The sequence below is a fragment of the Brevibacterium sp. FAM 27836 genome, assembly GCF_051351055.1.
Classification (GTDB): domain Bacteria; phylum Actinomycetota; class Actinomycetes; order Actinomycetales; family Brevibacteriaceae; genus Brevibacterium.
On sequence record NZ_CP195711.1, the window covers coordinates 2,060,285 to 2,521,657 of the forward strand.

Sequence of the window (461,373 nt, forward strand, 5' to 3'; positions counted from 1 at the left end):
CTTCACGGCCGTCGTCGTCACCGGCATCTCCGGCTATGCGATGGTCGCGTACTTCGCGTTCGTCGGCGCCCCCGACCTGGCCCTGACCCAGGTGCTGGTGGAGACCATCACGATCGTCGTCTTCGTCCTCGTCCTCCGCCGTCTGCCGGCCCGGATCGGCGAATCCACGGGGCGTCTCACTCCCGCCTGGCGGGCGATCATCGGCGGTGCCGTGGGCATCACGGTGATGCTCGTGGTCCTCATCGCCGCCGGGGTGCGCGTGGCCGACCCGGTCTCGACGGACTTCGGTCAGCTCGCCTACGAACTCGGCCACGGCCAGAACATCGTCAACGTCACCCTCGTCGACATCCGCGCCTGGGACACGATGGGTGAGATCTCCGTGCTCGTGGCGGCGGGAACCGGTGTCGCCGGACTCATCTTCGTCCGCGGCCGCGAAGGCCACCTGCACCGGTTCGAGAGGAAGAAGGACGGCACCGAGGCGGCCGGCCGGATCCGCTTCCAACCCGTGTCCGAGGACGTCGTCGACCTCCACCATCCCGGGCGGGAGGACCTGTCCCAGAAACGTGTGTCCTGGCTCATCGCCGGCCGCACCCTGGCTCCGCGCAACCGGTCGATCATTCTCGAGGTCACCGCGCGACTGATCTTCCACGCCGTCTTCGTCTTCTCCGTCTACCTCCTCTTCGCCGGCCATAACGAACCCGGCGGCGGTTTCGCCGGCGGCCTCGTCGCCGGTCTCGCTCTCGTCGTGCGCTACCTCGCCGGAGGCAAGTACGAACTCGCCGAGGCGGCCCCCTTCACTCCCTCGGGAATGCTCGGCACCGGTCTCGTCACCGCGATCCTCACCGTCGTCGGCGGTTGGGTGTGGGGCGATACCGTCTTCGACTCCGTCTACCTCGAAGGCGATCTGCCGTTGCTGGGTCATCTGTCCTTCGGCACGTCGACGTTCTTCGACATCGGCGTCTACCTCATCGTCATCGGCCTCATGCTCGACATCCTCCGCTCGCTCGGAGCCGAGGTCGACCTGCACCAGGAACGTGACGAAGCGATGCTCACCCACCGCATCCACGACAACGTCAACTTCTCCGAGAACATGGGATCGACCGCCGAACACCGCGCCGTGTCCGAGATCATCCACCGGGTCAATGAGCTCGACGTCGACAACGGTGCGGAAGGAGGCCGCCTATGAGCATGCCCTTCATCATGGTCCTGGCCATGGGTGTCCTCTTCGCCTCCGGCATCTACCTCATGCTCGAACGCTCCCTGACCCGCGTCCTGCTCGGCTTCATCCTGCTCGGCAACGGGGTCAACCTGCTCATCATCCTCACCGCCGGACGCGGTTCGCCGCCCCTGACCGACGGGAAGGACCTGTCGACCGAGGGCATGTCCGATCCGCTGCCGCAGGCGCTCATCCTCACCGCCATCGTCATCACCTTCGCCGTGACCGCGTTCCTGCTGGCGATGATCTACCGCTCCTGGAGGCTCATGCGCGCCGATTCGCTGCAGGACGACGACACCGACCTCCAGGTCGCGATCACGAAGGTCATCGACTCCGAAGCCGAGGCGAGCACGGACTACGACGACACCGAGTTCGGTGACGAGGCCGAATCGCCGATCGTCGGCGCCGTCGACCTCGATGACGACGGCACTCCCGAAGAGCGGGAGGAGATCGCCGAGGAGATCGAGGACGCGGAGACCCCGACTGAAGCCGATGACATCGCCGAGGCGGTCGTGGAGTCCCAGACGCAAGCGCACAGCGCCGCTGAAGCGGAGGCCGCAGAAGCGGCCCGAGAAGAGACAGCGCCGGATGACGAGTCCGGGAACACGGAGCCGGATGACGAGCACGGGAAGGGGGACCGGCCATGATCGATCTGCTGCCCGTCCTCGTCCCGCTGCCGGTGCTGCTGCCGCTGCTCGGCGCCGGCATCGCCCTCATCCTGTCCAAGCACACACGGATGCAGAACCTCGTGTCGGTCGCGATCCTCGTGGCCGTCATGGTCATCGCCACGATCATCCTCTTCGGCGTCGACATGCACGGTCCGCAGGTCGTGGCGATCGGCGGTTGGCAGCCGCCGGCGGGCATCGTGCTCGTGGCCGACCGGCTCTCCGCCCTCATGCTCATCGTGTCCTCGCTGGTCACTCTGTGCGTGCTCGTGTACGCGCTGAGCCAGGACGCCAACGACGATTCGAACGAGACCCCGATCTCCGTGTTCAACCCCAGTTACCTGGTGCTGTGCGCGGGCATTGCGAACTCGTTCCTCGCCGGGGACCTGTTCAACCTCTACGTCGGCTTCGAGATGTTCCTCGTCGCCTCCTATGTGCTGCTCACCCTCGGAGCCACGGCCGAGCGCATCCGGGCCGGAGTCACCTATGTGATCATCTCGCTCGTCTCCTCGGTGATCTTCCTCGCCGCGATCGGCATCATCTACGCAGCGTGCGGAACCGTGAACATGGCGCAGCTGTCGCAGAGGCTCTCCGAGCTGCCTGCCGATGTGCAGATGATCCTCCACGTGATGCTGCTGCTCGGCTTCGGCATCAAGGCCGCGATCTTCCCGCTGTCCTTCTGGCTGCCCGACTCCTACCCGACCGCTCCGGCCCCGGTGACCGCAGTGTTCGCGGGTCTGCTGACGAAGGTCGGCATCTATGCGATCATCCGCACGGAGACCCTGCTCTTCGCCGAATCCTCGCTGCGGGTGCCGCTGCTCATCGCGGCGGGGCTGACGATGCTCGTGGGCATCCTCGGCGCCATCGCGCAGTCGGAGATCAAGAGGATCGTGTCCTTCACCTTGGTCTCCCACATCGGCTACATGCTCTTCGGCGTGGCCTTGGGCACCAGTGTCGGTCTGTCCGCGGCGATCTACTACACGGTCCACCACATCATCGTCCAGACCGCGCTGTTCCTGGCGATCGGGCTCGTGGAAATGCGCGGCGGGTCCACCTCGACGCGGTCCCTGGGTGGTCTCATGGTGCTCTCGCCGGTGCTGACGATCATCTTCTTCATTCCCGCGCTCAATCTCTCGGGCATTCCTCCGTTCTCCGGATTCATCGGCAAGGTCGCCCTGTTCCTCGCCGGATTCGACGATCAGGCGTGGCTGCCCACCGTCCTCATCGTCGCGGGCACCGTGACGAGCCTGCTCACGCTCTACGTCATCGGCCGTACCTTCAACCTCGCGTTCTGGCGTGATCCGGCCGATGTGGAAGAGCCCAACGAGGACCTCGTCGAGGAATTCGCCGACCGGAAGAAGACGCTGCTGGCGGGGAAGAAGTGGCAGTCTCAGATCGGCGTGCCCCCTGCTATGGTGGTGGCCACCTCGGTGGTCGTCATCGCCTCCCTCATCCTCACGGTCGCGGCCGAACCCCTGTGGGTTATGGCGAACCGCGCCGCCGAGAATCTGCAGACGCCGATCGACTATGTCACGAACGTGCTCGGAGGTGACGACTGATGAGTCCGAACCGGGCACGGATGAGCCGGGGCCGCGGAATCGTCCAGCAGTTCGTGCTGCTCGTCTCGCTGGTCCTGCTGTGGCTGATGCTGTGGGATTCGATCACCGTACTCACCGTGGTCTCCGGGATCGTCCTCGCCTTCCTCGTCACCCGTATCTTCTACCTCCCGCCCGTCGTGCTCTCCGGTCGGTTCAACGTCTGGCACGGCGCGGTGTTCGCCCTGTGGTTCCTCTACTCGGTCCTCCACGCCTCGATCGAGGTCGCCTGGTATGCGTTCCGTCGCCGTGCCGTCGGCGCCGGTTCGGTCATCGCCTGCGATCTGCGCACGAGCTCCGATCTCGTGCTCACCCTCATCGCCGACACCGCCAGCCTCATCCCGGGATCGATCATCATCGACAGTGATCGCGCGATGGGCATCCTCTACCTGCACTTCCTCGACTGCGATTCCGAGGAGAAGCTGCATCAGGCGAAGGCGCAGGTCTACCACATCGAGGAGCTGCTCATCCGCACCCTCGGTTCGGCCCGCGACCTCGGGGCACTGCGTGCCCGCCCGGATCCGCTGGGCGAAGTCGAGGGAGGACGCGCATGAGTCAGATCGTCTTCGACCTCCTCGTCATCGCCGGGTCGGTGCTGTTGGCCGCCTCGGTGTTCATCGCGCTCTACCGGATCGTCCGCGGCCCCTCGATCCTCGACCGGATGATCGGCACCGATGTCGTGCTCGCCTCGATCATGTGCGGACTCGGCGGGTACATGGCCCTGGCCGACCGCACGGATCTGCTGCCCGTTCTCATCGTGCTCGCGATGCTCGGCTTCGTCGGCTCCGTGAGCGTGTCGCGATACGTATCGAAATCCGATTCGATGACGCCCGGCTCCGAGTCGGGAGCGCTGTCGGACTTCTCGGCATCGGATTGGCACATGTCCCAAGATGCTCAGGACGACGATTCCGCCGAGGCTGCTGCCCGGAGAGCAGCGCCAGGGCCCGGTTCGGTCCCGGTCTCCGATGAGGTCACCGAGATCTCGGACCCGACTTTCGACGCACACGCTGATGCCGGCGGGGAAGGCGAGGGCACCGGACCCGATCCCGGACCCGACGACGCCGAGCATATGTTCACGGGCCGCGGTGATTCTGCCCCTGGCCGAGACGATTCCGCCCCTGGCCGCAATGATTCCGCCCCCGGCCGCGGCGAAGGGAGCACCCATGGTTCTTGACATCATCTCGGCCGTGCTCATCCTCCTCGGCGCTGTGCTGTCCCTGGCTGCGGCGCTCGGTCTCGTGCGGTTCGGGGATCTCCTCTCACGCATGCACGCGAGTGCGAAGCCCCAGGTCCTGGGGCTGATGCTCGTGGCCGTGGCGGTCGCCATCCAGTTCCCGACCTGGGCGACGGTGACGACGCTGGCGATCGTCATCTCCTTCCAGCTCGTGACGATCCCCGTCGCCACCCATATGGTCGGCCGCGCCGGCTATCGCACCAAACACCTGCGTCGTTCTATGCTGTATCGAGATGAACTCGCCGAGGCGGTCGACCGTGCCGAGGCCCGAGAAGTTGCCTGGGAACGCCAGAGAGGAACCGGAACTGAGCACCATGACGGCTGACAATCACACCGAGCCCCAACCACTCGTCTTGGTTGCCGACGACGAGCCGGATGTGCTCGGTGCGGTGGTGCCCTTCCTCGAGCGTTCCGGATTCCGGGTCCTGCCGGCCAGTGACGGCCTGCTGGCACTCGACGAGATCCACCGCCACAAACCCGATGTCTGCGTGCTCGACGTGCTCATGCCCGGAGCCGATGGCCGGCAGGTGCTCCGACGCCTGCGGCAGGAGGAGAACTGGGTCCCGGTGCTGCTGCTGACGCAGGTCGGTGAGGGTGTGGAACGGGCGATGGCGCTGGAAGAGGGCGCCGACGACTACCTCAACAAACCCTTCGATCCGCACGAACTCGTCGCCCGCATCCGGGCGGTGCTGCGCCGGACCCGCAATGACGGGCCGCCCTTGGCCACCGCACCGGTACTCGTCTCGAGCTTCGGCCTGCGCGTGGACCGGGTGGGGCGGCGTGCCTGGCTGGGACAGCGCGAACTCGTCATCACCCCGAAGGGCTTCACCCTGCTCGAATACCTCATGGTACACAAGGACGAACTCATCGAACGCTCCCGCCTGCTCGAGGTGCTGTGGGGGTTCGAAGAGGCCGTGGGTACCCGTGCCGTCGATTCGCGCGTTGCCGAACTGCGACGCGTCCTCGGAGAAGACGCTGCCGAACCGCGGTGGATCGCGACCGTCCAGGGGCGCGGATACCGCTTCGTCGGTGAGGTCCGCGGTGAGGACGGGCAGAGGCGTCTATGACGAACTTCCTCGTCGTCGAGATCCAGGTCTGGCTGTTCCTGCTCCTGCTCGTCCTCGTGCTCGCGGGGCTGGCTGTCGGCGCCTGGTTCGGATGGCGGTATCTCAAGAGGCGCGAGGCGCAGCTGCGGGAATCCATCGAGACGGCCGCGGCAGAGGACTCGATGACCAAGCGCAACCGCATGCTCATCCGCCTCGACCATGAGCTGAAGAACCCTTTGACCGCGCTGCGCACATCCGCGGCGAGCATCCGCGAAGTCGTCCGCGACGGAGGCACCCTCACCGAGGTCGAGCCCGCCGCCAAACAGGTCGACGTGTCCTCCCGTAGGGTCGCCCGACTGCTCGCTGACCTGCGCAAACTCGCCGATGTCGAAACGCGCATCATCGAATATGCCCGCGTCGACCTCGACGCGCTCATCCATCAGGCGGTCGAGGACGCCTCGACCGCGCCCGGCGCCGAGGATCGGATGATCGTGGCCACGGTCGCCCGTGCTCCGTGGCGGCTGCCCGATGTCGCCGGGGAGGAGGATCTGCTGCTCACCGCGATCCTCAACCTGTTGGGCAATGCGCTCAAATACTCTTCGCAGGCCGAGGTCGTCGAGCTGCGCGCGAACGAGCAGATCATCGATGGACACCGGTGGGTCGTCGTCGAGGTCGCCGACACCGGCAGCGGCATTCCGCTGGCCGAACAGGAAGCCGTCTGGGACGAACTCTCCCGCGGTTCCCGGGTGCGGGCGGTCGCCGGTTCGGGGATGGGACTCTCGCTTGTCCGGGCCATCGTCACCCGGCACGGCGGTTCCGTGCAGCTGTTCAGCCAGGAGGGTGTGGGCACCTCGGTGCGCATCGTCCTGCCGGTGCTCGCCGATGCCGCGCCCGTCACGGTTCCGCAGATGTCGGAGCATATGGATCGGGTCGCCGCCGGTTCGCACCCGGTGCAGCCGATGCAGCAGGCGGATTCGCGGCGGTCTCCCGGGTTCCTTCCCCCGAGACAGCCGAACGAGGCCGAACTGCAGGGCCGGATCCTCGGCACCCCGCGGCGGACTTCGAAGCGTCGCCTCGAACGGGTCGACGGAGCTTTGGTCAACCGCACCACCGGAGAGTCCGTCTCCGGTGGATTCCCACCCGATTCCGGGCAGCATTCCCAGTTCAAGCCGCCGCGGTCAGGGCCGGGCGCACAGAATCTTCCTGAGGGCGGACCGCCCGTCGGCAGCCAGCCGGGCCAGCAGCACGGGGGCCAGCAGAACTTCGGCCAGCCGGACAGCGGACCCCAGAATTTCGGGCAGTCGAACTCCGGGCCGCACGGGTACCAGCAGCCGAACGGCGGGCCCCAGAATTTCGGGCAGTCGAACTCCGGGTCGCAGGGGTATCAGCAGCCGGACAGCGGGCCCCAGAATTTCGGACAGTCGAGCAGCGGGCCGCAGGCAAACAGTGGCCCCCAGCAACCGAACAGTGGACCCCACGGGCCCCAGCAGCCGAACAGCGGACCGCAGCCGCCGTACCGCCGAGACAACGGTGAGCAGCCGTGAGCTCGGTGTCACCGCTGCGCCTCGCGGCAGCCGGGACGCTCGCGCTGACCGTTCTCCTCAGTGGCTGCTCGGTCCTGCAGATCCGCACCGAGGACAAGGACGCCGGCCCCGTGCGCGTGGGCGTGCAGAAGACACCGGGCCCCGAACCCACGGACAAGCCCACCGATGCGGGCATCCCCGAGGGGATGTCGAAGAAGACGATCTCGCTCGGCGATTCCTGTCCTGTGACCATCTCCTTCGCTCTCGGCGACGACTGGACGGGCGGCGCCGGAGACACCGACAAGTTCCGGGTGTTCCATCGCGGTTCCGACAGTCGGGATTCCGACGTCATCCTCATCAACTGCTCCGAGGACTTCGGCGGCAGCGCGCAGGCGATCATCGATTCGAAGCGCAAATACACCTTCGACGGCAAGGGCTCCCAGGTTCTGTCGGAGACGACCGGTTCCCTCAACGCCGGCGAGTATTGGAGCTTCCAAGGCGAGCTGGGGTCGTCTGAGATCCTCGCGATCAACAGCCAGCCCACACTCATGTACGGGGTGCAGACCGGATACACGATCAACGGCAGACTGGTGAATCTCTCCATCGAGATGCGCGCTGTGAAGGAACACGCGAACGCGGACGAGGACTTCAAGAAGATGCTGCCGACGGTGACGATCGGCGGGCAGAAGGTCCCGGCTCCGACCTTCCGCTAGAGGCGGTCGCGCTCAAGCGATTCTCCTTTCAGCGCCCCCTTGTCCGAGTTGCGAACTAGGATGAGGCCATGACGACCCACGACGCAGTGACCCGACTCCTCGACGCCCGCCGCCTGCAAGGCCTCCTGACGAATCAGAGCGGCCGCGTCATCGCCCAGTACTCGTTCCTCAACTCCGAGGGCAGCTCCTCCCTCAGCCACCTCGCCGATATCAGCGGCGAAGTGCCCCGCCGCATCACTCGCGGAGACCAGTCCATCGGCCCGGCCGCTCTGAGCGATAACGGGACGATCGTCTTCGCCGCCAAACGCAAGGGCGAGGACGGCAAGGACGCCGAGAGCCCGAGCCTGTGGGCGCTTCCCGACAACGGAGAGGCCCGCAAACTCGCCGACCATGAGGGCGGGTTCACCCGGATCGAGATCAAGGGGGAGACCCTCATCGTCGAGTTCCCCGTCCACACCTGGGCCGCCGATGAGAACGACCATCAGGAATTCAGTGCCGAACGCAGCGATGCCAAGATCAGCGGCATCCTCCACACGGGGTTCCCGATCCGGCGGTGGAATCAGGATCTGGGGCCGGGCCGGCAGACCCTGGCGGTAGCGAAACTCGACGAGGCTGCCGCCGACTTCCCCGAGGTCGCCGATGAGCTCAGCGCTCCGGCGGGCCTGGACTTCCGCTACCTGTCGCTGCCGTCCGGCCGCCTCATCGACTGGGCCGTCGACGACGATGCCCGGTTCGCCCTCGTCCAGCTCGAGAGGCCGATCCCCGGCCAGCTCGAAGCCAGTGAGATCTGGCGCGTCGACCTGGAGGGTGAGCCCGAGCTGCATCGGCTGACGAAGCCGGCCGCCGATCACTGCTTCGGCATCGAAGCCATCAGCCCGGACGGGACGAAGGCCCTGGTCAGCCGCGAACAGTTCTGGACTCCGCAGGCAAACCTCGCCGTCGACCTCATGGTCCTCGACCTCGAGACGGCCGAATTCGCTCCCGTGTGGCCGGACGCCGATTTCTGGTTCTCACCGATCTGGGTCGACGACTCGACGATCGCGGCGGCCGCCGACGATCACGGTCGCGGCAGCGTCTTCATCGGCGATCTGGCCGATGCGCAGCCTCGGCGCCTCGTCGGCGGTGTCGAGCAGAAGTATTCGTTCTCCGGTCTCGCACTGCGCGGGGACACGGTGGTCGCGACCGCCTCGGCGATCGATGTCGCGCCCATGCCGATCTCGATCGATCTTGCTACCGGGGTCATCAGCGAACTCGCGAACCCGGCGACGGCGCTCGACGAGGAGGGCACCCTCACCGAGGTGGAAGCCACGGCCGAGGACGGCACCCCGATCCGCGCGTGGCTGGTTCTGCCGGAGGGCGAGGGGCCGCACCCGCTCGTCGTGTTCGCCCACGGCGGCCCGTGGGGGTCGTGGAACGCATGGACATACCGGTGGAACCCTGCGCCCTTCGCCGCTGCCGGCTATGCGGTGCTGCTGCCGGATCCGGCGATCTCGACCGGGTACGGTCAGGCGATGATCGATCGCGGTCAGCAGCAGCTGGGTGGGACCCCGTTCACCGACATCATGACGCTCACCGAGACGGCCGGGGCGCGGGCGGACATCGACGCCGAACATGTCGCGTTGGCCGGAGGTTCCTACGGCGGCTACATGGCCAACTGGGTCGCCGGACACACGGGAAGCACGTTCAAGTGCATCGTCACCCACGCCTCCCTGTGGAACACCACGTCGATGGGGCGGACGACGGACAACTCCTCGTGGGACGAGGCGATGCGCGAACAGTCGGCGGAATACTCGCCACACCTCTTCGCCGATCAGATCGAAGTGCCCATGCTCGTCATCCACGGCGACAAGGACTACCGGGTGCCGATCGGGCAGGGACAGGAGCTGTGGCTCGACCTGCTCACGCAGTCGAAGACTCCGCTCAACGCCGACGGCGACACACAGCACCGATTCCTGTACTACCCGGATGAGGGGCACTGGATCCTCGGCCGCGGCAATGCCGAGGTCTGGTACCGCACGGTGCTGGCATTCCTCGACACGCATGTGCTCGGCATCGACGCGAACCGGGTCCGCACCCTGGGGTGAGCGAGAGCAGAGCGATGGAAGGACCTCGATGACACAGACCGAGCAGATCCCCGCCGAGGCGGTCATCCACAATGCGTGCATCCTCGACGGCGATCGGGCGACGTTCGCCGAGGAGACCGCGGACACGTGGATCGCGATCGCGCAGGGATCGGTCACTGCACGGGGCCGCGGGGACGGCTGGAAGGACAGGGCCGCCTCGGCCAGCGGTGACGTCATCGACGCGGCCGGCGGATTCGTGGCTCCCGCGTTCGTCGATATCCACTGCCACGGTGCCGGCGGAGCGAGCGCCGAGGACGGAGCAGGCGCTGAGGACGAAGCAAGCGCCGAGGACGGAGCAAGCGCTGAGGACGGAGCCGACGCGATCGACGCGATCCTCGACGTGCATCGTGATCACGGCACCGGCAGGCTCGCCCTGTCATTCGTCTCGGACACGATCGACGGGCTGTGCCGGTCTCTGCGTGCCGGGGCCGGGATCGTCCGCGATCGGGCCATGGTCACGGGCCTGCATGCCGAAGGTCCCTTCCTGTCCCCGGATTTCAAGGGTGCGCATGCACCCGAGGTGCTCACGTCGCCGACTCCTGAGGCGGTCGAGGCGCTCCTTGAGGCGGCCGCTGGAACGCTTGCGCAGGTCACCATCGCCCCCGAGCTGCCCGGTGCCCTCGACGCGATCAACCGGTTCACCGCGGCCGGGGTGCGTGTGGCCATCGGGCACACGGCCGCTGACTTCGAATTGGCCGCTGCGGCGTTCGACGCCGGGGCGAGTATCCTCACTCACGCGTTCAATGCGATGCCGGGCATCCACCACCGTGCTCCGGGGCCGGTTCTTGCCGCGGCCGAGGCCGAGCATGTCACCGTCGAACTCATCAATGACGGTGTCCACGTCGTGGCTCCGGTCGCACGCATGCTCCACGAACTCGTGCCCGGGCGCCTCGCGCTCATCACCGATGCCATGGCGGCAACCGGTCTGCGCGATGGAAATTATCACCTCGGTTCGCTCCCCGTCGAGGTCACGGATTCGGTAGCTCGCCTGGTCACCTCGGACGGCTCTCCCGGTGCCATCGCAGGGTCCACGTTGACGATGGACGAGGCCGTGCAGCGGGCCGTCGCCGAGGTGGGTCTCAGCCCGTTCGACGCTGTGCAGGCCGCGAGCCTCGTTCCTCTGCGAGCAGTGGGCGGTGCCGATGCAAACAACCTGCTGGCGATCGGGATGCCGGCGGACCTTCTGCTGCTCGATGACGATATGAACATCCGAGGCTCGCAGATGGGCGGTTGAACTCGGCTGAGCCCTGATGGCTGCTGGAAGCGATCGTCCTCGCACAGCGGCTGGACCAAACCGATCTCGGACGGCGGCTGGGCGAGACCATGCCGGGAACACGGCCGTACTCGGCTCTGCCCGGAAAATGGGCACAGTCGTCTCCTGCAAGCTGGGGGAGCTATTCGTCGAACAGAGAGTCGACGATGTCGTCTGCGATGAAGCGGGCGTGGAGGATCGGCGTGCGAGAGGGGTCTTTTGCGGCGGGCGGAATGTACGCCGGCCGTCCGTCGAGGAGCATCAAGGTGTCCCAATCGGAGCGATCGAGCAGGTGGTGATGATAGCTGCAGAGCAGTGCGAGATTGTTGACCTTGGTCTTGCCGCCGCGTGCCCAGGGCACCACATGGTTGGCGTCGCACCAACCGGGAGGAGCGTCACAGCCTGGGAAGGTACACCCTCGATCGCGAGCGGTGATCACTGACAGCTGTTTCCGATTGGCGAAGCGCTGCTCGGTTGCCACCTGCATGGTCTTGGCCTTGTCGCTCATGAGATGGAAGAACACCGAGCCGTTGAGGCCGTCAGCCATGAGTTCTTCGATGGGAATGGGGTTGTCAGCGCCTGTGGTGCCGTGCCCCTTGCCGCTGGCCAGATCCTCGGCCTTGGCGGTGACGACGAGGGCATACGGCGCTCCCGCGGTCGTACGCTGCTTGTCGATCGTAGAGACCAAACCGGCGAATCGCTCATAGATCCATTCCCGTGCTGAGGGCTGCTCGGCACTGACGTCGACGATCTCGCCGTTCTCGCGGACACCGACGCCTGGGGTATCGGACGGATTTCCGGCCGAGCGAACTGCAGCGAGGTTGGGCTCCGGTACGCGCTTGGCGTCATACCGCTCGCCGGAGAGCACCGCGTCGACGATCTCGAGCAGCTCTTCATCGGGAAGCGGAGCAGCTGTTCCCTCGGGTTCAAAGCCTTCGGTGTCGGATGCCAGATGCCCATCGGCAGCACACGAAGCACCTGCGATACCGGCCGCCGAGTCAGCCCCGTCAGTGTCAGGAGCATCGATGGCAGTCTTGTCGCCTTCACCGGCGGACTGAATCCGAGAGGTCAGCAGCCCGTTGAGGGTGCCGCCGGTGACGGGATCGAGCAGTCCCCGCACCTCCCAGTCGCCATTGGCCTTGGCGCGCATCGACATGCAGTACGCAGCGCGGTCAGTCGAGTCTTTCGGCTCCTCGCCGTCCGGGTCGATGTATCCCATGAGCTTGCCGAAGATCTCCCGCAGGTCCTTGAGGCGGACCTTGGGCGCGTTGCGGACCAGGCGCGACTCGACATCGGTGCGGATCTCTTGGCTGACCCAGTTGGGCAGCTTCCGCATGCAGTCTTCGATGACGGATGCCTGGGCGGCGGAGATGGTGCCGGCATGGAGCGCATCCGCGACGAGAGGGTAGAGCGGCGGCAGTGCCTGTCCGGCCATGTCGACGCGTCCGCCGAGGTTCTTGGCCATCTCGGTCCGGCGATTGGCCTCTGCGCCGGTGAGGTTGAACCGATTCTCGATGAGCGATTTCGTCGATTTGGCGCCGAAGTCACTGGGGGTGCCGACACGTTCGCAGACGGAAAGCGCAAGCGTCGACAGCGCTTCATTGATGCGTGTGATCGCCTCGACTCCGTCGGCGAGCATGATGGCCTGATCCGGTCCCATGGGGCGATCGAAGGTGCGCAGCTCATCCTTGAGGCTCATCAGCTGGGTGATGGCGGAGGTGACTTCCGGAGCGAAGCGACTGAGATCTGCCCACTCTTCGTCGGCCAGCAGGGGGTGACCGCTGGTCTGAGGGGAGTTGTCGGCATTCCGATCGGAATGATCGGAGCTGCGTTCGGGAGTGAGGGTCATGGGGATGATTTCCGTTCACCAACATCGTTGTTGTTGAAGTCCAGTGTACTCTCATCGCTCAGAGAACGCCATAGAGAATCGAAAAATATTTCGAACAATCTTCTGATGTTCGCAGATGTTCGGCGATAACGGCAGGTAAGTTTGTGTTATAAATTTGAGCCTGCTGTCAGTGGTGATCGATGGGGCCATCGCCCGCTCGCTGTCTGTGGTGATCGGCACGGCTACCGCCCGCTCGGCCGCTGTGCGAGCCGTACTGCCAGCCGCTGTGCGGGTGGCAGTGCCGGCCGCCGGGCCAGCCGAGTGCACCTGTTCGACTCGCCGGCCCACCCGCCGTCGGCCCGCCGCCGAGATCCCTGCCGCCACGCCGCGGCTTTCGCAGTCGCGAACTCGGCAGTCCGGTCCCGGCTTCGAATGCGTCACCCGGACGTGGCACGATTGGGGGTATGGATGCCCTGCTCCTCATCGACACCGACGACGCCAGCTATCCCAGTGATGACGCCATGGAGACCCTCGGCGACATCGTCACTCGCACCCGAGCCGTGGGCGGTGTACTCATCTTCGCCTCCACGAAGGAGGGCCTCGCCGACACTCCGGACGAGGAGGTGAGCATCTTCGTCCCCGACGAGGAGGATCTGGTGCTCCGCTCGAATGGTCCCGATGTCTTCGAAGGTGTCGACGATCTCGCGGCCGGTCTGCACGATATGGCCGTCGACCGGATCATCATCGCCGGCGCCGACGACACCGCGGAAGCTCCCAGCGCCAGCGCCAGCGCCAGCGCCAGCGCCGATACCGATGCCGATGCTCCCGCCGATGCTGATGCCGATGCCGATGCTCCCGGTGCGGTGTACGCCTCGGCGATGGCCGCGCTCGTGTGCAACTTCGATGTCATCGTCCTCTCCGATTCCACCACCGATCCTCACGGCGAACTCGTCACCTGGACCGATGCCGCCGAGTCGGCCGGAGCCATGATCAAGAAGACCGCCGACACCTGGCTGCGGATGTAGCTTTCGTCGCGCCCATGTTCACGGGGTCGATGAAGCGCCATCCGAGGTCACAGCGCTGCGAAGAAGAGCCGTGGTGCCGATTCGAGGCTCCCGCCGCCCGCAAGTTTCTACTTTGAGTAGAATGTGTGAATGGGTTGGGAATTCCACCTTCGTCCAGGCACCGATGGCACACGCATGTCGGTGCAGAGAGGCGAACTCGGGGCTGCATCAGAGGAGGAGCCATGACCGGATGGACGAAGTCCGTTCGCGCGCTCTTCGCTGCCCTCATCACGACCCTGCTGGCCCTGCTCATGCACCTCGGTGCCGGCGGCAGCGCCTCGCTCCTGGGCACCGGCGTCGTGTTCGTCCTGGTGCTCTGGGCGGCGATGATCCTCGCCGGCCGACGCCTCGGGTATCTCACTCTCACCGCTCTCCTCGGCCTCGGACAGGTGCTCATGCACCTGACGATGAGCTGGTCGGTGAACGCACACTCCGGAGCCCATGCGGGCGCACCTCCCGCCTCGGCGGGGGAGGGATCCGCCGGAGCCGCGATGAGTGCTCATGCGGGACACATCGTCCCTGCCCCGGGCACCCTCGACCTCGGATCGGCCGCCGCGGCCGCTTCTCATGCGCACGGCGGCACTTCGCCCGGGATGATCCTTGCCCACATCGCCGCGGTTCTCATCACCGCCGTGATCCTCAAACACGGTGAGGACATCGTCCTCACCATTCTGCAGCTGGCTCTGGGTCCGGTCGCCGGTGCACTGCGGGCCCTCGCCGAGGCGGCCGGCATTCTGGCCGACCATCCCTACCGGTCCGTGCTCGTTGCGTTCCGGCTGCCGCAGCCGATCGCTTCGGCCGTGGTCGGACCGAACTATCGCCGCGGCCCTCCTGCCCTCGTCTGACACCTCACTGCGACGGCGAAAACCGCCGTCACACCAACCCACCGAATGGTGGCAGTCGAAGACACCCGCGAACCAACACCGCTGCGAACCGGAACTGCCGCAACCCGGCACCGATGCGCCCCGATTCTGCCGCGGTTCGCCGCACCTGCACGACCAGCAGCGCACTCGATTGCACGAGCGGCCGCACACTCAATCGGACGTGCAGCCGCGAGCTCGAGCGCGTCAGCGGTGCCCCGATCGGACCGTGCACGCAGCGGCCCGTACGCGGCGGTATTCGACTGCACCGAAACACGAAAGTGCAGACATCATGCGAAAGAACATCACCCTGGCTATGGCCCTGCCCATCGCCGTCGTCATCGGCCTCTCCGGCTGCGGCCAGTCCGGCAGCCAGGCCGCCGATTCCTCGCAGCCTGAAGCGAGCGACTCGGCGTCGAACAGCCCCGCCTCCTCGCAGGTCGACGCCGATGCGCTCAGCCTCGACGACGCCTGGGTCAAGGCCGCTGAGGACGGAATGACCGCGGTCTTCGGCGAAGTCCGCAACAACACCGATCACGACATCAACCTCATCGAGGCGAAGTACCCGGACGCAAAGATGGTCGAACTCCACGAAACCTCTGAGGACGGCTCCGGCGGAATGTCGATGCAGGAGAAGGAAGGCGGCTTCGACATTCCGGCCGGGGAGAGCCTCAGCCTCGAACCCGGCGGCGATCACATCATGATCATGGGCTTGAAGAAGGCGATCCGACCCGGCGAGGAGATCACTCTCGACCTTGTCACCGCCGATCATCAGAGCATTGAGGTCACAGCAGTGGCGAAGGAGTACTCCGGGGCCGAGGAGAACTACGCCCCCGGGGAAGCCGAGGGCGCCGAATCCGGCGACGACCACGGCGATCATGGAGACCACGGCGACCACGGAGACCACGGCGACCACGGCGACCACGGAGACCACGAGGACTCCGATCATGGAGACCACGGTGACCACTGAGCAGTCTCCCTCCGGGTTCAGCCGCCGAGGTCTCATCACCTCGGCGGCCGCCGCCGGCAGTGCCGGTCTCCTCGGCGCAACCGCGGGATTCGGGCTCGGCCGGACCGGTCTTGGGTCGTCGGCGGCCGACGACAGCGGAGGATCGCCTCGGCGAGACCTGGACGGAGCGAACGGGGCACAGGTCGAACCGTTCTACGGCACTCACCAATCCGGCATCGAAACCCCGCCGCAGGCGTATGCGCATTTCCTTGCGTTCACGATGCGACCGGAGATCACCGCCGCCGAGGCGGTCCGCTGGCTGCGTCTGCTCACCGCGGATGCGGCCGCACTCACCCAGGGCACGGCCCCGCTGGCCGATTCCGAAGCCGAACTGGCTGCCGATCCGGCCCGTCTGACGGTGACCTTCGGGTTCGGTCCCGGGCTCGTCGCGCTGGCGGGCAAGGAGCACGTCCCGGACTGGCTGAAGCCCTTGGAGAAGTTCGGCATCGATCGCCTCGACCCGAATCGCTGCAAGGGTGACCTGCTCCTGCAGATCTGCGGCGACGACCCGCTGACCTTGGCCCATGCCCGGCGCATGCTGTTCAAGGATTCGCGATCGTTTGCAGAGGTGACGTGGCAGAGGGACGGGTTCCGTCGCGCCTACGGCAGCGCGGGGGAGGGGACGACGCAGCGCAACCTCTTCGGTCAGCTCGACGGCACGGCGAACCCCGGCCCGGGGTCCGAGGACTTCGCGCGGATCATCTGGGGTGCCGGAACCGATACGACCGAACCGGTGTTCTCGGCACGGGGAGAGCCTCCGGCCGACCTCGGCGCGCACCTGCCCGGATGGCTGCGTGGAGGCACGACGCTGGTGCTGCGCGACATCGCTATGAACCTCGACACGTGGGACAAGGCCGACCGTCCGGCTCGGGAGTTCTCGACGGGACGGACCTTGGACACCGGGGCCCCGCTGTCGGGAACCGACGAGTTCGACGTTCCGGACTTCGCCGCCGTCGACAAGCGTGGGCTGACGAAGATCTCGAAGGCCTCGCATGTGGCTCGGGCCCGTGACGGGCTGGGACCCGAAGTGCAGATCCACCGGCGCACGTTCAACTACGAAACCGGTGCCGGAGAGGATTCGGGGCTGCTGTTCGCGTCCTTCCAAGCCGACATCGAGCGTCAGTTCCTGCCGATCCAGCGCCGACTCGCCGAGGTGGATCTGCTCAACGAATGGACGACGCCGATCGGGTCGACGGTGTGGGCGATCCCGCCCGGAGCCGAGGAGGGAGGATACGTCGGGCAGTCGCTGTTCGAGGGGTGAAGCTCAGCCGGTGAGTGCGGTCCGCGTCAGAACAGCGGCTGCGGCAGCGCATCCTCGAATTCGAGCAGGCGACGTTTCGTGTCGAGTTCGTGCCCGGGCAGTCCGCCCGAATAGCCGCCGAGTCCGCTTCCCGCGACGACTCGGTGGCAGGGCACGATGATCGGGATCGGATTCAGTCCCATGATGCCGCCGACGGCACGCGCGGGGATTCCGGTCCCACTGGCCTCGGCGAGCTGCCCGTAGGTCACGGTGGCCCCCGCCGGCACGTCCTGGGCCAGTGTTGTGAGCACCGTGCGAGCGACGTCGGAGACCTCACCGAAGTCGACGGGCAGATCGAAATCGGTCCGACGGCCGTGAAAGTACGCACGCAGCTGGGCGACCGCCTCGGCGAGGAGTCGATCGTCGGGTTCGGGGGTGGGCACGGTCGCCTCGGTGCGGGTGAGCCACTCGAGACCGACGACAGACCGGCCGTCGCCGGTCACAGCGAGGGGACCGACGAAGGTGTCGATGATCGCCGAACTGTTCGTCATCTGGTGTCCTCCGGTCGGCCGAGTCTCTCAGACCACAGCCAGCCTATGACAAAGGCCCGGTCGAAGACTCGACCGGGCCAACGTCATCAGGCAATCACTTGGCGAGTTCGCCCTTCTTCAACTGATCGACGAAGTCCGGGTTGTCCTTCAGCCATTCAGCGACAGCCTTCTCATGATCGTCGCCTCCGTAGTGCTCATCGGAGAACATGAGGTTCTCGAGGCTGGCCAGGTGGTCATCGTCGAGAACGAGGTTCTGCAGCAGCTGCGAGACGTAAGGATGCTCATCTGCAGCTTCCTTGCCTGAGAAGCTGAAGATGCGCTCGGCATCGCCCATGGCACCCTTGGGGTCTTCGAGGTCGCGGACCGGGAAGGCGTCATAGGCCCAGTGCGGACGCCACAGAGTCACTGCAATGTTCTCATCGGCATCGGTCGACTTCTTCAGCTGCGCGAGCATCGCCGGGGTCGAAGAGATCTTGAAGTCGAGGTTGTCGAGCCCGTACTCCGGGATCGCCTTCTCCTTCGTGGTCTTCGTCAGACCGGCACCGGCGTCGATCCCGTACAGGATGTTGTTGTACTCGTCACCCATGTCCTTGAGATCGCCGATGGACTTGGCCGGGGAATCCTCGTTGACGGCGATGGTCAGCTTCGCATTGTCGTACCAGCAGCCGTGGTCGACGAGATCGTCGCCGTACTGTTCGAGGTAGCTCTCGTGAGTCAGCGGCAGCCAGCCGTCGGTGAAGAAGTCGATGTCGCCCTTGGCCACACCGGTGAACATCGGACCGGCATCGAGCTCCTTGGTGTCGACTTCATAGCCGTCTTCCTCGAGAATGTTCTTCAAGAGGTAGATGGTGGCGTACGACTCGTCCCAGCCGCTGAAGATGCCGAGAGAGACCTTCTTCTCGTCGTCCTCGGTGTCGGCGACGTCCTTCGAACCCTCACCGGGCTTGCACGAGGACCAGTCCTGTCCGCCGGCATTGGTCTCATCGTCACCGCCGCCGGCGGGCTCGCCACCGGAGTTGGACGCGCCGCATGCCGAGAGGACAAGCGCGCTGGCGGCGAGGATGCCGCCCAACTTGGTCAGAACTGACGTTTTCATATGACTCTCCTTTGGTAGTCGTTTCGGTTAGTTGAAGATTAGGCGGCCGCGGCCTTGCGAGCTCGCTCGATCGGGGTCTTCCTGCCCAGAGCAGCTGTGACGCGATCGAGGAAGATTGCGATGACCACGACGGCCAGACCGGCTTCGACGGCCAGTGGCACATCGACGTTCTGAATGCCGCCGACGACAGCACCACCGAGGCCGCCTGCGCCGACCATACCGGCGAGGACGACCATCGACAGGGCCAGCATGATGACCTGGTTGACACCCGCCATGATGGTCGGCATCGCCAGCGGGATCTGGATCTTCGAAAGAATGTGACCCGAGCTGGCCCCGAAGGCCTGACCGGCCTCGACGACTTCGGTGTTGACCTGACGGATCGCGAGTTCCGTCAGTCGCACTCCTGGAGGCAGAGCGAAGATGATCGTCGCCACTGCACCCGGCGTCTGGCCGATGCTGAACATGAGGATGGCCGGGACCAGGTAGGCCAGAGCCGGCATCGACTGCATGAAGTCGAGAACGGGTTTGACGACAGTCGAGACCCAACTCACCTTGGCAGCGAGGATGCCGAGTGGGATCGCAATGATGAGCGCGACGAGCACTGCCACGATGACAAGAGCCAAGGTCGACATCGTGTTGTCCCATTGGTCGAGGGCACGCACGAAGTAGAACCCGATGAGGGTGAATAGAGCGACCTTCCACCCCGCGGCGAAGAACGCGATCGCGGCCAGGATGATGATCATGACCAGATAGATCGGCGAGGAGAAGACGAGATAGAGAACCTCGTAGAGGCCGCTGAGAATGAAATTGATGATGTCCAGCAGCCACTGGAACGCTCCGATGAACCAGGTGAGGAAGTCGTTGACCCAGTCACCGACCGGAAGGCGCGGATTCATGAAGTCCATCAGTGCTTACCCCTTTCAGCGTCGGTGGCGCCTCGTGTGGCGGCACCGGTTCCCTCATCCGCACTGCCGGCGGCGGATTCGACGTCAGCCGAAGCGTCCGCCACTTCCGTCGGAGTCGCCTGTTCGTCGGTGAAAGCGGCGCCGTCTTCGCTGTCCGACTCAGCGGCACTCGGCGAGACGACGACCGGTTCCGAGGCTTCCTGCACAGGCGGGATCTCCCCGGTTGCGGGACCCGGATCGGCCATCGAGTTCAGCAGCGCCACGCGCGGCACGATGCCGAGCAGTCGCTGATTCTCATCGATGACGGTCAACGGAACCTTGGCCGCGGAGCTGGGCGCGAAGAGCTCCGAGATCGGAGTCTCGGGACGAACCGTGAACAGGTCTGTCTTCTCCACGATGTCGGCGATCGTCTGCTGCCCTTCGCGGGCGGCTCTGACCACGTTGCGGTCGCTGACCATGCCGAGCACGGTGCGATTGTCGTCGAGGACGAGCAGGCCCGAGGAGTTGCTGTCCTCGAGCGTGCGCATCGCCAGACGAGGGCCCGCTTCGATGCTGATCGTGGCCTTGGTCTCGCGCATGATCGAGGCGGCTGTGAGCACACGAGTGCGGTCGACGTCCTGAACGAACTCGGCGATGTAGTCATCGGCGGGCTGAGTCAGGATCTCCTCGGAGGTGCCGATCTGGACGATGCGTCCGTCACGCATCACCGCGATGCGATCGCCGAGGAACATCGCCTCGTTGAGGTCGTGCGTGATGAAGATGATGGTCTTGTTGAGCTTGGACTGAAGCTCCACGAGCTGTTCCTGCATCTCGCGGCGGATCAGCGGGTCGAGTGCGGAGAACGCCTCATCCATGAGCAGGATGTCGGTCTCCGCAGCGAGTGCGCGTGCCAGGCCGACACGCTGCTGCATTCCGCCGGAGAGCTGTTGCGGATATTTGTCGCCCCAGCCGTCGAGCCCGACGGCCTTGAGCCACTCCTCCGCCTTCTCCAGGCGCTGATTCTTCGGCATTCCCTGGATCTCCAGGGAATAGGCTGCGTTCTCACGCACCGTGCGGTGCGGCAGCAGAGCGAAGTGCTGGAACACCATCGACACGTGTTTGCCGCGGACCTTCCGCAGGGTCGACGAGTCCGCCGTCGAAATGTCCGTGCCGAGCACTTCGACGGACCCCCCGCTCGTATCCCAGAGTCCGTTGAGAGTACGGATCAGCGTCGACTTTCCCGAGCCCGACAGGCCCATGACGACGAAGATCTCGCCTTCCTCGACTTCGAAGCTCGCATCGATGACGGCAGCCGTGCCGAGCTTCGTGAGGTCCTTCCGGTCGGCCCCTTCTTCGAGCCGTTTGATCACTTCATTCGGCCGCTTGCCAAAGACTTTGTAGACATGTGATGCCTTGACGACAACGCTCATGTGCTTCCTCCTTGCATTCTTGGCTCTCCGCAAGAACGAGAGGCTTCACCCCCGTTTGCACGGTTCGGTGCTCGCAGATCCGATTGGTTCAATTGCGAACACGCCTCACCGCACACGGATATCTGATCCACCATTGTAGTTTTGTTCAGGAATTTCGGTAGATCTTTTATTGTCAATACTCGGTGTGGCGGCCTTGACTAGTGCTCTGACCTGGGGAAACGCAGGGTGCGACGTTACTTGATTGTTATAATCGGCAGTTGAGGCAGGTAGTTGTGACCTAAATGGATTTGCTGGCGAATGTGATTTCTTGATGGTGAAACGGAGCTTGCTCTTTCGCCTCGCCGGCGGCGAAGTCAGGAACGAGGCAGCGATTCGCTGAGGAAGCGGACGACAGCAGGCGTGACCACCTCGGCGAATTCCTCGAAGAATCCGTGCCTGCCTTCGGGGAGGATGAGCATCTGCGAACCGGCGATCCGCTCGTGGAGGATGTGCGCGTTGTCGACCGGGTTCATTCGGTCGTCGTCGCCGTGGACGATGAGCGTGGGCGCACTGATTTCGGGCAAGCGGTCCCAGGCATTGTGACCGGCGCTGATGCGCAGGTGGGCCGCCGATTCGGCAGGCGTCATCGTGTCATCGCCGAGCAGCTTGCTGTACTCCGACGGCACCGTCCATGCCGGAGTGTAGAAGAGATCGAAGAGGTAGCGGGTGTGCTCCTGGCCGCGCAGACGGGCGAGTGACTGTCCGACCTTGCGGGGGCGCTTGACCGAATGTGGGCCGCCCGGAGTCGTGCACCCGAGCACAAGCGCGCTGACCCGTTCGGGGAAGTCCAGGGCCAGCATCTGTGCGATCCGCCCGCCCATCGACGTGCCGTAGGCGGCGGCGCGCTCGACACCGAGGCGGTCGAGCACCTCGGCGGCATCGGCGGCGAAGCTTGTGGTGGAGAGTTCGCCGAGTTCACCCCGGCTGCCGCCGGTGCCCCGGTAGTCGAAGGTGATGGTGCGGAACTGCGGGGAGAAGTCCTCGCGCAGCTCAGCCCACCATTCGTGCGAGTTCGACTGGCCTTGCAGCAGGAGCAGCGCGGGGCCGTCTTCGGGCCCGCTGACCTGGATCGCGAGCGGAAATCCATCGCGTGTGCGGATCGTGTGCTCCCGCATCGTCTCCACTCGTGTCCTCCTGCCCGCGGGCGTGAGGTGAACGCCTACGCTTGAATCATGAAACCACTGCCGTTCCTCAATCCTGCCGCAGGATCGCCCGCCGTGCGCAATCCCGTCCGGCCGGCCGTGATCGTGCCGACCCAGGCCGTCGACGCCGAAGAGCTGACCGCGCAGTGCGCTGCGGCCGCGGCGACGGGCGCCGTCGATGCCATCGAATGGCGCATCGATCCCCTGCTCGCGCAGACGGCTGTTGCCGAGGCGGCGATCGGTGACGGTGCACACCCCGAGGACCTCTTCGCCGAGGCGGCCACCCGCACCGAGGAGGTGCTGCGGCTGCTGCCGCACGCGGCCGCGGCGGGGCTGCCGATACTTCTCACCGTGCGCACCGCGTTCGAAGGAGGCCTGGTCGAGATCACCGAGGGCGCCTACGCCGAGGTGCTGCGGCGTCTCATCACCGGTGTGACCGGAGCGGAGGCGGGCCCCGGCGGTTCCGCAGCAGCAGATGGGGCCGGAAACGCAACTGTGCCCGTGGCGATCGATGTGGAGATCGACCGGGCGGAGTCGCGTGCGCTCATCGCCGCGGCGAAGGAGAACGGCGTGCCCATCGTCGCGTCCCACCACAACTTCACGGCCACCGACCCGCTTGAAGAGCTGCGCGCGACATTTCGCACCATGGCCGAGGCCGGAGCCGATGTGGCGAAGGTGGCGATGATGCCGCAGACTCCTGCCGATGTGCTGCGTCTGTTGGACGCGACCGCCGAGGCGGCTGCGTCCTCGAGTCACCCCGTGCTCGGGATCTCGATGGGCCCATTGGGGCGGACCAGCCGAATCATGGGGTCAGACTTCGGCAGCTGCGCCTCGTTCGCGCAGCTGGGCACGGCTTCAGCGCCCGGTCAGATCGATGCGGTGGATCTCGCCGAGGTCTATGACCGGATCTACCGCTGAAGGGTCAGTCGAAGCTCTCTTCGATCTGCTTGCGGAACTTCTTCGGCAGGGCCTCCTCGCCGAAGTTGTTGCGCACGGTGTTCGCGGCGATGCGCTGCACCACGAGCTGTGCCACGGCCACACCGACACCGGAGACGATCGTCCAGGCGAGAGCTTCGGACATCGAGATCTCGTCATCGACGGGGTTCGACGGCGCCGGACGCTTCGTCGACTTCTCCCAGGCGACGGTCAGGGTCTTGCGAGCGACGAATGCGGCTGCGATGGGTGCTCCCACGCCGATGATCTGCCAAGCGAGCTTTCCCATGCTCGTGTCCTTTCCTTGAAGCTCAAACCCACGGCGACGCTGCGCCGTGTGAACGAAGTCCGTCCGAGACAACACTAACGCAGGACGGTGCCGGCGAAGCCAGGCGGCACGTCCCCCGATCGCGCAACATCACCGACTCGGGTGCGCGAGACCGATGTTCTCGGAAGCAGAACCCCTCCTTCTCGAGGGCCTCGGGGTCTCCGCCGCCTCGCGACAACGGCGCTGATCGCAGAAAGTCTCTCCATCTCATACTTTTGGGGGATGTGCGAATGACCTCGGCCGGGATAGCTTGAGATGACGATTCGGTGGGACGCGGGAAGGTCCGTGCCGAATCGTGACGAGAAAGGCGCATGATGCTGAGGAAGTGGAAGACGAGGATCGTCACCGCACTGTTCGTCTGTGGTGGCCTCGGATTCCTGCTGGTGCTGCTGCCCGGCCTGTCCGGTGTTTTCTGGCCGTTGTGGTTGGCCAGCTGCACCGTCTGCATCCTCGGGCTCGTGCTCGCCTTCACCCTCCCCTCGTCGGCACCCGCCGACACCCTGCCCCGGGCCTGAGGGTCCGGGGCAGCGCATCCCTGCTTGCCTCCCACCCGCAATGCCGACCGGCGAGACCCGCGGATCATACGAACCGTCGGCCGAGAGTCTCAGCCGAAGAGCCTCGCCGAACTGCCGGCTTCAGCCCGCGCGGACGATCGCTTGGAACCTCGCGGTGAGCTCCTCGTCGACGGGAATCGCATTCCCATCGAGTTCGCGCAGTGCCACGGCCGTGCGCATCGACGAGACGAACCACGCCGCATCGGCGGTCTTGACGTCTTCGAGGCGCAGATCGGCGTACTCGGCGCGCAGCCCCACCTCTTCGGCGCGATCGAAGATCAGCCTCTGCGTCGTACCGGCGAGCAGACCCGCTTCGGGGTCCGGGGTGAGGAGGCGGTCGCCTCGGCGGATGATGAGATTCGCGGTCGGGCCCTCGAGGACGATGCCGTCATGGGAGACGAAGAGCGCCTCTTCGGCGCCATGCGCCGCGGCATAGCGGCCGGCTGCCTGGTTGACGGCATAGGACAGGGTCTTCGCCCCGATGAGCAGCCACGGGGCCTTGCTGCCGATATACGCGTCGAAGCCGCGGTCGAGGCTCACTGCCGTGACGCCCTGCGCCCGTGCGGAGCGGATGTGGTCGTCCACGGGCACCGGGAACGCCCACCCGCGGGGCCGGAACTGTCCGTCAGCGCCCTGCTGGCCGCGGGACATCGCGTAGCGGATCCCGAACTCGCTGATTCCCGGCTCGGCGTCGGCCACCTCGGCGATGATCGCGTCGATGACCCGATCCCACAGCCCCTCGTCGGGATCCGGCAGCTCCAGCGCCGAGGCGGAGCTGCGGAACCGTGTGAAGTGCCGTTCGCGATTGACGACGGTGGCACCGTCGACGCCCATGCTGACGAGGACGGTTTCGAAGATTCCGTCCCCGCGATGGGCGGAGTGATCGGTGACCGGCAGCTGCGCGGCGGCCAGGTCGGCGAATTCGAAACTCGCGGTGGTGGGATCGACGAGGACGAGCGGATCGCTCATGCGGTACCTCCGAAGAACAGGCCGAGGATGTAGGTGATGGCGGCGGCCCCGAAGCCGATTCCGAGCTGACGCAGCGCGCGCGGTCCGGGGGACTTGCCCGAAAGCAGACCGACGATGCCGCCGGTGAACAGCAGGGCGATGCCGACGAGGCCGGCGGACAGGAATACGGCGGGCAGCCCGGACATGCCGAAGATATAGGGCAGGATCGGGATGAGGGCACCGGAGGAGAAGAAGCAGAAACTTGAGACGGCGGCGCCGAGGCCGGTGCCGAGTTCGTCGCGATCGACCCCGGAGTCGACGGTCGGCAGCTTCGGCGCCCGCTTGTTCTTCGCTGCCGCGATCGTGCGGTTCGCGCGCGCTTCGGCCTCCCGGGCGTCCATGCCGCGAGCACGGAAGACGAGGGCGAGCTCATTGGCGTCGATGTTGAGGTCGGCCAGAGCGTGCCGCGACTCGGGATCCGGGGTCGAGGCTTCGAGGAGTTCGCGTTGAGAGCGCACGGAGATGTACTCACCGGCACCCATCGACAGGGCTCCGGCGAGCAGACCGGAGGCGCCGGTGAGCAGGATGACCGTGTTCGACACGCCGGCCGCGCCGACGCCGAGGACGAGCGCGAGGTTCGAGACCAGCCCGTCGTTGGCGCCGAAGACGGCGGCACGGAAGTTGCCGGACAGGCGGGCTCGGGAGCGGGCGGCCAGGGCCCGGACCACCTCGGCGTGGATGCGTTCGTCGGCCGCCATCTCCGCCGAAGCCGCCTCGTCGTCCTCATAGGGAGAGCTCGTCTCGGACTGCTGTGCCAAGGCGAGGACGAAGACCGAACCGAACATCCGGCCGAGGAAGGCGAGGCAGCGGGTGACGAGGTCGGCGGAGCGACGCTTCTCCGCATGTTCGCCCAACAGCGTGATCCAGTGCTCCTGGTGGCGGGATTCGGCGGTGGCGAGGCTGAGGAGGATCTCGCGGTCTTCGCCCGTGCGGCGTTCGGCGAGGTCGCGGTACACGCGTTCCTCGAGCCGTTCGTTGGCGAGGTAGCGCTGCCAGCGGCGAATGGTCCGTCTGTCAGGTGAGGCGGGCTGCTGGGCCCCACCGACGGAGTCGTTGGTCGTCACTGGCCCGAGTCTAATCCGGCGCGCGGGGTTCGGTACAGGCGGGTGCCGGCGGGCTGCGTGGTCGCGCTCCAGTGCGCATGAAATCAACGAGTGACCGGTTGTTATCAATTCGTGACATTAAACCCGGCGAATGTCGACTAGATTAAAGCCCAATGTGAGTTGTGTCACCGTTTCGTTATAGAAGAATGTGATTCGTTACCAACGGCGAGTCATGACGGAACGTCAGAATCGAGCTTCCCCGCAAGCGCAGTCGTGGAGGCCGCCACCGATATGGACAGCCATGTCGGAGCGGTCGATTCCGGCGCGCCTTCCCCAGCGATTCCTCGGGCACAGACGAAGGAGCGAAAGGAACTCCATGAAGTTGCGCACGAAGAGCTGGCTGGCGATCACCGCCTCGGCCGGCCTGATTCTGGGCGGGGTGAGTCCGGCGCTGGCCGCAGGCCCCGCCGGCCCGACCGAACACACCGACATGGGCGTCAACGGTGACGCCGTGATGGATCATCTGCAGAAGCTCTCCGACATCTCGACCTCGCATACGGACGAAGGATTCCGTGCGTTGGGCACCCCCGGCTACGAAGAGGCCGTGGAATACGTCGAGGACACCCTCGAGGCCACAGGCGCCTTCGACGTCACTCGTCAGGCCTTCCAGCATGATCAGCAGAAGTTCCCCACTGTCGCGGTCAGCGTCGACGGGGAGGAGCTCGAGGTCGTACCCGCCGAGTACACCGAGGGCACGACCGAACCGCTGACCGACCTGCCCATCGTGCTGCCGGTCGATGACGACTACAGCGACCTGGCAGGCGGACAGCTCGGCTGTGAGGCCGGCGACTACGACGACAGTGCCGAAGGTGCGCTCGTGCTCGTCGTCCGCGGGGAATGCGCCTTCGGGGAGAAGACCCAGGCCGCCACCGATGCCGGAGCCGCCGCAGTCCTGCTCTACAACAACGACGAAGAGAACCCCGACGATGCGCTCAACGCCACCCTCGGCGAGCGCACGGAGGGCAATGCTCCCACTGTGGGGGCGAGCTTCAACATCGGCAACGATGTCCTCACCCAGGTCCAAGAGGCCGCCGAAGACGAGGCCCCGACCGCGGACTTCACCCTGGAGACCGAGTTCACCACCTCGACGACCTGGAACGTCATCGCCGAGACCAAGGCGGGCGATCACGACAACGTCCAGATGCTCGGTGCTCATCTCGACAGCGTCGAAGAGGGCCCCGGAGTCAACGACAACGGTTCCGGCTCCGCAGCCCTCCTGGCCAGCGCCGAGGCGCTCGCTCAGCAGCCGTCCGACGTCGACAACGCCATCCGCTTCGGGTGGTGGGGAGCTGAGGAGGAAGGCCTCGTCGGCTCGACCCACTACGTCGAGAGCCTCGACGATGCGGAACTGGGCAAGATCCAGTCGTACATGAACTTCGACATGATCGGCTCGGACAACTTCATCGTCGGCACCCTCGACTCCGACGGCTCCGATGTGCCGATTCCCGACGACGTCAACGTCCCCGAAGGCTCGGCCGAACTCGAGAAGATCTTCACCGACTACTTCGCGGACATCGACCAGCCGAACGTCGGCACCGATTTCTCCGGACGCTCGGACTACCAGGCGTTCATCGACAACGGCATTCCTGCCAGCGGCCTGTTCTCCGGCGCAGACGGCACGAAGACCGCCGAAGAAGCCGAGATGTTCGGCGGCACGGTCGGGGCGAAGCACGACACGAACTACCACCAGCCCACCGACACGATCGAGAACGTGAGCAAGGAGTCGATCGACATCTTCGCTCCGGCGATCGGATTCGCCGTGCACACGCTGGCCTACGAGCTCGTCGACGCCCCGACGACCCCGCCGACGGATCCGCCGACGGATCCGACCGATCCTCCGACCCAGACCCCGACCGACACGCCTGCCGAGCGGGCGCTGAGCATCGATCCGACGACGATCGAGGCCGAGGCCTTCGTCGGTGACAAGGGAGTCCAGGTCACGGCCACCGGCTGCACCGCCGACACCACGGCGACGATGAACGTCGACCCGCAGAACGGGAAGATCGAGAAGTTCGAGCAGACCGCGACGGTCGACGCGGACAGCACGGCACGCTTCGGAGTGCGCGGACTCGATGACTCGATGGTCGACAGCTACATCGGCACCTATGCCGTCACCGTCGACTGCGACGGGGGCGAGCCGCTGACCGGATCCTTCGAAGTCGTCGCCGCCGAAGACGGCTCCGGTGGCGGTGGCGGGGGAGACCTGCCCCGCACCGGCAACGAGGCCATGCCGCTGATCATCTCGGCCGGAGCGCTCATCGTGCTCGGTGTCCTGATGACTCTGGGCTCGCGTCGTCGCCGCGACTGAGAATCACACACCCACGGGTCGGTGACCGATGAGGTCGCCGACCCGTGTGGTCATTCACCCGGCGGAGCTGCGGGCATTCGACTCGCTGGCGTGGGGTCGCCGCCGTACGGATGCTCGTTTCGCCGCCGCGGGGTCGTTCGCTCCGCTGAGACGAATCCGCTCGGTCGGCGGTCTTCAGCTCACGTCCAACCCGACCAGGGACAATGGACTTCTGTGACTCCAAAACGTTTCTTCACATTCTTCGCAGTGGCCGAGACCGTCACCTGGTCTCTGCTCATCATCGGCATGATCCTCAAGTACGTCACGCACACCACCGAGGTGGGGGTGCGGATCGGCGGGGGCATCCACGGCTTCATCTTCATCTGCTTCGTCATCGCCGTCATCGGCGTCGGAACCTCGCAGCAGTGGAGCAAGCGGCGCATCGCCACGGGGCTCGGCTCGGCGATCATCCCCTACGCCACCATCCCGTTCGAGCGATCCGTCGAGAAGACCGGATCCCTCGAGGGCGAGTGGGGGCTCGGCCGCCGCGGTCGCGCGCCGGTCGGCTGGTTCGAGAAGCTCACCTCGTGGTGCATTCGGTACCCGTGGTGGGCCATCGGCATCGGCGTGGTCTTCGTCATCGTCGTCTTCTCGGGTCTGCTCGTGGCGGGCCCGCCCTGGGAATGGGGCAGATGATCGGCAGGTCCGCCCTGTTCTGTGTCGGTGGGCTCGCTTAGGATGAGTGGGGTCGGCCGGTGATCGGCCGACGGCACACCCCACTGCGATGAAAGGCCCACTGATGGACCTGCTACTCGGCGCCGGAGGAATCGGCGTCCTCGTCCTCGTCATTCTGATCGCACTGTTCGTGATCCTCCGCTCCTACAAGATCGCCTCCCCGTCCGAGGCGCTCATCATCACCGGGCGGAACGCATCGGGCGCTTCGGGCACCGGTCGCATCGTCATCGGCGGTCGCTCTGTCGTCTATCCGATCGTGCAGAAGGCGTTCATCCTCTCGCTGTCCTCGCGGCAGATCTCCGTCGAGATCGACGGCATCTCCATCAACGGCATCGCGCTGCGGCTGCGCGGCGTGGCGCAAGTCAAGGTCGGCGGCACCGAGGACGATGTGCGCAGGGCCGCGCAGCGCTTCCTCGACCAGCAGGATCAGATCGACCACTATTCGAAAGAGATCCTCTCCGGCACGCTGCGCGCCGTGGTCGGCACGCTCACGGTCGAGCAGATCATCCAGGACCGGGCCTCCTTCGCCGCTCAGGTGCAGGAGGAATCTGCGCACTCGATGAACAACCAGGGCCTCATCATCGACACCTTCCAGATCTCGGCGGTCGAGGATGAAGGCAGCTACCTGCGCGACTGGGGCCGTCCGCAGGCCGCCGAGGTGGCGAAGAACGCCGCCATCGCCGAGGCGAACGCCGGCCGCGCCTCCGCTGTTGAGGAAGCGCAGCAGAACGAAGAGACGCAGAAGCAGCAGGCGCTGACCGACCAGGCGATCGCCGAACAGCAGCAGCAGCTCGCGCTGCGTCGTGCCGCTCTGAAGGAAGAAGCCGATCAGCGTCAGGCCACTGCCGACAACGCCGGCCCCTTGGCCGCTGCGGCGGAGAAGCAGAAGCTGCTCGAACGCGATCGCGTGGTGGCCAAGGAGGCCGCAGAGCTGCGCGCCGAACAGCTCGACGCCGAAGTGCGTCGTCCAGCCGATGCCGAGCGCTATCGGCAGCAGGCGACCGCCGATGCCAGGGCCTACGAGATCGAGGCGCAGGGTCGGGCTGAAGCCGCGGCCGAGCTGCACCGTCGGTCGAAGGACGCCGAGGCGATCCGGCTCGAGGGCGAAGCCGAAGCCGATGCGATCCGGGCGCGCGGTGAAGCCGAAGCCGAGGCGCTGCAGGCGCAGGCCGAGGCGTACAAGCAGTTCAACGATGCGGCCGTGCTGTCGAAGGTGCTCGAAGTGCTGCCGACCGTGGCCGGCGAGCTCGTGGCGCCGTACGCGAACATCAAGGATCTTTCGATCGTGTCCACCGACGGAGAGTCGAAGCTGGCGAACTCCGTGTCGAACAACCTCGCGCAGGTGCTCGAAGTGGTGCGGGGCACGACCGGTGTCGACCTCACCGATCTCGTGGCCAAGGCGAAGGGCTCCGGCGGGGCGGGTTCGGCAGGATCGGACGATTCCTCGTCGCCCGAGGGCGGAGGACCGGCCGATTCGTCTGCGTCCTCGGGCGAGGGAACAGATGAGGTTGTCGATGGGGTCGTCGCGGACGGTCCGGCGTCTGCTGGGCCGCGGGCGAACCGCACGAGCTTCGACCCGAAGTCGTTCCTCGATGACAGCGGCGTCGACCTCGACCGGATCGGCGATGAGGTGAAGAAGGCGACCGGCTTCGATGTGCAGTCCTATATCGACGAGGCGAAGCGCCGCCTCGACGAGCGTGGAGCGGCCGGCGGCTCCGGAGAGGATTCGGATTCAGACACGGATTCGGGCTCGGACTCGGATCCGGACTCGGACGAGGGCGATACGCGTTCCGAGGACTGACTGGCTCAGCGGACCCTGTTGTTGATTCAGCGGGCCCCGGTGTACGCGGCACGGGCACCGATCAGACGATCTGGTCGGTGCCCGCTGCCGTTCCCGGCCCCTTCTGTGCGGGTGAGCAACGTCACCGCAGGCACTGTATATAAACGCATGTGCATATGTTAATGTGTTGAGTCGGGAGGTTCATATGGCTCATGATCATTCGCATGGTTCGGGATCGCGGCGTCAGCTGGGAATCGTTTTCGGCATCGTCGCTGCGATCTTCGTCTTCCAGCTCATCGGCTCCGTCATCACCGGCAGTCTCGCGCTGCTCGTCGACACCGGCCACAATGCCGTCGACCTCATCGGCATCGGCATCGCACTCTTCGCGGCGACGCTGGTCAACAAACCGGCCGGTGGGCAGAAGACCTGGGGATTCAAGCGTGCCGAAGTGCTTGCCGCGGGTGCGCAGGCGACTCTGCTGTTGGGCCTCGGCGTCTACAGCCTCATCGAGGGCGTCCGCCGATTCTTCGCCCCGCCTGAGGTGCCCGGGCCGGGCCTGCTGCTCTTCGGGGCCATCGGTCTGGTCGGCAATCTCGTTTCGATCGCCATCCTCAGTTCCTCGAGGGAGAATTCGCTCAACCTCAAAGCGGCATTCCTGGAAGTCATCGCCGATGCGCTCGGGTCCGTGGCCGTCATTCTCGCGGCGCTGTCGATCTGGCTCTTCGGCTGGGAGCGCGCCGACGCGGTGGCGGCGCTGGTCATCGCGGCCCTCATCGTTCCCCGGGCCTTTTCGATCCTCCGAGAGACCGGGTCGATCCTCCTCGAGGTCGCTCCGAAGGAACTCGACCTGGACAAGGTTCGGGAGCATCTCGAATCGGTCGAGCACGTGCAGGAGGTCCACGATCTCCACGTCACCCGCATCGATTCGAACCTGCCGGTGCTCACGGCTCATGTGGTGCTCGCCGACGAATGCTTCTACGACGGACATGCTCCGCGCATCCTCAAGGCTCTCCAGGAGTGCCTGGCCGAGCACCACAAGATTGCGATCGAACACTCGACCTTCCAGTTCGACCGCGCGAAGGATGCCGCTGAGGAGATCCACACCCACGAGTGAGGCGGGGTTCCTTGCCAGCGGTGTCTTGTGGGTGCGAGGACCGCTTTCGACTGCCTGCTCAGGCTGCCACGGTCTCTTCGGCGTTGATGGCTTCGAGCTGAGCAACGATCGCCTCGGTCATCTCGACCGTATTCGACTCGCCGCCCGGGCCCCGAAGCAAGATCCCGGCCCCGGTTGCGTTCTCAGTAGCCCGGCCTACGCGGTCGGCCTCTGCTGCCAGGCCGAACTGGTCGAGCATGAGCGCGGCTGGGTCGCCTTCGACTTCACCGGAACCGTCCTCATCGTGGCACTGGTGCGGGTGATGATCGGAGTCGTGGGTCTCGGGCAGTAGGCAAGGGGCCCGGGGCATCAAACGTTGCTGAAGCGGGTCGTCATTTTGGGTCATACTCGAAATTCATAGTGAAAAAAGACAGAACACTTGTAGGATCAAAGTCACTGGCGACGTAGTTGATCAATCGGGAGACTCCATCGATGCACACCACGAGACTTGCTCCGAACGAGGCCGCAAATGCTGCGGATGGCCTTCAGAATCGTTTTTTGAAGGGGTCTTCGGACGCCAGCAGGAAATTGGCCGCCTTGAAACGTGCACGATCGCAGTGGAACGACGCCGAGAACGACTTGTCTGGATCCGCCGCGCGTACACGATCTGTTCTCAATGCGCACGCGACGCTCGCCGAAGATCTCAAATTTTGGCTACAAGAGAGGCTGTCGGGATCCGATCGGGCATGGTCCGTCCTGACGAAGCTTCATCAGGACGGAAACATACAACCCCTTGAGGTGCCTTACAGACAGAGCGGGCAAGGCGGCATCGATTTCGACTTCTCCAGGATCGACCAGTTGAAGGATGACATCGTCCTGCTCCGTCGAAATCTTGACTTGGCTCGAATTTTCACCGGTGGCGTAAGCCGACGTCTCACGCTCAGCCTTTCATCGTTCGAGGGTGCCCGATTGCACTGCATCGCTATGGCACACGAAACCGCGGAGATGCTCGCTTCGGAGATGGGGCACTTCGACGCTGTCACAAATGAAAACCTTTCGAAGTACCGAGCGCAATTGGCGGCTATCGGCGCAGAACTCAGCAACGAGGTCGACGACGTCCACGGATCTTTTCAGACAGTGATCCGGTCAGTCGGTCCTGGAGCAGTCGGATCTTGGGAAGATGCGGAGCTGCAGAAATGGGAACCACCGGAAAGCGTCGTCCCTCAACACATAGCTCAACTGCGGTATGACAATCCGGAGTTGTCGGAGATCACCAGAACTTCCTTGCAAGTGCCCCTTCTCAAAGACATCAGGAAACTGGGCAATGTTCTTCACCCCTATTCGGGAAAGGCGACTGACCGAGAAGCGTTGGACGCAGTCGTTCGGAACTTCCTCGCTCGAACTATGTGCTCATTTCCTCCGAAGAATCTCAGGGTCGGTGTGATCGACCCGCTGGGCATGGGAAACGCTGTCTCACGATTCATTCGATTGGGCGATTACAATCCGGAGCTCATCTCGGGCAAGGTACGCAGCAATACTGAGTCAATCAAAGACCTGCTCAATACGTTGACTGCACATATCGAAGTCGTGGTGCAGAAGTATCTTCGTGGGACATACCGCTCTTTGGCTGAATACAACGACGACGCAGGCGAGGTTGCCGAGGCTTACCGGCTCTTGATCGTGCAGGACTTCCCTAAGCTGTTCGACGACGACATGCTCCACCAACTGCAGAGGATCATCGAGCATGGACCGAAATGCGGAATATTCACCCTTGTGACCGCTAACACCGATTCGGACGCAGATGACTTTCGCCGTATCGATATCAGCCATTTGCCACGGGATTCTATGGCTGTCACAAACGCGGATTTTGCGCCTGGCTCTGCCTCTCAACTCGGCGACTCGGCGTGGCTGACGGAACTGAGCAACGATCCGATCAGCGAGCTCGGCGAAGAGTATGGAGGCACTGTAATCGACCAGATCGTCGACAAGATTGGTTCGAGCTCCAGGACCCTCGACATCGATACTGCGATCGAAAAGACATTTTCCAAATTCAGCGAAGTAGTTGCAGGAGGCACGAAGTCGGAACTGAGACCGGATTTGAAGGTCCCTGATCTGAGCGACTCTGAAACTTGGTGGCAGAACCGTACGAGTGAGAATGTGGTCGCTCCATTCGGCCGGTCAGGAGCTACGGAAGTCGCTACTCTCCGGCTTGATTCAGGTAATCTCACTGGAGCACTGATCGTTGGCCGCCCTGGATCTGGAAAGTCGACGCTGATCCACACGGTTCTGGCGGGCCTGACAACTATGTATGGGCCAGACGAACTGGAGCTGTATCTCCTCGATTTCAAAGAAGGCGTTGAATTTGCCGACTACGCGGAGCACGGGTTGCCACATGCTTCTTGCATAGCGGTGGAGAGCGAACGCGAGTTGGGAATGAACGTTCTCCAGTCACTTGAGCATGAGCTCAAGCACCGAGCGGACACTTTCAAAGCCACCAAGGTACAGAACATCGGCGGTTATCGCGCCATCGGTCATGAGATGACGAGAATCGTGGTGTTTTTTGACGAATTCCAAGTGCTCTTCAATGATGATGACCGGATTGGACAAGCTGCCGCCAAGTCTTTGGACCAGATCATCAAGCAAGGACGCAGCCACGGAATCCATATAGTTTTGAGCTCCCAGACTCTGAGCGGCATGATCGCAATCAACAAGCAATCCCTCCAACTGCTCAACGTGAGGGTGCTGCTGCCCAGCTCCACAGAAGATGCGATGACTGTGATGGACGATCACAACCCTGCACACCGACTCATCTCGTCGCGAGGTGAAGGAATCCTCAATAACGAGTCGGGGCGCGAGTCTGCCAACGTTCATTTCAAGGGGGCATACGAGGACGCGACTGTCCGGAAAAACAGGCTGGACGTTATGAGAGCCAAGGCCGAAGATGAAGGATTCACTCGAAAGCCCCGCATCTTCGAAAGCGGTACGCAAGCCCACTTGGAAGAGGCCGAAATGGGCCGTTTCACACCTGGCTCGACCGAGGATCCGCAGAGCCAAAGCAAGCCTGTCGTTCTTCGTCCCGGAGACGCTTTCTCACTCCACTCCGACTACTACGTCGAGCTGAAACGGGAAGCCGGCAGCAACATCATTCACGTCGACCGCAATGTCTCGCACCAGCTTGTCGGAACGTTGACTGCTCTGTGGCTTTCTGCGCGGGCGTCGAATCCGTTCATGACGCACGAGATCATCGCCTTCTCTCACATTCTTCCCGCTCTTCAGCAGGTCATCAACGGGCTCGTCGATCAAGGAGTCGCAACGCAGTATTCGAGCAAGAATGCCGAAAGCGCGCTAGCATCCGTAGCCGCAGAGATCGACAGACGGCAAGAAGAACAGGACTTCTCCTCCGCCCCCATCCTTCTCACGCTCTATGGACTCCAGAAGGCCCGTGACCTCGACCCCAACAGCTTTTCCACTTCGATGAGCTTTGATGACGAACCAAGCGTCTCCTTGCACGAGCTGATCGAAAGAATCGCATCTGAAGGGCCAGAAGTCGGAGTGCATATCGTCGCAACAGTGGATACGGCTCAAGGACTTGAGAAGAGGCTCAGCCGCAAGGTTCAACACGAATTCTCCTTTCGGCTCATCGGCGCAATGTCGAACGAAGACATCGGCCAACTCACATCGGCGACCGTTCGTGTCCGTCCTGACCAAGGACAGATGCTTTACTACGACCTCGATACCGGAGAAACGAAGAAGTATCTTCCGTACGTACTGAACGATACGGACTGGGTGGCGAAAGCCCTGACTCTAGGAGAAACGATATGAGCGACCGTGTCCACGCCAATGCCCCCGAACTCGAGGCCTTCTCACGACGGCTCCGCAGCAACGGCGAGAACGTCGTCAAACTCGCCAAGGAACTCGAGTACACGCTTCGCACGATCGACTGGAATGATCGGGTCAAAGACCGCATTGATCACGATGTCCATGACGCGACTCTTGGACTGAAGAAGTTGGCCGAGAGTCTGTTTGACCATTCTCGCGAAGTCGATGCCAAGTCCCGGCAACTCAGGGACTTCCTTGGGCGATGAGTTCTGAGAAAGTCAGCTCCAGCCATGGAGCCTTGAGCTCGCTGTCGACGAGTTTGCTGGCATTCCGATCCGGATTCGACTATTCGGCCCGCAATGTTGATCGCTCTCTGCAGTCAAGTGCACACGATGCCGATCAAGCAGTGTCGGGTCGTCGGAGAGATCTCGATGCCGCTGTCGGCGACCGAGTGAAGGCACAAGCTCGTTTATATTCAGCGGAATCCGAGTTGTCCGCGGCAGAGAGCGAACTCGCCGACGCTCTCGATGAGGACCCGCGTTACAGTGGGAATTCTGTGGGATTTGCTCGAACACGGGTGGCGAGAGCGGAGAGCGAGCTTCGCGCCGCGTCCGAGAATCTCCGGGAGGCAGAGGAACGAGAACGCGAGACACGTCGGCTGTTGGAGCGAAGTGAAAACGCACGACGGCGGATTCATTCGGCGCTCGATGAGTATCGCCAATCATTCAGCAGCGCGAGAGCCGCTGAGACGGCCATCGCCACGGCGGCTTTGACGAAACTGTCTATTCTCAAGGGAGTTCTCGGCGCCTATCTGAGCAGTTCTTCTTCGAAGTCTTCAGCATTTCGGTCGGGTTCGACTGGAGTGTCTTCAGTGCCGTCTGCAATGTCAGGTGGTGTCTTAACCGATTCGGATGCCGGGCCCGACTGGAGCGCCTACCTGTTGAGACCAGACACTTCACAGATTCAAGTCGCACCGCTTGATCAAAGTCTGCTCGAAGTCCTAGACGCAGGAGCACTCAAAACGAGCGAGTCCGAAACAGCCGCCTTTGACATGCTCATCAAGCGCTGGGACAAGGGAGGGGCCGCGATGTTCAGGCGCAATCCGTCTTTGGAAAACTTCAGGGCTCGAGATGCACGTGAGGGGCTGAGCGGCACAGATTCGTACGAGGCAATGTTCGACCTGATCACAGCCGACCCTGTCACCGTCAACCCGATTACGGGAGCCGTTCGGTCTGGCCACCTGCTGCTCCGAGCCTTGGTGAACGCAGGAGCTGACATGATTCCGATGCGGTTCGAAGGCGTCGATAGTGATGATTGAGGACACGGCTCTTACGTTGAGGAAGTCGATGCGCGATATCAAGCTCAATTGGAACGACTCACAGGCGGACAAAGTCGAGTCAGAATTGATCGTGCCTCTGATCGCGAACGCCATGAGATTGAGTCAGCAAGCCGATGATGCGCTCGCAACAGTTGCCCGCGCACGAGAAGAACTGTAGAGGAAGTATATGAATCTCCCTGAATTCGGCCTCCCCGAACGGCTTAATGTCCCGCCTTTCGGCGAGCAGCAGTCTCGGTTGGGGCGGCAGATCCTCCTCGGTGTGAAAGTGGCCGCGATACTCTTCGTTGTCTGGTTGATCATCTTCGGGATCACCTCTTGCATGAACGCGATCAACGACATGATGAGCCTGCCGACCGGCGGAGGTGTGGAATCCCCAATCCGCGTTGAAGCTACATCTCTTGAATCACTGCCCGGGCAGGATCTCCACTGAATCGGTGCGGAAGCGTTCGAGCTTTTCCGGGTCGATCGAGACGCCGAAGCCGACGCCGGTGGGGACGTCGACCTTGCCGTCGTACATGACGATCTCCTCGGTGATGTCCTCGCGGAAGAAGCGGTTCGAACCGGAGATGTCGCCGGGCAGGGTGAAGCCCGGCAGAGAGGCCAGGGCCGCGTTCGCCGCCCGCCCCAGACCGGTTTCGACCATTCCGCCGTGCCACACGGCGACACCGTGAGCGGCGGCGAGATCATGGATCTTCTTCGCTTCGATGAACCCGCCGACCCGTCCGGGTTTGATGTTGATCACCGAGGTGGCTCCGAGCATGATCGCGTCGGCGGCCGCCTCGGCGGAGACGATGGACTCGTCGAGGCACATCGGGGTGTCCATGAGCTTCGCGAGTTCAGCATGCTGCCGGATGTCGGCCTCGCCGAGGGGCTGTTCGATGAGCAGGAGCCCGAATTCGTCGAGGCGGCGCAGGTGGGCGGCATCGACGAGGGTGTAGGCGGCGTTCGCATCGACCTGGAATCCGAAGTCATCGCCGAAGGCCCTGCGCACAGCGGCCACCGGGGCGATATCCTTGCCGGGCTTGATCTTCAGCTTGATCCGGGCGTAGCCCTCTTCGAGGTAGCCGCCGATGACGTCGACGGTCTCCTCGACGGAATCCTGAATGCCGACCGACACACCCGAGGGCACCGAGTCGACGACCCCGCCGAGGTACTCCTTGAACGACTGGTCGTTGAGTTTGAGCTGGGCTTCGATGACAGCCATCTCGAGAGCCGACTTCGCCATCGGATGACCGATGACATGACGCAGATGCCATGACACCGTCTCCGCGGTGAGGTCCTCGACGTCGAAGAGCAGCGGGGCCAACCAGCGACGAGTGACGTCGATGCCGGCGGCCACGTATTCGGAGGAGTAGAGCGGGGAGATCATCGCCACGGATTCGCCCCAGCCGGTGATCTCACCCTTGGCCGTGTCGAACACCGCTTCGACGAGGTAGCAGTCCTTCTCAGTCTCCCGCATGAACGAGGTCTCGAACGGTGTCACGAGCGGAATCGAGACCTGGTGAAGGGTGACTGACTTGAGTTTCATGTGCCGGGCTCCTAAAGCGCAACTCTGCGGGTGGGTCTTCGCCTCCACCTTATGCCAGGCTCTGGAGCGGTGGTGCGGCGGTTGATAGTGTGAGCGAAAGTCGTCCTGTCGGCAAGGGGGCCATCGTCATGAAAGACCACCTGAGGACGCTCACCGCGCGCAGACAATCGTGGTTCGGGCTCAAACTGCCCGTGAAGAAGGCGCTCGCCCAGCCGATGCTCCACCCCCTGCTGCGCACTGTCGCGCCGCGGCTCAGAGGTGTGAAGATCGGCCGTCTGCCCGCTCCGATCGAACTCACCGAGGTGCGCGGACGTGCCGGTGGAACCGACTTCATCCTCGTCGAGCCCTTTCGCTGCGAGATCGCCAAGGAGTTCTACTGGGGGCGCGGCCGACGCACCGAACCCGAAGACGCCTTTGCTCTTGACCTCATGGTTGCTCTCAGCGCCGACGCCGAGGCGTTCCTCGACATCGGCGCCTACACCGGGGTGTTCACGATGGCCGTCCTCGCCGCGAATCCGCGGGCCCGCGCCCATGCCATCGAGATCATCCCCGCAGTGGTGGCGGGGATGGAGAAGAACATCGCCCGCAACGGACTGAGCGACCGTGTCACCGTCCACCCCACAGGGGTCGGCAGTCCCGACACCTGGATGAAGGTGCCCCTCGGTGACGGGGGATCGGCCCTGCCGTCGTTCTACTCCGCCGACATGAGCTTCGACTCCGACGCCGAGGTGCGCTTCACCTCCCTCGACGCACTCCTGCCCGATCTGCTCGAGGAGACGCACAGGGCGGGCGTGGGCGAAGACTTGACGGTGACCATGAAGGTCGACGTCGAAGGCGGTGAGAACGATGTCTTCGCCCACGGGCAGGAATTCCTCGCCGCCTTGCGCCCGGACATCCTCTGCGAAGTCCTCGACGACCGAGCGAAACCACGGGAGCTCATGCGCCACCTCGGCGGGCACGGCTACCACTACTACCTCGTCGGGGAGGACCGGCTGTTTGCCCGGAAGACGATCCGGCCGGACCCGCAGCTGCGTGACTGGCTGTTCACATCGAAGTCGCCCGAGCAGATGCGCTCGGCCGGTTACCCCGTCGACTGAACGCACCGGTCCCATCGCCCGGACGCGGCCGGCGGGCACCCGCGACAAGGTCCGGCCGGTGCCGCGACACGGGCCTACCGGCACTCATGACAAGAGTCGGCCGGCCTCTCGCGCAGTCGTGCGCGCGGCGTCGACTCAGCCCTTGAGCTGATCGGCGATGAGAGCCGCGAGGAGTGCGGTGCGGGGTGCGATCTCGTCGATGACGGCGTGCTCATGCTCGGCATGCGCCCCATCGCCGACGGCACCGAGACCATCGAGCGTGGGAATGCCGTCACCGGCGGTGAAGTTCCCATCCGAGGCCCCACCCACGGACACGCCCTCCGGTGTGCGAAGCCCGAGCTCGGCCGCCAGAGAGGTGGCGCGGTCGAACAGCGCCGCCGACTGCTCGGGTTCGAACGGCGGCCGGTTGATCCCGCCGAGCACCTCGGTCGACGAGCCGTCCACCTGCGGGTTCGCAGCCAACTCGCGGATCTGCGCATCGACGCGTTCGAGTTCTGCCGCGGTTCGGGCGCGCACATCGATGTCCACCCGCGCCTCGGCGGGCACCGTATTCGACGTCGTTCCAGCACTGATCACGGTCGGGACCACCGTCGTCCCGGCTGAAGCGTCGGCGAGATCGGCCACGAGCGGCAGGGTCAGGGCCAGGGCCATCCCCGCGTTGATCCCCTTCTCCGGTTCGAGTCCGGCATGCGAGGCCCTGCCCGAGAACTTCAGTACGTAGTTGCTCGTGCCCTTGCGTTCGAGTTTGAGCGCACCATTCGCGCTCGCCTCCATGACGAACACGGCCCGTGCTTCGGCCGCCTCGGCGCGGATGAGCTCCGACGACGTCAGCGAACCGATCTCCTCATCGCCGGTGATGAGGATCGACAGGCCCTCCAGCGCGCCCTCGCCGAGGAGGTCACGCAGGATCGCGGTCGCGTGCACGCTCATGACCGCCCCGGTGAGCATGTCGAAGCTGCCGGGCCCCCGCAGAATCCCGTCGGCGGTGGAGAAGGGGATGCGCTCGAGCGTGCCGTGCGGCCACACTGTGTCCTGGTGGTTGAGCAGGACGACGCGTGCCGGACCGGTGCCGAAACGCAGCCGCAGGTGGGCGGTGCCCTCGACCTCGAGCAGCTCCGCCTCGGCGCCGAGGCGGTCGCGCAGCAGTGCGGCGAAATCCCGTGCCCCGGTGGCCACGGCCTCCTTGTCGCTCGAAGGAGTCTCAATCGAGATCACACGTTCGATGTCGGCGAGGATGTCGGGCAGACGGTGGTCCGCCTGAGCGACGAGTTCAGTGGGCTGGAATCCGGATGCAGGGGTCGAAGTCATAGCTCGATTCTACGGAGAGCCCGTTGTCGCTTTCGGCGGTGTCCGGATGGTGTGACCGGGGTCGACCTGCGCCGTGACCGCTCCCTGACCGCATCGTGACTGAACGCCGAGGCACATCACCGCCCACAAACCCCGCCGACTGTGGTTTGCTAGTTCCATGGGTGAGGCAGTCAGCTCGAAGCGGTATACGCCGGAAGAACGCACACTGTATCGGGAGAAGCTTGCAGAGAATCTCGAGCTCTTCGATACCTACCTTCGTCATGCGGATTTCAAATCGGCGGGCACGATCGGGCTCGAACTCGAGCTCAACCTCGTCGACGGTGAGAACCAGCCGAGCCTGCGCAACAAGGACGTGCTCGATCGCCTCGACGACGACTATCAGTCAGAGATCGGCGCTTTCAACCTCGAGCTCAACCACCCGGTGCTGCAGGTGGCCGGGCGGGGGCTGAAGACCCTCGAGGCCGGTGTCGCCCACCGTCTGGAGAAGGCGCAGAAGGCCGCTGAGGCGGAGGGACTGAGCATCGTGTCGATCGGGACCCTGCCGACGCTGACCACGCAGTTCCTCAGCGACGAGAGGTGGATGACCGAAGAGAACCGCTACGAAGCGCTGAGCAACTCGGTCATCGATGCGCGCGGCGAGTATGTGCGCATCGAACTCGGCCGGGACGAACGGTACAGGGCGGAGTTCGCCGATATCGCCCCCGAATCCTCATGCACTTCGATGCAGCTGCACCTGCAGGTGGCCCCGAACCGGTTCGCCGATGCGTGGAACGCCTCGCAGGCGATCGCCGCGGCGCAGGTGGCCATGGGCGCGAACTCCCCGCTGTTCGTCGGTCGCAAGCTGTGGCACGAATCCCGGATCCCCGTATTCTCCCAGTCCATCGACACCCGCACTCCCGAGCTGGTCAACCAGGGGGTGCGCCCACGCGTGTGGTTCGGCGAACGGTGGATCACCAGCGTGTTCGACCTCTTCGAGGAGAACGTCCGCTACTTCCCGCCGCTGCTGCCCGAGATCAAGGACTTCGTCGAGTTCCGGGCCGCGGATGCCCCGAAGCTCTTCGAACTCAACCTGCACAACGGTACGGTGTGGCGGTGGAACCGGCCGATCTACAACTCCGGTGACAACGGCGCCCACATCCGAGTCGAGAACCGTCTGCTGCCGGCCGGTCCGACCCCGGTCGACATGGTGGCCGACGCCGCTTTCTACTACGGACTCGCCGAATTCCTCGTCGGAGAGAACCGCCCAGTGTGGTCGCGGATGTCGTTCGCCGAGGCGGAGGAGAACTTCTTCGCCTGCGCCAAGGACGGCATCGAGGCACGTGTGACCTGGCCGAAGATCGGGCGCATCGGCGTCGCCGACCTCGTCACCGATGTGCTCGCACCCCAGGCCAGGCGCGGTCTGTCACGACTGAACATCGACAATGACGTCATCGACGAATACATGTCGATCATCGAGGGCCGCGCCGAGAGTCGCATCAACGGTGCGACCTGGCAGCTGCGCATGCTCGACCGACTGGCGCCGGGCAGCGCCCCGGGGTCGACCGAGCGCAGCGAGGGACTGAAGGCGATGATGGACGCCTACTTGGCCAACCAGGCGACGGGAGCCCCGGTCCACACCTGGGACATCCCCGACTGAGGGCGCTTTCTGCCGAGAAATGGTCGCAATCGGACACTCTGCGCCAAATGTAGGTCGCAATCGGATACTTCTGGCGCTTCGAAGTATCCGATTGCGACCTATTTTCTGAGCCTGAACTCGAAATCGCGCGACCGCAGCCTCAGAGGCGTTCGATCTCGACGAAGACGACGTCGGCGCTGCCTCCGGGATTCGAGACCTCGTGTTCGGAGCCGGCGGGGCGGGTGTAGGAGATGCCGGCCTCGAGCTCGGCGCGGATCTCGGTGCCGTCGGAGTTGCGCACAAGCATCGTGTCGGTGACCATCGGCACCACGACGTACTCGTACTCATGTCTGTGCATCGGAATGACGCCGTCGGGCCTGATCGTCCACTTCGTCACCCGGAACACGCCGTTGTCGAGCTGGACCTCTCCTGCCGAACCGGTGTCTGCTGCGGAGCTGTCTGCGGTCATTGCGATCTCCTTCGATGCGTGAGCGGATGCCTGAACGGACGTGATTACGCCACTGTATCGCCCGGCAGCCCGCACTTCGGCGACTCGCCCCGAACCGATCCACCCGGGCTAGCATGAGGGGTATGCGATACCCGCGTGAGAAGAAGTGAGATGATGACTGCCCGCACCCCCGCCGAGGCGGCCCCCACCACCCCCGCTCCCGCCGCGTCCGTTCCTGCCGCCTCCGCCCGATCGGGGCTCGTCCGCCCCTTCGCTGCGATGGGCATCGTCGCCACGGTCGGACAGATGCAGCGTGCCGGGCGTGACACGATCGCCATGTGCCTGGGCGAACCGACTCAGGGCGCGCCGAGCCCCGTGCTCGCGCGTGCCGCCGAAGTCGCCCGCGACGGCACCGGCCTCGGCTACTCGCCGATCTTCGGCATCCCCGAACTCCGGGAGGCCATCGCCGGTCACTACCGAGACTGGTACGGATTGGACATCGCACCAGAACGCATCGCTGTGACAACCGGGTCCTCGGGCGCTTTCCAGACGACATTCCTCACCTGCTTCGACGTCGGCGATCGAGTGGCTCTGGCCCGGCCCGGCTACGGGGCATACAAGAACATCCTCACCGCGCTCGGCTGCGAGGTCGTCGAACTCGACTGCGGTGCGGACGAGGGATTCCAACCCAGCGTCGAGCTGCTCGCCGCCGCCCACGCCGAGGCTCCGCTCAAGGGCCTCATGCTCGCCTCACCGGCGAATCCGACAGGGACGATGATCGGTGCCGAAGCGCTCGGGAAGCTCATGGACTGGTGCCGCGAGCACGGGGTGCAGGTGATCTCCGACGAGATCTACCACGGCATCACCTACATCGGCACCCGCGGCGAGACCGCCCTGGCCCATGACGACAATGCGATCGTCATCTCCTCGTTCTCCAAGTACTGGGGCATGACCGGGTGGCGTCTGGGCTGGGCGATCCTGCCCGAAGCCCTGATCTCACCCGCGCAGAACGTGACCGGAAACCTTTCGCTGTGTGCCCCGGTGCCAGCCCAGTACGCCGCGGTCGCAGGATTCACCGAAGAATCGTATGCCGAATGCGAGGCCGCCGTGGCCTCTTTCGCCGGTGCCCGCGAGCACGTCCTGAGCGCACGGTCCGACCTCGGCTTCGGTGAGATGGCCCCGCCCGACGGAGCGTTCTACATGTACGCCCGCATCGACGAGATCCTCGACCGGGCCGGTCTCGACACCGCCGGTCAGTGGTGTGGTCAGGTGCTCGAAGCCACCGGCGTCGCGCTGGCCCCGGGAGACGATTTCGACACAGTCAACGGCCCCCGCTCGGTGCGTCTGTCCTTGGCCGTCGGTGCCGAGAGGACCGCCGAGGCCATCGACCGCATCCTCGACTTCATGGGATGAGCTCCGCCGAGGTGAACCGGGGAGCTCAGACCCCCGCCCCACGGGCGCTGCCGACCCTGGGCATCATCATCGCCGCCGTGCTGCTGGGCTCAGCGGGTCTGTTCGTCATCCTCGCCGAGGCGACCGCCCCCACCGCGGCCTTCCTCCGCTGCTGGATCGCCGTCGTCGTCCTCGCGCCGCTGGCCGTCCTCGAGGTCCGCAGGCACGGGAAGGTGCCGCCTAAGGCGCTGCTCATCGCCGGAGTCTCCGGTGCCGCACTGGGACTGGACTACGTCCTCTGGGCCCAAAGCGTGCTCGACGCCGGACTCGGCGTGTCCACCGTGCTCATCAGCGTGCAGGTCATCGTCTTCCCCGCGCTCGTGTGGATCTTCGGAGGAAGCCGGCCCGGATGGCTGTTCATCGGCTGTGTGCCGCTCATGATCATCGGCATGCTGCTCACCGGAGGCGTCTTCGGTGTCGACGGAGCCGCGGCGAATCCGACCAGGGGCGCGATCTTCGGAGTGCTGTCCGGTGTGCTCTACGGCGTCTACATCTTCGGCATCCACCACAGCCGGAAGGTCGCGCCGAAGTTCGTCGTCGCTCCCGTTGAGATCGGCACCATCGCCGCGGGAGTGATGACGGCCGTCGCCGGACTCGCCCTGGGCGGCCTCGACTTCGATCTCGGGTGGGACGGCTGGGCGTGGATGCTCGCGCTCGCCGTCTGCGGCCAGGCTCTGTCGTGGGTGCTGCTGAGCATCTCGAGCCCGTTGGTGCCTGTGCCGACGACCGCGGCGCTCATGCTGCTGCAGCCGCTGTCGGCTGTTGTGCTCGGCTCGCTCATCGCCGGGGAACGGCTGCAGCCGGGGCAATGGGTGGGCGCGGTGCTCGTCGCCGCCATCGTCTGGGTCGTCGGTGGAGGACCGGAAGCGCTGACGAAGAGACGCCGGCGCTGAGCGGAGTTCAGTGCTCGTGCGCCTCGATCGTGTGGGCGATGGCGTCGATGATGATGTGGGCGACGTGGTCGTCCTTGAGCGAATAGTAGGCTTCGCGTCCGATGCGGTTGACGCCGACGAGGTGGAGGCCGCGGAGGAATTTCAGGTGCTGGGAGACCAGCGGCTGGGACAGGCCGGTCGATTCGACGATGTGCGTCACCGTCGCCTCACCGTGGGTGAGGACGAGCAGCATCTTCAGCCGTGAGGGTGTGGCGAGGGCCTTGAACAGGTCGGCGGTTTCGGTGATGGCTTCGAGGTTGTCCTCGGGATTGAGCAGCAGCTGCTCGACCTCGTCGTTGACGGGAACGGAATCGGGAATGGACGCCATGAGTGCAGATTACCGGACAAGCGGCCCGGCCACCCGATATGCGGACCGCGACAGGGCCGACAGGGTCGTACTCGGTGTGAGGGGCGGTGTCAGTCGAGGGCTTCGACGTCGTTCTGCGAACCGAGGAGATCATCGGCCAGAGACTCCCACTGTTCGTAGGCGTCGGGGAGGGCGGAACGCTGCACGGACTGGGCCGCCTCGGTCGGCGACATCATGTGCCAGCCGTCGATCTGGTCGAGTCCGGGGTTCTCGACCTCCGGATTGACGCCGTAGAACGCCTTCGCGGCGTAGACGGGATCGGTGAGCTGTTCGGGTTCGCCCCAGCCCTGGGACGGTCGCTGCTGGAACAGGCCGACGGAATCGCGATCCCCGGCGTCGAGGTTACGCAGCGAGGACTCCTGCAGCGCGGTCATCAGGGCGATGCGGATCGCCTGGTCGTCGAAGTCGGCACCGCGGCCGACGCCGATGATGAGGCGGGCATTGTCGATCTGCTGTTCATTGAGTTGGCCGACGGACGCCATCTGCATCTGCCTGATCTTCGTGGACCCGAACGAAACGGGGGAGTTGACGATGATGACGGCGGCGACGACGAGGGCCATCACTGCCGCTCCGAGCCCAATCAGGGCACCAGTAAGCACGGACCGGCGGCCCTTGCGAGATGATGTCAGACGAGGCATGTATATAACAATAGTGCAACAAACTTAAGGCTGCATGAGTCCAGGCCGAGCTGTTTGTCACAGTGAGGTCACGGTGACGGGCCATTCGGTGGGCGGCGATGCCTGAAGGCGCGGTCGGGTGAGGACCGAAGTCACGAGGAGGAGTCCGGAGCGGTCGCCGTTGCGTCCGGACGCGGACGAGAATACCCGAAATGAGTCTCGAACGCTTGACCTTGACACGATGTGAAGGTCTTCACTGAAGGGACAGGAGGTGGAGACCATGACCGTTCCACACGACAATCGCCGAACACATCAGACCGACGACCGGCTCGTCGAGGCACTGGGCGGTCCGCACTCGCAGCAGCGTCTGCAGGCCGCCATGGAAGCGGGCACCCGCGCCGATCCCGAATACCTCGAGGTCCTCATCGACCGGTGCCGCATCGAACCGGACTTCTTCGTCCGCGACATGCTCACCTGGGCGCTGACCAGGCTGCCGGCAGACGACACCGTCCCGCGCCTCATCGCCGAACTCGACTCCGACAGGCCGCAGGCGATCAGCCAGTCCCTGCACACGCTGTCGAAGATCGGTGACGCCCGCGCGTGGCCGGCCATGGATCCGTCCCGAATCGGTCGCCGTCTCATCGCCCACCCCGACACCGAGGTGGCCCGCAGTGCGTGGCGATCCGCCGTCGCTCTGGTGCCCGGTGAAGACCGACAGGATCTCACATCGGCCCTGGTGACGCAGCTGGGGCGAGGGGATGTCGAGATGCAGAAGAGCCTCAGCCGGGCGATCGTGGCCCTCGGTGAGGATCTCGTGTCAGTGGTCGATGAGAGGCTTCAAGCAGAGGACGACACAGTGCGGGCTCACGCCATGGCGACCCGGGACATGTTCGATGACCCGGATGCCGGCTTCGCCCACGCCTTGGACGCAGCCAAGCGAGTGGTCGCACTGGGGTCCGAGGCTTCGGTCTAGGCCGGTCTCAGGGAAGTGCCGGCCGATCCGGTGTCGTCGAGTGGGGCAAGCTCGACGACACCGGACCGGAGGCTCGGACTCCTTCCTCCGAGGGGTTCCTCCAAGCGAGCACCTCCGAAACGGGTCCTGAACGCGCGCCGAAGCTACGCGGATGAACCTATAGTGACAAACGAAGCGAGGTGGATATGCGCATCGGCGAGGTGGCCAGGCGCTCCGGCGTCAGCGCGCGGATGCTGCGGCACTACGAATCCATCGGTCTGCTCGAGCCCAGTGAGCGGACATCCGCCGGATACCGCGAGTATTCGGATGCCGACATCGGACGGATCTTCCACATCGAGGGCCTGCGCCGACTCGGCATGAGTCTTGCCGAGGTCCGAGAGGTGCTCGACGATCCGAGCTTCGACACGACGCGGCTGCTCGGCGACCTCATCGCCAAGACGCGCGAACGCATCGATGCCGAAGAGCGCCTGCTCGCGCACCTCGAGCGCACCGACCGGCTCGGCCGAACCGATCCCGAGGCGCTGCTGTGGACCATCGATCTCATGCGCTCTCTCGAATCCGCCGATGTCATCCAACGCCACAAGGCCGCCCTGGGCGGAGGGATCGACGGCAGCGTGCCGATCGAAGCGCTCTCCTCGGCCGTCCTCGACGAACCCGCACCCAATGCGGCCGGAGCCATGCGATGGGCCCTCGCTCAGGCAGGTTCCGCCGCCGTTTCGCCGCTCTTGACCGGAGTCGACGATCCGTCCGCCGCTGTGAGGATCCGGGCGATTCGAGCACTCGATGAGATCCGCCGCACGACCGGGCGTGAGGAACTCGGCGAGGAGGCGGTCGAGGAGATCCGTGACGCCCTGCGGTCGCGTCTCGATGATGAGGACGACGAGGTGAGAGGACTCTGCGCCTTCGCGCTGGCCGGACTCGATGACACGGCGGCGATCCCCGAACTGCTGACGATCGCGATGAATGGTCCTCGAGACATCGACGCCGCCGAGGCGCTCGCCGGATTCGTCGTCGCCGGCTCGACGGCTTCCGCCGATATCATGGCCGAGCTGCACCGGGCTGCCCGGTCACATCGGCCGAACGAGCGTTTCCGTGCCCTGCAGGTCCTCATCGAGATCGCCGATGAACCGGTCGGCCAGGTCCAGCCGGACCATGACATGGCGAAGCCGCATCGGAAGCAGGTGACAGAGCTGCTCGCACAGCTGGCCGAGGACGATGATCGACAGGTGGCCGCGACGGCCGCCGCGGAGCTGAGGCGACGGACGGGCCGCCTCGGCGAGGGGAATTCGGGTTCTCCGCATTCCGGCGGGTGAAACCGATTGTCTAAACTGGCACCCATGACTTCGGCAGGAATGAGGGACGGATCGGGCGCTGCAGATGCGCCGAGCGGGCAGAAGAGGCGGCTCAAGCATTCATTCGTCTACCGTCGTCACCACTTCACACCGACCGGGATCCTCGACTATCTGTTCTTCCTCTTCGGCGGGGCGGCTTCGACCTGGCTGGCGCTGCTGATCCTGCTCAAGGGATTCAGCCTCGGGTGGTGGCAGGTGCTGACCCTGCTCGTCTTCTGGGGCGTTGTGTCCTACCTTGCGCTGCCCAGGCTGCACCGCATCCTCTCCCAGATCTACGTGCCGAACTACTTCATCGGCCGCACCCGCACTTCCGACGGCTTGCTCGGCGACCCGGTCAACCTTGCCTGGCGTGGTGAGGAAGCGCAGATCCACCACGCGATGAGGGCGGCCGGGTGGACCCTCGCCGACAGCATCACGCCGGCGTCGACCTGGGAGATCATCCGCTCGACGGTGACGAAGCGCAGCTACCCGCAGGCACCGGTGTCACCGCTGCTCCTGTTCGGAAGGCGACAGGACTTCGCGTACCAGCAGGAGGTCGACGGTGATCCGGGCCAGCGCCACCACGTGCGCTTCTGGAAGTGTCCGAGCGGCTGGCTCATGCCCGGCGGACACCAGGCCGACTGGCTGGCCGCGGGCACCTACGACAAAGCCGTCGGGATCTCACTGTTCACCCTGCAGTTCACACACAAGATCGAAGAGAAGACCGACGTCGAACGCGACCACATCGTCAGTTCCGTCACAGCCGCAGACGACTCGATCACCGTGGACCGGATCAAGGACTTCTCGACCGGCTACCACTCCCGCAACGGTGGTGGGGACGCGATCATCACCGACGGGCACCTGCCGATCGTCGACCTCGCCGAAGTCGTCGCTGATGACGACGACTACCCCGAACGCTTGGAGCTGGCACTCGACGCCACCCAGATCTACTCCGAATCACGATCGGTCTCCGAAGTGACGAAGACTCTGTGGCGGCAGCGACCGCTGCAGACAGTCGTGGGGGCGGCGCTCGTGCTCATCCTCCTGATCTTCCAGGCTTGGGATGTGATCACCACGCTCCTCGACTGGAACGGACTGCGGACTGAAGTCGTCGGCTACAGCTCGGACATCGCCGCACTCAGCGACGACACGGCCACGCGCATCGTCGCGGGTGTGCTCATCGGAGTCAGCCTCCTCATCGGGTGTCTGCAGGTCATCGCCTCGGCGTCGGTGTTCCGCGGCAGCAACCGGGCCAGACTGTGGATCCTCACTCTCTCGACGATCTCCGTGATCGTGTCGATGACGAACTACTTCACCGGCGACCGTGACCTGGCGACGAACACGTATGCGCTGATGACGATCGCCATGCAGGTCGCCGTGCTGCTGTCGCTGTCGAGCGACTCCTCCCGGATGTTCACCCGCTTCAGCACGGCCGCACTCCGCGCAGAACGGCAGGACCGAGCCCTCGAGGACTGACGCTGCGGACCCGTGTATTCTGACCGTGTCCGAACTACTCCGCATCTCACCTCGACGCCGAGGTCGGAACACTCACGAAGGCAGGACTCCATGACCGACCAGATCCCCGATGCTTCCGTCTTCGATTCGATCGACCCGGCTCTCAAGTTAATCACCGCCGAGATCGAAATCTCAGCGCAGGCCGAAGCGGTGTTCGAACTCATCGCCGATCCGCGTCGGCAGCCGGAATGGGACGGCAACGACAACCTCGGGTCGGCCGTCGAGGGACAGCGAGTGCGTGGGACAGGCGGTTCCTTCATCACGACCCTGACCAAAGGCGTCGACCGGGAGAACCACATCGTCGACTTCGAAGAGGGGCGGCTCATCGCCTGGAAGCCGTCCGAGGTCGGGGGAGAGCCTTTCGGACAGAAGTGGGTGTGGCAGATCGAACCGATCGGAGGAGGCTCAGTCCTCGTTCGCCATATCTACGACTGGACGAAGCTGCGCGATCCGCAGCGCCTGTCTCGGGCGCAGTCGACGACGGTGGCGAATCTGCTCGCCTCACTCAAGAGGCTCAAACAGCTCGCCGAACGCTGAGCCGCAGCCCGAGTCTCACCATCGAAGACCCGAGCGGCCGGGTCACTTCGGCCAAGCGTCGGCCAAACGCGTGAGCAGTGATGCCAGCTGCGCCCTCTCGTCTTCGGTGAATGCGCTCAGCGCCTGATCGACGTTCTCACGCTGAGCACCGCGGAACCTGTTGGTGATTACACGACCCTTGTCCGTCAGCGCGATGAGGGTGCGTCTCGCATCATCAGGGTCGGCCTCGCGACGCAGAAATCCGAGCTCGACACCTTGGGACACAAGTCGGGACGCGCGCGGCTGGTCGACGCCGATCGCATCACCGAGAGCGCTGACCCCCAGCGCCGTGCCTGCCTGGACGAGGGAGATGAGCAGACGGATGAGCGCACGCCCGCGACCGTGAGCGGCGAACGGTCCGCCGGGATGACGTTTGCCACCGAAAGGGAAGTCCTCCGGGTGCCGACCGCCCCCGAAACCTCCGCGTTCACCGAAGCCCCCGCGCTCGCCGTGCTCACCGAAACCTCCGAAAGGTCCGAAACCCCGCGGACCGCCGGAGCCGCGCCGCCACTGCAGGCGAGTGAGCGCTTCGGCGATCGCCTGAATGTCATCGTTCGTGCTCATGATTCGATTTTACATGTTACTTGACATGTTCCTCTGTTGCATGTCATTCTGCATGTACATGTCAGATGACAACTAAAGGAGATGACATGACTGCCCACAACGACTTCAACGATGACAATGACGACGTCACCACCCCGCCCGCAGGCGCCGACGCAACAGGTGCGGACCACCAGGAGGGCTCACTGAACACTGGCGAGAACACCGACACCGATGCCTCGGGCCTCGATGCCGATGGTGCCGAGGGGGCGAATCAGGGCGATGCGACGGACAATGACACGGCCGTAACCGGAGACCCCGCGAGCGATGACGATGCCCGCGCAGGTAAGGACGATGACTCCGATGCCGATCTGCCGCAGCTGCTTCGCGAGTTCAGCCACGTGCTGCGCCGCGAGTTCCGCTCAGCCGCTGCCGATTCCGGTTTCGACCCTCGCGACCTCGGGCGCTTGCGGCGAGGCCGCCGCCGCTGGGATGCCGATGAGGTGGTCGCCGACGGCGCCGCCTATCCGGAAGAGCCGGTGACCTATGGCCCGCCGCGCGGCCGGGGCGGATGGGGGCCGTCGAAGAACATCGATCCCGAAGAGCTGCGCCAGCGCTTCCGCGATATGCGCGACGGAGTCGGCGATCGCATCGAAGAGGTGCTCACCTCCGAAGAGTTCGAGAACCTCAAGGCCTCGCTGTCGAAGATCGTTGAGAACTTCGGCCCCGAGGGATGCGGAGACGACTCGGATGGCCACGAAGGACCGCATGACCGCAGACGCCCCCATGATGATGACGGTCACCGAGGCGGTTCTGACCGTCACGAGGCTCACGGACCCCACGGAGGGCGCGGCGATCGTGACGGCCGCCGTTCAGGAGGCCGCGGACGACGCGGGTTCGGCCCGAGCTTCGGTCCCGGATTCGGTCCGGGCCGACGAGGATTCGACCCCTTCGGTTGGGCCGATGAGCGCCGCAGCCGCGAGCAGGAGGTCCAGGAGGCCTTCGAGCGGGGATTCGCCGCGGGCTTCGAACAAGGACGCAATTCCTGACCGAGCCGCGCACTCGACGAAGCTCTCGTTGACCCAGCTTCGGCAGTCTCCTCGGTGCTCTCAACGTCTGCTGTGACCAGAAGGGCCGAATTGCTCCGCTCTCCGAGCGCGGAGAGCCGGGGGCCCTTCTGGCAGAGAGTTTCGGTCTGCCCTGGACAACGAGGCCAAATGTCGCGGCGGGGCGCCGAACGTTGCGCTGAAGGCCCGGCTGAAGCTGGAGAGCTGCGAATAGCCGGTCTGTTGAGCCACCGACGTCGCCGGCACCCCGCGCAGCAGAGCCTCGCGGGCAAAGGTCATTCGAGATACTCTGCGCCACGTCGGATAGGGGACTCCGGTTGCGATGCGGACTGAACGGTGGAACTCGCGTCCTGACATGCCGAGCCTGTCTGCCCAGTATGCAGCGGGGAACGGGGCATGCGGGTTTCTCGCCAAGCAGCTGAGCAGTGCGGTGATCGAACTGCTCGTATCAGGTAGGTGAGCAGAAGCCCCGTCGCCAGTGTCGATCGTATGAAGTGCGACATGATCGAAGAGAGAGTTGGCGACAGGGACCCTTGGGCGAAGGGCCGTATAGGTGCTGACGATCCCGTGGAGGAGGGCTGCCTTGGTCTCGGGACGGAAGCGATGGACCTGCAGATGTTTGGTCGTCGCAGGTAAACGACCGGTGGGGCGATAGCCCAGTGGGAGAACGAGTGAGTCCTCTCTCGCCCTGACCTCGTGATGGGTGCTCGCTGGAAGGATGAGTGCCTCGCCACGGTGCAGGACCTTATGTCGGGCATCGACTGTGACGTCGACGGTGCCTCGATACACCCAGATCGCGACATGCGAGCCGTTGACTCTGGGCCAGGTCTGCGTCGGCAACAGGCGCGGAACCGGTGCCGTCCTGCTCTGCTCTCCTCCTTCCCGGGAAACAGGGAGCGTAGGGAATGTGGGTGTTCGGGCATCGTCGGCGCGATCTCGGTCGCTCTGTCGGAGACGGTGCCGCGCTTCTCTCGGGCTCTGATCCATGATTCGTCGGAATGCGCGGGAGAACGCGCTGGGATCAGCGAACCCGACACGGTGGGCAATGTGTTCGACGCTCAGATCCGTGGCCAGCAGATCCAGCGATGCGCAGACGCGCGCCAAGGTGAGCCAGGCGGAGAACGTCATTCCTGTCGCACCTTGGAATCTGCGTTGGAGAGTGCGCGGGCTCAGGCTCAATGAACTCGCCAGTTCGCCGAGAGTGTGAGGAGCGCTCGGATAGGCGAGGAGGAATCGAGCCAGCCGGTTGAGGTCCTCATCGACCGGCATCGGAGGAATCCTCTGGCTCGACTCTGCAGACTCGGCAACTCTCAGCGGGAGCGGGAGTTCGCCGAAATCTTCGACTGGGCGCAGGTAGCCAAGGCCCGCCGCGAAGCGAGACAAGACGATCGGCTCCCATTCGCGGGGGAGGCTGAAATGCTTGATCGTGGGCACCTCGGTGCCGGGGAGCCACGTCGGAACAGCAGTCGACCCGCGTTGAGTATTGGCGGAAACGGTGGCTCCGATTGGGATGAGCACCGCTTCGTCGGCGCCAAGCGACCAATCGCTTCCGTCGATGCGCACATCCGCCTGCCCGTGTACGACCCAGAAGAGCAGCGGTGCAGGCAGGTGTGCGATCTCCATGGCGGCGGCGGGCAGCCCATCGGGATCGAGGATGGCGGGCGAAGAGGTCTGTCGGGACTCTGCTGGCAAGAAGATGTCGCTTTCGGCACGAAACTGATGATGAGGCAACCCTAAGCTATTCGGCAGTCGGCCGAGTTGCCGACCGGCATCGAGACCAGTCGGTGCCCGAAATCTCTGACCGAAGGACAGTCCTCCCATGCTCGTTAGCCGGATTCATGCTGCGCTCGCGTTGACCGTGATCCCCTTGATGATCGCAGCCGCAGGCTGCGCTTCTCCCCAGCCTGACTCTGATGAAACTTCTGCGGGCGGAACGGGCGAATGGCCCCGCACCGTCGAACACGCAGCGGGGTCAACTGAGATCGATACCGAACCGCTGACGATCGTTTCGACCTCCCCGTCGTTGACCGGTTCTCTGCTCGCGATCGACGCACCGGTTACTGCGACCGCGACCGCGCTGCCGAGCACACTAGTCGACGACGTGGGCTTCTTCTCGCAGTGGGCTGACGTCGCGCACGATCGCGGCGTGGAGGTGGCCTACGAAAATCTCGAACTCGACCTCGACGCCGTCGACGAGTTGCAACCGGATCTCATCATCGGATCTGTGAACGCGGCAGATTCTGTGGCCGAAGCCTACGACCAGCTCTCCGATATCGCACCCACAGTTCTCATCGACTACGGCACGAAGGACTGGCAGGAGGTCACAACGGAACTCGGCAGCGTAGTCGGTCACGAAGACGCCGCGAAGTCAGTGATCGACGACTACGAGAACTGGGTAGACGCTCAAGCCGAGAAGATCGAGATTCCACAGCAGCCGGTGACCGCGCTTGTCTACCTCGGGTCCGAAGGTGTCTGGGCCTTTTCCAAAGACACGGCCCAAGGCCAGCTATTCACCAGCCTCGGCATCGACTACGCGGATGTCCCGGAGGACACTGCCACGTTCAAGGACGGAGTCGCTATGGTGAGTCCCGAAAACCTGCCGAAGGCATTCTCCGAGTCGAAATCGATCTTCGTCACCCCTGCCAGTTCCGCCGATGATGAAATCGAGTCCTTCACCTCGGATCCTCTGCTTTCAAACATCCCCGCGGTGAAGAACAAGCAGGTGTTCTCCGCAGGCGATGAATCATTCCGGCTCGACTACTACAGCGCGAAGCGAACAGTCGAACACCTCGTGGACAGCTTTGGTGCCACGAAATGACGTCTGCGGCGACCTTTGCGACCACGCTGAACAACAGCCGCACGGACTCCGCGAACACAACGAATGAACCGGTCAATGGGACACGGGCGAGTGTGCTCCTGCTCATCTGTGCGTGTGTCATCGTCGTCGCCGCGGTACTCGGGGTCGCAGTCGGTTCCCACTACATTGAGATCAGTCGCGTGCTGAGTGCGCTGAGCAGACCAGATCTCACCGATCCTGATCATGTCATCATCTGGAATTCGCGGATTCCGCGCTTGGCTCTCGGCATCGCGGTCGGAGCAGCTCTCGCCGTCGCGGGGGTGCTCATGCAAACCGTCACGCGAAACCCTCTGGCCGATGCGGGACTGCTGGGAATCAATGCGGGAGCCTCGGTCTCGGTGGTCGTCGGAATCGCCTATTTCGGAGTGGCGGGCACCCAAGCCACGGTGTGGTGGGCGCTCTTCGGCGCTGGATTCGCTGCTATCATCGTCTACGCCCTCGGCACTACTCGTGGACGTGCGGCGACTCCGGTTCGGATGGCTCTCGCCGGAGCTGCCTTCGCGATGGCGGTCGGTGCAGTGACGAGCATTCTGCTGATCAACAACGAGTCGACATTTCTGAAGTTCCGCTATTGGGTGGTCGGTACGCTGCAAGGGCGGCAGCTTGACGTCACACTGTCTGTCGCTCCCTTCATCGTTGTCGGCCTCCTGCTCGGGCTGGGACTGGTCCGGTCACTTGACGTCCTCGCGCTCGGAGATGAAACAGCCAAAGGGCTCGGTGCACGAGTCGGACTCACCCGTGCGCTCGCCGCTCTCGCAGTGATCGTGCTCGCAGGAGCGGCGACGGCAGCCGCAGGACCGATCGGCTTTGTCGGTCTGATGAGCGCTCATATCGTCCGAATCATCGTCGGCCCAACGCATGCGCGCATGGTGCCGTGTGCCATCGTCGTCGGTATCGCCCTCGTGCTCGCAGCCGATGTGGCCGGCCGGGTGGTCCTGGCTCCGAGCGAAGTCCAGACCGGCATTTCACTGGCCATCATCGGCGCGCCCGTCTTCATCATGGTCGTGCGCAGAGGAGGACTGGGATGAGGGGCTCTCTCACTTCAGCGGCCTCACGTCAGACCTACCCAGAATCAGAGAACGCGCGCCGCAGCCAAACACCCATCGCGCCCGCTGGACTGCAGCCCAGCGGTTCCGTCAGGAGGGCTGTCGTTCTCAGACTCGGGGCGATATCGCTGCGCATCGACCGCCGCAGCATCGTCGTCGGCTTTCTCCTACTTGCTGCCGTCATTGGCCTGGCTGTGCTCGGGCTCTATCTGGGCCGACCGCAGGAAGGAGCCGTCGGGGCGGTGAAGGCGATATGGGGTGACGGATCCGAACAGTTGGTGCGCAGCGTTCAGCAGCGACGGCTTCCTCGATTCCTCACCGCTTGCGCAGTCGGCGGATCTCTCGCCGCTGCAGGGTCGCTGTTCCAATCTCTGACCCGAAATCCGCTCGGTTCGCCCGATGTCATCGGATTCACCGCCGGAGCGGCGGCCGCGGCGGCCATCCACATCGCATTCTTCACTTCGACTGTCTGGACCACAGGACTGTTCGCCGTGCTGGGCGGGATGGCAGCGGCACTCGGCGTCTACCTGCTGGCCAGAAGATCCTCCCGAACAGGTGGGCTGCGTCTGGTGCTCATGGGCATCGGGACAGCGGCCCTTCTCACGGCTGTCACCGACGCAGTGATCGTTCGCGCCGACTTCTCCGACGCCCAGGCTCTGCAGCAATGGACAGCGGGATCCCTCACCGGACGCGGCTGGTCACACGTCGTGCTGACATTCGGAACCGCTCTTGCCCTGCTGCCCGCCCTCATTCCCTTGGCTCGTCGCCTGTCGGTGCTCGAACTCGGTGAGGAAGCCGCTGCGTCGCTGGGAGTCCGCGTGGAACGGCTGCGTCTGACCACTCTCATCGTCGCTGTCATCTTAGTCGGCACTGCTGTAGCCGCGGCCGGACCGATCGCCTTCATCGCTTTGGCCGCCCCTCAGATCGCTCGCGGCCTGGCCCGCAGCACTCAGGTGGGAATCTTCCTTCCCAGTTTGTGCGGTGCTTTCCTGCTGTCCGGTGCCGACCTGCTGTCCCAGGAACTCGAGATCGGTCTGCAGACGCCTGTCGGCCTCGTCACCAGTGTCCTCGGAGGACTCTATCTCCTCTGGCTGCTGGCGAGACGACTGTGAACTTCCCAGTGAAAGGAACTCCGATGCCACACCAGAATCCCCACAACATGGGTGCAGATCGCATAGAGCAGACGGCGCAGCTGAGGGTCGACAGTCTGCGCCTGGGCTACGGGGTGCGCGACGTCGTCATCGATCTCTCGGCGAACATTCCGCACAGAGGATTCACCGTGATCATCGGCCCCAACGGCTGTGGGAAGTCGACCCTGCTCAAGGGGATCGGTCGTCTCGTCCCCTGGAAAAACGGTGTGGTCACCCTGGGCGGAGCCAGCATTGCGAAGATGCCGCCTCGGCGCCTGGCTCGTCAGATTGCTCTGTTGCCCCAGTCGACGGGTGCGCCCGACGGCGTCAGCGTGTTCGATCTCGTGGCGCGCGGGCGGTTCCCCTACCAGTCTCTGCTGCGGCAGTGGTCGAACGACGATGAAGTGGCTGTCGAATCGGCGCTGGATTCAGTGGGAATGACCTCGCTGCGGGCCGCTCCTCTCGGAGAACTCTCGGGTGGTCAGCGCCAACGCGCGTGGATCGCCATGGCGCTGGCCCAGGAGACGCCCATCATGCTCCTCGACGAACCGACCACGTACCTCGACATCGCGCATCAGCTCGAAGTGCTCGACCTGTGTGCACATCTCAATGAGCAAGGGCGGACCCTCATCGCGGTGCTGCATGATCTCAACCTCGCGGCCCGCTACGCCACACACATTCTGGCCATGCGAGACGGTCGTCTCCGGGCCGCCGGCGCGCCCACAGACGTGCTCACTCCCGATCTCCTCGCTGAGGTATTCGACCTTCAGGCACTGGTTCACACCGATCCCGAAACTGGCCGGCCCCTCATCATTCCGCGACGACGCAGCGATTCGCAACAGGACGAAGGCACTTCTGACCACCCGTTGACGCACCCTGTCCATCAACAACGCTCCCTGACCATCAGCGAAAGGAACTGAAATGGCACATGAAACGAGCACACGAACACTGACCGACGATGCCCGGCGAGCCTCGGCGAACAACAGAAGCGAAGAGGCCGCGCTGCGCGGAGCGGACCACGATCGCAATCTTCACGACTCGAGAGCGACGGTCACTCGGTTGGAGTATCCGTCCGAGCGCCTGCTGCGATTCACAGCTCGTCTGGAGTCCGGAGCGGATGACCCTGCGTGGGCGAGCCCGAACGTGACTATCAGAATGGAGCTCGGAGAGGACTTTGACGATGCTTCGCGGATCTACACGATCCGTGAATTCTCGGCCGCTTCCGCTGAAATCGTCGTCGATGTCGTGCTGCACGGCGAGTCGAGTCCCATGATGCGTTGGGCACGGAATGCGCGTATCGGCACGGTGATCGCCTTCCGCGGGCCCAGGCAACACTTCATCGTGCCTGAGGCCAAGGGGCGGAGAGCGGCGCTCTTTCTCGATTCGACCGCGATCCCGGCACTCTTTGCGATGGTCAAGCATTGGCCGACAGGGGTGCAGGGCACAGCGGTCATCGAATCGGATGACGAGGTGGCTGTGGCCGAACTCCAATGCCCACCGGGCCTCGAAGTCCTCACCGTAGTGCCGGGATCGGCGACCGGGCTCTCTGCCCATGCACGGATGCTCGAATCACCTGAGGACCACGTTGTCTGGGCCGCCGGGGAACGCGATGCAATGCGTGAGATCAGAAAGCACTTCCGGAAGGAAGTCGGCCTGGAGAAGGACGACGTCGCCGTCTTCGGCTATTGGAAGCGTGGTGTGACGAACACGGAGATCGACTCACAACGGCTTCGCGCCTACAAGGAACTCCTCTCTGACGGGGGCAACCTTGATGATCTCGACGATTCGGAGATCAGTATCTGACCGGGTTGCTCACCCGCCCCAGGCGAACCACCCGCCCGGGTGGCTCACCCGCGAGCGAGCACGCCTTCGAGGTCGTCGAGCACTGCGCGGTCCTCGATCGTCGACGGCACCGCCGGATTCTCGGCGCCGTCGGCGATCTCGCGCATGGTCTTGCGCAGGATCTTGCCCGACCGGGTCTTCGGCAGGCCCGGGACGATGTCGACACGCTTGAACGCGGCCACAGGACCGATCTCCTTGCGGACCAACGCCACGAGTTCGTCGATGACCGTGGCCGGATCGGCCTCCTCGGCGGAGTCGCCGAGCACGACGAGAGCGCGCGGAATCTGCCCCTTGACCTCATCATTGACGCCGATGACGGCGGCCTCGGCCACGGCCGGGTGAGAGGCGACGACTGCTTCGATGATGCCCGTCGACAGTCGGTGTCCAGCGACATTGATGACGTCATCGGTGCGCCCCATGACGTAGACGTATCCGTCCTCGTCGAGGTAACCGGAATCGCCGGTGAGGTAGTAGCCGTCGAAGGCGGCGAGGTAGGAGGAGATGAACCGGTCGTCGTCTCCCCACACCGTGGCCATGGTGCCCGGAGGCAGCGGCAGCTTGATGACGATGAGCCCCTCTTCCCCTGCGGCCACGGGCTGGCCGCTCGGGTCGAGGATGGCGACCTGGTAACCGGGTACAGGCTTCGTCGGGGAGCCGGGTTTGAGCGGGAACCGGGTGAGTCCCAGCGGATTCGCCGCAATCGGCCAGCCGGTCTCCGTCTGCCACCAGTTGTCGACGACGGGGATGTCGCGTCCGGTCGCCTCGGCGAGGGTCTTCGTCGTCCATTCGTAGGTGTCGGGGTCGAGCCGCTCACCGGCGAGGAATTCCGCACGCAGACTGGACAGATCGTACTTCTTCATCAGATCCCCGTTCGGGTCCTCCTTGCGCACCACGCGCATGGCCGTCGGGGCGGTGAAGTGAACGTTGACCTCGTGCTGCTCGATGGCGCGGAAGAAGGCGCCGGCGTCCGGGGTGCCCACGGGCTTGCCCTCATAGAGCACCGAGGTGACGCCCGCCAGCAGCGGTGCGTAGACGATGTAGGTGTGTCCGACGACCCAGCCGACGTCCGAAGCGGTGAACATTGTGTCACCGGGGTGGAGGTCGAAGAGCGCGGGCATCGAGAACGCACCGGCCACGGCGTAGCCGCCGGAGTCGCGGACGATGCCCTTGGGTTTGCCGGTGGTGCCGGAGGTGTAGAGGACGTAGAGCTCGTCGGTGGCCCTGACGGTGACCGGGGCGATGCCCTCCGGTGTCCGGTCGAGCAGGGTCGCATAGTCGAAATCGGTCTCGCCGAGTTCGCAGCGGTGCTCTTCGCGCTGGACGATGACCGTGAACTCCGGCGTGGACTTCGCGATGTCGATGGCTTCGTCGAGCATCGGCTTGTATTCGAGCACACGGTTCTTCTCGACTCCGCAGGAGGTGGAGATGACGGCCTTCGGGGCGGTGTCGTCGATGCGCACGGCCAGTTCGTTCGGGGCGAACCCGCCGAAGACGACCGAGTGGATCGCGCCGATGCGGGCGCACGCGAGCATGGCCACGGCCGCCTCGGGGATCATCGGCATATAGATGATGACACGGTCGCCCTTGGTCACGCCCTTATCGGACAGGGCTCGGGCGAAGCGGGAGACTTCGTCGAGCAGCTCGGCGTAGGTGATGCTGCGGATGGTGTCGGTGACCGGCGAGTCGTAGATGATGGCAGCCTGGTCGCCGCGGCCGGCTTCGACGTGGCGGTCGATGGCGTTGAAGCAGACATTGAGTTCGCCGTCGGGGAACCAGCGGTAGATCGGAGCATGCGAATCGTCGACGGCGCGCGTCGGTTCGGTGACCCAGTCGATGAGGCTCGTGGCCTGTTCGAGCCAGTAGTCTTCGGGGTCGGAGGCGATGCGGCCCACGACATCGTCGTAGCTGGGGGCGGGGTTCTGCGGGTGCGTTTCCATGACCCCATTGTGACCTATGGAACAGCTCTGCATTGAGGCGGGGGTCACATTTTTCGGGCCGGGGAGCATTGATCGAGCAGGGGCGACGCGGGCGATCGGTCGGCGGGAAAGTCGACCCATTCGTCTGCATATGGGCCGGGACAGGGCACAATGGGGATATGAGATTCCTGGTTGCATTGATCCTCGGCCTGGCAGTCATGTTCGGACTCAACGCCATCTTCGACTTCTTCTCGATGGCGCGACCGTGGGGTTCGGTCATCATGGGCGTCATCGTCGGCGTCACCATGCTCATCTTCCTCCTCGTCTGGGAAGCCGTCCGGCCGACCAAGCCGAAGGACGAAGCTGCGAAGCCGCAGAGAAGCGAAGAGGAACGTGCCCAGGCGCGGGCCGAGCGACGTGCGCGTCTGGCCGCCGAAGCGGGGGTGAGCCTCGAGGGCGTCGAAGGTGCCCTGCCGGGGTCGTCCGCGACGACCGGTGAGAACGTCGATGCCGCCAGCACCGAGGCGGTCGGCGCGGCTGACAGCGAATCCGCGGACACGGAGGCGACGGACACCGAGGCGACCGATGCTCCTGGAATCGGCGATGACGATGCTGCTGAAGACGCGGAGTCGGTCGAAGATGCGGCGGCCGGTGATGCCGCTGACGAATCGACGGACCCCGTTGAGAAATCGTCGATCGAAAGCTCGGGAGAAGACGACGAGACGGACTCTTCTCGACCGGCGCCGCCCATGCCCCCGTCGTATCCTGCACGGCCGACTGTCGCCCCGCAGACCGGCGGGGCAGAACACGCCGATGCACAGGCACAAGCCGGCGCACAGACACACACCGGCACACAGGCCGATTCGGCTGAGTCAACGACGACGAAAGCGGGCGACATTCCGCCTGCACCGCTGCTGCCTCCCGTGGCGACGGCTTCGGGCGATGCGGGAACATCTGCCGACAGACCAGCCGACACCGTTGCTGAAGAGGCTGGCGACAAACCAGCCGACACGGCAGAAGGCGACGACGCAGAGTCGGCGGCGGACAGGACTCTCGAAACGAACATCGACGATCCGGCGACTCTCGATCCCGAAGACTTCGACGAATCCGCCGGCGGGTCCTCTCTCGAATCGCCTCCCACCGGTGAACCCGGAATGTCCGTCGACGCACTCGAAGGCAAGGAACCGGAAGAGACCGCAGAGACAGGAGACGCAGCAGACGATTCCGCCGACGGGGCCGACGACTCACAGTCGCCTCAGCGCAATGACGTCTCGGCCGACGAGAACAACCAGTACCGACTCTGAGGCGTCGGAGCCCCTGGCACTTTCTCCGCACAGCCTCGAACGGCTCCATTGCTGTGCAAAACCAGTGGGCCTATGATCGGGACTAGGCGTTCTGCAGAGCACCGGGGGACGAACCCCAACGTTTGAACCCGGTGACCGTTTTCGGGCGGGGTGATAGCAATGACGGTCGCCAAGTACGTCGAGTCGTATCGGCAACTCAGCGAGACTGTCCATGACGCCGGTCTGATGAATCGGCACCGAAGCTTCTATCTCAGCCGGATCGTCGCCTGGCTGGTGGTTCTGGCCGGTCTGCTCGCAGCCGTCATCGTCTTCGGAGCCACCTGGTTCCAACTCATCACTGCCGGGCTGATCGGGATGGTCATGGCTCAGCTCGGCTTCCTCTCACATGAAGCCGCCCATCGCGAGATCTTCGCCTCGAGGGGATGGAACGAGTGGACATCGCGCATCATCGCGGGATTGTTCATGGGGCTGAGCTTCAGCTGGTGGATGGCCAAACACAACACGCATCACGCCTATCCGAATCAGGAGGGCGTCGACCCCGACATCGACTCCAATCTCATTGCGATGACCCCCAACGCCGCGGGCCGTCGCCGAGGGATCGGAGCCTTTCTCGCCAGTCACCAGGGTGCGTTCTTCGTCCCCCTGCTGTTCTTGGAGGGGGCAAACCTTCACTACGCATCGCTGAAGACTCTGTACTCGTCCCCGAACGTTCCTCACCGCATCACCGAGATCGTACTGATCGCGATCCGGCACGGAGCCTACCTCGCGCTTCTCTTCGTTGTGCTGCCCTTCGGTATGGCGTGCGCGTTCTTCGGGGTGCAGGTCGGCTTCTTCGGGATCCTCCTCGGTGGGGCCTTCGCCCTCAACCACATCGGGATGCCCACCGTCGAGAAGGGAATCCACATCGACTTCCTGCGCAGGCAGGTGGTCATGTCCAGGAACATCAAGGACGGGCCGGTGGCACGATTCTTCCTCGGCGGTCTGCAGTTCCAGATCGAACATCACCTGTTCCCGGCCGCACCGCGCACCAGCCTCCCGAAGATGCAGACGATCGTCCGAGAGCACTGCGCCCGCTACGACATCCCGTACACGGAGAGGACGCTGACCGAGGCAGCGGCCACGGTCGTCGCCTATCTCAGCCAGGTCGGCGTGAGAGGACAGGATCCCTACACCTGTCCGCTCGTGCGACGATACCGAGGGTGACGTCCATGCCTGATACTCACACCGATGTGCCGCATCCACCACTCAGGAGCGAACCGATGAAGATCACACTGCATTCGAGCATGTGCGTGGCGTCCGGCAACTGCGGATTCGTCGCGCCCGAAGTCTTTTCGAACCCAGACGAGAATGAGGGATTCGCGAAGCTCAACGACACGTCACCTCCCGAATCGCAGCGGGAGGCCGTCCGGGCAGCAGAGTACCTGTGCCCGTCGAAGGCGATCCAGCTCGACGAGCATCAGATCCCTCCGCGCTGATCAGGGTCGGTAGTGCTGTGCCAACTTCTCCAGCCCCTCTTCGACGCTGACTCGGGGAGTCCAACCGAGGACTTCCTGCGTCCGCCGCTGGTCGAACCAGTGCGCGGTCGACAGCTGCTCGGCGAGGAACCGGGTCAAGGGCGGTTCGTCATCGTGTTCGCCGAGCTCCCACACCTTCTCGACCAGCGAACCGGCCGCCAGGGCCGGGGCGACCGGGATGCGCAGCTTCGGCTCCGCGGCGCCGCCGGCGATGGCAATGCGTGACATCAGCTCGCCGATCGGACGCGGCTGACCGTTCGTCACCACCAGAGACTCACCATGCGTGGTGTCGACCGCGGACACGGCGGCGACGATCGCCTCGACCGCATTGTCGACGAACAGGGTGTCGACGAGCGCCGCCCCCGATCCGAGCACCGGCATCCGGCCGGCACGGGCCCGGTCGATGACCCGCTCGGTCAGCTGTGTGTCACCCGGACCCCACATGAGGTGCGGGCGCAGGACGAGCACCCGGAAATCAGCGGAGTCCGCACCCAGAGCGATGCGTTCACCGGCCCCCTTCGTCCGCGCGTACTCTCCGCTGGCGAATTCCGGAGACGCCGGTCCGGCCCCATCGCCGATGATCGAATCACCCGTATGCGCCACCGACGGCGAGGAGATGTGGACCAGACGCGGCACACCGGCCGCTCGAGCCGCGTCGACGAGCGTGCGGGTGCCGCCGATGTTCACGGCCTCGAAGTCCTTGGGGTCGCCCATCATCGAAACCTTCGCGGCCAAATGCACGACCGCCTCGGCGCCGGTGACCGCCTCCTCGACCTTCTGGGCATCGGTCACCGAACCCAGCACATCCGCAGCCCCGGCGACTCCGGACGGGCGACGCTGCAGAGTCGTCACCGTATGACCCGCGGACACGAGCGCGCGGGCGACGGACGAACCGAGCAGCCCGGAGGCTCCGGTGACGGTGATTCTCACTTCAGCTCCTCATGATCGGGGACGAGTCCGGTTCGGACATGACCTCTGCTCGCGAACCGGTCCAGTTTCGACAGCTCCTAGACCCTGCCGCGCACCGGCCCACCGGCCAGGACGCTGTCCGCCCACGCCGCGAGGCGGGAACGGTCGATCTTCGAATTGTGGCGGATGTCGGTGGGGAACTCGGGCGCGACAAGCACCGCGGTCAGGTCCTGACCGCTGACGTCGAGCACCTGCTCGCGCAGACGCGCGGTCAGCTCCAAGGGCGCCATTCCCGGTGCCAACGCGGTGCCTTCGGCATCGAGCACGGCGACGAGCGCCTGCGTGCCGTCTGGGCCGATTCCGACGACGGCGCTGCGGCTGACCTCGGCGTCGGTGTCGATGAGTGCCTCGAGACCGCCGGGCCCCACGGGCCCGCGCGGAGTCGTCACAACGTGCTGCAGGCGGCCTTCGAGCCAGACGCGGCCGGCTTCGTCGATGTGGCCGATGTCGTTCGTCCGATGCCAGGTCAGACCGTGCAGGTCATCACGGGCCGAATCGGCGGTAGTGCGCCAGAGATTGTCATAGCCGGACTTGATATGGGCGGCGCTGACGACGAATTCGCCCAGCCGATTACGGGCAGCATCACCTTCGAGAAGCTCTTCGGCGGAGTCGCCGGTCGCGTCGATGGGCGCCAGAGCGAGTTCGACGCCGTCGATGGGCGAGCCCACGCACACTCCGAGCCCGCCGGTCGCATCGGCTTCGGCCACCCCGGACCGGTCGATGTCGGTGAGCAGAAGCCCCTCGGTCATGCCGTAGGGCGAATGGATGGAGGCGTTGGGGAACACCTCGGCGATGGCGTCCATGAGCTCGAGCGGCACGGGGGCCCCGGCCGAGAGCACGAGTTCGACCCGAGCGCAGGCGGCCTTCTGCTCATCGTCGAGCGCCGAGGCGGTCGCGGCGACGTTCGTGTACGCGGCGGGGGAGGCGAAGACCATGGTCGCGCGTCCGGCGATGATCGCATCGGCGATCGCGCTGGCCGTGAGCGTCTTCGGCTTCGTCACGGACATGTCCGGAGTCACCGAGGTTGCCCCGATGGCCGGTCCCAGCAGGGCGAAGGGCGGGAAGCCGGCGACCAGTCCCGTTCCCTCTCGGACATCGAAGGCCCGGGTCAGCACGGCTGCCAGTGCCGAGATGTCCGCATGCGTATAGCGAACTCCCTTGGCCGGGCCGGTCGAACCGGAAGTGAAGAGGATGGCGGCGGCGTCGGTGTCGGCCGGGGTCAGCAGCTCCGCGCGGTGCGGCGTCTTCGACAGCGCAGTCAGGCTCGTCTCGGTCTTGAACAGACGCGAGCGGACGGGACCGAGCGGGGTGACCGAGATCCGTCTGCCGGGCCATCCGAAGGCGCGGGCCAGGGCGAGGCCGGGCAGCTCGCCGATGATCCACTGCGGATCCGCCGAGGTGACCGCCCGGGTCATTCCCTTCGGTCCGAGGCCGGCGTCGGCGACGACGGCGACGGCACCGATCTTCAAGCAGGCGTAGAGAGCGGCGGTGAGGTTGTTGCCGGGCGCGACGAGCATTGACACCCGGTCGCCCGGCTTCACCCCGAGGTCGAGCAGTCCACCCGCGATCGACGTCGTCACATGCCACAGATGCCGCCAGGTGATCTGCTGTGCGGGGTTCTGCGCGAAGTCCACCGAGGCGATCGCCTCGTCATCGCGGCGAGAATCGAGGATCGCCGTGACCGCCCGGATCGGCGCGGGGTCTGTTCCGGGCGCGGAGTCCGCTTCGGCAGTGGAGCCCGGGCCGGAGGCGGAGACGGAATTCTTCGCCGCGGAATCGGTGTCGAACTGGGCGCCGAGCCAGTCGAGGACGAGACCGGCGACATCGTGATCTTCGCTCACGAGGTGGGAGGCGGTCTCGAAACGGTGCACATCGGCCTGCGGCAGACGTTGCCGCAGGTCTCGCAGGTAGCGCTCGAGGAACACCGGGTCCTTCGGCCCCCACACGAGCAGCGCGGGTTTGTCGAAGGCGGCGATGTCCCTCCCGATGCGCTGAAGCTCGGGATCCGAGGGGTGGTTCCCATCGACGGGGATGTCGGCGACGAAGTTGCCGATCGCCCACCGGTCCTCCGCGTTCGCGTACGGGGCCGCGAAGGCGGCTCTGGTCTCGGCATCGAGATCGCCGAGACTCAGCGTCACCCGCAGGAACCAGTCGGTGAGCACCGTGGCCGTGGGCAGCATGGGCCCGGCCAGGGTGGCGCGCAGCGGCGCGGGGAGAGGGGAGTCTTCGGGCTGGTGAACGGCCGTGTTGAGGCTGATCGCCGCCGATACGAGATCCGTGTTGCGCGCGGCCCAGCCCAGCGAGAGCACGCCGCCCCAGTCGTGGCCGATCGTCACGATCGGGTGGTCGCTGGAACCGCCGTTCGGTGCGGCACTGTCGGCCACCTCGGCGAGCAGGGTCGTGACGACGGCATCGAAATCGGTGATGCGATCGGAGATCCGGCGCAGCTGAGCGGATTTCGGGGTCGGCATCTCGGGATGGGCGAGCCGTTCGGAGAAGCCCATCTCGAGCTGGTCGGGGGCGATGAGTCGCCAGGCTCGGCCACCGGAGCGGGCGGCGTCGACGGTGGCGCGTGCCAGCCGTCGCCACAGGTAGGACCAGGTCGGGTTGCCGTGGAGGGCGAGGATGGTGCCCGCTGGCTCCACACCGGCCGCGCGCAGGGCGGGCAGGGTGTCGAGCACGTGGAACGCATGCGTCCCGTCGGAGGTCGGTGCCTCGACGATTCGGGACCAGGCGGGGTCCCACTCGGGCAGCTGCGGGGGAGTCGTGGCCGGCCGTGCAGGATATTTCATGGACTCTTCTACCACTCGATTTCGGTCATGGCGGTGTTGAGGCCGGAGCCGACACCCATGCACAGGATGCGGTCGCCGGGGTGGAGGTTCGCGGCCTCACGGGCCAGTGTGATGGGCAGGGAGGCGGGGCCGACGTTGCCCAGTTCCGGGTAGGACACGGGGATCCGGTCGGGGTCGAGGTTCGCGGCCTTCGTGATCGAGTTCGTGTGCACATCGGAGACCTGGTGCATGACGTAGCGATCCATCTCCCGCCAGTCCCAGCCGGCCTCGTGGGCTTCCTCCCAGGCAGCCACGACGAGTTCCATCCCGCCGGAGAGCAGCCCTTTGGTGTCGGTGAACATGCCGTTGTGGTCGCCGACGCACAATGCGTGATGCTCGGTGGCGGCACGAGTGATCCCGCCGAGGACGCGATGGCCCTCCGGATGTTTGTCGGCCGGTCCGAGGACGGCGGCCGCGGCACCGGAGCCCAGGGTCAGGGACGCGAATTCGTTGAGGTATTCCTCGCGGGTGATCTCCGGGCGGTTGAGGCGGCGCAGCGTCGCCTCCTGCACGCGGGAGGCGTCTTCGCCGGCGACGACGAGGGCGTATTCGATCTGGCCCGCGTCGATCATGTTCGCGGCCAGGGTCATGCCGTTGACGAAGCCGAGGCAGGCATTGGCGATGTCGAAGTTCATCGCTTGTGGGCCGAGGCCGATGCCGGCGTGGACGCCGACGGCCACAGACGGCTCCAGATGTTCGCGGGTGACCGAGGTGTTGACCATGAGGCCGATGGCTTCGGCCGGGACATCCGCGTCGACGAGGGCCTTCTTCCCGGCGGCGATCGCGCCGTCGGCGAACTGGTGGGGCTCATTCCAGTTCCGTCGTGCGTAGACGCCGGCGACCCGCTGGAGGAGGCCCTGCGGAAGGTTGAGAGAGGACAGGGTATCGGCGAGGCGCTCGTCGAATTCCTCAGAGGTCACTTCGTTCGGGGCCAGCGTCTCGGTCAGGCCGAGCAGGGCCACGTTCGAGTGCCGAAATGTTGCGTTGCCGTTCGCCAATTGAGGTACTCATCCCTTTTCGGGTCGTTCGTCGGTGTCGATCTGGACCGCAGAGACGCGCGCGTGGCGCGACACGACGGGGGGAATTCCTGGACTATCTTACCGCTCAGTTTCTGAGATGTTCATCAGCGCGTGAACCAGGTGAAACCGTCGTAGAGCATTCCAGTGGCGGCGAGGACGGCGATGATCGCAAGAACAATCGAGGTCACAGTGTGTGAGACCTTCGATGTCTGGAAGCGCACGGCGCGTGAATAGGACATCGGCCGGTCGGTGACGAAATGCCCGAACTGGGCGAAGATCCGCCAGTCCATGACGTCGACGAGCGACTTCGCCGCGAGGGTGAAGACGATGATGCAGCCGATGCCCATGAACAGCAGGAACACGAAGCCTAAGAACCCGAAGTCCTTGAAGAAGGTGACGACCCGGTCGCCGATGGCGACGGCGAAGGCGGAGAAGCCTTCGCTGAACGGCAGCGCTTCGAAGGAGTCGGTGATCGTGCCGAGACTGACATTGTCGCGTTCGGTCCGCACGGAGCCGATGTACATGAAGATCGAGGCGGCGAGTGCCACGATGAGGTTGATGATCGAGATCGTCGCATTGTCCGGCCAGAAGTCGAGGTTCTTCAGCGTGTAGGTCGCTGACAGTGCCACACAGATGATGGCTCCGGTGAGCGCACCGATGGTCGCCGGCAGCAGGAGGTTGTTGAAGAACACGAACGCGACGACGGCGATGAGCGCGGCCCCGAAGATGTAGGTGAACACGGCGAGGGTGTCACCGTTCGCGGCCGTGGCGGCCCGCCGGTTCGCTTCGACCATCTGCCCCGAGTACTGGATGTTGCTCGCAAGCTCGGACTTCGCAGCCCGCGGCAGGTCGGCATCCCGGGCGTCGTCATAGCCATTGCCGTAGCCGTCGCCGTAGCCGTGGGCACTGTTGGGCAGCACGCGGGTCGCGTCATCGCCGCTCCACGGGCGGGTGGGCAGGTTGTCGTCGCCCTGGCCGTAGCCACCTGGGGTGCCCGGTCGACCTGACTGGGGCCGTGGCTGCCATCGTCCGAGCTTCGCACCGATCATGTAGATGACGAAGACGACGAGAGCTGCGAGGACTCCGATGGAGATTCCGGCGCCGAGCTCGTTCATAAGGGTGACTTCCTGGGAATGGACAACGGTGGTCGTCCTGTCAGTGTATGGACTCTTGACGCTTCGAGCACGTTCTGCCGGTGGACGAATAGGGGCCGGAGTCGGGCAGAGGAGACCTCGACTGGGCAATCGGCGGTTCCTGGGTAGGCTGGGAGCAGGACTCGGACCCTCAGGTCTGCCGGCCCTGCCCACCGACGTTCGAAGGAGACACGCGATGACCAACGCCCAGGCTTTCACCTCCGAGGCCCTGCCCCTGGACGAGCAGGTCGTCCTCGTCACCGGAGCCGGGCGCGGCCTGGGTTCGGCGATCGCGAAGGCCTTCGCGATCGAGGGGGCCGCCCTCGTCATCAACTACCGGTACTCGGCAGAGACCGCTGAGGAACTCGCCGAGGCGGTCCGTGCCCGCGGCGGACGTGCCGAGGCCATCGCGGCTGATGTCACCGATTCGCGTGCCGTCGACGCGATGTTCCGCACCGCGGCCGCGGAGTTCGGTGCGCCGGTGTCCACGGTGGTCAACAATGCGCTCGCGGACTTCTCCTTCAACGGAGATGAGCGCCAGCCTGCCGATGAGATCGACTACTCGGATTTCGCCGACCAGTTCCGCGGTTCTGTGGAGGGTGCGGTCAACACGGTCCAGGCCGCGATGTCCGGTTTTCGGCATATCGGGTCCGGGCGAGTCATCAACATCGGGACGAACCTGTTCCAGGACCCGGTCGTTCCCTATCACGACTACACGGCGGGCAAAGCGGCTCTGCTGTCGCTGACGAGGACGTTTGCCAAGGACCTCGGTCCGGCCGGGGTGCGGGTGAACATGGTCTCCGGAGGGCTGCTTCGCACCACCGACGCCTCTTCGGCGACGCCGGAGGAGGTCTTCGATCAGATCGCCGCCGCCAGCGCTCTGCGGCGGGTGACCACTCCGGAGGACTTCGCCTCGGCGGTGGTGTTCTTCGCCTCGCCGGCCTCCCGCGCGGTGACGGGGCAGAATCTCATCGTCGACAACGGCCTCGTCATGGTCTGAACCTGACGACGTCTCACATCGAACGATGGGGCCCCGGGCCGGATGACCCGGGGCCCTCGTGTCTGGGCCGCTGTTGCTGAGACGACTCGGGTGGTGGGTCTCAGACCTGTTCGAGGAAGGTCAGGGCCCGCTCGTAGAGCAGCTCGGCGTTGGTCTCCCGGTGGTCCGCGGTCGTCGGGTCGCTGAACAGATGCGAATCACCGGGGTAGAGGAAGTATTCGGCTTGAGCTCCGGCTCGAGTCGCCGACTCGAGGAGGGTCTCGATCGTGCCGGGGCTGCGCCACGAGTCGTCGACGGAGAAATGGGCTTGGACCGGCACCTGCTCCTGCCAGCGGGTCGGCTTCGGGAAGCCGCCGCCGTGGAAGAGCATGGCCCCGCGTGCACGCGGATCGTTCTTGCCCATCTGCTGAGCGAGTGCGGCTCCCAGCGAGAACCCGCCGAAGACGATCTCATCGCCGAGGTCGACGCAGGCGTCCTTCGCTCGGTCCACGAGCGTGGAGAATCCGACTTCCTGGGAGAACGCGACGCCCTCCTCGGCGTCGGTGAAGGTCTTGCCTGCGTAGACGTCGGGCGTGTGGACGGCGTGGCCGGCCAGGATGAACCGTTCGGCGAATGCATCCATGCCGGATGTGCGACCGAGTGCCGAGTGGAACAGGACGAGCGTGGTCATAGAGTCTCCTCTCGGCCGGTCAGCGGCTGTGACCGTGGGGGATGGTGAAGGTGTCGGCGCGTGCGGTCGCCCAGTCGTCGGCCCATTCCGTGGGAGGATCCTCGAGGAGCTCGCCGGGTTTGAGCCAGTCGTAGAGGCGGGCATAGGACCAGGAGTCGGAGGCGGAGACGTTGCGGCGCAGCATGGTCGGCTCCAACTCGTCCGGGCCGGAGGCACCCATCGATGCCATGAGGCGCACCGCCTCGGCGACGACCCCATCGTGGTAGTTGCGTACGCGTTCGGCCTTGGTGGGTACGTCGATGGCGCGCGCTCGCCGCGGATCCTGTGTGGCCACGCCGACCGGGCATCTGCCGGTGTGGCAGACCTGCGCCTGGATGCAGCCGATGGCCATCATCATCGCGCGTGCGGAGTTCGTGAAGTCCGCACCCTGGATGAGACGTTTGACGATGTCGGTGCCGGTGGCGATCTTCCCCGAGGCGCCGATCTTGATCTTCGTGCGCAGACCGGCACCGACGAGCGCGTTGTGCACGATCATCAGCCCCTGCGTCAGCGGCAGTCCCACATTGTCCTCGAATTCCAACGGTGCCGCACCGGTGCCGCCTTCGGAACCGTCGACGATGATGAAGTCCGGCAGGATCTCGGTCTCGACCATGGCCTTTACGATCGAGAGGAATTCCGTGCGCGATCCGATGCAGAGTTTGAATCCGGCGGGCTTCCCGCCCGAGAGCGTGCGCATCCTCTGGATGAATTCAAGCAGCTCGATCGGGGTCGAGAACTCACTGTGTCCGGGCGGGCTGATGCAGGTCTTGCCGACGGGGATGCCGCGGATCGCCGCGATCTCCTCGGTGACCTTCCGTCCGGGAAGCACACCGCCGATGCCCGGTTTCGCTCCCTGCGAGAGTTTGAGCGAGACCATCTTCACCTGCGGGTCCTTCGACTTCTCGGCGAAGATCTCCGGGTCGAACTTCCCGTCGGGGGTGCGGGTGCCGAAGTAGGCGGTGCCGAGCTCCCAGATGAGGTCGCCGCCGTGTTCGCGGTGGTACGGCGAGATCGACCCCTCGCCGGTGTCGTGAGCGAACCCGCCGAGGGCCGCTCCCTTGTTCAGGGCCCGTACGGCGTTGTTGCTCAGCGAGCCGAAGCTCATCGCCGAGACGTTGAGCAGTGAGATGTCATAGGGCTGGGTGCAGTCCTCGCCGCCGATGTGCACGCGGGGCGGACGCGGCGGGTTGGGGATCGGCATGGCCGAGTGCATGAGCGCCTCATAGCCGGTCCGGTTGACGTCGCGTTCGGTGCCGAAGGCGTGCTCGGAGTGCGTGCCCTTGGAGCGTTCGTAGATGGTGGTGCGGGTGTCGCGGTTGAACGGCCGACCGTCCCAGTTGCGTTCGATGAAGTACTGCTGGATCTCCGGCCGGATCGATTCCAGCAGGAATCGGGCATGTCCGGCGATGGGGTAGTTGCGCAGGATCGAATGCTTCTTCTGAGTCAGATCCCATGCGGCGAGGGCGCCGAGTCCGATCGCCGAGGCGGTCGCCGCCAGCCCGGCGACCTGCTTGCCTGCCGACTCGCCGCTGACCAACCGGACAATGGGGAATTGCCGTTTCATTGTGCCTCCTTGAACTGTCCTGGCTTCGAGCCTAGACCCAGGAGACTGAGTTTTCAGGAAAGGCTGACCTGAGAAGATTCAGAGCAGTCCGGCAAACAGCGATCCGACGAGCGCATCGAGCTGCAGCGAATAGGCGACGATGATCGTCAGCCCGGTGGCGATCCACGCGATCTCCTTGCTGTGGTCGAAACCGCGCAGCGGTGCCCGACCGTACCGGAGGCCGCCGGCCAAGACGATGACGAGATCGATGATCCACCAGATCCCCAACCCGCCGAGGCTGAGCGCCTTGAGCACGCCCGTTGAGTACCGACCGGTGTAGAACCGGTCCAGTCCGAGGAAGCCGAAGAGCAGAGACAGCAGCCAGGTGAGGACGAACGACCGGTTGCCGGAATCGTCGGCAGCCTCGTCGATGCCGACCGGAGCCAGCGGAGGGAGGGGAGTGGCGGGAGAGATCGCGGGAATCTCGGTGGTCGCGGACATCGCTGTGGACTCCCATCCTGTGCTCGCCGGTGCCGGGTCCGATGCTGTCGACGCCGGGGACCCGACGTCGTCGAAGGTATGGCTCCAGCCTAGGGAACCGAGCGGCGCCTCGGCGATGGGGTTATCCCCCTTTGCGGACTGGGCCGCTGACCGGAAGCGTTTGGGGTCGCGGTCCCCGCAGGCATAGCGTTGGTCTCATGAGCACAGGTGAGCCGAGTCCGACGAGCACTCGGCGAACCGTCGTCGCGGTCTTCCTGGCCGGAGTCTCCGTCTTCCTCGTCCTCTACGAGACCCAGGGGCTGCTGCCGGCCATCCGCGAGGCCTACGGCATCGACGGACCGACGGCGAGTCTGACGGTCTCGGCGACGAACGTGGCGATGGCCGTCTTCCTCATCCCGTTCTCGATGCTCGCTCCGCGCATCGGCCATGCCCGTCAGATCGGCGCAGGCGTGATCGTCGCAGCGATCCTCGCCCTCGTCCTGCCGTTCACACCGACTCCCGAGCTGCTCATCGCCGTCCGCTTCCTCCAGGGGCTGGCGATCGCCTCGGTGCCGGCAACGGCGATGGCCTACCTCTCCCTGCGGCTGCCGTCTGCGGCCCTGCCCGGTGCGATCGGGGTCTACATCGCCGGCAACACGATCGGCGGACTGTGTTCGCGACTGCTCACCGGTCTGGCCTCCGAACTGCTCGGCTGGCACGGCGGGCTCGCCTTCACCGCCGCGATCTCCCTGATCTTCGGCCTCATCGTCGTCTGGCTGCTGCGCCACGACCTCTTCGCAACCGCCCGGAGCAGGGCCGTCCTCGACACCGAGTCGACCGTCGACGAGGCGGCCGACCCCGACCCTGCACCCACCGCTGACGACCCCGTACCCACGACTGAGGGCGACGGTGCCCCGCGGCCGCCTCGGCGAGTGATCCCGCTCAGCGGGGGACTGTGGCGGATCTACCTCACCGGTTTCCTGTGCATGATCGTCTTCGGCGGGTCGTTCACGATGCTCGGCACCCGGCTGCAGCAGGACCCGTGGCGGCTGAGCGAGGGCGCGGTCGCCCTGTTCTTCCTCATCTACCTCGTCGGCACCGTCGTCACCACGTACTACGGCCGCCTGGCCACGAAGTTCCCACGCCAGCACATCACTCTGGCCGGGATGCTCATCGCGCTCGCCGGGGCCGGGGCCACCCTCGTCGACTCGCTCGCGAGCATCATCATCGGCATGTCGCTGCTCACCGCCGGCTTCTTCCTCGGGCACACCGGCGCCTCGGCAGCGGCCAGTGCGGCCCGGCCCGGAGTGGACTCGACCCGTTCGGCGGCCATCTACCTCACCGTCTACTACCTCGGTACGAGTCTCGGAGCATGGCTGTCGGCGGTCCTCTTCGTCGACTTCGCCTGGCCCGGCGTCGTCGCGATGTGCGCGGCCTCCCTCATCGCGGTCCTGGTCTTGACGCTGACCGGAGCTCCGATAGGGTTCAAGAAACGCCGCTGATCGGTCGTTCAGGGCCGCCGGAATCCCCGCCGGGCCCACGGCGACCGGCCGGTGCCATGCCGATGCCGGACCGATGAGTGCCGGCCCTGCCTTCGAAAGGTCCTCCCATGCTCGAGACCACGCATTCGACCGTTGTCTGCTCGATCGCCGACGGCGTCGCCCACGTCGAGATCGACCGCGCCGAGAAGCTCAATTCGCTCACCCGTGAGGTCTTCGAAGACCTCGTCGAGGTGGGACTGGCGCTGCGAGACTCCGCCGAGGTCAAGGCCGTGGTCCTGTCCGGTCGGGGACGCGCGTTCAGCGCTGGCCTCGACTTCACCGAACTCACCCGGATCGCCGAGGAGGGGACCGCGACCCGTTCGACCGCCGAGGAGGAATCCGACAGCCGGGCCGAGGGCACGGGCTCCGGGTCCTCCGCCGTCCACATCGGCGAACGCCTCGGCTCCGCCCGGGCGCTGGCGCAGAAGGCCGTGCACATCTGGTCGCTCGTCGAGGTGCCCGTCATCGCCGCGGTCCGCGGACCTGCTCTCGGCGGCGGCCTGCAAATCGCCCTCGGTGCGGACATCCGGGTGGCCGGGCCCGATGCGAAGCTCTCGCTCATGGAACTCAATTGGGGCATCATCCCCGATATGTGCGGCACCCAGCTGCTGCCACGACTCGTCGGCCCCGGTCAGGCGAAGAAGCTCATCGCCACCGCGGACACGATCGGTGCCGAGGAGGCCCTGCGCATCGGCCTCGTCGAAGAACTCGTCGACGACCCGATCGCCCGCGCCCGAGAATTGGCCGCACAGATCGCCGGACAGTCACGCTCAGCGCTCGTGTGGGCGAAGCGCCTCGTCGACCTGTCCTATGATTCCGAACTCAGCGTCGGCCTCGACACCGAACAGGAGGCGCTGGCACAGCTGCTGGGCACCGAGGAGCAGAAGCAGGTTGTGGCGACCCGGCTGGCGGCGATGAAGGCGCGCGCGAAACGCTGACCTCAGGACCCGCGGATCGAGGGGAACTCCGGGCGGACGGGATCGATGGTCCGCTCGGCTCCGAGCGCCTCGACGACGGAGGCGAAGGACGAGAGCTGCCGCAGCAGAACGAACGTCGGACGCATGAGCTTGAGCCGGCCCGCAGCCTCGTCGGCGAGGATGCCGCTGACCGAACGCCATTCGCTCGTGTGCGCCTCCGTCGTCTGGTGCTGGGCAGCGTCGAGCTCCGGGGCGGCGATCGTATAGAAATAGGTATCGAACCGTTTGGGGCGGCCCAGCGGGGTCACCCAGTTGGCCCAGGGGACGAGCCCGGCCGGATCGAGCACAGCACCGGTCTCCTCTTCGACCTCACGCACCGCGGCGGCGAGCAGGACCCGCCACCCCTCAGCCTCCTCGGCGATGGTCGAGCGTGACCAGGCGGACGTGTGCACGATCGGGTCGGCGACCGTGATCGTCGAGGCGGTCTGCGCATCGATCGGGTCGACGCGGCCGCCGGGGAAGACGACGACACCGGCGGCGAAGTCCATCGTCGAGACCCGGTGCTGGATGAAGACTTCGAGGCCCTCGGCGCCGTCGCGGAGCATGAGTACGCTCACGGCGGGCCTGACGGGCACCGACTCCGCATTGACGACGTCGGGGCCGCGGCTGGCGCTGTCGGCCACATCCGAACGGTCGGAGCCCTCAGGACTGATGTCTCGAATCACGGTCAGCACCTTCGCTTTCGCCACTTGTCATTGTCTTCCAGTATGCCCGCGCACCCTCGCCGAGGCGGAACCGGGGTCACGGACGCCGGGGCCCTGCTCGGGTGGGACCGGGGCCCGGCGGCACAGTGCAATCGGGGGCGCGGACGGATGATGTCCGTGGTCAGAGGGGATGTGCCGGTGTGGACGCAGACTCGGCACGATACGATAGTGCGCAATGCGAATTCCTCAACCTGAGGTGAAAGACCCCACCGGTGACGAACAAGGGCGGGGCTGAACAGGCGATATATGAGCAGTTTCGGGATCTATCCGCTCTTCAACATCAATTCGGCCTGGCCGAATTGGGTGATCATCACCCTTCTGCTGATCGATCTCCTCATCCGCATCATTGCGCTCGGATGGATTCCGCACAACCGCCGGCCCTCGGTGGCACTGGGCTGGCTGCTCGCGATCTTCCTCATCCCGTATGTCGGCGTCGCGGCGTTCCTGCTGCTCGGCTCGGCGAAGCTGCCGAAGCGGCGGCGGGACAAGCAGTCGCAGATGAATGCCCTCATCCGCGACCAGATCCGGAATCGGCCGATCCTCGGGCAGAAGGACCACATGCCCGAACCGCTGAGCACCGCAGCGCAGCTCAACTTCGACCTCGGTGCCCTGCCGATGACCCACGGCAACGACTTCGAGCTCCACGTCGACAATCACGCCTGCATGGAGGCGATGGCCGACGCCGTCGACGAGGCGACGCGATTCGTGCACTTCGAGTTCTACATCGTCGCCATCGATGACACGACGAGGCGGCTGCTCGATTCCCTGCTGGCCGCGCATGCGCGGGGGGTGCGGGTGCGCATCCTCATCGACCATGTCGGCTCGTTGGGGTATCCGGGGTATTCGGAGCTCGTCAAGAGGCTCGACTCCTCGGGCGTCAGCTGGCGTCGAGCCCTGCCGATTCGACCGTGGCGGGGCGAGTACCAGCGGCCCGATCTGCGCAATCACCGCAAGATCCTCGTCGTCGACGGGGACGTCGCGTTCACCGGTTCGCAGAACATCATCGACCGCTCCTACAACAAGGCGCGCAACCGGCGGAAGGGCTTCCGCTGGAAGGATCTCTCGCTCGAGTGCCGCGGTCCGGTCGTCGAAGAGCTCGATGCCGTGTTCATCACCGACTGGTATTCGGAGACGGACGAGATCGTCGACGAACCCGACAGCTTCGAACTCGATGCCCCCGACTCCGGCGGCATCCAGGCTCAGGTCGTGCCCTCGGGACCGGGATTCGAGGATGAGAACAATCTGCGGCTGTTCAACCACCTCATCTACAACGCGAATCGCAGCGTCGTCGTGTGCTCACCGTATTTCGTGCCCGACGAGTCGCTGCTGCACGCACTGACCACCGAGGCGCGCTCGGGTGTCGAGGTGCGCCTCTACGTCGGTGAGACGAGCGACCATTGGCTGACCCACAAAGCGCAGCAGTCCTACTATGACGAACTCGTTCGGGCCGGGGTGCGGATCTTCATGTACCACGCACCGACGGTGCTGCACTCGAAGTTCCTCATCATCGACGACGAGGTCTCGATCATCGGTTCCTCGAACATGGACGAACGGTCCTTTGCGATGAACCTCGAGGTCACGATGTTCATCGTCAATCGTGAGTTCACACAGCGCATGTACGAGCTCGAGGCCGAACGCTACGCCCCGAACTCCGTCGAACTCGACGCCGAGGAATGGGCGAGCCGGTCACTGCTGGAGAAGTACGTCGAGAACGTGGCCCGACTGACGAGCTCCCTGCTGTGAACGAAGCCGGCGACCGTGCCGCTGCTCAGTCGTCGTCGGCGACTCCGGCGGGGCCCTCGTCGTCGAGGTGACGCTCGGGATCGGCCACTGTGTCCTTGGCCTTCGGCGACGGCGTGTGCTTCGGCGAAGCGGTGGTGCTCTTCGCGGCGGTGTCCTGCGCGGACGATTCGTCCTCATCACCGTCGAATTCGGAGACGGGCGTGCTCGTCGACGCCACGGCATTGACCTTGTCGGCCGCGGTCTGGACGGCATCGGCGACGGCCGGTGACTTCTCACGCAGCGACTGGTTGGCCCTGTCGACGGTGTCCTGGACTCGCGGGTCGGTCCACAGATCCTGGGCCTGGGCCTTCAGCCGTTCATAGCTCTGGCGTCCGGTGCGCGATCCGAGAATGAATCCGACTCCGAGACCGGCCAGGAGAATCAATCTCTTCTTCATGGTCATGCTCCTCTTCGCAGTTTGCCGACACTGTCTGCCGCACTGCTGTGCGGCACAGATCCGAGCCTCTCGGTGATCAGCGCATGGGCGCTGTGTCCTGTCCCACCAGCTTATACCGTGCAGTGCCCGGTGGGGTATGGATTGCGCAGCCGATGCCCCGAGCGTCGAAGATCAGCCGACGGTGGGCTGCTGCTGAGTGATGCAGTGGATGCCGCCGCCGCGGGCGTAGAGTTCGCGGGCATCGACTCCGACGACCTTCCGACCCGGGTACACCCGCTCGAGCACAGCGGCCGCCTCGGCGTCCATCGGATCATCGAAGGTGCAGGCGATGACCCCGCCGTTGGTGACGAGATGATTGACATAGGAGTAGTCGACCCACCCCTCCTCGTCGCGCAGCACCTCGGGTGCGGGGATCGGCACCACTTCGAAGGGCACACCATCGGCGGTGGTCTCGGCGGAGAACTGTGCGATGAGCGCACGACTGAATTCGTAGTCCGGGTGCTTCGGATCGCGCTGATCGTGGACGAGGACGACGCCGGGACTGGGCATCGTGGCGACGATGTCGACGTGACCGCGAGTGCCGAAGGTCTGGTTGTCGCGGTGCAGCCCGCGATCGAGCCAGATGACCTTCTTCGCCCCGATCGTGGCCGCGAATTCGGCCTCGACATCGGCTTCGGTCAATCCCGGGTTCCGACCCGGGTCGAGTTGTACACTGCGGGTGGCCAGCACCGTGCCCTTCCCATCGACATGGAACCCACCGCCTTCGTTGCGCAGCGATGAGGACACCACCGGGGTGCCGGCCAGATCCGCGACGAACTCGCCGATGTGCTCATCGTGATCCCAGCTCGCCCACTCCTGCGCGCCCCACCCGTTGAATACCCAGTCCACCGCGTGCAGCCGGTCCTCGTCGTCGACGACGAAGCTCGGCCCGATATCACGCATCCACGCATCGTCGAGTGCGGCGTTGACGATCGTGATCGGGTGCGTGATCCCCTCGCCGAGGTGGCGCCTGGCATGCTCGGTCTGTGCACTGGTCACGACCACCGTCACCGGGGTGAACTCGCTGGTGGCCCGGGCAACGGCGGCCCAGGTGGCGCGGGCGGCTTCGGCGTCGGCCTCTGTGTCGCCGAGCGCGTAGCCGGAGGATGGGAACGCCATCCAGACCCGGTCCTGGGCGGAGGTCTCCGCGGGCATGTGCAACGTCATCGTTCGTCCCTTCGCTGATGTCCGGTCGAGCACGGTCGGGCGGGCGACCCGGTTCTTCGGGGCTCCGCGCCGCAGCCGTGGAATCTGCCGCCTGGTCGTGATCGGCGATCGTACCGCTGATTCTAGCCAGATCGTCGCCGAGGCGGCCGACGGATACCGTCGCCCGCCCGGAACGGGATTCGCAGCTCTCCCGTTCCGGCCTCCGCCGCTCTCCTGCCTCCGGTCCTGGCCCGCCTCGGCCTCTCCCGACCACCGGCGACCCCGTCGGGTGGGCCGGGCGACTCGGTCCGTATAGTCTGCCTGAGGACAGGAAAGTCGGTCGTGCCAAGGGAGGCAGCAGGTGGAAACAGCAGGAGCCCAAGAACCTTTCGGGCGGCAGAGGAGCGGACCTCTGACCGGGACGGTCGTGGCGGACTTCTCCCGCGTCCTGGCCGGACCCTACGCGACGATGATGCTCGCCGATCTCGGGGCCACGGTCATCAAGGTCGAGGGCAGGACCGGCGATGATACGCGTCACTGGGCGCCGCCTCGGCGAGGGGACGATGCGACGTACTTCCTCACGGCGAACCGGAACAAGCACTCGGTCGTCCTCGATTTCAAGGATCCCGAGGATCTCGAATTCGCACAGCAGCTGGCCGCCGCCTCCGACGTCCTCGTCGAGAACTTCAAGGCCGGGGGACTGGCGAAGTACGGACTCGACTACGAGACGGTGAGCGCGGTGAACCCGGGCATCGTCTACGCCTCGGTGACCGGTTTCGGTCGTGACAATCCGCTGCCGGGCTACGACCTGCTCATCCAAGGGCTGTCCGGGTTCATGTCGGTGACCGGCTCGGAGGAGTCGGGCCCGGTCAAGGCCGGTGTCGCTGTCGTCGACGTCATCACCGGACTCCATACGACGGTGGGCATCCTCGCCGCGCTCGCCCACCGCAAGGACACCGGCATCGGCCAGCTGGTCGAGACGAACCTGCTGTCCTCGGCGCTGTCGGGCCTGGCGAACCAAACCTCGGCGTATGTCGCCGGCGGCGTCGTGCCGCAGGCGATGGGCAACCAGCATCCGAGTCTCTACCCGTACCAGCCGATGCCCACGGCCGAGGGGCAGATCATCATCGCCTGCGGCAACGACAACCAGTTCGCCCGCCTCGCCGAGGTGCTCGGCCACCCCGAATGGGCCAGCGACGAACGGTTCGCGAACTTCGCCGATCGCAACGTCCACCGCGAGGAACTCGAACCCGAACTCATCGCCGCACTCAGTGAGAAGACGAACCAGGAATGGTTCGACATCCTCACCGAGGCGGGGCTGCCCTGCGCGCCGATCAACTCGATCGCTCAGGGTGTGGACCTGGCATCGACGCTGGGACTTCAACCCGTCGCCGAGGCGGGCGAAGGGGATCGTGTCATCCCCACCGTGGCCAACCCGATCCGGCTGTCCGAGACCCCGGCCAGCTACGAATTGGCACCGCCGACGCTCGGCGAGTCGACCGAGGCGGTCAAGGACTGGCTGCGTTCGCTGCAGTAGGCAGGCATCACCGGAGGCCGTGATCGGGCACGGACCGGGGAAAAGTCCCTTGCCGCTGAAGTACCCTAGTCACTGTGTGCTGTCACCGCGGATGTCTGGGCGCCGCCCCGAATCCCGGTGCCGCCGGAAGTGTTCGCTGAGAGATTCGGAACCGAGATGGACAACAAGCCGACCGAGGCAGCGCCTCGGCGACGATCGGCGGTGAAACGGACCCTGATGGTGATCGCGATGGTGATCACGGGATTCCACCTTTTCGCCAGCTTTCTGTGGATCGCCCCTGCTTCGACGATGCGGGAGGTGATTCCCGGCGATCTGCTCACGAAGTACATGATCCCGATGTGGGGGCAGTCATGGAGCGTGTTCGCGCCCGAGCCGATCAATGGTGACTACTACTTCGACGTGCGTGCGGTGATCAAGACGGACAGCGGCGAGGAGATCACCCAGTGGGTCAGGGCCACCGACGTCGAGCTCGACCACTCCACGTACAAGCTGTTCCCGCCGCGTTCGGCCGGACTCGGCATCGGTGTGGCCTCGGATATCAAGGGCTCCTGGGAGGATCTGCCCGATGACCAGAAGGCGATCGTCAAGCTCGACTACTTCAAGGGCGATGATTCGGTCGATCGGCTGACGACGAAGCTCAAGGAATACGACGACCCGAAGAATGCGATCCCGGACTACCTCGAGAGTGAGCACACGGCCACGGCCTATGCGACCCAGGTGGCGAAGGCGATCTGGGGCGACGATGTCCAGCGCGTCCAATACCAGGCGGCCCGACAGAACGTCGTGCCCTTCGCCGACCGCAACTCCAAGAGTGCCGAACGTCCGAAGATCCAGCCGGTTCCCGTGGGCTGGCGTGCACTCGTCGTCGAGGAGCATCAGTCCCAGCAGGAGTTCACGAAGTACTTCTGCTCCTCCGACAAAGTGAGGTGCGTCAGTGAACAGTGACGACACGACCCCGCACGAGGAAGACGACATGAAATCGACGAGGAGCGGAACGGACACTGCGACCGAGGTCGGGCACTCCGGTCCGGCCGCCTCGGCGAGGGGAGACGAAGAGTCGCAGGAGAGCATCGGCAGCGCCGGACTCGTCCCGTTGACGACCCTGGTGCGCGCGAAGCTCGCGCACGGCTGGAACTGGCTCGAGGAGATGCTCACCGGTCGCTATCACGCGACCTACGGGCTCGCGGTGACGCGGATCCTCATCGGGTTGACCGGGCTCGGACTCATCCTCACGAACTTCAATGCGCGGCACTACGCCTTCGGCGTGGGGGCTGCATGGAACGGTGAGATCGCCGAACCGAAGAGCGACTTCCCGAGCATCTGGCTCTTCTCCCTCTACCACCGGGCGGTGACGACGCCGCCGCTGTTCACCGCGCTGACGATCGGGCTGGCGCTGCTGGCCATCGTCATCATCCTCGGGTGGCGCACACGGATCGTCCTGCCCTTCTACCTCGTGCTGTGGGTGAGCTTCATCGAGCTCAACGACGGTGCCGGCGACCAGGGCGACAACGCCTACCGCATGTTCATGATCGCGCTCCTCTTCGCCGACACCACCCGCCGGTGGTCGCTCGATGCCAGGCGCCGGGCCCGGAATCCGGAGTTCCCGGAGTCCGACGGCGGGCCGTGGCGGTGGGCGCTCATCATGGCCAACAACCTCGCCATCGTCGTCCTCGCATTCCAGGTGTGTGCGATCTACATGTCCGGCGGCCTGTACAAGGCTGGCGGCACCGCTTGGCAGCACGGATTCGCCGTGTACAACCCGCTGCACACGCAGCAGTTCGGCACTTGGCCGGTGCTGTCGGATCTGATGACGGCGTGGGGGCCGATGGTCGTGGCGATCTCGTGGGGGTCGATCCTCTTCCAGTGCGCTTTCCCGTTCATGCTGTTCAACCGATACACCCGCATCGTCGCGCTGCTCGGCATCCTCTCCTTCCACCTCGGCATCGCGCTGCTCATGGGCCTGCCGTGGTTCTCGTTGACGATGATCGCCGTCGACGCGATCTTCATCCGCGACCGCAGCTTCGCCAAGGTCAGCGCCTATCTGCGGCACTGGTGGGCCTCCTCGGCGCCACGGGCCAACGGAGCGAAGGCTGCTGGGGCTGGCGGTGCGAAGGCTGGGGCGAAGGCCGCTGGGGCTGGCGGTGCGAAGGCGGCTGGGACGAAAGCCGCCGAAGCGAATGCTGCTTCGTCCTCGAAGCCGGGGTCCTCAGCCGGTAAGAAGTAGCACGTTCGCGGCCCTCTTTCGCTGCGCAGCCGGCGGAGCAGACGCAGGGGCGTTTCACGTTCAGTGCGGCGGGTTTCACAAAAGGTGCATGGGCGCATCACTTTTGGTGCGAGTGCGCGTCACAAAAGGTTCGGTGCATCAGTTCCGAATCTGATGCACCGCACCTTTTGTGTTGCAGGGTGGTTCTCCCGACCGTTGTGTGGCAGGGAACGCCGTTGTGGAGCAGGGGGCGGCCGTGCCCGGCCGGTGCGGCTGCAGGGGCGGGCGCCCACGCACGCTGCGGCTGCAGGGGCGGGCGCCCACGCACGCTGCGGCTGCAGGGGCGGGCGGCCCTGCCGACCGGTGCGGCTGCAGGGGCGGCACCCCCGACCGGTGGGCTGCAGGGTGGTTCTCTCCCGCACGCACGCAGGCTGCGGCTGTTACCGCTTGGGGCGCAGCTCCAGGCCCTTGGCCTCGGGATCTTCGGGCAGGTCGACCACGACGGTGTCTCCGTCTTGGATGTCACCGGCCAGCAGAGCGCGGGCCAGCTTGTCGCCGATCTCGCGCTGGACCAACCTGCGCAGCGGACGGGCGCCGAATGCCGGGTCGTAGCCTTCGAGGGCCAACCAGTCCTCCGCGCCCTGAGTGACCTCGAGGGAGATCCGACGGTCGCCGAGCCGCTTGGACATGTGTTCGATCTGCAGATCGACGATCGAGGCGAGCTCGGCCTGGCCGAGGGCATCGAAGAGCACGATGTCGTCAAGCCGGTTGAGGAACTCGGGCTTGAACGTCGCATGCACGACGTCGAGGACCTTGCTGCGCTGCTCCTCATTCGACAGCGAGTTGTCGACGAGGAACTGCGAACCGAGGTTCGAGGTCAGGATGAGAATCGTGTTCCGGAAATCGACCGTGCGTCCCTGACCATCGGTGAGCCGACCGTCGTCGAGGACCTGCAGCAGGATGTCGAAGACGGAGGGGTGCGCCTTCTCGACCTCGTCGAGCAGGACCACGGAGTACGGGCGACGGCGGACCGCCTCGGTGAGTTGGCCGCCCTCGTCGTAGCCGACGTAGCCCGGAGGAGCGCCGACGAGGCGGGACACGGTGTGCTTCTCACCGTATTCGCTCATATCGATCCTGATCAGAGCCTTCTCATCGTCGAAGAGGAAGTCCGCCAGCGACTTCGCCAGTTCCGTCTTGCCCACACCGGTGGGTCCGAGGAACAGGAACGAACCGGTCGGACGATCCGGGTCGGCGACACCGGCCCTCGAACGGCGGATGGCATCGGAGACCGCAGCCACGGCATCCTTCTGCCCGATGAGTCGCTGACCGAGGACGTTCTCCGCCCCAAGCAGCTTCTCGATCTCGCCCTGGAGCAGGCGTCCGGCGGGGATGCCCGTCCAGGAGGAGACCACCTCGGCGATGTCATTGCCTGAGACCTTGTCGGAGACCATCGGGTCCGAGTTCTGCCCGGCTTCGGCTTCCGCTTCGGCTGCTTCGGCCTCGGCGATCTCCTTCTGCACAGCGGGGATCTCTCCGTAGAGCAGACGAGACGCGGTCTCGAGGTCCGTGTCGCGCTGAGCCTTGTCGGCAGCGGAGCGCAGTTCGTCGAGCTTCGTCTTCAGCTCACCGACCCGGTTGAGGCCGGCACGCTGGGATTCCCAGGTCGCTTCGAGTCCGCGCAGCTCCTCCTCCTTGTCGGCGAGATCGGCGCGCAGGGCGTTGAGCCGTTCGACGGACGCGGAGTCGGTCTCCTTCGACAGGGCCATGTCCTCCATCTTCAGGCGGTCGACGGCGCGCCGGAGCTCATCGATCTCGACGGGAGCCGAGTCGATCTCCATCCGCAGCCGGGATGCCGCCTCGTCGACGAGGTCGATGGCCTTGTCCGGCAGTCGCCGACCGGTGATGTACCGGTTCGACATCGTTGCCGCGGCGACCAGGGCGCCGTCGTTGATCGAGACCTTGTGGTGGGCTTCGTAGCGCTCCTTGAGTCCGCGGAGGATCGCAATCGTGTCCTCGACACTGGGCTCGCCGACGAAGACCTGCTGGAACCTCCGCTCGAGGGCGGGGTCCTTCTCGATGTTCTCGCGGTACTCATCGAGCGTCGTGGCGCCGATCATCCGCAGCTCACCGCGGGCGAGCATCGGTTTGAGCATATTGCCCGCATCCATCGAGGAATCCCCGCCGGCCCCGGCACCGACGATCGTGTGGAGTTCGTCGATGAAGGTGATGATCCGCCCGTCGGCGTTCTTGATCTCCTCGAGCACGGCCTTGAACCGCTCCTCGAACTCGCCGCGATACTTCGCGCCGGCGACCATCGCGGAGAGGTCGAGGCTGATGAGCGTCTTGTCGCGCAGCGACTCGGGCACGTCTCCGGCCACGATCCGCTGGGCCAGGCCCTCGACGACGGACGTTTTGCCGACGCCGGGCTCACCGATGAGGACGGGGTTGTTCTTCGTCCTGCGGGAGAGCACCTGAACGACGCGACGCACTTCCTTGTCGCGGCCGATCACCGGATCGAGTTTGCCCTCGCGGGCGACGGCGGTGAGATCGATGCCGAACTTCTCCAGCGACTGCATGGTCTCCTCGGGGTTCTCCGAGGTGACCTTCTTGCCGGCGCGCAGTTCGGGCAGAGCCGCGAGCAGCGCGTCCCGGCCTGCACCATTGGAGCGCAGGGCATCGCCGGTGCCGTCCTGGCCGGCAGCGGCGGCGAGCAGCAGGTGCTCGGTGGAGACGAACTGATCGCCGAGTGCGGTCATCTCCTCCTGCGCGAGATTCATCATCTCGAGCCCGGTCCGAGACAGGCTCGGCTGGCTCACCGAAGAACCGCTGACCGTGGGGAAGCCGCCGATCACGGCTTCGATGGCGGTGAGCACTCGCCGCGGGTCGGCGCCGACCTTGGTCAGCAGGGTGGCCGCGAGAGAATCGGGCTGGGACAGGAGGGCGGCGACGAGGTGCGCCGGTTCGACCTGGTTGTTGTGCCGGGCGACGACGTCGTTGACCGCAGTCTGCAGCGCCTCCCGGGATTTGGTTGTCATCTGTGCGTCCATGCGCAACTCCTTCGTGAAATCGTGTGCTGATCACAGCTCTCGAATGGAACAACACCAACAAAGTTGAGTCTATTCCGCTCAACCTTTATTTTCAGCCGAGAATCTCGCCGAGGCGGCCCGCCGTCCCGTATCGCCGACACCAACGCGTCCGGCTCAGTTCGCGAGCACGGACTGGAGGTCGAAGCGACGCAGGACCTTGTCGGCGATCTCCGGATCCGTGCCGCGTTCACGTCGGGCGGCGAGCACCTCGGCGCGGGCGGTCTGCATCGCCCTCTTCTGCACCTGCAGCATCTGCTCACGGTGTTCCTTGAACGCGGTCACCTGCTCGGAGTTCGCCTGGTCATCGGTGGTTCCGCTGAGCTGGTCGTGGAGGAGCTTGAACCTGGCCCGCAGCGGTTCGACCACCTCGTCGGGCAGGCTGTCGTCGTTCCTGATCTCGCGCATCGCCGCCTTGTAGGCGCGCATCGCGATCGCCTTCGTGGCCTGATGCTCCTTCTCCGCCTCGTCGTCGATGCCCAGGCCCGCCACCGCAGCGGGGAAGGTCAGTCCCGCCAGAACGAGGGTGACGAGCAGGACGATGGCCGCAGCGACGACGATGTAGGACCGGCCCGGAAACGGCATCCCGGATTGCGTGGTCGCGGGAATCGACAGGGCCAGAGCCACCGTGGCCAGACCGCGCATCCCGCCCCAGGTCATCAGGGTGGCATCGCGGACGTTCAGCGGAGCGGCATCGGGGTCGACCTCCCGGCGCTTGCGCTCGATGAGAGTGCCCAGGAGCAGCCAGATGAAGCGGACGGCGATGACGATGACGGCGATGAGCCCGCCGATGAGCAGCGCCCGCCCGAGATCGGCATGCTCGGATTCGATGATGAGACGCAGATCGAGTCCGATGAGGCCGAAGGCGATGCCGGTGATGAGCATCTCGAGGACCTGCCAGGTCGAGTTCTGGGTGACGCGTGCCGCGGAGTTGCCTTCCGTGTCGCGGCGACGGACCTCGAGTGCGGCGACGACGACGGCGATGACGCCGCTGGCGTGGAGGTGCTCGGCGACGAGGTAGACGCCGAAGGGCAGGACGAGCATCAGTGAGGAACGGGCGACCGTGTGGTCGATCTTCTCCATCACCCACCACGCCGCGAACGACAGGACCAGACCGACGGCGACCGCGACGGCGGCGGAGACGATGAATGACACAGCCAGATCTGCGTAGTCGACCTCGGTGCCGGCCAGCACCGCGGCCATCGCGGTCTGGAAGATGACCAGCGACGCCGCGTCGTTGAACAGTCCCTCGCTCTGCAGGGTCGACATGATGCGGCGCGGAATCGACACGGTGCCGGCGACCGCGTCGACGGCGACGGGGTCCGGTGGGGCGAGCATCGCGCCGAGGGCGATGGCCGCGGCGATCGTGATGCCGGGGATGAGGAGGACGGCGGAGCCTGCGACGGCGGCCACGGTCACCCCGACCAGGGCCACGGACATGCCGAGGATCGTGCGCCACCGGATCGCGAACAGTGCCCACGACGTCTTCTGCGCCGCAGCGAAGAGCAGGGGCGGCAGGAACAGGGGGAGCACGAGTTCGGGGTCGATGCCCACCTCGGCGAAGGTGGGGATGAAGGCACCGGCGATGCCGATGAGGACCATGAGCGCCGGCCACGGAAGTCTGAGTCTCTGCCCCAATCCGACCACCACCGAGGTAGCTGCTCCGAATCCGATGATCATCAGCAAAGTGGTCATGATGGTCCCTCTCGACTCCGCTGGACCCGCACCGGGAAGGCCGCGCGGACGGGGATGAGCGAAAACGGTCGACCAGATTCCGCGCTGCGAGCCTGACCTTTGGCAGAATATGGCTATGTCCGAGTCAATTGTATTCGCGCCGCTCGACGACGGAGTCGCGTCCGTGACGATCAACCGGTCGGCCACACGCAACGCTTTGTCCCTCGAGGTGATGGAAGCCCTCATCGACACCCTCGCCGAGGTGGGCCGCCGCACCGATGTGCGCGCAGTCATCGTCGGCTCCGCCGGTCACGTCTTCAGCTCCGGTCATGATCTCAAGGAGATCCGTGGGGCGGATCTTGAAGCGCAGCAGGAGATCTTCAACGCCTGTTCTCGTCTCATGCAGCTCATCCAGACCATTCCGCAGCCGGTCATCGCGCAGGTTCAGGGGGTGGCAACGGCGGCCGGATGCCAGCTCGTGGCCGCCTGCGACCTGGCGGTCGCCGCGGAGTCGGCACGGTTTGCGACTCCGGGAGTGAAGATCGGCCTGTTCTGTTCGACGCCGATGGTCGCCCTCTCCCGCGCGGTGCCGGCGAAGCAGGCGATGCGGATGCTGCTGACCGGTGATTTCGTCTCCGCCGAGGATGCGCTGGCCTTCGGTCTCGTCTCCGACGTCGTCGCCGATGACGACCTCGAGACCGCCACGGCGGATCTCGCTCGGAAAGTGGCGTCCGCCTCGTCGGCTACAGTTGCCATAGGCAAGGCCGCGTTCTACGAGCAGCGTGAACTGCCTGTGGCCGAGGCGTATGCGCGGATGTCACAGGTGATGGCACACAATGCTGTCGGCACCGATGCTCAGGAAGGGATCGACGCCTTCCTGAGCAAGCGCGAGCCGCGGTGGCAGCACCGCGGATGAGCGCCCGCGATGTCGCGAGAACTTCGACAGTGTCAGGATGTGCCGCAGTGAGGCACGGATGAGAAGGGGATCAACGTGGCGGTGATAGTGACCGGAGCCAGCGGCTTCATCGGCGGTGCCATCGCGCGTGCTCTCGCGGAGAGGGACGAGACCGTCTACGCTCTGGGCCGGAGAGACCCGGACATCCCCGGAGTGAACTTCCAGCAGTGGGACATCACCGAGCCGGCCCCTTCGGCGGTGACGTCTCTGGCGGGGAAGGTCACTTCGGTCTTCCACTGCGCCGGGATCGCCTCGGTGAGCGCTGATGATGACGCACTCTATGAGGTGCGGGTGACGGGTACGCGCAACGTCCTCGACGCCTTCCCGAAGGCCCGCATCGTCCACCTGTCGTCGACGACGGTGTACCCGCCGAGCGAACTCCACACCGAACTGTGGGAGGAAGCCGGGCCGAAGGATCCCGGCGAGTTCTCCGACGCCTACTCGCGCACCCATGCCCTGGCCGAACAGCTCGTCGCTCGGATCCGACCCGATGCCGCGATCCTCCGACCTGCGGCCGTCTATGGCCCGGGCGAGACGATGCTCATGCCGTTCCTCGCCCACATGGCGAAGAAGGGGGTGCTGCGTCTGCCCGGAGGCGGTCGGCAGAAACTGACCCTGACCCATGTCGACAATGTCGTGCGGGCCGCGCTCGCCTGCCTCGATGTGCCCTCGGCGGCGGGTCCGTTCAATATCGGGGACCCGACCCCGTACCGGCTCAAGGACGCCGTGGCCACTCACTTTGCGCGGATGGGCTACGACCAGGTCGTCATCGAAGGGGTGGCGAAGGACAAGGCGCTGGTCATGGCGAAGCTCGGACTCCGGATCAAGGGGATGTTCAAGCGCGGAGATCGTGCGAAGCTCTTCCTCGTCGAATACCTGCAGTCCGATCGGACCTATAACCTCTCACGGCAGCAGAGGGTGCTCGGGATCTCGACCACCCAGCACCTCATCCCCTCCCGGTTCCAGTAGGCCCGTCTCAGCGTTTCAGCCCGTGCTGGGCGGCGACGATCTTCGATATCAGCGAGCGCGGAAGCACACGTTTGAGCAGGAACGGCAGCGGGGCCCGGCTGCCGACGGCGTAGAACTCCCGCGGCCTGGGCGAGATGATCGCGTCGACGATCGTGGCCGCGACTGTCTCGGCCGAGATGCCGCCTCGTTCATTGGCATCGAGCCGCTCGAGCATCGTCGTGACATCCGCCGTATAGGGCGAGCCCTCCTCGAGGTACTTCGTCCGGCGCAGCCCGATGCCCGTGGCGATCGACCCGGGCTCGACGGTGCTCACCCACACCCCGAACGGTGAGAGTTCCTGCCGGGCTGCCGTGGCGAATCCGCGCAGAGCGGCCTTCGACGCCGAATAGGAGCTGCGGTGAGCCAGCGGAAAACTCGCGAGCATCGACCCGACCATGATGATGCGGCCCGCTCGTCGCTCGCGCATTCCGGGCAGAACGAGCTGACTCAGCCTTACGGGCCCGAACACATTCGTGCGGAACAGGCGTTCGACGGCATCGGCGGGCAGCTCTTCGAACGGACCGGACTGACTCTCGCCGGCATTGTTCACGAGCACATCGATGCTCTCGCGCATGCCGATCGCATCGAGATCCTCGGCCAGCCGGTCCGGCCCCTCGGGGTCGGCGAGGTCGAGCGGCAGGTACCGGACTCCGGGGATCGTGTCGGTCGGCTTGAGCCGATCCGGGCTGCGGCTCGTCGTGAGGACGGTGCAGCCCTTGGCCGCGAGTGCTTCGACGACGGCTCTGCCGATACCCGAGGTGCCGCCGGTGACGAGGACGGTGAGGTCCGGTCGCGCAGTGCCCGTCATGCTCGCTCTCCCCCTGGGAGCGCGGAATCGCCGTGCCCACGTCCTGATGCGTCATTCCCTCGTCCGGGTGCGCCGGCACCGGTCTGGTTTGCGACCGCGCGTCCGGCCCGCAGCCCCGAGAAGATGCACCCGCCGAGGAACGTGCCTTCGAGTGCGTTGTAGCCGTGCATTCCGCCGCCCCCGAATCCGGTGACCTCACCGGCTGCGAACAGCCCCGGAATCGGTGTGCCGCCTCCGGCAGTGCCGCCGGCAGCGCCGATGACCTGACCGTCGAGGTTCGTCTCCGCCCCGCCGAGGGTCTTGCGCGAGAGCAGACTCAGCCGCACCGCGATGAGCGGCCCGTGCTCGGGATCGAGGATTTCGTGCGGCTTGACCGCGCGCACGATCTTGTCCCCCAGATAGGCGCGGGCATTGTGGATCGCCTGCACCTGCGCATCCTTCGAGAACGGGTGCGCGGTCTGGCGGTCCCGTTGCCGGATCTGCTCGACGAGGTGGTCGTGATCGATGACCGGCCCGCGGGAGCGTGCATTCATCCGGGCGACGAGTTCCTCGGTCGAATCGGCGACGACGAAGTCGGAACCGTACTTCTTGAACGCCTCGATCGGCGCGGGAGCATCGGAGGAGCGCACACGGTCGAGCGTGATCCGGATGTCCTTCTCCGTGATGTCCGGGTTCTGCTCCGAACCCGAGAGCGCGAATTCCTTGCGGATGATCGACTCGTTGAGGACGAACCACGAATAGTCGTACCCCGTGTCGAGGATTGTGCGCATCGTCCGGTTCGTGTCGAAACCGGGATAGTTCGGGGCTGGGAACCGGTTGCCTTCGGCATCGAACCACATCGACGAGGGGCCGGGAATGATCCGGATCCCATGCCCGGGCCAGATCGGATTCCAGTTCTCGATGCCCTCCGTGTACGCCCAGATCCGGTCCCGATTGATCAGGCTCGCCCCGGCATCCTCGGCGATCTGGAGCATCCGTCCGTCCACGTGAGCGGGCACACCGGCGAGCATCGTGTCGGGGAACTCGCCGAGGCGGTCGACCGGCCAGTACTTCTTCATGAGGTCGAAATTGTGGCCGATCCCGCCGGTGGTGACGATGACGGCGGGAGCACGGAGTTCGAAGTCCGCGACCTCCTCGCGGTTCGACTCCACCCCGCGAGCCGTGTGGCTGGGCGCGAGCGTGCGACCGCGGACACCGACGACGGTGCCGGATTCGGTGAGGAGCTCATCGACGCGGTGTCGGAACCCGAACTCGACGAGCCCGGCCGTCTCGGCGGCTTCGACGGGTTCGCGGAAGACGCGGACCACCTCGGGGCCGGTGCCCCAGGTGAGGTGGAAGCGGGGGACGGAGTTGCCGTGTTCGGCGGCTCCGGAGCCGCCGCGTTCGGCCCAGCCGACGATCGGAGTCAGGCGCAGGCCGAGGTCACGCAGGTACTGTCGCTTCTCTCCTGCCGCGAATTCGAGGTAAGCCTCGGCCCACTGTCTGGGCCAGTGGTCCTCCTCGCGGTCGAATCCCGCCGAGGTGGCCCAGTCGGCGCGGGCGAGTTCGAGCGAGTCGTGCACGCGCAGTCGACGCTGTTCGGGAGAGTCGATGAGGAAGAGCCCGCCGAGTGACCAGAACGCCTGCCCGCCGAGGTTGGCGCGATTCTCCTGGTCGAGGATGACGACGCGTTTGCCGGCTCGGGTGAGTTCATGGGCGGCGACGAGACCGGCGAGTCCGGCGCCGACGATGATCGCATCGGGGGATGGGTGGCCGTTTGTGCTCATCGTCGACTCCTCTGTCGTCTCCGTCGGCCGAACCGACGTTCAGTGGGTTCAGATTGCCAAAAACAGGCCGGATTCTGGCAATCTGCGCACACTTACCTTTCAGTAGGAATCAGTATCGCAGACTCAGCCGCCCAGGGTGCGCTCCAACCAGTCGGCTGCCGCGGCGAAGGACTCCTCGGAGGTCGTCGGGTCGATCGGCACGAGGACTCCGTCGGAACTCGGGTAGCTGCCGAGGAAGGCGAGTTTGAGCGCGGACCGATGAACGCCCTGCAGCGCCTCGGCCACCCGCGCCTCGTGGATGTGCCCGAGCAGGTCGATCGAGAACTGGTAGAGACCCAGCCCGTCGCCGGTCGGTCGGGATTCGATGCGCGACATGTTCACACCGCGGCTGGAGAACTGTTCGAGCAGTTCGAGCAGCGAACCGGCCCGGTCCGATCGCAGAGCCGCGACGATGGTGGTCTTGTCCGCCCCGGTCGGTGCGGGAATGGCACCGGGACGGGTGACGACGACGAAACGGGTGACGGCGTCCTTGCGGTCGCCGATGTCCTCGGCGAGGACGTCGAGCCCGTAGCGCTGCGCGGCCAGGGCGGGACACACGGCGGCCACATGGTCACCGGCGTCGTTGGCCAGGTCGCGGGCGGCAGCGGCCGTCGACGAGGTCGGCAGGTAGACGGCATCGGGGAAGTGTTCGGACATGTACGCGCGCACCTGTGCCTCACCGTGCGGGTGGGAGCCGAAGGACGTGACCTCCTCGGCGGCGGTCCCCGGCTTCACGGCCAGGACGAAGCGGACGGGCACGACCACCTCGGCGATGATCTGGAGCCGACCGTGCTCGGTCAGGGCATCGATCGTGGCCGGCACCCCGCCTTCGACGGAGTTCTCGATCGGAACGACTGCGGCATCGCAGTCGCCTTCGATGACGGAATCGAGAGCGGCGGCGGCATTGCGCATCGGCTGTGCCGAGGCCGTCGCGCGCAGATTCCGGGAGTCGAGGAAGCTCAGCAGAGCCGCCTCGGTGAACGTGGCCTCGGGGCCGAGGTAGGCGAAACGGGCCAGACTCACTTGCCGGTCTCCTTCTGCTGGTGGCTCCGCTTGGCGCGGATGCGGCGGACGAGGATGGCGCGGGCGACATCGCGGTATTGGGCGGCGCGGTGCAGGTGCGCCTTGAGGTCGCGACCGGTGACGCGGTGGTGGAGGTCGCATTCGACCTCTTCCACGCGCAGGCCGGCGTTGACGACGTCGATGGTCATGGCCGTTTCGACACCCCATCCGGCGGCGAACGGCAGGGCCGTGTCGAAGGCCTCCCGGGACAGGCAGCGCATGCCCGACAGTGGCTGAGTGGCCTCGAAGCCGCTGAGTTCGGCGATGCCCTTCTTCGCGAGCCCGACGACGAATCCGAAGCCCCCGCCCTTGCGTTTCTGCTCCGGCAGGATCGCGATCGTCATGTCCGCTTCGCCCGCGAGCACGGGTGCGGCCAGGGGAGCGGTGTTGACGGCGGAGTCCTCGAGGTCGCCGTCGATGAACAGCAGCGCCCGATGCTTCGGCTCGAGACCCGGGTCGGCGTCGGAGATCTCCCGGTTGCGCAGCGCGAACGCCCCGGTCATCATGGCCGCGGCCTTGCCCTTGTTCTTCGGGTGGGTGATCACCTCGGCGCCGGCCCGACGGGCCACGGTCCCCGTGTCATCGCTCGATCCGTCGTCGACGACGAGGACGATGTCGACCCCGGGAATCTGCTTGGCCGCGGTCACCGTGGCGGCGATGCGCTCGGATTCGTTCATCGCCGGGACGATGGCGGCGACCGCCTCGGGGGCGGGGTGCGGGTGTGCGCTCATGCGGGTGCTCCTGTCCGACACCGGCGCCGAGGCGGGGCCGGGCACGGTCGGATCCGTGCCCGGCCTGCCCGGCCGGGTGGCGGATGTCAGTGGATGGTCAGCTGGCGGGACACGATTCCGGAGCGGACGCGACGGGCCTCCGTGCTCATCGGCTCGGTCGTGTTCAGCGCCTCGTCCATGGCCTTGCCGAAGGCGGCGATGGGCTCTTCGACATCGTCGGGACGGGTGCCGAACTCGAGCTCCCAGACGGGGATGATGATCCCGTGGGCGCGGAAGTAGCCGAGGAAGGAGCCGATGCCGCCGAGGTCGTTGCCGTTCTCGGCCTGCAGGCGGGCCATCGCATCGACGACGCGATCCTCGCCCTCGGAACGGGCCCAGCGGACATAGGTGCGTCCGGACATCTCGGTCCAGTAGGCGGAGTCGACCGAGGCGAGCTTCTCGGTCGGGGCGACCGAGTCGTTGGCCTGCTGCAGGGCGGCACCGACCTCGGGGTCGGTCTCGGCCTCGGGCAGCGCCCAGTAGTCGAAGGATTCGAGCACGCGGACGTCGAACGGGTGAGAGGTGTCGAGGATGTCCTGCAGGCGCGGACCCGCACCGGGTTCGGTCGTCGCTTCGATCGAGGTGCCGGGCTCCGCCTCGACGGCGGCGAGGATGCCGCGGGCAACATCGCGGGAGGCGTCGGTCGAGGACACCGGCACCTGCATGCCGGCCATGATCTCGCCGTCATCACGACGCCAGGCCTGCCAGGCAGCCGGCAGGAGCGAGGCGATCGTCACCTCATGGCCGCCGTATTCCTCGGTGAGCTTCGCGGTCGCGGTCGCCGCGGGCACGAGTTCACGCAGGCAGATGATGTCGGCTTCGAACGGCAGGTCCGCAAACGGACGTGCGACGAAAGCCGTGGCCTGCGCCCTCGCGAGGCGTTTGGCGATGAGTTCTTCCTTGGAGCGCTTCGACTTCTTTCCCATGGGACGCAAGTCTAGTCGGTGCGCCGTGAGTGCGCCGGGAGGGTCCGGCGCCGCGCCGCTCCGCTCAGCGGTCGCGGGCGACGGGAATGAAGTATCGAGTGTTGTTGGACTCGTCCATACGCACCTGCAGCTTGTCACCGGGGTGCGGGAAGGCTGAGCGTTCGGGGTTGTCGGGAGTCAGCCCGAGCGTCTCGAGCTGGATGATGCCGTGCCGGCCGACTTCATCTGCGGCGAGGACGTAGGAGTGGTTGAGTTCGCGGATCGTGACCTCGATGGCCGGCTCGGTCGGTTCGTCCGTTTCGGCGAAGGTGCGTGGTGGGGCGGAATTGCCCATGCCCAGGTACGCTCCGACGTCATCGGCGATAAAACCGGCCACGGAATCCGCCTGGGCCATGAGACCGGCGAGGATGACGGACAGTCTCTCCTGCTGGGCGTCGGACTTCAGGGCCTGCCCGGGTTTGAACAGGTGCTCCTCGGCGAGGACGCACCACGCGTCCTGCAGGATCGTGCGCAGCTGCAGTTCGACGAGGACGGAGGGCTCGGAGTCGAACGGGACTTCGACGATGAGGTGGCGACCGCGGTATCCGGAGGGTTTCGGAGTCGCGGAGTAGTCGCGCACCTCGGCGATGGAGAGGTTCGCGTCGTCGTTCGCCTCGGTGAGCAGGTCCCACAGGGCGAGCTGTTCGCGTTCGGTGCGGCAGACGACGCGAGCGCCGACGACGTCGATGACCTGGTTTTCGACTTCGACGGATTCGTGGATCTCGTCATTGGCGTCGGCGAGTTTGCGTCGCAGCTTCTCACCGGTGCGCATCCGGTCCTTGATCCGACCGTCGACGACGCGCACTCGGTCGCCGGAGAGCAGAGAGGAGGAGGCGCGGACGGACTCGACCCAGTCGTTGACCGTCTCCAGGGCGGCCCTCCAGGTGGACTCACGCCGGTCGTAGGCTTCGTCGACCAGTTCGCGGACAGTTGCTGACATCATCGTCACCTTCCTAGCTCCTGGTTCAACTTCACCAGAAGACCGGGGAGATGTCTATGGCTGTGTCGCTAATGTTGCTCAGGCGGGGCCAAGGGGTGAGACGGACGACCGGGAGGTGGTTCAGAGGTCGTAGTCGACGATGACCGGTGCGTGGTCGGACGCGCCCTTGCCCTTGCGCTCTTCGCGGTCGATCTCGCCGGCTGAGGCGGTCGCGGCCAGCGACTGTGAGGCGAGCTGGAAGTCGATGCGCATGCCCTGCTTCTTCGGGAAACGCAGCTTCTGGTAATCCCAGAACGTGTAGACGCCGGGTCCGGGAGTGAACTGGCGGGTGACCTCGCTCAGGCCGGCTCCGAGGAGGTCGTCGAAGGCTCTGCGCTCGGCATCCGACACGTGCGTGGCGCCGTCGAATTCGGCCATGTCCCACACGTCCTCGTCGAGCGGGGCGACGTTGAAGTCACCGCAGAGGACGAGTCTCTTCTCCGGTTCGTCTGCCAGCTGGGCGGCGATGTCGCTCGTCAGCGCCCGGTACCACTCGAGTTTGTAGTCGTAGTGCGGGTGATCGAGTTCGCGGCCGTTGGGCACATAGAGGGAGTAGACGCGCACCCCGTTGCAGGTGGCGGCCAGGGCGCGAGCCTCGACGACGGGTTCGTCCGCACCGAAGGCCGGAATGTCCGCAAAGCCGATCTCCGTGTCGGTGAGTCCGACGCGGGAGGCGATGGCCACGCCGTTCCACTGGTTGAGGCCATGGAAGCTGACTTCATAGCCGCGCTCGGTGAACAGTTCCTCGGGGAACTGGGCATCCTTGCACTTGAGCTCCTGGATGGCCAGGACATCGACATCCGAACGATCCAGCCAGGCCCCGATGCGATCGTGGCGGGCGCGGATCGAGTTCACATTCCACGTAGCGATTCTCACCCTCCCACCCTAAGCGGTCGGCCCCGGAGGAGAAAGCGCACCCGGCCCCCGGCAACGTGATCGCAGGTCGCCCGCCGGAGGGGGCGGCGATTGCCGGGCCCCTGCGCCGACCGCACGGCCGCGAGTCGATAAGCTGGTGCCATGCCTGACGCTCCCAACGATCATCTCGGCCACGACGGCGCCGCGTACCCCGACTCCTACTATGTGCGTCTGTCCGAGGACCGCTTCGTCTCGACCCTGCACAGTCAGGGCGCATGGCAGCCCGGCGAGCAGCACCTCGCGCCCGCCTCGGGGATCGTCCTCGCCGAGATCGAACGCCGCCTGCCCAGCGACAAGATGGTCTCGCGGGTGACCTTCGACGTCCTCGGCGTCATCCACTCCGGTGAGTTCACCATCGACGTCGAGGTCATCCGCCCCGGCCGGACCATCGAACTCGTCGAAGCCCGGATGCGCCATGGTGAGCGCACGAGCATCATCGCTCGCGCCTGGCGACTGCTGGCTTCCGACACCGAGGCGGTCGCCGGTGACGAATGGCAGCCGCTGCCCGCCGTGTCCGAGATGCCCCAGGCCCCGTTCACCAACCGCTGGGGCGGCGGCTACATCGCGTCCCTCGAAGGCAGACAGGGAGCCGACGCCCACCCCGGCTATGCCCAGTCGTGGGTGCGCAGCCCCTACCCGCTCGTCGACGGCGAGACCGACCCTCCGACCGCGGCCTTCGTCAAGTACGTCGACACCGCCAACGGCCTGGCCGTGCGTGAGGACCCGAAGACGACCTTCTTCCCCAATGTCGACCTCTCCATCCACCTCACCCGGGAGCCCGAAGCCGGGTGGGTCGGCTTCGATACGCAGGTGACGTTCGGCCCGACCGGACTCGGCCAGACCACGAGCGTGCTCAGCGACGCCGACGGCCCCATCGGCACCGCCGTGCAGTCCCTGACAGTGCGCAGAGGCCGCGGAGCGGTATGACCGACAGGGCCCCGCAGGCACCGCGAACCGCATCGTCGCAAGCCGGTGACGATGCCGCTTCGCGGCGGGGCCGGATGCCTCGACCGCGTGCCCTCATCACCGGGGCGAGTTCCGGTCTGGGGCGCGGCTATGCGCGGGCCCTGGCCGGCGATGGCTATGATCTCGTGCTCGTCGCCCGTGACGAACGGCGACTGCGGGAACTGTCCGATCAGCTGGGTGCCGCTCACGCGATCAACGCCGAGGTGGTCGCCGCCGACCTGGCGAGGAGGGACGGAATCGACGCAGTCGCCGAGGTCATCGACACGCAGCAGATCGATGTCCTCATCAACAACGCCGGCTACGGACTGCGCGGATCGCTGTTGGAGTCCGACATCGCCGCACTCAATGATCAGGATCAGGTGCTCACCGGTGCCGTGAGAGAACTGTCGCTGCTCGCGGCACGGAGGATGCGGGCCCGCGGCCGCGGCGGCATCGTCACCGTCTCCTCCCTGGCGGCGGTGACGACGATGGGCCAGTACGCCGCGTCGAAAGCCTCAACGCTCGTGTTCACCGAGGCGCTCGCCGGGGAGCTGCGGAACAGTCCGGTGACGGTCACCGCCGTTCTGCCCGGGTTCATCCGGACAGAATTCCACGAACGCCTCGGTGTCGCCCGTCCCGGTCCCGGTCTGCTCTGGCTGAGCGTCGACCAGGTCGTGCGGGAGTCGCTGCGTGATGCTCGTGCGGGCAAGGTCGTCTCGGTCCCCGGGCGCGGTTATCGGCTGGCCGGTCTCGTTGCTCCGCTGGTGCCGCGTCCGCTCATGAGGTGGGGATCGAACGGTTTCGCCTTCGCCCGTCGTGACGGTCGCTGAACGATCGACGACGCCACGTCCTGCTTCGCGGGAGAGCCGTCTCGAGGTGTGGCCCATCAGCAATTTTCGTCCGCCCAGCGAAGTGCGGTTGAAAAGTGAACTACCTCGAACTGAGCCTGTGACCAGGGGTTCTATTCTGCCATCTTCTGTGCTATAGGTTCGCGGGCGAGATGAGACAAGTGGTGAGATTCTTTACAAGCGGTGCGAAAGTGTGGTCAAATTATGGTGTTCGCCCGGTGGGGATCGGGTGAACATAACGGACGTATGGGGATGCGTCCGGGTACTCGAGGGGAGTGCTGCGAGGACCCCGGGATGTCGCGATTGAGCGCCCCGGGGTCTTTGTCATTCATCACGCTTCGCGGAGGGGCTTTGCCACTCACAACTCCTCGCAGAGGGTCTTTGTCGTCCACAACTCTTCGCGGAGTTCATGCTGCCGACCGCCGAACTTGCGGTCACTATCGGATACTTCCGCCAAAATGTAGGTCGCAAACGGACATTTCTGAGCCCGGAAAGTATCCGTTTGCGACCTGCATTTTGGGGCAGCGGCTACAGACTGACGGTGCGTTGGCGGCGGGAACGCGTGCGGGCGATGCCGACTTCGACCGCCACGGCCCGCAGCGGGGCGCCCAATGCCAGGGAGGCATTGCCCGCGACACGGTCGGCCACCTCGGCGATGAGCGCATCGATGTCCGCGCGTTCATCGGCGTCGATGTGGACGAGCAGCTCCGGACTGCGGGCGGTCCCGCGCAGGATCACCTGTGCGTCGACGACCCCGTCGGTGGACTCGAGATCGTCAGCGACCGCCTCGGCGATGACCTCCGCGTTCATCGTCGTCAGTCCCGTCCGGGCGTCGGCCTGCATCCGGAAGGGCTTCGCGAAGTCCTTCCTGGGCACCTGCACGGCCAGCCAACGCAAGGCGATGACGGCGAGGATGACCGCGACGACGAGGGCAATCACCGCCGAATACGGCAGGGCCAGCACTGCTGTCGCCGGGTCGAGACTCGCATCAGCCTGCAGCGAAGGCAGGAAAGCGGCGGCGAAACCGAATCCGATGGCGAGCACGGCCAGTCCGAGGAACAGGGCGATGAGGCCCACGATGATGAGCCCCGTGCGGTTCGCGGCAGCGGCCGTGCGTCTCATGACTGACTCCTTCGTGCCTGGACCTTCACTGTGGGTACGCGGTCGAACGAGATCGCATCGAAGCGCTGCCGCACGGCGGCCTCGACCTCGGCGCGGATCGGTTCGTGATCGCGGATCGGGGTGGAGAACGTGACGATCGTCGAGGTGGCGTTCGAGGAGGCCTTGACTCCGCTGACGCCGTCGACCTCGTCGGCTGCGGCGGCCGCGATCTGCGACAGCGCCGAGGTGGGCACGGCGACCTCGAGATCACCGATGTGATCAGGCGCGTTTGCCTTCACCCCGGTGATCCGGCGCGCACCCGGCGAGACACCGAGGAGGAGTGCGATGAGTCCGAGCAGCGCAACGATGAGGCCGGTGCCGATGACGACTCCCGAGCTCCAGTGCAATGCGGACAGCCCACCGAGACCAGAAGACGGATCCGCGGAGGTGGCTCCGGACCCGGCTGCCGTCCCGAACAGCGGCGCATCCACGGTGCCGGAGGCCACGATGGCGGCGACCGCGAACCAGCCGAGCCCCACGGCCAGGAGCAGCACCAGCAGCGCGACGACCACGGCGGGGCCGATGCGTGATGGCCGCTTGCGCAGGAGACGAGAGCTCATTGCAGGGTCCTCCTTCCTCGATCCGAACCGGCAGCGGCCGGTCGCAGCCACCGCACGGCGATGTCGACCTGGCGGACGGTGACGCCGGTGAGACGTTCGACTTCGGTGCTCAGCGTGGTGCGCACCCGATCGGTCGCCTCGGCGATGGGGGTGGGATAGCTCAGCCCCACGTCGACGGCGAGAGTGCAGCTGCGTCCGGACAGGGTGACGTCCACGGCAGGGCGGGTCTCCAGGCTCGAGTTCGCGCCGATGCCGAAGAGGCCCGCGCTCGTGCCGCCGACGCCGGGCAGGTCTTTGAGGATCTGCCCGGCGGTGCGCTCGACGACCTTGTCCGCGATCGTCAGACCGCCTCGGCGAGGGGCCGGAGCCGTGGTCGTGTCAGGAGTCGACGACACGGCCCTACCTCCGGGTGGTCGAACGCGAACTCAGCGCGGACAGGTCGAGGCGTCCGTCGAGGACGAGGCCGACGGCGAGGCCGAGACCGCCGCAGATCGCGACGACGAGGAAGGCGAGGAAACCGCCGAAGTAGGCGACGATTCCCAAGGTCAGTCCGACGAGGAGTCCGATGAGTGTTTTCGACATGGCGTTCCTTCTGCGAAGGTGGTGCTGCGGATGGGGTCAGCTGAGTTCGGGAGAGTCCTTGGCCGGCGGCTCCTCGTCGTCCTCCGGCAGGTGGACGTCGGCGACGTCGATGTTGACCTCGACGACCTGGAGTCCGGTGCCGGTCTCGACGGCGCGGATGACGTTGCGGCGGATCGCCTCGGCGACCTCGACGATGGAGGTGCCGTACTCGACGACGATGGTGAGGTCGATGGCGGTCTGCTTCTCACCCTTCTCCACGGACACGCCGCCGGAGACGTTCGTCTGCGAGCCGGGGATGCGGTCGGTGAGGGTGTCGAAGGCTCGGCGTGCGGCGGTGCCCATGCCGTGGACGCCGGGAACCTCACGTGCGGCGATGCCGGTGAGTTTGGCGACGACGTTCTCGGCGATGGAGGTCGTGCCCATGTCGGTCACGAGAGGGCTGCGCACGGAATCCTCGGCCGGGATCTGGCTGGTCGAGGCGTTCTGCTTGTTCTCTGACATTTCTTCGGGTCCCTTCGGTCGGGTGGTGTCTTCGAGAGGTGCTGACATAGGTACAGACGCAGATGGTGGGAGATCCTCACGCAGATTTCGCAAAGAATTCTCAGAGGCTCGGCGAGCGGCACGGTGAGAGGCTCGGCGAATCCGGCTGATGGCGCTCGCCGAGTCCGGTTGTTTCGCACTGTTCCGGCCCGGCGGGTTCCTCGCTCGCCGACCGATCGGCATCTCACCGCGAGTGCCTTACGATGAGGGTATGACCAGGGGAGACAGTCGCTTCGACATCGTCACCTTGGTGGTGCGTGCCCGAGAAGGCGACATCGCCTCCTTCGAAGCGCTCGTCGACGAATACGAGCGGAAGCTGCTGCGTTTCGCCCTGCGCACGCTCGGTGACCGGCAGGATGCCGAGGACGTCGTTCAGGACACGCTCGTGCAGGCGTGGAAGTCCCTCGATGCCCTCGCCGAGCCCGCGGCCTTCGGCACATGGATCTACCGGATGGCGTCGAACCGCTGCACCGATGTGCTGCGACGCCGTTCGGCCCGGCCCGCCGACGCTTCGGACCCCGAGGACTTGGGGCACCATTCGGACGGTGCGGCCTCGGTCGAGAGATCAGTCGAAGCACGCACCGCACTCGAGCATTTCACCGAAATCCTCCAGACGCTGTCCTCGGAACAGCGTGTAACGTGGGTGCTCCATCAGATGGAGGGTCTCAGCTATTCCGAGGTCGCTGCGACCCTGGGAATCAGCGAAGGCAGCGTACGCGGTCGCATCCACCGCGCCCGAGTCGCCATCGCCGAGGGGATGGAAGGTTGGGTATGAGCGACGAGACCGCCGATGCGGCAACGGGAGAGACCGATGCCCGCCTGCGCGCTGTCATCGACGAATATATGGGAGCCTTCGAGCCCGACCCCGAGGACTCGGCAGGGCTGCGCGAGCGGATCCTCCGACTCGTCCGCGACGATGCGGTGCTCGCACCCTCGACGAGGCTGCTGAGCGAACGCGGCAACCCCTTCCGGATCACGACGGCCACGGTCCGCGAGATCGTCCGCGCGGCCGTCGACGCCGTGGACGGCATCCGCGCCCGCAGTGTCACCGTGACTCCGAGCGGCGAACCGGAGGGAAGCACGGCCGATGTGGGCCTGACCGTGGCCATGCGGGCCGGGGTCGAATTCGTCCCCGCCGCGGAGGAGGTCCGGCGCGCCATCGCCCGTGATCTCGACACGGAGCTGGGGATCCCGGCGAACCGGATCGACATCACCGCCGAAGATGTCTTCGTCAGCGAAGATGCCGACACAGATGCAGCTGGCAGCCGCGCTGCCGGCAGCGAGGAGGCCGCAGATGACTGAGCCGAGGACGAGCGCAGGCAAGACGGCCGAGGCGCAGGCGAGTGCGGGCCCGTCGACCGGTGCGGGCGCACAGGAGAACGGAGAGCGCGTGATCTCGACACAGCTGACCGAGTCGGTCACGGGAATCGGCGGAGTCACCGGTCTGGCGCCCGGACTGCGCGACATGGTCGCCACCGCTGCCGCACGCGTGATGCGCAGACCCGCAGGAGGGCCGCCTCGCGTCGATGTCGCCCGCTCGGACGACGGTTGGAGTGTCCGCGTCGACGCTCACCTCGACGACAGTCGGTCCGTGTCCGAGATCGTCGACGAACTCTTCGCCGTCATCGCAGTCGACCTCCGGGCCCTCATCGACGGACCCGTCGGGGACATCGACATCGACGTTCGCGTCGTCAGCCGCGGTCGCTGAGCCCCGCCAGCCCGCCCGCCGGCTGGACGGCAGACAGCGCAGACAGCATCACGGCCCAGAAGAAGTTGAGCAGCCCAGCTCGACACTGGACTGCTCAACTTCTTCTGGGCCGTTTCCGCGTACGCCGGGCTCCCAGGCACCGTGGCTGCGGATGTCCGGGAGCCGGCGCTGCGGCTGTCCGGAGCGGACTCAGGCGGACTTGGCCTTCGACCGTCCGGTGATGAGTCCCCAGACGATGAGCACGATCAGCGAACCACCGATCGCACACAGCCAAGTCGAAAGCGAGAAGAACTTGTCCATCTCCGCGCCGAAGATCGCGCCGCCGAGCCAACCGCCGAGCATGGCGCCGATGACGCCGAGGATGAGAGTGGCGATGATGCCGCCGCCCTGCTTCCCGGGCAGGATCGCCTTGGCGATGGCTCCGGCGATGAGTCCGAGGATGAGATATGCAATGAAACCCATGTTGCTCACGTCCCTTCTGAGGCACTTGACCGGCTGGGTTGCACGGTTGAGTCTCAACTGTACAACCGGGGCCCGTCAAGAGTGCCAACCTGCGTTGATTCTTTATGACATCGGTACAGACGCAGCCTGGGCCGAATCCTCACGCAGAACCGGGCAGCGATCTTTCGGCAGCCCGGCCGCCGGACCGTGGTCGCTGGGACGGCGCTGAATGGTCGCCGATGGCCTGCACATTAGACTGGACACCATGACCGACAGCGCTGACACTCGCCGACAACTGCTCGACCTCATCGACGAACTTGCCGTGGTCCGCGGCAGAGTGACTCTCTCCTCCGGCAGAGAGGCCGACTACTACCTCGATCTGCGGAGGGTCACGCTCGACCACCGCTCTGCCCCGCTCATCGGAGATGTCGTCCTCGATCTGCTCGAATCCGCAGGACTGCTCGAGAAGATCGACGCCGTCGGCGGACTGACCATGGGCGCCGACCCCGTCGGCACCGCGGTCATGCACCGCTCCGTGGTCCGCGGCACCCCGGTCGATTCCTTCGTCGTCCGCAAGGAGGCGAAGAAACACGGCATGTCCCGCCGGGTCGAAGGCCCCGACGTCAAGGGCAAGCGCGTCATCGCCGTCGAGGACACCTCGACGACGGGTGGATCCGTGCTCACCGCGGTCGAGGCGCTCCGGGAAGCCGGCGCCGAGGTGGTCGCCGTGGCCGTGGTCATGGACCGTGACACCGGCGCCAAGGAGCGGGTCGAAGCCACCGGCATCCCGTACCTCACCGCGCTGACGACCGCGGATCTCGGACTCGACTGAGGGCCGCCTCGGCGAGGTGGGGTTCGCACTCCTCCTCGGCGCAGTTGCGGTCCGCCGATCACGACCTGGGACTCGACTGGCAATTCAGTCGAAATCGAGGACGTGGTTTGAAACATGTCTCTCATTTCAACACGATAGATGAGACACTCCCTTAGTATCGCCTGATGTAACAGTAAGGATGACGCGTGCTCACACTGAAAGAGGTTTCCCTGCGCAAGGGAAAGCGGACATATCTGGACGAGGTGAGTTTGACCGCCGAGGCGGGCCGGATCACCGCGATCGTGGGAACCCGGTCGGCTGGCCGGACCGAGTTGGTGCGCGTCATCATGGGTCTCATCGCCGCCGACGAGGGCACCGTCGAACTCGAGGACTTCGAACTCGACTTCGGTGACCGCCAGAACTTCGGCTACCTGCCCGCAGAGCGCGGCGGCTACCCGAACATGCGCGTCATCGATCAGATCGTCTACCTCGCCCGCCTGCACGGAATCACTCTGGGCGCGGCCGAACGCAATGCGCTGACTCTGCTGTCGCACCTCGACCTCGCCGACCGCGGCTACGCCCCGCTGAAGAATCTCTCCGGCGCCGAGATCGCCCGCGTCGACATCGCCGCCACTCTCGCGGCCGACCCGGACGTCGTCGTGCTCGACGATGCCTTCGCCGGCCTCGATGCGGCCTCGCTGCGTCTGGTCATGTCGCTGCTGCGGGCGCACGCCTCCTCGGGCGTGCCCGTCATCCTCGCCACCGACGATTGGGAGGCCGCACAGACCTTCGCCGATGACGTCATCGTCCTCGGTCAGGGCAAGGTCACCGCGTCCGGCAGCGTGGAGAAGCTGCTCGGCGATCCGCGCTACCGCGTCGAGACCACCGACACCGAGGCGGCAGAGTCCGCTTTGGCGTCCCGGACCGGAATCAGCGATGTGAGCGTCTCCCGTGGTGAGGGCTCGGTCGTGAGCTTCCGCGCAGATGACGCGAAGACCGCCGCCGCGGCAGTGGCGGAGCTCAAGAGTGTGAAGAACTTCGAAAGTGTCCGCCCGACACTGGCCGAGCAGTACAAGGAGGCTCTGTAATGGCGCGCAAGGACAAAGGTGCGAACGACGAGTCCCCGGAACCGCTCGTGTCGAAGGGCACAGCCGGCGACGGCATCGACGACCTCGGTGTCCCTCTCGATGACGACATCGAAGTGACCGAGGACGACACCGTCGAGAACGGCTCCGCCGAGCCCGATGAGGTTCCCGCTGAGCCCGACGACGACACTGTCGCGAACGGCTCCGCCGAGCCCGACGACGTTCCCGTCGAACTCGCCGAGGACGGTCCCGACCCCGACGAACTGCCGGAGACCGGACTCGTCTCTGAATTCGTCGATGTCGGCAACCGCCAAGCCGCATGGCTCGTGTCGAACCGGGAGTCGACCACGGCGATGCGCAGCCCCTATTTCCTCGTCACGGCGGGCGTGATCATCCTCGGCGTGCTCGCCGCGATCATCACCGGCATCGTCGCTGACGCGCAGAAGGATTCGGGCACGCCGACCATGGCGATGGTCGGGGTGGGCGAACAGGCCCAGATGTACGAACAGCAGCTGGGGGTGAAGATCACCGACGCCAAGGATGCGTCCGCGGCGGAGAAGCTCGTGCGCGAAGGCAAGGTCGATGCGGCGTTCATCCAGGACCCCACCGGTCAGGCCCAGCCGACGATCATCGCTCTTGACGAGCAGCCCGAAGCGCTGCTGGAGAAGCTCGCCCCGAAGACCGAGGCGACTCTGCTGAAGACCCCGGCGGTCGAGGGCACGGTGGCCACACCGCTGCTGTGGGGCATGGTTGCGTTCGCGCTCCTCGTCATCGCGACGTTGGGCACCTCCCTGTATCAGAACCTGCGGCTGGAGAAGCGGAATCGGATCACGGAGATCATCGCGGCCACGGTTCCGCCGCGCGCCTCCGCTTCGGGACGGATCACGGGCATGCTGTCCCTGGTCATCGTCCACATCGTTGTGGCAGCGGTCATCGTCGAACTCGGCCTCTCGCTGTCGGGCAAGACCTCGCTGGCCTTCGCCATGCTGCCGGGTCTGGGCTGGTTCGCACTCACCCTGCTGCTCACCGCGTGGTCGGTCTTCGCCCTCCTGGTCTGGGCCTCGACCGTCGTCGGATCGAAGGCGCGCACGACCTTCGTCTCGATTGTCGGCGTCATCACCGTCGCCGGGTTCTTCGCTCCGGTCATCCTCGGTCCGACGGGCATGACCGCGAAGGTCCTGTCCTGGACTCCCTTCACCTCGCCGCTGGGCATCGCCGGTCGTTTCTTCGCAGGCCAGGCCGAGTGGTGGGAGGGCCTCATCGCCGCCGGCATCGCCCTGCTGCTCGCGGTCATCGTCCACGCGCTGGCCTCGGGTGCCTATGTGCGTTCGGTCCTCAGCGGAGGCGGACGCGGAGGCCGGACCGTGAAGATGAGCAAGCGCGCGCAGAAGGTCGGCGCCGGATCGGTGTCCGCGAAGAAGGACGACGCGGAGGCGTCGGACGATGCCAAGTCGGACGATGCGGACGACGCGCAGCCCGCAGCCGCCTCGGCGAAGGAATCCGCTGAGAGCGGATCAGCCGCAGGCGAGGACGCGAAGTCGGCGGATGAGCCCCGCGACGAGAAGTGACCGAGAACGCTGAACCGCAGGTGGGGGTCGGTCCTTGGACCGGCCCCTGGCCTGTGGAAGAGCGCTTCGACCCCGAGCTTCTGCGCGAAGGCGACCGGCGCAATGTCGTCGACAAATACCGGTACTGGAAGCACGATGCGATCGTGGCCGACCTCGACGCCGCTCGGCACGACTTCCATGTCGGAGTCGAGAACTGGCAGCACGACCTCAACATCGGTTCGGTGGTGCGCACCGCGAACGCCTTCAACGCCGCAGCGGTGCACATCGTCGGCAGACGCCGGTGGAACCGGCGGGGCGCGATGGTCACCGACAAGTACCAACACGTCATCCACCATCCGAGCGTCGACGACCTGCTGAGCTGGTGCGCCGAGAACGACGTGCCCCTGCTGGGCATCGACAACTTCCCGGATTCTGTTCCGCTCGAGACCTACGACCTGCCCCGACGGTGCCTGCTCCTGTTCGGTCAGGAAGGACCGGGGCTGAGCGAGGAAGCGCACCAGGCGAGCCGAGACGTGCTCTCCATCGCCCAATACGGGTCGACGAGGTCGATGAATGCCGCGGCCGCCGCCGCGATCACCATGCACTCGTGGGTGCGCCGCCACGTCTTCGACCAGCCCGTGGGCTGATCCGACGAGCCTCCTGGCCGACGAATCGCCGGGGGCTTCGGGGGAGAATGCAGAAGCGCCGAGGTGACACGGAAGATTCCGTGTCACCTCGGCGCTTCACTGTTCCGACCGCGTCGGACTTCGCCGCGGTGCGGATCAGCGGAGGTCGGCGGCGTGGGGTTCGATCAGCCCGCCGAGTTCGGCGAGTTCAGCCGTCAGCGAGTCCGCATCGTCGAAGGTGCGGGTCATGACCGTCAGGCGCTTGGCGTAGTGACCGATGGGGTATTCCATGGTCATGCCGATGCCGCCGTGCATCTGGATCGACTCCTGGCTGATGTTGCGCGCAGCCTGGTCGACGACGATCTTCGCGGCGATGACATCGCGGTGGCGGTCCTTCTCGGCACCGGGAACTTCGGAGGTCACGGCCAGGCGCGAATACAGAGCCATACTGCGTGCGTACTCGAGCTCGGCGTAGAGGTCCGCAGCCCGGTGCTGCAGCGCCTGGTTCGCACCGATGGGCGCGCCGAACTGCTCACGGGTCTTCAGGTACTCGGCGGTCATCGTCATGGAGGCCTCGAGCGCACCGACGGCTTCGGCCATGATCGCGGCATTGCCCAGGTCGATGACCTCGGACAGGACCGCGTTGGCGTCGGCAGCGTCGAGACGCTGTGCCGCGACGTTGTCGAGCTTGAGGTTCGCGGTTCCGAGTCCATCGGCCTGGCGGTGGGCGACCCGGCTGAGACCCTCGGCGTCGGCGGCGACGAGGTAGAGGCCGAGTTCACCGTTCTGCGTGGCGGTGACGATGAAGTGATCGGCGACGTCTCCACCGAGGACGCTGATCTTCTCACCGGTGAGGGTGACGCTGCCGTCGGCTCCGGAGACCTGAGTCTGCGGGGTGTCGACGGCGTAGCGCTGTCCCGGTTCGAGGGCGGCGAGAGCGAGGAAGGTCTGGCCTTCGGCCACGCCGGGCAGGATTGCCTGCTTCTGGTCTTCGCTGCCTCCGAGGAGGACCGCGTTCGCGCCGAGGACCGCGGTGGCCAGGTACGGTTCGAGCACGAGAGAGCGACCGAACGCCTCGGCGACCACGGCCACCTCGTTGAAGGTCATGTCCGCGCCGCCGTAGGACTCCGGGATGGCGAGTCCGAGCAGACCCATCTCGGCGAAAGCCTGCCACTTCTCGCGGGAGATGCCCTCTTCGCTGCGAAGGATCTCTTCGCGCGTGGCGGTGTCGTACTCGCTGCGCAGGTACTTGTGCAGAGTGCTGGCGAGTTCTTGCTGAATGTCGTTGAGTTCAAGATCCATTGTTGTCCTCTTTGAGAAATCGTATGAGCGTCGGTACCTCAGAGACCGAGCAGTGCCTTCGAGATGATTCCGCGCTGCACCTCGGACGAACCGCCGTAGATGGTGACCTTGCGGGTGTTGAAGTAGGTGGGCAGGGCGTCGACCGCTGCGCTGGGCAGATCGGACAGGCCCTGTCCCTGCACACGGTCGGAGACGAAGTCGAGACCCTGCGGGCCGAGCACATCGACGAGGAGTTCGGAGATGTCCTCCTGCAGCTGCGAGCCCTTGAGCTTGAGGACAGACGAACGCGGGTCCGGCTTATCGGAACCGGCGGCCTGAGTGGAGAGGATCCGCAGCTGGGTCATCTCGAGCGCGGTGAGTTCGGTTTCGATCTTCGTCAGGCGGGCGGAGAACAGGGGATCCTCGAGCAGAGTGCCCCGAGCGGTCTTCGTCACCGCGGCATAGGCCTTGGCGCGTGCGAGGTTGACCTTGGAGGCGCCGATGCGGGCGATCCCGGTGCGCTCGTTGCCGAGCAGGAACTTCGCGTAGGTCCAGCCCTTGTTCTCTTCGCCGACGAGGTTCTCGACCGGGACCTCGACATTGTCGAAGAAGACCTCGTTGACCTCGTGACCGCCGTCGATGAGCTGGATCGGACGGACCGTGACTCCGGGGGTCTTCATATCGATGAGCAGGAAGGAGATGCCGGCCTGCTTCTTGACATCCGGGTCGGTGCGGACGAGGTTGAACATCCAGTCGCCGTACTGGCCCAGAGTCGTCCAGGTCTTCTGGCCGTTGACGATGTACTTGTCGCCGTCGCGCACGGCCGAGGTCTTGAGCGAAGCGAGATCGGAACCGGCGTTGGGCTCGGAGAATCCCTGCGACCACCAGATGTCGATGTTCGCGGTGGCGGGAAGGAAGCGCTCCTTGAGCTCTTGGCTGCCGAAGGTCGCGATGACGGGACCGACCATGGAGACGTTGAACGGCAGCGGCTGCGGAACGCAGGCCAGCTGCATCTCTTCGAGCCAGATGTGGCGCTGCACCGGAGTCCAGTCCTGACCGCCCCATTCGACGGGCCAGTTCGGCACCGCGTAGCCGTGCTTGTTCAGGATCTGCTGCGAGGTGACCATGTCGTCCTTGGTCAGCTCCTGGCCGGTGGCGACCTTGAAGCGCAGCTCCTCGGGAATCTCCGTGCGATAGAACTGACGCATCTTCTGCGCGAACTCGCGCTCCTCTGCATTCAGCAAGGTGTCCATGAAAACTCCTGATTGATCGTTCGGTAACTTAATCCCAATAGTACGTTTCGGTGTTCAGGCTCACAAGTGGGTAGGGGCAGAACTGGCCCACGGAGGTGAGGTGACAGCGGGATGTGCCTGTGGTTCGAAGCTGTGGGCGCGAGAAGACTGGGTGCGGGAGCGACGTCTGGGAGCTTCGATTGTGGAAGGCGAGGGGTGTGCAGGTCCGTGGCGCTCCGAGGTGAGGGGCGGACGGAGATTCCCCGGCAAGGGGCGTTGGTGGTTTGCCGTACATCGGGAAAAATGAGTGCACAAAGGCGTTTTGTGCTGTAGAATATTACAGCTATAGTAGGAATGGAAATCCAATCGGCGACCGCTGCTCATCGTACGCGGCGTCGAGCGGCATTCACTTGTACGGAACGCAGGTCGAGGGGCGTGAAGACGCCGAACGGCATTGTCGGGAGACTCGTTGCGGTGTCAGCGTCCCGACGCCGACCGGGTAGTGGATGACGAGCGGTTTGAAGAAGGCTGAGCAGATGCCCACTGCTGTTCGAACGGTCCAACATCAGATTCTCGGGTACAGGGACGAAGTGGCAGCCGTCGTCAAGTCCCTCACAGACCCGGACGGTTGCGGTGCGCTGGTCATCGGTGCTGCCGGAATCGGGAAGACCACGATGCTCAACACTGCTCTGGCGCACATGGATGACGAGACTCCTGTACTGCGCTTTCGGGGGTCGGAGACACTGCGTGATCAAGACCTTGGAATCTTCGAGATTCTTCTCTCCCAATCGGGAACCGCAGCCGACGTCGGCGCAGGAGGCGCGCTGTCTGCGATCGGCAGGGTGCTGTTGGCCCGCTACGCCGACGAGGTTCCCATCGTTCTGCTCGACAACGCGAACCTCGTCGACGCGAGGTCACTGTCAGTGCTGATCCAACTTGCTGTGGCCAGACGCGTCAAGCTCCTCATCGCTGCTGAGTCCATTCGTCCTCCCCTCGACCTTGCGACAAACCTGTGGCTCTCGGGCGGACTCATCCGTGTCGACCTCAGCGGCCTTGACGAAGCCACTGTGGCCGCCCTGTCCAGGACCTCGGGGTCACGCGCGTTTGCAGATCGGTCGGTTTCCCGCCTGCGCGCAGAGACTGGTGGGAACCCGCTGCTGCTCAGCCATGTCCTGTTCAACCGCGACCACCTGCGGACCACAGAACGGATCCTGTGGAACATCGATCCTGAACTGCGGCCCGTGCTCGAAATGGTCGCGATGACCGGTGCGGTCCATTATGAGACTCTTCTCCAGCTCTGCTCGGCCGAAGAGCTCGACTCCTTGGCCGACGGCGGGGTCATCAGGATGACTCGTGCCAGACATGCCGCTGTCAGGATCGCCGAACCAGTGGTCGCCTCTTCACTGCGTGCGCAGGTCAGACCTTCGCATTCGCTGTCTTTGTGGAAGAGCCTCAGCGCAGTCGCCGATTTTGATGTGATGGAACAGCGCTCCCTGTTCGGATATCTGTCCTGGGGGATCAGTCTGGGCTTCACCCAGCCGACTGAGAAGATCCTTGAGGCTGTGGCCTGGGCAAATTGTGAAGGGGACTATGCGGGAGCGGTCGCACTCGCCGAGTCCGCCACCGAGAAGTCGACTGAACTGCTCCTTGAGATCGTCCGCGCAGAACAAGGCAGGTACAACAACAAAGCGGCGCACAGGGTCTTCGACCGTGTACTGGAATCCATTGCCGAAGACTGGACCCAGATGAGCCCGCAGCTCCTGTCCCGTGCGGCTTCCATGGATGTGCGGCTGACCGACCCGCGTGAGCCCGATCGATTCCGGCTCGGCTGGCTGCACCCTCACCTTGAGTCATCTGTCGAGCGGGGCAGATTCGACGTCACGCTTGCCCGGTTCGACCTCACAGGCGGGCGCTTCGCAGAAGCCATGGCACGGGCGGAGCGCGTCTACCTCGACCATTCGTGTCTGACCCGCCATCGGCTTCGTGCCTGCGCCGTGCTCGGAATGGCCTCGGTGCTCACAGGCAGGGTTGAGGCGGGACTGCAGTTCATCGAGCAGGCGGAACTGATGTTCGGTCTGCCGGGAATGACGAGCTTCGAACGTGAAGATTCGGCGCCTCAGTTCTTCATCGCCAGATACACAGCCGGCGATTGGGACAGAGCGCGAACATCACTGAAATGGACGGAAGCGAGAGGGTGGAGGATTATCGATTCACAGCTGTCCGGGTTCGTCGGAGCCCTTGTCGACCTGCGCACCGGTCATCCCGCCCGCGCGCTGGCCGTGCTGGAGAAGGTCACTGCGAACAATGAGAACGTCGGCTATGTGGGCACCGCAGCAGCGCTGGACTTCGCCCGCACGCTGATGGGAGACGCCGCCGCAATGAGACCGGCGAGGTCGGGCCTGCCGCCCGGGGGCGAGAGCTATTCGTATTGGGGAGACTTCGAGGCCTCGCTGTTTCAGCTGCAGACTCTGGCCCTGTCGAAGCCGGACGAGGCCGCTGATCGACTCTACGCTCTCGGCGGCGCGGCACGCTCGAAAGGTGCGGCGACGTTGGCCGCTTCGGCATGGCTGGAAGCGGCATGCCTGGGGCATCGAGCGGCGATCGTCGAGCTGGGTGGAGCCGCCGCGGAGATCAATGGACAGCCGGGGCGACTGGCAGGCATCGTCGCTAAGGCGATGGCCGACGGTACGCCGTCCGCTCTCGTCGAGGCGGGCAGAAGAACCTCGGAATACGGTGCCGTCGTCCTCTGCTCGACTCTTGCGAAACTGGCTCAGTCCCGCGCTATCGATGCCCACGATCAGCAGGCGGCCAAGGAGGCCCGGATCCTCATCGGCAACAGCCTGCGGGCGATCAGGTTCAGCACCTCGGGGCCCCGATTGCAGGCTGTGCTGACCGACTTCGAACGGCAGCTCGTCGATGGAATCATCGCCGGACGCAGCAGCCAGGACATCGGTGCCAGACAGCATCTGTCAGCGCGCACGATCGAATGGCACCTCAGTCGGATCTATCGCCGCCTGCACGTGGCCAATCGACGGGAACTGCGGGAGGTGATCGCCTCGTGGGGGGACTATCCCTGAGCTCCACAGGCCAGCCTGTCGTCTTCGGCCGCAGCCGCGAGGTCGAAACAATGGAGAACTCTCTGCGTGATTCGACTTCCGGCGGAATCCTCATCGAAGGCGATAGGGGCTCGGGCAAGACTTTTCTCGCTTCCTTCCTGCATGGTCGCCGCGGCGGTGCGGAGCTGTGGCTGCGCGGCGACCGGATATTCAGATCGGTCGACTTCGGGGCACTCGGGCTGTTCGTCGATCTCGACAGAGACCCAGACGATCTGCTCCATCGCGTCGTTTCGATGCTGACAGAAGAACGGTCCACTCCCGTGGTCTACGTCGACGACGCCCATGACGTCGACCGGCGCACCCTCGGCGTACTGTCACAGCTGGCCAACGACGGTGACCTCAAGATCGTGGCGACACGCAGTCGAGACCGGTCGGGCTGTGAGCATCCGTTCGACGACCTCGTCGCGGACCATGTTCTAGAACACGTTGCCCTCAGCCCACTCGATCCTGATTCCTATGCGGAGATGGTGGAACACTACCTCGGCGGGATCGTCTCCCGCGGGGTGCTCGACATCGTCGAATTCCACTCGGGCAGGGTGCCGGGGAAGATCGTCGAACTCATCGGATACACGAGTCGGGCGAAGAGGTTCTACAACCGTCAGGGGGTCTGGGTCCTCGACGGGCGCGATGTCGACTATGACGAACGTGCACGTGACATGACGCGCATCGATCTTGAAGGATACCCGAAGCAGCTGAGGGACGCACTCGAGCTGGTCGTTCTCGCGGGGGAGGTCGATGTCGAACTCATGCTCGCTGCCGACCTCGGCGAAGCAGCAGATGCCCTCGTAGCCGCCGGGGAGATCGACCTCATCCACAGAGGGCGACGCATGTATGTGGCCATGGAGAATCACAAATCCGAGACGATCCGGTACACGGTTCCTGACGGTCGGAGCCGGCGGATGTACGACTTCGTCCTCGCCGGCGGCGCATCACCCTCATCCGAGTGGGCGCTGATGCTGCGGATGGACTGGGCACTGGGCTGCGGAGCGAAGATCGAGGTCCAGAATCTCATTGAGGCTGCCCGGGTGGCGGCACGGATCGGTGAATGGCAGAGAGCGCTGCGAATGCTCGTCGAAGTGCCGACCGATCATATGGACGCGGTTGAACTCTGCGACCTCGGGCGCCTCTACTGCGAGGTGAATCAAGCGGCGCTCGGCTTCGATGTGCTCGCTCAGGCTGTGCAGAAGGCCTGCTGTGCCGACCTCGTCGTCGAAGCATTCGTTGTCTGGATCTATCAGGATTTCGATCGCAACTCTCCGACTCTGACGCTCGAGAGATTCCGTGATGCCCTCGACCGCGTCGAGGTTCTGGCCGAGGAGGGTCTCGGGCACGGCATCGAGCACGACGCCCCCAGTCTCGCTGAAGCACACTGCAATGGGTTGGATGTGTCCACCGCCCGTGACATCATCGACTACCTGGGCACTCGTTCCCTGCTGGTGGGCGCTTCCGATCAGCGCTTCCTGATCCAGGCTTCCCGCGATGACAGGCTGCCCGAGTCCCTGCGCATACTCCTGACCGTTGCCTTGGCCGTTCGGAAACTCGAGAAGGGGCGTACGGTCGAGGCCCTTGACCTGCTGGATCGTGAGTCCGGTCGCAACTACACCGTGGGGACGGCTTCGATGATCCTGTCCATGGTTCGAGCCGATGCCCTGACCATCGCAGGCGATGCGGAGCGGGCCAAGCGGATCTTAAGTGATCTGCCGAGCAACGACATTGCCTATCTTGCCGCCCGCAGCGGTCCCAGCGACCTTGTCTGGGCCCGCGTCCATACCCACGACGGAGCATTGCCCGAAGCGACTCGGTCCGCCCACGCTGCCGTCGAGGGGCTCGAACATTGGAACCTGGCGGCATTTCTCGCGATAGCCATCGCGGAAGCCGCGTATATGTCGATCGTGGGCGGAAACGTCGCCGTCGCTGCTGACTATGAGGCCCGCTTCGACGAGCTGCCGGCTCGCGGCCCCTTCATCGGGTACCGTCGTGCGGAGATCATGGTCCTCGTGGCGAAGGGGCTGCGTACCGGCGATGCCGTGTGGGTTGAGAAGCTGCAGCAGCTGCTCACCGAGGTGATGAGCGAAGACCAGTTCGGGTTGGCCGCTCTCATCAGGCTTATGCTCTTCCGACACTTCGACGTGGTCGAACCCGAGGAGATGTGTCTGCTGGCCGGACGTGGAACAGGCGACGAATTCCGTCTTCTCGGGCAGCTGGGAGCAGCCCTGCGCGAGAGTGACAGCGCGGCCCTGCTCGATATCGCAGAGGCCCGAGACAGAAGCTTGCCGGACCTTGCCGCGCTGTGCAGGTCGCTGGCGCGCGCTGCCGTCGATGGGGAAGACGCCAGGACGGACAAGCGCAGAGACAGCGGACTGAAACTCACAGTGAGAGAGCGCCAGATCAGCAATCTCATCATTGCCGGCCGCACTAACGCGGAGATCGCAGCGGAGATCGGTGTCCGCGTCAGAACCGTCGAAGGGCATACTTACCGGCTCTATCAGAAGCTGGGCGTGACTCGTCGCGAGCAGGTCGCCGAGGCGCTCGGACGGACGCAGGCCACACGCTGAGACTGTATGGATGCCGTGGTCTAGTCCGGGGTGCCGGCGATGCAGGGCCAAGTGCGACCGAGTACTTGGAAGGGCGGCAGGCCGCCACTCACATGGTCAGACAGCGCCTGGAACGATGACCGAATCATGACCGAGTAGTGGCTTCCCGTAGTCCTGGCCCTCAGGCTGAGTATCATCGACCGATGATCAGGTAATGACCACCTAGTGACCGCCTGCGAGTGCTCGGAATGATGGGGGCATGTTCACTTCCGCCCAAGCACTGGGCCACTCAGACTACAGCTGTTCGGACACAGTTCGATGACCGCGCAGGCCCTGTCCCATTCACCGCTCACCGATACGCGCACTGCCCACGTCGGGCGTCCCGATGCGGTGTTCGCCAGCCGTCGACGAATGATCATGGCGGTGTCGCTGCAGGCGGCAACGACCATCTTCGCGATAGCGATCGTCGTGTCGCAGACGCAGGGGCCCGAAGCGGCGTGGATCCTCGTGTGGTGGGTCCTCGATCTGCTCTCCGGCGGCAGCACGTCTGTCGGCCGCATCTCGCGTTCGGTTCGGATTCCGCTGCTGGCGGCAGTCGTCGTCACCGGCGCAGTCGCCGTCATCGCCACATTCACCTCCTGGGAGAAGCTTGTTCCTGCCGAGGCGATCGCGAGCGAGGGCCCTGCGGTCTTTCTCATCGCGCTGTGGTGGACGGCAGGAGCCACCGCAGTGATCCGTGCGGTCATTCCCATGGTTCTGCCCAAACGCACGCTGCGCATCGTCTCCGAGTCCCTCGGCAGTGTGGACAAGGCCGTGAGCGAGGTCGTCGTCAGCGGTTCCGCCAGAACCGACAGTGATGCTTTCGTCGCCGCTGTCCTCGCCGAGGTGAGGCGACGTGACGTCGAGCTCGTCGAACTGTCCTTCGGCATCGATGCGGAAATGCTGCGCCGGCTCAGCTGGGAGCTGCGCAACCGAGACGTGGAACTCTACTTTCCGCTCTTCGACCTCGGCGTCGACCCCGCGCGTGTCCGAGCCATGAGTGCCACAGACAGCTCGGGGCTTCTCATTGCTCCGTCCCGGCCCGGAGTGCTCGACCGTGTTGCCAAACGAGCCTTCGACGTTGTTGCTGCGAGCCTCCTCGTCCTCATCTTCCTCCCGCTGCTGGTGGCAGTTGCGGTCGGGATCAAACTGTCCATGCCGGGCCCCGTGTTCTTCTCACAGCAGCGTGTGGGGCGTGAGAGCCGACCATTCAGGATCTTCAAGTTCCGCTCGATGGTCATCAACGCGGATGCTCAGCTCACGGACCTGCTCAAGACCCAGGGGACAGCAACGCAGCCGTTGTTCAAGGTCGACTCCGATCCGCGGATCACCCGGCTCGGTCATGTTCTGCGCAAGTCCTCGATCGACGAGCTGCCGCAGCTGTTCAATGTCATCTGCGGTTCGATGAGTCTCGTCGGTCCTCGCCCTCAGCGCGAGGGAGAGGTCGCCCTCTACCGAGGCTCCGATCATCAGCGTTTGGGTGTGAGACCCGGAATGACCGGGCTCTGGCAGGTCAGCGGCCGATCCGACCTCGGGTGGGCGCAGGCGCGCGAATTCGACCTGTACTACGCGCATAACTGGAACCTCAAAGATGACCTCAAGATCCTCTTGCGGACCTTCGGAGCGGTCACCAGAGCAGCAGGTGCCCAATGATCCGCGTCGCTCATCTCATCCACACCACGGGAATCGGCGGTGTCGAAGCTGCTGTCGATCTCGTCGTTCGCAGGGCCGACCTCCTGCTCTACCGGGTCTTCGCCTTCGAGCAGGCCGAGCCATCAGCGGTTTCGGCCGACTTCGCCGGCGCAGGCGTGAATTCCCCGCGATCCGCGCTCGGCATGCTTCGCCGACTGCACGAATTCCAACCTGAGGTCGTCGTCAGCTCTCTCTGGCGGTCGGTCATCGTCGGAGGCATTCACCGGATCCGCCGTCCGCGCACGCCCTGGGTCATCTACGTCCACAACACTCGTTACACAAACGTCGTTGATGCCCTTGTCCATCGCGTCGCCCTTCCCTTCGCGGATCGCATCCTCTGCGATTCCGCGGCCGCCTTGGACGCGCTCGTTCCGAAATCACTCAGGTCCCGCGCCGAGGTGGTCTGCCCCGATTCCGAACTGATGTATCTGTCCCGGAGACGAGCTCTGCCCGCAGCATCGGATGCCGGTGGGCCGCCATCGGGCATCGAGCCGGCCGGTGACGATCTGCCTGACCCGGATTCCGGAAGTGATTCAAGGCAGCCGATGCGGATCATCTACTGGGGCAGAGCCGTCGAAGCAAAGCGCCTCGACCGTTCTCTGGAGCTTGTGGCCGCCCTCGAAGCGGCTGCACCCGGTGCCTTCGCGCTCGACATCATCTCTCCGGAGACTCCTACGCTGCGCGTGATCTTGGCCATGGCACACGACCGAGGTCTGCCCCTGACCTGGTTGGGGGCCGGAAAAGCCGATCACATCCTGGCTCACGCTGAGAACGCCTCGTTCTTCCTTCAGCTCAGCGAATATGAGGGTCTGGCAATGTCCGTCCGTGAAGCGCTCGCCTTGGGGCTTGTTCCTGTCGTCACTCCCGTGGGCGCGATCCGCCATTACACAGAGGACGGCGTCAACGCCGTCCACGTCCGCAATGACGATGCCGAGGCTTCTTCTGAGGTTTCGAGCCGCGAACAGATCGAGGCCGAGACCTTCACTCGGACCGCACGGCGAATCATCGAGTTGAGCCATGACCTCAGTCGGCTGACCACGATGTCCCGCGCGGCTCGAACGGTACCCGGCAGCGACTTCATCGCCGACTTCGAATCCGCATTGGAAGCTGCCTCGAACATCAGGTCACCACGAGTGCAGAGGGCAGAACAATGAGTCCGAGGCGCTTCCCGAGCTTGGCTCAGTTTCTGCTCATCGGCTTCTGCGGTCTCGCGGTCGTGCTGGCCCCGATCGTGCGCGGGCTGCTGCCCCAACGGTTCCTGCTCGACGATCAGCATGTGCAGAACGCGATCGACGATCCCGGATTCGCCGCTGAGGACGGATCGTTTCACGTCTTGGCGCAGTTCTACCAAGCGCTGGGGCTCGATTCTTCGCCTGCACTTGCAAGCACTGCGGCCATGTTCGTCCTCGTCATCTGTGTCATCTTGGCGCTCGACTTCGGCCAATGGGAACGAGTCGGACTCTTGGGCACCGGGCTGCTCGGCCTCACCGTAGTTCTCGGACTGGCCTACCTTGCCCAGTTCACCAAAGAGTTCGTCTCTCTTCTCGTGGCGCTTGTCGTATTGGCGGCGGTGCGTTCGGCGAGGGACAGTGTGCGCGCCGTGCTCATCGTCGGCACCTGTCTGACCTACGGGGCACTCGTGCGGCCGTACTGGTCACTCGTCGCGGCGCTGATTCCGATCGTGTACTTCACGCTGAGGCGGGTCCGTCGCCCGCTGCTGATCGTGATCGCGTTCGTCCTCGCCTATATCGCGCTGGCGGTCGCGTTCCAGCTGTTCCGGGGAGAACAGCTGGGCGCTACACGGGCATGGGTGAATTCTGGGCGCAGCGAGAGCACCGTCGCCACGCTCATCAGCAATCCCGACTTCGGAACGTCTCAGGCAGCGGGGGTGCTCTCGATTCTCGTCGTCGCGCTCTTCATGCTCGTCCCGATTCCGATGTTCGCTATGGGGTCGCTCTACTACCTCGTCGCCGGCTTGGCGATCGTGGTCGTGTGGGCCGTGGTCGCCTCCGCGATCATGCGCGGACGCGCGCAGCGTGAGCCGAGAACAGCCTGGATCGCGGCCGTCCTGGTCTCACTCTTCATCGTGCTGGTGATCTTCGAACCCGACTACGGCTCGTATCTCAAACATCTCACTCCCTTCCTGCCGCTGTTCCTGGCACTCATCCCGATCCGTGTCGCGAACCGAGGGCCCGGCCCTCCGGACTCCAACACAGTCACCGATTCGAGACGTGTCGCAGCCACGGCTCAAGCAGACAACCACATCCAGAAAGGGTGAGCACGATGAAGCTCCTCCACATCACCGATGCCGCGGCCGGCGGCGTGCTGTCCTCAGTGACGGCTCTGGCACGTTCACAGGCTGCTGATCCTCGATTCGACCAAGTGGGGTTCTGCTACACACCACGTGCCGATTCGCCCTCACACGATGAGATCGCGATCGGAATGGGCTGCAGGGTGATGGTCGAGTGCTGGGCACAGACCTCGAAATCCTCTGTCACCAGCCTCATGCGGGGGCTCGTGCGTGAACTTCGCAGCAACCACTGGGACGTGATCCATCTGCATTCGTCTCGGGCAGGCTTCCTGGCCCGGTCGCTGGCGATCCTGCTGCGGCCACGTGCCCACTTGGTCTACAGTCCGCACGGCTTCTCGTTCAATCAGATCGAGTTCTCGAACAGAGCACGAGAGGTCTATCTGAGACTGGAGCGGGTGGCGCTTCACGGAGGCAGGGACCTCGTTCTGGTATCCGGCACAGAAGCAGAGTGTGCCGCCGAGAAGCTGCCGGGCGCCCGCACTGCGGTCCTGGCAAACGCCGTCGACACCTCGCACTTCGCACCGGTCGATACTTCACGGGGACCGGCGAGTGAGGTGGTGGAGGTCGTTCACCTGGGGCGGGTTGCTACGCAGAAGAACCCTGGACAGTTCGCCCAGATAGCGTCACTGGTGCACCGGGAATACCCGGGGAGATTTGCCTTCACCTGGATCGGGGACGGCGACCGCAGTCTGCTTGAGGCAGAGACCGGAGCGCTCGATGATCCCAGAGGCGATGCATCTGCACCGGCAGTTTCAGTCACGGGTTGGGTGTCTCCGGAGGAAATCCGTGAGCACTTGTCCGCTGCCGCGATTCTGCTGTTCACCTCGGCGGCCGAGGGAATGCCCATTGCGATGCTGGAGGCAGGGAGCATGGCTATCCCCACCGTCGGCGCGGATGTCATCGGCGTCCGAGATCTGATCGACGATGATGTCGACGGATCGCTGTTCCGAACGTCGGCAGAGGCCGTCGCAGCTTTGGGCGATCTGCTCTCAGGAGAACGTCGCCGTTCCCTCGGCTTGAGAGCGAGGGAACGGGTGGTGCGCGAGCACTCGCAAGCAGATCTGGCCGGACGATCACTGCACATATACACGGGCTTCATCAGAGCGGAGACCATTCGCCGGCGAGGTGGAACATCAGTACCGGCTCGGCCCCCGACGAAGATCACGACGGTGCACTCGCACGTCTCGAACACAGAAAGCAGAACAGCATGAGCGGCGAACAGATTCTGAGAATCTTCTTCATCAGACGCTGGTGGATCATCGGCTGCGTGATCCTCGGGGCCTTTCTCGGTACGGCGCTGGCCGTCACGCTTCCACAGGTCTACGACGCCCGATCGCAGGTCATCGTCTCAGTGTCGGAGAACTCCGACGTCAGTGCAGCAGAATCAGCGGTCTACATCGATGACCGGATGCCCACCGTCCTCGAGATCAGCCGATCGAACGACTTCGCCGAGGAGGTCGCACGCGGCTCCGGCATCGAACGGACCGCAGCGGAGATCCGCAGCGAACTCGAGGCCACGGTGGTGCCTGACACCACGGTGATCGAAATCCATGCGCGCGATCACAACGCGCAGCAGGCCAAAGTGCTTGCCGATCGAGCGGCGGACACGATGTCCAGATCATTCGTCACCGATCAGTTGGGACCAGATGCCAATATGGATGTGACCGTCCTGCAGAAGGCGGAGACCGATGACGCCGTCAACTTTCCCGACCCGATTCGCTTCCTCGGCATCGGTGCCCTGGCCGGGCTCCTCCTCGGACTGGTGGTGGCTCCGATCAGACATGGTCTGGATTCACGCATCCGTGATTTCAGCGATATTCTCGCGATCTCCGAAGCCGGCCTTCTGGCAGTGCGGATGCAGCGGCCGGGAGGGGCCGTCCGTCGGCAGATCACCAGCGCCGGTGCCGCCACATCAACCGGGGGCCTGCTCGCTCGGCTCGGGGTCAGCAGCCAGTCCGATCACCCCGTGACTGTGACACTCTGCGGCGTCGGCGGGGCGGGCAATGAGCTGGCAGCGGATCTGGTGGAGACTGCGGCCGCCAGCGGTCTGATATGTGCCCTCGTCTCGGCTGATCCGACAGCACTCAACACCACACATTACCGAGAACTGTCCCAGGTCCTCGGGGTCAGCGTCATCGACGTCAGCTCGGAAGCCGGCACGGGAGTATTCAGCGGGCAAGCGGTGAGAACGGCATTGGCCTCCCAGCAGGAACAGTATGACTTGGTGGTCTGTCTGAGCTCGGACTTCGCCTCGCACCCTCAGACCTGCGGCTTCCTCGAGTCTTCGGGACTGGCAGTGATCGTCACGACGCTCCACCCCGACCGGGCCGACCTGCGGGCGACTCGTGAGCTCCTGCGAGCAAACGATACGACCGCAGCCGGGGTCGTCGTCGTCGATCCGACGACGCGATCGAATGATGTTCCGGACTTCATCCGCAGCCTCGACGAACTCGTCGTCGACCCCCACCACACCTCGAAGCCATTCATCGTCGGTTCTGATGAGCCGACTTCGCCTGGTGCCGAACTGGCAACACAGGAATTCGACATGGTGACGACACCAGCGGCAAGTGACGAATTCGTCACTCCAAGAGAAAACGGCCGGAAACGGCACAACACAGATGGAGCACAGTCATGACAGGCACAAACTGGCCGCGGCGACTCTCCCGCCTCGGCGTGCAGAGGAACTCATCCGTGACACGATTGTTCGTGCTCGGTCAGATAGACATATTCTCGATCATCCTCGCGTGGGTGATGATCGTGACGTGGACCTCCCGCGCCGACGGTGCGAAGGGCCTGACGGTCCTGGGTTCGATCATCTTGTGTCAGATACTGGTCGGCTCTGCGCTCTCGCTCTATCGCAATCGGTACCCCATCGGTTCGGCATTGGAGCTGCGCAGACAGGGGATCGGTGCGATCATCGTCACCGCTCTCGGAACCATCATCGCCTCAGTCTCGAGTCTGGCCTATGATCTGCCGTGGTTCCTGCTGGCCATGCTGAGCGCACAGGTGCTCATGATCGCCGGTCGACAGGCGCTGCGGATGTGGATCGACTCGCGGTTCCGTCCGCACTCGGGCCAACGTGTGGTCGTGGTTGGCGCCGGCGAAGCTGGCGGTGCTCTCATCAGTCAGATGCTGAGCGACCCCAACGGCGGCTACATCCCGGTTGCGCTCGTCGATGACGATCGTGCGAAGGCCAAGGCCGTCGTGCACGGGATCCATGTGCGCGGCAACATCGACGATATCCAGTCCGTCGTCGATGATCACGCTGCTGATGGCGTCATCGTCGCTATCGCGCAGGCACCCGCCGAAGTATTCACGACGATGGTTCGTCATCTCGATCTTGAGCACACCTGGGTGAGGACGATCCCGTCATTTGCGGATCTGCTGTCCGATGATGTCGATCTGTCTCGTTTGCGCGACATGAATGTCGCCGACCTCATCGGCCGCAAGATCATCGACCCCGAACCCGAGTCGATCACACGTCTGGTCAAGGGCAAGACCGTGCTCGTCACCGGTGCAGGAGGATCGATCGGGGCAGAGCTGGTCCGTCTCATCGCGAAGCAGTCACCTGAGCGGCTGGTCATGCTCGACCGGGACGAGTCAGCATTGCACTCACTATGTCTGAGCATGGACGGCAGAGCGCTGATGGACTCCGCCGATATCGTCCTCGCCGATATTCGCGATGCGGATGCCTTGGCCGCAGTGTTTGAGGACATCCGCCCACAGCTCGTCTTCCATGCCGCGGCTCTCAAGCACCTGCCGATGCTGGAACGCTACCCGGCCGAGGGGTGGAAGACGAACGTCCACGGGACGCTCAATGTGCTCCGTTGCGCTGCGAAAGTGGGAGTCGAACGCTTCGTCAACATCTCGACGGACAAGGCTGCCAACCCGACGAGTGAGCTGGGGCGTTCGAAATACGTGGCAGAGAGGCTGACGTCTCATTTCGCCGAGGTGACCGGTCGTCCCTATGTCAGCGTGAGATTCGGAAATGTGCTGGGTTCACGTGGGTCAGTCCTCATCTCCTTCACCGAGCAGATCAGGCGCGGGGCACCCCTGACGGTGACACATCCCGATGTGACGAGATTCTTCATGACCATTCCCGAAGCGTGCGTCCTCGTCCTCAACGCTGCATCCGAAGGGGCACCGGGGGAGACGATGGTCCTCGATATGGGCGATCCTGTTCGGATTGTCGACATCGCAGTGCGCATGATGACGATGGCCGGACGGTCGTGCCCGATCACCTATACGGGCCTGCGCGATGGCGAGAAGCTTCACGAGGAGCTTTTCGCGCCGAGTGAGGGAGCGAACCAAACCCCCAATGGGCGTGCGTGGCGCGTGGAGATCAGCGGTCTCGAGCCTGCGTTCCTCGAGGCTCCGGATGTGGACCTTCCTCGGATCCGCGAGGCCTACAGCAGCTATGTCGGGGGAGGCGGCGACCAGGTCGAGCACAAGGCCGCCTCCGAGACGACAGAGGCGAAGGAGAACCCGCTGCCGAGACGAGCGACGCAGGTTCCGGAGCCTGCGGCGCGAGACGCGGAACCCGTTGGTTCCCTGAACCATGCGGCCCGCGTCATCGAGGTCGACAGTGCATTGGTCAAGGAGAGCATCCGATGACGGAGAACATTCCACTCTGCGTTCCATCAGTCGGGTTTGCCGAAGAAGCTGCGGTGTCGATTGCGCTGCAATCGGGCTGGGTCGCTCCCGCAGGCCCACACGTCGACGTCTTCGAAGCTGAACTGGCTGAACTCACCGAACGGCCGGAGGTCGTGACGACGAGCTCGGGGACGGCTGCGCTCCATCTGGCTCTCCTCGCTGTCGGCATCGAGCCCGGTGATGAAGTCGCAGTGGCGACTCTGACCTTCGCCGCCACGGCGAATGCCGTGGCCTATGTCGGTGCCACTCCCGTCTTCATCGATTGCGATGACATGGGACTGATGTCGCCGGAGCTGCTTCGGCTGGCGCTGAGCGAGAGGGCTGCGGCGGGCAGACCGATCAGAGCCGTCATCCCCGTCGATGTCTATGGCCGACCCGTTGACCACCAGGCCATCGCCGAGGCGGCTCAGGACTTCGGTGCTGTCGTCGTGGCCGATGCGGCCGAATCGCTGGGCGCTCGCCTCGGCGGTCGTCCGGCAGGATCGTTCGGTGCTTTTGCCGCGGTGTCGTTCAACGGCAACAAGATCGTCACAACCTCATCAGGGGGTGCCCTCCTATGTCCGGACCACGAGAGCGCACAGCGTGTGCGCTACCTGGCCAGTCAGGCGCGTCAGCCGGTGCCGCACTACGAGCATACGGAGATCGGCTACAACTATCGGCTCTCCAACATCCTCGCTGCACTCGGCTCGGCACAGCTGGCGCGACTGCCCGAGATCCTGCGGGCAAAGCGGTCGAACTTCGAGATCTACAAAGCAATGGCCGAACAGCTGGACGGTGTGCGCATACTCGATCCTGCTGAGGGGAACTGCTGGATGAACACGCTCATCCTGGAGTCCGAAGCCGACGCAACCGGCATGGCAGGCAGTCTGCTCGACGTCGGAATCGAGACCCGACCGGTCTTCAAACCGATGCACATGCAGCCGGCCCAGGCGGGCGCAGATCGGTCTTACATCACCGGTCGCGCAGAGGATCTGTATCGGCGCGGGATCGTCCTCCCCTCGAGCACGGACCTGCGGCCAGAGCAGATCAGTCGAGTCGTGGACATCATCGTGTCGACCTGCCGGACAAGGAGCACAGCATGATGGAACGGTTCTCACGGGCTCTCGTCATCGCCCCACACCCTGACGACGAGGTCCTCGGAGCCGGCGGTACGATGGCCGCTCTGCACGCCCACGGATGTGAAGTCCATGTGCTCGTGGCCTCACAGGACCAGCCGCCTCTGTACCCCTCGGGCACTGCTGAGATGATCCGGGCCGAAGCACAGGACGCGCATGCGCGCCTCGGTGTCACCAGCACCGAGTATCTGCCGCATCCGTCCGTCGAGTTGGCCAGGATGGGAGTGGCGGCGCTCAACTCGGGGATCCAGGCGACTGTCGACCGTCTGCACCCGGACCTCGTGTTGGCTCCATTTCCTGATCGGCACCTCGATCACAAGGCGGTGTTCGAAGCTGCGATGGTGGCTGTCAGGCCGGTGGGGGCCGGAACGGGCATCTCGGCCGTGGCGCTCTACGAGACGATCTCGGAGACTCATTGGAATGCGCCGCACATCGAAGCCGATTTCACTCCTGACTGGTTCGTCGACATCTCGGACCACATCGATGCCAAACTGACAGCCTTCGCCGCCTACGCCTCGCAGGTCCAGGACCATCCCGGGCCACGCTCCCTGGCCGCTCTGAAGGCCTTGGCCGTCTTTCGCGGCAGTCAGGCGAGTCTTGCCTTCGCCGAGACTTTCCACACGGTCCGTCGCATCACCCGATCCGGAGATTGGGCAAGCGAATGAGGTGGCGGTCGGGTCTGCGTGGTATCGGCGGCGATGCGTTGGTCGTCGGCATCGGCCAGCTTGCGGCGTTTGCCTACCCCATCGTCAGCTTGCCGTTGCTGACGAGGCTGCTCGGGGTGAACTCCTTCGGAAGAGTGGTGATCATCGTTGCGATTCTTCAAGTCATCGTGCGCCTGTGCGACTACGGGTTCTCTGTCAGCGCTGTGCGCAGAATCGCGGTCGCGAAGGACGATTCCGAACGTTCCCAGGTCATCTTCTCCACCCTCCTCGCCGTGGTGCTGCTGTGGTTGGCCGGTGCGGGTGCGCTGCTGCTGATCGTCGCGGCCGTCCCGACGCTGCACAGGGACTTCGGCCTCTATCTGATCGGAGCTCTGGTCATTGCGGGCGGAATCGGCTTTCCCTCGTGGCTGCTGCAGGGCCTGCGACGCCTGCGCCTGTTCGCAGTGATCACCGCGACGTCACGCTGCATCGCACTGGTGGGGCTGATCGTCACGGTGAAGGGCGAGTCCGATATCGGGTGGGCGATCGCCTGGCAGTTCGCTCCACCAGCCATCGCCACTCTGCTCGCATGGCCGTTCCTCGCCCATCGCTGCGTACAGTGGTCGACGCCGAGCCTGCGGGCGGCGAGATCTGCGCTGGCAGACGGCCGCGAACTGTTCTTCTCCTCACTCGCGCACAGTCTGATGGGCTCGGCACCGGTCGTGGTCCTCGGGCTGGTCTCTGTTCCTGCCCAGGCCGCACACTACGGCGCGGCAGAACGGTTCGGAAACGCCGGACGCGGAGTGCTCTTCGCCATCACCGATGCCCTCATGCCCCGCATGGTCGATGCCCGAGATCGCAACCGTCCGGGAGCGGCAGGGCCCGGTGCGATCATGATCGCGCTCTTCGCGCTGTTCGCCATGGGCGGGGTCACGCTGATCCTCGTGGCCCCCTGGTTCGTCCCGTGGTATCTGGGCGCTGGATTCGCCGAGGTTGTGCCGATTGCGCAGATCATCGGCATTGCACTCGTCACCAGCGGCGGCGTCGCCGTGCTCATGCTCGACCTCAACTCGCAGCGTCGCTACTCTGCCACCGCCATGGCGATGATGAGCGGCGCGGTGGCCCATCTCGTCATTCTCGTGCCGATGGCTGTGGCATTCGGCGCGATCGGAGCCGCATGGGCATTGGTCTTCGCCGAGCTCTTCATCACCGGGCTGCTGTTGGTGCTGCGCTGGCGGGGCCCGGCTGCCCACGCGCTCGAGGTGAGAACCGACGAACCGGACAACATCGACAGGGAGACTGCTGATCATGAATTATGAACCCCCGAGCGAAGAGGCGATCACCGAGCGCACTCGCAATGCTGCGGTCACCGTCGTGGTACCCGCGTACAACAGCGCCGATACCATTGTGCGGACATTGGACTCTCTGACGGCGCAGACATCGACCGACTTCTGTGTCCTCGTCATCGATGACGGCTCAGACGAGGAGATCCTCGGGCTCATGCCAGATGATCCTCGCTTCTTAGGACACCGGCTGCAGACCAATCGGGGATATGCGGGGGTGACGAACTGTGCGCTCGGCCTGATCTCGAGCAGGTGGGTGATCTTCCTCGACTCCGATGACACCTTCGACCCCGAATGTCTGGAAGTCCTTGTGGCGCGCGGAGAGATGGAGGACTCCGATGTGGTCGTACTTCCCCTGAAGACGATCACAGCTTCTGGAGCTGTGAGCATCGCTGGGGTCGTCGACACCCCATCGCCGTTGCCTGCCCCGCAGGCCCTGCAGCTGTTCATCGACGGTCGAGCCCGATTCAACCAGCATCTGCTGTTCCGTCCCAATCACGTTCGTTCGAAGGACAACACATACAGCGACCTGGGATTCGTCTTCAACCTGCTCAGCACCGTGTCGACTGTGAGCTTTGAGACCCGACCCATGTACAACTATTTCCTGAATGCCGAATCGGTGACGGGCCAACTGCGTCCCAGCATCTGGGATCTTGCTACCGTGCTCGACGACGTCGAAGACGCCCTCTATGCCGTCTACTCGGGGCGTGAGGCCGTCGAAGCAATCCATCGGATGCGGTGGATGCAGCTGAACTTCATGGTCAGCAAGGCAGCTGGAGACACGCAGTCGCCGAGGCTGCAGGCGGAAGTTTACTCCTGGTGTCGGAATGAGATCCGATTCTCGCATGTCGTCGATGCGATGAGGAGTCGCCATGTGGCCAGGGGGCTGTCGCTGGCGCTCGCCCGCATGAGCCGGGGAGTCCACAGCCGGGCCTATCGTCTGCGCGGCAGATTGCAGGAGGCCCGGACATGACAGTCCCGGCGACGACCTCACGGCGACGCTGGTTGATCGGAGCGGGCCTGATCACGGTGTCCGCGTTGGTCACTGCCGATGGGTGTGCGGCTCAGCGAGTCGGCCGGTTCGGCTTCACCGTGAGCTCACCTCAGCCGGGGCTCGAGGAGTTCGAAAGGGATGTTCGCGCCGTGCACGAGCTCGGAGCCGAATGGGTGCGTTTCGGGGTCGTCGGCTTCGAGGTCATCAGGTCCTGGTCGGAGAAGGGGGAGCTGGTCTTCAACCCAGAGCGTCTGCGCCTCTACGACAGTGCTTTTGCATTCGTGGAATCATTGGGCATGAGCGTCTGTCTGCTCACAGTCGACGGGGCCCCCGCATCGCAGAACACCCCGGAGTACTTTGCAGCGATGAAGCAGTACTGGGGGCAGTTGGCACAGCGTTTCGGCTCCTCAGTCGCCGTCTGGCAGGTCTACAACGAAGCCAGTGATCTCGACTTTCGTACGGCACGCGCCATCGAGGGAGATCTCGACACCTATCTCTCCGACCTCGACGAAGCACTCGGAGTGGCGCGAGAGTCCATCCACGCGCATGCGTCCCATGTCCAGATCACGACGAGCGCCAGCGGATATCCCGTCAATGACGAACGCGAGCAGCAGTGGCTGCGGTTCTTCGCCGCTGTCAGCGGGCACCTCGACATCTGCACGGTCGACTTCTACCCGGTGCTCTCGCGCAAGGCGATGTCGTCCCTGCCCAGACGCATCGAAAGGCTGGGACAGCAAGAGCATCTGCCCGTATCCGTGGGTGAGTTCGGTCTGCAGACGGGACCTGGTCTCTACACGGAGGCACAGCAGGCGGAATCACTGGTCGAAACGATCGGCGAACTCTCACAATCTGCTGCAGATCCGGTGTTCGTCTATCGGCTGCGCAATGACGGCGCCTCCCAGGACGACGGCTTCGGGCTCTTCGAGATCGATGGAACGCCGAAGTCGTCCCTGCCGAAGGTCGCCGCTGCCATCTCCCGAGGCTTTCCCGATGGTTGAAACACGGATGTCTGTGACAGCAGCGAGAAGCTCAGCACCACCTCGGCGACGGAAAACCGGTCCGAGACCTTCATCCCCGGAGGGAAAGACCAACACTCATGAACGTCAATGTAGATTCCGCCCCTGGCGACAATGTCGGGCTCTGCTGTGAAAAGGCTGCGTATGCTGCTTCTGCGCGTCGTCGCGTGCCGGACTCGGAGCCGAACGTGAGCCGGTGTCGCAGTCCGGAAGAGCTCGCACGGGAACTCGGCCTCGCCGGTGCGGAGTTGACGGCGCCTGCTCGGGACTGTTCGGCCATCACCCGTGCCGAATTGGCAGCCAGTCTCTACACCGCCACCGGCGGGTGGGCGGACTTGGCCCGCACAGTCCTCGACATCGCCGAATGGACGGTGCTGCCCGATGATGTGACGGCGACGAGCTTTGCCGACTATGTGGCCACTCTGAGTCCCCGGCTGGAGCTCGATCTCACAAGCAGTGACGCGTGGGTTGCGACGGTTCTGTCACATCTGAGCTCGTTCTCCAGGCAGACCGCGGTGCTCGCCCTGTCCTCGATCGATGCGAAGGTCGAAGGGGGACTCGTGCTCCACGATGCGGAGGGGGTGCTCATGCGGCTGCAGATGGCGGGCGTCGTCATATTCGCGGAGGAATCAGCCGGACGCAGGTACCTGCGCGTTCCCGCTCTGCTGGCGGCGGTCCTGCGTCGAGAGGCTGCGGAGGGTGAGTCCTATCCGGGACTTGTCACGGATCTCGTCGGGGCGCTGACTGACCATCTCGAGAATTCCCAGATCCCCGACCTGCGCGTTCTCGCTGATGTCCTGGGCCTGGCGCGACGCAGTGGACTCTGGCGGGTGCTGATCCGACTTCAGGAATCATTTGGCTTGGCAATGTTTCTGCTGGCCCCCCAGGCAGTATGCGGAGCCTATGCAGGTCTTCCCGCGGCTGCTCTCTCGGACGAGCCCGAATTGGACATCATGTATCTGCTGGCGGAGGAACTCGTGGGACATCATGAGAATGAGATCACATGTGAAGCGGCACGAGACATCCTCGTGTGGGAAACTCGCGCAGGACAGTTGAGTCGGTTCCTCCCCGGTGATTCTTCCGTCAGGAAGGATGGCGGCGGGGCAGAAGATGAGGCCCGTCTCGGCGGCTTCGCGACGATCGGTCGTATGGTCGAACTGGCCCAGACGGGGCAGCACGCGAGGGCGGCGAGCACCGGACTGGAGTGGTTGGGAGGGGTCGGTGGGACACGGTCCCGCCTCATCATCCGATTTCTGACAGCGGTCTCGCTCTTCCACTCGGCTGAGCCGCAGAGAGCGCTGTCCATCCTGCATGAGATCGAACCGGCAGCGAGCAGCCGACACATCGATGGAGACTTCCTGCTGCCAGCCATCACAGCGTGGACGGCCCTGGTGTCCGCATCCAGCGGCGATCATGAACGAGCCGACCGGCATTTGGAACGACTGGCAGACGAGATCCACTTTCCCGTCGTCATCGACGAATGGGTGCAGCCGACGATGCACATCGCTGCGGCGCTGCGCGCTCTCGATCGGCTGGACCTGGATGGGGCCCGGAGGGAGATCGATCTGCTGACCGGTTATCCGCAACTCGGTTCACTGTCGGCCTACATTCCCGTCATCAGCCGCATGCTCGCACTTCTCGGTGCCACGACCGAATCCGAGCTGCTGTTCGTCACCGATGAGATCGAAGAATACCGGGATCCGGTATCCGTGTCGGTCACGGGGCGGGAACTGCTGCGGGCAAGCCGCATTATGGTCTTCATCGGTATGGGGCAGTTGAAATGGGCCGAGGCGGAGAACCAGCAGCTGTCCGTGAGCTTCGGTCCGCGCATTGTGCTCAGCGCTCGAATCGAACTCATCGCAGGCCGGCACAAGAGTGCGGTCGTGATGGCTGATACGTGGTTCTACCATCAGTCGCTGACTCCGAAGACTCGAGCCGAGCTGGCAGCAATCAAAGCCGCCGCGCTGCAGAGGATCGGACAGGAGAGCGAGGCGAGGGCCGAGTTCCTCACCGCCATCAGCCTCTCTGCCTGGGTGAGCTCGCTTCTGCCCATCGCCCTCCTGCCGCTGGGAGACAGGACGCGACTGCTCGCGTTGACGAGGCAGGACAGGACATGGGATGAGGCGTTCTCCGTCTTCAGCCGACACTTCCGAAGCAAGGAGGATCTCCTTACGCGGCTGCAGACTGTGGGAGTGATATCGGTCGAAGAAGTGTCACTGCCCGAACTGAGCCCGGCAGAGTTGCAGCTGCTTGAACTTCTCTCTCAGGGACTGACGATCTCAGAGATCTCAAACGAATTCCAACAGGTGCCGGGGACAGTGAAGAACCGCCTCTCGGTCCTCTACCACAAGTTCGAAGTCGCCGGCAGAGAAGAGGTCATCAAGCAAGCGAGGCGGCTGGGCTTCCTGCGGCCAGGGTGAGCGCTGGGGTTTATGCTGATCACGGAGGCCGGTTCATAGGGTTGGGGCAGCGAGTTCAGACGGTGATCAGCTGCTCTCTTGCCGAGCGACGGCTGAGAGTGTCAGCGACGAGCTCCTCAGCTACCTTGCCTGCAAGCTGCATGATCCGGACTACACTCTCGATATGCCAGAGGGCCGAACTCCCGTGATGGTGTCCGGCGATCAGCGGTCCGAGGACGAAGATGCCCGGATTGGCACGGAACGAACCATCCAGGGCAAGCCCGGACTTCGAAGCCGAAGGCTTCACTGTTCCCGCGCCGAGCATCTGTCGCAGCAGTGGGGAGTGGGTGTCTGTGACTCGTTCGAATCCCGTGGCATTGATGATCACCGCATAGCCGTGATCCGGGGTGTTCGGGGCACCGACAGTCGGGAAGAGGGTCGATGCGGTTGGCCGGTCCACATCGGCGAACAGCATACCCTCAAGATGAAGCGCTTCTCGAAATCGCCCGGGGACGCAGGCTATGCTTCCGTCTGAGATGCCTTCGTCGAGTAGGTCGACGGCATCACCCCCGGCTTGGCGCAGCAGGTCGGAGATGGCGCGTCCGTGTTCGGTTGCCATGGAGCACAGCTCATAGTCCTCCATATAGGCCAGAGAGGACCCGACTGCTGCGATCAGCGCTTCGATCTTCGATTTGAAGCTGTGGTGGTCGACCGATGCCGCAAGCTCCGCGCGCACCGCGGCATGCAGCTCCCTCGCCCGTAACGGAGTCTCTGCCGCAGCAGACTCGAGCAGCCGGTCGACGATCGGTGTCGGTGCCCGTTCGTCGGAGCGGTCGTGATGCCAATGGTGAGGTCGTCCCTGGGGCGAGAGGATGGTGAGCCTGGCGCCGGTGTCCTGTCTGAGCCTGTGCGATGCGAGAAGGAACTCCAGAGCATCCGCATTTCCGCCCACCAGCAGGATCTCCCGCTTCTCAAGCGGCAACGACATCAACCGGCCCTTGATCCTCTCGATCACGTGTTCAATCCCCGGAGCGTGGATATCATCGACGAAGCCCGCGGCGAGGTGATCGTCGATGACGGTCGAATCGCCGTCGGTGACTGCCAGCTGCCGCACTGGTGGTGAGCCGATGGCCAGCAGCATGGAACACGCATGAAGGGTGAAGCGCACCTCACCGTCAGAAGTCCTTTCGCGCAGATGGGCACCTCCGTGACCGTCCCCGATCACCTCATTGACATCAGCATGGACGAAGTCGACTTCGACGAAGCCCCGGGTAAGATCGACGGCACGTTCGACGAGCTCAGCCAGATACTGTCCGTAGAGTCGGCGCGGAAGATAGAGACCGTCCCATCTGCCGGCACGCACCTCGTCTTCGTGGCGAAGGATCCAGTCCCGATCCATGGCCTGGGCCAGAAGCGAATCGGGGGGCAGGCCAGCTGCTGCCCAGGCGAGCATCTCCTCTCGTCGTTCCTCAAGCCAACTGATGAACTCACCGCGCTCGCGGTCTGGGAGGAAATTCTCCAGTGCCGAGATCAGAAGCGAGGAGCGTCCCGAACGATGACCGTAGGGGATACCGGAATGGAACTGCTCGTCTCGGTCGATGACCGTGATGCGGATGCCGTCATCGAGTGATGACTTCCGCTCGGCAAGCAGGGAGAGGATCTGCAGCAGCCCATGTGTGCCTGAGGCTCCTGAACCAAGGATGGCAATGTCCACTTCATGTGCTGAAGGTTTTCTCATCGTCGAGACTGCTTTCGTCGAAATGACACATGGTGACCCCAGGATAGTCCGCCGGCCGAACACCCACAGTCACGAATTCATCTCAATTCGGCTCCCTTCTGCTCTTCTTCTCCCCAGATTCTCCCCGGAGGCCGGGCCTTCGCCTTCACACCGTGACGAGGTCCCTGCGCCGGAACCCGAGCACACCGAGGATCACGAGGACGGCAGCAATCGCGACCAGTGCCACGACCGCCTCGGGAGACAGATCCTGGGCAGGATACTGGCCGATGTGAACGAACACGGAAGTGTCGAGGACCGCCTCGTCGAGGTCCATCATCTGTCCGAACAGGGCCAGGCCGGCACTGCAGGCGAAGACGATCCAGGTCAGGCCCTGCAGCCTCGGTGCGCAGCCGTAGAGTGCGAGGGCGAGCCCGAGCAGAGCCCACACGGATGCGGTCTGAGCGATGTGGCCGAGGATCGTCGGTCCCAGCAGAGACCAGCCGCCGGTCGATGCGGCCGCTCCCAGCCCCTCGCCGAGGCCTGCCAGGGCCAGCAGCCAGAGCGAGCCCAGCAGTGTCACAGACATCCACGACAGCACCCAGCGGCCGCGTCCCACGGCCGTGGCGAGCACGGGCTCCGTGCGCAGCCCCGACTCCTCGGCCCGCAGCCCCGAGGCGGCGATGATCGCATAGGCGGCGACGATCATGGCGAAGTAGAGGGCCATATAGCCGATGTAGCCGTCGACGATTCCACTCGAGCCGCCCATGAGATCGAGGATCTCCGGTGGCATCCCAGCCGCACCGTCGCGCATGACTCCGGTGAAGGAGCCGAAGATCAGCGCCATGGCGAAGACCCCGATCGACCACCAGACCAGACTCGAACGCTGCAGACGAAGTGCCAGTCCTGTGCTCGTCGACAGAGCAGATGAGGCGTGGGCCCGGCCCAGGCGGTCGGCGAAGATCCCCGCCGACAGATCGCGGCGAGACTGGAGCAGCACGCTCACAGGGACGAGGACGACGATGGCTGCCACTGACAGCAGCAGTGGCATCCAGCGATCGAGAGTGTACGGGGCCGTCTGCTGCGACCAGCCCAGTGGGGAGAGCCAGGAGAGCCATTTCAGGTCGCCACCCGAAACGGCCGACATGTCACCGAGGCCGCGGACGACGAACGCCGCAGCGAGGACTGCTCCGGCGATGCCTGAGGCTGCCCGAGAGAACGAGCTCAGCTGCACGGTGACGCCCGTGATCGTTGCGAACACGCAGCCTGCCGCGGCGATGCTCGCGCCGAAGAGGAGGGCAGAGGAGAAGGGGTCGGGCTTCGCTTCGGAGAAGAAGAATGTCAGGGACATGAGGAACCCGGCCACCAGGTTCATTACCACTGTGAGACCCAGCGCGGCCAGAAGCTGCGTGTGGCGGCCGACCACGTTCGCTCTCAGCAGTTCTGCCCGACCGGTCTGCTCCTCGGCGCGGGTGTGCCGAGTCATCGTGGTGATCGACATCAGGGCAGCGCCGAGCATGAGGAAGACCCCGTACATGCCGACGACGAAGCGTGGGATCGTGATCTCATCCATTCCGTAGCCCGGGCCGGTGATCAGACCCATCACGGGATTCTTCGCGAACACCACCATCGAGGCCAGGGTGCCTTCGTCCATGACGACCGCGATCGCATTTGCGAAGTAGGCGTTGAGGGCGGCGAGGCTGAGAATCCAGATGGGCGCTCGCCACCTGTCTCGTCGGCCCATGAGCCGCAGCAGAGTCCACAGGCCGGCCACCTCGGAGCTGCCGTGGTCCTCTGAATGACGGCCGCGGCCGGAACGGTTCAGCCGTGCATCATTCCGGTTGGGGGCGCCGGCGGTGCGTGCCAGGAGGGTCATGGCTCCTCCTTCGCAAGGAGCCCGCGGCCGGAAGCAGTGTGGCGACTCGCGGAGCCGCTGCGACCGGCAGTACCGCGAGCACCGGCAGTACCGGCAGCGTTGCCGTAGTGACGCAGCAGCAGCTGTTCGAGCGTGGGCGGCGTCGCTGTCAGCGCCCGGATCTCATGCTCGCCGAGAGCGCGCATGATGGCGGGAAGCTCGGCGGTGTCGGCGCTGAAGTGCAGCTGCGGTCCCTCACGGACCAGATCGTGGACTCCGGGCATGTTCTGCAGTTGCGGAATCTCCGACTCCACTTCGACGGTGACCGTTGTTCGGGAGAGGTGGCGCAGGTCCGACAACGCGCCGGATTCGACGATTCGTCCCGATCTGATGATCGAGACACGGTCGGCCAATGCCTCCACCTGCGCGAGGATGTGACTGGAGAGCAGCACCGTGCGTCCTTCCTCCTTCGCCTCTCGGATGCACTGCTGGAAGACGGCCTCCATGAGCGGGTCGAGCCCGGCAGTCGGTTCGTCGAGCAGCAGAAGATCGACGTGTGAGGCCAGCGCCGAGATCAGCGCAACCTTCTGCCGATTGCCCTTCGAATAGGTTCGGCCCTTCTTACGCGGGTCGAGGTCGAAGCGCTCGATGAGTTCATCGCGCTTGCGGGTATCGACCCCGCCGCGCAGCCGCGCGAACAGATCGATTGCCTCGCCCCCGCTCAGACTCGGCCAGAGTTCGACGTCGCCGGGAACGTAGGCGAGCCTGCGGTGAAGGGGCACCGCACGCTTCCAGGGGTCCTGTCCGAGGAGTCTGATGCGACCCGAATCGTGTTTGAGGATGCCCAGCAGGATCCTGATGGCCGTCGACTTGCCGGCCCCGTTCGGGCCCAGGAATCCGTGGACCTCGCCGCGTGCCACCTCGAGGGACAGCCCGTCGAGCGCGCGGACGCGGCCGTAGCTCTTGACCACGTCCCGCATGGAGATGGCCATGGAGTCGGTGTCGGCAACCGCCGAGGTGGACGGTGGAGTGTTCGTCGCTGTGGTCATGGCTGATCGCCTCCTGAGGGTTTGGTGGGGTCGGGTGCCGCATCGTCGGGAATCGTGCTGTCGGGGATCGCGCTGTCGGGGATCGTCTCGAAGACGCCGTTGAGGTAGAGGTCGAGCAGGTGGGGTGCGAGCCGAGTCATCGTCTCCGCTGTGCCATTCGTACCCAGAGAGGTCTGCAGTCGGTGTTCGAGCATCGACGGCGCCAGTGCCAACGTCGCGAGAGTCGCCGCCTGCCCCCGAGGATCCTCACTCTGCCGAAACGTGTATCCGGCGAAGCCATGGGCGATGTAGTCCTCGACGAGACCGATGTAGTGCTCGAAATGGCGTTGGCCGTGTTCGCTGGGATCCAGCAGAGACTTCATGAGGTAGTTGAAGTTCATCGCCATACTCGGATCGTCGAAGAACATCCGCATGACGCGAGCGGAGTATTCGACATTCGCGGCTTGGGCCTCGGAGATGGCATCGAAGACGTGGTTGTCGCAGACGGTGCGCAGCCTCTCCTTCGACCCGAAGTGGTGGATGACGAGCCCGGGGGAGACCCCGGCCGCCGAGGCGATGCTGCGGATCGTCGATTTTGTGAACCCGTGGATGGCGAACTCCGAAATCGCGGCAGTGCGAATCCGGTCCGCAGTCTCCGGGGAGGCATTGGGAGAACGAGCAGGCTTTGCCTCTGCCGGTTCGGGAGTCTGCCTCGCTGTCGGCTTCCTCGAGTTCGATTCGTCGTGTGTTGAACGCATGTTTAATATTAAACGCGCGTTCAATCATGGAGTCAATGGGGCGGGTGAATTTTTTCGGGTCGAGCCGACCGGGAGTTGCGCCGGCGGTCTCGCGTAGAGGTGGTTCATCTCTTGACGTACAACCGAATGGTTGTATAATTTGACTATGGAAGCACTTTCCGACGATCAGGTGGACCTGATGTTTCAGGCATTGGCCGATCGGACGCGTCGCGACATCGTGCGGCGGGTCATGGTCGAAGAGCTTTCGGTGTCCGAGCTCGCAGATTCCTATGACATGAGCTTTGCAGGGGTGCAGAAGCACGTTGCTGTGCTTGAGCGTGCGAAGATCGTGTCGAAACGGCGGGTCGGACGCGCCCAGATCGCGCACGTCGAAATGGGTGCGATTCGCACCGTGGCCTCACTGCTGAGCGAGCTTGAGGAAATGTGGCGTGCACGGATCGAACGCATCGATGACCTGCTGGCCCAGGATGGGGCCGACGGTCTGTGATGCGAACACGATGAGACGAACAAAGGAGTTGTCATGCCAGTCATTGAAACCACCCACGACGAAGAGAACCTGACTCTGACGATGGTCGCCGAATTCGCGGCACCTCCCGAACGGGTCTGGGAGGTCTACGCCGACCCGCGCCAGCTCGAGAAGGTCTGGGGGCCGCCCACCTATCCGGCAACGGTGGTCGACCACTCTTTGGTGCCAGGGGGTCGGGTCACCTACTTTATGACCAGCCCTGAGGGTGAGAAGTTCTGCGGGCTCTGGGAAGTGTCCTCGGTCGACGCTCCGAGGCAATTGGCATTCCGCGACTATTTCGCGGACGAGGACTTCAACATCGATGAGTCGATGCCCGGCAGCGGCAGCGTCTTCACCTTCAGTGAGGTCGACGGGGGGACGCGGGCCACCTACGAATCGACCTTCGACTCCCTCGAGAGCCTCAAAACCGTACTCGAGATGGGCATGGTCGAAGGCGCCACGAGCGCGATGAGCCAGATTGACGACCTGCTTGCTCAGGACTGAGGTGGACTCGGCACGAGAATGCGAAACGGTTGGCAAGTTCTCTTCGATCTGAGACTCAATTATCGAAGAGAACTTGCCAACCGTTGGCGCAGCGGCGGCGCAGGCTCCAGCGGCGGCGCAGGCTCCAGCGGCGGCGCCGATGCGCGGCGGTGCAGAGGCTCCAGCGGCGGCGCGGCAGCTCAGCGTTCGGTCTGTGCCTGCATCGAGTGGCGTGGTGCCTCGGGGCCGACCGGGATGATGAGGAGCAGGCCGACGAATAGCACGATGAGGATCCCCGCCGTGCCGGCTCTTTGGAAGCCGAGGATCGAGATCGAGAGGGCGAACATGGCCGGGCCGAGGAAGCTCACAGCACGACCGGTCGTGGCATAGAGTCCGAAGTTCTCCCCAGCACGTTCGGGTGGAGTGATCCTGGCCAGGAAGGACCTGCTCGAAGCCTGCACCGGTCCGACGCAGAAGCTGAGCACAAGCGCACAGATCCAGAACACGACGGGATCGTCGCTGAAGAGGATCGGCAGGCCGCCGATGAGGATGATGATGAGCCCGGTGATGATCACGGGCTTCGGCCCGAGCCGGTCATCGAAGAATCCGGCGATCATAGCTCCCGCGCCGGCAGCGACGTTGGCGGCGACGCCCAAGATGATGATCTCCGAAGGCGAGAAGCCGTAGCTGCCTGCGGCCAGCACCCCGGCGAAGGCGAAGATCGCGGCCAGCCCGTCGCGGAACACCGCCGATGCGATGAAGAACCGCAGCGTCTGATGCTCCTCCTTCCACATCCGCACGAGGCGGCGGACGAGCACGGCATAGTCGGCGATGAACGACTTGATCGGGTGCCCAGCTGATGGGTTCGCAGTCTGCGCACTCGGTGCTGTGAAGAGCACAGGCACGGCGAAGATCGCGAACCAGGTCGCCGACATGACGGCGACGACCCGGAACCTCATCCCGCCCTCGTCCCCGGCACCGAAGAGCCCCACCTCGGGCTGGATGACGAGGACGAGGAGAATGACGAGAAGGACGAGGCCGCCTGCGTAGCCCATGCCCCAGCCGAAGCCCGAGACCTTCCCGACGTTGCCAGGCTGGGTGATGCGGACCATGATGCCGTTGTAGGACACCTCGGCGAATTCGAAGAACACGCTGCCCATGGCGATGAGCAGGAGACCCAGCCACAGGTAGTCGGGGGAGTCGCGGACGAAGAAGAGCCCGAACATCGTGAGAATGACGATTCCGGTGTGGATTCCCAGCCACAGCTTATGCCGACCGCCGGAGTCGGCCCGAGTGCCCGCTGCCGGTGCGACCAAGGCGATGATGAACCCGGCCGCAGCCATCGACCAGCCCAGCGCCGAGGAACCGGATTCCTCTGTCGCCGCCACGCTCTTCGTCAGATACGGCGAGAAGACGAAGGTGATGATGACGGCGTTGAACGACGCCGACCCCCAATCCCAGAGGGCCCAGCTCAGCACTCGGGAACGGGACCCCGCCGGCGATATCGGATTCGTCTGCATGACGCCACTGTAGATGAATCGTCATCGCTGCAGGTGCCGCTGGCGATTCGGGTGATTGTCCTCATCGAGCTGCTGTTCCCGCGGTGGTTGTCCTCAGCGAGGTGCTGTTCTCGCCGTGATTGTCCCTACAGTCTGCTGAGAATAGCTTGATAGCTACGGTACATTACGGCAGAGTTGGTAGACGTTCACAGCCACTCGATCCGAAAGGCCTCATGGATACCTCCGACGAGAAGGAGAGCGCTGGGGTGGGAGAGACGACCACCTCGGCGCCGAAGAACGACGCTGAAAATCCGCATATGCTCATCGATTCGCCCGATCCGATTCGGTTGCATCTGCCGAGCGAGGTGTCGCTGGCAGATGCCGACACCGATGACGAGATTACCGCGAAGCTGAAAGCACAGGGCGTGCGCCTGGGCAAGGGACTCATCGCTCCGGCCGTCTTCTGGCCTTCCCTGATCGCAATTCTGGGCGTTGCGCTGCTTGCGATCTTCCTGCCCGACGGCACCAACACGGTCCTGACGAGCGTCAACGATTGGATCGTCGCCGACCTTGGTTGGTATTACATGCTCGTCGTCGGCGGGTTCGTCATCTTCTCCATCGTGATCGGATTCTCGAAGTTCGGGAAGATCACTCTCGGCCGTGACGGAGAGAAACCCGAGTTCGGAGTCTTCTCCTGGTTCGCCATGCTCTTCGCAGCCGGTATGGGCATCGGCCTGGTCTTCTATGGTGTCGGTGAGCCACTGACCTATGCCACATCCGGCCCCAAGCCAGGATGGGACGGCAGCGAAGCGGATATCTCCAAGCTGGCGATGGCTCAGACCTTCATCCACTGGGGACTGCATCCTTGGGCGATCTACGCCGTGATCGGACTGGCGTTGGCCTACGCGATTCACCGCCGTGGACGTCCTGTCTCGATCCGCTGGGCGCTCGAGCCTCTGCTCGGGCACCGCGTCAAGGGCTGGATGGGCGATATCATCGACATCCTCGCCATCTTCGGTACCGTCTTCGGCATTGCGACCTCCCTGGGGCTCGGTGTCCAGCAGATCTCGTCCGGCCTCCAAGCGATCGGGCTGGTCGGTGAGGTCGACAATATGTTCCTCGTCATCCTCATCGTCGTCATCACCTTCCTGGCTACCCTGTCCGTGATCTCGGGAGTGGGCGCGGGAATCAAGTGGCTGTCGAACATCAACCTGTCGCTGGCGGGACTCCTCCTCATCGCCGTGCTGCTGCTCGGCCCCACCTTGTTCCTGTTCCAGAACCTCATCGAGTCCCTCGGCGTCTACCTGGCGAACTTCTTCAACATGACCTTCGACGTCGGTGCCTACACCGGCGAAGAAGGCGCCGAGTGGGCATCGAGCTGGACGATCTTCTACTGGGGCTGGTGGATCTCCTGGGCCCCGTTCGTCGGTGTGTTCATCGCCCGCATCTCGCGGGGACGCACCGTCCGGGAGTTCATCGCCGGCGTCCTCCTCGTACCCACCGTGGTCGGATTCATCTGGTTCGCCGCACTCGGCGGCACGGGAATCTATCGACAGCTCTTCGGTGAGGGCGGCCTGGTCGACCCGGAAGAGGGAGTCGTGGCAGAGAAGGTGCTCTTCGACGTGCTCAGCTCCCTGCCGATGGGCAGCATTCTGTCTGTGGTTGCCATCATCCTCGTGGCGATCTTCTTCATCACCTCCTCGGATTCCGGATCGCTGGTCGTCGACATGTTGGCCTCCGGCGGACACCCGAACCCGCCGGTGTGGTCACGTGTGCTGTTCGCCGCACTCGAGGGCGCTCTGGCGATCGGACTGCTCCTGGCCGGCGGCCTCGGTGCTCTGCAGGCGGCCTCCCTGGCTACGGCGCTGCCGTTCAGCATCATCCTGATATTCATCGCGATCTCGATGGTGCGGGCGTTCCAGATCGAATCCCTCAGAGCTCGGGAGATCGAAACCGGTCAGCGTACTCACGAGGTCGGTGAACACATCGCCGATGACTTCGACGAATACCTCGGCGACAAGGTCGATGCACGTATCGACTATCGGCTGTCACGGACCAGGGGCGTGTTGACCAGAACCCCGAAGGAAGAGCGGAAGGCCAAGGGCACCCAATAGACGCCGGCACTCGGCAGGCCTCTCACCTGGCTGTCGAGCGAGCCGTTGAAGCAGCCGAGGCGGCCCGGGTTTCGACCCGGGTCGCCTCTGCTGGCTGCGCCAACGGGTTCAGGAGCCAGAATTCTTCGGCCACGGCGGGGAGCACTTCAGGCTCTACCCATGACCGAGTAGTCTGGGAGCAAACGAGCGCATCGAATCCACCGACCAAGGAGCCCATATGCCCATTGCAAGCCCCGAAGTGTATTCCGAGATGATCAGCCGTGCGAAGTCCGAGGGCTTCGCCTATCCGGCGATCAACTGCACGTCTTCGCAGACGATCAACGCGGCCATCCGCGGGTTCGCCGAGGCCGGGTCCGACGGCATCGTGCAGATCTCCACGGGCGGCGCCGAGTACATCTCGGGTCCGACGATCAAGGACCGTGTGCGCGGCGCGATCGCGTTCTCCGTCTTCGCCGCCGAGGTGGCCAAGAGCTACGACGTCAACATCGCTCTGCACACCGACCACGCCCCGAGGCAGGCCGTCGAAGAGTGGGTCAAGCCCCTGCTCGCGGCCTCGACCGAGCGGGTGAAGAACGGCGGCGAGCCCTACTTCCAGTCGCATATGTGGGACGGTTCGGCGGTTCCGCTCGATGAGAACCTCGTCCTCGCCGAGGAGCTGCTCGAGCTCTCGGCCGCCGCGCATTCGATCCTCGAGATCGAGGTCGGCGTCGTCGGCGGCGAGGAGGACGGCGTCGAGAACGAGATCAACGACAAGCTCTACACGACCGTCGATGACGGCCTGGCCACCGCACGTGCCCTCGGCACCGGCGAGAAGGGCCGCTACCTCACGGCTCTGACCTTCGGCAACGTCCACGGCGTGTACAAGCCCGGCAACGTCAAGCTGCGTCCCGAGCTCCTCGGTGAGATCCAGGAGAAGGTTGGGGCAGAAGTCGGCAAGAAGTCTCCGTTCGACCTCGTCTTCCACGGCGGTTCGGGATCGAGTGAAGAGGAGATCGCCGAGGCGGTCCGCCACGGAGTCGTGAAGATGAACATCGACACCGACACCCAGTACGCCTTCACACGCCCGGTCGTCGAGCACATGCTGCGCAACTACGACGGCGTGCTCAAGATCGACGGCGAAGTCGGCGACAAGAAGCTCTACGACCCGCGCTCCTACGGCAAAGCGGCAGAGGCGAACATGGCCGCGCGCATCGTCGAGGCCTGCGAGAACCTCGGCTCGGCGGGCACCAGCCTGAAGAACTGAGCCCGGCACGCAGACTGTGGTCTGAGTCCGAGCATTCGCAGCAGCGGCCGTCGTCCGGAACCGGGCGGCGGCCGCTGCTCTCTGTCTGCAGGCGTGAACGGGCAAAGAGTGGTCGCTTTCGGATACTTTCTGGCAAACAGTGGTCGCAATCGGATACTTTCAGCGTCGGAAACTATCCGTTAGTGACCTAAGTTTCGGCCGGGGCGCCGCTGTGAATGACACGAGGTCCGGGACGCCATTGTCCCGGACCTCGCTATTCACTCGTACCTCGTCCCACTCCGCGGAAACGGCTGACCGTCAGCCCTCCGGCCGGGCCACCGATGCCGGGCAACCGCCGCCGGGCCACGACGGCGGGCGGCGGTCGCTCAGCCCTCGGGCCGGGCCACCGATGGCGGGCGGCGGGCGGCCGTCGCTCAGCCCTGCGGCACGGCGTCGCCGGCCTTGAGGCGTGCCACCCGCTGGTCCCAGAAGTCGGCGTTGCGCACACCGAGCTTCTCGGGCTCGAACACCGGGTCCAGTCCGTGCTTGGTCTGGCGTTCGAAGTCGCGCAGGAGCTTGAACGCCGGCTGCTGCAGGATGAGGATCGCAATGATGTTCAGCCAGGCCATGAGTCCCACGCCGATGTCACCGAGCGCCCAAGCACTGCCCGAAGCCGACATCGCGCCGACGGCCACCGCGATGACGATGACCAGCTGCAGGATCCGCTTGGCCACGGCCAGGACCATGGTGTTCCTGATCTTGCCCAGCAGGTACACGAGGTTCGTCTCGGCCATGTAGTAGTAGGCGACCATGGTCGTCAGGGCGAAGAGGAAGATCGAGATCGCGATGAAGGATCCGCCGAAGCCGGAGAGCATCGAGTCGAGACCGGCCTGCGGCCATTTCTCGCCCGGTGTGGCGGCGATGGCCTCGGCCATCTGGCCGCGCCCGGTGCCGATGATCGTCTCTCCGTCGGTGTCGAAGACCTTGTACATGCCCGTGGAGAGGATCATGAACGCAGTGGCCGAGCACACGAAGAGCGTGTCGATGTAGACGGAGCCGGCCTGGACGAGTCCCTGCTTGCTCGGATGGGAGACCTCGGCGGCCGACGCCGCGTGCGGTCCGGTTCCCTGACCGGCCTCGTTCGAGTAGATGCCGCGCTGGACACCCCACTGCACGGCCATGCCGATGATGCCGCCGAACGCCGCTTCCTGTCCGGCGTCGATGCCGAAGGCGGACTTGAAGACGAGTTCGAACACCGGGATGATCTGATCGGCGTTGACCAGGGTCACCGCAATGGCGGCGATGATGTAGATGACGGCCATGAAGGGCACCGCCAGCGAAGCGAAGTGCGCGATGCGCTTGATGCCGCCGATGACGATGAAGCCCATGATGATGACCAGTGCGATCGCTGTCACCCAGGTGGGCAGGCTCCACGCGTTCTCCACGGCTCCCGAGATCGCATTGGCCTGGATGCCCGGCAGCATGAAGCTCATGGCGATGACCGTGACGGCCGCAAAGACCATGCCGTAGACCTTGAACAGGCCACGGGCCTTGGTGTGACGGTAGGCCTTCTCGATGTAGAAGGCAGGACCGCCGCGGTATTCGCCGGTGCGGGGGTCCTGTTCCTTGAAGACCTGCCCCAGCGTCGATTCGACATAGGACGTCGAGGCGCCCAGCAGAGCGGAGATCCACATCCACACGACGGCACCGGGCCCGCCGAAGCCGATGGCGGTGGCGACACCGGCGATGTTGCCGACGCCGACGCGACCGGCCAGGGAGATCGCGAGGGCCTGGAAGGACGAGACTCCCTCATTGGAGCTCTTGCCCCTGAACATCTGCTTGAAGATGGCAGGAATCTGACGGATCTGCACCGCCCGTGAGCGGATCGTGAAATAGACACCGGCGCCGAGGCACAGGTAGACGAGGGCGGACGACCACACCACGTCATTGAGCCATTCGATGAAAGCGGACACGCTTCTCCATTCGTTTCTCCGAGCCGGGATCACCGGTTCGGCATTGCTGAGGGAATGTCTGTGCCAGAGCGCTGACCGCCGTGTGAGCAATCACCACCGAGCGAGCAATCAACTCCACGAGAGTTTCTCGGCAGTTCTCTGTGATGCACCTCATAAGTGAAACCGATTGTGATCTGTCGCGCAAATCGACGTCGCCGAGGCGGCTCGACCTCGCCGCGACCGCCTCGTCCGCATCGGCGGAGGCTACGACAAGGAGGGTTTCGCTGTGTCGGTGGGGCCGCCTCGGCGATGGGGGTCGGTTCGGCCCGATTCGGATCGGCGGCGAATCATTGCGAAGTCATTGCGATGTGGCTCACCGGCTATGAGCCAGTTCACTATTTGGGACGGGAACCGTATGATGTGGTGCGGATCTCTTCGAGCAAAGACGACACGAAGAGCACATTTGGAATGACAGGAACACCATGAAACGACGCACTGGTGCGAAGGCCGTGGCCATCGCCGCGGCGGGGGCTCTGCTCCTCTCCGCCTGCTCCACCTCGACGACGGGAGGCGGCGACGGGGATGACAAGGGCGGCATGCTCACGGTAGGAACCACGGACAAGGTTGTGGCGCTGGACCCGGCCGCCTCGTACGACAACGGAAGCTCACTCGTCGAGCAGCAGGTCTACCCCTTCATCCTCGCGTACAAGCCCGGCACGGCCGAGCTCAACCCCTCGATCGCCGAATCCGCGGACTTCACCGAACCCACGAAGTACGAGGTCAAGCTCAAGGACGGGCTCAAGTACGCCAACGGCAATGAACTGACCTCCTCGGATGTGAAGTTCTCCTTCGAGCGGCAGCTGAAGATCCAGGATCCCAACGGACCGTCCTCGCTGCTCGGCGGGCTGAAGTCCGTGGAGACCCCGGATGAGAAGACCGTGATCTTCAACCTCAAACGCAAGAACGACCAGACCTGGCCGGGAGTGCTCGCCAGCGCGGCCGGTCCGATCGTCGACGAGGACGTGTTCTCGGCGGACAAGGTCACCGAGGACCAGGACATCGTCGACGGCAAGGCCTTCGCCGGTCCGTACACGATCGACGGCTTCAAGTTCAATGAGCTGCTCACCTACAAGGCGAACGAGGACTATCAGGGCTTTATCGAGCCGGCGAAGACCGAGACCGTGCAGATGAAGTACTACTCGGACGCGAACAACATGAAGCTCGACGTCCAAGAGGGCACCATCGACGTCGCCTGGCGTTCGCTCTCGGCCACCGACATCGACGACCTCGGCAAGAACGAGGACCTCAAGGTCCACAAGGGCCCCGGCGGAGAGATCCGCTACATCGTGTTCAACATGGACACGATGCCCTTCGGTGCGAAGACCGATGAGGCCGATGAGAAGAAGTCGCTCGCGGTCCGTCAAGCCATGGCTGACTCCGTCGACCGTCAGGCCATCGCCAGCCAGGTCTACAAGGACACCTTCACTCCGCTGTTCTCGCACGTGCCCGAAGGCCTGCCCGGTGCAGACGAGCCGCTGAAGGCCGAGTACGGCGACGGCAACGGCGGGGCCGATGTCGAGAAGGCGAAGAAGGCGCTCAAGGACGCCGGTGTCGAGACACCGGTCGAGCTCAAGCTGCAGTACAACCCGGACCACTACGGTCCGTCCTCGGGCGACGAGTACGCCTTGGTGAAGGATCAGTTGGACAAGACCGGTCTGTTCAAGGTCGACCTCCAGTCGACCGAATGGGTGCAGTACAACAAGGACCGCACCGATGACGTGTACCCGATGTACCAGCTGGGTTGGTTCCCCGACTACTCGGATGCTGACAACTACCTCGTGCCGTTCTTCTACGACACGGACGACACCCCGTCGTTCCTCGGCAACCACTACCGGGATAAGACGATGAACAAGGAGCTCAACGCTCAGTCCTCCATCGCCGATGAAGGCAAGCGCGAGGAAGCTCTGAAGAAGATCCAGGGTCAGCTCGCCGACGAGCTGCCGACCCTGCCGCTGCTCCAGGGCAACCAGATCGCGGTGTCCGGCAAGGACATCAAGGGCGTCGACGACACCCTCGATCCCGCGTTCCAGTTCCGGCTGGCGCTGCTGAGCAAGTGATCACCCCCACGAGGTGCAGGTGAGCCGGTCAGGCCGCCTGCACCTCGTGGCGCGTTCGCGGCGCACTCACGCCGATCCGCGTGAGCTGCCGCCCATCGCCGGGCGCGCCCATCCGCGAGCCCGGCCGCGGACACCTCGAAACACATCCCAAAGGAACACATGTCTGCTGCCATCAGCGAACCAGGGGCGGAGGCCGCCGAGACTTCGGTCGCGGTCAAGAAGCCCTCGGGAGGCGGTCTGGGACGTTACGTCCTCATCCGCTTCCTCCTCATCATTCCCACCATCTTCATTCTCACCACTCTGGTGTTCTTCCTCATGCGCATCACCGGTGACCCGATCACCGCGGCGCTGGGCGGACGCCTGACGAAGGCCCAACTGGCCGAGCGCGTCCAGGCCGCCGGCTACGACCGGCCCCTCCTCGTCCAATACTTCGAGTACATGGGCAACCTGCTCAAGGGCGACTTCGGCACCGCGGTCTCCGACGGCCAGCCGGTCTCGGCAATCCTCCTCAACTATGGGGCGGCGACCGTCGAACTCGTCTTCTACGCGCTCATCGTCGCGTTCGTCATCGGCATCCCGCTGGGCATGCTCGCCGCCTACCACCGCGACAAGGCCCCGGATGCCGCACTGCGAGTGCTCGCGATCCTCGGCTACGCGACCCCGGTGTTCTTCGCCGGCATGATCCTCAAGCTCATCTTCGGCGTCTTCCTGCCGATCCTGCCCGTGGCCGGTCGCGGCACCACACAGACCGAATACATCATGTCCGGAGTCGTGGGCCCGACCCGGATCTACCTCATCGACGCCCTGCGGATCGGGAACTTCTCCGTCCTCGGCGATGTGCTCGCCCATGCGGTGCTGCCGGCGATCGCCCTCGGCGTCCTCACCGCCGGAGTCTTCCTCCGGCTCGTGCGCACGAACCTCATCGGCACTCTCGAACAGCAGTACATCGACTCGGGCCGATCCCGCGGCATCTCCGAATACCGCCTGGTCACCAAGCATGCCTACCGTCCGGCGCTGATCCCGATCATCACCGTCATGGGCATGCAGATCGCTCTCATGCTCGCCGGCGCCGTGCTCACTGAGACGACATTCGAATGGAAGGGGCTCGGCTTCAAACTCGCCGAATACCTCACCGCGCGTGACTTCGTGGCCGTGCAGGGAATCGTCGTGTTCCTCGCCGTCATCGTCGCGTTCACGAACTTCCTCGTGGACGTCATCGCCGCATTCATCGACCCGAGAGTGAGGTACTGATGTCCACTCCAGACAATCCACAGAACCCCTCGTCGACGCCGTCGACGGAGATCTTCGCCGAGGTGGCTCCCGGTTCCGGTGTCCCCGCGCTGGCCTTCGACGAGAAGGCGAAGAAGTCCTGGTTCTCCCGGCTGCCGATCGTCTCCCATCTGCGTCAGTCCGTGGGACTGCAGCGCGGAATGCTCATCACCGGGCTCGTGCTGTGCGGGATCGTCCTCATCAGCGCGATCTTCGCCCCGCTCATCGCCCCCTACGGCTTCAATCAGCTCGGCACCTCCGAAGGCAACTTCGGGTCGAAGCTGCCTCCCGGAGGCTCCCACATCTGGGGCACGACGGTCGGCGGCTACGATGTCTTCTCCCGCGTGGTCTGGGGCGCGCAGACCGCAGTGGCCGTCATCGTCGTGGCCGTGATCATGTCGATCTTCGCCGGTGTCATCCTCGGCCTCATCTCCGGGTACCTCGGTGGGTGGCTCGACCGCATCCTCGTCGTCATCGCCGATGCCGTCTATGCCTTCCCCACCCTGCTGCTCGCGCTGGTCATGTCGATCGCGATCTCCGGCGGCCAGTCGAGTGCGTGGGGCGGCATCGCCGCGGCCGCGTTCTCGATCACCGTGGTCTTCATCCCCCAGTACTTCCGGGTCGTGCGCGCCGAGACGCTGCGGCTGAAGGCCGAGCCCTTCGTCGAATCGGCGATCGTGCTGGGGGCGTCGAAGACGCGCATCATCTCCAAGCACATCTTCCGCAACGCAACACGGACCCTGCCGCTGATCTTCACGCTCAACTCCTCCGAGGCGATCCTCACCCTCGCCGGACTCGGGTTCCTGGGCTTCGGCATCGAACCCACCTCGGCGTCGGAATGGGGCTATGACCTCAACAAGGCACTGCCGGATGTCACCTCCGGCGTGTGGTGGACCGCGGTGTTCCCGGGGCTTGCGATCGTGCTCACGGTGCTCGGCATCACCCTGGTCGGTGAGTCGATGAACGATCTCAACGACCCGCGCCTGCGGGTGCGGCGGAAAGCGAAGACGAAGAACGTCAGAACTGCGGAGGTCAAGGCATGAGCAGGAAGTCACATGAGCAGGCCGGTCCTGCGACCGACAACGTCCTCGACGTCGACGGACTCGATGTCACCTTCTCCACCGACGGAGGCGAAGTCCACGCGGTCAAGGACGTATCGCTGTCCGTCTCACCCGGTGAGGTGCTCGCCATCGTCGGCGAGTCCGGTTCCGGCAAGACAGTGACCGCCAGGTCCATCCTCGGGCTGCTGCCGGAGACGGCGCAGCGCTCGGGCGCCATCGTCATCTCCGGGCAGAACGTGCTCAGCGTCTCCGCCGAGGAACTGCGGGCCATGCGCGGACGTGACGTGGCGATGGTCTTCCAGGAGCCTTCGACCGCACTCAATCCCGTCTACACCGTGGGCTGGCAGATCGCCGAAGGCCTGCGCGCCCACGACAGGAAGGCGAACAAGGCCGATCTCAAGGCCCGCGTCGTCGCGGCGATGGAGCAGGTCGGAATCCCGGATGCCGAGAACCGCTTCGACTACTATCCGCACCAGTTCTCGGGCGGGCAGAAGCAGCGCATCGTTATCGCCATGGCACTTGCCCTGGGCGCGAAGCTCATCGTCGCCGACGAGCCGACCACGGCCCTCGACGTCACCGTGCAGGCCGAGATCCTCGATCTGCTGCGGGAGCTGCGTGATGAGACGGGCACATCCATCGTGCTCATCACCCACAACATGGGTGTTGTCGCCGACCTCGCCGACCGGGTGGCCGTGATGTTCCGCGGCGACCTCGTCGAGGTCTCCTCTGTCGAGCAGCTCTTCAGCGACCCGCAGGAGCAGTACACGCGGGAACTGCTCGCCGCCGTGCCCCGGATCGGATCGACCGTGGCAGGCAGCCGGAAGGCCGCTGCCGCCGAGGCAGGGGCCGGGTCGGGTACGACCGCGCGGGACCCGTCGGTGGCCGAACCTGCGTCGGCGGGCACCGCCTCGGCGGGGGAGACATCGATCAGCACCGCCTCGGCGGGGGAGGCCTCGATCGGCACCGCCTCGGCGGGGGAGCGAGATGCGGGGGAGCGAGACGCGCGGGAGTCGATCGTCTCCGCTCGCGATCTCGACATCGTCTATCCCGGCGGCATCGGCCGAGACGATTTCCACGCAGTGAAGAAGGTCAGCTTCGACATCAAGGCCGGTGAGGTCTACGGCCTCGTCGGCGAATCGGGATCGGGCAAGACGACGATCGGGCGCGCAATTGCGGGTCTGACCAGGGCCAGCGGGGGAAGCCTCAAAGTGCTCGGTCATGAGATGGTCGGGTTCAAGGAACGCGAGTTCTCGAAGATCCGGCGGCGGATCGGGTTCGTGTTCCAGGACCCGGCGGCCTCGTTCAACCCGCATCTGACGATCGGGGAATGCGTCGCCGAACCGTTTGCGATCCACCGTCGGGAGATGAGCGCCGCGGATCGGTCGAAGCGGGTGATCGAGCTGCTCGATTCGGTGCAGCTGCCGAGGGCCTATGCGGCCAGGTACCCGCACGAGCTCTCGGGCGGGCAGCGGCAGCGGGCGTCGTTGGCGCGCGGTCTGGCGCTTGATCCGGAACTAGTCATCGCCGATGAGCCGACCTCGGCGCTGGACGTGTCGGTGCAGGCGAAGGTGCTCGAGCTGTTCGTCGAGCTGCAGAATCGCTTCGACTTCGCGGCCCTGTTCATCAGCCACGATCTCGCCGTCGTCGATATGCTCTCCGACAGCATCGGGGTGCTCTTCCACGGTGAGCTGCTCGAAGAGGGCACAGGTGAACAGGTGCTCGGTGCGCCGAGGGAGGATTACACGAAGCGTCTGATCGCTTCGCTGCCGGTGCCGGATCCGGCCGAGCAGGCCAAGCGCCGCGAGCTCGCCCGCTCCCTCCGCACCCCCTAATTGCCACCTGACGGCGGCCCAGCAACCTCGCGCAAGGTTGCTGGGCCGCCGTCAGGTAGTAAGGGAGGTTATTTGGGGTCGGCGATGAAGTCGAGCATTCCGGCCTGATTGACCGGCAGGCTGAGCAGGCGGTCGAGCTCTTCCGCGGAGGGATCGATGCCAAGGATGCGCAGCGAGTACTGCGTGAAGTCGCGTTCGATCATGTCCGGGGTGAGATCGCCCGTGGGCCGGTACCACAGCGAGAGCGAATTGCAGATCGAGTGGATCGCACGAGTGGCCAGGGCCGCACTGTCGACGCGGAAACTTCCGGCCTCGACGCCGGCGCGGACGATATCGCCCACGATCTCCCGGGCCTCACGCTGGAGTTCCTTGACCTGAACGGCATTGTCCCCGGTGAGACGCTCGGTGTCGCGAATGAGCACGGTCGAGACCGACACATTCTCCGTGCGGTAGCGGGCGAGGTAGCGCACGGCCACGGTGAGCTGATCGACCGGGTCGTCGTCGACCTCGGCGATGACCGCACGGGCATGCTCGATGTACCACGAGTACGCGGTGTGGACGAGTTCGTAGAGCGCTTCCTGCTTCGAAGGGAAGTAATAGTAGAGTGCGGAGAGGCTCAGCCCCGCCGTCTGTGCGATGTCGCGGATGGATGCGCCGTCGAATCCCTTGTCCGCAAAGGTATCCCGGGCCGAGCGGAGGATGTTGTTGCGGCCGTTTGTTGAACGCACGATGACCGGACTCCTTTGCCTAGTTTTCGTCGAGGCCGACTTTTCTATCGAACAGTCTTTCACTTGCCCCACGACCATACACGACGGGCCCCGCTCTCGGGCGCGATTCCACAGGGAACTTCACCTAAGGCCCGCGGAATCGATGATCGCCGAGGCGGCCGTGCCTACCGCGGGAGACCGCGCCGCCGCGTGATCAAGGTCACTCGAGCGGCGGGGAATGATTGACGGTTCAACAATGTTGGCGTGGGTGGAGCGCACAGGAGACCTGTGCCGCGGCCACTGTGCGACGGTGCCGCATCCGCCCGTCTGACACCGACTACCGATTTGAGGACCCACATGCTCAACATTGCCATCATCCCCGGAACCTCGCGTCCGCAGGCGCTCAATCCCCAGATCGTCGCCTGGGTCAACGATCAGCTGGCGGGCAACGATGACGTCCGCGCCGAGGTCGTCGACTTCGGTGATTTCGATCTGCCCCTGCTCGACGAGGTCGTCCCTGCGGGCGCCAAGATGTACGGCAATGACCACACCAAGGCCTGGGGCGCCAAGCTCGAGGAGTTCGACGCCTTCATCTTCGTCACCCCCGAGTACAACCACTCGATCTCCGGCTCGCTGAAGAACGCGCTCGACTTCGTCGCCACCGAGTTCAACCACAAGGTCGCAGGAATCGTGAACTACGGTGCCGACAAGGGTGTGCGCGCCGCCGAGCACCTGCGCCACATCCTGGCCAACTACAAGCTCGCCGTCGTCCGCGACCAGGCCTCGTTCTCGATCTTCACCGACGTCACCGATGGCACGTTCGCCCCGACCGAGGTCTCTGCCGCGCCGTTCGCCTCGATGGTCGCCGACATCGTCAGCTGGGGCGAAGCCCTCAAGTCCGTGCGCGAAGCCAGCGCCGAGGTGCAGGCCGCCTGAGCAGCCCACGTTCACATTCGTTGACCCCAGGGCAGGGTCCGGGACCTGTGTGCCCTGAGGCCCGCACGCTCTGAGAACACACGCCCAAGGCCCGCCGATCAATGATCAGCGGGCCTTGCGCTGTTTGCATCCGGAACCGCAGCCGCCTGTGCCGCCGCCGGGCCGATCGCACCCTCATTCAACCGCCGCCGGGCCGTTCGCCCCCTCGTTCAACGGAAAATCAGGTTTTCGCACCGGCCTCGCATCGATAACCTGATTCTCCGTTGAACGAGGTCCCGCCATAGGAAGGTGACCGGTCCCACAGCGCTGCGTTAGAGTCGCAACGACAGATCGTTCACTCAACGACGCCACGATCCCCGCGATGCAAAGGACACCTATGGATCTGCAGAACACCGTCGCCCTCGTCACCGGCGGAGCCTCCGGCCTCGGCCGGGCCACCACCGAACGCCTCCTGGCGGCCGGCGCCCAGGTCGTCATGGTCGACCTCAACGCCGAGGTCGGTGAGCAGGTCGCCGCCGAACTCGGCGACTCCGCCCACTTCGTCGCCGCCGATGTCACGAACGAAGACGAGATCCAGGCCGCCGTCGACACCGCCACCGGACTCGGCGCCCTGCGCGTCGTCGTCAACTGCGCCGGAGTCGCAACACCGGGCAAGCTCGTCTCCCGCAAGGGACCGCTGCCCCTCGACGCCTTCCAGAAGGTGCTGGGCATCAATATCGTCGGCACCGTCAACGTCTGCCGCCTCGCCGCCGCGGCCATGCAGGGCCAGGAGGCCACCGGCGAGGAGCGCGGAGTCATCATCAACACCGCCTCCGTCGCGGCCTTCGACGGACAGATCGGCCAGATCGCCTACTCGGCGTCAAAGGGCGCCGTCGCCTCGGTGACCCTCCCGATGGCTCGCGAACTCGCGGCCTCCCTCATCCGCGTGGTCACCATCGCCCCAGGCATCTTCGAGACCCCGATGATGGCGGGACTGCCCGCCGAGGCGCAGGAATCCCTCGGCAAGTCCGTGCCCCATCCGGCCCGCCTGGGCAAGCCGACCGAATATGCCCAGCTCGTCGAATCGATCGTGGCGAACCCGATGCTCAACGGTGAGACGATCCGCCTCGACGGCGCGATCCGCATGGCCCCGAAATGATCGGCTGAACCCTCGCCGAGGCGGCTGGCCGCCCGTGCGTGAATCGCGGGCAGTCGCCTTCGCGAGGCAGTCGGTCCGCGGAAGATGAACTTCCTCGGCCGTGCGGGAATCATCGGAGTGGCCGTCTGCGCAGCGACCATGGGCACCGCACAGGTGCTGAGCTGGACGGGAGCCGACGGCGCAGCCTCCCTGGCGGCGCTGCTGACCCTTGTGCCCGCCCTCCTCACCCTCTGTGGTTTCGGCTCCTGGGCGTTGCGGGATACGACTGGCGAAGGCGTGAGCATATCGAGCAATATGAGCTCGATCTCCATCTCGCATACATGAGTACACCGAAGAGCCGGGTTCTCAGCGGTTCTCAGCGGTTCTCGTTGACGAGCAGCGCCAGCTGCACCCGTGAGCTCACCTCGAGCTTGTCGAAGATGCGCGCAAGGTGGGTCTTCACGGTCGCTGTTGAGACGAACAGCGACCGTCCCACCTGCGCGTTCGTCATTCCCTGCGCGACCGCCTCGGCGATCTCCCGCTCCCGCGTCGACAGGGAAGCGAGCGGATCCGGGCCCGGCGCCGAGGCGGTCGGGCCGGACGTGAGCAAGGTGGCCAATGCGGTCGCCGACAAGGTGCGGGTGCCGTCGGCGGCGGCTCGCACCGCGTTGATGAGCTCCTCGGGCGGGGTGTCCTTGAGGATGTAGCCGGCGGCCCCGGACTGCAGGGCGCGATGGATGAAATCGTCGGTGCCGAAAGCCGTGAGCATGAGCACCTGCGGGTGCTCGGGATCCGACAGCAGCGTCTGCGCCGCCTCGAGGCCGTCGACGCCGGGCATTCGGATGTCCATGAGGACGAGGTCGGGATTCAGTCGACGGGCGAGATCGATGGCCTCGTGCCCGTCGGCCGCCTCGGCGATGACGTCGATGTCCTCGGCCGCGCCGAGGAGGAGCCGCAGTCCCGAACGCATGAGCGATTCGTCGTCGGCGATGATGACACGGATCGTCACGCTTCTTCCTCCTGCTGCCCGTCCGGCGGCGTCCCGTCCGAACCGTCCTCGTCCTCGGTCGCCGCTTCCGCTTCCGTGGCGCTTCCCTCGGTTGTGAAGACTGCGGGGTCGATGGGGATGCGGGCGCGGAGGGTGAATTCGGGGGCCGTCGTCACGGTGAGGTCTCCGCCCATGGCCTCCATTCTCTCTCGCAGTCCCAACAGCCCCAAGCCGGAACCGGTGACGAGCTGCTGTGCCCCGGCGCGGAACGCAGGGCCCAAACCGGTGTGGGGGTTGCTCGCAACGAGTTCGAGGCGACCCTCCGCCTCGTCGAGGCCGACCTTGATCGTCACCTTCTGACCCGGTGCGTGTTTGACGGCGTTCGTGATCGCCTCCTGGGCGAAACGGTAGATCGTCGTCCGCTCCAGTGCACTGCACCGCTGGAGTGCCGCGGCACAGACGGGGTCGATATAGCGCAGTTCGGCGATGTGGCCGCGGGCCGCGACGAGGCGGTCGATGTCGGGGTCGATGACCGTGCCCTGGTCATCACTGCGGAGCATCGTGAGGACCTCGCGGAGTTCGATTCCGGATCGGCGGGCGGCATCGGCGATGAGGCGCGCGCTTTCGCGCACGTCCTCGGGGTCGAGGTCCTGCCTCACGGACAGGGCTCCGGAGTACATGGCGATGACGGACAGATGATGGGACAGGGAATCGTGCATGTCGCGGGCGATGCCGCGACGCACCTCGGCGATGGCGCGATCTTGGCGGGAGCGTTCGCGCAGCAGGGTCTGAGCGGCGGAGTCGATGAGGCCCTGTTCGCGGGAACCGCGGATGACGCCGATGGCGACGATGACGGCATAGACGATGCTGCTGAAGAGGAAGATCGGAAGCTCGAACGCGCCGGCGGCCTGCGGGGTGAGGACGTAGGTCGACAGGAGGGCGGCCAGTGCGGCGGCGAGGGCGAGGAAGTCAAGAGCCCAGCTGCGCCGGGCCGACAGTGACACGAGGATGAGGGACGCAGCGAGGAACCCGACCGTGCTGACCGTGCCGCAGAGGAGGCCGATGATGCCGACGGTGACCGGGATCCAGCCGCCGGGGCGGCGTTGGAGTGACTCGACGGAGCCGTCGGCGGCGAGGAACTCCTCACCGCCGCGACCCGTGACGGTGAGGAATTCGCCGAGCTTCTCCGCGGCGAGGACCTTCGGACGCAGCTGCTTGCGCGGGACCCGACGTCCGTCGAAGAAGAGGACGAGAGGCAGGCAGATGAGGGAGACGAGACCGAAGACGAAGTGGACCAGCAGTTCGGCGCTGAGCGCATCGGCTTCGGAACCGGCGTCCTCCGGTGAGGGCCAATCGGCCCCGACGACGATGACGAGCAGGAGCACACCGACGGCGGCGGCGATGCCTGTCCAGAGCAGGGCATGCGCGAGCGGGCGGCCGGTTCGAGATGTCACGCTTCGACCCTACCCGGGCGACCGCTGGGAGGCTGTCGTCCGAAAGGATGAAATCCGTTCGGACCCATGGTCGCGGTTGCTCGATCGGAAGCACCCTGATGTGTGCATTCGCCCGATCGGATGACACGAATCATGCCCTCGGCCGATGGTCGACGACCCCGTTCTTCGACAGGGTGGAGACATGAGAAATCAACCGCACACACTGCACAGTCAACCGGCCCAACCGCTCCAGCCGGCCCAACCGCTCCAGCCGGCCCAACCGGCCCAGCCCGGCACGGACCTGCACATCCCCGCATCCGTTGAGCCGCCTCGGCGCTATCATCGGCAGTTCGCCGGGCTGCCGGGGAACCGATGGTTCAAACCGATCCTCGTGGTGCTCCTGACCCTGCTGTTCTACTCGGTCGCGATGATCGTCGAGTTCGTGAGCTTCTTCATCGTTGCCCTGATCACGCTCAACACCGAAGGCGACTTCACCGCGTGGTCAGAACGACTCATCGACTTCAACACCATCACCGGAGTGCTCTTCGGGCTCATCAACGTCATCCTCATGTGGCCGGCCGCCGAACTCGCGACCCTCTGCGTCTATCGGCGCTGGTACTCCTCGATGATCTCGCTTCGCGGCGGCATGCGTTGGGGCAGACTCGGGCGGTACATGCTCTACGGGACGGCCGTGTGGGTGGTCTGCGCGATCGTCATGGTCCTCTTCTCGGACGGGGCAACGGGCACCCTGACCTCGGGAATCGTGTGGAATCAGCATGTGCTCGCCATGCTCATCGCGTTCGTCCTCCTCGTCCCGTTCCAGGCGACGGCCGAGGAGATCGTCTTCCGCGGGCTGGCGATGAACATCATCGGCTCCTGGCTGCGGCACCCGGCGTGGGCCGTGCTGATCCCCGTGCCGTTCTTCGTCTTCGGCCACCTCTACGATCTGCCCGGACTCATCGATGTCGGGATCTTCGCCGCGATCGTCGGCACACTGACCGTCATCACCGGCGGCCTCGAGGCCGGGATCGCGTTCCACATCGTCAACAACCTCTTCGCGTTCGTCCTCGGTGTGCTCTCCGGAGCCGACCTCAACGCGACGAGTTCCCCGACCGCCGAGGTCGTCGTGTCGATCGCCGCCCCGATCGTCTTCGGCATCGTGGTCGTCCTCGACCACCGTCGCCGAGGCGGTCCCTCCACTGGCGAAACGCTTCGTCCCCGCGGGGACGGGTCAGAATACGTGGGGGTCGGGCCCGAATCCGCGTGAGTCGGGTCCGGACCTGCGAACGCGTGAGTCGGGTCCGGACCTGCGAACGCGGGGCCGGGCGTCTAATGGCGTGGGTGCGAATCCGGCTTGGTCGCGGAATCGGTCGCGGGCGCGGTCGCAGTATCAGCGGTCGTCGGGACGGAAGCCGACTGAGAGGCCGAACCGGTGGTCGGATCGGTCCGCGAACCGGCAGCCAGCAGACGGTCGACGAGTTCGTCGACCGTGACGCCCTCGGCTCGTGCAGCCATGTCGAGACGGTCGAGAGTCGAGGGCGACAGCGTCGAGCCGGCCCGCTGCGGTGCTTCAGGCGGAGTCGAACGAGGCCGCGTGGGCCCGGTTGTTGTTTCGCCGGCATCGCCGGCATCCGCAGGCTTCGCCCCAGCCCTGAGCAGCAGCGAGGTCAGCGGCACGATGACGACTCCGAGCGCGGCGAGGATCCACACGATGCCGTTGAGGCGGGTCAGCCATTCGAGCTCCCATGCCGCCTCCACCCAGATCATCATGAGGACCAAGCATGTGCCGAGTACGAGGAAACCGAGCGTGATCGGCAGCCCGATGCGCACCAGCCGGGTTCGGGCTGTCAGCAGCAGAATGAGCGAACTCACCGCTGCGACGGCGGTGAGAAGGACGGATGAGGCGAGTACTTGGGAAATGATGTCGCCGATGCTGAGGCCGTCGGTCTCGGACCACGGGCCGTCCCACCGGTACGGATCGCCCCAGAGGAACCACAGGCACAGCGCCATGGTGATCACAGACAACCCGATCGTGACGATCCCGAACCATTGGCTCCGGCGACCGAGGAGCGTCGCCCCGCAGAACGCCGCTACGCTGACGGCCCCGGTCAGGGCAGTCGTGCCGATGACCCTGTAGGTCGCTTCGGACTCCATATCGCCGAGCAGGACGATGATGCCTCCCGCCGCTGCCAGGCTGAAAGCCACGACGATGACGATGGCGATCGTACGGCGCAGGACCCGCGCGGATGAGTTCGCCGGGATCGGTGAGCCTGTCGCCGCGGGCGAGCCCGTTGCAGCGGGTGGACTTGCCGGACCAGTGGAGTCGGCAGGTGGGGGACCTGGTGACATGGGGAGATATCCTTCCGGAGGGGGATCGGTCGGTGACATTCAGTATGGCATCGAACTGTCCCCACAGTCCGCCCCGCAACCGTGCCCTCACTCGGCAGGCAGTGTGGCTCTGACCTCGAAACCGCCGTTGTCGGTCGGCCCCACCCGCAGGCTCCCGCCCAATGCTTCGACGCGCTCACGCATCCCCTTGATGCCGAAACCCCCGCCGAGGTGGCTGTGCCCGCCCGTATCCGACCCGCCGTCGGGCGTGCCGTTGAGTACAGAGATCTCGAGTCGGGTCCCGATGGCCGTGACGGTGACCGCCACCGGGGCTCCGGCGGCATGACGCAGCGCATTCGACAGACTCTCCTGCACCACGCGGTACGCCGTGAGGCTCGCCGTCGCCGACAGCGACAGAGCCTCGGTGGGGAAGTCGAGATCGACGGCGGCCCCGGAACCGCGGGTGATGTCGACGAGCGTGGGAATGTCATCGACGGTCGGCTGCGGCGCCAGGTCCGCGTTCCGACCTCCACGGAGGATCGCGAGCAGCCCGCGCATCTCCGTCAGCGCCTGTCGGGCAGAGGAGGCCATCGAGTCGAACTCGCCGAGGCTGCGCTCATCGAGTCCGGGCAGCCGGTACTGCGCGGTCGTGGCCTGCACGCTGATGACTGACATGCTGTGGGCGACGACATCGTGGAGTTCCTGGGCAATCCGGTTGCGTTCTTCCAGCTCCTGCCGTTTGGCCAGTTCCGCGGCACTGAGTTCCCGCTCGGTCTCCAGCTGCCGGCGACCTTGGATGAGGAGGTTGCCGATGACACCGATGATCCCGGCGCCGGCGGCGATCGACAGCGTCGTGATGACGTTCGACAGAGCCCCGGAGAACCCGCCGGCATGCGGTGTGACCAGTGCGAACACCCCGATGAGCAGGCTGGCCGTCCAGACGGCGACGAGGTGGATCCACCGGTGGCGCAGACCGATGAGGAGGTGGAGGAACACGAGTGCCAACAGCGAGGTGACCGTGAACGGTCGCACCGCACCCGAGATGTCCGCGGTGAGCAGGATGCTCACAAACTGACCCGCGAGACCGAGGCCGATTCCGGCGATGGGCCACCGCACGGCGAGGACGAGCGAGGCGCTGAGCGCGAAGGCGATGAGCATCGCGAAGACGGTCGGGACGTCATAGACGACCGTGGTCACCGGCCAGGCGACCGCCACGAGCACGACACCGACGAAGACCGACACGAACCAGAACCAACTCCGGTTCCCGGCGGCAGTCGAGAGGATGGACGAGCTCGGTGCCGAGGCGAACGACGGCGAGGCCGCACTCGGGTGAGGGTGCTCGGCCGCGGTGCGAGCCCAGTCGGAGGACAGGGCCGCGCGGATCGTGACGATCTCGAGCAGCGCCATGGCGTGGAGGACGAACGGGAAGGTGAGCAGGAGGATGAGGCCCACGACGGACTGGAATGACGCCTCGGCGGCGAAACCGAAGTCTCTGACCGGCGAATTCGTCGCCCAGGCGACGACCCGATCAACGGTGTCCCCGCCCCCGTCGGGGATGAAGGCGCCCCAGAGGAAGTGGGTGATCCCGCCGAGGCCGCCGAAGAACCACACGGCTGATACGACGAAGGTGAGGATCCGGATCGGCAGCGCGAACACGGCCTCGAAGAGCAGATCCAACCACGCACGGGCGTCACCCAGGGGAGCCAGCCACCAGCGGAGTCCGCGTCCGCGCGGTGGGGCGGCCGCCTCGGCGAGGGGAGCACCCCACACGCGGGCCCGGGCCCGGGAGAGGTCGCCGAACGCCCGGGCGACGGTGAGCGTCAGCGGCAGGAGGAGAACCCCGACCCACACGATCGCCGTGCCGATCGAGACCGAGAACAGGGCGATGAGGACGGGCATCGCGATGAGGGAGATGAGCATGCTCGGCGCTACCAGCCCGGCATCACGGCCGAGATTGTGCCACAGGCGAGCCCACCAGGAGCGATCCTGGGGTGCAGGGGACTGACTCGGCGACCTGTGCGTCGGGTCGGTCGGCTGGGGCTCTGCTGGTCGGGGCACCTCTTCAGAGTACGGGTTTCCGGACTGGGACGCGCCGGGCGAGACCGGTGTGATCGGTGCTGTGGGGGAGTGGTTCATGGCTGGGTTCCTTGCTGGAGAGGATGGGTGGCGGCAGGTGCCGGGACGGGGGAGATGACGGTCGATCGAGCGCTGAGGACCTTCGGGTGGAACCGCGAGAGCATCCACACCCCGCCGATGCCGATGCCGGCCGAGGCGAGCAGACCGAGAGTCGCCACGGGGGTCAGTCCCGAGTATTCGCCGAAGAAGGCCGCACCGATGATGACGGCGACGATCGGGTCGATGACGGTGAGCCCGGCGAGCACGGTCTCGGCGGGACCGCAGGCGTAGGCGGTTTGGACGAGCCAGAAGCCCGCGGCCGAAGCCAGTCCCACCGCGCTGAGCAGCAGCCACCACCGCGCACCCAGTCCGTCGAGTCCGGGCAGACCGGCCACGATGACCGAGCGCGCGAGGACGTGCGTGGCCGCGGCGACCGTGCCGAAGACGATGCCGGTGATGATGACCCGCGGAATGTGGCCGGCGGAGCTGATCGAGAACAGGCCCGCGAAGACGCTGAGCGCAATGAGCACCGCGAGCAGCCAGGTCACCGACTGCTCAGTGGCGCTGAGGTCGTGGGCGAACCGTGCTGAGGTGGTGACGAAGGAGAACACCCCGAACAGAGTCACCGCGATGCTGATGAGCAGGGGCGCACCGAGGCGGAGCCCGAAGAAGCGCCGCCCGATGAAGACGGCGGCGACGAGGGAGACCGCGCCGATGGGTTGGACGATGGCGACCGGGCCGAGGCCGAGGGCGATGACATTGAGCACCGTGACCAGCCCCATGAGCCCGAGCCCGGTGACCCAGGTGGCGCGGCGACGCGGGCCGGGAGCCATGGCGGCCACGGCATGCTGCTGGAAGTGGGTGCCCAAAGCCAGGCAGAACGCTGCCGCGGTGGCGAGGACGATGGCGGTGATGATCATGGCTCGAACATTAGAGAGCGGGTATGCGCCTGCGCATCATACGCGGGAGTGAATATGGTCCCGTGCGGGTCCCCCAGGAGGATGAAATCCGGTCGAAGCCGGGTCGAGGCGACGGATTCTCGGGGTTTGCGAGGGTACCGGGGCGGCCGCGTCCGGTAAGTTTGAACCATGCCAGGAATTGAGGACGCGGGGGACGGATCAGCCGCCTCGGCGAGTGTGCCGCCACCGTCGGAGACGGTCATCCGGGTCGCCATCGTCGACGATCAGGCGATGATCCGGCAGGGCTTCGGTGCGCTGCTGGACGCGCAGACGGACATGCAGGTCGTCGGCAGCGCCGAGGACGGATCGGCAGTCGTCGACCTCGTCCGCCGCACGGATCCCGACGTCATCCTCATGGACATCCGGATGCCGAAACTCAACGGCCTCGACGCCACCCGGGCGATCTCCACCATGCCCGGGGTGCATCCGCGAGTCATCATGCTCACGACCTTCGACGCCGACGAATACGTGTTCTCTGCGCTGCGGGCCGGTGCCAGCGGATTCCTCCTCAAGGACTCCACCGCCGAGGATCTCATCACCGCCGTGCGCGTCGTGGCCGGCGGGGAGTCGCTGCTCGCGCCCTCGGTGACCCGCCGCCTCATCGCCGAATACGTCGCCGGACCCACCGTGGCCAAGGACACCGCGGTTCTCGGACAGCTCACCGACCGTGAGATCGAGGTGATGACCCTGGTCGCGAAGGGCCATGCCAACGCCGAGGTGGCCGCGCAGCTCTACCTCGCCGAACAGACCGTGAAGACCCACGTATCCCGGATCCTGTCGAAACTGGGCCTGCGCGATCGCACCCAGATCGTCGTCGCCGCCTACGAGACGGGCCTGGTCGTCGCGGGAAGCTGAGAGCCGCACCGCCGCCTGAGGTGGGCGAACGGGTCGGGTGACCGGCGACCACTGCGACCACCTCAGACGCCGGTGGGGAACGACTACTGGCGGGCGAAACGGGCGCCGAGGTCCTTGACGATCGTTTCGGCCGACGCTGCGTCCGCTCCCCGGTAGCCGGTTCCGGCCCACAGGTGCAGGTCCTGCGGGTCGTCGGCCCTCTTCGCCGCGGCCCGGAACTCCTTCGTCAGATGGTGCACCGCCGGATAAGCGTTCACGGCCACCGGATCGAAGCGACGGACGAAGCCGTTGACGAGAGCGCGCGCCGGGCGACCGGTGAATGCGCGGGTGAGCCGGGTGTCTGTGAACTCACCGGAGGCCAGTGCGGCGCGGTGCGTCGGCGCGGTTCCGGCTTCCTCGGAGCGCAGCAGCAGGGTGCCGACGACTACGGCGCTCGCCCCGGCCCCGAGGAGCTCGGCGACCATGGCCTCACCGTCGACTCCGCCTCCGGCCGCCACGGGCAGGTCCACCTCGGCGAGGATGTCGCGGACGAGATCGACGGTGGGGCGGTCCTCGATCGTCCGCGTCGGATCGGCGGTGCCCGAATGCCCACCGGCACGCGGGCCCTGGACGATGAGCCCATCGACTCCGCGTTCCGCGGCCACTCGGGCCTCGGGCACCGAGGTCACCGTGGCGACGATCTGGCTGCCGACGGCGTGGAGGCGGTCGACGGTCTCATCGGTGGGCAGGTTGAAGGTCGTCGAGACCACAGGCACGGGGTGGTTGATGAGCCAGTCGAGCTTTTCGTCGAAGTGGTCGTCATCGTCGACCGGTTCGGGGTCGAGGGTGACGCCGCGTTCGGCCGCGGCCGGTTCGAGCTCGGCGACGAAGGCGGCGAAGGCCTCCCGGTCGACGGGAACGGGGTTCGGGACGAAGAGATTGACGCCGAAGACATCGGTGGTCTCACGCATCCGCTCGACCAACGGGGCCAGGACCTCTGCCGTGAGATAGCCGCCGGCGACGAAGGGGAAGCCGCCGGCTCGGGCGACCGCCTCGGTGAGTTCGGGCGTCGTCGTCCCACCGGCCATGGGAGCGCCGATGATCGGCAGGGTGGTCTTCGCGAAGGCGATCGTCACGAGTGTCTCTCCTTGAAGTCGGGCGTGCTCATCGCCATTCTCACACGACCCCGCGCGACCGGTGCGGGATGCTCAGTGTGCGGTACCCCGCGTGACCGGTAGGGGGTGCTCAGCGTGCGGCATCCCCCGCAGGTATCGGCCGGCCGGTGCGAGCTCGGCTCTCCGGGGTGATGCGGCGGACCGAACACGGTTCCTAACTTCGGTGTCATCGCACTTCACCGACCCGGATGAGAAACCGCCATGACACTGACATTCCGCGAATCGCTGCCGCCCGACGACCACCGAGGCCGGGCCCACCCTGCCCCGCCGACCGTCGTCGCACCACCCCGCGAGCCCGCCGGGCGCCGCCGGGATCCCGCCCTCGACCTCCTCCGCTTCGCCTGCCTCGTCGTCGTGGTCATCCTCCACTCGATGATGAGCGCGGCAGTCCTCGGCCCCGACGGCGCCGTGGTGCCCACCGTCGCGCTCTCGGACACCACCGGCTTCGCCGCCGCCTCCTGGCTCTTCCAGGTCATGCCCCTGTTCTTCATCATCGGCGGCGCCTCGGGCTTCTTCGCCTGGCGTCGCATCCGCGCCAGCGGGGGCACATGGGCCGACTACCTGCGCGCTCGCCTGCGCCGACTCGTCGCCCCCGTCACCGTCCTCATCGCCCTCGCCGGGATCGGCCTGTCGGCAGCCGCCGAGATCGGCGTTCCCACCGAGCTGATCACCGAGGCGAGCCACCGCATCGGCCAACCACTGTGGTTCCTCGCCGTCTATGTCGGCCTCACCGCGCTCGTGCCCGTGGCGGTGCATGTCCATGACACCGCGCCGAGGCGGGCCCTGGCAGTGCTCGCCGGTGCCGTCATCGTCGTCGACGTCCTGGTCGCGGTCACCGGAGTCTCGGGGTTGGGCTATCTCAACTTCCTCCTTGTGTGGCCGTTGATCCAGCAGCTCGGGTTCTTCTGCGCCGAGGCCCTCGACCGACCGGTGCGCCGGTCACTCGTGTGGCCGGTGCTGGCGGCCGCGCTGCTGGCCCTGGCCGGACTCGTCGCCTCCGGGGTCTACAGCCCGAATATGCTCATCAACCTCAACCCGCCCACCGGTGCCCTCGTGCTGCTCGGAGTGGTGCAGATGTGCGGACTGCGGCTCCTCCACGCCCGGCTCAACCGAGCGCTGACCGCAGGCGGGGGCGCGGCGACCGAGGCCGTCACCGAGGCGGCCGCCGAGCCGAGGATTCTGCGCGCGCAGATCTGGCGGCGGGTCATCGCCTGGGGCAACCGGTACGGAATGGAGGTCTATCTGTGGCACATGAGCGTCGTCATCGTCCTCATCGGGGAACTCGGGGCTCTGGCACAGACGGTGTCGGGTCTGCGGAGTGCGGCTGGTCCGGGGATCGCCGAGTTCGTGCTGCCCGAGATCGGTTCCGCCTGGTGGTGGGCCACACGGCCGGTGTGGCTGCTGGCGGTGATGCTGCTGTCGGCGCTTCTGGCCATGGCGGTGAATCGGATCCCGTTTCCCACCGAACAGCGTCTGACGGCGATCGGCCGACATATTCCGGTTCTCGGGCCGCGGGCCCGCGCCGTCACCGCGGTCGGTGCGGCCACGACCGGCATCGCCATCGCCCTCCTTGTCGGAATCGCGCCGCTGGGCTGGACGCTGACGGCCGTCCTCCTGCTCATGGGCGCGCTCATCCTCGCTGCCGGGCTGTCCGACCGGCCGGGCGTTTCCGCCCCGTCGGTCGGGTCATCCCGCCGGTCTCTATGACGAAGCGTGACGAAGAACGCAAAGAAAGATTGTTGAGCAATGATGTTTATTGGTACGGTATGAATCGTCAGCATTCCATGACATCACTTCAGCAGAGGGCATGATGATCGCACACAAGAATTCGCAGACCTGGGCGTTGTCCGCACGGTTCGAAGCTCTTGATTGTTGCCGCCTCATGCCGATGTTTCAGCTCTTCACCGGCTGATCCCGCGAGGTCTGCCGCGGCTTCCCGGCACCGTCGTTCGGCTCGCGGAATCTCATCCCACCTTGCTCGCCTCCGGGTCCGATGCTTCTTCTCGACTCGGGCGCACCCGCTCAAGGCTGCCTGATTCCGCTCATTATGTGTTGAGCAATCATCGCCGAATGCTCGGTAGCGACCCGCGCACCGTCTTTCGTCCCGTCACGGACACACCCTTCCTCCCGCCACTGACACACCACAGGATTCCCATGAATATCGCCAGCCTGCACGCCTCCGACCCGGCTCATTTCGCCGGTGGCGGCCGCGCCGCCCGCACTCGCCGCACCTACTCGACCCGCTTCGCCCTCGCCGCGCTCACCGCCGGTTCCCTGCTTCTGGCCGGCTGCTCCGGTTCGGCCGGTGCCGAAGGCGATGACGGGCAGCCGCAGAAGGGCGGGGTCCTCAAGGTCGCCTACGACACGGACCCGCAGTGCGTCGACGGACAGCAGGTCGGCTACAACGTCACCCTCAACATCACCCGCCAGATCACGGACTCCCTGACCGACCAGGACCCGAAGACCGGCGAGATCAAGCCCTGGCTGGCACAGTCCTGGGACGTCTCCGACGATGCGAAGACCTTCACCTTCCACCTCCGCGACGGGGTGAAGTTCCACGACGGCACGGACTTCACTTCCGCCTCGGTGAAGGAGAACTTCGAGGCGATCAGAGACCTCGGAGCGAAGGCGTCGATCGGCCAGACCTACATCGACGGACTGAAGTCGATCGACACCCCTGACAAGCAGACCGTGACCTTCACCTTCGACCAACCCAACGCCCAATTCCTGCAGGCGACGTCGACGATGAACCTCGGCTTCTACTCCTCGAAGACGCTCGAACAGACCCCTGAACAGCGCTGCACCGGCGACCTCGTCGGCACCGGCGCATTCACACTCGAGAAGGTCGAACACGACAAGGCGATCACGCTGAAACGCAACGATGACTACGACTGGGCCTCCTCACTGGCCGCCCATGAGGGGCCGGCCCATCTCGACGGCGTCGAATTCTCGATCGTCCCCGAGGCCTCGGTGCGCAACGGTTCGCTGCTCTCGGGCCTGGTCGACGTCGACACCACTGTCCAATCCCAGGACGAACAGACCCTCGAAGCCCAGGGCCTCGACATCGTCTCCCGCGCCAACCCCGGTGTCGTGTACAACCTCGTGCCGAAGACCACCGGGCAGATCGCTGAGGACGAAGCGGTGCGCAAGGCCCTCAACAAAGGCATCGACCGGCAGCAGCTGGCCACGGTCGTCTCCGACCATCAGGCTCCGGCCACCTCGGTGCTGGCGAAATCGACCCCGCAGTACGAAGACCTCTCGGACCTGCTGGCCTATGACCCGGACGGAGCGAAGAAGCTGCTCGACGACGCCGGGTGGAAACCCGGAGCCGACGGCATCCGGGTCAAGGACGGCACGAAGCTGACGACGACGCTGACCTACTGGCAGGACGCTCCGTTCCTCGAACTCGTCCAACAGCAGCTGCGGACCATCGGCTTCGACCTCCAGCTGGAGAAGAAGACGATCGCCGAGGTCACCGCCCTGCAGGCCGAAGGCAAGGAAGACTTCACCTTCGGCAACCTCACCCGCTCGGACGCTGACATCCTCCGCAACTACTTCGGCGCGAACGAGCAGAACTCGAACGCCCGCAAACCCGGAGAGATCGACAAGGTGCTCGCCCGCACCACCGAAACCCTCGACGAAGACGCCCGAAAGGCCGACTTCACCCAAGCTACGAAGCTCATCCTCGACGAAGGCTATTCGATCCCTCTCGTCGAACTCACCGGCATCGTCGGCACAGGAAAGAACGTCCACGACTTCGCTTTCGAAGCCTCCTCCCGCTACCAGCTCCACGACACCTGGCTCGGCGGTGAGCAGTGATGAGTCTGCGTTTCCTCGCCTCCCGCCTGGCCCAGGGCCTGCTCGTCCTGTGGATCGCGTTCACTCTCAGCTTCTTCCTCCTCTATTGGCTGCCGGGCGATCCGGTCATCACGATGCTCGGTGCCGGCGGAGAGCTGCAGAGCTTCGACCCCGCCGAGGTGGCCCGACTGCGCGCCGAATTCCACCTCGACCAGCCGCTCATCGTCCAATACCTCTTCGCGTTCGGGAGCCTGCTGCGCTTTGACCTGGGCACGTCGATCCAGGCCGGCACTCCCGTCACCGAGGCGATCGCCTCCGCCCTTCCCTCGACGCTGGCGCTGGCCGCGCTCGCCCTGGTCATCGCGCTCCTCGTCGGGATCATCATCGCCGTGTCCGCGACCCTGAGTCGCCGACCGTTGCTGCGCGATGCGCTCGCCGCCCTGCCGGGACTCGGGGTCGCCCTGCCGACCTTCTGGGTCGGACTCATGCTGCTGCAGTTCTTCTCCTTCCGGCTCCCGCTCTTCCCCGCAGTGAGTGACGGAACGCCGGCTGCCATCGTGCTGCCTGCCGTGACCTTGGCGATCCCGCTGTCGGCGATCATCGCCCAGGTCCTGTTCCGTTCGCTGCAGAACGCATGGGTCCAACCCTTCGTCACGACCTTCCACGCCTCCGGATACACCCGCCTGCGGCTGCTGCTGCGCCAGGCACTGCCCGTGGCGCTGCTGCCGACACTGACGATGGGCGGGGTGCTGTTCGGTCAGGCGCTGGCCGGGTCCGTCGTCGTCGAGAACGTGTTCTCCCGGCAGGGACTCGGACGCCTCGCCCAGACCGCGGTCACCGGGCAGGACATCCCGCTCGTCCAAGGCATCGTCCTCTTCGCCGCGGCCGTGTTCGTCCTCGTCAACCTCATCACCGACCTGTCCTACCCGCTGCTCGACCCGCGCCTGCGGGCCGCACAGCGCACACGTCGCACGTCGACCGTCACCGAGGCGGCCCACCAGGAGCGCGGATCCGACGTCGCGAACCCGGTCTCGAGCTCAGCGACGGCTGGGAGCAAAGGAGCACGCGCATGAGCCCGGCACTCGAACTGGAGACGAACAGCGAGACCGAGGACCGACAGGCCGGCACCCTGCGCCGCCTCACCTCGGCGGCGGCAGGCTCACGGATCGGCGTCACCGAGGTCATCGCGCTCATCGTCCTCGCCCTCGCCGCGGTCGCGGCACTGTGGCCCGGCCTGCTCACCGGTGTCGATCCGCTCACCGGCAACCCCGCCGACCGACTGCTGCCGCCGAGTGCCGAACACGTCTTCGGCACCGACCAGCTCGGACGCGATGTCTTCTCCCGCACCGTCCACGGTTCGGCCCAGACGCTGTCGGCCAGCCTCGCCGCCGTGCTCATCGGAGTCGGGGTCGGTGTGCTTCTCGGGCTGCTGTCCGGATACTTCACCGGGGCAGTCGACGCGATCTTCATGCGCACCGTCGACGTTCTCCAAGCCGTCCCCGGTCTGCTGCTGTCGATGGCCGTGATCACCGCACTGGGTTTCGGCACTCTCAACGTCGCCGTGGCCGTCGGCGTCGCCGCCGTGCCCTCCTTCGCCCGCCTCACCCGCGCCGAGGTGATCCGCTGGCGGGCAGCCGAATTCGTCCGAGCCGCCCGCGCGGACGGCCTGTCCGCCGCGGCCGTCCTCGCCCGACACATCCTGCCGCAGGTGAAGGGCCCGATCGGGGCGCTGCTCGCCCTCGAGTTCGGGTCCGCGGTGCTCGCGGTCTCGGCGCTGAGCTTCCTCGGCTTCGGTGCCCCGCCGCCGCAGCCCGAATGGGGACTGCTCGTGTCCGAGGGACGCGACTTCCTCGCCGCCGCCTGGTGGATGACGACCTTCCCCGGCCTCGTCGTCGCCGCCGTCGTGCTCGCAGCCAACCGCCTGTCCCACGCCGTCAATTCCGAGAAGGGATTCCGATGATCCACACCGATCTCCTCGCCTGGCCCTCGGCCGGAGCCGGCACCGAGCTCCTCGAGGACTCCGATGCCCTTCCTCCGGAGGTCTCGACAACCGCCGGCGAGCAGGCCGCCGTTCCCGCCGGCAACTCTGCCGGCACCGCTGTCGGCAGTTCCGTCGGCACCTCTGTCGGCCGTGAATCGTCGGCGCCCACGCCACAGGCCCCGGACGTGCCGGCTCGGCAGACCCCTGCGGTCCTCGACGTCTCGGGGCTGAGCGTGACCTACCCGGGCGCGAGCGCACCGGCGATCGCCAGCATCGGCCTGACCCTGGATGCCGGCGATACGCTCGCCATCGTCGGCGAATCCGGGTCGGGGAAATCGACGACGGCGGCGGCACTGACCGGACTCCTCCCGACGGGGACTCGGGTCGAGGCGTCCACGCAGAGCCACCTCGGCGAGGATCTCTCCGCGGCGAAGCCGCGCACCTGGCAGCGCATCCTCGGCACGGGGATCGGGTACGTGCCGCAGGACGCCGGAGCCGGACTCAATCCGGTGCGCACGATCGCCTCGGCGCTGCACGAGACGCTGACGGTCAATGGTTTCGCGAAACCCCAGATCGGACCGCGCATCGCCGAAGTGCTCACCGCCGTGGGCCTCGATGCGGACACCCACGGACGGCGGTATCCGCACGAGCTCTCCGGCGGGCAGCGGCAGAGGGTGCTCATCGCCAATGCGATCGCCGCCCGCCCCGCGCTCATCATCGCCGACGAACCGACCTCGGCGCTTGACGCGACGGTCGCCAAACAGGTCCTCGACGTGCTCACCGCCCTCGTCGCCGAGTCGCAGACCGCGCTCGTGCTCATCACCCACGACCTCGGGGTGGCCAAAGAACGCGCCGCCGAACTCATCGTCATGAGCCGTGGCCGCATCGTCGAAACCGGGCCGACGGACCGCATCCTCACCGCACCCCGGCATCCCTACACTCAGGCTCTGCTCGCCGCAGCCCCGCACCTCGGATGGGGTCGGCTCCAACCGGGCCGCGCGACGCGGACCGACCTCGGAGGCGGCGCGGACGCATCGGTCGCGGACGCATCGGTCGCGAACGATTCAGGCGGGGCCGCATCGGTCGGAACCGAACCGGTGACCGACCCCAGCACCGAGGCAGTGCTGACCGGACGCGGAATCGTACGGAATTTCGGCGGGGACCGTCCCGCCGTGAATGGACTCGACATCGCGCTGCGGGCCGGGTCGACCATCGGCATCGTCGGCGAATCCGGGTCGGGGAAGACCACCTCGGCGCGGATCCTCCTCGGCGCGGATCGGGCGGATGCCGGCGCTGTCGACCTGCACGGAAAGCCGCTTGCCGACTATCGCCGGAAGGACCTCGGTCGACGGATCCGGTACGTGCATCAGGACTCGAGCGCCGCGCTCGACCCGCACTACACGGTCGAGCGGATACTCACCGAACCCCTGCGCGGCCACCGCATCGGCACCCGCTCTCAGCGGCCGGGCCGGGTGCGGGAACTGCTCGATTCCGTGGCGCTCGACCACAGTCTGCTGGGCCGCACCCCGCAGGAGCTCTCCGGAGGGCAGCGGCAGCGGCTCGCGATCGCACGGGCTCTGGCCGTCGACCCCGAGGTGATCATCCTCGATGAGCCCGTCTCCGCCCTCGACGTCGGTGTGCAGGCGCAGATCCTGCAGCTGCTCGTCGACCTGCAGGCCCGCCTCGGCGTCGCGTATCTCTTCATCTCCCACGACCTGGCCGTCATCGAACAGATCTCCGATGAAGTGATCGTCATGAAGGACGGACTCGGCATCGAATCCGGGCCGACCGCTCACGTCCTCCACAGCAGCCGCCACGCCTACACCCGGGCGCTCATCGACGCAGTGCCCTGCTTCGACGACTCGGCCGTGCGCACGGTCGCAGCAGACAACCTCACCGACAACCCCACCGACTCAACAGGAGCACATCATGCCTGACACCCACACCTCCGGACAGCCGCGCCAGGTCCACCTGGCCGCCCACTTCCCCGGCGTGAACAACACGACCGTGTGGGCAGACGCCGCCTCGGGCAGCCACATCGAATTCGATTCCTTCTCCCATCTGGCGAAGACCGCCGAGGCCGGGCTCTTCGACTTCTTCTTCCTCGCCGAGGGCCTGCGCCTGCGCGAACACCAGAACAAGATCTTCGACCTCGACGTCGTCGGCCGCCCGAACACCACGGCCGTGCTCTCCGCGCTCGCCGCCGTGACCACCCGCATCGGCCTGGCCGGGACACTCAGCGCCACCTACAACGAGCCCTTCGACATCGCTCGCCGGCTCGCGACCATCGACCATCTCTCCAACGGCCGCGCCGCCTGGAACGTCGTGACGACCTCGGACGCATTCACCGGCGAGAACTTCCGTCGCGGCGGCTACCTCGACCACGCCGATCGCTACCGTCGCGCCGAAGACTTCATCGACGTCGCCCGCAGACTCTGGGACGCCGCGGCGAACGACGGCGCCTTCGCCCACGAAAGCGACTTCTTCGACATCTCCGGCCGATTCCCCACCGGAGCCCTGCCCGGCGGCCACCCCGTGGTCTTCCAAGCCGGAGACTCCGATTCCGGCCGCGACTTCGCCACCGGTTCCGCCGACGTCGTCTTCACCCGTCATTCGGATCCCGAATCCGGGCGGAAGTTCTACGCGGACGTGAAATCCCGACTCGCCCGCTACGGTCGAGCCGAGGACGAGTTGAAGATCTACCCGGGCGTATCCGTCATCCTCGGCGATACCCCCGCCGAGGCGGTCGAACGCTCTCGCGAGGTCGCCGCCCAGCAGGTCAGCGAGGCCGGTGCCATCGCCTTCCTCGAACGCGTCTGGGACCGTGACCTCTCCGCCTTCGACCCGAACGGGCCGCTGCCGGACGTCCCGCCGGGCGGCGAGTCGATCTCGCAGGGACGGGTCAGACACATCAAGGACGCCGAAGCCACGATCGCGGCCTGGCGCGACATCGCCGAGGCCGAGAACCTCACCGCCCGCGAACTCGTCATCAGAGTCTCGAACCGGCACTCCTTCGTCGGCACCCCGCACCAGGTCGCGCTCGACCTCGCCGAGGCGGTCCGGACAAGAGCCGCCGACGGCTATATCCTCGTCCCCCACCTCACCCCCGGCGGACTCGACGAAGTCGTGGAGAAGGTCGTGCCCGAACTCCAGGAACTCGGCGTCTACCGCACCGAATACCCGGACGGCTCCCTGCGGGAGACCATCGGACTGCCCGCCGCACGCACCGCAGCCGACTGGGCGGACGCCCGCGGCCGAGCCCGGGGGACGACCACCGGCGCTGACGCCGCCGAGCTCAAGGAGGTGGGCTGAGATGGCACGTGTCGTCCTGCTCTCATCGAGCCCAGCGGAGAATTCGAAGACCGAGGCGCTGCTCGGGTTCATCGGCCGCAGGCTGGGCCAATACGGCCACCGCACGGAGTTCATCAAACTCCGGCACCTGCCCGCCGGGCCGCTGCTGGCTGGGGATACGAGCGACGAACTCATCGCCTCGGCCCGGTCCACCGTCGCATCCGCCGATGCCGTGGTCGTCGGCTCGCCGGTCTTCAAAGCCACCTACACGGGTCTGCTCAAGGTCTTCGTCGATGCGCTGCCGATGGACGCTCTGCACGGCAAACCCGTGCTGCCGGTCCTCACCGGCGGATCGGCCGCCCACGTCCTCGCCCTCGACTTCGGCCTCAAACCGCTGCTGGCCACGCTCGGAGCGAGTTCGATCGGCCGCGGACGCTTCGTCCTGTCGAAGAACATCCTCCCGGCCACCGAGTCGAGCCCGGCAAGCATCGACGAGTCCGTCGAACTCGACGTCATCGACGCCATCGACCAGTTCGACTCCGAACTCACCGTGCGGTCCCGATCCTGCACCCACGCCGAGGCGGTCGACCCCGAATCCCTCATCACCACCCCGATCACGACCGACAGGAACCCCTCATGAGCGCGCTCATCGCCACCACCCTCACCCCGGACCTCACGACCGGTCTTGCCGCGGCGAAGACCCTCGACGGGCACGTGGATTTCGCACTCGTGCCCGATGACTTCTCCGACCTCGACGCTGTCGAATTCGCGTCCTGGCTCGGGCCGCTGACCGACCGCCTCGGGCTGATCCCCGAGGTGCGCATCACCCATCTCGAACCCTTCCACGTGAGCACAGCCTCGGCGACGCTCGACTACGCTGCCCGGGCACGGGCGGGCCTGTCCGTCGGGATTTCCGACAGCGCCGCCGAGGCGGAGCTGTTCGGCCGCCGCGCAGCCGCTCCGGCGGTCGATGCCTGGGCCGAAGCGGCCGCGGTCATCGATGTCATCCGGCGCCTCTGGGATTCCTGGGACGACGATGCGATCATCCGCGACAAGAGCACCGACCGGTACATCGATCGCGACCGCCTCCACTACGTCGAGGCGAAGCTGCCAGACTCGACCGGCACCGACTACTCGGTGCTCGGCCCCTCGATCACGCCGCGCCCGCCGCAGGGCCATCCGCCGATTGTCGTCCGCGCCGAACCGGGCAATGAAGCCGCCCGCGCCGCCGCCGACATCGTCCTCGTCGATGAAGCCTCCGGAACGGTCTCACTCGAAGAGCTGCGTGCCGAACTCGCGCCCGAGACCCCGGTGCTCGCGATCCTGCCCGCAGCCGATCGCCGGACCGAAGTGGCCGACATCGTCGGTTCGGTGCGCATCCTCCGCGGACGCGGGGCGGACGGGGTCCTCTTCTCGGCCTCCGTCGCCGAGCAGCTCGAGTTCAGCGTCCGGCTCGTCTCCGAGATCCTCCCGGCGCTGCAGTCGGCGGGACTGCGGGAGAACACGACGGGAGCGGATCTGCGCAGCCGCCTCGGCGTGGGGCCGGCTGTGAGCGCCTATGCCGATGCGTGAGCGGTCGGCGGTCATCAGCGGCGGTCGTGTCGGGGATGATGGCTCGCTCGGACCCCGCGCCGACCTCGCCTTCATCGGCGCCGGACCGAAGACCCTGGGCATCCTCCTCGCGATCGCCGCCGCCGAGGAGGCCGGGGCGGGGCTGCGCATCCACCTCATCGACCCGTTCTCGCCGGGGCCCGGACGGATCTGGCGGACCGAGCAGTCGCCGCATCTGTGGATGAACTCCCGCACCGAGGACATCACGATCTTCCCCGACGACTCCTGCCGCCTCGAGCGTCCCGGGGTTCGGGGCCCGACCCTGCACGAATGGATTCACGGGCCCGGCCGCGAGCGACTCTCCAGGTGCGGACTCGCCGAGGAGGCGGCGCTGCTCGACTCACAGTCCTTCGCGAGCCGACGGATCCAAGGCCACTACCTGTCTGCGGCCTTCGACACCGCACTCGACCAGCTCGCCGCCGAGGTGCACATCCACCGGGTCCGCGCCGAGTCGGTGCGGCGGGTGGATCGCGGCTCGGGTTTCACGGTCACCACCTCGACCGGTGCGACGATCACCGCGGACGTCCTCGTCTCCGCGCAGGGTCACCTCGACATGCACCCGGCCGCCGCGGACGCGGAGTTCGGCAACCGTGCGACCGCCTCGGCGAGGGGAGCCGGTCTCTACTATCAGGCTCCCGGCTATACCGCCGACCTCGACTTCTCCGCGATTCCCGCCGGCGCCGAGGTGCTCACCCGCGGTTTCGGGTTGGCGTTCCTCGACTTCATGGTCATGGTCACCGAAGGCCGCGGCGGAGAGCTCGCTCCGAGAGGGGAGAACCTTATCTACCGTCCCTCGGGCGGCGAACCGGTGCTGTGGGTCGGGTCTTCGCGCGGCATCTCCTACAGCCCGAAACTCGGCTACAGCAGGACCGCCGTCCCCGGCGCCCCCGAGGTCGAACTGCGGTATCTCAGCCGCCTCGACGAAGACAGCGACGGCGGCAAGGGCGGCGAGAGGGCTGCGGGGGATCACCTCGGCGGGGGACACCGTTCCGGCAGGGCGAGTACGGTCATCGACTTTCCGACTGTGCTCGGACCGCTGTTCGAACTCGAACTCACCTATGCCCACTACGCACACGTGCTGTGGAAGCGCGGGATCGATGCTCCCGAACTTCTCACGCTCATCGATGAAACCGCCGACGAGGTGGTCTCGACAGGTCTCGCCACCGGACCCGCGTGCGCAGGCGACGTCGCCGCCGGCCGGCGGACCCATGCGCCGCGACACCGTGCTTGCGTCGAGGCCATCGCTGCGGCTGCTCGGGCGGTCGTCACCGACCCGGACGACCTGTTCGACTTGGCTCGATTGGATCGGCCTCTCGACGATCTGAGCTGCGAGGACTTCGCCAGCGCTGAAGTCAGCGTGCGCGAGCACATCGAGGGCCACCTGCGGCGCAGCGCCGATGCCGAGCATTCGGCCGACCTCGTGGTGTTCGAGGCCCTGGTCAAGTCCTATGTGGCGATCAGGACGCTGGTCCGTGACGGCCGAGTCAGCCACAGTGATCGCACGGAGTTCGTCGAGGGCAGCTTCCACTCGCTGTTCTCCTTCATCGGCAGCGGCCCGCCGCCCGTGCGGGTCAAGCAGATCCTCGCCCTCCACGACGCAGGGCTCGTGCGTTTCCTCGGTCCCGGGCTCAGCGTCGAGGCCGATGAGTTCGGTTTCACCGCGCGATCGACGGCACATCCGGAGGCGAAGACCTTCACTCACTTCGTCGACGCCCGCCTGGCCCGTCAGAGCGCCGAGCGCGCCGCGGATCCAGCCCTCGCCTCACTCCGCTCGGACGGGGCGCTGCTGCTCGAGGATACGGCGCACGCGAAGCTGCGCACGGACGAGACGGGCCGCGCACTCGATGCGGACGGTGAGGCGCAGCCGGACCTGTTCCTGCTCGGTCCCGCGGTCTCGGGATCGACCGCTGAGGCATTCAGCCGGCCGCACACGGGTGCGCCGGTGTTTGCCGACAACGAGAGGATCGCCGGGGCGATCCTGGCCTCCGTCGCGGCGATCTCCGACGACCGTGAACTCCTGGCAGGGTGAGGGCCGGCCCGACGGCAGAGATCGTCCGTGGCGGAAGCAGTCGTCTGTGAGGGCAGCGGGCGTCCGTGACGGCAGCGGTCGTCCGTAAAGGGAGTGGCCGTCCGCCTCGGCGAGCGACGTGACCTCTCATGTCGAACGATGACGATGATCAACGTCATATGACAGGCAGTGACCGTGTGCGTCACCGGATGCGCACGCACGGTTGCCGGCGGATCACACTGATAGTCACCGCAGATGCAGCGGTGTTCATCAGTGAAGGAAGGATCCGCCGTGAGTTCACCCCGTTACGAACCCACCACACCCGCCGGAATCTCGACCCGATCGGTGCACTCGGGCGCCATGCCCGAGGCGCACACCGGTTCGGTCGTGGCCCCGATCTTCCAGACTTCGACTTATCAGATGGACACCCCGGGAGAGACCCGTGCCGGATTCGACTACGCCCGCACGGGCACCCCGAACCGCAGCGATCTCGAAGAGGCGCTGTGCGAATTGGAGAACGCCTCCTTCGCCGCTGCGGTGAACTCGGGCACGTCTGCCGAGGTGGCCGTCTTCTCCGCTCTGCTCGGTCCCGGCGATGAAGTGATCCTGCCGCGCGACGTCTACGGCGGAACCTTCCGTCTGCTGCAGAACGAGTACGTGCGGTGGGGTGTCGTCATCCGCACCGTCGACCTCACCGACACCGAGGCACTTGCGGCGGCGATCAACGACCGCACCGCGATCATCTGGGTCGAGACCCCGAGCAATCCGGGGCTCGACGTCATCGACATCGCCGAGGCGGCCCGACTCGCCCATGCGGCGAACGCGCTGCTGGCCGTCGACTCGACGTTCGCCACACCGGTCCTGCAGCGTCCCCTCGAGCTCGGCGCCGATATCGTCGTCCACTCGACGACGAAGTTCATCAACGGCCATTCCGATGTCATCGGCGGTGCCGTCCTCGCCGGCGACGGGACCAGCTGTCCCCGCGCCGCCGAGGTGATCAATCGTCTGGAGAGCCACCTGGCTTCTGTCGGGCTGGGGGTCTCTCCGTTCGACGCGTGGCTGACCAGGCGCGGGATCAAGACTCTGCCGGTGCGGATGAAAGCGCACTGCGAGAATGCGCAGGCCGTGGCCGAATGGCTCGAAGGCCGGGAAGAGGTCGCCGAGGTGGTCTACCCGGGTCTGCCCTCGCATCCGGGGCACGAGGTGGCGAAGCGGCAGATGAGCGGTTTCGGTGGAGTGGTCTCTCTGCGCACCGACACCGAGGAGCGAGCTCTGGCGCTGGTGGCGAACACGAAGCTCATCACGCTCGCCGAGTCGCTCGGGGGAGTCGAGTCCCTCATCGACCATCCGGCGACGATGACGCATCTGGCCGTAGCCGACAGCGAGCTGAGCATCTCGGGCCGGTTCATCCGACTGTCGGTCGGCATCGAGGACATCGACGACATCCTCGCCGACCTCGCCCAGGCCCTCGACGCCACGGCCGCGACTGCCGGCTCCCCGAAGACTGACGAGACGACAGCCCGCGAGGAGGCCTCGGGGACGACCACTCCGGTCGGCGTGCCCGTATAACCTGCACAGCCATCCGCCGCGACCATCCCTCACCATTGGCGCCTCCGCCTACCCATAGCGGCTTGTCCTCCCGGTGCCTGAAGCATCCGTCACCTTAAGCGTCAAAACGCCCCGTTGCACCGGGGCGGTGTGGAGCAAACGGTGACGGATGCTCGGTGCTGCAGGCGGTGAGGTGACTGCTGCCGGATGCACGCGCGTGCCGCCGCAAGCCGATTCAGGAGACCGAACGGGCGAACTCGCAGATTCGCTGCCTCCACTCCTGCGGCGACTCGACCTCAACGTCGGCAGTGAGGTGACTGAGGATGAGCAGAAGCCAATGCCATTCCTCGCAATACAGTCGCACTCGTGTTCGCTGTGAGGAGAGCGGCTCGAACGTCAGGTCTTCGAACGGCAGCATGTCGGTCACTTCGGCGGCTGCGGCCGACACGACGAACACGGCTTCCCTGCTGTTGCGATTCACTCCTCTCCTGACGAGGCCGATTGCGGTGTCGACAGGCATCGGTCGAGGCTCAAACGTCGAGGTGCGTACTCGCAATGCACAGATTCTGTCTGTGCGGAATGTCCGCCAGTCCTCACGGTTGAGATCCCACGCAACGAGATACCATCGCAAGAGGTGATGCACCTGCCTATGCGGTTCGACCCGTCGGTGGGTGAGCTCAGTGCCGCGACGGTAGTCGAACTCCAACTCGCGTCGGTCATGAATAGCGGCGGCGATGTTGGTGATATCGCCGATCGCAATCTCCGGAGTCATGAACGAGTCGGCCTCGAGACTCGAACGAATCGCCGCTGCGCTGATCGCCAGCCGCTTCGGCAGGACCTGATCAAGCTTGCCGTATGCCCTCATCATCGCGTGGCCGAGGCTGCCTGGTCGCTGCGAATCCGCAGTCGAATTCGCCGCGAGAGCCAACATGATCGCGACGACCTCATCATCGTCGAACATCAGCGGTGGCACGGACCGGCCCGCGGTGAGACCGTAGTTGCCACCCGGCCCCGGATTCGCCTCGACCGGATAGCCGTAGCCGCGGAGCCGATCGACATCTCGCCGCACCGTTCTCTCACTCACGCCGAGGAGGTCGGCGAGTTCCGGTCCGGTGAACCGACGTGCTGTCTGCAGCAGAGTGAGCAGATCGAGCATCCGGCGGGTGACATCAGGCATGGTCCGATAGTCGCACGAATTGCGGACAGAATCCGACCGGATCACCGAATAGCCTCAGACACATGAGCGAACGAACCATCCGTATCAGGAACGCGGAGACCAACAATCTTCATGGCATCGATCTCGATATCCGGCGGGGTCGCCTCGTCGTCATCGCGGGTGTCTCGGGGTCAGGGAAATCGTCACTGGTCTTCGACACCATTGCCGCCGAGGCGGGAGCCGAACTCAATGAGACGTATCCGCCCTTCGTCCGCAACAGGCTGCCGAAATGGACACGGCCGAACGTCGGCAGCATCGACGGACTGTCACCGGTCATCGTCATCGACCAGCGCCGCCTCGGCGGGAACGCCCGGTCGACGGTCGGCACGATCACGGATATCTGGTCGTATCTGCGGCTCCTGTTCTCACGGCGGAGCGAACCGTATGTCGGAGAGTCCTCGCACTTCTCGTTCAACGACCCTGCGGGGATGTGCCCCGAATGTTCCGGCATCGGCGAAGTGGTCGCCCCATCAGTGGAGAGATTCCTCGACCTGGATCGCAGCCTCGGTGAAGGCGCAATTGCGCTGCCCGGATTCGGTCCCGGAGGGTACTGGCATTCGAAGTACGCCGACATCGGCGCCTTCGACACCGAGGCTCCGCTGCGCAGCTGGCCACGGGAACATCTGGACGCCCTGCTCTATGGGGGTGACGCCCTGTCGAGCCTGGGCGTCGAGGTTCCTGCCGACTACGAAGGAGTGGTCGAGCGATTCGAACGGATCTATCTGCGCACTTCGGACACGCTGTCCGAACGCAAACGGAAAGCCATTGCGGACTACACTCAGTCGGCGCGCTGCCCGGAATGCGACGGGCAACGGCTGAACGAAGCTGGGCGAACCGCGACCGTCGACGGCCACACGCTCGGCGAACTGACTGCCCTCGAAATCCCCGAGCTGCGCACCGTGGTGGAGCGGATGGACCGGCCGGAGGTCCACACAGTGGTGGCGGCACTGCATGAGCGGTGCGAAGCTCTGGAGACGATCGGTCTGGGCTACCTGCATCTGGCCAGGGCCACGTCATCGCTGTCGGGCGGAGAGTCGCAGAGGATCAAGACGGTCAGGCACCTCGGCTCGAGCCTGACGGAGATGCTCTACGTCTTCGACGAACCGACCGTGGGGCTGCACCCGCACGACATCAACGCGATGATCGAACTTCTGCGGCAGCTGCGCGACCGCGGCAACACGGTCCTCGTCGTCGAACACGATCCTGCGGTGATGGAACAAGCCGATGAGATCATCGAGATCGGACCCGGTGCAGGCTCGGCCGGTGGAAGGCTGGTCTTCCAAGGGGCATTCGACGGGCTCAGGAACTCTGCGGGTCCGACGGGCAGGATGCTCACCTCCGAGGTGCAGCCACGGAACGAGCCCCGCTCACCGGCCGGATGGTTGAGCGTGGAGCACGCGCAGAGGAACAACCTCGACGATGTCAGCGTCGACGTGCCGATCGGCGTGATGACAGTGCTCACTGGGGTTGCCGGCTCGGGGAAGTCGAGTCTCGGGCAGGAACTCGTCGCCGAATTCGCCGCAACGACGATCGACCAACGCCCGGTCGCGGCCAACCGCCGTTCGACACCGATCACCTATACGGGCATCGCCTCGGCGATCCGCAAACACTTCGCCACCCGCACCGGCGCGCCCGAGAGCCTCTTCAGCGCGAATTCCGACGGCGGGTGTCCCGACTGTAAGGGCCTTGGAGTGATCTACACGGATCTGGCATTCATGGACGGGCAGGAGACCGTGTGCTCGAGCTGCGGAGGAACGAAATTCACCGAGGAGGCCCTGAGCCGCACCGTCGACGGACTCTCGATCGTCGATGTCGAAGGGCTCACCGTCACTGAGGCGCTCGACCGCCTCGAGGTGCCCGCCGTGCGCCGCCGGCTCAGGCATCTCGAGCGAGTCGGGCTCGGGTACCTCAGGCTCGGTCAACCGCTCAATACGCTGTCGGGCGGTGAGGCTCAGCGGGTGAAGATCGCCAAGGAACTGCGGGACGCGACCGAGCCCGGCCTGTATCTGCTCGACGAACCGACGACCGGGCTGCACCTCAGCGATATCGCGCGGCTGCTCGCGGTTCTCGACGACCTCATCGCTCACGACCACACGGTCGTCGTCATCGAGCACAGTCTCGAGGTCATTGCGCAGGCCGATTGGCTCATCGACCTCGGGCCGGGGCCCGGAAGGCACGGGGGCAAGGTGCTCTACTCCGGGCTCGTCAGCGGGATCGGGAACACGGCGACCGGGCGTGCGCTCGCCGCCGCAGGGATGAAGTAGGACTACAGGGAAGGAGGGCTCGATGGATCGTCGGCCGCCGCGGCAGTGTGCGCGGTCACGGCCTGTGGGGAAAACCCGATGCGGGGTCGGAGGTCTTCGTGCTGTCCGCGCGACTTCGACTCCCGTAGCGTATTCGGTATGAGTGAGAAGACCCCCGAGAACCCGCAGGATCAGGAGCCGCAAGGCACCGATCCGAGCGAGACTCAGACCCCCGACGAGCGCGAAGAGTCCATCAGCGCCGAGGCAATCGTCAGCGCCCCGCCGACCGCAGAGTTCGACGAAGCGACAGCCAGCCAGGCCGGGCAGTTCCGGACGAAGCCGCTCGACCTCGATGTGCCGTTCGCGACGGACCCGACCCGAGAGTATGAGCAGGCTCCGCCCCGACAGTATGGGCCGGACCCGACCCGCGTCTACGGGCAGGAGCCGCGCTCCCCACAGACGCCGATGACCTACCCGGCAGCTTCGGGAGCGTATGGGTCGGTCGGACCGCGTCCTCAGTCATCGGCAGGCCAGCCGCCCCACGCTTCTGCCGGACCGCATCCCCAGAAATCGGCGAGTCTGCCGCCCCATGGCCCGGCGGGTCAGCCGCCTTACGGTCCGGCAGGGCAACCGTCCTACGGTCCCGCGGGTCAGCCGGCCTACGGCCCGACTGGACACCAGACCCCATACCCCCAGGGACCGAACCGCGCCCAGCAACCCGGATACGCCGCACAGCCGCAGCCCGGGATGCCCGCCCCCGGCCCGATGCCTCGTGCGATGCCTGCCCCGCAGCCGCCTCGGCGCCGGAAGCCGCGCACCGAACCGGTCTCCTTCGCCCCGGTGACCGGCTCACTGCCGCTGACCGACGACGACGTCACGGAGATCCCCGCGGACGGCCCCATCACCTGGCCCAAACGATCGACCGGAATCATCGGCGTCGCGAACCTCGTGCTCTCCGCGGTCCTCGCCGTCATCTGGGCCTGGGTCCCCCTCGGTCTGCTGTTCACCGGAATCGGCGGTATCTTCGCCCTCGGTCTCGGTGTGATCGCCCTCCTCGTGTGGGTACTCGTCCAGCAGGGCGCGAATGTCGCCGAACGCTACCGTGCCGAACTCATCTACGGTGACAAGATCCCCGTTCCGAAGATCGAAAGCAGCATCCGCGAACCCGGCTTCACCCGCTTCCTCCACAACCGCTGGCTGCAGGTGAAATCCGGAGCGTTCTGGCGCTCGACCGCCCACCACTACATCAAGATGCTCTTCGGCGCGATCATCGTCGCCGGCACCCTCGCCGGCATCTGCGGGTCCCTCTACGGCATCTTCGCCGCGATCAATCCCTCCGGCGTCAACGCCTTCTTCATCAGCACCGACATCGAGGGCCCGGCCCGCATCGGCGTCGCGATCGGTTCGGTGATCGTGCTCGCGAGCTCCGCAGCCATCCTGTGGTTCGCCCCATTCCTCGACCGAGCACTCGACCGGGCGCTGCTCGCTCCGGCACGCACCGTGGCCCTCCAGGCCGAGGTCACCGAACTCGACCGGGCCCGGATGGCCGGCATCGAGGCGGCCGCCGCCGAGCGGCTGCGCATCGAACGCGACCTCCACGATGGTGCCCAGCCCCGCCTCGTGGCACTGACCATGACCCTGGGCATGGCGAAGTCGAAGATCGACTCCGACCCCGAACGCGCCAAGGAACTCGTCGCCGAAGCCCACACCGAGGCGAAGGGCATCGTCACCGAACTGAGGCAGCTCGCCCGCGGCATCCACCCGGCCGTGCTCACCGACCGCGGACTCGACGCCGCCGTATCCGCCCTCGCCGGCCGATCGACGATCCCCGTCGACGTCGACGTCCGCCTCGAAGGCAGGATCGGCCGGGAAGCCGAAGCCGTGTCCTACTTCGTCGTCGCCGAATGCCTGACGAACATCGCCAAGCATTCCGGCGCCACCCGGGCAAGCGTCTTCATCGCCCCGATCGACATCGGAGTGCAGATCGTCGTCACCGACAACGGTCACGGCGGCGCCGGCGTCGACCGCTCCGGACGCCACACCGGAATCGCCGGTCTCATCGACCGTGTCGAAGCCGCCCGTGGCACACTGAATCTGACCAGCCCCGCAGGTGGGCCAACGACTGTAGTTGTGGAGGTGCCATGCGCATCGTAATCGCTGAAGACTCTGCCGTCCTGCGGGCCGGACTCGAACGGCTGCTCGCCGACGCCGGACACGAGATCATCGCGGCCGTGCCCGATGCGAACGAACTGCTGGCCGTCGTTCACAACGATCCGCCGGACCTCGCCGTCATCGATGTGCGCATGCCCCCGACATTCACCGACGAAGGCATTCGCGCTGCCGTGCTCATCCGCAAACAGAACCCGGACGTCAAGGTCCTCGTGTTCAGCCAGTACGTCGAGGAGCAGTATGCCTCCGAACTCATCGCCGAGAACACCGGCGGATTCGGCTACCTGCTCAAAGACCGTGTCGCCGATGTCGAAGACTTCCTCGCCGCGGTCGACGAAGTCGCCTCAGGCGGTACCGTCCTCGACCCGGAAGTCGTCTCCCAGATCCTCGTGCGCACCCGCAAAAAGGACGGACTGTCGACCCTGAGCCCCCGCGAAGTCGAAGTCCTCCAACTCATGGCCGAAGGCAAATCCAACGCCGCCATCGCCCGCACCCTCTATCTCAGTGCCGGAGCAGTAGAGAAGCACATCAGCTCGGTTTTCACGAAGTTCGGCCTCACCGCCGACACCTCAGACAACCGACGCGTCCTCGCCGTCCTCACATTCCTCGGAGCCTAGAATGCCTGCCACAGTTCGCATCAGCGAATCCGCTCGCGTCGGTCTGCGTGCGACCCTCATCATCCTCGCAGCCGTCGTCCTCCTCACCCCCATCATCGTCACCACCGCCCACGGCGCCTCACGCCTGCACTACGGTGAGATCGCCGCTGAGAAGGCCCTGCCGCCGACGATGAAGGAGCTCAAGATCAAGCTCGGCATGGGTGCCGACGTCGACATCACGACCGCCGACGTCGCCGAGCCCACTGTCGAACTCACCGCGACCGGCCCCCGCGACAGTTCCCCCGACCTCAAGGTCGAGCAGAACAAGGACACCGCCGAGGTGGACCTGCCCCACCGAAAGAAACTGCAGAACACGCGGATCATCGTCACCCTCCCCGCGAACCTCGCTCGTGGCCTCACGCTCGACCTCGACGGGAACTACGGCCGATTCGACGTCGACGGCCACTATGCGGAGATCTTCGCTGACACCGACGGCGGGGGCCTGTCGATCACGGGTGCCGCCGACCGTGTGCACACCTCGACCGATTGGGGAGCGACCTCGCTCGACGGCGCCTTCGACACCGTGGAAGCGAAGACCGGGGTCGGCACCATCAGCGGAGAGAATCTCACCGTGAACGATCATGTCGATGCCGTGACCTCGACGGGAACACTCGACCTCGAATTCACCGACGAAGCGATCCCCTCCGGCGGCATCAGCGCGAAGACCGACGAGGGGTCGATCGACCTGCGGCTGCCGAACCTCGAACTCGCGAATGAGAAGACCGGCAAGGACTTCGTCTACCGGATCAACGCGAAGTCGAACGACGGTTCGGTCGATATGGCCTCCGACCTCAAGAAATACGATGTCAGCAAGGACCCGAAGGACGCCGAGGGCAAGACCCTCGTTCCGATCTCGGCCACAGCTGACACTGGTATGGTCACGGTCAGCCAGAACTGAGACACGACCGGCGCACGGGCGGGCTCTTGACGGTCCCGCCCGTGCGACGTCTGAGAGGCCGATCCGTCATGCGCATCACCGTCTATGGAGCCACCGGAGCCTTCGGCGCCCGCCTCGTCGATCTCCTGCGCTCCCGCGATCACGAGGTCATTCCCGCGCATCGCGGCAATGGCGTCGACACATATACGGGGGAGGGAGTCGCCGAGGCGGCCGACGGCAGCGATGCCCTCGTCGACTGCGTCAACCGCCTGACGACGAAACCCCGCAAAGCCATCGACTTCTTCTCCCGCAGCACGCAGTCGATCGCGCGGGCCGCGGCAGAGTACCCCGGAACTGCGGTCGCGTGCCTGTCGATCGCCTTCCGCCCCGAAGCCGCCGAGTCCCGTCTGCTGGGCTACTACCAGGGCAAGGCGATGCAGGAGCGCATCTATCGCCGACTCCTCCCGGAAGAACGGCTGCTGATGTTCCGTTCCGCCCAATGGTTCGAACTCGTCGACACCATGACGATCGCGGCCGGGCCCGTGCGCTTCGTGCCGAAGATGCGGGTGCAGGCCCTCGCCGTCGCCGAGGCGGTGCGGATGATGGCCGATTCCATCGACGCCGGTGAGCGCGGCACTGTCGAAGTCGCGGGACCGCAGATCAGTGACTTCGCTGCGATCGCACGACTACTGGCCGCGAGACGCGCCCAGAATGCCGGGACGAAACCGGCGAAGGTCATCGGCATCCCCCTGCCCGGACCGACCGCGCGAGACGGCCTCATCCCACCGGCACCGAGGATGTCCGCAGTGACCGTTGATGAGTGGCTGCGCTCGGTCTGAGCCCTGAACGAGTGACAGGGTGAGCTGCAACGGCTGAACCTCAGTCGAGTCCGAGCACTGTGGCACCGTTGGTCCACAGCACCGACCGCATCCAGTCGTCACCGAGCCCCAGCCCCGCGAGACCTGAGATCTGGTCGACATACGGGTAGGGGATGTTCGGGAAATCCGAACCGAGGATGATCTTGTCCTGGAGTCCGACCAAGCGCTCGCGGTAGGCGGGGTCCACCTCGGCGGGGGAGGAGAAGTACCCCGAGGCGAACATCGTCGTGTCGAGGTGGACGTTGTCGAACTCCTCGGCGAGGGAGGCGAATTCGTCGTATTCGGGCATGCCCATATGGGCGATGACGAGCTTGAGGTCGGGGAACCGTGCGAGGACGTTCGCCACCGCCTGCGGGCCGGTGTATCTGCCGGGCAGGGGCGCGGATCCGGCGTGGATGACGATGGGGGCCTGCGCTGTCTCGAGCGCCTCCCACGCGGGGTCGAGGACCGGATCGTCGGGGGAGAACACTCCGACCTGGACGTGCATCTTGAACAGTGTTGCCCCGGCGGCCAGCGCTTGGGGGACGTAGTCGGCGCATTCGGGCTCGGCGTAGAGGGTGCCGCAGTGGATGACGTCGTCGTGGGCGGCGGCGAATTCGGCATTCCAGTTATTCAGCCACGCGGCCATGCCGGGTTTGTGCGGGTAGGTCAGGGCGGGAATGGCGCGATTGCCGAGTTCGCGGACGATGCGCAGACGCCTGTCCGTGTCATAGCGGTAGGTGATCGGCCAGTCGCGGCCGTAGTTCGTCGCGGCATTGTCGAAGTAGTCCCACACCTTGTCCAGAACGTTCTCGGGGAGGAAGTGGATGTGGATGTCGGCCAGCGCCGGCAGGCCCAGTGCCTCGAGATAGGCGGGGATCTGCGCGTCCGTGTGCGGGGGAGTCGTCATCGTGTCCGGCACCTTGACGGTACGGCCGACCATGGTTTCGGGGGCGGGGTTCGCCGCTGCGGTCGGGGCGGTGTGAGTGGCTGCGTCGTCGGAGTCGTTCATGGGTCCACTCTATGGCCCTCGGCAGGCGTCGGAGGAGGGCGGTCCGTCTTCAGCGTGCATCCATGACGGCGGCATAGACTGCCCGCATGAGCCTGCGCGATCCCTACCCGACCATCGTTCCGTCCCAGGTCAGAAACGTGGGGCAGGCGCCGTTCTGGACACCGGGAGAGACGGTGACCTGGACGTTCCGGCGGTTCGACTTCGACCGTGACCGCGCCGAGGTGGCCCGGCCGATGCGCGTGATCGCCGATGGTCCGCAGGGCACCGCCCTGTGGTTGGTCGGCGGCACTCCGACGCAGGAGACCCGCATCGTCGGCTGGGAGGACACGAACCCGCACGACGTTCCCCTGGCTGCGCGGTTCCGTCCCCTCGCCGAGGCGCCGACTCGGATCAATGTCGAGGGCACATGGCACGGGCGAGGGGTGCTCAAGATCGTCCCGCCCGCGGTGCCGTTCTCCGTGTGGGTGCTGCTCAAAGATGTCGCCGACGGTGCCGGACACGGGGCCGACGGCACTGAGTCTGGCGGAGTGCGCACCGAGTGGTACATCAACCTCGAGGCGACGCATCGGCGGACGAAGGACGCGCTGTTCACCAGCGATCACATCCTCGACATCACCTTCCCCGTCGCGTCTGCGCCCCTGCACAGCAGCGGAGGCCTCGACCCGAGCGGCGCCGTGTTCAAGGACGTCGACGAACTCGCCGCGGCCGCGAACTTCGGCGCATGGCCGGCGGAATGGTCGGACATCATCCGCAGCAACGGCAGTCATCTGCTCGACCACCTCGGCGATTTCTCCTGGGCCCTCGACCCCGCATGGGAAGCGGTGGCCCGCGATCTGGCAGACGAAACGACGCCTCTGACCGGCGGTGATGCCACGTCGATCGCGCGACTGGGAGCCGCCTCGGTGAGAGAAAAATCGTTCGTTCAGGAACATCGAGCGATCCCGAATGGTTGTTATGACCGACACCATCGGTGACTGGCACGGATGGGCCCGTCACCGCAACGAAGCACACAGTCGAGAATCATCTGCTGCTGAAAGGAACCGTCTCCATGACGACCAACCATCGGATTCGCCTGAACTCGCGCCCCGTGGGCGCTCCCACCGCGGAGAACTACCTGTTCGATGAGGTGCCCGTGCCCACTCCGGGCGATGGTGAGGTGCTGCTGCGCACCCTCTATCTCTCGCTCGACCCGTACATGCGCGGGCGGATGTTGGACGCGAAGTCCTACGCCAAGCCCGTCGAGGTCGGTGATGTGATGGTCGGTGCCACGGTCTCCGAGGTGGTCGAAACGAATGCTGCCGACTTCGCCGTCGGCGATATCGTCCTCGGCTACGGCGGATGGCAGGAGTATTCGGTGGAGAGGACCGGGCACCTGCGCAAGATCGACCCTGAGCTCGCGCCGATCTCCACCCATCTCGGGGTGCTCGGTATGCCCGGTTTCACCGCGTATGCAGGGCTGCTCGAGATCGGTCAGCCGCAGGCAGGCGAGACCGTGGCTGTGGCCGCCGCGACCGGACCCGTCGGGTCCGTCGTCGGCCAGATCGCGAAGATCAAGGGTGCGACCGCGGTCGGCATCGCCGGTGGCCCGGACAAGGTCGCCCACCTGGAGGAGCTCGGCTTCGATGTCGCGCTTGACCACCGGAGCGGGAACCTGCGGCAGGAGCTGAAAGAGGCGGTCCCGCAGGGCATCGATGTCTACTACGAGAACGTCGGCGGAGACGTGTTCAACGCCGTGCTGCCACGGTTGAACACCTTCGCCCGGGTGCCCGTGTGCGGTCTCGTCGCCAACTACAACCTCACGTCGCTGCCCGAGGGACCGGACCGTTCCGGAGCCCTCATGGGCCAGATCCTCACGAAGTCGCTGCTGGTGCGCGGCTTCATCCAGACGGAATTCGCCGAGCGGCTGACTCCGCAGTTCCTCTCTGCCATGAGCGGGTGGCTCAAGGAGGGCAAGGTCCGCTACCGCGAGGACATCCGGCCCGGGCTGGAGAAGGCCCCCGAGTACTTCAACGACCTGCTCACCGGAGGCAACTTCGGCAAGATGGTCGTCGCCGTCGGCGCGGAGAACTGATCGGGCAGAGGACTCGCCTCACCCGAAGTGCGCGAACACCTCAGCCGCGTCGAGGCCGAGGCTCAGTGCCAGGGTGAGGGCGATCCTCGCCTTCCTGGCATCGAGGATCCCGGCCGGGATGAGTCCCGCCTCGAGCAGACCGATCTCACCGCCGAGGTAGCCGTAGGTGCGCTTCAGACTCGCACCGGATCCCGTGCGGGAGGCGAGGACGACGGGCATGGTCTCGCCGAGGCGGGCCACCGCGGGCACCAGGTGCTCGGGCACGTGCCCGCCGCCGACTCCGGAGAGCACGGCGCCGGAGAATCCGGAGCCGGCGATGAGATCAAGGGTCTCCTCCGGCTCGCCCATCCCCACCTCGGCGAGGGCGATCTTCGACAGCCGATCGGGCCGGGGGAGGCCGGCGAACGGTGGCTTCGGCGCGCGCGGTGCGTGCGGCAGGTGGAGATCATCCTCGCTCAGCCACCCGATCGCCCCGAGGACGGGCCCGGAGGAGAACGCGGCCGTCGAGGTCGTGTGCGCCTTCGTGACGAACCTCGGATCGTGCACTTCGTCATTGAACACAAGAGACGCAGGCAGCCCGCCGACCTGGTCGGACAGTGCGGTCAGGGCGGCGCTGCGGACATTCGCGGGCCCATCGGCTCCCGGCAGCGTCGGATTGCGCATGGCCCCGGTGGCGGCGATATGGATGCCCGAATCGTTGAGCAGCCAGAGCCCGAACGCCGACTCCTCCAAGGTATCGGTGCCCTGGGTGAGTACGATGCCATCGGCGGCGGTGGTCCGGGCGAGCTCGACGACGTCGAAGAGTATCTCGAGGGTGACGTTCGCGCTCGAGACCTGTGAGACCTGGGTGAAATCGGCCTGCAGATCCGGCCAGATCCCGTCGAGGCCGGCGGCCGCGGCGATCTCGGCTCCGCTGAGCGCCGGCGCCACCCCGCCGGAGGCGTTGGCCGTCGAGGCGATGGTCCCGCCGAGAGCGGCTACCAGCAGATGGGGAGCAGAGGACGACGAAGAATCAGGCATGATGCGAGTCTAGCGCCGCCTCTCGTGTCCGCGGCCTTTGCTAGTCTTCACGCATGGATCCCGACACCGTGCTCCGCTTGGCTCACGATCAGGCCATGCAGTATCCCTCCGTCGAGCTCGTCCACCCCTTCGGTCCCGAGTACACCGTGTACAAGGTGCGCGGGAAGATGTTCATGATGACCTTCGAGCTGCGCGGTGTGCCGAGCATGAATCTCAAGATCGATCCCCTCGACGGGGAGGTCCTCTGCGACGCCCATGCCGAGATCACCCCCGGCTACCACATGAACAAGAAGCATTGGATCACCGTGGCCGGCCGCGGCGAGCACGGCCGTGACGATGATGCCGATGCCGGCCACGACGGCAGCGCTGGATTCGATGCCGAACTGCTCGGCGACCTCGTCCTCGAGTCCTACTGCCTCGTCGTCGCGAAGCTGCCGAAGAAGGACCGTCCCGTGGACCCGACGACCTTCGGCGGGCGTGAATGATGAGGGGCGAGCAGCCACAGCGTTTGAAGGGCGACGACCGACGATGACCGTCTCAGTGTCGCCCCTGCGCCGCCACCAGCGAGAGGCTCTGGCCACCCTCGACGAGGCGAGTGCGGCCGATGATCGACGCTCGTGGATCGTCCTGCCGCCCGGAGCGGGCAAGACACGGGTGGGCATCGAACATGCCGCCCGTCTGCTCGAACAGGATCGGGTCGGCACCGTCGTCGTCTTCGGCCCCAACACCGCGATCCAGACCCAGCGGGCGCGTGCGTGGAACAGCCTCGGCGAGGGGCGTGGGGCTGAGGAACGTGGCGCTGATGACCAAGGTCAGGCCGCTGGCGGACCGGCCGGAACCGACCGGGAACTGGACGCCGTATTCACCGCCCTGACCTACCAATCGCTGGCGGTCTTCGACGAGGAGCGGGAGTCGACCGGCATCCTCCTCGACGAACTCGCACCGGGCGGCAGACAGCTCGTCGATCGGCTCGTCGACTCGGGCCCGCTCCTGCTCATCCTCGACGAATGCCACCATCTGCTCGAAGTCTGGGGCTCCCTGCTGGCCGAACTGCTCGATCTACTCCCCGAAGTCTGGGTGCTCGGACTCACCGCCACCCCGCCGGGGACGATGACACACTCGCAGCGCGAACTCGTCTCGGTGCTCTTCGGCCGGGTGCGCTACTCGGCATCGATTCCCGCTGTCGTCAGGGAGGGCGATCTGGCGCCGTTCGCCGACCTGGTCTGGCTGACCGAACCGACGCGGGAGGAGAAGGACTGGCTCGCGGCCGAAGCCGTCCACTACACGGAGTTCATCACCGGTGTCCTCGATCCGAGCCGGGGCAGCCTCAGCTTCCTCGAATGGGTCGACCGACGCTTCCTCAGCACCCGGGCCGAGACCGTGAGCTGGCAGAGCATGCGCGCGTCGGTGCCCGATCTGTGCGACGCGGCCCTGCGCCTGCACCATGCCGAACTGCTGCGCCTGCCACCGGGAGCCCGGGTCGGCGAACAGCATCGCCGCGACCCGGACATCGATGACTGGGCGCTGCTCATCGACGATTGGATGCGCCACCACCTCCTCGCTTCCGCAGAACCGGGCGATGATGCCGCCGCCGAGGCGATCCGCCGTGCCCTGCCGGCGATCGGCTACCGCTGGACCCGCCACGGAATCCGCCCCGGCCGTTCACCCGTCGACCGGGTCATCGCCCGGTCCGCGGCGAAACCGACCGCGAGTGCCGACATCGTCGCCCTCGAAGCCGCCGAACTCGGTGAGCGACTGCGCATGCTCATCCTCTGCGATGTCGAATCCGCCACGGCCACGCTCTCGGCCGAGGTCGGCGAGGTGCTGGACGAACGATCCGGTTCCGCTCTGCTCGTCCTCGAGACCCTCATCGCCGATCCGCGCACGCAGCCGCTGCACCCCGTGCTCATGACCGGTCGCACCGTCGCAGGACCGCCCGAGGTGCTCGCCGACCTGCACAGTCGGATCGCCGAACGCGACCGGACTCTGGCCTCAAAGCTGAGCATCAGCGAGCCCGCGGCCGGTATCAGCCGCCTCGAAGGCGGGTGGACGAGCCGGACCTGGGTCCCCCTCGTCACGGAGTGCTTCAGCCGCGGCGACATCCAGGTGCTCATCGGCACTCGGGCCCTGCTCGGCGAAGGGTGGGATGCCCCGGCGGTGACCGGGGTGATCGACCTGTCGACCGCGACCACACCGACCGCCGTGACGCAGACTCGCGGGCGCGCACTGCGCAAGGACACTCACTGGCCCGGGAAGGTCGCACTCAACTGGACCGTGGTGTGCGTCAGCTCCGAGCACCCTCGCGGTGATCAGGACTGGGGCAGGCTCGTGCGCAAACACGAGGGATTCTTCGGCACCGACGCCGACGGGGAGGTCGTCGACGGAGTGGCCCATATCGACCCCGCGTTCTCCGCCTTCGAACCTCCCAGCGATGACAGCTTCGCCGCGATCAACGCCCGGATGACCGCCCGTGCCCAGGCCCGCACCGAGGTGGCCCGGCGCTGGGACGTCGGCGCCGATTACCGGGATGAGGAGCTGCGATCGGTGCGCATCCTCGCAAACTGGGAGAACACCGCCGAGCCCGCGCCGATCACCGAGCACCGGCCCACGGCCCCAGACACCGCCGCCGCAGGGCTGAGCGCCACCCGGCGCCACCTCGGTGGGGATCCCGGCCGACTGCTGCCCTTCGGCTTCGGGCGTGGGGCAATTGCTGCGTCGATCGGCATCGGAGTGCTCCTGGTGATCTCCGCCCTGCTCAGCAGCGGAGTCCTCGCCGCAGGCCTCGGAGCGTTCGCGGCAGTCGTCCTCATCGGTCTGCCCGTGACGCTGTCGATCGCGGGAGCCCGCAGACGTCGCCTCTATTCGCGTCCCCCGACGGTCTCCCAGGTCGCCGGGGCGATCGCCGAAGCGCTGCACGAGGTCGGCCTGAGCACCCAGGGAGCCGAGGCGGTGCGCGTACGCATCGACGCCCGCGGAGACCTGCGCTGCCACCTCGACGCCGACGCCCGATCGGCAGAGACCTTCGCGCTCGCTCTCGACGAGGCGGTCTCGCCGATCACCGATCCCCGCTATCTGCTGCCACGCTGGCATCTGCCGCCTGGCAATCCGGGAATCCGCGGCTGGTGGGATCAGCTGCGCGCAGGGATCGGCTCTGCCCATGAGCGTGACCCCGTATGGCACGCGGTGCCCAGCGTTCTGGGCACGAACCGGGAGCTGGCCGATGCCTTCGCCGCCTCCTGGGGCAGCTGGATCGGCGGGGGCGGTGCCGTCTACACCCGCAATCCTCACGGTGCCGGGATCCTCGTGTCGGTGCGATCAGCGAATCCGCTGGAGCTGACCTCCGTGCTGCGCACGACCTGGCACTGATGCGGTGCAGCGGCGTGGAATTGGCAGACGGGGGCCTCGGCGCAGACAATAGTTGATATGTTAGCCCTTAGTTCAGCACTCGCCTACCGGCGTCTGCTCGAGTCGAATGCCACTCTGCGCATGCTGCGGGCCGACAACCTCGCTGTCATGGCCGGCACCCTCGACGCCCACCTGGGCAAGCCGGGCACCCGGATGAACACCGAGGACCTGCATGAGAGCATCGACGCCGACCTCGAGGAGCTGCGCGACCATTTCGACCTCTCTCTGCGCACGGCGAAGGCCTACTGCGATGACTGGCGGCGGGCCGAGATCCTCGTCCGCCGGCCGGCCACCGCCGCCCGGGGTGAGACCTACGAGCTCTCCGCTGCCGGCTTCGATGCGATCCGCATGCTCGAACAGCTGCGCACCCCACCGCAGACCGCCACCGAATCCCGGCTGGTCAGCCTCGCCCAATCCGTGCGCCAACTGGCCATTGACACCGACCCGGACAGCTCCCGCCGACTCGCCGCACTGATTGCCGAACGCGATCGCATCGATACCGAGATCGCCCGTGTCCGCCGCGGCGACCCCCGCTCCGTCGTCCTCGACCGCAGGCGTGCGAACGAACGCGTCTCCGACATCCTCCAACAGGCACAGGGACTGCCCGCCGACTTCGCTCGCGTGCGTGCCCGCTTCGAAGAGCTCAACCAGGAGCTGCGGATCTCGATCCTCGCCGCCGAGGACTCCCAATCCCAAGTCCTCGACGAAGTCTTCCGCGGCGTCGACCTCATCGAATCCTCCGACGAGGGCCGCACCTTCTCGGCGTTCTCCGCCCTCGTGCGCGACCCCGAACAGTCCGCGTCCTTCGACGACGACATCGCAGCCATCCTCGACCGCGATTTCTCTGCCGCCCTGTCTCTGTCCACCCGCCGCTCCCTGCGCACCCTGATGCGGCAGATGAAGGACGGTTCGCACGAAGTCTCGGACATCCTCACCGAATTCGCCCGGGGTCTGCGCCGCTACGTCCACTCCCACGAATTCCAACGCGACCGCGTCATGCGCACCCTGCTCCAAGAGGGCCTCGCCGCGGCGGCGCCGGTGGCCCAAGAGCTCAGACCCTACGACGAGATCGGCATCGACCTCGAACTCTCCAGCGTCTCCTTGGGCAGCGTCGGCGAAGTCATCCTGCACGACCCCGAGGAGTTCGACGCCGGAGCCGAACTCGACGAGGCCACCGAAACCGAAGTCGACTTCGCCGAACTCATCGCCGTCGCCCGCGAATCCGAGATCGACTTCGCCGAGCTCACCGAGAACATCAATTCCGTCGTCACCTCCGCCCATGAGGCCTCTGTCGCCGAGGTGCTCGAGACCTTCCCCGCGACCCAGGGCCTGGCCAGCGTCATCGGCCTGCTGTCCCTGGCCAGCACGTACGGCCACGTCGATCACGACAACCGCGAAATCCTCACCTGGTCCGGCGTCGACGGCATCGCCCGCACCGCCGCGATCCGCCGCCACTACTTCACCGAAGGCATCACCCTATGAGCCCTGCCGATCACGACACCGACACACCACCCGCCGAGGAGGGGGCCGCCTCGGCGAGGGAGCCCTTCGCTTCCCCGGAGACCGTCGACGACAATCCCAGCGCCCTGTGGTCCGGGGACACCGGAACGCTGAGGGAGCGGACCCGGCGGGTGCTGCTCGAACTGCTCAAGGGCCCCTACGTCTCGGGGACGCAGAGCCCGCAGCTGTGGGCGGCCCTCGTCGCCGACGAAGGACTCGTCCGCTCCCGTCTGCACGACCTGTTCCTCGACCTCGTCATCGACCGGGTCGACGAATTCGCGTTCACTCGCAAGATCGTCACCGATGAGATCGACGCGCCGGCCGCGGTGCGCAGCGAACGGCTCACCTTCCTCGACACGGCGATGCTCCTCGTGCTGCGGCAGCTGCTGCTCGCCGCACCGGGGGAGAAGCGCGTCATCGTCGACCGCGAAGAGGTCTACGAACGGCTCGCGATCTACCGCACCGGCGACGAATCGACCTTCCAACGCAATCTCAACGGTGCCTGGTCGCGGATGAGCAACCGGCTGCGCGTGCTCCACAAGGCCGGCGAGGACCGGTTCGAGATCTCTCCGATGGTGAAGTTCCTCATCGACGAGGATCGGGTGCGTGAACTCATCGCCGTCTATGAGCGCATCGCTGCGGGTGAGACCGATGCCGGTGAGGATTTCGGCGATGCTGATACGGGTGCCGGCGATGCTGGTGCTGAGGGCGATTCTGGCGGCGACGCTGAAACTGACACCGAGGAGGACGACGCGTGACCGAAGCACTCTTCCCACTCGACGCTGCGTTCGTCGCCGAGCAGGCACGGGCCCGCGGAGCGAACCGTCCCGACGTCGGCAGCCAGTGGCGACTCAGCGAGATCCAGATCGCGAACTGGGGCACCTTCGACGCCGACATCCACCGCATCCCCGTGTCGCACAAGGGTCACCTCATCACCGGACCCTCCGGTTCGGGCAAGTCCTCCCTCCTCGACGGCATCGCCGCCGTGCTCACCCCGGACAAATGGCTGCGCTTCAACGTCGCCGCCCAGACCGCCGGCAGCCGCGTCGACCAGCGCAGCCTCGTCAGCTACGTCCGCGGGGCGTGGACACGGACCGCCGACACCGAAGAGGACCGCGTCGTCAGCAAGTATCTGCGGCCCCGGGCGACCTGGAGCGGCATCATCCTCCGCTACGACAACGGCACCGACCGGCCGCTGTCCTTGGCCCGGCTCTTCTTCATCAAGGGCTCCGGTACGAAGACGACGGACCTCTCCGACGCCTGCGTCCTCGAGCGCGGAGAACTCGATCTCTCCGAACTCCAGCACTATGCCCGCTCGGGACTCGAGACCCGCAAACTCAAGGCCGACCGCCCCGATGCCGTGGTCACCTCGAACGGACACCACGGGAAGTTCTATGCGCGCATGCGCAAGACCTTCGGCATGGCCGACGAATCCGCCCTCCAACTGCTGCACAAGACGCAGTCGGCCAAGAGCCTCGACAGCCTCGACCGGCTCTTCCGCGACCATATGCTCGAAACCCCGGTGACCTTCGACCTCGCCGAGACCGCCGTCGCCCAGTTCGGCGACCTCAAAGACGCCCACGACCATGTCGTCGAACTGCGTCGTCAACGCGACCACCTGCTCCAGCTGCGCGAAGCCGCCGCCCGCTTCGAATCGGCCAACGACGTCGCCGCGGAATCGATCGCGCTCAGCGACGCCCTGCTGCCGTACCAGAAACGACGCGAACTCGATATCCTCCGGACCGACCTCTCGGCACTGACCCGCCGAATCGTCGAACTCGAGGTCACTGCCGACCGGGCGCAGCGCGACTATGATGCCGCCGTCGACGAGTACGACCTGGCCCGGCGGGCCACGCTCGAACTCGGCGGGTCTGAGGCCGAACACCTCCAGCAGCGCATCGACACCGCCGAGACCGAACGCCGCGCCATCGCCGAACGCTGGGCCGGTCTGGCCCGTCAGCTCGAACAGGCCGGCATCGACGCGGCACCGACCACGGCCGCGGAGTTCGCCGAACTCCAAGCCCAGATCGCGTCCAGCCTCGACGACGACACCCAGGTGTCCGGTCCCAGCCACGCCGACCACGACCGGTTCTCCCAGGCCCGCGCCCGGGTGCGGGAGCTCGAAGGCGAGATCGAATCCCTGCGCCGCTCCGGATCGACCGTGCCGAACAACCTCATGGCGATCCGGACCGAACTCGCCGCCGGCACCGGACTGAGCGAGAAGGCCCTGCCCTTCGCCGCCGAACTCATCGAGGTCGACCCCGCAGAAGCCCGCTGGACCGGGGCGATCGAACGCGTGCTGCGCCCGATGGCGCTCACCGTCCTCGTCCGGTCCGAGAACCTCTCGGCCGTGCGCACCTGGGTCGACGCCCACCGCATTCGCGGTCGCCTCGTGTTCGAGGAGATCCCGCATTCGGTGTCGAGCCCACGCCCCGTCGGCAGTGAGAAATCCCTGGTCAACAAGGTGCACGTGTCCGACACCGGATTCGGTGACTGGGTGCGGTCCACCCTGTCCGAACGCTTCGACTTCGCGTGCGTCGACCACCCCGACGAGCTCGACGACCACCCACGCGCCGTCACCGTCAAAGGTCAGGTCAAGACCTCACGCACCCGGTATGAGAAGGACGACCGGCGGCGCATTGACGACCGCAGCCAGTGGGTCCTCGGCGACCGGGAAGCCAAACTCGAAGCGCTCATCGCCTCACTCAAGGAAGCGCAGTCCGAACTGGCCGCAGCCGAACAGATCGTCGCCGCCGCCGATGCTGAAACCGCACAGGCGCACCGTCGCCGCGGCATCCTCGCCGGCATCCGCGAACAGTCCTGGCGTGACGTCGACCGGGACGGGGCCGCCGAGAAGGTGGCGACCCTGGAGCGGCAATTGGCCGAACTCGAAGACGCCGACGGTGACCTGCAGCAGGCGATCGGCGCCGAACGCCAAGCGAAAACCGTCAAGGACACCGCTGAGAACGCGAAATCCGAAGCCGACTACGCGCTCCGCCGGGCCAATGAGGGATCGGCGGATCTGCGCTCGAACATCACCCGGATCGAGGACGACGTCAACGCCGGTCGCATTGCCGAAGTCGAGGGCCGCCTCGGCGAACAGTTGGATGATCGGTTCCGGAAGGTCCAACGCAGCATCAAGCGCGAGAACCTCGCCGAGGTGGGCCAGCAGGTCTCCCAGATTCTGCAGGAGGAGAAGGACCGCGCACAGGTCGTGGCCAGGGACGCCAGCAACGCCGTGACCCGGTTGGCGGCAGAGTTCAAAGCCGCGTGGCCGTCGGTATCGTCACAGCTGACAGCCGAGGTCGACGATCGGCGGGCGTATCTGGGGATGCTCGACGAGATCCTCGCACACGGTCTGCCCGATCATGAGAACCGGTTCCGGGAGCTGCTCCAACAGCGCTCCCGCGACCTCATCGGCGAGCTGCTCAACGAGATCCATGCCGCCCCGCGGGAGATCGATGATCGGGTCGCCCCGATCAACTCCTCCCTGCTGCGCTCGCAGTTCGACGAGGACCGGTACCTGCGGCTGAAGGTCAAGACCCGCCGGTCCGAGACCGTCAACGCCTTCATCGCCGATCTGCGCTTCGTGGCCGCGGGCAGCTGGGGCGAAGACGATATGGAGACCGCGGAGAAGAAGTACGACACCCTCGCCGAGGTGATGCGCCGATTCGCCTCCAGCGAGCACGTCGACAAGGTGTGGAGGACCCACTGCCTGGACACTCGTCTGCACGTCAGCTTCCTCGCCGAGGAGATCGATGATCACGGGCGGGCGCATGCGACCTACGATTCGGGTGCCGCAATGTCCGGTGGTCAGCAGCAGAAGCTTGTGATCTTCTGCCTGGCCGCGGCGCTGCGCTACCAATTGGCAGACCCGGACGAGGCGATCTCGAAGTACGGCACGATCATCCTCGACGAAGCCTTCGACAAGGCCGACACACGCTACACCCGGATGGCGCTCGACATCTTCATCGAATTCGGATTCCACATGGTGCTCGCGACCCCGCAGAAGCTGCTGCAGACGATCGAACCCTATGTGGGTGCGGCGACGTCGATCGAGAACCCGAGTCGGCAGAAGACCCTCACCTCGACGATGGTGTGGGACGCAACCGAGCGTGCGGACTCCGACGGCGCGGGCGATGTGAGCGAACTGGAAGGTGCCGGCGAACCGGTCGGCGCGGACGATGTCTCGAACTCTGAGGAACCGGACGCACAATGACCATGCTCTCCGTCGCCGGGGCCCGGACGAAGGCGCGCGCTCGTCTGAACTCGTCCATGGCCGCCTGGGCCGCGGAGGGCAGCGGCGTAGTGCGCCTCGAGATCGCGCTCAAGCCGCCGACGGAGAAGCAGGTGCTCACCGATCAGGCTGCCGCCGCCGAGTGGGCCGGCAGCTGGAGGGCAGCCGAGGAGACAGCCATCGGATGGGCCTCGCCGACGGCGCCGGGATCGGTCGCCGGGACTCGCTCGGGACTCGAGATCGACTGGGAAGACCGCAACTGGGCCCGGGTCGGTCGCCAACGCATTCCCATCCGTGTGCGCCTGACCACCGCGGACGCGGTCGCTGATTTCGTCGGCGGCGAGTCCGCCCGCGACTGGCGGAGACTGCGCGACCGGGCAGCGACGATCCGCGACCGATTCGCAGCTGAGCCGGGCAGCGTCGAACAGATCGACGCTGATGACCCGGACGGTCCCGGCGCCGGCGGCACCGGTGACGACGACGCACTCGCCGCCGCGATTCGGTCCCAGGCGAAGCGGATCCTCGGGTTGACCGACGCCGCGTTCACCACCGTCCTCGACGTCGTCGACTGGCTGCGCGGCCACCGGCTCGGAACACTGCGACCGAGGCAGCTGCCCATCCGCGGAGTCGACTCCAAGTGGTTCGAGACCCACCGCAGCCTTGTCACCGCACTCCTCGGCGGAATCGGGCACGCCGACGCCGTGACCGTCCTCGACGCCGAACCGCGACTGCGTCTGCGCATCCTCGACCCGGCCCTGAGGGTCACGGCGGAGCCCGCCGCTCCGGCCACCGGCCAGGCGGCCGATATCAGCCTGGCCGGCCTCGATGACATCACCGCACCGATCTCGCAGCTCGGCCGCCTGCCCATCGCCCCGCAGTTGGTCTTCGTCTTCGAGAACCTCGAATCCGTGCTCGCCATGCCCGCCTGGCCGGCCGCCGTGGCCGTCCATGGTTCCGGCTATGCCGTCGACGGGGTGGCTCGGTTCGACTGGATTGCCGACGCCCGAGTGATCTATTGGGGTGACCTCGACTCTCACGGGTTCGCGATCCTCAATAGGCTGCGCAGCCACCTGCCGGCCGTCGAATCCGTGCTCATGGACGAAGCGAACCTGCTCGCCCACCGGGACCTGTGGGTGCCCGAACCGAAACCGAGCACCGGCACGTTCGCCCACCTCACCGGCACGGAACTGCGTGCCCTCGACCGGATCCGCGCCGAAGGCAACGTCCGGCTCGAACAGGAACGCATCCCCTGGGACACGGCACTGAACCGACTGCGGACCGCGGTCGGAAACCCGACGCCGAGCCGCCTCGGCGAAGGGGAGGGCGATCTCGGTGCGGGGACGAACCGTGGCACGGAAACGGAGCGTCTCCTCGGCGAAGGCGACGATGACGACGGATAAACCGCGCGGAGGACTGACCGCCCTGTGCATCGCGGAGTTGGTCTGCTGGGGCCTGCTCTACTACTCGCTGCCCGTCGCGGTCACCCCGATCTCAGCGGATATGGGCTGGAGCCATACGACGGTGACGGCAGCATTGACGATCGGACTCATCGTCTCGGCGCTCATGGGACCCCGCGTCGGGCGGATGCTCGACGAGCACGGGCCGCGACTGATCATGGGCGCGGGCACGCTCATCGGCGTCATCGCGCTCGGACTCGTGGCGGTCGCCCCGAACCTCGTCGTCTTCTTCTTCGCTTGGATCCTCGCGGGCTTCGCTCAGGCTGCGACCCTCTACCCGCCGGCCTTCGCCGTCGTCACCCGCTGGTACGGGAACGAACGGACGAAGCCGCTGACGACGATCACGCTCGTCGGTGGGCTCGCCTCGACGGTGTTCGCGCCGATCATCGCCTGGCTCATCGACGTCTGCGGATGGCGGGGCACCTATGGCATCCTCGCCGGTCTGCTCGCGGTCCTGGCACTGCCGATGCATCTGCTCTTCCTCAACCGGAGATGGACCGACGAAGCGGCCGCGGACCGGGTGCGACCGAGCCGGGCCGAACTGCGGACGATCACCCGACACCCGCGCTTCATCATCCTGCAGATCGCGGTGGCCATCGCGACCTTCACCCTCTTCGCGTTGACGATCAACATCATCCCCGTCCTCATCGAACGCGGAGCCGGGTACAGTCTCGCCGCGATCGCCCTCGGGCTCGTCGGCTTCGGTCAGGTGGCGGGACGCTTCGGCTATCCGAGCCTGGAGCGGCACACGAGTCCGCGTGCCCGCACCGTCCTGCTCTTCGCCGCCGGCGCCCTCGGGCTGTGGCTGCTGGCGCTGGTGCCGAGCCCGATCTGGATGCTCATCGGCATCGCCATGGTCACCGGGGGAGTGCGCGGCTGCATGACCCTCTTCCAGGCCACAGCCGTGTCCGACCGTTGGGGGACGAAGAACTTCGGAGCCATCAACGGCGTCTTCGTCGCCCCCATCACCGCCGGAACGGCTCTGGCCCCCGTGGCCGGGCCCGCCCTGGCCGATGTCATCGGCGGTTACGGCTGGATGTCGATGACCATGGCCGGACTGCTGACCCTGGCGACCGTGCTCTCGGCCCGGACCTGAGAGGGCCCTCCCAGCCGACCCTCGCATCGGCAAGCCGGCAGTATGGGCGCTCGAAGAGCAGATCGCGAAGGTCGGAGTTGCTCGAGCTTCAACTGCGGATTTCAATACAGCACGCGTTTCGAGTTCTGCTGCCTTCGGTTCAGGCAGATCGTTATACGGTTCGGTCGGCATCCACATGTGCAAAGTCGATTGCTGCATTCGCGGAACGTGTAAAAGAAATGGCGAATTCTTTACACGTCCTGTCGATATGGCAATCTGCCTGTCACGTCCGGACCGTCCCAGCTGCTTCGCGCTGTCACTGCTCTCACATATCCAGCCGGTGGACTCGGGGATAGACTGACGGTGCGGTCCACGCATACGCCGGGGAACGCAGACGAGCTACCTCGGCGTTCGTGTTTCAACGGAAGGAAGTCAATGCCCACCGTCGCCAGAAACATCGTCGATACCCTCGTGGCCAGCGGAGTCCAGCGCGTCTACGGCATCCCCGGAGACTCGCTCAACGGCTTCACCGATGCGCTGCGGGTCAACCCTCAGCTCGACTGGGTCCATGTCCGCCACGAGGAGGCCGCCTCCTTCGCCGCCAGCGGTGAGGCCGCACTGACCGGCCAGCTGGCCGTGTGCGCCGGCAGCTGCGGGCCCGGCAACCTCCACCTCATCAACGGTCTCTACGATGCCCAGCGGTCGCGAGTTCCCGTGTTGGCGATCGCCGCACAGATCCCCAGCGACGAGATCGGTTCGAACTACTTCCAGGAGACCCACCCGACCGAGCTGTTCCGCGAATGCAGCGTCTACGTCGAAAACGTGGCCACTGCCGAGCAGATGCCCCGGCTGCTGCGCATCGCCATGCGCGAGGCCGTCGAGAAGCGCGGCGTCGCGGTCCTCGTCATCCCCGGTGACATCGGCCTGACCGAGATCAGCGCCGCCGCCGAGGTGGTCCGGTCCTATCCCTCGCACGTGATCCCCGCCGAATCCCAGGTCGAGGCCGCCGCGAAGGCGCTCAACAAGGGCAAGAAGGTCACGATCCTCGCCGGCGCCGGCACCGAGGGCGCTCATGATGAGCTCATCGCCATCGCCGACAAGCTGCAGGCACCGATCGTCCACGCCCTGCGCGGCAAGGAATTCGTCGAGTACGACAACCCCTTCGACGTGGGCATGACAGGTCTGCTCGGCTTCTCCTCCGGCTATCACGCGCTCAAGGGCTGCGACACCCTGCTCATGCTCGGAACCGACCTGCCCTATCAGCAGTTCTATCCCGAAGACGCGACCGTCATCCAGGTCGACGTGCGCGGCTCCCAGATCGGGCGGCGCACCCCGGTCGACATCGGCCTGGTGGGGACGGTGGCCGATACCGTCGACTCACTGCTGCCTCTCATCAAGGGTCACCGCAGCAGTTCTCATCTCAAGACGATGACCAAGCACTATGCGAAGACCCGCAAGGAGCTCGACGAACTCGCCACACCGTCGAAGCGCACCATCCACCCGCAGTACCTCACCCGGCTCATCGACGAGATGGCCGATGATGATGCGGTCTTCGTCCCGGATGTGGGATCACCGGTGACCTGGGCGGCGAGGTATCTGACGATGAACGGCAAGCGCCGCCTCATCGGCTCCTTTAGCCACGGCTCCATGGCCAACGCCCTCTCCCAGAGTGTCGGGGTGCAGTCAGCGTTCGAGGACCGACAGACCATTGCGCTCGCCGGTGACGGCGGACTGTCGATGCTGCTGGGCGAACTCATCACGCTCACCCAGAACAAGCTGCCGGTGAAGACGGTCGTGTACAACAACTCCTCGCTCAACTTCGTCGAGCTCGAGATGAAGGCCGCCGGTTTCGTCACCTTCGGCACCGAGCTCAACAACCCCGACTTCTCCACCATCGCCGAGGCGGTCGGGATCAAGGGGTTCCGCGTCGAGAAGTCCAAGGACCTGCCGAAGGTGGTGCGTGAGTTCCTCGCCTACGACGGGCCCGCAGTCCTCGACGTCGTCACCGAGCGGCAGGAGCTGTCGATGCCGCCGACGATCACCGCCGACCAGGCCAAGGGCTTCGCCCTCTACGCCATCCGCACGGTGATGTCGGGCAAGGGCGATGAACTCATCGACCTCGCACGGACGAATATCCGCCAGCTCTTCTGACGCTGCGCCTGACGCCACGCCTGAGGCTGCGCCTGACGCTGCGCCTGAGGCCTCTGCCGAGAAACAGGTTGAGTGCCGAGAAACGGGGGTGCACTCCCGCGTCTCGGCACTCAACCTGTTTCTCGATGAAACCGGGAGAGGTGCTGGTCAGCTGAGACTGTAGGGGGCTAAGGCCTGAGCGGTGACGAGGGCTGCGGTCATCGCCTCATGCCCCTTGTCTTCCTGCGATCCCTCGAGCCCGGCACGGTCGAGCCCCTGCTGTTCGGTGTCACAGGTGAGCACGCCGAAGCCCACGGGCTTGCCGGAGTCGATGGCCACACGGTTGAGGCCGTCGGTGGCGGCCTGGCAGACGTAGTCGAAGTGCGGAGTGCCACCGCGGATGACCACGCCGAGGGCGACGACCGCGTCGAAGTGCGGCATCAGTCGTGCCGCGGCGACCGGCAGTTCGAAGCTGCCGGGAACGCGGATGAGCGTGGCTTCGGCACCGGCCTCGGCGGCGGCGCGTTGGGCTCCGTCGACGAGTCCGTCCATGATCTGGGTGTGCCAGGAGGCAGCGACGATGGCGACGCGCAGATCGGCGGCGTCGACGGTGAGTGCGGGGGCTCCGGAATGGGCCATGGGTATGTCCTTTGCTCAAGGGCTCGGGTGAGCCTGTCGTGCGGGTTCGGAAGAGCCTGGTTCGTTCCTGACGAGAGTGCGGTGACCCCGTCGTGGTCTTCGTATGATCGGTGCCGCCAGGGCCGGCGGCTGAGCGTCAGCTGGCGACGGCCCCGGTGGATTCGGCGCTGTCGCGGGCAGTCCCCGTGACCTCGGGCAGCGTGAGCGCATGGTGCATGCGTTCGCGCTTCGTGGCCAGGTAGTGGGTGTTCTCCGGGCGGGCGGCGACCTCGAGCGAGACCACCGCCTCGACCGTGATGCCCAGCTTCTCCAGTGCTGCCGTCTTCGCCGGGTTGTTCGTCAGCAGTCGGATGCGTGTGAGACCGAGCGAACGCAGAATCGCTGCGGCGGCACGGTAGTCGCGGGCATCATCGGTGAACCCGAGGTCACGATTCGCATCCACCGTGTCTCGGCCCTGATCCTGCAGCGCATAGGCACGCAGCTTGTTGCTCAGTCCGATCCCGCGGCCCTCATGCCCGGTCAGGTAGATCACCGCCCCTCCACGGTCGGCGACGAGATCGAGCGCCCGGTCGAGCTGCTCCCCGCAGTCACACCGATGCGAACCGAAGACATCCCCGGTCAGGCACTCCGAATGCACACGCACCAAGGGCGCCGGACCGTCAGATGCAGAGTCCAACGATCCCGCGAACACGCCGAGGTGGTCGTGCCCGTCGATCGTGAACGCGCGGGCCCGCAGGCTCCCGTGCTTCGACGGCAGCGGAACCTCCGCGGTCGAAAGCAGGGGCTCGTCTCCCGCCTGTGCGTCGGCGCCGGACATCGCGGAAGTTGCAGAGGTCTCGGTGCCGGTCAGTGCGGAAGACCCCGTCGACGGGGCCTCGTCGACGCCGCCTGCATCCCGGGCATCGAGGTAGGCGATGAGCTGCTCGATGGAGACCATGACGAGGTCGTTCGCATCGGCGAAGTCACGGACCGCGTCGAAGCGCATCATCGAACCGTCGTCGTGGACCACCTCGGCGATCATCGCCACCGGCTGCGCACCGGCCAGGCGCGCGAACTCGACACCCGCTTCGGTGTGGCCCGGGCGTTCGCGGACCCCGCCGTCCTTCGCGACGAGCGGGAAGATGTGACCGGGCCGCGAGATCGCTGCCGGATCGGGGGCCGCTGCGGCGAGCACCCGGCCGGTCTCGGCACGTTCGGCGGCGCTGATTCCCGTGGTCACTCCCACTGCGTCGCAGCTGATCGTGTAGGCGGTGCCCTTCGGGTCCTCGTTGTCGGTGACCATCGGCGGCAGTCGCAGGGCACCGGCGCGGTCGGCGGTCATAGGGGCGCAGATGACGCCCGAGGTGTGGCGGACGAAGAAGCCGATCGTCGCGGCGTCGGCGTATTCGGCGGCCATGATGAGGTCGCCTTCGTTCTCCCTGTCCTCATCGTCGACGACGAGGATGGGACGGCCGGCGGCGACGGCGGAGATGGCCGCGTCGATCGGGTCGAGGCGGCTGGCGTGAGCGACTGAATCAGTCATGATCGACTCCTTGCTGAGTGCTGTTGTGCGTCGTAGACGATGAGAAGGACAGGAGGCGGGCGGTGTACTTCGCGAGCACATCGACTTCGATGTTCACGGCCGCGCCGACCTCGAGCTCGCCGAAGGTCGTGTGGGTCAGGGTGGCCGGGATGAGGCCGACCTCGACCCACGCGTTGGGGGCCGAGGGTTCGGACACGGCGGTCAGGGTCAGGGACACTCCGTTGAGGGCGATGGATCCCTTGACCGCTGTCAGCGGAGCGAGGTCGTTCGGGACCGCGATGCGCAGGGTCGACCAGTCGGGCCGGTCGATGCGGTCGATGAGTTCGCCGCGTCCGTCGACGTGGCCTTGGACGACGTGACCGTCGAAGCGCCCCGAGGCGGGTGTGCAGCGTTCCAGGTTGACCCGGTCGCCGGTGCCCAGCGTGCCGAGCCCGGTCAGACGCAGCGTCTCGCCCATCACCTCGGCGGTGAAGCGTCCCGGCTTCTGCGCAGCGGACCGTCTCGTCGAGGTCAGGCAGATGCCGTTGACGGCCAGCGATCCGCCGAGGTCGAGATCGGCGACGAGATCGCCGGCATCGATGGTGATCGCGGCCGAATCGTTCGTGTGCTCGATGGTCTCGACGGTGCCGAGTCCTTCGATGATTCCGGTGAACATGTGCCTCCGTGATGCTGAAGTCGTGGTGCTGAACAGTGAGTGTCGAGTGGGGCAGCGGTGGGCCCGCTGCGTGTCGTCAGGGGCCCGGTGGGCCTGAGACGGTCGATCCTGAACCCGTCGACCCTGCCCCTGTCGACCCTGAAACCGGCGGGGCGGATCCCGGTGGTGTCGTCTCTGTGGCGAAGTGGAGCAGGAAGTCGGGGCCGAGCGTTGAGAGGGCGGGCACCTCGGTGTCGTCGGGGACCAGTCGAAGCGCCTCGCTGAGGGTGCCGATATTGAGCCCTTCGATGCTGCGCCGGCCTGGGCCGATCAGCAGCGGCGCCTGATAGCAGAAGACCTCATCGACGACACCGGCGGCGAAGAAGGCGGCGAGGATCCGCGGCCCGCCCTCGACGAGGAGGTGGCGGACCTTCTCCTCGTGCAGTCGGTCCAGGGCTTCGCCGATGTCATGGGTGCGCAGCCGGAGGGTGTCGGGGTTGAGCGCGAGGAAGGATTCGGCGGGCAGCTCGGTGTCACCGAGCACGACGGGCCGCGGCTGATTCGGCAGGGCGGTCCCGTCCGCTTCGCGGGCGTTGAGTCGCGGATCATCGGCCAGCGCCGTGCCGGTGCCGACGAGGATGGCATCGACGCGAGAGCGGATCTCATGGGCGTGCGCCCGGGACTGCGCCGAGGTGATCCATTGGCTGGTCCCGTCGGCGGCGGCAACGGCCCCGTCGAGGCTCTGCGCGATCTTCACCGTGACGAAGGGCCGGCCCTCGGACATCGCCGAGACCCACCGGGCGTTGAGAGCGCGGGAGTCCGCGCGGTGCAGTCCCGAACGCACTGTGAGCCCCGCCTCGGCGAGGATCTCACCGCCACCGGCGGCCAGCGGATTCGGGTCGGGTGCGGCGAAGATGACGGACGGGATTCCGGCGGAGCGGATCGCCTCGGTGCATGGCCCCGTCCGACCGTAGTGGGAGCAGGGTTCGAGCGTGACGAACAGCGTCGCAGCGGACAGGTCGATGTCGAGATCGTGAGCGGTGGTGATGGCATCGACTTCGGCGTGTGGAGTGCCGGCGCCACGGTGATGGCCGGTGACGATCTGGCCGTCGTTGGTCAGGATTGCGGCGCCCACGAGCGGATTCGCCCCGCGGAATCCTTCGCGGGCCGCGTTGAGGGCCGCGGTCATCGCCGCGGATTCGAGTTCGGTGAACTCCGCTGCCTCCGTGAGCTGCGCGCCCATGAAAAAACCTCCCGAGCCTTCGCCGGGAGGGAGGATATTGCGGATGCAACCATCAGAGCGGCCGGACGCTGACGGCGGTGCATGCGAATGCACGGCTCCACAGCGGCCGAGGCCACCATGCTCCTCCCATCCAGACTCTGACTGTCGGTTTCGGAATTTCACCGAATCAACCGCCTGCACGAATGCCAGCGGGTCGCGGACTATGACCGCCGGTACGGAATTTCACCGTCCCCGGAACATGTGAGGCCAGATTAGCACGACCATCGCCGAGGCGGATGTGGCGTCCGCCACAAGCTGACCTCCGCGCGTGGCGGAGCCGGATTTGCTGTGATGCATAACCGGGGTATATAAAGAGGTTATGGATGATGTGGATTCAGCAGAGCTCGTATCGCGTCTCGTCGTCGTCTCGTCGCGTCTGACCAGGGCGTTTCGGCGAGTGATCGGCAACGAGAACTCCTTGGCCGCCCTGCGAGCGCTCGCAGTCGTCGAGCAGTATCAGCCCGTTCGCGTCGGGCATTTCGCCCAAGGGTACCTGAGTTCACAGCCCGCGGCGACGAAGCTCCTCGCCAAACTTGAGGAGGCCGGACTCGTCGTCCGGGAGGCGAGCCCCACCGACGGGCGCGCCTCGCAGTTCTCGCTGACCGATGCCGGCCGGGAGAGGCTGGCCGAGAACCGCTCGATCATGATCGATCAGATGCAGCCGTACTTCGAATCGCTCAGCGTCGAGGAGCGGCAGAGCGTCGATCGGGCGCTCGGGCTGGTCTCGGACTTCCTCAAAGATCGGCATCCGGTCGACAGTGTCGACGAATCCGCGGAAGCACCGGAGTCGGACGCGAACGTGGACTAGGCGACGAATCCACTACGGGTCTCACCCGTGATCTCACAACAGAAGGCACCACACGAAAGGGGACGCGGCCAGCAGATGAGAGCGTCAGCAGACAACGAAGCCACAGGAGACGAAACACCCGGCGACACCGGGGCGGGAGCGTCCATCCTCCATCAGCCACGTGCCGTCTGGGCAGTTGCGTTCGCCGCCGTCATCGCCTTCATGGGCATCGGTCTGGTCGACCCGATCCTGCCGGCCATCTCGGCTGAACTCGATGCCTCTCCCGCCCAGTCGATGCTGCTGTTCACCAGCTACCTGTTCATCACCGGCGGCATGATGTTCTTCACGAGCTTCCTGTCCTCGCGCATCGGCGCGAAGACCACGCTGCTCGTCGGGCTCGTCCTTATCGTCGTATTCGCCGCGCTCGCGGGATTCTCCGGTTCCGTCGACCAGATCATCGGCTTCCGCGCCGGTTGGGGTCTGGGCAATGCGCTCTTCATCTCCACCGCCCTGTCGACGATCGTCGGTGCCGCATCCGGCGGCGCGGATAGGGCGATCATCCTCTACGAGGCGGCTCTGGGCGTGGGTATCGCCACCGGCCCGCTCCTCGGCGGGCTGCTCGGCGGAATCTCGTGGCGCGGTCCGTTCTTCGGCACCGCAGTCCTCATGGCCATCGGCTTCATCGCCATCGTCGTGCTGCTGCCGGGAGGCACGAACTCGGGCGGACCGTCTGCCGAGCCGATCAGGCTCAGTGCCACATTCCGGGCGCTCGCTCGTCCGGGAGTGGCTGTGCTCGGTGTCTCCGCGCTGCTGTACAACTTCGGCTTCTTCATCCTCCTGGCCTACAGCCCCTTCCCTGTCGAAGCGGCCGCAGCAAAGATGGGCATGGAGGACTTCGGAGCCATGGGACTCGGCTACGTCTTCTTCGGCTGGGGCATCTGCGTGGCGGTCACCTCGGTGTTTGCGGCTCCGCAGCTGACCAAGCGGATGGGGCGCCGCCGCAGCCTCATCGTCACCCTCGTCGCGCTCGCTGTGCTGCTGGGTGTCATGTCGTTCCTCGTCGACTCGTTCGTCGGCATCATCATCTGCATCATCGTCGCGGGCATGTTCCTCGGCGTGCTCAACACGGTCTTCACGGAATCGGCGATGGAGGTCAGCGACCTGCCCCGCCCGGTGGCTTCGGGCACCTACTCGGGTGTGCGCTTCGTCGGCGGTGCCGTGGCGCCGATCGTCGCCGGAGCCGTGTCCGAGTCGATCGGGGCCGGTTCTCCGTACCTCTTCGGAGCCGGAGCCGTGCTGCTGTCGGTCGTCGTCATCTCGGTGGGCTGGAAGACGCTGCGTCGCGTCGACGGCCATATCGACGAAGCTCCGGTCGACGAAGCATACGCTCTGACCGGGGGCGATGCCTGAGGCATCGAGACATTCCCAGCGGCGCCCGAAGGACAGATCCTCGGGCGCCGCTGCTGTCTTCGAAGGTTCGCGTTCGGGATGCCGCTGCTGTCGTCGAGGCAGGGCCGTTGGGCGAACGAAGAGGCGTGTTGCAGATCTGAAACCGTGGGAAATAGGGGCAGAGGCGGACTTTGGTGCACAATTGGAGCTGCTGATCCTGAACAATCCTCTAAATACGAAGGTCATGATGTCCTACGACGCGAATGCAGCATACAACTCAGGTTCCGGGGTCCCCGGTCAGGGAATGCCGGGCGCCGGAATGCCCGGTGAGCAGGGCTTCGGCGGAGCGCCGCGCGGTGCCGCCCACCCCGATGACCTCTCCCTCCCGCTCTACGGCGCCTCCTTCGGCCAGGCCGTCAAGCGCTTCTTCAAGAACTACGTGAAGTTCAACGGCCGGGCCTCGCGCAGCGAGTTCTGGTTCGCGTCTCTGTTCACCGGTCTCGGTGCTCTGATTCCGTATATCTTGCTGATCATCGGGGTGGTCATGATGTCGGTTTCGGCATCGGCGGATCCGTATGGGTTCTCCGGGCCGTCCGGGGCCAGCCTGGCTCTGATGGGGATCGGTGGAACGCTCATGGGGCTTTTCGTCCTGGCTACTCTGGTACCGCAGATCGCCATCTCCTGGCGCCGGCTTCATGATGCGAACTACTCAGGTCTGCTGTACCTTCTGTCCTTGACGGGCATCGGCAGCATCGTCCTCATCGTGCTCTACATCATGCCTTCGAAGCCCGAGGGACAGCGCTACGACGCCTGAGTCGCACTCCGGCAATCACGTCTCGCTGAGGACATGTCGTTCAGCTGCGGGACCATCACGCCCCGCCGGCGCCATCTCGCACCGTTGCACCGGTATGAGATGACGTCGGCGGGGCGTTGTGCCGCCTGCGAGAGGCGGTGACGCTCGCGGGCGCCTACCGGGGGCGGACGGTCCGGACGAACGACACGACCATCGCGACGAAGACGATCGCCCACACGACGAAGCCGATCCAGAACCAGTGCTGACCGATCCACTCGATCGCGGGCAACCGATCCGAGCGGCCCAGGAACATGCTCGCCACCGCGTACATGCCCAGGGGGAAGACCATGCTCCACAGACCCGCCGAGTAGCTCATCGGCACCCGGTGGATGAGGTGCCGCCACGCTCCGGCCAGAACGAGAGCCGGGATGAGCCAGGTGGCGAAGGCCCACAGCAGCGTCGACGATCCGCCGACGACCATGCGTGTGGCATCAAGGATCGGCGAGGCCTCGAGTTCGAGGATCCGCGATCCCGCAACGATCGTGATCGCCAAGGCCCCCATCGTCACCCAGTACGGGGCGTCGAGGTCTTCAGGCCCGAATCGATGCCGCAGAACCCTGACGAAGATCGACACCGAGCAGACGACATAGAGCGCCAATCCCACGGCCCACATCACCACAGCGACCAGGGTGAGGAAGACGACGAAGCCCGCAGAGGAGAACTCGGTGTTCGCGGTTTCGATCGCCAGGCTCGAGGCGACGACGGCCACGGACTGAGACGCCACCACCCAGACCAGCCAGGTGCCGTTGACTTCCTTGGACACCGGGTGGATGTTCGAGCCGAGGATCGCAGTGAACGGAATTCCGTACCCGAGGATCAGCCACAAGAGGGCGCCGATGCCGAAGAGCACCAGCGCCGGTTGCACCACCCCGAGCCCGATCAGCGCTGTGGCCAGGACATTCGTGCCCGCCACAGCAGTGAAGAACCCGAAGGCGCGACTGGGATTGTGAAGGTCGGCACGCAGGTCATCCCGGTAGCGGACCACCCGAATGAGGGATAGGGCGATGAAGAACAGGTAGAGGACGACAGCCAGCCAGAACAGGACGACGCTGAGCAGGTGCAGCCCCTTGAGCTGAGCGCCGACCGCGACGATGCCGGTGGCCATCACCGAGGCGAAGCATCCGGGTGCGAGCGTCGACGGGCTCAGGCCCCAGGCCCTGTGCAGCTGCGTGAGACCGCGATCCGCCGTGCTCATCCGCTCCTCGTCCTCATGTGCGTATTCGTTCCCATCTGCGTATTCGTTCCTTTCAACCTTAGTACTCCGCATCGTGCCGCAGCTGCACAGGAGACGTTGCGGACTCCGAATCGCGCCCGCAGGCGGAGGCGATGGTGTGCGATTGCCGACAATCGCCTTTTTCTGAGCCCGTATTCGTGAGACGATCCGCTAGAGTTACCTATGAGTAACCTGAAGTCTGTCGGCCCCTCCTTATGCCGCCGTTCCCCTCCGGTGGCGTAGTCTGCAGTCACATAAGCGGCGCGTCGGCGCCCGGAGGCACTGAGGGTCGGCGCGAGGACAGACAAGCCCGCACAGACACGTGGGAACGGACGATTGGGAGCCATGGCCATGGAGAGCACCACAGAGACTCTCGCCGAGGACACGGACAGCGACGAGCAGTCGATTGCAGTGCGCAATTGGTCCCTGTCAGGCAAGCAGGGCGAGGTCTTCGACGACATCGACCTCGAGATTCCGGAGGGCGGACTCGCGATCGTCCGCGGTCCCGCCGGCAGCGGAAAAACCTCTTTCCTCCTGTCCCTCGCTGGACGGATGCGGGTCTCGGCGGGGGAGGGCCGCCTCGGCGAACTCGACATCCGCAAACGGGCCCGCGCCGTTCGCGGCCTGGTCGCGGTCGGACATGTCGAGGGTCTGACCGACCTCGAGAACGATTTCACTGTGGCCCAGCACGTCGCCGAACGCCAGATCATGCTGCAGCCTTGGTATAAGCCTTGGGTGTCGAAGTCATCGCTGCGCGAGATCATCGGCCTGTTCCGCGAGACTCTGCAGTCGGCGACGGACTTCATCGACGAACAGCCCGAAGGGACGTTCTCGACCACAGATGCGCAGCGGGCAGACTTCCTCATCGACGACGACGGAGAGGTCTTCGTCTCGGAACTGAGCGAGCTGCAGAAGTTCTTCCTCGAATTCGGCTTGGCCTGCCTGAGCCGACCGCCCGTCGTCGTCATCGATAACATCGACTACCTGCGCGAATCAGCCGACCGGGCGCGAGCCTGGGCGGGGATCCTCGTCTACCAGCAGCTGCGGAAGACTCGAGAGCCGGACAAGCCGCTCACGGTCATCGTCTCCTGCGAGGACGCCGGCGAATTCGACATCGCACAGCGATCACTCGGACCCCACGCGGAGCCGAGGGCGGTCGTCGAACTCGAGCTGCCCGTCAGCCAGAGACCCCACAGTCGATCGCGGCACTGACGATGTCCGCACCGTCGCCTGCACTCGCCGAGGCGGCTCCCGGCTGCGTTCCGACCGCGGCCCCATCCGCACTGACAGTCCTCCACCACGATTTCGATCCCGAGGAGATTCCCGTATGTTCTCCCTTCCCTGGCTAGAGCTCTCACGGTTCAAACGACACACGATCACGCGCCTGGCGATGATCGTCATCGCCATCATCCCCGCCATCTACGGCGGCCTCTACCTGGCCTCGAACTGGAACCCGACCGACCATCTCGACAAGCTGCAGGCGGCAGTGGTCAACGAGGACGTCGGGGCGGAGAAGCCGGATTCCGACGGCGAGACCCTGCACGCCGGCGATGAACTCGTCGATGAGATCACCCCGAAGGGCGAGGGCGGATTCGACTGGACCGAGACGAGCCAGGAGGAAGCCGACAAGGGCCTGTCCGAAGGCAAGTACTTCGCGATCCTCGAGATCCCGAAGGACTTCTCACAGGCCCTGGTGTCCACCGGCGGCGACGATCCGGAACGGGCCGGTCTGCAGCTGCGCACCGACGACGCCCACAACTTCATCGTCGGCCAAGTGGCCGGCACTGTGCTCAATGAGATCAATTCGGGTTTGAACAAGACGACCACGTCCGAATACGTCAACGAGGTCTACCTTGGCTTCAATGACATCCACGCGGAGACGAAGAAGGCCGCAGACGGGGCGGCGGAGCTCCACGACGGTTCGGTCGAACTCCACGACGGAACCGGTCAGCTCGTCGACGGGACGACCGAGCTCGACAAGGGCGTCGGCACGCTGAGAACGGGACTCGGCGATCTTGACGACGGCGCCGGGGAGCTCAAGAAGGGCAGCGGCGACCTCGCCGACGGCGCCGATACCTTAGCGAAGTCGACGACCGAGGCGAAGAACGGTTCGAGCGAACTCGCCGACGGAGCCGGCCAGGTCGCCGACGGCACCTCCGAGCTCCGTGACGTCGCCGATGAGACCACGGACAAGGCGGAGGACCTCAAGCGCAAGGCCGATGACCTCGTCGACGGGGCCCGGCCGAAGCTCGAACGTGCCGAAGGCGACTTCGATGATGCTCGCACCACCGTGCGCGGGGACATGGACGACCGGATCAAGCAGCTGCAGAAGGACTATCCGGACGATGAGAATGTGCAGAGACTCGCGGACGACATGAACGGCCTCGGCGAGGATCTCGACAGTGCGCACACGCGTGCCTCCGATGCGAAGGACGAAGCCAAGCGCCTCGAGGGCCCGGTGACCGACGCCGTCGATTCCGTCATGGAGAAGATCAGGGCCGCGGACAAGAAGATCGGTCAGCTCGACGATGGGGCGCAGAAGGTCTCCACTGGAGCCGACGACCTCCATTCCGGCCTGATCAAGCTCGATGCCGGGGCGGGCAAGCTCGCCACGGGAGCCGATGATCTCCATTCCGGTGCCGTCGAACTCAAGGACGGCACCGCGAAGGCCAAGGACGGAGCCGATGACCTCAAGGACGGCTCCTCGCAGCTCGTCGACGGGTCGACCGAACTCGACAAGGGTGCGGGCAAGCTCGTCGACGGTTCCGAGGAACTCGCTGACGGTTTGGAGAAGGGGCTTGAGCAGATCCCGACGTACGACAAGAACGATCGCGACCACCGGTCGGACGTCGTGGCCGTGCCGGTCGATGCGGAGAAGGCCGAGGACAACGCCGTCGACGCCTACGGTGAGGGCTTGGCAGCCTTCTTCGTGTCTCTGGCGCTGTGGATCGGCGGCATGATCACCTACATGGTCCTCAACGCGATTCCCTATCGTGCCCTGGCCTCATCGGCGAAGTCTTCGCGCATCGCTTGGGCCGGATACGTGCCGGGTCTGCTCTTCGGAGTAGCGCAGGTCGCAGTGCTCTACCTCGTGCTCACCTTCGCCCTCGACTTCTCGGCAGGAGCATGGCTGTGGACCCTGCTGTTCTCGGTGCTCATCGCCGCGAACTTCCACGCGATCCACCAGCTGTGTGTGGCCGCACTGGGAGGAGTCGGGCGGCTCATCGCGCTCGTGCTGCTGATGATCCAGATCGCCTCGGCGGGCGGGACCTATCCCGTGGAGACGGCGCCGGGCATCTTCCAGATCATCTCGCCGTTCCTGCCGATGACGCACGCGGTCAACGGACTGCGCACACTCATCGCCGGCGGCGACATGTTCATCGCCGGGCAGTCGGCGGTGGTTCTGCTGCTGATGACGCTCATCGCCCTGGCCGCGACCGTCGTCGTGTGCAGCCGCAAACGCATGGTCACGCTCACGCAGCTGCACCCGAGTCTGAGCTTGTAGTGCTGGGCCGGGCGCGGCGGAAGGGGTCGCCTCGGTCAGTCGTCGAGGTAGCGAAGGTACCGCTGCGGGTCGTCGAGGAAGCGGCGCCAGTGGTCGACCATGTCGAGGTCTTCCCACGTGGACTCGCGCAGCCCCCATTCCCCGGCCTCGACGAGCTTCGCCCCCTCGGCTCGGGCGAGGATCGGAGAATGCGTGGCCATGACCGTCTGCAGGCCGTTGCGCTGGCGTTCGCGGATGAGCTGGAGAAGAGTGAGCGAAGCGGTGAAGGACAGCGCGCTCTCCGGCTCATCGAGGATCCACAGCCCCAGCCCCATGAATCTGCCCGTGAGCAGGTCGACGAACATCTCGCCATGTGACCGCTGGGCGTACTGGCGGCCGCGGATGGAACCGACGTCCAGCAGGTAGGCCATGTTCTCGTGCATCGTCTCGGCGCGGAGGAAGAAGCCGCCGCGGTCAGCTGACGCTCCGCGAATGATCTGCAGGTGGTCGCTCAGCTCGGGAGGCGCCTCGGCGTGATCGCGCCTCTCCCAGTCGGAGCCACCGCCGTGCGGCAGGTCGAGGGCCGTAGCGATGGCTTCGATGATCGTGGACTTGCCCGAACCGTTCTCGCCGACGAAGACGGTCGTGCGTTCGAACTCGAATCCCTCCAGAACGTTGCGGACGGCCGGCAGCTCGCGCAGCCAGGGACTCAGCTCCGGAGGCGACAGAGCGTGCTTGTTCACTGATCGCAGCGGCAGATCGATGCGGGGATCCATGTCGGTGAGGCTACCGGCCGGCCCTGACATGGCCGGCCGTGCCTACCCGAGTGCCAGCCGCAGCGCGAGGATGATGAGCACGATCGCGATGACGATGTCGAGGACCTGCCACACTCGCGGCCGGGCCAGGTACCGGGAGAGTCCGCGGGCGCCGTAGCCGATGGCGAGGAACCAGCTCATCGAACCGAGCATGGCCCCGAGCGTGAACGGCCAGACGTTGCCCTCGCCCTGCTGATTGGCGAGATTGCCGAGCATGACGACGGTATCGATGTACACACCGGGATTGAGGAAGGTCAGCGCCAGCGTGGTGAGGATGACCGACTTGAGGCTGCGCTGCTGGGTGTCCGCTTCGAGCCCGGTGGCAGCGCGTGCCGAGCGCAGGCTGGTCCACGCGAACCAGAGCAGATAGGCCACGCCCAGCCAGCGCAGGATCTCCAGAGCCCATGGCGCCAAGAGCACGATCGCGCCGATGCCCACCGTGCCCGCTCCGATGAGCAGGACGTCGGCGACGATGCAGATAGTGACGACGACGCCGAGGTGCTCACGCCGGATGCCCTGCCGCAGCAGGAGAGCGTTCTGAGGTCCGACGGCGATGATGAGCGACCAGCCGGTGAGGAGTCCGGTGACGAGATGAGTGAGCACGGACTCAAGATTAGAGTCCGCAGCCGGGTAAGAAAAACACAAGAATCTTCATCTGATGCACAATTGCTTCATGAACATCGAGCACGTCAAGGCGCTCGCCGCGGCCGTCGACGAGGGCACGGTCGAAGGCGCGGCATTCGTCCTGGGGATCACGCCTTCGGCTGCGAGTCAGCGCATCCGCACCCTCGAGTCCCGCCTCGGACAGGTGCTCATCCGCCGCAGCAATCCGATCACCGTCACCGAGGCGGGGCAGGCGGTCCTCAGGTACGCCCGGGAGGTCGAGCTGCTCGAGGCCGAGACGATGGACCGTCTCATCGACATCGATGCACCCGGCCGGACCGACGCCGACCGGGCCGGGTCCGGCACCGCGGCCCGGATCCCCACAGTGCTGCGGATCGGGGTCAACGCCGATTCCATGGCGACGTGGTTTCGTCCGATCTTCGCCGAGGCGGCCGGCTGGGATGACATCGTCATCCGCATCGAGCTCGCCGACCAGGACAAGGCGCTCGGCCTCCTGACCTCGGGCGAAGTGTTGGGAACGATCACCTCGGCGCAGGTCGGCGGATACGGGACCGAGGTCGAATGGCTCGGGTCGATGCGCTATGTCGCCGTCGCCACCAGGCATCTGCTGGCCAGGCACAGCACCGGCGCCGAGGTGGACCTGGAGAGGATGCCCATGGTGAACTTCGGCAAGGACGACGATCTGCAGCTGTCATTCCTCCGCCGCGAGGGAGTCGAGGTGACCCCGCCGATGTCGGTGGTGCCGAGCTCCGCCGATTTCGCGACCGCAGTGGCAGCCGGTGTCGGCTGGGGGATGCTGCCCGTGCTCCAGCTCGACGAACTCGACGACGATCTCGTTCAGATCCCCGAGGCCCGGCCCATCGACGTGCCCCTGTACTGGCACCATTGGAAGCTGGCTTCGGAGAAGCTCGCACGGCTGACCGCGGCTCTCCGCCGTGCCGCAGCGACGATGCGGTGATCAGCCGTCGAGCAGCTTCGCGATCAGCCATCTGAGCTGATCGAGGGCGGCATCGACGGTGATGCGCTCGGGGGCGATGATCGCATGCAGACTCAGTCCGTCGAGCATCGTGAACAGGGCGGTCGCCGAGGGTGGCACCTCGGCGGGATCGATATGGCCCTCCTCGGCGAGGAGGCCCAGCCACCTGTGGAGACAGTCATAGGTGACCTGATGGCCGTGTTCGATCAGCCGGCGGGCCCGCGTACGCTGCTCGGGCCCGAGGGCGCTGATGTGCATGGTCAGCCAGACATCGAGTTGGAGATCGCGATGCTCATGCGAGGGTAGGAACTGGGAGCAGCACTCGAAGAGACGCTGCCGTGGATCGCGGGCCGCGTCGTCGATCGAGAAGTCCTTGATCGCGACTTCCATGTAGCTCTGCGCGATCGCCTCGTGCAGAGCGGCCTGAGTGGGAAAGTAGTGCCGCAGAGTCGATGCTCCGATCCCGGCCTCCTTGGCCACGGCTCTCACACTGAGATTCGCCTGACCGGGGCTCGACCGTTCGGCCAGCCTGATCGCGGCCTCGATGATCTCTGCGCGACGAGCCATGTTCCTCTTCCCTTGTGATCCCACCATATGCCAGGCGACCGCCGAATCGCGGCGCGGCCATGCGCCAGTGTAGTACAGTGTACTAGTACGCCGTACTAGACAGAGCATCGACCCTGTGGAAAGGGAGTCCGAAATGATCGAGAGCCTCCAGGAATTCGCCGCGTCCATTCCCGACTGGCTGCAGTGGGCGGGCATCCTTCTCGTCTCCGCCATCCCCTTCGTCGAGTCCTACTTCGGCTCGGTCATCGGTGTGGCGATCGGCCTCCACCCGGTCGTCGCCATCCTCATGGCCGTCATCGGCAATGTGATCTCGATGCTCGCCTTCGTCTATGGAACCGGTGCCATTCGCGACAGGGCGACGAAGAACAAGGAACCTGATGAGTCGCCGAAACGGCAACGGCTCAAGCGCATGTTCGACAAGTTCGGCGTGCCGGGAGTCTCGCTGCTCGGCCAGACCTTCCTGCCCTCACAGATCACGTCCTCGGCGATGGTCGGCTTCGGTGCGAACCGCAATGTCGTCGCCTTCTGGCAGGTCATCTCGATCATCATGTGGGGAGTGCTCTTCGGCGTGCTCGCAACGCTCGGCATCGAACTCGCGCTGCGCTGAGTCGAGGACGGGGCCTCCGGCCGGGTCGCGTCAGTGCCTCCACCTAGACTGGCCCCATGACGGAAAGCATCCCGACGTCCCCGCCCGTTTCGGCAACTCCCGACGACTTCGCCGCCTCCGCTCAGCGGATCCTCGCCGAGCTGACCGCAGACCCGAGCGCGCAGTTCCGCGACGGTCAGCTCGAGTCGATCCGTGACCTCGTCCAGGGCAAGAAACGCGTGCTCGTCGTCCAGCGCACGGGGTGGGGCAAGTCGGCTGTGTACTTCGTCGCCACCCGCATGCTCCGGGCCTCCGGCACCGGACCCAGCCTCATCATCTCGCCGCTGTTGGCGCTCATGCGCGACCAGATCGCCGCTGCCGAGCGTGCCGGTGTCCGTGCCGCCAGTCTCAATTCCTCGAACGTCACCGAGTGGGACTCCGTGCTCGAGGACCTCAGAGCCGGCAGCCTCGATGTCCTCCTCGTCTCCCCGGAGCGGCTGAACAACCCGCAGTTCCGCGACGAGGTGCTGCCGCAGCTGCTGTCCTTCCTCGGCCTCATCGTCGTCGACGAAGCCCACTGCATCTCCGACTGGGGGCATGACTTCCGCCCCGACTACCGCCGCATCGGCCGGATCCTGTCCGAACTGCCGACGAACACCCCGGTGCTCGCGACGACCGCGACCGCGAACTCCCGGGTCGTCGCCGACGTCGCCGAACAGCTCGGCGACGACACCACCGTCGTCCGCGGCGAACTCGCCCGCGACTCGCTGCGGCTCGGGGTCCTGCCCGGACTCGACGCCAGTGCCCGCATCGCCTGGTTGGCCTCACACCTGGGTGACTTCACCGGCTCCGGCATCGTCTACACCCTCACCGTCTCCGCCGCCGAGGACATCACCCGGATGCTGCGCGAGCAGGGCCACGAGGTCCGCGCTTATACGGGCCGGACCGATGCCGAAGAACGTGCCGAACTCGAACAGCAGCTCAAGGACAACCGCCTCAAGGCGCTGGTGGCCACCTCGGCGCTGGGCATGGGCTTCGACAAACCCGACCTCGGTTTCGTCATCCACATCGGGGCACCGTCCTCGGCCGTGGCCTATTACCAGCAGGTCGGTCGTGCCGGCCGCGCTACGGACTCCGCCGATGTGCTCCTGCTGCCCGGTGCCGAAGACGAACAGATCTGGGAGTATTTCGCCACCGCATCGATGCCGAACCAGAACGACGCGAATGCTGTGCTCGCGGCCCTCGCCGAGGCGGACGGCCCCCTGTCCGTGGCCCGCTTGGAGACGCTGGTCGGAACCAAGAGGTCCCGTCTGAATCTGCTGCTCAAGACCCTCGAAGTCGAAGACGCCGTGTCCAAGGTCCGCGGTGGGTACGTCTCCACCGGGATGGGCTGGGCCTATGACCGGGAGCGATACGAAAAGGTCGCGGCCGTCCGCGCCGAAGAGGCCCGGGCCATGCTCGACTACGAAGCGACCGGTCAATGCCGGATGGAGTTCCTCATCCGGCAGCTCGACGATCCCGACCCGCAGCCATGCGGGCGCTGCGACAACTGCGCCGGTGTGTGGTTCTCCGCTGAGATCTCCGACGAGCAGCGTCAGGCTGCGGCCGGGAACCTCCACAAGATCGGCTTGCCCATCGAACCGCGCAGTACGTGGCCCAGCGGGTTGGCCAATATCGGCGTGCCTCTCAAGGGCCGGATCCCCGCGGAAGAACTCGCCGAGGAAGGGCGTGCGATCGCCCGCCTGTCCGACCTCGGGCAGGGGCAGACGCTGCGGTCATTCCTCGCCTCCGATGCTCCCGATGTCGAGGTCCCCGGGCAGATCGGCAAGTGGTGCCTTGAAGTGCTTGCTCAGTGGGATTGGAATTCTCGCCCCGAGGTAGTCGTCTCGATTCCGAGCGGCCGTCGCCCCGTGACCGTTCGGTCCTTGGCTGAGAATCTCGCTGCGGCCGGTCGTCTCGCCGACGGGGGTGAACTGCTTCAGATCGGCGACCACGGCACCCCGGACGTCAACAGCGCCTTCCGAGTCAAAGACCTCTATGAGGCCTTCGTCGTCCCGCCCGAGGTCGAAGAGGCCGTGGCCGGGAAGTCGGTGCTGCTCGTCGATGACGAGGTCGTCTCTCGGTGGACGATGACGGTCTGCGCACGCTTGCTGCGCAGGGCGGGAGCCACCTCGGTGCTGCCATTCGCGCTCGCGCTGCGGGCCTGATGCGGGTGGGTCTGCGGGGCTGACGGGGTGGTGCCGAGGTCCTGAGGACACTGGCTTCGGCACCCTGCGGGCTCAGACCGCGCGGAGGTCCCTGACCAGCCTCGGCGTCGACCTGCGTCCGACCCGTCCGACCCATACCGGCCACGGATATGCCAGGCGGATGTGGAAGTAGTTGATGTACTCGGCCGCCGCGAACAGCCAGACGAACACGACGAGGACGGCACTGAGGCTGGGTCCGGGCCAGGTGGCAACGACGCCGATGCCGCAGCCGAGAATCACGATCGGATCGAGAACCCGCAGTCCTCGATAGATTCGAGCGAAATGGGGCGGAATCGTGGCGGGCAGGTGTTTCCGGGCAAGCAACCAATAGACGCCGCCCTGAACGAGGACGGACAGCAGTGGAGCCACAGCGAACCACAGTGCCGCCTCGGCGCCGTCGGCGGCGACGAACGCGAGATTCGACGGCACTGCGGCAAAGACCGCCGCGGCGACGATCTCCCCGACCCCGAGGCTGAGGAGCCGTTTCCGCAGCGGCCCGAAACGTACTGCGACCGCGGTCTCGTGGCCGGTCACGGGTTCTGCTGCAGCTGGAACGTCGCCCCTTCCGGATCCGTGACCGTGACGATGCGACCGTACGGGGAGTCTTCGGGACCGGCGAGCACCTTGCCGCCGAGCTCGGTCACCTTCGCTGCCGCCGCATCGGCGTCTTCGACGTTGAAGTAGGTGCGCCAGTGGGAATTCCGCGCCCACTCGCTGGCATCGCAGATTCCGGCCACGGCATCATCTCCGTCGCCGTGCGTTGAGTAGGGGAACCCCTCCATCGGGGTGATGTCGAAGGAGAAGACCGTGCCGTAGAACTCGTTCGCGGCCTGGTAGTTCGTCGTCATGAGCTCGAACCACACCGGCGTGCCCGGGGTGAGCGGAGTGTCGAAGCCGGAGAACTCGCCGGGCTGCCACATGCCGATGGGCGATCCCGTCGGGTCGACGACAACGGCCATCTCTCCGAGCGGGCCGACGGGCATCGGACCGACGACATTCGCGGCACCGGCGGCCAGCGCGGCCTTGTGGACTCCGGCGATGTCGGCAGTATGCAGGTAGGTCGACCACGCGGTGGGCATCTCCGGGCTCGGGGTGCCGTCCATGTTCATCGCCTGCATGCCGCCGCCGACGGCATTGCCGTCCTTCGTGATCATGGTGTAATGCCCGAAGTCGGGGCCCTGGTCGGTGAATTCCCAGCCGAAGAGCTGGTTGTAGAAGTTCTGGGCGGCCTCGAAGTCCTGGCAGACATAGTCAATCCAGATCGGCTGGCCTTCACGGGGATTGAGCGGCATTGCATCTCCTCTATCGGGTGGATTCTCTTCAGGGGACGACAGCGGCCCGAGTGGACGAGGTGGGAGTGCGGGGATCCTATTGCCAGGAGCGGGTGAAATCGTCGAAGCAGTCGGTCAGCGCCGCTTGCAGCAGCGGACCGAAGGTCACGCGTCCCACCCCGAGTTCGGTGAGCTGGCCGAGGTCGAGCTCCTCGGGGACTGCTCCCTTGATCGGATGAGCGGTGACGTTCAACGGCAGAGTGACCTGGGCGAGGATCGATTTGAGGGTGCCGACATCGGGCAGGCGGACGGGGTAGACGGAGTCCGCGCCCGCCTCGGTGCACAGACGGAGACGACGGACAGCCTCGGCGGTGGGGTCATCGAAATCGCCGGGAAATTTGAACACGTCGGTCCGCGCGTTGATGACGACGTGGACCCGCTGAGCTTCGGCGGCCTGCCGGAGGCTCCAGATGTAGGCAGCATGCTCGTCGGGACTGCGCATGCTGCCCCGACTGTGGATCGTGTCTTCGATATTCACCCCGACGGCACCGGCTTCGAGGAGCCCGGCGATGAGTTCGGGAGCCGGGGTGTCATAGCCGGATTCGAGATCCGCGGTGACGGGAACGTCCACCGCCGAGGTGATCCTCGAGATTCCTTCGAGCGCCTGCTCGAGGGTCATGTTCTCCCCATCGGCATGGCCGAGAGAATCGGCCAGCGGGTGCGAACCGATGCTCAAGGCGTTGAAGCCGACGTCGACCATGGCGCGTGCCGACCAGGCATCCCAGACGGTCGGCAGTACGAGAGGCTCGTCCTGATGGTGTCCCTGCAGCAGGGTGAAGGCGCGTTCGGCAAGAACCGTGTAATCGACCATGGACAATACTGTTCCACTTCGCGGGCCCGACACGCCAGGGTTCTCAGCGGTTCACCAGAAGGTTTCAGACTCGGGCGGTGATACCGTGAACGACATCTGAGGTTGTCTCACAGAGGGGCCGAGGTGGTCGGTTCGGGCATCATCCGCGTTTCGCCCAAACCTGAGCGGGTATGGGCGCTCCTCGCTGTGCTTGCCGGTCTGCTCGTCATCCTCATCGAAATCCCCGCGGCACTTCTGTCCGAGGGCACCTATTCGTTCGTTCGGCAGTCGATCAGCCACCTGGGCGTGACAGGGTGCGGGGAATGGTCCGTCGCCGACGCCCCGATCGAGGTGTGTTCGCCTGCGCACCCGCTCGTCAACGGATCCTCCATCCTCGGCGGATCGATCCTCGCGGTCATCGCTTTGGTCTGGCACGACTGGATCGCGCCGACGGTCTGGGGCAGGTGCGGTTCCTTCCTCCTCGCCGGGGGCGGGATGCTGCTGGTCGGAACCGGGATGGTCCCCGCCGACATCGACCCCACCCTGCATGCGGTCTTCGGCTTCGGTGGTGCCGCGGTGCAGAACCTCGGGCTGCTGGCCGCCGGCATCGCGATGTCGAGGTGGCCGGAGAAGAGGTGGATCGGGCCTGCCGAATTCGGTGGACTCACCGTCGGCTTCGGCGCACTCGGGTTCGCCGGAACCCTGCTCATGGCCGCACCCGAGAGCTGGAATCTGCCGGTCGGCATCATCGAGAGGGTCGCTGCCTACCCGTTCTTCGTCTGGTTCGTCCTCACCGGGTGGAAGCAGCTGCGCGATGCCGCGAAGAGGCGACGTGAACTGGCAGAAGGACGCTGAGAAGTCGAAGCACCGCGGCCCGTGGGTCCGAACCCGAAAACCTGTGCAGCGATCACTGAGCTATCCTTAGTGAACAATGTTCGCAAAGGAGACTCATGAAGATCCTTGTCCTCGCGCCTGGTTCCCGCGGCGACGTCGAGCCTGCTATCCGCATCGCCTCGGGACTCATCGCCGACGGGCACCGGGCAACGATCGTCACTCATGCCGACTACGAGCAGTCCGTGACTGCCACCGGCTGCGAATCCGTATCGTTCACCGTTCCCCTCGAACCGCCGCCGCAGTCCGATGACTCAGCTCCGGGCGCTCGGGGATACCTCGCCCACCTGCGGTCCTACATGCTCGACCATGCTCGCGCCGCGCTCGCCGCAGCCACAGACGGTGGCTTCGGTGCCGTCATCACCAATCCGATCTCGCCCTACGGCCACGACATCGCCGAAGCGTTGAGCATTCTGTCGGCCGAGGCTCTGCCGCAGCCCGCCCTGCCGAGTCGAAGCTACCCGCCGATGATCGCTTCGAATCTCCACCTCGGCCCCGTACTCAACCGCGGCTTCGGCCGACTGTTCGAACGTTTCCCCGCACCCATCGACGGGGCGATCGCCCACGTCCGCAGGGAGTTGGGGCTGCCGAAGGAGAGCCGTCTTGCCGGGATCCGACGACGCTTGCGCGCCGGACTGCCCGTCCACCACGGAATCTCTCCGGCGGTCCTGCCGCGTCCGAGCGACTGGCCGAGCAACTTGAGCCTCGACGGATTCTGGTGGCCTGTCGAGGATAAGGACTGGACTGCTCCGTCCCCGCTCGTCGACTTTCTCGCCGCCGGGCCGGCGCCGGTCCTCATCACCTTGGGCAGCGTCGACGCCGCTGCCGGTGCCGGAGCGACCGCCGCTGAATTCGTCGAATCCACCACCGACCGCAGAGTGATAGTGCAGGGAAAGATCGGTGAGAACCTCGCCGAGGCGGCCCCGGACCGGGTCTTCGCAGCCGGACATGTGCCCCATTCCTGGCTGCTGCCGCAGGTCGCGGCGGTCGTGCACCAAGCCGGCGCCGGAATCACCGCGGCTTGCCTGCGAGCGGGAGCGCCCGGCATTCCGCTGCCTCTGCACACCGATCAGTTCTTCTGGGCTCGGCGTGCCCACGAACTCGGCGCAGCGGTCACACCGCTCACCGATAAGCGGGTGAACCGCGACGTACTGAAGTCACGAGTCGAGGAGGCAATCAGCAATTCGGATTATCGGCGGCGCGCGGCCGAGATCGGTGCACGTCTCGACGACGGCGACTCGACTGCGCCGCTGCGACGTTGGGCGGCGGCCTGCGATGGCTGAGAGGAACACGATGACTGAAGGCAACGCGAACACTCACAGCTCTGCTAAGCCGGCCAGTGGAATCGGTCGACCGCCGAAATTGAGTCGAAAGGAGATCGTGGCGGCCGCAATCGACCTCGCCGACCGGCGCGGACTCGAGGCTGTGACCATGCGTGCGGTGGCCGCTGAGCTCGACAGCACCGCGGCCGCACTGTATCGACATGTGAAGAACCGGGAGGAACTTGTTGATCTCGTCCGCGACCACGTCCTGATCGAACGACCCGAAGTCAGCCCAACGGGGGATTGGCGTGCGGATCTGCGGGTCTTCGCGCACAGTCTGCTGAAACTGCACGCCTCGCACCCGTGGCTTGCGACGGCTGGCCCACCGACGACGCTGGGACCCGAGGCGCTGACTGTCACCGAGACGGCCGTGACTCTGCTCGACCCACATCCCGCACAACGGGGGCAGAAGTATTCGGCCATTGCGGTGTGCTTTGAACTCGTCGCGGGCTTCGCGCGAAACGGTGCCGCTGCACAGGCATTGTCCGCGGAGATCGCGACACCGGCAGAACCTGATGGCGGCGAATACGCCCTCACCGCCATCGTGGCGGCCGTGGCCGGTGTCCTCGACGACGAAGAGCTTCGGTCTCAGCCACCTCGCTGAGGCTTCAGCTGCCGGGGTCCTTCACAGCCGCGGAGTCCGCGGCGGCACTTGGCGACGGTCGCCCGTCGCCTCGAACGCTGCGGCGATCTCGATGAGCGCAGAATCGTCCCAGCCGCGTCCGGCGATCGTCAGGCCCACGGGAATCCCGGTATCGGACATGGTGCCCATCGGCACCGTCACCGAGGGAATGCCCAGATGTCTGGGCACGAGGTTGCCGTTGGCCACCCATGTGCCGTTGCGCCATCCCAGGTCCGCAGACGTCTCGTTGACGTCCATGTCCGCTGGCCCCACATCGGCCATCGCCGGGAAGATCACCGCATCGAGGCCCCGCTCATCCATCCATTCCTCGAGGTCGACCCGGCGGGTCTCCTCGAGCCCGCGCGCACCGGATTCGAGCTCGGGGATCTCCGTGACCGAGACGTAGCGATTTGTGCGCACCTGCTCCGGGTAGGTTGCGATGTCATCGTCGAACCCGACGTAGCGATCCGGCAGCGCACCGGGTGGGTGGGGGAAGATCAAGGCTCCGTCCACCTCGGCGAGGGTGTTCAGTTTGGGGTCGCCGTTCGCGGCGAGGAAGTCATCCCATCCCCACGACGAGAGGTCGTTGATCTCCCGATCGAGGTAGACGGCGGTAACGAATCCGCGCGTCGCGATCGTCGGGGCGCCGGGACGGTCGCCCTCGTATTTGCTCACGACCGGGAAGTCGGTCTCGACGACCTCGGCGCCTGCGGATTCGAGGTCGGCTCGCGCTGCCTGCCAGGCCTCGATCACCGAGGCGCGCGTCTCGACGCGTTGTCCCGTGGGCCCGCCGATGCCGCCGTTCGGGTTCGTCCCGGCCTCGTCATCGGCATTGATGTACATCCGCGGCACCCCGAGCCGTTTGCCAGCCAACACCGTCTGTGCCGCCGCGACCGATTCCGGCAGCAGCGCAGCATAGGAGTCCGGGCGCACCGCGCTCGCCTTCGGGATCTCCACCCAGGGCTGGACGCGCCAGAAGTCCCCGCGAGTCTGTTCGTCGTCGGCGACGATGACGTCGAGGACCTCCGCCAGATCGGCCATTGTGCGAGTGTGGGGGACGACGACGTCCATCGTCGGCACGAGCGGCCAGTTTCCGCGCACGCTGATGACCCCGCGAGAGGGGGTGTAGGCGATGAGCGCATTGTGCGACGCCGGGGCTCGGCCCGATGACCAGGTTTCCTCGCCGAGGCCGAAGGCCGCGAAGCTCGCCGTCGTGGCCGTGCCCGAGCCGTTCGATGACCCGGAGGCGAAAGCGCTGGTCAGCCAGTCAGCGTTGTATGGGCTCTCGGCGCGTCCGTAGAGTCCGCGCTGCATTCCGCCGTTGGCCATCGGCGGCATGTTCGTCAGACCCAAGCAGATGGCGCCGCCGGCGCGCAGCCGTTCGATCGTGAACGCATCTTTCTGTGCCACGAGATCGGCGAAGGCCGGGGATCCGGAGGCCACGGTGAGGCCCGCGACCATATAGCTGTCCTTCGCGGTGTACGGAATCCCGTCGAGGGGGCCGAGCGTCTGTCCCGCGGCGCGCCGTTCGTCGGAGGCGGCCGCCTCGGCGAGGGCTTGCGGATTGGTCACGATCACCGAGTTGAGTTTCGTGTCGGTCTCGGGGCCGTCGTAAGCGGCGATCCGGTCCTGATAGGCCTCGACGAGCTCCACCGAGGTGGTGCGGCCGTCCTCGAGGGCGGCTCGCAGATCGGCGACGGACGCTTCGACGACATCGAACTTCGACATGATCTTCCTCCGGGCACTCGACGGTGCGTGCGCGATGTGGGTGTGTTCCTGCCCAGAGTAGCGCCGATTCGCCGAGGATGGGCTGCGGATTTCGTTGTCTTCAAGGTGCTGAGTGCGGTATCCGCGGTCTGTACGATCGAGGCATGACGGTCAACGCGATCATTCTCACCGGCGGTCGCTCGCGACGCTTCGACGGTATTCACAAACCCGGCGTCGAGGTCGACGGACGGTCGACGATCTCCCGGATCCTCCAGAGCATCCGCGGTGCGGCAGCCGACGCCGAGGTGTGGGTGGCCGGACCAGCAGACGGACTCTCGGCGGCGGAGCAGAAAGGCGTCCGCGTCGTGCGGGAAGAACCCGAGTTCGCGGGCCCTTTGGCCGGGATCGCAGCCGCGGTTGCGGCAATGCCGACTGAGGCGGACTTTCCGGCCGAGACGGCCGATGTCACCCTTGTCCTGGCCGGGGACATGCCGCTGATCACGGCGGGCCACCTCGGTGAGCTCATCTCTGCGTGTCGTGCCACCGGACGTCCGGCCACGGGCGCCGACGATCGGGGAAAGACGCAGTTCCTCTGCGCGGCCTGGCCGACTCGGCTGCTGCGTGCCCGTCTCACGGAGATCGGCGACCCGACGGATGGGGCGGTGAAGCTGCTCTTCGCGGGACTCGAGCCGGTCGCGGTCGCTGTGGACCCGGAGGTAGTGAGCGACTTCGACACTGCAGCCGAGCTCGAAGCGATTCGAACCCGGCTCAGCCCTGACGGGCCTTGAATCGAGGATTCTTCTTGTTGATGACGTAGACGCGGCCGCGGCGGCGGACCACCTGCGAACCGGGCAGTGACTTCAGCGAACGCAGCGAACGACCAACCTTCATGGATGCGACTCCTTAGTGAGAATGAGTATCATTAGAGATGATACTATGTTCTCCAGCGAAGGGAAGCGAATGCAGGGATCAGACGAACGCGGCCGGAGTCCCATCGTCGACGGAATCGAAGCGATCGCCGTCGTCGGACTCTGCGCGGCTGAGCGCAGGCGCTATGCGATGGGTCTGGCCAGGGATCGCGGTTTTGTCTTCGTGCCCGCGGAGCAGACGGAACAGGGCATCGAGGCGATCGACCGCCTCGTCGATCTGGTCGGAATGACATCCGGGGTGCACGGGTTCGTCCTCGAATACGGGGAGGACGCGGATTGTGCGGAGATCATCGGAGCTCTGAGTGCTCCCGACACGCGAGCCGTGCTCACCGACCTCGTCTGCGTGCTCGACCTTGCCTGCCTGCGCAGCGATCTCGATTCGGAAGCGCGCGCCGGAGCCCTGGTTGCGCAGATCGAATTCGCCTCGACACTTGCTCTGCTGGCGCCCGATGCTGCCGACTCGGCCGGGGCCGAGGCGGCCATCGGGCTGATCGCGCACCTGGCACCGGAGGCCGAGCGCTTTCTCCTGCGCGACGGCGCGGTGCATGAGCCGGTGTGCTGGCAGTTCGGGCACCGACCTCCTGCCGCGGGCTGGACGGCGATACTCAACTCGGAGTTTCGGCCGCCGGTCCACTCGGGAGGAGTCCGCGCGTGCCGCTTCGAGCAGCCGCGCCCTTTTCATCCCCGGCGGCTGCAGGCGGTGCTCGAGGCCGCGCTCGGGAGGGGCTGCTGGGGTCGGATCGTCCGCTCTGCCGGATTCGCCAAACTGGCATCGCGGCCCTATGTGACAGCGCACTGGGATCAGACGGGCACCTTGCTCACGCTGGCACCGTTGACGGCTGATCCTCTGCCCGGTGATGGTGCCGAGCTGCTGGCGCTCGGCCAGGATCTTGCATTCATCGGCATCGACCTCGACGAGGCGGGGCTGTGCTCAGCACTCGAGAGTGCGGTCCTCACCGACGCTGAGCTACTGGCCGGGCCGATGGCCTGGCTGCAGTACGTAGACGAGTTCCCCGCCTGGGACTCCGCCCGCCGCAGTTGAGTCGGTCTTTTCCGGCTCCAGCTTGGTGAACCTGCAGCAGCTCGATCCCTGCACCAAGCTGTTGCGGTTTCACCGAGCTGAAGTGCCTTCTGTCGTCACCCGGCTGCGGCTGCCGCCCCGGCAGTCGGCGCACAGGCCGAAGATCTCGAACACGTGATGGGTGACCTCGAAGCCGTTCTTCTCGGCGACCTTGCGCATCCAGTCTTCGCTGGGCGGGTCGATCTCAACAGCGGTGCCGCAGTTCTCGCAAACGAGATGATGATGGTGTTCGGTCTGTGAGCAAGCGCGGAAGAGCTGAGTCTCGGCAATGGTGATCGTGTCTGCGGCGCCGCCTCGGGCGAGGGCATTGAGCTGCCGGTAGACGGTGGCCAGACCGACGCTGGCCCCCTCGTCCTCGAGCCGGCGGTGGAGCTGTTTGGCCGAGACGAAACGGGTCTCAGTTTCCAGGGCTGAACGGATGAGGGCCTTCTGTGCAGTGCTGCGCGTCTTCCTTGGGTGTGCGTTCCCAGATGTCTGTGCGCTCATGTCCGTCTCCTCTCTGGCATCGCCGGACCCATCATCGCTCAATCGTGCGAACCGTTCTGCGCACTCGGCCGGTGCGTGCCTCCCATATAAGCACACCATCGCCGAGGCGACCGAAAGAGGCCGTCCCCGCCGGGGTGGGCGAGGACGGCCGTTGTCACCGCGGGTCAGATTTCGAATTCAGCTGACGGGTTGGCCCTCCCGCAGTGCGGTGAGACGTTCGAGAACGGTCTCCGGAACCGCCTCGGCGGGGATCTCAGCGAACAGGACAGATCCGGTGACGGCCGCCTCGGTGCCGGTGAAGATCTCCGGATCTGCGATCGGGATCTCTGTGCTCGGATTGAAGTACAGAGTCTCGTCGTGGCGGTGGCCAAGCAGCACTCCGAAGTGCTCGGTGGTGTTGGTGATCGGCTGGTAGACCGCGGCGGGACAGAGGTGGCTGCGTTCGTCGAAGATGATGCCTTCGATGCCGACCGAAGCGAAGCCGCGGATCCAATCGGCGCCGTACACGGCGGCATTCTCGGCATCATCGTCATCGAACTCGTGTCCGCTGCCCGGCGCGGCAGCCGCATCCGCGGCCAAGAGCAGCGCCTTCGGGGACGGCAGTTGGACGACGACGGGGCTGCGCTGGGTCTCGGCAGCGGTGCGGACGAGGGCCTGAGCGGTTTCACGCAGCTTCTCATCGCTGAGCAGGGCACGCAGAGCGAAGCCCTTGCGGGTCTTCGCTGTCATCGCCTCGCGCAGTGCCGAGTTCGATTCGATCTCCTCGGCGAGCATGTCGTCGAGGCGGATGAGCACGATGTCGGATCCGAGCAGCGACTGTATGCTGGAGAGATGGTTGGAGAATGCGGTGGCATCGTGCCAGGGCACGGGCCGATCCTGGAGGATCACGTGCTGAGCGTAGGCGGCGGCGTCGAGGAGCAGTTTGGGCGGACCATCGGTGGTCTCGAGCAGCGCGGTGAGTCGGGCGGACATCATGCTTCCTTTCATCGGTGCGGGGTTGTGAACCGGTGGAACCGGCACCCCTGAATCGGGGTGCCGGTTCCGGGAGGTCCGGCCGGACTCAGGTCCGGTGCTGGGTGACCTCTTCGTAGCGTTCTTCGAGTTCGCGGATGCGTTCCTCGAGTTGGCCGATCTTCACCACGTGCCGGTTGGGCACGGTGATGAGCGGGATCTCATCGACGGTTCCCTCCACCCGCTCGGGGCCGTTGTGGCCCCAGACGGTGGCGTAGAGATGTTCGTCGTTCTCCTGGCCCCAGGAGCCGAAGTACGGCACATCTGCCGGTGGTTCCTCTTTGACGAATTCCTTGACGAACTCGGCGTAGGGCTTGGATCGCTTCAGTCGTGCCTGACGCTCGGCGTCACGCATCCGCTGCGTCTCTTCGGCGTCGACGGCGAAGGTCTCCGGATCCCAGGCCACCCGGTAGATGTCCCGGGCGACGCGGTCGGAGATCCGGTCGAGGCGCAGATCCTCCAAGACGTTCTCCGGATCGCGTTCGAGCACATCTCCGTAGCCGCCGCCGGCACCCTGGGCGATCATGTACAGCTCGCCTTCCTGCGCGACGTCGAACTGCAGACCCATGTGGTAGGTCTGGTATTTCCCGCCTTCGAAGGGCTGCTCGTTCATCACCCGTTCCATCGAGAGGTCGAACTGCGAAGGGTCCTTCTTCACGATGTCGAAGATGTTGATGCCCTTGACCATCGCCAGCGGGTAGGTCGGGCAGCCGTAGCCGCCGAACAGTCCGGCCACGGAGGAGAACTTCGCACCGGAGGTCACTGTCATGAAGCCCCAGTTCGGTGTGTTCCGTGCGGCGACGATCATTTCGTAGCCCATGCCTCCGCGGAACTTGCCGAAGCCCTGGTTGTCGCGCACCACGCGCTTGCTCACCAGTTGGAGGAACGGCACTTCCTCCTCCATGACTTCCTGTTCACCGGTGTCGGCCATTGCGCAGAACAGAGGAGCCACGGCATCCTCACCGTCCTGGAAGGGCTTCGCGCCGCCGCTCATTCCGTTGAGGTCAGCACACAGGTTGCCGACCTGTTCGCTATGCTGCGTGGTTCCACCCCAGAGGAAGTTGTTGATCTGGTTGAACCAGGGGGCGAGCACGTTCGCATACTTCTCCGTGACAGAGAACTGGAGCTTCGCATAGGCGATCTGCAGGGCGCTGAAGGCGCGGAACGAAGCCTGCAGGTTCTGCCCGGTCGGAGCATCGTAGCTGCAGTCGGCCCAGGTGCCTTCGTCGGAGATGACCTCGATGGGAGACAGGGCTCCGGTCGAACGCGGCAGGTCCGGCCACCAGTAGGACAGGATCGCCTGGGACAGGAACGCCTTCGTCGATGCCAACGGTGAGTTGATCGCCCGGTTGATGATCTCCGGTCCGGTGCCCCGCAGATCGACGATGAGCCGGTCGCCCTTGACGGTGACCTTCGCGGCGAACTTGATGAGGATGTTCTCCTTCAGCGTCGAGTCGACGAACTGGTTGACCGTCACCGTGCCGTCGGGCATTTCGCTGATGCGACGGCGCACTTCCTCTTCGACGTCCTCGACGGTCATCCGGATCGAACCCACGAAGGTCTCGACTCCGAACTCTTCGATCGACTGATCGACGATGTCCATCACGCGTTTGACAGCACCCATCTTCACCTTGATGTCGGCGAGCATGAGCTTCGGGTCGCGGGTGGAGTGCTGGAGGAAGGTGAGGAGGTCGCGGCGCAGCTTGCCGCGCTCGACGATCTTCATCGGGGAGCCGCGCAGACCGTCGTCGAAGGGCGTCTCCGAGCCGGACGGCATACCGCCGGGCTCACAAGCACCGTTCTCGCCTTCATGGATCGTCGCACCGACCCAGGCGATGACCTCGCCTTCGCGCATCACCGGCACGAGCATCGACTGGTCAGTGTTGTGGACCATGCCGAAGCGCGCATCGTTGTGGAAGAAGCCGTCACCGGGGTTGATGCCGACCGTCGGCTCATCCTTCCAGTACTTCATGATGTGGCGGATCGGGTGGTGGAGAACAGCGGAGAACGCGATGACTCCGCGGTTCGACATATAGGCGACATCGCCGGAGGCCGTGTACACAGCAACGGAGAGGTCGGCCCACTTCGCGCCGGGTGCAGCACCCATGCTCTCGCACATCTCGAACGCTTCGTCCAGCGCTCCGGCCAAGCGCCGGCGGATCCGATCGGCGACCAGCGGGTCGAGGTCGTTGGCGAGGATCCGCGTCTCGAGCGGGGTGCGCTCGGCGATGCTGTGCTCACGCATGATCTCCGGATCAGGGCCTAAGAACAGCGTCGTATCGTTCATGAACGCATTGACCCATTCCTGCTCCTCAGCGGTGAGGTGCGTCTCCGGAGTCGGGTGCGAGTGTGTGTGGGCGATCTGTGGTGAATCTGTAGTCGTCATTGTCCTGCTCCTTTACTCGACAAGTGCTGACGAGGTGTCCGAATCGGCCGAGCTCTGCGATGAGCCCGAACCTTGGGAGGCCGAAGCGAAGTCGGCGGGAGAGCTGCTCAGCGTCGATTCGCTGAGCAGCCAGACGGCGCCCTGCGGCGTCGGCTCGATGCGCCAGCCGTGTTCGACGAGGTAGGTCGTGTTGTCCGTGGTGATGACGGCGGGTCCGTGCACGACATAGTCGGCGCTCAGAGCGCTGGCGTCGTAGATCGGAGTATCGACCGGGTCGTCGTGGCCGACGAAGTGCACGAGGCGACGTTCGACGGGTTCGGGTGTGCTGCGCTGACCGCCGTACTCGAGGTCGTCGAAGTTCACGACCTCACCTTCGATGTACGAAGCCACGCGTACCGTCTGCACCCGGACACCCGCCTCGGGGGCCTGTGTGCCTTCACCGTAGCGATCCCCGTAGATCTCGGAGAACTTGCGGATAACGCCGAGCACATCACCGACGTTCTCGATGCGGTTGATGTCGAAGGACACCGCCGTGGTGACGAGCTGGTTGCCGTAGCGCATGTCCATCTCCAGACGGTGCTTGACCTTGTCACCGTCGTAGCCCTGCCGCACGAGGTCCTCACGGCCGCGGCGTTCGAGCTCCTCGACGTAGCCGTTGAACCGCTCGTAGTCATCGAACAGCGACCGCCCGATCGGTTCGTAGAGCACGATGTAGGCGCTGCGTTCGTGGATGTGCAGCGGGTTGAGGTTGCTGGCGCCGAGGGCGGAGAACACCGAGGCGAACGGCGGGAAGAGGATCCGCGAGATTCCGGCACGGGAAGCGATTCCGCAGGCGTGGAGAGGACCGTTGCCGCCGTAGGCGACCATTGTGTAGTCCTCGACAGTGCCGCCGCGCGAACGCAGCTCCATCTCGATGCCGATGGCCATCTGCTCGTCAACGGTGCGCTTGATGACCTTGGCTGCATCGACGGGTTCGAGGTCGAGCTCATCGCAGAGCGCTTCTTCGATCGCGAACGTTGACCGTTTCGGGCTGAGCTTGATGAAGCCGTTAGCGTAGTTGTCCGGGTCGAGGTAGCCGAGTACCAGGTCGGCATCGGTGACGGTCGGGCGCAGTCCGCCGCGGTCATAGCAGGCGGGACCGGGATCCGAACCGGCTGATTCGGGTCCGACCACCACAGACTTGTGGATCCGGTCGTAGGAGGCGATCGAACCGCCGCCTGAACCGAGGGTGTTGAGGTGGATCATCGGTACGGACACGAGCCAGCGTCCGATCGTGGGCTGGAAGTCGTAGTGTTGGACTCCGCCTTCGGGCACGAGCCCGATGTCGAAGGAAGTTCCGCCCATGTCCATCGAGACAACGTCGCCGATGCCGGTGGACTCCGACAGGTGCTGTGCCCCGCCGACCCCGGCGATCGGACCCGAGTGGATCGTCTGCAGCGCGTCGGTCGAGTTCGATTGCGCCATTCCACCGGAGTTGTGGATGACGAGCATCGGCTTCTCGTAGCCGGACTCCCGGAGGTTCGCCGAGAGCTGGTTGAGCGCGTGGAACATCGTCTCGTGGAGGAAGGCGTCGATGATCGTCGAGTTCGCGCGGACGTATTCGCCCTTGCGTCCGGAGACGTCGCTGCTGAGCAGGACGGGGATCGAGCCGAGCTCGTGAGCCGGGTAGTCCTCGAGGATCATTTCGAGGATCTGCTGTTCGTGTGCGGGATTCTCAGTCGCGTTCGTCAGCGCCACGACGATCGCCTCGGCGCCGTTGTCGACGAGTTCACGGACCTGTTTGCGCACGTCATCGGCTTGGACGGCGACGAGGACTTCACCGACGGAGTCGACGCGTTCCTTCACCGACCGCACCATGTGCCTGGGCACGAGTGGGGCCGGACGTGCGGCGTCGGCCATATCGCCCTGTTTCTGCGGGTCGAGACCGGCTCCGTAGCCCTTCGACCGGGAGATGTGGATCGTGTCTTCGAAGCCGTGGGTGACGATCGCAGCCACACGTGGACCTTTGGCCTCGATGAGGGCGTTGGTGCCTAGCGTAGTCGCGTAGCGGACCGAGTCGACTTCCTTGAGCACGTCCTCACGGGTCAGGCCGGCCGCCTCGCAGGCGTTGTCGAGTGCCGAGTTGAACCCGAGCGCGAGGTTGTGATGGGTGGTCAGTGCCTTGGACTCGATGTAGTGCTCGTCCCAGGCGAAGAAGCAGTCCGTGAAGGTACCGCCGATGTCTACTGATATGCGTTTCATGTCGAGTCTCCGGTTCAGCTCTGTGCGGCCGGGGAAGTGGCCGCCTCGTCGTAGCGTGGACGCAGGTCGGCGAGGGCGTTCTCGTCGGGTCCGTAGTTGATGACATCGACGGCGTTCTCACCGAAGCGAGCCCATCGTTCCTTGAGGGAGTCGATGTCCCAGATCATGTCGACCGTCGGCGGGTGGCCGGGCGGCAGGTACTCCGCTTCGATCTGCGTTCCGCAGCCCGGGCAGCAGTATTCGAGGATCCGGCAGAATCCCGGGTCGGGCGAGAAGGTGTATTTGTACTTCGTCGGGTCGATGTGCGGGGAGTGGATCTCCTCGGGGTTGCGGTCGTAGACCAGCGTGCCTTCCTTGTAGTTCCCCCGTGCATCGCCGAGGTCGTGAGCGCAGACGCGGCACTGCCAGCGTTCGCTCTCGAGGTCGATGTAGAGGTATTCCGTCATCGGGACTTTCATTGCACTGTTTCCTTCCAGTTCGTCATTGAATGGGTCTGCGGAATTGATGAGCGCCGAGGCGGCCCTCCGTGACCGCCCAGATGGCCCTGCGATCGGGGCCAGGTCAGGCGCGGTCGTTGAGCAGGAGGTCGCCGGTATCGGAGACGACGAACTCCCAGTCCTCGGGCACCCGGGCGGTGAAGAACGGGCCTTCGATGATCGCCGGTCCCACGCCTGCGGCGTTGGGCGCTTGATCTTCGAGGACGACGACCGGGACGTCCGTGCGCTGACCGTTCGTGCCGAGCACCGTGCGGGTCGACTCGGCGACCGCCTTCTCTCCGCCGGTCGGCAGGGTGGTATTGAGCTCGGGGTGCGGAAGCGCGTGCCGGGCGTCGAGTTCGAGGAAGGTCCGCTGGCCCTCGCCGAGGCGGCCGGCATCGGGCAGGCCCTGATCGGCTGAGTGCCGGGCGCCTTCGCTGCCGTCAGCGTTTTCGACGATGAGGCTCCAGGTCAGGGTGCAGTCTTCGAGCGCATACCCTTCCTGGTACATGTAGCGTTCGGCGCGGTCGAGGAAGTCCTTGCGGATCTCTTCGACTGCTGCCTCGTCCAGTCCGGTGACATCGGCTTCGAAGTTCTGTCCGATATCGGAGAAGCTGATGCCGTAGGCGGAGAACACAGACGCAAGCCGGGGCACGAGCACCTGCTTGACGCTGGCCGCGCGAGCGGCCAGGCAGGCGCTCATCGGTCCGCCGCCGCCGAAGGCAGCCAGCGTCGTCGAACCGTCGGGGCGCACCTGGTCGGCGAACGCTTCGGCGATCTTCGCTGCGTGGGCCTTCTCCAACTCCAGCAGCGCCTCGTCGAGGGAGATTCCCAGCGGTTCGGCGATGTTCTTCTCGATGACCTGCTTCGCGCGTTCGGGGTCGAGCCGCATCGCACCGTTGAGGTAGGTCTCGGGGTCGAGGATGCCCATGAGCAGATTGACGTCGGTGATGGTCGCTTCCTGACCGCCGAAGCCGAAGCAGGCGGGTCCGGGGGCGGCACCGACACTGTCGGGACCGACCTGGATCTGTCCGTCGACGACGCGGAAGATCGAGCTGCCGCCGACGCCCTTGGACTGGACATCGCTGAGTTCGAAAGAGATCGGGACTCCGCTGACTCGGCCGCGACGGTCGGTGGCGATGCGCAAGTCTTCGACGGCGCCGACGTCGGTCGTAGTGCCGCCGACATCAATCATGAGCACATGCGGGATTCCGTAGGCTTCGGCCAGGGCGCGGGTGCCTTCCAATCCACCGCGTGGACCCGAGGAATAGGTCTTGAGCGCCACGGACTTCGCCACACGGGAACTCGCTCCGTCGTTGCGGTAGATAAGCAGAGGGTTCTTGACCTTCTGCGCCCGCAGACGGTGTTCGGCGCTGTAGAGGAAACGTTCGAGTGTGGGGTGGAGGAACGAGTTGAGGATCGCCGACCACAGGCGCCGGCTGCGCAGCGAGTCTGCGGCGAACTCCCACGAGAAGAGCACTGGCACCGAGCCGAGCAGGTGACGGGGGAAGCGGCGGAGGAAGATGCGCTTGACCTCCTTCTCCTTGGCCTGGTCGGAGACCGCGACGACGAGTCGTTCGGCACCGGCCGTGGTCAGGGTGTTGACCGCTCGGACGACGACCGAATCGAGGGCCGTGGCATCCTCGGTGGCATCGATGACGGAGACCCGGTCGCCGACGAGTTCGTCGAACAGCTCCGAGGTGGTCTCGTCGAAGCGGATCTGGTCGCGGAAGTCCTTGTCATCGGTGAGGATGCCGATGGCTGGTCCCTTGCGTTCAACGAGGGCGTTCGTGCCCTGTGTCGAGGAATAGCGGATGATATCGGTCTTCTGCAGCAGAGGGGCCGGGTCGTTCGAACCGGTGACTTCCTCGGCCGCCTGCTTGATGCCGTTGAAGAAGCACTCGGAGAGGTCGGTCGGGGTCGTCAGGGTCTTCGTATAGAAGATCCCTTCCTCTCCGGCGACACACACATCCGTGAGTGTGCCTCCGTTGTCGATGTTGATCAGGTAGTCCATTGAACTCCTCCTTGAGTTGAGCGGATCGCCGAGACGATGCTTACCGGTCTGGCCTTGAGGCCGCCTCGGTGACGTTGAATCTAGCGACGGTCCAGGAGGGGCCCGCAAGCCGCCCAGGGGGAGGGTTGGCACGGACCACCCGGGGTGGTTGAGAGGCACAAGGGGTGGCCGGCGGGCGGTCTCACGATAGGATTCGTCGCAAGCACAGACGTACACGCCCAGACGTACGTGCCGATTCGACCACGCTGGAGTGCCTCGATGATCCATATGCCGCCGACTGCTTCTACCCGGTTCCGGCCACCCACCCCGGTGGGGCGCTGGCTGACGCGTCCGCGCATGGACGCGCTCATCGACCAGGTCGAACTGCGTCGCCTCACCCTCATCCACGCCCCTGCTGGATTCGGGAAATCGACCGTGGCGGCACAATGGGCGGACGAGCTGTCCCGCCGCGGCAACAAGACGATGTGGTTCTCACTCGACGACGATGACAACCGCACACCGTGGTTCCTCGGGCACCTCCTCGAATGCCTCCGCCCTATTCACCCCGACCTGGATGAGAGCATCTTCCAGATACTCGAAGAACGCCCCGAAGACGCCGAACGCTTCGTCGTCCCGCTCATCATCAATGTCGTCCACCAGGCCGAATTCCGCACCGTCGTTGTCCTTGACGACTGGCATGTCATCGATGATGAACGGACCCAACGGGCCTTGGCCCGACTGCTTGAGGACTCAGGGGACAAGCTCGGACTCCTCGTCACCAGTCGAACGGCAACGGGACTGCCGCTGACATCCCTGCGCGTCCACGACCAGGTCGTTGAGATCAGCCCGGAGACACTGCGCTTCGATGAGCGGGAGGCACGCCAGTTCCTCGTTGATGTCAAAGGCCTCGACCTCAGCAGCACCGAGCTGACTGCACTCCATACGAAGACCGAAGGGTGGATCGCAGCCCTGCAGCTGACATCGTTGTCTCTGCAGAAGGACTCCGATGTCACCGGACTGCTCGACAGTCTGGCCGACCGTCAGCACGGGATCAGCGATTATCTTGCGGAGAACGTCCTCGACCGTCTTGACCCCAAACTGTTGAAGTTCCTGCTCTTCACCTCGGTCCTCGACCGGGTGAATCCGGAGCTGGCCACCCTGCTCACAGGAGAGCCGCAATCTGAGCTGAGACTTGAGCAGGTGCTCTTCGGAGACCTCTTCCTCCAACGTCTCGACGATTCGGGCACGTGGTATCGCTACCATCATCTGTTCCGGGACTTCCTGCGGCAGCGTCTCGAACGCGACCATCCGGACAAGGTCGTTGAACTCCATTCACTGGCCGCTCACTGGTTCCACACCGAAGGCATTTTCTCCTCTGCCGTCGACCATGCGCTGCTTGCCGACGAAGCCTCCTTCGCGGCCTCCGTCGTCGAGGAGCAGGCGCTGCGGCTCGTCGAACATTCGCGGATGACGACTCTGCTCGCGCTTGTTGAGAAGCTGCCACATGATGAGATCAGATCCCGGTCCTGGCTGCAGCTGGCCATCGCGTGGGCCCACTGTCTCCTCCATTTCCCCGATGAGGCCTTTGCGTCCCTCGACCTCCTTGCCGAGGCGGCAGCTGCCGATCCGCGGCTCACCGCGGCCGATCGGTTCCGGATCACGCATGAATCCCTCGTCGTGCGCGAATGCGTGGCGATGTACCGGGATCGGGTGCCGGAGGACCAGCAGCTGCGCCGAGAAGTGCTCGAAGAGGCCGAACGCCTCCATCCATGGACGGTGTCCGTGGCTGCCAATGTCGTCACCTTCTTCGATATCCACCGCGGCCGTGGGGCGGAGGCAGAGCGCCTGCAGCAGTGGGCACATCAATACCACCGGCAGGTCGTCGGCAGCTTCAGCGAGGTCTACGGCGACTGCTTCGCCGGACTCATCGCCTTCCACAACCTCGAAATCGCCTTGGCTCAGCACCATTGGACGAACGCGTTCCGCACCGCCTGCGAACGTTCGGGGCGGCAGTCGCATGCGGCACGGCTGTCGCTTGGGCTCGTGGGCAAACTCCTCTACCACCGGGGTGAGGGAGACCGTGCCGAAGAGCTGCTCGAAGAAGCGCTGCAGCTGGGACAGCGGGCCGGAGTCGTTGACTTCATGTTTCCTGTCTATGAGTCCTTGGCGAATATCCGTGCCGGTCGCAATGACTTACAGGGTGCGTGGGACATCCTCGAGCAGGGTGAGCAGGCAGGACTGTCTCTGTCTCTGCCGCGGCTGTGGTCTCGAATGGTGACGACGAAGCAGCGCCTGGGTTTTGAGACCAGGCGACCGACGAACCCCTTCGACGCAGCAGATGATCACACCGATGACCAGTCCGCCGGAGATCGGTACGTGATGGATCGGCAACGTGCAGAATTCGAGCGCGAACTCCTCCGCTTCGACCTGGCCCGAATCCTCCATGACGCTGATGGTGACGCTCTGGCGAGACTCGGACCGTATGTCGAGGTATTGTTCGCAGAGTCGCAGGGTCAGGGAAACCGCTTCCAGGCGCTGCGTGACCAGATTCTCTGGGCGTCGGCACTCGAAGCGTGCGGACAGACCGATCAGGCGGAGGAGACGATGCACGACGTGATCCCGGACTGCCAGGCCAGCGGGCTGAGCCAGCCGCTGCTCGAAGGCGGACCGCTGATACGCCAGATAGCAGCACGGCTCATCGCCGATCCGGAATCTTGGTGCCTGCGTCAACGGACTCTTGACTGGATGACGGAGGTGTTCGACTCCAACAGCCCCCTGCGGGCGAACCTCGGAACAGCAGTGGCCGCAGGTGTGGCCGGTGCCAGCAGAACTTGGGGAACCGGACCAGATGAGTTCGACGTCCTCGCTGCGGTGCCGAAGCGGCCGATCTCCTTGAGCGAGCGGGAACGCGATATCCTCCGCCTCGTCGACGCGGGGTATACGAATCGGGAGATCGCCGGACGGCTGTACATCGGCCAGAACACGGTGAAGTGGTATCTGCGCAAGCTCTACCGCATGCTCGGGGTGTCCTCGCGCGAAGACTGTGTGCAGCGTGCGAAGAATCTGCAGGTGCTCCACTGATATCCCGCACCATCCCTCAGACGAACCGCGCAGTGGGCAGGTCGTCCCGAGCCAAGCGCAGACCCGCGATCCCGGTCATCCTGCTCACCGGCTACCTCGGTGCCGGAAAGACGAGCCTGCTCAACCACCTCCTGCGCCATCCGGATGCTCGCATCGGCGTCATCGTCAACGACTTCGGCGACCTCAACATCGACGCGGGACTCGTCGTCGGCCAGGTCGACGAACCGCTGTCGATCTCCGGCGGCTGCGTGTGCTGCCTGACGGATGACTCCGAACTCGAGGACGCCCTCGTCGCCATGACGAACCCCAAGCTCCGGCTGGACGCGATCATCGTCGAGGCCAGCGGATTCGCCGAACCCCTGACTCTGGCCCGCATGATCACGCGCATGGGCCATCACCGCTTCCACCTCGGCGGGGTCATCGACGTCGTCGACGCGACCATGTACTTCGACACCGTCGACACCTCGAGTCTGCCGCCACTGCGCTTCGCGGCATCGACATTGGTGCTGGTCAACAAGCTCGACCAGCTTCCGGCCGCCGACCGTGACGCCACGGTCGAAGCCGTCCGCGCCCGCGTCCACGAACGCAATCCCCGCGTCATCGTCATCGGCACCCACCATGCCCGCCTCGACCCGACCCTGATCTTCGATCCGGGCGTCGGCGATCGGGCAGAGACAAACCCTCGCCGAGGCGGCCCCGCCGCTGACAGCGACCCGATCCAGCCCGAATTGCCGATCCGGGAACTGCTGCGCCAGGCCTATGCCGAAGCCGCTGCCGAATCTGCCGGAGAGCTTGACGGTGAAGCGGCGACGGCGACCCACCGCCATGCGCAGTCCGTGACCGTCACCGGCAGCGGGCTGGCCGATGCGGACGCGGTGATGGACTTCGTCGAGAACCTCCCGGCCGGGGTGTATCGGGTCAAAGGCACGGTGCAGGTGAGCGCGGGAACGCAGCTGCGCAGCTTCCTCGTGCAGGCCGTCGGCCCCAACGTCTACGTCGCCGAAGCCGCCCAGCCCGCTTCCGGCGATCCCGACAGCGTCCTCGTCGTCATCGGCGAACACTTCGACACCGAGGCGGCCGAAGCCACACTGTCCGCCGCCCTCAATGCCGCGTCGGACGACGGCTCTGACCGTTCCGAGCGCCTAGCCCACTACGTCCGCCTCCACTCCTAATTGCTACTGTGAGTATTGATAGTGGCTGGTCTGGGACTGGCTGGCAGAGTAGGGACTGACCGTTCCATCGATCATCATGACTCTAATTGCTACTGACTCCAACGATGTCCTCGTCGGGATCTGTCTGGTGATTGGTGGGCGGTCGGCACCGGCTCGGCCCACATCGATAACTTGATCAGAAGGTTGTCCGTTCCTGATCGAACGTGACTCATCACAGTAGTGTTTCGACGTGACTATCTCCCGGACCGGAGCCGACCGCGTTGACGGTCGGACCTCATCCGTTCTGACACAGGAGAATCACGAACCGTCATGACTATCATCTCGCATTTGTACGCGTTTGTCGTTGGCGTCGACACCCACGCGAAGAACCACGTCTACAGTGTGCTGACCAAGTCTGGTGAGCACGTCGATACTGCTGCATTCCCGACGACGAAAGCCGGCATCAAACGTGCCCTGACGTGGGCCGGCCGCCGTACCGGCGGGGACCTCGAGACCCTGTGGGTCATCGAGGGCATCGGCACGTACGGAGCGATCCTTGCCGACCATGTCGCCGAGGCTGGGTACACAGTCGCCGAGGCCGCCAGCATGGATGCTCGCGACCGGTATGCCACGGGCAAGGATGACCGGATCGATGCCCGACGGATCGCTGGCACGGTCTTGTCGATGGATGAGTCGCGGCTGCGGTTTCCCCGGCAGGCTGATGGGCCGCGTCAGGGACTGCGGATCTTGGTCAAGGCGCGGGAGTCCATGACTCGGGAGAAGACCCGCACGATCAATGCGCTCACCGCACTGTTGCGTACTCATGACCTCGGTATGGATGCGCGTCGGAAACTGTCGATCGTCACGATCCAAACGGTGGCGAAGTGGCGGATCAGGAACGAGTCTGTGGCACTGACCGAGGCTCGTCGGGAAGCTATCCGGTTAGCCAAACGCGTCGTCGAACTCGATGCGGAGATCAGGGACTACGCCATGCGGATCGAGGTTTTGGTCAAGGACAGTCCGGGGGCGGTGTTGCTGGCTGAGCCGGGGATTGGTCCGATCAGCGCGGCTGTGTTTTACCTGGCGTGGTCGCATCATGGGCGGGTGCGTTCCGAGGCTGCGTTCGCGAAGTTGGCGGGGGTCTGCCCGATCCCGGCGTCGTCGGGGAATGTGGTGAGGTTCCGGCTGAATCGTAGTGGTGATCGTCGGTTGAATTCTGCGTTGTACATGGTGGCCATCACGCGGCTTTCTCACCAGAAGAAGTCCCAGGAATATATGGCTAAACGGCTGAGTGAGGGGAAGACGAAGAAGGAGACGATTCGGTGTATGAAGCGTAGCTTGGCGCGTCATGTGTATCGGATTCTCGAGGCCACGAACCCGATCGGTAAAGCCGCTTGACAGACATAGAAGGATCCTGACGGCGGCCCAGCAACCTCGATCCTTCTATGTCTTGTCAAGCGGATTGAGGAACGGTATCTAGCGCGTTGAGGATCCTGAAGATCCGGCGCGCTAGATACCGTTTGAGCTTGCGCTTGATTTCCTTCTTTGACTTCTTCGTCGGCTCCTCACCGTAGTGCTGGGCAACGTATTCTCGGGTTCGCTCGTCATGGACCATCCGGTTCATGATCACTGTGTGCAGGGCCCGGTTCAATTGCCGGTCCCCACCCCGGTTCAACCGGTGTCGGTGCGTGTTGCCCGACGACGCAGGAATCGGATTCACCCCGGCCAGGGCTGCGAATGCAGCCTCGTTACGGACCCGCCCCGAGTGGGACCATGCTGTGAAGCACACGGCGGCACTGAACGGGCCGATCCCGGGCTCGGCCAGCAAGGCAGCCGCCGGGCTGGCCTCGATGAGTTCGGTGAGTTTGTCGAGGTTGCTTGCCAACTCCTCATCGAGGTCAAGGACGCGTTTGGCCAATCGGATCGCCTCAGCTCGGACAGTGGACAGGCCGATGTCTTCTTTCCTGTCCCGCCATTTCGAGATCTCAACGAACTGATCGGCCGTTAACGGCTTGCGTGCATCGAGCCCCAGGTCGTTGGTGCGCACCAGCGCGGTCAAGGCGTTGATCGAACGGGTGCGTTCGGTGCTCATCGCGTCCCGGGCCGCCAACAGGACACGTAACGCCTGACGTATCCCTTCGCCCTGGCGCGGCCACCGCAACTGGTCGGCACCCAACGGCAATACGGATGCCGCGATTCGGCGGGAATCGAGCTCGTCGCTCTTACCCACCCCGTGGCGGGCTTTGGCATCCATACGAGCGGCCTCGACGACGGGATACCCGGTCGCGGCGATGTGCCCGGTCAGCACCGCCCCGTACGAAGCAGCACCTTCAACGACCCAGAGCGTGTCGAGGTCACCGTCGGTGCGCCGGCCAACCCAGTTCATTGCTCGTTTGATGCCGGCCGAAGTGGTTGGGAAGGTGCCGGTGTCGATGAGGGCACCGGTGCTGGTGATGATCGTGTAGACGTGGTTTCTGGCGTGTGTATCGACGCCGATGAAGAAACTGTACAAGTGCGCGACAATGGACATAGCGGTTCGAAGCTCCCTGTTTGACCGATAGGTTGTACGGCCGCTTGCGGCCGGTACCGGTCCGGGTAGGAATCACTTCGGAACAACACTGTGATGAGTCACGCCCCCGGTCTTTTGGGGGTGGACAGCCTTCTGATCAAGTTACCGATGTGGGCCGAGCTGGTGCCGGCCGCACCATCCATGTGATCGGACAAATCGAGGTCACGACACCACTGTGTGGGTCAGCGCGAGGTGGAGTCACGATCACAGGATGGAGAGGCCAACACCTACTCTGCCAGCCAGTCCCAGACCAGCCACTGTCAATACTCACAGCGCGAGGTTGCTGGGCCGCCGTCAGGTAGTCCTGGGCGGAAATCCTCCGGGTTCCCTCCGTTTTTCCTGAGGGCAGGCGGGAGGGCAGCACCCGCGCCCCGCAGCGGCTTGGAGATCTAGGGTCGAATCAGTGTTCGCCGCTTGGGAGAAATCATCCTTTTGGGGGACACCGTTGACTACTTTCGGGCGATCCGCAGCCGCGTCGGGCCCGGAAGACTTGAGAAAGTGCCCCATTCTCAGTCCCGACCCCCGGAGGAACCCCGTGCACCTGATCACCCGGATGAGTCTGAAGAACCGCCTCATCGTCGGACTGCTCACCCTCGTGATCGCCGTCTTCGGCATCGTCGCGACGACCTCGCTCAATCAGGAGACGATGCCCTCGGTCGATCTGCCCAGCACTTCGGTGCAGGCGACCGTCCCCGGTGCCTCCCCCGAGGTCGTCGAGGAGACCGTGACGAAACCTGTGGAGACCGCGCTCGAAGGGATAGGCGAACTCGAATCGGTCACCACCTCCACCTCGTCGGGAATGATGACCGCCGAGGTGACCTGGCCCTTCGGCAAGGACTCCGAGAAGATGACCGACTCGATCCGCTCCGCCGTCGACGGGGCGAAGGCGAGCCTTCCCGACGACGCCGAGGTCGAGGTTCTGTCCTATCAGATGGACGACGTCCCGGTGTCGATGTTCGCCGTCTCCGGTGGAGATCCGAAGACGCTCGGCGACCGGCTCGAAGCCGACCTCGTCCCCGAACTGCGCGCCCTCGACGGTGTCTCGAACGTTGAGGTCACCGGCCAGGACGAGCAGCGGGTGAGCATCGCCTTCCGGCCCAGGGACGTGGCGGACAAGAACGTCGTCGAATCCTCGGTCCCCGATGAACTCGAAGCCGCCGGCACCGTCGTCCCCGCCGGTCGCAGCAGCCAGGGCGACACCTCGATGGCCGTCGAGGTCGGCACCGAGGTCGACGCCGTCAAACAGATCGAGAAGACGCCGCTGCGCACCCAAGACGGCACCGTGCTGCTCGGCGATGTCGCCGACGTCGACCTCGACTCGATCGAGAAGACCTCCTTGTCCCGCGCCGACGGCAAGGACTCCGTGACCGTATCGGTGACCAAGGACCAGGACGCCAATGTCGTCGACGTCTCCCATAAGGTCGCAGACACTCTGGATCGAGTGGGCCCGAAGCTCGGAGAAGATACGGAGTTCTCCACGATCTTCGACCAGGCACCGGAGATCGAGAAGTCGATCCATGACCTTTCCGTCGAAGGCGGACTCGGCCTGATCTTCGCGATCTTCGTCATCCTCGCCTTCCTCGGCTCCTTCCGCTCGACCATCGTCGCCGCGATCTCGATCCCGATGTCGCTGCTCATCGCGATGATCGGGCTGATGGTCGGCGATTACACCCTCAACATCCTCACCTTAGGCGCCCTGACGATCGCCGTCGGACGAGTCGTTGACGACTCCATTGTCGTCATCGAGAACATCAGGAGGCGCCAGGGAACGACCGACCTGACGATTGAGGACATCGTGGCCAGCGTCAGACAGGTCGCCGGAGCCATCACAGCCTCGACCCTGACCACCGTCGCGGTGTTCCTGCCCATCGCCTTCGTCGACGGCATCGCCGGACAGCTCTTCCGCCCTTTCTCCGTCACCGTCTCCCTGGCGCTGCTCGCCTCCCTCGTCGTCGCGTTGACGATCGTCCCGGTCTTCAGCTACTGGGTCCTGCGCCGCAGCCCCAAACCGCTCTCGCCCAAGCGCCAAGCAGCCACCGATCGCAGCTATGAGCTGTGGGCCGCCAGGCAGCACAGGCGCTCCGTGGCGCGTGCCGAACGCCGCCAGAGAACGATCCAGAAGAAGAACGCCAAACGCGCAGCCAAGGGCAAGGACGCGCTGCCGGATGCGACCGTCGAACCCGTCGTCGCTCCCGCCCCCGGAAACGGTGAGGCCTCCGGCAGGATCGACCGCCTCCAACAGCGCAGCCTGCCGGCGATCATCTCCGCCCTGCACCACCCCTGGCGGACCATCGCCTTCTCCGTCGTCATCTTCATCGTCACGATGGTGTGCGCGACCTTCCTCAAGACGGACCTGCTCGGATCGGCCGGGCAGAACTCCGTGTACATCACCCAGACCCTGCCCGCGGGTGCCTCGCTCGAAGCCGGTGACAAGGCCGCGAAGCGTGTGGAAGCCGTGCTCGGTGACGACCCGGACGTCGACACCTATTCGACGACGGTCAACGGACCGGAATCAGGTGCGGAGAACCAGTTCAACGTCACCCTGGCGGAGGACTCCGAGGCCGAAGTCGCGACGAACCGCCTCCGCACCCAACTCGACGACCTCGGGAAGGACGCGGGCGAGATCGACGTCCAGGACGCCGGCGGCTCCGTCAGCGAGGACGTCGAGGTCACACTCTCCGGCACCGACCTGAGCGCCCTGCGGAAGGCCGCCGACGAGGTCACCGCGACGATGGCCGACACCGAGGGGGTCCAGAACGCCCGCAACGACCTCGCCGCTGACCAGCCGGTCATCGAGGTCGACGTCGATCGGGAGAAAGCAGCCGACTTTGGATTCAGCCAGGCTGAGGTCGGGCAGGCCATCGCCGCCGCACTCCACGGTGTCGAGGCCGGCACCATCACCCTCAATGGCCAGGAGCGCGACATCACCCTCGCTCCGACTCATCCGGATGCAACCCCGGACGAGATCCGTGCTCTCGAACTGCCCGTCACCGAGGTGCAGACGCAGAACGCCCAGGAGGATGCGACGGACCGGGTCGAGGAGAAGACCGATGCCCGCGCCGAGGAGGCCAAGCGCAAGGCCGCAGACGAATCGGCCGAGCAGCTCGAATCCGCTCGCGAGGCCCGTGACGATGCCGCCGACCAGCTCGAAGAGGCCCGCAAGGCTCTGCGCGATGCCGAGAATCCGCCGCCGACTCCGAGCCCGGGCGACATGGCTGCCGACCAGGTGGAACAGGCCCGCGAAGGCGTCGAACAGGCAGAGAAGGGACTGAAGGAAGCCAACGACGCCATCGACGACCTCGTCGACGGCCAGCGTGAACAGGAGCAGAGCCAGGAGGAGGAAGAAGCGCTTGCCGATGAGCAGGCCGCCATCCCCGATATCAAGGGCGAACCGATCACCGTCGACGAGATCGCGGAGGTGAAGAAGACCGAGACCCCGGCGACGATCGACCGTGCCGACGGAGACCGGAAGGTCACCGTGTTCGCAACTCCGTCCAGCGGTCAGCTCGAAACGGTCACCGCTGCGGCCACCGATCTGACCGCGACCATGGATCTGCCCGACGGAGTCAGTTTCGACGTCGGCGGTGCCAGCCAGGAGCAGGCGGAATCCTTCGGTCAGCTCGGTATGGCGATGGCCGTGGCGATCGTGCTCGTGTTCCTCGTGATGATCGCGACGTTCCGCAGCTTCGTCCAGCCGCTCATCCTGCTGGTGTCGATTCCGTTCGCAGCGACCGGAGCCGTGCTGCTCTTGCTGGCGACCGGCACACCATTGGGCATTCCCTCACTCATCGGTCTGCTCATGCTCATCGGCATCGTCGTGACGAACGCGATCGTGCTCATCGACCTCATCAACAAGCTGCGGGAGGACGGACTCGAACTCATGGACGCGATCGTCCACGGCACCCGACTGCGCCTGCGCCCGATCCTCATGACCGCGGCCGCGACGATCTTCGCCCTCGTGCCGATGTCGTTGGGGCTCACCGGTGGGGGAGTCTTCATCTCGCAGCCCCTGGCGATCGTCGTCATCGGCGGCCTCACCTCATCGACGGTGCTCACGCTCATCCTCGTCCCCGCCCTCTACCTCCTTGTCGAACGACGCAAGGAGATCCGAGCGGCGCACAAGGAGCAGAAGCGCGCCAAGCGACAGGCGGAGGACGAGGCGAGGATCGAAGAGGAGACCTCCGAGGTGGCCCTGCACTCCAACGACCACTGAACCCCTCAATTGCTACCTGACGGCGGCCCAGCAACCTCGCGCAAGGTTGCTGGGCCGCCGTCAGGTAGCAATTGGGGTGGGTTAGGTGTCGGAGAGGCCGGGGAGGCGTGAAGCGGCGAAGCGGATGTGCTCTTCGGTGAGAGCCGCGGCATCTTCGGCGCGACCAGCAGTGATGGCGTCCATGATCCCGTGATGCTGGGACTGCAGCTTCGCCATCAGCGCCTGCTGGTCGTCGACGCGGCTGAATGAGGAGAAGATCGACTTCCGCAGAGAAGTGCGGATGGCCCCGGTGAGGTCGGAGAACAGCTGATTGCCCGCCGCCTGGGCGATGGCGACGTGGAAAGCGGTGTCCGCGTCGTTGAAAGTCTCCAAGCTGATCCCGGGAGTGTCCATCATCGCCAGCTGCGCATTGACCTCGGCCAGCGCGTCCTTATCGGCACGGGTCGCCGCGAGGACCGCGCTCGAGCGTTCGAGCTGGATGCGCGTCTCAGTCACGTCGTCGATGCTGAAGTTCGTGAGCGCCACATGAAGGCGGAGGAACCGGGTGAGTGCAGCCGAGGGCATCGCGGCGATGAACGTGCCGGCGCCGCGGCCGGACCCGCCCGAGGAACGGACGACGCCGAGGCTGTCGAGCACGCGCAGCGCCTCGCGCACACTGGCGCGACTGACGCCGAGCTTCGTCGCCAGGTCCCGTTCGGCAGGCAGAGGATCTCCGACCCCCAGCGAACCGGCCATGATCTGCTCTTCGACGGCATCGATGACGAGCTCATAGGTGCTCGCCCGGTTCACGGGTTTCCATTCGGGACCGTCGGCCGCCTCGGCGCTGACTGTCTGTTCCGGGCGGACCTCGTTCGTGTCATCGTTCATGGTCGTCTCCACCGCGCCATCATGTCATGCCTCTCGTTGCTCGTCGTCCTGCTCGTGGGGATGCGACCGGAACCGCCGCCGGAAGAAAACAGTTGACGCAGATCACACCCTCGTCCTATGCTCAGATTAATGGTCTGACCTCATAAAGGCCATACTGAAAATTCTAATCGTTCGAGTTCGGAGCGCGTTCACAGGGGAACGGACCCGATGTGGGCAGGCCCGGCCGATCTGGAGAAGCCATGTACACACCTGAAATCGCACCGGTGGCCGACAGCCTGCTGTGGTCGTCCCTGTTGGCGATCCTGCCGCTGCTGACGATCTTCGTCACCCTCGGCGCACTCAAATGGAAGGCCCATTGGGCCGGACTGACCGCCGTCGGCGTCGCTCTCATCGTCGCGATCGCCGCCTACGGAATGCCGGTCGGACTCGCCGCGCTCTCGGCGACACAGGGGGTCGCCTTCGGACTGTTCCCGATCATGTGGATCGTCATCACCGCGATCTGGCTCTACGAACTCACCGTGCGCTCGGGCCACTTCGAGGACTTGCGGCTGGTCATCAACGTCATCTCCGATGACCCGCGCATCCAGGCCATCATCGTCGCCTTCTGCTTCGGCGGCCTCCTCGAAGCGCTCGCCGGATTCGGTGCCCCGGTGGCGATCACCGGTGTCATGCTCGTCGCCGTCGGCTTCACCGCTATGCGAGCGGCCGTCGTCGTCCTCGTTGCCAACACCGCGCCCGTGGCCTTCGGCGCCATCGCCATCCCGATCATCACCGCCGGCACTCTGACGGGAATCGACTACCAGGACATCGGCGCCATGGTCGGTCACCAGACCCCGTTCCTCGCCGCAGTCGTGCCGCTCTTCCTCGTCCTGCTCGTCGACGGGCGTCGCGGGCTGAAGCAGATCTGGCCGCTTGCCCTCGTCGTGGGCATCGCCTTCGGCCTCGCCCAGTACGTCTCCGCCACGTTCCTCTCCGTCGAACTCACCGACATCATCGCCTCCCTCGTCGGCCTCGCAGTCGTCGTCATCATGCTGCGCTTCTGGAAGCCGAAGGGCGGTCAGGACGCACTCGACCGCATGGCCGATGAGCGCGAACACGAAGGCGCCGATGCTCCTGATGCCGGCGGTGCCTCTGCTGCCGTTGCCACCGATGTGAAGAAGGAGACCGCGCCGCTGACCGGGTCCCGAGTCTTCCTCGCGCTCTTTCCCTATCTGCTCGTCATCGTCATCTTCTCCGTGGCCAAACTCGTGCCGGTAATCAACAACTGGCTGGCCTCGACCGATGTGAAGATCCCCTGGCCCGGACTGGATGGGAACATCCGCAACGCCGCCGGCGAAGTCTCGACGAGCACGGTCTACAACTTCCAATGGCTGTCTTCCCCTGGCACCCTGCTGCTCATTTCCGGCATCATCGTCGCGATCGTGTACAAGATGTCGGCGAAGGACGCCGTCGATGTCTTCATCGTCAACGTCGTGAAGATGAAGTTCTCGATCCTCACCGTCGGCTCCGTTCTCGCGCTGGCCTATGTCATGAACCTCTCGGGCCAGACGATCACCATCGGAACCTGGATCGCCGGCACCGGAGCCTTCTTCGCCTTCCTCTCGCCGATCCTCGGCTGGCTGGGCACTGCTGTGACCGGTTCGGACACCTCGGCGAACGCACTGTTCGCGACCCTGCAGCAGACCGCCGCACACGAGGCCGGGCTCAACCCGCTGCTGCTCGTCGGCGCCAACAGCTCCGGCGGCGTCCTCGGCAAGATGGTCAGCCCGCAGAACCTCACCATCGCGGCCACCGCCGTCGGTCTGCTCGGCAAGGAGGCCTCGATCCTCCGCCGCGTCATCGGCTGGTCCCTGGGCATGCTCGTCGCCATGTGTCTGCTCGTCGGACTCCAGTCGACGGTGCTGTCCTGGATGGTCCCCGGCTCCTGAATCCGCGCGGCGCCGTCTTGCCGATCGGACCACCCGCACCAGCCACCACCCACTTCTCAACCACCGCCTAATCAAAGGAGCGAAAAACATGGTCAAGAGGCAGATTCCTCAGCCGGCCGAGATCTTCGAGCTGATGAAGTTCAAGAAGTTCGAACTCGACCCGAAGAAGCGTCGCTTGGAGAATGCGCTGACGATCGAGGACCTGCGCAAGATCGCGAAGCGCCGGACCCCGGCCGCGGCGTTCGACTACACGGATGGGGCCGCCGAGGGTGAGATCTCGATGGAGCGCTCGGTCCAGTCCTTCCGCGATATCGAGTTCCACCCCTCGATCCTCAAGGACGTCACGAACGTCGACACCTCGACCCAGATCATGGGCGGCAGCTCGGCCATGCCCTTCGGCATCGCGCCGACCGGCTTCACCCGACTCATGCAGACCGAGGGTGAGACCGCCGGCGCCGGCGCCGCGGGGGCTGCGGGCATCCCGTTCACGCTCTCGACGCTGGGCACGACGTCGATCGAGGACGTCAAGAAGACCAACCCGCACGGGCGCAATTGGTTCCAGCTCTATGTGATGAAGCAGCGCGACATCTCCTACGGCCTCGTCGAGCGGGCGAAGAACGCCGGGTTCGACACTCTCTTCTTCACCGTCGACGCTCCCGTCGCCGGTGCCCGACTGCGCGATACGCGCAACGGCTTCTCCATTCCGCCGCAGCTGACCCCGCAGACGATCCTCAACGCCATCCCTCGTCCCTGGTGGTGGTGGGACTTCCTGACCACCCCGAAGCTCGAGTTCGCGTCCCTGTCGGAGACCGGCGGCACCGTCGGCGAGCTCCTCGATTCGGCGATGGACCCCTCCATCAACTTCGATGACCTCGCCGAGATCCGCGCCATGTGGCCCGGCAAATTCTCCGTCAAGGGCGTGCAGACGCTCGAGGATGCGAAAAAGCTCGCCGACCTCGGCGTCGATTCGATCGTCCTGTCCAACCACGGCGGGCGCCAGCTCGATCGCGCGCCCGTGCCCTTCGAACTCCTCCCCGAGGTGGCTCGCGAGATCGGCAAGGACGTGGAGATCATCATCGACACCGGAATCCGCAACGGCGCCGACATCGTCGCGTCGTTGGCGCTGGGCGCGGACTTCACGCTCATCGGCCGCGCCTACCTCTTCGGCCTCATGGCCGGCGGTCGAGCAGGAGTGGACCGGACGATCGAGATCCTCGGCGAGCAGGTCGAGCGCACCATGCGCCTGCTCCAGGTCGCCGATGTCTCCGATCTCAACCCGTCCCATGTGACCCAGCTGCGTCAATTCAACCGCGAAGAGCGCGCGGAGATCATCAGCTCCCGCCCGGCCAAGGGCTGATTCGCCGAGGCGGCCCCGCGGAGGTCGATCCGACCACCGAGGCGGCCCCGCCGGGGTCGCCCAGATGGCTCCATAGGCAGAGAACGGACGGCCGGCAGCGAGAAGTATCGTCGTTGCCGGCCGTCCGTTTCGGGTTCAGGTGATCACTTGCCGAATTCGTCCTCGATGCGGTCGAGGACGTTCGTGGCGGAGTAGTAGTCGAGGCGGAATGAGTCGAGGCCCATCGGGTAGACGGCATCGTTCTTCACCGCCGGTGTGCTCTCGACCAGCGAGTTCTTCGCGTACGACGCGGCGGTCTTCTCGTTCGCGTTGAACAGGAACACGGATTCGCCGGTGACGGCCTTCGACAGGTTCTCACCGGTGACTTCGACGATATCGGCACGTTTGCCCATTTCGCCTTGGCCGGCCGTGCCTTCGGGGACCTCGGCGAGTTCGAAGCCGACCTCTTGGAGGAGCTTGCCTTGAGCGGATTCCGGGGTCCAGATGTTCGCGCTGGCCCCGGATCCTCCGCCCTTGGCCTTCTCGTTGAAGATCATGCCGGTGACCGGCTGCTTCGGGGCGTCGATGGCGGACTTGACCTCCTCGGCGCGGGAACCGAACTCGTCGTTGACCTTCTTCGCCTCATCCTCGTGGCCGGTGATCTCACCGAGCTTGGTGGTGACCTCCTGCCAGTCCTTGTCGCCGTAGTCGATGACGACGGTCGGAGCGATGTCGCTGAGCTGATCGTAGATGGCGTTCGCTGAGTCCTGGCCGGTCTTCGAGACCACAATGAGGTCAGGTTCCTCGGCGAGTACGGCCTCGACATCGGGGTCGCCCTGGTAGAGGGCCTTGACGTCCTTCTCCTTCGCGACGTCGCTCCACTGCGTGAAGAAGCCTTGATCGTCGGCAACGGGGGAATTGGGCATGGTGGCCCCGGAGGCGGTGACCGGTGCGTCGACGGCGAGGAGGCTGCCGGTGAGAGTCACCGAGGTGGAGACGATCGATTCGGGAGCTTCGTCGATGATCACTTCGTGGCCGGCGTCGTCCGTGATCGTCAGGGGCCATTGACCGTCGGCGGCGGTGTCGCCATCGCCGGAGTCGGAAGAGCCGGACCCGCCGCAGGCGCTGAGGCTGAGAGCGGTGGCGAGGGTGACTGCGGCAAATACGCGTGTGCTGCCGGGTTTGACGCGGGACATAGGGGACCTTTCGAGAATGTTCGCTTGCGAAGATGAGCCTAACCTAAGTAGGCCCGGGAAACTGCATTCGTGGTGCGATTCAGCGGAAGGTGCGGCGTGTCGAGCGAAGTATCCACTTAGGGTAGGCTCATCTTCGTGAAATCGACTCTGAAGAATCGGGCGGTTGCTGTGGCCGCCTCAGCTCTGACCATTGCCCTGCTCGCTGTCGGCTGTGCCGCCGAGGGTGACAAGGGCGCCGACGGGGACGCCGGAAACAAAGATGTTGCGACAGGAGGCGAGGCCTTCGGCACTGCTGATGAGGAGACTGCGAAGCTCGGCAGCGATGCCGAGGCCGGGGTCTTCCCGCGGACGGTCAAGCATGCGAATGGCACGACGGAGATCGAGAAGAAGCCCGAGCGCGTCGTCGTCCTCGACACGGGAGAGCTCGACGATGTCCTGTCGCTGGGCATCACACCCGTCGGCATGGTGACGACCGAAGGCGCCAGCCCGGTGCCGAGCTATCTCGAAGACCAGGTCAAGGGAGTCGAGACGGTCGGCACGATTCAGGAGCTTGATCTCGAGAAGATCGCCTCACTCGAACCTGACCTCATCCTCGGCAGCCAGCTGCGCGCCGACAAACTCTATGACGAACTCGACTCCATTGCTCCGACGGTGTTCTCGATCCGTCCCGGTTTCCCGTGGAAGGAGAACTTCCGCCTCGTGGGTGAGGCGATGGGCATGGAAGACGAGACGACGAAGGAGCTTGAGGAGTACGCTCGCGAGGCTGGAGAGCTCAAGGACTCCGTCGACGGCGACCCGACGATCTCGCTCGTGCGCTTCATGCCTGATCGCCTGCGCCTGTACGCGAACCAGTCGCTCATCGGCGTCATCCTCCATGACGCCGGGTTCAAGCGACCGAAGAATCAGGACGTCGACGAACTCGCCGTCGAGATCTCACCGGAGAACCTCGATCAGGCCGGCGGCGACTATGTCTTCTATACGAGCTACGGCGATCCGGAAGCCACCGGAGAGAAGAAGGCGCTGGAGTCGAGCCAGTGGAAGGGCCTCGATGCGGTCAAGGACGGCAAGGCCATCCGCGTCAATGATGATGTGTGGTTCCTCGGACTCGGCCCGACCGGGGCCGGTCAGATTCTCGACGATCTGGAGGACCACCTCGGCGAATGATCGGCCGATCCTCAGCCGAATGAACGGCCCCTGGCACCACTGACGGCCCCGGTTTTCCGGGGCCGTCGGTTGTAGGATCTCGCTGCACTTGTCAGGATCGCACAACGCTGACCTGGGACATGACAAGTTGGTGAGATTGCTCCCGTCTCACTAACTTGTCGTAATCCTTCAGGGAGAATTTCGTCTGCGGAAACTACGGTGCGGTCATCAACCCAACTTTAGTTGGGTGGTTCCCGACCATCAGCGGGTCCGCAGACCAGGCCCTGGCTTCTAATCTGCGGGAATGAATCACACCATCTCTGCATCGACCGCTGCCGATTCCGCCCGTGTCCTTGAACTCTCCGATCTGACGTCCCAACTGAGCATCATTGCTCTCGGCGTTCTTTGCGCAGTATTCGTCATTCTGGCCGTGGTACGCCGCAGGCCCGGAGCCTTGGCCGCGCTCGCCGCGGCCGGTGCGGGTTCTGTACTCTCCTATCTGCTCAGCGAAGTCCTCAAGATGCTCGTCCGACAGCCTCGCCCTTGCCACCTCGATATGCCCAGTCCGGAATGTCCTCCCCTCGATGACTGGTCTTTTCCCTCTAACCACGCCGTGATCGCGTTCGGTCTCGCCCTGGCTGTGATCGTCGGATCTCGCCGGCTCTGGATCGTAGCGGTGCCTCTGGCTCTCATCACAGCGACCGGGAGGTGGGGTGTCATGATTTGAGTAGACAGCAGAACCCGATGAAAGGAAACTGCTGCACATGACTACCAACCAATCCCCGCGGCGGCCCCGCAGAGAGTTCACCTCGGAGTTCAAGGCCGACGCCGTCGCGATGGTCACCGACCTCGGGAAGTCCCGAGCCGAAGTCGCCCGCGACCTCGACATCAACGAGTCGACGCTGGGCCGGTGGGTCGCGAAGGCCACTGGCACTGAAGGAACCGGCTCCGGATCAGCTCGACGCGCTCCCGACGCCAACAGTGATGACCCGGCCGAGATGGCCAAGGAAATCGCTCGTTTGAAGCAGGAGAACGCGTTCTTGAAAAAAGCCGCGGCCTTCTTCGCGAAGGAACAGCCGTGAGCGCGAAGTACGAGCTGATCCACACCGAAGAAGGCGCCTTCCCCGTCACCTTGATGACCCAGATTCTGGGAATTGAGCGCACCGGCTACTATGCGTGGAAGAACCGGCAGGACACCGAACCGGACCCTGAGTCCAGGCGTGGTCGCCGCCAGATCGTCGCCGACCGGGTCTACGCCCTGTGGTTGGCGTCGAACAAGGTCTACGGCATTCGCCGGATCCACAAGGATCTCGCAGCCGAAGGGATCACCGTTTCGCTGGGGTTGGTCGCTGCGATCATGCGCGAGCTCGGGATCGCGGGTGTCCAACCCCGGGCAACGAAGCGAACCACGATCCCTGCCGCCGATGCCCAGGACAGGGCGGATCTGGTGCGGCGGGAGTTCAACCCGCCGGTACCCACGACGCATCTGGTCAGCGACATCACTTATCTGAAGACGGGTGAGGGGTGGTTGTTCCTGGCCACGGTCATCGATCTCACGACCCGGATGGTGGTGGGGTGGGCGACGGCGAAGCATATGCGCACGAGTCTGATCATCGATGCTCTTAAGGTCGCCTACCAGGGCGGATACGTTGCCGAGGGCGCAATAGCGCATTCGGATCGAGGCAGCCAGTACACCTCTGCGGAGTATGCGGAAGTCGCACGATTGATGCAGGTTCGCTTGTCAGTGGGCAGGACTGGGGTGTGTTGGGACAACGCGGTCGCGGAGGCGTTTTTCGCTTCGTTGAAGAATGAGATGTTCCATCGTCAGCGATTCGCTACTCGCGCAAGGGCACGGCTGGCGGTCGCGGAGTATATCGAGGTGTTCTACAACCGGAAGAGGCGTCACTCGGCGTTGGGCTATGAGATCCCTGCCCGGGCGATGGAGTCGTTCTTCGATCGCACCGAGACGGAATCATCGGCAGCCGACCGGGCTGCTTGAGGAAATAGTGTTCTCCTGTCGAAACAACTTGACACAGTCCAAGGGTGCTCTCGCATGAACACTTCGTCCACGACGTCGTGGTCGGCGGACTCATAGGTATCATTGTCGTGGCCTTGACCGTACTGCTGCTCCAACGAGCCCTCACCCCGCTGGCCGACCGCATCGTCTCTGTGGTCCACCACGAACCCCGTGCGACTCGGTGAGCTCCTGCGACAATGGAGGTATGAGACGCCTGCGGATCGAACCCAACTTCGTCCTCGAAGCGGTTTGCGCGTTCGTGGTCGCAGCCTCGGCAAGCCTCCTGTGGGCCTCTTCCGGGTGGGCCTTCCTCACCATGGTCATTGGCATCGCGCTAGGAACAGTGCTCTCGCGCAGCAATTCGGTGCTCATCGGAGGTTCGATCGTCACGGCCGGAAGTCTGCTGTTCACTGTCGTCCTCGATCTGCCGAGCAACTATCTGCTCAATTGGACGGTTCTGGTCATTGTCACCGGACTGCTGCCCTACGCCCTCACTCGGGGATGGATGATTCGCGGTCTTGCGATGAAATCAGCCGAATCCGCTGTGCAGGCTCGCTCCATTGCCCGCCGCAACGCCATCGAATCGGCTTACAGCGAGGAGAAGAGACGGATCGCCGAGGAGTTGCACGATGAGCTCGGTCATCAGCTCAGTCTCACCTCGGTCCAGATCAATGCGTTGTCTCTCGATGATTCCCTCACCGAGAAGCAGCGGAAGGCCCTTGCCGACATGAATCGACGACTGCGCGAGAGCGTGTCTACCTTAGCTCACACGGTGGAGATCCTACGGGACGGAGCCCCGGCACCGACCAGCCCGGTGTCGACATCTCTGAGCTCCGCTGGCGATGACCTCCCCGAGCCGTCGGGCACTTTGGGCAAAGGTACGGAGAAACAAACAGCGGCCGAGCTACTCGCCGAAGCGGAATCAGCCGGGACTCGTGTCACGATCACCGTTGGTGATCGCGAACAGCTCGATGAGTTCCCTGCCGGCTCGCTGGTCGGCAAGGTTCTCAGAGAGGGACTGACGAACGCTCTCAAACACGCTCCTGGTCAGGTCGTCGGCATCAATCTCGGCTTCGACTCCGCACAGTTGCTGATGTCGATGGACAACGACATGCCCACAGACTCCACCCACCGAACTCTCGGTGCCGGAACCGGTATCTCCTCGCTGAAATCGGCCGTCGAGGCACAGGGCGGAGACCTGGATCAAATCATCGAGACCGATCAGCATGAACTGAGACTCTCACTGCCGTTGACCGCACCGGCGCGGGATCACGAGCCCCAGGCGAACTCGACGCCCCTTGGGTCGGACGATGATCCATCGGTCGAACTGGGCGCCGCCCGCATGCGTGGGAACAAACGGCTGGCCATAGCAGCGGCTCTGCCCTTGGCTGCCCTCTGCCTGGTCATCGGCGCAGTTGTGCTCAACAATTGGTGGCATGCTGAACGATCGCTCCTCTCGGCAGACGTTCTCAAGTCGCTGTCGATCGGCATGTCCACTGCGCAGACCCAAAGAGAACTCCCGGACGAGGAGTACACGCTGATCAGCAACGAGGAACGTCAGCGAGCCAATGAAGGTGCTCCGCCCGGATCGACATGTCGGTTCTATGCTCTCACCGCTGACCAGCTCTCAGACCGCTCAGGAGATCTCGCCCGACTCTGCTTCTCCTCCGGAGAACTGGTGTCCATCGATACCATCGTGACGGGAGTCCAGCAATGACAGTGGTCAGAGCGGTGCTCGTCGACGACGAACCCTTGGTCAGGTCCGGGATTCGAACCATCGTGGAGACGACCGGATCTGCTCGCGTAGTGGGCGAGGCCGGTGACGGCAAGCAGGCGCTGTCCGTCGTTCGCGAGGTGGTTCCCGATGTCGTCCTCCTTGACATCAGAATGCCAGTGATGGATGGCATCACTGCAGCAAGAAACATTGCTGAAGCCTTTCCTCAGATCGGAATCATCATGCTCACCACCTTCGGCGAGTCCGACTACGTCACTGCGGCCTTGTCCATTGGGGTGAGCGGATTCGTGCTCAAAGCAGGAGAACCGGCCGAACTCACCCACGCCATCCACGCATCGGCCTCTGGTGGAGCCTATTTCTCCCCGCAGGTAGCGGCCCAACTTGCTCAGCGTGCCGGAACGACCTCGAGAGTCGATGACGATGCGCAGCGTCGGGTGCGCCGCCTCAACGATCGTGAGACTGAGGTCCTTCTCCAGCTCGCCGAAGGAGCCTCCAATGCCGAGATTGCCGACGCACTCTTCCTCAGCGTCGGCACTGTCAAGTGGTACGTGACCCAGATGCTGAGAAGTCTCGGAGCACGCAATCGGGTCGAAGCGGCGCTCCTGGCATACCGCTCGGGACTCGTAGCCTAATCGACATCGTAGTCGGAGAACCGGTGGTTCTTTTGAGCCGCCTATCGAAATGCGATATTCCTAATAGTCGTCAACTTTTGAGTTCGTCTGTGCTCGAACCGGTGGTAGACCTCGACGATGACGGAGCGCTTCATCAATCTGATGATGTCCAGTATGTGGCCGCCCGTGGTCGCAGACGAGAACAATCCTGGGTAGTGACGCTGAAATGCGTGCGACCTGGGCGGCCGGACTGGTCGGTCCGTCGATAGACGGGTGCTGTCCACGGCACCCACAGTCGTCGCTACCGAGGTGTCCTCCTCGGTGAGATACATCAGTTCAGTGTCCAGCAACAATCTCGTTGTCATGCCTAAAGCTCTTCTCGCTCCGACACGAAATTGAGATTCCGATACGAAATCCGAGAACCTACACGGCTGTAGGATCTCACCGAACTTGTCAGCAGTGCAGCACGTTGACCTGCACTGTGACACAAAGACGAGACAGCTTTCGTCTCACCAACTTGTCCAATCCCTAGAGACGTCCCTCGATGCGTTTCGAGCGACGAGGCCGCTATCCACTCGGCCACACGACGCAGCTGACGCACCTCGTCAGCATGAACATTTGCTAGCGCCGGTTATTCGCTGACCCCTGGTGCTCTAGACCAGATTGAGCGTGGGACTCAGCTCGCGCCGCTGGATGCGCCCCAAGCGCTCGACCTCGGTGTCGATTGCTGGGGTCGGCGGGGGGCCAGCCTCGCTGAACCAGGAGATCTCTGCTACCGCCCCGCGAGTCCGCCAGGTGCCGGCGACGCCGCCGCGCCAGGTCACGAGGTTGTTCCCGCGCGAGGCCAGCGCCCGTCGACCAGAAGAGATGATGTCAGAGTCTGCGGTGCCCGGGCCCATGACCCAGGGATCGAATCCCGGCAGCAGGCGAACGGTGTCGAGCGGCTCGGCCGTGCGTAGAGCGTCGAGCGCGGCGGCCGGTACGCAGCACAGCCGCGAACCGACCGTCACCTGCTCCACTTCCCCGTCTAAGTCGTCCAGCCATTTAGACAATCGTCGCCGGGGTACGCCGAGTCCTTCGGTGAACCAGTAGACCAAGTTGTCGAAGTGTGCGGGCCCATAGGCTCCGAGATACAGCATGATGGCGCGGCGGCCCGCTTCGTCAACGTCGAGAGGCCCCGGCCAGCGTGGGTCGCCCGCCAGCAGACGAAAAGTCGTCTGCCCATCACGCGTCGGCCCGAAACAGATGTCGCCCCACCAGTGCAACGGCTTGTAAAGACTGTCAGCCCCGGCCCCGGATGCCCCCACGGTGAGGTGATTCAAGGAGGGTATGCGCGCCAAATAGGCGCTGATCTCATCGCGGGTCTTCGGCCCGGATGCCAGGACTGCGCACACTTCCTCTCGCAGCGGCTCCCAGTCGTCCAGGGCGAAACCGCCCTGCTGTTGCCAGCGTCGCGTCTCCCAGACGCGCGTGATGGTGCGAATGGACAGCAGGAGCGCACCGATCTCGTGGGTGAAGACGTATGAGCCGCCACGGAACGCATAGCTGCGGATGACGCGGCCTTCTGCCAGAGCCTCGCCCAGCGCTCCCGCTTCCGCTCGCGTCTGCCGAACAGCGACTGTCATCTCTGCCAGGTTCGACGGCCATCCCCGCATCGCCACGACGCGCCGGACGATGTCGCTGGCATCCAGGTTCTCGACAGCGTCCAACGCCTGACACGAAGCACGCCACGCAAGCGTCCTTTCACGATCCAGCATGTCCCTCAGGATAACAGCGGCACATCATCGACCAGCTCGCTCACGGGAGCCCCGCGCACCGTGGCAGCATGGAGGAGGACTCACCCCAAAGACCTTCGCCGAGTTCTTGTTTCGTCAGCGCGCGGGTCGCCGCTCGCGCTGCGTGTCCGGGCGTCGACACTGCTCGTTGTGGTCCGTAATGCCACATGTCAATATGCCCGCTCCCATGTGATCGACGTCCGGGAGCCGGGAGGAATGCCTACTTCTGGTGGATTTGGACGCGATGCCCGTCGGGGCCCTCGATGAAGGCGAACGTCCCCCATGGCTGCTCGTCCGGGTCGGTGACCTCCGCTCCTCTGCTGCGGAGCTCGTCGACGGTGGCGGCGACGTCGTCGCATGCGAAGGTCAGGTAAGCACCCTCGCCGGGCTGCTTGCCATCGGCGACGGCATCGTGCAGCGCGATCGTGGTCGAGCCGTCGGGTGGGGCGACTTCCAGCCACCGGGCTCCCCCACCCATGTCCTGGTCGGTGACGACCGAGAAGCCGAGGAGGTCGCGGTAGAACTTCAGCGACTCGTCCTGATCCGATACGTACAGCATTGCAGTGCCGATGTGCGTGATCATCGTCACAGACTATTCGACCAGCCTCGAGAGCAGCAAGCATGCCAGTGATCGATGGAAGCCCGCCGTCCACTGGCTTCTGTCGAAGTTGGTGACTCGAGTCGGTGGACGATCAGATGAAGCTCTCCTGACCAGCACCGAGAAACATCTGGGTCAACGTCCTCGTCCCCGGCAATGTCGACACCGACTTCCGACGCTTCATGGACGAGGACACCCGCGAGGCGTTCAACCGCGACGTCATCGGCCGCGTCCTGCTCGGTCGAGCCGGCACACCCGACGAAGCCGCTTCGGTCGCGTTGTTCCTGCTCAGTGACGACGCCGCCTACGTCATCGGCTCCCGATACTTCGTCGACGGCGGGCTGAGCAAGCGCTAAGCCGACCGTTCGATGAGCACGAGCTGTAGGCGAGGCCCGACGCTCCGGTGATCCCTGGCCCAAGCACCGGTAGTTGTGACCATGCACCTTCCTACCGGCTTAGAGACCTAGAACCCGAGTCAGAAGAGACAGAATAGACTGCACCCGCAGCCTCCGGAATCGGCGATGCGGAAATATTCTCTCGGATTGAGCGAAGGCGGTGTGACCGGTGGGGGTGCCTTTATGTTTTAAGGCAAGTGGTATCTTGAAGACTCTTGTTCTTAAACTGCTCAGTCCAGGTCGGATCGAGGCGCCGTGAGGGAGGGCGCCTCGTTGAACGCATACCGGAGAATCTCAGTACTTGCTCGAGGCCTCGCCCATGTCATCTGGAACAGACCGATCGCCATGGCGGCGGCTGCCTCGCATCGTTCCGCATCACCGTCATAGTGTGAACTGTCCACGAGTGCGTCCGTGAGTTGGTTTCGCCAGGTCCGGGTGAGTTCAAGAGCTGACGAACGGATACCCGGTGAGGCCTGCAGGATGCGAAACGCCATACCCGCTCGCGACTCCGGGTCGAGAGATTCGATTGCTGCGCACGTCGCCTCACGCAGCACTTCCCAGGCGTACTGACCATCGCTGTCGCGCACAAGGCCCGCCACCTGTTCGCCGAATGCAGCGATGTGATCAAGCACCAGCGCATCACGCGAAGGCACATAGCGGAAGAAGGTCGGCCGCGACACACCACAGGCACTGATCAAGTCTTCGATGGTGACATTGGGATAGCCGTGGTCGAGGAAGAGCTTGAGCGCGATGTCGTCGATGTGATCCCTGGAGGTGGCACGGGGTCTCATCCGATGAGCTCTGAGACCGTGACGAAGCTATAGCCCTGCTCCTTCAGCCGATCGATTACAGGGCCGATCGCTTTCTGAGTGGTGGTTCTGCCGAACCAGGGGTGCAGAAGGATGATCGACCCGGGCTGGGTGTTGTCGACGGTTGCATTGACGAGTTCGTCACTGCTCTGTGGGTTGCCCGACCAGTCTTCGTAGGCGACGTCCCAAGTAACCGTGAGGCGGTCATGCTTTGCCAAGTAGAGCGGTAAGGTGAGGAGTTTCTTGCCATGTGGGGGTCGGAAAGTCAGGGGCCCGTCGTATCCAGTGGCGCGAATGACTTCATCGGTGGGTTCGATCTCCTCTGCGACCGTTGAGGGTGAGACGAATGCCATGGGCCGATGATTCCATGTATGGTTGCCGATCTCATGCCCACCCTCGATGATTCGCCGCATGGTGGAACCGCTGCCTTCGACTTCTTTGCCGTTGACGTAGAACGTTGCTGGCACATCACGGTCAGCGAGCACATCGAGGACAGCATCTGCATCGGAGTCAGTTGGGCCGTCGTCGAATGTCAGTGCCACGACGCGTTCGTCGGTCTCTACTCGGCTGATGAGTTCTCCGGCCACTTGCCACGAACGCGTTTGAATCACCCGCTTGACGCCATACGCGACCACGAACAGAACGACGAGGGCGATCGCTACGGCTACGACAAACCTTCGGCGACGCCTACGACTCCTGCGGCGAGTAGATGGCACATCAAGATTATGAGACATAGTATCAATTGAAGCGATCACACTCTTTGTGGTCAAGTCCTCGAAGAAAATTCGTCCGGACTGAGAGGCTGCGAGTCGGCGGTTACGGTGGCAGAATCGATCATGGGTTGCAGGCGCCTAATCTGGCTGTTGAGATGCCGTTGCTAGGGAATGCTCGTGCAAAGACTGTTGGCCCGACGATAAGCAATCAGTGCCTTATGATGACGTCAGCAGGACTTGAGTATCGATGCACCTACACTGTACAGGCGATGATTTCGCCTCGTGCGTGGCTCATCGAGGCGCGGGTCGAGTAAGCTCAATGCGCTTTCTGGCCTTCTCGCTTCGATGTTGGCCACCGCATAGTTCAACTTCACCGTCGGCGACGATGTCACGTGAGCAAGCATGGCTTAGAGCTCCACGATCGGTTCCCAATCAGTCTATTCTCATGTGGTGGCTTCGGAATGTACTGCTGAGATTGCTGCCTGCAACTGATATGCCCCTACCGGACCGACATGGAGAACGTGCTTAATGAGATCGATTCCCTCAGAGATTGCGACATGTGCGCGGTCAAGGATGTGTTCAGCAATAGGGGTCCTCAGACCAGCGACCACTTTTGCCTTGACGGATGCTGTAGCTACCACAAAGGTAACGGGGGCGATCTTGACGTGGCTACGGCTAACGGAAACGCACCTTAGCGCGACATTGACCATCGGAGTCGTGAGTGCTGGGGTCGTCGCGATCGAAGACCGCCACCACCGGCACGTCAGGCTCCACTCTGAGGATCTGGGAACTGGCCCTTCCCTGATCCGTTAGTAGGCCCCCGAGAGGACCCCGATGACATAGACGAGGCCGAGCACCGTAGGCGGGATGGCTGCCACGGTGCTTAGCAGTACGGGGAATCCTCGCAGACCTGCCCACGCCCACAGCATCACGTCGACGATGAGCAACCCGGCTAGCGCGAACATAAGCACCGATTCCTGTCTGTTAGGTGGAGAGTAGTCAAGGAACCACCCACCCGACCATGAGATCAACCCGAGGAAAGCGAACAGCACGATCGGCACTGCAAGAACGACCAGTGCCAGGATTCCCGCAATAGCGGCGCCCGTGATTGAGCGCTGTTTCGACAAAAGAGGCAATGTTCGCATCCGCGTCGCCTCCCCAGTCGGATGGTCGAACGACTCCCGACCGCTCTGTGATGTGCTGTCGTTTTGCGAATCCACTCATCCACCGCCGAGCCCCGGGGAGTCGTTCTCCGAACCCTGACCGTCAGAATCCTGCTCTTCTTCGCTTCCGGTTCGGCCCGGGCCAGAACTCGAGTCCGCGCTTCCTGAGCGGGAACCATCCTCTGTGCTGGCGGGCCCAGAGTCAGTACCCGGACCAGATCGAGCATCCGGGCCACCCTCTCCTGTCTCACCGCTGGACCCCGCACGCGCCGTTTTTGGAAAAGCACCGGTCTCATAACGGTTCGCCGCATAGCCCATGAACTCCCGCCAGGTCGGACCTGAGACAGTCTCTCCGTAGACAACTCGAGGCATCCGTCCCTTCTGATTGCTGCGCCAATCGCGCACTCCCTCGGGATCCCCGGTCCATACTGCCGTCGAGATTCCCCGAGTGAATCCAAGCAGCCAGCTGGCTCCGACCTCGAAGTTCGTCGTGCCGGTCTTCGCCGCCGCCGGTGCGGAAATCCTTAACTTGCTCGTTGTCCCACCGTTGAACGTCTGGGACAGGGCATATGCGACGGTGTCAGCGACTTCCCGGTCGAGAACCCGTTTGCAATTCTTCGCGCCCACGTTGACAGGCTTACCGTCATCGTCTTTGACCGAGACCACTCCGCGCGCCTCGCATCGCTTCCCGTGATTGGCGAAAGCGGTGTAGGCGCTGGCCATGGTCAGCGGTGATACCGAAACCGTGCCGAGGATCGACGAAGGATAGAGCACCTGTTCGGTTCCGTCGCCGAGCTTCTGTGAGCCGAGCTGCCCTCCGGTGCCCAAATGGACTCCCAGCGACGAGGCGGTGTCCCGGATATCGCACATGTTCAGTTTTGAGGCCATATCCGCATAGGCTTTGTTCACCGATTTCTGTGTCGCGTCAAGGACTGTCATGCTTCCTCCCACCCCGTGGGAGTCTCCGGCATTGCGTGGGTTGTACCCGTTCGCGGCATAGTTGCGCCCGTCGCAGCCCTCGGTGGAGAAACCGGTGTAGTTCGACCCCGAGCCGTTGACGGCGTCGCCGAGTCCCCGACCGTCCTGCAGCCAGCTGGCCAGCACGAACGGCTTCCATGTCGATCCGGGCTGGAAACCGTTGCCTCCGCCGACATTCGCGTCCACTGAGTAATTGACTGAGGTGTGCCCTGACTTCTTCTCCTCGCTGGAGGAGTACTCAGTGTTCTGGGTCATCGCCAGAATGCCACCGGTGGTCACATCGACGGAGACGAGCGCCTGTCCGGCACCCGAAGGGTCTGCGACCGGTAGGCGTTTGCGCACCGATTCGACCGCCTTCTTTTGCAGAGCGGAGTCAAGGGAGGTGCGGATCGTCAGCCCACCCCTTTTGAGCAGGTTGGTGCGCTCCTCCACGGTCTTCCCAAAGGCCGGATTCGCTTTGATCTCGTGCTGGATGTACTCGCAGAAATAGGCGAGGTCCCCTGCTGCCTGGCAACCATTGGGTGTAGTCGTGAGGTCGAGGCTAAGCCCGGCCTCTCGGGCTTTGTCGTATTCAGTCCGGTCGATGAAACCGTGCTCATGCATCTTCTGCAGAACCACATTGCGACGTTCGAGCACGTCGTCCGGGTTGCGTTGCGGATTGTAGCGCGTGGGGTTGCGGACGATTCCCGCCAGAGTCGCGGATTGGGCCACGTCGAGTTCATCGGCATCGATTCCCCAGTATTGCTGTGCTGCCGCTTGCACTCCGTAGGCATTCGGTGAGCCCGAATAGCTGTTGATGTTGAGGTAGCGTTCGAGGATCTCGTCCTTCGAATACTTCTTCTCGACCGCGACCGCGAGCTTCATCTCCCGCAGTTTTCGGGCGATTCCAGCTCCCCCGGAGGTTTCACGGGCGGCTTCGATCCCGGACTCGTCGTCATCAGCCTGGCTGTTGGCGATGAGCACGTTCTTCACGTACTGCTGCGTAAGGGTGGATCCTCCCTGCCGCGAGCCGGAAAGAGCGTTCGTCGCAGCCGCTCGGGCCACGCCTTCGAGGTCGACCGGCCCGTGATCATAGAACCGATGGTCTTCGATTGCCAAGGTGGCCTGTTTCATCGGCGAGGAGATTTCGTTGAGCGCCACCTCCTTGCGATTTTGCCAGTAGAAGTCCGCGATTTTCTCCCCGTCGTTGGTGAGCAGGCGGGAGGGCTGCGCGAGCTCTCGCTCCTCGAGTTCTTTCGGCAAGCTGTCGAACAGTTCTAGTCCGGCATCGGCGGTAGCGACACCTGCTCCCGCCACGGGAATGAACACTCCCGCAGCAACCAGTCCGGATACCATTGACAGGCCGCAAAAGGCCATGAGGTTTCTTGCCAGTTTCATGAGTTCATCTCTTGAAAGAATCGCTTGGCCATCGGAACCGCTGCTTCGGCCCCGAAGCCGCCATCCTCGACGAGCACTGCCACGGCGAGGTCTCCTTGGAAGCCCGCGAACCAGGAATGCGTGCGCGGAGGAACCTCGGAGCCATATTCCGCGGTCCCCGTCTTGCCATAGACCGGTTTGCCGAGAACCTCACTGAGCGTACTGGCGGTCCCCTCCGTCACCGTCATCCTCATCATCGAACGCACCTCGTTGAGATGCTCGGAGTCAAAGTCCCGGGTGGCCGGGGCGTTGGATCGATCGGACCGGATGAGGATCGGAGCGACGGTGTGGCCGGCCGCCACCGAGGCGGACATCGTGGCCACGCCCAACGGGCTGGCGAGGACCTTGCCCTGGCCGATCATGGAGGCGGCGTGCTCGACCGGATCGCCTACCTCGGGGACGTCGGAGAGGAAAGCATCGATGCCGATATCGGTGGACCTCATCCCCAGATCCGCCGAGGCACGGACAATGTCAGCGCTACTCACGTCCGTGGCCGAGTTGACGAAAGCTGTATTACAAGACTCGGCGAAGCTCTCCTCGAAGGGCACCGAACCCAGCACGTGGTCCTCCGCATTCTTAAAGGACTTGCCATGCACGTTCGTCGTCTTCGGACAGTCGAGTACGGTTGAAGCCGTGACATCCCGATCGAGCATCGCCAGTCCGCTTGCGATCTTGAACACCGAACCAGGCGGGTAACGGCCCTGAAGGGCCCGGTCCCATCCGAGCCCGGCTGGATCGTGGTTCGCCACGGCCAGCACATGCCCATCGCTCGGACGCACGGCGACGATGGCAGCGGGCTTCTCGGACTTCCGCACAACATAGTCCGCCGCCGTCTGCACACCGACATCCAACGTCGTCCGCACATCCCGGCCCTTACCAGCCCCAAAGGAATGCACGGTCTCAGCCGAAGCATCGGCCCCCAACTCGCCGGCAACGATTGAGAGTCCGGCCTCAGGCCGCAGGGTCTTATCGAATGCTGCCTGGATTCCGGACCTGCCGATCTCCGATTCCTCAGTGACATTATCGGGATCACGTTCTATGTCCTCGGTGGTAGCCGTGCCGACGCTGCCCAGGGTCGCGGCGGCGAAACCTTTCGACCTGCTCAGAGGCTGGGTGCGTTCGCGGAAGACCGCACCTGGGAGGGAGTGGATGTCGACTTTGACAAGTTGGTAGTCGTCCTCGCGCAGGGTGATGACAGGCACGAAGGCCTCCGGATCGGCGGACTCGACTCTCTTCTTCAACGCATCCGCATCGACATCGAGCGCATCGGACAGCCTTTCGTAGGTGCCCTCGGAGTCCTTGCCCATGTGGCTGGGATGCAGGCCCACATCGACGACGGGCCCCTGGGACACGAGCGCCTCGTCGTCGGCGCCGAGGATTCGCCCCCGTTCGCCGGCAGTCGCCCGCGCCTGCAGTGTCTCTCCATTGGAGAGGTCCGGGTGGATGAGCTCGCTGCCGAAGTCCGTCTTCCATAAGGAGTCCGAGTGGATGAGCTGCGCCTCCGTTCTGTACTTCCAGTCTGCTCCGGTGGAGGCTGCATCTCGACTCTCCCACGTCCATTCGAGGCTCACGCGGGACACCCCGTTTTCTTCGTCCACCGAGACGACCGCGACATCCTTCAGTTCGACGTTTGCGTCCTTGAGCCCGGAGACGATCTCCTGATAGCGATCGCCTGCCTTGGTGCCTCCGGACTCGGGATCGGTCCAGACCTGCGAGGTGAACGAGCCGGATTCCAGATCCGCGGCGAGCTGCCGAGCGGCGACCTCAGGTAAGAAGGGCAGCGACCTCAGGGCAATTACCCCGGTGCCCAGGAGGAGAGCTCCGCACGAGAGGGAAGCGATGAGACGGGTGCTACGTTTCATGACTCCATCGTGGGAATCCATGCCAATCATGTCCAATATCACATCAGAGATAAACTATGGCATTTCTGATATATGACCAGTTAGAGTAGGGATGTGAACCTGCTGAGATCGCTCGAAATGTTCGTTGCCGTGGCAGAGCATGAGAACTTCACTCGGGCAGCGGAGCATCTCGCAATGGCCCAACCCCCGCTCTCCCGGGGTGTGGGAGAACTCGAGAAGCGTCTCGGAGTCCGACTATTCGACCGCAGACGCAGGCGCATCGAACTCACCGCGGCGGGCAGCACCCTCCTTCCGGAGGCACGCGAGATCCTCCACCGCATCGATCGGCTTGCCGAGTTCACGCGGCCCCCGAGCGTCGAACTCGTTGTCGGAGTCGCCGGTCAGCTCAATCCCGCCGCCCTCGCTGAGGTGGGTGATCGTTTGCGCCTCGGCGAGGTTCCGCTCCGACTGATTCCCGACCAGCCTGACGCGCTCGTCGAACGAATCGACACGGGCGAGCTCGACGCAGGAGTCGTCGTTGGCGCGCTGGGTGAGCCACCGGCAGTAACAGGGCACAGGCTGCCCACGGACCTCGCTGTCGACATGGTCGTTGCCTCCACCCGTTTCGCGGTCGAGGAGGAATCTCGATTCACGGCAGACGCCGACCGGCCAATCGACATCGGAGACCTGCGCGGGATGCCTGCAGGAATGGGTTTCTCCCGAATCGCCTCACGCGTCGAGGAAGAGAAGATTCTTCTCCTCCCCGAAGACTCGGGCCTGCTGGACGACCCCCGACTCCTCACTCCTCTCGTGACAAAGGGCATCCACTTGCGGCAGTTGCAGGTGACAGACACCGAATTCGATGCCATCACGCATGTATTTACTCACCGCTCTGTACTCATGTGCACCGAGTCCACGGCAAGGAGGAACTCGCTTCCCTTCAGACGACTTCACGCCGAAGTCTTCGTCAGACCCGTCGAAGTCGTGAACTCCTCCCGCCTCGATTTGGCCGAGGCTCTGTCCGCCGATCCAGAACTCAAGGAGGCGGTCGCCGCCGTGCTCGGAGCGCACACACATCTCGACCACCACAGACGCGCACATGTCCGCCGTGACTATGCCGATGAGCGATTGTTCCCCGCCCCATGAACGAGGCGATCGTCGACGAGATCGACGCGATCTGGTCCGGACTCGGTGCCCAAGGGTATCTCTACGCCGAGGACCTCAGCACCCACAACAGACTAGACATCAAGGCGTCCGCGAGGATCCCCCTCGCCTCGGTGGCCAAAGTCGCCCTCGTCGCCGCTCTCATCAGAGCCGGGGAGACGGGAGAAATCGACCTTCAGCGCCGGGTCGAGGTGGATCCACGAGGCTCGACGCCGGGTGGGACGGGGATCTCCAGCCTGCAGGACCCGGTGACGATGAGCGTCCGGGATCTGGCCGCCATGGCCTTGGCCGTGAGTGACAACGCTGCGGCGGACACGCTCTTCAGGATCGTCGGTGCTGAGCGCATCGCTGATCTCCTCAGCGAGCGGGGCATTAGATCGCTCCACATCGATTCTCCCATGTCCCATCTCTATGCGGTCATCGACGAAGTGGCCGCGGGCAACGAGGTGGAGGCTCTCGTCCTTGCCACCAATGATCTGCGTTCATCCGGGATCCCGCGCTTTCCCGATTCGGCGTTTAACACCGGTACGGCACGCGGAGTGGCGAAGCTGTTCGAGCTCATCCACACCGATGAGCTCCTGGGACCGCGCGGTTGCGCGACCTTGCGCGACTTCCTCAAGAAGCAATTGCTCAGGCACCGGATCGCTGCCGGATTCCCCATGGATTCGGTTGAGTATTATGGCAAGACCGGAACCTTCCTCAACTTCCGTCACGAAGCTGGCATCATCATCGACGCGGACGGACGGGCGTTCAGTATCGCGGTGTTCACCCGGTCCCGGATCGCGACCTTCTCCCAACCAGAGCTCGATGCCTCGATCGGTTATTGTGCTCGCCTCGCCGTCGAACACCTAAGGTCCTCATGAATTCCCCGATGAACAGACGCGCAGCTCTGATCGCAGGCGCTGCAGCGATTCTCGGCGGATGCACCGCACGAACGGAGGCTCCCGACCCCTCAAGCAGTGCGACTTCTCCGCCAGCGAGCCACGCGCGGTCTCAGGAGGACACCACTCAGCAGCTCGATCTGAGCGACCTCCCAGACGGAACTTACGGCGTCTGGGGAACTCTCTACGGACAGACCGTGACACATCAACCGAACACGCGTCTGCGCATGTGCTCAACGATGAAGCTAGTCCTAGTGGCCACAGCCCTCCAACAAGCAGCACGCGGGAGGATCGACCTCGCCTCCACGATCTCCTGGGAGACTTCGGATCTCATTGGTCACTCACCAGTCACCAGGAACGACTCTGGTCACAGGGCGACGATAGCCGAATTGTGCGAGGCCACAGCGAGCAAGAGCGACAACACTGCCGCCAACTTGCTCATCGACGCAGTAGGAGGGCTGACTACGCTCACGAGGTTCGTGCGGTCCCTCAGCGATGAGATCACCCGCTTCGATCGTTATGAGACGGAGATGAACATCCATGACGGGGCACTCGACACCACCACGGCGGAGTCCTTCGGACGGCTGGCACTATCGATCTCTGAAACCCTAAGCAATGAAGATCGTCACGCGCTGTTCTCATGGCTGCCGGCTCGGGACGATAAACGCATCGCTGCCGTCGCACCTGCTGGAGTAGACCTCGTCCACAAAACCGGCACAAGCGGCGACGGCGCGTTCAACGACGTCGCTATCTTCATTGCAAATGATCGAGCCATCGGCTGCCTCTCCGTATTCACAGACTCTCCGGCCGCTTCCGAAGACATCGTAGTCGAGATAGCGCAAAGATCATTCGACGTTCTTAGTGCCTGAGTCGGCTATAGCCCTTCTATGTTTGTCAGGTGGGGCTAACGGACGTCGCGGTCGCATTGAGTATCTGGTAGTTCTGCGCGTAGTGATAGGCAATTGCTGGGTCCTCGACGGTGGACTTCACGTCAGGGATACCTAGGTTAGCGGGTTTTACAGAGCCAGTCGGGCTAAAGTGTGTCGAGCTGCGACCTCAGCGTGCTCCTTCAAAAAGGGCGTCTGCCGCATGCGCGAGGCCGGCATGGGCAGACTCGATCTCTTCGGGAATAGTTAGATCCGACGAGAACACCATGATTTCGCTGGCTTTCATCACGCGGTGAGCCGAATAGTTCAATGCGAAGAGTCTCCTGCGCAGATCTGAGTAGAGTTCTGCGACCTGAGGCACATTGTCGTAGGTGAGAATCCACTTTGCCCGTTGCACGTCTTTCAGGCAGCCGGCGAGAGCGCGGTGATCGGAGTCTCGGAAAGCATTGAGGTAAAGCGATCCCGCCTTCTCGAAGTAGGGCGGATCGGCATAGATGAAGGCGTCATCGCGGTCCGAGTACCGCTCGATGACGCGTAAGCCATCCTCGTTGGTCACGGATATGCGGCCAGCGTGCAACGCGATCAGACGGATACGCTCGGTTAGACCTGCGCGGTTGAATCGAGCGTCGATCTTGTAGTTGCCTGTCTGGTCCTTCCCGCCGATGGGTCCGCCGTTCAGTACACCTGAGCGATTGGTTCGATTGAGATAGAAGGTTGCGAAGCCGAGCGTGAGGTAGTCATCACGGGCGGAGGTCAAATAGATTTCGCGCTGTCGTTCCCACTCATCGACGGAGAGCTCGACACTATTGAGCAGCGCGGTGAACTCGTCAGGCTGAGTCACGACTGCGTTCCAGAACGCGAAAACGGCAGGATCAAGGTCATTGATCGCGATTCGCTCAACCTGACCGGAGACGAGCAGTGCGAGAGCCGCGCCTGCTCCTCCTGCGTAGGGTTCGACGTACACGCTTGAGGTGAGGTCGTTTTCTCGAATGATGGTCCGCAGGCGCGAGTAAAGCAGGCCTTTTCCGCCGGGGTAACGCAACGGTGAGATGGTTACTCGTTTACTCGCAGATGCCGCTGTTTTAGTCATGGTTTGAGGACCGCCTTCATGACGCTTTCGATGGTCGCCCAGCATTCACGAACGTCGTCGGGTGTAGCAACAATGTGATGGTTATGGTTCGTAGCGTCGAGATGTGCTTTGGAGCCCACAAAGCCGTGGCGTCCACTCCGGATCTTCTGAACGGGCTGGATGAATGCGGTCTGTCCGGTGGACTTAAAGTGCTGTTCGAGCCAGACGAGGCAGTTTGAGAGGTACACGAAGCCTTGTTCGTTTGAGCTCTTTTTGATCTCCTCGCCGAGCACCTCAGCGTGGGCCTTGATCGTCTTTTCCAGGAAGGTTCGCAGTAGATCGAGCGTCGCGTTTGGAAAGCGCTGGATGTTGATCGCCGATAGTTCCTTGACGATCTCGTGTATTGAAGCGGGGAACGACGTGGGGACCGTTAGGTTGTCGGTGGAGAGGTAGTTCCTCTTCCGCGGAAGCGGCTTCGGCTTGTCCCGTCCAGTGTCGTTCGATCCCGGAGAGTCGCTACCTGCGCCGTCACGAGCGTGCGTTCCCTGGTCCTGACCGTCGGAGCCAGAGCGTTGACTTCCGTTCGCCGGGGAGTTCGACACGTCGGAGTGTGTGCTGTACGACTCGCCGTTGGCGGGCTCGTCGTCTCCGCGCTCATCGACTAGGTCGCGTAGGGCGTCCATGTACTCGATGTAACGGTCGCTTGAGGTCTTGTTAAGGGTGCGAGTGTTGATCACGCCGTCGCGTATGTCGCTCACGATCTTTGTCGCGATTCGCTTGAACAAGCTGGCGCTTGAGACGAGGGAGACTTCTCCTGTGCCGTTCTGAATGTCGATTCCGGCGAGGTCGAGGAACTTCTCGTTCTCGTAGAGGCGCGCGAGGGTCGACACTGGGAAGCGACGTTTGCGCGCGTAGTCGCCCAATGAGGGGTCGTCGTAAGTGACGGTGCGAAACAGTTCGAGAATCTTGCTCCGCGTGATGAACTTCCGGACGTCGATCGTTGGATACCGGGTGATCAGGTCGTCCGGCGATTTGCCGGCGTCGAGCTGCGCCTGGAAGAACGCGGCTTGCCTGGCAGGGCCCCACGCCACGCGCTGAGTGCCGGTGTGAAGTGCTGCTACGAGTTGGTCGGCATCGTCTTGCGAAGGCGCTCTCTTGACGGCGATACGACGGATCGCGGCACGATCGGGCACCGATTGGGCGAGCTTTCCGATGCGCGCTTGGTGATCGGGTGCGAGGTAGGGGTTTTGGATGGCCTTCAGTGCGGCCACGCGTCGATTTCCCTCGACCACGATCAGTTGACCGTCACGCTCCAGGACGATGGGGACCTCGTGTGTCAACAGTCCGACCTTGGCAATACCTTCGACGAGACTAAGTGCCTTCTCGTTGCTGAACAAGTCCTGAACGATGTCGGATTCCGGGACTCCCTCGGGGATGTCGAGTCGGACGTTTCGCGGGTCGAGTCGGACGTCGTTCACAACGTCGACGAATAGCTCTTCCCACGTAGACATGTCGATCATGTCGTCCTCCACTCAACGAGAGAGCCTCGTTCGGCAAGGGACATGTGGACCTTATCTCGTGCTGTCACTCAGTCCTCCAGCCTTGTCTCACTGGCCTTGCTGCCTCGAACTAATGCGATGACGTCGCCGCGGAGAAAGCGCCAGGCACGACCGACCTTCTCGCCAGGCAAGGAGCCTTCGCGGGCAAGCGCGAGCACGGTCTTGGTGCTGACCCGTAGCAACGCGGCAGCCTCCTCTGTTGTGAGAACTTCGTGTTCTTCCGCCATCTTCTCGCAAATTCCTCTTACGGACCTTAACGTCAGACTATCACCAACAATAGAGGCTCATCGTAAAAGAGAGTGTAGGAGCGGTCTGAAGCCCCCGGTATCCAGCAGCTATCTCAGCACGTAAAGCTGTTCATGACGTGGCTCGAAGAGTCCTTCGTCAGCAGGGCGTGCGCGACGGCGTGGATCGCTGGATCGTGGGGCTGTTCGCGTCCGCGATCGATGCGGCGGATCGTGAAGGGACTGATGCAAAGAAAGGTGACAGTTTGAGTGTCAAGCTGCGAGAGCAGCTGGCTCTATGATTGCTTCGTACTCTACTGGTGTCAATCGACCCAACCGGGCTTGTCGGCGACGTCGGTGATATGTCCGCTCGATCCAGGTCACGATCGCGATTCTCAACTGGTCGCGAGTGGTCCACCGGCGACGGTCGAGAACGTTCTTCTGCAACAGGGCGAAGAACGATTCCATGGCCGCGTTATCGCCCGCTGCGCCTACTCGTCCCATCGACCCGATGATGCCGTGACAGGCCAAAGCCCGAGTGAATTTCTTCGATCTGAATTGGCTGCCGCGGTCGCTGTGGGTCACGCATCCGGCCACGTCACCCCGCCTGGTCACAGCCATCTCGAGGGCATCGACAGCCAACCGGGCCTTCATCCTCGAGCTGATCGAATAGCCAACGATCCTCGACGAGTAGGCGTCCTTGACCGCACAGAGGTACAGCTTGCCCTCATTCGTATGGTGCTCCGAAATGTCGGTCAACCACAGCTGGTTCGGGCCATCAGCTCGAAACTCGTGCCTGGTCCGCCCGTCGGCATCGACAACCGCGCACAGATCGTCGTGAACGGGTGGGCCGGGTTTCTTCCCGTTCTTCGCCCGGCCCTTACCGAAGGCGGAAAACCAGTCATTGGCCGAACACAACCGCCACGCAGTGCGTGCCGCCATGGGTTGGCCGGCCGCTTCGGCTTCGTCGGCGAGGTATCGGTACCCGAACTCGGGATCATCGCGGTGGGCATCGAAGAGCGCATCGGCCCGATATGCCTCAATGACGACTGCTTCAGGGATGGGTGCTGCCAGCCACCGGTAGTAGGGCTGGCGGGAGAGCTTCAAGACCCGGCACGACACCGCCACGGGGATCCCGTCGGCGGCGAGCTCTCTCACGAGCGGGTAGAGCCTTTTGACGGCAGATTCGCCTGTGACAGATACGCGGCCGCGCGGCGCAGGACCTCGTTCTCCTGCTCAAGCAGACGATTGCGCCGACGCATCTCTCGTAGTTCGGCGGACTCGTCGCTGGTGTTGCCGGGTTTGTTGCCGGCATCGATTTCTGCTTGGCGGAGCCATTTGTTGATGGTGCCTTCGTGGACTCCGAAGTCCTTGGCGATCTGTCCGATCGTCGTCTTGGAATCCCTGGTCTGGACGACGCGGATGACGTCGTCGCGGAATTCTTTCGGGTAGGGCTGTGGCATGGTGTCTATCCTTCCAGGCTTGCCTATGAACAAGCCAGATTAGATGTCACCTAACCCTGCATCAGTCCCGTTTGCACCAAATGGCGGCCCTTGATGCTCACCCAGAAAATGATCTTCGGAACATCTTCGAAAAATCTCCCCACGGCATTGTAATCAAACCTAATTCGGGGGCTGGTAGCCGCGACGTGCACAGCATTCAATCCGAACAAGATCTTCAATCGCTAGAACTCACGCCTGACTCATATCTAGTCGAACAACGATTCGCCGGACCTGAATACTCAGTAGAGAGCATCTCATGGGAAGGGAGCCACCAGCCTCTGGTGGTGACCGAGAAGACCACAGGAGGAACAAACGGGCTGGTCGAGACCGGGCACCTACAACCAGCCCAGATTCCCGACGAACATCGCGATCGTCTATTCGACGCTGTACGTACAGTCCTCGACCATGCCGGCTACCAAACCGGTCTCTCACACATTGAGTTCATTCTCGAAGAAGGACAACCTCGACTCATAGAAGCTTGGACTGTGTCAAGTTGTTTCGACAGGAGAACACTATTTCCTCAAGCAGCCCGGTCGGCTGCCGATGATTCCGTCTCGGTGCGATCGAAGAACGACTCCATCGCCCGGGCAGGGATCTCATAGCCCAACGCCGAGTGACGCCTCTTCCGGTTGTAGAACACCTCGATATACTCCGCGACCGCCAGCCGTGCCCTTGCGCGAGTAGCGAATCGCTGACGATGGAACATCTCATTCTTCAACGAAGCGAAAAACGCCTCCGCGACCGCGTTGTCCCAACACACCCCAGTCCTGCCCACTGACAAGCGAACCTGCATCAATCGTGCGACTTCGGCATACTCCGCAGAGGTGTACTGGCTGCCTCGATCCGAATGCGCTATTGCGCCCTCGGCAACGTATCCGCCCTGGTAGGCGACCTTAAGAGCATCGATGATCAGACTCGTGCGCATATGCTTCGCCGTCGCCCACCCCACCACCATCCGGGTCGTGAGATCGATGACCGTGGCCAGGAACAACCACCCCTCACCCGTCTTCAGATAAGTGATGTCGCTGACCAGATGCGTCGTGGGTACCGGCGGGTTGAACTCCCGCCGCACCAGATCCGCCCTGTCCTGGGCATCGGCGGCAGGGATCGTGGTTCGCTTCGTTGCCCGGGGTTGGACACCCGCGATCCCGAGCTCGCGCATGATCGCAGCGACCAACCCCAGCGAAACGGTGATCCCTTCGGCTGCGAGATCCTTGTGGATCCGGCGAATGCCGTAGACCTTGTTCGACGCCAACCACAGGGCGTAGACCCGGTCGGCGACGATCTGGCGGCGACCACGCCTGGACTCAGGGTCCGGTTCGGTGTCCTGCCGGTTCTTCCACGCATAGTAGCCGGTGCGCTCAATTCCCAGAATCTGGGTCATCAAGGTGACGGGGAAGGCGCCTTCTTCGGTGTGGATCAGCTCGTACTTCGCGCTCACGGCTGTTCCTTCGCGAAGAAGGCCGCGGCTTTTTTCAAGAACGCGTTCTCCTGCTTCAAACGAGCGATTTCCTTGGCCATCTCGGCCGGGTCATCACTGTTGGCGTCGGGAGCGCGTCGAGCTGATCCGGAGCCGGTTCCTTCAGTGCCAGTGGCCTTCGCGACCCACCGGCCCAGCGTCGACTCGTTGATGTCGAGGTCGCGGGCGACTTCGGCTCGGGACTTCCCGAGGTCGGTGACCATCGCGACGGCGTCGGCCTTGAACTCCGAGGTGAACTCTCTGCGGGGCCGCCGCGGGGATTGGTTGGTAGTCATGTGCAGCAGTTTCCTTTCATCGGGTTCTGCTGTCTACTCAAATCATGACACCCCAGCTCACGGGCGAGTCGGTGGAGATTACATCGCTGATCTCATGAAATGGAGCGTCGGCGCTTCGGCCTTTGAAATACTCTTCCGCACACAGCAGAACCAACGTCTACCTGAATCTGAACCAGTCGGCGAACACGCAGCCGTGCACTTCCCAGATCTTCGGCGTTGGTCTCACACCGACCAGCAATGGATTGACCTGATGCACGAAAACAATATGGTCAAGGAAGCCGAGATATTGAAGGACAGAGACAGTCGCGGCGACATTACTTGCTCAGTAGAAAGGCACGCATACGTCATCCTGGCCGGAAACAAGATCGACGACCTGACGCAAGCACTCCAAAACTTGAAGGTGAACTCGTGAAAATCCTCGTCCTGACACTCCAGCGAACGCACTACGAACCCGTCAATAACTACTTCATTCCGCGATCATTGCAAGAGCTCGGGCACGAGGTCGTGCTCGGTGATGTTGACACATTGTCACTGCTAGACACCCAGGTCGTCGCACATACCTCACCCTTTGAAGGAGGAAAAGTGGGCGACCCCCACCCACGCATGACAGTCGTGAGATCCTGCGAGGACTTCGACCTAGTGTGGCTCCTCGAGTATTCACATCCATCACGCGAAAGTGAGTTCTTCCAACTTCTATGGGTGCTTGAGCAACGTGTCACCTTCGTCAACCGGCCCTCATCGGTCTTCTTCATCAACAACAAGATCGGTGTTCTCGGGCTACGTGCCTCGACGCACTTCGCCGGATCCCATGTTCTCCTTCACGAATCGGATGTGAGAGAAGCAATCGCCTCAGATTCTAGTGCCACGTGGGTGTTGAAACCTCCAAACCTCGGATGTGGTGCAGGCGTCTTCCTGGTGCGGAACGACGACCCGAATACCTCAGCGCTTGTTCAATCCGCGACTGGAAACGCCTATCAGAAATATGAGATGCATACTCGGGAAGCATATGGTCAGGCTGAGCAATATACGCTCTTACAGAAATACATTCCGGAAATGGCCGCCACTGAGAATCGAGTCATAGTCGCAGGCGGAAAAGTGGTGGGCGGCTACAAGAAGACTCCCACAGGATCGGAGTTCCGGGGCAACTTCGCAGTCGGTGGAATAGAAACTGAGCTCGAGATATCCGACGAAGCTCGAGAACTATGCGAAGAAGCCGGCCGTGAACTCCAAGAGCATGGGATCAACTATGTCGGGATTGACCTCGCCTTTCCCTACATTGTTGAGTACAACCTCGTGAACCCCGGGGGGATCAGCGGTCAGCTGGCCGCAACGGGGGTCGACATTGGAGTGGAGGCGTGTGCTGCAGCCCTTAAAGGCGCATTGAAATAGATACTCATTCCCTGCCAACTGTAACCTTGAGAAAGTTCCTTCTACTCAACGCTTTGTAGTCGATACGGGGGCAACCGCGCTGGACACGAAGGTCGGCGGGACCTCGGTGAAGAAGTTGAGGTGTTGGGCGGTCTCCGGGCTGGAGGCGGCCGATCTGAGCGGGAGGGGAAGCGCGAGGAATGTGACCGAACTGAGCGGCAGTTTCCCATGGGTCAAGAGCTGTCTGATCACAACCGACTAGCGGCGGGGCGGGAGCCCGGCGGAATCTCCTGAAGCATCGGTGCACTCAGTCGTAGCGCCCAAAATCTTGAGGTCCGTTTGGCGGCGAATAACTGAATCTCTATCGACGACGGTGAGAAAAGACCCAAACCCCAGGCAGTACTGCTCTCGTTTCCACACCACAAGACTCACCGCCAGGATCATCATGGCAGAGTAAATGATCGACAACTCCAGCCCGAATTTGTGAGTTTCCCATACTTGATGACCAATCAGGCCAATGACCAGGATCGCGACGACGTAGCCCGTCCAGCGTTCCACCGATACGCTCCATCGTGCTGCTGCGGAAGCGACCAGTATTGTGACCGATAGGAGTGCCGGATACCAGGCTGTCTCCGCCCCGAAATTTAACAGCCCAATGACAGCAGCTGGAGCCAGCACGATAAGAAGCTCTAGGCAAAACCGCAACAATGTCTTTCCGGAATTTGGTTCCGTGGAGACACTTGCAATGATCGAGTCGTCTGCTTCTCTCAGTGTTCTTACGTACTGTTGCCCAAAAACGCCGAAGGCCGACCAGCCTGATTCGCCCCATGCACGCAACCACCCGAAGACGAGGGCAACGAAATAGGTGACGCCGTAGATCCAGAGAATGCTCCTCGATTCGAGATCTGCATCCGTCATGAACACGAGGGTGATCTGGACCGACACCATCCAGAAGATGGTAAACAAGGTTGGACCCAGCACCCGCGCAGTGACTCGACTTCGTCGCGTTATCCCAAATACACTGCGCACACACAGTACTGAAATCGCGACCCCGAACCCCCACGAAAACACGCAGGCAAGAGCAGTCTTATATGCAAGCTGGTGATAGCCTGCGCAAGTCGCTGCGATCGATGGGATAGCAAGCGTCAAGAAGAAGAACACATACCAAGTACCAGACAAGATTCGGGAGAAGCGACGGGGCCGGAAGGCGTGCTCGTATGCAGCGCGTTCTCTGGCATGCCGTGAGGCTTCGACTCGGCTGAGATCAAAATCAATACCTTGTTGGGTTTGCTGAGCGATTTCGAGCATCAAGAGCAGGCTCAGGAGGCCCGATACGACGGAAGCGGCAACTTCTCCATTTGCGGCAACAACGATGGTAATCACCACTGATACCGCCGCACCGAGAATGCTGAACGAAACTGCTGCTGTGAGCATCGACTGAAGCTGCGACGCGCGACGAACACCATTTTCCAGCGCACGACTGTCACCGTCGGACAGATCGGGCAAGTCTTTGATCCGTTCGTGGAGGTTTCTGGCTGAAACCGCTTGAGCGATAAATATTGTAGCCAGGCACGCAATGACAGTCAGGGAGTCATCTGCGGGAACGACCTTCTTGAGCGCACCAAACCCAGCTCCGAACATTGAGAGCGGATCAGGGTTTGTGGTACTTGGCACTCCTACTATGACGACGAGACCTAGCGCTAGCGCCGGCACAGCAATGACCAGTGCTAACGCCGACTGCAGAAACCTGTTGCGCCCCTGTGCTAGCGCAAGCGTATATTCGTCCTGGTAGGTCGATTGGGTATTAGTGTCCACGACTGTCCATCTTTCAATATCAAATAACGCACACGGGGGACTGTGCGTTGAGGCGCTCAGCCGGTCTCGGGAGTGTTCCTAAAATTGTGAGAGCACCACTCAGGATGAGCTCCACAGCGAATTATTGTGCCGCCGGATCAGAAGGGGCCGTCGATGAGCTGATGCCCTACCAATGCTGTCGGATAGCCGCGCTCAGCACGCAACTGTCGTATAGAGATTCAGCGAGAACTTCAGATCAACGCCGGCCTGCAGGTAGTTAATACTTTGAGTCCGCCAGATGAGAACTCTGTCTTCAGAAAGCTCGGAAACCATGAGCTGGTCCAGAGGCGGGTATCTCAAAGTACCTAATCGATACGCTCGGTGGATTCCGCCGAGATTCGTGGGGAGAGTCCTGAAAGTACTACATTCCACATGGCAGTGAGATGCTCCGGAAGGTCCGAGCGACGAGACCGGGCATTCGACAGGAGTTGGACTCCCATGAAGCACCCAATCAAGGTACTTGCAACCTCATGTGCATCCAGAGTGCTCGAGAACTCTCTCTGCTCGATTCCCTCCTGCACTATTGCTGCAGCCGCGTCCGTCCACTCTTCGTAAAACGGAAGAGTCGGGTTAGTCAGCGAAATGTCTTCGAGGCTTAGCCGCAATCCTGCTCGCACAATCGGGTCAGCTACAAGGAGCTCGGCCATTCTATGCGACGCTCCTATCAGAGTGTCCGTAGCTGTTGACTTCGGCAAATCCTGTCCAGTGATGATGCCGAGAGCTCGCTTATGTTGTTCTTCGACGACAGCCTGAGCGAGGAGGAACTTCGTCTTGAAGTGGAAATAGACGGAACCCATCTTCACATCGGCTGCGTTGGCAATGCGTTCAAAGGTTGAAGCAGAATACCCGAGATCGCTAAAGGTGATACCAGCACCTTCAATGATGCGAGCCCGAGTGGCTTCCCCACGAGGTTGGGCAGACAGAAGAGTCTCCTTCAAAAATACTAGAAGCCGTTCCTAGCTAGAATAATCGTACGTTGTGAAGGGACGGCACTGCGACATGACGTCCAACTCCGATGCCCGATTGGCAGTTTGGGCTACGGATGCGGGCATTGATGCTACGGGGTGGATATCACGATGTTCTTGCCCCGAGTATGCGCAGTTGCGACGTGTTCGTGAGCTCGGGCGATTTCATCGAGTCGGTATCGTCGATCGATGATCGGACGTATCGCTCCTTCTTCGGTTGCGCGTGAGATCCACGCCAAGTCGTCCTTGACGACTTTGACTGGCATGAACGACACGCGCTTTGAGGAGAATTGGGATGTCAAGACTGCAGGCGCGCCGCCAGGGGAGATAGTGACCATTTTGCCGCCAGGCTTCAAGTACTGACGGTAGTACCTCGTTCTAACTCCGGCGCAATCGAAAATCTTGTCAAAGGGCTCCACCTCGCTCGGAGACGGAAGATCTGAGTGAGAGAACGATTCCGAGGCACCTAGCTCAGTGGAAAATGAGAGATGCGATGCTCCGGAGACCGCTGAGACACTCGCACCAAAGAACCGAGAAATCTGTACTGCAGCAGAACCCACTCCTCCACTGGCACCGATGATGAGTATTCGATCGCCGGCGGCAGTCATGAGCCGATTGCGGACCGCCTGAAGCGCCGTCATGGCGACTAGTGGTAGCGCGGCGGCTGCCTCCAAATCTTCGACCTGAGGAGCGAAGCTCACGGACCTCTCGTCGATCGTGGCGTACTGTGCGGCCGTGCCGGTTCTTCCCATCGTCACCATACCGACGTAGCCCCACACTAAGTCGCCAATGCGGTGCGAACGTGCGTTCGTTCCTAGCGCCACAACTTCGCCGAGCAGATCAACTCCGGTGCCTTTGGGGAACCGGAGCCCATTTGTTAGACGTGTTCCTCCGCCCCGGGCGATGGCATCTGCCCGATTGACGCTGCTCGCTATGACTTTGACGAGAATTTCCGTCTTGCCGGGAGCGGGTAGGTTTACTTCATTGACTTGAAGCACTGACGGTGGTCCGTAGTGGAAGTATTGGGCGCCTTGCATCGTACTGGGTAATACCATGGTGCTCCTTTCCCTGGTTTCATTTGAGTAGAGTGGGGTGTCATGATTTGAGTAGACAGCAGAACCCGATGAAAGGAAACTGCTGCACATGACTACCAGCCAATCCCCGCGGCGGCCCCGCAGAGAGTTCACCTCGGAGTTCAAGGCCGACGCCGTCGCGATGGTCACCGACCTCGGGAAGTCCCGAGCCGAAGTCGCCCGCGACCTCGACATCAACGAGTCGACGCTGGGCCGGTGGGTCGCGAAGGCCACTGGCACTGAAGGAACCGGCTCCGGATCAGCTCGACGCGCTCCCGACGCCAACAGTGATGACCCGGCCGAGATGGCCAAGGAAATCGCTCGTTTGAAGCAGGAGAACGCGTTCTTGAAAAAAGCCGCGGCCTTCTTCGCGAAGGAACAGCCGTGAGCGCGAAGTACGAGCTGATCCACACCGAAGAAGGCGCCTTCCCCGTCACCTTGATGACCCAGATTCTGGGAATTGAGCGCACCGGCTACTATGCGTGGAAGAACCGGCAGGACACCGAACCGGACCCTGAGTCCAGGCGTGGTCGCCGCCAGATCGTCGCCGACCGGGTCTACGCCCTGTGGTTGGCGTCGAACAAGGTCTACGGCATTCGCCGGATCCACAAGGATCTCGCAGCCGAAGGGATCACCGTTTCGCTGGGGTTGGTCGCTGCGATCATGCGCGAGCTCGGGATCGCGGGTGTCCAACCCCGGGCAACGAAGCGAACCACGATCCCTGCCGCCGATGCCCAGGACAGGGCGGATCTGGTGCGGCGGGAGTTCAACCCGCCGGTACCCACGACGCATCTGGTCAGCGACATCACTTATCTGAAGACGGGTGAGGGGTGGTTGTTCCTGGCCACGGTCATCGATCTCACGACCCGGATGGTGGTGGGGTGGGCGACGGCGAAGCATATGCGCACGAGTCTGATCATCGATGCTCTTAAGGTCGCCTACCAGGGCGGATACGTTGCCGAGGGCGCAATAGCGCATTCGGATCGAGGCAGCCAGTACACCTCTGCGGAGTATGCCGAAGTCGCACGATTGATGCAGGTTCGCTTGTCAGTGGGCAGGACTGGGGTGTGTTGGGACAACGCGGTCGCGGAGGCGTTTTTCGCTTCGTTGAAGAATGAGATGTTCCATCGTCAGCGATTCGCTACTCGCGCAAGGGCACGGCTGGCGGTCGCGGAGTATATCGAGGTGTTCTACAACCGGAAGAGGCGTCACTCGGCGTTGGGCTATGAGATCCCTGCCCGGGCGATGGAGTCGTTCTTCGATCGCACCGAGACGGAATCATCGGCAGCCGACCGGGCTGCTTGAGGAAATAGTGTTCTCCTGTCGAAACAACTTGACACAGTCCAGAGACCTCAACTGTGAGTTGCGATTGCGCCTTTGGTTTCGGGATTTCACGCGTGCTCGGGGGCTTCATACTGACGAAACCATTCGATTGACTTGGGCTCAACGACGTTGATCATCGCGAAATTGACCGCGAAGAGGACTGTCATCACGAGTGCTGAAAGAGCCACTTCGAGTATTGAGGAATCTGAAGCGACGTAGAGCCCCCATGCAGTAGCCACACAGAGGGGGAGCGTCACCACAGATGTCAACAGTGAGGGTGTGTATGAGCGGTAGATGAACCATTCGCTGATATGCCCGATGAGATGTAACGAGTAGGGAACAAGGAAGCCGATCATCAGGGCATACCAACCGGTGATCAGAACAAAGATCGCCACCGCTGCGAGAATGAGGAACTCAATGCCGATCATGAAGACGACTACAGCTTGTGATGCATCGGCGAACCGGTGAACAAAGTAGTGGTTTCGAGCTCGACTTGATTCCATGCGCATTTGCCGGCGAACCCATGGGGCGACCATGATCATCTCCTCGAACTCATGAATAAGGAAGAGGACCACAACGAGGAATGTCAGAACCTGTCCAATCATCATCGGACCATCGCTACGGTTCGGTTTCGCGTGTGACTGCGTAGCCGTTGAACTGAAGCGGTCAATTCGTCAGTGGTGTCCCTGACATGGAGATCCGATGACAGTATGGTGACGGCACATATGTGACTATCACCGAGCTGAAACGATTTCGTTCTCACCGGTAGTTGGGTCTCGGCCAAACTACCTGGATAGAGGAAGACGTGGTCTGCTTCTACAACGAGATCGCGGGGGTCAATCCGCAGCCCCATACCAAGTGCTTTGAGCGCGGCCTCCTTCCGCGTCCATACCGTCAGGGCCGCACGAGTCCCACCTTCTAGAACACGGACGGGGACCTCCTTTTCTTTGACTGACAGGATCCGGTCGAGGAATTGCCGGTTCGTTCGACGCTCACGGTGCTCGCAATCGACACCAACCGATTCTGCATGGCTCAGAGCTACAACGCCCATCCCCGACGAGTGTGAAAGTGAGAACTGGAGGTTTGTGCCCACGATCAATGGTTTGACCGAACCGCCGGACTCCAATCCGTTCATGGTGAAGCGGACTTCGTTTGGTCGGATCCCGAGGCGGTCACCGATGGCAACTCGTGCAGCAAAGTGCGCAGCAAGATAGTCTTTGGCCGCCTGCGGATTCTGTATATTCCTTAAGCGCTGCAATTCTCGTTCATCGAGGAAGTCGCTAGCAGTGCTTGGCACTTCAGCCGACGAAATCCACGATACTTCGACGAGCCCAGTGGGCCGAAGTGAACGATCGTCCAGGGCCGTTGGCGCCTTCGCCGATGGTTCTTGCCCCATCGACCTACTCACTTGCGTGCACCGTCGAAACTGTGGTCTCTCCCAAATCATCTAGACGGGCACGACGGTACCGAGCGCTTTCTGCCAGATTCCGTGCCAGGGCACCCAGCATGACCGGTCCAATCCCGGACGGTATAGGAAAGATTTTCGATACGATCGAGATCGCGGAATCGACATTAACTCCACCGCACAGCTCGGGTACTTGGCGGCCATTCTTCAGAGTCTTCGTGCCGATGACATTCGGGGCAAAATCCAGTACTACTGCACCTTCCTTGAACCAGTCTCGGTCGAGGTAGCGGGGGCGCAATAGGCTGACCACGACGATGTCCGCAGTGCGAAGAGTTGATCGAGTAGAGCTATTAGAAAGGGTAACGAGTGAAAGGTTCACTGTAGATGGAAAGACGACTGCTGCGGCAGCTCGGACCATTAGGTTGGCGAGGGGGTTGTTGTCAATGATCTCCACGTCACTGACTATGGTGACGTTGAGGTTAGGCCTAGTCAGCGAAACTTCAGCCTGCGCGAAGAGCTCGACGAACGCATCCATGACAACTGGGCGGCGAGGCAAAGTGGTTGTGTCTGTTGTACTAGTGGACAGCAGATGAACTGCATGCGCTGGGTGTACTCCTTCGATGTCCTTGGTCGGATCGATGTGCGATAAGGCTTCAACGAAGTCAATCTGAGGCGGAACAGGTATGAGCAGAAGGATCCCGTCGATCGAGTTGTTGGCATTTGCCGCCTCGATGGTGGAATTGAGCTCGTGTTGGCTGACTGTCGAAGGCAGGATCGTCGACATCACGTCCGCTCCGGTGGATTCAAATGCTCGCTCGTGAACGTCGACGATGTGTTTAGCGCCTCCATCGCCGAGATCGATAGCTATGATTTGCGCCAATGGAGGCGTTTCGAGCGGCGAAGCGATTGAGCGGGCTTGAGCGAACAGGTCGGCTTGTGCCGCATAGCCAGTGTGGACGGGTGTATTTGTCGGAGTTGTCGCCGTCATGTATTTGCCTCACTTTCAGCGCGAACTAGATGTTGGGCCGCAGAGTTTGGTTGGGTGTGGTGGCTGTCGGTCGAAATGAATTGCGCCGTATTCACTGCCATCTTCTCGGAGATATCAGGATCGTCGAACAGCGTGTAATGATTGGCATCAACAAATTCAACTGAGAGGTTTCCAGTCGTGAATTTGTGCCACGACTCGGGCTCGGTGGGGGTGAACCCGACTGCCTCGGCAAGCTCTGCAGGAAAAGGCTGGGTAGCTTTGAACAGTAGAATGTCCGATGAAACTCGCGTCCCATCAGGACGCCAGGAGGATAATGCCTGCTGATTGTGGCGCCAAACTTGTAGGAAAGTATCGATCTCTCGTTGTCCGTCCCCACGTCCGGACGTCGATACGGCGTCGAGGTAGGCAAGGTTGGAGGGCAGGTAGCGCTTGAGTATATCCATGATCTCGTTCGGCTCCTGCTCGGTATCCACTCCTGCAATGTAGTCAGATGTGGCATAGGAGTCGTACATGACGATCGTTGGAACTCTATGGCCCTCGGCTTCGAGAATTTTGGCGATCTCGATCGATAGGTTTCCACCCATCGAATATCCGCCGAGGTGGTAAGGGCCCGTTGGTTGGATTGCACGAATCGCTTCGGCGTATTCGGCAGCGAGATCGACAAGTGAACTAGCTACGTCCAATTTCTGTCGTGGGAAACTTAACCCCGTGACTTCCCAATCTTCGGATAGTCGCTGGGCTAGGTCTCGGTAAACTGCCACGCTACCGCCGGCGGGATGGGAGAGGAAGAGCCGTTTGCGTGGACGTTGTTGTGAGAGGGGAACGACGATATTCTCGAGATGCTCATGCTGTGAGGTAGAGGACATGCGCTCGTGGACAAGTGCACCGAGCTCCGCGGCCGTTGCATGGTTTTGCAAATCGTCGAAACTCAGACCTGCAGATGGGTAGTCCGATTTCAGCTTGTCGATGAGATCGATTGCGGCAAGCGAATCGCCGCCAAAGTTGAAGAAATCGTCGTTCTGGTTGATTGTCGAGTCATTGAGGACGTGACGAATCTGTGTCAACATCGCTGATTGCAATTGATCGATTGTCGTGCGTTCGCCCTTGGGAGTTCTCGTAGGCGGTTCCTGCTTTGCAGTTTCCTCTGTGTCGATAAAGTATCGTGAACGGGTCCACTGGTATGGGGGCAACGAGAGCGGAGAACATTTCGGGGACTGTGAACCCGACCCTTGGACGTGGTCTGTTGGTTCCTCTGCGAACTCGGGTGCGGGATTGCGAAGTCTTCTGACTAGTTCATGTCGAGTGGCAGCTCCGATTTGGATTCTGAAGGCGAACAGTCGACGGCGAATCAATGTATCAGCAATTTGGTCGAGGGAGGCTTCTGGATGACGTTCGATCCATGCGGCCAACTTCGAAGCGTAGGACTCCAGGGATTCTTTTGAGTGCGCGCTGAGCGTCACCGTTCGCGGTTCTTCCTTGCCGGGGGCAGGAGGCGACACGGGTTCTACACGGGAGAGGACGGCGTGTACATTGGTCCCGCCCATGCCCAATGAAGTTACCGCGGCTATCTCAATTGGTGCCGATGGTTCGACTTCTGTTGACGGCAGTATGACTTTGTCGAGTGCGGAACCGATGAGGGGGTTAGGTCCTGAGAAGCCGGAAAGTGGCGGTACCACCTGGTGGTGGAGCACAAGCGCAGTTTTGGCTAGTCCAGCTAGTCCTGCTGCAGCGTCGAGGTGTCCCATGGTTGATTTGAGACTGCCCAAATAGGGGCGAGAGTGGCTTGCATTCTTGCCGAGGCTGTAGGCGTCGACGAGGGCACGCAGTTCAATTGGGTCGCCGATTTTAGTGCCTGTTCCGTGCGTTTCGACATAGCCGATTTTCCTCGAATCAACTCCCGCATCGTTGACTGCCCTTTCAACCGCCTCTCGTTGACCATTGACGCTGGGTGCTGCAAGGCCAGTTTTGCGCGAACCGTCGTTGTTGATACCCCAGCCTGAAATTTGCGCATACGCTCGGTCGTTGTGCTGATGCGCCATAGCCGCTGGTCTAAGCACGACGGCGATAGCTCCGTTGCCCTTCACTGTGCCATCGGAAGAGTCGCTGAATGGGCGACACGTTCCGCTCGGACTAAAGATGCTGCCGGACTTGGCGAGGTATCCGTTGAGGAAGGGCAATGCAATACTTGCTGCTGCGACTATGGCGATGTCGCATTGCCCAGTTTCAAGTGATTGGCAGGCAATCTGAGACGCCGATAGAGAGCTTGAGCACGCGGATTGGACGGACATCGCGGGGCCGGTGAGACCGAGAACGAAACTTACACGGGTTGCAGCAAAGTCTTTATCGTTGCCAAGCATGATGGAATAGTTGGGATCTGATTCGTCCCATTTGCCGGATCGTGTGAGCGGCCCGCTGAGATACGTGCTGTTACTCACGGAAGCGAAGACGCCGATGCGAAGATTCTCAGTCGCCGCTGTATAGCCACCGTCTTCAAGTGCATTCCACGCGGCTTCAAGAAGTGCTCTGTGCTGTGGGTCCATGACCAGAGCGTCGTGAGAAGTGATTCCGAAGAACTCGGGTTCAAATCTGTCATGTTCGTCTAGACAGGAGGTCACCGGGACGTGGTCTTCGGCTGGGGTGGCCGTTGGGATAGTGGTGAAAGTGTTCCTTCCGCTGCGGATGAGTTCCCAGAATTCGTCGACGCTGTTGGCGCCGGGGAGTCTGCAACCGATTCCCGTGATAGCCATTGGTGTATCAGTCATGATGTGTATTCCTTAGTCTTTGGTGCGCCTACGTGGGCGGCTAGTTCTGCTGGTGTGGTGTATTCAAAGAGGTCGACGACATCCAACTCAACGGGGTGAGGAAGTTCGTTGAGCCTGCGCGTGATTTCGACCGCGTCTAGGGACGTTCCTCCGATGTCGAATAGACGGCTTGTTGGTGCCACGTCTGGATGTCCCGTGACCTCCGACCAGATCCGGCAAATCTCGCTTTCCAGCGAATTGGCAGCTGTCTCCGTCTTCGCTTCCGAAGTATGAACTGGGGATGTGTTCTCTTTCAGATCGTCGATCAGTGCCGAAGTGTCAGTTTTGCCGTTGATCGTCGTTGGCAGTTCTTCTATTGCTACGATGACGGCCGGCACCATGTATGAAGGCAACTGATTTCTCAGATGCGCTCTGAGGCTCGATTCGGGCACTTCGCCGACAAACCAAAGTGCAAGAAAGTCACCATCGACCGAATCGATCTTGACTGCGATCGCTGACTTCACTGCATCTAATGACAGGGCTGTCGCTTCTAGTTCGCCAAGTTCGATGCGGAAGCCACGAAGCTGTATCTGGTTATCGATACGACCGTGATAAACCAAACCTTGATCGGTCATATGACAAAGGTCGCCGGTAGCTAGCCATCGGCGGACGGTTCCATCGGATTCTTGGAGAAGTTTGAACCGTGATCTAGTTTCGTCGGGGAGGCCAAGGTAGCCACGAGCGATCCCTGCTCCGGCTAAGTAGAGTTCTCCGGAAACTCCAGGTCGACTGAGCCGCCCATATCGGTCGATGCAGATTGCAGAGAGACTGTCGACTGGATAGCCGATTAAGTTTGTAGAATTGTCGGGTTCCACTAGGTCCATAGGGAGGACAGTTGCAACGACGGTGTTCTCCGTGAGCCCATACATGTTGAAAGCACTGAGCCCCGCAAACATGAGCTTCCGCCACGGCGCAAGCTCGCTCGCACTGAACGCTTCGCCGCCAATTGTGAGGACCCGAATAGTCGTGAACAGATATGGATGGTCGTCTACGACTCGGGTGAAACGCTTCAACCCTGCGGGCGTTTCGCAAAGAACTGTAACCGCGTGATCGCGGAGGTGGTTGGCCAGCGCGAGCGGATCGCTCTGTGTTTGAGCGTCAGGGATCGACAATGTAGCGCCGAGAGATAGCGGGCAAAAGATCTCCCAGATCGAGTAATCGAAATTTGACGAGTGAAGCCAGATCCAAGTGTCATCCTTTGACAGGCACATCGTTGAGATGACGCCGTCAAACAGCGGCAACATTCCACTGTGCTTGACCTCGACGCCCTTCGGCCGCCCGGTCGAACCGGAAGTGAAAATGACATATGCGATGTCGTTCCTGGCAAACGACTCAGCTCCGTCGTTAGATCTGGCGAGTAGATTGTGAACCGTCGTCAGCTTGCACGCTGAGATGACAGATGCACGATGAGATTCTGTACGATCGACTAGCACCGTGACTTCGGCGGAGTTCTGAGCGCTGATGGTATCAACGATGTGTTGGAACCGTGCTGCTGGAGTGGTCGGGTCAATCGGAACGCAGACTCTGCCTGATGCCATGATCCCAATGAACGCGACTACTGCATCAGCAGACTTAGGTGTGCTGAGAACGACATGCTGGGAGGCGTCGAGTTGATGCAGGGATGTTGCGAGATGAGCAGCCTCCGAAGTGAGTTCACGGTAGGTCAAGTCCCTCTCGGCGCGAATCGCGATCTTTTCGGGCTGACGATTTGCGAGGTCCTGAAGGCGACTCCAAACCGATTCAGACTGTGTGGGTTCCTCGATAGGAGTGAAATCGTCGATTGCAACGTAGTCGGGTCTGACTATGGTCGACGAAGGAGCATTGGCGATCTCTCCAAGGTCTTCAATAAGTACTTTGTCTAAACCAGAGTCCCCTAACCCGTCTGATAGCGACATTTCAATGGCTATTGAGTCGGACGAATCTGCAAAGGTGACCATGATGGGGTAGGGAACAGTCGACCGTTCCACGGGAATCGACGTCGACGTGCACCCGGAGAAGTTGGGTTTGAGCTCTTGGCGATAGTAAGTTACCGCGTTGTCTAGAGTGTGGTTGATCGTCTGCGGGCAGACCTGTTCTTGATGCAGGGTGAGAGGATAGACGGATTTTGATCTCTGGAGAACGGAAAGCCCCCGCTTGACAGCAGTCAACAGATCGCGCCACGTCGTACTTTGATCGATGTGCAAAGGTAATGGCAGTGTATTGACAAAGAAACCACTGGCAGACTTTCCGGTCACTCCAGAGCGGTCGGCGATCGGGATACCGATGGTGAAATCATCACTGGAGGATACCCGGTGAATGAGAGACGCGTACGCAGCGTAGAGCACCGCGACGGTGCCAAACTCTGAGAATGCCTCCGAGCCACGCAGGTTCTCGACTACCTGGTGCGGAACTTGGAAGCTGGTCCGCTGACCGGTGATACGGCCACGGGTCCTTGCCGCTGTAATCGCATCATTGGAAAACGACTCAACATCGTCATACAGGGATGAGAGTGCGGCGAGCTCAGATTCCCCAGGTTCGACCAACTTGACTGTCCCGGGGTGTTCGCGGAGCCTCTGTGTGATCGACGCCCACTGGGAGTCATCGGCGTCGTAGCACGCCGACATGGCATCGAGCATCGCATAGCACGAGTAAGCATCACCTGCGATGTGAGCTGTGTGGACCGCAACATACGTGGCATCTTCTGTCGAACCGATGGCACAGAGCATCTGGCACTCCGCCGATAGGTCGTACGGTCCACCATCAATCTTGCGGCCCAGATAATTCTGAATCCAGGCCTCTGTTTGAGCGGTCGATAAACCATTCGGTATATCGAGTGTGGTCGTGGCGGACAACCCGTCATTTACGTGTGCGAGCAACTGACCACCAACGGTCGAGTATGAGGTACGAAATGCGGTCATGTCACCGACGACATGATCAATCGCGGCGCGGAGCCGATCTCGATCAACTCTTCCGGTCACCTTCCAAATGAATGCCAAATCGAAAGAGTTGTCCGTAGGGTGAACGGCCTGATGCAGAACCATTCCCCGCTGGCTTGGGGTAACTTCGTACTTCATTGTTGGACTCCATAGTTGTGGGCAGAGTTTGCCCGTTGGGTAGCTTCGACCTTGGTGATGTGGGCGGTCGAACGGGGACGAGTGCAAGCGTTGATTGCCAGAAGTAGCGCCGCAGCGCCGTACATTATGGCCAGGGCGGTGAAGCCATCACCGTAGGCATAGGCTTGTGCCCATTCAGGCCAGGGAGGGGACACAACTTGCTGATTGGGCTGAGCTAGGTAAGTTTCGAATCTCATGGAAGCGAAACTTGTCGCTGCAGCCACACCAATGGCACCACCGACTTGTTGGGCAGTGTTGGTTAAGGATGAGGCGACGCCGCTAAACCCGGCTGGAACCTGGTCCGTCGCGGTCGATACAGCGGGTGCCATCATGAGGCCTATTCCCAGTCCAAGTAGTGTGACACCTAGCAGAATCCACGGAGAATAGCTCCATGTGGGACGCAACCCAATGAGGACTGTGAACGCCGCTGACTGAACTAGGAGCCCCAGAGCGATAGTGAAGCGGGGGCCAATCCGAACCATGAGAATTCGCATACTCAGAACCGCTGCAACGACAAGTCCAACGACAAGTGGTATCAACGAGACTCCGGTGGCTAGCGCCGTCATGTTCAGGGTCCCCTGGAGGAAGTAGGACAAATAGAGTGATGATGCCATTTGTGCGAATCCGACTAACGCGACAGCTGTGTACGCGATCATCCTCAGGCTCTGTTTGAAAAGTATCGGCGGAACAATGGGTTCTTTGGCGCGCATCAGGCGCAGCAAGAAGAGTCCAATGCATACAACGCTGGCCGCCAACGGAACTATGACGCGTGTGTGGGTCCAGTCATTCTCGGATACCTCGGAGACACCAAACACTAGAAAGAACAGAGCGAGAGAACCGAGGGCGAGACCGAGCACGTCAGTCGGTCGCTGTCCTTCTTCCCGCTTTGCGCGGCCCGGTGCTGATGAAGTCATCAGCAAACAGATCACGGCAAATACGACATTGACGAAAAGGCACCACCTCCAGCCAAGGTATTCCGTGAGCACACCGCCGAGGAGTAACCCGAGGGCCGCTCCTGCCCCTGCAGTGGAGCCGAAAACTGCGAACGCTCGAGCACGTAGCTTGGGTTCGACGAAAGTGGTTGCCACCATTGAAAGGTTTGCGGGCCCGAGGAGCGCAGCGAAGACTCCCTGGAGCACGCGGGCAAGGAGCAATACCCACAAGGTGTCTGCAAGTCCACCAAGGACGCTGGCGAGAGCGAATCCGATTGCTCCAACTGCGAATGATGCACGCACGCCGATTTGCTCGACTATGCGTCCGCCCGCTAGTAGCAGTGCTCCAAACGCGATCGCGTAGGCCGATATTGCCCATTGCTTTTCAGATTCAGAGAATCCGAGGTCGAGTTGGGCCTCGGGCAATGCGACGACGATTATAGTCGAGTCGAGGACGATCATGATTTGGGCGATGCTTGCCGCGAAGAGCACTGCGCGCCGCCGTCCGTCAGTCACGTTGAGATCCATTCGATGTTGTTGTGGGGAACTTTGGGGTCGACTGCTTCGGCGCGAATATTCTCGTGTCGGCAACGAGTCGTGCAGCTGTTCATCTTGAGCTGGCTCCAGGTGTTTACGAGGCAAAGCCGAAGGAGGCGATCAGCCATGCCTCTCTCCTCATGTCTGGTCGTGTACAACTAAGTCAGGCATCTGACTTAGTTGTACGCTAGCACGTTATTTGGTTAGCCCCGACCGCACGGTTTTGTGCATGCGGAGAATGTGGACTACCGCAGTTGGGGGTGTGCTAGTTTATGGTTACTCCAAAACAAGTCGTTAAGTTACCTGAATGTAAAGATGGTAGAGCGCCGACCGTGGAAGTGCTTCTGACCTCGGGTTTTATGGGTGTCTGTGGCCACGCTCTCAATGAGGCCGAGCAAATTTTCCAGCTAGTCTGGTAAGCAGTAGGAACCGAAAGTTATCGCCTAGCGTTCGTTCTCAAGTGGCCAAACGGATACTCGAAATGTGCTTCGATTTTTCCTAGAGTTCAGTCGACAAGTGACCTGGCAAGTAGCTGACCTAGGTTGAGCCGAGTCCAGCGTCGGACACAGTGCGAACTGGCGGCGAGTTGCGTTTTCTGGTCTGTTCGTAGCTACATGGCTATCGTGTGAATCCAGGTCTGGTGGCGGAGTGCCTGCAATTGACTGCCTGCAGCGCCAGGTTTGGACCTAGCGTTCGACGCGCAACCTCCAGATTTACTCTGTCAAACCTTACGAACCGATTGCCAGGTGGTCCTATAACTGACACCTTTCAACTATGTGCGCGTTGATCAGTTGTTCCGCGAGATGAAGTGCAGAGGGAACGACGCATACGCGAAGGCGTCAAGCGGCGTCGTCAAGTGTTGGATGCTGAGCGCTGGTTACGAGAGCTTCGTCTGACATTGGCTGTTCGGTTATGCGTGCACTCGGATTCCATGTGCACACGTTGCACTTGTGGCGCGCTGGGGGAGGCTTGGCCCAGTTTGTCTGCCGAATGAAACGACTCGGAAGGGCGTGCGCCCATGGTCCTCACTGATGACAATGCATTTGAAAGTCTAGCCAGCACTTCGGGAGTGATGTTGCATGTAGGGGCACTGCTGATGCCGCTGCTATAGATTGTCGCGGATGTGTCGATGGGCCATTTTCAGGCGATGTAGCGTGGTACGTGTGATTCGGCGGGGTTACAAGAGCCACGTTCAGGGCACTTTGTCGCCGTAATAAGGACTCCGGGGGTCCTCCAGCGTATGTGTGCGCAACTCCCATTGGAACCAACATGGACTCTTTCGAATCCAGGCTTACCTTCGCTGCGAGTTGAATAACCGGCTCCTATCGTAGAGCAGGTGGTTCGTCGTTTCTTGCTTTCAAGATATTCGGCACGGTTCCGGTAGTGTGTCGGGGATCAATGCTGGTCTCCAGTTGCTATTGGGGTTGGCCGACGACCTGAGCATTGAGGTGTTTTCACCTCTCGGCATCTTCGGGTTGGAGCGCAGGCCCGAGGGAACCTTCGCGAAGCAACGCGGCTGAGATCAGGTGGACTCCGAGTGTGAGGGGAATGGCAGCGAGGGCAGTGGCATTTACTCTCTTATTGGACCCGTTGACTCCCTGTTGTCGGAGGACATATCGAGCCAAGAGCCAATATGGCACGACGATCACTGGCGCAGTGGCAACCCCGGTGGTGTAACCGCGCTTTGCGACACTGTTGGTCATATGAGTAAATCCATGGACTCCGAAGGCTAGTAGTCCGCCGCGAAACCACGGGGATTTTCCGTCGGTCTTGATGCCCGCAACAGCAGACAGTGCAACGGGAACGGCCATGAGACACAGCGACACATTGACATGTTTCTGCGATAGGCCGCGTTCTCGAAGTGAGCGCGGAATGGGGAGACCCCTCGGCAACTGGCGAAAGACTCCGCGGGACGTTGGAGCCATCGTAATCAGCTCTTCTGCGTCGTGCGCTGCCCAAGCTGCGAACAATCCCAGACTAATTGCGGTCGTCGGTTTCATTTTGGTTCTCTACTCTGTGGCGATGCGTAAACCGTGGGTGTTGGTTCTCACGCTAGCGGTGGAGTTCCTGCAGTACAAGCGAGCGACGGTCCACTTCGAACTCGTCGTCAGCGATGATTATCGCGATTTGATGTGATGACGAGTCGAACAATTTCTGCAAACGCGGTCGTTCAACTGGCAGGACTGCGTCGCCTCGGCAGTCGTGAACCAATGCAGAACGCCTGATAGGCCAAAGAAGCGATGCCACAGGTACTCCAGTTTCCGACGGTGCTGCTTGTCTGTGAATCTATCGTATTTTTCAGTCACTGAAGAAGCCGGCTTTGGACTTTCTTAAGGCATCGTTCCCGCCGCCATCTTGGGGCAAATCGCCAGATTGAAAGCCGAGCTTTTGGTAGTTCTCCGAACGATTGCGACTGCTTCGCGGAGAGCCCCCGCCCCTTTTAGAGCGTCGGTATTCGCTGCCCTGCTAGTGGCTGGTGATGCTCAACGACGGTCGAAGAACCAGCGTATAGGACCGCGTTTTATAGCCGATGGGCTCCGGATCGGTTGCACTCCGAAATTTGATTCCAAGTCGGATAGGTGTTGTATGACGTTACGGCCGGCCTGGATGAGTGCTGCAGGATCGGTGAACAAGTGACGAGGTAGCCGGCCAATTGATGATGTGTACGGTTCTCCGGCGAGGGCTTCCAACGCTGTTAAGGACTCTGCCGCCGAATGTGCGTCGTCGATGAGAAACGGCCAGTCCTCGGTGACTATTCCGGAGTAATTTTCGGCGAAGTTTGTCGGATCGATGTAGGAGGCAATCCCGAATGTGTGGAGGAGCGTCCGGTAAGCGATGCGTTCGTCGCAGTCTTCGTCAATTTGGCACGGGGATGTACTGAACGGGCCGCGACGCCACTCAACTTCAGCGGGGACACAAGGAACCTCTAACGCGGCGAGTGCAGCGAGACGGTGGTTGCCGTTGCCATTAATGCGGAATATGTCACCGAGGGGTGATGCGAAGCCGTCGACATTGATGCGTAAGACTCCGTCATCAGAGATCGCACCGTCCTCACCAATTCCCAGCAGGGTGTGGAGGCCACGTTCTTCGCCGTGCTCACTGGCGATGCGCCGTGCAAATTCCGCGATTCCTGTGACCCTGTCAGGGGAGGGGCCACGTTGGGGTTGGCTGGCGTAGTGGGCGCGGTCGCTCGCGTCATGGATGAATGATTGTGTTCCTGGTTCCTTCAGGAGCACTCTGTTGGGGTTGATCCAGCACCATTCGACATCCTGTTGTGGCGTTCCCGCATATGGTTGTCCGAATGATTCATCAGGCAGGTATGGCCGTGGGCGGGAAGCGAATTGAGTGATTCTTTCCGTGAGCTCGTCGAGGCTGGGATTTTCAAGGTGTTGGAGATGTCGGATGAGGAAGGCGTGAGCGATAGGTGCAAATCGTGAGGACGCTGCGATGGCTCCTCCGTTACGCAGGCTGAATCGAGCCTGTTCAAAGGGATTTCTGGCGGGCATCATATGGTCCTAGTTTTTGTCGCAGTGAGTGCCGTTTGTGATGGAGGTGTCTGAAGGGTCCAGAGGCGGACGTTTGCGGAAGCAGAACGTCGGTGGCGCGAGTGTCTATGCGGGTGTGTCATGGCCGCATGGGCCGTATGTCAGTGCCGGGGAGCTTTTCCGAAGTTTCTGTCCAGTTTTCGTCCGGGAGCAGCTGCCATTCGGTGTTGAGATTATGGCGAGGGATTTGGGCGGTGAGATGTTCTCGTTCTGTTGGTGTCCCGCAAGTATGGGCGAGTGCCTCGGTCAGTTGGGAACTGTGGCCGCTGTAGTTCATTGGAGAGTATGCCCACCCGTCGGTGAGTAGGACTGTTGTCCACCCCATAGTGCTGGTGGGTGTGCTGGTTGTGGGCCATGTGGGGACGAGTTCGGATTTCCATGCGACTGGCCATCGCAAGTGAGTCGTCAGCGCGGGGACGGTTGTCCACTCGTGTGCAGGGGGATCTGCCGGTGGACTCTTTCAAGGTGGGGGCGACCAGATGAGCGGTTCGTCGTTGGGCATTCCGTGTTCGTTCTGTAGGTAGTTCAGAGCGTGTGTAAATGCCTGTCGGTATTCATGATGGAAGTTATGTCGTTGATTGGCGAACTTCGTGTAGCTCGGGGAATCGATACTGATCGTGAGGGGCAGGGGAGCGAGGGCGATGTCTCCGCCTGTCAGGACTTCCCAGAAGTGGCGGAGTAGGTCCGGGCTTGGGTCGGAGCCGATGGTCTTCCTGAGTGCTTGTGTCAGTTCGTCGGTGTCTGCGGCGATGACTCGGCGGATTCGGTAGTTGATCGGGGGTGGGGTGGAGAGGAGTCGTGTGAATTGGTGTTCGAGGAGGGCGAGTTGGTCGTGCCAGCACGTTGCGGCAAGTCGTCTGATGTGGGCACGGGCCTGGTGTTGGAGTGTGGCGGGCAGCCCGAGTTCGAGGGCGAGGTGGCTCCATTTGGTTGCTCGGCCGAGGTGGAGGAGGAGCAATGATTCAACTGCTCGGGCACCTGGTGTGGAGTGATCGGTACCGAAACCGGGCCACAGTGTTTGTGGGATCCATTCAGGTGGTGGAGTCAGTGGGACGGTTGAGTGTTCTGGGAGTGTTGTTTGCTGGAGGTCGGGCTGGGAGTGCAGGGAGCTGGTTGACCAGTCTGGTGGGTGTGCTGGCCATGTTCGTGCTATGCGGAAGGCGAGTTGTTTGTTCGCGGAGAGGTGTTGTCGTGTTTTCAGCAGTGACGCGATGAGGATTGGTCCAAGGTTGGTGCCGCGGGCGGTTCTTGGCGGCCCGAGGAGGCCGGTTGTGGCGATGTCGGAGAAGAGGGTGCGCAAGTGTGGGCCCGTGCCGGTTGCGGAATTGAGTTCTCGGTAGGCCTCCCATGCGGTGAGAAGAGTGGTTGTTTGTCCTGCGATCCCGGTGGAGTGGCTGTCGGCGTAGGTGATGAGGGTGGTGAAGAGGTGGGCGTGCTGGTGGTTGGTGATCTGGGACCAGGGACCGAATTCTCTCGTTGCTGTGGGTGAGGTTTCTTGCTCGGCGAGTGCGTTGAGCAGGGTGTGCTGTGCTGTGAGCAGCTCGGATGGAGCCGGATGGGGTGGGGCGCTTCTCAAGTCCGTGTTGCACCAGGGGCGGGTATTTCGGGGTTCGGAGTAGGGCTGTGTCGTTCCGGTGACGCGTTGGGTACAGCGGTGCGGGGGTGCGATGTGTCCGAGCCATGCGGCTGAACGCCATTGGGGTTGCTCACACGTCGGGCACACGTCGTGGAGGAAAATCTGATGGGTGGGGCAGGCGAGTAACCAGTGCTGGTTCCATTCTGTTGACCACACTCCAGTGTCTGTTAGGCACTGTGGGCAGTATCGGCGCGGTCTGTTGGTGGTGGCTGAGGCAATATCTTGAGAAGTGAACGATCTGGGTCCGAGGAGTGGGGCGACGTCGTCCCAATGTTTGGCTAGTTGTGTGAGGGAGCGGTCAGCGGTCTGTTCGGTGGGGACTCCGAGTGCTTGGATGAGTTGGCGGGGCGTGAGTCCGTACCGGTGACTGACGCGCGTGATCCAACTGTGTACTGGTTCGGTAGCGGCTGGTGTGACGGTGATCGGCCATCTGGTCCTGTGTTCGACGGGGATGTATTCGCCGAGTCTTGACCGTCTGCCCGGCTGGTCGTCACTGCTATTTAGATGTGGTTTCGGCAGCATTGTCGATGGTTACCTTCTTGAGGATTTCGTAGGTGATGGCTTCGTCTCCGGAAGAGATAGCAATGGCGCACGCTCGGTCGAGGAGGTTAGTCAGGGATGCGATGTGTCCTTGGGTGCGGTCGTGGAGGTATTCAGAGAGTGCTGTCAGTGCTCCTTCGGTCTTTCGGGCGAGTTTCAGGTGGGCTTCGAACGATGTGAGGAGGCGGTTCCATGCACGTTCCGCGGACTGTGTTGATCGGGTGAAGGGTACGACTGAGCAGGATGTTGTTCTTCGTGCCGTTTGTGACAGGGCGGGGTCACCTCCGGCTCCTTCTTCGAAGTATTGGCGTTGGGCGAGACCGACGCCCACGTGGATGAATGTTGCTGCGGATTCGTTGGCGAACCATTTCAAGTGGTTGCTGACTTCGATGCCGTTGCGGTGATTGAAGTTGATGAAGTGGAGATCGTCGAACACAATGAGTCGGGTTTCGGCGCTGTGGATGCAGTCCATTGCGAGGGTGCCGAGTTCGGCTTTTGATGCACGGCTTGCTGCTGGGTGGCCGTAGAAGCGGAGAACTTTCTGATTGAGTTGTTTAAGCGTCATTCCTGCAGAGAGTGGAATGAATGCGACTGGGAGGCGGGGGTGTCCGTCAGTGGTGGTATTTCCGTACCGTGTGCGTTGCCGGAGATCGAACTGCCTGGCGTAGCTTGAAGCGATCGTTGTTTTGCCCAAGCCGGGCAGGGCGTCGAGAGCGATGGAGCCTCTGACACTGTTGCCATCACGGTGGGCCGAGGCCATGACTTGGTCGATGAGTTCGTGAGCGTGTTTGAGTTGGGGTGTTTTGACGGTGGCGGGGTTGGCGTTCCATATGTTTCTGGCTTGGTTGTAGTCGTCGAGGGTATCGGCATCCAGGTCTGCCATTTGGTTGGGCGTGAGTGTGGGGAAGTCAGGGCGGGGGCCGGCGTTGACGAAATCGATCCAACCGGCTTTGGTTCCGAGGTTGAAGAGTCGTGTTTCGTTGAGGCGGAGCCATTCTGCGTAGGGGTTGCTCATTCGTCGAATACCTCGAATCCTTCGTCTTCGGGGCCGTCGTCGTTGTCGAAGACGTCGAGATCATCGTGAACGTTTGACTTGGTTTTCGTTTTGGTGTGGGTGAGGAGGTCGATGATGCCCGGAGTGGATGCCCGGTCGCGTGGGTCGATTTCGGGGTCGTCGGTGCCCGCGGTTGAGCTTGTGGTGGCGCTGACTTTCTTCGCGAGGTTCTTTGCCCGCCTGTCTGTGACTGCGTTTTCGTGCCAGTCCTTCAGGAGGGTGAGGATGGCGGTTTGTGGGTCGTGGAACGTGTTGTCGGTGATGCTGAGGCGTCGCGTGTAGTCGGCGGCTTCGGAGCTGAACGGGGCATTGAGGTAGTGGGCGTGTTCCCATTCGAGCCGATGCCAAGTTCCATCCGCGGGATCTTTGAAGTGGACCCAGCGGACGTCATCGCGGTCAACGTAGATGGGCCACTTGCCTGCGTGATTACCTGTATAGGCTGACCGGCGTCCCCGGTAGGGGGTGATCCCGATGCCGTCGTAGCGTCTGCCGTTCACCTCGACTCCGTAGTGGTGTATCTGTCGCCATTCGACTTCGAGGAATTCCATAACGATGTCATCGTTGGTCGGAAGTCTCAGAGTTCCTGATTGAGAGATTCCGCGTTCGAACATTTGGTTTGGAGTGAGTTTGATATCGGGCACGTGCGGGTCTCGGAGGCTCGAGTGAGGGGTGTCGTGGTAGATGCCCACCCATTCTCGGATGATCTGTTCTAATTCGGAGACGAAGAGGAACGCTGATTTCTCGACGTCTTTGCCCCGCGAATACACATCTGGTCCTTTGTACGCGGGGAGGTGTTCGAGGAGTGATTGCCGGAGAGTGCGGAAGAACCTTTCGACCACGGCCTTGTCTGTGGGCTGGATAGGGCGTGCAGGTTGCACGTTGATGCCCAAGCGGTCACAGACAGAGAGGACGTGGCGCGACAAGTACGCTTTGCCGTGGTCGACGATGATGCTGTCGGGGAGGAGCTCGTGACTGGATTTGCTACCCTCAGTTGCGCTGACATTCTCGGGCAGTCCCAAGTAGGGCCCTACAGGGGATTCCGGAGATCGTCCCCAGGATTGTGGAGTGACGGTTTGATAGAGCACCGATGCCACGTCAACTGATTGGGCTGCCACGGGACGCAGTGTCAGCCCGGTAATGATTCGCGTGTTGAGGTCGATCCCGACTGTGAGTTCGACGTTGACCCAACGGCAGGAGACGGGTTCTAACGCGAATACGTCGAGGCTATTCGTGTCGAGGACAATGTATTGTCCCGGTCGGTCCGATTGCAGTCGGCTCAGGACGCCCTTCGGGCGACCGGCCACTGAACGACGTTGTTTCGCAGCTCCGAAAGTGTATTGACCTTTGTCGAGTTGTTTCACTCTCACGTAGGCCACCGACCGGGAGGGAGTTTTCGCGTCGGGGTTGGCGGCGACATACGCGCGGTTAGTTTTCGAGATGACTGTGGAGATTGTGGGGTTGGAAGCATCTCGATAGGTTGCCAATACGTCGGAGCAGATGCGATCCCACTCGTGAGTCACCTGGTCTCTGGCGTGGCGTACGAGTCGCGTGTCCACGAGGCCGGCAGGTCCACGTTCTTTGTACCGCTTCTTCAGCCTGTACAGAGTGCTGACTCCGATGCCCAGGGATTGAGCAGCCTTCTTGTGACGCTCCTTTGCCTGTTTGTCCCCGATTCCTGCCTGTAGGAGCGATTCCACGACCCGCGCTCGCTCGGTGAGAGTGGTGTGTTGTGATTCTGACAACGCGTCCAAGAGGGCGCGGTCCGTGGCTGAGAATTCTAGAGAGTCAGGTATCTGCTCGTCTGAGCGTGGTTCGATGTTGGTCGCCCGCCCGATGAGTGAATTGATGTTCGTTTTGCGGATGACTGTCCCGCTTGAGAGCAGGACGGAGTCGGCCTGGAGTTCAGTGACTTTCCATCGCTGCCCATCGAGCCAAAGCGAGTTTCCTACGTTGAGGTCGAGTACGTCATCCATGGGGCGCTTCTAACAGTTGGGTCTGGAGGGAAATCGGCTTTGTGAGGTTGACGTGCCACCGGTTAGCCCACAACAGTGCGAGGACTGCCATCCGGAGGGTGTTTTCGTCGGCTAAGCCGGTTGCAGCCTGCTCAGTCTGGGCAAGCGTCATTTCTGGGTGTCCCAGTGGTTCCAACTCGTCAAGCAGTCTTGGGTGGAGGAACTGTGCTCGTCGGCCGACGGCGATGAACCGGAGGTTGCGCATCAGAATGGGATCTGCGCCTGACCATACTTCGTAGCTCCAGCCTTTCGCCCTACATAATCCGGCGGTCCAGGAGAACTGGTCCTGTACTCGTTTGTCGGAGAGTCTGGTTGCTGGTTTCACATCGACGAGTGTGAAGCTGCCGTTGCTGTGTTCGAGAAGTATGTCGGGGACGTGTCGGCGGAGGTGGGCACCGTCTCGTCCTTGGAGATGGAACGGTTGCGTTGCGATTTGCACGGTGCTGGGGTCGAAGTCTGCAAGCCAGAGCCGATCGAGTTCGAGGAGGCTCTCGTATACGACGGTCCTGTGAGTGGTCGCGAGCCAGAACAGGCCGGGAAAGTTTCTCTGGCCTTTATAGGACGGCGGAAGGCGCACAGGTTCTCCGCTGATCACCTCTTGAGAGCTGATCAGCCCGAGGGTAGTCACTACGAGGTCGGCGTTGCCTGCCGGTAGGAAGCGAACCTCTGTAGTAAGTTCGTCCATCTGTGAATCATGTCACATTATTCTCAGATCGCAAGGACTTATTCTCAAAGAGTTCTTGCATTATCAGGAAATTCTCATTTCGAGCCGGATCCTACAGGTCGTTTCCGAAGATTTTTCGGGGGCGCGGAATAAAAGCCGCCTCAGTTAAGTTGAGTCTGGTGTACGCAACTTTGATGAGGCCGACTTGACGGTTGGAACCTCGAAGAGAATACTTGAGTCCGGTTGGCTCAATGTGTGCGGTCGAGTGGTTCTGACTCAAGAACCGGAGCCGCCCGATCGCACACATTGGAGTCGCAGGAACTCACGATCTGTAAGGAGAGAAAACTATGGCACGTGCAGTTGGAATCGACCTCGGAACCACGAACTCCGTCGTCGCCGTCCTCGAAGGCGGCGAGCCGAAGGTCATCGCGAACGCCGAAGGCGGTCGCACGACCCCGTCCGTCGTCGCAGTCAACAAGAACGGCGACTCACTCGTCGGCGAGATCGCCAAGCGCCAGGCCGTCACGAACATCAAGAACACCGTCGCATCGGTCAAGCGCCACATGGGCACCGACTGGTCCACCGAAATTGGCGGCAAGAAGATGACGGCTCCCGAGATCTCGGCCCGCATCCTCCAGAAGCTCAAGCACGACGCCGAGGAGTACCTGCAGGAGAAGGTCACCGACGCGGTGATCACCGTCCCTGCATACTTCAACGACGCCGAGCGTCAGGCTACGAAGGACGCTGGTGAGATCGCCGGACTCAACGTCTCGCGCATCATCAACGAGCCCACCGCTGCCGCTCTGGCCTACGGCCTCGAACGCGGCAAAGAAGATGAGCTCATCCTCGTCTTCGACCTCGGCGGCGGAACGTTCGACGTCTCGCTGCTCGAAGTCGGCAAGGACGAAGACGACTTCTCCACCATTCAGGTCCGTGCGACCTCAGGAGACAACCGCCTCGGCGGTGACGACTGGGATCAGCGGATCGTCGACTGGCTGGTTGAGCAGGTCAAGAACAACTACGGCGTGGACCTGACCAAGGACGCCACCGCTCTGCAGCGCCTCAAGGAAGCCGCAGAGCAGGCCAAGAAGGAACTGTCCTCGGCCACCAGCACGAACATCTCGCTGCAGTACCTGTCGATGAGCGAGAACGGACCCATCCACCTGGATGAGACCCTCACCCGGGCGAAGTTCGAGGACCTGACCAAGGACCTCCTCGAGCGCACCAAGGCTCCGTTCCATGCTGTGATGAAGGATGCTGGCGTATCCGTTAAGGACATCGACCACGTCGTCCTCGTCGGCGGATCGACCCGCATGCCCAGCGTGACCCAGGTCGTCACCGAACTCACCGGAGGCAAGGAGCCCAACAAGGGTGTCAACCCCGATGAGGTCGTCGCGATCGGCGCCGCCGTCCAAGCCGGTGTCCTCGTAGGTGAGCGCAAGGACGTTCTGCTCATCGACGTCACCCCGCTCTCGCTCGGACTCGAGACCAAGGGCGGCGTGATGACCAAGCTCATCGAGCGCAACACCCCGATCCCGACCAAGCGTTCGGAGACCTTCACCACCGCTGAGGACAACCAGCCCTCCGTGTCGATCCAGGTCTTCCAGGGTGAGCGGGAGTTCACTCGCGACAACAAGAACCTCGGCACCTTCGAGTTGACCGGTATCGCTCCGGCTCCGCGCGGTGTGCCGCAGATCGAGGTCGCCTTCGACATCGACGCCAACGGCATCGTCCACGTGTCTGCCACCGACAAGGGCACCGGCACCGAGCAGTCGATGACGATCACCGGCGGTTCCGCGCTGCCGAAGGAAGACATCGACCGCATGGTCCGTGAGGCCGAGGAGCACGCAGAAGAGGACAAGAAGCGCCGTGAGGCTGCCGACGTCCGCAACAATGCGGAGAACCTCGCCTACCAGACCGAGAAGCTGCTGACCGACAATGCCGACAAGCTGCCGGAAGAGCTCAAGACCGAGATGCAGGGCGATGTCGACGCCGTCAAGGAAGCCCTCAAGGGTGAAGACGACGACGCCGTGAAGAGCGCCTACGACAAACTCGTGGAGAACCAGCAGAAGATCGGCGAAGCCATCTACAGCCAGCAGGGCGGTGCCGAAGGCGCCGAAGCTGCCGGTGAAGGTACCGCCGATGCAAGCGCAGACGACGATGTCGTCGACGCCGAAGTTGTCGACGATGAGGATGAGGAGAAGAAGTAATGACTGCCGAGGGCAACGACAAGTCGTCCGAGGAGCCAGGCTTCACCTTCAGTGACAAGCGCCGGGTCGATCCGAACACCGGTGAGGTCCGTCCCGAGGCCGACGCCCAGTCGGCCTCGGCCGGGGCCGGTGAGGAGCCGACCGCGGACCCGAATGCCGAACAGGCCGATGCCAGCGACCTTGGTGTGGACATCCCGTCCGATGCCTCGGGTCTCGAGGACATCGAGCCGGAGGCCGAGCCCGAACCGGGTTCGGAGGCAGCGGGATACCTGGCCGACCTCAAACGCATCAACGCCGAGTATGCGGCCTACCGAATGCGCGCCGACCGCGAACGTGAGCGTGCGGCGCTCGGCGGCACGATCAAGGTCGTCGAGGCCCTGATTCCCGTGCTCGACGAGGTCAAGCTCGCTCGCGACAACGGCGATGTCACCGGGCCTTTCGAGACCCACGTGAACAAGCTGGTCGAATCGCTGAACAAGCTCGGCGTCGAGCAGTACGGAGAGGTCGGCGACGAGTTCGATCCGAACATCCACGAAGCGCTCATGCAGCAGCCTTCGGATGAGGTCGAGAATCCGACGCTCTTCCTGGTCATGCAGCCGGGCTACCGGATCGGGGAGCGCATCATCCGCGCCGCCCGCGTCGGTGTCCAGCAGCCGGAGGACTGAGCAACGACCATGATCGCCGAGGCGGCCGCCCGCCCCGCACGCCGGTTCACCGACGTACGGGGCCGGGGAACCGCCTCGGCGGCGGTCCGGATCTTCGGGGCAGTGCCCCGGGGCTGCGGATTGTGAGAGGACAAGTGAATACCGTGATGACAGGATTGATTGGAAGGAAAGGAGGTGCCAGGTGAATACCGGACCTCAGAATGATTGGTTCGATAAGGACTTCTACAAAACCCTCGGCGTCTCCAAGGATGCTTCCGACGCCGAGATCAAGAAGGCTTATCGCAAGCTCGCGCGCAAGTATCACCCGGACGCCAACCCCGGTGATGAGAAGGCCGAAGAGAAGTTCAAGGAGATCGGCCAGGCCCACCAGGTGCTCTCCGACAAGGAATCCCGGGCCCAGTACGATCAGGTCCGCGCCATGGGCGGCGGTGCCAGGTTCAGCGCCGGTTCCGGTGGACCCGGCGGGGCTGCCGGCGGCGGATTCGACGATGTGTTCTCCGACCTCTTCGGAGGCGGCGGACGCACCAGGACCCGCACGACCTACGGCGGTGGGGGAGACGTTCCCCCGGACCTGGCGGATCTGCTCGGCGGATTCGGCGGAGGTTTCGGCGGTGGCGGTTACGGCGGCTACCAGCCTCCGCTCAAGGGCGGCGACATCAAGTCGAGTACGACGCTGTCGTTCACCGAAGCGATCAACGGTGCCTCGGTGAAGCTGAACATGCCGGGTGGGAAGCCGCTGACCGTGCGGACACCGATCGGGGTCAAGGACGGGCAGAAGATCCGCCTGGCCGGCAAGGGCAAGACCAGCCCCAACGGCGGCGAGCCCGGTGACGTCATCCTCACCGTGCACGTAAGCCCGCACCCGGTCTTCACCCGCGATGGTGACAACCTGCGGATTGAGCTGCCGATCAGCTTCGACGAGGCGGCCCTCGGCGCCGAGGTCAAGGTGCCGACCCTGGGCGGAACGCCCGTCAAGGTCAAGGTCGCACCGGGGACACCGTCGGGACGGACCCTGCGCGTGCGGGGCAAAGGTGTGAAGACGAAGAAAGGCACCGGCGATCTGCTGGCGACAGTCGAGATCGTGGTGCCGAAGAATCTGTCCAAGGAAGCCAAACAAGCGGTCGAGTCCTTCAAGGCCGCCACCGAAGGTGAGGATCCACGCGCCGGCTTGCTGGACAAAGCCAAGGCCAGCTGAGGTGGTGAATCACAATGCACATTTCATCGAGTGCGGCGGTGTATGTCATCTCGGTGGCCGCGGATCTGGCGGGCATGCACCCGCAGACGCTGCGGCAGTATGACCGACTGGGTCTCGTCACTCCGGAACGCACTGCGGGCCGGGGCCGACGTTATTCCGGGAAGGACATCGCCAAGCTGCGACTGATCCAGCAGCTGTCGCAGGACGAAGGCGTTAACCTCGTCGGGATCAAGAAGATCATCGACCTGCAGAACCAGGTCGATGCGCTCAAGAGCCGCAACGAGGAGCTCGAGGACGAGGTCCGGGCGCGCAGGTCGGCGCAGGAACGCGATGCACGCGTCTTCGCCGCCGGCACCGTGGGCGGAGACGTCGTCTCGATCTCGCGGGGACGTCGCCCGCAGGGACGTCCGGAACCAGGAGCCCTGGTGCTGTACAACCGGTACCGCCGCGGCTGAGTTGAACGGCACGATTGAGCCGAACGGCGAGGTCGGGTCGGGGCGCAATAGCGAACGGCAGCCATGAACGCCGAGGCGGAGCGCGTACCCTATTGTGGGTGCGCGCTCCGCCTTTCGAATGTGCACCTGATTGTGACTATCAACTTCGCAGATTGGTGCAGATATCGTGCGACACTGACTTCTGTGAACGAGAAAGAGAAGGTTCGACAGGTCGCCGACAGTGCCGACTCGGCGGCTCAGGAAGCCGCGGACAGCCAGTGGTTCGAAAGAGTCGCCCGTGCGGGTTTCATTGCCAACGGACTGGTCCACGCCATCCTCGGGGCGACCGCTGTGACGATCGGACTGGGCCAGGGCGGAGGCGAGGCCGATCAGGCGGGAGCCATCGGGCAGATCGCTTCGCAGCCCTTCGGCATGGTGCTGATCATCATCTGCTTCCTCGGCTGTGCGCTCATGGCGCTGTGGTGCCTGATCAATGCGTTCTTCGGTTCGGCCTCGCTGCGCGGCGCTGGAACGAAGGATCCGCAGCAGAAGCAGGGCCGGAAGCAGTGGACCGGCTTCCTCACCATGGTCGGCTCCGCCATCGCCTACCTGGTGGTCGCCGCGACATTCGCGCAGTTCGTCTTCGGCGGGGGAGCGGACTCGGGCAAGTCGAGCTCACAGGCTTCGACGACCGTGGCGAAGGCGCCGGGCGGACTGTATATCCTCATGGCCGCCGGCGCCGTGATTGCGATCATCGGCATCGTGTTCTGTATCAATGGTCAGCGACGGAAATGGAAAGAGGAGCTGCGTCGTCCGCAGAGCGCGATCATTCGCTTCCTCGTCGGATTCACCGGCGTCGTCGGGTACCTGGGCAAGGGCGCAACGCTGCTGTCGGTGGGCATCCTCATCGTGGTGTCCGCGGCGACCGGTGATCCGGAGGAATTCACCGGAATCGACGGCGCGCTCAAGGGCATGCGCGACCAGCCGTTCGGGCCGTATCTGCTGTTGGCGGTGGGTCTCGGCCTGGTCCTCTACGGAGGCTTCCTCGCCCTGCGTTCGAGGTACGACCGCATGGAATGAGCTGTCGTCTGCCGGGCTGCAGATGTTGGCCGCGGATATTTGGCTGTAGAGAGAAGAAGGGCGCGAACCCACATTGGGTTCGCGCCCTTCTTCATCTCACGCCCGGCTCAGTCGAGCTCGGACGATCAGTCAGGTCAGTCGCTATCAGATCTCAGCGGGATCCTGGGCGACCTTCTTGCGACGCATGGTCATAGCGACTGCGGCTCCACCGATGAGGAGGAGGCCCGCGCCGCCGACGAGGCCGGTCAGCTCGGTACCGGTGCGAGGCAGGTCGCCGCCGTTGCCGGCATCTCCGTTGTCGCCATCGTCGTTTCCGCCGTTGCCGTCCTCATTGCCGTCATCGTCGCCGCCGCCGGCGTTCGGATCTTCCTCGACGGAGAACTCACCGGTCAGTTCGTCATCGCCGCAGGTGACGGTCACATCGTAGTCGCCGATGTAGGCCGAGGCGTTGGAGGCGCTTGTGCCGTAGACGTTGACGTTGGCCTTGCCTTCGTCATCAGCCTGGACGGTCTTGTCGAAGGCGGTGACGCTCGACTCGCCCTTGGGGTTGACGAGGAAGCGAACGTCTTCACCGGGCTCGCAGTTCTCGACGGCGAGGGTGACGCCCTTGTCTTCCTTGACGAAGTCAGCGGGGGTGATCGACTCGGGGGAGACGGTCAGCTTGGCTTCTTCAGCAGGAGCGGTGGGCTCTTCTGTCTCGTCTTCGGTGATGCTGAAGTCCTGAGCCGGGGAGTTGGTCTCGGTCTCCTGGTCGACGCCCCAGACGGAGTAGTCGCCGGCCGGAAGTGCTTCGTCGCCCTCGAACTTCAGGGTGGCGGAGATCTTTCCCTCGTCGTCGGCTTCGACTTCCTCGGTTGCGAAAGGTGACTGTGCGGTGCCGCCCACGACGGTGACCTTGCCTCCGGGGGTGAAGCCCTCACCGGTGACCGTGATGCCGTTCTTCGCGAACTCGCTCTGCGAGATCTTGTCGGTGTTGAGCGAGACCTTCGGGTCGACCTCGGGAGCCTCGGGCTCGTCGGTGTCATCGACGACGTTGAAGCTCAGCCCGTCGTAGGTGCGCTGCTCACCGTCGCGAGTGATCGTGACGGAGAGATCAACCGTACCGTTTTCGATGTCCTCGGCAGGCTGAGTGGAGTAGATGTTGTATTCGAAGGTATCGCCCTCAGCAGTTCCGGCTTCGCCGGTGAGCGAATCCGAGATCTTGTCTCCGGCCTCAAGGCCGGTGATCGTGACGACGATTCCCTTGTCCTTGTTGGCGAGATCCTCGGCGGTGATCTCCTTGGGGGAGGTCGTCACCTCTGCCTCGATAGCCTGCGCATCAGCCTTAGGTGATTCAGGTGCAGTGCTTTCCTGGGCGTCGCCGGAGTTCTTGACGACAGAGTGCGAGTAGTTGACCGAGCCGGGGGCAGCGATGACTGGGGATGCGGCCAGGCCGGTGATGGCGATGGCCACCGCGGGTGCGAGGGCGAGCTTCTTCATGTATTTCCTTAGAAAATGACAGCTGGGTGTGAAGTATTACGAATGTAACAGTAATGCAACATTCACCACACGCATAGTTGTGGTCGTTTTGTTCAGCACTGACTTCGGCCCCGTCGCAGAGTTCATTTTCCATTCACCTGGAAGCACCGATTCGTCTCAGACGGCAGAACAGACGAAGGGGCGGCTCAGTGTGTGCTGAGCCGCCCCTTCGTCTGTCGTTCCAGGCTGACCGCCTGGCTCGGATCAGAAGCTCGTCGGAGTCTGTCCGAACTTGTTCTTGCGGCCGGTCAGTGCGATCGCAGCACCACCGACGAGGAGGAGCAGGGCTCCCGTCGTCAGTCCGCCGAGGTCGGCACCGGTACGCGGCAGCTGGCTGCCGTCGTCTCCGCCGTTTCCGGCATTTCCGTTGTCGCCGCCGTTAGATCCGCCGCCATTGGCGCCACCGGTGACTGTGAAGGAGTCTTTCATGGTGTCGTCACCGCAGGTCGCGGTTGCGGTGTAAGCACCGACATAGGCCGAGACATCCGACGAGGTGCCGAAGACGTTGACCGAGGCATTGCCTTCGTCATCAGCCGTGACGGTGTTCTCGTACGCCGTGACGTTGATGCCCTTCGGGTTGACCTCGAAGTGGACATCCGCACCGGGCTCGCAGTTCTCGACGGCGAGGGTGACGCCCTTGTTCTCATTGGCGAAGTCCGCTGCCTCGATCTTCTTCGGGGAGACCGTGAAGGATGCATCGGCGGGAGCTTCGGTCTCACCGTCGTCCCCATCGTCGTTGCCATCCTTGCCATCGTCATTGCCGTCTTCGTTGCGGTCGTCCCCGTCATCGTCTCCGTCTTCGGCGACAACGTTGATGTTGCCCTCGAGGGTCTCCGACTCGGTGCCTTCACGGTCGATGGTGACGGTGAACGGAACCTTGCCGACCTCGAGGTTGTCGGGGTTGCCCTCGTACCAGAGGTTGAGCTCGTAGTCACCGTCGGCTTCTGCCGTCTCGGTCTCTCCGGTGAGGGAGTCCGTGATCTTGTCACCCTTCTTGACACCGGAGACAGTGACCGTCACGCCCTTTTCCCTGTTGGCGAGATCCTCGGCGGTGATCTCCTTCGGATCGACTTTGAGTGAGGCATCGATCGGATCGACGGCGTCGTCATCCTCTTCGGTGACGGTGATCTCGACAGAGTTGCTGGCGGCGCTGGTCGTGTCATCGATGAAAGTCAGCGAATACGTGCCGGCTTCGAGAGATTCGGGAGCGACCACGACGCCTTCGACATCACCGTTCTCGTCAGCGCGGGCCTTTTCCTCGGCCTGAGGTGCTGCCGCGCTCTGCGAGGAGACGGCTTCGCCCTTGACGCTGACGGTACCATCCGGAGAGAAGCCGGTTCCGGTGAACTTCAGTCCGTCCTTCTTGAAGTCCTCGAGGGAGATCTCCTTCGAGTCGACCGTGACCGTCGGGTCGACGGCGCCGTCTTCGGTGATGGTGAAGTCCTGAGCCGGGGAGTTGGTTTCGGACTCCTGGTCGACGCCCCAGACGGAGTAATCGCCGGCCGGAAGTGCTTCGTCGCCCTCGAACTTCAGGGTTGCGGAGATCTCGCCGTCGGCGTTGGCTTCGACTTCCTGGGTCGCGAAGGGCGACGTTGCGTTGCCGCCGACGACGGTGACAGTGCCGTTCGGGGTGAAGCCCTCGCCGGTGACCTTGATGCCGTCATCCTCGATGCCGCTCTGCGAGATTTCGTCGGTGCTGAGCGAGACCGTCGGGTCGACCTCGGGTGCCTCGGACTCGTCAGCCAGGGGGACCACGCTGGTTTCGGTGACTGACTGTGTGCCTGGACGCTCCAGCTGGAGAGCGAAGTTGACCCTCTTCTGCTTGACCTCGTTGGCCGAGTGCAGCGTGATCGTCGCGGTCGAGCCCTGAGCGGTGACGGCCGGGCCGGTGAGGCCGGACTTGGCCGAGACCTTGTCACCCTTTTCGAGGCCGGTGACCTTGACGGTCACGCCTTCCTCGGCGAGCTCTTCTGCCGTGACCTCGCCCGAGGTCACCTGCACCGAAGCGTTGATCGGGTTGGCCTTGTCCTCGGACTTGTCGTCGTCCTTGGCGTCGTTGTCCTCGTCCTTGGGGGCAGGAGCGGGCTTCGGATCGACCTTCTTCGGAGGCTTCTTGGCGTCGTCCTTCTTGTCCTCGGCAGCCTTCTTCTCGTCCGCTTTCTTCTTGTCAGCAGCGGCCTTCTTGGCGGCCGCGGCCTTTTCCTTGGCCTTCTTGTCGGCAGCTGCCTTCTCTGCAGCTGCCTTCTTCTCGGCTTCAGCCTTTTCAGCCGCGGCTTTCTTGGCCTCTTCCTTCTTCTTGGCTTCGGCCTTCTGCTGGTCGATCTTCTGCTGTTCGGCCTTCTGGGTAGATGCCGACTGAGCGGACGTCGATTCCGCGGCGACGACCGGGCTCGCGACAAGACCGGTGAACGCGAGCGCGACTGCCGGCGCGAGGATGATCTTCTTCATTGGAGTGCCTTCAATCTCTGTAACGAGGGGTGTGATACGGCACTCATCCTAGGTTCTAAGGGTTTTCTAAACTATTTCTGTACATTTTGTTCAGGTTTAAAAGCGGTAACACTTAGGTGAATTCCTTTAACCGTTTCGTGACCTACTCATTGGTAAGAGCATGACTGTCACGGTCGCCTCGGCGAGGGGAGGCCTCGGCCGCGAGAACTCAGCGGTTCCGAGCTAGACCGGCCACGCCTCGGCGCGGATCTGCTTGCGCTGTTCGACGGTGGGCACTCGGACGGTCAGGGCTGAGGGATCGACCTCCATCTCGAGGTACGACGACTGTCCCAGCGGATCCCCGTCGAGCTGAATATCGACGTCGTCGCTGGCTTCGATGACGACCTTGCGGCACTTCCGGATGTTCGTATGCAGCCCGCGTGAGGCCCTGCGGCCGGCGATCGATGCGAGCACGCCGACCCACTGGCCGAGGTTCTTCGGGCTGACGATGAGCACGTCGAGCATGCCGTCGTCGATGACCGCCTGCGGCAGCAGTTGGATGCCGCCCTGCAACTTCCCGCAGTTGCCGCCGAGGACCGAGCGCACCCGCGCCGAGATCCGGTATTCGTCGTCGAACGTGACCTTTACATGACTGGGTTTGCCGGTGAGCTTCCGTGACCCCGCTTCGACATAGGCGAGCCATCCGAGACGTGCCTTGAGGTCGTCGCTGGTGTCGGCCATGACCGCGGCGTCGAAGCCAAGCCCGGTCATTACGGTGAAGATATGGGTATCGCCGTCCGGGGCGGTCTTCGCCATCCCCACGTCGATCTCGCGATTTCGTCCCCACAGGGCGATCCGCAGCGCCCACTCCGTCTTGTCGAGGACGAGGTCGATATTGCGGGCAAGGAGGTTCCCCGTTCCCAGCGGAACGATTCCCATCGGGGTCGATGTTCCCGCCAGCGCCGAGGCGACAGCGCGGATGGTCCCATCACCACCGGCGGCGATGACGACGTCGACCCCCTCGTCGAGGGCGCGGACGGCAGCTCCCGCGCCCGGATCGTCGACGGTGGTCTCGAGCACGAGCGGACGGCTCCATCCCTCGAAACGGCAGATCGCCTCGGCGGTGGAGGCCAGGTTGTGGACATCGGTCTTCGTCGGGTTGACGATGAGCGCGGCACGGTACCGGGCGGCGTCATCGACCACCTCGTCGGAGAGGTTCGCCGGGTGGGCGGAGCGTCGCATCGTGTTGAGTGCGCGACGAACGCCGGTGCGGCGGCCGATGAGGAACGCGGCCACGAGCACCGCGAGAGCGCCGATGACGATGACCCAGGTCATCAGGGGATCCAACTCGATGATCATGGCCCAAATGTACAGTGCCGAAGTCGTGTGCAGGCTGAGTGCCGAATATCGAAAACAGGCCCGGCCCGTTAAGCTGAGAGGGTGATCGATCTAGCGCTTCTCAGAGACAACCCGGCCCTGTTCAAGGCATCGCAGGAGGCTCGCGGGGCATCCGTCGAGCTCATCGACGAGGTCATCGCCGCCGATTCCGCTCGTCGTGCGGCCATCACCGCCTTCGAAGACGCACGTGCGGATCAGAAGTCCTTCTCCTCCCAGATCGCAAAAGCGCCGAAGGAGGACAAGCCGGCACTCATCGCTGAAGGCAAGGCGAAGTCCGAGGCCGTGAAGTCGCTGTCGGCGGAGTCCGAAGAAGCCACCTTCGCCTTCGACCAGCTCGTATCGAAGGTCCCGAACCTCATCATCGACGGCATCCCTGCCGGCGGCGAAGAGAACTTCGTGACGCTCAAGACCGTGGGCGAGCCCCGCGACTTCACCCCGGACGGCTTCGAACCGCTCGATCACCTCGAGATCGGTGAGAAACTCAAGGCCATCGACACCACCCGCGGCACGAAGGTCTCCGGTTCGCGCTTCCACTACCTCACCGGTTTCGGTGCGAAGCTCGAAATGGCTCTGCTCAACCTCGCCCGCGACGTCGCCGAGGAGGCCGGGTTCAACCCGACCATCACCCCGACGCTCGTCCGCCCCGAGGTCATGCGCGGCACCGGGTTCCTCGGTGAGCATGCCGATGAGGTCTACCGTCTCGAAGCCGATGACCTGTTCCTCGTCGGCACCTCCGAGGTGCCCCTGGCCGGATACCACATGGACGAGATCATCGACCTGACCGACGGACCGCTGCGCTATGCCGGAATCTCCTCCTGCTACCGCCGCGAGGCCGGCTCCTACGGCAAGGACACCCGCGGAATCATCCGCGTCCACCAGTTCCAGAAGGTCGAGATGTTCGCCTACGTTCCGGTCGAGGACGCCGAAGCCGAACACGAGCGGATGCTGTCGCTGCAGGAGAAGATGCTCGGCCTGTGCGAGCTGCCCTACCGGGTCATCGATACCGCCGCCGGCGACCTCGGCGATTCCGCCGCCCGCAAGTTCGACTGCGAAGCCTGGGTGCCGACCCAGGGCACGTACCGCGAGCTGACCTCGACGTCGAACTGCACGACCTTCCAGGCCCGCCGCCTGCAGATCCGCGAACGCAGCGACGGATCGACCCGGCCGGTGGCCACCCTCAACGGAACCATGGCCAACACCCGCTGGCTCGTGCCGATCCTCGAGAACCATCAGCAGGCGGACGGCTCGGTCACGGTGCCCGAGGCACTGCGGCCCTACCTCGGTGGGATGACCGCACAGGGACCGGAAGGACCGCGTTACTGAGGCTGTGCCGGGACGCGGGGGACTGACCGTTCGGCGGAACCCGGCGTTTCTCGGTTGGGTTCGGTCGCCTCGGCGCCGGTAGGAACGACGACAAGAGAAATCACGCATACGTTGGGAGACATATTGACCCCGCACCTCATCGCACTCGATGTCGACGGCACGATCGTCGGCTACGACGGATCCCTGTCGGAGTCGGTGAGGCAGGTGCTCGATCGGCTCGTCGAGGAGGGCCACCACCTCGTGATCTCCACCGGCCGTGCCCTGCCGGGTGCGCTCGAAGTCGTCCACGCGCTCGATCTCAAGCACGGTTTCGTCGTGTGCTCGAACGGATCCGTCGTCGTCCGCCTCGATCCGGAGCTGCCGTTGGGTTGGGAGATGCACCATGTGGTGTCCTTCGACCCGAAGGATGCGCTCGAGCAGATGCACGCGGCGCTGCCGGCGGCGCTGTTCCTCGTCGAGGATCCGGACCTGCACCGGTGGGCGTCCGGGGCGTTCCCGGTCGGCGAACTCGCCGAATCAGACACCCTCGACATCGTGGATTTCGAAGAGCTGCTGACGAAGCAGGCCACCCGCATCGTCATGCGTGAGGTCAACGGCACCGCTGAGGAGTTCGCGGCCGCCGTGGACTCGCTCGGACTCCATGAGGTCAGCTATTCGGTGGGCTGGAGCAACTGGCTCGACATCGCTCCGGACGGGGTCTCGAAGGCCAGCGGCCTGGAGCTCGTGGCTGAGGAACTCGGAGTCGAACATGCGCACACCGTGGGCGCCGGCGACGGACTCAACGACATCGAGATGATCGAATGGGTCGAGCACGGAATCGTCATGGGCCAGTCGAAGGACGACCTCAAGGTGCTCGCGAGCGTGGTCACCGACTCGATCGACGACGACGGCCTCGCCGTGGCTCTGGTCGACTACTTCGACCTCGACTCCAGCCTCCTCGACGCAGTGGGCACCACCAACACCCGCCCCTAATTACTACCTGACGGCGGCCCAGCAACCTCGCGCGAGGTAGCTGGGCCGCCGTCAGGTAGCAACAGGGGTCAGTTGGGGCGGGTGTCTAAGACGGCTTCGAGGTAGCGGGCGACTCCATCGTCGTCGACGGCTTCGGTCACGGCTGCGGCGATCGCCTTGACCGAACCGAGCGCATTGCCCATTGCGACTCCGTGTCCGGCCCAGGACAGCATCTCGATGTCATTGGGCATATCCCCGAACGCCATCACCTGCGACTGCGCCACTCCGAGGTGGTCGCACAGGTCCTCAAGCGTCTTCGCCTTCGTGATCCCGAACGGTGCGAGTTCGACGAGTCCGTTGTCCGGTTCGGAGAACGACGCATGGCAGGTGCCGTCAACGATCGGATCGATGAGGTCGTGCATCGCCTGCGAATCGCTCGTCTCCAGGCGCACGAGCACCTTGACGACGTCTTCGCCCGCGAGTTCGGAGACATCGTCGATGACCCGGGCCTCACGCGGTCGGGCGGTGACGAACTCCCGGTCGATGAAACCGCCGTTGAGAGTCTCGTAGGCGAACCGGGCCTCAGGATGATCGACGCGGACGGCCGCGGTGATCTCCGCCAGCGACTGCGCGTCGATGGTGTGGGCATCGACGACGGACTGAGAGGCGATGTCGTAGACGACCGCCCCGTTGAGGCACACGACCCGTCCGAGATCGGGGATCTGCTCGGCGATCGGTGCCAGCCAGCGCATGGGCCGCCCGGTGACGAGGACGAACGGGATTCCCGTGTCCTGGCAGCGGTGGATCGCATCGATCGTGGCCGTCGAGATCGGCTTCCAGTTCAGCAGCAGAGTGCCGTCGATATCGCTGGCGACGAGGCCGAGGTCGAAGTCATCGGGCGGCAGGATTTCGGGGCTGATCGGAGGTCTCATGATTCCTCTACCCTAGCGAGAATCTCCCGCGCCCGCCCCAGCAGCTCCTCGGCGTCCGTGATGAACCGAACCGTGGCCTCGGCGTTCGAGTCGATCGACCGTCCCGATTGTCCGTCCGACCGTGCCATCGATGCCGCGAGCACCGCCTCGCCGACCTTCGACGAGGCCTTCGTCAGCAGCTCCGGTGCGTCGCCGACAGCCTGCCGCGCGGGCCCGGGCACCACCTGACCGGTGACGGGAAACCGGGTGTGCAGGGTCGCGGTCAGATCGTCGACGACCTCGACGAGTGCATTGAGCCGGTGGGTGCCGTCGACGATGACGTCGACGGGATCGTTCGCCGAGGCGGCTGTGACCTCACCGTCGGACGTTTCGTCCGCGTTCGCCGAGGCGGCTCCCGACGTGGCGCTGCCATCGGAGTCCCGTGCCTCGTGGAGGGCCACCGCGGTGGTGTAATACCGGTCGACGGCGCGGATGAAGCGGTCACGGTTGTGCCGCCATAGCCCGGTGCCGAACCGGTCATCGTCCTTGATCGCGGTCTTCGTCGCCTTTTTGCGCAGGCCGGAGAGGAAGCGCTTCACAGATAGTTGCCGGGGCCGCGGTCGTCCGGGTCCGACTCCTTCTCACTCGGCTGTCCCTCAGTTGGGGTCATCCCGGGCGGGACCATGCCCGGAGGCAGCTGGCCGCGACCGCCCATCTGCTGGGCCATGGCCTGCTGGGCCATGATCGCCGTCTGGATGCCGTGGAAGAGACCTTCGAGCCAGCCGACGAGCTGGGCCTGTGCGATCCGCAGCTCCGAGGTCGTCGGCGGACCGTCGGTCGAATCGAAGGGCAGGTCGAGGCGTTCGAGCTCGTCGATGAGGTCCTTCGACAGTCCTTCTTCGAGTTCGTCGATGGAGCGGCGGTGGATCTCGGCGAGACGCTCGCGTCCCTTCTCATCGAGCTCGGTGCCGCGGACTTCCTCGAGCAGCTGCTTGACCATGGTGCCGATGCGCATCACCTTCGCCGGTGAAGAGACATCCGCCTTATCCTGCTGCGCCCGCGCCAAGCCGTCGGCCCGCGCAGATTCACTGGCCGGCGACTCTGTGCCGGTGGGCGCTGAGCTGTCGGCCGGCGAACCTGCGCCGGTGGGCGGAGTCGTGTCGTTGTCGACGCTGTCTCCGGTCTCGGGGTTCTCGGTCATTGCTGTGCACCTTCCTCATCGACGATGAGCAGAACCTTGCCGATGTTCGCGCCGTCCTCCAGTGTCTGGTGGGCACGGACGACGTCGGTCAACGGCATGGTTTCGTGGATGATGGGGCGGATGTCGCCTGAGATCACGGCCGGCCACAACTGTTCGGCCACCTCGGCGACGATGGCGATCTTCTGTACCTTCGGTCGCGCCCGCAGGGTCGTGGCGGATACGGATTTGCGCGGCTGCATGAGCCAGCCGAGATTGATCTCGGTCTTCGTCCCGCCCTGCATGCCGATGATGACCAGTCGGCCGTCGGTGCCCAGCGCCTTGATATTGCGTTCGAGGTATTTCGCGCCGATGATGTCGAGGATGACGTCGGCGCCTGTCGACCCGTCATCGTGAGTGCAGATCTCGCGGACGCGTTCGACGAAGTCCTCTTCGCGGTAGTTGATGACGGCATCGGCACCGAGGCTGCGGCAGAATTCGGCCTTCCGATCCGAGCCGACCGTCACGACGATCTTCACGCCGAGGTGGCGCGCGATCTGGATGGCGGCCGTGCCGATGCCGGACCCGCCGCCGTGGACGAGCAGCCATTCGCCTGCCTTCACCTGTCCGCGGCCGACGATGTTCGACCAGACGGTCGACAGCACCTCGGGCAGCGCGGCCGCCTCGGTGAGGTCGAAGTCATCGGGGACGGGAAGCAGCTGACCTGCGGGAACGGGTACGGACTCGGCGTACCCGCCGCCGGAGAGCAGAGCCGCCACGCGGTCGCTGACGGACCAGCCGGTGACGTCGGCGCCGAGCTTCTCGATCGTGCCGGAGACCTCGAGACCGGGAATCAGGGTGGCTCCAGGTGGAGGATCGTAGAATCCGCGACGCTGCAGCAGGTCGGCCCGGTTGACTCCGGCGGCATGGACGCGGACGAGTACCTCATCCGCGGCGAGCTCGGGTGTCGGTTCGTCGGTGACCTGCAGAACCTCGGGGTCACCGGGGGAGGAGATCGTGATAGCGCGCATGCAACCACTCTAGTAGCTGGGTGCGCGAGAGGGCAGGGGCTTCCGCTCCTCAGGCGATCATCCGCCACTCAGCAGCGGCGAGCCGCCAAGTTGCGCAACCCAACCTCAGGCGAAGAGGCGGAACATCGGCGAGTTCTGGTGAACGCGCTCGACCTCGATCGATGAGGCTTCCATCCGCTCGAGCAGGTTCGGCAGGTCCTCGGCATAGCCGAGCTGGATGCCGACGAACGCCGGTCCGGTCTCACGGTCGGAGCGTTTGACGTACTCGAACATCGCGATATCGTCCTCGGGTCCGAGCACCTCGTTGAGGAACCGGCGCAGTGCACCGGGCTCCTGCGGGAAGTCGACGATGAAGTAGTGCTTGAGGCCTTCGTGGACAAGCGAGCGTTCGAGGATCTCCGGGTAGCGGGAGATGTCGTTGTTGCCGCCGGAGACCAGGCACACCACGGTCGATCCGGGTTCGATCGTGATCGGCTTGTCGGAGTCCGGTCCCCCGATCCCGGCAGAGGCCAGGGCTCCGGAGGGTTCGGCGATGATTCCGTCGACCTGGTACATGTCGAGCATCTCGGTGGCCACCGCGCCTTCGGCGACGGGGCGGATGTCGAGTCCGTGTTCGGCGATGACGTCGTAGGTGATGTTGCCGGCCCGGCGCACGGCAGTGCCGTCGGCGAAGCGGTCGATGTTCTCCAAGGTCACGGGGTGGCCGGCCTTGAGAGCAGCAATCATCGAGGCGGCTCCGGCGGGTTCGGCGCCGATGACCTTCGTGTTCGGCATCCGTTCGGCAGCATAGGCGGCGACTCCCGCGAGCACTCCGCCGCCGCCGACGGGCACGATGATGTAGTCGGGATCGGTCTCGAGCTGTGCGTGGATCTCAGCGGCCACGGTGCCCTGACCTGCGATCGTGCGCATATCGTCGAACGCCGAAACCAGGAGTGCCTCATTGCGTTCGGCGAATCGGTGCGCCAGCGCGGAGGCGTCATCGTAGGTGGAGCCGGCGATTTCGATCGTCACCTGCTCCCCGCCGAAGTGGCGGACGCGTTCGATCTTCTGCTTCGGCGTCGTCTTCGGGACGAAGATCGTGCCCTGGATGCCCAGTTCCTTGCACGCGCGGGCGAAGCCCTGCGCATGGTTGCCCGCCGAGGCACACACGACTCCACGGGCGCGTTCGTCGGCGTCGAGCTGGAGCATGAAGTTGAAGGCGCCGCGGATCTTGTAGGACCGCACCATCTGCAGGTCCTCGCGCTTGAGGTAGACCGTGGAACCGGTTGCGGTCGTCAACCGCTCGCAGATCTGAAGTGGCGACAGGATGACGGAATCGGAAATTCGCAGCGCAGCCGCCTCGACCTCGCCGGCGAGTGTGAGCTTCTGGGGTGTCATGTCTGTTTCAACCACCAGACTATTGTGCGCCCTTTGTCTTGCCATTTGGCAACTCGTATCGACATGAGGACACCTCGCACCCGCCAGAACCCCGTGATTCGGCTCCCGACTTCGGGGTTTCGGGTGCGCCCTGAACCGCGAACACCCCATATCATGATTGGATGGAGGATGCCCGTAATCCCTTCTAGGAGACGTCATGGCCATCAGCAGTGAGCTCGAACAACTGTTAGCCAGCTGGATACCCCGACAGCCGTGGTTCCCCAAGCACGCAGCAGATTTCGGGACCGACCCCGACATCACCCCCATGTCGGTGGCCCGCGCGTTCACTTACACCGCCGAGGAGCTCGGCGGCTTCGCCGGTCTGGTGACCGTCATCTCCGTCGGCGATGGCCCGACCCTGCGTCGTCTCAACATCCCCCTGACCCTGCGCGGTGCCGAGGACATGCACCTGCGCCACGCCCTCATCGGCCGGATCGATGACCTCGCACTCGGCACCGTCTACGTCTATGACGGCGCCGCCGATCCCGTCTTCGTCAACCTCATGGCCGACGCGATCACGAAGCGCAAGGTCTTCGACGGCGGGCAGCTGTCCACGGAATCCCTGCGCCATAGCCAGGAGAAGACCGAGGCCCGGGACCGTGCGCCGATGCCGTTCCCGGTTACCGCGAACGGGGGCGCCGCCTCGGCGAATGGATCGACGAACACCGCCGCCGAGGCGGTCCCACCGAAGCCATCGATCGGTGACCTCACGGTGGGGGCGGAGGACGTCATGCCCGTTGAGATCCGCCCGATCGAGGTCTCGGACTCCGGACAGCACAAGTCGACCGTCGTCATCCACGACGAATACGAGCCGATGGAGCTCTCCTTCTTCCGCGTCCTCGAGAACGGAATGCCGTCATCGCTGACGATTCCCGTCCTCCTCACCGAGGCGGGGTCGCGCAGCGTGCCCGAGGTCATCGGCTGGGGCTCGGGCCGCTGGTACGACATGTTCGAGGTCCAGGAGATGGAGGCGCCGATGGCGCTGCTCTCCCACGTCGATGTGGACGCCGAGCCCGCTTGGCGGGAGGCCGTCAATACGGTGTGCGCCGTCGACTCCGGTTCGATCGGGGCTTACAACGCCCACGCTGCGGAGATGGGCCGGCGCATCGGAGAGCTGCACACGGACATGGCCGCCGAGTTCGGTGTCGTCGAAGGCGCCGGTGAACCGACGAGGCAGCTCGTGCAGAAGTGGGTCGAACGCATCGACTGGGCGCTCGGCCGGGCACCTCTGGCCCTGGATTCGCTGGTCCCGGAGCTGCGCGGGCACCGTGCCCGGCTGCAGGGACTCGAGACCATCGGCACCCTGCAGAAGATCCACGGCGAGCTGACGCTCGACCACGTGGTCAGCTCTTCGACCGACGGCTATTCGGTCGTGAAGTTCACGGACTCGACGAACTCGGATCCGAAGCCCGCCGCCTTCGACCTCGTGGCACTGCTGCGCAGCATCGACTACGCCGCCGGCTTCGCTCGTTTGCAGCGCACTGATGCGCTGGACTCCGAGGACGGCTCGCTGGTCGTCAGCGGCTTCGGCAATGATCCGGGGGCGCTTCGTGCGATCTTCGATTCGCCCGAATACCTGTGGGCTTCGCAGGTGCAGAACTCGCTGCTGTCCGGATATTCGCGTGCTCGCGGTGACAGCATCGGGCTGAACGATCCCGTGCTGCGCGCGGCGCTGGTCGACCGACTTCTCGTCGAGGTCGTCACCGAACTGCGCAACCGCCCGAACTGGCTGTCCGTGCCGCTGGCCACGCTCACCCTCGTCCTCAAGGGCAAGCCGTCCCGCACCGAAGAGGCCGCCGAGACCCGTCCCAGCTGGGCCGAATCCAGCGAGGCTGGTTCTGACGCAGCCGAGGGATCGCACGCGTCCGACGCCGCCGCCGGTGGCGAGGGTTCGGGCGCGGATGCTGGGTCGAGCGACTCATTCGCCGTGGCTCCACCTGCAGACGAGGCGACAGCAGCCGATTCGGAATCTGTCGCTGCCGCACCCCGCGGAACCTCCGGTGCCGTTGCGGCTGCGATCGCGAACTCGGATTCCGATTCCGATTCCGATTCCGAAGACACGGACACCGAAAACTCTGCCTCCGGCAAGCCGTCCGGAACGAGCGAAGCGGACGAACCTGCCACCGCAGAGACCGAAGCTGCCGAGGCACCCGAGGTCGAGACCGCAACAGACGCAACGCCCGCAGCCGACGCAACTCCTGCGGCAGAGCCGACATCCGGTGACTCCGAGACCAACGAGTCCGAAACCGGTGCCCCCGAAGCCGCCGAGGTCGAGGTCGCCGATACCGCGGAGAACACCGTAGATGCCGTCGCGGACCCCGACATCGACGACGTCGAAGACTCGACCGTGGTCCCGCCTCAGGACGGTGAACCCGAAGCGGCTCCGGCTGCAGACGAAGAATTCGTCGAGGAAGAAGAATCGGAAGCTCCGGTCCGACGAGTACCGGCTTCTTTCGCGGCTCGCGGCGCCATCTCAGAGGACGCGGATAGCACGGGACATGAACCGCAGCCGGCCAAGCCGAAGGACGCACCGAAGCTGGGCAATACGTGGAACGAGCGTTCGCAGAATTCCGGCACTGACCGGGGAACGTTCGGCGAACAGGTCTCCGACCGGTCGGACAAGAGCCGAGATGAAGCCGTGGCACGTTCCGACAAATCATCGGACAAGTCCGGCGACGATTCGAAGTCTGGGAACGGTTCCGTGTTCGACGACCTTCTGGGCACCGAACGCAAGCGGAACCGGATGAAGAAGCGCAAGAAGGACTGACTGCTTCTCCTCAACCGCCAATTGGCAGATGCTGTTGCGGTTGTGAGAAACTATGGTGGCTCGACCTCGTGTCGAGCAGGCCGGGTTCATTCCATCTCTGACACAGGCGTGGACGAACCAATGGAAGCGTGTCCGAGCGGCCGAAGGAGACGGTCTTGAAAACCGTTGTGCGGCAACCCCGCACCGTGGGTTCGAATCCCACCGCTTCCGCCCAGTGAGAAGCCCCCGGACTCATCGCCAGCAGCGAAGAGTTCGGGGGCTTTCTCGTGCGCCCGGCGCGATGTGTCAGCACTCGCGGGTTCAGAATTCATACGTACTGATCAAGATCACCACTTATGAATTCTGAAGCCGCTCATGCACGCCATTTGGCGGGTATCGCACCCTGGTGCCGAAACCTCAGTCGCGAACCGGTGCTTCCGGTTCAGGAGCCTCGGGTGCCCCAGCACCCTCGGCCGACTCGGGCATCTCGGGTTCGGACATCTCGGCGTCGGCCTCAGGGTCGTCGAAGCTGCGCACGGAGCGCCGGAACCCGCGGGTCATAACGGCCAGGTAGATGACGCCGATGGTCAACCACACGAGTCCGCCGATGAGCGCCGTCTCATGCAGGCTCACCCACAGCACACCGGTGAGGATCGCTCCGATCGCCGGCATGACGACGAAGTTGAACGCCGACTTGAAGTCCACAACCTGCCGGGTCCGGAACGCGTAGTGAGCGATGACCGTGAGGTTGACGAAGGTGAAGGCGATGAGCGCACCGAAGTTGATGAGCGCAGAGATGAACTCGAGGCTGAACGACATCGCCAGCAGGCACACCGCACCGACGAGCACGATATTGAACACCGGAGTGTGCGTCTTCGGGTTGATGTAGCCGAAGGCCTTGCGTGGCAGCACGCCGTTGCGCCCCATGACGAGCAGCATGCGCGAAACGGATGCGTGTGAGGCCAACCCCGAGGCGATCGTGGCGGCGAATGCCGCGGCCAGGAAGAAGCCTTGGAAGACGTGACCGCCGGTGAGGAATCCGATCTCCGGCAGCGGATCGTCGACGATGTTGAACTGCGAGTTGTCGGGGAACAGCAGCTGCGCGAAGTAGCTGGCGACGAGGAAGATGGCGCCACCGGAGACGACGGTGAGCATGATCGCCTTCGGCATGAGGTTCACGTGCTTGGCCTCGTTCGTGTACATCGTCACGGCGTCGAAGCCGATGAACGAGAAGCACACGACGGTCGCGCCGGTGAGCAGCGTCGAGAGCTTCACGCCTTCGTGGACGAAGGGCTCGGGGCTGAACACGACTCCGGCGCCCTCGCCGTTGGTGAGGTTGACGATCGCGAAGATGCAGAAGAGAGTGACCATCGTGACCGCGAAGATGAGCAGCACGGCGTTGAAGTTCGCCGTTCCCCGCATCGACGAGGTGACGATGCCGGTCATGACGACCGTATAGACGACGACCCACACCCACGGCGGCGCATCGGGAACGAGTGACTCCATATAGAGGCGCGCGATGAGGCAGTTGACCATCGGCAGCAGCAGATAGTCCATCAGCGACGTCCACCCGACGAGGAAGCCGAGTCCCGGCGACATCGTCTCCCGCGTATACGTATAGGCCGAGCCCGCGGTGGGGAAGACCTTGACCATCTTGCCGTAGCTGAACGCCGTGAAGATCATGACGATGAGAGCGATGAGATAAGCCGAAGGCACGGCTCCCGAGGTCTCGCCGGACACGATTCCGAAGGTGTCGAACACGACCGTCGGCGTCATATAGCCGAGCCCGAGTCCGACGATGGACCACAGTCCGAGGTTGCGCTTCAGTGAGCCAGAGGCAGCCATATCAATCCTCCCCAATGAGTCTTGCCGCCCACCGGGCCGAGGACGTCGACATCGACGACCGACCCGGAAGTGATGTGCGTCATGATCTTAACGTTGAAAGTACTGAAAACGAAACCCTCGCCGAGGATTTCCTTGAGTATCAGTGCCAAATCGCAACGTTTACGATGGGGAACGGCAAGTTGAACGACGATATCGGTAGTCCCGACAGTGAATTCCGGGCCCGGTTATCGAACGAACTGTCAGTTCTCAACGGAAACGGAGTAGATTGCAGTCAACGGACAATGTGGCCCCCATGAGAGGTGTGAGAGAAGTATGGCGATCGAAACGCTCAGTTCCCAGCAGTCGGCGGCATGGAAGGATCGCGTCCTGCCTCCGGTGGAAAAAGTCGCCGAAGGAGTCTGGGCCCTCCCGGTCCCGATCCCGAACAACCCCCTCGTCTACATCTATTGCTATGCCATCGCCGACGGAACCGGCATCGTCCTCATCGACCCAGGCTGGGACGGCAAGGACCAGTACCTGGCGCTCACCTCGGCGCTTAACGACCTCGGCTTCAAGGTCGCCGACATCCACGGAATCGCGATCACCCACTACCACCGCGACCACATCGGGCTCGTGCCCGCACTGCTCGCGAAGAACCCTGACGCGTGGGTCGCCATGCATGGCGAGGATCTGCGCGCGATCAAGCGCTTCTACACCAATGCCGTCGACCTCGGCACCGGCATCGACCCCAACCTCAACATCGCCCGCGTCTACGGTGTGCCCGAAGACCGCTGGGCCGAAGTCGAGAGCCTCCAGGTCGGGTCGAGCAAGGGTGGCTCGAAGAGCGCCTCGATGGACCTCTACAGACAGGCGATGAGCCAGCTGCCCGAGAACATCCACGTCCTCGACGACGGCACCGAACTCCCGCTCGACGAAGGCCGAGTGACGGCCATGTGGACTCCGGGACATACGTACGGACACTCGGCGTTCGTCCGCGACGAGGACAAACTGTTCTTCTCCGGCGACCACGTTCTGCCGACGATCACCCCGAACATCGGCCTCGACTCCGGCGCGATCACGCACAGCCTCGGCGACTACCTGCGCTCGCTCGAGAAGATCGGTCAGCTCGACGAGGACGTGGCGGTGCTGCCGGCCCACGGCTTCCGCTTCACCGGACTCCACGACCGCAAGGTCGAACTCGTCGAACACCACCACGAACGCCTCGGCGAGATCCGCGCGCGCATGGAAGCCACCGACGACCATAGCGTCTACTCGATCGCGGCGGGCCTGCACTGGTCGCGCGGCTTCGAGAGCCTGCACAACTTCAACCTCTTCGCCGCCCTTGCCGAAACCGCCGCGCACATGCATTATCTCGGTATCGACATCGGCGTCGGCTCTCTCGTCGGCAAGGACTGAGCCGCCGGCCGAAGGAGGAGGCACCATGAGCACCGATTTCGTCCCCGCCGCCGAGGTGCGGCCCACGACCTTCACCGTCCGCGCGAGCGACCACGTTGCCCGCGGACAGCAGCGCGGCGAGGAGCTCCGCACGGGAATCGCCTCCACCCTAGACGCGTATCGGCGCTATTTCTCGCACCTGTCCATCACCGAGGCGGCCGTGCAGTCGGCGGCAGCGTCGAGTTGGCAGCAACTCCGGGAATGGTGGCTGACCGGAGCCGAGGAGGCCGAAGCCGTGGCCGCCGGTGCTGGCATCGATGTCACCGAGCTCATGGAGATCATCGCCCGCACCGAGATCATGACCCAGGCGACGGCCGCACCGACCGAATGCTCGACCGTGAGCCACACCAGCCCAGGCGCGTCCGTAGCCGCGCAGAATTGGGATTGGGCGGTGGACTTCTCCACCCTGTGGCATTTCAACGACGTCGGTTCCGTGCCCGGGCAACACCGGCACGTCGGCATCGCCGAGTTCGGAATGCTCGGCAAGATCGGCCTCAACGAGGCGGGCGTCGGGGTGCTGCTCAACATCCTCAAGCACGCCGGTGACGAGGCCGGGGGAGTGCCCATCCACATGATCCTCGCCCGGGTCCTGGCCGAAGCCGGCACCCTCGCCGAGGCGCTCGAGATCATCGACTCGGCACCGACCTCATCGTCGTCGATCATCACCGTCATCACCGCCGAGGCGGCTGTCCAGGTCGAGATCGCCGGTGCAGCCAAGCGCGAACGACGGGTACAGGCGACGAGTTCCGCCGACGAAGAGACGGGGAAGTCCGGGTTCCTCATCCACACGAACCACTTCCTGCACCCGGATCTGCTCGACGGCGCGATGGAGCTGCGCCCCGAATCGACTTCACAGGAGCGCTACCGTCACCTCGCCGAGGCGGTCGTGCGCTTCGAAGCCGAACGTGCCGGTGCGGGTAATGACGAGGGCTCGTCCCACGGTGCCGCCTCATCGGGCGATGAAGAGCGCGCACCCGTAACGGTCGGCGATCTCACGAAGCTGCTGACGACAGAGCCGGGAGAAGCGCCAGTGTGCTGCACTCCGGCACCCGACGCCGCATACGGGAACCGATCGGCGACCCTGGTGAGCGTGCGCATCGACCCGGCGCGCAAGCAGATAGACCTCGCGCCCGGCTCACCGGCCGAAGGTTTGGACGGAAACCGCCGCTTCCAACTCTGAACCCACAATCACGCGCAGGGACGGCCACGGATCCAGTCCGCGACCTCCCGGCGACGGCGGTCTCTCAGTCGTCTGCCGCGTTCGCGCCACCTGCGGAATCATCGGAACTCTCGGCCGCCTCGGCGGCTTCCTGTTCGCGCATCTCGATGACCGCGTCGAGGGCGGAGGCGATTGCATCGTCGTTCTCCAGAGCGGCCTGGATGAGTCGCCACGGCACGAGGTCGAGGTTCTGCTCGCCGATGACGAAGCGGATGAACGGCTGCTTGCTGCGCGGATCATCGGCTTCGAGCCCGGCGCCGTAGCGCCACTGGCCGAAGGCGATGCGGCGCACCGTCTCGCCGATGAAACGCATGGCGCCGGCGGTGAAGGGAGTCTCGTCCTCGGCGATCATGTCGTCGGGTCCGTCGTAGCGGACCGCGACCTGCTTGCCCAGGCGGGCCAGGCTCTCCCGGTCGAAGCCCCACGAGCTCGGATCGGCCTGCTCCTGAGTCCAGGCGGCGATGCCCGGCTCGACGGTGCCGATGAAGCGGGAGAGGAACTCGACCTCTTCCTCACTCGAGTTCTCGGCGTTGAGCACGCCGAGTGAGAGCCCCGTGCACTTGCGTCGCGGCTGGCCGTCCCCGCCGAGGAGCTCCCTGGCCTTCTCGAGCACCGCGGTGAAGACCTCGGCGCTGCGCTGATCGACAGCGGCCAGCACGATGCCCACCAGCGGGATCGGCTCACCGGCGGCCGGGCCGTCGGCGTTGTCGGGGCGGATGAACGGCATCCCGTTGCCTGTCGACTCGTCGTGGTCCCAGACCCCGCCGATCGCACGCAGATAGGTTTCGCCGAGGTAGCGGATGAGTCCTTCGAAGAAGCGGCGGTGCTCCGGTTTGAGGATCTCCTCGGTGTTCGGGAACTTCGAGAGTACGAAGAGTTCGAGCATCGGCAGTGACTGCGGTCCGAAGTCCTTCGGGAACTTCACGGTCTCCCCATCCTCCTTCTCGAAGGTCTCGGGGAGGTCGGCGAGGACGAACGCGCCGAGGCGGACGTCCATATTGTTGATGAAAGCAGAGAATTCGCGCTGGAGTTCGTTCACGGGCACCACCTTAGTGCCTTGGGCCGCTTCGTCGAGCGTGTTCAGTCCTCGTCGTCGGGGCAGAAGTCGATGAGGTGCATGAGGACTTCGATGATGAGGCTCGGGTCGATGTCGACGTGCTCATCCATCGCCTTGCCTGCCGCTGCACTCAGCGCGATCCGGTTGAATACGGAGATGATGACCGTGAGGAAGTCGCCGATCGGCTGCTTCGTCGTCGCTCCGGCCACGTCGAGAGCCGTGGTCACCAGTGCGGCCAGACGCTCGAACTGTGAGTTGTTGAGCTCGACGTAGCGCGCGTGGAGGTGGGGCACCCGCAGGCAGTAGAGCTCGATCTCCTGCTCGGTGATGGTCTCGGCGACGGTCTGCTTCTTCTCGTTGAAGACGTCGTCGATGAACGTCGTCATCAGTGCCTTGATCTCCGGCACCTCGACCGTTGCGGTCAGCTGCTCGGTCCATCGTTGGATCGTGGCATCGAGTCGATCGAGATTCTCCTCGGTGCGCATCTCGATGATCGCGAGCACCAGGTCGTCACGGCTGGAGAAGTTCGAATAGAACGCCCCGCGGGTCAGCCCTCCGGCCTCGCAGATCTCCTCGATCGAGGCGCCGTCGATGCCGCGTACGGCGAAGACCGAGGTGCCGGCCTGAACGAGGGTGGCTCGGGTCTGGCGCCTGCGCGGGCTGAGTTCGTCTGTGTTCATCGTCATTTCGTGGCGGTGGTCCTGTCGGCGGCTGAGCATCCTATGAGAATCCGCGCGAATTCTGGGATCCATTTGCATGGATGGTGGGTGTTGCACAACAATACAATACTGTATCCAATACACTTTTGTATCGAGGTTTTCGTGTCAACTTTCCTCTACGCCCTGGGCCGTCGTGCGTATCGGACCCCGTGGCGATTCATCGCCGCGTGGCTTCTGATCTTCGTACTCATCGGTGCCGGAGTCGCAGCCTTCTCCAAGGACTTCGACAACGACTTCACGCTCCCGGGCTCGGAGGCGCAGACCGCTCTCGACTCGATGAAGTCGACGTTCCCCGAAGCCGCCGGTGTCTCCGCCTCGGTGATCGTCGTCGCCGATGACGGCGATTCGGTCGAGGACGAGAAGTACAAGGACGCGATCGAAGACGAGATCGATCGCATCGAGGACCTCCCTCACGTCGACACGGTGACCTCTCCATACTCCGACCTCGTCGAGGGCGCCATCAGCAAGGACGAGACGGCGGCCATGATCTCCGTCCAGTACGACGGGACTCAGCAGGACGTCGGCGAGGACGCCGGCGACAACCTCATCGACGCCCTCGACCCGCTGCGCGACGCCCTGCCCGGAGCGGAGGTCGAAGGCGGCGGTGAGCTCTTCCAGATCACCGGTGTCGAGATCTCCTGGGTCGAAGGCATCGGCGTCGTCATCGCCTTCATCGTCCTCCTGCTCACCCTCGGCTCCTTCCGCGCCGCAGGCATGCCGCTGATCACCGCACTCATCGGCGTCGGCATCTCCGTGCTGCTCATCGTCGGCGGCACCGCATTCGCGACGATCAACTCCTCGTCGATTATGCTCGCGCTCATGCTCGGCCTGGCCGTGGGCATCGACTACGCGCTCTTCATCGTCTCTCGCGCCCGTGACCTCCTCGCCGAAGGCCACGACCCCATCGAGGCGGCCGGACGCGCCGTAGCGACCGCCGGGTCCGCCGTCGTGTTCGCGGGCATGACCGTGATGATCGCCCTGTTCGGGCTCTCCCTGGCCGGAATCCCCTTCCTCACGATCATGGGCATCGGCGCTTCGGGCTCCGTCGCCGTGGCCGTGATGATCTCCCTGACGATGGTCCCGGCCCTGCTGGGACTCGTGAAGGCCAAGATCACGCCGAAGCCGACGAAGCGCTACCGGAAGGCCTTCGCCGCGGCCGCTCAGCGGGCGACGGACGGTACGGCCGCCTCGGCGGATGGAACATCGACCAGCGCCGAGGCGGGCGTTGGTTCCGCGACCACCGCCCCCGAGGTGACCGACCCAGAAATGCGGGAGAAGATCGCCGACGAGGCGCGCGCCGAAGGCGGCGACCCGTACCCGCCGACGATCATGAACAAGTTCTTCGCCGGGTGGCTGAAGGTCGTCACGAAGATCCCGCTGCTGACGATCGTCGTCATCGTCGGCGGACTCGCGCTCTTCGCGATCCCCGCAACCCAGCTCCAGCTGTCCCTGCCCACCGCGGGTGACCAGGAGCAGGGCACCCCGGCGCGGGCGACCTACGACCTCATCGACGAACACTTCGGGCCCGGCTACAACGGACCCCTGGTCATGACCAGCCAGATCGTGACCAGTGACGACCCGCTCGGAGACGTCGAGGAGATCGAGAAGCGCATCGAGAAGGTCGACGGCGTCGAACAGGTCATCATGGCCACCCCGAACCGGGACGCGACCGTCGGTCTGTTCCAGATCATTCCGACCACTGCCTCCGACGATCCTGCGACTCTCGACACGGTCGATCGGCTGCGGGACCTGAGTAAGGAGATCGAAGACGACTTCGACTTCGACACCGCCGTCACCGGTGCCACTGCGATTCAGATCGACGTCTCCGACCAGCTCGGCAAGGCTCTGCTGCCCTTCGGCATCTTCGTCGTCGGACTCTCTATCATCCTGCTCATGATGGTCTTCCGGTCGATCGCAGTGCCGATCAAGGCCACCGGCGGCTTCCTCCTGTCCGTGTTCGCCTCCTTCGGTACGGTCGTCCTCGTCTTCCACGACGGACTCTTCGCCGCCCCCTTGGGGATCGATTCGACTGGGCCGGTCATCAGCTTCCTGCCGATCATCGTCATGGGCATCCTCTTCGGCCTGGCCATGGACTACGAGGTGTTCCTCGTGTCCGGCATGCGCGAAGCCTATGTCCACGGGGCCTCGGCCAAGGAGGCCATCCGGGCCGGCTTCGCCTCGTCGGCCCGCGTCGTCTCGGCCGCGGCGATCATCATGTTCTCCGTCTTCGCGGCCTTCGTGCCCGCCGGTGAGCCGATCATCAAATCCATCGCCCTGGCCCTGGCCTCGGGAATCTTCGTCGACGCGTTCCTCGTGCGCATGTCGCTGGTGCCCGCGATCATGCAGCTCCTCGGCGACAAAGCCTGGTGGCTGCCGAAGTGGCTCGATCGGATCCTGCCGCGCCTCGACGTCGAAGGTGAGGGACTGGCCCACGAGGTGGCGCTGCGCGATTGGCCGGAGCCGAACTCGGACTACCGGGTCTACGGTCGCGGAATCGGCGTGTATTCGGGGGAGCGCGGCTTCGCCCGCGTCGACATCTCGCTGCGGCCCGGACAGATCCTCGTCGCCAGCGGCGCCGCGCGCAGGGCCCTGCTGCTGGCCGTCTCCGGCCGCGTCGGGCTCACGGCCGGAGAGATGAAGATCGGCGAGAACGTCCTGCCCGAACACTCCGGACGGGTCCGCCGCCAGGTGCCGTACTTCGACCTCACTTCAGGCGGAGCCGACCAGGCGATCAGCCCGCGCGACATCTCTCGGATGGCCGCCTCGGCGCCGGACCTGCTCATCATCGACGGTGCCGAGCACCTGAGCGAAGGAGCACGGGACGCGGCCGGACCCGGACGCGACCTGCGCGACCTCCTGCCGCAGCTCGTCGCAGACGGCACCACCGTCGTCCTCGGCCTGCCCGACGGCGATGTGACCGGGATCTTCAGCCCCGACACGAACTACTTTCACCTCGACCTCGACGAAGCTCGGCCCGATGGACGAGGCGAAACCGACAGCGAATCAGGCGGCGAACACACCCACGCCGCTGACAGCACCAACATGGAAGGCGTGCAGTCGTGAGACTCGAACGTGCGAACTCGAAGCGACCGGTGAACTGGCTCTCCCTCCTCGGCCTGGTCCTCATCCCCATCATCGTGGCGGCCGGATTCATCCTCGCCACCTGGAAGAGCGGCGACCGCCTCGACACCATCGAGGCGGCCGTCGTCAACAACGACGACGGCGCGAAGGTCGACGGCAAGACCGTGCCGATCGGGCGACAGCTCACCAGCGGCCTCGTGGGCGAGGATGAGAACAACATCCACTGGGTCATCACCGACGAAGACGAGGCTGAGAAGGGGCTGTCCGACGGCAAGTACGCCGCGCAGCTGACGATCCCCGAAGGCTTCTCCCGCGCAGTGACCTCGGTCGACGACGCGAAATCGGCGACCCAGACGCAGATCGACGTCGATGTCTCGGGCACAGTACCGGCTTTGGACACGCAGATCTCCCGTTCCGTCGCCGAGGTGGCCCGCACGACCTTCAATACGAAGATGACCGAGACCTACCTCGACAACATCTACGTCGGCTTCAACGAGATGGGCGAGCAGATGAAGGACCTCGGCGACGCCGCCGGGGAACTCGACAAGGGCGCCGAAGGACTCAAGGAAGGCACGGACAAGTCCGCGAGCGGCGCGGGTGAACTGGCTGCGGGGATGGAACAGCTGGGCAAGTCCGGCGGCGAACTCAAGACCGGTGCCTCGGACCTCTCTGACGGTGCCGGAGAGCTGTCGAAGGGCGCTTCCCAGTTGTCCGGAGGCCTGAACGAACTCGACAAGAAGACAGCGAAACTTCCCGACAGCACCCAGAAGCTCGCCGACGGTTCCGGCGAACTCTCCGACGGAGTCGACGAATACACGAAGTCGATCGACGAGATCATCAAGGGCTTCGCCGGATCCGGTGACTCCGGCGAAGGCGGACTCGACGACCTCGTTGACGGGGGAAAGAAACTCGACAAGGGCGCGCAGGGCGTGTCCAAGGGGGCCTCCGGCCTCTCCGATGGTCTGCACCAGTACCGTGACGGTCTCAAGAAGGGCGCTGACCAGGCCGATCAGCTGGCCGGTGCGAAGCCGGATCTCGACGGGCTCGTGAAGGAGGACATCATGACCGCGGCCGAGGCGAAGCAGGCGCGGGCCGAGATGTGCCCGACCGGCACCCCCGATCAGGTCTGCAAGGGCATCGAACAGGCCTACGCGCAGGGCCTGCTCAACGGCACGTCGGGTGGACTCAACACCGCCGTCGACGGGCTCGAGCAGGAGAAGGACGGCGCCTCTCTCCTCGGCGGGTCCGATGAACTCGCTGACGGCGCATCGGAGCTCTCCGACGGTGTGAGCAAGTTCGTCAAGGGACTCGAGGACGGCCTCGGGAAGCTGACGAAGGGCATGGCGGACATCTCGAAGAACGCTCCGAAGCTGCTCAAGGCCTCTCAGGGTCTGCGGGACGGTGCCGCCGGTGTCGCCGACGGCAACCAGCAGCTCGCCGACGGGATGCCGGCCCTGTCAAAGGGCGTCGGGCAGCTCGCGGACGGTTCTTCAGAGCTCTCCGACGGAGCCGGGCAGCTCTCCGCGGGGCTCGACGAGTACAGCACCGGTGTCGGCAAGTACACCGACGGTGTCTCCGAGGCCGCGACAGGCACCTCCGATCTGGCGGCCGGACTCGACGAACTCGACAAGGGCACCGGCAAATACGCGAAGGGTGTCAGCAAGTTCGCGGACGGAGTCAAGGACGGAGCGGACGATGTGCCCTCCTACACGGCTCCGGAACGCGACCAGCTGTCGAAGGTCGCCTCGGCGAACATCAAGGCCCCGAGCCCGGATGGTCTGACGAACGTCCTGGCAGGATCGACGATCGCGCTGCTGATCATGCTCGCCCTGTGGATCGGCGGGCTCGTCACGTACACGGTGCTCAAACCGATTCCGGCCTGGGCCCTGCTGTCGACGAAGCCCTCGCTCGCCGTGTGGGCCCGAGGTCTGCTGCCCGGCGTGGTCGTCGGTGTGCTGCAGGCGCTCGTGCTCTCGATCCTCGCGGTGACCGTGATGGACATCGATGCGGTCCAAGGCTTCGACATCGCGGTGCTCACCTTCGCCTCGGCGATCGTGTTCATGATCCTCAACTTCGCCCTCGTGGCGTGGTTCGGCGGAGTGGGGCGGTTCCTGTCGGTGATCGCCGTGGTCCTGGCCGTGGCCGGGCGGACGATCGGCGCGGTGCCGCAGTTCTTCGACTTTGTGGCACCGATCCTGCCGCTGACCCCGTCGATGAACGGCTTCGCCGCGATCGCCGCCGGCACCACCGGACAGGCCGCAGCCTACGGCGGACTGCTGGCCTGGGCGGTCATCGGCATCGTGATGTCGCTGCTCGCGATCGTCCGGGCCCGGACCACGAAGCCCGAAGCCGCCCTGGAAATGGCGTAGCCGCCATGGCGCGGGGCGTCGGTGGCGCGGGGCGTCGGTGGCGCGGGTCTGCGAATAGCCCAGTCTGAGTTGGATAGCCCACGTTTGAAGCTGGGCTGTGCACCTTAAACTGGGCTGTTCGCGTTCAGTGCTCGGCGTCTGGCGTCTGGCGAGAGCCCGCGGGGCTTCAGAGGAGGTCGAGGATCGCCTCTGCAACGGCGTGTGAGTCGTTGAGTGTGGCCGCATCGGTGCCGGGGTTCGCGGCGATCGCCAGACCCCACTGCTTCGACGACAGCTGAATGGACAATGCGAATCGGCGCGGGTTGACGTTTCCTTCGACATCGATCGTGCGATAGGGGCGAGGGGTGAGCGCGAGTCCGTTGAGGAACTTCTCCCGACCGTCGTCCAAGGTCAAGCGTGCTGCGGTGAGCTGACCGCGCTCGAGCATCCCGTACAGCAGGACATCGGCTGCGCGCGAGACGGAATTCGTCGGGGATGCGGCATCGATGACGACACTGCCCGTGATCTCACCGGCGGCCTGCGCCGAGGTGACCGTGAAGAGCTCCGGTCGCGGCCCCGGCGTTTTCGCCCCGGACGCCACATCGGCGGCCGTCCCGGATACCGCAGCGGCGTTCGCCTCACGCGCTTCGAGTGCGTCCGGGTTCTCCTCAATGCGCATATCGGGGCCGATGAAGGACACGATTCCCGCCTCGGCGAGGGCAAGGAGTTCGGCGATCCGCTGTGGGGGAGGCCCATCGCAGATGCCGGAGACGAAGCCCTCGAACCAGCCGAGGATCTCCATGTCGATGCTCACCCGATCGATGTGACCGGCGACGATGAGGTCCTTGAGCAGCAGGCGGGACTGCCACAGCACAGTGAACAATGCTTTCTCCGGGCTGCCGGTCGGACCGGCCAGGGAGCTGTGCAGGTCGGTGCGCAGGAAGTCGAGCATCCACTCGTGCAGGGAACCGGGCTCGCCGGGTTCGCGACTGGTGAACAGCTCGCCTTCGAGCGGGTTGAGCAGAGTGTGCAGAGACATGCGATCGGCAGGATCGGGCACGAGTGCCTCTTCGATCTCCGACCAGGCGAAGGCTTCGCGAGTGACGCGGCCCTGGCGGGCGGTCTCCTCGGTGGTCTCGGCGGCACCGGCATCGCCCGCCGCCTGCGGGTGGGTCTCCTGCCAGGTGCGTCGGGTCAGGTGGCGTGACACGGCCTCGCCGATGGCCTCACGCAGCTGACCGGGGTCATCGGCGAACGCTTCGGGACGGACCTGGGAGAGCGTGTGATAGTACGCCAAACGCAGATCGGCGAGGATGAGCGGCCACAGCTGGTCATTGAACCGCGCACCGGCTTTGCGCTCCCCATCGAGGTTGTCGAGTCCGGCGAGCAGCGCGACATTGTCCTTCGTGAAATACCGCAGCGGCCAGTCCCGCCGAGGATGCTCCTGACAGATCGGTTTGCTGCGATACGGGATTCCGCGACGTGATCCCAGCGCCAATCGCGGTTCGTCTCCGCTGGGCACATACTTCAGGTGCCCGCCGGGCTGCGGAAGATAGCGACCGTCGCGCTCATGAGTGAACAAGGTCTGCAGGTCGAAGTAGTTGAGCCCCATGCCACGGACGATGACACGCTCACCGGGGGCCACCTCGGCGACGGGGGTTTCTGCGGGCAGGCCCTGCGGCAGATACAGCCCGCCATTCTGCTCGGCGAACGCCGCGAGGCGGGCGCGCTCCTCCGGCTGGGCACTGGGGATGTGGCCGACGGCGAGCACGACGGCGCTGGCGACGATCGTCGTGCCGTTCTGGCAACGCACGAGCTGCTCGGGGACCGCGGCCCGTAATTCCTCGGGCGCGGATTGCGGGAGATCCATCGTGGGCAGGTCGATGACGGATTCGGCCTTCGTCGGATGCTCGACGATCTCGATGAAGTCCGGTGCGTGGGCGCGGATGCGGCGGTAGGCATCGCGGAGGTAGCGGCCGTAGAGGCTGCGGCTGGGGAACGTCGAGTGCAGCGGTTCGGTGCCGCCGTCCGCGACATACCACTCGGCCATGGACGGTCCGGTCGGCACATCATCGGGGCCGAGGAAGGTGCAACTGGAGTCGGGGAAGACCGTCTGCTCGGCAATGGTGGTGTTCATCAGCAGAGACTCGGGCTGGTCGGTGCGCCACACGATGCCGGCACCCGGCGGATACGGGTCGATGAGGTGGATAGTCAGCGCGGTCTCGGAGCTGCCAGCGAAGCGCTTCGCCGCCAACGCCACAAGCCTCTCCAGGACAGTGAGACCGCGCGGTCCGACGCCGATGATCGCGACCGCGGGGATGGGAGTCTGTGGGGTGTCGTTCACCCCTGCTCGCCGGTTCCGCCGTTAGGGCCGGGGTAGCCAGGGAAGTCGTCACCGGGCTTGTACCCCTTCGGGTAGCACTTGCCCTCAGCATCGGGCTCACCCGGCGTCGTCGTTTCGGTGGGGGCCGCCTCGGCGCCGCCTTCCTCGGTCGCACCATCGGCGGAGTCCGCAGCTTCGGCACTGTCGGCACCTGCATCCTCGGTGGCGGTGTCCTCGGACGCATCCGCACTGTCACCGGACTCCTGGGACTTGCTGCCGACGTTCGTCGGCTTCGGAGTCTCCTCGCCGTCCGATGCACCCTTGACCTCGCCGAGGATCCACTTATGGAGGACATCGAAGTCGGGGTCGTAGGTGGGGGTGACATCGTTGTTGATCTGGACCGTCGTGACGTCGCCTTTCTGCATCATCAGGGCGAGCTCGATGAAGGCCGGGATCTCGTTCTGCGGAATCGAGGTCGCGATGTTCCGGGTCGCGGAGTTCGCGAGCTTCGGATAGGCCGTGGCGATCTCCTGCGGATCGATCTGTTCGAGCGTGGTCTTGAGCATGCGCTGCTGACGGCACATGCGGTCGTAGTTGTCGCTGCCTTCGCGGGAGCGGACGTACCACAGTGCGTCCTTGCCCTTGAGCACCTGCGGGCCGGGATCGACCCAACCGTAGACCTCGTTCTTCACGCCGGACATCGACGTTCCGCCGCCCATCGGGATGGGGCGTTCGACGTCGATCTGGACTCCGCCGATGGCATCGACCACATCTTCGAACCCGGCCATATCGACCGCGGCCCAATAGTCGAGCTTCAGCCCCAGCGAGCCTTCGACAGCCTGCATCGTCGTCCACATTCCCGGTTCGAGTCCGTGGTCGTCGCCGATCTTATCGGGGTTCTGCTCACCCCACTGCCACACGGCGTTGATGAGGTCTTCGGAGGGGTCGCCGGAGGGGCGGAACCCGTCTGGCCAGGCCTTTTCGAGTTCGCTGTCTTCGGGGAAGATCGGGAACGCGAGGTTGCGGGGCACGGAGATGAGCGCGGCGTTGCCGGTCTTCGTGTCGATCGAGGCCACGAGCATCGTGTCCGGGCGTGTGCCCTCACGGTCGTCGCCGTTGTCGCGGCCCATGAGGAAGACGTTGATGTACGGCTTGTCCGCCCAGAGCTCCTCGGCGCTGTGGGCCTTGCCTGTGCTGTCACCGAAGAGGCTGGCCACAGTGTCCGACTGCACGCGTGCGAAGACGGAGCCGACGCCCAGCGGGATGCCGATGATGAGGGCCAGGGAGACGACGAGGATGCCTGCCATCTTGTTCTGCCAGGGCCGGTATTTGTGCCCGCGGCGCAGCCCGAGGTGTGACACGATCATCACGAGGATCCAGATCACGGCCACGAGCACGGCGGCGATCGCGAGGAAGTTGAGCAGAGAGGGGCTGGCGACGACCGTGGCGATAGCCCGCACCGGCCCTTTGACCAGCAGATACACGAGCCCGGCGAGGAGAGTGAGGACGAAGAGTCCGAACACGACGAGGCCGGCGGGACGGAATCGTGTGCGCAGCAGTCCGATTCCGGGCAGCAGCGTACTCAGCGAAGTCCAACCGACGAGGCTGGGGAAGGTTTCGCCGAGGCGGGAGGAATGACGGCGGGCCCGTGCCGGTCCGTGCTCGGCGGGCTTCGCGTTGTGCGTTGGGCCGTTGTCGTCGGCTCTTCTGGCGGCAGACGATGCTCCGACAGCGGATGCTGTGCTGCCCGCGCCGACCGCTGCTGCGGCCGCGGCATTGCGTGTTGATCGTGCGGCTGGTGCCTTCTTCCGGCCCTGGCCGCGGGATTCGGCGGAGTGCCGTTCGCGTGCATCGCGGCGGGTCGTCGGCGCGTCTTCCGTGCCAAAGTTGTCCGATCGGGCGGAGTCACGGGGATCCCTCGCCGAAGTGGCCGATTCGCTGCGTGCGAACGTGCGCGGGGCATCGTGGGCAGCATTGCGGTGGAAGTTCGCGTCGAAAGCGTCGGACGAGTTCGAATTCGAGTTCGCTGCGGCGGCGACTCCGGCTGCTGAAGCTCCGCTGGCGGCGGCAGCGCGCAGCATCCGTGCTTCGCGGCGAGTGCGCGGAGCTACCGGGCGCGGTGGTGGAGCATGCGGTGACCGAGCGGCGGAATCCTGGCCGGAGTTCTCGCCGGGCCGGCGGGGCTCGACTCCCTGAGTTGGTTGCTGTTGCGCGTCACGGCGGTAAGCGTCGGCGCCGTAGCGGGAATCGGCACTGTAGCCGGAATGCGCGCTGTGAGGGGAGTCTGCCTGCTCGGGTATCGACGGACGCGAGTTCTGCTGTTGCGAGCGGGCGTGCGAGCTCGACTGCGGTGTCGAATGATCGTCGCTGGCGGCGGTGTCTCCACGGAAGCGGGGGCGAGAGGAGGCGCGGAGCCGACGACCAGTTGTCTGGGAATTGGGGTCGCTCCCGTGCGGTCCGCGCTTGTCAGGGGGAAACTCTGGCAAGTTGTCTTCTCCTCAGAACTGTCTACTCGTGCAGTACGGCCCGCTCGCCGTTCTCCTCTCGGGCGCAGGGAACATCGCCGTCGTCGTCGGGTAATCGACCGGTGTTCCCGCGGGAAGAAGAGTTCGGACCGCAAAGCACTTCACGCCGATTTTACGCCCGGACATTGATGAATGCTGGAATTCCGGTGTGGGAGAGCAGTGCAGAAGGGACATTCGGCCCGGTTTCGCGGGCTTCAGCGGTGGACCGGATTATGACGAAGCCCACTCTCCGACTCCGCGCTTTGCCCTGGATGCCACCTTTACCTTAGGCTGTTATCTGTAGTGCTGGAGGGTGTGTCACCGTGCATTTCGCCGGAGCGGATCACCGTACTGCAAAGGAGTCGTGGCTGAGCGGCCGAAAGCGTCACCCTGCTAAGGTGAAGTCCTCCAATAGGGGGACCGTGGGTTCAAATCCCACCGGCTCCGCATTAAGCAGAACCCCTGCGATCCGATGAGATATCGGGTGTAGGGGTTTTTGCGTTCCCGCCGAATCGCTTGCGCCCAGATTCCACGGGTTATAGGCCAAAATGTGTGTATGGGCAGGGCGTGTCGATGCTGGTTCTCACCGGGTTCTGCCGCCCCAGCCCTTCTGGATCCCATTGCCATCCTCGACGCTGAATCCCGTCCCGTAGAGAAGATTCGTCTCCTCTCGGCCCGTGTCGGGTTTCACCACATTCGGGACGCTGCGCGGTGGTGTCCACGCTCGTGGAGTAACGAACGACCACGGGTCCTTGGGTGCCTCGGTGCGCAGAGACAACAGCCAGTCGACTCCTCGGCGGGCATGATCGATGTTCAGTCCTCGATGGGCTCGGAGGAAGTCCTTGATCGCTTTGTTCGGGCCGCCCTCTAATGGGTTCGTAGTCTTCGCGATCGTGTAGTCGTCTTCGGCTAGTTCTAGGGCGTGTCTGATAAATTTCCCGGCGGGATTCTGAAACCCTGGAATCGTGTCTCGATTCCAACTACTCACTGATGACCAATGGGCTCTCATCGCCGACTACCTCCCGGCACCGACCGGCCGACGAGGCCGCCCGTTCTCCGATCCCAGACAGATGATCGAGGGCATCATCTACCGCTACCGCACCGGTATCGCTTGGCGCGATCTGCCCGAGACCTTCGGCAAATGGCAGACCGTGTGGACCTGGCACCGCCGCCTCGCCGCCGACGGCACCTGGGATGCCATCCACCAGGCTCTGACTGTCCACGCGGCAAAGAATGACAAAGTCGACTTCACCGTCTCAGTCGACTCCACGATCGCTCGCGCACATCAACACGCGACGAACATCAGCCGCCTAAAAAAGGGACTCGTCGAATTACAAGGATCTACTGACAGAGTCGCCTGACCACGCTTTCGGCCGCTCGCGCGGAGGCTTGTCAACAAAGACTCATCAGCTCGTCGATGGCCACGGACTGCCGCTGGTGTCAATCTGCACCGCTGGCCAGGACGGCGACAGCCCGATGCTCGCCCCTCTGTTGGACAACCTTCAGGTCGGTCGACGCACCCGCCCGGACGCCGTCCTTGGCGACAAGGCCTACTCATCGAGAGCGAACCGGTCACTGCTGCGGTCGCGGAAGATCGAGGCAGTCATCTCCGAACCCTCCGATCAGCAAGGCCATCGTCTCCGGCGAGGATCAAAGGGTGGCCATCCACCGAAGTTCGATGCAATCAAATACAAGGGCCGCAATGTCATCGAGCGCGGGTACGCCCGTTTGAAGCAGTGGCGAGGACTGGCCACTCGCTATGACAAACTCGCCGTCGTCTATCGAGCCGCTGTCGTGCTCAACGGTGTCATCGCTTGGTTACAGCATTTATCAGACACGCCCTAGCCACGTGAACAGTTGCCGGTCGCGGAGGAGTCCTGTCAGCAGGTTGTGGGCTCGACGGGTCCGAAGATGCGTGTACCACCAGCGCTGTCCCGGCTTCACGTGTGCCGGTCGGGGTGTTCCTGGCCGCACCTGGGTGCGGTGTTTGAGGAACGATTCCCATTTCGCTTCCCAGGACGTGAATGCGCCTGTCCACTTCGCGGCTTCGTCGAGGCTGGTGACCTTCGGCAGCATCTTGAACAGGCCGAGGAGTTCCTTGTTCGCCGGCAGGACGGGCCGCATGGTCAGGTACCGATGTGCGGCCTGTCGGATGTGGAAGTGACACCGTTGGATACGGGTGGTCGGCCAGAGTCGCTTGATCGTTGTCGTCAATGGTCCGTTGCCATCGACGATCGCAGCCACCGGGGCGGGGATGCGGCTGATGAGGGCTGTCCAGGACGCGTTCTTCTCCTGGTCGCACCATTGCCAGTCGATGACGTGAGTGCCGGTGTAGGCGATGAGCACGCACCAACCGTTGAAGTAGGTGCCGTCGAGCATGATCTGGTCATGGATCTCGCCTGTCAGGACCACCCTGGGGGTTACGTTCCAGCACCATTGAATCTTTCGTGTGAAGGTACGAGTGCTGGTAGCGAAATCGCCTCGTGGCTGCGTGCTGGTCAACCATGCGATGAAGCTGTTGAAGTCTGCCTTCTTCGCCGAATCGGTGCGCGTCTGAATTGCTGAACAGCCGCAGTGTTTGCACCGCCACCTGGTGCGTCCGGCACCGGTTTTGCCATTCTTGACGAGCTTGTTTGCACATACACCACAGACGGGGTGATTTCTGGGATTGGGCACTGAACATGGTTGCAGAGCATGTTCAATCCAGTCTTGCCCTACTGGCTACTGGGCAAGCAGGCCATCCTGTACACACATTTTGGCCTATAACCCGATTCCACCCCCACTTCTCATCAAAAGCGGCTTCAAAGTGCATTTGTGGTGATCGTGATCGGGGCGCATGAATTTCGAGCCTGCGGGTGCTGAACCCGGAGTTCATCTTGATATACGTGCTGTGTAGTGAAAGTTCACTTGTCCGAGGTAGGATGATCCGCGACCATCCCCGCCACCGGAGCTGACCAGGACAAACACGGCTCCGGCGACACTTGAGGAGATCTCTATGTCCCCGATCAGCAGGACAGCTCTGTCCGCTGCCGCAGCCGTTCTCGCGCTGACACTGACCGCCTGTTCGTCCGGCGACGATGCGGACAAGCAGAGTGCTGACGATGCACAGACCCAGGAATCAACGGAGGAGTCCAGCGAAGCCGCTGGTTCCAAGGGGGAATCCGGATCCGCCGAGGCGGCCGGCCTCGACCCGAATAATCTGCCCGATCCTGTCGCCACTCAAGACATCCCCGCGACCGTCAAAGGTGACGACGAGGCAACGATGACTGTTCAGCTGTTCCCATTGAAGCGGAAGGGCGAGACTCTCGTGGCGCAGTTCGCGTTCACCGTGAACTCGGAGAAGGCGGCCGATGAGGATGATCCCGGCGACAATCTCTACGGTTACCTCGGCAATGGAAGCTGGAGTCCGTTCCTTGTCGACTCTCAGAACCTGCGCAAGCACCATGTGCTCAAGTACAGCGTCGATAAAGCACAGACGGACTCTGTGGGTACGAACTTCAAGCCCGGCCAGACCCACTACGCTTTCGCTGTCTTTGCCGCACCGCCACCGGACGTCGATGAAGTTGAGGTCTCTGTCGTCGACGGGATGAATCTCGTTACCGGAGTGAAGATCTCGTGAAGCACGCAGCTGCCGGACCGGTCGCGGTGCTGTTGGCTGCCGGCCTCGTTGTCGCCGGTCCAACCGCATCTGCATTCGCTGACCCTGTGACTCCGCAGGATATTGCCGATCGCGGTACTCCGACACCGGATGACTTCACTGATCCTGACCAGTCGCGGATCGACGAAAGTATCGTCGAACTCGAACCTGGCATCCATGACCTGGAGAAGGGGATCGAAGACGTTGAGACGACGAAGGTCAGCGGCGGCGACACCGTGGTCACCCTCGATACCGATATCCTTTTCGACTTCGACTCGGCCGAACTGAGCGAGGCCGCGAAGAAGAAGATCAAGGAACTCGTCAAGGACCTGCCCACCGACTCCGAGATCATCGTCGGCGGACATACGGATTCCAAGGGCGAGGACGACTACAACAAGAAGCTCTCCGAAGACCGTGCGAAGGCCGTGGCCGACGTGCTCACCTCGGAGAACTCCGACCTTGACGTGGCGGCAAAGGGCTTCGGCGAGTCCGAGCCCGTCGAGTCGAATGAGAAGAACGGCAAAGACGACCCCGAGGGCCGGGCGAAGAACCGTCGCGTCGAAATCCGCTACGAAGACTGAGCCTGATCTTGGGCTGTTCGGGAAGAGCGGCTGAGACCATTGACGAACCTGACAGCACTGCATAGCGTCTCTTTCAATAGATGGTCATACATGAGGCAACTTCGGTGACGTCGGCCCTGATCCGGCGGCGAAGCAGCCGGTTCGGGGACCAACGGAGGGCAACCGATTGAAGACAGTCATCATCGGAGGCGGCGTGGTCGGGCTGACCAGCGCCTACGAACTGGCGCTGAGTGGACACGACGTCACCGTCATCGAGGCTGCCCGATGCGGTGCGGGTGCCTCCCACGGAAATGCCGCAAAGATCGCTATCGCCGAGAGCACCCCGGTGCCTGCCCCAGGGGTGCTGCTTCAGGGGATCCGATGGATGCTCAAGCCCGACAGCCCACTATCGATCAAGCCGTCCCTTGCGCCCGGCTATCTCAAATTCCTTTTGCAGATGGCCAGGCACTGCAACGCACGTGACTTCGAAGCCGGACTCGACCTCCACCTGCGCCTCGGCGAGGATGCGAACGATCTCTTCGATGAGTACCAGGCTCAAGGCATCGACTTCGAGATGCACGACCGTGGTGTGCTGCTGGCTTTCGAGACTCGGGAACGCTTCGACGAGCACTGTGCGAGCCTGCCCGCTTTCGAGGCCGCGGGCCACCGGCCGCGGCGACTGCATGATGACGAAGTCCGCGAGGCCGAACCGGCTCTCAGCGATCGAATCCGCCACGGTCTGTCCTTCTCGGCTGACCGACAGATCGAACCCGATTCTCTGACAGCGGGCCTCCTCGCGAAACTCTCTGATCTCGGCGTAGTCGTGCGAGAAGACACTCGGGTCGGACGCTTCGTTCGCTCCGGCGACGCTGTGACCGCAGTTGTCACCTCGGACTCGGAGGTCATCAAGGCCGATGCACTTGTCATCTCGGCCGGTGTCCCGTCCGGCGTGTTGGCCGGGCAACTCGGTCAGAAGGTCCCGATCTACTCGGGCAAGGGCTACAGCATTGACTACTCACCCGCTCCGATTCAGCTGCGCACATCCCTGACCCTCGAAGATGCTCGCGTCGCCCTCACTCCGCTGAACGGCATGCTCAGGCTCGCGGGCACGATGGAGTTCGGCAGCACGGACGACGACGTCAACGAGGTCCGCGTCGGTGCGATCCGCCGCGCGGCTCAGGAAGCATTCCGTGATTGGGGCGACGGTCAGGGAGAACTGGCTCCATGGGCTGGGTCGCGCCCCATGACTCCTGACGGCCTTCCCGTCATCGGGCGCCTGGACTCCGTGAAGAACGCCTACAACAACTCCGGAGATTCGATGCTCGGTCTGACATTGGCACCGGGATCTGCTCGGCTGCTATCCGGACTCATGACTGGTGGAAGCTCGACGCTGCCCGGTGAGCAGCTCGCTCGTGTGTCCCCGAATCGTTCCTGAACGATTTACGTCAACGCCGCACGGGCCCGAACTCACGAGGATGGGCTCATGACCACACAGCAAGTCGCCGGCAGCGAAATCGTGGGCTGAGGCCCGCCCGAGCAGAGACGAGGGAACGTGAAGAACAGACAGCTCATCCAGGCCGTCGATGTTCACGCGGCCGGCGAACCCGGTCGCGTGCTCATCGGCTCGGGACTGCGGGTCAAAGGTGCCACGATGGCCGAAAAGCTCCGATACTGCGAAGAGCACCTCGACGACTTCCGGAACCTCATCCTCCACGAACCCCGCGGCTATCCCGGCCTGTGCTCGCCGATCGTCGTGCCTGCGACAGATCCGAGCTGCGATTTCGGAATGATCGTGATGGAGCAGGGCGGGTTCAAGCCGATGTCGGGGTTGAACCTCATCTGCACCGTCACGGCGCTGATCGAGACCGGATCCGTCGACGTCAGCGAACCGGTCACTGAGCTGCGCATCGATACCGCCGCCGGCATCGTCACGGTCCGCGCCGAGGTGGAAGCGGGCCGAGCAACGTCGGTGACCTTCGACAACGTCCCGGCATTCGTCCACGGACTCGACCTGCCGCTCGAGGTGCCGGGGTATGGGACGATCCCCGTCGACATCGTATTCGGGGGTCAGTTCTACGTGCAGACTGCGGCGGACAGCCTCGGCGTGGACCTTGATCCGGGCAATGCCGAGGAGATTATCAGAGCGGCCAGCGTGATGCGGCAGGCGGCGAACGAGACCTTCGAGGTGAGGCATCCTCTCATCCCGGAGATCGACGCGATCGGTCTGCCGCTGATCCACGGGCCCGCCCGCACAGCGGGCACCGACGGACGCAATGCGGTCGTCCTGCCCAACGGCATCGTCGACCTCGACGATCCGAGGACGTGGACGGGGACGTTCGACCGTTCGCCCTGCGGCACCGGCACGAGCGGCCGAGTCGCAGCCAAGCACGCCCGCGGCGAACTGGCCGTCGGTCAGCGATCCGTCCACGAATCGATGCTGGGAACGACCTTCACCGCCGTGGTGAAGGAAGAGACCGAGATCTGCGGACTGCCGGCCGTGATCCCCTCGATCACCGGGCGCGGATGGATCACCGGATTCCAGCAGCTCGTCCTCGAGCCCGACGATCCGTTCCCGATCGGCTTTACCGTCGGTGACATCTGGAGCGGCGGCACGAGCGCGGCGGAACCGGCAGAAGAGAACTGAGAACCCGCAGACGAGAACCGAGGAACGGACAAGGATCCGCAGGGCCGATGACCGATCGAACGATAGTCTGCTGGGTAAGGGCAGTGGTCGACGCCGACACGATCGACCGCACATGAGGAGCACACAATGACGAATGAACCCGACCGAATCTCTTTCGATGACCTTGTCTCGGCCATCGAAGAGAAGCTCGTGGCCGCCGGCGCTTCGCCTTCGGTGGCCGAAGTGCTGGCGACCAACTGTGCCACCTGTGAGCGCGACGGCACTCTCAGCCACGGAGTCTTCCGGGTCGCCGGCTACCTCGATTCGCTGACCCGCGGCTGGGCGGACGGGGCTGCGGAGCCGAACATCGACGTTGTCGGCCCCTCCTATATCCGCATCGACGGACGCAACGGCTTCGCGCAACCCGCACTCGCCGAGGCGCGTCCGACGATCGACGAGGCGGTTGCCGAGTCCGGCGTCGCTGTCATCGCCCTGCGCAGTACCCATCACTTCAGTGCTCTGTGGCCCGACCTCGAAGCCTTTGCCCGCGAGGGGCGGGTGGCGATGGGCATGATCGCCAGCGGCAAGCTCGCCGTCGTTCCCGAAGGGGCCACGCGCCCGGTCTTCAGCACCAACCCGTTCGGTTTCGCCACTCCCGTGGCTGGTGCGGACCCGATCGTCTTCGACTTCTCCACATCGTCGATGTCCCACGGGGACCTGCAGCTGCTGCGGGCCGAGGGCCGGGACGTTCCGGTCGGGACCGGGGTCGACTCGACCGGCGCGGACACCACGGATCCCAGCGCCATCCTCGACGGCGGCGGAATCCGGCCCATCGGCAGGCATAAGGGTGCACTGCTGTCGTTCATGATCGAAACGCTGGCGGCCGGGCTGACCGGCGGTGCCTTCACCTACGAGATCGACGCGGAGGCCCCCGACGGTGCCCACACCTTCCGCACCGGTCAGCTCTTCATCGTCCTCGACCCCGAGCGCGGCGGCAACGACGCCTACCTGGGCCGAGTCCGCGAATTCGTCGATATGCTCCGCGACGCGGGCATGGATCGTCTGCCCGGCGATCGTCGCTACGTCAATCGCGCCGAGGCGGCCGACCGAGGAATCCCCGTCACGGATTTGATCCGCTCAATTCTCAACTGAAACACTGCGGACCGGGTGGCCTGCCGCCCGATCCTCAGCCATACATCCTCCACCACAGCAGCGCCACGTGCAGCGCCGTGCGTGACTCCGCATCATCGAGTGAGACGCCGAGGCGGTCCTGCAGACGCGTAATCCGCGCGTAGAGCGCGGGCCGGGACAGGTGCCCGGCCCGCGCCATCGCGGATTTGTTGCCACCGTGGGAGAGGTACAGCTCGAGGAAGTCGAGCAGTCCCTCATCTGCGGAATCCGCGGCCGGCGACAGCACCCCGTCCCGGCGACCGCCATCACGACCGGAGGCGCCGAGCAGCGGCCACAACTCTCCCTCGGCGAAGGCGCGCAGCCGCGAGTCCTCGGCCAACAGAGACAGCAACCCGCGGATACGCACATCCGAGGAGCGGTAGAACGAGCGCTCACGCACATCGAGAGTCGAGGCGACCTCGGCGACGTGGGACGCCGCTTCAAGACCGGCGACAGCCTGAAGCAGAGAGGTGCTGCTCCGGCCGACCCCGACCACCCAGCTGGCTGCAAGCCCCTCGAGCTCGGCGAGGAGGCGGTTGAGCCAGTCATCGGCCTCCTCGGTGCTGCGCGGACTCTGCTGCGACCGTCTGCCTCTCCCGCGACCAGGTGCCAGGACGAACCCGAAAGCCCCCGACTGCAGGCTCGTCATGAGCACACACAGATTCAGGCGCGAAGCGGCGGAAGTGATCTCCTGCGTCAGGCCCCGCTCCTGCAGCTGCACTCGAGTCGGATCGGTGTCGGCTTCACGGTCGATCCGGATGACCACCGGAGTGAGCTCGGCCCCGTCGGCCGGAGTGAATCCCAGTGAACGGGCACGTTCCAGCGCCGCACGTTCGTCGAGTCCTTCTGAGTCCGTGATCTCTCTGATCAGCCCGCTCTGAGCCTGCAGCAGCAGATCCTGCTCATCGCGATCGGCCATCCGGGTCAGCGTCAGGGCTTCACCGGCGCGTTCGATCACCTGATCGAGATCGGCGACGGACTCGGCAGCACCGGGGACGACGAGCCGACCCCACCGGCGAGACCGCAGACCCACCGGAGTCTGCCGCCACCGCGTCGCATCCAGCCCGTCGGGCACCGGATTCGCACCGCTGACGAGGTCGGCCCACTTCTGCGCAAGAGCCTGCGAACCGCGGCCGGAATGTGCGAGCACCCGATGGGACACATCCTCGAGAACGACTGCCGTGCCGAGCAGCTCGGCCGTGCGATCGACGATCGTCTGCGCCTCGGCCCGATCGAGGCTCAGCTGCGTATACGTCTCGTGGATCTCCCGAGCATGTTCGAGCCGCGAGATCTGCTGCGCGAGCAGACTGCGATGCGCGAGCTCGGTGATCCTGACGAACTTCACCCGCCGCGGCAGGACGATGACGGGCAGCTCCCTCGCCGAGGCGGCCTCCCGCACGATCGCGCCCGCCGCCTCGTCGAAGGCCGAGTCCTCGTCGACGAGTTCGATGATCGTCCCAGCGGCACCCGCGCGTTCGAGCTGGTCGAGGAACTCCGCCATCGCCGCAGGCGAATGACGGAAGGTCGTGGCCGTGGTCAGCACGAGTTCCCCGCCTTCGAGGAAGCGCTCGACGTGTTCGGAGTCGGCGATGTGGACCCAGCGGATCGCCCGGTCAAGACAAGCAGTGCCGGCCAGCACGAGCGGCTCCGCGGCACTGATCACCTCGAACTCGAGCAGACCGGCGATGCTCAGCGATGATCCGCTCGATTCCCACACGCTGTCCATTGACACAGTGTAAAGCCAGAGCGGAACATTCTGACACTCTGACGCTTTCGGGATCGGTGCGGCAGATCGAAGATGGACTCAACCGACTCTTCGACGACGCAGAAGGAGCCTTCATGGCAACGCTCACCCATTGGATCAACGGACAGGCCGTGACCGCGGACACCGACACCCGCCTCGGCGAAATCACGAATCCGGCCTCCGGTCAGGTGACCGGCCAGGTGGCGCTGGGGTCGAGGGCCACCGTGGAATCGGCGATCGACGCCGCTGCGGCGGCCTTCCCCGCCTGGCGCGACACCTCTCTGGCGAAGCGGACGTCGATCCTCTTCGCCTTCCGTGAGCTGCTCAACGCGCGCAAACAGGAACTGGCTGAGATCATCACGGCCGAACACGGCAAGGTCGTCTCCGACGCCCTCGGCGAAGTCGCTCGCGGCCAGGAGGTCGTCGAATTCGCCTGCGGCATCGCCGGCCACCTCCGCGGCGGTCACACGCAGAACGCCTCGACGAAGATCGATGTCCACTCCCTGCGCCAGCCGCTCGGCGTCTCGGCCATCATCTCGCCCTTCAACTTCCCGGCCATGGTGCCCATGTGGTTCTTCCCCGTGGCCATCGCCACCGGCAACACCGTCGTCCTCAAGCCCTCGGAGAAGGACCCCTCGGCGGCGAACTGGCTGGCCGAACTGTGGAAGGAAGCGGGACTGCCCGACGGCGTGTTCAACGTCGTCCACGGGGACAAGGAGGCCGTGGACACGCTGCTCGAGAGCCCGGAGGTCGCCTCGGTGTCCTTCGTCGGCTCGACTCCCATCGCTCAGTACGTCTACGAGAACGGCACCGCCACCGGCAAACGCGTCCAGGCCCTCGGCGGGGCGAAGAACCACATGCTGGTCCTGCCGGATGCCGATCTCGACCTCGCCGCCGATGCCGCCGTCAACGCCGGCTACGGTGCGGCCGGTGAGCGCTGCATGGCGATCTCCGTCGTCGTCGCCGTCGAGTCCATCGCCGATGAGCTCGTGGCCAAGATCGCCGAACGCACGCGGACCCTGCGGGTCGGTGACGGAGCGGACGAACCGGACATGGGACCGTTGGTCACCGCCGCCCACAGAGACAAGGTCGCCGGCTACATCGACGCCGGCGCGGCCGAAGGCGCCACCATCGTCCTCGACGGTCGCGAGAACACGGCCGATGCGGGCTTCTTCCTCAACCCGACGCTGTTCGACCATGTCAGCCCCGATATGTCGATCTACACCGACGAGATCTTCGGCCCCGTCCTCGCCGTCGTCCGCGTCCCCGGCTACGACGAAGGCCTCGGGCTCATCAACTCCAACCCCTACGGCAACGGCACCGCGATCTTCACCAACGACGGAGGAGCGGCCCGCCGCTATGAGACCGAGGTCGAGGTCGGAATGGTCGGCATCAATGTGCCCATCCCCGTGCCGGTGGGCTATTACTCCTTCGGCGGGTGGAAGAACTCGCTGTTCGGAGACACCCACGCCTACGGCGACGAAGGCGTCCACTTCTTCACCCGCGGCAAGGTCGTGACCTCGCGCTGGCTCGACCCCAGCCACGGCGGACTCAACCTCGGATTCCCCACCAACGACTGACCTCTCACGCACAGCCACCTCGGCGAAGGAGCACCCATGACCACCACCGCGGATTCCCCGCTCACCGAATCGCGCGTCGACGTCGACCGCATCGACGCCGACCGCATCGACGCCGGGCGCCGTGCCCACGAACTCGACCGGGCCCACGTCTTCCACTCCTGGCAGGCGCAGGGTCCCTTCGACCCGATGACGATCATCGACGCCGCAGGATCCTATGTCTGGGACGGTGAGGGCCGGAAGCTGCTCGACATGTCCTCACAGCTGGTCAACACGAACATCGGCCACCAGCACCCGAGCGTGGTCGCAGCGATCCAGGAGCAGGCGGGCAGGCTGTGCACGATTGCCCCGCAGTACGTCAACGACGCCCGCTCCGAGGCGGCTCGACTCATCGCCGAGCGCACCCCCGGAGACCTCGACCATGTGTTCTTCACCAACGGCGGGGCCGATGCGAACGAGCACGCCATCCGCATGGCGCGGCTGCACACCGGGCGGACGAAGGTGCTCTCGGCCTATCGCAGCTATCACGGCGGAACCCAGCTGGCCGTCAACGTCACCGGCGACCCGCGACGGTTCGCCAACGACTACTCGGCCGAAGGCATCGTCCACTTCATGCCCGCCTACCAGTACCGCTCCTACTTCAACTCGAGTTCCGAAGCCGAGGAGACGCAGCGGGCACTGGCCCACCTCGAAGACATGATCACGCTGGAAGGACCGGGCAACATCGCCGCCCTCATCCTCGAGACCGTGCCGGGCACTGCCGGGATCTACGGTCCTCCGGCCGGATACCTCGAAGGTGTGCGCGAACTGACGGCGAAGCACGGGATCGTCTTCATTGCCGACGAGGTGATGGCCGGTTTCGGGCGCACCGGTCGCTGGTTCGCACTCGATCATTGGGGCGTTGCGCCGGACCTCATCACCTTCGCCAAGGGAGTGAACTCCGGATACGTGCCGCTGGGCGGTGTCGCGATCTCGGACGCGATCTTCGAGACCTTCCGCGACCGGGCCTACCCGGGCGGTCTGACCTATTCGGGCCACCCGCTGGCCTGTGCGGCCGCAGTGGCGACGATCAACGCCATGGAGACTGAGGGGATGGTCGACAACGCCGACCGCCTCGGCGCTGAGATCATCGGACCGGCACTGCAGGAGATGGCCTCTCGCCACCCCTCGGTCGGTGACGTGCGGGGACGGGGCTGCTTCTGGGCGGTCGAGCTCGTGCGCGACCGGGTGACGAAGGAACCCCTGGCCGCCTACGGTGGAAGCTCACCGGAGATGAACGCGGTCGTCGCCGCCCTCAAATCCGGGGGAGTCCTCCCGTTCGCGAACTTCAACCGGATCCACGTGGTGCCGCCGCTGAACATCGGGGACGCGGATCTGCGCTTCGGACTCGACGTCCTCGACCAGGCGCTCGACGTCGCCGACGGATTCGTGGCCTGAGAGTCCATCTGTGCTCCGCCCGTAATGTGAGCGCTATTGCATTCTGCTCCGGGCGGAGCGCATTTGCCCACGTCAAAAGTGAACATCCGGTAAACGGAGTGGAGTAGGGTCGAACTGCGGATGAAGATCGGCAGAAGTCGAGGGTAGACTTCAGCGGGATAGTGATCGCTGGCCGCCAGCTGCATCATCCACGGTCCGAATAGTGTCTACACCCAAGGTCGATTAGTGGAAATCATCTTCGTTGTCGTGCTCGTCATAGCACTGGCACTGTTCTTCGACTTCACCAACGGCTTTCACGATACGGCCAATGCCATGGCCACGCCGATCGCCACCGGAGCCATCAAACCGAAGACGGCGGTCACGCTCGCCGCGATCCTCAACCTCGTCGGCGCCTTCCTCTCCACCGAGGTGGCCAAGACCATCTCCGGCGGCATCATCAAAGAAGGCGGCGGGGGAGTGCAGATCACTCCCGACTTCATCCTCGCCGGTCTCATCGGCGCCATCGTCTGGAACATGGCGACCTGGCGCTTCGGCCTTCCCTCCTCTTCGTCCCATGCGCTCTTCGGCGGCCTCATCGGCGCGGCCATCGTCGGTGCCGGACTCAGCTCCGTCGACTTCGGAGTCTTCCTGTCCAAGGTCGTGATCCCGGCGTTGGCCGCGCCGATCATCGCCGGGTTCAGCGCGTACCTGTGCACCCGCATCGCCTACGCCATCACCCGCCGCAACAAGGAAGGCAAGACCGCGCGTCGCGGACCGTTCAAGTACGGGCAGATCTTCTCCTCCTCGCTGGTGGCGCTCGCGCACGGCACGAACGACGCACAGAAGACGATGGGCGTCATCACCCTCGTGCTCGTCTCCGCGAACCTGCAGGAACACGGTACCGGCCCCCACATCTGGGTCATCGCCTCGTGTGCTCTGGCGATCGCGCTCGGCACCTACGTCGGCGGTTGGCGCATCATCGATACCCTCGGCACCAAGCTGACGACGGTCAAGGCCGCTCAGGGGCTGTCCGCCGAAACCTCGACCGCCGCAGCCATCCTCGCCTCCTCGCACCTCGGCTTCGCCCTGTCGACGACCCAGGTCGCCTCCGGCTCGGTGCTCGGCTCGGGGCTCGGCCGCAAAGGCGCCGACGTCCAGTGGTCGACGGCCGGGCGAATCGCTTCGGGCTGGCTGTTCACCATCCCGGCAGCCGCCATCGTAGGCGGGCTCGCCGCCGGGATCGCCCACCTCGGGCTGGTCGGTGTCATCATCGATACGGTGGCCGCAGTCATCGTCGTCCTCTGGATCTACTTCAGCTCCCGCCAGACCAAGGAGACCGACCTTTCGGGCTTCGACACCGTCGGCGAGGCAGTGAACATTCGCGGTCGCAAGCGCAAACTGCGCAAGGACCGCAACCGCAAACGAGCCCGTGCCAGGCGTGAAGCCCGCCGAGAGGCGTGGGCAGAGAAGCAGGCGGCGAAGGAGAAGCGTCGCGCTCGAGGTGCGAAGAAGAAAGCTCGGGCCCCCCGCCCTGAGGGCGCGAATGGTTCCGTGCCGCAGGACTCGCCGGCCGGGACTCAGGTTGAGGCTCAGAAGGACTCTTCGGTCGGGGCCGAAGCCAGCGACAAGGGAGACGCGAAATGATCGAGTGGAGCTCGTTCGTCATCGTTGCGGCCGCGACCTGGATCTCGGCGATCATCGTCATCACCCTCTTCTCCTCGGCCGTGCGGATGCGCGCGGTTCATCTCGATCGAGTCGAAGAGGGCAGGGGCAACTCGCTGCTCAAGGCCGGCTATTGGGCGGTCTTCAGCATCTGCGGACTCGTCGTCCTCCTCGGCGTCTACCTCATCGTGCCGGCACTGCACGGAGCCTGACACCGAGGCCGTACGAGCTCACTACGAGCGTCACGGAGCGGCGGGTGTTCACCACGCCTGATCGCCCCATACCTCCCGCACCACGTGCCGGCAGCGTCATGTACCGGCAGCCTCACCACCCCGGCAACGTTCATGTACCGGCAGCGTCACGTACCGGCGGTTCGGCATCAGTCACCGTTAGCGACATCTCCTGCTGTTGCACCGGTGCGTTATGGCGGTGCGAGGGCGTCGTGTGGCTTGCGGTGCGAGTTGCCGCTGACGGTGTGGGACGGATACCGCGTCGCAGCGGGAGCATGAGCCGCACTCCGGCGGTTCGGCATCAGTCACCGTTAGCGACATCTCCTGCTGTTGCACCGGTGCGTTATGGCGGTGCGAGGGCGTCGTGTGGCTTGCGGGGCGAGTTGCCGCTGACGGTGTGGGACGGATACCGCGTCGCAGCGGGAGCATGAGCCGCACTCCGGCGGTTCGGCATCAGTCACCGTTAGCGACATCTCCTGCTGTTGCATCGGTGCGTTATGGCGGTGCGAGGGCGTCGTGTGGCTTGCGGGGCGAGTTGCCGCTGACGGTGTGGGACGGATACCGCTTTGCAGCGGGAGCATGGGCCGCACACCCACGAAACATGAGAATCCCCCAACCACCTCGGCGGCGGTTGGGGGATTCTCTGTGGGACAGGACGGCTCAGCCCGGGGGCCGAACCTCTCCATCGGCCTTGAGACTCGAGTCAGACTCGGGGAGTCTCAGGCTCTCCGCGTCTCAGGCCAGGCCGAGGCGCTTCCGGAGGTTCTCGACCTCGGCGCGCAGTTCGGTCGGAACCGAATCGCCGAGCTCGGCGTACCAGTCCTCGATGAGGCCGAGTTCGGTCTCCCATTCCTCGGGCTTGATGGCCAGTGCCCTGCGCAGCTGCTCATCGGTGAAGTCGAGGCCCTCGGTGTCCAGGCCGCCCTCGACCGGGGTGAGTCCGAGCGGAGACTCCTGAGCGTCGGCGGTGCCGGCCACGCGCTCGAAGACCCACTTGAGAACGCGCGAGTTCTCGGAGAACCCGGGCCACAGGAACGAGTTGTCGTCGTCGCGGCGGAACCAGTTGACGTAGAAGATCTTCGGCAGCTGGGCACCCTCGGTGTTGCCGATGTTCAGCCAGTGCTGCAGGTAGTCACCCACGTTGTAGCCGATGAACGGGCGCATGGCCATCGGGTCGCGGCGGACGACGCCGACGGCTCCGGTGGCAGCGGCTGTGGTCTCCGAGGACAGCACCGAACCCATGAACACGCCGTGGGTCCAGTCCTTGGTCTCGGTGACCAGTGGCATCGTGGTCTTGCGGCGACCGCCGAAGAGGATGGCCGAGATCGGAACACCGTTCGGGTTGGTCCACTCGGGAGCCAGGGTGGGAACGTTGGCGATCGGGGTGCAGAAACGCGAGTTCGGGTGAGCGGCAGGGGTCTCGGACTCAGGCGTCCAGTCGTTGCCCCTCCAGTCGGTGAGATGCGCCGGCTTCTCGTCGGTCTTGCCTTCCCACCACACCTCACCGTCATCGGTCAGGGCGACGTTGGTGAAGATGTTGCCGCCGGCTTCGATGGCGCGCATCGCAGTCGGGTTCGTGGTGTATCCGGTGCCCGGAGCCACGCCGAAGAGGCCGAACTCGGGGTTGACGGCGTAGAGCTGGCCGTCTTCGCCGAAGCGCATCCACGCGATGTCGTCACCAAGGGTCTCGGCCTTCCAGCCGGGGATGGTGGGTTCGATCATCGCGAGGTTCGTCTTGCCGCAGGCCGAGGGGAACGCGGCGGCGACGTACTTGACCTCGCCCTCCGGGTTCGTCAGCTTGAGGATGAGCATGTGCTCGGCCAGCCAGCCCTCGTCGCGAGCGATCGCCGAGGCGATGCGCAGCGCGTAGCACTTCTTGCCGAGCAGGGCGTTGCCGCCGTAGCCGGATCCAAAGGACCAGATGGCGCGCTCTTCGGGGAAGTGGGTGATGTACTTCGTGGTGTTGCAGGGCCAGGCGACGTCCTCCTGACCTTCTTCGAGCGGAGCGCCGACGGAGTGCACGCACTCGACGAACTTCGCATCCTGGGAGTCGATCGCATCGAGGGCGTACTTGCCCGAGCGAGCCATGACGAGCATGGAGAGGACGACGTAGGCCGAGTCGGTGACCTCGATGCCGAACATCGGCTGGTCCGCCTCGGCGTGGCCCATGACGAACGGGATGACGTACATGGTGCGTCCGCGCATCGATCCGGCGAAGAGCGGGTTGAGGGTTTCCTTCATCTCCGCGGGAGCGACCCAGTTGTTCAGCGGGCCGGCATCCTTCTCCTCTTCGGAACAGATGAAGGTGCGGCCCTCGACGCGGGCGACGTCCTCGGGGTCGGAGGCCGCGTAGTAGGAGTCCTTGGTGCCGGTGAGGCGCTTGATGGTGCCGGCCTCGACGAGCTGCTCGGCGATCTGATTCTTCTGCTCCTCGGAACCGTCGATCCAGACGATGTCATCCGGAGTGGTGAGGGCGGCGATCCGGCCGACGAATGAGAGTACCGACTCGTTTCGGGTCGGTGCATTCTTCAGCTGGTCAGCGACGACATCATGGTCGAGGACAGTCATGAGTGGTCTCCTTTGAGGTCGAGTGCGGGGTTGCGTCTCAGGCGGTTGCTGGTTCCGTCGAGCGGTTGGTACACATCCACCGTAGGATGGGGACAAGCACGAAAATCGCTGGTTTCGGTCACTCGAAGATGTGCATTGGGTCACAAGAACGACTTCATTGACGTGAATCAGACTTTGACATGACGTGTCATTGCAATTAATTGACGCGTTGTTTCATTGGTGACTCGTTGCTGAAATCCGCGCTTTCATTCCCGGTTCGCCGAGGCGACTGCCCGCCTGTGCGCGAATGTGGCGAAGCGCACGCGGACGCGATTTGAGCTTGAGCGAAACTGGTGTGTATAGTTGTTCGAGTTGCACGGCGTCAGTCCGAACAACTCGCGCCACTAGCTCAACGGATAGAGCATCTGACTACGGATCAGAAGGTTGGGGGTTCGAATCCCTCGTGGCGCACCGAAGGGAAGTCCCTCACCAGGCAGGATAGCCGGTGAGGGACTTTTTCGTGGGTCCAGAGTCAGGGCTGTGAGCCCAAAAGGGTCCGGCTGTTCTGACGATTGATCCGAAGGTCGGGGTTGTGTTGGGTTCCGTGATGCGAAAGGCCCGTCGTCACCGTGAGGAGCTCGGCGAGGTCATCGAGGTCTTCGGTGACCGCCCGGGACCGAAGACCGTGATGGGGTTCGTCCTCGGCTGGTTGATCTTCACCGGTCTGACGCTCATCAACCCGGGGGAGACACCGATGCTCGCAGCCGCTCCGGGCATTCGTCCCTATGCCATTCCCTATCAGCAGATCACGCCGGGCAGCATTGCCGGGGTCACCGCCGCGAATCGATATCTCAAGGAGGTCGGGCTGCAGAGGAAGATTTCGCAGTCGACGCTCAGGGCGTCGTGATGGACGAAGAATGGTGTCCACTTCGTTGCCTGCTCGGCCGAGGACGCCCGGCGCGGGCGCAGGCGCTTCACACTTGCGCTCGACCCGATTCCGCGGTCGATCGACGGCCGCTGGATCTGGTTCGCAGGGACTGGGCGGCATTCATCGCAGCGAGCGATCGATGCCATCGCCAGGACCGCCTCGGCGACGGGATATCCGCAACTCGGCGAGGGGATCAGCCCAACATGCCGAGCAGGGACATCCATCCGCCGCCGACGAGGCTCCAGATGAGGATGTTGACGACGGAGGCGAGGAAGCCGACCTTGAACCATTCGGCGGTCGTGACGTAGCCGGAGCCGTAAATCACGCCCGCGGGGCCCGAGGCATAGTGCGAGAGCCCGCCGATGAGGTTGCCGATGAAGCCCAGCGCCAGTGCCGCGAACAGCGGGGGAGCGCCGGTGGCGATCGCCGCCCCGAGGAACACGGAGTACATCGCGACTATCTGCGCCGTGTTCGATGCGAAGAGGTAGTGGACGTAGAAGTAGACGATGCTGAGCACGGCGAACGCGGCCATCCACGGCATTCCGCCGACCAGCCCGGCGACCTCGTCGCCGATCCACCCGATCACCCCGAGGGTGTTGAGGTGGGTGGCCATGCCCACGAGCACGGAGAAGAAGATCAGCGTCGACCAGGCGCCGCTGTTGGCGGCCATGTCCTTCCACGTGAGCACCTTGGTGATGAGGAGGATCGCCACGCCGACGAGGGCCGCCGAGGTGGCATCCACTCCGATCATGTCACCGAACACCCACAGGAGGAGCAGGAGGGCGAAGGTTGCGAGCATGGTCCACTCGCCGCGGCTCATGGAGCCGAGCTCCTTGAGTTCCTCACGCGCGTGGGCGGGGGCCTCGGGGGTCTTCGTCAGGCCCGGCTTGTAGACCTTGGCCATGAACCATGGCATAACGATGAGTGCGACGAGTCCGGGCACGATCGCGGCCAGCGCCCAGGTGCCCCAGGAGATGTCGATACCGGCATCGGCGGCGAAGCCCACGGCCAACGGGTTGCCGGCCATAGCCGTGACGAACATGGCCGAGGTGATGGTGTTGACCTGCACCGAAGTCAGAGAGAGGTAGGAACCCAGTCTCTTCCGCGACTCGGCGCTGGATGGGTGTGAGTCGTTGACCGAAGCGAGCGACCGGACGATCGGGTAGACGACGCCGCCTGCGCGGGCCGTGTTCGACGGTGTGGCGGGGGAGAGGACGAGGTCGGTCAGCGCCATGCCGTAGGACAGGCCGAGCGAGGACCTGCCGAGCCACGAGACGAACAGCAGCGCGATGCGGCGTCCCAGACCGGTGAGCAGGAAGCCGTCGGCGATGAAGAACGCGGCGACGATCAGCCAGATGGTCGAGTTCCCGAACCCCTGCAGGGCCTCGGTCTTCGCATCCATCGTGCCGGTGACCATGGCGGCGGCCAGTCCGACCAGGGCGACCGAGGCCGTCGGCAGCGGCTGCAGGATGAGGCCGAGGATGGTTCCGGCGAAGATTCCAGCCATGTGCATCCCACGCGGGTCGATGCCCTCAGGGGCTGGAATGAAGTAGATGATCAGGGTGAGTGCGAGGATCGCCGCGATCTTCCCCGCCATCGACAGGCGGGCATGGGTGCGGGCGTGGTGTGCGGCGGCGGCTTCCAGCGTGCTGGTGCTGGGCTTACTGGGCATGGGGCGTCCTTGGGTGTCATTCGGTGTGAGCCTGATGCCGTCTGTGTTCGCATTCTGCCGGCTGCTTTCGCTGTCGGCGGCGACAGCGATGGCGTGCGGCGGGATCGGGGCGGGCGAAGAGCCCGGTTCTGCGCGATCCGGTCCCAGAATAGCCCTGTGTGAGGACGTTGAGGAGGCCCTCGGCCGGAGGGATACCTCACGTAGCGGCGCGAGCCGGTGAGTGGTAGAGGACCGGCAGCGACGCCGACCGATCAGCCGCGACGCCGTGTGCTCACATCGACGGGCCGAGCGGGTGCGTACCCGCTCGGCCCGCCACCGGAGCTTTCAGTTCTCAGCCCTTGACGGCGAGAACCGGGACTGGCGAGTCGAGCAGGAGGCGCTGGCTCACCGAGCCGATGAGCATCTTGCCCACTCGGGACCGGCGGCGCATCCCGATGACGAGGCGGATGATCTCAGGGTGCTCGTCGAGTTCGTCGAGGACCGCCTCGGCGGGGTCTCTGTCGCCGCGCCCCTGACGTCCGATCACCTGGTACGGAACTCCGGACTCATCGAATGCCGCAGTGTCGAAATCGGATTGGATGCCGAGCGAGATGACGACGAGGTCGGTGCCGAACCGCTTCGCCTCTTCGATCGCCGCGGTGATCGCTGCCGGAGCCGCGTTGCTGTCGGGTACTGCCACCATGATGGACACGGGTTTCTCCTTCTCGTCGATGACCGTCAGATCAGACTCTGACAGTCAGAATGCCTGATGTTCCGGGCACGCGCCCAATAGAGCGCTGCCGGGCGGGCTTCACTGCCCGTACTTCGAACGGAATTCCGCTTCGAGGTCTTCGAGCGTCTTGTTGCGTGTCTCGGGAACCATGAAGTAGATGAAGATGAGAGCGAGCACGCCGAGCCCGGCGAAGAGGAAGAACGTGTTCGAGATTCCGAGTCCGCTGACCACGCTCGGGAAGAACTGCGCAACGGCGGCATTGGCCAGCCAGAGGGCGAAGACGCAGATGCCCATTGCGAAGGAACGGATCTTCAGCGGGAAGATCTCGGCAAGCATGAGCCACACGAGCGGTCCCAGGGTTCCCTGCATGGAGAAGACGAACAGCACGACGAACACGAGGATCGTGTAGGCCTTGCCCATTCCGTCGGGCAGGAACACCGCGGACAGGCCGATCAGCAGGTGGAACGTGCTGGTGAGCGTGAATCCGCCCAAGAGCATGAATTTGCGCGGCAGCTTGTTGATGAGCAGGATGCCGACGGTGACGCCGATGACGGAGAAGAGACCGTTGAGCGTGTTCGCGATGATCGCTGCATCGGCAGAGAAGCCCGCATCGGTGAGCAGCTGCGTCCCGTAGTACATCACGGAGTTGATGCCCGTCAGCTGCTGGGCGATGCCCAAGCCGACGCCGATGAGGACAAGTCGCAGCACCCATTTCGATGCGAGGTCCGAGACGCCGCCGGTCTTGGCGACCTCCTCCTGTTCTGCCAGCAGTTCGACTTCGCGCATCTCCGCCTCGGCGCGATCATCCGAACGAACCTGCTTGAGCACGCCGAGGGCCTGGTCGTCGCGGTTCTTCGAGATCAGCCAGCGGGGGCTCTCGGGAAGGAAGAGCATGCCGATGAGCAGTGCGATGGCGGGCAGAACGGCGACGGCGAGCATAAAGCGCCACACGCCCTCGTGCTCTCCCCAGACGTTGAAGATGATCGCGTTGATGACGAAGGCCGCGAACTGGCCGACGACGATCATCACCTCGTTGCGAGTGACCAATGAGCCGCGCCGTTCGAAGGGCGCGAGTTCGGACAGGTAGACGGGCACGGTCGTCGATGCCGCGCCCACGGCCAGTCCGAGGAAGAAGCGTGCCCCGGCGAGGAACTGCCAATTGGGTGACAGTGCACAGGCCAGGGTCCCGACGATGAAGAAGCAGGCGAGCAGCAGGATGTTCGATCGGCGTCCGAAGGCATCGGAGAGTCGACCGCCGATGACGGCGCCGAAGGCCGCACCGATGGTGAGGAAGCTGACGACGAGTCCCTCGGTCCGCGGTGTCAGACCGAAATCGTGGGTGAGGGGCTCGAGGGCCCCGTTGACGACGCCGGTGTCATAGCCGAACAGCAGGCCGCCGAATGTGGCGACGACGGCGATGATGCCCAGGCGTGTGGTGTGTGGTCCCTTCGTGTCCGGTGGAAGATCGACCAGACTCTTGCCTTCTCCGCTCATGAACGTTCACTCTCCTTTGAATGATTTTCCGATGCTTCGGTCTCGAACTTCTCGATGCGATTCGACGGTGGCTGCGCGCCGCCTCAGCCGGTGGGACCTGCCTGTGCGGAGATGAGTTCATCGATCCGCCGCTTTTGGAATCGGCTGACGGCGTCATTGTTCTCGTTCTCCCCGAACACATTGGACACGAGGAGAGAGTCTTCGCGGGCGAGGAACCCGGTCGCATTCAGCACGCCGAAGAGAGCGTCGAAATCGACGTCGGCGTCCCCGACCTTGAGATGCTGATGCACCCGCGCCGAGGTGGTCGGCGGGTTCGCGATGTACCGCAGCCCGTGCGAGGCGCGGTGATCGAAGGCATCGGAGATGTAGACGGCACGCAGTCGGTCGCCGAGCTCCTCGGCCAGGGTGTCGAGGCAGTCGCCGTAGTGGAAGGTGTGCGAGGCGACGTAGACGAAGCCGATCGCTTCGGAGTCGAGACCACGCAGGACTCGCCACGCTTCGTGCCCGTCCTCGACGAAGTCGTCGGGGTGGGGGTCGAAGTTGAGCCTCAGCCCCTCCTTCTCGACGATGGGCAGCAGTTCGTCCATCGAACGGTAGAAGGACTCTTCGGAGTCCTCGAAGGATTCCGGGCGACCGCTGAATTCCGTGTTGATGGTCGTCACGCCGAGGTCGATGGCGATCTCGATGACGCGGCGGAAGTTCTTCACCGCCGCGACGCGTTTGCCCTCATCCGGCCAGGCGATCCGCTGCACGGGCAGCAGGGCGGGCACCGTGATCCCTGCGGCATCGACGGCCTGCCCGAAGCGGCGGATGAGCGCGCGATCCATCTTCGGGTATCGGAAGTGGGTGGCGAAGTCCGGATGCGGTGTCAGCTGCAGATGGTCGAATCCGAGGTCGGCGGTCACGGCCGGGAAGTCGAGCAGGCGGTGCGTGTGGTGCAGCGGTGTGGGATCGTAGGCGATCTTCATTGATACTCCAAGCGTTCGTGAGGGCCGGTCGGTCAGAGGTAGAAGTCAGGGGTGTCGGGCAGATCGAGTGTGCGCGGTCTGCCGTCGAGCAGGGAGGCGACGCCTTCCCGGCAGGCCACGGCCACCTTGTAGCCGTCCCAGGCAGATGGGCCGGCGATGCCGCCCGTGCGCGCCGCGTCGACCCAGGCCTGAACCTGATCGTCGTAGGCCGTCCGGAAACGGGTGGTGAAGTCTGCATGTCGGCGATTCCCGAACGCCCCTGATGCCACAGCTGCAGGCCGGTGGGTTCACCGATGCGGGCGATTCCGGAATCGAAGACGGCCTCGGTGGTCACCTGATAGCCGAACTGCACGCTGACGTTCATCTCGAGATCGACGAGCGTGCCATTGGCCAGCTCCATGAGTACGAGGATCGGCTCCTGGAGGCGTTCGGGCGTGAGCCGATTGCGGCGAGCGTGCTTGACCTCGAGGCTGCGGATGGGGGAATCGGCCAGCCAGGGTACGACGTCGAATTCGTGGACGACGGAGTCGTTGATGAGCGACTCCTGCATGTAGGAGTCCGGGACCGACGGGTTGCGATGGGCGCAGCGGAGCATGAGCAGCTCACCGGCCTGCTCCGAGTCGATGAGCTCGCGCAGCTGCCGGTATTCGGGATCGAAACGACGCATGAACCCGACTTGGATGAGGTGGCGGCCGGTGGCCTGCTCGGCTTCGAGGATCCGCCACGAGGAGTCCGGGTCCGGGGTCAGAGGCTTCTCGCACAGGATCGGGAGACCGGCCTCGAGGCTGGGCAGCAGCACGGGTTCGTGGAGGAACCCGGGGGTCGCGATGAGGACCCCGTCGACCACTCCGGCCTCGAGAGCGTCTTCGATGCGGGAGCAGCCGACGGCTCCGGGGGCGTTCTCCAGCGCCGAGGCGAGCCGGGACTCATCGGGGTCGACGACGGCGGAGACCGTGGCCCCGCTGATCGTCGAGGTGATGCGTTTGACGTGGTCTGCGCCCATCATTCCGGCACCGACGATGCCGACGCGGAAATCTTCGGGCGGGTTTGTCACGGTCATTGTCTCTCCTGTGGGGCTGCGGGCTTGTCGGTGTGTGGGATCGAGCGGCGATGAGCTGGGTCAGTGGTCGACGACCGCGGCGTCCGTGGACGCGAGGATCGTCTTCAGCGTCCGTTCGGCGATCGGGAACGGGGCGTCGACGCTGCAGCCGAACATGTCCTGTTCGACGATGGCGAAGGTGTTCTCGTCGAGAGCCGCGACGGCGTCGATGATCGGGTCGAGCGGAGGGATCCCCTGATCGGGCTCGACCATGATTCCCTGCGCGACCGCGTCGCCGAACGGTGTATCGGAGTTGAGGACGTCGAAGATCCGAACCGGATCGACCTGCTTGAGGTGAAGATAGCCGATGCGCGAGGGGTGGTCGTGGATGAGTCTGAGGTTGTCCCCGCCGTAGTACGAGAAGTGTCCCGTGTCGAGGCAGAGGTTCGTGTACCGCTCATCGGTGAGTTCGAGGAAGCGTTCGACTTCCGAATGTGTGCCGACATGGGAGTCGGCATGCGAGTGGAACTGCTGGCGGAGACCGAACTCTTCGTACAGGGCCTTGCCGAGTGCGTCGTGGCCGGCGGCCATGCGCGACCACTGCTCGTCATCGAGCGTCCGCGGTTCGAGGGCCTGGCCGCTCGTGTCCGAACGCCACAGATCGGGGATGACGACGATGTGCTCACCGCCGAGTTCGGCAGTGAGTGCGGCGACCGCCTCGGCCTGCTTCCAGGCCCGCTCGAACTGGTCATCCGTCTTGTGGAAACCGGTGAATACCGTGCCGCCGGAGAGTTTGAGTCCCCGCGAGCCGAGCTCCTCGCGCAGCTGCTCGGGATTCGTCGGCAGGTAGCCGTAGGGGCCGAGCTCGATCCAGGTGTATCCCGCCTCGACGACTTCATCGAGGAAGCGCCGCCAGGGGACCTGTCCCGGGTGGTCTGGCAACCACACGCCCCAGGAGTCTGGTGCTGTGCCGATGCGAAGTGACTGCGTTGTCATTGTCCTGTCCTTGTGGTCGGCTGTCGGTGGTCTTCGTGCTCTGGGCGATCGGCTGGCTACAGCAGAGGCCGTTGGTGGCTTCGCTCGTCCTCGTAGGCAGAGCGGGCCGTTCGGGTGTCGTCCATGGTCGATGCGGCGGCGACCGGCACGTCCCACCACCCTTCGCCTTCAGGGGCATAGGCGAGCGGATCCGAGTTGATGTGGATGAGCGTCGAGGTCTCGGCCGCACGGGCGGCCTCCACGGCCTCGGCGAGGCGAGTGCTCGCCGAGGGGCCGGGGTCGATCTCGACGACGTCGACGCCGTAGGAGCGAGCGTTCGCTGCGAGGTCGACGGGCAGGATTTCGTCGGTGCGGAACTCCGGGGAGTCGGCGTCGTATCTGCGGTACCAGGTGCCGAATCGGGGTGCACCAACTGTCTCCGACAGGTGTCCGATCGAGGCATAGCCGTGATTCTGGATGAGGACGACGATGAGCTTGAGGCCCTCGGCCACGGCGGTCACGAGTTCCGTGTGGAGCATGAGGTAGGAGCCGTCGCCGACCATGACGACGGCCTCACGGTCATCACCGGCGGCCTCGATGGCGCGCCGGACTCCCAGGCCTCCGGCGATCTCGTATCCCATACAGGAGAACGCGTATTCGACGTGATAGCCCAGGGCGTCCCGGGTGCGCCAGAGCTTCTGCAGGTCACCCGGCAGGGAGCCGGCGGCTTGGATGACGACATCGCGTGGACCGACAGCTCGGTTGACCGCACCGATGATCTCGGGCTGGCCCGGCAGTTCTGCGGGCGTGGGCGCCACGGCCGCATCGACCTCGGCGACCCAGTTCCTGCGTTCGGCATCGATCCGGCGCGTATGGTCCTCGCCCACTCGGAACTCATCCAGGTGCTCGCTCAGTCCCACCAGTCCGGCATGGGCGTCGGCGACGATGGGGTAGCGGCTGCCGTGCTTGTAGGCATCGAAGCTTGCGACGTTGAGGTTGACGAAGCTGACATCGGGATCGGCGAAGGCGCTTCGGCTCGACGTCGTGAAATCGCTGTAGCGAGTGCCGATGCCGATGACGACGTCCGCCGAGGCGGCGATCCGGTTGGCCGCGGACGACCCCGTTGCTCCGATTCCGCCGAGGTTGAGCGGGTGATCGTGGTCGAGCACTCCACCGCCGGCTTGGGTGGTGGCGACGGGGATGCCGGTCGCCTCGGCGAAGGAGCGCAGCTCTTCCTCGGCTGCGGAGTAGAGCACTCCGCCGCCGGCGACGATCAGCGGTCGCTCGGCCCCGCGGATCGCTGCGGCGGCACGCTCGAGCGGGCCGGGCTCGGGAAGGGGCCGCCGGATGTGCCATTCTCGTTCGGTCAGGAATTCTTCCGGAACCTCGACGGTTTCGGCTTGGACGTCTTCGGGCAGCGCGATCGTGACCGCACCAGTTTCGGCAGGATCGGTGAGCACCCGCATGGCCGCCAGCGCGATGGAGAACAGCTGCTCGCCGCGTTCGACACGGTCGAAGTAGCGGGACAGCGGTCGGAACGCGTCCGTGACCTGTAACGATGTGTCGTGGGGGTGTTCGAGCTGCTGGAGCACCGGATCGGAGACGCGGGTCGCGAAGGTGTCCGAAGGCAACAGCAGGACCGGCAGGCGATTGGCCGTGGCCAGGGCCGCTCCGGTGAGCATGTTCGCCGCACCCGGCCCCACCGAAGCGGCCGCTGCGAAGGTCGAGCGTCGACGATTCATCCTCGCAAAGCCTGCGGCCTGATGGGCCATCGCCTGTTCGTTGCGGGCCTGGTGATAGGGCATCGCGTCGGGCTCATCGTGGCGGAGCTGACGCAGAGCCTGACCCATGCCTGCGATATTGCCGTGCCCGAAGATGCCGAACATCCCCGCGATCGTGCGCTGGCGGATGTCTCCGTCGACGGTGTACTGACGGGACAGGAAGGTCGTCAGCGCCTGAGCCACGGTCATCGTCACAGTCATGTCACTTCTCCTTCGAAGTCTGATGTCTCTAGGCGGGGTTCTGTTCGTCCGCGGTGTAGGGCAGCCGAGAGTCGAACTCGAGGTCGTCCCATTCCTTACGGACCCAGCCGTGGGCGGGGTCGTCGCTGATGAGCCAGATGCGTTCATCATCGGGGCCGGCCATGACATTGAGGTAGTAGTTGTCATAGCCGGGTGCGGCGGCGAGGGGGCCGTGGTACCCGTAGGGGACGAGGGCGATATCGCCTGTGCGCACCGTCGCCGAGGTGGTGATCTCGCCGGCGGCCGAGGAGTAGGTCGAGAAAAGGGAGAAGGGATCGGCCTCGGCCGGGGCGTTCGAGGCACGCGAAACCGCGGTCTCGAAGTAGTAGATCTCCTCGAGGCGGGACTCGGAACCGGCGATCGCCTCGTCGTGCTTGTGTGGGGGATAGGATGACCAGTTGCCGCCCGGAGTGATGACCTCGCAGGCGATGATCTTCACACAGTCGAGGCCCGCCGGGGTCGCGAAGTTGTGGACCTGTCGGCTCGAGATTCCCGAACCGCGCAGTTCGACCGGGACCTCGGCAGCGGGGAGGTGTTGGACGGGGCGCGTCTCCGTCGTCGGTGCTTCGGAGACCGAGATCCGACCCTTCGCCGAGGTGACCGTGGCACTGGAGCCGGTGGGTAGGTAGAGACAGTCGGCCGGTCCGTGGAAGACCGAGGTCCGACCGGCCAGCTCCTGGCTGCCGGTGGTGCCGTCGGCGAGGACGTAGTCGACGGTGAAGGACTCACCGGCCAGCGGCACGAAGACCCTCTCGACCGCCTCGGCGGCGAGCTCGACCGAGCTCGGCTGGTCTCCGCCGAGCGTGGCGGCGCGGAATCCGGTGTGCGCCCACCCCGGAAGAGTCGAATCGACGACGGACTCGAAGCCGTCCCTGGCGAGCTCTCCGCGGGGGTAGAACCATTCGTTGATCATGCCGGAATCCTTTCTGTGCTGTGGACCAGTGCGGCGGCGCGGTCGACGGAGCCGATGACATCGCCGTCGGCCGGGTAGACGACCGAACGGCCGATGACGAGGCCGCGCACACCGGGCAGTGCCAGGGCATTCTCCCAGCTGCGGAAGGTCGCCTCGGGATCGTCCGAGCGCTCGCCTCCGAGCAGCAGGGTCGGCAGAGTCGTCGCTGCCATGACCTGCTCCATGTCGTCGACGACGGGGATCTTCAGCCAAGTGTGGGTCGAGGTCGTGCCGAGCCCCTGCGCGATGCCGATCGATCGGATGACGGCTTCGGGGGTGAGCACATTGCGCACCTTGCCGTCGACCCATTCGCTCATGAACGGCTCGAGCATCACCGGCAGATCGGCGTCTGCGCAGGCGTTCACGGCTGCGGCATTGGCCATGAGCGCCGAGGTGGTGGCGGGGTCCGCGAGATTGATCCGCAGCAGGGTCTTGGCGAGGTCGATTCCGTCGCGGGACATGCGCTCGACGGTGTGACCGGTGAAGCGGTCGTCGATCTCGAAACTGGAGCCGGCCAGTCCGCCGCGGTTCATCGAGCCCACGGCCAGCTTGTTCTCGAGGTGCCCGAGGAAGGCGAGGTCGTCGAGGATCTCCGCGGTGGCCAGCACTCCGTCGACTCCGGGCCGAGAGAGTGCGGTGGCCAGCCGGGCGACGAGATCGACACGGTCGGCCATGGCCAGCGGATCGTCTCCGACCTTCATGGCCCCGCGTGCGGGGTGGTCGGCAGCGACGATGAACAGACGGGAATCCGGACCGCTGATGCTGCGGCGGGAGCGGGAGGCCCAGGCTCGGGAGATGGCACCGGGGTCGGTGAAACGGGCCTCGCGCAGTTCGGCGATGGCATCGTCGGTGACAATGTCGAGGGAGGGGGCGTCCGATGTCATGCGCGGGTTTCCTTCTGGTCGTTGGTGCCGATCACGGCAGTGATCTCTTCGGTGGCGGGCATCGCGGTCGAGCATTCGCGGCGGGTGGCCACGATGGCGCCGGCGACATTGGCGAACTTCAGCACGTATTCGAGGTCCCAGCCGGCCAGCAGCCCCTGGCACAGTGCGCCGCCGAAGCCGTCACCGGCACCGAGGCCGTTCGTGACGTCGACGGGGTAGGGCGGAACTTCGACCCGCTCGTCGGCGGTCTTCGCGAGCACGCCCTTGGGACCCTGCTTGACGATGGCGAGTTCGACGCCGCGCTCGAGCAGTGCGTCGGCGGCCCGCTCGGGTTCGGTCTCGCCGACGGCGATCTCGCATTCCTCACGGTTGCCCACGGCCACGGTGACGTGTTCGAGTGCGCGCCCCACCTCGGCGCTGGCGATCTCCGGGCTCTGCCAGAACATCGGTCGGTAGTCGAGGTCGAGGACGGTGTGCTCGGCGCGCCCCCGCGCCGCCCAGGCGGCGTGATGGGTGCTGCGGCTGGGTTCGACGCTCAGCCCGGTGACGGTGGACCAGAAGATCTTCGCCGAGGCGACCGCCTCGAGGTCGAGGTCGGACTCGGTCAGATCGAGGTCCGGCGCCTTGGGGTCGCGGTAGAAGTAGAGCGGGAAGTCGTCGGGCGGGAAGATCTCGCAGAAGGTTACGGGGGTGTTGTAGTTCGGGTTCGTGCCGACCCAGCGGTTGTCGACGCCGAGGCGGGCGACCTCGTTGTGCAGGTACCGGCCGAAGGGGTCATCGCCGGTGGCGGTGATGACGGCGGCGTCGAGGCCGTGTTTGGCTGCGGCGACGGCGACGTTCGAGGCGGAGCCGCCGAGGTACTTGCCGAAGGTCTCGACCTCTTCGAGGCCGACGCCGTCCTGCAGCGGATAGATGTCGACGCCGATGCGTCCGATGGTGATGAGGTCGAACGATGAGGTTCGAGGAGCCGAGCCAGGCGATGAGGTCATTCTCGTCATTCCTTCCCCGCGGCTGCTGTGCCGATGCGGATCGATCCTTTGTCAGGACAAAGTATTTGTCATGACATTAGCATTGTTTGTTCGCGTCGTCACCCCTTCTGGGCAATCCTTGCTGTTTCGGAGTCCTCGGAGGGGTCTGACGGCAGTTCGAAGCGGATGAGCGGCCGGAGGCAGCGCCCGCGAGGGTGCGCAGGTCGGCGGATGGGGGCGAGGGTTCGGTGCGGCCTTGGGGGCTCGGCGATCAGCGGGAGACGAGGGTCGTCTCGAACGAGTAGAGGTCGGGGCGATAGCAGTGATCGCCCCATTCGACGATCCCTCCGCTGTGGTCGTGCGCGGTGCGGTGCATCGTCAACAGCGGCGCACCCGTTTCGATCTCCAGGAGCTCGCCCTCCTGCGCATCGGCGGCCTTCGCGCCGATTCGCTGTTGGGCCACGGAGAACACGACTCCGCGCGCCCGCAGGGTTTCGTAGAGGCCGGAGCTCACGAGCTCCTCGGCGGTGATATCGGTGAACCGGGCGGGCAGGACATTGTGCAGGATGGCCAGCGGCGTCGACCCGACGAGGCGCAGGCGCCGCAGATGCAGGCAGGGGGACCCGACGGGCACCCCCAGCCTCTCGGCATTGTCGGCGTCTGCGGCTTCGACCCGGTGGGAGAGGACGACGGTCTTCGGCGGATTGCCCGACTTCTCGAGGTCCTCGTAGAGGCTGGTGAGATCGACGGGCCTGGCAACGGGGCGCTGGATCACCTGGGTTCCGATTCCGCGTCTGCGCACCAGCAGCCCTTTGTCCACAAGGTCTTGGATCGCCTGGCGCACGGTCGGCCGTGACAGGCCGATCCGTTTGGCCATCGCCACCTCGTTCTCGAGCCGGGTTCCGGCGATGAGCTGGCCGGAGGAGATCGCCGCTTCCAGTCTGCGGGCGATCTGGACATAGAGCGGCACGGCTCCGGGGGAGCGATCGAGGGGACCGAAGAACTCTGCCGGCAGTTCGGTCTCGGGTTCGCGTGCCATGTGCTCCTGTCCTGTCGTGGTCTGCGTCTGAGCTTACTCGGCGGGAGCAGCCGACGAGGGCTGACCCGCTGAATTCGCCGACTCGGCAGCGGTGAGCAGAACCTCGGCGGCGGTCTGCAGCCCCTCGATGCGTCCCAGGGATTCGTCTTCGTGCTCGATGTGCACAGCGATGTCCGGGTCGACCTTCTTCAGGGCCGAGATGAACCGGTTCCAGAAATCCTGGTCGTGGCCATGACCAAGGGCGACGAAGTCCCACGAGGAGCCCAGCGGCCATGCGTTGATCGCGGCACCGCCTCGGAGCTCGGTGATCCGCTCGCCGGTGAATCGCGTGTGCCGATCGTCGAGGACGCCGTGGATCTTCGCGGCCTCGTTGATGCGCACATCCTTGGCCGCGGCATGGACGACGAGTTCGCCGAGGTGCTCGATCGCTGCGACCGGATCGATGCCCTGCCAGAACAGATGGGAGGGATCCATCTCCGCGCCGACGTTCTTAGCCCCGATGCTCTCGACGAGACGCTCGAGTGTGGCGGGATTGAATACGAGGTTGTGCGGATGCATTTCGATGGCGATCTTCACACCATTGTCGCCGGCGAGCCGATCGAGATCTGCCCAGATCGGGGTGGCTGCGGCCCACTGTTCGTCGAGTGTGTCGAGCAGTGAGGACTCCCAGGGGTTGACGACCCACGTCGGTTTGGGTGCCGAGGCGTCCGCGCCCGGCAGTCCGGACATCGTCACCACTCGAGTCTGACCGAGCCGGTTCGCCACGGCGATGGCACGTTCGATGTCGCTCAGCGTCGGCGGGCCGATCTGCGGATCGGGGTGGAGCGGGTTGCCATTGGCATTGAGGCCCGCCAGCTCGACCCCCGCCTCGGCGAAGGTGCCGAGGTACTCGTCTCGCGCATCATCGGAGGTGAGGATGTCATCGATCGTCGGCATATGGACGGGTGGGAGGAATCCGCCGACGTTGATCTCTGCCGCGCTGAGGCCGAGCTCTCTGAGCACGGTCAGGGCCTCGGGCAGCGGGCGGTCGTGCAGGATGGCTGTGTAGGCGCCGAATTTCATGACTGAACCTCTTTCTCATGTCCGTTGTCGTTGGCCGAGTCGATGACCGCATCTCGGACCTGGAGTGCATGCAGGCCATCGGAGAATGGTGCACAGCGAGGCAGGGAGTCCGCCTCGGCGATGCCGGCGACCTCATCGAGGAAGGCCCGGGCCTGGAAGACGAACCCGTCGTTTTGGCCCACTCCCACTCCGGGCGCGGCCATTGCCAGCCCGTTCGCGATATAGGGGTGCTCGGGTCCCAGCTGTATCGTCGTCAATCCGGTGGCCGCCGCGTCGTCGATGCTGCGGTTGAGGACGATCTGGCCGGGGAAGCGGAAGTCGAAGCCGGCGGAGCCGTTGGCGCAGAAGACTTCGACTCCGAGGCTGTTGGGGTGGCCCGCGGCGATCCGCGAGACTTGGAGGAAACCGGCCCCGGTGGGGAATTCGACGCTGAATCCGGCGTAGTCGTCGTTGCCGACCGGCTCGTATTCGTCGCTGACCTCGGCGTGGTCGTGTCCGACCACGTGACCCAGCGGGAGCGGGCGGGAGGTGATGGCGGTGTGGAAACGTCCGCCGGAGACCTTCCGGATGGGCCCGGCGAGGAATTCGACGGTGTCGGTGAGGTGGCTGCCGACATCGGCAAGAGCTCCGCTGCCGAGTTCGCCGCGGTAGCGCCAGCTCATCGGGGCAGTGGGGGAGCAGGCGTAATCGGTCCAGTACCAGGCGTTGATGTGGTGGACCTCGCCCAGAGTGCCGTCGTTGATGAAGTCCTTGATCGCGGCGAGGCCCGGTGTGCGTCGGAAGGTGAAGCCGAGGCGCGCGACAGAGTCTGCGTCGTTCGCGGCGGCGACCATGGATTCGGCGTCGGTGACGGTGTCGGTCAGCGGTTTCTCGCACAGGACGTGCTTGCCCGCGGCCAGCAGGGCTTCGACGATCTGCTGATGGAGGGAGTTGGCGACGACGACGCTGACGATGTCGATGTCATCGGCGTCGACGATGTGCTGCCAGTCGGTGTCATGACGGGTGAACCCGTAACGAGCGGCGGTGGCTGCGGCAAGGTCGCCGGCGATGTCGCAGACGGAGACGAGTTCGAGGTCCGGCAGGCTTCCGATTCCGGCGGCAGGGGCGGCTCGCCAGGCAGCGGCGTGTGCTCGACCGGCCATTCCGGCACCGATGACCGCGATTCCGAGTCGCTGGGGCATGGGATTCTCCTTCGAATGCATGCGGGTGTCTGTGCTGCACGTGAGGCGCGCGCTTCGTCGGTGCGTGCAATGAGCGCGCATGGACGAGCAGTGCTCTCCGTCGTTCCCTGGGCGGGAAGCAGTCACCACGCTACAGGCAAATTTGTCAGGTCAAAAGAGAATTCAAAGCATTATTTGTCATTACATGAAAATTGTTGGGGTTGCCCCCGCGGAAGTCGCGTAGGCAGTGAATAGAAGAAGCGGCCGGCAGGTGAGCCCCAAGATCCATCAGATCGTGGAGCGCACCTGCCGGCCGCTTCCAGTTCTCAGCCGGAGGCCGCGAGTCTCATGCTGCGCAGTGTCTCCGGAAGCTCTCGAACCGTCCGGCGCGGAACTCAGTCCGTGCCGGCGTCGAAGGCCGCGGACAGTCCGGCGAGGTCGCCGGCTTCATCCACCTCGGCGCCGGAGTTCGCGATCTCCTCCGCACCGCCTGCCTCCAGCGAGCCCACGAGCTCCGAGGTCGGGCCGGACACGATGCCCATGGCCGCGTACTGCTCGAGACGGGCGCGCGAGTCGGCGATGTCGAGGTTGCGCATGGTCATCTGGCCGATGCGGTCTTCGGGGCCGAAGGCGGCGTCGCCCACGCGCTCCATCGACAGCTTCTCCGGGTGGTAGGACAGGTTCGGGCCTTCGGTGTTGACGATCGTGTAGTCGTCGCCGCGGCGCAGGCGCAGGGTGACCTCGCCGGTGATCGCCGAGGCGACCCACCGCTGCATGGATTCGCGCAGCATGAGCGACTGCGGGTCGAGCCAGCGGCCTTCGTACATGCGGCGGCCCAGGCGACGGCCCTCTTCGTGGTAGAGGGCGATGGTGTCCTCGTTGTGGATGGCGTTGAGGAGGCGTTCGTAGGTCACATGCAGCAGCGCCATGCCCGGGGCCTCGTAGATGCCGCGGGACTTCGCCTCGATGATGCGGTTCTCGATCTGGTCGGAGACGCCGAGTCCGTGGCGGCCGCCGATCTCATTGGCCTTGAAGACCAGCGCCACCGGGTCGTCGAACTCCTCGCCGTTGATGGCGACAGGGCGGCCGGCCTCGAAGCGGACCGAGACCTCTTCGGTCTTGACCTCGACGTCTTCGCGCCAGGCGGCCACGCCCATGATCGGTTCGACGATGTCGAGGCCGGCGTCGAGGAACTCCAGGGTCTTCGCCTCGTGGGTGGCGCCCCAGATGTTCGCATCCGTCGAGTAGGCCTTCTCCGCGGAGTCGCGGTAGGGGTAGCCGTGTTCGACGAGCCATTCGCTCATCTCCTGCCGGCCGCCGAGCTCCTCGACGAATTCCGAGTCGAGCCAGGGTTTGTAGATGCGCAGCTTCGGGTTCGCCATGAGGCCGTAGCGGTAGAAGCGCTCGATGTCGTTGCCCTTGTAGGTCGAGCCGTCGCCCCAGATGTCGACGCCGTCGTCCTTCATGGCCCGCACGAGCATGGTGCCGGTGACCGCGCGGCCCAGCGGGGTGGTGTTGAAGTAGGTCTTGCCGCCGGAGCGGACGTTGAAGGCGCCGCACTGGAGGGCGACGAAGCCCTCTTCGACGAGCAGGCGCTTGGCGTCGACGAAGCGGGCGATCTCGGCACCGTACTCCTTGGCGCGTTCGGTCACCGACTCCAGATCCGGTTCGTCGTACTGGCCGATGTCGGCCGTGTACGTGCAGGGGACGGCGCCCTTGTGACGCATCCACGCAACAGCGCAGGAGGTGTCCAGGCCGCCGGAGAAGGCGATTCCAACGTGCTCACCGACTGGGAGCGAAGACAGTACTTTCGACATGTCCACTAGCCTAACGGCATATCACTCACGTGTCGAATGGTTATGCATAGCTATGTATTTTTATGTGCTGGGTGGCGCGGTCTGCGCTTCGCGCGCCGCGGACCCTCGCCGTGCTCCCGCGCCGCGGACCCTCGCCGCAGACCCGCGCCGCGCTCTCCCTACGGCGACTGAACCGAGAGGACGTCAGCGGCTCAGTTCGCTGTACGCCCTGAGGCTTCCGGCGACCTCGAAGCGCTCCTGACCGAAGCCGCTCACAGCGGTGGGTCTTCGCTTCCGAATTCGGGGTCTGAGTAGGGCCCGCCTCGCCGCGGCACCGAGGCCCGGTAGCCCGTTGGCTGCGCGACGGCCCGGTAACCTCGCGACCAGGTGGGTTCGCGACGGCCAGGTGGCCCGGTAGCTTCGTGCGAATATTGGTCGCTATCGGATACTCGGGTCGAAAGTTAGGTCGCTATCGGATACTTTTTGCCGCCAGAAATGTCCGATGGTGACCTATATTCTTCATTGCAGCCCGAGGTGGTGGCGGATATCGCGCTCGAGTTGCTGACGACTGGTCGATTTTGTCACCCGAATGACGGTCCAGCCAGCTGCTCTCAGCGCGTTGACTCGATCGATGTCGGCGGCCCATTGGTATTCGGAGATTCGGTGATGATCTCCCTCGTACTCCAGCGCAAGCTTTTTCTTCGGGTAGCCGAGGTCGGGATGCAGGGTGCGATCGATCGTCGGACAGTACACGGCAGGGTGGACCTCTGGTTCAGGCAGGTTTCGGGAGATGGCCCAGAGGCGGAGGTCTGTTTCCATCGGCGAGTCGACGTCTTCTCGAATGAGGTCGACAGCGGCTTCGAGCTTTGGCCTGGCCCTGAGGTGTTTTGTTTCGGAGATGTGCTCGGTCAAAGTCGCCAACGTGAATTGGGGTGGGCTCTTCCAGTTGCCGATCGCCGCGTCACCAACTTTCACCAGCGACTCCACCGAACAGACGGAAGCGAGCTGGCTGAATACCTGAAGTGGGTTCAGGACCGGCAACTTCAACCACTCGATTGATCTGAGCGTTCTCATTCGATGCAGTGTGATGCCTCTTCTGCGAATGCGTTTGTTGATGTCCGAAGTTCCCAGATGAAGAATGTCGCTTCTGAGTGAGCTGGGCAACGGCCACCCGAATAGGCGTGCAGCAGTTTCTCTGCAGGCGACGACCCCCGGGTGTCTGTAGACGATGGCCGTCAACAGCTGCGCCTCATCGATCCATGCGTCATCTGCCCAAGTGGGTATCGGGAATTCGGTGGAGACAGAGCCGTCGAAGCGGATACCCCACGTGGCAGGAGGAAAACCACGCCCGGACCTGATGTCGTACTCGGAGGCTCCTCGCGCTCGCGCTTCCGAAACCGAGAGGACTGCTGGGTAGTGCGCATAGTTCACCGGATGCTTCATGCACAGATAGTTCACGGGGGTTCTGGGCGAGGGAAGACCTGCCCGAGGCGGTTGTGGTCGACTGTTGCCCATCCACAGGCAGTTCACGCTCGAGCCGCGATGGTGTCCACAGCTGAATGGAGGTGAGTCGGACAGTTGCCTCGAGCAGACCATGGATGGTTCGCGAGCCGCATACGGGAGGATCCGGGTGGCTGTGCCGACCGCACCCTGAACAGGAGATTCGCTTCGAGGGCGGGCCTCTGCGGACTCCTGGGTTGCATTCGTGCCAAAGGTGAGGCGGCCACTCCCGGTCGATTCCGAAAGCGAAAAGTATCCGGCGGTGTTCCTTCAGAGCAAAGCGCAAACGAGTGGGTCGGGTGTGGTCGCGAGAGCAGTGGCGAATCTTTGCACAGGTATGAGTGTCCAAGTGGGTTCTGTGTTGACCAGGTTGGCTCAGCGATGTGCGCCATCACGGCCATGCCAAGCGAGCAGAAAGGAGGCTGCTACTGGATTCTGCTCGCGAAACAGTGGTCGCAAACGGACATTCGGGCCGAAACTTAGGTCGCAAACGGACATTCGGGCCGAAACTTAGGTCGCAATCGGACACTTCGGAGGTCAGAAAATGTCCGATTGCGACCTACATTCGTGAGTGGTGTCCGTTTGCGACCTACGTTCGAGGGCGGTGTCCGATTGCGACCTACGTTCGTGAGAGGAGTCCGTTTGCGACCTACGTTCGTGAGAGGAGTCCGTTTGCGACCTACGTTCGTGAGAGGAGTCCGTTTGCGACCACTCTTCGGGGATCCCAGTGCGCCCGCCCCTACATCTTCGCCCGGCGGGCTCGGATCGCCTCGGCGACGGCGATGGCATCATCCTCGGGGGCGTCGGATTTCCGGTCGGGGCGGGCGATGAACAGGTAGATGAACCCGACGACGAGGACGACGACGAGGCCGATGAGGACGATCCAATCGGCGAAGAACGATCCGGAATCCCCTGGCAGCGAGAGCAGGATCATGGCGAAGATCCCGTAGGCCAGAGCCGCAAAGTTGACGACGATCCCCCACCCGCGCAGCGACCACGGCCCGGCGGGCTTCCAGCCCTTCAGCCGCTGCCGCAGGGCTCCGGCGACGACCATCTGGAATGCCAGGTAGATGCCGAGGATCGCGAAGGAGGTCACGGCCACGAGGATTCCGTCGTTGAACCAGATGAGCACGCAGATCAGCGCCGGTGCCGTGCAGGCGACGATGAGCGCGTTGTGCGGGATCTTCGTGCCGTCGGTGACCTTCGACAGCCAGCGGTGACCGGGCATCATGCCGTCCCGGGCGAAGCTGAAGATCAGCCGCGAGGCCGCGGCCTGGAGACTGAGCACGCAGGAGATGAACGCGAGGATCGCGACGAGCAGGAAGAGCTTCGCACCGACGGTGCCGAGGCTGCCCTCGAGGATCGACGGAATCGGATCCTCGACCTCACCGGCGACGATCGCCTCCAGATTCGGGGCGGCGAGCACGTAGCCGCCGAAGGAGAACAGGGCGGAGATCGCGCCGACGAAGATCGTCATGAGCATCGCCTTGGGGATCCCTCGCGCCGGATTCGACACCTCTTCGGCGACATCGCCGCAGGCCTCGAAGCCGTAGAAGAGGAACAGTCCTGCGATCGCGGCGCCCATGAACACGGGCAGATAGCTGCCGTCACCGGCGGTGCCCATGGTGTCGAAGAAGACGGAGAAGCTGTGCTTGCGTTCGAAGATGAGGAGGAAGAGGCCGAGTCCGATGACGCCGATGAGTTCGGCGAAGAGACCGATGCGGGCGATCCTGGCCAGCCATTTCGTGCCGGAGAAGTTGATCGCCAGGGCCAACACCAGCAGGGCGAGGCCGAGGACGAGGGTGGTGTTCCGGTTGAGTGTGAGTCCGAAGAGGCTGGCGAGGAATCCGCTGCCGAACTCGGCCACCGAGGTGATGGTGACGATGAGCGCGCAGATGTAGACCCAGGCCGCCATCCACGCATAGCGCTTGCTCCACAGGCGACGCGCCCATGGGTAGATGCCGCCGGCGATGGGGAACTGGGAGACGACCTCACCGAAGACGAGTGCGACGAGCAGCTGCCCGCAGGCGACGATGACGATCCACCAGATCGCCGGCGGCCCACCGGTGGACAGAGCGACGGCCAGCAGCGAATAGACGCCGACGAGCGGGGAGAGATAGGTGAAGCCGAGTGCGAAGTTCGCCCACGGACTCATCGACCGTTCGAAGGAGTCGCCGTAGCCGAGGACCGCGAGGTGGTCGGAATCGGAGAGATGGTCGCCCTGCGACCCGGCGTTGCGGTGGCCGCCAGCGGAGTTGTGATCGCCCGAGGGATGGTGGGCGTCGGAGAGATGATCGGACATGGTGATGTTCCTTCATTCGAATCGTCGTTGATCCTGGTTCTGTCGGTCATCGTATCCCCGATTCCTCCGCACGGAGACGAAAGCGTTCGCGCGCGTCTCACTGGCCCCGATTCCGGGGCGCTCGGCGGATCTCGTCCACGCGACTGAGCGCGATTTCATCCTCGCGGCGGAGGTGGCAGACCGCTGCGGGACATAGGTTGGAACCAGGAAAGCACCGGAAGCCGAGTTCTGGTCACCGGTGAGGAACGAGGAGGAGCCGTGAACATGTACACGGAAGCCAACCGGAAATCCGCCGAGGCGGCCCGCCCGGCAGGTGCCGAAACACCGACCGAAACAGCAGCGCCACCCGAAACCCCAGCATCGCTCGCGGCTGCCGAACCTGCGGTCCCGGCGGCCCCGGCCGTCGATGCGAAGGGCCGACCGCTCGCTGTGGTCCCTGCGACGGTGCCGTGGCTCGAAGTCGCCGTCTTCGTCGTCATCGCATTCGCACTGGCCTGGCTCGTCTGCCTGCCGCTGTGGATCTCCGGCAAGGGACTCAGTGATCCACTCGCCGTTCAGGTCTACGGGGCCGTGATGATGTTCTCGCCGCTGGTCGCCGGCATCGTCGCGCTCACCGTCCAGCGCAAACGGGCCAAGCGTGCCGGCCGACCGATGGCGAGCGTGCCGCGCTACCTCGGAATCGGGCCGCTGCGCCCCATCGGCCGAGTGATCTGGATGACCGTCGCCGCGTTCTTCGGCACCTTCGTCCTCGTGGTCCTCGGCTACCTCGTCGCTTCGGCCCTCGGTTGGCTCACGCTCGACCTCACCGGGCTGTCCGGCTTCAGGACTCAGCTCGCGTCCATCCCGGGTGCGGAATCGCTGCCGATCATCGCCGCCCTTGCGATCTATCTTGGGCTCATGCTCTTCGGTTCACTGTTCAATGTGATCGTCACCTTCGGAGAGGAATCCGGGTGGCGAGGCTGGCTGCTCACCAGCCTGCGGCCCTTGGGCACCTGGCCGGCGCTGCTCATCGTCGGTGTCATCTGGGGCCTGTGGCACGCACCCCTGATCCTGCTCGGATACAACTTCAACCGCCCCGACATCACCGGACTCGGATTCATGGTCGGCGGATGTGTGATGGTCGGCATCCTCTTCGGCTGGCTGCGTCTGCGCACCGGTTCGGTCTGGCCGGCCGTCTTCGCCCATGCCGCACTCAACGGTTCGGCCGGCATGCTGCTCGCTCTGGTCATGGGCACGTCCGGACCGACCCCGGATCCCGCGCTGATCACTCTGCTCGGAGTCTCCGGATGGATCACCTCGGCGATCGTCATCGCTGTTCTCATCGCCACCGGTCAGTTCCGCAGGCAGCCCGAACTCGGCATCAAGATCAAACCCGCCCCTGCCGGTGCTGAGGTCCCCGTCGAACCGGCCACGGCTGCGCCAGGAGCGCCGACCACGCCCGAGATGGCCCCGAGAGACTGAAGCCGATCGGACCTCTCGCCGAGGTCGCCCCCGATTTTGAGGGGCGACCTCGGCGTCCGCTAGGCTCGACTCCTCACAACCCAAAGGAGAATCTCAATGAAGTTGTCAAGTGCTTCACCCCGGTATCGGGGAGATTCCTTGACCGAACATTGTGCGGTCTCGCAGCATCGCCCAGAGCACGTTGATGCGTCGGCGTGCCAGGGCGAGGATCGCTTGTTTGTGGTTCTTGCCTTCAGCCCGTTTTCGGTCGTAGAACGCCTTCGATACCGGGCACCATCGCGATGCCACTTGCGCGGCGAGGTAGCAGGCCCGCAGCAGTCTGCGGTCGTAGCGTTTCGGTCGGTGGTGGTTACCGCTGATGCGCCCCGAGTCCCGGGGCGCTGGCGCCAGGCCCGCGACTCCGGCCAATCGGTTCGCGCTGTCGAACTGGTCGATTCCGCCCCCGGTCGCGGCGGTGAATTCTGCGCCCAGGAGGGGTCCGAATCCGGGCATCGACAGCAGGATCTCGGCATCAGCATGCTCACGGAACCGGTCCTCGATGCGGTTCTCGATACCGGTGATGTCATCAGCCAGTCGCAGGATCTCAGCAGCGAGACGAGCCACGATCATCGCACCCGCGTCCTGGCCGGGCACCGTGGTGTGCTGCTTATCGGCGACCTCGACGGCGATGTCAGCGACTCGGGCAGCCGACCTGGCTCCACGCTTCTTCAACCACGCGGTGAGGCGTTTGACGCCCATGCGGCGGATCGCCGCTGGGGTCTGGTATCCGGTGAGCAGGAGCAGGGCAGCCTTCGAAGTCGAGTAGTCGAACGCGGCTTCCAGGGCGGGGAAAAACTCACCGAGGCTGGCACGCATCCGGTTGATCGCCCGCGTTTTGTCGCAGGCCAGGTCGGTACGGTGAGCGGTGAGCAGTCGCAGTTCGGTCGCGATGTCATCGCCAAGTCGGATGGGTTGCAAGTCGCGGCGCATCCGGGCCTGGTCGGCGATGATTCCGGCGTCTTTAGCGTCGGTTTTCCCGTCGCCGCGGTAGGTGCGGGCAGCGTTGTAGACGGTGCGCCCGGGAATATAGAGCAGCGTCTGCCTGTGCGAGGCCATGAGCGCGATGAACAGCGCGGCTCCTCCCCGGTTGAGGTCAGTCGCCCACGTCACCGAACCCGAGGGATCGGTGAGGGTGTTGACCTCGTCGATGAGGTTCGTGATGACGGTTTCGTCGTTGGTGATCTTCTGCGACAGAAGCCTGTTGCCGTCGGTGTCGATGACGACGCAGTGATGGTGGGACTTGCCGGCGTCGATGCCGGCGAACAGGTCGGCCATAACGGTTCCTTTCGTAAGTGTGGACGTGTTCCACCCCGTGTTCAACAGCCACGCCGTCGTGTCCTTACACAGCGATCGTGTCGCGTTTCTCAATCAGCGGTCGAGCCGTTGCGGGATGCGAGGTGGCCAATCTCCTTCGACCATGCATCAAGCGGGTAACACCATGACAGCCATGCCCCGCATCCCCGGAGTGGTCGGAAACTTACCACTGCTCCCAATCCACATATAAGAAAGGTAAGGAACTCCATGATTTTCGGACCATCGCTGCTGCAGACGGCAGGACGCATGCTCACCGCCCCGATCTTCATCAACGGCGGACTCTCGGCCGTGAAGGACCCGGCCGGAAAGGCGGCGATGGCCGAGTCGACTCTCGACACCATCCGCGAATACGTTCCCGCACTGCCCGATGACAACGAGCTGCTCGTGCGCATCAACGGCGGCGTGCAGATCCTCGCCGGTGCCACCCTGCTGCTCGGCATCAAGCCACGGCTGTCAGCAATTGCGCTCGCCGGTTCGCTCATCCCGACCACTCTGGCCGGACACTCCTTCTGGGAGATGGAAGGCGGCGACGCGAAGGCTCACCAGACCCAGTTCTCGAAGAACCTCGCCGCACTCGGCGGGCTGCTCCTCATCGCCGGAGACGGCGACAGCACCAAGGCGATCGAGAAGGCCGCGAAGAAGGCGGCGAAGAAAGCCGAGAAGCGTGCCCTCAAGCAGGCCTGAGCCTCCACCCGCCACCGGCCACCCCGGCCACCCAGCCCATGGAGCCTCAGGCCCGGAAGCTCCGGGCGATGTGTTCGCTGACCCGATGTACGCCGAGACGGCCGACATCGTCACCTTCAACGACGTCACGGACCCCGACCTCTGGGTGCGGCCGACTGGGAATCCCGCCCCGATCGAGATCGTCGATCATGATCCCGCGTGGGCCGACCATTTCTCGGAGGTGGCACACCGGATCCGTCGGGCGCTGTCCCCGATCGGAACGTTCGTCGGCCTCGAGCACGTGGGGTCCACCTCGGTGCCGGGGCTGAGAGCGAAGCCGATCATCGACATGGCACTCGTTGTCACCGATCCCCGGGATGAAGCCGGCTACGTTCCCGTACTCAACTCGATCGGATTCGGCCTCACCGTACGCGAGCCCGCTTGGTACGAACATCGCATGCTCAAGCGGCTCGATCCGGACCCGGGACAGCTCGATTGCCATCTCCACGTCTTCGGTCCTCGCTGTGCGGAAGTCGCGCGGATGCGGCTGTTCCGAGATCACCTTCGCAGGCACGGGGATGACCGTGAACGCTATCAGGCGGTGAAGTCGGCCGCGGCCGAGCAGTCGAATGCTCTCGGCGAGACCGGCATGGACTACAACGCTCGCAAACAGGCGGTGGTCCGCGAGATCTATCGCCGCATTTTCGAGGCCGAAGGGTGGGAGTGAGTATCTGAGCCTCCACCCGCCACCTCCCGCCACCCGTCACATACTCCCCGTCACATACTCCCCGTCACTTAATTAGGGTAGGCTAAGCAAGGTGCGGATACGGGAAAGGTGGGCACATGGTCAACTGGCAGCGAGGGGTGATGCGGCTCTTCCGCATCACCAACCACGAAGTGGTCGTCACAGGCATCGAGGACTTCACCCCGACCTACCGTCGGATCCACTTCTCCGGCTCCGAGCTGCTGGCCCAGCTCGACGATGTCTTTCCGACACTGTGGACCCGCCTGTGGTTCCCGCATCCCGAGAAGGGCGACGGGCATCTGAGCCAGCGCGGCTATACGTTCTCGGCCATCGATCTCGAGGCAGGGACCTTCGCCCTCGACTTCGTCCTCCACGGCGACCTCGGGGCGCCACGTCCGGTCGACGTGGGATCCAGCGCTGACGAAACGACGAGCCTCCACTCGGCAGCAGCCGCCGACCGGCAGACCGCCGCCACCGATCACACCGCCGACATCGGCCCGGCTGCGCGGTGGGCGGCCCACGTCCGCCCCGGTGAGAGGATCGAAGCAGCGCTCACCCCGGCCCGCATCGACCTGCCCGAGAACACCTCTCACCTCCTCCTCGCAGGGGACCTCACTGCGCTTCCGGCGATCAACTCCTGGTGCGAAGCCGTCCCCGCCGAGGTGGCAGTGACCGTGGCGATCGCCGCCGCTGCTGACGAGGTGTCCGGACTCCCGCAGTCCGAGCACCCGAACGCGACATGGCACTGGGCGCCCACGGAATCCGCCCCCGAGGCGGCCCCGCAGAACCGCGCGGGCCGTTCCCTGACCTCCCTCCTCGGCGGGCTCGACCTCGATACCGAGGGCCTCTACGTCTGGGCGGCGGGGGAGCGGGGACTGATCAAGGATGTCCGCCAATTCGTCAAGGGCGAACTGGGATTGGGCCGATCGCAGCAGTTCTCCCAGTTCTACTGGTTCGCCGACAGAGCCACCGGCTGAACGCCGTCGTCGTTCCCGCGCCCAGGTTCCTGCGCACACTCGCGTCCCCGCACCCCTGGAATTCGACAGAGAAACGCCTATGCTCGAAGCATGGCCAAGGCACTCCTCATCGTCGATGTCCAGAACGACTTCACCGAAGGCGGCGCGCTCGGCGTGACCGGCGGCGACCGCGTGGCCGAAGGCATCAGCCGCCACCTCGCCGCCCACGCCGGGGACTACGATGCCGTCATCGCTTCCCGCGACTGGCATGATCCCGACAGCGACAACGGCGGCCATTTCAGCGACACTCCGGATTTCGTCGACAGCTGGCCCGTCCACTGTGTCGCCGGCACCACCGGGGCCGAATACGACCCGCTGCTGTCCACCGCAGTGATCACTCACCACGTTCGCAAGGGCCAAGGCAGACCCGACTATTCGGCCTTCCAAGGGACCACGGAAACGGGGAGCAGCCTCGGCGATCTTCTTCACGACCTCACCGTCACCGAGGTGGACGTCGTCGGCATCGCCACCGACCATTGCGTGCGCGCCTCCACCCTCGACGCTCTGGACTCGGGTGTGGGTGTCCGCGTCCTCACCGACCTCGTCGCCGGGGTCGGTGAGGACACGAGCGCGGCCGCGCTGAGAGAGATGGAGAAGGCCGGAGCCGGCCTGGCATGAGGCGCTGACCCGCCGCCCCCGGTCAGAGCGTCTGCCCAGGTCAGTGCGTTCTCTCCATCGAAAGTTGCAGACCAGGTCCGAACTCTTTGGCGATGTGCCCCGGGAGGTGAATTGATGGACTTGAGTCATGAACTCATTCCTCGCGAAATCCGCACACACACTGACATCGAAGCGCGGTTCGTGGCTCGTCCTCGGCGGGGTCGTCGTCCTCGTCGCACTGATCTTCGGACTGCTGTCCGGAGCAGGCGAGGACCGGGCCAACGAAACCGCTCCGGCCGACTCCGAATCCACCCAGGCCCAGCAGACCCTCGACAAGTTCCCCGATGCCGACAAGCAGTCCGTCATGGTCGTGGCCTCGAACGACGACGGATCCGAACTGTCCGCCGACGACCAGACGCAGCTGAAGAAGCTCGGCACCTCGCTCGGCCAAACCGTTGGGGACGAATCCGATGAGACGGTGACCGGACCGATACTCAGCGACGACAAGCAGGCCGCGCTGCTTATGGTGCCGATCACCGTGGGCCTGACGAACTCGGACACGGCCGAGACCGTCGATGATCTGCGGACCGCCATCGCCGATGACCCGACCGCCTCAGGACTCACAGATGAGGGCATGTCCCTGCTGGTCACCGGTGGTCCGGCGATCGGTGCGGACATCGCCTCGGCGTTCGACGGTGCCGACTTCACCCTCCTCATCGTCACCATCGTCATCGTCGCCATCCTGCTCATCATCACCTACCGCTCACCCATCCTGTGGCTGCTGCCGCTCATCGTCATCGGCACCGCCGACGGGCTCGCCTCGACCGTGACCGCGGCCGTCGGCGACTGGCTCGACCTGCAGTTCGACGCCGGCATCATCAGCGTCCTCGTCTTCGGCGCCGGAGCGAACTATGCGCTGCTGCTCATCTCCCGCTACCGCGAGGAGCTCAGTCGCCACATCGACCACCGCACCGCACTTGCCGAGGCCTGGACGCACACCGCGACGACGATCCTCGCCTCGAACCTCACCGTCGTCCTGTCCCTGCTCAGCCTCGTCTTCGCCGTCATCCCCGGCACCCGCGGTCTGGGCATCACGGCCGCGGTCGGCCTCATCATCTCCGCGGCTGCGGTGCTCATCGCCCTGCCGCCCGTGCTCGCGATCTGCGGCAAGAAGATGTTCTGGCCCTTCGTCCCGAAGGCCGAAGACGCCATCGCAACGCAGAGTTCGGATGAGGCCACCACCCCCGCCGAGGCAGCCCCGCACTCGGCGCGGGAGCTCGCCGACCGCGCGGCTGGCACCAAGGACAGAGCCGCCTCGGCGAAGCCCTCGGTCTGGCGCACCATCGCCACTCGCGTGGTCCGGAGACCCGGGCTCCACCTCGGCGCCGGCATCGTCATCCTCGGCGTCATGGCCACCGGCTTCATCGGTTCCTCGATCGGACTCGACCAGACCGAGAAGTTCCGGGTTCAGTCCGAATCGGCGCAGGGCCTCGACGTTCTGTCCGAGCACTTCCCGCCCGGCGAATCGCAGCCGATCTGGATCGTCGCCGACACCGACCACGCCGACCAGGTCGTCGATTCGGTATCCGATATGGACGGCGTCGTGCGCGCCTCGGCGATCGATGACACGAGAATCAACGGCACTTCGGTCACGAAGATCATGGTCACCGGCGAGTTCGCGCCCGACAGTGTGAAGGGGCTCGACCTGGTCGAGGACATCCGCAGCGACGTCCACGCCATCGACGAGGCGAACGCCGAGGTCGGCGGGGCCGCGGCGACGGAACTCGACGCCCGCGACGGCAACCAGCAGGACTTCCTCACCATCGTTCCGATGGTCCTGGCGATCAGCTTCCTCATCCTGCTGGTCATCCTCCGGGCTCCGATCGCGGCGTTCGCCCTGCTGCTGGTCAACGTGGTGTCCTCGGCGGCGGCGATCGGACTCGGTGCCTTCCTGTCCCGGACGTTCTTCGGCCAGTCAGCGCTCGATGCGCAGGTGCCGATCCTCGCGTTCCTCTTCCTCGTCGCGCTCGGCATCGACTACTCGATCTTCCTCGCCCACCGGGCGAAGAAGGAGTCGGTCCTCCACGGCGGCCGGCAGGGCATGGTCGAGGCCGTCGCCCACACCGGCGGTGTCATCACCAGCGCCGGCATCGTCCTGGCCGGAGTGTTCGCGGCACTGGGCATGCTGCCGCTCATGGTGCTCGGTCAGCTCGGCCTCATCGTCGGAGTCGGCGTGCTCGTCGATACGATCATCGTGCGCACGATCATCGTGCCCGCGATCTTCGGACTCGTCGGCAGCAGGATGTGGTGGCCGAACAGGTCGATCACGCACTTCGGCGAAGATTCGGACCGCACCCACGCGCCGGCCGACGGGGAGTATGCGTCCCTCGGTTCCGGATCGCACCACGGCAAGCACTGAACCGGTGAGGTGTGCCGGTGAGAATTGAGGCGGCCGAGGCGTTGAGGACACTCATCGCCTCCGGCCGCCTCGGTTCGCACCCCGTCGGCATGCATTTCCTCTCCCGCGTGGGTTCGTGATGTGGTTGAGTTGGCAGGAGGACCATGAGACCAGACGATCATTCCTTCGGCGCTTCCACCGCCGAGGCAGGTCTGCAGGAAGGCGGCAGCGTGGGCGCACGCAAATGGACGGAACGGACGATGGAGTTCGGTCAGCACGCCATCGCCCTGACGCTGATGCTCATCGCCTGCATCCGTTCCATCTCCGCCGGTGCCCCGCTGACAGCCGCCATCGCCGTGAGCGTGGTCTTCCTCGCCTGGTACGCCCTCGGTGCCGTCCGCGCCGCCCGCACAGGAGCGCTCGTGCTCGCGAAGTGGTGGCTGATCGTCCTCGCCGCCGCCTGGCTGTGCACCCTGCTCGTCTCCGCCGAATTCATCTGGATCGCGTTCCTCCTCTGGCTGCTGGCCGGCCACCTCTTCTCTCTGCGCATCGCGATCGTCTTCACGGCTCTGACGTACATCGCGACGATCATCGCCCCGCTCGGCCATTACGGGCAGGTGCCTACGCCGAGCATCATCGGCTCCCTCATCGGTGCCGTGTTCGCCCTCGGGCTCTCCCGCGGCTACATCGAACTCCTCCGGGAGGGCCGCCGTCGTGAGGAGCTGCTGCGCTCACTCGAACTCGCCCACCAGAATCTGCTCGACCTCCAGGACGAGCTCGCCCTGACCCAGCGTCATGCCGGTGAGATCCAGGAACGCACCCGCGTCTCCCGGGACATCCACGACACGATCGCACAGTCGGTCTCGTCGATTCGTCTCATCGCCCACGCCGAGGCGGAGCGGACCTGCGACGACCACTCGGGCACAGTGCTCGCCCAAGTCGAAGACCTCGCAGCGCAGAGTTCCCGCGACGTCCGCCGCATCATCGCGGCCCTGGCCCCGACCGAACTCGAGGACGGAGCGTTGACCGCCGCGCTTCGCCGTCTGCTCACCAGGCTGGAGGAGGACACCGCCATCCGCGGCCGACTCGATCTCGACGAGACCCTTCCGACGCTGTCCGCCGAGGCGGAGGTGGCGCTTCTGCGCACCGCGCAGTCGGCGCTGGCCAACGTGCGCCAGCATTCGCAGGCCACCCGCGTGATGATCAGCCTCATGGATCTCGACGGGTCGATCAGAATGGACATCGTCGACGACGGCATCGGCATGGCCGACCCGCAGAACCGGCAGCGCAACCCGCAGTCGGGTTTCGGGCTGGACTTCATCGCCTCCCGGATGCGCGAACTCGGAGGCGAACTCGTCATCGAGACGAGCCCCGGATCCGGCTTCGCGATCTCCGCAACCCTGCCGAGCCAATCCCAGCTGCGCACCCGCGGTGGGGGACTCAGCGCACCCGCGAACGATACGGGCACGGGTGGCCCGGGCCACCTCGGTGACGGCACGGGCAGCGCGGGTCGCCTCGGTGAGAGCACCGCCAGTGCGGGCCACCTCGGTGAGGGTGGCAACGGCACACACGAGAACACGGACACCGACCCAGGAGAGAACGCATGAGCATTCGAGTCATCCTCGTCGACGACCACCCGGTCGTGCGGGCGGGTCTGAGGTCCGTCATCGACGCCCCTGACCACATCGCCGTGATCGGTGAGGCCGGCAGCGGCGAGGAGGCGCTGCCTCTCGTCGATGAGCTCGGCCCCGACGTCGTCCTGTGCGACCTGCGGCTGGGGGAGGGCATCGACGGCATCGAGGTGACGAGGCGGCTGCGAGCGAAGGCGAACCCGCCGGCGGTGCTCATCCTCACGACCTTCGACCTCGACTCGGAGATCATCGCGGCACTCAACGCCGGTGCCTCGGGGTACCTGCTCAAGGACATCGACCCCGGTGACATCTCAACGGCGATCGAAAAGGCGGCGAAGGGTGAGACCTATATGCCTCCGGAGATCTCGTCGAAGGTCTTCGCTGCGATGCGCAATCCCGGCCCGAAGCTGACCCGGCGAGAGCGCGACGTGGTCAAACTGCTGTCCACCGGTGCCTCGAACGCGCAGATCGCGCAGGAGCTCTTCGTCACCGAGGCGACCGTGAAGAGCCACCTCGTCAACGTCTTCACGAAGCTCGGCGTGGACTCGCGGGCACGGGCGATCCGCGTCGCCGAGGACCAGGGGCTGGTGTAGAGGGCAGGTGCCAGCGAAGCCGGTTTCACCGAAAAACTGGTTGAGCGACGAAACACGGGAGCACGCACCCGTTTCTCGACACCCAGCCCGTTTTTCGCTGAATGACAACTGATGCACCCATGACACCCGAAGTGAAGGCGAGGCTGTGACCGCACTCGCCGCCACGATGTGGGCGGTGGTCGATGCCCGAATGTCAGCTGAATAACTGATAGGTAATGATCCTCGGCGTCGCCCCTGGTCAGGGGTCCAGGCGATGACGAGGAGAGGGCCGGCAGCGTTCGAGCCGAAACGGTTCGGCTACGGAGTTCCCGCTCGTCCAGGTAGTCTGTTGCGTGCGTATCGGGACAGCCCTGCGCACATGCAGAGCCGTTCGGGACGAGACAGTGGAGGTGCTATGGCGGGCGAAGACGAGTCGCTTCCGCCCAGGCCGGTGACCTCACAGAACCGTCGCATCGGTGCCCTGTCCGGCAATACGAAGGGCATCGGCGTGGGAGCGGCCGCCGACGCCGAGGCGCCAGCGCCGGGAGAACCGGCGAACGAGCACTCGGCGCAGACTCCGATGCCCCCGGTTGCTCCCACTGACCGGACCGCCGACAACGCTGTCCCCGCTCCGGCGCGGGATATCTCACTCCCGCACGTCGGTGAACTCGCCTCGGCGAGTGAGGACGCGATCGTCGATCCCTCGGAACCGGTGCTCGAGAGTATCGACCTCGACTCCTGGAAATGGCCGGAGTACTTCGCGTTCGCGCTCACTCGGATGCAGGAGATCTTCCCGACCGGCGGCATCCCGCGCGGCATCGGACCGGTGCGCGAATACGTCACCGAAGATCACGATTTCCGCCCGCTGACGATCGACCGGCAGCGTTGGCCCGCCGCCGATGAGGACTGGTCCACCATCGGCGACGTCCTGGCGAACACCCACACCGACGCCTGGCTCGTCACTCGCGACGGCATCGCCTTGGCCGAGGAATACGCGTGGCCGATGAAGCCCGCCCGTCAGCACATGCTGTTCTCCGTGAGCAAGTCCATCGTCGCCACAGCCATCGGCGCGCTCGCCGACGCCGGGCTGCTCACCCCCGCCGACCTCGTCACCGCACATGTGCCGGCCCTGGCGAAGAGCGGATACGCGGGAGCGACCATCCGCGACCTGCTCGACATGCGTTCGGGCATCAGATTCTCCGAAGAATACCTCGAGGACGGGTCGGAGATCCGGGCCCTGTTCGAAGCGGTCGATTTCGCGCCCCGGACGGCCACCTCGGCGAATGGGATCAAGGACTTCCTCACGGGGCTGAGCCGCGAACGCGAACACGGATCGTCGTTCGTCTACCGCAGCTGTGAGACCGACGTGCTCGCATGGATCGCCGAGGCGGTCACCGGCCAACCGTTCTCCATCGTCGCCAGCGAATACGTATGGTCGAAGATCGGCGCCGCCCACGCCGCCCAGGTCTGTCAGGACCGGTGGGGAGGATCGATCGCCGACGGTGCCATCAGCGCCACCATCCGCGACCTCGCCCGATTCGGCGAGATGATCGCCCGCGGCGGGACGACCGAGAACGGCGAACGCGTGCTCTCGGCGGAGTGGGTCGAGGACATCTTCACCGGCGCGGCAGACTCGGCGAAGGTGTTCGCAGCCTCCCCCTCGGGACGGTCGTATCCGGGTGGAATGTACCGCAGCCAGTTCTGGCTGCCTTCGGCCCGCCGCGACGTCGTCATCGGCATCGGCATCCACGGTCAGATGCTCTACATCGACCGCTCCACACAGACCGTCGGCGTCAAACTCTCGAGCGACCCCGAACCGGTGAGCCTGGCCGCCCAACACGGAACCTTGGCGATGTTCGAGGCCATCGCCGAGGCGGTCGCCCCGCAGCCGTCGACCGCCCCGCAGCCGTCGACCGCTTCGCAGGCACCGACCGCTTCGCAGGCACCGACCGTTTCGGGACTCGGTTTCGCATCGCTGGTCGGTCAGAACACGCTTTACTGAGACGCTGGCCCGCCAAGTCGGGCCAGGTGCCTCGGCAGTCCGGTCGGCATCGGAACTGCAGCCCGCATGACACGTCCGACCGCGTCCGGAACTGCAGCCCGCATGACACGTCCGACCGCGCAACCTGACGTCCATGTGACGAAACCAGTGCGACGATTGCGCGGACTCGGTAGCGTGAGGATCGGAACGACACCGATCACAGGAGGCACCACGATGACTGACTTCTTCGACCGCGAGAACGACGCGAAGTACGACAGGGCCTACAAGGAGACCACTCCCGACATCCTCCAGGCCTTCGGGGGCTTCAACGACGCCGTCTTCGCCGCAGAGGGCCGCGAGATCCCGCTGAAGTATCGCGAACTCATCGCCTACGCCGTCGGCCTCACCACGCAGTGCGCCTACTGCATCGACGCGCACGCGAACGCCGCCGTCAAGGCCGGGGCCACCGAAACCGAACTCGCCGAGACCGCGTGGACGGCCTCGGCGATCCGTGCCGGCGGCGCCTTCGCCCACGGTCGGCTCGGATTCAAGCTCACTGGTACTCACGAGCACTGAGCTTCGTCCCGATGCGGGGCCCGATTGCCTAGACTGAGAGGCGATCATGACTGACGAGCCCCGCACCACCCCACGCAGAGCACCCCGTTCGCGCCCGCACCGCATCCTCGTGCTGGCGTTGGACGGGGTGTCTGCCATGGATCTCGGCGTCCCCGTTCAGGTGTTCGGACGCGAATCGAATGCCGCCACGGCACGCACCCGCACCGAGGCGGCCCCGCGGTCCCAGCCGACCGCCGGCACCGCATTGGCCGCCGTCGACACCGCGGAGGCCGTTGCCGAGACCGCGTCGACTGACGTCGTCCCCGGAGTCCGACCGGCGACGGCTGCTGTTCCCGGAGTCCGACCGGCGACTGCCGCCGTCCCCGGAGTCCGACCGGCGACTGCGCCGGCCGGGATCTGGCCCTACGAAGTCGAGGTCTGCGGCATCGCCGCAGGCACGATCACTGGATCGGACGGACTCGACTACTCCGTCGAGCAGGGACTCGAGGCACTGGAGACCGCGGACACGATCATCCTCCCGGGAGCCACCTCGGCGGTGGTCGAAGAACCGCCTGCGGCGGTCATCGGAGCTCTGCTCGCGGCGTTCGAGGCGGGGACGCGGATCGCCGCGATCTCGACGGGCACCTTCGTCCTCGCTCGCACGGGACTGCTCGTGGGGCGCCGCGCAACCACGCACTGGTCGACGGCGAAGGAGCTCGCCCGACGCTTCCCGGCGATCAAGGTCGACGAGAACGTCCTCTTCATCGACGAGGGCCAGCTGCTCACCTCGGCCGGAGCCGCCTCGGCGATCGACCTGTGTCTCCATCTCATCCGCAGCGATCACGGGGTGGGCCTGTCCAACCAGGTCGCCCGGCGGCTCGTCGCCGCCGCCTACCGCAGTGCCGGCCAAGCTCAGTACGTGCCGCGCAGCGTGCCCGACCCGCTCGGCGAAGACTTCGCCGACACCCGCGAATGGGCACTGCAGCACATCGGGGAGAAGATCACCCTGAACGATCTCGCGGCCACCGCGGGAGTGTCCGTGCGCACCTTCTCCCGCCGCTTCGTCGAAGACACCGGCTATACGCCCATGCAGTGGGTGCTCCGGGCTCGCGTCGACCTGGCCAGGGAGCTGCTGGAGAACTCCGATCTGGGCATCGAGCAGATCGCCGACCAGGTGGGACTCGGCACCGGAGCGAATCTGCGGATGCATTTCCAGCGCATCCTCTCGACCTCACCGAACGACTATCGGCACTCCTTCCAGGGGTGAGCTTCCGGCCGCGGCGAACCCCAGCGGCCAGTCGAACCAGTCCGTCCGGAAAGATCCCGCTGGACCGTTCCCGACCCCTTTTGGCGCTCATTTCGGCGACCCCGATCACACTGGCGTGAAACTTTCGGCATCTGGCAATAAGTCTGGCGAGAACCTTGTGTAGATTGTCTGACTGGCCACTGTTGTCGATGGCTGAGATCGCCCATGATGGAGATATCAAGACGAATCCCCGTGATCAAGGAGTGACATTGACTCGCATCGCCATCAATGGTTTCGGTCGCATCGGACGCAGCACCCTGCGGGCACTGATCGAGCGCGGCAGCGAGCTCGAGGTCGTGGCCATCAATGACCTCGGCCCCGTGAGCGACCTCGCCCGACTGCTGAAGTTCGACACGACTCTCGGCCGCTTCAACCACGACGTCGAAGCGACCGAGGACTCCATCATCATCGACGGCAAGTCGATCAAGGTCTTCGCCGAGAAGGATCCGGCAAAGCTGCCCTGGGGTGAGCTCGATGTCGATATCGCGCTCGAATCCACCGGCCGTTTCACCAAGGCCGATAAGGCCCGCGCCCACATCACCGCCGGCGCGAAGAAGGTCCTCGTCTCCGCTCCCTCGAAGGGTGCCGACGTCACCCTCGCCTTCGGTGTGAACAACGAGGCCTACAAGCCCGAGCACACCGTCATCTCCAACGCCTCGTGCACGACGAACGCGCTGGCTCCGCTGGCCAAGGTCCTCGATGACCTCGCCGGAATCGAGCAGGGCTTCATGACCACCGTCCACGCCTACACCGGCGATCAGATGGTCCAGGATGGTCCCCACAAGGATCCCCGCCGTTCCCGGGCGGCCGCGGAGAACATCATTCCGACCTCGACGGGCGCGGCCAAGGCCATCGGCCTCGTCCTCCCGCAGCTCGACGGCAAGCTCAGCGGTGACGCGATCCGCGTGCCGGTCCCGGTCGGTTCGATCGTCGAGATCAACACGACCGTGTCCCGCGAGGTCACCCGCGACGAGGTGCTCGCCGCCTACGAGAACGCCGCCGCAGGCGAGCTCAAGGGCATCCTCGACTACGAGATCGAGCCCATCGTCTCCTCCGACATCGTCGGCCAGCCCGCTTCCTCGATCTTCGACGCCGCGCTCACCCGCGTCGACGGCAAGCGCGTGAAGGTCGTGGCCTGGTACGACAACGAGTGGGGCTTCTCCAACCGTGTCGTCGACAACCTCGAGTTCATCGGCAAGAACTGATCACGCTCCGGCGGGCGCGGCTGACATCGTCAGTCGCTGTCCGTCGGCGAGTGATCCGGCACCGGCCTGGTTCCTCCACGGCATCGGATGCACCTGTGGCCTCGAATCCGCGTTGAGCGGGTTCGAGGCCACAGGCGTCTTGTGCAGGAGTGCTGGGCTCAGCGGTGCGGGGGCGCAGTGGTGCGGGAAACAGATTCCTTCGCCGAGGCTGCCCTCCCGGTCTTCGTGCCCGAACTCAGACGTCGTCGGCACCGGTTGTGCCCGAACTCAGACGTCGTCGGCACCGGTCGTGCCGCCTTCGCCCTCCCAACGTTCGATGGCCCGGACCTTCGAACGACTGAATTTCAGTCGGACACCGTAACCGCCCTCGTCGCCGTCGGGGATGAACCGTGCGCCGTACTGTTCGAGCGCGAGGACGAGGCGACGCTCCTGCTCGGCGGTGAGGTCCTCGCGTCCCTTCTCGTAGTCCTTGAGTTCGGACTTGTCGAGCTCCGCTTTTCCGGCGACGTCCTTGGCCGAGACCTGGCAGAGGATCCGGGTCGCTCGTGCCAGGGGGCCATCGATGATGATCTCTTCTGTGCTCATGGCACCACCATGCCAGAGCCCTCAAGGGGTGCCAAGACGAAGAGTTCCTCGTGAGACGGTGCGTGACCGCATTGCGACGGACACCATCGACGAGAGTGAAGGCATATGTCTGTCACATTCGATTCGGCACCGATCAGGCTGTGTCAGTGCCGTCCAGTAGTGTCACGAACATGCTTCCGGCGATGGGGTCGGCGGCGCGCGCCGCAGGGTGCGGCGCATGACGGAAGGTCAGAACAATGGAGATCACGACCAGCAGTATCCGCGGTTTGGCTCACCGCTGCGGAGAATTCCTCGACGACCGCGGAGAGTCGTCGGCAATCAGCTATCCGGGCAGTCTTGCTCTGTGCATCCTCGACTCGGTCTATTCGACGGGGTCGCACCCGAATGCGGTCGACAACGTCGTCGACCGGTACATCGCCCGCCATGGCCGTGAGGACGGCGCGAAGTCGCTGCGGTATTCGATCGCCGCGGCCGGTGGAGCAGAGGTGTGGGCGGAGCAGGTGGTCTGCAACCTCAAACCTGCGAGCACCCATCCCGGAGCCGTGCTCAAAGCCGAGGTCGTCGACCAGGCCACCCGATTGATGGCCGAGTACGGAATCGACACCGTCACCGACCTTCTTGAGACCCTGGTCGACGAACCGTCGCCGGGGCGCAGCACCACCGGGTTGGCTGGCCGGTGGCGGGATCTGCCCAGCCAGAGATCGGGGATCTCCTGGAAGAACCTGCTCATGCTCGCGGGATCACCGCATTTTGAGATCGACTACCGGGTGACGAACTGCATCGCCGAGGTCGCAGGCTTCGGCATCGACGTCACCGACGACTATGTCCTCGTACTGATCGAAGAGGTCGCTGACGTCCTCGGCGCCGAGGAGCGGGAGGTCAGGCGGATCGTCTGGCAGCTCTCCCACCGACGGCTCCTGTCGAAACGGAAACCCGCGAGCACCGCCTGGCGGTACGGTCTTGACGCTGATTCGGACGTTCTCGTCGAGGTCGGGGTCGAGGGGTGGCACGGTGGAGCAGAAGCTGCTGATCCTGCGTGGGACCACGAGTGGACGATGCCGTATTCGACGCCGGGCGCATCCGGCGCGGCCCCATTCTGAGCGGGCCGCTGCCGGTTCAGATTCCTGCGTTGCGTCGGTGCTGGGCTGCCAGCCGCACGGGCGCATTCGGGGCACCGTATCCCTGGTAGCCGCCTCGGCGTTCGACCATTTCGAAGAACACCGACCCGATCGTTGACGTATAGAAGTGGAGGAACTCTCCGTTGTCGTCTCGGTCGTAGAGGATGTTGTTCTCCCGCAGCCGATCCAGCAGCTCCGGCGCGAGGTCGAAGCGGGCGGCCAGGTCCTCGTAGTAGTTCTCGGGCACGGGCAAGAACTTCAGACCCCGTGAGACCGCTGTCGCGGCCGCTGAGAAGATGTCATCGCAGGACAGAGCCACATGTTCCGGGTAGCTGAGAGTCTCCGGAGACTCCGCCGGACGCGGGGCCAGGTTGAGCGGCATCCGAATCGTCCCATCGGAGCTTGCCATCACCTGTGACCGGACGAGACCCGAGGGGCTGGGTACATCGTTCGCCGCTTGAGCGTGGAGAGCAAGGAGGGAGGTGTAGAAGAGCACCGCTTCGTCGTAATGGTGGGCCGGCTGGGCGAGATTGACGTGATCGATCGTCGAGCATCGGTCGTCGGGGACGGTGCCGAACTCCTCGGTCCACGTCGGATCGACGCCGGTTCCGTTGCTGAAGAAGACTTCCGAGCCGTCGGGGGAGCAGACTCCGCGCAGGACCGCCTCGTCATGGGCCTGATCGCGAGGGACTTCGGTGGCATGGAGGAGGATTGCGCGTTCCATGGCGGCGTCGGCATCGGTGACAGCGAAACCGATGCCACGCAGGTGGGTTCGTGATGCCGCGGCACCGTCCGCCTGCTCGGTCGACTCGGTGATGACGATGCGGGCCTGCCCACGACGCCACAGCTGCACATGCGGTTTCGTCCGGTGGTAGCCGACGAAGCGGAAGCCGAGCTGATGGATCTGCCGGGTCAGGGCCCCTAGATCACCGGTGTCCAATTCGACGTAGTCAATGCCGCGAGGTTCGGCGACCTCCGGCAGAGGCTGCAGATCGAGGCGCACACGGTCGCGTCCCGCGCGATCAGCGACCGGGCCCGAAGTCTTACCGCTTGGATCTTCGGCTCCTGAGCCGAGAGCCGCGGCCACATTGGATTCGAGCCAGCGCAGCGACCGCAGACCGTCGACAGCGGTGCGCTGTGTGTCGGCCTGCCGGAACGAGTCGTTGAAGACCTCGAGTGAGACCGGTCCGGAATACCCGGTGACGGCCACGCGCGTGAGGAAATCGGTGAGATCCCAGGCGCCTTCGCCGGGGAAGACCCGGTGGTGACGAGACCAGCTGAGCACATCCATCGACAGTGCCGGAGCATCGGCGAGCTGGAGGAAGAAGATCTTCTCCCCGGGAATCTCGGCGATCCGGGACAGATCCGTGCCGCGGGAGAGGATGTGGAAGCTGTCGAGGCAGGTGCCGATGCGCGGATGATCAGCGGCCTTGACGAGGTCCCAGGCCCGGTCGTATTCGGAGACGAAACGTCCCCAGGCCAGTGCCTCGTAGGCGATATCGATGCCGTACTTGTCGGCGAGATCGCCGAGGCGGCGCAGCTGACCGACGATGACTGCATCATCGTCGATGGTGGCGGTGGCGACGTTCGAGCACAGCAGGATCGTCGTCATACCGAGCCGCTGCATCAGCTGGAACTTCGCCTCAGCGCGGGCCAGGTTGGCGGCGAACTGCTCTTCGTCGACGCCCTCGAAATCACGGAAGGGCTGATAGAGATCGAGGCTCAGCCCGAGCGTCCCCGACAAAGCGGCGATCGCCTCGGGGGAGTCGGGGGAGACGGTGAGGTCCTGTTCGAAGATCTCGACTCCGTCGAAGCCGGCTTTTGCCGCGGCCCGCAGCTTCTCTTCGAGTGTGCCGGACAGGCATACCGTGGCGATCGATGTTCTCATCGTGACCTCTCCTCATGGGCAATGTCGATTTCTTCCAGTGTCAGGCCCTTCGTCTCCTTCGCGGTCATGGCGACGAGTCCGACGAGGATGCAGACTCCGGCGGTGAACGAGGCGACGGACAGCCAATTCTCCCCTTCGGCACCGGCGACGGCAGATGCGAGCACCGGGGCCAGCCCGCCGGAGACGGCGAAGCCGATCTGGGTGCCCAGGGCCAATCCCGTCACACGTGCCGTGGTGGGGAACATCTCGGCATAGAACGATGGCCAGATCGCATTCGCCAGCGAGTAGGCGCAACCGGACATGAGAGCTCCGCAGATGAAGATGAGCGTCCAGTTTCCGCTCGAGACCGCAGCCAGGTACGGGAACATCATCAGGCCCGCGCCCACGGCGCCGGTGATGAAGACGGGTTTGCGGCCGAACCGGTCCGACAGCAGTGCCGAGGCCGGGATCGCGAGCAGCGCCACGGCGTTGGCGATGACCGAGACGAGCAGCATGGTCGAGCGTTCGAGGCCGACGATCGAGGTCGCGAATGACAGCGACCAGACGGTGAAGACCATGTTCACGGTGTTGATCATGGCACACACGGCCACGCGCAGCACCGCAGCTTTGTGCCAGCGGAAGACCTGCATGAGCGGAGGGTTGTCGACCCGGGCCTCCTTGAACGCCGGCGGCTCCTCGAGTCCGCGACGGATGAGCCATGCGGTGAGCACGACGAGGGCCGACAGCCAGAACGGCACACGCCAGCCCCAGCTGAACAGGGCCTCATCGGGCAGGAACGCGGTGAAGGGGATGAAGACTGCGGTGGCCAGCAGAGTGCCGAACTGGGTTCCGTGCAGTGTCCAGCTCGTCGTCCACGAACGCCTCTCCTCCGCTGAATGCTCGAGTGAGACAGAGATCGCGCTCGCCTGCTCACCGGAGGCGGAGAGCCCCTGAATGATGCGGCAGAGCACGAGCAGCGCCGGCGCCAGCATTCCGACCTGGTCATAGGTCGGCAGGCAGCCGACGATGAACGTCGAGATGCCCATGAGGAAGAGGGTGAGCATGAGGACGAACTTGCGACCGAAGCGGTCACCGAGCGGTCCCATGATGAGTGTCAAGTCCCGGGTTTTCTAGAGGCTGAGCGTTCGTTCAGTTTCTTAGGCTGCTAATTCCTGTAGGCTCGTGTAGTGGGTTGCTTCGATTTCGGCGGGAGTCTGATACCCAAGCATTGAATGTAGCCGTTCGGTGTTGAACCAATGCACCCACTCAGCCGTCGCGGCTTCGACATCGTCACGACCGGACCAGGGGCCGTCGGTGAAGATGAGCTCGTACTTGTATAACGAGTTCAGCGCTTCGGCCATGGCATTGTCGTAGCTATCGCCGACCGATCCCACCGACGCTACTGCCTCAGCCTCAGCCAATGCCTCGGTGTAGCGCAGAGCCCGATACTGCACTCCTCTGTCCGAGTGGTGGGTCAGCCCTGCAACGTCGTGACCTGCACGTTTACGGCCCCATATGCCCATGTTTAAAGCATCGAGGGCGAGATCTGTATACATTCGCGTCGAGGTCTGCCAGCCGATGATCATCCGGGAGAAGACGTCGAGGACGAACGCGACGTAGACGAAGCCGGCCTCGGTGGGAACGTACGTCAGATCCGCGACCCAGAGACGATTCGGCCCCGTGGCGGTGAAGTCACGTTTGACGAGGTCAGCCGGTCGTTTCGTCTCGGGACCGGGTTTCGTCGTCCGTGGGAACGTCCCCCGAACAACACCGCGAATTCCCAGCTGCTGGCACAGTCTCTCGACTGTGCAGCGAGCCACAGGGCCATAGGTCCTTGTCAGCTCGGCGTGGATCTTGCGGACGCCGTAGACCTTGTTGCGGCGGTGAGTATGGATAGCCATGATCCTTTCTTTGAGCGCCGCGTCGCGCTGGGCTCGAGCACTGACCGGACGGTTCTTGAAGGCGTAGTACGTCGATGGGGCGATGCTGATGCCTAGGTCTTGTCGCACGACCTGGCAGATCGGTTCGATTCCCCACCGGTGCTTGTTCTCGTCGATGAAGGCGACGATCACTTCTGTAGGCGGTCGAACTCCGCCTTGCCGAAAAACGCGGTCGCTGATCGGAGGATGTCGTTGGACTTCCGCAGCTCCCGGTTCTCTTTCTCCAGCCGCCGGATCCGTGCCTGGACGTCCTCGGTCTCGACGGGCAGGTTGGCGGCTTCGGCCTTCTTGACCCAGTTGCGCAGGGCTTCCTTGTTCACATTGGTCTGTTCGGCGATGCGGGCGATGGCACCGTTTCGAGTCTCGGGGTCTCGGCGGGCCTCGAGAGCCAGCCGGGTAGCTCGTTCACGTACTTCTGCTAGATATTTCGAGGTAGGCATGATGTGTTGAGGGTAGTCCTTTCTTGGGTAACCGCATACCCTCCATCAAACCAAGGACGAATCAAGGGCGCCCAAGGGCCTGACCACGTAGGCGACGCCGACGGTGCCCATGGCCAGGAGGATGGAGATTCCCGGAGCGGTGGTCTCGGGGAAGAACAGGGTGTTGAGCACCAGTGCGGCTGCGGTCCCGTAGACCGCGAAGTCGTAGTACTCGAGTGCGGAACCCGTCCAGCTCGACAGGGCCGCACGAAGCGGCGTCTTCGGCGGGCGAGCTTCCTCGATCGCGTTGTTCATGCCTCCTCGCATTTCTCATTCACTGGGTGCGTCATCGGCTCATCGAATCGACGTTTAATTGCCATAGTGTGGCAACAATTGTTACATGGTGGTTTACAGTGTGATTGAGATGACATAGTCTGTCAACGTGCGCCACGGGAATTCTGCATCACGGACACCCGACCCGGCACCATCGATCCGATCCAGCAACGCAAGGAGGCGAAGCATGCCGCCCAAGGGCTCGAACGCGGTGACGAAGACCTTCGAGATGCTCGACCTGCTCGGCGAATCTCCCGAGGGAATCAGCGCCGCCCAGGCCGCCGACGTCACCGGCTACCCGTTCTCGACGGCCTATCGCCTCCTCGGCGGGCTCGTCGAATCGGGGTACGCGCACTTCGACGCACGCACGAAGATCTACACCCTCGGCATGGAGGTCTTCCGGCTGGCCCAGAAGGTCGCGCATCGACGCGGGCTGTCCGGAGCGACGAAGGAACTGCTGCGGGAGCTGACGGAAACCACCGGCGAATCGAGCATCCTCGCCATCCGCCGCGGAAACGCCGCACTGACAGTGCTCACCGTCGACGGCCCGCAGTTCCGCACGACCACGGACCCCGGCGATGAATCTCCGCTGCACACCTCTTCGCTCGGCCAGGCCCTGCTCGCCCATGACCCGAACGCCGACGCCACGATCGAGGCTCTCGACCTCGTCGCCCGCACCCCGAACTCGATCACCGACCCGGCGAAGATGCGGTCTCGACTCGAGCGGATCCGCACCGACGGCTGGGCAGGCCAATCCGAGGAGAATGACATCGGCATGAACGCCCTGGCCGTGCCCGTCTTCGACCTCGACGGGACACTGCTGGCCTCTCTGGCGCTCGCGGCTCCGGTCTTCCGGCGCACCCTCGACGAGCTCATCGACTTCGTCCCCCAACTGACCGAGACCGCCGCGGCCATCGCGGCCCGATTCCCGAGGTGAGCATGCCCGAGATCCTCGTCCTCAACGGACCCAACCTCAACCTCCTCGGCGAACGCGAACCTGAGATCTACGGCCGCACCACCCTGGCCGACATCGAGGAGATGTGCACCGATGCCGCGGCCGAGGCGGGACTGACTACTCGCTGCATCCAGAGCAACCATGAGGGCGGGCTCATCGACGCCGTTCATGAGGCCCGGCACTCCACGGTCGGGGCGATTATCAACGCCGGAGCGTACACGCACACCTCCCTGGCTCTGCACGATGCGCTGAAGTCCTACGATCATCCGATCATCGAGGTGCACCTGAGCAACCCGCATGCGCGGGAAGCCGTGCGCCACCATTCCTTTCTCTCACCCGTGGCCTCAGCCGTCATCGCCGGAGCCGGCGCGAAAGGCTACGTCCACGCGGTGGAGATCCTCATCGACCTCACTCTGAACACGAAAGCGAGACTATGACCGCATCCCTCCTCCTCGGCCTCATCGGCGAAGGCATCTCCGCCTCCCGCACCCCACGGATGCATGAGAACGAAGGCGCCGCCCACTCCATCCCCACGATCTACCGCACCATCGACGTCGCCGAACGTCGCCTTACGAGCGCCACGCTTAACGAACTGCTCACTGCGGCGATCCGACTCGGGTTCAACGGGCTCAACATCACCCACCCGTTCAAGCAGCAGGTCATCGGTCTCCTCGATTCCGTCGATCCGGTCGCGGCGCGCATCGGTTCGGTCAACACCGTCGTCATCGATGAGCAGGGCAGCACGACCGGGTACAACACCGATGTCACGGGTTTCGCCGCCGGATTCCGTGCCGGTTTGGACGGCGCCGACACCGAGGCGGTCGTGCAGATCGGTGCGGGCGGAGCCGGCCGTGCGGTCGGGTTCGCCCTCGCCGAAATCGGGGTGGGTCAGCTCATCATCGCCGATACCGATGTCGACCGGGCCGCGGGCCTGGCCGCGGACATCGGGGAGGCCGCGGATTCTCCGAACCGGGCGCGAGCGATCGGGCTCGATGAGCTGGCGGGGGCGGCCGCCTCGGCGAGGGGGATCGTCAACGCCACCCCGGTGGGGATGAAAGCCTACCCGGGCACGCCCGTCGACACCTCGGTGTTCGGCGCGGATACGTGGGTGGCCGATGTCGTGTACTTCCCCCTCGAGACGCAGCTGCTCGCCGAGGCCAGGGCCAAGGGGTGCCGTACGCTCGACGGCTCGGGGATGGCGGTCAATCAGGCCATCGACGCTTTCGAACTCTTCAGCGGGCAGCAGGCGGATCCGCAGCGCATGCGCGAGACCTTCCTGTCGTTCGGGGCCTGAACCGGCTCCGAACGGTCAGCCCCCGGAGCTGTCGTCGGCAGCCTGCGTCTTCTTCTGTTTGCGGTATTCCTTGGCGAAGCTGAAGACGAAGATGCCGACGATGAGCGCCAGGGTCAGCCACAGCGCGTACTTGTCGATGACCTTGAGGACGTCGACGGCGGTCTCGCCGAGCTGGTAGCCCAGCGCGGTCCAGATGAGGGTGAAGACCACGCAGCCGAGGAGGTCGGCGACGAGGAAGAGGGACAGACGCATCCGCGTCCATCCGGCGGCGAGGTAGACGAGTGTGCCGGGAATGCCCGGGCAGCGGGAGATGACGGTCATGAGGAAGAGCGCCCAGTTCGGGATCTTCTTCAGCTGGTTGATGCGTTTGAGCTGGCGTTCGTTCTGCGCGAAGAGCCGCAGGACCCCGTCACCCCAGCGGCGGCCGGCCAGCCAGAACGCCCAATCGAGTTTCGCCATGCCGATGAATCCGGCGCCGATGACCAGCCACAGCGGGATCTCGCCGACGCGGGCATAGGCGGCCGCGGCGACGATCGAGGTCTTCGCTCCGTTGATGAACTCTTGGGCGACCGGGGCGTGGACGAGCATCCAGGGGCGAAACGGCATGAGCCCGAGATAGATGAGCGGGACGCCGATGATGATGAACAGCAACAGCTTGTCCAGGCCCTGGGCTTTGCCCTTCCAGGGTTTGATCGCGGCCCAGGGGTTCTCCGTGGGAGAGTCTGATGACTCCTGTGCGCTCTCCGATTCCTCTGGCTCTTCGCCACCGTGAGGGATGGGCTCGGCATCCTCACGGGGGATGCGTTCGTCGCTCATCGGGGCTCCTGCCGGTCGTCTGGGAGGTCGGCGCTTACGGTATCACAGGCGGATGAGCCGGTCCGGGTGAGCGCCGGCACGTCACTGCGCGGTGCTGCGGCGGGCATCGCCCCAGATGTCGACGCCGGAGTCGACGGCGTATTCGTCGATTGTCTTGAGCTCCTCGGCGCTCAGGGGCGCTGCGTCGAGGGCCGCGACATTGTGCTCGAGCTGTTCGACCCGGCTGGCCCCGATGACCAGGGAGGACACGCGGTCATCTCGCAGTGCCCAGGCCAGGGCCATCTGGGCCAGGGACTGACCGCGGGCGGTCGCGATGTCGTTGAGAGCCCGGATGCGTGCGAGGTTGTCGGCGTTGAGGAAGCCGTCCCTGAACGACGGGGTGCTCTTTCCCGCCCGTGAATCCTCGGGGACACCGCCGAGGTACTTGTCCGTGAGCAGGCCCTGTGCGAGAGGCGAGAACGCGATGACACCGAGGCCCTCGCCCTCCGTGGTCTCGAGCAGTCCGTCGTCTTCGATCCACCGATTGACCATCGAGTAGGAGGGTTGGTGGATGAGCAGCGGTGTTCCCAGATCCCTGGCGATCTGAGCGGCCCGGGCAGTGTCGGCGGCGGAGTACGAGGAGATGCCGGCGTAGAGCGCACGCCCGGAACGGACTGCCGTGTCGAGGGCGCCGATCGTCTCCTCGAGCGGTGTCGAGGCGTCCGGGCGGTGGGAGTAGAAGATGTCGACGTAGTCGAGCCCGAGCCTGCGCAGCGAAGCATCGAGGCTGGCCAGCAGGTATTTGCGGCTGCCGCCCGGACCGCCGTAGGGGCCGGGGTGCATGCCCCATCCGGCCTTCGTCGAGATGATGAGTTCGTCGCGGTAAGGGAGGAGGTCTTCGCGCAGCAGTCGTCCGAAGTTGGTTTCGGCCGAGCCCGGAGGAGGTCCGTAGTTGTTCGCGAGGTCGAAGTGCGTGATTCCGAGGTCGAAGGCCCGGCGGACGATATCGCGCTGATTCTGGAAGGCGACGTCGTCACCGAAGTTGTGCCACAGCCCCAGTGAGAGTGCGGGCAGGAGGAGCCCGGACCGGCCGACTGGGCGGTAGGTCATCGAGTCGTAGCGGTTCTCGGCGGCTAGGTGCACACGTACTCCTGGGTTTCGCGCGGATGGCTGTATCCCCAGATTAGTACGGACCGCACCCGAAGGCACGGTTCGTACTCGGCCGTACCGTTCGTGGCCCCAGCTTGTCGGTGCCCGGTGCGGTGGCGGTTGCGCCCGTCAGTCCGCGTTCGGGTCCGCCTTCACCCCCGCCGAGGCGGCCAGCTCGCTGATCGTGCCCGCGAGGTCGAGGTCGCGTTCGGTTACGGCATTCGTGTCGTGGCTGGTCAGCTGGATGTCGACGTGGGGGAACGTCAGGGTGATGTCGGGATGGTGGCCGGCATCCTCGGCGGCTGCGCCGATCTTATTGATGAGGTCGAGGCCGGTCGCAAAATCACCGGTGAGCAGTCGAGTGCTGATCGTGTCATTCCGAGCCTGCCAGTCGGCCAGACCATTGTTGTTGAGGGCGGCAGTCAGGTTCTGTCCGGTATATGCAGTCATGGCTTCATGCTAGGGACTTCACGGTCCCGCGTGAACCCCTTGTGTCTGACTCCCGTAGGCCGGGGCGTAACGTTGCGCCAGTGATTGGCTCAACCGCATACCTCGTGACGCTTCTCTTCGCGTCGATCGCGCTTCTCATCCTCCTCATCAACTGGAAGACGAAGCTGCATCCGTTCCTCGCCCTCCTCATCACCTCTGCGGTGACGGCGCTTGCGGCCGGAGAGGAGGTCGGCAAGATCCCGGAAACGATCGTCGCCGGAGCCGGGGACACCCTCGGCGAGACCGGTGTCGTTGTCGCCCTCGGCGCGATGCTCGGTCGGCTCCTGGCCGACAGCGGCGCCATCCAGCGGATCGCAAACCTCGTCATCGAGCACTCCTCACCGAGGGTCGCCCCGTGGATCATGACGGGGGTCGCCTTCATCATCGGTATCCCGATGTTCTTCGAGGTCGGCCTCGTCGTTCTCATTCCGGTCATCTATGCGGTCGCGTCCCAGCTGGAGAAGAAGACCGGCCAGAAGAAGCTGTGGTACCTGCGGATCCTCGTCCCCGCTATCGCCGCTCTCGCCTGCCTCCACGGCATGGTCCCGCCCCACCCGGGACCGCTCATCGCCGTGTCCGGACTGGGCGCAAACGTCGGAACGACGATCGGACTCGGCCTCGTCTGTGCGATTCCCACCGTCATCCTCGCCGGCCCGGTGTACGCCCGCTGGATCGCCCCGCGCGTCAAGCTCGAACCGACCGCCGACCTCATCGACCAATACACCGGAGCCCGCGCCGAGGTGGACTCACGGGAGCTGCGAACGATCCCCATCTGGCTCGCTTTCGTCACCGTCCTCGTCCCCGTCGTCCTCATGCTCGTGCACACCGTGGTGCAGCTCGTGGCGCCGGAATCGTCCTTCGAACCCGTCGCCGAGGTCATCGGCAACCCGGTCATCGCCATGCTGGCAGGAGTCATCTTCGCCGCGATTGCGCTCGGGTGGACCTCGGGCATGGGCGGAGAGCGGATCCGCAGCTCCTTCGGCGGCAGTCTCAAATCAATCGCCGGAGTCATTCTCATCATCGGCGGAGGTGGTGCCTTCAATGAGGTGCTCAAGGATTCGGGAATCGGCGACGCCGTCGTCGGTGCGACCTCTCACCTGGAGATGAACCTCATCCTGCTCGGCTGGTTCATCGGCATCCTGCTGTCGTTCGCCACAGGATCGGCGACTGTGGGAATCACCTCGGCGACCGGCATCGTCGCACCTCTCATCGGTGATCACTCCGGGGCATACGTGTCTCTGGTCGTCATCGCGATCGGTTCGGGCTCGATCGGCCTGAACTGGGTCAACCATGCGGGATTCTGGTTCGTCAAGGAGAGCTTCGGCATGACGATCGGCCAAGCGACGAAGACTCACATGATGGTCCAGACCCTCGTCAGCGTCTTCGGGCTGATCTTCGCCTTCCTGCTCTCGCTCCTCTTCGTCTGACCGCCGTCAGGGAGCCACCGTCGGGCACTCAGAATCCGCCGCCCAAGGCATCCCTCAGGCGGAAAGTGCGTCAGGTAGCGCGAAGCTCGAAAAAGTCGTCGCCAGTGAGAACTTTTTCGAGCTTCGCGTTACTTGAGAGGTGCGTGCACGGAATTTACGTGAGTGGTGACAGGCGGAACGCCCAGCCGCGCCGCGCGCCGCCCGGCCCGGCCTCACCCAGTTCCGCTTCGGCTGGGTTCACCGCGTCGCGTGCTGCGCGGCTCCGTCGGCTCTGCGGCACAAAATAGACCAGTGGTCTTGAATTCAGTGTGTGACCTGTGACTCAATGGTGGGGTGACGAAGTTCCACTCCATCCGGGATCAGCTCCTCGACCGCCTCGAAGAGATGGTCGCTGGCGAACAGTTCCCGCCCGAACGCCAGCTCGCCGAGACGCTGGGCATCTCACGGATGACCCTGCGCCGGGCGATCGACGAACTTGTGGCCAAAGGCGTCGTGAGGCGTCGGCACGGCACCGGGGTCTTCGCCCTCGGCCCGAAGCTCGACCAACCGCTGGCCGCGAGTTCCTTCACCGAGGACATGCTCGCCCGCGGGATGCGACCGGGCTCCCGTGTGCTCAGCTTCGACACCGCTGCGGCCGGAGCGCACATCGCCCGCAGGCTCCACCTCGATGCCGGCGAGGAGGTCGTGGCGATCGTGCGCCTGCGGCTGGCCGACGAGGAGCCGATCGCCCTCGAAGAGCTCCATGTCCCGTCCTCCCTGGTGCCGGGGCTGTGCGCCGAGGACCTGGAGAACAGTTCGTTCTACGTATTGCTTCGCGAGCGCTTCGGCATCAGCCTCAACCACAGCGTGCAGACGATCGAACCGACTCTTCTCGACGCTGCCGAGGCCAAGCATCTCGGCGTGGACGAACTCTCCGCCGCGCTGCTGTTCGAACGCACCTCCCGCGGCTCGGGCGATGTGCCCTTCGAGTTCGTCAGGTCCGTCTACCGCGGTGATCGCTACAAAGTCCGCACCGAACTCACCGTCCCCGACCGCACATCCGTCGTTTCGGGACCAACCGACACCGAAACCGACCATGTGAACCCCGACTACACACCCGTCGGTTCGGGACCGACAGACAACAAATCCGACCACGCGAACCCCGACCACACGGGAGACGACCAGCCATGATCATCGCCGGACTCATGACCGGAACCTCCGCCGACGGCCTCGACCTCGTCATCGCCGAGTTCCTGCCCGACCCCACCGTCGGCTCCGACCTCGTCGGCGCGGACCCGAGCACTCTGGACGTGCGCATCCTCGCTGAACGCGAAACCCCGTTCGACGAGGAGCTCGGCGCCGACATCCTCCGCCTCCTGCAGCCGGCCGACATTCCCCTGTCCCTGGTCAGCAGCGTCGACGCTCGGCTCGGACGCTTCTCCGCCGAGGCTCTGTCCGAACTCTGCGCCGAGCACGACCTGCGCCCCGACCTCGTCGTCTCCCACGGGCAGACGGTCCGGCACGACATCAGCGACGGGCACGTCACCTCGACCCTCCAACTCGGGCAGCCGGCCTTCATCGCTGAGAGGCTCGGCGTTCCCGTGCTCTCCGACGTGCGTTCCCGCGATGTCGCCGCCGGCGGTCAGGGCGCTCCGCTCGTCGGGATGCTCGACTCCCTGCTGCTGGCCGATGCCGCTGCTGCCACCGCGGTGCTCAACCTCGGAGGGATCGCGAACATCACCGTCGCTGCCCCCGGTCAGGACCCCATCGCCTTCGACACGGGACCGGCCAACGCGCTCATCGACGTCCTCGCCCGCCACATCACCGACGGCACGCAGAACTGCGACCGGGACGGCGCGCTCGCCGCTTCGGGCACCGTCGATGAGGCGCTGCTGAGCGACTTCCTCACCGAGCCCTACTACGGGCTCCCGGCCCCGAAATCGACGGGCAAGGAACTCTTCCACGCCGTCTACCTCGACTCCTTCCTCGACGCCCACCCTCACCTCGGCGAGCGTGATCAGATCGCCACGGTCACTGCGCTGAGCGCGCGCACCATCGCCGAGGCGTGCCGACGTCACGACGTCACCACCGTCATCGCCTCCGGGGGTGGGACGAGGAACCCGGAGCTCATGCGCCTCCTCGGCGAGGAACTGGGTGCAGGGGTCGAACTCACGAGCACCGACGTCGCCTTCGGGCTGCCCGAAGGCAGCAAGGAGGCTCTGCTCATGGCACTCATCGGGTGGCTGAGCTGGCACGGCCTCGACGGCACCGAACCGAGCCTGACCGGGGCGACCGGCCCGCGCATCGCCGGGCGATTCACCCCCGGGTCCGGGCCGCTGCGCCTGCCCGAGCCGCTCCACCGACGACCGATCCGGCTGAGACTGACCGACTGAGACTGACCGACTGATCAGGCGTCCCATCCAGCAGCGCATTCCACCCCGACCACAACACGACCCACCCGATCCACCCCCTCTATCAAGGAGAGACCAATGCAGATCATCGACCTCCTGGTGATCATCGCCTATCTCGTCGCAACGGCGTGGCTGGGACTGGCGTTGAGCGGAAAGCAGAGCAACCTCAAAGGCTACTTCCTCGGCGGCCGCGACCTGCCGTGGTGGGCGGTGTGCATGTCCGTCGTCGCCACCGAGACCAGTGCCCTGACGGTCATCGGCATTCCGGTCATGAGCTACCTCGGCGACCTCAACTATCTGCAGCTGGGCTTCGGCTACATCCTCGGCCGCGTCATCGTCGCCTTCTTCATGCTTCCGCGCTACTACGACGGTGAGATGGTCACCGCCTACGCCTACCTCGGCAAGCGCTTCGGCACCTCGACCCAGACGACGGCGGGTGTGACCTTCCTCTTCACCCGTCTCCTCGCCGACGGCATCCGGGTGCTCGCCTGCGCCATCCCCGTCAAGGTCATCCTCGACGGGCTCGGCATCCACACGAACTACTTCGTCATCATCGTCGTCCTGTCCGTGGTCACGATCGCCTACACCTTCATCGGCGGCATCAAGGCCGTGGTCTGGGTCGATGTCGCACAGATGTTCCTCTACGTCATCGGCGGTCTGCTCACGATCGTCGTCATCTCTGCGGCGGTGGGCGGCAGCTGGCTCACCGACGCGATCGACGCGGGCAAGCTCAACGTCTTCGTCTTCGAAGGCAACCCGCTCTCCGCGGACACGTCGTTCATCCCCTCCTTCCTCGGCGGTGCTGTCTTCGCGATGGCCTCCCACGGCTCGGACCAGCTCATCGTCCAGCGTCTGCTCTCCTGCCGGTCGAAGCTCGAGGCGCAGAAGGCCCTCATCTGGTCCGGTGTCGTGGTCGTCGTCCAGTTCGCCGTCTTCCTTGCCGTCGGACTCGCTCTCTGGGCCTACTACAACCACGCGCTGCCCGCCGATCTCGGTCTGACCCGCGACGACGAGATCTTCCCCCGATTCATCATCGAAGGCCTGCCCACGGGAGTCTCGGGGCTGCTGCTGGCCGGCATCCTCGCCGCCGCGATGTCGACGCTGTCCTCCTCGCTCTCGGCACTGTCGTCCTCGACCGTCAACGACGTCTATGCGAAGCTCAAGCGCACCCCGATGACCGATGAGCAGGGCTTCACGGTCGGGCGCTGGGCGACGATCGGTTGGGGTGTGGCCTTTATCCTTCCGGCCACCGTGTTCCAATCCGATGAGGGCAACATCGTCATCCTCGCCCTCGGCATCGCCGGCATCACGTACGGCGGTCTGCTCGGCGCGTTCGTCTTCGGCATCGTCAACAAGCGGGCCCGGGCCGTGGACGCGAACATCGCATTCGCTCTGGCCGTGGCCGTCAACGCGTTCTTCTTCGTCATGGAGAAGTACGTCACCGGTGAGGTGTGGGTGGCGTGGCAGTGGTATCCGCTGCTCGGCGTCCTCGTCACCTTCGTCGTCGGCGGCCTGCTCGGCCTGCGTCACAAGACGCGGGTCGTCGAAGAGTCCACCATCGCCGAGGCGGAAGGAAGCAACCGTCCATGACCTCCTCCCAGCGTCGGCTCTCGCCGACCGAGCAGCGCAATCCCGCGAGCTCCGGACTCGACGACCTCGACACCCTCGGGGTGCTGCAGGTGCTCAATTCCGAAGACCGCGCGGTCATCGACGCGGTCGCCGCGGCCCTGCCCCAGTTGGCCGAGCTCGTCGACATTGCGGCAGAGCGCCTGTGCCGAGGCGGTCGTGTCCACTACTTCGGCGCCGGTACGTCGGGTCGGCTCGGTGTCCTCGACGCGAGCGAGCTCCTGCCGACGTTCAACCTCGAACCCGGCCGGGTCATCGGGCACATTGCCGGCGGCCGGGCGGCCCTGGTCAACGCGGTGGAGAACGCCGAGGACTCCGAGGCCGACGGACGCGCAGTCGGGACCGAACTCGGACCCGATGACGTGGCGATCGGCATTGCCGCCAGCGGGTCGACGCCCTACGTGGGCGGGGCACTCGACGCGGCTCGGACCGCGGGCGCGCACACGGTGCTCATCTCGAACAACCCGTATGCCTCCCTGGCCGACAAAGCCGAGGACCACATCGTGCTGGACACCGGGCCCGAGGTGATCACGGGATCGACGCGGCTCAAGGCCGGTACCGCGCAGAAGCTCACCCTCAACGGGTTCTCGACCGCGCTCATGGTCGCGTTGGGGCGGACGTGGGACAACCTCATGGTCTCGGTCGTCGCGACGAACGAGAAGCTGCGCGAACGCACCGTCCGCATCCTTCGGGAGGCCGCTGACCTCGACGAAGCGGAAGCGAGGTCGCTGCTGGAACGCTGCGACGGCGATCTCAAGACCGCCATCGTCGTCTCCTTCACCGAGGCGGCCCCCGCTCGGGCGGCTTCGACACTGGAGTCCCATGATGGTTCGGTCAGAGCCGCGATCACCGAACTCGTCGGGACGAGCACATCGTCCGAAGCCGGTGACAGCTCCGGACCGGACAACGCCGGCCCGGGTACCGTGGGCGCATGACCCTGATCCTCGGCATCGACATCGGCGGCACCGGCAGTCGCGCCGCGCTCGGCGAGGTCGATGAAGCGGGCTCTGCCCCACGCGTCATCGATCAACTCACCGGCCCGCGGATCGAGATCGGGCCGAGCGGCAGCAACGTTCTTCATGTCGTCCGGGAACTTGTGAGAACGGCGTCGGAGACGTGGACTGACCGCTTCTGCGAGGTGGGCGGCATCGGCATCGGTGCGACCGGCATCGCCTCTCTTGCCGAGGATCCGTCCGATGTCCTGGCGGAGATCTCAGCCGACCGCTGTGTGCCTGCGGTCGCAGCCATTGACGCAGTCACCGCCCAGCTCGGAGCGCTCGGCGGGAGCGGTGGTGCGATCACTGTGCTCGGAACAGGGGCGATTGCCATCTCCCATCCGGGCCCGGACGAGACAGGTAACTGGTCTGCCGACTGGTCGCGAGCCGACGGCTGGGGCCACCTCTTCGGCGATCGCGGGGGAGGAGCGTGGCTGGGACGTCATGGTCTCGAACTCGCTCTGCGCACTCACGACGGAATCGACGAACACGGGCGCACACTGCTCGAGGCGGCCACCCGAAGATTCGGTTCTCCCGCCACGTGGCCGAGCCAGTTCTATACGCGCAGCGACCGAGCCGGGCTGCTCGCCGAATTCGCCGTCGACATCGCCGACTGTGCTTGCTCCGGCGACGCGGCATCTGCCGATCTGCTCCGCGAGGCGGGGAGAGAAGCCGCCCGCAGCGCGCTCGCCGTGGCACGCGCCGCCGACTCCGGTGGCCGATCATTCCCGATTGGCGAGGGCAGCACATCCAGTGCTCCCGTATTCTCGCTGCACGGCCGGACTGCCGATTCGCCGATCCGCATCGCGCTCACCGGGGGACTCGCGGCCGCCGGCGGCCGCCTCGTCGAGGGATTCCGCACCGAAGCAGCACGTCTGCACCCGAACGTCACCATCCTCGAGCCCGCCGGCGGGCCGCTTGATGGCGCACTCACGCTCGGCCGCCTCGGTGCCGGTGGGAAGCTGAGTGCACAGGAACGGACCGTCTGGACCTGACAGGGCCTCAGGTAACGCGAAACTCGAAAAAGACGTCGCTGGAGACGACTTTTTCGAGTTTCGCGTTACCTGAAGCGAATCAAGCCCGTCCCGGCCGCACCATCCGCACCTCGCGGACGCCGTCGTACTCGTCGGTCTTGACGGTTCCATCGGCGACGAACCCGTTCTTTGCATAGAACGCTTGGGCCCGGGGGTTCGGGTCGGCCACCCACAGAGCCGTTGTTGCAGAGGGGTCGAGGACGGCGTCGAGGAGGTCCTGCCCGACACCCGTTCCGTGTACGGATCGATAGGCATAGAGGACGTAGAGGTGCCGATCCTCGGGGCGAAGCGCCTCGGTGCCTCCGCCGGCGGGTTCGCCATCGTTTTGCGGGGGACCGGACATGGCGATGCCGACGATCTCACCGTCGTGCTCGGCTGCCGCGCAGATAAACGCAGATGGGGCCGCCTCGGTGAGGATGTTGGTCCACATCTGCCGCCGTCGATCGATGAAGTCGGGGGCGTCGAGCAGCTTGTCGGGCATGATCCCGCGGTAGGTCTCGAGCCACGTGTCGACATGGACGCGCGCCATGGCGGCGGCATCGGCGGGGACGGGGCGTCGGACAGTGGGAGCCATGACTGGATGTTACCTGAGGGCACAGGCTGCCGGAGTGCGCTTCGGCGTAGCGGTCCCGCAGACCGACGCCCGAGACCTATACCCAGCAGCAGCCCCGAGGTCTACTCTGGACACTGGAACCAACCAGCGGAGGAGGGTGTCATGGCCGACACCGAACACGCAGACTGCATCATCGCCGGAGGTGGTCCGGCCGGCGTCGTCGCAGGGCTTCTGCTTGCCCGCGGCGGGGTGAAGGTCATGGTGATCGAGAAGCACACCGACTTCTTCCGCGACTTCCGCGGCGACACCATCCATCCCTCAACCCTGCGGCTGCTCGACGAGCTCGGACTCTACCGCGAGTTCGCCCGCATCGCTCACCGCCGCGTCGAAGGCGTGACACTCACCGGACGAGACGGCAACGATGTCCTCCTCGCCGACTTCACCCGCCTCGACCTGCCCCACCCGTTCATGACGATCGCACCCCAGTGGGACTTCCTCAACCTGCTCGCGAAGGCCGGGGAAGCCGAACCGAACTTCGACCTGCGGATGGGGGTCGAGGCCACCTCGTTGATCTGGGACGGCGATCGTGTGGTCGGTCTGCGTGCGCGCAGCACCGCCGCCGAGGCGGTGCCTCCGACCGAGGCCGGCACCATCCCGACAGAGGGAGCCGCCGCGAGACCATCTGATATCGCCCAGGCAGGGCCGTTCGAGTTCCGGGCCCCGCTCGTCATCGCCGCCGACGGCCGGTGGTCGAAGGCCCGCGCCGAGGCGGGGCTGTCCGTGCGTGAGCTGTCGTCGACGATCGACGTGTGGTGGTTCCGCATCGACACCGAGGCGGATCTGCCCGACTCCGTGGCCCCGCGAGGTGGCGACGGCAAGGTCTTCGTTGCGATCCCGCGCAGAGGTCATGTCCAGATCGCCCGCATCATCCCGAAGGGTGCCGACGCCAGACTCCGCGCCGAGGGCATCGAGGCGCTGCGCGACGCCGTCGCCGAGACCTACCCGCAGCTTGCCGGGGACGTCGGCGCCGTCGAACTCGACGATGTGAAGCTTCTCGACGTTCGCCGGAACGAGGCCAGGCGATGGTTCGCCGAGGGGCTGCTGTGCATCGGCGATTCGGCGCACGCGATGAGTCCGCTCGGGGGAGTCGGGGTCAACCTCGCGGTGCAAGACGGAGTCGCCGTCGCCCGGGTGCTCGCAGAACCGCTGCGCTCAGGAACGGTCAGCCCGGCGGATCTGCGACGTCTCCAGCTCAGACGGCTGCCGACCACCCGTGCCGTCGAAATTCTGCAGTCGGGCATCCACCGGATGGTCGAACCCGCCGTCCACGGTCGGCGCCCCATCCGCCCACCTGCACCGATCGAGTGGCTGCTCACGACTTTTCCCGCACTCACGCGCGTGCCGGCGAGAATCCTCGGTGTCGGCATCACGCCCGAGCACGCCCCGGACTTCGCTCGGCGTGAGGAACCGGCCTTCGAGGGAGCACGATGACCGAGGACCGCGGACTCCGGTTTCCCTCACTCTGCTTCGACGGTCAGCACCAGTGCCTCAGCACATACGGGTCCGTAGAGTCTCAGGTATGAACTCAATCTTCGACTCCATCCGCAAAGTCAGTTTCCGACGCGGGCCCGACCGCATCCTCGGTGGTATCGCCGGGGGCCTCGCCGAGGTGACCGGCATCAATGTCTGGCTCATGCGCCTCATCGTCCTCGCGTCGTTCCTGCTCCCCGTGCTGGGAATCGGTGCCTACCTCGTCGCATGGATCCTCACCCCGTGGCAGGACGATTCGATCCCGCTTCAGCAGGTCTTCGGCGGCCCTTCGATTCGCTGACATCTCATTACCTGATTCGGTGAGTGTGTCTGCGAACGTGCAGTTCAGGCCGGGTACCGACGATGTGGGTTGCGCTAGCATAATAAACACGGAATGGTACCGTGAAAAATGCAAAGTGAAGTCCCACGCGTGACGAAGGAGAATCTCAATGAAGTTGTCAAGTGCTTCACCCCGGTATCGGGGAGATTCCTTGACCGAACATTGTGCGGTCTCGCAGCATCGCCCAGAGCACGTTGATGCGTCGGCGTGCCAGGGCGAGGATCGCTTGTTTGTGGTTCTTGCCTTCAGCCCGTTGTCGGTCGTAGAACGCCTTCGATACCGGGCACCATCGCGATGCCACTTGCGCGGCGAGGTAGCAGGCCCGCAGCAGTCTGCGGTCGTAGCGTTTCGGTCGGTGGTGGTTACCGCTGATGCGCCCCGAGTCCCGGGGCGCTGGCGCCAGGCCCGCGACTCCGGCCAATCGGTTCGCGCTGTCGAACTGGTCGATTCCGCCCCCGGTCGCGGCGGTGAATTCTGCGCCCAGGAGGGGTCCGAATCCGGGCATCGACAGCAGGATCTCGGCATCAGCATGCTCACGGAACCGGTCCTCGATGCGGTTCTCGATACCGGTGATGTCATCAGCCAGTCGCAGGATCTCAGCAGCGAGACGAGCCACGATCATCGCACCCGCGTCCTGGCCGGGCACCGTGGTGTGCTGCTTATCGGCGACCTCGACGGCGATGTCAGCGACTCGGGCAGCCGACCTGGCTCCACGCTTCTTCAACCACGCGGTGAGGCGTTTGACGCCCATGCGGCGGATCGCCGCTGGGGTCTGGTATCCGGTGAGCAGGAGCAGGGCAGCCTGCGAAGTCGAGTAGTCGAACGCGGCTTCCAGGGCGGGGAAAAACTCACCGAGGCTGGCACGCATCCGGTTGATCGCCCGCGTTTTGTCGCAGGCCAGGTCGGTACGGTGAGCGGTGAGCAGTCGCAGTTCGGTCGCGATGTCATCGCCAAGTCGGATGGGTTGCAAGTCGCGGCGCATCCGGGCCTTGTCGGCGATGATTCCGGCGTCTTTAGCGTCGGTTTTCCCGTCGCCGCGGTAGGTGCGGGCAGCGTTGTAGACGGTGCGCCCGGGAATATAGAGCAGCGTCTGCCTGTGCGAGGCCATGAGCGCGATGAACAGCGCGGCTCCTCCCCGGTTGAGGTCAGTCGCCCACGTCACCGAACCCGAGGGATCGGTGAGGGTGTTGACCTCGTCGATGAGGTTCGTGATGACGGTTTCGTCGTTGGTGATCTTCTGCGACAGAAGCCTGTTGCCGTCGGTGTCGATGACGACGCAGTGATGGTGGGACTTGCCGGCGTCGATGCCGGCGAACAGGTCGGCCATAACGGTTCCTTTCGTAAGTGTGGACGTGTTCCACCCCGTGTTCAACAGCCACGCCGTCGTGTCCTTACACAGCGATCGTGTCGCGTTTCTCAATCAGCGGTCGAGCCGTTGCGGGATGCGAGGTGGCCAATCTCCTTCGACCATGCATCAAGCGGGTAACACCTGACAGCCATGCCCCGCATCCCCGGAGTGGTCGGAAACTTACCACTGCTCCCAATCCACATATAAGAAAGGTAAGGAACTGCCATGAGCAAGGAGATCGAACTGGATGTGCGAGCTGAGGTTCCTGCACGCCGTCACGAGCTGATCTTCGAGACGTACAACAACCTTGCGGTCGGCGATGCATTCGTACTCGTCAACGACCATGACCCGAAGCCTCTGTATTACCAATTCGCCGCCGAACAGGCTGGGAAGTTCACCTGGGACGCGATCGAGGAGGGCCCGGAACGCTGGCAGGTGCGCATCGGTCGGACCGAACCGACTGCGTGACCGCATGCAGGCAGATTTGACGGCAGCAGACGCTGACGAGTTGGTCGCTTCACTGACTGCCGTATTGGCGAAGAGCCTGCGGGCGTTGGGCAAAGCCGGTCAACCCAATGAAGCCAGCCGTCTGGCTGCCACCGGTTGGTCGGTGCTGCGGCACAGACACCCACGCGAGGCCGAGAAGATCAACGGAACGATGCACTATCTCGCGCGGCTGCCCGGGTCGCCGACTTCAAGCGAACTGGCGCAGGCCGATTCGCACTCGACCACGGAGAACTGAATACACGCAAGATCGGCTGAGTCGCGCAGGCTCAGCCGATCCTGTGCATCTGCGAGGCCAGATGGTGTCTCATGGGCACGCCTACGGCGGCCATGGCGAAGCTGGTCGTGAGGGCGTCTGCGGACAGTACGATTCGCCGCGTGGTCGACTCGACGTGCTTTGCCGAACTCGCGCAGTTGACCTGGGAACGCAGCTCGCAGGTGAAGCCATCGGCCGTCACGGTCAGCGGGCCTTCGGCGAGTTCGGTTTGTCCGGTCGGCTGGGCAAGCACGAATTCCACCTGTGAAGCGTCGACGATCCGCAGGTAGCCGGTCTCTGTGTGCATCGGCGCTCCGGCTGGTGACCAGGTCTTCTGCACATAGTGGAGGAACGGTTTGCCGACGTCGGTGAACGTCGCTTCTTCTGCGTAGTCGAATGGTTCGATCGTCGGATACTCGCCGTGGCCTTCACCACGCCAGGTTCCGAGAAGACCCGAGACGACCTCGAGTCCGGGATGCAGTGTCATGGCTCTTTCCTTCGGGTCCGGTCAGTCGGAGGTTCGCTTCTTGTAGTGGATCGCGCTGCGACCTTCGGGCAGATTGATGTGCGTCTGTGCGCTGGGTTCGATATCTGTGTTCTGCGCCGTGACGGCGATCCACCCGTCCTTGCTGCGTTCGAGCACGAAGGTGAATACTCCGCGGCGGTCACCGGCCGGCTCTCCAGCGGGTGTGACCTGGCCCGTGAGGTGCCATCCGGCTTGGACGACTGCTGCATCGGTGCCGACGAGGCGAGTTCTCGGTTCGTCCATGCTGATCCGTGAGTTCGGGAAGATGTGGGCGAAGCCGAATGCGTGTGCGTCGCGGATGTTCGCTCGGTCGTGCCACCAGAGGCCCACCACGTTGACGAACTCGGCGTCTTCAGCGAACAGATCAGCCAGATCATCGGCATCGGCTCGGTTCCACGCGTCTTCCCATCCGGTGACGACGTCTTCCGGAGTCTTCAGCATGGACATCCTTCCTATCTGCGGTGATCAACGTGAGCCGGGACCGGTGGCTTTCGGCGCGAATGCGAACGCGGGTGCGAACGAAGTCATCTCCCAATTACACCAGCAGGGTCGTGGGACCGCGGTTCCAGGACGAATGTGGGCGCGTCGAGGAATATCCAAATGGAGCCCAGTCTCGAAGCGACAGGCGTGGCCCGCCGACCCGGTGGAAGAGGGTTATAGGCCAAAATGTGTGTACAGGATGGCCTGCTTGCCCAGTAGCCAGTAGGGCAAGACTGGATTGAACATGCTCTGCAACCATGTTCAGTGCCCAATCCCAGAAATCACCCCGTCTGTGGTGTATGTGCAAACAAGCTCGTCAAGAATGGCAAAACCGGTGCCGGACGCACCAGGTGGCGGTGCAAACACTGCGGCTGTTCAGCGATTCAGAAGCGCACCGATTCGGCGAAGAAGGCAGACTTCAACAGCTTCATCGCATGGTTGACCAGCACGCAGCCACGAGGCGATTTCGCTTCCAGCACTCGTACCTTCACGCGAAAGATTCAATGGTGCTGGAACGTAACCCCCAGGGTGGTCCTGACAGGCGAGATCCATGACCAGATCATGCTCGACGGCACCTACTTCAACGGTTGGTGCGTGCTCATCGCCTACACCGGCACTCACGTCATCGACTGGCAATGGTGCGACCAGGAGAAGAACGCGTCCTGGACAGCCCTCATCAGCCGCATCCCCGCCCCGGTGGCTGCGATCGTCGATGGCAACGGACCATTGACGACAACGATCAAGCGACTCTGGCCGACCACCCGTATCCAACGGTGTCACTTCCACATCCGACAGGCCGCACATCGGTACCTGACCATGCGGCCTGTCCTGCCGGCGAACAAGGAACTCCTCGGCCTGTTCAAGATGCTGCCGAAGGTCACCAGCCTCGACGAAGCCGCGAAGTGGACAGGCGCATTCACGTCCTGGGAAGCGAAATGGGAGTCGTTCCTCAAACACCGCACCCAGGTGCGGTCAGGAACACCCCGACCGGCACACGTGAAGCCGGGACAGCGCTGGTGGTACACGCATCTTCGGACCCGTCGAGCCCACAACCTGCTGACAGGACTCCTCCGCGACCGGCAACTGTTCACGTGGCTAGAACTAGCCGAAGACGACTACACGATCGCGAAGACTACGAACCCATTAGAGGGCGGCCCGAACAAAGCGATCAAGGACTTCCTCCGAGCCCATCGAGGACTGAACATCGATCATGCCCGCCGAGGAGTCGACTGGCTGTTGTATCTGCGCACCGAGGCACCCAAGGACCCGTGGTCGTTCGTTACTCCACGAGCGTGGACACCACCGCGCAGCGTCCCGAACGTGGTGAAACCCGACACGGGCCGAGAGGAGACGAATCTCCTCTACGGGACGGGATTCAGCCTCGAGGATGGCAATGGGATCCAGAAGGGCTGGGGCGGCAGAACCCGGTGAGAACCAGCATCGACACGCCCTGCCCATACACACATTTTGGCCTATAACCCGTGGAAGATTTCGTGCGTGAGAGTGAGGGCGAGCTGACATCGCACTCAAATGACAGTCGGCGGTTCGGATGAACCGAACCGCCGACCTCAGCACCCGTTCTGACCTGGGGCAGGGGGTGGGCCCCGTGGGGATCGAACCCACGACCCACGGATTAAAAGTCCGTTGCTCTACCAACTGAGCTAGAGGCCCCGTCCCAACTCGACTGATCGGCAGAGCCGGAACACGACAGTTGGAGACTCAATAATATTAGAGGTACGTGACCCCATTACTCAAACCAGAGGACGCGGTCGAACACCGCTTCCCTCATTTCTCCAGCTCGGGTCGATCCGGGCCGGTGTAGGTCTGAGGCAATGAGTCCGGAGAGGACAGATCCTCGTCCGCAGCCTCGTCGATGACCGAGCTCTCAATGGCCTTGTTCTTCTTGAGCTTCCCGAGCAGCGCGGAGACGTTCTTGAGGCTAGCGAGCAGCCTGCGGTCCTTCTTCGGGGCGACGTATTCGGGGTCGGTTTCGATGGGGAAGATCGTCGGAGCTGCACCGAAGGCTTCCTTCGACTCCGCGGCCACCTTCCGTGCCATCTGCGCATTCACGACGGCTCCGATGACGGCACCGATTCCGAACGGCAGCAGCCGGCCGACGAAGGAGCCGCCTGCGCGGGCGGCGAATTTGCGGATGAAGGTCTTCCGCAGCTTGCGCACGAGCAGGTCGACCAGCGGACCGGGCAGCTGCTTGGTCACGGTGGCGCCCCAGCTGCCGAACATGGATTCGACTCCGCCGTTCTGCTTGCTGAACCGCTGCACGAGGTTCTTCCCGTCCTTGCCCAGCATGAGGCCGAGCACGAGAGCGTTCGCCCGCTTGGCATCGGCCACGGGCAGTCCGTGGATCTCCGAGATCGCTTGGGCGAACAGCGCCGTGCCTTCGAGGAATCCGGCGGTCTCCGCACTGGCCACGCCGAGGGCGGCCGTGGTTCCCAGGCCCGGCACGGCGGCGGTCGCGCCCACCGCTGCGCCGCCCGAAGTCGTCAGAGTCAGGTAGTGCCTGCGAATGATCGCGATGAGTTCCTCGGGCGTCGCTTCCGGATGCTTCCGGCGCAGACTGCGCACATAAGCCAGGGCGACGGGCCGTTGCACGGACAGCAGACGCGACAACATCGACTGGGCGCGAGGATTGAGGGTGCCGTCCTCATTGACTGCGAGCTTCGCCGCCTTGTCGAGGCCCTTCTTCGCCACGGATGATTTTGCCACGAGAGTTCCTCCTCGTATCGGTCACTCGCGACTGCGGGTCGCAGACACGAATCACCAGCAAGTTTAATAGCCGCCACTGTGAGCTCGGGGAGCGAACCCTGACCGTCGGACAAAAGCCCGGCTGTGATCTGGGTCCTGGTCACCGCGCACGCCGGCGGACTAGACTGCCTTGACGATGACACAGCGACCCTTCCACCGCCCCGTTCCCCTCGCCGACCTCGACTCCGTCGGTGCCTCCGACGATCCTGTAGCCCGGTCCGAAACCTCGCACGCGACCGCCGCGCTGCTGCTCGGCGACGCCGACGGCAACCGCGACGAGGCAGCCACCCGACGGTTCATCGAACTCGCCGACGACATCGGTTTCGAAATCATCGCCGAGATGTGGTCGGCTGCCCCAGCCGTCTCAGCGCCCGGCGCCCTGTGGCGTCTCTACGCATTGCGCGAATGGATCACGTCTGCACCCCGCGACCTGTCCGAGATGTTCGCCGACGGACAGCGCAGAGTCACTGACGGCATCGGATACGACGAGATCCTCGCCGGCGTCGAACTGCCCGCCGGCCCTGATGAGGTGGCGCGGGCGATCGACGAGATCCTCGCCGGAGCTTTCCGCGGCGACGTCGTCATCGCCTTGCTGCGCGCCGCCGCGTTCGTCGCCATCTGTGCCGCCGGCACGGACGACAACGACGTCAGCGCTCGACTGAGCCGACTCTCCCAGGATCTCTCCGACGCGGCCGTCGCTCACCGCCGAGGCGGCCTCGACTGACCGTGTGAACACGAACCCAGCCCCGCCGAGGCTACCCAGTCCGGCCGCGCCGACGCGCCCCCGGTCCGGCCGGCGCCCGGCCCCGGCCCTGCCGATATTCCCACGTGCCCCCGAAGTCAACTGTGAGATTCTCAACGAACCAACAGCCGCCTCGGCGGTGGACTCATGCGTGTGAACGAGTATCGTAGGGGGTGGCCTTCGGGCCACCGGACGCTGGATCGCTGAAGCCCCGGGCTCCAAATTCAGCCGCTTCGAGCGGCCTTCCGCCGAGAGGCGCTCTCGGTTCAGCGTCCGGCACATATCATTGAGGCATCATGCATATTCGTCCGGCTCGTCCGGGCCCCGGGCAGGAGGAGCGCATGCGGCTCAAGCGAGTACCGCAGGACACTGTCTTCTATGAGCGGCTGTCCGCTCTCGTCTCACAGATGCGGCAATGCAACTTGGTGCTCGCCGAACTCTCCGGCATCGAAATCAGCGAACGTCGCGACGTGGCCGATCGTCTCCGCGAGATCGGGGACAGAGCCGATGAGGACATGGGCGCGATGCTGCGGGCGCTGCGCGAGAACTACATCACTCCATTCGACCGCAATGACCTCTACCTGCTCAGCCACCACATGCGCGACATCTGCCACCGTCTGCACGGGGTCGGATTCGTCCTCGCTTCGGAAGCCTTCGACCCGTTGCCGTCCGGCGTGCCCGAGACCTTGGCGGTGCTGTCGAACCAGACCGACCACACCTCGCGGATGATCACCCGCATGCCGGGCAAACTCGACCAGTGGGACTACGTCGACGCGATCAACCGGCTGACCTACCAAGTCGAGACCCTGCAGTGGCGGATGTCGGATGCGGTGCCGAACTCCAAACGCGGACTCACGTACATGGCGGCCGTGTCCCAGCTCGGGCAGGCATTCGTCCGGGCCGCTCACGGGTTCACGGAGCTCGGCAAGGTCGTCGCGGCCATCGCGATCAAGGAGTCGTAGTCCGTGGAGCTGCTTTTGGTGGCCGTCATCGTCGCCGGGGTGATCTTCGCCGGCTCGAACGGCTTCCATGACGCTGCGCTGACGATCGGCAATGCCGTCGTCGGTCGGGCCCTCAACCCGAAGTGGGCACTGGGCCTGGCCGTGGTCTTCAACTTCATCGGGGCGCTGCTCGGCGAGGGCATCGCCATCGTCGTGGCGAACCAGATCGTGCTCTTCTCCGGTTCCGCCGACCTCATTCTCACCTGTCTGCTCGTCGCGTTCGTGGCCGCGACGATCTGGAGTCTCTTCACCTACTTCCTGGCGCTGCCGGTGTCCTCGACGCACTGTCTCATCGGCGGACTGCTCGGTGCCGGAATCGTGTTCGGTTTCTCCGTCAACACCGGTGAGGCGATGGACTCCGTCGTGTGGCCGCTGCTGCTCTCACCCGTTCTCGGGTTCATCCTCGCGTGGGCGTTGACCCTCGTGCTGTCGAAGTTCCTCGCCTCCGTTCCGCCGAAACCGCTGTTTCGCGGCGCGCGCATGGTCGACTCAGTGCTCACGGCATCCCTGTCGCTCGTCCACGGAGTCCAGGATGCGCAGAAGGTCGCGGCCCTGGTCATGGTCGGCATCCTCGCGGTCGAGGCCACCCCGCACGACGGCCTGTCCATCGTCGAGATCTCTTGGCCCGTGCGCCTCCTCATTGCCGCGGCCCTGGCACTGGGCACCGGGCTGAGCGGGTGGCGGGTGGTCCAGACCCTGTCAGTGCGGATGGTCCGGCTCGATCCGCTGAAATCCGCCATCGCCGATGGTGCCGCCTCGATCCTCATGTACACCGCGGCTCTGGTCATGCGCGTGCCCGTGTCGCTGACCTTCGTCCTGGGCTCGTCGATCCTCGGCACCCAATACGCCGGACGCAAGGGCCACGCCCGAGCCCGCTACTTCCTGCCGATGTTCGGCGTGTGGCTGCTGACGATCCCGGCCGCAGCGCTGTTGGCGCTGGGCCTGGGAGGGATCGTCAAAGCGGCTGCAGGAATCTGAAGGATCAGACTCGAGGCTTGCGACCGAAGACGATCCCGGTCGTGATCATGGCCGCCGCGAGGACGAAGTGCAGCCAGTTGTCGGCGGTGTTGAGCCCGACGAAGTTGCCCATCGACTCCATCGGAATCACCATTCCGTAGATCCACAGCACCGCATAGATGATGCCGCCGATGATGAGGTAGTTCTTCGCCAGTGCACGCGAGCGGAGCCCGAGCATTCCGACGAGTCCGAACAGCAGATGGACGATGTTGTGGAGCACCGTGACCTGGAAGAGACCGAGCAGCGCCGCATCCGTATGATGTCCGGCGAAGCTGATCGAACCGAGGTTCGCGGTGATGCCCGGGACGAATCCGAGGATGCCCACGAGCAGGAACACGGCGCCGAAGAGCCCCGAGACCATCTGCACCTGCGAACGCGTGCTGTGTGAGGCTGCGGGCGACTGTGATGACATCGAGATATTCATGACGATCCTTTCTCAAAGGTGACTGGTATCGATGGTTCGGAGCCGATGCCGATTCGGATGGCTGCTGCGCGCAGAATCGTCGTGTCAGTCCGTCGCTGTAGTCTGGTGGCGATGGGAGCTTGGGCGGTGAAGCTGTGGCGCAGACTGCTGGTCCTTCTGATCGGCGGGGTCGTCGCCGTGCCCTATATCGCGGTGATCATCTGGGTCGTCACCGCGTGGAACGAGGCCAGCGACCGGTCCCTGGCCCTGGGCATCTTCGTCTTCGGCATCATCGTCTTCATCCTGTTGTGCATTCCCGCGTTCCTGGCAGTGATCCGCGCGCTCGAGCGGACCCTGGCCGAGCAGCTCCTCGAACTGTCCATCCCCACCCCGCCGAGGCGGCCGACCGCCTCCGACCGAGTCCGCGGTGCCCTGTTCTACTTCGGCCACGCTTTTGCCGGCGCACTGCTCCTCCTCACCGTGGTTGTTGTCATCCCCTCCGCTTCGCTGATGACCGCCGATCCGCAGCAGGCCTCGGAACTGTCGAACGGGCTCCTCGGCATTGCGGGTTCCACCGGCGGGCCAACGGGCGGAGGCGGGGATTCGTCGGCCGGCCCGTGGACCGAGCCCGCCGTCGTTCTGCCCGCCGGACTCATCCAGATCCTGGCGCCCTTGGTTCTTCTCCTCCTCGCTGCCTTCATCATCACCGAGGGCTATTTCCTGCCGCACTATGCACAGATCCTGCTCGGCCCCTCTGCAGCTGACCGGGCTGCGCTAGCCGGGGCCGATCGCGTCCGTCGTTTCCGCCGCACCGTCCTCGCCCGTGAGGTCCACGATTCGATCGGCCATGCCCTGACCGTCATGACGATGCAGGCAGCGGTGGCCAAGCGTGCCCTGCACCACGATGAGAAACTCGCCGAGGCGGCCGTCGACGAGATCGCTCGCACCGGCCGTGACGCCGTGGCTGAGTTGGATCATGTGCTCGCGCTGCTGCGCGCGGAGGCAGATGCCGAAGGCACTGTGAGCGAGATCGAAGACTTGGTGGGCGGCGCCGGCGCCATCGCCGGCACCGAGGCTGATGTCGGAGGGATCGCGGACGACGGTGACAGCGGAAGTGCGCGGCCGCCTCGGCCAACGATGCTCGACATCACCCGCTTGGCCGAAGAAGCCCGCTCCATCGGGCACCCCACCCGGCTGACCATCAGCGGGGACGCCGCCGGACTGCCCACGGCGGTGGTCCGCGAACTCCACCGGATCGTGCGTGAAGCGGTGACGAACTCGCTGCGGCATGCGACGACGCCGGGCCTCGACGTGACCATCGACTTCGGCGCGGACTGCGTGCAGGTGGTTGCGCGCAATGCCGGCGGGGCCACCGGCCCCGTGTTCGGCACGGTCAGCGAGGGCAGGTCCGATCTGAAGGGGGCGGCCGCCTCGGCGAGGGAATCACGGGGACTCGTGGGCATCGGCGAAAGAGCTGCGCTGTTCGGTGGGAACGCGGCCTGGGGAGTCGATGGCGGACAATGGGTTCTGCAGGTGAGGCTGCCGTATTCGGAGGGACAGGTGCCATGGCCATCAGAGTGATCCTCATCGACGATGAGCCGCTCGTTCGCGCGGGACTGGCCGCGATCATCGACTCCGATCCGGGGCTCGAAGTGGTCGGGGAAGGCGGCGATGGGGCGGAGGCGGTGGATCTCGTGACTCGGCTGCGTCCCGACGTCGTCGTCATGGATGTGCACATGCCCCGACTCGACGGGTTGGAGGCCACGCGGCTGCTCGTGGACCGGCAGGAGTCGCCCCGGGTGCTCATCCTCACGACCTTCAACAGCGATGATTACGTCTTCGAGGCCTTGCGTGTGGGAGCCGACGGCTTCGTCCTCAAACGCGCTCAGCCGGACGAGCTGATCAGAGCGGTGCATACCGTGGCAGGGGGAGAGGCGCTGCTCTATCCGCAGAGGATCCGGGACATGGCGGCACGGTCGGTCCGACACGTCGACCTGGTGAGTTCGGCTCAGCTGAGCAGCCGGGAACAGGAGGTTCTCACCCTGATGGCGCGGGGGATGAGCAACGCCGAGATCGCCGTTGAGATGTTCCTCGGGGCGGAGACGGTCAAGACTACGTCAGTTCGCTGTTGTCGAAGCTCGGCGCGAGAGATCGGACGCAGGCGGTGATCCTGGCCTTCGAATCGGGATTCATCACGCACTGAGCCCGAATCGGACTTCACCCGCTCGGGGACGGGGTTCACCCTTGTGGGGGAGACCGTGGCAGGTCTGCGGGGGCGAATGTGGAGGCATGACACAGAAACAGCTCCACCACACAGTCCATCATCCATCACAACCCGCACTCGTCGCTGTTCGGGCGGGACTTGCGGCCACCTCGGCGTGGTCGCTCTTCCTCTTCGTCATGGCGGTCCTCTGGGGACTGGGAACCGTCGGCGCACCGCTGGCCGGATCCGAAGACGGGGCGTTCACCTCGGCAATCGCCTCGCTCCCGACATCGGTCATGGCCGGCGTCGTCGGCTTCGTCGCTCTGCTGAGCTTCGTCCTCTCTGCGGTTCCGCTCACCGTGGCCCGTGTGCGGGAACAACTGAGCGAACATTCCGCGGTCCGGGCCCTCGGGATCGTCGCACTCGCGATCACCGCAGTCATCACCGTCTTCTTCACCGATACCCTGCTGCTGGCCTACCTCGGCTATACGCTCAGCCTGCAGTTCCCGCCGATCCCGGCTCCAGTGATCTGGCAGGCGATCATGCTCATCGGTCCGGTGCTGTGGCTCGTCGTCTGGGCCGTCGCCGAACGGTCGCGTCGGGTAGGGCTGAGCAGGGGCAGTGACCGGCATCCGGCCGGAGATGCCGGTGCGGTCGACGGGCCTTCGCCTGCCGAAGGAAGCGGTTCGACCGCGGTCTCGACCAGTGCGAAGGTCGCAGTCGGTGTGGCCGTCGTCGTTCCGGGTTTCTACGCACTGACTCGGATTCTCTGGGCGTTCGGAATTCCGGTCGGTCTGAGCCAAGGCCTCTTCGACGAAGGGCAGCGCGTGGGGCTCTGGCATTCGGGTCTGGCGCTCGCCCTCGCCGCGGTGGCAGGCATCCTGCTCACACTCGGGCTCGTGCAGAAGTGGGGAGAACGGCTGCCTGCGTGGCTCGGTCCTTTGGGCGGGAGACGGGTGCCGATCACTCTTGCGACGATTCCTGCGACGGTCGTGTCGTTGGCGATCTTCACCGGCGGAGTCGGCCTGGTGTGCACAGCCTTCTCAGGCATGCCCGAAGTCTTCGCCGACAGCTGGTGGGCGACGATCGGGCCGACGCTGCTCTTCCCGGTCTGGGCCGTGGCCCTCGGCTGGGCGACCTTTGCCTATCGGGAACGCCGACTGACCGCCGAAGCTCGGAACTGATAGCCGAAGTACAGACGTGACAGCCGAACAGCGAGTGCTCACCACGGCCGATGAGGCGGACGGGAATCGTCCGCCTCATCGGCCGTCGAGCTGCGCCCAAGAGATGCCGGTTCACTTGACCCAGCCCGTCTGTCGAGGCTGCCTCGTCGGACTGCGCCCCTCTAGGTGCCGTTCAGCCGGACTGCCCGCCCGTAGGACCGGCGGTCAGTCCGGCGAATGGTCCGTATGTGACCAGCAGATTGCCTTTGCTGGTGCGCTGCACGTCTTTGAATGCCAATCGAGTTGTCGTGCCTCCCTCGAAGAGCGAGCGTCCGCTGCCGGCGACAACCGGATGGACGGCCAGCGTCAGTTCGTCGATGAGCTCGGCTTCGACGAGTTGACGGACCACTGACATCGACCCTTCGACGGCGATTTTGCCGCCGTCGGTGCCTTTGAGTTCACGGACGAAGTCGACGAGGTCTCCTTGGATGAGCGTGGAGTTCTCCCATCGGAGGTCCGCCTGCGACAGAGTCCTCGAGGCGACGTGCTTGGGCGTCGCGTTGATGAAGTCGGCGAACGGTGCGTCTTCGCCTTCGGTGTGGTTCGGCCAGTAGTTCTCCCACTCCGAATAGGTGACACGGCCGAGGATGCAGTCGTCAACTCCACCGATGGCCGTGTTCATCCACTGTCCCACCTCCTCGTCGAAGGAGTCGAACTGGAATTTGAACGGGTCCGATGCGATGCCGTCGAGCGATTGGAACAGTGCGGCGATGACAGTGCGGCTCATGATGATCTCCTCATCGAGTGTCGTGTGGGCCGAGCATGATGCATTAAATGTCAGTTCAAAAAGTAAACTGCAGTTTCAATAGTGAACTATGTTGGCTAGACTGTCAATCATGAAGTCGTATGGGCAGTTCTGCGGTTTGGCCAGGGCGGCAGAGGCTCTGGGCGAGAGGTGGTCGCTGATCATTCTGCGCGATCTTCTCGTGGGCGCGAAGCGCTTCAATGAATTGCGGCAGGGCATTCCCGGCATCCCATCGAACCTGCTGACCACACGACTGCGTGAACTCGAAGCTGCCGAGATCGTCGAGCGCAGCATTGATGGGCGCAACGTCGTCTATCGTCTCAGCGAGTACGGTTCGGACCTCGGGCCGGTGCTGATCGAACTCGGCCGCTGGGGCGCTCGACGTCTGGCCGCTCCGCGCGAGGACGAAGTTCCCACCGACAGCTCGCTGGCTGCGGCTCTGCTGTCATCTCGCACCGAGGCGGCAGTGCGGCCATTCACCGTCGAAGTCACTGCGGGGCCGGCAGAGGCCCATGCGGTCGTGCATGAGTTCGGGGTCGATGTCGCCGAAGGTGCTGATCCGCACGCGCAGCTCTTCATCGGTGGGCCGGGGTTGCGGGGTGTGCTTGCCGATGGTGAAGCGGAGGCAGCCGTGGCGGCTGGAGCGGTGACAGCAGACGGCGACGCATCCCTGCTGCCCGAGTTCGTCCGTGCCTTCCGAGCACCACTCGACGAGGGCGTCAGCAGCCCATCGACCGCAGAGTGAGCTCGTTCAAGGGATTCTCTGGTCGATCCGCGGTGTTTCAGAGCGGCTGAACGCCGTGGAACGACCAGACAATGACGTGCGTCGGCGGACCCGACCGGAAAACTCAGGTCCCCGAAGCGACCGGCACGGCTCAGGTCATCCGAAGCGGCCGGAGATGTAGTTCTCGGTCTCTTCCTTGTCCGGGTTGGAGAAGATCGTCGAGGTCTCATTGAACTCGATGAGCTTGCCGGGCTTGCCGGTGCCGGCGATGTTGAAGAACGCGGTCTTGTCGGACACTCGCGCGGCCTGCTGCATGTTGTGGGTGACGATGACGACCGTGTACTTGTCCTTGAGGTCGTTGATGAGGTCCTCGATCGCCAGCGTCGAGATCGGGTCGAGGGCCGAACACGGTTCGTCCATGAGCAGAACCTCGGGCTCGACGGCGATCGCGCGAGCGATGCACAGGCGCTGCTGCTGACCGCCGGAGAGGCCGGAACCGGGCAGGTTGAGACGGTCCTTGACCTCGTTCCACAGGTTCGCGCCGCGCAGGGCACGTTCCGTGAGCTCGTCGGCCGCGGACTTCGACAGGCGCTTGTTGTTCAGCCGCACGCCGGCGAGCACGTTCTCCTTGATGCTCATCGTGGGGAACGGGTTCGCACGCTGGAAGACCATGCCGACCTCACGGCGGACGTTGACCGGATCGACGCCGGCGCCGTAGATGTCGTTGCCGTCCATGAGGACCTCACCGGAGACGCTGGCGCCGGGGATGACTTCGTGCATGCGATTGAGGGTGCGCAGCACGGTGGACTTGCCGCATCCCGAGGGGCCGATGAACGCGGTCACGGAGCGCGGCTTGATCTGCATCTGCACACCGTCGACGGCGCGGAAGTCTCCGTAGAAGATGTCGAGATCCCTGATGTCGATCTGCTTGGACATTGTGTTTCCTATCCGTGGATTGTGATGAGTCTAGAGAATCGTGACCGGCATGCGCCGCTGTGATGATCGCCGAGGCGGCCGCACCGTGACCAGATCACGTCGCACGTCCGCGTCGCGCGTCCGCGCCGCACATCAGCGGCCGGCCTTCGGCGCCAGCACCTTCGCGATGATGCGGGCGAGCAGGTTGAGGACCATGACGAGGAGGACGAGGACGAGGGCGGCGGCCCAGGCCCGTTCGGAGCTGGCCAGCGCGGCCGCACCGGGGGAAACGGGGCGCAGCTGCGAATCGTAGATGAACGTCGGCAGCGTCGACATCCAGCCGGAGAAGAGGTTCCAGTTGAGGGTCTTCGCGAATCCGGCGGTGACCATGATCGGTGCGGTCTCGCCGATGACGCGGGCGATGGCGATGGTGACACCGGAGAGGATTCCCGACACCGAGGTGGGCAGGACGATCTTCATGATCGTCTTCCACTTCGGCACGCCAAGAGCGTACGAGGCTTCACGCAGATCCATCGGCACCAGACGCAGGATCTCCTCGGTGTTGCGCACGACGATGGGGATCATGAGCACCGACAGGGCCACAGCCGCGGTGAAGCCGGTCTTCGCGATTCCCGCCGAGGCCGGCATGAGCACATTCGCGATCGTCGAGAAGAGTGCGAAGGCGAAGAGACCTGCGACGATCGAGGGAATGCCGGTCATCACGTCGACGAGGAAGGTGATGGCCTTGCCCAGGCGGTTCTTGTTCGAGTACTCGACGAGGTAGATGGCGGTGAGGACACCGATCGGGATCGAGATGATGCAGGCGGCGAGTGTGATGAGCACGGTGCCGACGATGGCGTGGTAGAAACCGCCGGCGAGGGTGGCTTCACCGGCGACGTACTGCTGGTCGAGCACACCCTTCATCCCGAGCATCGTGCGAGTGAGCAGGTCGCCGCTGATGGCGGCCCCGCCCTTGGACACGGTCAGCCACAGCAGCGAGATGAGGGGAACGCAGGCGAGGACGAAGGTCGAGGTGACGACGGTGGTCGCCACGCGGTCGACGGCCTTGCGGCGTCCTTCGTAGGCTGCGGATGCCGCGAACACGGCGACCATGTTGATGAGGCCCGCGAGCACGGCGACGACGGGGATGTTGAAGCCGCCGAAGGAGATGAGGCTGATGAGGGTCGCTACGACGATCGAGGCGGCGGCGACGACCCAAGGGGTGGCGTTGGGCAGCTGCTTCGAGGTCAGCTTCTTCGGCTTTGCGATGGCGGTATCTGCGGTGGTCAACGTTCTCAGCTTCCCTTCACCGAGGTACGGGCGACGATGGCGCGGGCTCCCATGTTCACCAGCAGAGTGATGACGAAGAGGACGAGGCCGACCGTGATGAGTTCGGACAGACGCAGACCCGCGGCTTCGGGGAAGTTCTGCGCGATCTCCGAGGCGATGGTCTGGTTGCCGCTGACGACGAGCGAGGCGGTGAGGACGCCGGGGGAGAGGATCATGGCCACGGCCATGGTTTCACCGAGCGCGCGTCCGAGGCCGAGCATCGTCGCCGAGACGATGCCGGACTTGCCGAACGGGAGCACGGCCATGCGGATCATCTCCCAGCGGGTGGCGCCGAGGGCCAGTGCCGCCTCTTCCTGCAGACGCGGGGTCTGGAGGAAGATCTCCCGGGTCAGCGAGGTGATGATCGGCAGAATCATGATCGAGAGCACGAGGGAGGCGGTCAGCAGCGTGCGTCCCGTCTGCGAGACGGACCCGTCCTCGGCCGGAGCGAAGATCGGGATCCACCCGAACCACTTCGACAGCCACAGGTAGAAGCCCGTGAGGTTCCCGGCCAGGGCGATGCCCCATAGGCCGTAGACGACCGAGGGGATCGCGGCGAGCAGGTCGATGACGTAGCCGAGCGTCGGGGCGAGCCTGCGCGGAGCCATATGCGTGGTGAACAGTGCGATGCCCAGGGCGAAGGGAGTCGCCACGATCAGCGCGATCGCCGCGGAGATGAGGGTGCCGATGACCAGCGGCCACACATAGGAGAGGAACCCCTTGCCGCCGGTGATCTGCGCCGGATCGCTGATCTGCGCGGCGATGGTGTCCTTCGACTGTGCGAGCAGGAACAGCGCCACCCCTGCGAGGATGAGCAGGATCAGGATGCCGGCGATGAGTGTGGCGGCGGAGAAGATGCGGTCGCCGGGGCGGACGACGGCCTTCTGCTGCCGAGGAGCGGGACTCGAGCTCTGCGGCTGCGGCCCGGCCTCGGGAGCGGAGCCCGGACCTGTGGGGCCGGACTCGGTGATCGGTGTGCTGGTCGGCACAAGTACTCCTCACGTGACTTGTGGTGGAACCCTGGTCGGTTCACAGGCGCCGAAGAGCGGCGCAGGGACTCTGCGCCGCTCCGGCTGGTTATTTCTCGAGGTCAGAGACCAAATGTCAGCTCGCGACCTTGATCGAGTCGATGACTTTCTCGATCTCCGCACGCAGGTCGTCGGAGATCGGGGCGGACCCTGCCGAATCGGCGGCCGACTTCTGTCCCCCTTCCGAGACGACGAACTTCTCCCAGGCCTTGACCATGTCCACGGTCTCCTGGTCCTCGTAAGAGGAGCAGACGAGGTGGTAGGAGACGAGGACGATCGGGTAGGCACCGGACTCGGTGGTGTCGCGGGCGAGGTCGAAGGCGAGATCGCCTTCGTCGCGTCCCTCGACCTTCTCCGAAGCGTCGACGACCTTGGTCGCGGCTTCGGGGGAGAGCTCGACGAACTCGTCGCCGACCTTGACCTTGGCGGTGTTGAGCTCACCGACGGCGGAGGCATCCGCGTAGCCGATGGCACCGTCGGTGTCCGAAACCGTCTGGATGACGCCGTCGGTGCCCTGAGCGGCCTCGCCGCCGTACTCCTTCGGGAAGTTTCCGTCGACCTCGGCGTCCCACGTCTTATCGGCGGTGGCCTTGAGGTACTCGGCGAAGTTCTCGGTGGTGCCCGAGTCGTCGGCACGGTGGACTGCGGTGATCTTGAGATCAGGCAGCTCCGCGTCCGGGTTGTCGGCCTTGATGGCCTTGTCGTTCCAGTTCGTGATGTCACCCTTGAAGATCTTCGCAATCGTGTCGGGCGAGAGGTTGAGCTCATCGACGCCCTCGACGTTGAAGGTCACGGCGATCGGGGAGATGTAGACGGGGAACTCGAAGGCTCCGTCGGCGCCGCAGGCCTCCTGACCGGCCTTGACCTCGTCATCGTCGAGGTGGGCATCGGAACCGGCGAACTGTGCGTTGCCGGCGAGGAACTGTTCACGGCCGGCACCCGAGCCGTCGGGGGAGTAGTTGACGGTCACACCGGAGTTCTGCGAGGTGAAGTCCGCTGTCCAGGCATCCATAGCTGCCTTCTGCGAGGACGCGCCGATGCCGGTCAGGGTGCCCTGCAGGTCACTGCTGCCGCCCGAAGCCTCCTCGCCGGTGGCGGACTGGCCGCCGCAGGCCGAGAGGGTGATGGCGCCGACCGCGAGGATCGCAGCGGAGGGGGCGAGATGCTTCATCTTCACGAAGATGCCTTTCATGGTTGTGGACACAGCTCGAGAGTTCTCGATTGCTCGTGTTCCACGCTAAAGATCACGCGTGAAGTGCAAGGAGTTGAAACGTGAATGGGAGGTGAACGAGGGGCGAAGGGTTGGAACCGCCTTGAGCGCTTGATCACAGACCGCGCCGTTTTCGTGAAAGGATCATTGTCGGGACCGGCATTCCCTCGCCGAGGCGGCCCGCCGTATGCGTACACGCCCCCTGAGGTTCGTCGATCTCTTGTCCCGGTCCGGCCCCGATCCTACGGTCGAAGCCATGAAGGATGAGAACCGATATGTCCTCGGCGAGTCCGAGAGCGAACATTCACGACTGCGCGACCAGTCGGTCGTCTTCGACCCTCTGACCAAGCAGCTGCACATCGAAGCGGGAATCACTGAGGGCATGAGCGTCCTCGACATCGGCACCGGCGCCGGAGACGTCGCCGTCATCGCCGCCGATCTCGTCGGCCGGGACGGGCATGTGCTCGCCGTCGACCGCAATCCCGAGGCGCTCGAGGGTGCCCGCAGTCGGCTGGGCCATCGGCGAGAGATCGAGTTTGCCGAGGCGGATCTCTGCACCCTCGACCTCGACGAAGACTTCGACGCGATCGTCGGCCGAGCCGTGCTCATGCACCTGCGCAGCCCCGTCGACGTGGTGGAGCGACTCGGCCGGCACCTGCGCCCTGGGGGTCTGCTGGTCATGCACGAACTCGACGTCGCACAGGTGTGGGCGAGTGCGGAGACGCCGCTGCTGGAGCACGTGAGAGAACTGATTCTGCAGACATTCGCATCGATAGGAATCCACAGCAGGATGGGCAGAGACCTGTTCGCGGCGTACCGTTCCGCCGGGCTGCCCGACCCGCACCTGACCTTGAGCGCACCGGTGGGCGGCGGGGCGGAGGCACCGAGCTTCGGCTGGGTGAATGCCCTGGCCGCTCTGTTGCCCTACCTCGAGCAGCAGGGGATTGTGACCGGCGATGAGCTCGGAATCGACTCGCTCACGCAGCGGCTCACCGACGAGTTGGATGCTGCAGACGCCACCCTCCTCGGGCCGCTGATGTACGGCGCCTACTGCACCGTCGGCTGAGGGCAGTCCCTTCGCCGAGGCGGCCCGTCCTCACAAGCGGATCGGCTCACCGTCACGAGCGGATCGGCTCACCCTCACAGGCGAATCCGTTCATCCGCACTAGGGGCTGAGATCCCTCGATCAGCTGTCGATGGGGCGGACGCGTTCGATCGCGACGATGCGCGGCATCGCGCCGGGGCGCACATAGGCGACGAGGACCTCACCGGGCTTGAGATACGGGTCGTCCTTCGGCAGCTTCGCGACCACGCGTTTGGGGGCATGTTCGGCGTAGACGGAGAAGATCGTCGGCAGCACCGGGCGGTGCGTGCAGTAGATGACGGGTTTTCCCTTCTCCAGCAGATTGCGGATGAACCGTGCGGTCTTCTCCGGGTTCGCCGAGGTCGCCTTCTCACTGAGCGTCTGGGCTTTCTTGATCGGCTGTCCCCTGGCCGCTGACAGCGGGGCCAGGGTTGCCATGCACCGCTTCCACGGGCTGGAGATGAGCTTCTTCGTCTTCCAGGCTCCCAGCAGACCGGTCAGGGCCATCGCCTGTCGGGTGCCGAGTTTGAGCAGCGGTCGCACATGTTCGGTCTCGTACCACTTCGACCGCGGGAACGCTTTGCCATGGCGGACGAGGATGAGCGGCCAGGCGCGCAGCGCATCCGTGGAGTCGAACTTCTCCACCGCGTCGAGCTGCTCCCGATCGGCATAGGACGTCAGCTTGGTCCGGGCCTTGTCGACCGGGAACCATGCGGCCCGGTCGACTTCGCGTCTGTTCATCGGAGCGAAGACGGTTTCGCCCTTGACCTCGGCCGACCAGTAGAAGACCTTCTTGAGGTTCTTTCCTCCGACCGTGTATTCGGCCGAGGGCAGCGGAACGCCGAGGTGGATGTCGAGGCCGGTCTCCTCCTTGACCTCGCGTACGGCGGTCTCCGGCAGAGTCTCGCCCGGGTCGACCTTGCCCTTGGGCCAGGACCAGTCGTTGTACTTCGGACGGTGGATGAGCACCACTTCGAGGCCGTCGGGTCCGCGCCGCCAGCAGACGGCGCCGGCGGCGAGCACATCGGCTTTGACCCGGGACGACGCCTGCGCCGAACTGACCGACGAGCGGCTCACGCCTCGTCCCCGATTCGACGCCGCTTCCGGTGTCTGCGGATGAGTTCGGTCTGGTAGTCGATGAGGGTGTTGCCGTCGGCATCGTGAGTGCTCCGGGTCCACTTGCCGTCGTCGGCGAGTTCGAACGCCGAGGTGGTCGGGGCGAACGCGAGGTCGAAGAGTTCGATGACCTCGTCCCGGTGGCTGTCGTCGACGATCTGCACGAGCGTCTCGACCCTCCGGTCGAGGTTGCGATGCATCATGTCCGCCGACCCGATGTAGACGATGGGGTCGCCGTTGTTGCCGAAGACGAAGGTGCGGGAGTGCTCGAGGAACCGGCCGAGCACGGAGCGGACGGTGATGTTCTCACTGAGTCCTTCGATTCCCGGTCGCAGGGCGCAGATGCCGCGGACGAAGACTTCGACGCTCACCCCGGCACGAGACGCCCGGTAGAGGGCGTCGATGATCGCTTCGTCGACGATCGAGTTGACCTTGATGCGCACCTGCCCGGTGCCGCCCGACTCGACATTGGCGATCTCGGCGTCGATGAGTTCGATGAGTCCCGTGCGCACCTGGCTGGGGGCGACGAGGAACCGTGAGTACTCGGACCGCGGCGCATAGCCGGAGAGCTGGTTGAACAGCTTCGTCAGATCATCGGCGACCGCGCGGTCCTTCGTCAGCAGTCCGAAGTCCTCATAGCCGCGGGCGGTCTTCGGGTGGTAGTTGCCGGTGCCGACATGGCAGTAGCGGGCCAGCCCCTCGGCCTCCTGCCGCACCACCAGAGACAGCTTCGCATGCGTCTTGAGTCCGACGATGCCGTAGACGACGTGGACGCCGGCGCGTTCGAGCTTGCGCGCCCACGTGATGTTGGCCTCCTCGTCGAAGCGGGCCTTGATCTCGACGACGGCGAGCACCTGGATGCCGGCCTGGGCGGCATCGACGAGGGCGTCGATGATCGGCGAATCGCCGGAGGTGCGGTAGAGCGTCTGCTTGATCGCGAGCACGTTCTTGTCCGAGGCGGCCTGCTCGAGGAAGGCCTGCACACTGGTGGAGAACGAATCGTAGGGGTGGTGCAGCAGGATGTCGTGGTGGGACACCGCTTCGAACACGTCGACCTGGTCGCTGGATTCGCGCAGGGACAGATCCTTGTTCATCTGCGGGACCATCTTCGGGAAATGCAGGTCATCGCGCGGCACATCGGCGATATCGGACATTCCCGACAGGTCGAGCGGCGTCGGCAGATGGTAGATCTCGGATTCGTGGATGCCCAGTTCGTCCTTGAGCATCTCGAGCACGCGGGGATGGATGTTCTCCGTGATCTCCATCCGCACGGCCGGGCCGAAGCGCCTGCGCAGCAGCTCCTTCTCCAGGGCCTTGAGCAGGTTCTCCGCATCGTCCTCTTCGACTTCGAGGTCTTCGTTGCGGGTGACGCGGAAGGTCGAGTGGTGGACGACCTCCATGCCTTCGAAGAGGGTGCCCAGATGTTCGGCGATGATGCCCTCGAGGGCGACGAACCGGGCCGGGACGTCGCGTCCGGCGGGGCGGTCGGTCGCCGCGGCGACGTTGAAGAATCGGGGCAGACGCGGGGGCACCTTGACGCGGGCGAAGAGCTCCTTGCCCGAGTCCGGGTAGCGCAGGAGCACGCCGAGGTTGAGCGAGAGTCCCGAGATATAGGGGAACGGGTGCGCGGGATCGACGGCGAGGGGGGTGAGGACGGGGAAGACGTGACCGAAGAAGAACGCGTCGACGCGGGTGCGTTCGTCCGCGGTGAGGTCGTCGACCTGGACCTTCGAGATCGACTCCGCGTCGAGACGGGGGCCGATATCGTCCTTGAGCAGCGCGGCGTGCCGGCTCATCAGCTCATACGCGCGGACCCCGATGTCGTGCATGACCTGGGCGGGCATCCGTCCGGTCACACTCGGCACGGCCAGCCCGGTGTTGATGCGGCGTTTGAGACCGGCGACGCGGACCATGAAGAACTCGTCGAGATTCGTTGCGAAGATCGAGAGGAACCGGACCCGCTCGAGCAGCGGGATCTCCGGATCCGAGGCGAGGTCGAGGACTCGTTCGTTGAAGGCCAGCCAGCTGAGTTCCCGATCGAGGAAGCGGTCCGCGGGATCGGGCAGACCCAGCTCCTGGCCGGCTGCTGCGATGTCGTACAACGCTCTACTCCTTCTCGCTCGTCGTCGCTGGGCTCGTGCTCTCGGCACCGATGGGCTGAGATGCCGGTGCATAGGACACGTGCGCGACCGCGACATGGAATCCCAGCCGCTCGTACAAGCCTAGCGCCGGGGCGTTGTCGGATTCGACGTAGAGTTCGATGACCTCGGCGCCGGCGGCGACCATCCGCCGCATCCCCTCGATCGTCAGCGCCTTGCCCACACCCTTGGCGTGGACGGTCGGATCGACACCGACGACATAGACCTCGCCGAGGCGGCCCTGCCCGTCCGTGTCCGTGAGTTTGATCTGGTGGAAGCCGATGACCTCGCCGTCGCGGACGGCGAGCACGACGGTGTCGGGATCGAAGTCGGCCGCGGTGACGATGGTGTCGATATCGGCGCGGGTCTGGGAGCCCTGTTCGGGGTGCCAGTCGAAGGCCGCGTTGTTCACAGCCAGCCAGCCGGCTTCGTCACCGGGGGCGAAGGATCGGAGCTCGACGCCCTCGGGCGCCTGCGTGGCAGGCAGGTCGGCCAGCCTCAGCCCCGCCTCGGTGCGCATCTGATAGAGCACGCGGTCACGGCCGAGCCCATGCTTCTTCGCCAGGTGCGCCGCGGCCGGATGGTCGCCGTGGGACCAGCACCAGGATTCGGGCTCCTCGGCGAGGATCAGGGCCAGCAGCTCTGCGCCGAGGCCCTGCCCGCGGTGGTCGGGGGAGATGAGGAATTCGGCGGCGTGACGGTCGCCCTGCAGGGCGCGGATGCCGAAGCCGATGAGAGTCTGTCCGTCGAAGACGCGCCACACGGACGAGGCGGTCTGCGCCGCGTGGGCGGTGTCCTCTCCGGTGGCGATGGCCATGAGCCCGCCGGAGATCTCGGGCGCTCCGTCGGCGGCGGCCACACGGTCGAGGAAGGACAGCTCCTCCTCGGTGAGGGTGTCGATCGGGGTGTTCGCGGTCGCTCCGCTGGCCTGGATTCTCATGCCTTCACGTCCTCTGGTTCGGTGACGCTGTCGGCGCTGAAACGGTAGCCGACGTTGCGCACGGTGTGGATGGCGTTCTCAAGGTCTTTGCCGAGTTTGGCACGGAGGCGGCGAACATGCACGTCAACGGTGCGGGTGCCGCCGAAGTAGTCCTCACCCCACACGGCCAGGAGGATCTCGTCACGGGTGAAGACGCGTTCGGGATGCATGGCGAAGAACTTCAGCAGCGCGAACTCGCGGTAGGTCAGGTCGAGGCTGCGTCCGCCGAGGTCGGCGGTGAATGAGGTCTCGTCGATGCGCAGGGTGCCGGTGACGACGACCAGCGGTTCGCCGTCGGCGTTCCACGGGTCATCGCCGTGGCGGCGCTGACCGGTGCGGTTCGTGCCGCTGCCCCCGGCGTACCCGGCCGAGCTTCGGCTGCCGGAGAATCCTCGGTTTCCGGACAGTCCTCGGTTCCCGGCCGCGGTCGGGCCGGCCCAGCCCTGCGGACCGGTGGGCGGGGCGGACCGCTGCGCGTCGAGGTGACGGTCACGGGCCACGCGCAGCCGCGCCTCCACCTCGGCGGGGCCGGCGGTGGTGAGGATGAGGTCGGCGACGTTCCATTTCGCCGAGGCGGTCGCCAATCCGCCCTCACCGAGGACGACGATGATCGGGGCAGTGACCTTCCGCGCGGTGAGCACCTCGGCGATGCGCGGGGCCAGGGACAGGTCGAGGCAGGCATCGGCGATGACGACGTCGGCGGTCAGCGATTCGCGGTGCGCGTGCGCGATCTCATCTGCGCCGCGGCGGTCGATGTGATGGCCCAGGTACTGCAGGGATTCGGGCGCGATGGGGGCCTCGAGTCTGTCCGTGGGGCAGATGTGCAGAATCCGCATGTGCTGCATCCACCTCCTCGGCGCCCGTCGTCTGTGCAGATTATAGCGAGACCGGTGCGCCGTTCCCGACGTCGGACCGTCGGGAACAGCGGGTGCTCGACCGTGCGAGTCCGGGGTGGGACGGGGCCGGCGAGGTCGAAAGGAATGAGCGGGACGGCGTCCGCCGAGGCTGAAGGGGACGGGTGGGGCAGGGGCGAAATCGCGTGCGTGCAATGAGATGAGGCACGATAGTGCTGTGATCAGATGGATTCGAGTAGCCGTCGCCCTGGTACTGGTGCTGGCCCTCAGCACCTCCGTGTACTGGGGCTATTCAGTGTTCCTGTTGGCGACCGGACTCATCGTCCTCGGCGTCGCCTACGGGTGGCCGCGCCTGACGGACTCCCCGCAGCCGCGGGCGACCTCGATCATGCTTGCCGTCTTCGGGATGGCGGGGCTGTTCGCAGCATGGCAGGACGAGTCGGCTCCGTATCTCGACTGGCTGCCCGTGCTCGCCGGCCTGGGGCTGCTGTGGACCTTCGTGCAGAACCTCACCCGCGGCATCGGCGCCTCCTACGCGGTGGCGAATGTCTCCGCGCAGGTCTCCGGCCTCGTCATCGTCCTGTCGGCGAGCACCTGGGTCGCTGCGATCACGGTGCCCGGCGACAAGGAAGCCATCATCATCGGCCTCATCGCGCTCATCACGGCGCAGTGCATGACCGCTCTGCCATGGCCGGCGATCTACACCTCGCCGCTGGCCCTGGCCATGTCGACCGCCGTGGCCGGGATCCTGTCCGTGCTCGTGTTCGACGATTCGATCACCTGGCCCACCGCTCTCATCCTCGGCATCATCATGGGTCTGCTCGTGGCCGCTGTCGACCGGATGCTCGGGCTCATCGCGTATGCGAAGTTCCAGGCGGCGAACCTCGAAGCCTCGCAGAACATCGAGGTGAAGAAGAACGTCGAGAAGGCTCGCAGCTTCGCCGTGCAGCTGGCCCTCGGTGCCGCTCCCATCGCGCTCGGCGGAGTCGTCGTCTACGCCCTCGAACGCATCGCACTCTGAGCAAATGTAGACTGGGAGCATGGAAAATCTTCTTGCCCTCGAAATCGTCTTCTCCAGCCTCGTCGGCCTCGCCGCTCTCGGTGCCCTGGGCGTCGGAGTCAAGGTCGTCACCGCGCTGTTCAAAGACAACCGCTGATCCCTCATGATCGAACTTGATGCCTCGGTCCATCCTGAGCTCGTCCCCCTGTCCTGGCTGATCGGGTCCTGGGAAGGCGTCGGTGTCGTCGGCTATGCGGACACGCCTGAGAAGCAGTTCGGCCAACGCATCGACTTCGTCGCCCATGAGGGCACCCCGTTCCTCCAATACACCGCGCATGCATGGCTGCTCGATGAGTCCGGTGAACTCGAATCGACCCTGACCCTGGAGACCGGGATCTGGCAGCTCGTGCGTCAGCACGATGACGGTGACGTCGGACCGGGCATGATGGTGCCCACGGCCGAACAGAGCTTCACCTCTGCCGCCGCGGTCGAAACCCTGCGCACGAACGACGACGCTTTCGAGATCGAAGCCGAGGTCGTCCACCCGCACGGAGTCATGGAACTCTATGCCGGCACCGTCAAAGGTCCGCGCATCGACCTGGCCACCGACGTCGTGGCCAGGACGAAGACCGCGAAGGAGTACTCCGCCTCGACGCGGATGTACGGCCTCGTCGGCGGTGAACTCATGTGGGCCTGGGACATGGCCGCCATGGGCCACGAACTCGCCTCCCATTCCTCTGCCAGATTGAAGAAGCTGTCTTAAGATGACTGATCCTGTGTCGCCGAATGCCGTTCCCTCCGATTCGCCGTCGCCGGAGAACACCGACACCCCCGCCGAGGCGGTGCGCCGGTCCTCGCTCGCCCGTGGGCTGAGCTCGACCGCGGTTCTGGGCGCGGGCGAACTGTCGCAGACCCCCATCCACTACGGAGCGTCCCTGCGTGAGCAGCGGGTGCTCGAGGACAAGGACGGCCTCGTCGACCTCGCCCACCTGCGCGTGCTGCGTCTGAGCGGACCCGACCGGCTGACCTGGCTGAACTCGATCACGACGCAGAAGATCGACGCTCTGGCTCCCGGAGTGTCCACCGAAGCGCTGGTCCTCGACCCCAACGGCCGCATCCAAGGGTGGCTGAAGGTCGTCGACGACGGCGAGGCACTGTGGGCGATCAGCGAACTGGCCACCGATGAGACGCTGGATTTCCTGCGCAAGATGGTCTTCATGATGCGCGTTGAGATCGACGATCTCAGCGACGACTATCAGTGCTTCGGTGCCGTGACAGCGCTTCCTGAGAAGCTGCCGGTGACCCAGCTGTGGTCCGACCCGTGGCCGCACATCGGCCCCGGCTCGGCCTCCTACGCTCAGGTCGACCTCGGCCAGTCCGTCGCCGGCACCGAACACCCGGGGCTCGAGACCCCGTTCGTCATCGGCATCGTCAAACGCTCCGAGCTGCAGGGACTGTCGGTCCGAGACTTCGACATGGCCGGGTTCGACGCCTGGGAAGCGCTGCGGATCGCCGCGTGGCGGCCGGGGAGGAACGAGGTCGACCACAAGGCGCTCGTCGGCGAACTCGACCTGCTGCGCACCGCCGTCCACCTGGCCAAGGGCTGCTACCGCGGCCAGGAGGCCGTGGCCCGTGTGCACAATCTGGGTCAGCCGCCTCGGCGATTGGCCTTCGTCCACCTCGACGGGTCCGGGCACATCGCCCCCGACCCCGGCACCGAGGCGCTCGCGGAGGTCCGCGGATCCGAACGCGGCGTCGGCACCCTGACCTCGGTGACCGTGCATTGGGAGCTCGGACCGATCGGTCTGGCCGTGGTCAAACGCAATCTGTCACCCGAGGCGCAGCTGAGCTTCGAAATGAGTGACGGCGACCGCGTGGTCGGCGCGCAGGAGACGATCGTCGTGCCCGTGCGCGAACACGAACGGGTCCTGCCGGCGCGGAACAAGGACGTCGACGCCCGCAATCAGCACCGCTGATCGCGTCGGTTCGCGACCCTGACCGGTCAGGGTCGCGGGCGATCGCTCGTGATGTGGCACCCGTGCCGATCCGGGGCGCCGGCGGGCACGATTCCGCCTCAGCGCACTGTCGCGAATTCCGTCTCTGAGCCGCCGAGAAATCGGTCCTCGACCCGCCGCGGAATCCGTCTCAGGGCCGCAACGAATTCCGTACCGAAAACGCTCCGATCATGATCGTTCGATGCTCAGGGCGTGACGTACTGCTCAGCCTGCGGACGGTAAGTGACAAAAGCCGTTGCGAACCCCTATTGTTCCCCTTATGACAGCTTTCGAGATTGGCGGCGAAGCTCTGCCGCAGGAACGTAAAATCGTCACCGAGATTCCGGGACCGAAGTCCCGTGAACTCGAGACGCGTCGCAAGTCCGCCGTGGCGACCGGTGTCGGTTCGAGCCTGCCCGCCTATGTGGTTGCGGCTGGCGGCGGCATCCTCAAGGACGCCGACGGCAACCAGCTCATCGACCTCGGTTCGGGAATCGCGGTGACCACCGCCGGCAACGCGAACCCGCGCGTGGTCGAGAACGCGAAGGCTCAGCTCGAGGCCTTCACCCACACCTGCTTCATGGTCAATCCGTATGAGAGCTACGTCGAGGTGGCAGAAGCGCTCAACCGGCTGACCCCGGGAGACCACGAGAAGCGCACCGTGCTGCTCAACTCCGGTGCCGAAGCGGTCGAGAACGCCGTGAAGATCGCGCGTGCCCACACCGGCCGCGACGCCGTCGTCGTCTTCGACCACGCCTACCACGGCCGCACCAACCTGACCATGGCGATGACCGCGAAGGCCGCGCCCTACAAGGCCGGCTTCGGCCCCTTCGCCGGTGAGGTCTACCGTGCGCCGATGTCCTACCCGTTCCGGGACAACGATGCGGCCGGCACCAAGCTCAGCGGTGAGGATGCCGCCAAGCGCGTCATCTCGATGATCGAGAAGCAGGTCGGCTCCGAGTACGTCGCCGCGATCGTCATCGAGCCGATCCAGGGCGAGGGCGGCTTCATCGTCCCGGCCGAGGGCTTCCTGCCCACGCTCGTCGACTACGCCCGCGAGAAGGGCATCGTCTTCGTCGCCGATGAGGTGCAGGCCGGATTCGCCCGCACCGGAAAGATGTTCGCCTCCGAATGGGAGGGCATCGTCCCCGACCTCGTCGCCACCGCCAAGGGCATCGCCGGCGGTCTGCCGCTGTCGGCCGTGACCGGTCGCGCCGACATCATGGACTCGGTCGGACCGGGCCGCCTCGGCGGCACCTACGGCGGTAACCCCATCGCCTGTGCTGCCGCACTCGGCGCGATCGCCGCGTACGAGGAGGACGGACTGGCCGATCGGGCCGGACACATCGGTGAGATCATCGTCGACCGTCTCACGAAGCTGCAGTCGAAGTACCCCGAGGTCGGCGACGTCCGCGGCCGCGGCGCCATGATCGCCGCCGAGTTCGTCGAGCACGATTCGATCGAACCGAACGCGGACCTGGTCAAGAAGATCGCGGACTACTGCGCGAAGAACGGTGTCCTCGTGCTCACCACGGGAACCTTCGGCAATATCCTGCGCTTCCTGCCGCCGCTGACGATCTCGGACGAGCTGCTCCACGACGCCTTCGACGTCATCGAGGCAGCCCTCGCCGAACTCCTCCCCTAACAATTACTACCTGACGGCGGCCCAGCAACCTCGCGCGAGGTTGCTGGGCCGCCGTCAGGTGTTTTGGAGGGGGCGTTTCTGGTTCGCCGGAACTGTAGCAGAATAGAACGCATGACTTCAGCGATCGACGACTCCGCCATGAGCACGCCTGGCCGGGTCTGGCGGTTCCTCAGGGGGCCGCGCTTCATCGACCTGCCGATCCGTCTGCTTGCGCTCATCATGAGCCTGACTATTTTCGTGCCCGGGGCGTTCGAAATCGTCGAACCGCGCTATGCGACGTTCCTCGTCGTGGCCTATGCGCTCATCCTCCTCGCCGCCTTCGTGCCGCTGACGACCGTCATCGCCTCGACCGGCCTCGGCATCCTCTTCTCGCCGCTCTACCCGGACCTGGAGAACATGTTCCCCGAGGCGCTGCTGCTGGCCACGGCGGTCCTCATCAGTCGTCGTCGCTGGATCGGCTTCGCCGTCGGCACTGCGGGGCTGGGCGGCTACCTCGGGCTCTCGACCTGGGTCGGATCCTACGACGCGGGCTTCGAGGGGTTCACCGACCTCGGCTACGGATGGCTGACCTACTCGCTCCTCGGACTGTGCGCGAGCTTCGTCGAAGCACGGATCAGCCGTGAGATCGACCGCCGCGAGCGGGCCGCCGTCGACCATCAGCGCAGCCTCGACGCGATGCGGGCCCGGTTCACCAGCGACATGCACGACACGATCTCGCACTCCCTGACCACCGAGTCCGCGATCATCCGCACGCTCGCGAAGGAGACCGACCCGGCTCATGCCGACCGGCTCCTCGCCGAACTCGCCCTCGTCAACGCCGAAGCGACCAAACGCCTGCGCCAGCTCGTGAGGAGCCTGAGCACATGGGAGGCTGAGACCAGCTCCGCGGGCACCCGCGACGCCCGCATCCGGTTCCGCGCCGAGGCGGAGCAGCTGACGAGTGCGATCGAGGACGGCTGCGCTGCCGGATCCGTGCCGCTGAACGTGCAGCTCGCGTGGTTGCCGAGCTATTCCTCGAGCACGCTCGCCCGTCATTTCCGCGCGATCCTGCTTGAGCTCGCCACGAATGTCATCCGCTACTCCACCCCGGACACGCCCGCGAGCCTGACCGTCGAAATCCGCGGTGAGAGCGGCGACCGGGCCGAGCTCGTATGCCGCAGCACGAACGATTCGCCGACAGAGCTGACCGTGGTGCCGCGATCGCTGTCGAGCCGCGCGACCGCCGTGGGCGGAACCTGTGAAGTGGGCTCCGACGAGGCGAAGCGCACCATCGTCGAGGTGGCCCTGCCCGTCCGCTTCATGTCACCGACCGCAACGGCCGACACCGCCGACAGGGCCGACACCACCGAAAAGGCCGAGACCAGCGAGATGATCGACGTCATCGACCCTCGATCCGACGCGACCAGTGACACCCGCTCCGACGCGACCAGTGACACCCGACTCGGCGCGACCGCCGAGACCCGATCCGCCACAACCGGCGGAACCGATCGCGAGACCGGCCGCAGGCCCGCAACGGCCACCGGTCCCACCACATCCGGCACCGTCCCCGCACGGACCGAGTCGAGGGACGACCACGACAAGGTCGACGTTTGACCCCTCCCGTCCCGCACCCGCCCACCGCTGCCGACGTCGAAGCCGCAGCCGCCCCCTCCGTCCTCGTCGTCGACGACGATTCCTGGACGACGCGCGCGATCACTGCGGCGCTGCGTGACGCTGGCGGATTCCGCGTCCTCGACCCGGTCCACACCGGTGAGGACGCCGTCGATGTCTTCGTCGCGAGTCGCCCCGATCTTGTGCTCATGGACGTCAACATGCCGCCGGGCATGACCGGGGTCGACGCGACGGCGGCGATCATCGATCACGATCCGCGGGCCCATGTGGTGCTGCTGACCACGGTGGCGCCGGGTCCGGGGATCGCCCGCGGCCTCGAGGCCGGTGCCCTGGCCGTGCTCAACAAGACCGCGGGTGAGAGCGAGCTCGTCGCGGTCGTGCGTGCCGCCTCGGCGGGGGAGTCGCCCGAACTGCTCAAAGGCCTGGCCGAGGACATCGCCATCAGCGGCGATTATCTGCCCGAGGCTCCGGTATCGGCCCCGCAGCTGACGGAGCGCGAGCTGGAGCTGCTCATCCTGCTCTGCCAGGGCTTCGGGTACGACGAGATCGCCGAGGCACTGGGCCTGAGCATGCACACGATGAAAACGCACTCCCGGAACCTGCGCATCAAACTGGAGGCGAAGAACCTCGCCCAACTCGTCGTCCGGGCCCTCCAGTTCAAGTTCTATTCCCCGGAATAGACCTCCCGCGCCGAGGCGGCCGCCCCCTGTTCCGCGGCAACCGACTCGACCGCGCGGCCCCCACCGGCGGTTGACTACAGTGGGGATATGACCGACACCTCGAGCCCGCGCCTGTCCCGCCTCATCCGGGACACCGAAGGCCTCCTCCTGCCGCTCACCGAGGTGGCCGACGATGTCGTCATCACCCGGATCGAGTTCGGCTTCGACCTGCCGACGACGAATGAGTCCCGCGCCGAGGAGGCCGATCCCAGCCGCAGCACCGTGGTCTCCTACCGTGGCTCGTATCGGGCCGATCGCGGACCGCGGTCGGGCACCGTCGTCCTCGTCACCGAGGCGGTGCACAGTCGCGCGGGACTGGGCACGGTGTTGGCCGACTATGCGGGAGCAGCGGCACTGGTCCTTCCACCCGGATCGCACACCCACCTCGGCGAGGGTGCGCACACCGCCGACGATGCTCCAGCAAGCGGGGGCGAGGCTCCGGTGCTCCTCGAACGGTCGCCGCACGTAACCTGGTCGGAGGTGCTTGTCCACCTGCGGCAGCTCACGGAAGGTGCGACGAGCGCTCTGGCCTGGCCCGATGCCGACGATCTCAGTTCCCTGGCCGCGGTCATCGCGGATTCCACGGGGGCATCGATCACGATCGAGGACCCGGCCTCGCGTGTGCTTGCCCATGCCAACCTCGGCGATGACATCGATGAGATTCGGCGCGAGACGATTCTGTCCGGGGCCATACCCGGCTGGCGGATCGCCGAGCTCGAGGAGTCCGGCTTCCTCGACACGGTCCGGCGATCGACCGATGTCGTCGAGCGTCCCGCCGCGGGCACATCGCCGGCTCGGTCCGTCATCGCGCTGCGCAGCGAGGGCGAACTCATCGGCACGATCTGGGCGGCCTACCCGGCCGAGCTCGACCCGGCTCCGCTGCGGGAGGTGCTGCGCGATGCCGCTCGTGCCGCCCTGCCGGTGATGCTGCGGACGCTGCGGCGCTCACCGTTCGAGAAGCGCATCCGGCGGGAGGCGCTCGCCGCGATCCTCGCCGGGTCCGCCGAACTCGGCCCCTCGGCGACCCTGCTCGCCCTCCCGTTCGCCGGGCACTACTGTGTCCTTGCCTTCGCCGAGGTGGCCCCCGAACGAGAGCCCGTCCTGCGGTTCCATCTGCGGGCCGCTTTCGCCGATGCCGTGCTCTCGCAGGTCGAGTCGGGGACGGGGGAGCATCTTGCGGCTCTCGTGCAGATGAGCGCACCAGCGGATGCCGCGCAGATTCGGAACCGTGTGCTGTCGACGCTGCGGCGTTCGCTGCCGGGTGCTGAGAGGCTGAGCTTCGGCGTCGGTGCTCCGGTCGACCGCCTCGATCGGGTTCATCGTTCCTGGTTGGAAGCCGCATACGTCGTCGATGCCCTGAACAGCGGACAGCACGCGGCCGGCAGTGGTGCTCACGGCGGTGGTGCTGACGGCGGTGGTGCTGACGGCGGTCGAGCTGACGGCGACGCGGACAGGGGCGGTCAGGGCATTGCGAAGGCGAGACGGGGGGAGGGAAGCGCCGAGGCGGCCCAGGCGATCATCGGAGCGACCGTTGAAGACGTTGCCGCCGAGGTCATCGGACTGCGCGTCGCCGATGCCCTGCTCGCTGCCGAGGGCGATGCTGCAGGTGCCGATGTTGGAGCCGCCGGGGCAGACGTCGGAAGCGTGGTGTGGCCGGCTCGGGCACTGGCCGCGCACGATGCGGCCCACAACGGCAGCCTGCTCGAAACTCTGCGAGTCTATTTCGCCACGGTCGGCAACTCCGCCGAGGCGTCCCGCAGGCTGCACGTGCATACGAATTCGCTGCGGCACCGGCTCGGCCGGATCGAGGAGATCACCGGCTTGTCGACGGCAGAACCCGCCGAGCGGCTGTGGCTCGAACTCGCGGTGCTCGCTCACGACCGGGCCGGGGGCTGAGACCCGGTGTCTGAAGTCGGACGGTTGTCGACCCGGCGGCTGAATGTCGCCGGCCGTCGTTCCGTCATGGTGTGAAACCTACAATCGACCTTGGTGAAGTTTGGTGCGGATTTGTCGGTTCCACGAGGTAAGCCGTCCTAAAGTGACATCAGATCACGAACAAAGGATGTCATGCCCCGCAGCCAGCAGCCCATCGCGGACAGTCGCGCACACGCGATCAGAGCGATCGCCGAGAACAGCACCCCTTCCGCCGCCGCCTCCGGAGCCGACCACGTCGGCCTCGGAGCGGCCGGCCTCGGAACGGCCGGTCTCGGAGTCACCGGCGCGCGATCCGCTGGCACGCGATCCGCTGGCACCTCCGGCCTCGGGACCGCGGTTCGCGATGACGTTCCCGCGCTGTCCGATCAGTCGCCTGTTCTCGGACTCGTCGACCTCGACGCAGTGGACGCCGCTTTCGAACATCTGACTTCTGCTTTCGCATCCGATCGTGAGGTCCTCCACGCGGTGGCCTGCAAGGCTGCGCCGCTGCCGTCACTGCTGCGTCGCTACGCGCAGGCCGGCGCGGGCTGCGAAGTCGCAAGCCCCGGAGAGCTCGAACTCGCCCTCGCCGCCGGTTTCGCACCCGATCGGATCGTCTTCGACTCTCCGGCCAAGACCTGGATGGAGCTGCGTCGCGCGGTCGAGCTCGGGGTCTCGATCAATGTCGACAATTTCGATGAACTCGCCCGCCTCGATACCCTCCTTGGCGAACACGGCCGCGGCTCCGCCTCGGCGAGGATCGGGTTCCGCATCAATCCGCAATCGGGGACAGGCGCGATCGGTGCTCTGAGCACAGCGACCGAGACCTCGAAATTCGGCGTCGGACTCGCCGACCCGGGAATCCGTGAGGCGCTCATCGCGGCTCATCTCGGCCGTCCCTGGCTCAATCAGATCCATGTCCATTCCGGCTCTCAGGGCATCAGCCTCGACAAGGCCGCCGCCGGCATCCGCGCCGCCGTCGACCTCGCCCTGGAGATCAATGCGCGCGCCGCGACCCGCCAGATCACGCGCATCGACATCGGCGGGGGACTGTCGGTGAACTTCGACAGCGAGGACGTCACCCCGACCTTCGCTGATTACCGCTCCGTACTCGACGAGGAAGTGCCGGAGCTGTTCGACTTCGACGTCGTCACCGAATTCGGCCGCGCGCTGCTGGCGAAGGCCGGCACCATCCTCACCCGCGTCGAATACGCGAAGACCACCGGCGGGCGACACATCGCCATGACCCACGCCGGCGTCCAGGTCGCCACGCGCACCGCCTACGCCCCCGCGGACTGGCCGCTGCGGGTCCTGCCGTTCACCGCCGCCGGTGAGCCCAAGATCGCCGAGGCGGTCCCCACCGACGTCGCCGGCCCCGCCTGCTTCTCCGGTGACCTCCTCGTCCGTGATCGTCTGCTGCCGCGCCTCGACGTCGGCGACCTCGTGGCCGTGCCCGAGACCGGTGCCTACTACTTCTCGAACCCGTTCTCCTACAACCTGCTCCCGCGGGTGCCCGTGTACGGATATCGCGCTGTGGTCGGCATCGAAGCAGAGGGAGAAGGCACGCTCCAGTTCTTCCTCATCCGGCAGGGCCAGACGATCGACGACGTCCTAGCCGAGGCGGGCGAGGCGGAGCTGCGGAATCTGGGCCGGAAGGTCGAAGGGAGCGGCGTCTAACGATTCAGCAAACATTCAGGTCAAGTGGCCAAAAGCTCCCTGTGTCCGCATAATCTCTAGGGAGTTCACTGAGTATCCAGCAGAGCAGCTGGTGACGACGACGTACCAGGAAGGACGACATGACATTCCGACGCGCGACCATCGCGGCCATCGCCGCCTTGGCTCTCAGCCTGACAGCCTGCGGATCCGGAGGCAGCGGGGGCGGGGGCGAAACCACGGACGACCTCACCCTCGGCACCGGCGGCACTTCGGGCACTTACTATCCGCTCGGCGGTGAACTCGCCTCGATCTTCGAGGACGACGTCGACGGGGTCACCGTCAACTACGTCGAATCAGGAGCATCGGCCGAGAACCTCGGAAAGATCTACCAGGGCGAATGGCAGATGGGCTTCACCCAGAGCGATACTGCGAACGATGCGGTCAACGGTGAGCTCGAGGACCTGGACGGCACGAAGCTCGACAACATCGGCTGGCTGGCCTCCCTCTACCCGGAGGCCGCGCATATCATCGTCCGCGATGATTCGAACATCAAGTCCGTCGATGACCTCAAGGGCAAGAAGATCGCCGTCGGTGACGCCGGATCGGGCACGCGGGCGATCTCCGATGCGATCCTCGAAGCCGCGGACATCGGCGAGTCCGACTACACCCCCGAGGTCACGGACTTCGGGGCATCGACCGATATGCTCGGCGACAAGCAGATCGACGCGACGATCTTCGTCGTGGGCACGCCGGTCGCCGGTCTGACCCAGCTGGCCGCCTCGACCGACGTCAGGCTGCTCGAGCTCGATGATGACGTCGTCTCGGCGATCGAGGAGTCGACGGGCGCGGAGTCCTATGACATCCCTGCCGAGGCCTACGACTTCCTCGACGATGACGTGCCGACGGTCTCCGTGTTCGCCGCTCTGGTGGCGTCGACCGAACAAGTCAGCGAAGACACGGCCTACGGGCTGACCAAGGCTGTGTTCGAGAACGCCGACGGCATCACCCTCGACGTCGGCAAGCTCATCGAGAAGGACACCGCGATGCAGGGAATCGGAGACGTCCCGCTGCATCCCGGAGCCAAGAAGTATTTCGAAGAAGAGGGCGTCGACCTGCCGTGAGTGACGAGACGACAGCACCCCGGCCGGGGGACTCCTCGGCCGGGACGGCTGCCGCGCCGACGGTGGCGGCCGATCAGGCGAGAGAGAAGGCCCTGCGTGACGTCGACTCCTCGAGTCGGTTCCGAACGGACCTCGGCTGGTGGGCGTGGGTGATCGGCGGTGTCTCCGTCGTCTTCACCCTCTACCACCTCTACGCCGCACTCGAACGGCCGTTCAACACGTGGATGCATTCGTCACTCCACCTGGCCGGGGCGACCGCGCTGATCTTCTTCCTCTACCCGGCCGGCAGGAGGCTCCTCGACGCTCCCGCCACCGGCAACCGCGTCGCCGACTTCCTCATCGGCCGCGGCAGCCGTGTCCCCTGGTACGACGTGCTGCTCGGCCTCGCCGGGCTGTTCTGCAATCTCTACGTCTTCTTCGACTACTCGCGTCTGGTGAGCAACTCCGTCCAGATCCTCGGCTATTCGACTCTCGACTTCGTCGTGGCGATCCTCGGCGTGCTGCTCATCCTCGAAGCTACCCGTCGCTGCGTCGGTCTGCCCATCGTCGTCATCGCCGGGGCTGCGCTGTTCTACGGGCTCTTCGGCAACCACAGCCCTGTCTTCAGGCACTCCGGGCTGAGCGTCGAGGACCTCGCGACGAACATGTTCCTGTCCAACGGCTCCGGCATCTTCGGCACCCCGGTGCAGGTTTCGGCCAACTTCATCTTCCTCTTCCTGTTCTTCGCCGTGATGCTCGTGCACACGAACATCGGTCAGTTCTTCAACGACCTCGCCTTCCGGCTCACCGGACGCTACACCGGAGGACCGGCGAAGGCGGCCGTCGTCGCCTCCGGGCTCCAGGGAATGGTCTCCGGATCCTCGGTGGCCAATACCGTCGCCTCGGGATCGTTCACCATCCCGCTGATGAAGAAGGCCGGGTTCAAGCCCCACTTCGCCGCCGCCACCGAGGCCACGGCGTCGACCGGCGGTCAGATCATGCCGCCGATCATGGGCGCTGCCGCGTTCATCATGGCCCAGAATGTGCCCGACCTCGAATACAACGGCCTCATCGTCATCGCCATCATCCCGGCACTGCTCTACTTCCTCGGTGCGTTCCTGTCCATCCACTTCGAAGCGAAGATGAGCGGCATCCTCGGGATGGCGAAATCCGCCCTGCCGGAAGGTCGCGAACTGCTCAAGCGGCTCGACCTGCTGCTGCCGCTGGTGGTCATCGTGCTCACGCTGCTCTCGGGCATGTCTCCGATCCGCGCGGCGCTGTTCGGCATCGGCACAGCCTTCCTCCTCAGTTTCCTGCGGAAGATGACCCGTCTCAGCCCCAGGGCGCTCGTCAACGTCCTCATCGCGGGAGCGCGCACGGCGCTGCCGGTCATCGCCGCCTGTGCCACGGCCGGCATCGTCGCCGGCACGGTGACCGTGACCGGTCTCGGTGGTCAGCTGGGCAAGGGTCTGGTCAACCTGGCCGGCGGCAACTTCTTCATCGTGCTGTTCATGGTCATGATCGCCTGCCTGGTCCTCGGCATGGGTCTTCCGACAACCGCGAACTACGTGGTCACGGCAACGGTCGCCGCGCCGATCCTGTACAACAACTTCGATGTGCCGCTGATCGCCGCGCACATGTTCGTCTTCTTCTTCGGCATCCTCGCCGACATCACCCCGCCCGTCTGCCTCGCTGCCTATGCGGGTGCCGGCATCGCGGCCGCGAACCCGATGAAGGCAGGAATGACTGCAGTGCGCATCGCGATCGCCGGATTCCTCATCCCCTACGTCTTCATCCTCCAGCCGGCGCTGCTGCTGCAGGGAACCTGGCAGGACATGGTCACGGCCCTCGTGACGCTGTGCCTGGGGATGGTCGGCGTGGCCGCGGGAATGGCCGGCTACTTCTTCGGCGTCACCAACGTGGTGGAGAGAGTGCTGCTGGTTGCCGGCGGGATCGCGCTGGTCTACCCGGCCCTGTGGATCTCGCTCATCGGCCTGGCGGTGCTCGTCGGCATCGCGATCGTGCAGAGGCTGCGCAAAGCCGAGACCTCCGAACAGATCGCCCACCGCAGCGTCGACCGATCGACGCAGAAAGCCTGAGAAGCGGAGAGGGCGGTCGCTCCACGACCGCTGTGGTGTTTGCACAGTCGCTGACAAGCATCTTTGTGTGGTGTTGCGCCGAAAACACGTCACTTCGAACGTAGAGTGATAAGGAACACACTCACCCTGAGTCCGACGAACGACCCATTCGTCCCGGTCGGGGAGTGACAAATGAATCACCGCACGAGCAGAAGGACAATGATGTTCACTCACCACACGTCGCGCAGACACGGCACACTGCGCAAAGGCTGGCAACGATGCCTGGCCGGCGCCGCAGCACTGGCACTTGCCGGGTCGTTGGCCACCGCGCCGGCCCAGGCCGCCACCTCCGAGGCTCCGGCCGACGACAACGTCCTGCGGATCGCCACCGACGGCTTCGTCGATTCGTTCAATCCCTTCACCTCCTTCTATCTGGTCCCGACCAACACGTTCCGGTACATGTACGAGAACCTTGTGGCCAACGACGCGAAGGACGGCTCCGTCACAGAAGGACTGGCCACCGAGTGGACCACGGACTCCGATGGCAAGGTCTGGACGTACACGATGCGACCGGACATGAAGTGGTCCGATGATGAACCGCTGACTTCGAAGGACGTCGCCTGGACCTACAACCAGATGATGGAGAAGGACGAGATGGCGGTGGCCAACGGCAGCCTCGTCGAAAACTTCGAGAAGGTCGAAGCCCCCGACGAATCCACCCTTGTCATCACCCTGAAGAAGCCGCAGGCGAACAACCCCGGCCAGGAGATCCCCGTCGTTCCCGAACACGTGTGGTCGAAGATCGACAAACCCGGCGACTTCAAGAACGACGAGCAGTCGGTTGGTTCGGGACCGTTCCAGCTCGAGTCCTATGAAGCGAACAAGTCGATCACGCTCAAGGCCAACCCGAACTTCTGGCGCGGCAAGCCGAAGCTCGACGAGATTCAGTATCGCTACTACACGAATTCCGACGCCCAGGTGCAGGCGATTCGCTCCGGCGAGGTCGACTTCATCACCGGGCTCAGCCCCGATCAGTTCACTGCCCTCGAGGGGGCGAAGAACGTCGAACTCAACGACGGCCACGGCCGCCGTTTCAACGGCATCTCCATCAACCCGGGAGTCGCCGACGCCAAGGGCAAGGAATTCGGCACCGGCAACGAGGCACTCAAGGACAAGAAGGTCCGCCAGGCTATCCGGGCCGGCATCGACACCGAGACCCTGCGCAAACAGGTCATGCAGGACTACGCGCAGCCGGCCACGAGCTTCATCCCCGCCGTCTACCCGACGTGGGCACTGAAGCCCGACAACAAGGTCATCAGCGGCTTCGATGTGAGCAAGGCGAAGAAGCTGCTCGATGACGCCGGGTGGAAGGAAGGTTCGGACGGCATCCGCGAAAAGGACGGAAAGAAGCTCAAGCTGCGCTTCCTCACCGACGCCGACAACCCGATCGAAGAGAACACAGCGAAGTTCATCAAGCCGTGGATGAAGGACATCGGCATCGATCTCGACAACGAATCCAGCGATGTCGACACCGTGTCCGAACGCACCACCAAGGGCGATTACGACATGTACTTCTCCGGTTGGTCGATCAACCCCGATCCCGACTACCAGCTGAGCATCAACACCTGCGGTCAGCGCCCCGACGCCGACGGCAACGGCGGCACCACCCAGGACGGTTGGTGCAACAAGGAATTCGACAAGCTGTATCAGGCTCAGCACGTCGAACTCGACAAGGCCAAGCGGGCTGAGCTCGTCCAGAAGGCCCTGGCCATCCACTACGAGGAAGCCCCCTCGGTGACGCTGTGGTACCCGAACCAGCTCGAAGCCTCCCGCTCGGACCGGTTCGACAACTTCACGAAGCAGCCCACGGACGGCGGTGCCATCGCCAACCAGGTCGGCTACTGGGGCTACGCCTCGGTCGAACCGGTCAGTGAAGAAGACGCTGCAGGCGGCGGTGGGCTCGGCGCCGGCGGTTGGATCGGCATCGCGGCAGCCGTGATCGTCGTCCTCGGTGGAGGCGGCTGGCTGCTCAGCCGTCGCAAGAAGTCCGACGACCGCGAATAGTCCCCACCCCTGAGGTCCGGGTGCCGCATGCGATCGCGGCACCCGGAGCCTCGGACGGCACGGCAGACCCGACCGGCAGACCAGCCTGAACGGGGCCGGACGCGGCCCCCACGATCTGGAGCACCACAGTGAGCACACCCACCCACGACGATCCCCAGCCCGGGGAATCCCGACCTGGGGACCCCCGACCCGGGGACCCCGCCGCCCCGGGCGCATCTTCGGAGAACTCGACGGCCGCCTCGGCGCCGGGATCCGTCGGCACCGCCGACATGGACGAACCACCTGCGGGCGGATCATTCGCCCGTTACCTGCTGGGCAAGATCGGCGGGGCCGCGACATCGATGGTGCTCGTCATCCTCCTCGGCTTCTTCGCCTTCCGCATGCTGCCCGGCGACCCGGTGCTCAAGATCGCCAAGGAACGGCCGATGAGTCCGGCGCAGATCGCCGAACTGTACCGCCAATACGGTCTCGACAAACCCGTCATCGTCCAGTTCTGGGATTATCTCGTCGGCATCGTCACCGGTGACCTCGGCGAGTCCTACGTCTACCGCAAGTCCGTGTCCTCGCTCATCGGCGACTACCTCGGGCCGACGCTGCTGCTGACCGCCACCGCAGCGGTCATCGCGATCGCTCTGGGCCTGTGGCTCGGACAGCTCTCGGCCTGGCGGCGCAATTCGCTCTTCGACAAACTCGCCTCCTCGACCTCGCTGGTGTTCTGGTCGGTGCCGACGTTCTGGCTCGGCCTCATCCTGCTCATGATCTTCGGCGGCACCCTGCAGTGGCTGCCCACCGGCGGCATGATCACCCCCGGACTCGACCCGTGGTCGCCCGCCGGCATCATCGACGTCATCAAACACCTCATCCTGCCCGTCATCTCGCTCGTCGCGGTCGTCTACGCGCAGTTCCTCATGGTCATGCGCGCGTCCCTCCTCGAGGAGATGAACGAGGACTACCTCACTACCGCTCGAGCCAAGGGCCTGAACGAGGACGAAGTCCGCCGCAGACATGCCGTGCCCAACGCGCTGCTGCCGACCGTCACCGTCGTCTTCCTCCACATCGGCGGGCTCATCGCCGGCGCCGTCACCGTCGAAGCGGTGTTCTCCTGGCCGGGTCTCGGAAAACTCACCTTCGAAGCGATCCGCGGCCCCGACCTGCCGCTTCTGCAGGGCACATTCGTCGTGTTCTCGGCGATCATCATCCTGATGAACCTCGCCGCCGACATCGTCTACCGATTCCTCGATCCCCGCGTCAGGAGGGCCTGATGAGCGCGAACACCCCCGCCGAGGCGGCCCCCGACCCCTCATCGAACGAACCGAATCCGCGTGGATCGGAAACACGGGGATCAACGCCCGCCATCGACGGGGCCAAACTCATCCGCGAACGTCGGCTCAACAATGCGAAGAAGAACTGGGCGCTGTTCCGCGCGGACGTGCCCGCGCTCATCGGCGCGGTCGTCCTCCTGTTCTTCATCGTCATCGCGGTCGCCGCCCCGATCATCGCTCCCGAATCGATGCTCGACGTCACGAAGCAGCTCGATGCCCCTCGCTACGCCCCACCGAGCCTCGACCACCCCTTGGGCACCGATGGTCTGGGCCGAGAGCTGTGGGTGCGCATCCTCTGGGGTGCCCGCGTATCCATCCTCGTCGGTGTCGCGGCGACCGTCATGTCGATGGTCATCGGCACCATCATGGGCCTGGCCGCAGGCCACTTCACCGGACTGTTCGGCGGCGTCATCATGCGCATCGTCGACTTCTTCATCGTCCTTCCGTCCCTGCTGCTGGCGATCGTGCTCTCCTCCGTCCTCGAACGCGGAGTCCTCACCATCGTCATCGCCATCGGACTGACCTCCTGGGCCTCGACCGCACGGATCGTGCGCTCGCAGACCCTGAGCGTAGAATCT

The 461,373-nt window shown here is 64.7% G+C and carries 383 protein-coding genes, 4 tRNA genes, 3 pseudogenes, 1 riboswitch and 1 other annotated feature (2 of these 392 only partly in view); of the genes and pseudogenes, 220 read left to right on the forward strand and 170 right to left on the reverse strand.

Annotation, left to right across the window (positions count from 1 at the left end):
• From ACSE4D_RS09295 to ACSE4D_RS09345, 11 genes are all read left to right on the forward strand, one after another.
• A protein-coding gene (locus ACSE4D_RS09295; RefSeq protein WP_135541722.1) for a Na+/H+ antiporter subunit A crosses the window boundary here: on the forward strand, positions 1-1,186 show its final stretch. Its footprint begins 1,859 nt before the window's first position; the window shows 1,186 of its 3,045 coding nt (coding positions 1,860-3,045); its start codon lies off the left edge, out of view; its stop codon occupies positions 1,184-1,186.
• Complete coding sequence (locus ACSE4D_RS09300) at positions 1,183-1,863, forward strand: Na(+)/H(+) antiporter subunit C (RefSeq protein ID WP_240690013.1); 681 nt, start codon at positions 1,183-1,185, stop codon at positions 1,861-1,863. The genes ACSE4D_RS09295 and ACSE4D_RS09300 overlap by 4 nt, the downstream gene beginning before the upstream one ends.
• Entirely contained in the window at positions 1,860-3,440 is a 1,581-nt protein-coding gene (locus ACSE4D_RS09305; protein WP_135541631.1) for a Na+/H+ antiporter subunit D, read from the forward strand. The genes ACSE4D_RS09300 and ACSE4D_RS09305 overlap by 4 nt, the downstream gene beginning before the upstream one ends.
• Positions 3,440-4,030 carry a Na+/H+ antiporter subunit E gene (locus tag ACSE4D_RS09310; protein ID WP_135541629.1) on the forward strand — a complete coding sequence of 197 codons (591 nt, stop codon included), beginning with the start codon at positions 3,440-3,442 and terminating at the stop codon, positions 4,028-4,030. Before ACSE4D_RS09305 ends, ACSE4D_RS09310 begins: the two co-directional genes overlap by 1 nt.
• Complete coding sequence (locus ACSE4D_RS09315) at positions 4,027-4,650, forward strand: monovalent cation/H+ antiporter complex subunit F (RefSeq protein ID WP_135541627.1); 624 nt, start codon at positions 4,027-4,029, stop codon at positions 4,648-4,650. Before ACSE4D_RS09310 ends, ACSE4D_RS09315 begins: the two co-directional genes overlap by 4 nt.
• Complete coding sequence (gene mnhG, locus ACSE4D_RS09320) at positions 4,640-5,035, forward strand: monovalent cation/H(+) antiporter subunit G (RefSeq protein WP_135541625.1); 396 nt, start codon at positions 4,640-4,642, stop codon at positions 5,033-5,035. Before ACSE4D_RS09315 ends, mnhG begins: the two co-directional genes overlap by 11 nt.
• The gene (locus ACSE4D_RS09325) at positions 5,025-5,777 is read left to right on the forward strand and encodes a response regulator transcription factor (RefSeq protein ID WP_135541623.1); all 753 of its coding nucleotides are present in this window, start codon (positions 5,025-5,027) and stop codon (positions 5,775-5,777) included. Before mnhG ends, ACSE4D_RS09325 begins: the two co-directional genes overlap by 11 nt.
• Entirely contained in the window at positions 5,774-7,300 is a 1,527-nt protein-coding gene (locus ACSE4D_RS09330; protein WP_135541621.1) for a sensor histidine kinase, read from the forward strand. The genes ACSE4D_RS09325 and ACSE4D_RS09330 overlap by 4 nt, the downstream gene beginning before the upstream one ends.
• The gene (locus tag ACSE4D_RS09335) at positions 7,297-7,992 is read left to right on the forward strand and encodes a hypothetical protein (RefSeq protein ID WP_240690011.1); all 696 of its coding nucleotides are present in this window, start codon (positions 7,297-7,299) and stop codon (positions 7,990-7,992) included. The genes ACSE4D_RS09330 and ACSE4D_RS09335 overlap by 4 nt, the downstream gene beginning before the upstream one ends.
• 68 nt (positions 7,993-8,060) lie before the next feature.
• Complete coding sequence (locus ACSE4D_RS09340; RefSeq protein WP_135541619.1) at positions 8,061-10,076, forward strand: S9 family peptidase; 2,016 nt, start codon at positions 8,061-8,063, stop codon at positions 10,074-10,076.
• A 28-nt stretch (positions 10,077-10,104) separates the two neighbouring features.
• Positions 10,105-11,349, forward strand: coding sequence for an N-acetylglucosamine-6-phosphate deacetylase (locus ACSE4D_RS09345; protein ID WP_135541617.1), 1,245 nt, complete (start codon positions 10,105-10,107; stop codon positions 11,347-11,349).
• Between the two features lie 160 nt (positions 11,350-11,509).
• Here the strand turns inward: ACSE4D_RS09345 and ACSE4D_RS09350 are convergent, their stop codons facing one another.
• A complete protein-coding gene (locus ACSE4D_RS09350) occupies positions 11,510-13,216 on the reverse strand; it encodes an HNH endonuclease signature motif containing protein (RefSeq protein WP_135541615.1) in 1,707 nt (568 codons plus the stop codon).
• A 443-nt stretch (positions 13,217-13,659) separates the two neighbouring features.
• On the opposite strand from ACSE4D_RS09350, the gene ACSE4D_RS09355 reads away from it, so the two are divergent.
• The 4 genes from ACSE4D_RS09355 (at position 13,660) to ACSE4D_RS09370 (ending at position 17,389) form a co-directional block, all read left to right on the forward strand.
• A complete protein-coding gene (locus ACSE4D_RS09355) occupies positions 13,660-14,220 on the forward strand; it encodes a hypothetical protein (RefSeq protein WP_167854469.1) in 561 nt (186 codons plus the stop codon).
• Between the two features lie 221 nt (positions 14,221-14,441).
• A complete protein-coding gene (locus ACSE4D_RS09360) occupies positions 14,442-15,104 on the forward strand; it encodes a hypothetical protein (RefSeq protein ID WP_135541611.1) in 663 nt (220 codons plus the stop codon).
• 307 nt (positions 15,105-15,411) lie between these two features.
• A complete protein-coding gene (locus ACSE4D_RS09365; RefSeq protein WP_135541609.1) occupies positions 15,412-16,089 on the forward strand; it encodes a copper chaperone PCu(A)C in 678 nt (225 codons plus the stop codon).
• The gene (locus tag ACSE4D_RS09370) at positions 16,067-17,389 is read left to right on the forward strand and encodes a Dyp-type peroxidase (protein WP_135541719.1); all 1,323 of its coding nucleotides are present in this window, start codon (positions 16,067-16,069) and stop codon (positions 17,387-17,389) included. The genes ACSE4D_RS09365 and ACSE4D_RS09370 overlap by 23 nt, the downstream gene beginning before the upstream one ends.
• Positions 17,390-17,415: 26 nt before the next feature.
• Here the strand turns inward: ACSE4D_RS09370 and ACSE4D_RS09375 are convergent, their stop codons facing one another.
• The 5 genes from ACSE4D_RS09375 to ACSE4D_RS09395 all read right to left on the reverse strand — a co-directional run bounded on the left by ACSE4D_RS09375 (position 17,416) and on the right by ACSE4D_RS09395 (position 22,483).
• Positions 17,416-17,919: a methylated-DNA--[protein]-cysteine S-methyltransferase gene (locus tag ACSE4D_RS09375; protein WP_135541607.1), complete on the reverse strand. Its 504-nt coding sequence runs from the start codon at positions 17,917-17,919 to the stop codon at positions 17,416-17,418.
• Between the two features lie 94 nt (positions 17,920-18,013).
• Positions 18,014-19,015: a glycine betaine ABC transporter substrate-binding protein gene (locus ACSE4D_RS09380; protein ID WP_135541605.1), complete on the reverse strand. Its 1,002-nt coding sequence runs from the start codon at positions 19,013-19,015 to the stop codon at positions 18,014-18,016.
• Between the two features lie 38 nt (positions 19,016-19,053).
• Positions 19,054-19,911 carry an ABC transporter permease gene (locus ACSE4D_RS09385; RefSeq protein WP_205683379.1) on the reverse strand — a complete coding sequence of 286 codons (858 nt, stop codon included), beginning with the start codon at positions 19,909-19,911 and terminating at the stop codon, positions 19,054-19,056.
• A gap of 8 nt (positions 19,912-19,919) precedes the next feature.
• Entirely contained in the window at positions 19,920-21,329 is a 1,410-nt protein-coding gene (locus ACSE4D_RS09390; protein ID WP_135541601.1) for a quaternary amine ABC transporter ATP-binding protein, read from the reverse strand.
• Positions 21,330-21,682: 353 nt separating this feature from the next.
• On the reverse strand, positions 21,683-22,483 hold the full coding sequence (locus tag ACSE4D_RS09395; protein WP_167854472.1) for an alpha/beta fold hydrolase: 801 nt from the start codon (positions 22,481-22,483) through the stop codon (positions 21,683-21,685).
• Between the two features lie 57 nt (positions 22,484-22,540).
• On the opposite strand from ACSE4D_RS09395, the gene ACSE4D_RS09400 reads away from it, so the two are divergent.
• On the forward strand, positions 22,541-23,428 hold the full coding sequence (locus ACSE4D_RS09400; protein WP_135541597.1) for a type I 3-dehydroquinate dehydratase: 888 nt from the start codon (positions 22,541-22,543) through the stop codon (positions 23,426-23,428).
• Positions 23,429-23,432: 4 nt separating this feature from the next.
• Here the strand turns inward: ACSE4D_RS09400 and ACSE4D_RS09405 are convergent, their stop codons facing one another.
• Positions 23,433-23,732, reverse strand: a complete 300-nt coding sequence (locus ACSE4D_RS09405; RefSeq protein ID WP_135541595.1) for a DUF4235 domain-containing protein — start codon at positions 23,730-23,732, stop codon at positions 23,433-23,435.
• Positions 23,733-24,082: 350 nt separating this feature from the next.
• On the opposite strand from ACSE4D_RS09405, the gene ACSE4D_RS09410 reads away from it, so the two are divergent.
• The gene (locus ACSE4D_RS09410; RefSeq protein ID WP_135541593.1) at positions 24,083-24,286 is read left to right on the forward strand and encodes a hypothetical protein; all 204 of its coding nucleotides are present in this window, start codon (positions 24,083-24,085) and stop codon (positions 24,284-24,286) included.
• Positions 24,287-24,406: 120 nt separating this feature from the next.
• Here the strand turns inward: ACSE4D_RS09410 and ACSE4D_RS09415 are convergent, their stop codons facing one another.
• Both ACSE4D_RS09415 and ACSE4D_RS09420 read right to left on the reverse strand, forming a co-directional pair.
• A complete protein-coding gene (locus ACSE4D_RS09415; RefSeq protein WP_135541591.1) occupies positions 24,407-25,294 on the reverse strand; it encodes an aminotransferase class IV in 888 nt (295 codons plus the stop codon).
• Positions 25,291-26,397, reverse strand: coding sequence for a VIT1/CCC1 transporter family protein (locus tag ACSE4D_RS09420; RefSeq protein ID WP_135541589.1), 1,107 nt, complete (start codon positions 26,395-26,397; stop codon positions 25,291-25,293). The genes ACSE4D_RS09415 and ACSE4D_RS09420 overlap by 4 nt, the downstream gene beginning before the upstream one ends.
• Positions 26,398-26,752: 355 nt before the next feature.
• On the opposite strand from ACSE4D_RS09420, the gene ACSE4D_RS09425 reads away from it, so the two are divergent.
• From ACSE4D_RS09425 to ACSE4D_RS09440, 4 genes are all read left to right on the forward strand, one after another.
• Positions 26,753-28,744 (forward strand): M28 family peptidase, encoded by a 1,992-nt coding sequence (locus tag ACSE4D_RS09425; RefSeq protein ID WP_135541587.1) that lies wholly within the window; start codon positions 26,753-26,755, stop codon positions 28,742-28,744.
• Between the two features lie 213 nt (positions 28,745-28,957).
• Positions 28,958-29,419, forward strand: coding sequence for a DUF3817 domain-containing protein (locus ACSE4D_RS09430; protein WP_135541585.1), 462 nt, complete (start codon positions 28,958-28,960; stop codon positions 29,417-29,419).
• A 103-nt stretch (positions 29,420-29,522) separates the two neighbouring features.
• Positions 29,523-31,259 (forward strand): flotillin family protein, encoded by a 1,737-nt coding sequence (locus tag ACSE4D_RS09435; protein WP_135541583.1) that lies wholly within the window; start codon positions 29,523-29,525, stop codon positions 31,257-31,259.
• Positions 31,260-31,443: 184 nt separating this feature from the next.
• Positions 31,444-32,352, forward strand: coding sequence for a cation diffusion facilitator family transporter (locus ACSE4D_RS09440; protein ID WP_135541581.1), 909 nt, complete (start codon positions 31,444-31,446; stop codon positions 32,350-32,352).
• A gap of 58 nt (positions 32,353-32,410) precedes the next feature.
• Here the strand turns inward: ACSE4D_RS09440 and ACSE4D_RS09445 are convergent, their stop codons facing one another.
• On the reverse strand, positions 32,411-32,701 hold the full coding sequence (locus ACSE4D_RS09445; protein ID WP_205683378.1) for a hypothetical protein: 291 nt from the start codon (positions 32,699-32,701) through the stop codon (positions 32,411-32,413).
• 122 nt (positions 32,702-32,823) lie between these two features.
• Here ACSE4D_RS09445 and ACSE4D_RS09450 point away from each other — a divergent pair, with 122 nt between their 5' ends.
• The 5 genes from ACSE4D_RS09450 to ACSE4D_RS09470 are packed head-to-tail and all read left to right on the forward strand — an operon-like array spanning position 32,824 to position 37,919.
• The gene (locus ACSE4D_RS09450) at positions 32,824-36,153 is read left to right on the forward strand and encodes an FtsK/SpoIIIE domain-containing protein (RefSeq protein ID WP_135541579.1); all 3,330 of its coding nucleotides are present in this window, start codon (positions 32,824-32,826) and stop codon (positions 36,151-36,153) included.
• Positions 36,150-36,416 carry a hypothetical protein gene (locus ACSE4D_RS09455; protein WP_135541577.1) on the forward strand — a complete coding sequence of 89 codons (267 nt, stop codon included), beginning with the start codon at positions 36,150-36,152 and terminating at the stop codon, positions 36,414-36,416. Before ACSE4D_RS09450 ends, ACSE4D_RS09455 begins: the two co-directional genes overlap by 4 nt.
• Before the next feature lie 32 nt (positions 36,417-36,448).
• Positions 36,449-37,468, forward strand: coding sequence for a hypothetical protein (locus tag ACSE4D_RS09460; protein ID WP_135541575.1), 1,020 nt, complete (start codon positions 36,449-36,451; stop codon positions 37,466-37,468).
• 28 nt (positions 37,469-37,496) lie between these two features.
• Entirely contained in the window at positions 37,497-37,646 is a 150-nt protein-coding gene (locus ACSE4D_RS09465) for a hypothetical protein (RefSeq protein ID WP_167854468.1), read from the forward strand.
• Between the two features lie 9 nt (positions 37,647-37,655).
• Positions 37,656-37,919, forward strand: coding sequence for a hypothetical protein (locus tag ACSE4D_RS09470; RefSeq protein WP_135541573.1), 264 nt, complete (start codon positions 37,656-37,658; stop codon positions 37,917-37,919).
• Here the strand turns inward: ACSE4D_RS09470 and menC are convergent.
• Positions 37,893-39,017 (reverse strand): o-succinylbenzoate synthase, encoded by a 1,125-nt coding sequence (gene menC, locus ACSE4D_RS09475; RefSeq protein WP_425119030.1) that lies wholly within the window; start codon positions 39,015-39,017, stop codon positions 37,893-37,895. The two genes, ACSE4D_RS09470 and menC, sit on opposite strands and share 27 nt — an antisense overlap.
• Positions 39,018-39,145: 128 nt before the next feature.
• On the opposite strand from menC, the gene ACSE4D_RS09480 reads away from it, so the two are divergent.
• Complete coding sequence (locus ACSE4D_RS09480) at positions 39,146-40,114, forward strand: FkbM family methyltransferase (protein ID WP_425119029.1); 969 nt, start codon at positions 39,146-39,148, stop codon at positions 40,112-40,114.
• A 135-nt stretch (positions 40,115-40,249) separates the two neighbouring features.
• Here the strand turns inward: ACSE4D_RS09480 and ACSE4D_RS09485 are convergent, their stop codons facing one another.
• Entirely contained in the window at positions 40,250-41,422 is a 1,173-nt protein-coding gene (locus ACSE4D_RS09485) for a M20 family metallopeptidase (RefSeq protein ID WP_135541567.1), read from the reverse strand.
• Between the two features lie 157 nt (positions 41,423-41,579).
• Between ACSE4D_RS09485 and ACSE4D_RS09490 the strand changes: the two genes are divergently transcribed.
• Positions 41,580-43,058: a glutamate--cysteine ligase gene (locus ACSE4D_RS09490; RefSeq protein WP_135541565.1), complete on the forward strand. Its 1,479-nt coding sequence runs from the start codon at positions 41,580-41,582 to the stop codon at positions 43,056-43,058.
• Positions 43,059-43,197: 139 nt separating this feature from the next.
• Here ACSE4D_RS09490 and ACSE4D_RS09495 read toward each other — a convergent pair whose 3' ends face one another.
• On the reverse strand, positions 43,198-43,506 hold the full coding sequence (locus ACSE4D_RS09495; protein ID WP_096161862.1) for a cupin: 309 nt from the start codon (positions 43,504-43,506) through the stop codon (positions 43,198-43,200).
• A 153-nt stretch (positions 43,507-43,659) separates the two neighbouring features.
• On the opposite strand from ACSE4D_RS09495, the gene ACSE4D_RS09500 reads away from it, so the two are divergent.
• Complete coding sequence (locus ACSE4D_RS09500) at positions 43,660-44,898, forward strand: pyridoxal phosphate-dependent aminotransferase (protein ID WP_096161896.1); 1,239 nt, start codon at positions 43,660-43,662, stop codon at positions 44,896-44,898.
• On the forward strand, positions 44,895-45,830 hold the full coding sequence (locus tag ACSE4D_RS09505) for a DMT family transporter (protein WP_096161861.1): 936 nt from the start codon (positions 44,895-44,897) through the stop codon (positions 45,828-45,830). Before ACSE4D_RS09500 ends, ACSE4D_RS09505 begins: the two co-directional genes overlap by 4 nt.
• 7 nt (positions 45,831-45,837) lie before the next feature.
• Here ACSE4D_RS09505 and ACSE4D_RS09510 read toward each other — a convergent pair whose 3' ends face one another.
• Together ACSE4D_RS09510 and ACSE4D_RS09515 are read right to left on the reverse strand one after the other, a co-directional pair.
• The gene (locus ACSE4D_RS09510) at positions 45,838-46,197 is read right to left on the reverse strand and encodes an ArsR/SmtB family transcription factor (RefSeq protein ID WP_096161860.1); all 360 of its coding nucleotides are present in this window, start codon (positions 46,195-46,197) and stop codon (positions 45,838-45,840) included.
• Positions 46,198-46,286: 89 nt separating this feature from the next.
• Positions 46,287-46,874 carry a peptidoglycan-binding protein gene (locus ACSE4D_RS09515; RefSeq protein ID WP_240520268.1) on the reverse strand — a complete coding sequence of 196 codons (588 nt, stop codon included), beginning with the start codon at positions 46,872-46,874 and terminating at the stop codon, positions 46,287-46,289.
• Positions 46,875-47,133: 259 nt separating this feature from the next.
• Here ACSE4D_RS09515 and ACSE4D_RS09520 point away from each other — a divergent pair, with 259 nt between their 5' ends.
• The 4 genes from ACSE4D_RS09520 to ACSE4D_RS09535 all read left to right on the forward strand — a co-directional run bounded on the left by ACSE4D_RS09520 (position 47,134) and on the right by ACSE4D_RS09535 (position 51,209).
• Entirely contained in the window at positions 47,134-47,826 is a 693-nt protein-coding gene (locus ACSE4D_RS09520; RefSeq protein ID WP_096161858.1) for a HEAT repeat domain-containing protein, read from the forward strand.
• Between the two features lie 185 nt (positions 47,827-48,011).
• Positions 48,012-49,139, forward strand: a complete 1,128-nt coding sequence (locus ACSE4D_RS09525; RefSeq protein ID WP_096161857.1) for a MerR family transcriptional regulator — start codon at positions 48,012-48,014, stop codon at positions 49,137-49,139.
• A 24-nt stretch (positions 49,140-49,163) separates the two neighbouring features.
• Positions 49,164-50,633, forward strand: coding sequence for an LssY C-terminal domain-containing protein (locus ACSE4D_RS09530; protein ID WP_425119026.1), 1,470 nt, complete (start codon positions 49,164-49,166; stop codon positions 50,631-50,633).
• A gap of 90 nt (positions 50,634-50,723) precedes the next feature.
• On the forward strand, positions 50,724-51,209 hold the full coding sequence (locus tag ACSE4D_RS09535) for an SRPBCC family protein (RefSeq protein WP_425119025.1): 486 nt from the start codon (positions 50,724-50,726) through the stop codon (positions 51,207-51,209).
• 42 nt (positions 51,210-51,251) lie between these two features.
• Here the strand turns inward: ACSE4D_RS09535 and ACSE4D_RS09540 are convergent, their stop codons facing one another.
• On the reverse strand, positions 51,252-51,812 hold the full coding sequence (locus tag ACSE4D_RS09540) for a MarR family winged helix-turn-helix transcriptional regulator (protein WP_436325868.1): 561 nt from the start codon (positions 51,810-51,812) through the stop codon (positions 51,252-51,254).
• Positions 51,813-51,898: 86 nt separating this feature from the next.
• Between ACSE4D_RS09540 and ACSE4D_RS09545 the strand changes: the two genes are divergently transcribed.
• Positions 51,899-52,837: a hypothetical protein gene (locus tag ACSE4D_RS09545; RefSeq protein WP_436325869.1), complete on the forward strand. Its 939-nt coding sequence runs from the start codon at positions 51,899-51,901 to the stop codon at positions 52,835-52,837.
• A gap of 60 nt (positions 52,838-52,897) precedes the next feature.
• Here the strand turns inward: ACSE4D_RS09545 and ACSE4D_RS09550 are convergent, their stop codons facing one another.
• Positions 52,898-54,676, reverse strand: coding sequence for a helix-turn-helix domain-containing protein (locus ACSE4D_RS09550; RefSeq protein ID WP_135541732.1), 1,779 nt, complete (start codon positions 54,674-54,676; stop codon positions 52,898-52,900).
• Here ACSE4D_RS09550 and fepB (ACSE4D_RS09555) point away from each other — a divergent pair.
• From fepB (ACSE4D_RS09555) to ACSE4D_RS09575, 5 genes are read left to right on the forward strand one after another with little or no spacing between them, the layout of a single operon-like run.
• Positions 54,675-55,673, forward strand: a complete 999-nt coding sequence (fepB, locus tag ACSE4D_RS09555; protein ID WP_436325870.1) for a Fe2+-enterobactin ABC transporter substrate-binding protein — start codon at positions 54,675-54,677, stop codon at positions 55,671-55,673. The genes ACSE4D_RS09550 and fepB (ACSE4D_RS09555) overlap by 2 nt on opposite strands.
• Positions 55,670-56,740 carry a FecCD family ABC transporter permease gene (locus tag ACSE4D_RS09560; RefSeq protein ID WP_096161851.1) on the forward strand — a complete coding sequence of 357 codons (1,071 nt, stop codon included), beginning with the start codon at positions 55,670-55,672 and terminating at the stop codon, positions 56,738-56,740. Before fepB (ACSE4D_RS09555) ends, ACSE4D_RS09560 begins: the two co-directional genes overlap by 4 nt.
• Positions 56,737-57,870: a FecCD family ABC transporter permease gene (locus tag ACSE4D_RS09565; protein ID WP_127365055.1), complete on the forward strand. Its 1,134-nt coding sequence runs from the start codon at positions 56,737-56,739 to the stop codon at positions 57,868-57,870. The genes ACSE4D_RS09560 and ACSE4D_RS09565 overlap by 4 nt, the downstream gene beginning before the upstream one ends.
• 23 nt (positions 57,871-57,893) lie before the next feature.
• The gene (locus ACSE4D_RS09570; RefSeq protein WP_226823893.1) at positions 57,894-58,808 is read left to right on the forward strand and encodes an ABC transporter ATP-binding protein; all 915 of its coding nucleotides are present in this window, start codon (positions 57,894-57,896) and stop codon (positions 58,806-58,808) included.
• Between the two features lies 1 nt (position 58,809).
• Positions 58,810-59,691 (forward strand): siderophore-interacting protein, encoded by an 882-nt coding sequence (locus ACSE4D_RS09575; protein ID WP_436325871.1) that lies wholly within the window; start codon positions 58,810-58,812, stop codon positions 59,689-59,691.
• A 44-nt stretch (positions 59,692-59,735) separates the two neighbouring features.
• Here the strand turns inward: ACSE4D_RS09575 and ACSE4D_RS09580 are convergent, their stop codons facing one another.
• A complete protein-coding gene (locus ACSE4D_RS09580) occupies positions 59,736-61,667 on the reverse strand; it encodes an acetate--CoA ligase (protein ID WP_135541742.1) in 1,932 nt (643 codons plus the stop codon).
• A gap of 158 nt (positions 61,668-61,825) precedes the next feature.
• Here ACSE4D_RS09580 and ACSE4D_RS09585 point away from each other — a divergent pair, with 158 nt between their 5' ends.
• The 3 genes from ACSE4D_RS09585 (at position 61,826) to ACSE4D_RS09595 (ending at position 64,425) form a co-directional block, all read left to right on the forward strand.
• On the forward strand, positions 61,826-62,950 hold the full coding sequence (locus ACSE4D_RS09585; protein WP_135541744.1) for a hypothetical protein: 1,125 nt from the start codon (positions 61,826-61,828) through the stop codon (positions 62,948-62,950).
• Between the two features lie 159 nt (positions 62,951-63,109).
• Positions 63,110-64,153: a fatty acid desaturase family protein gene (locus ACSE4D_RS09590; RefSeq protein WP_135541746.1), complete on the forward strand. Its 1,044-nt coding sequence runs from the start codon at positions 63,110-63,112 to the stop codon at positions 64,151-64,153.
• Between the two features lie 56 nt (positions 64,154-64,209).
• The gene (locus ACSE4D_RS09595) at positions 64,210-64,425 is read left to right on the forward strand and encodes a ferredoxin (protein ID WP_167854476.1); all 216 of its coding nucleotides are present in this window, start codon (positions 64,210-64,212) and stop codon (positions 64,423-64,425) included.
• Here the strand turns inward: ACSE4D_RS09595 and ACSE4D_RS09600 are convergent, their stop codons facing one another.
• The 4 genes from ACSE4D_RS09600 to ACSE4D_RS09615 form a co-directional block, all read right to left on the reverse strand.
• Complete coding sequence (locus tag ACSE4D_RS09600) at positions 64,426-65,394, reverse strand: NAD-dependent epimerase/dehydratase family protein (RefSeq protein WP_135541749.1); 969 nt, start codon at positions 65,392-65,394, stop codon at positions 64,426-64,428.
• A 77-nt stretch (positions 65,395-65,471) separates the two neighbouring features.
• Positions 65,472-68,225, reverse strand: a complete 2,754-nt coding sequence (locus ACSE4D_RS09605) for an alpha/beta fold hydrolase (RefSeq protein WP_436325872.1) — start codon at positions 68,223-68,225, stop codon at positions 65,472-65,474.
• 8 nt (positions 68,226-68,233) lie between these two features.
• A complete protein-coding gene (locus tag ACSE4D_RS09610; RefSeq protein WP_436325873.1) occupies positions 68,234-69,262 on the reverse strand; it encodes a 3-oxoacyl-ACP synthase III in 1,029 nt (342 codons plus the stop codon).
• Between the two features lie 125 nt (positions 69,263-69,387).
• A complete protein-coding gene (locus tag ACSE4D_RS09615; protein ID WP_425119019.1) occupies positions 69,388-70,398 on the reverse strand; it encodes a hypothetical protein in 1,011 nt (336 codons plus the stop codon).
• Positions 70,399-70,612: 214 nt separating this feature from the next.
• Between ACSE4D_RS09615 and ACSE4D_RS09620 the strand changes: the two genes are divergently transcribed.
• Positions 70,613-71,416, forward strand: coding sequence for a 3-oxoacyl-ACP reductase (locus ACSE4D_RS09620; RefSeq protein ID WP_205683382.1), 804 nt, complete (start codon positions 70,613-70,615; stop codon positions 71,414-71,416).
• Positions 71,417-71,516: 100 nt separating this feature from the next.
• On the opposite strand, the gene ACSE4D_RS09625 is transcribed toward ACSE4D_RS09620, so the two are convergent.
• The 3 genes from ACSE4D_RS09625 to ACSE4D_RS09635 form a co-directional block, all read right to left on the reverse strand.
• On the reverse strand, positions 71,517-72,086 hold the full coding sequence (locus tag ACSE4D_RS09625) for a dienelactone hydrolase family protein (protein ID WP_135541756.1): 570 nt from the start codon (positions 72,084-72,086) through the stop codon (positions 71,517-71,519).
• A gap of 19 nt (positions 72,087-72,105) precedes the next feature.
• A complete protein-coding gene (locus ACSE4D_RS09630) occupies positions 72,106-73,689 on the reverse strand; it encodes an FMN-binding glutamate synthase family protein (RefSeq protein ID WP_135541758.1) in 1,584 nt (527 codons plus the stop codon).
• Between the two features lie 78 nt (positions 73,690-73,767).
• A complete protein-coding gene (locus tag ACSE4D_RS09635) occupies positions 73,768-74,169 on the reverse strand; it encodes a TM2 domain-containing protein (protein WP_135541760.1) in 402 nt (133 codons plus the stop codon).
• A gap of 197 nt (positions 74,170-74,366) precedes the next feature.
• Here ACSE4D_RS09635 and ACSE4D_RS09640 point away from each other — a divergent pair, with 197 nt between their 5' ends.
• Both ACSE4D_RS09640 and ACSE4D_RS09645 read left to right on the forward strand, forming a co-directional pair.
• Positions 74,367-75,650, forward strand: coding sequence for an MFS transporter (locus tag ACSE4D_RS09640; protein WP_135541762.1), 1,284 nt, complete (start codon positions 74,367-74,369; stop codon positions 75,648-75,650).
• A 107-nt stretch (positions 75,651-75,757) separates the two neighbouring features.
• Positions 75,758-76,627 carry an enoyl-CoA hydratase-related protein gene (locus tag ACSE4D_RS09645; protein WP_135541764.1) on the forward strand — a complete coding sequence of 290 codons (870 nt, stop codon included), beginning with the start codon at positions 75,758-75,760 and terminating at the stop codon, positions 76,625-76,627.
• A gap of 2 nt (positions 76,628-76,629) precedes the next feature.
• On the opposite strand, the gene ACSE4D_RS09650 is transcribed toward ACSE4D_RS09645, so the two are convergent.
• Positions 76,630-77,355 carry an NUDIX hydrolase gene (locus tag ACSE4D_RS09650; protein WP_436325874.1) on the reverse strand — a complete coding sequence of 242 codons (726 nt, stop codon included), beginning with the start codon at positions 77,353-77,355 and terminating at the stop codon, positions 76,630-76,632.
• Positions 77,356-77,616: 261 nt separating this feature from the next.
• Here ACSE4D_RS09650 and cls point away from each other — a divergent pair, with 261 nt between their 5' ends.
• The gene (gene cls, locus ACSE4D_RS09655) at positions 77,617-79,113 is read left to right on the forward strand and encodes a cardiolipin synthase (RefSeq protein WP_425119011.1); all 1,497 of its coding nucleotides are present in this window, start codon (positions 77,617-77,619) and stop codon (positions 79,111-79,113) included.
• Positions 79,114-79,138: 25 nt separating this feature from the next.
• Here the strand turns inward: cls and ACSE4D_RS09660 are convergent, their stop codons facing one another.
• Entirely contained in the window at positions 79,139-79,549 is a 411-nt protein-coding gene (locus tag ACSE4D_RS09660) for a hypothetical protein (protein ID WP_425119010.1), read from the reverse strand.
• A gap of 171 nt (positions 79,550-79,720) precedes the next feature.
• Positions 79,721-80,755 carry an agmatine deiminase family protein gene (locus ACSE4D_RS09665; RefSeq protein WP_425119009.1) on the reverse strand — a complete coding sequence of 345 codons (1,035 nt, stop codon included), beginning with the start codon at positions 80,753-80,755 and terminating at the stop codon, positions 79,721-79,723.
• Positions 80,756-81,095: 340 nt separating this feature from the next.
• Between ACSE4D_RS09665 and ACSE4D_RS09670 the strand changes: the two genes are divergently transcribed.
• From ACSE4D_RS09670 to ACSE4D_RS09680, 3 genes are all read left to right on the forward strand, one after another.
• The gene (locus ACSE4D_RS09670; RefSeq protein WP_436325875.1) at positions 81,096-82,271 is read left to right on the forward strand and encodes a CaiB/BaiF CoA transferase family protein; all 1,176 of its coding nucleotides are present in this window, start codon (positions 81,096-81,098) and stop codon (positions 82,269-82,271) included.
• 156 nt (positions 82,272-82,427) lie between these two features.
• Entirely contained in the window at positions 82,428-83,216 is a 789-nt protein-coding gene (locus ACSE4D_RS09675; protein WP_425119007.1) for a DUF5819 family protein, read from the forward strand.
• Positions 83,206-84,495, forward strand: coding sequence for an HTTM domain-containing protein (locus ACSE4D_RS09680; protein WP_436325876.1), 1,290 nt, complete (start codon positions 83,206-83,208; stop codon positions 84,493-84,495). Before ACSE4D_RS09675 ends, ACSE4D_RS09680 begins: the two co-directional genes overlap by 11 nt.
• A 419-nt stretch (positions 84,496-84,914) precedes the next feature.
• Here the strand turns inward: ACSE4D_RS09680 and clpB are convergent, their stop codons facing one another.
• Together clpB and ACSE4D_RS09690 are read right to left on the reverse strand one after the other, a co-directional pair.
• A complete protein-coding gene (clpB, locus tag ACSE4D_RS09685; protein WP_425119005.1) occupies positions 84,915-87,521 on the reverse strand; it encodes an ATP-dependent chaperone ClpB in 2,607 nt (868 codons plus the stop codon).
• A gap of 153 nt (positions 87,522-87,674) precedes the next feature.
• Positions 87,675-89,252: a Na+/H+ antiporter gene (locus ACSE4D_RS09690; RefSeq protein ID WP_436325877.1), complete on the reverse strand. Its 1,578-nt coding sequence runs from the start codon at positions 89,250-89,252 to the stop codon at positions 87,675-87,677.
• A gap of 115 nt (positions 89,253-89,367) precedes the next feature.
• Here ACSE4D_RS09690 and ACSE4D_RS09695 point away from each other — a divergent pair, with 115 nt between their 5' ends.
• The gene (locus tag ACSE4D_RS09695; protein WP_436325878.1) at positions 89,368-90,147 is read left to right on the forward strand and encodes an enoyl-CoA hydratase; all 780 of its coding nucleotides are present in this window, start codon (positions 89,368-89,370) and stop codon (positions 90,145-90,147) included.
• A gap of 75 nt (positions 90,148-90,222) precedes the next feature.
• Positions 90,223-91,155, forward strand: coding sequence for an NAD-dependent epimerase/dehydratase family protein (locus ACSE4D_RS09700; protein ID WP_135541783.1), 933 nt, complete (start codon positions 90,223-90,225; stop codon positions 91,153-91,155).
• A 7-nt stretch (positions 91,156-91,162) separates the two neighbouring features.
• Here the strand turns inward: ACSE4D_RS09700 and ACSE4D_RS09705 are convergent, their stop codons facing one another.
• The 7 genes from ACSE4D_RS09705 to ACSE4D_RS09735 all read right to left on the reverse strand — a co-directional run bounded on the left by ACSE4D_RS09705 (position 91,163) and on the right by ACSE4D_RS09735 (position 98,459).
• Positions 91,163-92,002, reverse strand: a complete 840-nt coding sequence (locus tag ACSE4D_RS09705; RefSeq protein ID WP_436325879.1) for an SDR family oxidoreductase — start codon at positions 92,000-92,002, stop codon at positions 91,163-91,165.
• Positions 91,999-93,768, reverse strand: a complete 1,770-nt coding sequence (locus ACSE4D_RS09710; RefSeq protein ID WP_425119000.1) for an FAD-binding dehydrogenase — start codon at positions 93,766-93,768, stop codon at positions 91,999-92,001. The genes ACSE4D_RS09705 and ACSE4D_RS09710 overlap by 4 nt, the downstream gene beginning before the upstream one ends.
• 123 nt (positions 93,769-93,891) lie before the next feature.
• Positions 93,892-94,830, reverse strand: coding sequence for a prephenate dehydratase (pheA, locus tag ACSE4D_RS09715; RefSeq protein WP_135541788.1), 939 nt, complete (start codon positions 94,828-94,830; stop codon positions 93,892-93,894).
• Positions 94,827-95,600 carry a glycosyltransferase family 2 protein gene (locus tag ACSE4D_RS09720; protein WP_426936971.1) on the reverse strand — a complete coding sequence of 258 codons (774 nt, stop codon included), beginning with the start codon at positions 95,598-95,600 and terminating at the stop codon, positions 94,827-94,829. Before ACSE4D_RS09720 ends, pheA begins: the two co-directional genes overlap by 4 nt.
• A gap of 86 nt (positions 95,601-95,686) precedes the next feature.
• The gene (locus ACSE4D_RS09725; RefSeq protein WP_135541792.1) at positions 95,687-96,565 is read right to left on the reverse strand and encodes a DUF5926 family protein; all 879 of its coding nucleotides are present in this window, start codon (positions 96,563-96,565) and stop codon (positions 95,687-95,689) included.
• A 64-nt stretch (positions 96,566-96,629) separates the two neighbouring features.
• Positions 96,630-97,547: a GTP pyrophosphokinase gene (locus tag ACSE4D_RS09730; protein WP_240690031.1), complete on the reverse strand. Its 918-nt coding sequence runs from the start codon at positions 97,545-97,547 to the stop codon at positions 96,630-96,632.
• A 117-nt stretch (positions 97,548-97,664) separates the two neighbouring features.
• Complete coding sequence (locus tag ACSE4D_RS09735) at positions 97,665-98,459, reverse strand: exodeoxyribonuclease III (RefSeq protein ID WP_135541794.1); 795 nt, start codon at positions 98,457-98,459, stop codon at positions 97,665-97,667.
• 141 nt (positions 98,460-98,600) lie between these two features.
• Here ACSE4D_RS09735 and ACSE4D_RS09740 point away from each other — a divergent pair, with 141 nt between their 5' ends.
• Both ACSE4D_RS09740 and ACSE4D_RS09745 read left to right on the forward strand, forming a co-directional pair.
• The gene (locus tag ACSE4D_RS09740; protein ID WP_425118997.1) at positions 98,601-99,425 is read left to right on the forward strand and encodes a thioesterase family protein; all 825 of its coding nucleotides are present in this window, start codon (positions 98,601-98,603) and stop codon (positions 99,423-99,425) included.
• The gene (locus ACSE4D_RS09745; protein WP_240690033.1) at positions 99,422-100,273 is read left to right on the forward strand and encodes an SDR family NAD(P)-dependent oxidoreductase; all 852 of its coding nucleotides are present in this window, start codon (positions 99,422-99,424) and stop codon (positions 100,271-100,273) included. Before ACSE4D_RS09740 ends, ACSE4D_RS09745 begins: the two co-directional genes overlap by 4 nt.
• Positions 100,274-100,819: 546 nt before the next feature.
• On the opposite strand, the gene ACSE4D_RS09750 is transcribed toward ACSE4D_RS09745, so the two are convergent.
• Genes ACSE4D_RS09750 through ACSE4D_RS09770 form a run of 5 tightly spaced genes read right to left on the reverse strand, consistent with a single transcriptional unit; the run spans position 100,820 to position 103,095 of the window.
• Positions 100,820-101,413 (reverse strand): alkaline shock response membrane anchor protein AmaP, encoded by a 594-nt coding sequence (locus ACSE4D_RS09750; RefSeq protein ID WP_425118996.1) that lies wholly within the window; start codon positions 101,411-101,413, stop codon positions 100,820-100,822.
• Positions 101,410-102,012 carry a DUF6286 domain-containing protein gene (locus tag ACSE4D_RS09755; protein ID WP_425118995.1) on the reverse strand — a complete coding sequence of 201 codons (603 nt, stop codon included), beginning with the start codon at positions 102,010-102,012 and terminating at the stop codon, positions 101,410-101,412. The genes ACSE4D_RS09750 and ACSE4D_RS09755 overlap by 4 nt, the downstream gene beginning before the upstream one ends.
• Positions 102,009-102,407: an Asp23/Gls24 family envelope stress response protein gene (locus ACSE4D_RS09760; RefSeq protein ID WP_425118993.1), complete on the reverse strand. Its 399-nt coding sequence runs from the start codon at positions 102,405-102,407 to the stop codon at positions 102,009-102,011. Before ACSE4D_RS09760 ends, ACSE4D_RS09755 begins: the two co-directional genes overlap by 4 nt.
• Before the next feature lie 4 nt (positions 102,408-102,411).
• Complete coding sequence (locus ACSE4D_RS09765; RefSeq protein ID WP_135541803.1) at positions 102,412-102,594, reverse strand: DUF2273 domain-containing protein; 183 nt, start codon at positions 102,592-102,594, stop codon at positions 102,412-102,414.
• Between the two features lie 36 nt (positions 102,595-102,630).
• Positions 102,631-103,095, reverse strand: coding sequence for an Asp23/Gls24 family envelope stress response protein (locus ACSE4D_RS09770; protein ID WP_425118992.1), 465 nt, complete (start codon positions 103,093-103,095; stop codon positions 102,631-102,633).
• Positions 103,096-103,243: 148 nt separating this feature from the next.
• Between ACSE4D_RS09770 and ACSE4D_RS09775 the strand changes: the two genes are divergently transcribed.
• From ACSE4D_RS09775 to ACSE4D_RS09785, 3 genes are read left to right on the forward strand one after another with little or no spacing between them, the layout of a single operon-like run.
• On the forward strand, positions 103,244-103,909 hold the full coding sequence (locus tag ACSE4D_RS09775; protein WP_240690035.1) for an RNA polymerase sigma factor: 666 nt from the start codon (positions 103,244-103,246) through the stop codon (positions 103,907-103,909).
• A complete protein-coding gene (locus tag ACSE4D_RS09780; protein ID WP_436325880.1) occupies positions 103,906-104,436 on the forward strand; it encodes a hypothetical protein in 531 nt (176 codons plus the stop codon). The genes ACSE4D_RS09775 and ACSE4D_RS09780 overlap by 4 nt, the downstream gene beginning before the upstream one ends.
• A complete protein-coding gene (locus ACSE4D_RS09785) occupies positions 104,429-104,842 on the forward strand; it encodes a hypothetical protein (protein WP_425118991.1) in 414 nt (137 codons plus the stop codon). The genes ACSE4D_RS09780 and ACSE4D_RS09785 overlap by 8 nt, the downstream gene beginning before the upstream one ends.
• Before the next feature lie 189 nt (positions 104,843-105,031).
• Here the strand turns inward: ACSE4D_RS09785 and ACSE4D_RS09790 are convergent, their stop codons facing one another.
• Entirely contained in the window at positions 105,032-105,304 is a 273-nt protein-coding gene (locus ACSE4D_RS09790) for a GlsB/YeaQ/YmgE family stress response membrane protein (RefSeq protein ID WP_135541809.1), read from the reverse strand.
• Positions 105,305-105,548: 244 nt separating this feature from the next.
• Here ACSE4D_RS09790 and pyrE point away from each other — a divergent pair, with 244 nt between their 5' ends.
• From pyrE to ACSE4D_RS09810, 4 genes are all read left to right on the forward strand, one after another.
• Positions 105,549-106,115, forward strand: coding sequence for an orotate phosphoribosyltransferase (gene pyrE, locus ACSE4D_RS09795; RefSeq protein WP_426936974.1), 567 nt, complete (start codon positions 105,549-105,551; stop codon positions 106,113-106,115).
• A gap of 185 nt (positions 106,116-106,300) precedes the next feature.
• Positions 106,301-107,182 carry an ABC transporter ATP-binding protein gene (locus tag ACSE4D_RS09800; protein ID WP_135541812.1) on the forward strand — a complete coding sequence of 294 codons (882 nt, stop codon included), beginning with the start codon at positions 106,301-106,303 and terminating at the stop codon, positions 107,180-107,182.
• Positions 107,182-108,747, forward strand: a complete 1,566-nt coding sequence (locus ACSE4D_RS09805) for an ABC transporter permease (RefSeq protein ID WP_135541814.1) — start codon at positions 107,182-107,184, stop codon at positions 108,745-108,747. The genes ACSE4D_RS09800 and ACSE4D_RS09805 overlap by 1 nt, the downstream gene beginning before the upstream one ends.
• On the forward strand, positions 108,744-109,373 hold the full coding sequence (locus ACSE4D_RS09810; protein ID WP_135541816.1) for a TrmH family RNA methyltransferase: 630 nt from the start codon (positions 108,744-108,746) through the stop codon (positions 109,371-109,373). Before ACSE4D_RS09805 ends, ACSE4D_RS09810 begins: the two co-directional genes overlap by 4 nt.
• Before the next feature lie 135 nt (positions 109,374-109,508).
• Here the strand turns inward: ACSE4D_RS09810 and ACSE4D_RS09815 are convergent, their stop codons facing one another.
• Positions 109,509-110,654 carry an acyl-CoA dehydrogenase family protein gene (locus ACSE4D_RS09815; RefSeq protein WP_135541817.1) on the reverse strand — a complete coding sequence of 382 codons (1,146 nt, stop codon included), beginning with the start codon at positions 110,652-110,654 and terminating at the stop codon, positions 109,509-109,511.
• Positions 110,655-110,692: 38 nt separating this feature from the next.
• Entirely contained in the window at positions 110,693-111,886 is a 1,194-nt protein-coding gene (locus ACSE4D_RS09820) for an acyl-CoA dehydrogenase family protein (protein WP_135541819.1), read from the reverse strand.
• A gap of 569 nt (positions 111,887-112,455) precedes the next feature.
• Between ACSE4D_RS09820 and ACSE4D_RS09825 the strand changes: the two genes are divergently transcribed.
• The 14 genes from ACSE4D_RS09825 to ACSE4D_RS09890 all read left to right on the forward strand — a co-directional run bounded on the left by ACSE4D_RS09825 (position 112,456) and on the right by ACSE4D_RS09890 (position 133,742).
• Positions 112,456-114,942, forward strand: coding sequence for a helix-turn-helix transcriptional regulator (locus ACSE4D_RS09825; protein ID WP_425118989.1), 2,487 nt, complete (start codon positions 112,456-112,458; stop codon positions 114,940-114,942).
• 50 nt (positions 114,943-114,992) lie between these two features.
• On the forward strand, positions 114,993-117,536 hold the full coding sequence (locus tag ACSE4D_RS09830; RefSeq protein WP_425118988.1) for a LuxR C-terminal-related transcriptional regulator: 2,544 nt from the start codon (positions 114,993-114,995) through the stop codon (positions 117,534-117,536).
• 297 nt (positions 117,537-117,833) lie between these two features.
• Positions 117,834-119,207 (forward strand): sugar transferase, encoded by a 1,374-nt coding sequence (locus ACSE4D_RS09835; protein ID WP_301536481.1) that lies wholly within the window; start codon positions 117,834-117,836, stop codon positions 119,205-119,207.
• On the forward strand, positions 119,204-120,400 hold the full coding sequence (locus ACSE4D_RS09840; RefSeq protein WP_425118987.1) for a glycosyltransferase: 1,197 nt from the start codon (positions 119,204-119,206) through the stop codon (positions 120,398-120,400). Before ACSE4D_RS09835 ends, ACSE4D_RS09840 begins: the two co-directional genes overlap by 4 nt.
• A 20-nt stretch (positions 120,401-120,420) precedes the next feature.
• A complete protein-coding gene (locus tag ACSE4D_RS09845; protein ID WP_425118986.1) occupies positions 120,421-121,524 on the forward strand; it encodes a hypothetical protein in 1,104 nt (367 codons plus the stop codon).
• Between the two features lie 5 nt (positions 121,525-121,529).
• A complete protein-coding gene (locus tag ACSE4D_RS09850; protein ID WP_301536484.1) occupies positions 121,530-122,768 on the forward strand; it encodes a glycosyltransferase in 1,239 nt (412 codons plus the stop codon).
• Positions 122,765-124,192, forward strand: a complete 1,428-nt coding sequence (locus ACSE4D_RS09855; protein ID WP_425118985.1) for a YveK family protein — start codon at positions 122,765-122,767, stop codon at positions 124,190-124,192. The genes ACSE4D_RS09850 and ACSE4D_RS09855 overlap by 4 nt, the downstream gene beginning before the upstream one ends.
• Positions 124,189-126,171, forward strand: a complete 1,983-nt coding sequence (locus ACSE4D_RS09860) for an SDR family NAD(P)-dependent oxidoreductase (protein WP_301477838.1) — start codon at positions 124,189-124,191, stop codon at positions 126,169-126,171. Before ACSE4D_RS09855 ends, ACSE4D_RS09860 begins: the two co-directional genes overlap by 4 nt.
• Positions 126,168-127,292 carry an aminotransferase class I/II-fold pyridoxal phosphate-dependent enzyme gene (locus ACSE4D_RS09865; protein WP_425118984.1) on the forward strand — a complete coding sequence of 375 codons (1,125 nt, stop codon included), beginning with the start codon at positions 126,168-126,170 and terminating at the stop codon, positions 127,290-127,292. The genes ACSE4D_RS09860 and ACSE4D_RS09865 overlap by 4 nt, the downstream gene beginning before the upstream one ends.
• Positions 127,289-127,990 (forward strand): PIG-L deacetylase family protein, encoded by a 702-nt coding sequence (locus tag ACSE4D_RS09870; protein WP_301477842.1) that lies wholly within the window; start codon positions 127,289-127,291, stop codon positions 127,988-127,990. The genes ACSE4D_RS09865 and ACSE4D_RS09870 overlap by 4 nt, the downstream gene beginning before the upstream one ends.
• The gene (locus ACSE4D_RS09875) at positions 127,987-129,288 is read left to right on the forward strand and encodes a lipopolysaccharide biosynthesis protein (protein WP_301477844.1); all 1,302 of its coding nucleotides are present in this window, start codon (positions 127,987-127,989) and stop codon (positions 129,286-129,288) included. Before ACSE4D_RS09870 ends, ACSE4D_RS09875 begins: the two co-directional genes overlap by 4 nt.
• A complete protein-coding gene (locus ACSE4D_RS09880; protein ID WP_301477846.1) occupies positions 129,278-130,285 on the forward strand; it encodes a glycosyltransferase family 2 protein in 1,008 nt (335 codons plus the stop codon). Before ACSE4D_RS09875 ends, ACSE4D_RS09880 begins: the two co-directional genes overlap by 11 nt.
• Positions 130,282-131,304, forward strand: a complete 1,023-nt coding sequence (locus ACSE4D_RS09885; RefSeq protein WP_425118983.1) for a hypothetical protein — start codon at positions 130,282-130,284, stop codon at positions 131,302-131,304. Before ACSE4D_RS09880 ends, ACSE4D_RS09885 begins: the two co-directional genes overlap by 4 nt.
• Before the next feature lie 311 nt (positions 131,305-131,615).
• Positions 131,616-133,742, forward strand: coding sequence for a LuxR C-terminal-related transcriptional regulator (locus ACSE4D_RS09890; RefSeq protein ID WP_425118982.1), 2,127 nt, complete (start codon positions 131,616-131,618; stop codon positions 133,740-133,742).
• 55 nt (positions 133,743-133,797) lie between these two features.
• On the opposite strand, the gene ACSE4D_RS09895 is transcribed toward ACSE4D_RS09890, so the two are convergent.
• The 4 genes from ACSE4D_RS09895 to ACSE4D_RS09910 form a co-directional block, all read right to left on the reverse strand.
• Positions 133,798-135,459 (reverse strand): FAD/NAD(P)-binding protein, encoded by a 1,662-nt coding sequence (locus ACSE4D_RS09895; RefSeq protein ID WP_425118980.1) that lies wholly within the window; start codon positions 135,457-135,459, stop codon positions 133,798-133,800.
• Between the two features lie 145 nt (positions 135,460-135,604).
• Positions 135,605-137,311, reverse strand: a complete 1,707-nt coding sequence (locus ACSE4D_RS09900) for an ABC transporter permease (RefSeq protein WP_425118979.1) — start codon at positions 137,309-137,311, stop codon at positions 135,605-135,607.
• Complete coding sequence (locus ACSE4D_RS09905; RefSeq protein ID WP_425118978.1) at positions 137,308-138,339, reverse strand: ATP-binding cassette domain-containing protein; 1,032 nt, start codon at positions 138,337-138,339, stop codon at positions 137,308-137,310. Before ACSE4D_RS09905 ends, ACSE4D_RS09900 begins: the two co-directional genes overlap by 4 nt.
• A complete protein-coding gene (locus tag ACSE4D_RS09910) occupies positions 138,336-139,076 on the reverse strand; it encodes a TetR/AcrR family transcriptional regulator (RefSeq protein ID WP_425118976.1) in 741 nt (246 codons plus the stop codon). The genes ACSE4D_RS09905 and ACSE4D_RS09910 overlap by 4 nt, the downstream gene beginning before the upstream one ends.
• A 145-nt stretch (positions 139,077-139,221) precedes the next feature.
• On the opposite strand from ACSE4D_RS09910, the gene ACSE4D_RS09915 reads away from it, so the two are divergent.
• Both ACSE4D_RS09915 and ACSE4D_RS09920 read left to right on the forward strand, forming a co-directional pair.
• Entirely contained in the window at positions 139,222-139,563 is a 342-nt protein-coding gene (locus tag ACSE4D_RS09915; RefSeq protein ID WP_301537710.1) for an ArsR/SmtB family transcription factor, read from the forward strand.
• Between the two features lie 33 nt (positions 139,564-139,596).
• Positions 139,597-140,085 (forward strand): SRPBCC family protein, encoded by a 489-nt coding sequence (locus tag ACSE4D_RS09920; RefSeq protein ID WP_425118975.1) that lies wholly within the window; start codon positions 139,597-139,599, stop codon positions 140,083-140,085.
• A 179-nt stretch (positions 140,086-140,264) separates the two neighbouring features.
• Here the strand turns inward: ACSE4D_RS09920 and ACSE4D_RS09925 are convergent, their stop codons facing one another.
• Entirely contained in the window at positions 140,265-141,584 is a 1,320-nt protein-coding gene (locus ACSE4D_RS09925; protein WP_425118974.1) for an MFS transporter, read from the reverse strand.
• A 296-nt stretch (positions 141,585-141,880) separates the two neighbouring features.
• Here ACSE4D_RS09925 and ACSE4D_RS09930 point away from each other — a divergent pair, with 296 nt between their 5' ends.
• Together ACSE4D_RS09930 and fbaA are read left to right on the forward strand one after the other, a co-directional pair.
• Positions 141,881-143,677, forward strand: a complete 1,797-nt coding sequence (locus ACSE4D_RS09930; RefSeq protein WP_425119068.1) for a BCCT family transporter — start codon at positions 141,881-141,883, stop codon at positions 143,675-143,677.
• Between the two features lie 217 nt (positions 143,678-143,894).
• The gene (gene fbaA, locus ACSE4D_RS09935; protein ID WP_425118973.1) at positions 143,895-144,920 is read left to right on the forward strand and encodes a class II fructose-bisphosphate aldolase; all 1,026 of its coding nucleotides are present in this window, start codon (positions 143,895-143,897) and stop codon (positions 144,918-144,920) included.
• Positions 144,921-145,333: 413 nt separating this feature from the next.
• On the opposite strand, the gene ACSE4D_RS09940 is transcribed toward fbaA, so the two are convergent.
• Positions 145,334-146,872, reverse strand: a complete 1,539-nt coding sequence (locus ACSE4D_RS09940) for an alanine/glycine:cation symporter family protein (protein WP_425118972.1) — start codon at positions 146,870-146,872, stop codon at positions 145,334-145,336.
• A gap of 461 nt (positions 146,873-147,333) precedes the next feature.
• On the opposite strand from ACSE4D_RS09940, the gene ACSE4D_RS09945 reads away from it, so the two are divergent.
• The 4 genes from ACSE4D_RS09945 to ACSE4D_RS09960 all read left to right on the forward strand — a co-directional run bounded on the left by ACSE4D_RS09945 (position 147,334) and on the right by ACSE4D_RS09960 (position 153,130).
• The gene (locus tag ACSE4D_RS09945) at positions 147,334-148,968 is read left to right on the forward strand and encodes an ABC transporter substrate-binding protein (protein ID WP_425118971.1); all 1,635 of its coding nucleotides are present in this window, start codon (positions 147,334-147,336) and stop codon (positions 148,966-148,968) included.
• 159 nt (positions 148,969-149,127) lie between these two features.
• Positions 149,128-150,219, forward strand: coding sequence for an ABC transporter permease (locus ACSE4D_RS09950; RefSeq protein ID WP_425118970.1), 1,092 nt, complete (start codon positions 149,128-149,130; stop codon positions 150,217-150,219).
• Positions 150,219-151,280 (forward strand): ABC transporter permease, encoded by a 1,062-nt coding sequence (locus ACSE4D_RS09955; RefSeq protein ID WP_425118969.1) that lies wholly within the window; start codon positions 150,219-150,221, stop codon positions 151,278-151,280. The genes ACSE4D_RS09950 and ACSE4D_RS09955 overlap by 1 nt, the downstream gene beginning before the upstream one ends.
• On the forward strand, positions 151,277-153,130 hold the full coding sequence (locus tag ACSE4D_RS09960; protein ID WP_425118968.1) for a dipeptide ABC transporter ATP-binding protein: 1,854 nt from the start codon (positions 151,277-151,279) through the stop codon (positions 153,128-153,130). The genes ACSE4D_RS09955 and ACSE4D_RS09960 overlap by 4 nt, the downstream gene beginning before the upstream one ends.
• Before the next feature lie 68 nt (positions 153,131-153,198).
• Here the strand turns inward: ACSE4D_RS09960 and ACSE4D_RS09965 are convergent, their stop codons facing one another.
• Positions 153,199-153,858 (reverse strand): TetR/AcrR family transcriptional regulator, encoded by a 660-nt coding sequence (locus ACSE4D_RS09965; RefSeq protein ID WP_425118967.1) that lies wholly within the window; start codon positions 153,856-153,858, stop codon positions 153,199-153,201.
• 336 nt (positions 153,859-154,194) lie between these two features.
• On the opposite strand from ACSE4D_RS09965, the gene ACSE4D_RS09970 reads away from it, so the two are divergent.
• From ACSE4D_RS09970 to ACSE4D_RS09980, 3 genes are all read left to right on the forward strand, one after another.
• Positions 154,195-154,773, forward strand: a complete 579-nt coding sequence (locus ACSE4D_RS09970; protein ID WP_425118966.1) for an NADPH-dependent FMN reductase — start codon at positions 154,195-154,197, stop codon at positions 154,771-154,773.
• Positions 154,774-155,149: 376 nt separating this feature from the next.
• Positions 155,150-155,911 carry an SDR family NAD(P)-dependent oxidoreductase gene (locus tag ACSE4D_RS09975; protein ID WP_135539716.1) on the forward strand — a complete coding sequence of 254 codons (762 nt, stop codon included), beginning with the start codon at positions 155,150-155,152 and terminating at the stop codon, positions 155,909-155,911.
• A gap of 84 nt (positions 155,912-155,995) precedes the next feature.
• Positions 155,996-156,235: a hypothetical protein gene (locus tag ACSE4D_RS09980; RefSeq protein ID WP_135539718.1), complete on the forward strand. Its 240-nt coding sequence runs from the start codon at positions 155,996-155,998 to the stop codon at positions 156,233-156,235.
• Between the two features lie 31 nt (positions 156,236-156,266).
• Here ACSE4D_RS09980 and ACSE4D_RS09985 read toward each other — a convergent pair whose 3' ends face one another.
• Both ACSE4D_RS09985 and ACSE4D_RS09990 read right to left on the reverse strand, forming a co-directional pair.
• Positions 156,267-156,899, reverse strand: coding sequence for a response regulator (locus ACSE4D_RS09985; protein WP_135539720.1), 633 nt, complete (start codon positions 156,897-156,899; stop codon positions 156,267-156,269).
• Entirely contained in the window at positions 156,896-158,332 is a 1,437-nt protein-coding gene (locus ACSE4D_RS09990; RefSeq protein WP_135539722.1) for a sensor histidine kinase, read from the reverse strand. The genes ACSE4D_RS09985 and ACSE4D_RS09990 overlap by 4 nt, the downstream gene beginning before the upstream one ends.
• A gap of 181 nt (positions 158,333-158,513) precedes the next feature.
• Here ACSE4D_RS09990 and ACSE4D_RS09995 point away from each other — a divergent pair, with 181 nt between their 5' ends.
• Complete coding sequence (locus ACSE4D_RS09995) at positions 158,514-159,578, forward strand: lysostaphin resistance A-like protein (protein ID WP_425118965.1); 1,065 nt, start codon at positions 158,514-158,516, stop codon at positions 159,576-159,578.
• Between the two features lie 62 nt (positions 159,579-159,640).
• Here ACSE4D_RS09995 and ACSE4D_RS10000 read toward each other — a convergent pair whose 3' ends face one another.
• The 3 genes from ACSE4D_RS10000 to ACSE4D_RS10010 all read right to left on the reverse strand — a co-directional run bounded on the left by ACSE4D_RS10000 (position 159,641) and on the right by ACSE4D_RS10010 (position 163,674).
• Positions 159,641-160,516 carry a hypothetical protein gene (locus ACSE4D_RS10000; protein WP_436325881.1) on the reverse strand — a complete coding sequence of 292 codons (876 nt, stop codon included), beginning with the start codon at positions 160,514-160,516 and terminating at the stop codon, positions 159,641-159,643.
• A 231-nt stretch (positions 160,517-160,747) separates the two neighbouring features.
• Positions 160,748-162,775: a sensor histidine kinase gene (locus ACSE4D_RS10005; RefSeq protein WP_436325882.1), complete on the reverse strand. Its 2,028-nt coding sequence runs from the start codon at positions 162,773-162,775 to the stop codon at positions 160,748-160,750.
• Positions 162,772-163,674: a hypothetical protein gene (locus ACSE4D_RS10010; protein WP_436325883.1), complete on the reverse strand. Its 903-nt coding sequence runs from the start codon at positions 163,672-163,674 to the stop codon at positions 162,772-162,774. The genes ACSE4D_RS10005 and ACSE4D_RS10010 overlap by 4 nt, the downstream gene beginning before the upstream one ends.
• A 168-nt stretch (positions 163,675-163,842) precedes the next feature.
• Between ACSE4D_RS10010 and ACSE4D_RS10015 the strand changes: the two genes are divergently transcribed.
• Positions 163,843-164,568: a response regulator gene (locus tag ACSE4D_RS10015; RefSeq protein ID WP_436325884.1), complete on the forward strand. Its 726-nt coding sequence runs from the start codon at positions 163,843-163,845 to the stop codon at positions 164,566-164,568.
• A gap of 83 nt (positions 164,569-164,651) precedes the next feature.
• On the opposite strand, the gene ACSE4D_RS10020 is transcribed toward ACSE4D_RS10015, so the two are convergent.
• Positions 164,652-165,683: an NAD(P)H-dependent flavin oxidoreductase gene (locus ACSE4D_RS10020; RefSeq protein ID WP_436325885.1), complete on the reverse strand. Its 1,032-nt coding sequence runs from the start codon at positions 165,681-165,683 to the stop codon at positions 164,652-164,654.
• A 240-nt stretch (positions 165,684-165,923) separates the two neighbouring features.
• On the opposite strand from ACSE4D_RS10020, the gene ACSE4D_RS10025 reads away from it, so the two are divergent.
• From ACSE4D_RS10025 to ACSE4D_RS10070, 10 genes are all read left to right on the forward strand, one after another.
• The gene (locus ACSE4D_RS10025) at positions 165,924-167,429 is read left to right on the forward strand and encodes an acyltransferase family protein (protein ID WP_436325886.1); all 1,506 of its coding nucleotides are present in this window, start codon (positions 165,924-165,926) and stop codon (positions 167,427-167,429) included.
• A gap of 447 nt (positions 167,430-167,876) precedes the next feature.
• Positions 167,877-169,541, forward strand: coding sequence for an ABC transporter substrate-binding protein (locus ACSE4D_RS10030; RefSeq protein ID WP_436325887.1), 1,665 nt, complete (start codon positions 167,877-167,879; stop codon positions 169,539-169,541).
• Positions 169,541-170,593 (forward strand): ABC transporter permease, encoded by a 1,053-nt coding sequence (locus ACSE4D_RS10035; protein WP_436325888.1) that lies wholly within the window; start codon positions 169,541-169,543, stop codon positions 170,591-170,593. The genes ACSE4D_RS10030 and ACSE4D_RS10035 overlap by 1 nt, the downstream gene beginning before the upstream one ends.
• Positions 170,590-171,480, forward strand: coding sequence for an ABC transporter permease (locus ACSE4D_RS10040; protein WP_436325889.1), 891 nt, complete (start codon positions 170,590-170,592; stop codon positions 171,478-171,480). The genes ACSE4D_RS10035 and ACSE4D_RS10040 overlap by 4 nt, the downstream gene beginning before the upstream one ends.
• Positions 171,477-173,438, forward strand: a complete 1,962-nt coding sequence (locus tag ACSE4D_RS10045) for a dipeptide ABC transporter ATP-binding protein (protein ID WP_436325890.1) — start codon at positions 171,477-171,479, stop codon at positions 173,436-173,438. The genes ACSE4D_RS10040 and ACSE4D_RS10045 overlap by 4 nt, the downstream gene beginning before the upstream one ends.
• Positions 173,431-174,813 carry an NtaA/DmoA family FMN-dependent monooxygenase gene (locus ACSE4D_RS10050; RefSeq protein WP_436325891.1) on the forward strand — a complete coding sequence of 461 codons (1,383 nt, stop codon included), beginning with the start codon at positions 173,431-173,433 and terminating at the stop codon, positions 174,811-174,813. The genes ACSE4D_RS10045 and ACSE4D_RS10050 overlap by 8 nt, the downstream gene beginning before the upstream one ends.
• A 1-nt stretch (position 174,814) precedes the next feature.
• Positions 174,815-175,432: an NAD(P)H-dependent oxidoreductase gene (locus ACSE4D_RS10055; RefSeq protein WP_436325892.1), complete on the forward strand. Its 618-nt coding sequence runs from the start codon at positions 174,815-174,817 to the stop codon at positions 175,430-175,432.
• Positions 175,429-176,364 (forward strand): LLM class flavin-dependent oxidoreductase, encoded by a 936-nt coding sequence (locus ACSE4D_RS10060; protein WP_205683341.1) that lies wholly within the window; start codon positions 175,429-175,431, stop codon positions 176,362-176,364. The genes ACSE4D_RS10055 and ACSE4D_RS10060 overlap by 4 nt, the downstream gene beginning before the upstream one ends.
• Complete coding sequence (locus ACSE4D_RS10065) at positions 176,357-178,432, forward strand: FAD/NAD(P)-binding protein (protein ID WP_436325893.1); 2,076 nt, start codon at positions 176,357-176,359, stop codon at positions 178,430-178,432. The genes ACSE4D_RS10060 and ACSE4D_RS10065 overlap by 8 nt, the downstream gene beginning before the upstream one ends.
• Before the next feature lie 270 nt (positions 178,433-178,702).
• A complete protein-coding gene (locus ACSE4D_RS10070) occupies positions 178,703-179,980 on the forward strand; it encodes a trans-sulfuration enzyme family protein (protein ID WP_436325894.1) in 1,278 nt (425 codons plus the stop codon).
• A gap of 214 nt (positions 179,981-180,194) precedes the next feature.
• On the opposite strand, the gene ACSE4D_RS10075 is transcribed toward ACSE4D_RS10070, so the two are convergent.
• Positions 180,195-181,136 (reverse strand): helix-turn-helix transcriptional regulator, encoded by a 942-nt coding sequence (locus tag ACSE4D_RS10075; RefSeq protein ID WP_436325895.1) that lies wholly within the window; start codon positions 181,134-181,136, stop codon positions 180,195-180,197.
• Positions 181,137-181,198: 62 nt separating this feature from the next.
• On the opposite strand from ACSE4D_RS10075, the gene ACSE4D_RS10080 reads away from it, so the two are divergent.
• The 5 genes from ACSE4D_RS10080 (at position 181,199) to ACSE4D_RS10100 (ending at position 187,959) form a co-directional block, all read left to right on the forward strand.
• Complete coding sequence (locus tag ACSE4D_RS10080; RefSeq protein WP_436325896.1) at positions 181,199-183,439, forward strand: ATP-binding cassette domain-containing protein; 2,241 nt, start codon at positions 181,199-181,201, stop codon at positions 183,437-183,439.
• A gap of 138 nt (positions 183,440-183,577) precedes the next feature.
• The gene (locus tag ACSE4D_RS10085) at positions 183,578-185,572 is read left to right on the forward strand and encodes a histidine kinase (protein ID WP_436325897.1); all 1,995 of its coding nucleotides are present in this window, start codon (positions 183,578-183,580) and stop codon (positions 185,570-185,572) included.
• Entirely contained in the window at positions 185,560-186,204 is a 645-nt protein-coding gene (locus tag ACSE4D_RS10090; RefSeq protein ID WP_135539755.1) for a response regulator transcription factor, read from the forward strand. Before ACSE4D_RS10085 ends, ACSE4D_RS10090 begins: the two co-directional genes overlap by 13 nt.
• A gap of 1 nt (position 186,205) precedes the next feature.
• Complete coding sequence (locus ACSE4D_RS10095; protein ID WP_436325898.1) at positions 186,206-187,141, forward strand: hypothetical protein; 936 nt, start codon at positions 186,206-186,208, stop codon at positions 187,139-187,141.
• A gap of 41 nt (positions 187,142-187,182) precedes the next feature.
• Complete coding sequence (locus ACSE4D_RS10100; RefSeq protein ID WP_436325899.1) at positions 187,183-187,959, forward strand: SDR family oxidoreductase; 777 nt, start codon at positions 187,183-187,185, stop codon at positions 187,957-187,959.
• A 40-nt stretch (positions 187,960-187,999) separates the two neighbouring features.
• Here ACSE4D_RS10100 and ACSE4D_RS10105 read toward each other — a convergent pair whose 3' ends face one another.
• Positions 188,000-188,989: an amidohydrolase family protein gene (locus ACSE4D_RS10105; protein ID WP_436325900.1), complete on the reverse strand. Its 990-nt coding sequence runs from the start codon at positions 188,987-188,989 to the stop codon at positions 188,000-188,002.
• 86 nt (positions 188,990-189,075) lie between these two features.
• Here ACSE4D_RS10105 and ACSE4D_RS10110 point away from each other — a divergent pair, with 86 nt between their 5' ends.
• Both ACSE4D_RS10110 and ACSE4D_RS10115 read left to right on the forward strand, forming a co-directional pair.
• Positions 189,076-189,963 carry a DUF402 domain-containing protein gene (locus ACSE4D_RS10110; protein WP_436325901.1) on the forward strand — a complete coding sequence of 296 codons (888 nt, stop codon included), beginning with the start codon at positions 189,076-189,078 and terminating at the stop codon, positions 189,961-189,963.
• Between the two features lie 74 nt (positions 189,964-190,037).
• Complete coding sequence (locus ACSE4D_RS10115; RefSeq protein WP_436325902.1) at positions 190,038-191,060, forward strand: NADP-dependent oxidoreductase; 1,023 nt, start codon at positions 190,038-190,040, stop codon at positions 191,058-191,060.
• Positions 191,061-191,078: 18 nt separating this feature from the next.
• Here the strand turns inward: ACSE4D_RS10115 and ACSE4D_RS10120 are convergent, their stop codons facing one another.
• Positions 191,079-192,080, reverse strand: a complete 1,002-nt coding sequence (locus tag ACSE4D_RS10120; protein ID WP_436325903.1) for an asparaginase — start codon at positions 192,078-192,080, stop codon at positions 191,079-191,081.
• 53 nt (positions 192,081-192,133) lie between these two features.
• On the opposite strand from ACSE4D_RS10120, the gene ACSE4D_RS10125 reads away from it, so the two are divergent.
• From ACSE4D_RS10125 to poxB, 8 genes are all read left to right on the forward strand, one after another.
• A complete protein-coding gene (locus ACSE4D_RS10125) occupies positions 192,134-192,565 on the forward strand; it encodes an MmcQ/YjbR family DNA-binding protein (RefSeq protein ID WP_436325904.1) in 432 nt (143 codons plus the stop codon).
• Between the two features lie 43 nt (positions 192,566-192,608).
• Positions 192,609-195,446 carry a DEAD/DEAH box helicase family protein gene (locus tag ACSE4D_RS10130; protein ID WP_436325905.1) on the forward strand — a complete coding sequence of 946 codons (2,838 nt, stop codon included), beginning with the start codon at positions 192,609-192,611 and terminating at the stop codon, positions 195,444-195,446.
• 57 nt (positions 195,447-195,503) lie between these two features.
• Positions 195,504-196,967: a DUF3375 domain-containing protein gene (locus tag ACSE4D_RS10135; protein ID WP_436325906.1), complete on the forward strand. Its 1,464-nt coding sequence runs from the start codon at positions 195,504-195,506 to the stop codon at positions 196,965-196,967.
• Positions 196,964-197,743 (forward strand): DUF4194 domain-containing protein, encoded by a 780-nt coding sequence (locus ACSE4D_RS10140; RefSeq protein ID WP_425118959.1) that lies wholly within the window; start codon positions 196,964-196,966, stop codon positions 197,741-197,743. Before ACSE4D_RS10135 ends, ACSE4D_RS10140 begins: the two co-directional genes overlap by 4 nt.
• Positions 197,740-201,204, forward strand: coding sequence for an ATP-binding protein (locus ACSE4D_RS10145; RefSeq protein WP_436325907.1), 3,465 nt, complete (start codon positions 197,740-197,742; stop codon positions 201,202-201,204). Before ACSE4D_RS10140 ends, ACSE4D_RS10145 begins: the two co-directional genes overlap by 4 nt.
• A complete protein-coding gene (locus ACSE4D_RS10150; protein WP_426937000.1) occupies positions 201,201-202,622 on the forward strand; it encodes a Wadjet anti-phage system protein JetD domain-containing protein in 1,422 nt (473 codons plus the stop codon). The genes ACSE4D_RS10145 and ACSE4D_RS10150 overlap by 4 nt, the downstream gene beginning before the upstream one ends.
• Positions 202,609-203,775 (forward strand): MFS transporter, encoded by a 1,167-nt coding sequence (locus tag ACSE4D_RS10155; RefSeq protein ID WP_135539778.1) that lies wholly within the window; start codon positions 202,609-202,611, stop codon positions 203,773-203,775. The genes ACSE4D_RS10150 and ACSE4D_RS10155 overlap by 14 nt, the downstream gene beginning before the upstream one ends.
• 414 nt (positions 203,776-204,189) lie before the next feature.
• Complete coding sequence (gene poxB, locus ACSE4D_RS10160) at positions 204,190-205,905, forward strand: ubiquinone-dependent pyruvate dehydrogenase (RefSeq protein WP_135539780.1); 1,716 nt, start codon at positions 204,190-204,192, stop codon at positions 205,903-205,905.
• A 147-nt stretch (positions 205,906-206,052) separates the two neighbouring features.
• Here poxB and ribH read toward each other — a convergent pair whose 3' ends face one another.
• The 4 genes from ribH to ribD form a co-directional block, all read right to left on the reverse strand.
• On the reverse strand, positions 206,053-206,523 hold the full coding sequence (ribH, locus tag ACSE4D_RS10165) for a 6,7-dimethyl-8-ribityllumazine synthase (protein ID WP_426937002.1): 471 nt from the start codon (positions 206,521-206,523) through the stop codon (positions 206,053-206,055).
• 136 nt (positions 206,524-206,659) lie between these two features.
• Entirely contained in the window at positions 206,660-208,045 is a 1,386-nt protein-coding gene (ribA, locus tag ACSE4D_RS10170) for a GTP cyclohydrolase II (protein ID WP_426937003.1), read from the reverse strand.
• A complete protein-coding gene (locus ACSE4D_RS10175) occupies positions 208,038-208,700 on the reverse strand; it encodes a riboflavin synthase (protein ID WP_426937004.1) in 663 nt (220 codons plus the stop codon). Before ACSE4D_RS10175 ends, ribA begins: the two co-directional genes overlap by 8 nt.
• A gap of 76 nt (positions 208,701-208,776) precedes the next feature.
• Positions 208,777-209,922, reverse strand: a complete 1,146-nt coding sequence (gene ribD / locus ACSE4D_RS10180; protein WP_426937005.1) for a bifunctional diaminohydroxyphosphoribosylaminopyrimidine deaminase/5-amino-6-(5-phosphoribosylamino)uracil reductase RibD — start codon at positions 209,920-209,922, stop codon at positions 208,777-208,779.
• 114 nt (positions 209,923-210,036) lie between these two features.
• Positions 210,037-210,165, reverse strand: a riboswitch (FMN riboswitch).
• A gap of 115 nt (positions 210,166-210,280) precedes the next feature.
• Between ribD and ACSE4D_RS10185 the strand changes: the two genes are divergently transcribed.
• From ACSE4D_RS10185 to ACSE4D_RS10195, 3 genes are all read left to right on the forward strand, one after another.
• Positions 210,281-210,769, forward strand: coding sequence for a MarR family winged helix-turn-helix transcriptional regulator (locus ACSE4D_RS10185; RefSeq protein ID WP_135539788.1), 489 nt, complete (start codon positions 210,281-210,283; stop codon positions 210,767-210,769).
• 75 nt (positions 210,770-210,844) lie between these two features.
• A complete protein-coding gene (locus ACSE4D_RS10190; protein WP_135539789.1) occupies positions 210,845-212,158 on the forward strand; it encodes an MFS transporter in 1,314 nt (437 codons plus the stop codon).
• Between the two features lie 181 nt (positions 212,159-212,339).
• Positions 212,340-212,951, forward strand: coding sequence for a DUF805 domain-containing protein (locus ACSE4D_RS10195; RefSeq protein ID WP_167854411.1), 612 nt, complete (start codon positions 212,340-212,342; stop codon positions 212,949-212,951).
• Between the two features lie 154 nt (positions 212,952-213,105).
• On the opposite strand, the gene ACSE4D_RS10200 is transcribed toward ACSE4D_RS10195, so the two are convergent.
• Positions 213,106-214,185, reverse strand: coding sequence for a tellurite resistance/C4-dicarboxylate transporter family protein (locus ACSE4D_RS10200; RefSeq protein ID WP_135539793.1), 1,080 nt, complete (start codon positions 214,183-214,185; stop codon positions 213,106-213,108).
• Between the two features lie 369 nt (positions 214,186-214,554).
• Between ACSE4D_RS10200 and ACSE4D_RS10205 the strand changes: the two genes are divergently transcribed.
• Positions 214,555-215,415, forward strand: coding sequence for an ATP-binding cassette domain-containing protein (locus tag ACSE4D_RS10205; RefSeq protein WP_135539795.1), 861 nt, complete (start codon positions 214,555-214,557; stop codon positions 215,413-215,415).
• 115 nt (positions 215,416-215,530) lie between these two features.
• Positions 215,531-217,708, forward strand: a complete 2,178-nt coding sequence (locus ACSE4D_RS10210) for a YhgE/Pip family protein (RefSeq protein WP_426937006.1) — start codon at positions 215,531-215,533, stop codon at positions 217,706-217,708.
• Between the two features lie 35 nt (positions 217,709-217,743).
• Here ACSE4D_RS10210 and ACSE4D_RS10215 read toward each other — a convergent pair whose 3' ends face one another.
• Both ACSE4D_RS10215 and ACSE4D_RS10220 read right to left on the reverse strand, forming a co-directional pair.
• Entirely contained in the window at positions 217,744-218,463 is a 720-nt protein-coding gene (locus ACSE4D_RS10215) for an AAA family ATPase (protein WP_135539798.1), read from the reverse strand.
• 42 nt (positions 218,464-218,505) lie between these two features.
• Complete coding sequence (locus tag ACSE4D_RS10220) at positions 218,506-219,105, reverse strand: LysE/ArgO family amino acid transporter (RefSeq protein WP_135539800.1); 600 nt, start codon at positions 219,103-219,105, stop codon at positions 218,506-218,508.
• A 70-nt stretch (positions 219,106-219,175) separates the two neighbouring features.
• Between ACSE4D_RS10220 and ACSE4D_RS10225 the strand changes: the two genes are divergently transcribed.
• On the forward strand, positions 219,176-220,084 hold the full coding sequence (locus ACSE4D_RS10225; protein WP_167854412.1) for an ArgP/LysG family DNA-binding transcriptional regulator: 909 nt from the start codon (positions 219,176-219,178) through the stop codon (positions 220,082-220,084).
• Here ACSE4D_RS10225 and ACSE4D_RS10230 read toward each other — a convergent pair whose 3' ends face one another.
• Positions 220,085-220,669, reverse strand: coding sequence for a TetR/AcrR family transcriptional regulator (locus tag ACSE4D_RS10230; RefSeq protein ID WP_135539804.1), 585 nt, complete (start codon positions 220,667-220,669; stop codon positions 220,085-220,087).
• Positions 220,670-220,802: 133 nt separating this feature from the next.
• Here ACSE4D_RS10230 and ACSE4D_RS10235 point away from each other — a divergent pair, with 133 nt between their 5' ends.
• Positions 220,803-221,276, forward strand: coding sequence for a hypothetical protein (locus tag ACSE4D_RS10235; RefSeq protein ID WP_135539806.1), 474 nt, complete (start codon positions 220,803-220,805; stop codon positions 221,274-221,276).
• Positions 221,277-221,332: 56 nt separating this feature from the next.
• Positions 221,333-223,462 (forward strand): RecQ family ATP-dependent DNA helicase, encoded by a 2,130-nt coding sequence (locus tag ACSE4D_RS10240; protein ID WP_135539808.1) that lies wholly within the window; start codon positions 221,333-221,335, stop codon positions 223,460-223,462.
• A 72-nt stretch (positions 223,463-223,534) separates the two neighbouring features.
• Here the strand turns inward: ACSE4D_RS10240 and ACSE4D_RS10245 are convergent, their stop codons facing one another.
• The 3 genes from ACSE4D_RS10245 to ACSE4D_RS10255 form a co-directional block, all read right to left on the reverse strand.
• The gene (locus tag ACSE4D_RS10245; protein ID WP_205683342.1) at positions 223,535-224,035 is read right to left on the reverse strand and encodes a hypothetical protein; all 501 of its coding nucleotides are present in this window, start codon (positions 224,033-224,035) and stop codon (positions 223,535-223,537) included.
• Positions 224,032-224,793 carry a VOC family protein gene (locus ACSE4D_RS10250; protein ID WP_135539810.1) on the reverse strand — a complete coding sequence of 254 codons (762 nt, stop codon included), beginning with the start codon at positions 224,791-224,793 and terminating at the stop codon, positions 224,032-224,034. Before ACSE4D_RS10250 ends, ACSE4D_RS10245 begins: the two co-directional genes overlap by 4 nt.
• Before the next feature lie 76 nt (positions 224,794-224,869).
• The gene (locus ACSE4D_RS10255) at positions 224,870-225,643 is read right to left on the reverse strand and encodes an isocitrate lyase/PEP mutase family protein (RefSeq protein WP_135539812.1); all 774 of its coding nucleotides are present in this window, start codon (positions 225,641-225,643) and stop codon (positions 224,870-224,872) included.
• 102 nt (positions 225,644-225,745) lie between these two features.
• Here ACSE4D_RS10255 and ACSE4D_RS10260 point away from each other — a divergent pair, with 102 nt between their 5' ends.
• From ACSE4D_RS10260 to ACSE4D_RS10270, 3 genes are all read left to right on the forward strand, one after another.
• On the forward strand, positions 225,746-226,477 hold the full coding sequence (locus ACSE4D_RS10260; protein ID WP_167854413.1) for a DUF998 domain-containing protein: 732 nt from the start codon (positions 225,746-225,748) through the stop codon (positions 226,475-226,477).
• Positions 226,478-226,572: 95 nt separating this feature from the next.
• The gene (locus ACSE4D_RS10265; RefSeq protein WP_436325908.1) at positions 226,573-227,796 is read left to right on the forward strand and encodes a glycosyltransferase; all 1,224 of its coding nucleotides are present in this window, start codon (positions 226,573-226,575) and stop codon (positions 227,794-227,796) included.
• A gap of 97 nt (positions 227,797-227,893) precedes the next feature.
• Positions 227,894-228,439, forward strand: a complete 546-nt coding sequence (locus tag ACSE4D_RS10270; protein WP_436325909.1) for a TetR/AcrR family transcriptional regulator — start codon at positions 227,894-227,896, stop codon at positions 228,437-228,439.
• 21 nt (positions 228,440-228,460) lie between these two features.
• On the opposite strand, the gene ACSE4D_RS10275 is transcribed toward ACSE4D_RS10270, so the two are convergent.
• Positions 228,461-230,185 carry an amidase gene (locus ACSE4D_RS10275; protein WP_436325910.1) on the reverse strand — a complete coding sequence of 575 codons (1,725 nt, stop codon included), beginning with the start codon at positions 230,183-230,185 and terminating at the stop codon, positions 228,461-228,463.
• 143 nt (positions 230,186-230,328) lie between these two features.
• Between ACSE4D_RS10275 and mobA the strand changes: the two genes are divergently transcribed.
• Positions 230,329-230,952: a molybdenum cofactor guanylyltransferase gene (mobA, locus tag ACSE4D_RS10280; RefSeq protein WP_172171778.1), complete on the forward strand. Its 624-nt coding sequence runs from the start codon at positions 230,329-230,331 to the stop codon at positions 230,950-230,952.
• Here the strand turns inward: mobA and ykgO are convergent.
• A complete protein-coding gene (ykgO, locus tag ACSE4D_RS10285) occupies positions 230,933-231,055 on the reverse strand; it encodes a type B 50S ribosomal protein L36 (RefSeq protein WP_436325911.1) in 123 nt (40 codons plus the stop codon). The genes mobA and ykgO overlap by 20 nt on opposite strands.
• 69 nt (positions 231,056-231,124) lie before the next feature.
• Between ykgO and ACSE4D_RS10290 the strand changes: the two genes are divergently transcribed.
• The gene (locus tag ACSE4D_RS10290; protein WP_436325912.1) at positions 231,125-232,135 is read left to right on the forward strand and encodes a GTP-binding protein; all 1,011 of its coding nucleotides are present in this window, start codon (positions 231,125-231,127) and stop codon (positions 232,133-232,135) included.
• A gap of 69 nt (positions 232,136-232,204) precedes the next feature.
• On the opposite strand, the gene ACSE4D_RS10295 is transcribed toward ACSE4D_RS10290, so the two are convergent.
• The 6 genes from ACSE4D_RS10295 to ACSE4D_RS10320 form a co-directional block, all read right to left on the reverse strand.
• Entirely contained in the window at positions 232,205-232,660 is a 456-nt protein-coding gene (locus tag ACSE4D_RS10295) for a Fur family transcriptional regulator (RefSeq protein WP_101554492.1), read from the reverse strand.
• A 177-nt stretch (positions 232,661-232,837) separates the two neighbouring features.
• Entirely contained in the window at positions 232,838-233,635 is a 798-nt protein-coding gene (locus tag ACSE4D_RS10300; RefSeq protein WP_436325913.1) for a hypothetical protein, read from the reverse strand.
• An 85-nt stretch (positions 233,636-233,720) separates the two neighbouring features.
• Positions 233,721-236,057, reverse strand: coding sequence for a hydantoinase B/oxoprolinase family protein (locus ACSE4D_RS10305; protein WP_436325914.1), 2,337 nt, complete (start codon positions 236,055-236,057; stop codon positions 233,721-233,723).
• Between the two features lie 12 nt (positions 236,058-236,069).
• On the reverse strand, positions 236,070-238,298 hold the full coding sequence (locus ACSE4D_RS10310; protein ID WP_436325915.1) for a hydantoinase/oxoprolinase family protein: 2,229 nt from the start codon (positions 238,296-238,298) through the stop codon (positions 236,070-236,072).
• 14 nt (positions 238,299-238,312) lie between these two features.
• Complete coding sequence (locus ACSE4D_RS10315) at positions 238,313-238,756, reverse strand: acetone carboxylase subunit gamma (protein WP_436325916.1); 444 nt, start codon at positions 238,754-238,756, stop codon at positions 238,313-238,315.
• A gap of 103 nt (positions 238,757-238,859) precedes the next feature.
• Positions 238,860-240,788 (reverse strand): hydantoinase/oxoprolinase family protein, encoded by a 1,929-nt coding sequence (locus ACSE4D_RS10320; RefSeq protein WP_436325917.1) that lies wholly within the window; start codon positions 240,786-240,788, stop codon positions 238,860-238,862.
• 267 nt (positions 240,789-241,055) lie between these two features.
• On the opposite strand from ACSE4D_RS10320, the gene ACSE4D_RS10325 reads away from it, so the two are divergent.
• From ACSE4D_RS10325 to ACSE4D_RS10335, 3 genes are all read left to right on the forward strand, one after another.
• Positions 241,056-243,848, forward strand: a complete 2,793-nt coding sequence (locus ACSE4D_RS10325; protein WP_436327130.1) for a LuxR C-terminal-related transcriptional regulator — start codon at positions 241,056-241,058, stop codon at positions 243,846-243,848.
• A 32-nt stretch (positions 243,849-243,880) separates the two neighbouring features.
• Positions 243,881-245,020 (forward strand): CobW family GTP-binding protein, encoded by a 1,140-nt coding sequence (locus tag ACSE4D_RS10330; protein ID WP_436325918.1) that lies wholly within the window; start codon positions 243,881-243,883, stop codon positions 245,018-245,020.
• Between the two features lie 309 nt (positions 245,021-245,329).
• Positions 245,330-246,397, forward strand: coding sequence for an IS110 family transposase (locus ACSE4D_RS10335; RefSeq protein WP_436325919.1), 1,068 nt, complete (start codon positions 245,330-245,332; stop codon positions 246,395-246,397).
• A gap of 55 nt (positions 246,398-246,452) precedes the next feature.
• On the opposite strand, the gene ACSE4D_RS10340 is transcribed toward ACSE4D_RS10335, so the two are convergent.
• The gene (locus tag ACSE4D_RS10340) at positions 246,453-247,529 is read right to left on the reverse strand and encodes an IS110 family transposase (RefSeq protein WP_436325920.1); all 1,077 of its coding nucleotides are present in this window, start codon (positions 247,527-247,529) and stop codon (positions 246,453-246,455) included.
• A 592-nt stretch (positions 247,530-248,121) separates the two neighbouring features.
• Between ACSE4D_RS10340 and ACSE4D_RS10345 the strand changes: the two genes are divergently transcribed.
• On the forward strand, positions 248,122-251,781 hold the full coding sequence (locus tag ACSE4D_RS10345; RefSeq protein WP_436327131.1) for an efflux RND transporter permease subunit: 3,660 nt from the start codon (positions 248,122-248,124) through the stop codon (positions 251,779-251,781).
• 81 nt (positions 251,782-251,862) lie between these two features.
• Here the strand turns inward: ACSE4D_RS10345 and ACSE4D_RS10350 are convergent, their stop codons facing one another.
• On the reverse strand, positions 251,863-252,648 hold the full coding sequence (locus tag ACSE4D_RS10350) for a FadR/GntR family transcriptional regulator (RefSeq protein WP_425118916.1): 786 nt from the start codon (positions 252,646-252,648) through the stop codon (positions 251,863-251,865).
• A 239-nt stretch (positions 252,649-252,887) separates the two neighbouring features.
• Between ACSE4D_RS10350 and ACSE4D_RS10355 the strand changes: the two genes are divergently transcribed.
• Both ACSE4D_RS10355 and ACSE4D_RS10360 read left to right on the forward strand, forming a co-directional pair.
• Positions 252,888-254,576, forward strand: coding sequence for an L-lactate permease (locus tag ACSE4D_RS10355; RefSeq protein ID WP_425118915.1), 1,689 nt, complete (start codon positions 252,888-252,890; stop codon positions 254,574-254,576).
• An 88-nt stretch (positions 254,577-254,664) separates the two neighbouring features.
• Positions 254,665-255,933, forward strand: coding sequence for an alpha-hydroxy acid oxidase (locus ACSE4D_RS10360; protein WP_425118914.1), 1,269 nt, complete (start codon positions 254,665-254,667; stop codon positions 255,931-255,933).
• Positions 255,934-256,076: 143 nt separating this feature from the next.
• On the opposite strand, the gene fepB (ACSE4D_RS10365) is transcribed toward ACSE4D_RS10360, so the two are convergent.
• A complete protein-coding gene (gene fepB, locus ACSE4D_RS10365; protein WP_425118913.1) occupies positions 256,077-257,108 on the reverse strand; it encodes a Fe2+-enterobactin ABC transporter substrate-binding protein in 1,032 nt (343 codons plus the stop codon).
• 135 nt (positions 257,109-257,243) lie between these two features.
• On the opposite strand from fepB (ACSE4D_RS10365), the gene ACSE4D_RS10370 reads away from it, so the two are divergent.
• The 6 genes from ACSE4D_RS10370 to ACSE4D_RS10395 all read left to right on the forward strand — a co-directional run bounded on the left by ACSE4D_RS10370 (position 257,244) and on the right by ACSE4D_RS10395 (position 262,635).
• Positions 257,244-258,272 carry an ABC transporter substrate-binding protein gene (locus tag ACSE4D_RS10370; protein WP_425118912.1) on the forward strand — a complete coding sequence of 343 codons (1,029 nt, stop codon included), beginning with the start codon at positions 257,244-257,246 and terminating at the stop codon, positions 258,270-258,272.
• Between the two features lie 283 nt (positions 258,273-258,555).
• A complete protein-coding gene (locus tag ACSE4D_RS10375) occupies positions 258,556-258,978 on the forward strand; it encodes a phosphatase PAP2 family protein (protein ID WP_436325921.1) in 423 nt (140 codons plus the stop codon).
• A 37-nt stretch (positions 258,979-259,015) separates the two neighbouring features.
• Positions 259,016-260,250 (forward strand): IS3 family transposase gene (locus tag ACSE4D_RS10380; RefSeq protein ID WP_425120641.1). Its coding sequence is split into 2 segments (ribosomal slippage): positions 259,016-259,301 and positions 259,301-260,250, totalling 1,236 coding nucleotides; the frame shifts between segments, so codons are not numbered across the junction.
• A 44-nt stretch (positions 260,251-260,294) separates the two neighbouring features.
• A complete protein-coding gene (locus ACSE4D_RS10385; RefSeq protein ID WP_436325922.1) occupies positions 260,295-260,453 on the forward strand; it encodes a hypothetical protein in 159 nt (52 codons plus the stop codon).
• A gap of 20 nt (positions 260,454-260,473) precedes the next feature.
• Positions 260,474-261,985, forward strand: coding sequence for a sensor histidine kinase (locus ACSE4D_RS10390; RefSeq protein WP_425118910.1), 1,512 nt, complete (start codon positions 260,474-260,476; stop codon positions 261,983-261,985).
• A complete protein-coding gene (locus tag ACSE4D_RS10395) occupies positions 261,982-262,635 on the forward strand; it encodes a response regulator (RefSeq protein ID WP_298415607.1) in 654 nt (217 codons plus the stop codon). Before ACSE4D_RS10390 ends, ACSE4D_RS10395 begins: the two co-directional genes overlap by 4 nt.
• Before the next feature lie 632 nt (positions 262,636-263,267).
• Here the strand turns inward: ACSE4D_RS10395 and ACSE4D_RS10400 are convergent.
• Positions 263,268-264,371 carry a DNA glycosylase AlkZ-like family protein gene (locus tag ACSE4D_RS10400; RefSeq protein WP_425118909.1) on the reverse strand — a complete coding sequence of 368 codons (1,104 nt, stop codon included), beginning with the start codon at positions 264,369-264,371 and terminating at the stop codon, positions 263,268-263,270.
• A 238-nt stretch (positions 264,372-264,609) separates the two neighbouring features.
• The gene (locus tag ACSE4D_RS10405; RefSeq protein WP_425118908.1) at positions 264,610-264,972 is read right to left on the reverse strand and encodes a VOC family protein; all 363 of its coding nucleotides are present in this window, start codon (positions 264,970-264,972) and stop codon (positions 264,610-264,612) included.
• Positions 264,973-265,115: 143 nt separating this feature from the next.
• Between ACSE4D_RS10405 and ACSE4D_RS10410 the strand changes: the two genes are divergently transcribed.
• Positions 265,116-265,343, forward strand: a complete 228-nt coding sequence (locus ACSE4D_RS10410; RefSeq protein WP_425119065.1) for an SDR family oxidoreductase — start codon at positions 265,116-265,118, stop codon at positions 265,341-265,343.
• A 269-nt stretch (positions 265,344-265,612) separates the two neighbouring features.
• On the opposite strand, the gene ACSE4D_RS10415 is transcribed toward ACSE4D_RS10410, so the two are convergent.
• The 5 genes from ACSE4D_RS10415 to ACSE4D_RS10435 form a co-directional block, all read right to left on the reverse strand.
• On the reverse strand, positions 265,613-266,173 hold the full coding sequence (locus ACSE4D_RS10415) for a TetR/AcrR family transcriptional regulator (RefSeq protein ID WP_425118907.1): 561 nt from the start codon (positions 266,171-266,173) through the stop codon (positions 265,613-265,615).
• A complete protein-coding gene (locus ACSE4D_RS10420) occupies positions 266,170-266,826 on the reverse strand; it encodes a polysaccharide deacetylase family protein (protein WP_436325923.1) in 657 nt (218 codons plus the stop codon). Before ACSE4D_RS10420 ends, ACSE4D_RS10415 begins: the two co-directional genes overlap by 4 nt.
• 887 nt (positions 266,827-267,713) lie before the next feature.
• Positions 267,714-267,869 (reverse strand): hypothetical protein, encoded by a 156-nt coding sequence (locus ACSE4D_RS10425; protein ID WP_425118905.1) that lies wholly within the window; start codon positions 267,867-267,869, stop codon positions 267,714-267,716.
• 255 nt (positions 267,870-268,124) lie between these two features.
• Positions 268,125-270,422: a transglycosylase domain-containing protein gene (locus ACSE4D_RS10430; RefSeq protein WP_425118904.1), complete on the reverse strand. Its 2,298-nt coding sequence runs from the start codon at positions 270,420-270,422 to the stop codon at positions 268,125-268,127.
• The gene (locus ACSE4D_RS10435) at positions 270,419-272,323 is read right to left on the reverse strand and encodes a penicillin-binding transpeptidase domain-containing protein (RefSeq protein WP_425118903.1); all 1,905 of its coding nucleotides are present in this window, start codon (positions 272,321-272,323) and stop codon (positions 270,419-270,421) included. The genes ACSE4D_RS10430 and ACSE4D_RS10435 overlap by 4 nt, the downstream gene beginning before the upstream one ends.
• Positions 272,324-272,416: 93 nt before the next feature.
• On the opposite strand from ACSE4D_RS10435, the gene ACSE4D_RS10440 reads away from it, so the two are divergent.
• From ACSE4D_RS10440 to ACSE4D_RS10450, 3 genes are read left to right on the forward strand one after another with little or no spacing between them, the layout of a single operon-like run.
• The gene (locus ACSE4D_RS10440) at positions 272,417-273,448 is read left to right on the forward strand and encodes a LysR family transcriptional regulator (RefSeq protein WP_425118902.1); all 1,032 of its coding nucleotides are present in this window, start codon (positions 272,417-272,419) and stop codon (positions 273,446-273,448) included.
• Positions 273,445-274,329: a serine hydrolase gene (locus ACSE4D_RS10445; protein WP_425118901.1), complete on the forward strand. Its 885-nt coding sequence runs from the start codon at positions 273,445-273,447 to the stop codon at positions 274,327-274,329. The genes ACSE4D_RS10440 and ACSE4D_RS10445 overlap by 4 nt, the downstream gene beginning before the upstream one ends.
• A gap of 8 nt (positions 274,330-274,337) precedes the next feature.
• Complete coding sequence (locus tag ACSE4D_RS10450) at positions 274,338-275,216, forward strand: serine hydrolase (RefSeq protein ID WP_436325924.1); 879 nt, start codon at positions 274,338-274,340, stop codon at positions 275,214-275,216.
• Positions 275,217-275,403: 187 nt separating this feature from the next.
• On the opposite strand, the gene ACSE4D_RS10455 is transcribed toward ACSE4D_RS10450, so the two are convergent.
• The 4 genes from ACSE4D_RS10455 to ACSE4D_RS10470 form a co-directional block, all read right to left on the reverse strand.
• Entirely contained in the window at positions 275,404-276,324 is a 921-nt protein-coding gene (locus tag ACSE4D_RS10455; RefSeq protein ID WP_425118899.1) for a DNA adenine methylase, read from the reverse strand.
• On the reverse strand, positions 276,321-277,823 hold the full coding sequence (locus ACSE4D_RS10460) for a hypothetical protein (protein ID WP_425118898.1): 1,503 nt from the start codon (positions 277,821-277,823) through the stop codon (positions 276,321-276,323). The genes ACSE4D_RS10455 and ACSE4D_RS10460 overlap by 4 nt, the downstream gene beginning before the upstream one ends.
• A 68-nt stretch (positions 277,824-277,891) precedes the next feature.
• A complete protein-coding gene (locus ACSE4D_RS10465; RefSeq protein ID WP_425118897.1) occupies positions 277,892-278,089 on the reverse strand; it encodes a helix-turn-helix domain-containing protein in 198 nt (65 codons plus the stop codon).
• A 270-nt stretch (positions 278,090-278,359) separates the two neighbouring features.
• A protein-coding gene (locus ACSE4D_RS10470; protein ID WP_370035633.1) for an IS3 family transposase occupies positions 278,360-279,549 on the reverse strand; the annotation gives its coding sequence in 2 pieces (ribosomal slippage) (positions 278,360-279,262 and positions 279,265-279,549; 1,188 coding nt in all).
• Positions 279,550-279,629: 80 nt separating this feature from the next.
• On the opposite strand from ACSE4D_RS10470, the gene ACSE4D_RS10475 reads away from it, so the two are divergent.
• On the forward strand, positions 279,630-280,190 hold the full coding sequence (locus ACSE4D_RS10475) for an ATP-grasp domain-containing protein (RefSeq protein ID WP_436325925.1): 561 nt from the start codon (positions 279,630-279,632) through the stop codon (positions 280,188-280,190).
• On the opposite strand, the gene ACSE4D_RS10480 is transcribed toward ACSE4D_RS10475, so the two are convergent.
• Positions 280,109-281,343 (reverse strand): IS3 family transposase gene (locus ACSE4D_RS10480; RefSeq protein WP_425120641.1). Its coding sequence is split into 2 segments (ribosomal slippage): positions 280,109-281,058 and positions 281,058-281,343, totalling 1,236 coding nucleotides; the frame shifts between segments, so codons are not numbered across the junction. The genes ACSE4D_RS10475 and ACSE4D_RS10480 overlap by 82 nt on opposite strands.
• 94 nt (positions 281,344-281,437) lie before the next feature.
• On the opposite strand from ACSE4D_RS10480, the gene ACSE4D_RS10485 reads away from it, so the two are divergent.
• Both ACSE4D_RS10485 and ACSE4D_RS10490 read left to right on the forward strand, forming a co-directional pair.
• On the forward strand, positions 281,438-281,755 hold the full coding sequence (locus tag ACSE4D_RS10485) for a hypothetical protein (protein ID WP_436325926.1): 318 nt from the start codon (positions 281,438-281,440) through the stop codon (positions 281,753-281,755).
• Positions 281,752-282,732 carry an ATP-grasp domain-containing protein gene (locus ACSE4D_RS10490; RefSeq protein ID WP_135448019.1) on the forward strand — a complete coding sequence of 327 codons (981 nt, stop codon included), beginning with the start codon at positions 281,752-281,754 and terminating at the stop codon, positions 282,730-282,732. The genes ACSE4D_RS10485 and ACSE4D_RS10490 overlap by 4 nt, the downstream gene beginning before the upstream one ends.
• Before the next feature lie 237 nt (positions 282,733-282,969).
• Here ACSE4D_RS10490 and ACSE4D_RS10495 read toward each other — a convergent pair whose 3' ends face one another.
• From ACSE4D_RS10495 to ACSE4D_RS10505, 3 genes are all read right to left on the reverse strand, one after another.
• On the reverse strand, positions 282,970-284,526 hold the full coding sequence (locus ACSE4D_RS10495) for a hypothetical protein (protein WP_135448021.1): 1,557 nt from the start codon (positions 284,524-284,526) through the stop codon (positions 282,970-282,972).
• 344 nt (positions 284,527-284,870) lie between these two features.
• Positions 284,871-285,503, reverse strand: coding sequence for a ScbR family autoregulator-binding transcription factor (locus tag ACSE4D_RS10500; protein WP_425120604.1), 633 nt, complete (start codon positions 285,501-285,503; stop codon positions 284,871-284,873).
• 119 nt (positions 285,504-285,622) lie between these two features.
• Complete coding sequence (locus ACSE4D_RS10505) at positions 285,623-286,585, reverse strand: NAD(P)-dependent alcohol dehydrogenase (RefSeq protein ID WP_135448025.1); 963 nt, start codon at positions 286,583-286,585, stop codon at positions 285,623-285,625.
• Positions 286,586-286,673: 88 nt separating this feature from the next.
• On the opposite strand from ACSE4D_RS10505, the gene ACSE4D_RS10510 reads away from it, so the two are divergent.
• Positions 286,674-287,908, forward strand: a protein-coding gene (locus ACSE4D_RS10510) for an IS3 family transposase (RefSeq protein ID WP_426936496.1) whose coding sequence is annotated in 2 segments (ribosomal slippage) — positions 286,674-286,959 and positions 286,959-287,908 — 1,236 coding nt in all. Because the reading frame shifts where the segments join, the coding sequence is not laid out codon by codon here.
• A gap of 86 nt (positions 287,909-287,994) precedes the next feature.
• On the opposite strand, the gene ACSE4D_RS10515 is transcribed toward ACSE4D_RS10510, so the two are convergent.
• From ACSE4D_RS10515 to ACSE4D_RS10575, 13 genes and pseudogenes are all read right to left on the reverse strand, one after another.
• Entirely contained in the window at positions 287,995-288,534 is a 540-nt protein-coding gene (locus ACSE4D_RS10515; RefSeq protein WP_135448027.1) for an HXXEE domain-containing protein, read from the reverse strand.
• Positions 288,531-289,373: a 4'-phosphopantetheinyl transferase family protein gene (locus ACSE4D_RS10520; RefSeq protein WP_135448029.1), complete on the reverse strand. Its 843-nt coding sequence runs from the start codon at positions 289,371-289,373 to the stop codon at positions 288,531-288,533. The genes ACSE4D_RS10515 and ACSE4D_RS10520 overlap by 4 nt, the downstream gene beginning before the upstream one ends.
• Positions 289,327-290,319, reverse strand: a complete 993-nt coding sequence (locus ACSE4D_RS10525; RefSeq protein WP_135448031.1) for a bifunctional 5,10-methylenetetrahydrofolate dehydrogenase/5,10-methenyltetrahydrofolate cyclohydrolase — start codon at positions 290,317-290,319, stop codon at positions 289,327-289,329. Before ACSE4D_RS10525 ends, ACSE4D_RS10520 begins: the two co-directional genes overlap by 47 nt.
• Positions 290,316-293,081 (reverse strand): beta-ketoacyl synthase N-terminal-like domain-containing protein, encoded by a 2,766-nt coding sequence (locus tag ACSE4D_RS10530; RefSeq protein ID WP_135448033.1) that lies wholly within the window; start codon positions 293,079-293,081, stop codon positions 290,316-290,318. Before ACSE4D_RS10530 ends, ACSE4D_RS10525 begins: the two co-directional genes overlap by 4 nt.
• Positions 293,078-296,173: an amino acid adenylation domain-containing protein gene (locus tag ACSE4D_RS10535; protein ID WP_135448035.1), complete on the reverse strand. Its 3,096-nt coding sequence runs from the start codon at positions 296,171-296,173 to the stop codon at positions 293,078-293,080. Before ACSE4D_RS10535 ends, ACSE4D_RS10530 begins: the two co-directional genes overlap by 4 nt.
• On the reverse strand, positions 296,170-297,672 hold the full coding sequence (locus tag ACSE4D_RS10540; RefSeq protein WP_135448037.1) for an MFS transporter: 1,503 nt from the start codon (positions 297,670-297,672) through the stop codon (positions 296,170-296,172). Before ACSE4D_RS10540 ends, ACSE4D_RS10535 begins: the two co-directional genes overlap by 4 nt.
• Positions 297,673-299,135: 1,463 nt before the next feature.
• Positions 299,136-299,681: an HXXEE domain-containing protein gene (locus ACSE4D_RS10545; RefSeq protein ID WP_135448039.1), complete on the reverse strand. Its 546-nt coding sequence runs from the start codon at positions 299,679-299,681 to the stop codon at positions 299,136-299,138.
• Between the two features lie 483 nt (positions 299,682-300,164).
• On the reverse strand, positions 300,165-301,190 hold the full coding sequence (locus tag ACSE4D_RS10550) for a hypothetical protein (RefSeq protein ID WP_135448041.1): 1,026 nt from the start codon (positions 301,188-301,190) through the stop codon (positions 300,165-300,167).
• Between the two features lie 496 nt (positions 301,191-301,686).
• Positions 301,687-302,184 (reverse strand): hypothetical protein, encoded by a 498-nt coding sequence (locus ACSE4D_RS10555; protein WP_425120427.1) that lies wholly within the window; start codon positions 302,182-302,184, stop codon positions 301,687-301,689.
• A 783-nt stretch (positions 302,185-302,967) separates the two neighbouring features.
• Positions 302,968-303,384: pseudogene (locus tag ACSE4D_RS10560) on the reverse strand (TniQ family protein); the annotation flags it as partial.
• Positions 303,359-304,417 carry an AAA family ATPase gene (locus tag ACSE4D_RS10565; protein WP_425120426.1) on the reverse strand — a complete coding sequence of 353 codons (1,059 nt, stop codon included), beginning with the start codon at positions 304,415-304,417 and terminating at the stop codon, positions 303,359-303,361. The pseudogene ACSE4D_RS10560 and the gene ACSE4D_RS10565, both read right to left, overlap by 26 nt.
• Positions 304,414-306,429, reverse strand: coding sequence for a helix-turn-helix domain-containing protein (locus ACSE4D_RS10570; protein ID WP_135448047.1), 2,016 nt, complete (start codon positions 306,427-306,429; stop codon positions 304,414-304,416). Before ACSE4D_RS10570 ends, ACSE4D_RS10565 begins: the two co-directional genes overlap by 4 nt.
• Entirely contained in the window at positions 306,422-307,153 is a 732-nt protein-coding gene (locus ACSE4D_RS10575; RefSeq protein WP_135448048.1) for a TnsA-like heteromeric transposase endonuclease subunit, read from the reverse strand. The genes ACSE4D_RS10570 and ACSE4D_RS10575 overlap by 8 nt, the downstream gene beginning before the upstream one ends.
• 326 nt (positions 307,154-307,479) lie before the next feature.
• On the opposite strand from ACSE4D_RS10575, the gene dnaK reads away from it, so the two are divergent.
• From dnaK to ACSE4D_RS10600, 5 genes are all read left to right on the forward strand, one after another.
• The gene (dnaK, locus tag ACSE4D_RS10580) at positions 307,480-309,342 is read left to right on the forward strand and encodes a molecular chaperone DnaK (RefSeq protein ID WP_101543913.1); all 1,863 of its coding nucleotides are present in this window, start codon (positions 307,480-307,482) and stop codon (positions 309,340-309,342) included.
• Positions 309,342-310,007, forward strand: coding sequence for a nucleotide exchange factor GrpE (locus tag ACSE4D_RS10585; protein ID WP_101543911.1), 666 nt, complete (start codon positions 309,342-309,344; stop codon positions 310,005-310,007). The genes dnaK and ACSE4D_RS10585 overlap by 1 nt, the downstream gene beginning before the upstream one ends.
• Positions 310,008-310,188: 181 nt before the next feature.
• The gene (locus ACSE4D_RS10590; protein ID WP_425120423.1) at positions 310,189-311,202 is read left to right on the forward strand and encodes a DnaJ C-terminal domain-containing protein; all 1,014 of its coding nucleotides are present in this window, start codon (positions 310,189-310,191) and stop codon (positions 311,200-311,202) included.
• 14 nt (positions 311,203-311,216) lie between these two features.
• Positions 311,217-311,657, forward strand: a complete 441-nt coding sequence (locus ACSE4D_RS10595) for a heat shock protein transcriptional repressor HspR (RefSeq protein ID WP_425120422.1) — start codon at positions 311,217-311,219, stop codon at positions 311,655-311,657.
• A gap of 183 nt (positions 311,658-311,840) precedes the next feature.
• Positions 311,841-312,716 carry a DUF1206 domain-containing protein gene (locus ACSE4D_RS10600; RefSeq protein ID WP_425120421.1) on the forward strand — a complete coding sequence of 292 codons (876 nt, stop codon included), beginning with the start codon at positions 311,841-311,843 and terminating at the stop codon, positions 312,714-312,716.
• Positions 312,717-312,860: 144 nt separating this feature from the next.
• On the opposite strand, the gene ACSE4D_RS10605 is transcribed toward ACSE4D_RS10600, so the two are convergent.
• The 3 genes from ACSE4D_RS10605 to ACSE4D_RS10615 form a co-directional block, all read right to left on the reverse strand.
• Positions 312,861-314,195 (reverse strand): lipoprotein 17-related variable surface protein, encoded by a 1,335-nt coding sequence (locus ACSE4D_RS10605; RefSeq protein WP_425120420.1) that lies wholly within the window; start codon positions 314,193-314,195, stop codon positions 312,861-312,863.
• 243 nt (positions 314,196-314,438) lie between these two features.
• Positions 314,439-316,682: a hypothetical protein gene (locus ACSE4D_RS10610; RefSeq protein WP_425120419.1), complete on the reverse strand. Its 2,244-nt coding sequence runs from the start codon at positions 316,680-316,682 to the stop codon at positions 314,439-314,441.
• 222 nt (positions 316,683-316,904) lie between these two features.
• Entirely contained in the window at positions 316,905-318,020 is a 1,116-nt protein-coding gene (locus ACSE4D_RS10615) for a diacylglycerol/lipid kinase family protein (protein ID WP_425120418.1), read from the reverse strand.
• Between the two features lie 81 nt (positions 318,021-318,101).
• Between ACSE4D_RS10615 and serS the strand changes: the two genes are divergently transcribed.
• Positions 318,102-319,382, forward strand: a complete 1,281-nt coding sequence (serS, locus tag ACSE4D_RS10620; RefSeq protein ID WP_425120417.1) for a serine--tRNA ligase — start codon at positions 318,102-318,104, stop codon at positions 319,380-319,382.
• A 123-nt stretch (positions 319,383-319,505) separates the two neighbouring features.
• Positions 319,506-320,354 (forward strand): HAD family hydrolase, encoded by an 849-nt coding sequence (locus ACSE4D_RS10625; RefSeq protein ID WP_425120416.1) that lies wholly within the window; start codon positions 319,506-319,508, stop codon positions 320,352-320,354.
• A 68-nt stretch (positions 320,355-320,422) separates the two neighbouring features.
• Here the strand turns inward: ACSE4D_RS10625 and ACSE4D_RS10630 are convergent, their stop codons facing one another.
• From ACSE4D_RS10630 to ilvA, 5 genes are all read right to left on the reverse strand, one after another.
• Positions 320,423-321,265 (reverse strand): HAD family hydrolase, encoded by an 843-nt coding sequence (locus ACSE4D_RS10630; protein ID WP_425120415.1) that lies wholly within the window; start codon positions 321,263-321,265, stop codon positions 320,423-320,425.
• Entirely contained in the window at positions 321,262-321,843 is a 582-nt protein-coding gene (locus tag ACSE4D_RS10635) for a hypothetical protein (RefSeq protein ID WP_425120414.1), read from the reverse strand. Before ACSE4D_RS10635 ends, ACSE4D_RS10630 begins: the two co-directional genes overlap by 4 nt.
• Positions 321,840-322,445 (reverse strand): proteasome activator, encoded by a 606-nt coding sequence (locus ACSE4D_RS10640; protein ID WP_425120413.1) that lies wholly within the window; start codon positions 322,443-322,445, stop codon positions 321,840-321,842. Before ACSE4D_RS10640 ends, ACSE4D_RS10635 begins: the two co-directional genes overlap by 4 nt.
• A complete protein-coding gene (locus ACSE4D_RS10645; RefSeq protein WP_425120412.1) occupies positions 322,442-323,452 on the reverse strand; it encodes an NAD(P)H-quinone oxidoreductase in 1,011 nt (336 codons plus the stop codon). Before ACSE4D_RS10645 ends, ACSE4D_RS10640 begins: the two co-directional genes overlap by 4 nt.
• Positions 323,453-323,557: 105 nt before the next feature.
• Positions 323,558-324,829: a threonine ammonia-lyase IlvA gene (ilvA, locus tag ACSE4D_RS10650; RefSeq protein ID WP_039209495.1), complete on the reverse strand. Its 1,272-nt coding sequence runs from the start codon at positions 324,827-324,829 to the stop codon at positions 323,558-323,560.
• A gap of 196 nt (positions 324,830-325,025) precedes the next feature.
• On the opposite strand from ilvA, the gene ACSE4D_RS10655 reads away from it, so the two are divergent.
• Positions 325,026-327,635 (forward strand): maltokinase N-terminal cap-like domain-containing protein, encoded by a 2,610-nt coding sequence (locus tag ACSE4D_RS10655; protein WP_425120411.1) that lies wholly within the window; start codon positions 325,026-325,028, stop codon positions 327,633-327,635.
• Positions 327,636-327,757: 122 nt separating this feature from the next.
• A tRNA-Ser gene (locus ACSE4D_RS10660) sits at positions 327,758-327,845 on the forward strand.
• A gap of 186 nt (positions 327,846-328,031) precedes the next feature.
• On the opposite strand, the gene ACSE4D_RS10665 is transcribed toward ACSE4D_RS10660, so the two are convergent.
• Positions 328,032-329,459 (reverse strand): APC family permease, encoded by a 1,428-nt coding sequence (locus tag ACSE4D_RS10665; protein WP_423058599.1) that lies wholly within the window; start codon positions 329,457-329,459, stop codon positions 328,032-328,034.
• 312 nt (positions 329,460-329,771) lie between these two features.
• Here ACSE4D_RS10665 and ACSE4D_RS10670 point away from each other — a divergent pair, with 312 nt between their 5' ends.
• Positions 329,772-330,854 (forward strand): MBL fold metallo-hydrolase, encoded by a 1,083-nt coding sequence (locus ACSE4D_RS10670; RefSeq protein ID WP_425120410.1) that lies wholly within the window; start codon positions 329,772-329,774, stop codon positions 330,852-330,854.
• A 25-nt stretch (positions 330,855-330,879) separates the two neighbouring features.
• The gene (locus ACSE4D_RS10675; RefSeq protein WP_425120409.1) at positions 330,880-332,073 is read left to right on the forward strand and encodes a C45 family autoproteolytic acyltransferase/hydolase; all 1,194 of its coding nucleotides are present in this window, start codon (positions 330,880-330,882) and stop codon (positions 332,071-332,073) included.
• 64 nt (positions 332,074-332,137) lie between these two features.
• Here the strand turns inward: ACSE4D_RS10675 and ACSE4D_RS10680 are convergent, their stop codons facing one another.
• Together ACSE4D_RS10680 and ACSE4D_RS10685 are read right to left on the reverse strand one after the other, a co-directional pair.
• Positions 332,138-333,151, reverse strand: coding sequence for a hypothetical protein (locus tag ACSE4D_RS10680; RefSeq protein WP_425120408.1), 1,014 nt, complete (start codon positions 333,149-333,151; stop codon positions 332,138-332,140).
• A 41-nt stretch (positions 333,152-333,192) separates the two neighbouring features.
• The gene (locus tag ACSE4D_RS10685) at positions 333,193-333,855 is read right to left on the reverse strand and encodes a TetR/AcrR family transcriptional regulator (RefSeq protein ID WP_425120407.1); all 663 of its coding nucleotides are present in this window, start codon (positions 333,853-333,855) and stop codon (positions 333,193-333,195) included.
• A gap of 135 nt (positions 333,856-333,990) precedes the next feature.
• Between ACSE4D_RS10685 and ACSE4D_RS10690 the strand changes: the two genes are divergently transcribed.
• Positions 333,991-336,951, forward strand: coding sequence for an MMPL family transporter (locus tag ACSE4D_RS10690; RefSeq protein WP_425120406.1), 2,961 nt, complete (start codon positions 333,991-333,993; stop codon positions 336,949-336,951).
• Positions 336,948-339,338 carry a YhgE/Pip family protein gene (locus ACSE4D_RS10695; RefSeq protein WP_135539881.1) on the forward strand — a complete coding sequence of 797 codons (2,391 nt, stop codon included), beginning with the start codon at positions 336,948-336,950 and terminating at the stop codon, positions 339,336-339,338. The genes ACSE4D_RS10690 and ACSE4D_RS10695 overlap by 4 nt, the downstream gene beginning before the upstream one ends.
• A 166-nt stretch (positions 339,339-339,504) precedes the next feature.
• Here ACSE4D_RS10695 and ACSE4D_RS10700 read toward each other — a convergent pair whose 3' ends face one another.
• Together ACSE4D_RS10700 and ACSE4D_RS10705 are read right to left on the reverse strand one after the other, a co-directional pair.
• On the reverse strand, positions 339,505-341,661 hold the full coding sequence (locus tag ACSE4D_RS10700; protein WP_436325927.1) for an FAD/NAD(P)-binding protein: 2,157 nt from the start codon (positions 341,659-341,661) through the stop codon (positions 339,505-339,507).
• Positions 341,658-344,126, reverse strand: coding sequence for an LCP family glycopolymer transferase (locus ACSE4D_RS10705; RefSeq protein WP_436325928.1), 2,469 nt, complete (start codon positions 344,124-344,126; stop codon positions 341,658-341,660). The genes ACSE4D_RS10700 and ACSE4D_RS10705 overlap by 4 nt, the downstream gene beginning before the upstream one ends.
• Positions 344,127-344,502: 376 nt before the next feature.
• Here ACSE4D_RS10705 and ACSE4D_RS10710 point away from each other — a divergent pair.
• Positions 344,503-344,591 (forward strand) — tRNA-Ser (locus ACSE4D_RS10710).
• 518 nt (positions 344,592-345,109) lie between these two features.
• A protein-coding gene (locus ACSE4D_RS10715; protein ID WP_135539887.1) for an IS5 family transposase occupies positions 345,110-345,989 on the forward strand; the annotation gives its coding sequence in 2 pieces (ribosomal slippage) (positions 345,110-345,466 and positions 345,468-345,989; 879 coding nt in all).
• Here the strand turns inward: ACSE4D_RS10715 and ACSE4D_RS10720 are convergent.
• Complete coding sequence (locus tag ACSE4D_RS10720) at positions 345,975-346,820, reverse strand: IS1249 family transposase (RefSeq protein WP_436325929.1); 846 nt, start codon at positions 346,818-346,820, stop codon at positions 345,975-345,977. The genes ACSE4D_RS10715 and ACSE4D_RS10720 overlap by 15 nt on opposite strands.
• Before the next feature lie 319 nt (positions 346,821-347,139).
• Between ACSE4D_RS10720 and ACSE4D_RS10725 the strand changes: the two genes are divergently transcribed.
• The 5 genes from ACSE4D_RS10725 (at position 347,140) to ACSE4D_RS10745 (ending at position 352,116) form a co-directional block, all read left to right on the forward strand.
• Entirely contained in the window at positions 347,140-347,763 is a 624-nt protein-coding gene (locus ACSE4D_RS10725; protein WP_135539890.1) for a hypothetical protein, read from the forward strand.
• Entirely contained in the window at positions 347,760-348,362 is a 603-nt protein-coding gene (locus tag ACSE4D_RS10730; protein WP_101598897.1) for an OmpA family protein, read from the forward strand. Before ACSE4D_RS10725 ends, ACSE4D_RS10730 begins: the two co-directional genes overlap by 4 nt.
• A gap of 166 nt (positions 348,363-348,528) precedes the next feature.
• Positions 348,529-349,776, forward strand: coding sequence for an FAD-dependent oxidoreductase (locus ACSE4D_RS10735; protein WP_135539892.1), 1,248 nt, complete (start codon positions 348,529-348,531; stop codon positions 349,774-349,776).
• 117 nt (positions 349,777-349,893) lie between these two features.
• Positions 349,894-350,985 (forward strand): proline racemase family protein, encoded by a 1,092-nt coding sequence (locus tag ACSE4D_RS10740; RefSeq protein ID WP_135539893.1) that lies wholly within the window; start codon positions 349,894-349,896, stop codon positions 350,983-350,985.
• 126 nt (positions 350,986-351,111) lie between these two features.
• Complete coding sequence (locus ACSE4D_RS10745; RefSeq protein WP_135539895.1) at positions 351,112-352,116, forward strand: Ldh family oxidoreductase; 1,005 nt, start codon at positions 351,112-351,114, stop codon at positions 352,114-352,116.
• A 34-nt stretch (positions 352,117-352,150) separates the two neighbouring features.
• Here ACSE4D_RS10745 and ACSE4D_RS10750 read toward each other — a convergent pair whose 3' ends face one another.
• Complete coding sequence (locus tag ACSE4D_RS10750; RefSeq protein WP_135539897.1) at positions 352,151-353,860, reverse strand: PucR family transcriptional regulator; 1,710 nt, start codon at positions 353,858-353,860, stop codon at positions 352,151-352,153.
• Between the two features lie 113 nt (positions 353,861-353,973).
• Here ACSE4D_RS10750 and ACSE4D_RS10755 point away from each other — a divergent pair, with 113 nt between their 5' ends.
• The 4 genes from ACSE4D_RS10755 to ACSE4D_RS10770 all read left to right on the forward strand — a co-directional run bounded on the left by ACSE4D_RS10755 (position 353,974) and on the right by ACSE4D_RS10770 (position 358,745).
• Positions 353,974-355,458: a CoA-acylating methylmalonate-semialdehyde dehydrogenase gene (locus ACSE4D_RS10755; RefSeq protein ID WP_425120526.1), complete on the forward strand. Its 1,485-nt coding sequence runs from the start codon at positions 353,974-353,976 to the stop codon at positions 355,456-355,458.
• Positions 355,459-355,494: 36 nt separating this feature from the next.
• The gene (locus ACSE4D_RS10760) at positions 355,495-356,892 is read left to right on the forward strand and encodes an aspartate aminotransferase family protein (RefSeq protein WP_425120527.1); all 1,398 of its coding nucleotides are present in this window, start codon (positions 355,495-355,497) and stop codon (positions 356,890-356,892) included.
• Positions 356,893-357,117: 225 nt separating this feature from the next.
• Positions 357,118-358,515 (forward strand): inorganic phosphate transporter, encoded by a 1,398-nt coding sequence (locus tag ACSE4D_RS10765; RefSeq protein ID WP_135539902.1) that lies wholly within the window; start codon positions 357,118-357,120, stop codon positions 358,513-358,515.
• Entirely contained in the window at positions 358,512-358,745 is a 234-nt protein-coding gene (locus ACSE4D_RS10770) for a hypothetical protein (RefSeq protein ID WP_135539904.1), read from the forward strand. The genes ACSE4D_RS10765 and ACSE4D_RS10770 overlap by 4 nt, the downstream gene beginning before the upstream one ends.
• A 753-nt stretch (positions 358,746-359,498) precedes the next feature.
• Here the strand turns inward: ACSE4D_RS10770 and ACSE4D_RS10775 are convergent.
• Positions 359,499-361,331 carry a phosphoenolpyruvate carboxykinase (GTP) gene (locus ACSE4D_RS10775; RefSeq protein WP_436325930.1) on the reverse strand — a complete coding sequence of 611 codons (1,833 nt, stop codon included), beginning with the start codon at positions 361,329-361,331 and terminating at the stop codon, positions 359,499-359,501.
• Positions 361,332-361,708: 377 nt separating this feature from the next.
• Between ACSE4D_RS10775 and ACSE4D_RS10780 the strand changes: the two genes are divergently transcribed.
• Positions 361,709-361,781 (forward strand) — tRNA-Arg (locus ACSE4D_RS10780).
• A gap of 136 nt (positions 361,782-361,917) precedes the next feature.
• A complete protein-coding gene (locus ACSE4D_RS10785; RefSeq protein ID WP_135539907.1) occupies positions 361,918-362,217 on the forward strand; it encodes a hypothetical protein in 300 nt (99 codons plus the stop codon).
• A gap of 214 nt (positions 362,218-362,431) precedes the next feature.
• Here the strand turns inward: ACSE4D_RS10785 and ACSE4D_RS10790 are convergent, their stop codons facing one another.
• The 17 genes and pseudogenes from ACSE4D_RS10790 to ACSE4D_RS10870 form a co-directional block, all read right to left on the reverse strand.
• Positions 362,432-363,910 (reverse strand): anion permease, encoded by a 1,479-nt coding sequence (locus ACSE4D_RS10790; protein ID WP_436325931.1) that lies wholly within the window; start codon positions 363,908-363,910, stop codon positions 362,432-362,434.
• Positions 363,911-364,241: 331 nt separating this feature from the next.
• On the reverse strand, positions 364,242-364,592 hold the full coding sequence (locus tag ACSE4D_RS10795) for a universal stress protein (protein ID WP_436327132.1): 351 nt from the start codon (positions 364,590-364,592) through the stop codon (positions 364,242-364,244).
• A 108-nt stretch (positions 364,593-364,700) separates the two neighbouring features.
• Complete coding sequence (locus ACSE4D_RS10800; RefSeq protein WP_436325932.1) at positions 364,701-366,116, reverse strand: sugar porter family MFS transporter; 1,416 nt, start codon at positions 366,114-366,116, stop codon at positions 364,701-364,703.
• Positions 366,117-366,199: 83 nt separating this feature from the next.
• The gene (locus ACSE4D_RS10805; RefSeq protein WP_436325933.1) at positions 366,200-367,084 is read right to left on the reverse strand and encodes a sugar phosphate isomerase/epimerase family protein; all 885 of its coding nucleotides are present in this window, start codon (positions 367,082-367,084) and stop codon (positions 366,200-366,202) included.
• A 32-nt stretch (positions 367,085-367,116) separates the two neighbouring features.
• Positions 367,117-367,353: a hypothetical protein gene (locus ACSE4D_RS10810; RefSeq protein ID WP_436327150.1), complete on the reverse strand. Its 237-nt coding sequence runs from the start codon at positions 367,351-367,353 to the stop codon at positions 367,117-367,119.
• A 92-nt stretch (positions 367,354-367,445) separates the two neighbouring features.
• Positions 367,446-368,144: pseudogene (locus tag ACSE4D_RS10815) on the reverse strand (Gfo/Idh/MocA family protein); the annotation flags it as partial.
• Positions 368,145-368,204: 60 nt separating this feature from the next.
• Positions 368,205-369,119 carry a sugar phosphate isomerase/epimerase family protein gene (locus tag ACSE4D_RS10820; RefSeq protein WP_425120532.1) on the reverse strand — a complete coding sequence of 305 codons (915 nt, stop codon included), beginning with the start codon at positions 369,117-369,119 and terminating at the stop codon, positions 368,205-368,207.
• Positions 369,120-369,175: 56 nt separating this feature from the next.
• Complete coding sequence (iolD, locus tag ACSE4D_RS10825) at positions 369,176-371,080, reverse strand: 3D-(3,5/4)-trihydroxycyclohexane-1,2-dione acylhydrolase (decyclizing) (RefSeq protein ID WP_436325934.1); 1,905 nt, start codon at positions 371,078-371,080, stop codon at positions 369,176-369,178.
• A 28-nt stretch (positions 371,081-371,108) separates the two neighbouring features.
• The gene (gene iolB, locus ACSE4D_RS10830) at positions 371,109-372,032 is read right to left on the reverse strand and encodes a 5-deoxy-glucuronate isomerase (protein ID WP_436325935.1); all 924 of its coding nucleotides are present in this window, start codon (positions 372,030-372,032) and stop codon (positions 371,109-371,111) included.
• A complete protein-coding gene (locus tag ACSE4D_RS10835; protein WP_425120535.1) occupies positions 372,029-372,955 on the reverse strand; it encodes a Cgl0159 family (beta/alpha)8-fold protein in 927 nt (308 codons plus the stop codon). Before ACSE4D_RS10835 ends, iolB begins: the two co-directional genes overlap by 4 nt.
• Positions 372,952-373,944: a 5-dehydro-2-deoxygluconokinase gene (gene iolC, locus ACSE4D_RS10840; RefSeq protein ID WP_425120536.1), complete on the reverse strand. Its 993-nt coding sequence runs from the start codon at positions 373,942-373,944 to the stop codon at positions 372,952-372,954. The genes ACSE4D_RS10835 and iolC overlap by 4 nt, the downstream gene beginning before the upstream one ends.
• 250 nt (positions 373,945-374,194) lie before the next feature.
• Entirely contained in the window at positions 374,195-374,962 is a 768-nt protein-coding gene (locus ACSE4D_RS10845; RefSeq protein ID WP_425120537.1) for a GntR family transcriptional regulator, read from the reverse strand.
• A gap of 33 nt (positions 374,963-374,995) precedes the next feature.
• A complete protein-coding gene (locus ACSE4D_RS10850) occupies positions 374,996-376,024 on the reverse strand; it encodes a sugar phosphate isomerase/epimerase family protein (RefSeq protein ID WP_425120538.1) in 1,029 nt (342 codons plus the stop codon).
• Positions 376,021-377,205 carry a Gfo/Idh/MocA family protein gene (locus tag ACSE4D_RS10855; RefSeq protein ID WP_436325936.1) on the reverse strand — a complete coding sequence of 395 codons (1,185 nt, stop codon included), beginning with the start codon at positions 377,203-377,205 and terminating at the stop codon, positions 376,021-376,023. The genes ACSE4D_RS10850 and ACSE4D_RS10855 overlap by 4 nt, the downstream gene beginning before the upstream one ends.
• A 374-nt stretch (positions 377,206-377,579) precedes the next feature.
• Positions 377,580-379,001, reverse strand: coding sequence for an argininosuccinate synthase (argG, locus tag ACSE4D_RS10860; protein WP_135539948.1), 1,422 nt, complete (start codon positions 378,999-379,001; stop codon positions 377,580-377,582).
• Positions 379,002-379,499: 498 nt separating this feature from the next.
• Positions 379,500-380,054: a hypothetical protein gene (locus tag ACSE4D_RS10865; RefSeq protein WP_135539950.1), complete on the reverse strand. Its 555-nt coding sequence runs from the start codon at positions 380,052-380,054 to the stop codon at positions 379,500-379,502.
• A gap of 1,165 nt (positions 380,055-381,219) precedes the next feature.
• Positions 381,220-382,782 carry an APC family permease gene (locus ACSE4D_RS10870; protein WP_425120488.1) on the reverse strand — a complete coding sequence of 521 codons (1,563 nt, stop codon included), beginning with the start codon at positions 382,780-382,782 and terminating at the stop codon, positions 381,220-381,222.
• Positions 382,783-383,046: 264 nt separating this feature from the next.
• On the opposite strand from ACSE4D_RS10870, the gene ACSE4D_RS10875 reads away from it, so the two are divergent.
• A complete protein-coding gene (locus ACSE4D_RS10875; RefSeq protein ID WP_425120508.1) occupies positions 383,047-384,243 on the forward strand; it encodes a lysostaphin resistance A-like protein in 1,197 nt (398 codons plus the stop codon).
• Positions 384,244-384,357: 114 nt separating this feature from the next.
• Here ACSE4D_RS10875 and ACSE4D_RS10880 read toward each other — a convergent pair whose 3' ends face one another.
• The gene (locus tag ACSE4D_RS10880; protein ID WP_426936721.1) at positions 384,358-385,557 is read right to left on the reverse strand and encodes an IS110 family transposase; all 1,200 of its coding nucleotides are present in this window, start codon (positions 385,555-385,557) and stop codon (positions 384,358-384,360) included.
• Between the two features lie 246 nt (positions 385,558-385,803).
• On the opposite strand from ACSE4D_RS10880, the gene ACSE4D_RS10885 reads away from it, so the two are divergent.
• From ACSE4D_RS10885 to gap, 11 genes are all read left to right on the forward strand, one after another.
• Positions 385,804-386,280, forward strand: a complete 477-nt coding sequence (locus tag ACSE4D_RS10885; protein WP_096159809.1) for a DoxX family protein — start codon at positions 385,804-385,806, stop codon at positions 386,278-386,280.
• A gap of 85 nt (positions 386,281-386,365) precedes the next feature.
• On the forward strand, positions 386,366-386,986 hold the full coding sequence (locus ACSE4D_RS10890; RefSeq protein ID WP_436325937.1) for a GrpB family protein: 621 nt from the start codon (positions 386,366-386,368) through the stop codon (positions 386,984-386,986).
• A gap of 116 nt (positions 386,987-387,102) precedes the next feature.
• Positions 387,103-387,981, forward strand: a complete 879-nt coding sequence (locus ACSE4D_RS10895; RefSeq protein ID WP_436325938.1) for a siderophore-interacting protein — start codon at positions 387,103-387,105, stop codon at positions 387,979-387,981.
• Between the two features lie 90 nt (positions 387,982-388,071).
• Positions 388,072-388,638, forward strand: a complete 567-nt coding sequence (locus ACSE4D_RS10900; protein ID WP_425120490.1) for an isochorismatase family protein — start codon at positions 388,072-388,074, stop codon at positions 388,636-388,638.
• Between the two features lie 127 nt (positions 388,639-388,765).
• On the forward strand, positions 388,766-391,036 hold the full coding sequence (locus tag ACSE4D_RS10905; RefSeq protein ID WP_436325939.1) for an MMPL family transporter: 2,271 nt from the start codon (positions 388,766-388,768) through the stop codon (positions 391,034-391,036).
• Positions 391,037-391,179: 143 nt separating this feature from the next.
• Entirely contained in the window at positions 391,180-392,622 is a 1,443-nt protein-coding gene (locus ACSE4D_RS10910; RefSeq protein WP_436325940.1) for a sensor histidine kinase, read from the forward strand.
• Positions 392,619-393,239, forward strand: a complete 621-nt coding sequence (locus ACSE4D_RS10915) for a response regulator (protein WP_436325941.1) — start codon at positions 392,619-392,621, stop codon at positions 393,237-393,239. The genes ACSE4D_RS10910 and ACSE4D_RS10915 overlap by 4 nt, the downstream gene beginning before the upstream one ends.
• 394 nt (positions 393,240-393,633) lie before the next feature.
• A complete protein-coding gene (locus ACSE4D_RS10920) occupies positions 393,634-395,220 on the forward strand; it encodes a serine hydrolase domain-containing protein (protein WP_436325942.1) in 1,587 nt (528 codons plus the stop codon).
• A gap of 213 nt (positions 395,221-395,433) precedes the next feature.
• Positions 395,434-395,775, forward strand: coding sequence for a carboxymuconolactone decarboxylase family protein (locus ACSE4D_RS10925; protein WP_135539962.1), 342 nt, complete (start codon positions 395,434-395,436; stop codon positions 395,773-395,775).
• Between the two features lie 46 nt (positions 395,776-395,821).
• The gene (locus tag ACSE4D_RS10930; protein ID WP_240689810.1) at positions 395,822-397,021 is read left to right on the forward strand and encodes a DJ-1/PfpI family protein; all 1,200 of its coding nucleotides are present in this window, start codon (positions 395,822-395,824) and stop codon (positions 397,019-397,021) included.
• Positions 397,022-397,269: 248 nt separating this feature from the next.
• Positions 397,270-398,265 (forward strand): type I glyceraldehyde-3-phosphate dehydrogenase, encoded by a 996-nt coding sequence (gap, locus tag ACSE4D_RS10935; protein ID WP_436325943.1) that lies wholly within the window; start codon positions 397,270-397,272, stop codon positions 398,263-398,265.
• Here gap and ACSE4D_RS10940 read toward each other — a convergent pair whose 3' ends face one another.
• Both ACSE4D_RS10940 and ACSE4D_RS10945 read right to left on the reverse strand, forming a co-directional pair.
• Positions 398,266-398,517 (reverse strand): hypothetical protein, encoded by a 252-nt coding sequence (locus tag ACSE4D_RS10940; RefSeq protein WP_426937039.1) that lies wholly within the window; start codon positions 398,515-398,517, stop codon positions 398,266-398,268.
• 15 nt (positions 398,518-398,532) lie between these two features.
• Entirely contained in the window at positions 398,533-398,850 is a 318-nt protein-coding gene (locus ACSE4D_RS10945; RefSeq protein ID WP_135539966.1) for an XRE family transcriptional regulator, read from the reverse strand.
• A gap of 236 nt (positions 398,851-399,086) precedes the next feature.
• Between ACSE4D_RS10945 and ACSE4D_RS10950 the strand changes: the two genes are divergently transcribed.
• Positions 399,087-399,950 carry a hypothetical protein gene (locus ACSE4D_RS10950; protein WP_426937040.1) on the forward strand — a complete coding sequence of 288 codons (864 nt, stop codon included), beginning with the start codon at positions 399,087-399,089 and terminating at the stop codon, positions 399,948-399,950.
• Between the two features lie 16 nt (positions 399,951-399,966).
• Here the strand turns inward: ACSE4D_RS10950 and ACSE4D_RS10955 are convergent, their stop codons facing one another.
• The 4 genes and pseudogenes from ACSE4D_RS10955 to ACSE4D_RS10970 all read right to left on the reverse strand — a co-directional run.
• Positions 399,967-401,856 (reverse strand): bifunctional sugar phosphate isomerase/epimerase/4-hydroxyphenylpyruvate dioxygenase family protein, encoded by a 1,890-nt coding sequence (locus ACSE4D_RS10955; RefSeq protein WP_135539969.1) that lies wholly within the window; start codon positions 401,854-401,856, stop codon positions 399,967-399,969.
• Positions 401,853-402,953, reverse strand: a complete 1,101-nt coding sequence (locus tag ACSE4D_RS10960; RefSeq protein ID WP_436325944.1) for an MFS transporter — start codon at positions 402,951-402,953, stop codon at positions 401,853-401,855. Before ACSE4D_RS10960 ends, ACSE4D_RS10955 begins: the two co-directional genes overlap by 4 nt.
• 39 nt (positions 402,954-402,992) lie before the next feature.
• Positions 402,993-404,215 (reverse strand): IS3 family transposase gene (locus ACSE4D_RS10965; protein ID WP_436325945.1). Its coding sequence is split into 2 segments (ribosomal slippage): positions 402,993-403,936 and positions 403,936-404,215, totalling 1,224 coding nucleotides; the frame shifts between segments, so codons are not numbered across the junction.
• Positions 403,814-403,946, reverse strand: a sequence feature (AL1L pseudoknot). (Overlaps the previous gene by 133 nt.)
• A gap of 63 nt (positions 404,216-404,278) precedes the next feature.
• Positions 404,279-404,509 (reverse strand): annotated as a pseudogene (locus ACSE4D_RS10970) (MFS transporter); the annotation flags it as partial.
• Positions 404,510-404,714: 205 nt separating this feature from the next.
• Between ACSE4D_RS10970 and ACSE4D_RS10975 the strand changes: the two are divergent.
• Genes ACSE4D_RS10975 through ACSE4D_RS10985 form a run of 3 tightly spaced genes read left to right on the forward strand, consistent with a single transcriptional unit; the run spans position 404,715 to position 406,776 of the window.
• The gene (locus ACSE4D_RS10975) at positions 404,715-405,464 is read left to right on the forward strand and encodes an IclR family transcriptional regulator (RefSeq protein WP_135539973.1); all 750 of its coding nucleotides are present in this window, start codon (positions 404,715-404,717) and stop codon (positions 405,462-405,464) included.
• 2 nt (positions 405,465-405,466) lie between these two features.
• Complete coding sequence (gene aroQ / locus ACSE4D_RS10980; protein ID WP_135539975.1) at positions 405,467-405,919, forward strand: type II 3-dehydroquinate dehydratase; 453 nt, start codon at positions 405,467-405,469, stop codon at positions 405,917-405,919.
• Positions 405,916-406,776 carry a shikimate dehydrogenase gene (locus ACSE4D_RS10985; RefSeq protein ID WP_425120498.1) on the forward strand — a complete coding sequence of 287 codons (861 nt, stop codon included), beginning with the start codon at positions 405,916-405,918 and terminating at the stop codon, positions 406,774-406,776. Before aroQ ends, ACSE4D_RS10985 begins: the two co-directional genes overlap by 4 nt.
• Positions 406,777-406,791: 15 nt before the next feature.
• Here ACSE4D_RS10985 and ACSE4D_RS10990 read toward each other — a convergent pair whose 3' ends face one another.
• The 3 genes from ACSE4D_RS10990 to ACSE4D_RS11000 form a co-directional block, all read right to left on the reverse strand.
• Positions 406,792-407,592, reverse strand: coding sequence for a DedA family protein (locus ACSE4D_RS10990; protein ID WP_135539978.1), 801 nt, complete (start codon positions 407,590-407,592; stop codon positions 406,792-406,794).
• Positions 407,593-407,673: 81 nt separating this feature from the next.
• The gene (gene mgrA / locus ACSE4D_RS10995) at positions 407,674-408,714 is read right to left on the reverse strand and encodes an L-glyceraldehyde 3-phosphate reductase (RefSeq protein ID WP_135539980.1); all 1,041 of its coding nucleotides are present in this window, start codon (positions 408,712-408,714) and stop codon (positions 407,674-407,676) included.
• Between the two features lie 135 nt (positions 408,715-408,849).
• Complete coding sequence (locus tag ACSE4D_RS11000) at positions 408,850-409,170, reverse strand: 4a-hydroxytetrahydrobiopterin dehydratase (protein WP_135539982.1); 321 nt, start codon at positions 409,168-409,170, stop codon at positions 408,850-408,852.
• An 80-nt stretch (positions 409,171-409,250) separates the two neighbouring features.
• Between ACSE4D_RS11000 and ACSE4D_RS11005 the strand changes: the two genes are divergently transcribed.
• From ACSE4D_RS11005 to ACSE4D_RS11030, 6 genes are all read left to right on the forward strand, one after another.
• Positions 409,251-410,636: a GntP family permease gene (locus ACSE4D_RS11005; RefSeq protein ID WP_240689811.1), complete on the forward strand. Its 1,386-nt coding sequence runs from the start codon at positions 409,251-409,253 to the stop codon at positions 410,634-410,636.
• Positions 410,637-410,969: 333 nt separating this feature from the next.
• Positions 410,970-411,806: a GntR family transcriptional regulator gene (locus ACSE4D_RS11010; RefSeq protein WP_135539986.1), complete on the forward strand. Its 837-nt coding sequence runs from the start codon at positions 410,970-410,972 to the stop codon at positions 411,804-411,806.
• Entirely contained in the window at positions 411,803-413,008 is a 1,206-nt protein-coding gene (locus tag ACSE4D_RS11015) for an anhydro-N-acetylmuramic acid kinase (RefSeq protein WP_135539987.1), read from the forward strand. The genes ACSE4D_RS11010 and ACSE4D_RS11015 overlap by 4 nt, the downstream gene beginning before the upstream one ends.
• A gap of 96 nt (positions 413,009-413,104) precedes the next feature.
• Positions 413,105-414,616: a sodium:solute symporter gene (locus ACSE4D_RS11020; protein WP_135539989.1), complete on the forward strand. Its 1,512-nt coding sequence runs from the start codon at positions 413,105-413,107 to the stop codon at positions 414,614-414,616.
• A complete protein-coding gene (gene murQ, locus ACSE4D_RS11025) occupies positions 414,613-415,587 on the forward strand; it encodes an N-acetylmuramic acid 6-phosphate etherase (RefSeq protein WP_135539991.1) in 975 nt (324 codons plus the stop codon). The genes ACSE4D_RS11020 and murQ overlap by 4 nt, the downstream gene beginning before the upstream one ends.
• On the forward strand, positions 415,584-416,642 hold the full coding sequence (locus tag ACSE4D_RS11030) for a BadF/BadG/BcrA/BcrD ATPase family protein (protein ID WP_135539993.1): 1,059 nt from the start codon (positions 415,584-415,586) through the stop codon (positions 416,640-416,642). Before murQ ends, ACSE4D_RS11030 begins: the two co-directional genes overlap by 4 nt.
• Positions 416,643-416,721: 79 nt before the next feature.
• On the opposite strand, the gene ACSE4D_RS11035 is transcribed toward ACSE4D_RS11030, so the two are convergent.
• Entirely contained in the window at positions 416,722-417,255 is a 534-nt protein-coding gene (locus tag ACSE4D_RS11035; RefSeq protein ID WP_205683345.1) for a GNAT family N-acetyltransferase, read from the reverse strand.
• A gap of 141 nt (positions 417,256-417,396) precedes the next feature.
• Between ACSE4D_RS11035 and ACSE4D_RS11040 the strand changes: the two genes are divergently transcribed.
• Both ACSE4D_RS11040 and ACSE4D_RS11045 read left to right on the forward strand, forming a co-directional pair.
• Positions 417,397-418,725 carry an FAD-dependent oxidoreductase gene (locus ACSE4D_RS11040; RefSeq protein WP_135539995.1) on the forward strand — a complete coding sequence of 443 codons (1,329 nt, stop codon included), beginning with the start codon at positions 417,397-417,399 and terminating at the stop codon, positions 418,723-418,725.
• Positions 418,726-418,813: 88 nt separating this feature from the next.
• Complete coding sequence (locus tag ACSE4D_RS11045; protein ID WP_135539996.1) at positions 418,814-419,065, forward strand: PspC domain-containing protein; 252 nt, start codon at positions 418,814-418,816, stop codon at positions 419,063-419,065.
• A 166-nt stretch (positions 419,066-419,231) separates the two neighbouring features.
• On the opposite strand, the gene ACSE4D_RS11050 is transcribed toward ACSE4D_RS11045, so the two are convergent.
• Positions 419,232-420,431: an IS110 family transposase gene (locus ACSE4D_RS11050; protein WP_135539998.1), complete on the reverse strand. Its 1,200-nt coding sequence runs from the start codon at positions 420,429-420,431 to the stop codon at positions 419,232-419,234.
• Positions 420,432-420,677: 246 nt separating this feature from the next.
• On the opposite strand from ACSE4D_RS11050, the gene ACSE4D_RS11055 reads away from it, so the two are divergent.
• Positions 420,678-420,920 carry a DUF2249 domain-containing protein gene (locus ACSE4D_RS11055; protein WP_135540000.1) on the forward strand — a complete coding sequence of 81 codons (243 nt, stop codon included), beginning with the start codon at positions 420,678-420,680 and terminating at the stop codon, positions 420,918-420,920.
• Between the two features lie 40 nt (positions 420,921-420,960).
• A complete protein-coding gene (locus ACSE4D_RS11060; protein ID WP_135540002.1) occupies positions 420,961-421,194 on the forward strand; it encodes a hypothetical protein in 234 nt (77 codons plus the stop codon).
• A 31-nt stretch (positions 421,195-421,225) separates the two neighbouring features.
• Here ACSE4D_RS11060 and ACSE4D_RS11065 read toward each other — a convergent pair whose 3' ends face one another.
• Together ACSE4D_RS11065 and ACSE4D_RS11070 are read right to left on the reverse strand one after the other, a co-directional pair.
• On the reverse strand, positions 421,226-421,699 hold the full coding sequence (locus tag ACSE4D_RS11065) for an FABP family protein (RefSeq protein WP_135540004.1): 474 nt from the start codon (positions 421,697-421,699) through the stop codon (positions 421,226-421,228).
• Between the two features lie 21 nt (positions 421,700-421,720).
• On the reverse strand, positions 421,721-422,179 hold the full coding sequence (locus ACSE4D_RS11070; RefSeq protein WP_205683346.1) for a YybH family protein: 459 nt from the start codon (positions 422,177-422,179) through the stop codon (positions 421,721-421,723).
• Between the two features lie 303 nt (positions 422,180-422,482).
• On the opposite strand from ACSE4D_RS11070, the gene ACSE4D_RS11075 reads away from it, so the two are divergent.
• The gene (locus tag ACSE4D_RS11075; RefSeq protein WP_436325946.1) at positions 422,483-423,649 is read left to right on the forward strand and encodes an IS1249 family transposase; all 1,167 of its coding nucleotides are present in this window, start codon (positions 422,483-422,485) and stop codon (positions 423,647-423,649) included.
• Between the two features lie 167 nt (positions 423,650-423,816).
• On the opposite strand, the gene ACSE4D_RS11080 is transcribed toward ACSE4D_RS11075, so the two are convergent.
• Together ACSE4D_RS11080 and ACSE4D_RS11085 are read right to left on the reverse strand one after the other, a co-directional pair.
• Positions 423,817-423,889 (reverse strand) — tRNA-Lys (locus tag ACSE4D_RS11080).
• A gap of 114 nt (positions 423,890-424,003) precedes the next feature.
• The gene (locus tag ACSE4D_RS11085; protein ID WP_135540010.1) at positions 424,004-424,942 is read right to left on the reverse strand and encodes a hypothetical protein; all 939 of its coding nucleotides are present in this window, start codon (positions 424,940-424,942) and stop codon (positions 424,004-424,006) included.
• A gap of 175 nt (positions 424,943-425,117) precedes the next feature.
• Between ACSE4D_RS11085 and ACSE4D_RS11090 the strand changes: the two genes are divergently transcribed.
• The 3 genes from ACSE4D_RS11090 (at position 425,118) to ACSE4D_RS11100 (ending at position 427,702) form a co-directional block, all read left to right on the forward strand.
• Positions 425,118-425,705 carry a hypothetical protein gene (locus tag ACSE4D_RS11090; RefSeq protein WP_135540012.1) on the forward strand — a complete coding sequence of 196 codons (588 nt, stop codon included), beginning with the start codon at positions 425,118-425,120 and terminating at the stop codon, positions 425,703-425,705.
• A gap of 314 nt (positions 425,706-426,019) precedes the next feature.
• A complete protein-coding gene (locus ACSE4D_RS11095) occupies positions 426,020-426,685 on the forward strand; it encodes a DUF47 domain-containing protein (protein WP_425119858.1) in 666 nt (221 codons plus the stop codon).
• A gap of 3 nt (positions 426,686-426,688) precedes the next feature.
• Positions 426,689-427,702, forward strand: a complete 1,014-nt coding sequence (locus ACSE4D_RS11100; protein ID WP_135540016.1) for an inorganic phosphate transporter — start codon at positions 426,689-426,691, stop codon at positions 427,700-427,702.
• A gap of 4 nt (positions 427,703-427,706) precedes the next feature.
• Here the strand turns inward: ACSE4D_RS11100 and ACSE4D_RS11105 are convergent, their stop codons facing one another.
• Entirely contained in the window at positions 427,707-428,165 is a 459-nt protein-coding gene (locus ACSE4D_RS11105; RefSeq protein ID WP_240689813.1) for a DUF4383 domain-containing protein, read from the reverse strand.
• Between the two features lie 111 nt (positions 428,166-428,276).
• Between ACSE4D_RS11105 and ACSE4D_RS11110 the strand changes: the two genes are divergently transcribed.
• The 3 genes from ACSE4D_RS11110 (at position 428,277) to ACSE4D_RS11120 (ending at position 431,531) form a co-directional block, all read left to right on the forward strand.
• Positions 428,277-429,725, forward strand: coding sequence for a sensor histidine kinase (locus tag ACSE4D_RS11110; RefSeq protein WP_167854419.1), 1,449 nt, complete (start codon positions 428,277-428,279; stop codon positions 429,723-429,725).
• Complete coding sequence (locus tag ACSE4D_RS11115) at positions 429,710-430,312, forward strand: response regulator transcription factor (protein ID WP_346763087.1); 603 nt, start codon at positions 429,710-429,712, stop codon at positions 430,310-430,312. The genes ACSE4D_RS11110 and ACSE4D_RS11115 overlap by 16 nt, the downstream gene beginning before the upstream one ends.
• A 121-nt stretch (positions 430,313-430,433) precedes the next feature.
• Positions 430,434-431,531, forward strand: coding sequence for a hypothetical protein (locus tag ACSE4D_RS11120; protein ID WP_135540020.1), 1,098 nt, complete (start codon positions 430,434-430,436; stop codon positions 431,529-431,531).
• 172 nt (positions 431,532-431,703) lie between these two features.
• On the opposite strand, the gene ACSE4D_RS11125 is transcribed toward ACSE4D_RS11120, so the two are convergent.
• Positions 431,704-432,297 (reverse strand): dihydrofolate reductase family protein, encoded by a 594-nt coding sequence (locus tag ACSE4D_RS11125; RefSeq protein WP_135540022.1) that lies wholly within the window; start codon positions 432,295-432,297, stop codon positions 431,704-431,706.
• Between the two features lie 109 nt (positions 432,298-432,406).
• Here ACSE4D_RS11125 and ACSE4D_RS11130 point away from each other — a divergent pair, with 109 nt between their 5' ends.
• A complete protein-coding gene (locus ACSE4D_RS11130) occupies positions 432,407-433,060 on the forward strand; it encodes a winged helix-turn-helix transcriptional regulator (protein WP_135540024.1) in 654 nt (217 codons plus the stop codon).
• 135 nt (positions 433,061-433,195) lie between these two features.
• Here ACSE4D_RS11130 and pstB read toward each other — a convergent pair whose 3' ends face one another.
• From pstB to pstS, 4 genes are all read right to left on the reverse strand, one after another.
• Entirely contained in the window at positions 433,196-433,975 is a 780-nt protein-coding gene (pstB, locus tag ACSE4D_RS11135; protein ID WP_135540026.1) for a phosphate ABC transporter ATP-binding protein PstB, read from the reverse strand.
• Between the two features lie 132 nt (positions 433,976-434,107).
• Positions 434,108-435,244, reverse strand: coding sequence for a phosphate ABC transporter permease PstA (pstA, locus tag ACSE4D_RS11140; protein ID WP_135540028.1), 1,137 nt, complete (start codon positions 435,242-435,244; stop codon positions 434,108-434,110).
• A 5-nt stretch (positions 435,245-435,249) separates the two neighbouring features.
• The gene (gene pstC / locus ACSE4D_RS11145) at positions 435,250-436,140 is read right to left on the reverse strand and encodes a phosphate ABC transporter permease subunit PstC (protein ID WP_240689831.1); all 891 of its coding nucleotides are present in this window, start codon (positions 436,138-436,140) and stop codon (positions 435,250-435,252) included.
• 247 nt (positions 436,141-436,387) lie between these two features.
• Complete coding sequence (gene pstS / locus ACSE4D_RS11150; protein ID WP_436327133.1) at positions 436,388-437,488, reverse strand: phosphate ABC transporter substrate-binding protein PstS; 1,101 nt, start codon at positions 437,486-437,488, stop codon at positions 436,388-436,390.
• A 289-nt stretch (positions 437,489-437,777) separates the two neighbouring features.
• On the opposite strand from pstS, the gene ACSE4D_RS11155 reads away from it, so the two are divergent.
• Positions 437,778-438,587, forward strand: coding sequence for a class I SAM-dependent methyltransferase (locus ACSE4D_RS11155; RefSeq protein ID WP_436325947.1), 810 nt, complete (start codon positions 437,778-437,780; stop codon positions 438,585-438,587).
• 120 nt (positions 438,588-438,707) lie between these two features.
• Here ACSE4D_RS11155 and ACSE4D_RS11160 read toward each other — a convergent pair whose 3' ends face one another.
• From ACSE4D_RS11160 to ACSE4D_RS11175, 4 genes are read right to left on the reverse strand one after another with little or no spacing between them, the layout of a single operon-like run.
• Complete coding sequence (locus ACSE4D_RS11160; RefSeq protein WP_436325948.1) at positions 438,708-439,682, reverse strand: NUDIX hydrolase; 975 nt, start codon at positions 439,680-439,682, stop codon at positions 438,708-438,710.
• Entirely contained in the window at positions 439,679-441,823 is a 2,145-nt protein-coding gene (locus ACSE4D_RS11165) for an RNA degradosome polyphosphate kinase (protein ID WP_436325949.1), read from the reverse strand. Before ACSE4D_RS11165 ends, ACSE4D_RS11160 begins: the two co-directional genes overlap by 4 nt.
• 4 nt (positions 441,824-441,827) lie before the next feature.
• A complete protein-coding gene (mshD, locus tag ACSE4D_RS11170; RefSeq protein ID WP_436325950.1) occupies positions 441,828-442,799 on the reverse strand; it encodes a mycothiol synthase in 972 nt (323 codons plus the stop codon).
• Positions 442,796-443,674 carry a winged helix-turn-helix domain-containing protein gene (locus ACSE4D_RS11175; protein WP_436325951.1) on the reverse strand — a complete coding sequence of 293 codons (879 nt, stop codon included), beginning with the start codon at positions 443,672-443,674 and terminating at the stop codon, positions 442,796-442,798. Before ACSE4D_RS11175 ends, mshD begins: the two co-directional genes overlap by 4 nt.
• Before the next feature lie 235 nt (positions 443,675-443,909).
• On the opposite strand from ACSE4D_RS11175, the gene ACSE4D_RS11180 reads away from it, so the two are divergent.
• The 13 genes from ACSE4D_RS11180 to ACSE4D_RS11240 all read left to right on the forward strand — a co-directional run.
• Positions 443,910-444,713 carry an ammonia permease gene (locus tag ACSE4D_RS11180; protein WP_436325952.1) on the forward strand — a complete coding sequence of 268 codons (804 nt, stop codon included), beginning with the start codon at positions 443,910-443,912 and terminating at the stop codon, positions 444,711-444,713.
• Between the two features lie 142 nt (positions 444,714-444,855).
• Positions 444,856-445,455, forward strand: coding sequence for an FABP family protein (locus ACSE4D_RS11185; protein WP_436325953.1), 600 nt, complete (start codon positions 444,856-444,858; stop codon positions 445,453-445,455).
• Position 445,456: 1 nt separating this feature from the next.
• The gene (gene ygfZ, locus ACSE4D_RS11190; RefSeq protein WP_436325954.1) at positions 445,457-446,668 is read left to right on the forward strand and encodes a CAF17-like 4Fe-4S cluster assembly/insertion protein YgfZ; all 1,212 of its coding nucleotides are present in this window, start codon (positions 445,457-445,459) and stop codon (positions 446,666-446,668) included.
• Positions 446,669-446,966: 298 nt separating this feature from the next.
• Positions 446,967-448,331 carry a 4-aminobutyrate--2-oxoglutarate transaminase gene (gene gabT / locus ACSE4D_RS11195; protein WP_135540044.1) on the forward strand — a complete coding sequence of 455 codons (1,365 nt, stop codon included), beginning with the start codon at positions 446,967-446,969 and terminating at the stop codon, positions 448,329-448,331.
• 111 nt (positions 448,332-448,442) lie between these two features.
• Positions 448,443-449,924: a histidine kinase gene (locus ACSE4D_RS11200; protein ID WP_436325955.1), complete on the forward strand. Its 1,482-nt coding sequence runs from the start codon at positions 448,443-448,445 to the stop codon at positions 449,922-449,924.
• Positions 449,921-450,622, forward strand: coding sequence for a response regulator (locus ACSE4D_RS11205; protein ID WP_436325956.1), 702 nt, complete (start codon positions 449,921-449,923; stop codon positions 450,620-450,622). Before ACSE4D_RS11200 ends, ACSE4D_RS11205 begins: the two co-directional genes overlap by 4 nt.
• 87 nt (positions 450,623-450,709) lie before the next feature.
• Positions 450,710-452,557: a PucR family transcriptional regulator gene (locus ACSE4D_RS11210; RefSeq protein WP_436325957.1), complete on the forward strand. Its 1,848-nt coding sequence runs from the start codon at positions 450,710-450,712 to the stop codon at positions 452,555-452,557.
• A gap of 171 nt (positions 452,558-452,728) precedes the next feature.
• Positions 452,729-454,252, forward strand: a complete 1,524-nt coding sequence (locus tag ACSE4D_RS11215) for a diaminopimelate decarboxylase (protein WP_436325958.1) — start codon at positions 452,729-452,731, stop codon at positions 454,250-454,252.
• Between the two features lie 119 nt (positions 454,253-454,371).
• A complete protein-coding gene (locus ACSE4D_RS11220) occupies positions 454,372-455,352 on the forward strand; it encodes a TAXI family TRAP transporter solute-binding subunit (RefSeq protein WP_436325959.1) in 981 nt (326 codons plus the stop codon).
• Positions 455,349-457,430 (forward strand): TRAP transporter permease, encoded by a 2,082-nt coding sequence (locus tag ACSE4D_RS11225; RefSeq protein WP_135540056.1) that lies wholly within the window; start codon positions 455,349-455,351, stop codon positions 457,428-457,430. The genes ACSE4D_RS11220 and ACSE4D_RS11225 overlap by 4 nt, the downstream gene beginning before the upstream one ends.
• 198 nt (positions 457,431-457,628) lie before the next feature.
• Complete coding sequence (locus ACSE4D_RS11230; protein ID WP_436325960.1) at positions 457,629-459,473, forward strand: ABC transporter substrate-binding protein; 1,845 nt, start codon at positions 457,629-457,631, stop codon at positions 459,471-459,473.
• A gap of 128 nt (positions 459,474-459,601) precedes the next feature.
• Positions 459,602-460,735: an ABC transporter permease gene (locus ACSE4D_RS11235; protein ID WP_436325961.1), complete on the forward strand. Its 1,134-nt coding sequence runs from the start codon at positions 459,602-459,604 to the stop codon at positions 460,733-460,735.
• Positions 460,735-461,373, forward strand: the 5' portion of a protein-coding gene (locus ACSE4D_RS11240) for an ABC transporter permease (RefSeq protein WP_425119876.1). 345 nt of this gene lie beyond the right edge of the window; 639 of the gene's 984 nt are visible here — the first part of the coding sequence; the start codon lies at positions 460,735-460,737; the stop codon falls past the right edge of the window. The genes ACSE4D_RS11235 and ACSE4D_RS11240 overlap by 1 nt, the downstream gene beginning before the upstream one ends.

What these genes read in the sequence shown, in the direction of transcription:
- ACSE4D_RS09480 (WP_425119029.1), top strand. Translation starts at nt 39,146, where the DNA reads ATGAAAGACCACCTGAGGACGCTCACCGCGCGCAGACAATCGTGGTTC.
- ACSE4D_RS09625 (WP_135541756.1), bottom strand. Translation starts at nt 72,086, where the DNA reads ATGACCACGCTCGTCCTGTTCCACTCGGCACTCGGTCGCACATCCGGC.
- ACSE4D_RS09380 (WP_135541605.1), bottom strand. Translation starts at nt 19,015, where the DNA reads ATGAAAACGTCAGTTCTGACCAAGTTGGGCGGCATCCTCGCCGCCAGC.
- ACSE4D_RS09900 (WP_425118979.1), bottom strand. Translation starts at nt 137,311, where the DNA reads ATGACCCTCCTGGCACGCACCGCCGGCGCCCCCAACCGGAATGATGCA.
- ACSE4D_RS10090 (WP_135539755.1), top strand. Translation starts at nt 185,560, where the DNA reads ATGCGCATCGTAATCGCTGAAGACTCTGCCGTCCTGCGGGCCGGACTC.
- ACSE4D_RS10360 (WP_425118914.1), top strand. Translation starts at nt 254,665, where the DNA reads ATGGTCAAGAGGCAGATTCCTCAGCCGGCCGAGATCTTCGAGCTGATG.
- ACSE4D_RS09740 (WP_425118997.1), top strand. Translation starts at nt 98,601, where the DNA reads ATGCCTGACGCTCCCAACGATCATCTCGGCCACGACGGCGCCGCGTAC.
- ACSE4D_RS09580 (WP_135541742.1), bottom strand. Translation starts at nt 61,667, where the DNA reads ATGGAAACGCACCCGCAGAACCCCGCCCCCAGCTACGACGATGTCGTG.
- ACSE4D_RS09535 (WP_425119025.1), top strand. Translation starts at nt 50,724, where the DNA reads ATGACCGACCAGATCCCCGATGCTTCCGTCTTCGATTCGATCGACCCG.
- ACSE4D_RS10565 (WP_425120426.1), bottom strand. Translation starts at nt 304,417, where the DNA reads ATGAGCAACCCCTACGCAGAATGGCTCCGCCTCAACGAAACACGACTC.
- ACSE4D_RS11115 (WP_346763087.1), top strand. Translation starts at nt 429,710, where the DNA reads ATGGCCATCAGAGTGATCCTCATCGACGATGAGCCGCTCGTTCGCGCG.
- ACSE4D_RS10885 (WP_096159809.1), top strand. Translation starts at nt 385,804, where the DNA reads ATGATTTTCGGACCATCGCTGCTGCAGACGGCAGGACGCATGCTCACC.
- ACSE4D_RS09785 (WP_425118991.1), top strand. Translation starts at nt 104,429, where the DNA reads ATGACTGAGCCGAGGACGAGCGCAGGCAAGACGGCCGAGGCGCAGGCG.
- ACSE4D_RS10550 (WP_135448041.1), bottom strand. Translation starts at nt 301,190, where the DNA reads ATGATGCCCGCCAGAAATCCCTTTGAACAGGCTCGATTCAGCCTGCGT.
- ACSE4D_RS09450 (WP_135541579.1), top strand. Translation starts at nt 32,824, where the DNA reads ATGCACACCACGAGACTTGCTCCGAACGAGGCCGCAAATGCTGCGGAT.
- ACSE4D_RS11070 (WP_205683346.1), bottom strand. Translation starts at nt 422,179, where the DNA reads ATGCTGAAGACTCCGGAAGACGTCGTCACCGGATGGGAAGACGCGTGG.
- ACSE4D_RS10030 (WP_436325887.1), top strand. Translation starts at nt 167,877, where the DNA reads ATGAATATCGCCAGCCTGCACGCCTCCGACCCGGCTCATTTCGCCGGT.
- ACSE4D_RS10670 (WP_425120410.1), top strand. Translation starts at nt 329,772, where the DNA reads ATGGCGATCGAAACGCTCAGTTCCCAGCAGTCGGCGGCATGGAAGGAT.
- ACSE4D_RS09525 (WP_096161857.1), top strand. Translation starts at nt 48,012, where the DNA reads ATGCGCATCGGCGAGGTGGCCAGGCGCTCCGGCGTCAGCGCGCGGATG.
- ACSE4D_RS09955 (WP_425118969.1), top strand. Translation starts at nt 150,219, where the DNA reads ATGTCCACTCCAGACAATCCACAGAACCCCTCGTCGACGCCGTCGACG.
- ACSE4D_RS09310 (WP_135541629.1), top strand. Translation starts at nt 3,440, where the DNA reads ATGAGTCCGAACCGGGCACGGATGAGCCGGGGCCGCGGAATCGTCCAG.
- poxB (WP_135539780.1), top strand. Translation starts at nt 204,190, where the DNA reads ATGCCCACCGTCGCCAGAAACATCGTCGATACCCTCGTGGCCAGCGGA.
- ACSE4D_RS09930 (WP_425119068.1), top strand. Translation starts at nt 141,881, where the DNA reads ATGCTCATCGATTCGCCCGATCCGATTCGGTTGCATCTGCCGAGCGAG.
- ACSE4D_RS09620 (WP_205683382.1), top strand. Translation starts at nt 70,613, where the DNA reads ATGACCAACGCCCAGGCTTTCACCTCCGAGGCCCTGCCCCTGGACGAG.
- ACSE4D_RS09395 (WP_167854472.1), bottom strand. Translation starts at nt 22,483, where the DNA reads ATGCGGGAGCACACGATCCGCACACGCGATGGATTTCCGCTCGCGATC.
- ACSE4D_RS09440 (WP_135541581.1), top strand. Translation starts at nt 31,444, where the DNA reads ATGGCTCATGATCATTCGCATGGTTCGGGATCGCGGCGTCAGCTGGGA.
- gabT (WP_135540044.1), top strand. Translation starts at nt 446,967, where the DNA reads ATGACAGCTTTCGAGATTGGCGGCGAAGCTCTGCCGCAGGAACGTAAA.
- ACSE4D_RS09730 (WP_240690031.1), bottom strand. Translation starts at nt 97,547, where the DNA reads ATGATGTCAGCAACTGTCCGCGAACTGGTCGACGAAGCCTACGACCGG.
- ACSE4D_RS09630 (WP_135541758.1), bottom strand. Translation starts at nt 73,689, where the DNA reads ATGAAACGGCAATTCCCCATTGTCCGGTTGGTCAGCGGCGAGTCGGCA.
- ACSE4D_RS10920 (WP_436325942.1), top strand. Translation starts at nt 393,634, where the DNA reads ATGGCGGGCGAAGACGAGTCGCTTCCGCCCAGGCCGGTGACCTCACAG.
- ACSE4D_RS09410 (WP_135541593.1), top strand. Translation starts at nt 24,083, where the DNA reads ATGATGCTGAGGAAGTGGAAGACGAGGATCGTCACCGCACTGTTCGTC.
- ACSE4D_RS09745 (WP_240690033.1), top strand. Translation starts at nt 99,422, where the DNA reads ATGACCGACAGGGCCCCGCAGGCACCGCGAACCGCATCGTCGCAAGCC.
- ACSE4D_RS09695 (WP_436325878.1), top strand. Translation starts at nt 89,368, where the DNA reads ATGTCCGAGTCAATTGTATTCGCGCCGCTCGACGACGGAGTCGCGTCC.
- ACSE4D_RS09390 (WP_135541601.1), bottom strand. Translation starts at nt 21,329, where the DNA reads ATGAGCGTTGTCGTCAAGGCATCACATGTCTACAAAGTCTTTGGCAAG.
- ACSE4D_RS10310 (WP_436325915.1), bottom strand. Translation starts at nt 238,298, where the DNA reads ATGAAACGCATATCAGTAGACATCGGCGGTACCTTCACGGACTGCTTC.
- ACSE4D_RS10865 (WP_135539950.1), bottom strand. Translation starts at nt 380,054, where the DNA reads ATGAGAACGCTCAGATCAATCGAGTGGTTGAAGTTGCCGGTCCTGAAC.
- ACSE4D_RS10350 (WP_425118916.1), bottom strand. Translation starts at nt 252,648, where the DNA reads ATGAACGATGACACGAACGAGGTCCGCCCGGAACAGACAGTCAGCGCC.
- ACSE4D_RS10525 (WP_135448031.1), bottom strand. Translation starts at nt 290,319, where the DNA reads ATGACGGCGACAACTCCGACAAATACACCCGTCCACACTGGCTATGCG.
- ACSE4D_RS10230 (WP_135539804.1), bottom strand. Translation starts at nt 220,669, where the DNA reads ATGGCTCGTCGCGCAGAGATCATCGAGGCCGCGATCAGGCTGGCCGAA.
- ACSE4D_RS10325 (WP_436327130.1), top strand. Translation starts at nt 241,056, where the DNA reads ATGCCGCCGACTGCTTCTACCCGGTTCCGGCCACCCACCCCGGTGGGG.
- ACSE4D_RS10505 (WP_135448025.1), bottom strand. Translation starts at nt 286,585, where the DNA reads ATGGTATTACCCAGTACGATGCAAGGCGCCCAATACTTCCACTACGGA.
- pyrE (WP_426936974.1), top strand. Translation starts at nt 105,549, where the DNA reads ATGACCGACAGCGCTGACACTCGCCGACAACTGCTCGACCTCATCGAC.
- ACSE4D_RS09660 (WP_425119010.1), bottom strand. Translation starts at nt 79,549, where the DNA reads ATGAAGAAGAGATTGATTCTCCTGGCCGGTCTCGGAGTCGGATTCATT.
- ACSE4D_RS09725 (WP_135541792.1), bottom strand. Translation starts at nt 96,565, where the DNA reads ATGGGAAAGAAGTCGAAGCGCTCCAAGGAAGAACTCATCGCCAAACGC.
- ACSE4D_RS09615 (WP_425119019.1), bottom strand. Translation starts at nt 70,398, where the DNA reads ATGAACGAGCTCGGCGCCGGAATCTCCATCGGAGTCCTCGCAGCTCTC.
- ACSE4D_RS10915 (WP_436325941.1), top strand. Translation starts at nt 392,619, where the DNA reads ATGAGCATTCGAGTCATCCTCGTCGACGACCACCCGGTCGTGCGGGCG.
- ACSE4D_RS10250 (WP_135539810.1), bottom strand. Translation starts at nt 224,793, where the DNA reads ATGCCGCTCAATCCCCGTGAAGGCCAGCCGATCTGGATTGACTATGTC.
- ACSE4D_RS10295 (WP_101554492.1), bottom strand. Translation starts at nt 232,660, where the DNA reads ATGAGCGCACAGACATCTGGGAACGCACACCCAAGGAAGACGCGCAGC.
- ACSE4D_RS10975 (WP_135539973.1), top strand. Translation starts at nt 404,715, where the DNA reads ATGCCGCCCAAGGGCTCGAACGCGGTGACGAAGACCTTCGAGATGCTC.
- ACSE4D_RS09945 (WP_425118971.1), top strand. Translation starts at nt 147,334, where the DNA reads ATGAAACGACGCACTGGTGCGAAGGCCGTGGCCATCGCCGCGGCGGGG.
- ACSE4D_RS10085 (WP_436325897.1), top strand. Translation starts at nt 183,578, where the DNA reads ATGAGTGAGAAGACCCCCGAGAACCCGCAGGATCAGGAGCCGCAAGGC.
- ACSE4D_RS10425 (WP_425118905.1), bottom strand. Translation starts at nt 267,869, where the DNA reads ATGTTCGCGCTAGCCGGGTTGCTCATCGTCGACGTGATGCTGTGGGCG.
- ygfZ (WP_436325954.1), top strand. Translation starts at nt 445,457, where the DNA reads ATGACTGATCCTGTGTCGCCGAATGCCGTTCCCTCCGATTCGCCGTCG.
- ACSE4D_RS09300 (WP_240690013.1), top strand. Translation starts at nt 1,183, where the DNA reads ATGAGCATGCCCTTCATCATGGTCCTGGCCATGGGTGTCCTCTTCGCC.
- ACSE4D_RS10475 (WP_436325925.1), top strand. Translation starts at nt 279,630, where the DNA reads ATGGCGGCCCTTGATGCTCACCCAGAAAATGATCTTCGGAACATCTTC.
- ACSE4D_RS09880 (WP_301477846.1), top strand. Translation starts at nt 129,278, where the DNA reads ATGAATTATGAACCCCCGAGCGAAGAGGCGATCACCGAGCGCACTCGC.
- ACSE4D_RS09405 (WP_135541595.1), bottom strand. Translation starts at nt 23,732, where the DNA reads ATGGGAAAGCTCGCTTGGCAGATCATCGGCGTGGGAGCACCCATCGCA.
- ACSE4D_RS09645 (WP_135541764.1), top strand. Translation starts at nt 75,758, where the DNA reads ATGCTCGAGACCACGCATTCGACCGTTGTCTGCTCGATCGCCGACGGC.
- ACSE4D_RS10400 (WP_425118909.1), bottom strand. Translation starts at nt 264,371, where the DNA reads ATGCTGGATCGTGAAAGGACGCTTGCGTGGCGTGCTTCGTGTCAGGCG.
- ACSE4D_RS10850 (WP_425120538.1), bottom strand. Translation starts at nt 376,024, where the DNA reads ATGAAATTCGGCGCCTACACAGCCATCCTGCACGACCGCCCGCTGCCC.
- ACSE4D_RS09635 (WP_135541760.1), bottom strand. Translation starts at nt 74,169, where the DNA reads ATGTCCGCGACCACCGAGATTCCCGCGATCTCTCCCGCCACTCCCCTC.
- ACSE4D_RS11130 (WP_135540024.1), top strand. Translation starts at nt 432,407, where the DNA reads ATGAAGTCGTATGGGCAGTTCTGCGGTTTGGCCAGGGCGGCAGAGGCT.
- ACSE4D_RS09500 (WP_096161896.1), top strand. Translation starts at nt 43,660, where the DNA reads ATGACTGCCCGCACCCCCGCCGAGGCGGCCCCCACCACCCCCGCTCCC.
- ACSE4D_RS10685 (WP_425120407.1), bottom strand. Translation starts at nt 333,855, where the DNA reads ATGACGATGAACACAGACGAACTCAGCCCGCGCAGGCGCCAGACCCGA.
- ACSE4D_RS09490 (WP_135541565.1), top strand. Translation starts at nt 41,580, where the DNA reads ATGGGTGAGGCAGTCAGCTCGAAGCGGTATACGCCGGAAGAACGCACA.
- ACSE4D_RS09820 (WP_135541819.1), bottom strand. Translation starts at nt 111,886, where the DNA reads ATGGACACCTTGCTGAATGCAGAGGAGCGCGAGTTCGCGCAGAAGATG.
- iolD (WP_436325934.1), bottom strand. Translation starts at nt 371,080, where the DNA reads ATGACTGTGACGATGACCGTGGCTCAGGCGCTGACGACCTTCCTGTCC.
- ACSE4D_RS09815 (WP_135541817.1), bottom strand. Translation starts at nt 110,654, where the DNA reads ATGGATCTTGAACTCAACGACATTCAGCAAGAACTCGCCAGCACTCTG.
- ACSE4D_RS10570 (WP_135448047.1), bottom strand. Translation starts at nt 306,429, where the DNA reads ATGGATGACGTACTCGACCTCAACGTAGGAAACTCGCTTTGGCTCGAT.
- ACSE4D_RS09775 (WP_240690035.1), top strand. Translation starts at nt 103,244, where the DNA reads ATGGCGCTCGCCGAGTCCGGTTGTTTCGCACTGTTCCGGCCCGGCGGG.
- ACSE4D_RS11095 (WP_425119858.1), top strand. Translation starts at nt 426,020, where the DNA reads ATGCATATTCGTCCGGCTCGTCCGGGCCCCGGGCAGGAGGAGCGCATG.
- ribA (WP_426937003.1), bottom strand. Translation starts at nt 208,045, where the DNA reads ATGACTGATTCAGTCGCTCACGCCAGCCGCCTCGACCCGATCGACGCG.
- ACSE4D_RS09385 (WP_205683379.1), bottom strand. Translation starts at nt 19,911, where the DNA reads ATGAATCCGCGCCTTCCGGTCGGTGACTGGGTCAACGACTTCCTCACC.
- ACSE4D_RS09365 (WP_135541609.1), top strand. Translation starts at nt 15,412, where the DNA reads ATGCGAAAGAACATCACCCTGGCTATGGCCCTGCCCATCGCCGTCGTC.
- ACSE4D_RS09455 (WP_135541577.1), top strand. Translation starts at nt 36,150, where the DNA reads ATGAGCGACCGTGTCCACGCCAATGCCCCCGAACTCGAGGCCTTCTCA.
- ACSE4D_RS10190 (WP_135539789.1), top strand. Translation starts at nt 210,845, where the DNA reads ATGAGAGCGTCAGCAGACAACGAAGCCACAGGAGACGAAACACCCGGC.
- ACSE4D_RS10755 (WP_425120526.1), top strand. Translation starts at nt 353,974, where the DNA reads ATGGCAACGCTCACCCATTGGATCAACGGACAGGCCGTGACCGCGGAC.
- ACSE4D_RS11200 (WP_436325955.1), top strand. Translation starts at nt 448,443, where the DNA reads ATGACTTCAGCGATCGACGACTCCGCCATGAGCACGCCTGGCCGGGTC.
- ACSE4D_RS10355 (WP_425118915.1), top strand. Translation starts at nt 252,888, where the DNA reads ATGTACACACCTGAAATCGCACCGGTGGCCGACAGCCTGCTGTGGTCG.
- ACSE4D_RS10120 (WP_436325903.1), bottom strand. Translation starts at nt 192,080, where the DNA reads ATGCCTGATTCTTCGTCGTCCTCTGCTCCCCATCTGCTGGTAGCCGCT.
- ACSE4D_RS10905 (WP_436325939.1), top strand. Translation starts at nt 388,766, where the DNA reads ATGAACTCATTCCTCGCGAAATCCGCACACACACTGACATCGAAGCGC.
- ACSE4D_RS09675 (WP_425119007.1), top strand. Translation starts at nt 82,428, where the DNA reads ATGGACAACAAGCCGACCGAGGCAGCGCCTCGGCGACGATCGGCGGTG.
- ACSE4D_RS09330 (WP_135541621.1), top strand. Translation starts at nt 5,774, where the DNA reads ATGACGAACTTCCTCGTCGTCGAGATCCAGGTCTGGCTGTTCCTGCTC.
- ACSE4D_RS09975 (WP_135539716.1), top strand. Translation starts at nt 155,150, where the DNA reads ATGGATCTGCAGAACACCGTCGCCCTCGTCACCGGCGGAGCCTCCGGC.
- ACSE4D_RS09515 (WP_240520268.1), bottom strand. Translation starts at nt 46,874, where the DNA reads ATGCCTCGTCTGACATCATCTCGCAAGGGCCGCCGGTCCGTGCTTACT.
- ACSE4D_RS09315 (WP_135541627.1), top strand. Translation starts at nt 4,027, where the DNA reads ATGAGTCAGATCGTCTTCGACCTCCTCGTCATCGCCGGGTCGGTGCTG.
- ACSE4D_RS10540 (WP_135448037.1), bottom strand. Translation starts at nt 297,672, where the DNA reads ATGGATCTCAACGTGACTGACGGACGGCGGCGCGCAGTGCTCTTCGCG.
- ACSE4D_RS09595 (WP_167854476.1), top strand. Translation starts at nt 64,210, where the DNA reads ATGAAGATCACACTGCATTCGAGCATGTGCGTGGCGTCCGGCAACTGC.
- ACSE4D_RS10415 (WP_425118907.1), bottom strand. Translation starts at nt 266,173, where the DNA reads ATGAGACCCCGTGCCACCTCCAGGGATCACATCGACGACATCGCGCTC.
- ACSE4D_RS10630 (WP_425120415.1), bottom strand. Translation starts at nt 321,265, where the DNA reads ATGAGACCTCCGATCAGCCCCGAAATCCTGCCGCCCGATGACTTCGAC.
- ACSE4D_RS10435 (WP_425118903.1), bottom strand. Translation starts at nt 272,323, where the DNA reads ATGAAACGTAGCACCCGTCTCATCGCTTCCCTCTCGTGCGGAGCTCTC.
- ACSE4D_RS10515 (WP_135448027.1), bottom strand. Translation starts at nt 288,534, where the DNA reads ATGATGATTGGACAGGTTCTGACATTCCTCGTTGTGGTCCTCTTCCTT.
- ACSE4D_RS09690 (WP_436325877.1), bottom strand. Translation starts at nt 89,252, where the DNA reads ATGACCACTTTGCTGATGATCATCGGATTCGGAGCAGCTACCTCGGTG.
- ACSE4D_RS10315 (WP_436325916.1), bottom strand. Translation starts at nt 238,756, where the DNA reads ATGAAAGTCCCGATGACGGAATACCTCTACATCGACCTCGAGAGCGAA.
- ACSE4D_RS09950 (WP_425118970.1), top strand. Translation starts at nt 149,128, where the DNA reads ATGTCTGCTGCCATCAGCGAACCAGGGGCGGAGGCCGCCGAGACTTCG.
- ACSE4D_RS10645 (WP_425120412.1), bottom strand. Translation starts at nt 323,452, where the DNA reads ATGCGCGCTATCACGATCTCCTCCCCCGGTGACCCCGAGGTTCTGCAG.
- ACSE4D_RS09995 (WP_425118965.1), top strand. Translation starts at nt 158,514, where the DNA reads ATGAGAAATCAACCGCACACACTGCACAGTCAACCGGCCCAACCGCTC.
- ACSE4D_RS10675 (WP_425120409.1), top strand. Translation starts at nt 330,880, where the DNA reads ATGAGCACCGATTTCGTCCCCGCCGCCGAGGTGCGGCCCACGACCTTC.
- ACSE4D_RS10335 (WP_436325919.1), top strand. Translation starts at nt 245,330, where the DNA reads ATGACTATCATCTCGCATTTGTACGCGTTTGTCGTTGGCGTCGACACC.
- ACSE4D_RS09640 (WP_135541762.1), top strand. Translation starts at nt 74,367, where the DNA reads ATGAGCACAGGTGAGCCGAGTCCGACGAGCACTCGGCGAACCGTCGTC.
- ACSE4D_RS10770 (WP_135539904.1), top strand. Translation starts at nt 358,512, where the DNA reads ATGATCGAGTGGAGCTCGTTCGTCATCGTTGCGGCCGCGACCTGGATC.
- ACSE4D_RS10655 (WP_425120411.1), top strand. Translation starts at nt 325,026, where the DNA reads ATGGCCATCAGCAGTGAGCTCGAACAACTGTTAGCCAGCTGGATACCC.
- pstB (WP_135540026.1), bottom strand. Translation starts at nt 433,975, where the DNA reads ATGTCCAAGCAGATCGACATCAGGGATCTCGACATCTTCTACGGAGAC.
- ACSE4D_RS10820 (WP_425120532.1), bottom strand. Translation starts at nt 369,119, where the DNA reads ATGACAACGCAGTCACTTCGCATCGGCACAGCACCAGACTCCTGGGGC.
- fepB (WP_436325870.1), top strand. Translation starts at nt 54,675, where the DNA reads ATGCTCGTTAGCCGGATTCATGCTGCGCTCGCGTTGACCGTGATCCCC.
- ACSE4D_RS09465 (WP_167854468.1), top strand. Translation starts at nt 37,497, where the DNA reads ATGCGCGATATCAAGCTCAATTGGAACGACTCACAGGCGGACAAAGTC.
- ACSE4D_RS10015 (WP_436325884.1), top strand. Translation starts at nt 163,843, where the DNA reads ATGCCAGGAATTGAGGACGCGGGGGACGGATCAGCCGCCTCGGCGAGT.
- ACSE4D_RS10985 (WP_425120498.1), top strand. Translation starts at nt 405,916, where the DNA reads ATGACCGCATCCCTCCTCCTCGGCCTCATCGGCGAAGGCATCTCCGCC.
- mnhG (WP_135541625.1), top strand. Translation starts at nt 4,640, where the DNA reads ATGGTTCTTGACATCATCTCGGCCGTGCTCATCCTCCTCGGCGCTGTG.
- ACSE4D_RS10725 (WP_135539890.1), top strand. Translation starts at nt 347,140, where the DNA reads ATGTCCCCGATCAGCAGGACAGCTCTGTCCGCTGCCGCAGCCGTTCTC.
- ACSE4D_RS09340 (WP_135541619.1), top strand. Translation starts at nt 8,061, where the DNA reads ATGACGACCCACGACGCAGTGACCCGACTCCTCGACGCCCGCCGCCTG.
- ACSE4D_RS09605 (WP_436325872.1), bottom strand. Translation starts at nt 68,225, where the DNA reads ATGAAATATCCTGCACGGCCGGCCACGACTCCCCCGCAGCTGCCCGAG.
- ACSE4D_RS09445 (WP_205683378.1), bottom strand. Translation starts at nt 32,701, where the DNA reads ATGCCCCGGGCCCCTTGCCTACTGCCCGAGACCCACGACTCCGATCAT.
- ACSE4D_RS10640 (WP_425120413.1), bottom strand. Translation starts at nt 322,445, where the DNA reads ATGACCGAGAACCCCGAGACCGGAGACAGCGTCGACAACGACACGACT.
- ACSE4D_RS09750 (WP_425118996.1), bottom strand. Translation starts at nt 101,413, where the DNA reads ATGAGACGCACGGCCGCTGCCGCGAACCGCACGGGGCTCATCATCGTG.
- ACSE4D_RS10240 (WP_135539808.1), top strand. Translation starts at nt 221,333, where the DNA reads ATGACGGAAAGCATCCCGACGTCCCCGCCCGTTTCGGCAACTCCCGAC.
- ACSE4D_RS10065 (WP_436325893.1), top strand. Translation starts at nt 176,357, where the DNA reads ATGCGTGAGCGGTCGGCGGTCATCAGCGGCGGTCGTGTCGGGGATGAT.
- ACSE4D_RS10485 (WP_436325926.1), top strand. Translation starts at nt 281,438, where the DNA reads ATGAAATGGAGCGTCGGCGCTTCGGCCTTTGAAATACTCTTCCGCACA.
- ACSE4D_RS09855 (WP_425118985.1), top strand. Translation starts at nt 122,765, where the DNA reads ATGAGCGGCGAACAGATTCTGAGAATCTTCTTCATCAGACGCTGGTGG.
- ACSE4D_RS09325 (WP_135541623.1), top strand. Translation starts at nt 5,025, where the DNA reads ATGACGGCTGACAATCACACCGAGCCCCAACCACTCGTCTTGGTTGCC.
- ACSE4D_RS10175 (WP_426937004.1), bottom strand. Translation starts at nt 208,700, where the DNA reads ATGTTCACCGGAATCATCGAAGGACTCGGCACCGTCGAGACCATCGAG.
- ACSE4D_RS09375 (WP_135541607.1), bottom strand. Translation starts at nt 17,919, where the DNA reads ATGACGAACAGTTCGGCGATCATCGACACCTTCGTCGGTCCCCTCGCT.
- ACSE4D_RS11020 (WP_135539989.1), top strand. Translation starts at nt 413,105, where the DNA reads ATGCAGATCATCGACCTCCTGGTGATCATCGCCTATCTCGTCGCAACG.
- ACSE4D_RS10080 (WP_436325896.1), top strand. Translation starts at nt 181,199, where the DNA reads ATGAGCGAACGAACCATCCGTATCAGGAACGCGGAGACCAACAATCTT.
- ACSE4D_RS10910 (WP_436325940.1), top strand. Translation starts at nt 391,180, where the DNA reads ATGAGACCAGACGATCATTCCTTCGGCGCTTCCACCGCCGAGGCAGGT.
- ACSE4D_RS09770 (WP_425118992.1), bottom strand. Translation starts at nt 103,095, where the DNA reads ATGTCAGAGAACAAGCAGAACGCCTCGACCAGCCAGATCCCGGCCGAG.
- ACSE4D_RS09435 (WP_135541583.1), top strand. Translation starts at nt 29,523, where the DNA reads ATGGACCTGCTACTCGGCGCCGGAGGAATCGGCGTCCTCGTCCTCGTC.
- ACSE4D_RS09915 (WP_301537710.1), top strand. Translation starts at nt 139,222, where the DNA reads ATGGAAGCACTTTCCGACGATCAGGTGGACCTGATGTTTCAGGCATTG.
- ACSE4D_RS10045 (WP_436325890.1), top strand. Translation starts at nt 171,477, where the DNA reads ATGATCCACACCGATCTCCTCGCCTGGCCCTCGGCCGGAGCCGGCACC.
- aroQ (WP_135539975.1), top strand. Translation starts at nt 405,467, where the DNA reads ATGCCCGAGATCCTCGTCCTCAACGGACCCAACCTCAACCTCCTCGGC.
- mshD (WP_436325950.1), bottom strand. Translation starts at nt 442,799, where the DNA reads ATGAGAATCCAGGCCAGCGGAGCGACCGCGAACACCCCGATCGACACC.
- ACSE4D_RS10215 (WP_135539798.1), bottom strand. Translation starts at nt 218,463, where the DNA reads ATGGATCCCCGCATCGATCTGCCGCTGCGATCAGTGAACAAGCACGCT.
- ACSE4D_RS10405 (WP_425118908.1), bottom strand. Translation starts at nt 264,972, where the DNA reads ATGATCACGCACATCGGCACTGCAATGCTGTACGTATCGGATCAGGAC.
- fbaA (WP_425118973.1), top strand. Translation starts at nt 143,895, where the DNA reads ATGCCCATTGCAAGCCCCGAAGTGTATTCCGAGATGATCAGCCGTGCG.
- ACSE4D_RS11035 (WP_205683345.1), bottom strand. Translation starts at nt 417,255, where the DNA reads ATGGCTCCCACTGTCCGACGCCCCGTCCCCGCCGATGCCGCCGCCATG.
- ACSE4D_RS10390 (WP_425118910.1), top strand. Translation starts at nt 260,474, where the DNA reads ATGAGACGCCTGCGGATCGAACCCAACTTCGTCCTCGAAGCGGTTTGC.
- ACSE4D_RS10140 (WP_425118959.1), top strand. Translation starts at nt 196,964, where the DNA reads ATGAGCCCTGCCGATCACGACACCGACACACCACCCGCCGAGGAGGGG.
- ACSE4D_RS10300 (WP_436325913.1), bottom strand. Translation starts at nt 233,635, where the DNA reads ATGATGTCCGCCCGACTCACCGCGCTGCTCGAGACCACCGATGGTCCG.
- ACSE4D_RS09415 (WP_135541591.1), bottom strand. Translation starts at nt 25,294, where the DNA reads ATGAGCGATCCGCTCGTCCTCGTCGATCCCACCACCGCGAGTTTCGAA.
- ACSE4D_RS10880 (WP_426936721.1), bottom strand. Translation starts at nt 385,557, where the DNA reads ATGGCCGACCTGTTCGCCGGCATCGACGCCGGCAAGTCCCACCATCAC.
- ACSE4D_RS10150 (WP_426937000.1), top strand. Translation starts at nt 201,201, where the DNA reads ATGACCATGCTCTCCGTCGCCGGGGCCCGGACGAAGGCGCGCGCTCGT.
- ACSE4D_RS10235 (WP_135539806.1), top strand. Translation starts at nt 220,803, where the DNA reads ATGATCGAGAGCCTCCAGGAATTCGCCGCGTCCATTCCCGACTGGCTG.
- ACSE4D_RS09350 (WP_135541615.1), bottom strand. Translation starts at nt 13,216, where the DNA reads ATGACCCTCACTCCCGAACGCAGCTCCGATCATTCCGATCGGAATGCC.
- ACSE4D_RS11210 (WP_436325957.1), top strand. Translation starts at nt 450,710, where the DNA reads ATGACCGACACCTCGAGCCCGCGCCTGTCCCGCCTCATCCGGGACACC.
- ACSE4D_RS10025 (WP_436325886.1), top strand. Translation starts at nt 165,924, where the DNA reads ATGACACTGACATTCCGCGAATCGCTGCCGCCCGACGACCACCGAGGC.
- ACSE4D_RS09570 (WP_226823893.1), top strand. Translation starts at nt 57,894, where the DNA reads ATGCCACACCAGAATCCCCACAACATGGGTGCAGATCGCATAGAGCAG.
- ACSE4D_RS09495 (WP_096161862.1), bottom strand. Translation starts at nt 43,506, where the DNA reads ATGACCGCAGACAGCTCCGCAGCAGACACCGGTTCGGCAGGAGAGGTC.
- ACSE4D_RS09520 (WP_096161858.1), top strand. Translation starts at nt 47,134, where the DNA reads ATGACCGTTCCACACGACAATCGCCGAACACATCAGACCGACGACCGG.
- ACSE4D_RS10345 (WP_436327131.1), top strand. Translation starts at nt 248,122, where the DNA reads ATGAGTCTGAAGAACCGCCTCATCGTCGGACTGCTCACCCTCGTGATC.
- ACSE4D_RS09305 (WP_135541631.1), top strand. Translation starts at nt 1,860, where the DNA reads ATGATCGATCTGCTGCCCGTCCTCGTCCCGCTGCCGGTGCTGCTGCCG.
- ACSE4D_RS10785 (WP_135539907.1), top strand. Translation starts at nt 361,918, where the DNA reads ATGCGAAAGGCCCGTCGTCACCGTGAGGAGCTCGGCGAGGTCATCGAG.
- ACSE4D_RS09960 (WP_425118968.1), top strand. Translation starts at nt 151,277, where the DNA reads ATGAGCAGGAAGTCACATGAGCAGGCCGGTCCTGCGACCGACAACGTC.
- ACSE4D_RS10125 (WP_436325904.1), top strand. Translation starts at nt 192,134, where the DNA reads ATGGATCCCGACACCGTGCTCCGCTTGGCTCACGATCAGGCCATGCAG.
- ACSE4D_RS10450 (WP_436325924.1), top strand. Translation starts at nt 274,338, where the DNA reads ATGAACAGACGCGCAGCTCTGATCGCAGGCGCTGCAGCGATTCTCGGC.
- mobA (WP_172171778.1), top strand. Translation starts at nt 230,329, where the DNA reads ATGACGGTCAACGCGATCATTCTCACCGGCGGTCGCTCGCGACGCTTC.
- menC (WP_425119030.1), bottom strand. Translation starts at nt 39,017, where the DNA reads ATGAAACTCAAGTCAGTCACCCTTCACCAGGTCTCGATTCCGCTCGTG.
- ilvA (WP_039209495.1), bottom strand. Translation starts at nt 324,829, where the DNA reads ATGACACCCCAGAAGCTCACACTCGCCGGCGAGGTCGAGGCGGCTGCG.
- ACSE4D_RS09560 (WP_096161851.1), top strand. Translation starts at nt 55,670, where the DNA reads ATGACGTCTGCGGCGACCTTTGCGACCACGCTGAACAACAGCCGCACG.
- ACSE4D_RS09780 (WP_436325880.1), top strand. Translation starts at nt 103,906, where the DNA reads ATGAGCGACGAGACCGCCGATGCGGCAACGGGAGAGACCGATGCCCGC.
- ACSE4D_RS10805 (WP_436325933.1), bottom strand. Translation starts at nt 367,084, where the DNA reads ATGAAGATCGCCTACGATCCCACACCGCTGCACCACACGCACCGCCTG.
- ACSE4D_RS09860 (WP_301477838.1), top strand. Translation starts at nt 124,189, where the DNA reads ATGACAGGCACAAACTGGCCGCGGCGACTCTCCCGCCTCGGCGTGCAG.
- ACSE4D_RS10945 (WP_135539966.1), bottom strand. Translation starts at nt 398,850, where the DNA reads ATGAGCACAGAAGAGATCATCATCGATGGCCCCCTGGCACGAGCGACC.
- ACSE4D_RS11000 (WP_135539982.1), bottom strand. Translation starts at nt 409,170, where the DNA reads ATGACTGCATATACCGGACAGAACCTGACTGCCGCCCTCAACAACAAT.
- ACSE4D_RS11155 (WP_436325947.1), top strand. Translation starts at nt 437,778, where the DNA reads ATGAAGGATGAGAACCGATATGTCCTCGGCGAGTCCGAGAGCGAACAT.
- ACSE4D_RS10545 (WP_135448039.1), bottom strand. Translation starts at nt 299,681, where the DNA reads ATGAAACCGACGACCGCAATTAGTCTGGGATTGTTCGCAGCTTGGGCA.
- ACSE4D_RS10375 (WP_436325921.1), top strand. Translation starts at nt 258,556, where the DNA reads ATGAATCACACCATCTCTGCATCGACCGCTGCCGATTCCGCCCGTGTC.
- ACSE4D_RS10110 (WP_436325901.1), top strand. Translation starts at nt 189,076, where the DNA reads ATGAGCCTGCGCGATCCCTACCCGACCATCGTTCCGTCCCAGGTCAGA.
- ACSE4D_RS10130 (WP_436325905.1), top strand. Translation starts at nt 192,609, where the DNA reads ATGACCGTCTCAGTGTCGCCCCTGCGCCGCCACCAGCGAGAGGCTCTG.
- iolB (WP_436325935.1), bottom strand. Translation starts at nt 372,032, where the DNA reads ATGATCAACGAATGGTTCTACCCCCGCGGAGAGCTCGCCAGGGACGGC.
- ACSE4D_RS10835 (WP_425120535.1), bottom strand. Translation starts at nt 372,955, where the DNA reads ATGACATCGGACGCCCCCTCCCTCGACATTGTCACCGACGATGCCATC.
- ACSE4D_RS10585 (WP_101543911.1), top strand. Translation starts at nt 309,342, where the DNA reads ATGACTGCCGAGGGCAACGACAAGTCGTCCGAGGAGCCAGGCTTCACC.
- ACSE4D_RS09575 (WP_436325871.1), top strand. Translation starts at nt 58,810, where the DNA reads ATGGCACATGAAACGAGCACACGAACACTGACCGACGATGCCCGGCGA.
- ACSE4D_RS10530 (WP_135448033.1), bottom strand. Translation starts at nt 293,081, where the DNA reads ATGACTGATACACCAATGGCTATCACGGGAATCGGTTGCAGACTCCCC.
- clpB (WP_425119005.1), bottom strand. Translation starts at nt 87,521, where the DNA reads ATGGACGCACAGATGACAACCAAATCCCGGGAGGCGCTGCAGACTGCG.
- ACSE4D_RS09360 (WP_135541611.1), top strand. Translation starts at nt 14,442, where the DNA reads ATGACCGGATGGACGAAGTCCGTTCGCGCGCTCTTCGCTGCCCTCATC.
- ACSE4D_RS09470 (WP_135541573.1), top strand. Translation starts at nt 37,656, where the DNA reads ATGAATCTCCCTGAATTCGGCCTCCCCGAACGGCTTAATGTCCCGCCT.
- ribH (WP_426937002.1), bottom strand. Translation starts at nt 206,523, where the DNA reads ATGGCCCATTCCGGAGCCCCCGCACTCACCGTCGACGCCGCCGATCTG.
- ACSE4D_RS09565 (WP_127365055.1), top strand. Translation starts at nt 56,737, where the DNA reads ATGAGGGGCTCTCTCACTTCAGCGGCCTCACGTCAGACCTACCCAGAA.
- ACSE4D_RS10210 (WP_426937006.1), top strand. Translation starts at nt 215,531, where the DNA reads ATGTTCTCCCTTCCCTGGCTAGAGCTCTCACGGTTCAAACGACACACG.
- ACSE4D_RS10615 (WP_425120418.1), bottom strand. Translation starts at nt 318,020, where the DNA reads ATGATCATCGAGTTGGATCCCCTGATGACCTGGGTCATCGTCATCGGC.
- ACSE4D_RS11215 (WP_436325958.1), top strand. Translation starts at nt 452,729, where the DNA reads ATGCCCCGCAGCCAGCAGCCCATCGCGGACAGTCGCGCACACGCGATC.
- ACSE4D_RS09765 (WP_135541803.1), bottom strand. Translation starts at nt 102,594, where the DNA reads ATGTCGAAAACACTCATCGGACTCCTCGTCGGACTGACCTTGGGAATC.
- ACSE4D_RS11125 (WP_135540022.1), bottom strand. Translation starts at nt 432,297, where the DNA reads ATGAGCCGCACTGTCATCGCCGCACTGTTCCAATCGCTCGACGGCATC.
- ACSE4D_RS09885 (WP_425118983.1), top strand. Translation starts at nt 130,282, where the DNA reads ATGACAGTCCCGGCGACGACCTCACGGCGACGCTGGTTGATCGGAGCG.
- ACSE4D_RS11055 (WP_135540000.1), top strand. Translation starts at nt 420,678, where the DNA reads ATGAGCAAGGAGATCGAACTGGATGTGCGAGCTGAGGTTCCTGCACGC.
- ACSE4D_RS09875 (WP_301477844.1), top strand. Translation starts at nt 127,987, where the DNA reads ATGAGGTGGCGGTCGGGTCTGCGTGGTATCGGCGGCGATGCGTTGGTC.
- ACSE4D_RS10990 (WP_135539978.1), bottom strand. Translation starts at nt 407,592, where the DNA reads ATGAGCGACGAACGCATCCCCCGTGAGGATGCCGAGCCCATCCCTCAC.
- ACSE4D_RS11090 (WP_135540012.1), top strand. Translation starts at nt 425,118, where the DNA reads ATGACACAGCGACCCTTCCACCGCCCCGTTCCCCTCGCCGACCTCGAC.
- ACSE4D_RS09835 (WP_301536481.1), top strand. Translation starts at nt 117,834, where the DNA reads ATGACCGCGCAGGCCCTGTCCCATTCACCGCTCACCGATACGCGCACT.
- ACSE4D_RS10340 (WP_436325920.1), bottom strand. Translation starts at nt 247,529, where the DNA reads ATGTCCATTGTCGCGCACTTGTACAGTTTCTTCATCGGCGTCGATACA.
- ACSE4D_RS09905 (WP_425118978.1), bottom strand. Translation starts at nt 138,339, where the DNA reads ATGACCACAGCGACGAACACTCCACCGTCCACCTCGGCGGTTGCCGAC.
- ACSE4D_RS10050 (WP_436325891.1), top strand. Translation starts at nt 173,431, where the DNA reads ATGCCTGACACCCACACCTCCGGACAGCCGCGCCAGGTCCACCTGGCC.
- ACSE4D_RS09370 (WP_135541719.1), top strand. Translation starts at nt 16,067, where the DNA reads ATGGAGACCACGGTGACCACTGAGCAGTCTCCCTCCGGGTTCAGCCGC.
- ACSE4D_RS11110 (WP_167854419.1), top strand. Translation starts at nt 428,277, where the DNA reads ATGGGAGCTTGGGCGGTGAAGCTGTGGCGCAGACTGCTGGTCCTTCTG.
- ACSE4D_RS10875 (WP_425120508.1), top strand. Translation starts at nt 383,047, where the DNA reads ATGTACACGGAAGCCAACCGGAAATCCGCCGAGGCGGCCCGCCCGGCA.
- ribD (WP_426937005.1), bottom strand. Translation starts at nt 209,922, where the DNA reads ATGGGCGCGCAGCTCACGGAGGCAGCGGAGTTCACCGAACTCGAATCC.
- ACSE4D_RS10075 (WP_436325895.1), bottom strand. Translation starts at nt 181,136, where the DNA reads ATGCCTGATGTCACCCGCCGGATGCTCGATCTGCTCACTCTGCTGCAG.
- ACSE4D_RS10575 (WP_135448048.1), bottom strand. Translation starts at nt 307,153, where the DNA reads ATGGACGAACTTACTACAGAGGTTCGCTTCCTACCGGCAGGCAACGCC.
- ACSE4D_RS10925 (WP_135539962.1), top strand. Translation starts at nt 395,434, where the DNA reads ATGACTGACTTCTTCGACCGCGAGAACGACGCGAAGTACGACAGGGCC.
- iolC (WP_425120536.1), bottom strand. Translation starts at nt 373,944, where the DNA reads ATGACCTCATCGCCTGGCTCGGCTCCTCGAACCTCATCGTTCGACCTC.
- ACSE4D_RS10185 (WP_135539788.1), top strand. Translation starts at nt 210,281, where the DNA reads ATGGATGATGTGGATTCAGCAGAGCTCGTATCGCGTCTCGTCGTCGTC.
- ACSE4D_RS10445 (WP_425118901.1), top strand. Translation starts at nt 273,445, where the DNA reads ATGAACGAGGCGATCGTCGACGAGATCGACGCGATCTGGTCCGGACTC.
- ACSE4D_RS10305 (WP_436325914.1), bottom strand. Translation starts at nt 236,057, where the DNA reads ATGACGACTACAGATTCACCACAGATCGCCCACACACACTCGCACCCG.
- ACSE4D_RS10040 (WP_436325889.1), top strand. Translation starts at nt 170,590, where the DNA reads ATGAGCCCGGCACTCGAACTGGAGACGAACAGCGAGACCGAGGACCGA.
- ACSE4D_RS10265 (WP_436325908.1), top strand. Translation starts at nt 226,573, where the DNA reads ATGAAGATCCTTGTCCTCGCGCCTGGTTCCCGCGGCGACGTCGAGCCT.
- ACSE4D_RS10900 (WP_425120490.1), top strand. Translation starts at nt 388,072, where the DNA reads ATGGCCAAGGCACTCCTCATCGTCGATGTCCAGAACGACTTCACCGAA.
- ACSE4D_RS10055 (WP_436325892.1), top strand. Translation starts at nt 174,815, where the DNA reads ATGGCACGTGTCGTCCTGCTCTCATCGAGCCCAGCGGAGAATTCGAAG.
- ACSE4D_RS09805 (WP_135541814.1), top strand. Translation starts at nt 107,182, where the DNA reads ATGGCGCGCAAGGACAAAGGTGCGAACGACGAGTCCCCGGAACCGCTC.
- ACSE4D_RS10135 (WP_436325906.1), top strand. Translation starts at nt 195,504, where the DNA reads ATGTTAGCCCTTAGTTCAGCACTCGCCTACCGGCGTCTGCTCGAGTCG.
- ACSE4D_RS10930 (WP_240689810.1), top strand. Translation starts at nt 395,822, where the DNA reads ATGACTGACGAGCCCCGCACCACCCCACGCAGAGCACCCCGTTCGCGC.
- ACSE4D_RS09920 (WP_425118975.1), top strand. Translation starts at nt 139,597, where the DNA reads ATGCCAGTCATTGAAACCACCCACGACGAAGAGAACCTGACTCTGACG.
- ACSE4D_RS09665 (WP_425119009.1), bottom strand. Translation starts at nt 80,755, where the DNA reads ATGACGTTGCACATGCCCGCGGAGACCTCCGCCCAGGACCGGGTCTGG.
- ACSE4D_RS10800 (WP_436325932.1), bottom strand. Translation starts at nt 366,116, where the DNA reads ATGAGCGGAGAAGGCAAGAGTCTGGTCGATCTTCCACCGGACACGAAG.
- argG (WP_135539948.1), bottom strand. Translation starts at nt 379,001, where the DNA reads ATGTCGAAAGTACTGTCTTCGCTCCCAGTCGGTGAGCACGTTGGAATC.
- ACSE4D_RS10455 (WP_425118899.1), bottom strand. Translation starts at nt 276,324, where the DNA reads ATGACTAAAACAGCGGCATCTGCGAGTAAACGAGTAACCATCTCACCG.
- ACSE4D_RS09840 (WP_425118987.1), top strand. Translation starts at nt 119,204, where the DNA reads ATGATCCGCGTCGCTCATCTCATCCACACCACGGGAATCGGCGGTGTC.
- ACSE4D_RS09545 (WP_436325869.1), top strand. Translation starts at nt 51,899, where the DNA reads ATGACTGCCCACAACGACTTCAACGATGACAATGACGACGTCACCACC.
- ACSE4D_RS10855 (WP_436325936.1), bottom strand. Translation starts at nt 377,205, where the DNA reads ATGCCCCAGCGACTCGGAATCGCGGTCATCGGTGCCGGAATGGCCGGT.
- ACSE4D_RS10795 (WP_436327132.1), bottom strand. Translation starts at nt 364,592, where the DNA reads ATGGTGGCAGTACCCGACAGCAACGCGGCTCCGGCAGCGATCACCGCG.
- ACSE4D_RS10465 (WP_425118897.1), bottom strand. Translation starts at nt 278,089, where the DNA reads ATGGCGGAAGAACACGAAGTTCTCACAACAGAGGAGGCTGCCGCGTTG.
- ACSE4D_RS09540 (WP_436325868.1), bottom strand. Translation starts at nt 51,812, where the DNA reads ATGAGCACGAACGATGACATTCAGGCGATCGCCGAAGCGCTCACTCGC.
- ACSE4D_RS10155 (WP_135539778.1), top strand. Translation starts at nt 202,609, where the DNA reads ATGACGACGGATAAACCGCGCGGAGGACTGACCGCCCTGTGCATCGCG.
- ACSE4D_RS10060 (WP_205683341.1), top strand. Translation starts at nt 175,429, where the DNA reads ATGAGCGCGCTCATCGCCACCACCCTCACCCCGGACCTCACGACCGGT.
- ACSE4D_RS11185 (WP_436325953.1), top strand. Translation starts at nt 444,856, where the DNA reads ATGATCGAACTTGATGCCTCGGTCCATCCTGAGCTCGTCCCCCTGTCC.
- fepB (WP_425118913.1), bottom strand. Translation starts at nt 257,108, where the DNA reads ATGTCCCGCGTCAAACCCGGCAGCACACGCGTATTTGCCGCAGTCACC.
- ACSE4D_RS10870 (WP_425120488.1), bottom strand. Translation starts at nt 382,782, where the DNA reads ATGTCCGATCATCTCTCCGACGCCCACCATCCCTCGGGCGATCACAAC.
- ACSE4D_RS11040 (WP_135539995.1), top strand. Translation starts at nt 417,397, where the DNA reads ATGGCCGACACCGAACACGCAGACTGCATCATCGCCGGAGGTGGTCCG.
- ACSE4D_RS09590 (WP_135541746.1), top strand. Translation starts at nt 63,110, where the DNA reads ATGACGGTCGCCAAGTACGTCGAGTCGTATCGGCAACTCAGCGAGACT.
- ACSE4D_RS10200 (WP_135539793.1), bottom strand. Translation starts at nt 214,185, where the DNA reads ATGAGCACGGCGGATCGCGGTCTCACGCAGCTGCACAGGGCCTGGGGC.
- cls (WP_425119011.1), top strand. Translation starts at nt 77,617, where the DNA reads ATGAGCAGTTTCGGGATCTATCCGCTCTTCAACATCAATTCGGCCTGG.
- ACSE4D_RS10430 (WP_425118904.1), bottom strand. Translation starts at nt 270,422, where the DNA reads ATGAAACTGGCAAGAAACCTCATGGCCTTTTGCGGCCTGTCAATGGTA.
- ACSE4D_RS11105 (WP_240689813.1), bottom strand. Translation starts at nt 428,165, where the DNA reads ATGAATATCTCGATGTCATCACAGTCGCCCGCAGCCTCACACAGCACG.
- ACSE4D_RS09505 (WP_096161861.1), top strand. Translation starts at nt 44,895, where the DNA reads ATGAGCTCCGCCGAGGTGAACCGGGGAGCTCAGACCCCCGCCCCACGG.
- ACSE4D_RS10955 (WP_135539969.1), bottom strand. Translation starts at nt 401,856, where the DNA reads ATGAGAACATCGATCGCCACGGTATGCCTGTCCGGCACACTCGAAGAG.
- ACSE4D_RS09790 (WP_135541809.1), bottom strand. Translation starts at nt 105,304, where the DNA reads ATGGGTTTCATTGCATATCTCATCCTCGGACTCATCGCCGGAGCCATC.
- ACSE4D_RS10095 (WP_436325898.1), top strand. Translation starts at nt 186,206, where the DNA reads ATGCCTGCCACAGTTCGCATCAGCGAATCCGCTCGCGTCGGTCTGCGT.
- ACSE4D_RS09830 (WP_425118988.1), top strand. Translation starts at nt 114,993, where the DNA reads ATGGAGAACTCTCTGCGTGATTCGACTTCCGGCGGAATCCTCATCGAA.
- ykgO (WP_436325911.1), bottom strand. Translation starts at nt 231,055, where the DNA reads ATGAAGGTTGGTCGTTCGCTGCGTTCGCTGAAGTCACTGCCCGGTTCG.
- dnaK (WP_101543913.1), top strand. Translation starts at nt 307,480, where the DNA reads ATGGCACGTGCAGTTGGAATCGACCTCGGAACCACGAACTCCGTCGTC.
- ACSE4D_RS10105 (WP_436325900.1), bottom strand. Translation starts at nt 188,989, where the DNA reads ATGAACGACTCCGACGACGCAGCCACTCACACCGCCCCGACCGCAGCG.
- ACSE4D_RS11015 (WP_135539987.1), top strand. Translation starts at nt 411,803, where the DNA reads ATGATCATCGCCGGACTCATGACCGGAACCTCCGCCGACGGCCTCGAC.
- ACSE4D_RS10605 (WP_425120420.1), bottom strand. Translation starts at nt 314,195, where the DNA reads ATGAAGAAGCTCGCCCTCGCACCCGCGGTGGCCATCGCCATCACCGGC.
- ACSE4D_RS09720 (WP_426936971.1), bottom strand. Translation starts at nt 95,600, where the DNA reads ATGAGCGCACACCCGCACCCCGCCCCCGAGGCGGTCGCCGCCATCGTC.
- ACSE4D_RS09530 (WP_425119026.1), top strand. Translation starts at nt 49,164, where the DNA reads ATGACTTCGGCAGGAATGAGGGACGGATCGGGCGCTGCAGATGCGCCG.
- ACSE4D_RS10395 (WP_298415607.1), top strand. Translation starts at nt 261,982, where the DNA reads ATGACAGTGGTCAGAGCGGTGCTCGTCGACGACGAACCCTTGGTCAGG.
- ACSE4D_RS11030 (WP_135539993.1), top strand. Translation starts at nt 415,584, where the DNA reads ATGACCCTGATCCTCGGCATCGACATCGGCGGCACCGGCAGTCGCGCC.
- ACSE4D_RS09705 (WP_436325879.1), bottom strand. Translation starts at nt 92,002, where the DNA reads ATGACGGGCACTGCGCGACCGGACCTCACCGTCCTCGTCACCGGCGGC.
- ACSE4D_RS10610 (WP_425120419.1), bottom strand. Translation starts at nt 316,682, where the DNA reads ATGAAGAAGATCATCCTCGCGCCGGCAGTCGCGCTCGCGTTCACCGGT.
- ACSE4D_RS10255 (WP_135539812.1), bottom strand. Translation starts at nt 225,643, where the DNA reads ATGGTCGATTACACGGTTCTTGCCGAACGCGCCTTCACCCTGCTGCAG.
- ACSE4D_RS09755 (WP_425118995.1), bottom strand. Translation starts at nt 102,012, where the DNA reads ATGAGCTCTCGTCTCCTGCGCAAGCGGCCATCACGCATCGGCCCCGCC.
- ACSE4D_RS10275 (WP_436325910.1), bottom strand. Translation starts at nt 230,185, where the DNA reads ATGTCGAAGTTCGATGTCGTCGAAGCGTCCGTCGCCGATCTGCGAGCC.
- ACSE4D_RS09910 (WP_425118976.1), bottom strand. Translation starts at nt 139,076, where the DNA reads ATGCGTTCAACACACGACGAATCGAACTCGAGGAAGCCGACAGCGAGG.
- ACSE4D_RS10950 (WP_426937040.1), top strand. Translation starts at nt 399,087, where the DNA reads ATGGAGATCACGACCAGCAGTATCCGCGGTTTGGCTCACCGCTGCGGA.
- ACSE4D_RS09355 (WP_167854469.1), top strand. Translation starts at nt 13,660, where the DNA reads ATGGATGCCCTGCTCCTCATCGACACCGACGACGCCAGCTATCCCAGT.
- ACSE4D_RS10595 (WP_425120422.1), top strand. Translation starts at nt 311,217, where the DNA reads ATGCACATTTCATCGAGTGCGGCGGTGTATGTCATCTCGGTGGCCGCG.
- ACSE4D_RS09425 (WP_135541587.1), top strand. Translation starts at nt 26,753, where the DNA reads ATGAAGTTGCGCACGAAGAGCTGGCTGGCGATCACCGCCTCGGCCGGC.
- ACSE4D_RS11050 (WP_135539998.1), bottom strand. Translation starts at nt 420,431, where the DNA reads ATGGCCGACCTGTTCGCCGGCATCGACGCCGGCAAGTCCCACCATCAC.
- ACSE4D_RS09980 (WP_135539718.1), top strand. Translation starts at nt 155,996, where the DNA reads ATGAACTTCCTCGGCCGTGCGGGAATCATCGGAGTGGCCGTCTGCGCA.
- ACSE4D_RS09925 (WP_425118974.1), bottom strand. Translation starts at nt 141,584, where the DNA reads ATGCAGACGAATCCGATATCGCCGGCGGGGTCCCGTTCCCGAGTGCTG.
- ACSE4D_RS10790 (WP_436325931.1), bottom strand. Translation starts at nt 363,910, where the DNA reads ATGCCCAGTAAGCCCAGCACCAGCACGCTGGAAGCCGCCGCCGCACAC.
- ACSE4D_RS10895 (WP_436325938.1), top strand. Translation starts at nt 387,103, where the DNA reads ATGGTCAACTGGCAGCGAGGGGTGATGCGGCTCTTCCGCATCACCAAC.
- ACSE4D_RS09895 (WP_425118980.1), bottom strand. Translation starts at nt 135,459, where the DNA reads ATGAGAAAACCTTCAGCACATGAAGTGGACATTGCCATCCTTGGTTCA.
- ACSE4D_RS10290 (WP_436325912.1), top strand. Translation starts at nt 231,125, where the DNA reads ATGCAGGGATCAGACGAACGCGGCCGGAGTCCCATCGTCGACGGAATC.
- ACSE4D_RS11045 (WP_135539996.1), top strand. Translation starts at nt 418,814, where the DNA reads ATGAACTCAATCTTCGACTCCATCCGCAAAGTCAGTTTCCGACGCGGG.
- ACSE4D_RS10665 (WP_423058599.1), bottom strand. Translation starts at nt 329,459, where the DNA reads ATGGCTGCCTCTGGCTCACTGAAGCGCAACCTCGGACTGTGGTCCATC.
- ACSE4D_RS10225 (WP_167854412.1), top strand. Translation starts at nt 219,176, where the DNA reads ATGAACATCGAGCACGTCAAGGCGCTCGCCGCGGCCGTCGACGAGGGC.
- ACSE4D_RS10535 (WP_135448035.1), bottom strand. Translation starts at nt 296,173, where the DNA reads ATGAAGTACGAAGTTACCCCAAGCCAGCGGGGAATGGTTCTGCATCAG.
- ACSE4D_RS09345 (WP_135541617.1), top strand. Translation starts at nt 10,105, where the DNA reads ATGACACAGACCGAGCAGATCCCCGCCGAGGCGGTCATCCACAATGCG.
- ACSE4D_RS10010 (WP_436325883.1), bottom strand. Translation starts at nt 163,674, where the DNA reads ATGATCATCACCGCCATCGTCCTCGCCACCGCGGCAGCGTTCTGCCTG.
- ACSE4D_RS09850 (WP_301536484.1), top strand. Translation starts at nt 121,530, where the DNA reads ATGAAGCTCCTCCACATCACCGATGCCGCGGCCGGCGGCGTGCTGTCC.
- ACSE4D_RS09585 (WP_135541744.1), top strand. Translation starts at nt 61,826, where the DNA reads ATGAGATTCCTGGTTGCATTGATCCTCGGCCTGGCAGTCATGTTCGGA.
- ACSE4D_RS09510 (WP_096161860.1), bottom strand. Translation starts at nt 46,197, where the DNA reads ATGGCGTCCATTCCCGATTCCGTTCCCGTCAACGACGAGGTCGAGCAG.
- ACSE4D_RS10750 (WP_135539897.1), bottom strand. Translation starts at nt 353,860, where the DNA reads ATGGACAGCGTGTGGGAATCGAGCGGATCATCGCTGAGCATCGCCGGT.
- ACSE4D_RS09550 (WP_135541732.1), bottom strand. Translation starts at nt 54,676, where the DNA reads ATGGGAGGACTGTCCTTCGGTCAGAGATTTCGGGCACCGACTGGTCTC.
- ACSE4D_RS09870 (WP_301477842.1), top strand. Translation starts at nt 127,289, where the DNA reads ATGATGGAACGGTTCTCACGGGCTCTCGTCATCGCCCCACACCCTGAC.
- ACSE4D_RS10760 (WP_425120527.1), top strand. Translation starts at nt 355,495, where the DNA reads ATGACCACCACCGCGGATTCCCCGCTCACCGAATCGCGCGTCGACGTC.
- ACSE4D_RS09710 (WP_425119000.1), bottom strand. Translation starts at nt 93,768, where the DNA reads ATGAGCACAAACGGCCACCCATCCCCCGATGCGATCATCGTCGGCGCC.
- ACSE4D_RS10520 (WP_135448029.1), bottom strand. Translation starts at nt 289,373, where the DNA reads ATGATTTGGGAGAGACCACAGTTTCGACGGTGCACGCAAGTGAGTAGG.
- ACSE4D_RS09485 (WP_135541567.1), bottom strand. Translation starts at nt 41,422, where the DNA reads ATGACTTCGACCCCTGCATCCGGATTCCAGCCCACTGAACTCGTCGCT.
- ACSE4D_RS11220 (WP_436325959.1), top strand. Translation starts at nt 454,372, where the DNA reads ATGACATTCCGACGCGCGACCATCGCGGCCATCGCCGCCTTGGCTCTC.
- ACSE4D_RS10890 (WP_436325937.1), top strand. Translation starts at nt 386,366, where the DNA reads ATGTACGCCGAGACGGCCGACATCGTCACCTTCAACGACGTCACGGAC.
- ACSE4D_RS09970 (WP_425118966.1), top strand. Translation starts at nt 154,195, where the DNA reads ATGCTCAACATTGCCATCATCCCCGGAACCTCGCGTCCGCAGGCGCTC.
- ACSE4D_RS11230 (WP_436325960.1), top strand. Translation starts at nt 457,629, where the DNA reads ATGATGTTCACTCACCACACGTCGCGCAGACACGGCACACTGCGCAAA.
- ACSE4D_RS10460 (WP_425118898.1), bottom strand. Translation starts at nt 277,823, where the DNA reads ATGATCGACATGTCTACGTGGGAAGAGCTATTCGTCGACGTTGTGAAC.
- ACSE4D_RS09400 (WP_135541597.1), top strand. Translation starts at nt 22,541, where the DNA reads ATGAAACCACTGCCGTTCCTCAATCCTGCCGCAGGATCGCCCGCCGTG.
- ACSE4D_RS10775 (WP_436325930.1), bottom strand. Translation starts at nt 361,331, where the DNA reads ATGACTGTCCTCGACCATGATGTCGTCGCTGACCAGCTGAAGAATGCA.
- ACSE4D_RS10745 (WP_135539895.1), top strand. Translation starts at nt 351,112, where the DNA reads ATGACGAATGAACCCGACCGAATCTCTTTCGATGACCTTGTCTCGGCC.
- ACSE4D_RS10005 (WP_436325882.1), bottom strand. Translation starts at nt 162,775, where the DNA reads ATGAACCACTCCCCCACAGCACCGATCACACCGGTCTCGCCCGGCGCG.
- ACSE4D_RS10035 (WP_436325888.1), top strand. Translation starts at nt 169,541, where the DNA reads ATGAGTCTGCGTTTCCTCGCCTCCCGCCTGGCCCAGGGCCTGCTCGTC.
- ACSE4D_RS11175 (WP_436325951.1), bottom strand. Translation starts at nt 443,674, where the DNA reads ATGCGGATTCTGCACATCTGCCCCACGGACAGACTCGAGGCCCCCATC.
- ACSE4D_RS10115 (WP_436325902.1), top strand. Translation starts at nt 190,038, where the DNA reads ATGACGACCAACCATCGGATTCGCCTGAACTCGCGCCCCGTGGGCGCT.
- ACSE4D_RS10845 (WP_425120537.1), bottom strand. Translation starts at nt 374,962, where the DNA reads ATGGCACGCGAACCCGAGACCGAACTGCCGGCAGAGTTCTTCGGTCCC.
- ACSE4D_RS11120 (WP_135540020.1), top strand. Translation starts at nt 430,434, where the DNA reads ATGACACAGAAACAGCTCCACCACACAGTCCATCATCCATCACAACCC.
- ACSE4D_RS10320 (WP_436325917.1), bottom strand. Translation starts at nt 240,788, where the DNA reads ATGGACTACCTGATCAACATCGACAACGGAGGCACACTCACGGATGTG.
- murQ (WP_135539991.1), top strand. Translation starts at nt 414,613, where the DNA reads ATGACCTCCTCCCAGCGTCGGCTCTCGCCGACCGAGCAGCGCAATCCC.
- ACSE4D_RS11065 (WP_135540004.1), bottom strand. Translation starts at nt 421,699, where the DNA reads ATGACACTGCATCCCGGACTCGAGGTCGTCTCGGGTCTTCTCGGAACC.
- ACSE4D_RS09865 (WP_425118984.1), top strand. Translation starts at nt 126,168, where the DNA reads ATGACGGAGAACATTCCACTCTGCGTTCCATCAGTCGGGTTTGCCGAA.
- ACSE4D_RS10205 (WP_135539795.1), top strand. Translation starts at nt 214,555, where the DNA reads ATGGAGAGCACCACAGAGACTCTCGCCGAGGACACGGACAGCGACGAG.